The organism is Acinetobacter johnsonii ANC 3681 (assembly GCF_000368805.1).
In the GTDB taxonomy this organism is placed as follows: domain Bacteria; phylum Pseudomonadota; class Gammaproteobacteria; order Pseudomonadales; family Moraxellaceae; genus Acinetobacter; species Acinetobacter johnsonii.
This window is the reverse complement of record NZ_KB849705.1, coordinates 403,801-865,173: the sequence shown is the minus strand read 5'-3', so window position 1 is coordinate 865,173 and position 461,373 is coordinate 403,801. Positions and strand designations below refer to the sequence as shown.

Annotated in this window: 423 protein-coding genes, 21 tRNA genes, 1 other RNA gene and 9 pseudogenes (1 of these 454 only partly in view); 265 read left to right on the top strand and 189 right to left on the bottom strand. The window is 41.0% G+C overall.

The annotated features are described in order from the left end of the window. On the top strand, positions 1 to 179 hold the 3' end of the coding sequence (locus tag F946_RS08405; protein WP_004981152.1) for a hypothetical protein. Its footprint begins 277 nt before the window's first position; the window shows 179 of its 456 coding nt (coding positions 278-456); the start codon falls outside the window, past its left edge; it ends in the stop codon at positions 177 to 179. A 66-nt stretch (positions 180 to 245) separates the two neighbouring features. On the opposite strand, the gene dapE is transcribed toward F946_RS08405, so the two are convergent. The 3 genes from dapE to F946_RS08390 all read right to left on the bottom strand — a co-directional run bounded on the left by dapE (position 246) and on the right by F946_RS08390 (position 2,678). Beyond that, complete coding sequence (gene dapE, locus F946_RS08400; protein ID WP_035326638.1) at positions 246 to 1,379, bottom strand: succinyl-diaminopimelate desuccinylase; 1,134 nt, start codon at positions 1,377 to 1,379, stop codon at positions 246 to 248. A 117-nt stretch (positions 1,380 to 1,496) separates the two neighbouring features. Next, positions 1,497 to 1,643, bottom strand: a complete 147-nt coding sequence (locus F946_RS08395) for an entericidin A/B family lipoprotein (RefSeq protein WP_004981146.1) — start codon at positions 1,641 to 1,643, stop codon at positions 1,497 to 1,499. 156 nt (positions 1,644 to 1,799) lie between these two features. Further along, positions 1,800 to 2,678: a DUF1853 family protein gene (locus F946_RS08390; RefSeq protein ID WP_004981144.1), complete on the bottom strand. Its 879-nt coding sequence runs from the start codon at positions 2,676 to 2,678 to the stop codon at positions 1,800 to 1,802. A 97-nt stretch (positions 2,679 to 2,775) separates the two neighbouring features. Between F946_RS08390 and F946_RS08385 the strand changes: the two genes are divergently transcribed. The 13 genes from F946_RS08385 to F946_RS08325 all read left to right on the top strand — a co-directional run bounded on the left by F946_RS08385 (position 2,776) and on the right by F946_RS08325 (position 5,678). Next, complete coding sequence (locus tag F946_RS08385) at positions 2,776 to 3,168, top strand: YbaN family protein (RefSeq protein ID WP_004981141.1); 393 nt, start codon at positions 2,776 to 2,778, stop codon at positions 3,166 to 3,168. Then, positions 3,168 to 3,671, top strand: coding sequence for a cell wall-recycling L,D-carboxypeptidase ElsL (gene elsL / locus F946_RS08380; RefSeq protein ID WP_004981138.1), 504 nt, complete (start codon positions 3,168 to 3,170; stop codon positions 3,669 to 3,671). The genes F946_RS08385 and elsL overlap by 1 nt, the downstream gene beginning before the upstream one ends. 306 nt (positions 3,672 to 3,977) lie before the next feature. After that, positions 3,978 to 4,053, top strand: a tRNA-Val gene (locus F946_RS08375). Between the two features lie 25 nt (positions 4,054 to 4,078). Then, positions 4,079 to 4,155: transfer RNA gene (locus tag F946_RS08370), tRNA-Asp, on the top strand. A 49-nt stretch (positions 4,156 to 4,204) separates the two neighbouring features. Then, positions 4,205 to 4,281 (top strand) — tRNA-Asp (locus tag F946_RS08365). Between the two features lie 21 nt (positions 4,282 to 4,302). Then, a tRNA-Val gene (locus F946_RS08360) sits at positions 4,303 to 4,378 on the top strand. A 13-nt stretch (positions 4,379 to 4,391) separates the two neighbouring features. Beyond that, a tRNA-Asp gene (locus tag F946_RS08355) sits at positions 4,392 to 4,468 on the top strand. A gap of 68 nt (positions 4,469 to 4,536) precedes the next feature. Beyond that, a tRNA-Val gene (locus F946_RS08350) sits at positions 4,537 to 4,612 on the top strand. An 11-nt stretch (positions 4,613 to 4,623) separates the two neighbouring features. Then, positions 4,624 to 4,700, top strand: a tRNA-Asp gene (locus tag F946_RS08345). A gap of 64 nt (positions 4,701 to 4,764) precedes the next feature. Further along, positions 4,765 to 4,840: transfer RNA gene (locus F946_RS08340), tRNA-Val, on the top strand. 50 nt (positions 4,841 to 4,890) lie between these two features. Next, positions 4,891 to 4,967 (top strand) — tRNA-Asp (locus F946_RS08335). 88 nt (positions 4,968 to 5,055) lie between these two features. Next, a tRNA-Val gene (locus F946_RS08330) sits at positions 5,056 to 5,131 on the top strand. Positions 5,132 to 5,216: 85 nt separating this feature from the next. Beyond that, on the top strand, positions 5,217 to 5,678 hold the full coding sequence (locus F946_RS08325; RefSeq protein ID WP_004981136.1) for a DUF2750 domain-containing protein: 462 nt from the start codon (positions 5,217 to 5,219) through the stop codon (positions 5,676 to 5,678). A 17-nt stretch (positions 5,679 to 5,695) separates the two neighbouring features. On the opposite strand, the gene F946_RS08320 is transcribed toward F946_RS08325, so the two are convergent. The 4 genes from F946_RS08320 to yccS all read right to left on the bottom strand — a co-directional run bounded on the left by F946_RS08320 (position 5,696) and on the right by yccS (position 12,226). Continuing rightward, complete coding sequence (locus F946_RS08320; protein ID WP_035326913.1) at positions 5,696 to 6,475, bottom strand: YdcF family protein; 780 nt, start codon at positions 6,473 to 6,475, stop codon at positions 5,696 to 5,698. A gap of 95 nt (positions 6,476 to 6,570) precedes the next feature. Next, positions 6,571 to 9,234 carry a PepSY domain-containing protein gene (locus tag F946_RS08315; RefSeq protein ID WP_004981130.1) on the bottom strand — a complete coding sequence of 888 codons (2,664 nt, stop codon included), beginning with the start codon at positions 9,232 to 9,234 and terminating at the stop codon, positions 6,571 to 6,573. Positions 9,235 to 9,405: 171 nt separating this feature from the next. Continuing rightward, positions 9,406 to 9,966, bottom strand: a complete 561-nt coding sequence (locus F946_RS08310; RefSeq protein WP_004981126.1) for a YcxB family protein — start codon at positions 9,964 to 9,966, stop codon at positions 9,406 to 9,408. Positions 9,967 to 10,051: 85 nt separating this feature from the next. Then, on the bottom strand, positions 10,052 to 12,226 hold the full coding sequence (gene yccS, locus F946_RS08305) for a YccS family putative transporter (protein WP_035326911.1): 2,175 nt from the start codon (positions 12,224 to 12,226) through the stop codon (positions 10,052 to 10,054). A gap of 141 nt (positions 12,227 to 12,367) precedes the next feature. On the opposite strand from yccS, the gene F946_RS08300 reads away from it, so the two are divergent. Next, positions 12,368 to 13,567: a multidrug effflux MFS transporter gene (locus F946_RS08300; protein WP_004981117.1), complete on the top strand. Its 1,200-nt coding sequence runs from the start codon at positions 12,368 to 12,370 to the stop codon at positions 13,565 to 13,567. 73 nt (positions 13,568 to 13,640) lie between these two features. Here the strand turns inward: F946_RS08300 and F946_RS17410 are convergent. Beyond that, positions 13,641 to 14,090: pseudogene (locus tag F946_RS17410) on the bottom strand (nitroreductase family protein); the annotation flags it as partial. A 586-nt stretch (positions 14,091 to 14,676) separates the two neighbouring features. On the opposite strand from F946_RS17410, the gene F946_RS08290 reads away from it, so the two are divergent. The 3 genes from F946_RS08290 (at position 14,677) to F946_RS08280 (ending at position 19,245) form a co-directional block, all read left to right on the top strand. Further along, positions 14,677 to 15,948 carry a DcaP family trimeric outer membrane transporter gene (locus F946_RS08290; protein WP_004981111.1) on the top strand — a complete coding sequence of 424 codons (1,272 nt, stop codon included), beginning with the start codon at positions 14,677 to 14,679 and terminating at the stop codon, positions 15,946 to 15,948. Positions 15,949 to 16,453: 505 nt separating this feature from the next. Next, complete coding sequence (gltS, locus tag F946_RS08285; protein ID WP_004981109.1) at positions 16,454 to 17,695, top strand: sodium/glutamate symporter; 1,242 nt, start codon at positions 16,454 to 16,456, stop codon at positions 17,693 to 17,695. Positions 17,696 to 17,769: 74 nt separating this feature from the next. After that, the gene (locus F946_RS08280; protein WP_004981107.1) at positions 17,770 to 19,245 is read left to right on the top strand and encodes an alanine/glycine:cation symporter family protein; all 1,476 of its coding nucleotides are present in this window, start codon (positions 17,770 to 17,772) and stop codon (positions 19,243 to 19,245) included. Positions 19,246 to 19,297: 52 nt separating this feature from the next. Here F946_RS08280 and chrA read toward each other — a convergent pair whose 3' ends face one another. Further along, positions 19,298 to 20,485, bottom strand: coding sequence for a chromate efflux transporter (gene chrA / locus F946_RS08275; RefSeq protein ID WP_004981103.1), 1,188 nt, complete (start codon positions 20,483 to 20,485; stop codon positions 19,298 to 19,300). Between the two features lie 138 nt (positions 20,486 to 20,623). On the opposite strand from chrA, the gene F946_RS08270 reads away from it, so the two are divergent. Together F946_RS08270 and F946_RS08265 are read left to right on the top strand one after the other, a co-directional pair. Then, positions 20,624 to 21,622, top strand: a complete 999-nt coding sequence (locus F946_RS08270) for a patatin-like phospholipase family protein (RefSeq protein ID WP_035326634.1) — start codon at positions 20,624 to 20,626, stop codon at positions 21,620 to 21,622. Positions 21,623 to 21,925: 303 nt separating this feature from the next. Further along, entirely contained in the window at positions 21,926 to 22,447 is a 522-nt protein-coding gene (locus F946_RS08265) for an acyl-CoA thioesterase (protein ID WP_004694449.1), read from the top strand. 246 nt (positions 22,448 to 22,693) lie between these two features. Here F946_RS08265 and F946_RS08260 read toward each other — a convergent pair whose 3' ends face one another. Further along, positions 22,694 to 22,897 (bottom strand): hypothetical protein, encoded by a 204-nt coding sequence (locus F946_RS08260; protein WP_004981099.1) that lies wholly within the window; start codon positions 22,895 to 22,897, stop codon positions 22,694 to 22,696. A gap of 475 nt (positions 22,898 to 23,372) precedes the next feature. Between F946_RS08260 and F946_RS08255 the strand changes: the two genes are divergently transcribed. The 4 genes from F946_RS08255 (at position 23,373) to F946_RS08240 (ending at position 27,370) form a co-directional block, all read left to right on the top strand. After that, entirely contained in the window at positions 23,373 to 24,377 is a 1,005-nt protein-coding gene (locus tag F946_RS08255) for a CobW family GTP-binding protein (RefSeq protein ID WP_212749324.1), read from the top strand. Positions 24,378 to 24,445: 68 nt separating this feature from the next. After that, the gene (locus F946_RS08250) at positions 24,446 to 24,976 is read left to right on the top strand and encodes a YaeQ family protein (RefSeq protein WP_004981095.1); all 531 of its coding nucleotides are present in this window, start codon (positions 24,446 to 24,448) and stop codon (positions 24,974 to 24,976) included. Between the two features lie 49 nt (positions 24,977 to 25,025). After that, on the top strand, positions 25,026 to 25,364 hold the full coding sequence (locus F946_RS08245; protein WP_004981094.1) for an FKBP-type peptidyl-prolyl cis-trans isomerase: 339 nt from the start codon (positions 25,026 to 25,028) through the stop codon (positions 25,362 to 25,364). 158 nt (positions 25,365 to 25,522) lie between these two features. Further along, positions 25,523 to 27,370, top strand: a complete 1,848-nt coding sequence (locus tag F946_RS08240; protein ID WP_035326631.1) for a sensor domain-containing diguanylate cyclase — start codon at positions 25,523 to 25,525, stop codon at positions 27,368 to 27,370. A 32-nt stretch (positions 27,371 to 27,402) separates the two neighbouring features. On the opposite strand, the gene F946_RS08235 is transcribed toward F946_RS08240, so the two are convergent. After that, complete coding sequence (locus tag F946_RS08235) at positions 27,403 to 27,849, bottom strand: GNAT family N-acetyltransferase (protein ID WP_004981089.1); 447 nt, start codon at positions 27,847 to 27,849, stop codon at positions 27,403 to 27,405. Between the two features lie 337 nt (positions 27,850 to 28,186). Here F946_RS08235 and F946_RS08230 point away from each other — a divergent pair, with 337 nt between their 5' ends. Continuing rightward, on the top strand, positions 28,187 to 28,663 hold the full coding sequence (locus F946_RS08230; protein ID WP_035326629.1) for a hypothetical protein: 477 nt from the start codon (positions 28,187 to 28,189) through the stop codon (positions 28,661 to 28,663). A 9-nt stretch (positions 28,664 to 28,672) separates the two neighbouring features. Here F946_RS08230 and F946_RS08225 read toward each other — a convergent pair whose 3' ends face one another. The 3 genes from F946_RS08225 to F946_RS08215 are packed head-to-tail and all read right to left on the bottom strand — an operon-like array spanning position 28,673 to position 31,022. Continuing rightward, positions 28,673 to 29,257, bottom strand: a complete 585-nt coding sequence (locus tag F946_RS08225; protein WP_004981086.1) for a TetR/AcrR family transcriptional regulator — start codon at positions 29,255 to 29,257, stop codon at positions 28,673 to 28,675. Positions 29,258 to 29,263: 6 nt separating this feature from the next. After that, entirely contained in the window at positions 29,264 to 30,172 is a 909-nt protein-coding gene (locus F946_RS08220; protein ID WP_004981083.1) for an alpha/beta hydrolase family protein, read from the bottom strand. A 52-nt stretch (positions 30,173 to 30,224) separates the two neighbouring features. After that, the gene (locus tag F946_RS08215; RefSeq protein WP_004981082.1) at positions 30,225 to 31,022 is read right to left on the bottom strand and encodes a crotonase/enoyl-CoA hydratase family protein; all 798 of its coding nucleotides are present in this window, start codon (positions 31,020 to 31,022) and stop codon (positions 30,225 to 30,227) included. Positions 31,023 to 31,221: 199 nt separating this feature from the next. Here F946_RS08215 and pnuC point away from each other — a divergent pair, with 199 nt between their 5' ends. The 3 genes from pnuC to F946_RS08200 all read left to right on the top strand — a co-directional run bounded on the left by pnuC (position 31,222) and on the right by F946_RS08200 (position 32,719). After that, positions 31,222 to 31,797, top strand: a complete 576-nt coding sequence (pnuC, locus tag F946_RS08210; protein WP_004981080.1) for a nicotinamide riboside transporter PnuC — start codon at positions 31,222 to 31,224, stop codon at positions 31,795 to 31,797. An 8-nt stretch (positions 31,798 to 31,805) separates the two neighbouring features. Continuing rightward, the gene (locus F946_RS08205) at positions 31,806 to 32,075 is read left to right on the top strand and encodes a hypothetical protein (protein ID WP_004981078.1); all 270 of its coding nucleotides are present in this window, start codon (positions 31,806 to 31,808) and stop codon (positions 32,073 to 32,075) included. A gap of 134 nt (positions 32,076 to 32,209) precedes the next feature. Further along, positions 32,210 to 32,719, top strand: a complete 510-nt coding sequence (locus tag F946_RS08200) for a DUF2505 family protein (RefSeq protein WP_004981076.1) — start codon at positions 32,210 to 32,212, stop codon at positions 32,717 to 32,719. Positions 32,720 to 32,789: 70 nt separating this feature from the next. Here the strand turns inward: F946_RS08200 and F946_RS08195 are convergent, their stop codons facing one another. Beyond that, positions 32,790 to 34,067 (bottom strand): MFS transporter, encoded by a 1,278-nt coding sequence (locus F946_RS08195; RefSeq protein ID WP_004981072.1) that lies wholly within the window; start codon positions 34,065 to 34,067, stop codon positions 32,790 to 32,792. A 213-nt stretch (positions 34,068 to 34,280) separates the two neighbouring features. On the opposite strand from F946_RS08195, the gene def reads away from it, so the two are divergent. After that, positions 34,281 to 34,766: a peptide deformylase gene (def, locus tag F946_RS08190; RefSeq protein ID WP_004981070.1), complete on the top strand. Its 486-nt coding sequence runs from the start codon at positions 34,281 to 34,283 to the stop codon at positions 34,764 to 34,766. 14 nt (positions 34,767 to 34,780) lie between these two features. Here def and F946_RS08185 read toward each other — a convergent pair whose 3' ends face one another. After that, positions 34,781 to 35,563, bottom strand: coding sequence for an AraC family transcriptional regulator (locus F946_RS08185; protein ID WP_004981069.1), 783 nt, complete (start codon positions 35,561 to 35,563; stop codon positions 34,781 to 34,783). A gap of 104 nt (positions 35,564 to 35,667) precedes the next feature. Between F946_RS08185 and F946_RS08180 the strand changes: the two genes are divergently transcribed. After that, entirely contained in the window at positions 35,668 to 36,888 is a 1,221-nt protein-coding gene (locus F946_RS08180) for an MFS transporter (RefSeq protein ID WP_004981067.1), read from the top strand. Positions 36,889 to 37,026: 138 nt separating this feature from the next. Beyond that, on the top strand, positions 37,027 to 37,476 hold the full coding sequence (locus F946_RS08175; RefSeq protein ID WP_004981060.1) for a hypothetical protein: 450 nt from the start codon (positions 37,027 to 37,029) through the stop codon (positions 37,474 to 37,476). A gap of 12 nt (positions 37,477 to 37,488) precedes the next feature. Here the strand turns inward: F946_RS08175 and F946_RS08170 are convergent, their stop codons facing one another. Next, positions 37,489 to 37,692: a hypothetical protein gene (locus F946_RS08170; protein ID WP_004981057.1), complete on the bottom strand. Its 204-nt coding sequence runs from the start codon at positions 37,690 to 37,692 to the stop codon at positions 37,489 to 37,491. A gap of 81 nt (positions 37,693 to 37,773) precedes the next feature. On the opposite strand from F946_RS08170, the gene F946_RS08165 reads away from it, so the two are divergent. Then, positions 37,774 to 38,142 (top strand): endonuclease domain-containing protein, encoded by a 369-nt coding sequence (locus tag F946_RS08165; RefSeq protein ID WP_004981056.1) that lies wholly within the window; start codon positions 37,774 to 37,776, stop codon positions 38,140 to 38,142. A 110-nt stretch (positions 38,143 to 38,252) separates the two neighbouring features. On the opposite strand, the gene F946_RS08160 is transcribed toward F946_RS08165, so the two are convergent. Both F946_RS08160 and metH read right to left on the bottom strand, forming a co-directional pair. Next, positions 38,253 to 39,533: a hypothetical protein gene (locus F946_RS08160; RefSeq protein WP_004981055.1), complete on the bottom strand. Its 1,281-nt coding sequence runs from the start codon at positions 39,531 to 39,533 to the stop codon at positions 38,253 to 38,255. Between the two features lie 172 nt (positions 39,534 to 39,705). Further along, entirely contained in the window at positions 39,706 to 43,392 is a 3,687-nt protein-coding gene (gene metH / locus F946_RS08155; RefSeq protein ID WP_004981052.1) for a methionine synthase, read from the bottom strand. Between the two features lie 427 nt (positions 43,393 to 43,819). On the opposite strand from metH, the gene F946_RS08150 reads away from it, so the two are divergent. Continuing rightward, positions 43,820 to 45,439, top strand: a complete 1,620-nt coding sequence (locus F946_RS08150) for an inorganic phosphate transporter (RefSeq protein WP_004981049.1) — start codon at positions 43,820 to 43,822, stop codon at positions 45,437 to 45,439. A gap of 87 nt (positions 45,440 to 45,526) precedes the next feature. Here the strand turns inward: F946_RS08150 and F946_RS08145 are convergent, their stop codons facing one another. The 3 genes from F946_RS08145 to F946_RS08135 all read right to left on the bottom strand — a co-directional run bounded on the left by F946_RS08145 (position 45,527) and on the right by F946_RS08135 (position 48,133). Beyond that, the gene (locus F946_RS08145) at positions 45,527 to 47,074 is read right to left on the bottom strand and encodes a hypothetical protein (protein ID WP_004981047.1); all 1,548 of its coding nucleotides are present in this window, start codon (positions 47,072 to 47,074) and stop codon (positions 45,527 to 45,529) included. Between the two features lie 144 nt (positions 47,075 to 47,218). After that, complete coding sequence (locus F946_RS17260; RefSeq protein ID WP_004694400.1) at positions 47,219 to 47,386, bottom strand: hypothetical protein; 168 nt, start codon at positions 47,384 to 47,386, stop codon at positions 47,219 to 47,221. A gap of 129 nt (positions 47,387 to 47,515) precedes the next feature. Beyond that, positions 47,516 to 48,133 carry a rhomboid family intramembrane serine protease gene (locus tag F946_RS08135; RefSeq protein WP_004981045.1) on the bottom strand — a complete coding sequence of 206 codons (618 nt, stop codon included), beginning with the start codon at positions 48,131 to 48,133 and terminating at the stop codon, positions 47,516 to 47,518. A gap of 160 nt (positions 48,134 to 48,293) precedes the next feature. On the opposite strand from F946_RS08135, the gene nfuA reads away from it, so the two are divergent. Both nfuA and F946_RS08125 read left to right on the top strand, forming a co-directional pair. Continuing rightward, complete coding sequence (gene nfuA, locus F946_RS08130) at positions 48,294 to 48,932, top strand: Fe-S biogenesis protein NfuA (protein ID WP_004981041.1); 639 nt, start codon at positions 48,294 to 48,296, stop codon at positions 48,930 to 48,932. Between the two features lie 174 nt (positions 48,933 to 49,106). Next, positions 49,107 to 51,167 carry a TonB-dependent receptor domain-containing protein gene (locus F946_RS08125; RefSeq protein ID WP_004981038.1) on the top strand — a complete coding sequence of 687 codons (2,061 nt, stop codon included), beginning with the start codon at positions 49,107 to 49,109 and terminating at the stop codon, positions 51,165 to 51,167. 49 nt (positions 51,168 to 51,216) lie between these two features. On the opposite strand, the gene F946_RS08120 is transcribed toward F946_RS08125, so the two are convergent. Continuing rightward, entirely contained in the window at positions 51,217 to 52,218 is a 1,002-nt protein-coding gene (locus tag F946_RS08120) for a hypothetical protein (protein ID WP_004981037.1), read from the bottom strand. Between the two features lie 15 nt (positions 52,219 to 52,233). Next, positions 52,234 to 53,265 (bottom strand): alpha/beta fold hydrolase, encoded by a 1,032-nt coding sequence (locus tag F946_RS08115; RefSeq protein ID WP_004694392.1) that lies wholly within the window; start codon positions 53,263 to 53,265, stop codon positions 52,234 to 52,236. A 310-nt stretch (positions 53,266 to 53,575) separates the two neighbouring features. Between F946_RS08115 and F946_RS08110 the strand changes: the two genes are divergently transcribed. Further along, complete coding sequence (locus tag F946_RS08110; RefSeq protein WP_004981036.1) at positions 53,576 to 54,190, top strand: carbonic anhydrase; 615 nt, start codon at positions 53,576 to 53,578, stop codon at positions 54,188 to 54,190. Between the two features lie 30 nt (positions 54,191 to 54,220). Here F946_RS08110 and F946_RS08105 read toward each other — a convergent pair whose 3' ends face one another. Next, positions 54,221 to 54,862, bottom strand: a complete 642-nt coding sequence (locus tag F946_RS08105) for an arylesterase (protein ID WP_004981035.1) — start codon at positions 54,860 to 54,862, stop codon at positions 54,221 to 54,223. Positions 54,863 to 54,873: 11 nt separating this feature from the next. Here F946_RS08105 and F946_RS08100 point away from each other — a divergent pair, with 11 nt between their 5' ends. Beyond that, positions 54,874 to 55,602, top strand: coding sequence for an ABC transporter ATP-binding protein (locus F946_RS08100; protein ID WP_004981034.1), 729 nt, complete (start codon positions 54,874 to 54,876; stop codon positions 55,600 to 55,602). 2 nt (positions 55,603 to 55,604) lie between these two features. Continuing rightward, complete coding sequence (locus F946_RS08095; RefSeq protein WP_004981033.1) at positions 55,605 to 58,094, top strand: ABC transporter permease; 2,490 nt, start codon at positions 55,605 to 55,607, stop codon at positions 58,092 to 58,094. Positions 58,095 to 58,124: 30 nt separating this feature from the next. On the opposite strand, the gene F946_RS08090 is transcribed toward F946_RS08095, so the two are convergent. Then, positions 58,125 to 58,940, bottom strand: coding sequence for a rhomboid family intramembrane serine protease (locus F946_RS08090; RefSeq protein ID WP_004981029.1), 816 nt, complete (start codon positions 58,938 to 58,940; stop codon positions 58,125 to 58,127). A gap of 77 nt (positions 58,941 to 59,017) precedes the next feature. On the opposite strand from F946_RS08090, the gene mtgA reads away from it, so the two are divergent. Then, positions 59,018 to 59,692: a monofunctional biosynthetic peptidoglycan transglycosylase gene (gene mtgA / locus F946_RS08085; protein WP_004694386.1), complete on the top strand. Its 675-nt coding sequence runs from the start codon at positions 59,018 to 59,020 to the stop codon at positions 59,690 to 59,692. Between the two features lie 110 nt (positions 59,693 to 59,802). Beyond that, a complete protein-coding gene (gene ppk1, locus F946_RS08080; RefSeq protein ID WP_004981023.1) occupies positions 59,803 to 61,887 on the top strand; it encodes a polyphosphate kinase 1 in 2,085 nt (694 codons plus the stop codon). A gap of 87 nt (positions 61,888 to 61,974) precedes the next feature. Here ppk1 and oxyR read toward each other — a convergent pair whose 3' ends face one another. From oxyR to rubA, 4 genes are all read right to left on the bottom strand, one after another. After that, positions 61,975 to 62,877 carry a LysR family transcriptional regulator OxyR gene (oxyR, locus tag F946_RS08075; RefSeq protein WP_004981021.1) on the bottom strand — a complete coding sequence of 301 codons (903 nt, stop codon included), beginning with the start codon at positions 62,875 to 62,877 and terminating at the stop codon, positions 61,975 to 61,977. A gap of 13 nt (positions 62,878 to 62,890) precedes the next feature. Next, positions 62,891 to 63,829: an alpha/beta fold hydrolase gene (locus F946_RS08070; protein WP_004694383.1), complete on the bottom strand. Its 939-nt coding sequence runs from the start codon at positions 63,827 to 63,829 to the stop codon at positions 62,891 to 62,893. A 57-nt stretch (positions 63,830 to 63,886) separates the two neighbouring features. Continuing rightward, a complete protein-coding gene (locus F946_RS08065; RefSeq protein ID WP_004981020.1) occupies positions 63,887 to 65,065 on the bottom strand; it encodes an NAD(P)/FAD-dependent oxidoreductase in 1,179 nt (392 codons plus the stop codon). 68 nt (positions 65,066 to 65,133) lie between these two features. Next, entirely contained in the window at positions 65,134 to 65,298 is a 165-nt protein-coding gene (rubA, locus tag F946_RS08060; RefSeq protein WP_004694381.1) for a rubredoxin RubA, read from the bottom strand. Between the two features lie 516 nt (positions 65,299 to 65,814). Between rubA and F946_RS08055 the strand changes: the two genes are divergently transcribed. Then, positions 65,815 to 66,357, top strand: coding sequence for an adenine phosphoribosyltransferase (locus F946_RS08055; protein ID WP_004981018.1), 543 nt, complete (start codon positions 65,815 to 65,817; stop codon positions 66,355 to 66,357). Between the two features lie 36 nt (positions 66,358 to 66,393). On the opposite strand, the gene F946_RS08050 is transcribed toward F946_RS08055, so the two are convergent. Next, positions 66,394 to 66,900, bottom strand: coding sequence for a YqiA/YcfP family alpha/beta fold hydrolase (locus F946_RS08050; protein ID WP_004981014.1), 507 nt, complete (start codon positions 66,898 to 66,900; stop codon positions 66,394 to 66,396). 277 nt (positions 66,901 to 67,177) lie between these two features. Here F946_RS08050 and lysS point away from each other — a divergent pair, with 277 nt between their 5' ends. The 5 genes from lysS to F946_RS08025 all read left to right on the top strand — a co-directional run bounded on the left by lysS (position 67,178) and on the right by F946_RS08025 (position 73,905). Continuing rightward, complete coding sequence (gene lysS, locus F946_RS08045; protein WP_004981012.1) at positions 67,178 to 68,704, top strand: lysine--tRNA ligase; 1,527 nt, start codon at positions 67,178 to 67,180, stop codon at positions 68,702 to 68,704. Between the two features lie 141 nt (positions 68,705 to 68,845). Continuing rightward, complete coding sequence (locus F946_RS08040; RefSeq protein ID WP_004981010.1) at positions 68,846 to 70,291, top strand: capsule assembly Wzi family protein; 1,446 nt, start codon at positions 68,846 to 68,848, stop codon at positions 70,289 to 70,291. A gap of 527 nt (positions 70,292 to 70,818) precedes the next feature. Continuing rightward, positions 70,819 to 71,733 carry a sulfate adenylyltransferase subunit CysD gene (cysD, locus tag F946_RS08035; protein ID WP_004694369.1) on the top strand — a complete coding sequence of 305 codons (915 nt, stop codon included), beginning with the start codon at positions 70,819 to 70,821 and terminating at the stop codon, positions 71,731 to 71,733. A gap of 140 nt (positions 71,734 to 71,873) precedes the next feature. Then, positions 71,874 to 73,490: a sulfate adenylyltransferase subunit CysN gene (cysN, locus tag F946_RS08030; protein ID WP_004981008.1), complete on the top strand. Its 1,617-nt coding sequence runs from the start codon at positions 71,874 to 71,876 to the stop codon at positions 73,488 to 73,490. Between the two features lie 142 nt (positions 73,491 to 73,632). Next, positions 73,633 to 73,905 (top strand): hypothetical protein, encoded by a 273-nt coding sequence (locus tag F946_RS08025; protein ID WP_004981006.1) that lies wholly within the window; start codon positions 73,633 to 73,635, stop codon positions 73,903 to 73,905. A gap of 119 nt (positions 73,906 to 74,024) precedes the next feature. Here F946_RS08025 and F946_RS08020 read toward each other — a convergent pair whose 3' ends face one another. After that, complete coding sequence (locus F946_RS08020) at positions 74,025 to 75,188, bottom strand: sterol desaturase family protein (RefSeq protein WP_004981003.1); 1,164 nt, start codon at positions 75,186 to 75,188, stop codon at positions 74,025 to 74,027. Between the two features lie 243 nt (positions 75,189 to 75,431). On the opposite strand from F946_RS08020, the gene F946_RS08015 reads away from it, so the two are divergent. The 6 genes from F946_RS08015 (at position 75,432) to F946_RS07990 (ending at position 79,262) form a co-directional block, all read left to right on the top strand. Continuing rightward, positions 75,432 to 75,953, top strand: coding sequence for a PadR family transcriptional regulator (locus F946_RS08015; protein ID WP_004981002.1), 522 nt, complete (start codon positions 75,432 to 75,434; stop codon positions 75,951 to 75,953). A 9-nt stretch (positions 75,954 to 75,962) separates the two neighbouring features. Continuing rightward, a complete protein-coding gene (locus tag F946_RS08010; RefSeq protein WP_004981000.1) occupies positions 75,963 to 76,271 on the top strand; it encodes a DUF3861 domain-containing protein in 309 nt (102 codons plus the stop codon). Between the two features lie 22 nt (positions 76,272 to 76,293). Beyond that, positions 76,294 to 76,554: a DUF2798 domain-containing protein gene (locus F946_RS08005; RefSeq protein WP_004694355.1), complete on the top strand. Its 261-nt coding sequence runs from the start codon at positions 76,294 to 76,296 to the stop codon at positions 76,552 to 76,554. A gap of 230 nt (positions 76,555 to 76,784) precedes the next feature. Beyond that, a complete protein-coding gene (locus tag F946_RS08000) occupies positions 76,785 to 77,777 on the top strand; it encodes an NAD(P)H-quinone oxidoreductase (protein WP_004980998.1) in 993 nt (330 codons plus the stop codon). A gap of 202 nt (positions 77,778 to 77,979) precedes the next feature. After that, positions 77,980 to 78,210 carry a hypothetical protein gene (locus F946_RS07995; protein ID WP_238953681.1) on the top strand — a complete coding sequence of 77 codons (231 nt, stop codon included), beginning with the start codon at positions 77,980 to 77,982 and terminating at the stop codon, positions 78,208 to 78,210. Positions 78,211 to 78,356: 146 nt separating this feature from the next. Further along, positions 78,357 to 79,262 carry a helix-turn-helix transcriptional regulator gene (locus F946_RS07990; protein ID WP_004980992.1) on the top strand — a complete coding sequence of 302 codons (906 nt, stop codon included), beginning with the start codon at positions 78,357 to 78,359 and terminating at the stop codon, positions 79,260 to 79,262. Positions 79,263 to 79,399: 137 nt separating this feature from the next. Here the strand turns inward: F946_RS07990 and F946_RS07985 are convergent. Further along, positions 79,400 to 79,485: transfer RNA gene (locus F946_RS07985), tRNA-Leu, on the bottom strand. A 10-nt stretch (positions 79,486 to 79,495) separates the two neighbouring features. Further along, positions 79,496 to 79,569 (bottom strand) — tRNA-Cys (locus tag F946_RS07980). A 152-nt stretch (positions 79,570 to 79,721) separates the two neighbouring features. Between F946_RS07980 and folD the strand changes: the two genes are divergently transcribed. Together folD and F946_RS07970 are read left to right on the top strand one after the other, a co-directional pair. Then, positions 79,722 to 80,570 carry a bifunctional methylenetetrahydrofolate dehydrogenase/methenyltetrahydrofolate cyclohydrolase FolD gene (folD, locus tag F946_RS07975; RefSeq protein WP_004980984.1) on the top strand — a complete coding sequence of 283 codons (849 nt, stop codon included), beginning with the start codon at positions 79,722 to 79,724 and terminating at the stop codon, positions 80,568 to 80,570. Between the two features lie 263 nt (positions 80,571 to 80,833). Continuing rightward, positions 80,834 to 81,520 (top strand): class I SAM-dependent methyltransferase, encoded by a 687-nt coding sequence (locus F946_RS07970; RefSeq protein WP_004980983.1) that lies wholly within the window; start codon positions 80,834 to 80,836, stop codon positions 81,518 to 81,520. Positions 81,521 to 81,545: 25 nt separating this feature from the next. Here the strand turns inward: F946_RS07970 and F946_RS07965 are convergent, their stop codons facing one another. Next, complete coding sequence (locus tag F946_RS07965) at positions 81,546 to 81,974, bottom strand: hypothetical protein (protein ID WP_004980981.1); 429 nt, start codon at positions 81,972 to 81,974, stop codon at positions 81,546 to 81,548. Between the two features lie 172 nt (positions 81,975 to 82,146). Beyond that, positions 82,147 to 83,466 (bottom strand): MFS transporter, encoded by a 1,320-nt coding sequence (locus F946_RS07960; protein ID WP_004694344.1) that lies wholly within the window; start codon positions 83,464 to 83,466, stop codon positions 82,147 to 82,149. Positions 83,467 to 84,003: 537 nt separating this feature from the next. On the opposite strand from F946_RS07960, the gene glpD reads away from it, so the two are divergent. Further along, the gene (gene glpD, locus F946_RS07955; RefSeq protein WP_004980978.1) at positions 84,004 to 85,521 is read left to right on the top strand and encodes a glycerol-3-phosphate dehydrogenase; all 1,518 of its coding nucleotides are present in this window, start codon (positions 84,004 to 84,006) and stop codon (positions 85,519 to 85,521) included. Between the two features lie 462 nt (positions 85,522 to 85,983). On the opposite strand, the gene F946_RS07945 is transcribed toward glpD, so the two are convergent. Next, on the bottom strand, positions 85,984 to 87,816 hold the full coding sequence (locus tag F946_RS07945; protein ID WP_004694340.1) for a phosphoenolpyruvate carboxykinase (GTP): 1,833 nt from the start codon (positions 87,814 to 87,816) through the stop codon (positions 85,984 to 85,986). Between the two features lie 415 nt (positions 87,817 to 88,231). Here F946_RS07945 and F946_RS07940 point away from each other — a divergent pair, with 415 nt between their 5' ends. The 8 genes from F946_RS07940 (at position 88,232) to F946_RS17030 (ending at position 98,182) form a co-directional block, all read left to right on the top strand. Continuing rightward, positions 88,232 to 89,155 (top strand): diacylglycerol/lipid kinase family protein, encoded by a 924-nt coding sequence (locus tag F946_RS07940; RefSeq protein WP_004694337.1) that lies wholly within the window; start codon positions 88,232 to 88,234, stop codon positions 89,153 to 89,155. Further along, entirely contained in the window at positions 89,152 to 89,928 is a 777-nt protein-coding gene (locus tag F946_RS07935) for a metallophosphoesterase family protein (RefSeq protein WP_004980967.1), read from the top strand. Before F946_RS07940 ends, F946_RS07935 begins: the two co-directional genes overlap by 4 nt. A 194-nt stretch (positions 89,929 to 90,122) precedes the next feature. Continuing rightward, positions 90,123 to 90,413, top strand: coding sequence for a co-chaperone GroES (locus tag F946_RS07930; protein ID WP_004694333.1), 291 nt, complete (start codon positions 90,123 to 90,125; stop codon positions 90,411 to 90,413). Between the two features lie 67 nt (positions 90,414 to 90,480). Next, the gene (gene groL, locus F946_RS07925; RefSeq protein WP_004694331.1) at positions 90,481 to 92,115 is read left to right on the top strand and encodes a chaperonin GroEL; all 1,635 of its coding nucleotides are present in this window, start codon (positions 90,481 to 90,483) and stop codon (positions 92,113 to 92,115) included. A 474-nt stretch (positions 92,116 to 92,589) separates the two neighbouring features. Beyond that, a complete protein-coding gene (locus F946_RS07920) occupies positions 92,590 to 95,400 on the top strand; it encodes a type VI secretion system Vgr family protein (protein ID WP_035326625.1) in 2,811 nt (936 codons plus the stop codon). 2 nt (positions 95,401 to 95,402) lie between these two features. Beyond that, positions 95,403 to 96,845, top strand: a complete 1,443-nt coding sequence (locus tag F946_RS07915) for a LysM peptidoglycan-binding domain-containing protein (protein ID WP_004980955.1) — start codon at positions 95,403 to 95,405, stop codon at positions 96,843 to 96,845. Next, a complete protein-coding gene (locus tag F946_RS07910) occupies positions 96,835 to 97,641 on the top strand; it encodes a tetratricopeptide repeat protein (RefSeq protein ID WP_004980954.1) in 807 nt (268 codons plus the stop codon). The genes F946_RS07915 and F946_RS07910 overlap by 11 nt, the downstream gene beginning before the upstream one ends. Positions 97,642 to 97,948: 307 nt before the next feature. Beyond that, complete coding sequence (locus tag F946_RS17030) at positions 97,949 to 98,182, top strand: tetratricopeptide repeat protein (RefSeq protein ID WP_228128106.1); 234 nt, start codon at positions 97,949 to 97,951, stop codon at positions 98,180 to 98,182. A 12-nt stretch (positions 98,183 to 98,194) separates the two neighbouring features. Here F946_RS17030 and F946_RS07900 read toward each other — a convergent pair whose 3' ends face one another. Continuing rightward, on the bottom strand, positions 98,195 to 99,064 hold the full coding sequence (locus F946_RS07900) for an IS982 family transposase (protein ID WP_035326623.1): 870 nt from the start codon (positions 99,062 to 99,064) through the stop codon (positions 98,195 to 98,197). A 90-nt stretch (positions 99,065 to 99,154) separates the two neighbouring features. Between F946_RS07900 and F946_RS17555 the strand changes: the two are divergent. The 6 genes and pseudogenes from F946_RS17555 to F946_RS07870 all read left to right on the top strand — a co-directional run. Next, a pseudogene (locus F946_RS17555) lies at positions 99,155 to 99,637 on the top strand (tetratricopeptide repeat protein); the annotation flags it as partial. 231 nt (positions 99,638 to 99,868) lie between these two features. Continuing rightward, positions 99,869 to 100,057: pseudogene (locus F946_RS07890) on the top strand (IS5/IS1182 family transposase); the annotation flags it as partial. Positions 100,058 to 100,059: 2 nt separating this feature from the next. Further along, positions 100,060 to 100,440 carry a hypothetical protein gene (locus F946_RS07885; protein ID WP_155118242.1) on the top strand — a complete coding sequence of 127 codons (381 nt, stop codon included), beginning with the start codon at positions 100,060 to 100,062 and terminating at the stop codon, positions 100,438 to 100,440. Positions 100,441 to 100,499: 59 nt separating this feature from the next. Next, positions 100,500 to 100,892, top strand: a complete 393-nt coding sequence (locus tag F946_RS07880) for a hypothetical protein (protein WP_004980941.1) — start codon at positions 100,500 to 100,502, stop codon at positions 100,890 to 100,892. 925 nt (positions 100,893 to 101,817) lie between these two features. After that, the gene (locus F946_RS07875) at positions 101,818 to 103,080 is read left to right on the top strand and encodes an anaerobic sulfatase maturase (protein WP_004980939.1); all 1,263 of its coding nucleotides are present in this window, start codon (positions 101,818 to 101,820) and stop codon (positions 103,078 to 103,080) included. Positions 103,081 to 103,208: 128 nt separating this feature from the next. Then, a complete protein-coding gene (locus F946_RS07870; protein WP_004980935.1) occupies positions 103,209 to 104,759 on the top strand; it encodes an arylsulfatase in 1,551 nt (516 codons plus the stop codon). A 109-nt stretch (positions 104,760 to 104,868) separates the two neighbouring features. On the opposite strand, the gene F946_RS07865 is transcribed toward F946_RS07870, so the two are convergent. After that, complete coding sequence (locus F946_RS07865; RefSeq protein WP_004980933.1) at positions 104,869 to 105,348, bottom strand: copper resistance protein NlpE; 480 nt, start codon at positions 105,346 to 105,348, stop codon at positions 104,869 to 104,871. Between the two features lie 274 nt (positions 105,349 to 105,622). On the opposite strand from F946_RS07865, the gene F946_RS07860 reads away from it, so the two are divergent. Beyond that, positions 105,623 to 106,219, top strand: coding sequence for a 1-acyl-sn-glycerol-3-phosphate acyltransferase (locus F946_RS07860; RefSeq protein ID WP_010326291.1), 597 nt, complete (start codon positions 105,623 to 105,625; stop codon positions 106,217 to 106,219). Between the two features lie 70 nt (positions 106,220 to 106,289). On the opposite strand, the gene F946_RS07855 is transcribed toward F946_RS07860, so the two are convergent. From F946_RS07855 to mrdA, 4 genes are all read right to left on the bottom strand, one after another. Then, positions 106,290 to 106,625: a hypothetical protein gene (locus F946_RS07855; protein ID WP_004980926.1), complete on the bottom strand. Its 336-nt coding sequence runs from the start codon at positions 106,623 to 106,625 to the stop codon at positions 106,290 to 106,292. 164 nt (positions 106,626 to 106,789) lie between these two features. After that, on the bottom strand, positions 106,790 to 107,524 hold the full coding sequence (locus F946_RS07850; protein WP_004980925.1) for a sulfite exporter TauE/SafE family protein: 735 nt from the start codon (positions 107,522 to 107,524) through the stop codon (positions 106,790 to 106,792). A gap of 207 nt (positions 107,525 to 107,731) precedes the next feature. After that, on the bottom strand, positions 107,732 to 108,298 hold the full coding sequence (rsmD, locus tag F946_RS07845; protein ID WP_004980922.1) for a 16S rRNA (guanine(966)-N(2))-methyltransferase RsmD: 567 nt from the start codon (positions 108,296 to 108,298) through the stop codon (positions 107,732 to 107,734). Positions 108,299 to 108,300: 2 nt separating this feature from the next. Then, positions 108,301 to 110,346, bottom strand: coding sequence for a penicillin-binding protein 2 (gene mrdA / locus F946_RS07840; RefSeq protein WP_035326902.1), 2,046 nt, complete (start codon positions 110,344 to 110,346; stop codon positions 108,301 to 108,303). 241 nt (positions 110,347 to 110,587) lie between these two features. Between mrdA and F946_RS07835 the strand changes: the two genes are divergently transcribed. The 4 genes from F946_RS07835 to F946_RS07820 all read left to right on the top strand — a co-directional run bounded on the left by F946_RS07835 (position 110,588) and on the right by F946_RS07820 (position 113,503). Then, positions 110,588 to 111,106: a hypothetical protein gene (locus F946_RS07835; protein ID WP_004980918.1), complete on the top strand. Its 519-nt coding sequence runs from the start codon at positions 110,588 to 110,590 to the stop codon at positions 111,104 to 111,106. A gap of 63 nt (positions 111,107 to 111,169) precedes the next feature. Beyond that, positions 111,170 to 112,486, top strand: coding sequence for a DUF445 domain-containing protein (locus F946_RS07830; RefSeq protein WP_004694304.1), 1,317 nt, complete (start codon positions 111,170 to 111,172; stop codon positions 112,484 to 112,486). Between the two features lie 77 nt (positions 112,487 to 112,563). Next, positions 112,564 to 113,223: an adenylate kinase gene (gene adk / locus F946_RS07825; protein WP_004980915.1), complete on the top strand. Its 660-nt coding sequence runs from the start codon at positions 112,564 to 112,566 to the stop codon at positions 113,221 to 113,223. 82 nt (positions 113,224 to 113,305) lie between these two features. Beyond that, positions 113,306 to 113,503 (top strand): hypothetical protein, encoded by a 198-nt coding sequence (locus F946_RS07820; protein WP_035326621.1) that lies wholly within the window; start codon positions 113,306 to 113,308, stop codon positions 113,501 to 113,503. Positions 113,504 to 113,514: 11 nt separating this feature from the next. Here F946_RS07820 and nth read toward each other — a convergent pair whose 3' ends face one another. Both nth and F946_RS07810 read right to left on the bottom strand, forming a co-directional pair. After that, positions 113,515 to 114,225 carry an endonuclease III gene (gene nth / locus F946_RS07815; RefSeq protein ID WP_004980909.1) on the bottom strand — a complete coding sequence of 237 codons (711 nt, stop codon included), beginning with the start codon at positions 114,223 to 114,225 and terminating at the stop codon, positions 113,515 to 113,517. Positions 114,226 to 114,227: 2 nt separating this feature from the next. After that, the gene (locus F946_RS07810; protein WP_004980907.1) at positions 114,228 to 115,022 is read right to left on the bottom strand and encodes an RnfABCDGE type electron transport complex subunit B; all 795 of its coding nucleotides are present in this window, start codon (positions 115,020 to 115,022) and stop codon (positions 114,228 to 114,230) included. A 347-nt stretch (positions 115,023 to 115,369) separates the two neighbouring features. Between F946_RS07810 and gdhA the strand changes: the two genes are divergently transcribed. Beyond that, the gene (gdhA, locus tag F946_RS07805; RefSeq protein WP_004980905.1) at positions 115,370 to 116,713 is read left to right on the top strand and encodes an NADP-specific glutamate dehydrogenase; all 1,344 of its coding nucleotides are present in this window, start codon (positions 115,370 to 115,372) and stop codon (positions 116,711 to 116,713) included. A gap of 76 nt (positions 116,714 to 116,789) precedes the next feature. Here the strand turns inward: gdhA and F946_RS07800 are convergent, their stop codons facing one another. The 3 genes from F946_RS07800 to rlmH all read right to left on the bottom strand — a co-directional run bounded on the left by F946_RS07800 (position 116,790) and on the right by rlmH (position 119,081). Further along, entirely contained in the window at positions 116,790 to 117,572 is a 783-nt protein-coding gene (locus tag F946_RS07800; protein WP_004980903.1) for a DUF4377 domain-containing protein, read from the bottom strand. Between the two features lie 141 nt (positions 117,573 to 117,713). Further along, the gene (locus tag F946_RS07795) at positions 117,714 to 118,490 is read right to left on the bottom strand and encodes a dioxygenase family protein (protein ID WP_004980901.1); all 777 of its coding nucleotides are present in this window, start codon (positions 118,488 to 118,490) and stop codon (positions 117,714 to 117,716) included. Positions 118,491 to 118,598: 108 nt separating this feature from the next. Continuing rightward, positions 118,599 to 119,081, bottom strand: a complete 483-nt coding sequence (gene rlmH / locus F946_RS07790; RefSeq protein ID WP_004980899.1) for a 23S rRNA (pseudouridine(1915)-N(3))-methyltransferase RlmH — start codon at positions 119,079 to 119,081, stop codon at positions 118,599 to 118,601. 146 nt (positions 119,082 to 119,227) lie between these two features. On the opposite strand from rlmH, the gene F946_RS07785 reads away from it, so the two are divergent. Next, positions 119,228 to 120,169: a M28 family peptidase gene (locus F946_RS07785; protein ID WP_004980896.1), complete on the top strand. Its 942-nt coding sequence runs from the start codon at positions 119,228 to 119,230 to the stop codon at positions 120,167 to 120,169. 245 nt (positions 120,170 to 120,414) lie between these two features. Here F946_RS07785 and F946_RS07780 read toward each other — a convergent pair whose 3' ends face one another. The 4 genes from F946_RS07780 to F946_RS07765 form a co-directional block, all read right to left on the bottom strand. Beyond that, on the bottom strand, positions 120,415 to 120,795 hold the full coding sequence (locus F946_RS07780) for a VOC family protein (RefSeq protein WP_004980894.1): 381 nt from the start codon (positions 120,793 to 120,795) through the stop codon (positions 120,415 to 120,417). A gap of 130 nt (positions 120,796 to 120,925) precedes the next feature. Beyond that, positions 120,926 to 123,355 (bottom strand): endopeptidase La, encoded by a 2,430-nt coding sequence (gene lon / locus F946_RS07775; RefSeq protein WP_004980890.1) that lies wholly within the window; start codon positions 123,353 to 123,355, stop codon positions 120,926 to 120,928. A gap of 148 nt (positions 123,356 to 123,503) precedes the next feature. After that, entirely contained in the window at positions 123,504 to 124,094 is a 591-nt protein-coding gene (locus tag F946_RS07770) for a 5-formyltetrahydrofolate cyclo-ligase (protein ID WP_004980887.1), read from the bottom strand. A 71-nt stretch (positions 124,095 to 124,165) separates the two neighbouring features. After that, entirely contained in the window at positions 124,166 to 124,561 is a 396-nt protein-coding gene (locus F946_RS07765) for a MerR family transcriptional regulator (RefSeq protein ID WP_004980886.1), read from the bottom strand. 82 nt (positions 124,562 to 124,643) lie between these two features. Here F946_RS07765 and F946_RS07760 point away from each other — a divergent pair, with 82 nt between their 5' ends. The 7 genes and pseudogenes from F946_RS07760 to F946_RS07730 all read left to right on the top strand — a co-directional run bounded on the left by F946_RS07760 (position 124,644) and on the right by F946_RS07730 (position 135,416). After that, positions 124,644 to 127,607 carry a heavy metal translocating P-type ATPase gene (locus F946_RS07760; protein ID WP_004980885.1) on the top strand — a complete coding sequence of 988 codons (2,964 nt, stop codon included), beginning with the start codon at positions 124,644 to 124,646 and terminating at the stop codon, positions 127,605 to 127,607. A 342-nt stretch (positions 127,608 to 127,949) separates the two neighbouring features. Then, the gene (gene mumR / locus F946_RS07755; protein WP_004980882.1) at positions 127,950 to 128,861 is read left to right on the top strand and encodes a LysR family transcriptional regulator MumR; all 912 of its coding nucleotides are present in this window, start codon (positions 127,950 to 127,952) and stop codon (positions 128,859 to 128,861) included. Positions 128,862 to 129,206: 345 nt separating this feature from the next. Next, positions 129,207 to 130,461, top strand: a pseudogene (locus F946_RS07750) (NRAMP family divalent metal transporter). Positions 130,462 to 130,496: 35 nt separating this feature from the next. Then, the gene (locus tag F946_RS07745; RefSeq protein WP_004980878.1) at positions 130,497 to 131,279 is read left to right on the top strand and encodes a LamB/YcsF family protein; all 783 of its coding nucleotides are present in this window, start codon (positions 130,497 to 130,499) and stop codon (positions 131,277 to 131,279) included. Beyond that, positions 131,272 to 132,078 carry a putative hydro-lyase gene (locus F946_RS07740; RefSeq protein WP_004980874.1) on the top strand — a complete coding sequence of 269 codons (807 nt, stop codon included), beginning with the start codon at positions 131,272 to 131,274 and terminating at the stop codon, positions 132,076 to 132,078. Before F946_RS07745 ends, F946_RS07740 begins: the two co-directional genes overlap by 8 nt. Before the next feature lie 33 nt (positions 132,079 to 132,111). Continuing rightward, positions 132,112 to 133,695, top strand: a complete 1,584-nt coding sequence (locus F946_RS07735; RefSeq protein ID WP_004980873.1) for a 5-oxoprolinase subunit B/C family protein — start codon at positions 132,112 to 132,114, stop codon at positions 133,693 to 133,695. Next, complete coding sequence (locus F946_RS07730) at positions 133,695 to 135,416, top strand: acetyl/propionyl/methylcrotonyl-CoA carboxylase subunit alpha (RefSeq protein WP_171065405.1); 1,722 nt, start codon at positions 133,695 to 133,697, stop codon at positions 135,414 to 135,416. The genes F946_RS07735 and F946_RS07730 overlap by 1 nt, the downstream gene beginning before the upstream one ends. A gap of 287 nt (positions 135,417 to 135,703) precedes the next feature. On the opposite strand, the gene ssrS is transcribed toward F946_RS07730, so the two are convergent. The 3 genes from ssrS to F946_RS07720 form a co-directional block, all read right to left on the bottom strand. Further along, positions 135,704 to 135,887: non-coding RNA, 6S RNA (gene ssrS, locus F946_RS17025), on the bottom strand. Positions 135,888 to 135,986: 99 nt separating this feature from the next. Then, positions 135,987 to 136,271, bottom strand: a complete 285-nt coding sequence (locus F946_RS07725; protein WP_004980868.1) for a cell division protein ZapA — start codon at positions 136,269 to 136,271, stop codon at positions 135,987 to 135,989. Between the two features lie 2 nt (positions 136,272 to 136,273). After that, entirely contained in the window at positions 136,274 to 136,825 is a 552-nt protein-coding gene (locus tag F946_RS07720) for a hypothetical protein (RefSeq protein WP_004980866.1), read from the bottom strand. A gap of 64 nt (positions 136,826 to 136,889) precedes the next feature. Between F946_RS07720 and F946_RS07715 the strand changes: the two genes are divergently transcribed. The 7 genes from F946_RS07715 to F946_RS07685 all read left to right on the top strand — a co-directional run bounded on the left by F946_RS07715 (position 136,890) and on the right by F946_RS07685 (position 143,840). Continuing rightward, the gene (locus F946_RS07715; protein ID WP_004980864.1) at positions 136,890 to 137,522 is read left to right on the top strand and encodes a UPF0149 family protein; all 633 of its coding nucleotides are present in this window, start codon (positions 136,890 to 136,892) and stop codon (positions 137,520 to 137,522) included. 79 nt (positions 137,523 to 137,601) lie between these two features. Beyond that, positions 137,602 to 138,924: a Xaa-Pro aminopeptidase gene (gene pepP / locus F946_RS07710; protein ID WP_035326899.1), complete on the top strand. Its 1,323-nt coding sequence runs from the start codon at positions 137,602 to 137,604 to the stop codon at positions 138,922 to 138,924. A 145-nt stretch (positions 138,925 to 139,069) separates the two neighbouring features. Continuing rightward, positions 139,070 to 139,996: a phosphotransferase family protein gene (locus tag F946_RS07705; RefSeq protein WP_004980857.1), complete on the top strand. Its 927-nt coding sequence runs from the start codon at positions 139,070 to 139,072 to the stop codon at positions 139,994 to 139,996. Between the two features lie 127 nt (positions 139,997 to 140,123). Further along, on the top strand, positions 140,124 to 140,570 hold the full coding sequence (locus F946_RS07700; RefSeq protein WP_004980855.1) for a hypothetical protein: 447 nt from the start codon (positions 140,124 to 140,126) through the stop codon (positions 140,568 to 140,570). A 393-nt stretch (positions 140,571 to 140,963) separates the two neighbouring features. Beyond that, positions 140,964 to 142,172 (top strand): 2-octaprenyl-6-methoxyphenyl hydroxylase, encoded by a 1,209-nt coding sequence (gene ubiH, locus F946_RS07695; protein WP_004980853.1) that lies wholly within the window; start codon positions 140,964 to 140,966, stop codon positions 142,170 to 142,172. Further along, positions 142,169 to 143,413: an FAD-dependent monooxygenase gene (locus F946_RS07690; RefSeq protein ID WP_004980849.1), complete on the top strand. Its 1,245-nt coding sequence runs from the start codon at positions 142,169 to 142,171 to the stop codon at positions 143,411 to 143,413. Before ubiH ends, F946_RS07690 begins: the two co-directional genes overlap by 4 nt. Positions 143,414 to 143,588: 175 nt before the next feature. Beyond that, a complete protein-coding gene (locus F946_RS07685; RefSeq protein ID WP_004694228.1) occupies positions 143,589 to 143,840 on the top strand; it encodes a hypothetical protein in 252 nt (83 codons plus the stop codon). Positions 143,841 to 143,974: 134 nt separating this feature from the next. Here the strand turns inward: F946_RS07685 and F946_RS07680 are convergent, their stop codons facing one another. The 16 genes from F946_RS07680 to F946_RS07605 all read right to left on the bottom strand — a co-directional run bounded on the left by F946_RS07680 (position 143,975) and on the right by F946_RS07605 (position 158,711). Further along, positions 143,975 to 144,631 carry a DUF2238 domain-containing protein gene (locus F946_RS07680; RefSeq protein WP_004980846.1) on the bottom strand — a complete coding sequence of 219 codons (657 nt, stop codon included), beginning with the start codon at positions 144,629 to 144,631 and terminating at the stop codon, positions 143,975 to 143,977. Positions 144,632 to 144,727: 96 nt separating this feature from the next. Further along, positions 144,728 to 146,116, bottom strand: a complete 1,389-nt coding sequence (gene purB / locus F946_RS07675) for an adenylosuccinate lyase (RefSeq protein ID WP_004980844.1) — start codon at positions 146,114 to 146,116, stop codon at positions 144,728 to 144,730. Between the two features lie 57 nt (positions 146,117 to 146,173). After that, entirely contained in the window at positions 146,174 to 146,905 is a 732-nt protein-coding gene (hflD, locus tag F946_RS07670) for a high frequency lysogenization protein HflD (RefSeq protein WP_004980842.1), read from the bottom strand. 13 nt (positions 146,906 to 146,918) lie between these two features. Continuing rightward, entirely contained in the window at positions 146,919 to 148,052 is a 1,134-nt protein-coding gene (gene mnmA, locus F946_RS07665) for a tRNA 2-thiouridine(34) synthase MnmA (RefSeq protein WP_004980838.1), read from the bottom strand. Positions 148,053 to 148,056: 4 nt separating this feature from the next. Further along, the gene (locus tag F946_RS07660) at positions 148,057 to 148,542 is read right to left on the bottom strand and encodes an NUDIX hydrolase (RefSeq protein ID WP_004980835.1); all 486 of its coding nucleotides are present in this window, start codon (positions 148,540 to 148,542) and stop codon (positions 148,057 to 148,059) included. 262 nt (positions 148,543 to 148,804) lie between these two features. Continuing rightward, a complete protein-coding gene (locus F946_RS07655) occupies positions 148,805 to 149,749 on the bottom strand; it encodes a phosphatidate cytidylyltransferase (protein WP_004980833.1) in 945 nt (314 codons plus the stop codon). After that, positions 149,746 to 150,444 (bottom strand): lysophospholipid acyltransferase family protein, encoded by a 699-nt coding sequence (locus F946_RS07650; RefSeq protein ID WP_004980832.1) that lies wholly within the window; start codon positions 150,442 to 150,444, stop codon positions 149,746 to 149,748. Before F946_RS07650 ends, F946_RS07655 begins: the two co-directional genes overlap by 4 nt. A 56-nt stretch (positions 150,445 to 150,500) precedes the next feature. Then, entirely contained in the window at positions 150,501 to 150,935 is a 435-nt protein-coding gene (locus tag F946_RS07645; RefSeq protein WP_004980831.1) for a hypothetical protein, read from the bottom strand. Then, complete coding sequence (locus F946_RS07640) at positions 150,932 to 152,290, bottom strand: phosphatase PAP2/dual specificity phosphatase family protein (protein WP_004980829.1); 1,359 nt, start codon at positions 152,288 to 152,290, stop codon at positions 150,932 to 150,934. Before F946_RS07640 ends, F946_RS07645 begins: the two co-directional genes overlap by 4 nt. Before the next feature lie 77 nt (positions 152,291 to 152,367). Next, on the bottom strand, positions 152,368 to 154,116 hold the full coding sequence (locus F946_RS07635) for a bifunctional alpha/beta hydrolase/class I SAM-dependent methyltransferase (RefSeq protein WP_004980828.1): 1,749 nt from the start codon (positions 154,114 to 154,116) through the stop codon (positions 152,368 to 152,370). 24 nt (positions 154,117 to 154,140) lie between these two features. Continuing rightward, positions 154,141 to 154,779 carry a CDP-alcohol phosphatidyltransferase family protein gene (locus tag F946_RS07630; protein ID WP_004980826.1) on the bottom strand — a complete coding sequence of 213 codons (639 nt, stop codon included), beginning with the start codon at positions 154,777 to 154,779 and terminating at the stop codon, positions 154,141 to 154,143. A gap of 229 nt (positions 154,780 to 155,008) precedes the next feature. Continuing rightward, complete coding sequence (locus tag F946_RS07625; RefSeq protein WP_004694206.1) at positions 155,009 to 155,545, bottom strand: gamma carbonic anhydrase family protein; 537 nt, start codon at positions 155,543 to 155,545, stop codon at positions 155,009 to 155,011. Positions 155,546 to 155,637: 92 nt separating this feature from the next. Next, positions 155,638 to 156,786: a D-alanyl-D-alanine carboxypeptidase PBP5/6 gene (gene dacC / locus F946_RS07620; protein ID WP_004694204.1), complete on the bottom strand. Its 1,149-nt coding sequence runs from the start codon at positions 156,784 to 156,786 to the stop codon at positions 155,638 to 155,640. A 117-nt stretch (positions 156,787 to 156,903) separates the two neighbouring features. Next, entirely contained in the window at positions 156,904 to 157,290 is a 387-nt protein-coding gene (locus tag F946_RS07615) for an MCR_0457 family protein (protein ID WP_004694202.1), read from the bottom strand. A gap of 192 nt (positions 157,291 to 157,482) precedes the next feature. After that, positions 157,483 to 157,857, bottom strand: a complete 375-nt coding sequence (locus F946_RS07610; RefSeq protein WP_035326613.1) for an MCR_0457 family protein — start codon at positions 157,855 to 157,857, stop codon at positions 157,483 to 157,485. Positions 157,858 to 158,189: 332 nt separating this feature from the next. Further along, positions 158,190 to 158,711 (bottom strand): MerR family transcriptional regulator, encoded by a 522-nt coding sequence (locus F946_RS07605; RefSeq protein WP_004980823.1) that lies wholly within the window; start codon positions 158,709 to 158,711, stop codon positions 158,190 to 158,192. 336 nt (positions 158,712 to 159,047) lie between these two features. On the opposite strand from F946_RS07605, the gene F946_RS07600 reads away from it, so the two are divergent. Beyond that, positions 159,048 to 159,812, top strand: a complete 765-nt coding sequence (locus F946_RS07600) for a COG4705 family protein (RefSeq protein ID WP_004980821.1) — start codon at positions 159,048 to 159,050, stop codon at positions 159,810 to 159,812. A gap of 183 nt (positions 159,813 to 159,995) precedes the next feature. Here the strand turns inward: F946_RS07600 and F946_RS07595 are convergent, their stop codons facing one another. Further along, the gene (locus F946_RS07595; RefSeq protein WP_004980819.1) at positions 159,996 to 160,271 is read right to left on the bottom strand and encodes a putative quinol monooxygenase; all 276 of its coding nucleotides are present in this window, start codon (positions 160,269 to 160,271) and stop codon (positions 159,996 to 159,998) included. After that, positions 160,264 to 161,430, bottom strand: a complete 1,167-nt coding sequence (locus F946_RS07590; RefSeq protein WP_004980817.1) for a catalase family protein — start codon at positions 161,428 to 161,430, stop codon at positions 160,264 to 160,266. Before F946_RS07590 ends, F946_RS07595 begins: the two co-directional genes overlap by 8 nt. A 246-nt stretch (positions 161,431 to 161,676) precedes the next feature. Here F946_RS07590 and F946_RS07585 point away from each other — a divergent pair, with 246 nt between their 5' ends. The 4 genes from F946_RS07585 to F946_RS07570 all read left to right on the top strand — a co-directional run bounded on the left by F946_RS07585 (position 161,677) and on the right by F946_RS07570 (position 165,629). After that, positions 161,677 to 162,381, top strand: a complete 705-nt coding sequence (locus tag F946_RS07585) for a DUF1003 domain-containing protein (protein ID WP_004980815.1) — start codon at positions 161,677 to 161,679, stop codon at positions 162,379 to 162,381. Between the two features lie 480 nt (positions 162,382 to 162,861). Then, positions 162,862 to 163,632 (top strand): 5'/3'-nucleotidase SurE, encoded by a 771-nt coding sequence (gene surE, locus F946_RS07580; protein ID WP_004980812.1) that lies wholly within the window; start codon positions 162,862 to 162,864, stop codon positions 163,630 to 163,632. Between the two features lie 153 nt (positions 163,633 to 163,785). Beyond that, positions 163,786 to 164,604, top strand: coding sequence for a peptidoglycan DD-metalloendopeptidase family protein (locus F946_RS07575; RefSeq protein ID WP_004980810.1), 819 nt, complete (start codon positions 163,786 to 163,788; stop codon positions 164,602 to 164,604). A 95-nt stretch (positions 164,605 to 164,699) separates the two neighbouring features. Continuing rightward, positions 164,700 to 165,629, top strand: coding sequence for a LysR family transcriptional regulator (locus F946_RS07570; RefSeq protein ID WP_004980807.1), 930 nt, complete (start codon positions 164,700 to 164,702; stop codon positions 165,627 to 165,629). 211 nt (positions 165,630 to 165,840) lie between these two features. On the opposite strand, the gene rsmI is transcribed toward F946_RS07570, so the two are convergent. Next, positions 165,841 to 166,686 carry a 16S rRNA (cytidine(1402)-2'-O)-methyltransferase gene (gene rsmI, locus F946_RS07565; protein WP_004980802.1) on the bottom strand — a complete coding sequence of 282 codons (846 nt, stop codon included), beginning with the start codon at positions 166,684 to 166,686 and terminating at the stop codon, positions 165,841 to 165,843. A gap of 332 nt (positions 166,687 to 167,018) precedes the next feature. On the opposite strand from rsmI, the gene F946_RS07560 reads away from it, so the two are divergent. Genes F946_RS07560 through F946_RS07550 form a run of 3 tightly spaced genes read left to right on the top strand, consistent with a single transcriptional unit; the run spans position 167,019 to position 169,044 of the window. Continuing rightward, on the top strand, positions 167,019 to 167,426 hold the full coding sequence (locus F946_RS07560; RefSeq protein ID WP_004980800.1) for a YraN family protein: 408 nt from the start codon (positions 167,019 to 167,021) through the stop codon (positions 167,424 to 167,426). Positions 167,427 to 167,486: 60 nt separating this feature from the next. Beyond that, positions 167,487 to 168,170, top strand: coding sequence for a BON domain-containing protein (locus F946_RS07555; RefSeq protein WP_004980798.1), 684 nt, complete (start codon positions 167,487 to 167,489; stop codon positions 168,168 to 168,170). Beyond that, on the top strand, positions 168,160 to 169,044 hold the full coding sequence (locus tag F946_RS07550; RefSeq protein WP_004980795.1) for an alpha/beta hydrolase: 885 nt from the start codon (positions 168,160 to 168,162) through the stop codon (positions 169,042 to 169,044). The genes F946_RS07555 and F946_RS07550 overlap by 11 nt, the downstream gene beginning before the upstream one ends. Before the next feature lie 42 nt (positions 169,045 to 169,086). Here the strand turns inward: F946_RS07550 and nudC are convergent, their stop codons facing one another. From nudC to dnaQ, 3 genes are all read right to left on the bottom strand, one after another. Beyond that, positions 169,087 to 169,863 carry an NAD(+) diphosphatase gene (gene nudC / locus F946_RS07545; RefSeq protein ID WP_004980792.1) on the bottom strand — a complete coding sequence of 259 codons (777 nt, stop codon included), beginning with the start codon at positions 169,861 to 169,863 and terminating at the stop codon, positions 169,087 to 169,089. Next, positions 169,863 to 171,506 (bottom strand): hypothetical protein, encoded by a 1,644-nt coding sequence (locus F946_RS07540; protein ID WP_004980790.1) that lies wholly within the window; start codon positions 171,504 to 171,506, stop codon positions 169,863 to 169,865. Before F946_RS07540 ends, nudC begins: the two co-directional genes overlap by 1 nt. 126 nt (positions 171,507 to 171,632) lie before the next feature. Then, on the bottom strand, positions 171,633 to 173,054 hold the full coding sequence (dnaQ, locus tag F946_RS07535; RefSeq protein WP_004980789.1) for a DNA polymerase III subunit epsilon: 1,422 nt from the start codon (positions 173,052 to 173,054) through the stop codon (positions 171,633 to 171,635). Between the two features lie 209 nt (positions 173,055 to 173,263). Here dnaQ and F946_RS07530 point away from each other — a divergent pair, with 209 nt between their 5' ends. From F946_RS07530 to F946_RS07505, 6 genes are all read left to right on the top strand, one after another. Beyond that, positions 173,264 to 176,533: a LysM peptidoglycan-binding domain-containing protein gene (locus F946_RS07530; protein WP_004980787.1), complete on the top strand. Its 3,270-nt coding sequence runs from the start codon at positions 173,264 to 173,266 to the stop codon at positions 176,531 to 176,533. A 35-nt stretch (positions 176,534 to 176,568) separates the two neighbouring features. After that, positions 176,569 to 178,410: an extracellular solute-binding protein gene (locus F946_RS07525; protein WP_004980785.1), complete on the top strand. Its 1,842-nt coding sequence runs from the start codon at positions 176,569 to 176,571 to the stop codon at positions 178,408 to 178,410. An 18-nt stretch (positions 178,411 to 178,428) separates the two neighbouring features. Further along, on the top strand, positions 178,429 to 179,490 hold the full coding sequence (gene yejB / locus F946_RS07520; protein ID WP_035326609.1) for a microcin C ABC transporter permease YejB: 1,062 nt from the start codon (positions 178,429 to 178,431) through the stop codon (positions 179,488 to 179,490). Next, complete coding sequence (locus F946_RS07515) at positions 179,490 to 180,500, top strand: ABC transporter permease (protein WP_004980782.1); 1,011 nt, start codon at positions 179,490 to 179,492, stop codon at positions 180,498 to 180,500. The genes yejB and F946_RS07515 overlap by 1 nt, the downstream gene beginning before the upstream one ends. Next, entirely contained in the window at positions 180,478 to 182,067 is a 1,590-nt protein-coding gene (locus F946_RS07510) for an ABC transporter ATP-binding protein (RefSeq protein WP_004980779.1), read from the top strand. The genes F946_RS07515 and F946_RS07510 overlap by 23 nt, the downstream gene beginning before the upstream one ends. 119 nt (positions 182,068 to 182,186) lie before the next feature. Beyond that, on the top strand, positions 182,187 to 183,431 hold the full coding sequence (locus tag F946_RS07505) for an NADH:flavin oxidoreductase/NADH oxidase family protein (protein ID WP_004980778.1): 1,245 nt from the start codon (positions 182,187 to 182,189) through the stop codon (positions 183,429 to 183,431). A gap of 8 nt (positions 183,432 to 183,439) precedes the next feature. On the opposite strand, the gene F946_RS07500 is transcribed toward F946_RS07505, so the two are convergent. Then, entirely contained in the window at positions 183,440 to 184,105 is a 666-nt protein-coding gene (locus F946_RS07500) for a glutathione binding-like protein (protein ID WP_004980775.1), read from the bottom strand. A gap of 62 nt (positions 184,106 to 184,167) precedes the next feature. Between F946_RS07500 and F946_RS07495 the strand changes: the two genes are divergently transcribed. Continuing rightward, complete coding sequence (locus F946_RS07495) at positions 184,168 to 184,776, top strand: YiiX family permuted papain-like enzyme (RefSeq protein WP_004980773.1); 609 nt, start codon at positions 184,168 to 184,170, stop codon at positions 184,774 to 184,776. Between the two features lie 77 nt (positions 184,777 to 184,853). Here F946_RS07495 and F946_RS07490 read toward each other — a convergent pair. The 10 genes from F946_RS07490 to pyrC form a co-directional block, all read right to left on the bottom strand. Further along, positions 184,854 to 184,929: transfer RNA gene (locus F946_RS07490), tRNA-Glu, on the bottom strand. 47 nt (positions 184,930 to 184,976) lie between these two features. After that, a tRNA-Glu gene (locus tag F946_RS07485) sits at positions 184,977 to 185,052 on the bottom strand. A gap of 24 nt (positions 185,053 to 185,076) precedes the next feature. Next, positions 185,077 to 185,152 (bottom strand) — tRNA-Glu (locus F946_RS07480). Positions 185,153 to 185,284: 132 nt separating this feature from the next. Next, positions 185,285 to 186,190 carry an alpha/beta fold hydrolase gene (locus F946_RS07475; protein WP_035326887.1) on the bottom strand — a complete coding sequence of 302 codons (906 nt, stop codon included), beginning with the start codon at positions 186,188 to 186,190 and terminating at the stop codon, positions 185,285 to 185,287. Positions 186,191 to 186,270: 80 nt separating this feature from the next. After that, the gene (locus F946_RS07470) at positions 186,271 to 187,683 is read right to left on the bottom strand and encodes an amino acid permease (protein WP_004980765.1); all 1,413 of its coding nucleotides are present in this window, start codon (positions 187,681 to 187,683) and stop codon (positions 186,271 to 186,273) included. A gap of 109 nt (positions 187,684 to 187,792) precedes the next feature. Next, positions 187,793 to 187,868 (bottom strand) — tRNA-Glu (locus F946_RS07465). 175 nt (positions 187,869 to 188,043) lie between these two features. Further along, positions 188,044 to 189,483 (bottom strand): amino acid permease, encoded by a 1,440-nt coding sequence (locus tag F946_RS07460; protein ID WP_004980763.1) that lies wholly within the window; start codon positions 189,481 to 189,483, stop codon positions 188,044 to 188,046. Positions 189,484 to 189,895: 412 nt separating this feature from the next. Next, positions 189,896 to 189,971 (bottom strand) — tRNA-Glu (locus F946_RS07455). 20 nt (positions 189,972 to 189,991) lie between these two features. Then, the gene (rnt, locus tag F946_RS07450; RefSeq protein WP_005399764.1) at positions 189,992 to 190,651 is read right to left on the bottom strand and encodes a ribonuclease T; all 660 of its coding nucleotides are present in this window, start codon (positions 190,649 to 190,651) and stop codon (positions 189,992 to 189,994) included. Continuing rightward, positions 190,636 to 191,670: a dihydroorotase gene (gene pyrC / locus F946_RS07445; protein WP_010326368.1), complete on the bottom strand. Its 1,035-nt coding sequence runs from the start codon at positions 191,668 to 191,670 to the stop codon at positions 190,636 to 190,638. The genes rnt and pyrC overlap by 16 nt, the downstream gene beginning before the upstream one ends. A 151-nt stretch (positions 191,671 to 191,821) precedes the next feature. Here pyrC and F946_RS07440 point away from each other — a divergent pair, with 151 nt between their 5' ends. Further along, a complete protein-coding gene (locus tag F946_RS07440) occupies positions 191,822 to 193,084 on the top strand; it encodes a GGDEF domain-containing protein (RefSeq protein WP_004980757.1) in 1,263 nt (420 codons plus the stop codon). A gap of 54 nt (positions 193,085 to 193,138) precedes the next feature. Here the strand turns inward: F946_RS07440 and argG are convergent, their stop codons facing one another. Beyond that, positions 193,139 to 194,482 (bottom strand): argininosuccinate synthase, encoded by a 1,344-nt coding sequence (argG, locus tag F946_RS07435; RefSeq protein ID WP_004694013.1) that lies wholly within the window; start codon positions 194,480 to 194,482, stop codon positions 193,139 to 193,141. 626 nt (positions 194,483 to 195,108) lie between these two features. Between argG and lldP the strand changes: the two genes are divergently transcribed. The 7 genes from lldP (at position 195,109) to F946_RS07400 (ending at position 204,132) form a co-directional block, all read left to right on the top strand. Further along, a complete protein-coding gene (gene lldP / locus F946_RS07430; RefSeq protein WP_171065388.1) occupies positions 195,109 to 196,776 on the top strand; it encodes an L-lactate permease in 1,668 nt (555 codons plus the stop codon). A gap of 32 nt (positions 196,777 to 196,808) precedes the next feature. Continuing rightward, the gene (lldR, locus tag F946_RS07425) at positions 196,809 to 197,552 is read left to right on the top strand and encodes a transcriptional regulator LldR (RefSeq protein WP_004694009.1); all 744 of its coding nucleotides are present in this window, start codon (positions 196,809 to 196,811) and stop codon (positions 197,550 to 197,552) included. Positions 197,553 to 197,554: 2 nt separating this feature from the next. Beyond that, on the top strand, positions 197,555 to 198,709 hold the full coding sequence (lldD, locus tag F946_RS07420) for an FMN-dependent L-lactate dehydrogenase LldD (RefSeq protein WP_004980748.1): 1,155 nt from the start codon (positions 197,555 to 197,557) through the stop codon (positions 198,707 to 198,709). 332 nt (positions 198,710 to 199,041) lie between these two features. Then, entirely contained in the window at positions 199,042 to 200,739 is a 1,698-nt protein-coding gene (gene dld, locus F946_RS07415; protein ID WP_004980747.1) for a D-lactate dehydrogenase, read from the top strand. 189 nt (positions 200,740 to 200,928) lie between these two features. Beyond that, on the top strand, positions 200,929 to 202,965 hold the full coding sequence (locus F946_RS07410; protein ID WP_004980744.1) for an NADPH-dependent 2,4-dienoyl-CoA reductase: 2,037 nt from the start codon (positions 200,929 to 200,931) through the stop codon (positions 202,963 to 202,965). A gap of 87 nt (positions 202,966 to 203,052) precedes the next feature. Further along, a tRNA-Ser gene (locus F946_RS07405) sits at positions 203,053 to 203,143 on the top strand. Between the two features lie 521 nt (positions 203,144 to 203,664). Further along, positions 203,665 to 204,132: a surface-adhesin E family protein gene (locus tag F946_RS07400; protein ID WP_004980743.1), complete on the top strand. Its 468-nt coding sequence runs from the start codon at positions 203,665 to 203,667 to the stop codon at positions 204,130 to 204,132. Between the two features lie 18 nt (positions 204,133 to 204,150). Here the strand turns inward: F946_RS07400 and F946_RS07395 are convergent, their stop codons facing one another. Next, positions 204,151 to 205,032 carry a LysR family transcriptional regulator gene (locus tag F946_RS07395; protein WP_004980742.1) on the bottom strand — a complete coding sequence of 294 codons (882 nt, stop codon included), beginning with the start codon at positions 205,030 to 205,032 and terminating at the stop codon, positions 204,151 to 204,153. 169 nt (positions 205,033 to 205,201) lie between these two features. Between F946_RS07395 and F946_RS07390 the strand changes: the two genes are divergently transcribed. The 10 genes from F946_RS07390 to F946_RS07345 all read left to right on the top strand — a co-directional run bounded on the left by F946_RS07390 (position 205,202) and on the right by F946_RS07345 (position 215,676). After that, on the top strand, positions 205,202 to 206,719 hold the full coding sequence (locus F946_RS07390) for a CoA-acylating methylmalonate-semialdehyde dehydrogenase (protein WP_004980741.1): 1,518 nt from the start codon (positions 205,202 to 205,204) through the stop codon (positions 206,717 to 206,719). 11 nt (positions 206,720 to 206,730) lie between these two features. Beyond that, on the top strand, positions 206,731 to 207,621 hold the full coding sequence (mmsB, locus tag F946_RS07385; RefSeq protein ID WP_004980740.1) for a 3-hydroxyisobutyrate dehydrogenase: 891 nt from the start codon (positions 206,731 to 206,733) through the stop codon (positions 207,619 to 207,621). 85 nt (positions 207,622 to 207,706) lie between these two features. Then, the gene (locus F946_RS07380; RefSeq protein ID WP_004980739.1) at positions 207,707 to 209,362 is read left to right on the top strand and encodes an AMP-binding protein; all 1,656 of its coding nucleotides are present in this window, start codon (positions 207,707 to 207,709) and stop codon (positions 209,360 to 209,362) included. 126 nt (positions 209,363 to 209,488) lie between these two features. Then, entirely contained in the window at positions 209,489 to 210,613 is a 1,125-nt protein-coding gene (locus tag F946_RS07375; RefSeq protein ID WP_035326884.1) for an acyl-CoA dehydrogenase family protein, read from the top strand. Positions 210,614 to 210,706: 93 nt separating this feature from the next. Further along, complete coding sequence (locus F946_RS07370; protein WP_004980735.1) at positions 210,707 to 211,510, top strand: enoyl-CoA hydratase; 804 nt, start codon at positions 210,707 to 210,709, stop codon at positions 211,508 to 211,510. Between the two features lie 9 nt (positions 211,511 to 211,519). Then, positions 211,520 to 212,578 (top strand): enoyl-CoA hydratase/isomerase family protein, encoded by a 1,059-nt coding sequence (locus tag F946_RS07365; protein WP_171065403.1) that lies wholly within the window; start codon positions 211,520 to 211,522, stop codon positions 212,576 to 212,578. Between the two features lie 654 nt (positions 212,579 to 213,232). Next, the gene (locus tag F946_RS07360) at positions 213,233 to 213,778 is read left to right on the top strand and encodes a GTP-binding protein (protein ID WP_004980731.1); all 546 of its coding nucleotides are present in this window, start codon (positions 213,233 to 213,235) and stop codon (positions 213,776 to 213,778) included. A 9-nt stretch (positions 213,779 to 213,787) separates the two neighbouring features. Next, entirely contained in the window at positions 213,788 to 214,204 is a 417-nt protein-coding gene (locus tag F946_RS07355) for a roadblock/LC7 domain-containing protein (RefSeq protein ID WP_004980730.1), read from the top strand. Positions 214,205 to 214,287: 83 nt separating this feature from the next. Further along, complete coding sequence (locus tag F946_RS07350; protein ID WP_228128104.1) at positions 214,288 to 215,280, top strand: hypothetical protein; 993 nt, start codon at positions 214,288 to 214,290, stop codon at positions 215,278 to 215,280. 39 nt (positions 215,281 to 215,319) lie between these two features. After that, a complete protein-coding gene (locus tag F946_RS07345) occupies positions 215,320 to 215,676 on the top strand; it encodes a roadblock/LC7 domain-containing protein (protein WP_004980725.1) in 357 nt (118 codons plus the stop codon). 50 nt (positions 215,677 to 215,726) lie between these two features. On the opposite strand, the gene F946_RS07340 is transcribed toward F946_RS07345, so the two are convergent. The 3 genes from F946_RS07340 to F946_RS07330 form a co-directional block, all read right to left on the bottom strand. Further along, a complete protein-coding gene (locus F946_RS07340) occupies positions 215,727 to 216,599 on the bottom strand; it encodes an arginase family protein (protein WP_004980724.1) in 873 nt (290 codons plus the stop codon). 4 nt (positions 216,600 to 216,603) lie between these two features. Next, positions 216,604 to 217,566: a hypothetical protein gene (locus F946_RS07335; RefSeq protein WP_004980719.1), complete on the bottom strand. Its 963-nt coding sequence runs from the start codon at positions 217,564 to 217,566 to the stop codon at positions 216,604 to 216,606. Positions 217,567 to 217,739: 173 nt separating this feature from the next. Continuing rightward, a complete protein-coding gene (locus tag F946_RS07330) occupies positions 217,740 to 218,774 on the bottom strand; it encodes a helix-turn-helix domain-containing protein (RefSeq protein WP_004980716.1) in 1,035 nt (344 codons plus the stop codon). A gap of 114 nt (positions 218,775 to 218,888) precedes the next feature. Between F946_RS07330 and F946_RS07325 the strand changes: the two genes are divergently transcribed. Continuing rightward, positions 218,889 to 220,106 carry an alkane 1-monooxygenase gene (locus F946_RS07325; RefSeq protein WP_004980715.1) on the top strand — a complete coding sequence of 406 codons (1,218 nt, stop codon included), beginning with the start codon at positions 218,889 to 218,891 and terminating at the stop codon, positions 220,104 to 220,106. Further along, entirely contained in the window at positions 220,103 to 220,267 is a 165-nt protein-coding gene (locus F946_RS07320) for a rubredoxin (RefSeq protein WP_004980714.1), read from the top strand. The genes F946_RS07325 and F946_RS07320 overlap by 4 nt, the downstream gene beginning before the upstream one ends. A 167-nt stretch (positions 220,268 to 220,434) precedes the next feature. On the opposite strand, the gene F946_RS07315 is transcribed toward F946_RS07320, so the two are convergent. Beyond that, complete coding sequence (locus tag F946_RS07315; protein WP_004980712.1) at positions 220,435 to 221,163, bottom strand: SDR family NAD(P)-dependent oxidoreductase; 729 nt, start codon at positions 221,161 to 221,163, stop codon at positions 220,435 to 220,437. A gap of 569 nt (positions 221,164 to 221,732) precedes the next feature. On the opposite strand from F946_RS07315, the pseudogene F946_RS07310 reads away from it, so the two are divergent. From F946_RS07310 to epmA, 4 genes and pseudogenes are all read left to right on the top strand, one after another. After that, a pseudogene (locus F946_RS07310) lies at positions 221,733 to 222,761 on the top strand (sulfatase-like hydrolase/transferase); the annotation flags it as partial. A 118-nt stretch (positions 222,762 to 222,879) separates the two neighbouring features. Beyond that, a complete protein-coding gene (locus tag F946_RS07305) occupies positions 222,880 to 224,052 on the top strand; it encodes an OmpP1/FadL family transporter (protein ID WP_004980703.1) in 1,173 nt (390 codons plus the stop codon). A gap of 302 nt (positions 224,053 to 224,354) precedes the next feature. Further along, positions 224,355 to 225,422 (top strand): 4-phosphoerythronate dehydrogenase, encoded by a 1,068-nt coding sequence (locus F946_RS07300; RefSeq protein ID WP_004980702.1) that lies wholly within the window; start codon positions 224,355 to 224,357, stop codon positions 225,420 to 225,422. Then, on the top strand, positions 225,419 to 226,402 hold the full coding sequence (epmA, locus tag F946_RS07295; protein ID WP_004980699.1) for an EF-P lysine aminoacylase EpmA: 984 nt from the start codon (positions 225,419 to 225,421) through the stop codon (positions 226,400 to 226,402). Before F946_RS07300 ends, epmA begins: the two co-directional genes overlap by 4 nt. Before the next feature lie 52 nt (positions 226,403 to 226,454). On the opposite strand, the gene F946_RS07290 is transcribed toward epmA, so the two are convergent. The 6 genes from F946_RS07290 to ahcY form a co-directional block, all read right to left on the bottom strand. Next, the gene (locus F946_RS07290; protein ID WP_004980696.1) at positions 226,455 to 227,678 is read right to left on the bottom strand and encodes a multifunctional CCA addition/repair protein; all 1,224 of its coding nucleotides are present in this window, start codon (positions 227,676 to 227,678) and stop codon (positions 226,455 to 226,457) included. Between the two features lie 83 nt (positions 227,679 to 227,761). After that, positions 227,762 to 230,041: an NADP-dependent malic enzyme gene (locus tag F946_RS07285; protein ID WP_004980690.1), complete on the bottom strand. Its 2,280-nt coding sequence runs from the start codon at positions 230,039 to 230,041 to the stop codon at positions 227,762 to 227,764. Between the two features lie 139 nt (positions 230,042 to 230,180). Next, positions 230,181 to 233,057, bottom strand: a complete 2,877-nt coding sequence (locus F946_RS07280) for a bifunctional diguanylate cyclase/phosphodiesterase (RefSeq protein WP_004980689.1) — start codon at positions 233,055 to 233,057, stop codon at positions 230,181 to 230,183. Positions 233,058 to 233,238: 181 nt separating this feature from the next. Beyond that, complete coding sequence (locus F946_RS07275; RefSeq protein ID WP_004980686.1) at positions 233,239 to 233,955, bottom strand: 16S rRNA (uracil(1498)-N(3))-methyltransferase; 717 nt, start codon at positions 233,953 to 233,955, stop codon at positions 233,239 to 233,241. A 40-nt stretch (positions 233,956 to 233,995) separates the two neighbouring features. After that, entirely contained in the window at positions 233,996 to 234,832 is an 837-nt protein-coding gene (metF, locus tag F946_RS07270; RefSeq protein WP_004980684.1) for a methylenetetrahydrofolate reductase [NAD(P)H], read from the bottom strand. Between the two features lie 185 nt (positions 234,833 to 235,017). Next, entirely contained in the window at positions 235,018 to 236,400 is a 1,383-nt protein-coding gene (gene ahcY, locus F946_RS07265; protein WP_004980681.1) for an adenosylhomocysteinase, read from the bottom strand. A gap of 234 nt (positions 236,401 to 236,634) precedes the next feature. On the opposite strand from ahcY, the gene F946_RS07260 reads away from it, so the two are divergent. The 3 genes from F946_RS07260 to F946_RS07250 all read left to right on the top strand — a co-directional run bounded on the left by F946_RS07260 (position 236,635) and on the right by F946_RS07250 (position 241,586). Further along, a complete protein-coding gene (locus F946_RS07260; protein WP_004980679.1) occupies positions 236,635 to 240,018 on the top strand; it encodes an SIR2 family protein in 3,384 nt (1,127 codons plus the stop codon). Between the two features lie 63 nt (positions 240,019 to 240,081). Then, positions 240,082 to 240,615, top strand: coding sequence for a cysteine peptidase family C39 domain-containing protein (locus F946_RS07255; protein WP_004980678.1), 534 nt, complete (start codon positions 240,082 to 240,084; stop codon positions 240,613 to 240,615). 20 nt (positions 240,616 to 240,635) lie between these two features. Further along, entirely contained in the window at positions 240,636 to 241,586 is a 951-nt protein-coding gene (locus F946_RS07250) for a DUF4424 family protein (RefSeq protein ID WP_035326603.1), read from the top strand. A gap of 271 nt (positions 241,587 to 241,857) precedes the next feature. Here F946_RS07250 and F946_RS07245 read toward each other — a convergent pair whose 3' ends face one another. The 4 genes from F946_RS07245 to F946_RS07230 form a co-directional block, all read right to left on the bottom strand. After that, on the bottom strand, positions 241,858 to 242,376 hold the full coding sequence (locus F946_RS07245) for a tetratricopeptide repeat protein (RefSeq protein WP_004980672.1): 519 nt from the start codon (positions 242,374 to 242,376) through the stop codon (positions 241,858 to 241,860). Positions 242,377 to 242,455: 79 nt separating this feature from the next. Further along, positions 242,456 to 242,794, bottom strand: a complete 339-nt coding sequence (locus tag F946_RS07240) for a DUF3325 domain-containing protein (RefSeq protein WP_004980671.1) — start codon at positions 242,792 to 242,794, stop codon at positions 242,456 to 242,458. Next, entirely contained in the window at positions 242,791 to 244,518 is a 1,728-nt protein-coding gene (locus F946_RS07235; RefSeq protein WP_004980667.1) for a PepSY-associated TM helix domain-containing protein, read from the bottom strand. Before F946_RS07235 ends, F946_RS07240 begins: the two co-directional genes overlap by 4 nt. 7 nt (positions 244,519 to 244,525) lie before the next feature. Further along, positions 244,526 to 244,876: a hypothetical protein gene (locus F946_RS07230; protein WP_004980665.1), complete on the bottom strand. Its 351-nt coding sequence runs from the start codon at positions 244,874 to 244,876 to the stop codon at positions 244,526 to 244,528. A 272-nt stretch (positions 244,877 to 245,148) separates the two neighbouring features. Between F946_RS07230 and F946_RS07225 the strand changes: the two genes are divergently transcribed. After that, positions 245,149 to 245,409, top strand: a complete 261-nt coding sequence (locus tag F946_RS07225; RefSeq protein WP_004980661.1) for a hypothetical protein — start codon at positions 245,149 to 245,151, stop codon at positions 245,407 to 245,409. Between the two features lie 97 nt (positions 245,410 to 245,506). Here the strand turns inward: F946_RS07225 and F946_RS07220 are convergent, their stop codons facing one another. Both F946_RS07220 and lipA read right to left on the bottom strand, forming a co-directional pair. Then, positions 245,507 to 247,981, bottom strand: a complete 2,475-nt coding sequence (locus F946_RS07220) for an acyl-CoA dehydrogenase (protein WP_004980659.1) — start codon at positions 247,979 to 247,981, stop codon at positions 245,507 to 245,509. Positions 247,982 to 248,272: 291 nt separating this feature from the next. Beyond that, a complete protein-coding gene (gene lipA / locus F946_RS07215; protein ID WP_004980653.1) occupies positions 248,273 to 249,286 on the bottom strand; it encodes a lipoyl synthase in 1,014 nt (337 codons plus the stop codon). Between the two features lie 208 nt (positions 249,287 to 249,494). Between lipA and sthA the strand changes: the two genes are divergently transcribed. Further along, on the top strand, positions 249,495 to 250,910 hold the full coding sequence (sthA, locus tag F946_RS07210) for a Si-specific NAD(P)(+) transhydrogenase (RefSeq protein ID WP_004693926.1): 1,416 nt from the start codon (positions 249,495 to 249,497) through the stop codon (positions 250,908 to 250,910). A 311-nt stretch (positions 250,911 to 251,221) separates the two neighbouring features. Here the strand turns inward: sthA and F946_RS17255 are convergent, their stop codons facing one another. Further along, entirely contained in the window at positions 251,222 to 251,362 is a 141-nt protein-coding gene (locus tag F946_RS17255) for a hypothetical protein (protein WP_004693924.1), read from the bottom strand. A 420-nt stretch (positions 251,363 to 251,782) separates the two neighbouring features. Further along, positions 251,783 to 252,715: a hypothetical protein gene (locus F946_RS07205; protein ID WP_004980651.1), complete on the bottom strand. Its 933-nt coding sequence runs from the start codon at positions 252,713 to 252,715 to the stop codon at positions 251,783 to 251,785. Positions 252,716 to 252,980: 265 nt separating this feature from the next. On the opposite strand from F946_RS07205, the gene F946_RS07200 reads away from it, so the two are divergent. Together F946_RS07200 and F946_RS07195 are read left to right on the top strand one after the other, a co-directional pair. After that, on the top strand, positions 252,981 to 253,451 hold the full coding sequence (locus F946_RS07200; RefSeq protein ID WP_004693920.1) for a YaiI/YqxD family protein: 471 nt from the start codon (positions 252,981 to 252,983) through the stop codon (positions 253,449 to 253,451). A 13-nt stretch (positions 253,452 to 253,464) separates the two neighbouring features. Next, complete coding sequence (locus tag F946_RS07195; RefSeq protein WP_004980649.1) at positions 253,465 to 254,376, top strand: DMT family transporter; 912 nt, start codon at positions 253,465 to 253,467, stop codon at positions 254,374 to 254,376. 15 nt (positions 254,377 to 254,391) lie between these two features. Here F946_RS07195 and F946_RS07190 read toward each other — a convergent pair whose 3' ends face one another. After that, positions 254,392 to 254,961, bottom strand: a complete 570-nt coding sequence (locus F946_RS07190; protein ID WP_004980648.1) for a PilZ domain-containing protein — start codon at positions 254,959 to 254,961, stop codon at positions 254,392 to 254,394. Positions 254,962 to 254,985: 24 nt separating this feature from the next. On the opposite strand from F946_RS07190, the gene F946_RS07185 reads away from it, so the two are divergent. The 3 genes from F946_RS07185 (at position 254,986) to F946_RS07175 (ending at position 259,469) form a co-directional block, all read left to right on the top strand. Next, complete coding sequence (locus F946_RS07185; RefSeq protein WP_004980646.1) at positions 254,986 to 256,221, top strand: lipoprotein-releasing ABC transporter permease subunit; 1,236 nt, start codon at positions 254,986 to 254,988, stop codon at positions 256,219 to 256,221. Next, a complete protein-coding gene (lolD, locus tag F946_RS07180; RefSeq protein WP_004693913.1) occupies positions 256,214 to 256,897 on the top strand; it encodes a lipoprotein-releasing ABC transporter ATP-binding protein LolD in 684 nt (227 codons plus the stop codon). The genes F946_RS07185 and lolD overlap by 8 nt, the downstream gene beginning before the upstream one ends. A 100-nt stretch (positions 256,898 to 256,997) precedes the next feature. Next, a complete protein-coding gene (locus tag F946_RS07175; RefSeq protein WP_004980639.1) occupies positions 256,998 to 259,469 on the top strand; it encodes a DNA internalization-related competence protein ComEC/Rec2 in 2,472 nt (823 codons plus the stop codon). Here the strand turns inward: F946_RS07175 and F946_RS07170 are convergent. Next, positions 259,369 to 260,358, bottom strand: coding sequence for a lysophospholipid acyltransferase family protein (locus tag F946_RS07170; protein ID WP_004980638.1), 990 nt, complete (start codon positions 260,356 to 260,358; stop codon positions 259,369 to 259,371). The genes F946_RS07175 and F946_RS07170 overlap by 101 nt on opposite strands. Before the next feature lie 127 nt (positions 260,359 to 260,485). Between F946_RS07170 and sppA the strand changes: the two genes are divergently transcribed. Together sppA and F946_RS07160 are read left to right on the top strand one after the other, a co-directional pair. Then, on the top strand, positions 260,486 to 261,505 hold the full coding sequence (sppA, locus tag F946_RS07165) for a signal peptide peptidase SppA (RefSeq protein ID WP_004980637.1): 1,020 nt from the start codon (positions 260,486 to 260,488) through the stop codon (positions 261,503 to 261,505). After that, positions 261,502 to 262,293 (top strand): alpha/beta fold hydrolase, encoded by a 792-nt coding sequence (locus F946_RS07160; RefSeq protein WP_004980636.1) that lies wholly within the window; start codon positions 261,502 to 261,504, stop codon positions 262,291 to 262,293. The genes sppA and F946_RS07160 overlap by 4 nt, the downstream gene beginning before the upstream one ends. A 62-nt stretch (positions 262,294 to 262,355) precedes the next feature. Here F946_RS07160 and purN read toward each other — a convergent pair whose 3' ends face one another. Further along, positions 262,356 to 262,985: a phosphoribosylglycinamide formyltransferase gene (gene purN / locus F946_RS07155; RefSeq protein WP_004980635.1), complete on the bottom strand. Its 630-nt coding sequence runs from the start codon at positions 262,983 to 262,985 to the stop codon at positions 262,356 to 262,358. A 5-nt stretch (positions 262,986 to 262,990) separates the two neighbouring features. Beyond that, positions 262,991 to 264,061 carry a phosphoribosylformylglycinamidine cyclo-ligase gene (gene purM / locus F946_RS07150; RefSeq protein ID WP_004980634.1) on the bottom strand — a complete coding sequence of 357 codons (1,071 nt, stop codon included), beginning with the start codon at positions 264,059 to 264,061 and terminating at the stop codon, positions 262,991 to 262,993. A gap of 132 nt (positions 264,062 to 264,193) precedes the next feature. On the opposite strand from purM, the gene cxpE reads away from it, so the two are divergent. The 4 genes from cxpE (at position 264,194) to F946_RS07130 (ending at position 270,496) form a co-directional block, all read left to right on the top strand. Further along, on the top strand, positions 264,194 to 265,414 hold the full coding sequence (cxpE, locus tag F946_RS07145) for a chloramphenicol efflux transporter CxpE (protein WP_004980631.1): 1,221 nt from the start codon (positions 264,194 to 264,196) through the stop codon (positions 265,412 to 265,414). Positions 265,415 to 265,429: 15 nt separating this feature from the next. Further along, complete coding sequence (gene hda / locus F946_RS07140; protein WP_004980630.1) at positions 265,430 to 266,134, top strand: DnaA regulatory inactivator Hda; 705 nt, start codon at positions 265,430 to 265,432, stop codon at positions 266,132 to 266,134. A 122-nt stretch (positions 266,135 to 266,256) separates the two neighbouring features. Beyond that, the gene (gene rbtA / locus F946_RS07135; protein ID WP_004980627.1) at positions 266,257 to 268,062 is read left to right on the top strand and encodes a rhombotarget A; all 1,806 of its coding nucleotides are present in this window, start codon (positions 266,257 to 266,259) and stop codon (positions 268,060 to 268,062) included. A gap of 64 nt (positions 268,063 to 268,126) precedes the next feature. Further along, positions 268,127 to 270,496, top strand: a complete 2,370-nt coding sequence (locus F946_RS07130; protein ID WP_228128103.1) for a CSLREA domain-containing protein — start codon at positions 268,127 to 268,129, stop codon at positions 270,494 to 270,496. A gap of 76 nt (positions 270,497 to 270,572) precedes the next feature. Here the strand turns inward: F946_RS07130 and F946_RS07125 are convergent, their stop codons facing one another. The 5 genes from F946_RS07125 to F946_RS07105 form a co-directional block, all read right to left on the bottom strand. Then, positions 270,573 to 270,977 carry a DUF3106 domain-containing protein gene (locus F946_RS07125; RefSeq protein WP_004980621.1) on the bottom strand — a complete coding sequence of 135 codons (405 nt, stop codon included), beginning with the start codon at positions 270,975 to 270,977 and terminating at the stop codon, positions 270,573 to 270,575. Beyond that, positions 270,967 to 271,284, bottom strand: coding sequence for a hypothetical protein (locus F946_RS07120; RefSeq protein ID WP_004693889.1), 318 nt, complete (start codon positions 271,282 to 271,284; stop codon positions 270,967 to 270,969). The genes F946_RS07125 and F946_RS07120 overlap by 11 nt, the downstream gene beginning before the upstream one ends. After that, positions 271,281 to 271,895, bottom strand: coding sequence for an RNA polymerase sigma factor (locus F946_RS07115; RefSeq protein ID WP_004980618.1), 615 nt, complete (start codon positions 271,893 to 271,895; stop codon positions 271,281 to 271,283). The genes F946_RS07120 and F946_RS07115 overlap by 4 nt, the downstream gene beginning before the upstream one ends. Positions 271,896 to 272,056: 161 nt before the next feature. Continuing rightward, the gene (locus F946_RS07110) at positions 272,057 to 272,833 is read right to left on the bottom strand and encodes a TrmH family RNA methyltransferase (RefSeq protein ID WP_004693884.1); all 777 of its coding nucleotides are present in this window, start codon (positions 272,831 to 272,833) and stop codon (positions 272,057 to 272,059) included. 52 nt (positions 272,834 to 272,885) lie between these two features. Continuing rightward, positions 272,886 to 273,860, bottom strand: a complete 975-nt coding sequence (locus tag F946_RS07105; RefSeq protein WP_004980616.1) for a class 1 fructose-bisphosphatase — start codon at positions 273,858 to 273,860, stop codon at positions 272,886 to 272,888. Positions 273,861 to 274,041: 181 nt separating this feature from the next. Here F946_RS07105 and F946_RS07100 point away from each other — a divergent pair, with 181 nt between their 5' ends. Continuing rightward, positions 274,042 to 274,242 carry an NF038105 family protein gene (locus tag F946_RS07100; RefSeq protein WP_004980614.1) on the top strand — a complete coding sequence of 67 codons (201 nt, stop codon included), beginning with the start codon at positions 274,042 to 274,044 and terminating at the stop codon, positions 274,240 to 274,242. A gap of 58 nt (positions 274,243 to 274,300) precedes the next feature. On the opposite strand, the gene pal is transcribed toward F946_RS07100, so the two are convergent. The 6 genes from pal to ybgC all read right to left on the bottom strand — a co-directional run bounded on the left by pal (position 274,301) and on the right by ybgC (position 279,457). Beyond that, on the bottom strand, positions 274,301 to 274,870 hold the full coding sequence (gene pal / locus F946_RS07095; protein WP_004980612.1) for a peptidoglycan-associated lipoprotein Pal: 570 nt from the start codon (positions 274,868 to 274,870) through the stop codon (positions 274,301 to 274,303). Positions 274,871 to 274,921: 51 nt separating this feature from the next. Continuing rightward, positions 274,922 to 276,205 carry a Tol-Pal system beta propeller repeat protein TolB gene (gene tolB, locus F946_RS07090; RefSeq protein WP_005399723.1) on the bottom strand — a complete coding sequence of 428 codons (1,284 nt, stop codon included), beginning with the start codon at positions 276,203 to 276,205 and terminating at the stop codon, positions 274,922 to 274,924. Positions 276,206 to 276,561: 356 nt separating this feature from the next. Beyond that, positions 276,562 to 277,869, bottom strand: coding sequence for a cell envelope integrity protein TolA (gene tolA / locus F946_RS07085; RefSeq protein WP_004980610.1), 1,308 nt, complete (start codon positions 277,867 to 277,869; stop codon positions 276,562 to 276,564). A 3-nt stretch (positions 277,870 to 277,872) separates the two neighbouring features. Then, complete coding sequence (tolR, locus tag F946_RS07080) at positions 277,873 to 278,325, bottom strand: protein TolR (protein WP_004980608.1); 453 nt, start codon at positions 278,323 to 278,325, stop codon at positions 277,873 to 277,875. Beyond that, the gene (gene tolQ / locus F946_RS07075; RefSeq protein ID WP_004980607.1) at positions 278,325 to 279,023 is read right to left on the bottom strand and encodes a protein TolQ; all 699 of its coding nucleotides are present in this window, start codon (positions 279,021 to 279,023) and stop codon (positions 278,325 to 278,327) included. Before tolQ ends, tolR begins: the two co-directional genes overlap by 1 nt. 26 nt (positions 279,024 to 279,049) lie before the next feature. Then, positions 279,050 to 279,457, bottom strand: coding sequence for a tol-pal system-associated acyl-CoA thioesterase (gene ybgC, locus F946_RS07070; RefSeq protein WP_004980606.1), 408 nt, complete (start codon positions 279,455 to 279,457; stop codon positions 279,050 to 279,052). A 286-nt stretch (positions 279,458 to 279,743) separates the two neighbouring features. Between ybgC and F946_RS07065 the strand changes: the two genes are divergently transcribed. Then, the gene (locus F946_RS07065; protein ID WP_004980604.1) at positions 279,744 to 280,748 is read left to right on the top strand and encodes a sensor domain-containing diguanylate cyclase; all 1,005 of its coding nucleotides are present in this window, start codon (positions 279,744 to 279,746) and stop codon (positions 280,746 to 280,748) included. A gap of 217 nt (positions 280,749 to 280,965) precedes the next feature. Here the strand turns inward: F946_RS07065 and ruvB are convergent, their stop codons facing one another. From ruvB to F946_RS07050, 3 genes are all read right to left on the bottom strand, one after another. Next, entirely contained in the window at positions 280,966 to 281,973 is a 1,008-nt protein-coding gene (gene ruvB, locus F946_RS07060; RefSeq protein ID WP_004980602.1) for a Holliday junction branch migration DNA helicase RuvB, read from the bottom strand. 247 nt (positions 281,974 to 282,220) lie between these two features. Then, positions 282,221 to 282,823: a Holliday junction branch migration protein RuvA gene (gene ruvA, locus F946_RS07055; protein WP_004980600.1), complete on the bottom strand. Its 603-nt coding sequence runs from the start codon at positions 282,821 to 282,823 to the stop codon at positions 282,221 to 282,223. Positions 282,824 to 282,949: 126 nt separating this feature from the next. Beyond that, on the bottom strand, positions 282,950 to 284,290 hold the full coding sequence (locus F946_RS07050) for a deoxyguanosinetriphosphate triphosphohydrolase (protein WP_004980599.1): 1,341 nt from the start codon (positions 284,288 to 284,290) through the stop codon (positions 282,950 to 282,952). Between the two features lie 436 nt (positions 284,291 to 284,726). Between F946_RS07050 and purL the strand changes: the two genes are divergently transcribed. The 4 genes from purL (at position 284,727) to F946_RS07035 (ending at position 290,118) form a co-directional block, all read left to right on the top strand. Continuing rightward, entirely contained in the window at positions 284,727 to 288,563 is a 3,837-nt protein-coding gene (gene purL, locus F946_RS07045) for a phosphoribosylformylglycinamidine synthase (protein WP_004980598.1), read from the top strand. A 215-nt stretch (positions 288,564 to 288,778) separates the two neighbouring features. Beyond that, positions 288,779 to 288,907, top strand: a complete 129-nt coding sequence (locus F946_RS17480) for a KGW motif small protein (RefSeq protein ID WP_004693854.1) — start codon at positions 288,779 to 288,781, stop codon at positions 288,905 to 288,907. Between the two features lie 124 nt (positions 288,908 to 289,031). Next, a complete protein-coding gene (locus F946_RS07040) occupies positions 289,032 to 289,802 on the top strand; it encodes an abortive infection family protein (RefSeq protein ID WP_004693852.1) in 771 nt (256 codons plus the stop codon). A 4-nt stretch (positions 289,803 to 289,806) separates the two neighbouring features. After that, the gene (locus F946_RS07035) at positions 289,807 to 290,118 is read left to right on the top strand and encodes a YqfO family protein (protein WP_004693851.1); all 312 of its coding nucleotides are present in this window, start codon (positions 289,807 to 289,809) and stop codon (positions 290,116 to 290,118) included. Positions 290,119 to 290,365: 247 nt separating this feature from the next. On the opposite strand, the gene F946_RS07030 is transcribed toward F946_RS07035, so the two are convergent. Next, complete coding sequence (locus tag F946_RS07030; protein ID WP_004693849.1) at positions 290,366 to 291,121, bottom strand: nitroreductase family protein; 756 nt, start codon at positions 291,119 to 291,121, stop codon at positions 290,366 to 290,368. Between the two features lie 103 nt (positions 291,122 to 291,224). Beyond that, entirely contained in the window at positions 291,225 to 292,025 is an 801-nt protein-coding gene (locus F946_RS07025) for an enoyl-CoA hydratase-related protein (protein ID WP_004980595.1), read from the bottom strand. 104 nt (positions 292,026 to 292,129) lie between these two features. Here F946_RS07025 and F946_RS07020 point away from each other — a divergent pair, with 104 nt between their 5' ends. Beyond that, positions 292,130 to 292,699: a nicotinate-nicotinamide nucleotide adenylyltransferase gene (locus F946_RS07020; protein ID WP_004980593.1), complete on the top strand. Its 570-nt coding sequence runs from the start codon at positions 292,130 to 292,132 to the stop codon at positions 292,697 to 292,699. 43 nt (positions 292,700 to 292,742) lie between these two features. Further along, positions 292,743 to 293,339: a YceI family protein gene (locus F946_RS07015; protein ID WP_004980589.1), complete on the top strand. Its 597-nt coding sequence runs from the start codon at positions 292,743 to 292,745 to the stop codon at positions 293,337 to 293,339. A gap of 38 nt (positions 293,340 to 293,377) precedes the next feature. On the opposite strand, the gene F946_RS07010 is transcribed toward F946_RS07015, so the two are convergent. Continuing rightward, positions 293,378 to 294,268: a LysR family transcriptional regulator ArgP gene (locus F946_RS07010; RefSeq protein ID WP_004980586.1), complete on the bottom strand. Its 891-nt coding sequence runs from the start codon at positions 294,266 to 294,268 to the stop codon at positions 293,378 to 293,380. A 118-nt stretch (positions 294,269 to 294,386) separates the two neighbouring features. Here F946_RS07010 and F946_RS07005 point away from each other — a divergent pair, with 118 nt between their 5' ends. After that, positions 294,387 to 294,986, top strand: a complete 600-nt coding sequence (locus F946_RS07005; protein WP_004980584.1) for a LysE/ArgO family amino acid transporter — start codon at positions 294,387 to 294,389, stop codon at positions 294,984 to 294,986. A 72-nt stretch (positions 294,987 to 295,058) separates the two neighbouring features. Here the strand turns inward: F946_RS07005 and F946_RS07000 are convergent, their stop codons facing one another. The 6 genes from F946_RS07000 to dapD all read right to left on the bottom strand — a co-directional run bounded on the left by F946_RS07000 (position 295,059) and on the right by dapD (position 299,055). Continuing rightward, positions 295,059 to 295,517: a peroxiredoxin gene (locus F946_RS07000; RefSeq protein WP_004693838.1), complete on the bottom strand. Its 459-nt coding sequence runs from the start codon at positions 295,515 to 295,517 to the stop codon at positions 295,059 to 295,061. 9 nt (positions 295,518 to 295,526) lie between these two features. Beyond that, the gene (locus tag F946_RS06995) at positions 295,527 to 296,219 is read right to left on the bottom strand and encodes a Dph6-related ATP pyrophosphatase (protein ID WP_004980582.1); all 693 of its coding nucleotides are present in this window, start codon (positions 296,217 to 296,219) and stop codon (positions 295,527 to 295,529) included. Between the two features lie 72 nt (positions 296,220 to 296,291). Beyond that, a complete protein-coding gene (locus F946_RS06990; RefSeq protein ID WP_004980581.1) occupies positions 296,292 to 296,699 on the bottom strand; it encodes a hypothetical protein in 408 nt (135 codons plus the stop codon). 16 nt (positions 296,700 to 296,715) lie between these two features. Beyond that, positions 296,716 to 297,384, bottom strand: coding sequence for a 7-cyano-7-deazaguanine synthase QueC (gene queC, locus F946_RS06985; RefSeq protein WP_004980579.1), 669 nt, complete (start codon positions 297,382 to 297,384; stop codon positions 296,716 to 296,718). Between the two features lie 43 nt (positions 297,385 to 297,427). Further along, positions 297,428 to 298,138: a 7-carboxy-7-deazaguanine synthase QueE gene (gene queE, locus F946_RS06980; RefSeq protein ID WP_004980577.1), complete on the bottom strand. Its 711-nt coding sequence runs from the start codon at positions 298,136 to 298,138 to the stop codon at positions 297,428 to 297,430. Between the two features lie 95 nt (positions 298,139 to 298,233). Continuing rightward, positions 298,234 to 299,055, bottom strand: a complete 822-nt coding sequence (dapD, locus tag F946_RS06975) for a 2,3,4,5-tetrahydropyridine-2,6-dicarboxylate N-succinyltransferase (protein ID WP_004693827.1) — start codon at positions 299,053 to 299,055, stop codon at positions 298,234 to 298,236. A 302-nt stretch (positions 299,056 to 299,357) separates the two neighbouring features. Between dapD and carO the strand changes: the two genes are divergently transcribed. After that, positions 299,358 to 300,089: an ornithine uptake porin CarO type 4 gene (gene carO / locus F946_RS06970; protein WP_004980573.1), complete on the top strand. Its 732-nt coding sequence runs from the start codon at positions 299,358 to 299,360 to the stop codon at positions 300,087 to 300,089. Positions 300,090 to 300,149: 60 nt separating this feature from the next. Here the strand turns inward: carO and F946_RS06965 are convergent, their stop codons facing one another. The 7 genes from F946_RS06965 to F946_RS06935 form a co-directional block, all read right to left on the bottom strand. Continuing rightward, entirely contained in the window at positions 300,150 to 301,358 is a 1,209-nt protein-coding gene (locus F946_RS06965; RefSeq protein WP_004980572.1) for an outer membrane protein transport protein, read from the bottom strand. Positions 301,359 to 301,477: 119 nt separating this feature from the next. After that, positions 301,478 to 302,401 carry a CysB family HTH-type transcriptional regulator gene (locus F946_RS06960; RefSeq protein WP_004980569.1) on the bottom strand — a complete coding sequence of 308 codons (924 nt, stop codon included), beginning with the start codon at positions 302,399 to 302,401 and terminating at the stop codon, positions 301,478 to 301,480. Between the two features lie 57 nt (positions 302,402 to 302,458). Next, positions 302,459 to 303,520 (bottom strand): sulfate/molybdate ABC transporter ATP-binding protein, encoded by a 1,062-nt coding sequence (locus F946_RS06955; RefSeq protein WP_004980568.1) that lies wholly within the window; start codon positions 303,518 to 303,520, stop codon positions 302,459 to 302,461. Positions 303,521 to 303,532: 12 nt separating this feature from the next. After that, positions 303,533 to 304,414 (bottom strand): sulfate ABC transporter permease subunit CysW, encoded by an 882-nt coding sequence (gene cysW / locus F946_RS06950; RefSeq protein ID WP_004980565.1) that lies wholly within the window; start codon positions 304,412 to 304,414, stop codon positions 303,533 to 303,535. Next, positions 304,411 to 305,244 (bottom strand): sulfate ABC transporter permease subunit CysT, encoded by an 834-nt coding sequence (cysT, locus tag F946_RS06945; protein WP_004693816.1) that lies wholly within the window; start codon positions 305,242 to 305,244, stop codon positions 304,411 to 304,413. The genes cysW and cysT overlap by 4 nt, the downstream gene beginning before the upstream one ends. An 85-nt stretch (positions 305,245 to 305,329) precedes the next feature. Continuing rightward, positions 305,330 to 305,935, bottom strand: a complete 606-nt coding sequence (locus F946_RS06940) for an RBBP9/YdeN family alpha/beta hydrolase (RefSeq protein ID WP_004980562.1) — start codon at positions 305,933 to 305,935, stop codon at positions 305,330 to 305,332. Between the two features lie 37 nt (positions 305,936 to 305,972). Beyond that, the gene (locus tag F946_RS06935; RefSeq protein ID WP_004980561.1) at positions 305,973 to 306,983 is read right to left on the bottom strand and encodes a sulfate ABC transporter substrate-binding protein; all 1,011 of its coding nucleotides are present in this window, start codon (positions 306,981 to 306,983) and stop codon (positions 305,973 to 305,975) included. Between the two features lie 164 nt (positions 306,984 to 307,147). On the opposite strand from F946_RS06935, the gene pabC reads away from it, so the two are divergent. The 4 genes from pabC to F946_RS06915 all read left to right on the top strand — a co-directional run bounded on the left by pabC (position 307,148) and on the right by F946_RS06915 (position 310,121). Further along, positions 307,148 to 307,960 (top strand): aminodeoxychorismate lyase, encoded by an 813-nt coding sequence (pabC, locus tag F946_RS06930; protein ID WP_004980558.1) that lies wholly within the window; start codon positions 307,148 to 307,150, stop codon positions 307,958 to 307,960. 1 nt (position 307,961) lies between these two features. Further along, positions 307,962 to 309,017: an endolytic transglycosylase MltG gene (gene mltG, locus F946_RS06925; RefSeq protein WP_004980556.1), complete on the top strand. Its 1,056-nt coding sequence runs from the start codon at positions 307,962 to 307,964 to the stop codon at positions 309,015 to 309,017. Beyond that, positions 309,018 to 309,617: a dTMP kinase gene (gene tmk / locus F946_RS06920; RefSeq protein ID WP_004980554.1), complete on the top strand. Its 600-nt coding sequence runs from the start codon at positions 309,018 to 309,020 to the stop codon at positions 309,615 to 309,617. An 87-nt stretch (positions 309,618 to 309,704) separates the two neighbouring features. Then, positions 309,705 to 310,121 (top strand): PaaI family thioesterase, encoded by a 417-nt coding sequence (locus F946_RS06915; protein WP_004980552.1) that lies wholly within the window; start codon positions 309,705 to 309,707, stop codon positions 310,119 to 310,121. A gap of 46 nt (positions 310,122 to 310,167) precedes the next feature. Here the strand turns inward: F946_RS06915 and nadB are convergent, their stop codons facing one another. Further along, entirely contained in the window at positions 310,168 to 311,802 is a 1,635-nt protein-coding gene (gene nadB, locus F946_RS06910) for an L-aspartate oxidase (protein ID WP_017397087.1), read from the bottom strand. Positions 311,803 to 312,031: 229 nt separating this feature from the next. Between nadB and F946_RS06905 the strand changes: the two genes are divergently transcribed. The 4 genes and pseudogenes from F946_RS06905 to F946_RS06895 all read left to right on the top strand — a co-directional run bounded on the left by F946_RS06905 (position 312,032) and on the right by F946_RS06895 (position 315,646). After that, positions 312,032 to 313,411, top strand: coding sequence for a Do family serine endopeptidase (locus F946_RS06905; protein ID WP_004980546.1), 1,380 nt, complete (start codon positions 312,032 to 312,034; stop codon positions 313,409 to 313,411). Between the two features lie 111 nt (positions 313,412 to 313,522). Then, complete coding sequence (locus F946_RS06900) at positions 313,523 to 313,999, top strand: acyl-CoA thioesterase (protein WP_004980545.1); 477 nt, start codon at positions 313,523 to 313,525, stop codon at positions 313,997 to 313,999. A 145-nt stretch (positions 314,000 to 314,144) separates the two neighbouring features. Beyond that, positions 314,145 to 314,210 (top strand): annotated as a pseudogene (locus F946_RS17550) (hypothetical protein); the annotation flags it as partial. Between the two features lie 212 nt (positions 314,211 to 314,422). Further along, positions 314,423 to 315,646, top strand: coding sequence for a tyrosine-type recombinase/integrase (locus tag F946_RS06895; protein WP_004980543.1), 1,224 nt, complete (start codon positions 314,423 to 314,425; stop codon positions 315,644 to 315,646). On the opposite strand, the gene F946_RS06890 is transcribed toward F946_RS06895, so the two are convergent. From F946_RS06890 to F946_RS06850, 9 genes are all read right to left on the bottom strand, one after another. Beyond that, complete coding sequence (locus F946_RS06890; protein ID WP_004693796.1) at positions 315,635 to 315,886, bottom strand: hypothetical protein; 252 nt, start codon at positions 315,884 to 315,886, stop codon at positions 315,635 to 315,637. The genes F946_RS06895 and F946_RS06890 overlap by 12 nt on opposite strands. Continuing rightward, the gene (locus tag F946_RS06885) at positions 315,883 to 316,092 is read right to left on the bottom strand and encodes a hypothetical protein (RefSeq protein ID WP_004980542.1); all 210 of its coding nucleotides are present in this window, start codon (positions 316,090 to 316,092) and stop codon (positions 315,883 to 315,885) included. The genes F946_RS06890 and F946_RS06885 overlap by 4 nt, the downstream gene beginning before the upstream one ends. Then, positions 316,085 to 316,567: a TRM11 family methyltransferase gene (locus F946_RS06880; protein WP_004980540.1), complete on the bottom strand. Its 483-nt coding sequence runs from the start codon at positions 316,565 to 316,567 to the stop codon at positions 316,085 to 316,087. The genes F946_RS06885 and F946_RS06880 overlap by 8 nt, the downstream gene beginning before the upstream one ends. After that, complete coding sequence (locus F946_RS06875; protein ID WP_004980538.1) at positions 316,548 to 316,781, bottom strand: hypothetical protein; 234 nt, start codon at positions 316,779 to 316,781, stop codon at positions 316,548 to 316,550. The genes F946_RS06880 and F946_RS06875 overlap by 20 nt, the downstream gene beginning before the upstream one ends. Next, complete coding sequence (locus F946_RS06870; RefSeq protein ID WP_004980536.1) at positions 316,774 to 317,181, bottom strand: hypothetical protein; 408 nt, start codon at positions 317,179 to 317,181, stop codon at positions 316,774 to 316,776. Before F946_RS06870 ends, F946_RS06875 begins: the two co-directional genes overlap by 8 nt. Beyond that, a complete protein-coding gene (locus tag F946_RS06865) occupies positions 317,181 to 317,420 on the bottom strand; it encodes a hypothetical protein (protein ID WP_004980534.1) in 240 nt (79 codons plus the stop codon). The genes F946_RS06870 and F946_RS06865 overlap by 1 nt, the downstream gene beginning before the upstream one ends. 130 nt (positions 317,421 to 317,550) lie before the next feature. Next, positions 317,551 to 318,678, bottom strand: coding sequence for an ATP-binding protein (locus F946_RS06860; RefSeq protein ID WP_004980532.1), 1,128 nt, complete (start codon positions 318,676 to 318,678; stop codon positions 317,551 to 317,553). Between the two features lie 12 nt (positions 318,679 to 318,690). Next, on the bottom strand, positions 318,691 to 318,957 hold the full coding sequence (locus F946_RS06855; protein ID WP_004980529.1) for a putative quorum-sensing-regulated virulence factor: 267 nt from the start codon (positions 318,955 to 318,957) through the stop codon (positions 318,691 to 318,693). Further along, positions 318,957 to 319,385 carry a hypothetical protein gene (locus F946_RS06850; protein WP_004980526.1) on the bottom strand — a complete coding sequence of 143 codons (429 nt, stop codon included), beginning with the start codon at positions 319,383 to 319,385 and terminating at the stop codon, positions 318,957 to 318,959. The genes F946_RS06855 and F946_RS06850 overlap by 1 nt, the downstream gene beginning before the upstream one ends. A gap of 206 nt (positions 319,386 to 319,591) precedes the next feature. On the opposite strand from F946_RS06850, the gene F946_RS06845 reads away from it, so the two are divergent. Beyond that, positions 319,592 to 319,768 carry a hypothetical protein gene (locus F946_RS06845; RefSeq protein WP_004980525.1) on the top strand — a complete coding sequence of 59 codons (177 nt, stop codon included), beginning with the start codon at positions 319,592 to 319,594 and terminating at the stop codon, positions 319,766 to 319,768. Here the strand turns inward: F946_RS06845 and F946_RS06840 are convergent. The 5 genes from F946_RS06840 to F946_RS06820 form a co-directional block, all read right to left on the bottom strand. Continuing rightward, the gene (locus F946_RS06840) at positions 319,765 to 320,415 is read right to left on the bottom strand and encodes a hypothetical protein (protein ID WP_004980523.1); all 651 of its coding nucleotides are present in this window, start codon (positions 320,413 to 320,415) and stop codon (positions 319,765 to 319,767) included. The two genes, F946_RS06845 and F946_RS06840, sit on opposite strands and share 4 nt — an antisense overlap. 80 nt (positions 320,416 to 320,495) lie before the next feature. Next, entirely contained in the window at positions 320,496 to 320,888 is a 393-nt protein-coding gene (locus F946_RS06835) for a putative four-helix membrane protein (protein ID WP_004980522.1), read from the bottom strand. A 59-nt stretch (positions 320,889 to 320,947) separates the two neighbouring features. Next, positions 320,948 to 321,127, bottom strand: coding sequence for a hypothetical protein (locus tag F946_RS06830; RefSeq protein ID WP_004980520.1), 180 nt, complete (start codon positions 321,125 to 321,127; stop codon positions 320,948 to 320,950). 165 nt (positions 321,128 to 321,292) lie between these two features. Then, the gene (locus F946_RS06825; RefSeq protein WP_004980518.1) at positions 321,293 to 321,595 is read right to left on the bottom strand and encodes a hypothetical protein; all 303 of its coding nucleotides are present in this window, start codon (positions 321,593 to 321,595) and stop codon (positions 321,293 to 321,295) included. A gap of 60 nt (positions 321,596 to 321,655) precedes the next feature. Beyond that, entirely contained in the window at positions 321,656 to 322,381 is a 726-nt protein-coding gene (locus tag F946_RS06820; protein WP_004980515.1) for an XRE family transcriptional regulator, read from the bottom strand. A gap of 125 nt (positions 322,382 to 322,506) precedes the next feature. Here F946_RS06820 and F946_RS06815 point away from each other — a divergent pair, with 125 nt between their 5' ends. From F946_RS06815 to F946_RS06780, 8 genes are all read left to right on the top strand, one after another. After that, positions 322,507 to 322,737 (top strand): Cro/CI family transcriptional regulator, encoded by a 231-nt coding sequence (locus F946_RS06815; protein WP_004980513.1) that lies wholly within the window; start codon positions 322,507 to 322,509, stop codon positions 322,735 to 322,737. Positions 322,738 to 322,795: 58 nt separating this feature from the next. Beyond that, the gene (locus F946_RS06810; RefSeq protein ID WP_004980511.1) at positions 322,796 to 323,296 is read left to right on the top strand and encodes a phage regulatory CII family protein; all 501 of its coding nucleotides are present in this window, start codon (positions 322,796 to 322,798) and stop codon (positions 323,294 to 323,296) included. Between the two features lie 230 nt (positions 323,297 to 323,526). Next, a complete protein-coding gene (locus F946_RS17400; protein WP_004980509.1) occupies positions 323,527 to 323,976 on the top strand; it encodes a hypothetical protein in 450 nt (149 codons plus the stop codon). Continuing rightward, positions 323,973 to 324,281 carry a hypothetical protein gene (locus F946_RS06800; protein ID WP_004980507.1) on the top strand — a complete coding sequence of 103 codons (309 nt, stop codon included), beginning with the start codon at positions 323,973 to 323,975 and terminating at the stop codon, positions 324,279 to 324,281. The genes F946_RS17400 and F946_RS06800 overlap by 4 nt, the downstream gene beginning before the upstream one ends. Further along, positions 324,278 to 325,225 (top strand): helix-turn-helix domain-containing protein, encoded by a 948-nt coding sequence (locus F946_RS06795; protein WP_004980505.1) that lies wholly within the window; start codon positions 324,278 to 324,280, stop codon positions 325,223 to 325,225. The genes F946_RS06800 and F946_RS06795 overlap by 4 nt, the downstream gene beginning before the upstream one ends. Continuing rightward, positions 325,222 to 325,479 carry a helix-turn-helix domain-containing protein gene (locus tag F946_RS06790; protein WP_035326532.1) on the top strand — a complete coding sequence of 86 codons (258 nt, stop codon included), beginning with the start codon at positions 325,222 to 325,224 and terminating at the stop codon, positions 325,477 to 325,479. Before F946_RS06795 ends, F946_RS06790 begins: the two co-directional genes overlap by 4 nt. Before the next feature lie 32 nt (positions 325,480 to 325,511). Further along, the gene (locus F946_RS06785; RefSeq protein WP_035326873.1) at positions 325,512 to 325,889 is read left to right on the top strand and encodes a DUF559 domain-containing protein; all 378 of its coding nucleotides are present in this window, start codon (positions 325,512 to 325,514) and stop codon (positions 325,887 to 325,889) included. Continuing rightward, positions 325,886 to 326,380, top strand: coding sequence for a hypothetical protein (locus F946_RS06780; RefSeq protein ID WP_004980499.1), 495 nt, complete (start codon positions 325,886 to 325,888; stop codon positions 326,378 to 326,380). Before F946_RS06785 ends, F946_RS06780 begins: the two co-directional genes overlap by 4 nt. A 90-nt stretch (positions 326,381 to 326,470) precedes the next feature. Here F946_RS06780 and F946_RS06775 read toward each other — a convergent pair whose 3' ends face one another. The 3 genes and pseudogenes from F946_RS06775 to xseA all read right to left on the bottom strand — a co-directional run bounded on the left by F946_RS06775 (position 326,471) and on the right by xseA (position 329,008). Next, positions 326,471 to 327,190, bottom strand: coding sequence for a hypothetical protein (locus F946_RS06775; protein WP_155118241.1), 720 nt, complete (start codon positions 327,188 to 327,190; stop codon positions 326,471 to 326,473). Positions 327,191 to 327,559: 369 nt separating this feature from the next. Further along, positions 327,560 to 327,754 (bottom strand): exodeoxyribonuclease VII small subunit, encoded by a 195-nt coding sequence (gene xseB / locus F946_RS06765; protein WP_004980491.1) that lies wholly within the window; start codon positions 327,752 to 327,754, stop codon positions 327,560 to 327,562. Continuing rightward, positions 327,747 to 329,008, bottom strand: a pseudogene (gene xseA / locus F946_RS06760) (exodeoxyribonuclease VII large subunit). Before xseA ends, xseB begins: the two are co-directional and overlap by 8 nt. Before the next feature lie 902 nt (positions 329,009 to 329,910). On the opposite strand from xseA, the gene F946_RS06750 reads away from it, so the two are divergent. The 44 genes from F946_RS06750 to miaE all read left to right on the top strand — a co-directional run bounded on the left by F946_RS06750 (position 329,911) and on the right by miaE (position 368,889). Further along, positions 329,911 to 329,987: transfer RNA gene (locus tag F946_RS06750), tRNA-Met, on the top strand. Between the two features lie 1,519 nt (positions 329,988 to 331,506). Further along, complete coding sequence (locus tag F946_RS06745) at positions 331,507 to 331,833, top strand: hypothetical protein (protein ID WP_004980483.1); 327 nt, start codon at positions 331,507 to 331,509, stop codon at positions 331,831 to 331,833. Positions 331,834 to 332,199: 366 nt separating this feature from the next. Beyond that, complete coding sequence (locus tag F946_RS06740) at positions 332,200 to 332,829, top strand: putative metallopeptidase (RefSeq protein ID WP_004980477.1); 630 nt, start codon at positions 332,200 to 332,202, stop codon at positions 332,827 to 332,829. Positions 332,830 to 332,875: 46 nt separating this feature from the next. Further along, positions 332,876 to 333,358 (top strand): DUF2280 domain-containing protein, encoded by a 483-nt coding sequence (locus F946_RS06735; protein ID WP_004980473.1) that lies wholly within the window; start codon positions 332,876 to 332,878, stop codon positions 333,356 to 333,358. Then, entirely contained in the window at positions 333,336 to 334,898 is a 1,563-nt protein-coding gene (terL, locus tag F946_RS06730; protein ID WP_004980472.1) for a phage terminase large subunit, read from the top strand. The genes F946_RS06735 and terL overlap by 23 nt, the downstream gene beginning before the upstream one ends. 8 nt (positions 334,899 to 334,906) lie before the next feature. Further along, positions 334,907 to 336,394, top strand: a complete 1,488-nt coding sequence (locus F946_RS06725) for a phage portal protein family protein (protein WP_004980471.1) — start codon at positions 334,907 to 334,909, stop codon at positions 336,392 to 336,394. 3 nt (positions 336,395 to 336,397) lie between these two features. Continuing rightward, positions 336,398 to 337,600: a phage head morphogenesis protein gene (locus F946_RS06720; RefSeq protein ID WP_004980469.1), complete on the top strand. Its 1,203-nt coding sequence runs from the start codon at positions 336,398 to 336,400 to the stop codon at positions 337,598 to 337,600. A gap of 90 nt (positions 337,601 to 337,690) precedes the next feature. Continuing rightward, positions 337,691 to 338,587 (top strand): hypothetical protein, encoded by an 897-nt coding sequence (locus F946_RS06715; RefSeq protein ID WP_004980467.1) that lies wholly within the window; start codon positions 337,691 to 337,693, stop codon positions 338,585 to 338,587. Between the two features lie 73 nt (positions 338,588 to 338,660). Further along, the gene (locus F946_RS06710) at positions 338,661 to 339,623 is read left to right on the top strand and encodes a hypothetical protein (protein ID WP_004980466.1); all 963 of its coding nucleotides are present in this window, start codon (positions 338,661 to 338,663) and stop codon (positions 339,621 to 339,623) included. Positions 339,624 to 339,626: 3 nt separating this feature from the next. Continuing rightward, positions 339,627 to 340,004, top strand: a complete 378-nt coding sequence (locus F946_RS06705; RefSeq protein ID WP_004980464.1) for a hypothetical protein — start codon at positions 339,627 to 339,629, stop codon at positions 340,002 to 340,004. A 12-nt stretch (positions 340,005 to 340,016) separates the two neighbouring features. Continuing rightward, positions 340,017 to 341,093, top strand: a complete 1,077-nt coding sequence (locus F946_RS06700; RefSeq protein WP_004980462.1) for a major capsid protein — start codon at positions 340,017 to 340,019, stop codon at positions 341,091 to 341,093. 10 nt (positions 341,094 to 341,103) lie between these two features. Beyond that, positions 341,104 to 341,460, top strand: a complete 357-nt coding sequence (locus tag F946_RS06695) for a hypothetical protein (RefSeq protein WP_004980460.1) — start codon at positions 341,104 to 341,106, stop codon at positions 341,458 to 341,460. An 8-nt stretch (positions 341,461 to 341,468) separates the two neighbouring features. Then, positions 341,469 to 341,897: a gp436 family protein gene (locus F946_RS06690; protein ID WP_004980458.1), complete on the top strand. Its 429-nt coding sequence runs from the start codon at positions 341,469 to 341,471 to the stop codon at positions 341,895 to 341,897. Between the two features lie 7 nt (positions 341,898 to 341,904). Beyond that, positions 341,905 to 342,453: a phage virion morphogenesis protein gene (locus F946_RS06685; protein ID WP_004980456.1), complete on the top strand. Its 549-nt coding sequence runs from the start codon at positions 341,905 to 341,907 to the stop codon at positions 342,451 to 342,453. Beyond that, positions 342,446 to 342,877 (top strand): phage tail terminator protein, encoded by a 432-nt coding sequence (locus F946_RS06680; protein WP_004980455.1) that lies wholly within the window; start codon positions 342,446 to 342,448, stop codon positions 342,875 to 342,877. The genes F946_RS06685 and F946_RS06680 overlap by 8 nt, the downstream gene beginning before the upstream one ends. Positions 342,878 to 342,886: 9 nt before the next feature. Beyond that, positions 342,887 to 343,072 (top strand): hypothetical protein, encoded by a 186-nt coding sequence (locus F946_RS06675; protein ID WP_004980453.1) that lies wholly within the window; start codon positions 342,887 to 342,889, stop codon positions 343,070 to 343,072. Next, the gene (locus F946_RS06670) at positions 343,062 to 343,805 is read left to right on the top strand and encodes a phage tail tube protein (protein WP_004980451.1); all 744 of its coding nucleotides are present in this window, start codon (positions 343,062 to 343,064) and stop codon (positions 343,803 to 343,805) included. Before F946_RS06675 ends, F946_RS06670 begins: the two co-directional genes overlap by 11 nt. 69 nt (positions 343,806 to 343,874) lie before the next feature. Then, positions 343,875 to 344,459, top strand: coding sequence for a hypothetical protein (locus F946_RS06665; protein WP_004980448.1), 585 nt, complete (start codon positions 343,875 to 343,877; stop codon positions 344,457 to 344,459). Between the two features lie 60 nt (positions 344,460 to 344,519). After that, positions 344,520 to 344,804, top strand: coding sequence for a DUF2845 domain-containing protein (locus F946_RS06660; RefSeq protein ID WP_004980445.1), 285 nt, complete (start codon positions 344,520 to 344,522; stop codon positions 344,802 to 344,804). Between the two features lie 7 nt (positions 344,805 to 344,811). After that, positions 344,812 to 345,309, top strand: a complete 498-nt coding sequence (locus tag F946_RS06655) for a hypothetical protein (protein WP_004980444.1) — start codon at positions 344,812 to 344,814, stop codon at positions 345,307 to 345,309. Positions 345,310 to 345,335: 26 nt separating this feature from the next. Further along, positions 345,336 to 345,611 carry a hypothetical protein gene (locus tag F946_RS06650; RefSeq protein WP_004980440.1) on the top strand — a complete coding sequence of 92 codons (276 nt, stop codon included), beginning with the start codon at positions 345,336 to 345,338 and terminating at the stop codon, positions 345,609 to 345,611. 64 nt (positions 345,612 to 345,675) lie between these two features. Next, positions 345,676 to 348,942 carry a tape measure protein gene (locus tag F946_RS06645; protein ID WP_004980438.1) on the top strand — a complete coding sequence of 1,089 codons (3,267 nt, stop codon included), beginning with the start codon at positions 345,676 to 345,678 and terminating at the stop codon, positions 348,940 to 348,942. Then, positions 348,942 to 349,358, top strand: coding sequence for a hypothetical protein (locus tag F946_RS06640; RefSeq protein WP_004980436.1), 417 nt, complete (start codon positions 348,942 to 348,944; stop codon positions 349,356 to 349,358). Before F946_RS06645 ends, F946_RS06640 begins: the two co-directional genes overlap by 1 nt. Next, entirely contained in the window at positions 349,348 to 352,959 is a 3,612-nt protein-coding gene (locus tag F946_RS06635; RefSeq protein ID WP_004980434.1) for a hypothetical protein, read from the top strand. Before F946_RS06640 ends, F946_RS06635 begins: the two co-directional genes overlap by 11 nt. A gap of 52 nt (positions 352,960 to 353,011) precedes the next feature. After that, the gene (locus F946_RS06630) at positions 353,012 to 354,283 is read left to right on the top strand and encodes a hypothetical protein (RefSeq protein WP_004980431.1); all 1,272 of its coding nucleotides are present in this window, start codon (positions 353,012 to 353,014) and stop codon (positions 354,281 to 354,283) included. Then, positions 354,280 to 354,576 carry a hypothetical protein gene (locus F946_RS06625; protein WP_004980427.1) on the top strand — a complete coding sequence of 99 codons (297 nt, stop codon included), beginning with the start codon at positions 354,280 to 354,282 and terminating at the stop codon, positions 354,574 to 354,576. Before F946_RS06630 ends, F946_RS06625 begins: the two co-directional genes overlap by 4 nt. Next, positions 354,573 to 354,965 (top strand): hypothetical protein, encoded by a 393-nt coding sequence (locus F946_RS06620; RefSeq protein ID WP_004980423.1) that lies wholly within the window; start codon positions 354,573 to 354,575, stop codon positions 354,963 to 354,965. Before F946_RS06625 ends, F946_RS06620 begins: the two co-directional genes overlap by 4 nt. A 13-nt stretch (positions 354,966 to 354,978) precedes the next feature. Further along, positions 354,979 to 356,988 carry a hypothetical protein gene (locus tag F946_RS06615; RefSeq protein WP_004980420.1) on the top strand — a complete coding sequence of 670 codons (2,010 nt, stop codon included), beginning with the start codon at positions 354,979 to 354,981 and terminating at the stop codon, positions 356,986 to 356,988. Next, positions 356,981 to 357,211 (top strand): hypothetical protein, encoded by a 231-nt coding sequence (locus F946_RS06610; RefSeq protein WP_004980417.1) that lies wholly within the window; start codon positions 356,981 to 356,983, stop codon positions 357,209 to 357,211. Before F946_RS06615 ends, F946_RS06610 begins: the two co-directional genes overlap by 8 nt. A 63-nt stretch (positions 357,212 to 357,274) precedes the next feature. Then, positions 357,275 to 357,661, top strand: a complete 387-nt coding sequence (locus F946_RS06605) for a hypothetical protein (protein ID WP_004980415.1) — start codon at positions 357,275 to 357,277, stop codon at positions 357,659 to 357,661. 56 nt (positions 357,662 to 357,717) lie between these two features. Beyond that, positions 357,718 to 358,494 carry an N-acetylmuramoyl-L-alanine amidase gene (locus F946_RS06600; protein ID WP_004980412.1) on the top strand — a complete coding sequence of 259 codons (777 nt, stop codon included), beginning with the start codon at positions 357,718 to 357,720 and terminating at the stop codon, positions 358,492 to 358,494. A 657-nt stretch (positions 358,495 to 359,151) separates the two neighbouring features. Further along, entirely contained in the window at positions 359,152 to 359,367 is a 216-nt protein-coding gene (locus tag F946_RS06595) for a cold-shock protein (RefSeq protein WP_004693381.1), read from the top strand. A gap of 106 nt (positions 359,368 to 359,473) precedes the next feature. Next, the gene (locus F946_RS06590; protein ID WP_004693379.1) at positions 359,474 to 359,701 is read left to right on the top strand and encodes a hypothetical protein; all 228 of its coding nucleotides are present in this window, start codon (positions 359,474 to 359,476) and stop codon (positions 359,699 to 359,701) included. A 44-nt stretch (positions 359,702 to 359,745) separates the two neighbouring features. After that, complete coding sequence (locus F946_RS06585) at positions 359,746 to 359,943, top strand: hypothetical protein (RefSeq protein WP_004980409.1); 198 nt, start codon at positions 359,746 to 359,748, stop codon at positions 359,941 to 359,943. 925 nt (positions 359,944 to 360,868) lie between these two features. Beyond that, entirely contained in the window at positions 360,869 to 361,414 is a 546-nt protein-coding gene (locus F946_RS06575; protein ID WP_004980406.1) for an Ail/Lom family outer membrane beta-barrel protein, read from the top strand. Positions 361,415 to 361,758: 344 nt separating this feature from the next. Further along, a complete protein-coding gene (lepA, locus tag F946_RS06570; RefSeq protein WP_004693672.1) occupies positions 361,759 to 363,576 on the top strand; it encodes a translation elongation factor 4 in 1,818 nt (605 codons plus the stop codon). A gap of 20 nt (positions 363,577 to 363,596) precedes the next feature. Beyond that, positions 363,597 to 364,424 (top strand): signal peptidase I, encoded by an 828-nt coding sequence (gene lepB / locus F946_RS06565; RefSeq protein ID WP_004693669.1) that lies wholly within the window; start codon positions 363,597 to 363,599, stop codon positions 364,422 to 364,424. A 21-nt stretch (positions 364,425 to 364,445) separates the two neighbouring features. Next, positions 364,446 to 364,820, top strand: a complete 375-nt coding sequence (locus F946_RS06560) for a DUF4845 domain-containing protein (protein ID WP_004693667.1) — start codon at positions 364,446 to 364,448, stop codon at positions 364,818 to 364,820. Continuing rightward, positions 364,792 to 365,484, top strand: coding sequence for a ribonuclease III (gene rnc / locus F946_RS06555; RefSeq protein WP_004980405.1), 693 nt, complete (start codon positions 364,792 to 364,794; stop codon positions 365,482 to 365,484). The genes F946_RS06560 and rnc overlap by 29 nt, the downstream gene beginning before the upstream one ends. Positions 365,485 to 365,490: 6 nt before the next feature. Then, the gene (era, locus tag F946_RS06550) at positions 365,491 to 366,519 is read left to right on the top strand and encodes a GTPase Era (protein ID WP_004693663.1); all 1,029 of its coding nucleotides are present in this window, start codon (positions 365,491 to 365,493) and stop codon (positions 366,517 to 366,519) included. 35 nt (positions 366,520 to 366,554) lie between these two features. Continuing rightward, the gene (locus F946_RS06545) at positions 366,555 to 366,752 is read left to right on the top strand and encodes an NF038104 family lipoprotein (protein WP_004693662.1); all 198 of its coding nucleotides are present in this window, start codon (positions 366,555 to 366,557) and stop codon (positions 366,750 to 366,752) included. A gap of 10 nt (positions 366,753 to 366,762) precedes the next feature. Further along, positions 366,763 to 367,473 (top strand): DNA repair protein RecO, encoded by a 711-nt coding sequence (recO, locus tag F946_RS06540; RefSeq protein WP_004980401.1) that lies wholly within the window; start codon positions 366,763 to 366,765, stop codon positions 367,471 to 367,473. A gap of 13 nt (positions 367,474 to 367,486) precedes the next feature. Next, positions 367,487 to 368,212 carry a pyridoxine 5'-phosphate synthase gene (pdxJ, locus tag F946_RS06535; RefSeq protein WP_004980400.1) on the top strand — a complete coding sequence of 242 codons (726 nt, stop codon included), beginning with the start codon at positions 367,487 to 367,489 and terminating at the stop codon, positions 368,210 to 368,212. 23 nt (positions 368,213 to 368,235) lie between these two features. Next, positions 368,236 to 368,889, top strand: a complete 654-nt coding sequence (gene miaE, locus F946_RS06530) for a MiaE family protein (RefSeq protein WP_004980398.1) — start codon at positions 368,236 to 368,238, stop codon at positions 368,887 to 368,889. Between the two features lie 826 nt (positions 368,890 to 369,715). On the opposite strand, the gene F946_RS06520 is transcribed toward miaE, so the two are convergent. After that, a tRNA-Asn gene (locus tag F946_RS06520) sits at positions 369,716 to 369,791 on the bottom strand. A 251-nt stretch (positions 369,792 to 370,042) separates the two neighbouring features. Here F946_RS06520 and F946_RS06515 point away from each other — a divergent pair. Continuing rightward, entirely contained in the window at positions 370,043 to 370,501 is a 459-nt protein-coding gene (locus F946_RS06515; protein ID WP_004980396.1) for a hypothetical protein, read from the top strand. Positions 370,502 to 370,571: 70 nt separating this feature from the next. On the opposite strand, the gene F946_RS06510 is transcribed toward F946_RS06515, so the two are convergent. After that, a complete protein-coding gene (locus F946_RS06510; protein WP_004980394.1) occupies positions 370,572 to 371,006 on the bottom strand; it encodes a PaaI family thioesterase in 435 nt (144 codons plus the stop codon). A 341-nt stretch (positions 371,007 to 371,347) separates the two neighbouring features. Here F946_RS06510 and F946_RS06505 point away from each other — a divergent pair, with 341 nt between their 5' ends. Both F946_RS06505 and F946_RS06500 read left to right on the top strand, forming a co-directional pair. Further along, the gene (locus tag F946_RS06505; protein WP_004980391.1) at positions 371,348 to 371,767 is read left to right on the top strand and encodes a GFA family protein; all 420 of its coding nucleotides are present in this window, start codon (positions 371,348 to 371,350) and stop codon (positions 371,765 to 371,767) included. 131 nt (positions 371,768 to 371,898) lie between these two features. Then, positions 371,899 to 372,768, top strand: a complete 870-nt coding sequence (locus F946_RS06500; protein ID WP_004980388.1) for a DMT family transporter — start codon at positions 371,899 to 371,901, stop codon at positions 372,766 to 372,768. Between the two features lie 102 nt (positions 372,769 to 372,870). Here the strand turns inward: F946_RS06500 and F946_RS06495 are convergent, their stop codons facing one another. After that, positions 372,871 to 374,097, bottom strand: coding sequence for a pyridoxal phosphate-dependent aminotransferase (locus tag F946_RS06495; RefSeq protein WP_004693649.1), 1,227 nt, complete (start codon positions 374,095 to 374,097; stop codon positions 372,871 to 372,873). Positions 374,098 to 374,314: 217 nt separating this feature from the next. On the opposite strand from F946_RS06495, the gene F946_RS06490 reads away from it, so the two are divergent. Continuing rightward, positions 374,315 to 374,494, top strand: a complete 180-nt coding sequence (locus F946_RS06490; protein WP_004693646.1) for a hypothetical protein — start codon at positions 374,315 to 374,317, stop codon at positions 374,492 to 374,494. Positions 374,495 to 374,537: 43 nt separating this feature from the next. Here F946_RS06490 and F946_RS06485 read toward each other — a convergent pair whose 3' ends face one another. The 3 genes from F946_RS06485 to F946_RS06475 all read right to left on the bottom strand — a co-directional run bounded on the left by F946_RS06485 (position 374,538) and on the right by F946_RS06475 (position 377,976). Beyond that, the gene (locus tag F946_RS06485; RefSeq protein WP_004980386.1) at positions 374,538 to 376,004 is read right to left on the bottom strand and encodes a sensor domain-containing diguanylate cyclase; all 1,467 of its coding nucleotides are present in this window, start codon (positions 376,002 to 376,004) and stop codon (positions 374,538 to 374,540) included. A 206-nt stretch (positions 376,005 to 376,210) separates the two neighbouring features. After that, positions 376,211 to 376,918 carry a hypothetical protein gene (locus tag F946_RS06480; protein ID WP_004980384.1) on the bottom strand — a complete coding sequence of 236 codons (708 nt, stop codon included), beginning with the start codon at positions 376,916 to 376,918 and terminating at the stop codon, positions 376,211 to 376,213. A 266-nt stretch (positions 376,919 to 377,184) separates the two neighbouring features. Beyond that, positions 377,185 to 377,976 (bottom strand): A1S_2505 family phage non-structural protein, encoded by a 792-nt coding sequence (locus F946_RS06475; protein ID WP_035326512.1) that lies wholly within the window; start codon positions 377,974 to 377,976, stop codon positions 377,185 to 377,187. 175 nt (positions 377,977 to 378,151) lie between these two features. Between F946_RS06475 and uvrB the strand changes: the two genes are divergently transcribed. The 6 genes from uvrB to F946_RS06445 all read left to right on the top strand — a co-directional run bounded on the left by uvrB (position 378,152) and on the right by F946_RS06445 (position 385,422). Next, positions 378,152 to 380,173 (top strand): excinuclease ABC subunit UvrB, encoded by a 2,022-nt coding sequence (uvrB, locus tag F946_RS06470; protein WP_035326864.1) that lies wholly within the window; start codon positions 378,152 to 378,154, stop codon positions 380,171 to 380,173. 103 nt (positions 380,174 to 380,276) lie between these two features. Continuing rightward, positions 380,277 to 380,861, top strand: coding sequence for a lipocalin family protein (locus tag F946_RS06465; RefSeq protein WP_004693638.1), 585 nt, complete (start codon positions 380,277 to 380,279; stop codon positions 380,859 to 380,861). A 149-nt stretch (positions 380,862 to 381,010) separates the two neighbouring features. Next, a complete protein-coding gene (gene rarD / locus F946_RS06460; protein WP_004980377.1) occupies positions 381,011 to 381,946 on the top strand; it encodes an EamA family transporter RarD in 936 nt (311 codons plus the stop codon). Between the two features lie 323 nt (positions 381,947 to 382,269). Continuing rightward, on the top strand, positions 382,270 to 383,727 hold the full coding sequence (locus F946_RS06455; RefSeq protein ID WP_004980374.1) for a glyceraldehyde-3-phosphate dehydrogenase: 1,458 nt from the start codon (positions 382,270 to 382,272) through the stop codon (positions 383,725 to 383,727). A 289-nt stretch (positions 383,728 to 384,016) separates the two neighbouring features. Beyond that, positions 384,017 to 384,733, top strand: coding sequence for a hypothetical protein (locus F946_RS06450; protein ID WP_004980372.1), 717 nt, complete (start codon positions 384,017 to 384,019; stop codon positions 384,731 to 384,733). An 8-nt stretch (positions 384,734 to 384,741) separates the two neighbouring features. Then, positions 384,742 to 385,422 (top strand): hypothetical protein, encoded by a 681-nt coding sequence (locus F946_RS06445; protein WP_004980370.1) that lies wholly within the window; start codon positions 384,742 to 384,744, stop codon positions 385,420 to 385,422. A gap of 53 nt (positions 385,423 to 385,475) precedes the next feature. On the opposite strand, the gene F946_RS06440 is transcribed toward F946_RS06445, so the two are convergent. Then, positions 385,476 to 386,327: an SDR family oxidoreductase gene (locus F946_RS06440; protein ID WP_004980369.1), complete on the bottom strand. Its 852-nt coding sequence runs from the start codon at positions 386,325 to 386,327 to the stop codon at positions 385,476 to 385,478. 112 nt (positions 386,328 to 386,439) lie between these two features. On the opposite strand from F946_RS06440, the gene F946_RS06435 reads away from it, so the two are divergent. From F946_RS06435 to proB, 3 genes are all read left to right on the top strand, one after another. Beyond that, on the top strand, positions 386,440 to 386,820 hold the full coding sequence (locus F946_RS06435; RefSeq protein ID WP_004980366.1) for a winged helix-turn-helix transcriptional regulator: 381 nt from the start codon (positions 386,440 to 386,442) through the stop codon (positions 386,818 to 386,820). A 402-nt stretch (positions 386,821 to 387,222) separates the two neighbouring features. Then, entirely contained in the window at positions 387,223 to 388,437 is a 1,215-nt protein-coding gene (cgtA, locus tag F946_RS06430; RefSeq protein WP_004980365.1) for an Obg family GTPase CgtA, read from the top strand. Between the two features lie 26 nt (positions 388,438 to 388,463). Next, on the top strand, positions 388,464 to 389,597 hold the full coding sequence (gene proB / locus F946_RS06425; RefSeq protein WP_004980364.1) for a glutamate 5-kinase: 1,134 nt from the start codon (positions 388,464 to 388,466) through the stop codon (positions 389,595 to 389,597). A gap of 58 nt (positions 389,598 to 389,655) precedes the next feature. Here proB and F946_RS06420 read toward each other — a convergent pair whose 3' ends face one another. The 3 genes from F946_RS06420 to F946_RS06410 all read right to left on the bottom strand — a co-directional run bounded on the left by F946_RS06420 (position 389,656) and on the right by F946_RS06410 (position 393,471). Continuing rightward, positions 389,656 to 390,252, bottom strand: coding sequence for a phosphatase PAP2 family protein (locus F946_RS06420; RefSeq protein ID WP_004980362.1), 597 nt, complete (start codon positions 390,250 to 390,252; stop codon positions 389,656 to 389,658). Between the two features lie 128 nt (positions 390,253 to 390,380). Continuing rightward, on the bottom strand, positions 390,381 to 392,576 hold the full coding sequence (locus F946_RS06415; protein WP_004980360.1) for a TonB-dependent receptor family protein: 2,196 nt from the start codon (positions 392,574 to 392,576) through the stop codon (positions 390,381 to 390,383). Between the two features lie 193 nt (positions 392,577 to 392,769). Further along, on the bottom strand, positions 392,770 to 393,471 hold the full coding sequence (locus F946_RS06410; protein WP_004980358.1) for an SIMPL domain-containing protein: 702 nt from the start codon (positions 393,469 to 393,471) through the stop codon (positions 392,770 to 392,772). Positions 393,472 to 393,943: 472 nt separating this feature from the next. On the opposite strand from F946_RS06410, the gene F946_RS06405 reads away from it, so the two are divergent. The 7 genes from F946_RS06405 (at position 393,944) to sohB (ending at position 404,020) form a co-directional block, all read left to right on the top strand. Continuing rightward, entirely contained in the window at positions 393,944 to 395,317 is a 1,374-nt protein-coding gene (locus F946_RS06405) for a diaminobutyrate--2-oxoglutarate transaminase (protein WP_004980356.1), read from the top strand. A gap of 2 nt (positions 395,318 to 395,319) precedes the next feature. Then, positions 395,320 to 396,852: a pyridoxal phosphate-dependent decarboxylase family protein gene (locus tag F946_RS06400; RefSeq protein WP_004980354.1), complete on the top strand. Its 1,533-nt coding sequence runs from the start codon at positions 395,320 to 395,322 to the stop codon at positions 396,850 to 396,852. 1,090 nt (positions 396,853 to 397,942) lie between these two features. After that, complete coding sequence (locus F946_RS06395) at positions 397,943 to 398,968, top strand: substrate-binding domain-containing protein (protein WP_004693599.1); 1,026 nt, start codon at positions 397,943 to 397,945, stop codon at positions 398,966 to 398,968. Between the two features lie 104 nt (positions 398,969 to 399,072). Next, a complete protein-coding gene (pstC, locus tag F946_RS06390) occupies positions 399,073 to 400,452 on the top strand; it encodes a phosphate ABC transporter permease subunit PstC (RefSeq protein ID WP_004980352.1) in 1,380 nt (459 codons plus the stop codon). After that, positions 400,452 to 401,840, top strand: a complete 1,389-nt coding sequence (pstA, locus tag F946_RS06385) for a phosphate ABC transporter permease PstA (protein ID WP_004980350.1) — start codon at positions 400,452 to 400,454, stop codon at positions 401,838 to 401,840. Before pstC ends, pstA begins: the two co-directional genes overlap by 1 nt. Before the next feature lie 13 nt (positions 401,841 to 401,853). Continuing rightward, on the top strand, positions 401,854 to 402,768 hold the full coding sequence (pstB, locus tag F946_RS06380; protein WP_004693593.1) for a phosphate ABC transporter ATP-binding protein PstB: 915 nt from the start codon (positions 401,854 to 401,856) through the stop codon (positions 402,766 to 402,768). Positions 402,769 to 403,048: 280 nt separating this feature from the next. Next, a complete protein-coding gene (gene sohB, locus F946_RS06375; protein WP_286407986.1) occupies positions 403,049 to 404,020 on the top strand; it encodes a protease SohB in 972 nt (323 codons plus the stop codon). A 79-nt stretch (positions 404,021 to 404,099) separates the two neighbouring features. Here sohB and F946_RS06370 read toward each other — a convergent pair whose 3' ends face one another. Next, positions 404,100 to 405,311: an aspartate aminotransferase family protein gene (locus F946_RS06370; RefSeq protein ID WP_004980347.1), complete on the bottom strand. Its 1,212-nt coding sequence runs from the start codon at positions 405,309 to 405,311 to the stop codon at positions 404,100 to 404,102. 162 nt (positions 405,312 to 405,473) lie between these two features. Here F946_RS06370 and grxD point away from each other — a divergent pair, with 162 nt between their 5' ends. Further along, the gene (gene grxD / locus F946_RS06365) at positions 405,474 to 405,815 is read left to right on the top strand and encodes a Grx4 family monothiol glutaredoxin (protein WP_004693588.1); all 342 of its coding nucleotides are present in this window, start codon (positions 405,474 to 405,476) and stop codon (positions 405,813 to 405,815) included. A 54-nt stretch (positions 405,816 to 405,869) separates the two neighbouring features. Here grxD and F946_RS06360 read toward each other — a convergent pair whose 3' ends face one another. After that, positions 405,870 to 408,503: a Lon protease family protein gene (locus tag F946_RS06360; RefSeq protein ID WP_004980345.1), complete on the bottom strand. Its 2,634-nt coding sequence runs from the start codon at positions 408,501 to 408,503 to the stop codon at positions 405,870 to 405,872. Positions 408,504 to 408,684: 181 nt separating this feature from the next. Here F946_RS06360 and F946_RS06355 point away from each other — a divergent pair, with 181 nt between their 5' ends. The 5 genes from F946_RS06355 (at position 408,685) to rpmE (ending at position 413,519) form a co-directional block, all read left to right on the top strand. Further along, complete coding sequence (locus F946_RS06355) at positions 408,685 to 410,826, top strand: AmpG family muropeptide MFS transporter (protein ID WP_004980342.1); 2,142 nt, start codon at positions 408,685 to 408,687, stop codon at positions 410,824 to 410,826. Between the two features lie 124 nt (positions 410,827 to 410,950). Next, entirely contained in the window at positions 410,951 to 411,352 is a 402-nt protein-coding gene (gene gloA / locus F946_RS06350) for a lactoylglutathione lyase (RefSeq protein ID WP_004693583.1), read from the top strand. A 167-nt stretch (positions 411,353 to 411,519) separates the two neighbouring features. Then, positions 411,520 to 412,491, top strand: coding sequence for a bile acid:sodium symporter family protein (locus F946_RS06345; protein ID WP_004980341.1), 972 nt, complete (start codon positions 411,520 to 411,522; stop codon positions 412,489 to 412,491). Positions 412,492 to 412,588: 97 nt separating this feature from the next. Next, positions 412,589 to 413,083, top strand: a complete 495-nt coding sequence (locus tag F946_RS06340) for a hypothetical protein (RefSeq protein ID WP_004980339.1) — start codon at positions 412,589 to 412,591, stop codon at positions 413,081 to 413,083. Between the two features lie 208 nt (positions 413,084 to 413,291). Continuing rightward, positions 413,292 to 413,519 (top strand): 50S ribosomal protein L31, encoded by a 228-nt coding sequence (rpmE, locus tag F946_RS06335; RefSeq protein WP_004693579.1) that lies wholly within the window; start codon positions 413,292 to 413,294, stop codon positions 413,517 to 413,519. Between the two features lie 147 nt (positions 413,520 to 413,666). On the opposite strand, the gene F946_RS06330 is transcribed toward rpmE, so the two are convergent. Genes F946_RS06330 through epmB form a run of 3 tightly spaced genes read right to left on the bottom strand, consistent with a single transcriptional unit; the run spans position 413,667 to position 418,554 of the window. Then, positions 413,667 to 415,793 (bottom strand): sensor domain-containing phosphodiesterase, encoded by a 2,127-nt coding sequence (locus F946_RS06330; RefSeq protein WP_004980336.1) that lies wholly within the window; start codon positions 415,791 to 415,793, stop codon positions 413,667 to 413,669. Next, complete coding sequence (locus F946_RS06325) at positions 415,775 to 417,520, bottom strand: hypothetical protein (protein ID WP_035326861.1); 1,746 nt, start codon at positions 417,518 to 417,520, stop codon at positions 415,775 to 415,777. The genes F946_RS06330 and F946_RS06325 overlap by 19 nt, the downstream gene beginning before the upstream one ends. 17 nt (positions 417,521 to 417,537) lie before the next feature. Next, positions 417,538 to 418,554: an EF-P beta-lysylation protein EpmB gene (gene epmB / locus F946_RS06320; RefSeq protein ID WP_004980333.1), complete on the bottom strand. Its 1,017-nt coding sequence runs from the start codon at positions 418,552 to 418,554 to the stop codon at positions 417,538 to 417,540. 309 nt (positions 418,555 to 418,863) lie between these two features. Here epmB and efp point away from each other — a divergent pair, with 309 nt between their 5' ends. The 9 genes and pseudogenes from efp to F946_RS17390 form a co-directional block, all read left to right on the top strand. Beyond that, positions 418,864 to 419,433, top strand: coding sequence for an elongation factor P (gene efp, locus F946_RS06315; RefSeq protein WP_004693574.1), 570 nt, complete (start codon positions 418,864 to 418,866; stop codon positions 419,431 to 419,433). Positions 419,434 to 419,601: 168 nt separating this feature from the next. Beyond that, positions 419,602 to 421,704: a carbon starvation CstA family protein gene (locus F946_RS06310; protein WP_004980329.1), complete on the top strand. Its 2,103-nt coding sequence runs from the start codon at positions 419,602 to 419,604 to the stop codon at positions 421,702 to 421,704. A 10-nt stretch (positions 421,705 to 421,714) separates the two neighbouring features. Then, positions 421,715 to 422,017 carry a YbdD/YjiX family protein gene (locus F946_RS06305; protein ID WP_004693572.1) on the top strand — a complete coding sequence of 101 codons (303 nt, stop codon included), beginning with the start codon at positions 421,715 to 421,717 and terminating at the stop codon, positions 422,015 to 422,017. Positions 422,018 to 422,269: 252 nt separating this feature from the next. Continuing rightward, positions 422,270 to 423,289: a 2-dehydropantoate 2-reductase gene (locus F946_RS06300; protein ID WP_004980326.1), complete on the top strand. Its 1,020-nt coding sequence runs from the start codon at positions 422,270 to 422,272 to the stop codon at positions 423,287 to 423,289. A gap of 150 nt (positions 423,290 to 423,439) precedes the next feature. Beyond that, entirely contained in the window at positions 423,440 to 424,366 is a 927-nt protein-coding gene (locus F946_RS06295; RefSeq protein WP_004980323.1) for an AAA family ATPase, read from the top strand. A 16-nt stretch (positions 424,367 to 424,382) separates the two neighbouring features. Beyond that, positions 424,383 to 425,282 (top strand): DUF58 domain-containing protein, encoded by a 900-nt coding sequence (locus F946_RS06290; protein WP_004980321.1) that lies wholly within the window; start codon positions 424,383 to 424,385, stop codon positions 425,280 to 425,282. Positions 425,283 to 425,292: 10 nt separating this feature from the next. Further along, positions 425,293 to 427,284 (top strand): transglutaminase TgpA family protein, encoded by a 1,992-nt coding sequence (locus F946_RS06285; protein WP_004980320.1) that lies wholly within the window; start codon positions 425,293 to 425,295, stop codon positions 427,282 to 427,284. Between the two features lie 43 nt (positions 427,285 to 427,327). Beyond that, positions 427,328 to 427,404: transfer RNA gene (locus F946_RS06280), tRNA-Val, on the top strand. A gap of 143 nt (positions 427,405 to 427,547) precedes the next feature. After that, positions 427,548 to 427,667: pseudogene (locus tag F946_RS17390) on the top strand (IS3 family transposase); the annotation flags it as partial. Between the two features lie 250 nt (positions 427,668 to 427,917). Here F946_RS17390 and F946_RS06275 read toward each other — a convergent pair. Further along, positions 427,918 to 428,331, bottom strand: a complete 414-nt coding sequence (locus tag F946_RS06275) for a hypothetical protein (RefSeq protein ID WP_004980317.1) — start codon at positions 428,329 to 428,331, stop codon at positions 427,918 to 427,920. A gap of 572 nt (positions 428,332 to 428,903) precedes the next feature. On the opposite strand from F946_RS06275, the gene F946_RS06270 reads away from it, so the two are divergent. The 3 genes from F946_RS06270 (at position 428,904) to F946_RS06260 (ending at position 436,436) form a co-directional block, all read left to right on the top strand. Further along, the gene (locus tag F946_RS06270; protein ID WP_035326501.1) at positions 428,904 to 431,138 is read left to right on the top strand and encodes a TonB-dependent siderophore receptor; all 2,235 of its coding nucleotides are present in this window, start codon (positions 428,904 to 428,906) and stop codon (positions 431,136 to 431,138) included. A 120-nt stretch (positions 431,139 to 431,258) separates the two neighbouring features. After that, positions 431,259 to 433,241 carry a TonB-dependent receptor plug domain-containing protein gene (locus F946_RS06265; protein ID WP_004980312.1) on the top strand — a complete coding sequence of 661 codons (1,983 nt, stop codon included), beginning with the start codon at positions 431,259 to 431,261 and terminating at the stop codon, positions 433,239 to 433,241. A gap of 333 nt (positions 433,242 to 433,574) precedes the next feature. Next, complete coding sequence (locus tag F946_RS06260) at positions 433,575 to 436,436, top strand: autotransporter domain-containing protein (RefSeq protein ID WP_004980311.1); 2,862 nt, start codon at positions 433,575 to 433,577, stop codon at positions 436,434 to 436,436. A 96-nt stretch (positions 436,437 to 436,532) separates the two neighbouring features. Here F946_RS06260 and F946_RS06255 read toward each other — a convergent pair whose 3' ends face one another. The 8 genes and pseudogenes from F946_RS06255 to F946_RS06220 form a co-directional block, all read right to left on the bottom strand. Next, positions 436,533 to 436,886 (bottom strand): putative periplasmic lipoprotein, encoded by a 354-nt coding sequence (locus tag F946_RS06255; RefSeq protein ID WP_004980310.1) that lies wholly within the window; start codon positions 436,884 to 436,886, stop codon positions 436,533 to 436,535. Positions 436,887 to 437,095: 209 nt separating this feature from the next. Further along, a complete protein-coding gene (locus F946_RS06250; protein WP_004980309.1) occupies positions 437,096 to 437,602 on the bottom strand; it encodes a GNAT family N-acetyltransferase in 507 nt (168 codons plus the stop codon). Positions 437,603 to 437,665: 63 nt separating this feature from the next. Then, the gene (locus tag F946_RS06245) at positions 437,666 to 438,961 is read right to left on the bottom strand and encodes a Y-family DNA polymerase (RefSeq protein WP_004980308.1); all 1,296 of its coding nucleotides are present in this window, start codon (positions 438,959 to 438,961) and stop codon (positions 437,666 to 437,668) included. A gap of 20 nt (positions 438,962 to 438,981) precedes the next feature. After that, on the bottom strand, positions 438,982 to 439,605 hold the full coding sequence (locus F946_RS06240; protein ID WP_004980303.1) for a LexA family protein: 624 nt from the start codon (positions 439,603 to 439,605) through the stop codon (positions 438,982 to 438,984). Between the two features lie 229 nt (positions 439,606 to 439,834). After that, positions 439,835 to 440,884 carry a linear amide C-N hydrolase gene (locus tag F946_RS06235; RefSeq protein ID WP_004980300.1) on the bottom strand — a complete coding sequence of 350 codons (1,050 nt, stop codon included), beginning with the start codon at positions 440,882 to 440,884 and terminating at the stop codon, positions 439,835 to 439,837. A gap of 44 nt (positions 440,885 to 440,928) precedes the next feature. Continuing rightward, positions 440,929 to 441,309, bottom strand: a complete 381-nt coding sequence (locus tag F946_RS06230; RefSeq protein WP_004980299.1) for a hypothetical protein — start codon at positions 441,307 to 441,309, stop codon at positions 440,929 to 440,931. Between the two features lie 268 nt (positions 441,310 to 441,577). Further along, a pseudogene (locus F946_RS06225) lies at positions 441,578 to 442,212 on the bottom strand (LysE family translocator). A 1-nt stretch (position 442,213) separates the two neighbouring features. Further along, positions 442,214 to 442,855: an alanyl-tRNA editing protein gene (locus tag F946_RS06220; RefSeq protein WP_004980292.1), complete on the bottom strand. Its 642-nt coding sequence runs from the start codon at positions 442,853 to 442,855 to the stop codon at positions 442,214 to 442,216. Between the two features lie 89 nt (positions 442,856 to 442,944). On the opposite strand from F946_RS06220, the gene F946_RS06215 reads away from it, so the two are divergent. Together F946_RS06215 and F946_RS06210 are read left to right on the top strand one after the other, a co-directional pair. Then, positions 442,945 to 443,889 (top strand): LysR family transcriptional regulator, encoded by a 945-nt coding sequence (locus F946_RS06215; protein ID WP_004980289.1) that lies wholly within the window; start codon positions 442,945 to 442,947, stop codon positions 443,887 to 443,889. Between the two features lie 237 nt (positions 443,890 to 444,126). Beyond that, positions 444,127 to 445,290, top strand: coding sequence for a tetratricopeptide repeat protein (locus F946_RS06210; RefSeq protein WP_004980287.1), 1,164 nt, complete (start codon positions 444,127 to 444,129; stop codon positions 445,288 to 445,290). A gap of 262 nt (positions 445,291 to 445,552) precedes the next feature. Here F946_RS06210 and F946_RS06205 read toward each other — a convergent pair whose 3' ends face one another. The 5 genes from F946_RS06205 to F946_RS06185 all read right to left on the bottom strand — a co-directional run bounded on the left by F946_RS06205 (position 445,553) and on the right by F946_RS06185 (position 451,302). Continuing rightward, positions 445,553 to 445,957: an ExbD/TolR family protein gene (locus F946_RS06205; RefSeq protein ID WP_004980281.1), complete on the bottom strand. Its 405-nt coding sequence runs from the start codon at positions 445,955 to 445,957 to the stop codon at positions 445,553 to 445,555. Next, the gene (locus tag F946_RS06200; protein WP_004980280.1) at positions 445,958 to 446,692 is read right to left on the bottom strand and encodes a MotA/TolQ/ExbB proton channel family protein; all 735 of its coding nucleotides are present in this window, start codon (positions 446,690 to 446,692) and stop codon (positions 445,958 to 445,960) included. It abuts the gene before it with no gap. Between the two features lie 31 nt (positions 446,693 to 446,723). Then, positions 446,724 to 447,557: an energy transducer TonB gene (locus tag F946_RS06195; RefSeq protein WP_004980276.1), complete on the bottom strand. Its 834-nt coding sequence runs from the start codon at positions 447,555 to 447,557 to the stop codon at positions 446,724 to 446,726. Positions 447,558 to 448,007: 450 nt separating this feature from the next. Continuing rightward, on the bottom strand, positions 448,008 to 448,628 hold the full coding sequence (locus F946_RS06190) for a glutathione S-transferase family protein (protein WP_004980274.1): 621 nt from the start codon (positions 448,626 to 448,628) through the stop codon (positions 448,008 to 448,010). Positions 448,629 to 448,764: 136 nt separating this feature from the next. Further along, entirely contained in the window at positions 448,765 to 451,302 is a 2,538-nt protein-coding gene (locus F946_RS06185; protein WP_004980273.1) for a TonB-dependent receptor plug domain-containing protein, read from the bottom strand. A 317-nt stretch (positions 451,303 to 451,619) separates the two neighbouring features. On the opposite strand from F946_RS06185, the gene F946_RS06180 reads away from it, so the two are divergent. From F946_RS06180 to F946_RS17475, 9 genes are all read left to right on the top strand, one after another. Continuing rightward, complete coding sequence (locus F946_RS06180; protein ID WP_004980271.1) at positions 451,620 to 452,624, top strand: MsnO8 family LLM class oxidoreductase; 1,005 nt, start codon at positions 451,620 to 451,622, stop codon at positions 452,622 to 452,624. 13 nt (positions 452,625 to 452,637) lie between these two features. Beyond that, positions 452,638 to 453,789 carry an amidohydrolase gene (locus F946_RS06175; protein ID WP_004980262.1) on the top strand — a complete coding sequence of 384 codons (1,152 nt, stop codon included), beginning with the start codon at positions 452,638 to 452,640 and terminating at the stop codon, positions 453,787 to 453,789. 1 nt (position 453,790) lies between these two features. Continuing rightward, positions 453,791 to 455,134 carry an LLM class flavin-dependent oxidoreductase gene (locus F946_RS06170; protein ID WP_004980261.1) on the top strand — a complete coding sequence of 448 codons (1,344 nt, stop codon included), beginning with the start codon at positions 453,791 to 453,793 and terminating at the stop codon, positions 455,132 to 455,134. Continuing rightward, a complete protein-coding gene (locus tag F946_RS06165; protein ID WP_004980260.1) occupies positions 455,121 to 456,122 on the top strand; it encodes an ABC transporter substrate-binding protein in 1,002 nt (333 codons plus the stop codon). Before F946_RS06170 ends, F946_RS06165 begins: the two co-directional genes overlap by 14 nt. A gap of 159 nt (positions 456,123 to 456,281) precedes the next feature. After that, positions 456,282 to 456,830 (top strand): GNAT family N-acetyltransferase, encoded by a 549-nt coding sequence (locus F946_RS06160; protein WP_004980259.1) that lies wholly within the window; start codon positions 456,282 to 456,284, stop codon positions 456,828 to 456,830. Then, the gene (locus F946_RS06155) at positions 456,827 to 457,744 is read left to right on the top strand and encodes an amino acid ABC transporter permease (RefSeq protein ID WP_004980258.1); all 918 of its coding nucleotides are present in this window, start codon (positions 456,827 to 456,829) and stop codon (positions 457,742 to 457,744) included. The genes F946_RS06160 and F946_RS06155 overlap by 4 nt, the downstream gene beginning before the upstream one ends. Further along, on the top strand, positions 457,734 to 458,522 hold the full coding sequence (locus F946_RS06150; protein WP_004980257.1) for an amino acid ABC transporter ATP-binding protein: 789 nt from the start codon (positions 457,734 to 457,736) through the stop codon (positions 458,520 to 458,522). The genes F946_RS06155 and F946_RS06150 overlap by 11 nt, the downstream gene beginning before the upstream one ends. A gap of 183 nt (positions 458,523 to 458,705) precedes the next feature. After that, a complete protein-coding gene (locus tag F946_RS06145; RefSeq protein WP_004980255.1) occupies positions 458,706 to 459,881 on the top strand; it encodes a cysteine desulfurase family protein in 1,176 nt (391 codons plus the stop codon). A 749-nt stretch (positions 459,882 to 460,630) separates the two neighbouring features. Continuing rightward, positions 460,631 to 461,373, top strand: a 743-nt coding sequence (locus F946_RS17475) for a BapA/Bap/LapF family prefix-like domain-containing protein (RefSeq protein ID WP_004980253.1), incomplete at its 3' end; no start/stop codon positions are given.

Below are 461,373 nucleotides of genomic sequence, written 5' to 3'. Positions count from 1 at the left end.
CTCAACGCTTTGCTTTGATGTGTAATGAAATGCCGAAGTCGATTCGTTTGCGTATTTCTGAAATTGTTGATGATGAAAGCCCTGTGAATGATCCCACTATTTTCCAGCTGGTGCGTATGGGCGATGAGACTTACCACGTACCGAATTTAAATAAAATTCAGGCGAGCTTAGGTCTTTAAGCTTAAGCATTGAATGCAATAAAAAAGGAACTCGATTGAGTTCCTTTTTTATATGGATTTGTACGCTTATGCCAAAAGATCTTCTAAAATTTGTTCGTAAATTTCAGCAAGCGGTTCAAGATCAGCCACATTCACATGCTCATCAATTTGATGGATGCTGGCATTGAGAACACCAAGCTCAAGTACTTGAGCACCTGTAGGAGCAATAAAGCGACCATCAGATGTTCCGCCTGAGGTTGAAAGCTCAGTTTCTACACCAGTCACATTACGAATGGCATTTTTAGCCGCATTCACTAACTCACCCACTGGCGTCAGGAAAGGTAAGCCTGAGTGTGTCCATTTAATGTCGTAGTCTAAACCATGACGATCCAAAATTTCTAAAACACGTGCTTTTAATTCTTCAGCGGTCAATTCAGTTGAATAACGGAAATTGAAAGTTACGGTCATCGTGCCTGGAACGACATTGGTTGCCCCTGTACCAGCTTGAATATTTGACACTTGGAAAGACGTCGCAGGGAAGTATTCGTTGCCTTGATCCCAAACCGTATCACAAAGTTCAGCAACGGCTTTAGACGCCATGTGAATCGGGTTAATGGCCAAGTGTGGATAAGCCACGTGACCTTGTTTCCCTTTCACTGTCATTACTGCATTGAGTGAACCACGACGACCATTTTTAACAATATCACCCAGTTTATGGGTACTTGAAGGTTCACCCACCAAACACCACTTCATTTTTTCATTACGGGCTTCGAGTGTTTCGATCACTTTGACTGTGCCATTGATCGATGGACCTTCTTCATCTGAGGTGATGAGGAACGCGATTGAGCCTTTATGATTCGGGTGTTTCGCAACAAAGCGTTCAGAAGCAACCACCATTGCGGCCAAGGCGGTTTTCATGTCTGCACTGCCACGACCATAAAGCTTACCATCACGAATTTCAGGGGCAAATGGGTCTGAGTTCCAAGCATCTAAATTACCTGTAGGAACGACATCAGTATGACCGGCAAAGCAGAATACAGGTGCTTCAGTGCCTTTTCGTGCCCATAGATTATCAACATCATCAAAGCGCAAAGATTCAATGTTGAAACCAATTTTTTTTAAGCGTTCAGCCATAATATTTTGACAGTTGTGGTCCACAGGTGTAACCGATGGCTGACGTAAAAGTTGGAGGCTTAAATCGAGAGTAGCAGAAGAGGTCATGCGCATTTCAAAGTCAATAAAACAGTCGGCACTATAATAGGCGATTAATCTCTGGAATGCGAAACTTAGCAATAAAAAAACCTTATCATTTAGATAAGGTTTTGATGCAAATATTAATTACTTGCGGATTTCATCTTGGGTTTTTTCAGCGGTATTTGATACAGCACTACCTGCTGAAGAGACATCTTCACCAATACCTTTGACGGTATTACAGCCAGCTAAAACAAAAAGCATAACTAATGAACTAGCAATAATTTTCTTCATCTCATTCTCCAAAATTTTGGTGTTGTCATCAAATGATTTTGTTCTGATGTTTTTAAAGATTAAAAAATAAACACTTTAAACAATAGCATCGTTTTACAGGAGATGAGTAAGCGTATGTTGCGTTATGTATTTTTGTATAAAGTAACTTCTGCAAAATCAAGTTAAAATCAAATTTGGATTTCGGTACATATAAAACTGATTGTTTTGATTTTGTAAGTACAGTCCATTGGTCCACCAATGTGCATTTTGGCTACTGACTTCAGCATTTGGGCAAATCCATTCTTGACGTTGTAGGCGATAGTAATTCAAGTCGGTCGTTGGAATGACGTTACCCCAAGTACCTAGTCGACGGTCTGGATTGAGCCAATCGGGGAGGGGGTATTGGTTTAAAGCATCAACTGCTGTGAAACCATTTATTAGGGGGAGAAAGAGTTGCCCCTTTAAAACGGCAAAGCGAGCCTGAATGTCTGTGTCCAAAGCTTGCTGGAATTGAAACTGTTTATGGGTAAAGTGTTTTAATTTTCGATTTAAAGTGTCGGTACGATTTAAACCATACCATGTGGTTAAGCTCAGATTTGTTTCACCCAAATAATATTTCAACGCAATTTCCCAATGCTCGATTTGATTGGTTTCGGTATTTTTAATTAAAAAGTCTAGCTCACCTGTAGTACGTGCACCATCAATGATTTGAATACTATGACCCAACAATTCATAAGCATGATAGCGATGATCCAGTAACCAAAACCACATGAACATTTCAAAGCGCAGACCTAAACGGGTACTTTTCAGTTGAGCCATAAAGTCTTCGAGTTCTTTTGGGTCTTGATCGAGCTGTTTAAGGCGAGGTAAATAGGTTTTAAAGTGCTGTTGCCAGATCTGTGAGGGATGAAAATGAAAAGCATGTTGTATATCGAGCTCTAACGGCAATGCAGACAAAATGTTTGGACTTGCTACAGCAAAAGCCAATTGGCGAACCAATGGGTGTTTGAATTGGAGCCAGGGTTCGAACAACTGATGTTGTGAAATAAGGTGCATGCGAGTGCCTTAAAAAAGAAGCTAAATATGCAGAAGGACAACGGATAAACTTAAAAAACACTTTATACTACCGCAATTCGGTGTTCAGGAAAGTGGTATGAAAACGTTGTTTTGGCGTTGTTTAGTGGTGATCTTTGTCATCCTAGGCTTTATCGGTGCACTGTTGCCGGGTATGCCAACAACTGTTTTTCTGATCTTGGCAGCTTGGGCTGCATCTAAAGGTTGGCCGCAAATGGATGCTTGGTTGCTCAACCATCCTAAATATGGTGCAACGTTAAGAGCATGGCGTGCCAATGGCACTGTACCACGTAAAGCGAAATGGTTTGCCAGTATCATGATGTTGATCAGTGGGCTGATCATGCTACTGACCAATGCACCATTCTTTGTGAAATTATTTACTAATACCACCATGCTGCTTGTCGCAATATGGTTATGGTTACGCCCAGAACCCAGTACGGTAATAGATAAAAAACAAATAGAGGACAACTGATGTCTTATGTAATTGCTGATGCGGACGTCTTGATTGATTTGGCTGAACAGACTTTAACACTGCCTAAAAAGAATAAATTTTATCTGATCTCATCAGGAAAAAATGGCATTGGTGAAACTGAAAATAGTGGTAAAACCCCACGAGGTTGGCATCTGGTTGCTGAGAAGCATGGTGCTGAGCAACCGCAAAATGCCGTTTTTATTGCTCGAAAGCCTACTGGGGAAGTATACGATACCGATTTAGCCAACCAGTTTCCTGAACGGGACTGGATTTTGTCTCGGATTTTATGGCTGAGTGGTTTAGAAGAGGGCTTCAATCGCGGGGAAGGCTGCGATACCTATCAACGTTATATCTATATTCATGGAACACCAGATAGCGAACCAATGGGGATGCCGATGTCACATGGCTGTATTCGTATGCGTAATACGGATGTCATGGAGTTATTTGAACTAATTGATTGCAATGCGCTGGTTTATATTTCCGAACATAAACTTGAAATCTAAAAATAGCTGTTAAAAAATGTGCAAAGTTATTTTATTGAGTATTCACCGCTGTAATTTAAAATATGAATATTTAATAGAAGAAGAGGATTAATCATAGAAAATCTGTATTTTGAGGAAAAGAAATTTAGCGAATAATCATTTTAATTTTCGCAAATATGTTAAATAACATACAGAAAATACTTGTTTTTATACCATTTGACCTATTTTTTAATCACTCGATTGCAAAAAAGCGAAAACAAGCCGAAAAGCGTTTGACAGCCTGTAAAGATTCTCTATAATGCACCTCACAAACGATAAAGACGTTAAGGGCGCTTAGCTCAGTTGGTAGAGCGTCTGCCTTACAAGCAGAATGTCGGCGGTTCGATCCCGTCAGCGCCCACCAAGCCTTTACGTTAAAGATCTTACGTGCAGCGGTAGTTCAGTTGGTTAGAATACCGGCCTGTCACGCCGGGGGTCGCGGGTTCGAGCCCCGTCCGCTGCGCCACTTAAGATTTTTAATATTGTTTGTACCACATTAGTGACTTTGTGTAAGTGCAGCGGTAGTTCAGTTGGTTAGAATACCGGCCTGTCACGCCGGGGGTCGCGGGTTCGAGCCCCGTCCGCTGCGCCATTTATACAGAATCCTTAATGAGGGCGCTTAGCTCAGTTGGTAGAGCGTCTGCCTTACAAGCAGAATGTCGGCGGTTCGATCCCGTCAGCGCCCACCAGATTTTTTGCGATGCAGCGGTAGTTCAGTTGGTTAGAATACCGGCCTGTCACGCCGGGGGTCGCGGGTTCGAGCCCCGTCCGCTGCGCCATTCAAAGAATCGATTAAATTTAAGTTCCTGAGCTTAAGTTTAAAAACTAAGACTGACAATCTTAATCAGGGCGCTTAGCTCAGTTGGTAGAGCGTCTGCCTTACAAGCAGAATGTCGGCGGTTCGATCCCGTCAGCGCCCACCATATTTTACGACGCAGCGGTAGTTCAGTTGGTTAGAATACCGGCCTGTCACGCCGGGGGTCGCGGGTTCGAGCCCCGTCCGCTGCGCCATTTAAAATATAAATTTAAGTCCCTGAGCTTAAATTTGAACACTAAGACTGACAATCTTAAATCAGGGCGCTTAGCTCAGTTGGTAGAGCGTCTGCCTTACAAGCAGAATGTCGGCGGTTCGATCCCGTCAGCGCCCACCATATTCAAGCTGTAAAGCTTAATGACCCTAATTGCATTCGCAATTACCGTTGCAGCGGTAGTTCAGTTGGTTAGAATACCGGCCTGTCACGCCGGGGGTCGCGGGTTCGAGCCCCGTCCGCTGCGCCATTTTCTAGATCCCTTGTGCTAGTAAATGGAATCAAGCAAGATTTCTTTCTTGCATCATAAAAATAGCGACGCTATTTTTATTTCTCAAGGGCGCTTAGCTCAGTTGGTAGAGCGTCTGCCTTACAAGCAGAATGTCGGCGGTTCGATCCCGTCAGCGCCCACCATATTCCCTTATCGTAAAAACCTTGCTTATCTCAAGCTGTTTTCATACACTTCTGTGCAATAATAATTTTAAAATATGACAGATTTATGAGAAATCCATATCAACGCAAAGCTGCATCTAAAAATCAAAATATTGCTTATGATCCTCTTGAAATCTATCGTCTTTTTATCGAAACTATCGTGCATCAAGGCCATGTTATTGCCTTATATCAAGATGGCTGGGCTTTATGTGCTACGCCAACCGGTCAACGTTCCTTTGCGATGTGGCAGAGTAAAGGTTTAGCGCAGCTTTTGGTGAAAGATAATTGGGCGGGCTACGAAATACAGAGTATTGGTCTTAGCGATTTAGTCGAAAAAGTGATTCCATTCTTACGTGCAGAAAAAACCACGGTCTCGATGAATTTAAGCCCAGAAGGGCAGAATGTCTTGGTTGCTCCAGAAAAATTATTATTAGATATCAAAAACTATTTATATCAATTTTCAATGCAGAAGCCTGAGTTATTTAAACAATTACAATTACCATCGCCACGGACAATTCGCCTCCATTAATTCAAGATGATCCCATTTTAGTATTCATTGAGTAACCAACCACTCCAATATGCAAAATACTCACGTAACCATGCATTATAGCGAGTGGCAAAAGGTGTCTGAGCGCTGATCATGATGGGCGTTTGATAACCCTGACGTATGGCTATAGCACGGCTACGAGGAATATGAAAATCGCTGGTCACAATAGCAATCGGTTGCTGTAGGGAAATATGCTGCTTGGCTAAGATCTTTTTACTATTGATCAGATTTAACTCAGTACTGGTGCTTTGATCTTCGGTGTAAATACGCTTCACTGGGATATGGTGTACATCAATCAGATATTGTCGCATTGCTTCAGCTTCACTATTTTTTTGCTGAAAGGATAGGCCGCCACTGACGACCATAATGCTGTTGGGATGTAGCTTGGCATAGCTTGCCGCTTGATCTAAACGGCTGGCCAATGTTGGACTCGGTTTGCCATGCTTCAGACCACTGCCAAGAATTACAATAGCGGGTGCAGCGACATGAGGGGTATTTTGTTGATTTGAAAACCCTAAAAAGACGAAGAAAATAACTAAGCTAAAAACCCAAACAAAGAAAATCGCCCAAGCCCAACGCCATATTGATTGTCTGGTTGTATTGGTTTGAATATAGGCGATAAGCTTAGGATAAGCGAGTGCATAAATGATCAGGCCTAGTCCAATCAATAAGGGCAAGAGGGTGCCAAAATTAAAGCGTAGTTGTAAAACAAAATACAAGCCGTCTGCGAACAGTAATGACCCGATAATAAAACTAATGACTCTTTTTGATTTTTGCATACAAGCTTGTGGGTTATCGTTTGCATGAATTCTAGCAAATTTACGCATGAAAAAACCGAGCACTGTGGCTCGGTTTTTTTACTTGCGCTTAGTGTTTAGTAAACATCACGACGGTAACGACCTTCTTGACGTAATTGATCTAATTTTTCTTCGCCTAAGATTTCAATTAGCGCAGCATCGACATCGCTCGCCATCCCATTAATGCTACCGCAGACATAAATTACGGCACCATTTTCAACCCATGTTTTAAGCTCAGTGGCTTGTTCACGTAGTTTATGGTGTACATAGACTTTCTCTGCTTGATCTCGCGAGAACGCTAAATCTAATCGTTGTAGCATGCCTGTGGTTTGCCACGCTTCAATCGTACTTTGATAGAAGAAATCATGTTCACGTTGACGCTCACCAAAGATCAACCAGTTTTGAGTGTAGTCTAGGCGTGTACGTGCATGGAGTAGACTCATTAAACCCGCGATGCCTGTGCCGTTTCCAATACAAATGATAGGACGGTTGTCATTGATCAAATGGAATGATTCATTGGTACGAATACGTAATGCGATAGGTTGTTGAAGCTCGGCATGTTGGGTTAACCAACCAGAACCTAAGCCCAGTTCACCTTCTGAATCTTGCTGTTGGCGCACGACCAAACGTAACACTTGTTGAGTCGGTACACTTGCAATCGAGTATTCACGTGTAGGTAAAAGGCTCAACTGTTCCAGTAAATGTTCCAAATTGGCAAAAGGCTCAATCTCTGTGTTGAGGTTCTTATCCCAAAGCGCTTGCTCAATCGAAATGGCTAAAGACTCAACGATGCTTTGTGCTGCAATGTGATGCTTTTGCATAAAGGCTTGGATGCGTGCTGTGCTGTTACCTGGTTGAACTTCAGCAATATCACCTGCTTGCCATGTTGCATCGAAGTTGGTTTTTAGCTCAATATTATAAGCATGTGCTCCGACACTATTTGGATTGAGTACTTCACGTTGTGCCAAATTCCATTGATCAAAGGTTTTGTCAATATTCATGGCTTGAAGCTCAAGTTTGGTTGCAGAGGCAAGAGCACTGTTCCAACGTTGAATATCATTGTTATCTGCGTTGTTGACTTCAATCGTTTCAAACAAAGCATGCGCTCCATTGGCTTTTAACCAACGGTCAATACGATGTCCAAAACTACAATAGGAATCAGGATATTCTTGAGAGCCTAAAGCCAGCACGGCATAGTGAAGGTGTGACAAATCCAAAGTTGTATTTAAAAATTTCTTTTCAAAACTACTGGCTAAGTCAGGTGCTTCACCCGTGCCATAAGTACTTGCAACAAAAAGCACTTGTTCAGCAGTTTTTAAGTCATCTTGCGTTAAGTGTTGCACAGCTTTAACACTTACAGGTTGTCTTGCTTCTTGTAAGCTGGTTGCAGTACGCCAAGCGATTTGTTCAGAAACACCCGTTTGTGTTGCATAAGCAATGAGCCATGGTTTCGCATGTGGATCGACCGGAACATTCAATGCTCCACCACGGGCTTGCTGGGTGAGTTTCTTCTGCTTACGACGTTTTAGATATAGCATCCAACCGGTTACAAAGAACAGTGGCATCATCAGTGATGCAAACATGGCAAAGAATTGATAAATTGGGCCAAAGAAGCTACCACGGTGTACAGGAAGCATACTGCTCATGATTTTTTCATTCAGCTTCTTCTGCTCATATAACTCCATTTTTTCAATTTGTGAAGTTTGATAATTGAAGACCGCTGAATTTCGCGCCCGCTCATGTTGTGGAATTGCATCTACAAATGAAAGCTCAAGTGTACCATCGGGCTTTTTCGGAATATTTAGGGTCAGGGTTGAATAGTCTCGACCAACTTGTGCATTAAATCCTGTCCATGTTTGGGTTAAAGCTATTTGTACTTGTTCAGGAGATAAGCCTTTACGCTCGCCATGTTGTTCGCCTTGCCCACGTTCGCCACTTGCAGCGTGCTCACCTTGTGGTCCGCCACGACTTTGCTCACGTGATTCGCCACCACGAGCACCAGCCTGTTCGCCACGTGGGCCTTGAGCACCAGTATTTGGACGGGGTCCTTCTTGCATTTGTGCTTGTGGGCGCTCAACGCCAAGGACTTTAAACATGCCATCGCGCCACCAATCATAAGACCAGTACAGTCCTGTACAGGCCAAGATCAGATAAAAAATCACCACCCAAGTACCAACAACAGCATGTAAATCCCAAATGAAGTTGCGTCCTTTCAATTTAGGTTTAATAAAAAACCATTGTTTGATGGAGTGACGTTTGGGCCAACGTAAGTACAGGCCACTCAATACAAAGAAAATAAGCATGAGGGTACAAGCGCCAGTAATTTGTTTACCGACAGGACCGACAGTTAAATTACGGTGCAACTGTTGAATAAAGTTAAAAAACTCACGGCCTTTAACTTCGGGTAAGACTTCAGCAGTATACGGGTTCACCATCATGTTATAACCACGACGTGCGCCTTCTTTCTCGATATTGACCGTACTTGAAGTGCTTGACTCTTGAGCAATCGTAATACTATTGATTTTGATGGCAGGATCTTGTTTTTGGAAATGTAGATACAGCTCAGCAGGGGTTAATTTATTGTTTTGTGTTGCTTGAACGGTATAGCTGTCTGGGTTCATCCATTTTAAGATTTGTTGTTCATAAGAATAGATGGCCCCTGTGACGCCCATAAGCGACAGGATAAGACCCGCAGTGATTCCCAAAAACCAATGCACTTGGAAAAATGTTTTTTTAAACATGGCGATACTTAATGGTGAGCGATTTGTTGTGCGGAAATTATACCTGAAGATTGAGAAGATAATATGGATTTAGAAATTAATATTTATTCTCATTATCATTTGTATTCGAGGGTTTGGGATATAAAAAAACCTCCAAAAGTTGGAGGTTTTTTACAGAGGAGAAAGCAGGACTTAAAGTGGCTGTGCTTCACCAACTGTTTCTTTTAAATGTTTACGAATCGTATTAAACGAGAAGTTTTTGCTATCCATGCGTTTTGGCAGAATGTATGCACCTTCTTGGCCTTTCACTTTGAATTTAATCAACAAAAACTCAGGTGTGTTGTACCATTCGTAGATGTCTTTCCAACCGATTGCACCGACACCTTCTTGCATGCCCATTTGCTGGCGCATAATCAGACCGTGAGGTTGTACACCTAAACGAATGCCTTTAATTTCCTGAACTGGAAACTCATTCATTTTTCGCTTCACATACCATTCTAAACCGAATTTACGGACTAAAAGGTAAACCACGACGCAGGCGATTGCGACCCAACAAAAGATGGTTGAATAATTTTTGAGTAAAATTAGGCCAAGAATCGAAAGGGCTGTAACGACAGCCATGATGATCCAAGCTTTCATGCTAATTTTGTTTGTGCTACGCCAAATTTTTAATTGAGCATCGCGTTGTTCAGCTTCAGTGATTTCATAGGTCACAGGCTGTAAAGTGTAAGCGTATAAATTTTTCGCGGTCATAGTGAAAGTAACAGATTTAAAACTGCAAAAAGTTTAGCATCATTTAGAGCATTTCAGTGAGTATATTGTTCCAAAATCACCCAAATTATAATGAAGCCAGTTCTGTGGCCTCATGATCCCGTTCGTGGCTTAAACTTTGCTTCAAACGACTGAACTGATTCAAGATGCTAAACATCAAGGAAAGCTGTTGTAAAATAATCAATGCCTTCTGATCTTCCTCATTATTTTGGCTTAAACGCTGACGAATGGTCTGTAGCATATTTTGTGCAGTTAAATCAGGCATTTCATCACGCAGGAGCGCACCTTGGATATTGTCAAAAGCGCGATCCATCAATTCTAAAATTTGTGGGTCGTCAATTTTTTCACGATGAGCTCCCAACGCTGCAATATAGCTAATAAAGGTATGATTGAGACATAAGAACTCAAACGCCAAGCTCTTTTGCGTTGGGTCAAAGTCGGGCTCGGTGGCTAAAGTGGAAATGAGTGAAGCAACTTCGGCATCGGTATTGTGTGCAGCACGACGAACCACGCGATAATTCAGGCCATTGTTACGTCCAGACTTATACTGCTCAATCACCTCTGCCAAATAATCACATTGAGCGGAAAGCGAACGGTAAATTGTGCGGGGTAGGCGACGGAACTTCCAGTCTGGGAAAATAAAACTTACACCTAACCATGCCAAACCACAGCCAATTAAGGTATCCATCATGCGCGGAAGGGCAGCTTCGTATCCCATACCGTCTAAGTTGAAATTAATCAGCGCCAAAATAGTGATGAAAGCGGTGGCTTGAGCGTATTGTTTACTGCGCAGCTCAAAGAAAAGTACCCCGCTGATGACCAAGACGAGAAGTTGTCCTTCAATCGAAGGTACAAAGTACAATACGGCATACCCTAAAATGATTCCGACCAACGTGCCTACGATACGTAAACGTAAACGACGTTTGGTTGCGTTGAAATTGGGCTGACTGACAAATAGTGCTGTAAGTAGAATCCAGTACCCATATTCAATGTTAGTGACTTGAACAAAGATATATCCAACCAATAGCACGATAGACAGACGAATCGCGTGCCGAAATAACACCGACTCCGGGGTGAGATGTTGTTTAATCCGAACCTTAATGTCATCCCAGCCTTTCAGGTCATCATCTTTGAGCTGACTTTCGATATGTTTGGTTTTATCGAGTTTAATATTGCGTTCAGTTTCTAAGTTACGTAGCTGCGCATCAATCGACTTTAAGTTTTGATACAGTGAATACAGAGCGTTGACCCAAATTTGGTCGTATTGTTGTTCGTCTCTGAGCTTTTCTAATGATAAACGGAGGTTTTCAAAAGCATGTTTAAAGCGTTTATTATGGGTGTAGGTTTGACGGTTTAAAATGCTGCTGCTTAAGTCCTTACAGGCTTTAGCTTGTATAGATAAAATTCGTTGAAAGCGGAATAAGATATCGCTGTGTTGAAAAATTTTCGCCAGTTTTTGATAGTCAATATGTGCTGAATCTGCACGCTCGTGAATATCTTGCGCTACAAAATAATATTGCAGACTGCGGCGTGTATCCCGTTGTCCACGGTCACCTTTTAAACGGGTGAGCAAGGCGGTTTTCATGTCATTGAAAATTGCAATCAATCTACCATTTTCCAACGACAGTTCAATCATGCTCTGTTGATAGCTGTTTGCTGTCATATCGACATCAAACAGGTTGGATTTGGCAAACAGAAAATCGGCGAGTGAGGAATAACACTTCGATAGATTGTCTTGTACCTGACGAACGGGAAAGAGCAGAAAACTGATGGTTGAAATAACGCTATACCAAATTGCCCCAATCACCAGCAGAGACGGTTGTGTATACCAGTTGTCAAAAAGTCCGACACCGAGCATGGAGTAAACCGAAACCACTAAGCAACCATAGGAAATGGTGGCATAACGACGTCCCAGTGAGCCCAGTAAAATCAGACCAATACACGAAACGATTAGACCCAGTGCGAATAAAATTGGGTGCGGAAATAAAAAGTAAATCGACGTTGCGGTAATGAAAAAGCCAATATAGGTAAAAATTAAATTCATGATTCGCACGGAAAAGCGGTCATCAATATCACTTAAACCTGCAGCAACTGCGCCGAGTGTCAGCGGAATAGTTGCCAGTTGAAAGCCCATAAAATATGGAACAAAAGCAGTCCCTGCAAAAGTAATAACCATACGGAGGTTATACATGAAGGTTGTATTATAAGTAGCCTGTTTTAGACTGATCAGCCATGCTTTCAAAGGGCACCTTTGTTTGTCACTTAGGGTTGGACAATTTTCAAATATGAGAATATGTGAAATTTCACCTGCTCTGCTATAAATCATACTATGGAGCGTGTAAACTTGTCTGCAAACTCTCCTTCCAAAACATAAATTAATCCTATGTCGACTACACAGGAAAAAGCGGTCTATTCCAACGCTTGGATTCTCTTACTTGCTTCACTGACTGCCCTCGGTCCACTATCGATTGATATGTATTTACCCGCTTTGCCACAAATGGCAGATGACTTCGGGGTAAGCACACAAATGGTGGCCAACAGCTTACCTGCGTACTTCTTAGGTTTGGCTATTGGACAACTGATTTATGGGCCGGTAAGTGACCGTATTGGGCGCAAAAAACCGCTGTATTTTGGCCTAAGTCTCTACATTATTGCCAGTTTACTGTGTGTGTTTGCAAACAGTGAGTGGAGTCTCATTGCTGCTCGGCTTTTGCAAGCCTTAGGCGGTTGTGTAGGCGTGGTGATTGCCCGTGCTGCGATTCGTGACCGTTTAGATATGCAAGCCTCAGCCCAAGCATTTGCCAGTATGATGATCGTGACCACCATCGCGCCGATTATTGCACCGAGTTTAGGCGCGCTGGTACTGAGTTTCAGTAGTTGGCATAGTATTTTCGCCTTTTTGATGGTCGTTGGTTTGGGAAGCCTGTGCTGTGTACACTTTTTCTTTGAAGAAACTTTAGATCCTAAGCGCCGTTTAAAGCTTAACTTTAACCAAGTTTTAAATCTCTACGGGGCGATTCTGCAAGATTCGAGCTTTAGACGCCCGATGTTTGTTGGATGTTTTGCCGGGGCTGTACTCTTTTGCTATATCAGTGCTTCTGCTGCCATTCTGATGGATGGTTATGGCTTAAGTCAGCAAATTTTTGCCTATGCCTTTGGTGCCAATGCAGTTGGGATTATGCTGTTCTCGACTTTAAATAAACGTCTGGCACAAAAGTTAAGTGTTTTTCAGCGCTTAAAATTAGGCAGTTTTTTGCAACTGGCTGGTGTGGGGCTGTTGTTGGTAGCGGGTAGCATGACGCATGCGCCCTTATATATCGTATGTGCAGGGATGTTTCTCGCTGTCGCAGCAATCGGTTTTACAGGCCCAAATGCCATGGCGATTGCAATGTCTGAGCAGGGTGCACGGGCAGGAACGGCCAGTGCGATTATGGGCAGCATGCAATTTGGTTGTGGCCTACTTTGTGGCGTAATTCTTAATTTTCTACTTTGGTCGGCACTTTTGAATATGGCCATTGTCATGGCTATTTTTGTGGCTTTGGCTTTGTATTATGTGTTTAAGCTTGAGCACGAAAAAGCCTAAAAATTTAAGTCGTGACTATATAAAAAAGAGACTCATTTTAGTCTTTTTTTTATTTAAATGAATGCTTTAAATCTTAGTCATTATTTAATAATACTGCAAAATCTTCAACTGATACGCGTGGTGTTATAAAGTGATTGACGATCTGCTCAGGATCCCCATAACCCAGTGCCACACTGCAGACCAATTCTTCAAATTGTGCAGCACCAAGTGTATTCAGCACGAGAGCATGAAAATGATTCTATGCAGCTTGTAAGCAAGTGCCTGAGTCTCGTGCTTTGGCTGCAAAGCATGACATTTTGCATCATCATGGCAATATTTTCGCGCCGATGCCCATGGCTTGATTGACTGTGAAGAATAGTTCGACAGGTGCGTAAAAAAATTAGTCATTACGTGATTGCTGCTGTGCGATTTTCGCTTTTTCACCTTTTTGAATATTAAGCAAGCCATATAAGCCCCAACCATTTTCACGGCCACGCTCAATAAAAGGCGAAATCCATTTTTCTGGATAATATGCAAAAGTTTCTTATTATTAGATGTTTTTTCAGGATGTTCAGACGGTCTAAATTGAGTTTGACGAGTTTGCTCAAACATTTTGTTAGGAGTTTTCCTATGAGCACATCTATTTGCCATAATCGTGTATTCGTGCTTGCGGATATTTTATTTATCATGCTCAATAATAGTCTGAATAGTTAGGCTTTTTTGGTGCAAAGCTGTGATTTTGACCCATCATTGGGCATAGATGGCTATCTATTAGACTAAGACTTTAGTTATAAGAAAAAAATATAGATCTTAAATAAAACTCAGTCTATATTTAAGAAAATATGAAGAATTGTTACTTAATTATTGCAAAAGTCTGTCTAAATTGTAATTTGATGCTTCAAAGCCAATCGCGAATAACATCAATTATAGTTTGAAATTGTGTGCATTAGACTTTAGTGGCAAGAGTAATAAAAGGTCATATCTTAAAACATCGAAATGTGCGATTTTTCATCTTTATAAGATTACTTTGCATATGAAAAGACCAAAACGGAGTGGTCTTTTGTGCAAAAAATTTTACTGAAATGGAATTTTTGATTCACTATTAACAATGTAATAAAGGAAGTTTGTGTATGCGTTTAGCCCTCAATAAAAAGCCATTTATCGCTCAAAGCCTAGCACTTAGTGTGGCTGCTCTGATGATGACAACAACTCATGCTGCAACCAAAGAACAACAAGAACTTGCTCAGTTACGTGCCGAAGTTGCAGAGCTAAAAGCATTAATGCAACAACAGCAACAAGTTCAACAACAACAAGCAGTTCAGATTCAACAGGTGAAAACACAGCCTGCTCCTGTAAAAGCTGAATCTCCACTGTCTTCGTTCAAATCTAAGTCTGGCGCAGACATTAACTTTTATGGTTATGTACGTGGTGATGCAAACTATATTATTGAAGGTGCGGATGACGACTTCAACAAAGTTTCAAGCTCAAATGGTCAAACTAAAGACAAACTGCGTGCAACAGCGAAAACCACACGCTTAGGTTTTGATTTTAATACCAATGTGGCTGGTGATAACAAATTGGGCGGTAAAGTAGAAGTTGACTTTGCAAGTAGTGATAATGATAAAAGTGAAAATCTTCGTATTCGTCATGCATATTTAACTTATAACAACTGGCTGTTTGGTCAAACTACATCTAACTTCCTGTCTAACCATGCGCCAGAAATGATTGACTTCGGCACGAACGTGGGTGGGGGTACAGCACGTATTCCACAAGTACGTTATGGCTTTAATTTAGCACCTGCAACCAAACTATTCATTGCTGCTGAAGAAGGAAATGGCAGTGGTACTGGTATTAAATATAGCGTACCGAACCTAACAGTGAAATTGACGCAAGGTTTTGCTGATGGCAAAGGCTCTGTGTCTGCTCGTGCTTTAGTTGAAAATTATAAATCGGCTGATGACTCTGATACAGCTTGGGGCTTAGCTGCAGGTGTAAATTATCAAGTAATGGATCCACTAAAAATAAGTGCTGATGTGTCTTATGTGGATGGTAACAGTAACTACTTGTATGGCAGTAACTCTGCATATGTGGTTAATGCTGCAAATGACAAGATTGCACAAAATGAGGCATTTGGCGTACAAGTCGGTGGTACGTATAAATTCAACGAAAAATTACGCTCGACTTTAGCGTATGGCGCTCTATTTGCAGATGATGGTACTGATTACGCACGTTTAAACACAGCTGCAAATGAAGAAGTTTACCAAGCATGGATTAACTTCATCTATTCACCAGTTAAACCTTTGGATTTAGGTGTTGAATATATCAATGGTAAACGTGATACCTTTGCTGGCGATAGCTACAAAGACAACCGTGTTGGCTTAATGGCGAAATACAGCTTCTAATCATGTAATGAAATAGTTGTCGTTTTAAAACAGGAGCTTTAGGCTCCTGTTTTGTCTGAGTAGAGAAATTTATACAGACTAAATACATTTTGAATATAGACTTAAGTATTAAGTCAGAAAAAAATAAGTGAAATAGTTGGAAATTATTGTAAAAAAATAAAGATTATCTATAAAAAATCTGCATAATGTCGGTCTTTCGCCCATATTGTACTTTTATTGGTTGTTTTTGAGCCAATATGGGGCGGTTTTGTGATTTTTTTCAAAAAACCGTATCTGTGTCCAAACATTATTGGGCATTACGTTATTTCAGTTTACTCATCGTGTAGAACTGAACATGTTATGCATCAGATCGCTTAGTTTGTTACCAATTTACCCATTGCCTGAATTTCCATACGCAAGACTGAGTTTGTCTCAGATTTACGAAATATCTCTTGAAGTATCAATGGATTCGGTGGCTTATTAGCCAGATAACAAAATCTAAGCATCCGCTTTATGGACAATTGTCATGGAATTTACTTTTAACGCTTTTTATACCTTGATTGCTGCTGTCATCGTTTTGTTACTTGGCCGCTTCTTGGTAAATAAAATTGGTTTCTTGAAACGCTACAACATTCCTGAGCCTGTCGCAGGTGGTTTAGTTGCAGCGATTATCTCCTTGGTTGTGCATAGTCTTTGGGGCTATAGCATCACGACCAGTAGCGAATTGCAAACAAGTTTTATGCTGATTTTCTTCGCCTCAATTGGCTTAAGTGCAAACTTTGCCAAATTGCGTGAGGGCGGGATCGGTCTGATTATTTTCTTGATGGCTGTCGCTTCATTTATTGTGGTGCAAAACTTTGTCGGCATTAGCCTTGCAACTTTATTGGGTATTGACCCACTTATTGGTTTGATTGCAGGTTCAATTACCTTAACTGGTGGTCATGGTACTGCGGGTGCTTGGGGTGAAATTTTAGAAGTTAAACATGGTATCCAAGGTGCATTAGCTTTGGGTATGGCGAGTGCGACATTTGGTTTGATTATTGGTGGTTTGATTGGTGGTCCTCTAGCGAAGTTACTCATTAACCGCTATCAATTGGCGACGCCACGCACCAATGAACAAATTGAAAAGAGTGATAACACGCCACTGACTGATATTAATTCAACAGAATATGTACCGTTTGAATATCCACATCGTGTGCGTTTAATCACTGCGGATAATGCGATTACCACATTAGGTTTGTTTGCAGGCTGTTTGGCTTTTGCTGACTTTATGACCGGCCATATGAAAGGCACAATGCTTGAGTTACCGACTTTTGTTTGGGCGCTTGCAGGTGGTGTGATTTTACGTAATGTGCTGGAAGGTATTTTCAAAGTTCAAATCTTTGACCGTGCGATTGATGTATTTGGTAACGCATCATTGTCGTTGTACCTTGCGATGGCGCTACTTTCGTTGAAATTATGGCAATTGGCTGACCTTGCAGGTCCGCTTGTGGTAATTTTAGGTGCGCAAACGATTACGATGGGCTTATATGCTGCATTTGTGACATTCCGTGTAATGGGTAAAAACTACGATGCTGCGGTGCTATCTGCGGGTCACTGTGGATTTGGTATGGGTGCAACACCGACTGCGGTTGCAAACATGCAGGCGATTACCAACATGTATGGTCCTTCGCACAAGGCATTCTTGATTGTGCCTTTATGTGGCGCATTCTTTGTAGACTTGATTAACGTGGCTGTCATTCAGTCTATTTTGCAATATTTTAACTAATTGGAAATGCAATTTGCCCTAGGAAACTAGGGCTTTTTTGCTTTCAGGTCTCTCACAATAATTAGGATATCGAGATGAATGATCAATTAAATGAAACATTACTCGGGTGGGTGAATACACTGAATGGACCTCTGTGGGACTTTTTGGTGATTTTCCTTGTTGCGGTCGGAGTGTTTTACACCCTAATTACGGGTGCAGTACAGGTTCGCTTATTTTTGCACAGCATCAAGGTCATGAAATCAAGCCGTAAGGAATGTGATGATGATCATGGCATTACACCTTTTCAGGCTTTTGTCACTGGGCTTGCAAGTCGTGTGGGTGTAGGTAATGTTGCGGGCGTTGCGATCGCAATTGCGATTGGTGGACCGGGTGCAGTATTTTGGATGTGGGTCACTGCATTTTTGGGTATGAGTTCGGCTTTTGTAGAGTCATCTCTCGCGCAGTTGTTTAAGGTGCGTGACCAAGAAAATAAACAGTTCCGTGGTGGACCTGCCTACTATATTACCCAAGGCCTGAAACAAAAATGGTTGGGTGTAGTCTTTGCTGTTGCGCTTATTTCAACCTATGGTTTTGTGTTTAACGCAGTACAAGCCAATGCAATTACAGGTGCAACAGCACACGCATGGGGATGGGATAAAGCCAATCTAGCATTTGAACTCGGTGGCATTCATATTGTGGTGTCTTGGGTTGGACTAGGTCTAGTCTTGCTGACCGCAATGATTATCTTTGGTGGGATCAAACGTATTGCCAAAGTGGCAGAAAGTTTTGTGCCATTGATGGCCTTGTTGTATTTGGCTGTTGCTTTATATATCGCCGTAATTAATTACGCTATTTTACCTGATATCTTCCAGCTCATTTTCTCTAAAGCTTTTGAGTTTGAAGCTGCTGCTGGTGGTTTCTTCGGTGCGATGGTTTCTATGGCAATGATGATGGGGATTAAACGTGGTTTATTCTCTAATGAAGCAGGTATGGGTTCAGCACCGAATGCGGCAGCTGCATCAGATGTAAAGCACCCTGTAAACCAAGGTTTGGTACAAATGCTCGGTGTATTTGTGGATACCTTCGTGGTGTGTTCATGTACAGCGATTATTATTTTGGCCTCAGGACTTTATCATGATGCGGGCTTTGAAGGCGTAGCGCTCACCCAAATGGCTTTAGAGAGCCAAATTGGTTCTTGGGGTGATGACTTCCTTGCAACGATTTTGTTCATGTTTGCCTTTTCCTCAGTCATTGGTAACTATGCCTATGCTGAAGGGAATGTACAATTTATCAATAACAATGCCAAGGTGATGTTCGTCTTCCGTATTTTTGTTTTGATTATGGTGTATCTCGGTTCAGTGATGAGCGTGCCTCTCATTTGGAACACTGCGGATTTGTTCATGGGTATCATGGCCACCATTAACTTATTTGCCATTTTGCTGTTAACACCATTCTTATTGATGCTGTTAAAAGACTATTTGGCACAACTGAAACAAGGTGTGAAAGAGCCAGTGTTTAAATTGGATAACCATCCTAAATTTAAAGACAAAGTGAAATCAGACATTTGGTAATTATTTAGTCATAAAAAAGCCTCTACATTGATAGGGGCTTTTTTATGGCTATTTAACCGCTAAAGTAAAAGAACAGCTGATACAGTGCAAAACTTAAAATCAGGCCTAGCCAAATCGGGAGTTTGGTTCGAAGCAGTAAAATAACAGCGACCACAAAAACTAAGTCAGTCCAATGCTTGAAATAACTTTGTCCCATTTGCAGCACCAAACACAGCAGTAAACTGACCACTGCAGCATTAATCCCAATCACGGCTTTTCGTATCGCAGCTTGCTGCATAAGCCAAGACCAATAGGGTAAGGTTGCAAAGATTAAAAAGAATGAGGGCAGAAAGATTGCTAAGGTGGCTAGAACCACATTCAGCCAAATAAACGGCGTTAAAGGCAGTAAAGCACCTAAGTAACTTGCGAAACTAAATAAGGGGCCGGGCATGAGTTGAGCTAGCGCATAACCCAAGTCAAATTGTTCGGCAGATAAGATATGGTTGGCAACAAAGTCCTGATATAAAAGTGGCAAAATAATATGTCCACCACCAAAAACCAAAGATGCTGCTTGGTAAAAACTGAACAGGCTCTGTGAGAAGAGTGAAGAAGATGGATACCACACCATAAAAAGTATAAAAGGCACAGCAAAAGCAATCAGCCAAAGATAAGCCCGCTTAGCTTGGACTTTTGCTTTTAAGCTGCTGTCTTGGAGCTTTGATGTCGAATCTGATGCGAAATAAATACCGACCAGAGCTGCAACTAAGATAATGATGATTTGGCTGAATGACCATGGGGCGAAGTAAAGAAACAAGGTGCTAAGTAACATCAGCACATATTGCCAAATAGTTTTGCAGAAACTTGTCAACATTTGCCAAAACGCCCAGACAACTACAGCAAAAACGATCAACTGAATGCTATGTAGTGCCATCGCACTGAGTTGGTTGAAGTACTGCTGACCTAGTGCCGCGAAACATGCCATGAGGAGCATAGATGGTAAAGTAAAGCCGAGCCAAGCCGCACACGCACCGCGGTAGCCTTGCAGTTGATATCCAATGGCAATACCCACTTGGCTGCTGGTCGGCCCTGGGAGCAATTGAGCGAGAGCAACCAATTGGGCATATTCAGCATCACTCAACCATCGAAGTTGCTCTACAAAATGACGGTGAAAAAACACCAAATGAGCAGCAGGCCCACCAAAAGACAAGCAGCCTAATTTTAAAAAGTGCAGAAAAATTTGAGTGATATGCTGAGTGCACATGTTGAATTATGCTGACAAATTGAATCAGATTATAATGCTGGAATATGACGCTTTTACGAAAAACAACAGTACTTGGACTGCTGATTTTCATACACTATGCTGCTGGAAAATTTCGCTCTATCTCAACTTCGGTGAATCATGTTAAACATTAAACTTAGCCTTATGTCGTTTACATTGCTCGCTTTAGCTGGCTGTCAAAGCATGCCCAAAGTTGCTCAAGAAACGCCAAATCAGGCGTTTTTAACCGAAACTGAGTCAGGGGAAGCCCAAGAGCGACTCAACCAGATCAATTTTAAACAGCTCAAAAAAGAACAGAACCGTCCAATTATTGCCTTGGTGTTGGGGAGTGGTGGTGCACGTGGTTATGCACATATTGGCGCAATTCAAGTTTTAGAGCAGTCGGGGATTCGTCCCGACTTTATCGTGGGAACCAGTGCCGGCAGTATCGTCGGATCGCTGTATGCAAGCGGTAAAAATGCCAATCAAATTCGTGATATTGCGCTGAATATGAAAGCCAGTGATGTGCGCGATATTCGTTTGGACATGAAAGGTTTCTTTGATGGTCAAAAAGTTGAAGACTATGTCAATGAACAAGTGAGCGATATGCCACTTCAAAGCTTACCTATCCCGATGTATGTGGTGGCCACGCAGTTAAAAGAAGGCAAAAAAGTCGTCTTTAACTATGGCAATACTGGGCAAGCGGTTCGGGCATCGGTGTCGATCCCGAGTATGTTTATTCCCACTAAAATTGGTGCTGATGAATATGTGGATGGCGGTTTAGTCAGCCCCGTGCCTGTTGATGTGGCACGTAAGTTAGGGGCGGATATTATTATCGCGGTCGATATTCTGGCGCAGCCAATGTATACCGAAACCTCAAATGTTTGGGGGCTGTTTAACCAAAATATCAATATTATGCAAAAGAACCTTGCACAAATTGAGCTGAAAAATGCTGATATTGTGATTCAGCCAGACTTGCGCGAGAAAGTACATATTTTTGATGTCAGCGGCCGTGAGTTGACCATGCAAGCTGGGGTCGATGCAACAGTTGCACAGTTAGGACAGATTCAAAAAGTTTTTGCGCAGAAAAATTATAAGCAAAAATTGAATATTCAAAGTATTCAAGTAAGAACGCATTGATCACGCGTGATGTAGAAATAAAAGCCTGAATGGGCTTTTATACATCTCTATAACTCGAAATACAGTCAATCAGGCTAAAAAGCCATTTATATGCTGTGAAAATATCACAGCGACAATGTTTTTGAATAAATTAAAATTTAAAGAAGGCTTATAGATTCAAAAGCTTAGTCTTCTTTATATATATTTTTTGAATGATACTTAAATCACTATAAATAATAATGATGGTTTTGTTACCAAATTTAGCGTTCAAAACCGATATAATAAATGTCACATATCCTATTATCTTACCAATTAGAGAACGCGATGTCCCCATTAGATCAAATTGCTGCGGCTGCGGATGACCAGTCTGAACTCACTATGTCGGTCTTAATGACACCTGATATGGCGAATTTTTCAGGAAATGTGCATGGTGGCACCATTTTGAAACTGTTAGACCAAGTGGCATATGCGTGTGCAAGTCGTTTTTCAGGAAGTTATGTGGTGACCTTATCGGTTGATAAAGTTAATTTTAAAGAGCCGATTCATGTCGGCGAGTTAGTGACTTTCTTGGCAAGTGTGAACCATGTCGGTCGTACTTCGATGGAAATTGGTATTCGTGTTGAAGCACAGAATATTCAAAAGCGTACAGTACGCCATACCAATAGCTGTTACTTCACCATGGTTGCGGTAGATGAAAATGGTAAGCCAAAACAAATTCCTGCGTTGAATTTGGACAATGACTGGAAGCGCTGTCGTTTTGAAGCAGCAGAACAACGTAAGGTCGCGCGTTTACAAGAGAACCATCATCCTTCGTGCAGTATTTATAAAAAAGCATCACATAGTTAAGTTGTTAAAAAAGGATCTCCTGTATAGGGGGTCTTTTTTTATGTCTGACGTTGATGTTTTGAATTGAAGCTCATATGGGCAAACTACGCAAATTTGCCTTTCTGCACCTGTTGATCTTGAACTTCTATAGTCCATGCGCATAAATAAAAAGAAACCAAGACAGGATATATCTTGGTTTCAAGTGACGCTAAAAAGTTGTTGCGATCCAGCAGGAGAGTAAAGCCACTGGATCTCTCAACATTTGAATTATTTAGCGGCTTTTTCTTGATTCGGTTGCTCTGCAGATGCTTCCGAAGCAGGTGCATTTGCACTTAAGTCTGTAGTTTCAGCTGTTTCTTGGGTTGATACCACAACTTTGTCTTCTTGAGCTGGCGCTTGTTGAGGTGCAGCAAAAGTTGCAAAGCTCGCAGCTGTTAAAGATATTGCAATAATTAAGTGAGAAAGTTTCATGGTTTTGGCATCCTTATATTTTATAGATAAAAATAGTTCAGACTGATCATCACATCAATTTGAACTGAGCTTCATGCTATCGCCTGAATATCTGCGGTTCAATCGAAGCAACAATGTGAAAAGTGCACATTACCTAAAACTACAGATGATGAAAAAATGGTGAGTGTTAAGTAACAAGTAGAAGTCTTTTGTGAATAAATTGAGGGGGAGTGAGGAATTAATGATCAATGTGGATGTTTGAAAATTCACATAAACTGTACAAAGCATGCGAATTAAGTGCGGAAGCTTAATTTTGGTCCTGAGTAAAATGTAAGGAAGTTTGTCCAATAGGAGTATAAATGAATGAAATGTCAGCCGATTGAGTGCTGAGTGTTCGATACCATGGATTTGAGATGAGAAAATTGGTGATTTAAATTAAGATGAAGGCTTATTTTATTGTGCTGTTTTTATCATATTCCATGCTAGGTATAAAATTTTGAAATTGATGTCGATGCCGCAGGTGGTTCCTACGCATATTATTTCGGGCTTTCTTGGTGCAGGTAAAACCACTTTGCTCATGCATTTGTTAGGTCAGAAACCGGAACATGAAGTTTGGGCGGTACTCATGAATGAGTTTGGGCAAATTGGCGTAGATCAACAGCTCATGCCACAAACGGAAGGCTATGCGGTGAAAGAATTACTCGGTGGTTGTTTATGTTGTAGCAGCCAACTACCGATGCAAATTGCACTGTCTCGTTTGCTTTCAGAACAAAAGCTTGATCGGCTGTTTATTGAACCCACAGGCTTGGGACATCCAGCACAGTTACTAGAGCAACTGACCGAGCCACTTTGGCACTCGACCCTACAGATGCGTGCGCCGATCACGGTGCTGGATGGTTCGCGTTTACATGATCATGCATGGACAGCACAAAATCTCTATCAGGATCAATTAAAAGCGGCGCAGATTGTGGTGGTTTCGCATCAAGCTCATATGCAAAAAGCAGATCAAGATGCTCTTGAAAAACTGCAAACCGAATATAAGCCTTATGCTCAGCAGTGGCTGATGGCAGAGCAGGGCAAGATTGAGCTTGCGCAAATCGATTTTGAGTACATCGGAACAAAACGATTCAAGCAGCCTTTACTGAACATTCAGCAACAGTTGAAAGCGACTCAACAAGATTTTCCTGAGATTAAACAGTTGCCGTATCACTATGTAGAAACGGCGCAAGGTTATAGTGTTGCAGGTTGGAAAATGCCGAAGCGTTGGGTTTTTGACTTTTACGATTTATTAGATTTACTTTGTGAACAGCAAGATTGGCGACGGATTAAAGGATTTTTCCATACCAATCAGGGGTGGAAGGCATTTAATTTCAATCCTGAACAATTTAACTATCAAGATGTCGAAGAAGGAATTGATAACCGAGTTGAGTTGATTGTTCAAAATGAAAGAGATTGGATAGGGTTTGAAAGTGCACTTTTTGCGTGCTGTATTGAGCAATGACTTAAATTGTTTTAAGCAAATAAAGCCGAAATCTTATATGCTAGTCGGCAAATTTGAGGATGGTATGTATGGCGCTTAAAGCTACAATTTATAAGGCAGATTTGAATATTGCCAATATGGATGTTCACCAATATGGGGATTATCAACTGACTTTGGCATTGCATCCTTCAGAAACCATTGAGCGTTTGATGGTGCGTTTGTTGGCATTTGCACGTTTTGCGGATGAAGCTTTAGAGTTTACCAAAGATTTATTTGAAACCAATGAACCTGCGCTGTGGGAAAAAGACCTCACGGGTCAGTTGGTGAAATGGATTGAAGTGGGCAGCCCAGACGAAGATAAAGTGAAAAAAGCCAGTGCACGTTGTAAGCAAGTGGCGATTGTCACTTATGGTACAGCGGTCGATGAATGGTATAAGCGCAACAGTAAGTTGAAGACATTGAACAATGTAGAAATCTGGCAGTTGTCGACTGCAAGTACTGAAGCGGTTCAAGCACTGTGTGAACGTACCATGCAACTTCAGTTGAATGTGATGGATGGTGAGTGGACCTTAATTGGTGACCATGCTCAAGCCATTATTGAGTGGACGCAATTGCAATAAGCATGCAGTTTAACTAGATTTATTGATTGAACAGGTTGGGAGCGAAAACATGAGCGCAGAATTAGAAATTATTGATTTGGTTGTCGGTGAAGGTAAAGAAGCGGTTAAAGGTGCTTTAATCACCACGCATTATACGGGTTGGTTAGAAGATGGAACCAAATTTGACTCATCTTTAGACCGCGGGAACTACTTTGAAACTGTGATTGGGACAGGCCGTGTCATTAAAGGTTGGGACCAAGGGATTATGGGCATGAAAGTGGGTGGTAAACGTAAACTCATCGTGCCATCACATTTGGCTTATGGTGAGCGTAAAATGGGCAATATTATTCCTGCCAATTCAAATTTGATTTTTGAAATTGAGTTGTATGATGTAAAAACACGTGATTAATCAAAAATATTGATAAATAAAAGAGTCAATTACAAGGATGTATTTGATTCATTTGTAAAAACACTTGGTTTTTAAGAAAAACATTTGTAGATTAATTATTAGGCAGAGCGTATTTAAGGGAAGAGTCGCTTTTGTATAGCTCATTGAGCAAACGGTCTTTGTTTGGGTTTGTTTTAAGCTGTTTGCTGGTTTTAAGTTTGATACCTTCGACGTGGGCACAATATGAAGCTGAGCCCACGCAGTATTATTTGCATCAAAAAAATGTCAATGACATTCAATTCACCGAACAAACCACCAGTTATTTAAAAGGTACATGGTCTTATTATGACCAAGAGCTGATTTCTCAGCCTAATCGTAAACTCCCTTCTAAAACTACCGAATTGCCAATTTCATTTCAAGAACTTACAGGTAGTAATACGGGTTATGGGACTTTTGTCGGTCATTTCAAAATTCCGGATGAATTTATTGGCCGAAGGCTAGCCATTCATATCCCCAATCAAAATTGTGCTTATCGGGTTTATCTCAATGGCGATTTTTTAGTTCGTTTAGGGGATGTCGCGGATAATGCGGGAGCACAGCAAACAGAAAATGCACCGCGGATTGCTTATTTTGTCCCTGACAGCCCCTATTTTACTTTAAGTATACAAGCCTCAAACTTTAACAATTTACGCGGCGGCCTTGAAAGCCCCATGCATATTGGCATTGCTAAAACGATTAATCGACATTATCAGCAACTGATGATGAGTATCGCCATGATCTGTGGCGTGGTGTTTGGTGTAGGAATGTTCACCACCATGTTCTCGATGTTCCGTGGTTCAGATGAACGGAATAGTAAAAGTATTTTTGTTTTTGGTATTTTTATTTTATTTCTTGCCTTACATAATCTTTTTACTGCGCCATATGCTTATACGACCTTCCTAGATATCAACTGGTTGTGGGGCATACGTTTAGAATATTTATTTATCTATTTAGCGGTCATGTTTTTTTTGAGCTATATGTATTTGCTCAATCAGTACTATTTACAGCGTTGGATTTATACCGTTTCCATTTTGGTTTTGACCTTGAATATCGTCATTACCTTGTTATCCGAGCAAGTTGTTTTTGAGCAGCTGGCTTTTTATAGCGCATTTTTCAGTATTGTTATTTTGCTTAATTTTGCCTATGGTTTTTACCTTACTTTAAAGACCAAACAAAAATATTCGAAAATCAATTTATACGCCGTGGTATTGCTGTGTATATCGGTCATTCATGACTTTTTACTAACGCTACATGTGATTGATTCTATTCATCTATCTTTTATCTCTACCAGTCTGTATGCACTTTTGGTGATGTTCCGACAATCACGTAACTATGCTTATCAGACTTACCATACCGAACGTTTAAATAATAATTTAATTGAATTGAATGATTCTTTAGAGCAAAAAGTGCAACAGCGCACCTCTCAATTACATGACTTAAATGAAAAACTCGAATATCAAATTCAAATTGATGCCTTAACAGGCGCCTATAATCGGCGTGCATTGAATCAAGAAATTCAGCAGCGCTTTATTGAAACACAACAAAATAGTCATGCAACTTTGGTTTTTGCCATGATGGATGTCGATTATTTCAAAAATTATAATGATTTCTATGGGCACCTAAAGGGCGATGAAGTTCTCCAAAATCTGGTCAAAGTGATTGGTGCAGTACTGCCACATAATGCCTACTTAGCACGCTATGGTGGGGAAGAGTTTGCCATTGTTTTATATAATGTCCCAATTGCGATTATTAGTCAGATTATGCAAACCGTCTTAGATGCAGTGCGTAGTGCGCGCTTTGAGCATCATAACCGCCTAGATGGCAAAGATTATGTGACTTTGAGTATGGGGGTGTCGTGGATGGATCGTGAAACGATTTATGCCAATATTCATGACCTTATGAAAGCAGCCGATTTAAAACTCTATCAAGCCAAAGAAGCGGGCCGTGATCAGATGAAAATGCCCAATGAATCATATGAAAATGAGTGAATTTAGTTGAGTCATACTTCGGTCAATCACCCTTAGGATAAGAGTTTAACCATGGTCACCATTTTGGGATTTGGAATGTCTTGGGTGTGGATTTGAAAGCCATGTTTTTGATAAAAAGAGCATGCCGTTTGGGTGCTTTCTAAACTCATTTGACGAATTTTTTTACGTTTAAGATGTTCAATAACTGTTTCTAATAAGGCTTTCCCAATGCCGCGCTGTTGTTCAGCGGATGAAATATAATTGAGTAAAATACGCCCTTGGTCACTGACCATAATAAAACCCACTACGTGCTGATTGAGTACATAGACCCAGCTGTCGTTATAGTGCATCCACATAATCAGGTTGGATTGAGTCTTATTTTCTAGCCAAATTTGAATCGTACTTTCATGGCGATGGTGGTCTTTGATACATGATCGAATACTGTCGTGCACGACATTTAAAATTTCAGGAATGTCCTGAAGTTGGGCTGCCCGTATCATCTTTTCTTCTTAGAGCTATAGAAACAGCTATTTCATGCTAGCGACTGTATTTATTAAATTGAATTACTGTTAGTACCGATGTAACTTTGTTGTTCAATCACACGAAGTTGATTATTTTTTATAGTGATTTTGTGAGTGAAAAATCACATATTGTGATGCTTTTCACGTTTGTGCGAATATGTGTTGAATCACCAGAATTGGTCTGAGAATCAACACCCAATTACAAGTCATCGAATTGAGCATTTGAGTTTATACGTAGTCTGTTTTAATTAATTTGGTGTTTATTTGAGCGATAATGCTGTATTTTAAAAGGGAATATTTGTTACGAGAGCAGAGCATGGCGACATTTTTACTGATGATTTGCATACTCATTGCTTTGGTTGCAGCATCTATTATTGTAGTCAAAATTCAAAAAAAGCAACGTTTTCTGAAGCGACAAAAAAAAGTGGTTGAATCGGAAGCAGCATCTTCTCAAATGACAACGCATACCAATAGAGCACCTCAGGTTGAGCGTGTTATTGAAGTTGATACTTATGAACAAGAGTTGTTCGATGACGTGGCGACTCTATTTCTAGATCAAGCGATATTGCTCACGGCTGAAGAAGATGCAATGCTGATGCAAAGTACCTTGTTGGTCAAAATGCCTGCGAAAACCCAGACGCAAATCCGCAAAATGGATTTAAATGAATGGTCTATTTTTTGGAGCTTCTATGATCAGTCGCTTGAATACTATGTAAGTCGTTATGGCATGTTTTATACGCATATCGACCGCAGTGGACGCGAGCATAAAATAAGCCATCGTACTCGTGATTGATCTCCTCGCTTAAGCCTCCGCAGCTTCCATCACAGCCATGGATAACTGTTTAAGAATTCGTTCTGCAACATGAGTTAGATAGAAGTCATCCTGTTTTAAGCGTGTCATTAAAATTGCGCCCTCATAATCGGCAACACTGATTTTAGCCAGTGCCTCAGCTTGAGCAATAGGCATGACCTGCTGAAAGTAGTGGAACAACGCCAACTCCCAATCTTGGAAAATAGACTGAATTTTGAGATGAATTTGTTCAGATAAATGCGGGATTTCTAATGACAGCATCCCGACTAAGCAGCCTCGAACACCAACACTAAAAAAGCTGACAGATTGCTGGTGCAAGTGTTCAAAGCGAACGAAATACTCTAAGTGTGTATCATTCAAAATGCTGAACAATTTATGGTTTAAGTATTGCTGGCTGACTTGCAAAATATCTAAAACCAAAGCTTCTTTATTGGGATAATAATAATAAAATGCTGCTTTACTGAGCCCACAAGACTTTGCTAGTAAATCCATACTGGTGCCTGCATAACCATGGGTTTTAAAGGTTTGCATGCAATGCAACTGGATTTGTTCTTTACTCAGTTTTTGTGGGCGCATAGAGCTTTAACGTTCCGTAGTGGTTGGTGAGGATAAATAGCCATCGAAAGTGTTCAGCATATCTTCCCAGATGGCTTCGGCCCCTTGGCGGAAATATCCCATGTGTCCAATTTCTTTCAAGTCATAGTCATTGGCTTCAATATTGAGATAATGCATGTTCGCATGTCGATAATGCTGCATAAATGCATGCCTTGAGTTGGGTAAAGCCCAGTCATCATCCAGTGCTGAAACAGCATAGATTGGAGTTTTGACCTGTGCATATTGTTCCAGTAAGTGTTGTTGCTCGGGATCTGCAAAAAAGTAGGTCGGATTTTTACACCATTTTCGCCACTGTGTGTAGACATCCACGGGTAAATCGGTACCCATTTTAAGCAGGCTCCAAGGCAGATAGCCCTTTAGTGCAACCATCGGGGGGAAAATAATATTCCACATGATATGCACTTTCATTTTCTCCCGAAACGGCATATAGCCATGCCAGCCCGCACCCGTGCCAAAGCAATACATCGCAGTGACTTGGTCATGGTTGTGGGTTAAACCGAGTGCTTGGCCTCCATAAGAGTGTCCAACCACAAAAATAGGTTTGCCATCTTTGCGGATAGAGTCAATGGCAGCCGACAAGTCTAGCTGGCCCCAGTCTAAATAGGACATGTTAAAACCTTTGAGTTGCTTCGGTGCAGAAAGTCCCACACCACGATAATCAAAAGTTAGGACTTGATAACCTAGCGCTACTGCATACTCGGCAAAGCGACGATAGAACTGCTGTGGTACACCTGTTGCACTGGCAACAATGATGTTGGCTTTGATCGGCTCAGATGAGCGATAACGTGTACCAACGAGTACATAACCATCGGTTGCTGAAAATTTTACAGTTTGTTTTTGAATTTGGGGCGAATCTAAATGGGCTGTGGCTTGCATCATCGTTTCTTCTTTTTGTTAAATACTAAAGTCGGTTCCAGACTTTTGAGCTTTACTGTCCTTTAAACTGAGCAGGGCGGCGTTGTAGCATTGCCATGACACCTTCTTGGACATCTTGGGTTTTGAGTAGCGGGCTGAGGTGCTCTTGTAAATGTGCAAAGGCATAGTCTGCACCGTGCTGTACGGCTTGTTGCGCAGAAGCCAGCGTAGCTTGAACGGCGAGTGGTGCAACTTGTGCAATTGATTCTGCAAGGGCCAATGCTCGCTCTAATGCAGCGTTTGACGTGGATGCTTCTACGACTTCGGTAATTAAATTGAGATCGAGAGCTACTTGTGCATTGAAGCTGTCACCTGTGAGTAGATAGCGCATGGCTTTGTTCCAACCTGCGGCTTGTACAAAGCGAACCGTTGCACCGCCAAAAGGTAAAATGCCGCGTTGCACTTCCATTTGGGCAAATTGTGTATTGGCATCCGCAATCACCACATCGGCATTGAGCATCAGTTCAATTCCAGCGGTGAAGCAAAAGCCTTGGACTGCCACAACCACGGGTTTGGTGCGGGGTCTGGAGCTGGTGCCCCAAGGGTTAATTTGTGACACGGGAAAGTCGAAAACGCCTGCAGTGAGTTTGGGTTGCAACTCAACCAAATCAAGCCCAGCAGTAAAGTGTTCTCCGTGCGCAAAAATTACAGCACAGCGCAGTGAAGGATCATCCTCATATTCGGTAAGGGCCAGTGATAAGTCATGAATCATATGACTATCGAAAGCATTGCGCTTGGCTGCGCGATCTAAACCAATTAAAAGTAACGAACCGCGAACTTCGCGACTGACACGACCTTGTTGTTCTGACATTTTGATTATTCCTGCATCGTTTTATAAGTTTTTAAACGATTGTTAGAAAACTGTCAAAACTTATACGTATCCATTCTGTGACTCGACAGTTTGATCCGATTCCCCGAAAAAAGATCGACGTTTAGATTGAGTGGAATTGTCTTGCCTTTATTGAGTTTTTTTTCATAATAGCAACACTTCTTTGAATACCAGTTGAACCATGTCTAGCCTTGAAATATTTGCAGTCATCATTAGCTTAATTGGGGTGACGTTGACCATTAAGCGCAATATGTGGTGTTGGTGGTTTAACTTCGCTGCTTTCTTGTTATATGGCTATTTGTTTTATACCTATAAGTTGTATGGCGAAACCATTTTGCAGTTTTTCTTTGTAGTGGTGAACTTTTACGGTTTTTATCACTGGCTCAAAGGTAAACAACAAGATCATGAGATTCGGATTGAACCGATTACAGCTCGGCAAGTGATTTTGCAAATGCTACTTGCCGCTGCGGTTGGTGCAGTATTTGGTTTGAGCTTAAAGTATTTTACCGATGCAGCTGTACCGCTATTGGATGCGCAGCTCGCAGCGTTTAGTCTGTTGGCGACCTATTGGACCAGTCGTAAACATATTGCGACATGGGTGCTGTGGGTATTTGTCGATATTGTTTATGTCGGTATGTTTATCTATAAAGATTTGTTCCTAACCGCGGCTTTATATGCAGGCTTTGTTGGCTTGGCAGCTTTTGGCTGGTGGCAATGGACTCAGGTACGTCATAAACAACAGCTAAAAAGTGTATAGGCTGAGTAGTGTTGATTGATTTTAAACAAATACAATTGGCTCAATTTGAGTCGGTCATTGAACGGTTAAAAGGAAGTCCACAGCAATATTTGGACTTTGCTTCGGTTGCTGATTTTTATCAGGCCACTTGGCTGGGTGATTTACCCAGCACTGCAAGTTGGGCAGTTACAGGACTGGATGATGGGGCCGAGCATTTTGATATTCGCTTGGCCTGTTTTGAGCGCGTGGTTTTTATTTATATTGCAGATGATATTGTCATACAGAATGGCGCACATTGATATCTAGATCAAGGTATAGTCGGTGCTGGAGCATCGTCTATATTTGACCTTTCTACAGGGTGACGAGATCCAGTTTTTCAGTCCTGATCAGGGCATGGATGTTTACAAAAACAAAAAATAAAGGATTTAATACTATGGCACATCAGTTTGTAGTCAATGCCACCATCAACGGTGTTTCATTGGATGACTTCCGTCGACTCGCAGCCGATATCAGCTTACATGAAAATGTTTGTCGTCGCATTCCCGGTGAGAAGTTGGAAATTTTGGAGTCGAATAAAGTCGGCGATATTTATACCCTCAAGCGCGCGTATAATTTGGATGTCAATATTCCCGATATTGCGAAGAAATTTCTAAAAGATGCATTTCGTTTACAACGTACCGACGTCAGCAATTTAGTTGTGCTCAGCTCAGAAGTCCGTTTAGACCCCAACTTACCTTTAGAAGCTGTGTGCCAACGTAGTGTATCGGGTAATGATGAGCAGATTCACTTTCAACTGGAATGGACGGTAAAAGTGAAAGTGCCATTAATTGGCGGTATGTTAGAAAAACATGCTGAAGGCGAAATTCGTAAGTTTAGCCAAATCGAGCTTGATATTGTGGAAGATGAACTGCGTCAAAATTTGCATGCAGAAACTTTAAGCTAAAGGTTTTGACCTTATGTTTTCAAAGTAGCTTGCATAAAAAGAAACCCTTCGATTGAAGGGTTTTATCATTTTAGTGCTTCGTCTCGAACCGAGTTCGATAAACCAAAGCTGTGAAGAAGCAAACCAAACAGACCAGCCAAATATAATACATCGCGCCAATGTTGCTATAGAGACTGAGCCATTGAACCAGAGGCAGTGTGATGCCTCCTGCAATAGCATAGGCGACATTGTAGGAAAACGAAATGCCCGAAAAGCGGATCGGAGCAGGGAACATTTTGACCATGCTATAGGACACAAGCCCAACTGTGCCGGAAAAGAACCCCAAAAGCATATACAGTGTAAACACCGTAGTTGGACTGACCGCACCTAAACTGTGATAGAAAATGGTTGCGATAGCGGCGACACCGAGCGGGCCAAAAATCAAGACCTTGGCTGCACCAAAGCGATCGGCTAAGGTCCCAGCGAGTATGCATCCCAGCATTTGCATGATGATCGCAGCACTTTGCATTTGAAAAGCATCGCTACGTTCAAAGCCAAAGGCACCTGTCAGTAAGTTTGGCATGGCTAAAATCAGAACCACTACACAAGCGGTTAAGAACCAGGTCAAGAGCATGCCAATCACCACGGCAGTTTTATGGCTGGCTAAGACTTGTTTCACTGGCATTTCTTTGGATAGCTCTTTACGTGCTTGCATGGCTTTGAATACTGGGGTCTCTTTCAAATAACTACGTAAATACAAGGCCACTAAGCCAAAAATACCACCCACAATAAAGGGAATGCGCCATGCCCAATCATGTATAGCTGCTTCACTAAACTGAAGAGAAATGAACAGTGACATTAAAGCACCGAGCAAGATGCCGAGGGACAAACCAGCCGTAAGTAAGCCATTGGCAAAACCAATTTTTTCAGATGGAACATGCTCAGAAACAAATGTCCATGCCGCTGGAATTTCTCCACCAATCGCGATGCCTTGTACAACCCGCATAAGGAGCAAAAGCAGCGGTGCAGTATAACCAATCGTTTCAAAAGTTGGCATAACCCCGATCATGAGGGTGGGTAAAGCCATGAGCAAAATAGACAAACTAAAGAGTCGCTTACGACCAATGAGGTCACCAAAGTGCGCCATGACCACACCGCCAAGTGGACGGAAGAAGTAACCTGCGGCAAAAATACCGTAAGTATTTAGCATGGCCCAAAATGGGCTGAGCCCTGCGGGAAAGAACAACTCTGAAATAATTTTGGCGTAAAAAACATAAATAACAAAGTCATAGAACTCAAGTGCACCACCGAGTGATGACAGCCCAAGGGTACGTTTGTCTTCTCTGGTCAAACGTGGTGTTGCATCCATGCGTATACTTCCAAAGCTGAATAAAGGTTTATATTTGATTTTAAAGAAGTCTTTTTTGGATGAATAATCAATCTTTCTTTACGGTGTTTGAACTAAAAATTATACATGAACCAACATCGTTGATTTGACGGTCAACGTAAATATATAACGCAGGCGAGATAAAAAGCTTATGATATAAAAAGAATAAATAGGTATAAAAATGAGGATTTGTGTATGAGTGTCATTTTACCTGTTGCACAACGTGGTGAAGATATTTTAAGACTCAAAGCTGCTCGCGTCGCAGATGCAGAATTTAATAGCGACTGGCTCATGCAGTTGGCTTCTGCCATGATTGCGACCATGTTGGAGCGGAGCGGTGTGGGCATTGCCGCACCACAAGTCTATATTTCAAAGCGGGTCATTATTGTGGCTTCACGGCCAAATTTACGCTATCCCGATGCACCTAAAATGGACGCCGTGGTGATGGTCAATCCTGAAATTTTAGAGTTTTCGCAAGCAACGACCTTAGGTGAAGAAGGCTGTTTAAGTGTGCCGAATGAACGCGGTCAGGTACAGCGTGCGCAAAGTATTAAGGTGCTGTATCACACTTTGACTGGTGAGGTGATGGAAAGCACTTTTGAAGGTTTTCCTGCGCGCATTGTGCAGCATGAAATCGACCATTTAAACGGTATTTTATTTGTCGATCGCCTGAGTGTTTAGTCGCGAGTGTCATTTTATTCATCTTTATATTTAAACTGTTGTGGGGTCTGTCCCAAATGACGTTTAAACATGGTACTAAATGCACTCGGATTGCTATAGCCAAGAGATCTTGCAATCTGCGCAACGGACTCGCCACTGGCAATTTTACTTAAGGCATGGGCAATATGCATTTGCTGAACCCATGCACGATAAGACAGCCCTGTTTCCTTTTGAAACATGCGCATCAAGGTTCTGGAGCTGGTGCCAATTTCATCAGCCCATGTGCTTAAATCTTTTAACTGATCGGGCGTACTTAATAGCGCTTGGCAAATATTCATTAAGCGTCGATCTTGCGGCCATGGAATTTGAATCGGCAACAGATTGGCTTTATGAATTTCATCAAAAATTAAAATCTGTAGAGATCGTGACAGTTCATCAGAGCTGATCAGCTCGGAAGGTGGAATGTGTTCAATCGCATTGAGTCGAATCAAGAGTTCATGCAATAACTTGCTAACCCGAATAATAAAACAATGTTGCCCTAGCAGTGCAGCTGCATCTGCCTGAACCAATGCGGTATTGAGTTTCACCCGACTTAATGAAATCACACTGTGTTCAACATGTGCCGGAATCCATAGCGCGCACATTGGCGGCACGATCCAGACATGATTCGGGGTGAACACTTGAATCATCCCTGTCGAAGCATATAGAAACTGCGCCCGCGAATGGGTATGCGCAGGGGTAATCTCTCGATAGGTATGCTCAGAAGAAAGCCCAATCACCAATTCGGACATTTCGGTTTGAATCAGAGAATTTGGCATGTGCAGTTTAAAATTGTCAGTTATACAATGATTATTGGAAGATAGTCTTATGAATGACATTTTACAATCAATGCCTGATGAAAAATACATGGAGTTTGCGAGGGATGTCGTCTTCAATTCAAATGAAAGAGGGTATGGGTCAAGCTACAATCAATGAGCAACCGCAAGGTATGATTATAAAAGTGGTGGGAGCGGTGGCGGTTGCGCATCTGCTCAACGACTTGATTCAAGCAGTTTTGCCAGCCATTTATCCAATGCTGAAAACCAATTTTTCCCTAAGCTTTGCGCAAGTCGGATTAATTTCATTGGTCTATCAAATTACGGCATCGCTACTGCAACCTTGGATTGGACTGTATACCGACAAACATCCGAAACCTTATCTGCTGCCACTCGGCATGGTGGTGACTTTTAGCGGCATTTTACTGTTGGCATTTTCACCAAATTTTATTGTACTGCTCATGGCTTCAGCATTGATTGGCGTGGGTTCTTCGACCTTTCACCCTGAAGCCTCCCGCGTGGCGCGAATGGCTTCGGGCGGGCGCTTCGGCACAGCCCAATCGACCTTTCAGGTCGGTGGCAATACAGGTACAGCCATTGGGCCTTTATTGGCCGCGCTGATCATTGTGCCGTTTGGACAGCATGCAGTGGCATGGTTGATTGTATTTGCCTTACTTGCGATTTGGGTGCTGTTTGGTGTTAGTCGTTGGAGCATCAGCCACAGTAAGAAACAGTTAGCGGCACGGGCGCAACAAGTCCAAAGTAAACTACATGGACGTCAACTCGTCATCGCGCTATCGACTATTTGTGTGTTGATGTTTGCCAAATTTACTTACATCGCCAGCATCAGTAACTATTTCACTTTTTATTTAATGCACAAGTTTCAGCTCAGTTTGCAAAGTGCGCAGTTACATCTATTTGCCTTTTTGGCTGCGGTAGCTCTGGGTACATTTGCAGGTGGGCCGATTGGAGACAGAATTGGGCGTAAAGCGGTGATTTGGGTGTCTTTTGTTGGCATGGCACCGTTTGCGTTAATGATGCCGCATGCCAATCTATTTTGGACGACCGTACTTTCGATTATCTCAGGTTTAGTAATGTCCTCTGCCTTTGCCGCAATGGTGGTCTATGCGCAAGAAGCCGTTCCAGGACGAGTTGGCATGATTGCAGGATTAATGTTTGGTTTAATGTTTGGTGTGAGTGGCATCGCCGCGGCAGGCTTAGGATATTTAGCTGACGTCAAAGGCATTGAATGGGTATTTGGTGTGTGTTCGTTATTGCCTTTACTCGGTTTGGCGACCTTCTTTTTACCGAAGACTCAAGCAAACTAACTGAATACTGCTGACCTTCAGTTTTAATCGCGCTATCTTATCAAACTAAGATGGCGCGATTGCATTTCGGCAGGATGATTATCGTTAGTTAAAAATGCATTGGGTGTATACATGCTTTGGCTCTGGAGGATTGATGCGATGACTGATCTTAATTCTGTACTCAAATTTTCCTTGGGCGTAGACCAACTTTCATTTGAAATGGATGGACAGCATATTCAGTTGGACCAAGGCTTAAGCTTTATACATTCAAACAGTATGCGTCATGGCGTGCTGGATGAGCTTGCGATTGAGTCGATGATTTATGTGATTGAAGAGCTGTTAGAATCCGTTCAGATGAAGTATGCCCAACCCAAAACTGCCATGACTTCAGATGTATTATTCCAAAAGGTTTTAACATTATTTTTTCCAGATCAGCAGCAAATTGATCGTGTGCAGCTTGAAAGTGCTTTTAATACCTTTGTTGAGCGCAGGGAATATTATGTGTCTAAGGTGGCTGATGACGGTCTTTCTAGTTTGATTTACTTTATTGTACTGCGGGAGATGATGCATCACTGGAATGTGGTGGAGATTCAATTAGAACAGTTTTGATTTTTAGTGGAACTAAAAGCGTAAAAAATACGGAACAATAGACAAAAGTAAGCCGATACCACTTAGTAATGCGTTACTTTCAATAAAATAAGGGAAAATCATTAAAACTAGACCTACAGTTAAAGGTATGGTCATTTTTTGCTTTTTGCCATACAGAAAATAGCCTAAGCCAATTGAGCTAAAGATCACACCGAGAAAAAGTTGAGTTGGGTTCATGATGATGTTTCGTGCATTGTTATTCTCAGGCAGATATTATGCCAAGATTCTTAAAAGAATATTTAAAAAAAGAGCGTCGTGATGCAACCTTATAACAAATACTTAAAACTTCCATCGCGCGATTTACGCAACAATATGACCGATGCAGAACAAATGTTATGGCAAAGATTACGCCGTAAGCAAATTTTAGGATTACAGTTTTATCGGCAAAAACCGGTTTTAAATTACATTGTTGATTTTTATTGTCCATCTGCAAATTTGGTGATTGAGTGCGATGGAGGACAACATTACACCGAAGATGGTCGTTTAGCTGATCAAATTCGAGATCAGGCTTTAAGTGAATTAGGGCTTGTGGTGCTGAGGTTTAGTAATAGGCAGATTTTGACTGAAACTGATGCTGTGGTGGAACAGATTTATTGGATTGCGAAACAGAGATTGGAATCCCCCTAAATCCCCCCTTTATAAAGCGGGACTTTCCGTGAATTTGATGGTGGTTTTTGATTCAAGGTACGCCCTCCTTTTTAAAGGAGGGTTGGGGAGGATTACAAGTAAAGGTAAATTTAATAGCCTAATAACTCAAAATTTTTGAAAATTTTTCCAAGTCTAGCTTGAGGAATAAAACCAAAAATAGATTCTAAATCATAAATCTGAATAATTTTTTCAGCTAACTCTATTTGATTAATAAAAAATAATGTTCTTAATAAATTTTCAAGGAAATTTAACTTGGAAAAAATATGTTCAAATTCATCAAAGAGAGCTGTTGAGTATTTAAGTTCTTGCTTGTAATTGTTAAATAGAAAAATATATAGTTCGGAATATTTGTAATTATCTCTAGAAAAATAGAATAATGCTTTAAGATCAGAAACAAAATCAATCGTTATTTTGGGCTTAAAAAAATATTCACATTTTGAATATGAGCTTAAATATTCACTAATAGGTTCAATGAGTTCTTTTGATCCGATGAAATTTATAGAATCTTTTTTATATATGTCAGGATTTTCATTTATCCAGAATTCAACAATATCTATAACTTGTTCATTGTTAAGAAATTGCATCTCCTTCTTTATATTTATGCTATAGCTTAATTCATAATTATTTTTTATATGATTTACTATTTTTGAAAAATCATTATTTGATAGATTGTACTTTAACTTTAGGTCTTCTTTTACTTCTTTGAAGGAAATTTCAGACCATTCATGATATGAAGGAAGTAGTTTAGCAAAGTTAAAAATTTGTGTTCTAGAAAACTTTGTAGTGAATGTTCCTAATTTATATTCATCAATCAATAAGTCTGTTAAATGTATAAGATTATCTAAATTTTTTTCCAGCTCATTAAATTTAACTTTTAAAATTGCACAGTTTATGATTTTTTGATCAACTAAGTGTTTGATATTTTCATTATTAGAGGGGTATCTAAATGTTTGACCTGTAGGGTCTATTTCTGCAATGTCCAGAATGGTTGCATCTAGTTTGTCATTCACTATCTTAAATCGAATATCTAAGATTTTTGAATTTTCTTTGAAATACCTCCATATATTGCCGATATCATGTGAGCCAATTGAATTAAATGTTGGTAATTTTTTGCCTTTTATTTTTGCTAATTCAGTAATTTCTTGAATAGCTCCTTTAACTCTAAGCTCAATATAGTGACGCATATTGAAGCAAATTGGGTAAATGTATAAGTCAACTTCTTTACCACGAGTGTTCAAAACATTATTCAAGAGTAAATTTGCCGCTTTGGAGTAGCCTTTTGAGTATTGGATGTAATTGGGTGAGCCATTTTCACCAACACATGCATTAGCCCAAGTTGGATCACTTCCAGTAAATGTCTGATTTTTCATAAGTCTTTATTAATGATATTTACGAATTATATTAATACAAATATCACTAAATTAATCCCTCCCAACCTCCCTTTGAAAAAGGGAGGAGCTATCACGTAATTCAAGTGATACGCGAAAGTCCCCCTCTTTTTAAAGTAGGTGAGAAGCATTGCTTCGCAAGGGAGATTTAAGCCTAAACAATCGAATCATCTAAATTCGGCGCTAACCAACGCTTAGCTTCATCCAAAGTCCAACCTTTACGCTTCGCATAATCCTCAAGCTGATCTTGAGAAATTTTACCCACATTAAAGTATTCACTTTCAGGGTGCGAATAATAGAAACCACTGACAGAAGAAGGTGGCATCATCGCAAAGTGTTCAGTCAACTTGGTGCCGATCTTCGCTTCCGAACCTAACCAGTCAAATAACACCGCTTTCTCAGAGTGCTCTGGGCAAGCTGGGTAACCCGGTGCAGGGCGAATACCGACATATTTCTCTTTGATCAGTTCTTCATTGCCTAGCTGTTCATCAGCTTTATAGCCCCAGAACTCTTTACGGATACGCTCATGCAAATGCTCGGCAAATGCCTCGGCAAAACGATCCGCTAAAGACTGAACTAAGATTGCAGAGTAATCATCACCTTTGGCTTTATACTCATTTGCCAATTCTTCTGCACCAAAAATCGATACAGTGAATCCACCTAAATAGTCCTGCTGGTCACGGTCATTACGAATGTAATCTGCTAAAGACAAGTTTGGTTTACCTGTGACTTTGTCAGACTGCTGACGCAAGTGCTCAAAAGTATGTGTGACATTCTGAGCTGTTTCATCAAACACGCTAACTGTATCGGCACCTGTACGTTGTGCAGGGTATAGACCAAACACCGCACGGGCATCGAAACGATGATTCTCGATCACATCTTTGAGCATGGCTTGCGCTTGATTGTATAAATCAGTTGCAGCTTCACCGACTACTTCATCTTCTAAGATTTTCGGGAATTTACCCGCCAAACTCCAAGAAATAAAGAATGGCGTCCAGTCAAAATATTCCACCAAGGTTGCAAGTGGGTAATTGGTCAGTACATGTGTACCCATCGTATTTGGAATCGGTGGTACATAGTTCGCATCGACTTTAAAACCATTTTCAACCGATTCGGCATAACTGAGTTTTGCTGCTTTCGGCTGTTTGTTGGCTAAGCGTTCACGAATTTTGGCATATTCAGCACGATGCTCAGCAATAAAATTACCGCGCATTTCTTTCGAGAGTAGGGTGGTTGCCACACCGACTGCACGAGAAGCATCGGCCACATAAATCACTGCATCATTTGAATATTGCGGATCAATTTTAACCGCAGTATGCGCTTTCGATGTGGTTGCACCACCAATCAATAAAGGAATGTCAAAACCTTTACGCTGCATTTCTTTGGCAACAAAGACCATTTCATCTAAAGATGGCGTGATCAAACCTGATAAACCGATGATGTCACATTTTTCATCAATCGCGGTTTGCAGGATTTTTTCCGCAGGAACCATGACGCCTAGGTCAACAATGTCGTAACCATTACAACCAAGGACTACACCGACGATATTTTTACCAATATCATGTACATCACCTTTTACTGTTGCCATCAACACACGGCCTTTGGATTGAGCATTGCCTTTTTCGGCTTCGATGTACGGGTTCAGCCAAGCTACAGCTTGTTTCATCACACGCGCAGATTTAACCACTTGAGGTAGGAACATTTTACCTGAGCCGAACAGGTCACCGACCACGTTCATGCCATCCATCAAAGCACCTTCAATCACATCGAGTGGACGTTTGGCTTTGAGGCGGGCTTCTTCGGTATCTTCATCAATATAAGTGGTGATACCTTTAACTAACGCATATTCGAGACGTTTTTCTACAGACTCATTGCGCCATTCAAGATTTTCAGCTTCACGCTGCGCGCCACTATGACCACGGAATTTTTCCGCCACTTCAAGCAATTTCTCTGTGGCATTTTGGCCAGATTCACCTTGGTTTTGATTAAGTACAACATCTTCAACCGCATCTTTGAGTTCTTTTGGAATATCGTCGTAAATCGCCATTTGACCCGCGTTCACGATACCCATAGTCATGCCTTGTTTAATGGCATAGTAAAGGAACACAGAGTGAATCGCTTCACGTACAGGCTCATTACCACGGAATGAGAACGATACGTTGGAGACACCACCTGAAATCATGGCATGTGGTAGGTTTTGTTTGATCCAACCTGTGGCTTCAATAAAATCCACACCATAGTTATTATGTTCTTCGATCCCTGTTGCCACGGCAAATACGTTCGGGTCAAAAATAATATCTTCCGCAGGGAAGCCAACATCATTGACTAAAACATCATAAGAACGCTTACAGATTTCACGCTTGCGTTCTGCGGTATCTGCCTGACCTGTTTCATCAAAGGCCATGACAATAACCGCAGCACCGTACTGACGGCATAAGCGTGCTTTTTCGACAAACTCGTCATAACCTTCTTTTAAGGAAATCGAGTTCACGACAGGTTTACCTTGGACGCATTTTAAGCCTGCTTCAATGATTTCCCATTTTGATGAGTCAATCATGATCGGTACACGAGAAATATCAGGCTCAGATGCAACGAGATTGAGGAAATGCACCATCGCATTTTGCGAATCGAGCATCCCTTCATCCATGTTGATGTCAATAATTTGTGCGCCTGCAACGACTTGTTGCTGTGCAACCTCTAGGGCTTCAGCAAATTTTTCTTCACGGATTAAGCGTAGGAACTTTTTTGAACCTGTAACGTTGGTCCGTTCACCGACGTTAACGAATAATGAATCATCATAAATATTAAAGGGTTCTAAACCACTTAAACGACATGCAGGTCTGGTTTCTGGAATCTGACGTGGTTGAATGTCTTTAACAGCATTATAAATGGCACGAATATGATCAGGTGTCGTACCACAGCAACCGCCTGTAATATTGATCAAACCACTTTCAGCAAACTCTTTGATGAACGCTGCGGTTTGCTCTGGGGTTTCATCATATTCACCAAAAGCATTTGGTAAACCTGCGTTTGGATGGGCAGAAACAAAGGTATCTGCAACATCAGCAATGGTTTTAACGTGTGGACGCATGGCATCTGCACCCAAGGCACAGTTAAAACCAATTGAGAGTAAGTCACCATGACGCACCGAGTTCCAGAACGCTTCTGCGGTTTGACCTGTAAGAGTACGACCGGATGCATCGGTAATGGTGCCCGAGATCATGAGGGGAAGTTCACGACCAAGTTGCTTAAATACTTCTTTTACCGCAAAGATCGCAGCTTTACAGTTTAAGGTATCGAATACGGTTTCAATCAAGAGGATGTCTGCACCGCCCTCGATTAAGGCATGCGTTGCTTCGATATAGTTTTCTTTCAGTTCATCAAAGGTAATATTACGAAAAGCAGGGTCGTTGACATTGGGTGAAATTGAACAAGTACGCGATGTTGGACCCAATACACCTGCCACAAAACGTGGTTTATCTGGGGTTGAATATTTGTCACATGCCGCACGTGCTAGACGTGCAGCTTCACGGTTGATCTCTGGAACGAGGTCTTCCATGTGATAGTCTGACATTGAAACACGTGTGCCATTGAAGCTGTTGGTTTCAATAATGTCAGCACCTGCATCGAGGTACGCTTCATGAATGCCTTGAATAATTTGCGGTTGAGTCAATACCAACAGGTCATTGTTACCTTTGAGGTCAGAAGCCCAATCTACAAAGCGTTCACCACGATAATCTTCTTCTTCGAGCTTGTGACGCTGAATCATGGTACCCATCGCACCATCGATAATAAGGATGCGCTCGGCAAGAAGTGCTTTTAAGGTGGTAAGTGTAGACATTCAAAACTCACAAACAGGTTTTCAAAACGTGCAATATTTTAGCAGAAAAGCAGGTTGATTGATGCCTAATTCAAGTGGTATTGGCTATATGGCAAATAAAAAAGGCTGATTTAGCTTTAGTTTTCACAAAAGTGAAATATAGACCCGTTATGTTAATAGATCAGAATAAATAGAGATGAAAGAATATTGATTGGAGCAGATTGTTACAGACAGCACAGCCAAATGTAAGGAAATAATTCAGCGTAATCCGCACCGAAAAGTTAAATTTTGAGCCAGCACAGTGCGTTCAAGGCTTATAGCTGACTTACTGCTGATTTAAAATAAGCCAATTATGAAAAAATTGGCTTCATGTGACACGCATTTGTCATATAATTGTCACAATTAAATTGAACAATAGGGGATATTGATATCCTCTTTAGCCGTCTGCATGAATTCTAATATTCCTCCCGTCCAAGATCAGGTGCACGTGACACAGGTCAAGTCGACGAATGTGCACGTACCTACACCGAAATTTTTTATGCCGGTGTTTTTAACGGTCATTATTTCAACGCTAATTTATATTGGCTTTCAGCTTTCTGCTGACTTATCGCATGTTCCTGCACTGAATCTTTACTCTTTAATCCTTTTAGCAACGGCATTGTTCATTGCTTTGGGTTTTGAGTTTGTAAATGGCTTTCACGATACTGCCAATGCGGTTGCAACGGTCATTTATACCAATGCACTGTCAGCACCTGTTGCGGTGATGTGGGCCGGTTTCTGTAACTTTCTTGGGGTTATGGTCGCAAGTGGTGCAGTGGCTTACGGTATTATTGCGCTGCTGCCCGTTGAGTTGATTATGAATGTCAGCTCAGGCGCAGGTTTTGCCATGGTGTTTGCCATGTTGATTGCTGCGATTTTGTGGAACTTGGGCACATGGTTCTTGGGTATTCCAGCATCAAGTTCACATACTTTGATCGGTTCGATCTTGGGTGTGGGCATCATGAACTACCTGATGCATTCAGGCAGTGGTGCTTCGGGTGTCGATATGGATCAGGTGATTAAGGTCGGTAAAGCTTTACTGTTTTCACCAATGATCGGTTTTGCTTTTGCAGCAGTATTGTTCTTATTGGTGAAAAAAATCTTTAAGAAACAACTGGAACTGTTCCAACCACCTGAAGGTAACAAACCACCACCGCCACTGATTCGTGCTATTTTGATTTTTACCTGTACCGGTGTGAGTTTTGCACACGGCTCAAATGACGGTCAAAAAGGTATGGGTCTAATCATGCTGATTTTGATTGGTATCGTGCCTTTGGCTTATTCTTTAAATAAGAATTTAGATTCACAGCATATTCAGTCATTTGCTCAACTTTCAGATCAAACTGCGGCTGTGATTTATCCGAATCATAACGATATTGCAGATGAAAAAGCCCGTATGGTGATCACGCAATATATTCAAACCAAAGAAATGACCCCAGAAGTCGTACCTGCTTTAGCCAGTTTGACAGATCATTTGGGTGAGCGTGTTGGCCATTATGGAGATCTTAAAGATATTCCTGAAGCTGAAGTTTCTGCACTACGTAATGACATGTACTTAAGCACGACAGCGTTCAAACGTTTGGATAAAGCGGATCAACTGCCAGCGATGTCGGAAGCGGGCAAAAAGACAGTAAAAGAATATCGTAGTAACCTTGATTCATTCTTACAGTACATCCCAACATGGGTGAAAGTGGCTGTAGCATTGGCTTTAGGTCTAGGTACGATGGTCGGTTGGAAGCGTATTGTCGTGACTGTAGGTGAGCGTATTGGTAAAAACCATATGACCTATGGTCAAGGCATGTCAGCAGAATTGGTGGCGATGACCACGATTGCAGCTGCTGATGGCTTTGGTATGCCCGTATCGACCACACACGTCTTGAACTCTGCGGTAGCAGGGACCATGGTGGCAAACAAGTCTGGTCTGAACTTTGCAACAGTAAGAACCATTCTTTCGGCTTGGATCTTTACCTTGCCAGCAACGATCTGTTTATCTGGTGGTTTGTTCTGGTTGTTTCTACAGTTCGTTTAATCAGATGTGTAAAAACCAATGATAAAAAACGCTACCTTAGGTAGCGTTTTTTTAGCTCTGTATTTTATGAACGATGCTGTTCATATTTTACTTTTTGAACTTTGCCCAGACTTTGTCTAAAGGTAGTTTATCTGCGGCAAAGCCATAAAGTGCTGCAAAGGGCAGTGCAGTACGTGCTAAATAAGCTACACGCCATAAGCCACCGTGGTTTGCACCATGCATCATCAGCTCTAGAGGATGTTCAAGATTGACCTCTGGGTTAGCTACAGACTCAGGATTACGGAGATCATGGATCCATAAGGCCGCCATAATGGCATTGGTGGTTGCTGGCTTAAAGGCTTCTACATCAAACAAACTCGCCCCATTAAATGCGGCTTTGAGTAGTGGGTTTTTGGTGACAGAATGCGTGGTGGTTGATGGTGCAATATTGATGCTGACACGCTGACCTTCTGATCGAGCAAGCGTTGCACGCCACTGTTGAATACGTTTAGCCAATGCGTAGTTCGGCCCTTGTTCAATCACTAAACAGTCGGTTATGCCATAAGACTTGTTATTATCCGACTCGACGAGGTCATGTAGGTTTTTCTTGAAGAACAGTTGTCCACTGAGGGTTGAAATACTTTTACTGATCATCTGCTGCGTTTTAGAACGACCACTGAACTTTTGCTCAGATGCCGTAATGACTTCTTCAGGTACGGCATAGACATCGGTAGGTGTACACATATACATCAAGCTGGTATCTACTTTGTGCGCGCTGACATATTGCATAATCGTATCCATTGCAACAGAAACACGGACATGTTTTTCACCATCCAAATACGCAATCGCGGCCAAATCTAACTGATGTGGGTTTTGTACCAACCATTGTGCAATTTCAGGCACTTGTGTCAGTAAGTTCGCGCCGAGTTTTTCTTTGAGAACAGACACTGGTGTTTCCGCGCCCAAGGCTTCAACCGATGGGGCATATAGCGTGGCATTGCCGTGTTGAATGGTGTCTAAAATTTTGCCCCATACACGGCTATTGGGTAAATCAACTGCCACAATATTGGCTTTCCATTGGGCTAACCATGTGAGTGGACCCGCTTCAGATGCCGCACCGAACAAGACCATCGTGCGGTCAGATAAATCAAACCATTCAGGATGCTCTACACAGGCAATCAATGCTTCAGCGTGACTGGATTCAATCACACCTGCATCTAACCACGTTTGGATTTGTGCGAGTAAGGCATCACCTCTGAGTTGTTGGCCTTTATAAGGCACTGACCACTCAGGCGCAGCATCACTCTCACCTTTGAGCTTGATGGTATACAGCGGTGTGGTTTTAAGTGCCATCACATCTTTGAGGAGATGCTTTTGGCCATCGCGATAAAACTCAAACACATTCTGTGCTTTGTTGAGCCCATCTTGTGCCATTTGAATCGGTGCAATTTGATTACGAATCCCAAATTCAACTAAGGATTTAAAATAGCGTGGATATTGTTTACGCCAGTTCTTTTCTGTAAGTGCAGTAACAGAGCTTTGGTGATCAACATTGGCTAAGGCCTCTGCAATAATCTCTTTCCCTGTACGTGAGGTGCTAACTTTTTGTGTTTTCGAGTAAATTGGAAATTGAAGACCATCTAAGGGATTGGACATGCAAGAAATCTCACTGGCATTTGCTATTTATATACAGTTGTAAACATTATCTATGCCAAATCAAATTCCTGCTTGGCATTTCATGCCAAATTTATGTAAAAATATATGTAATAAAAAAGCCTTCTGAATAGAAGGCTTTTGAGTTTAGCAGCGACCTTTTTTGGCCTGTCCGGGTGGGCAGAAATCGCCTTGGCCATGAGGATAATAAGAACGATCAGGATCGACGATGATACTCCCTTCAGGGGTGTGTACCGCACAGGCTGTAAAACTGAGGCTGATCATCAAGGCTGCAAATATAGACATTATTTTCATCGCAATTTCCTTGGTTTATTGTGGTCCTGATGTTCATTGTAAAAATTAGGACCACCCGTTGCTGTGAAAAAATGTTACTGAGCTTATACGCGTATGAATGCAATCCATTTGCAATCTAGGGGTTTAGTTTTAAATAGGTAACTGGGTTAATTTGTTCAGAAAGTGTGGGATAAGACGCGGCTCTAAAATTAAGGTCATGATGACCCCATAAGCAGCTCCCCAAAGATGGGCGCTATGATTGATGTTGGAGTTGCCTTTTTTACCTGACCAGATGCTATATGCCACGTACAACACTGCAAAAATAATCGCAGGTACGGGAATAAAAAATACAAAAATCAGCTTCCAAGGTTCAAACAACACATACGCAAACAATACCGCGGAGACCGCACCAGAAGCACCAAGGCTTGCCCAGCGCACATCATTCTTATGTTTTAAATAACTTGGTAAAATGGCAAAAATTAAGCCACCCAGATAAAACAAAATAAAACCTAACTCATAGAAGTATTGACGGTAAAAACTTTCAATAATGCTACCAAAGAAAAACAAGGTGAACATATTGAACAGGAGATGCATACCATCGGCATGAATAAAGCCATGTGTAATAAAACGATCGTATTGTCCACGTTGCATCGCAGGAGGCCAGAAAATCAGACGGTTCATCACGTTCTGATTTGAAAATGCCACCATAGAAATAATGACTGTAATAATAATGATCGTAACTGTATGATTAAAAGGTAAATCCAACATTTCTGAGATGTTCTACATATAACTATCTTGTGGTCATAATGCCATTAAATTGAGCGAAAAGATGAACTTTCACAATAAATCCGACAATTTTGGTTGATTTTTTTTAATTACCCCGCATCTTCAGTTAAAATAGCAACTTCAGCTTGAGGAAATGATTGTTATGTCGACTGAGAACAGCAGCACTGCAGTTGCAGAGGAAATTCCAAACTTATTGATTACTCCGACTGCACAAGAGTATTTACGTGATTTATTAGAAAAACAAAATACACCGGGCATTGCTGTACGTGTATTTGTTGAAAATCCGGGTACACCACGTGCTGAATGTTGTATGGCATATAGTGCGCCTGAAGAAGTGATCCCAACTGATTACCGTCAAGATTATCCAGACTTTCCTGCGTATATCGACACACCGTCTATTCCATATTTATTAGATGCGGTCATTGATTACAACAAAGATCGTTTTGGTGGGCAATTAACTTTCCGTGCACCAAATTCGAAAGTACCACGTGTTGGTCCTGATGCATCGATTGAAGAGCGTATCACTTATATTCTTCAGTCTGAAATTAACCCAGGTCTAGCAGGGCATGGTGGTAACTGTGCATTGGTTGAAGTTGTTGAAGATGAAGAGCATGGTTTAACGGCTGTACTGAAATTCGGTGGTGGTTGCCAAGGTTGTTCAGCAATTGATGTCACCTTGAAACAGGGTGTTGAAACGACGTTACAACAACACATTCCTGAGTTACGTCGTGTTATTGACCAGACAGACCATACACAGGCGGAAGGCGCGTACTTTAAATAATTTTTAAGCCATTTTACTAAATAACCTCCTTAAATTAGGGGGTTATATTTTATCTAAAGCTAAAATGTAACTGATAATAATTATCAATATTTATTGCAATATGTTTATCGTTTGTTAAAATGCCTTACGAAATTTACACAATCTCTCCTTCTTTTGTATTTGGGTGTATGCGTTATGGGTAAAAATCTGACGAGATCAACTTTAGCTTTGGCTGCTGTAGGGGCAATGAGTTCATTTGCGATGGCAAATGACGTTGTGGAAACCACAAAAGAGAAAGAAGCAACACAATTACAGACGATTGTTGTATCGGCAACGGGTTATGAGCAGGATGTTTCAAAAGCACCAGCATCAATTACTGTGATTAGCCGTGAAGAATTAGATAAACGTGAATATAACGATATTACAGATGTCTTAAGAAGTGTTCCGGGTGTTGTTATTACGGGTGAAAATGCAAGTCAAACAGTTAGTATTCGAGGAATGTCTTCGAATTACACCTTGTTCTTAGTCGATGGAAAGCGTCAATATTCTAAAGACGTTAACCCAAATGGCGATGACTATGGTATGGAGAAAAACATTCTTCCTCCAGTTGCATCCATTGAGCGAATTGAAATTATCCGTGGTCCCGCATCTACATTGTATGGTTCTGATGCAATGGGTGGCGTGATTAATATTATTACTAAAAAAGTGACGGATGTTTGGACTGGGAATGTTGAGTTAGGCACAACTATTCAGGATAAAAATAATTCTGGAGACATTCGTAATGGTTCTGTTTATTTAGCAGGGCCGATTATTCAAGATAAAGTTGGCTTGCAGTTAGGTCTAAATCGTTTAGAGAGAAAAGAAGACTCTTATTTAGGTGGTTTTACAGGCCATACAACGGAAAGTTTAAATTCACGTTTAACTTATGTGCTTAATGATCAACACGACTTAGCTGTAGAGGCAAATTTCTTCACACAAGAGTCTGAGGCTACGGCAGGTAAAACGGTTGCGGCAACAGGTACTGACTCTGCAAGTCGAAATATACGTAGTGTTTATGCCTTAACGCATAATGGGCGATATACCGATAATTTGGATAGTAAATCTTATATTCAATATGAAAATTCTAAAAACCCAGATCGTGAAAATACAGTCGTGGGAACGAAGGGAATTGATTTAGAAACATGGACTGCAAATACACAGTGGAATTGGTTGCTAGGTAATCATACACTGGCTTTTGGTGGGTATTATAAAGATGAAAGTTTGTTAGATCGAGCAACAAACCGAAATCCGTTGGTTCCAGAGTTTGATGAATTGACACGCTGGTCAGCTGCTGCATTCTTAGAAGACACATGGAGTTTAACCGATCGTTTTAATTTAACGCTTGGGGCTCGTTATGACCATGATGAACTATATCAAGGAAATATTTCTCCGCGAATTTATGGTGTTTATAACTTTACTGACCAATTTACCGTGAAGGGTGGGGTTTCTACAGGTTATAAACAACCAGATATTCGTTCTGTGACTGACGGCTTCTATAGTGTGACAGGAGGAAGTGGTTCTCCAACAACAACGGGTCGAGGAATTATTAAAGCAAATCCAGACCTAGAACCAGAATCAACTGTTACTTCAGAATTAGGTTTTTACTGGAACAATGATTACGTTAATACCTCTATTACAGGTTATTTAACTCAGTTTAAAGATCGAATTGAAGAAATTCGTGAATGTGATTCAACGGGTAATGCTGACTACAACCGTAATGATGTTTCAACGTGGAAATGTTCTGAAAACGGTATTCCATTTGCATTTATCAGCACACGTGAAAACATTGGTAAAGCTGAGTTACGTGGTGTAGAGGTGACATTTGATGCCAAATTAGCTGAATATACAACCTTAACTGCAAATTATACGTTCACAGATACAGAAATTAAATCAGGTCAATTTAAAGGGCAGCCTTTAAATGGCATGCCTGAACATGTATTTAATGTAACAGTAGATCATGACTTAACCGATGCTTTGAATATTTGGAGCCGATTACATGTGCGCGGAGAAACTACACCGTATTTAGGTCGCTCAAGTATGTCTGACCCAATTCCTGGATATAACTTCCTCGATGTTGGTTTCAACTATAAATTTGCACCAAACTTGAAAGGTAAATTTGGTGTTTATAATGTGTTAGATGAAACTGCACAGAATGCTGATGGTGAGCAAACTTTAGATGGTCGTCGCTATGGTGTCAGTTTTGTTGCTAATTTCTAATTCATAGAAATTAGAGTTAGAGACCCGTTTCTTCAACGGGTCTTTTTATTTAGGGGATTAAAATACTCTGTGCTTGGTCAGAATAATAAAACTGTTCTAAATAATAGCGTGCTCGATCACGTAAGTAATCAGAACGAATGAGCTCTTGAATAATAGGATTCAACAAATTTTGAAGTTCATTTTGAATTAAAGCTTCGTCGATATTTAAGTCACGTAGGAGTAGATCAAAAGGACGTTCTTGGTTGCGAATGTACCAAGCGTAAACACCGTCATGCACCTGTTGCTGGAGATAGTTGGTTTGACGCATATGCTCCCAAATTTCGTGACCCATTGCGACGGTTTGAGGCAAGTCCTGTACTTCAATATAATTTTTCAAAACTGATAAAGGCATATCTTTGATTTTGTGCCAGAGGTTGGCTTGAAAATGATATAGCTTTTCATTATTAAAGTTTTGATTTAACACCTGTTCGCTCATTTGACTGAGTTTTAAGATGTTCTTTTGCAAATAATGCCCAATAGTGTCATTTAGGTTTGAGTCTGTGACGGTTTCCAGAACGGACTTGCCCATTTTCATAAAACTAGAAACACCTGGCACACGTTTAGTCATCACAGAGTTGTTCAAATAGTCTTGAATCGAGTGCTGAATCAGCTGGGTAATCATGGCTGAAAAAGCTGGGTTATTTACTACAGTTTTAATTAGACGTTGACGGTGCCCACTTTTACTCGCGACATACTGCGCAATTTTATCGATGGTGAGTACAGGAATCACATCGGCAATTTTTGTTGATTCATTGATGGGATGTATTAAAGCAAACTTGATGTGCTCTGCAATTTGTGAAATTAGATGCTCGGTCGCAGGTGTGGCTAGGATTTGTTTTTGCAAAAGCGCATTGATGTCTTCAAAGCTCCACAGTTGCTGCAAAGTTTGTTTTCTAAACCAGTGATAAAATAGGATGAATTCATTTTGTACGGTACTTGCTTGCGAAAACTCATGATCTAAAAAATTAAGATGAGCTTCAATGAGTTGCTCAATCATCGGGTGTTTCTGCATACGTACTCAACAAAATTAATTTAGTGGAATCAGTTTATCAGCCAATGGATTTTTTAACTTTTGTGTTTTTGCAAGAAAAGGCAGGTAGTGCTGTGCAACTGCTTGTTCTGCCTCCAAAAGTGGCATATGACCAACATTGTTAAGGATGACAGGAGCTTCAGCACGTTTCAATAAGGATTTGAGCTCATTCGCCACTTCGACATTGATAATTTTGTCCTGCTTACCCCACAAAATGAGGGTGGGTGCTTCAATATTTCGGGTCACTCGAGCAAAGGAGTCAGTGGTATAAATTCGGTTCAAGGTCACCAATTGATCAATCACTTTACTGTTTTTTTCAGCCTGAGTAATTAACTGTTTTTCTTGGGCGCGTTTTAAATAATAGGGCATTTTGATTGGGGTTTGCATGACACGTTGCATCACATCATCCAAATCGCCCGGCTTGCTCACAATCAAGTGCTTTAAATATTGAGGGTCTTTGGCATAGTTGGTGTTGGCGTTTTTATAAATGCCCGCACTGTTCAATAAAAACAAACTTTGCGTGTCAAAAGGGTATTGTGCGGCATATAGAGTTGCAATTGAACCACCAATGGAATGTCCTGCAACATTCAGCTTATCTTGTATATGAATAGCTTCAACAAAACGACGGAGTCGCTCTGTGACATTTGGCATAGAGAGATCAAAATCATCTGGGACTTTGGTGTCGCCGTTGGTTGGAAGGTCAGGGATAACCACGTGGTAATAAGGCGTTAGAAACTGTGCTACACGGTTCCAATTGTCTCGATTTCCAGCAAAACCATGAATCAGCAAAATCGTTGGCTTATCAACGGCACCGCCTTCGTTATAGCTCCAAACGATATCATCCACTTTAAGTGTTTTGGTTTTTAAGCCGGCGGTGACGCGTTCTTGTAGAAGGTAGCTTTGTAAACTGAGTTTGTCTTTGATGATGGTATTTTCGACCGCATGGCTGGCGAAAGAAAATGACAAAGCTAAAGCGAATAGACTGGCCTTTAGACTTTGTTTCAAGACGGATTTTAAGCGCATCATCATGGTTCATCCTTAAACGGAGATGAATGAAAAAACTGACCGAATAAGATAAAAATGCTCTGATTTTGAATAGTTTTTATGTTTATTTATAGGTCTGTTTGATTCTAATAGCTTTCATGCAAATGTCATTAATTATTTATTTGAAAGGATATACTGCATTTAGATAAAGTGTGAACTGCATAACAATTCGATTGAGATAAAATGCAAATTTAAAATCAAGCAAAAAAAGAAGCGGCTATGTTTTTTGCAAGTGACAATCAATTTCGCTGGGATTAAACTAGTCTAACTTAATAACAACCGAGTGGGAAAGGGAATGCTAACAGCTCAAGAAGCTTTAAGCCGTCTAAAACAAGGTAACCAACGTTTTGTAGCGGGTGAGACAACCCACCATAAGCAATTGTCTCACCAAGCACGAGCAGAGATGGCGGAAGACCAAAATCCATTTGCCATTGTACTGGGATGTTCTGATTCTCGTGTGCCTGCAGAAATGGTCTTTGACCAAGGTTTGGGTGATCTGTTTGTTATTCGTGTTGCAGGAAATGTAGTTGCACCTTCACAGGTTGGCAGTGTTGAGTTTGCTGCTGAGCGTTATGACTGTGCGGTAGTTGTGGTACTTGGTCATAGCCACTGTGGCGCGATTCAAGCCACCATAGACACTCTGATGAACCCAGATAGCCCACCTTCTGCAAACTTGATGTCGATTGTAAACCGTGTACGTCCTTCGGTTGAAACCTTGATGCAAACTGAACTGAAACATGACTTATGCAAACTGTCTAAACACGCGGTGCGTTCAAATGTATTTGCCTCTGTAAATCAGTTACGTCATGGCTCAGCTGTGCTTGAAAGCTTGATTGCTAAAGGCAAGTTACAAGTGGTTGGCGCTGAGTACTCACTTGAAAGTGGTGAAGTGGTTTTTTTTGACTTCTGATCAGCGAATATGATCAGAATAAAAGGCGCTTTATAAAGCGCCTTTTATATAGGGATAAGCTAAATTTAATAAAATAGGCTGTGCCTTGCCATTTGGATGGACCAGATCTTTTTGCATCAAGCTTTTATTTCCCGCTACACCTTCCAAGAAGAAGGGCAGTAATTTAACTTTGTATTGTTGACTGACCACTTTGTAATTATTTTCAAATGCCGTGCTATAGGCTGTGCCATAGTTTGGTGGCATTTTCATTCCCAAGACAATCACAGTGGCATTGGCTTTTTGACTCTGCTGAATCAATTGCGCTAAATTTTTTTGAATCATCTGAGGTGGCTGGCCCCGTAGTCCATCATTCCCGCCAAGCTCAATCACCACCACATTTGGCTTATGCGTTTGCAACAGTTTGGGTAAACGAGCCAAAGCGCCACTGGTGGTTTCACCACTCACACTGGCATTGACCACTTTGTGTTGTTTCGGATACTGTTGGTCTAATCGTTTTTGCAGTAAATTTACCCATGCTTGCTGTGGTTCTATGCCATAACCTGCACTAATGCTATCTCCTAAAACCATCACGGTTTTTGCAAAAACCCAAGTGGGGCTTAGGCACAGTGCAAGCAAAACCAAGTATGAACTGATACGTTTTTTAAATTTGCGATTTTGCACGAATATTTGCATATAGGGATGTTATGACCCAAGTTCACAGTGATGTAAACATCATGCCACAAGTGATTATTTCTGCCCAGCAACTGACACAAAAGATTAAACTTCCGCAAAAAGAACTGACCATTTTCTCAGATTTGAGTCTGAGCATCGCAGCAGGTGAACAAGTCGCAATTACAGGACGTTCAGGCTCAGGAAAGTCTACCTTACTGGGTATTTTGGCGACCTTAGATCAGGCTAGCGGTGGTGAGCTAATCGTTTGTGGTGAAAGTATTTCCAAGCTCAACGAAGAACAGCGTGCGAATGTGCGTTTGAAGCATATTGGCTTTGTGTTTCAATCCTTTCAACTGCTGCCACACCTGACTGCTGTTGAAAATGTGATGCTGCCGTTACGGCTTCATGCATCATTTAACTTCGCTGAAGCTGAGCAACGCGCTTTGAGTTTATTGCAAAAGGTTGGATTAGAGCGACAGGCCACCCAAACACCGAAGGTACTTTCGGGCGGGGAGCAGCAGCGCGTTGCAATTGCTCGTGCGCTGATTGCTGAGCCAAAAATTATCTTTGCCGATGAGCCAACAGGAAACTTAGACAGTCAAACTGCGAGAGAAATTGAGCAGCTATTATTTCAATTGAACCGTGAGTTGGGTACGACCCTGATTTTAGTGACGCATGACCATACGCTTGCAGAACAGTGCCAGCGTCATTTTGAATTACTCGATGGTCAGTTGATCGAACATCCTCGATCGGGAGGATGAAAATGAATTCTCTATTTCAGCCCTTACTGAAGCAAAGTTTTAAAAGTAGCGGTGTGTATTTATTGATTATTGCGTTGATTCTCGCGATCAGTGCAACGACCGCGCTGAAGTTTAGTAATGAGCAAATTCAAAATGCTGTAGCTCTGCAAGCCGCTGAGATGCTAGCAGGGGACTTGGTTTTAACGGACAGTCAAAAACTCGACCCGAAATGGAAAGCACAAGCGACAGCTCTTGATTTAAAACAATCCGAAGTGACGGTCTTTAGTTCGATGGCATATACCGATGATCAGTTTGTTATGGTCAATGTTAAAGCCATCGATCAAGCCTTCCCTCTGCGCGGAGAGTTACGTATTCAGCCTGCGGCGAAGCATATTGCTTCGGGTGAAGTGTGGTTGAGTCAACGTGCTATGGATTTGCTACGGGTTAAACTGGGCGATCAGCTGAATATTGCAGACGGTACTTTCAAGGTGACAGGCTTGATTGAGCATGACTCCAATCAAGAGTTAGGCTTTTCTGGGTTCTCGCCGACGGTGATTATTTCTGAAGCGGATATTGCCAAGACCAATGCCATACAAGTCGGTAGTCGTATTGACTATCGTCTACTGATGGCAGGTACAGCACAAAATACCCAGCAGTTTGAAGCAAATTTTAAGAAGCAAAATGCAGCACCTATGGACGTAGATGCCGCAGCTCAAAGTGTCAATGCTGAAGAGCCACAAAACAGCTTACGCTTACGCAATGCCAGTGAGGGCAATACTCGCTTAATGAAACCAATTGCAAACTTAGACACTTTTTTGCAGTTGGCGAATATCTTAACGATTTTGCTGTGTGGAATTGCGATTGCTTTGACCAGTCAGCGCTTTGTGCAACAAAACCAAGATCACATTGCCCTATTACGTTGTATGGGGGCTGCGAAGTCACAAATTCTCTGGGCTTACCTCAGCTTGTTGGGTGTGGTGTTCTTGCTTGCTATGCTGGTCGGGAGTGCAGTGGGTGTGGGGCTGGGCTATGGCCTGTTACAGCTGATGTTACAACTGATCCCACACTTAAGTATTGCGTTTTCAGCGTGGGATATGTTGCTCGGGCCAATTCCGATTGCCATGTTGACCAGTGCCGTAGTGCTTCTAGGTTTTGTCTTACCGAGTTTTTGGGAACTTTTGAATACTCCACCGATCCGTGTCATTCGCAGTCAAGAAAAATCGGTTTCGTCTATGTTTTGGATGCTGCTCGCAGGAACGGCAAGTCTGGTGCTGTTTAGTATCGTTCTGACTGAAAACATGGTACTGACAGCCATGGTCATTGGTGCGATTATTATTCTGTGTACAGTGCTATACAGTGTGGTCTGGCTGAGTTTGAAGTTTATCCGTAGCTTGAAAAATGCGGTTTCTGCCTATGTTCGCACACCTTATCAAACTGCATTTCAGATTACCGCTTTGGCTTTGGGGCTCAGTTTAATTACTGTCTTAGCCGTGCTACGCACTGATTTGCTAGAACGTTGGCAGCAGCAAATTCCTGCGGGAACACCCAATCAGTTTGTATATGGCTTACCGCCCTTTGACATGCCTGAGTTAAAAGCACAAATTGAGCAGAACCACTGGAACAGTACGCCGCTCTATCCCAATATTCGAGGTAGACTGATTGCCAAAAATGGACAACCTTTTGCTGCGGATTTGGTGAAGCAAAATAATTCCTTACGCCGCGAGTTAAATCTGACACAAGCAGACAGTTATCCTAAAGATAATGTGATTATCTCTGGCGCATCAAACCTGACAGAAAAAGGACAAGTTTCGGTAGAAGCCAATACTGCAACAGAGCTTGGGATAAAAGTAGGGGATCAACTGACCTTTAGCTTACCAGAGGGCGTTATTCACGCCAAAGTGGCAAACTTACGAACTGTAGAATGGGAAAGTTTTAGCCCAAACTTCTTCTTTATTTTTGCGCCCCACACTATGGATGAAAATGCGGGCAGTTATTTGGGTAGTTTCTATGTACCCGATTCTGACAAAGCGAAATTGGTCAGCATTATTCAGCAATTTTCCAATACCGTCTTTATTGATGTCAGTTTAATTTTAGATGAAATTAAGCGCATCGTGACGGTGCTGGTACAGATTGTCACGATCCTTGCAGTTTTAGTGAGTATTTCAGGTATTCTGGTTTTAATTGCTTGCCTGAACTTACTCATGGATGAGCGAAAGCGTGAGGTGGCGTTGTTACGTTCATTTGGCGGTTCCAAGCAAAAACTCAGAACCATGCTCAGTCTAGAAATTGGCTTTATTGGTTTTATGGCAGGTGTGGTTTCTTGCTTATTTGCTGAAGCGATAAGTGCGGTAGCATGTTATCGCATGGGCTTAGCCATTCAGCCACACTGGGAAATCTGGCTCATTTTACCACTGTTCATGACCCTACTCTGCGCGCTGATTGGTCGTTATCGCTTAAGTTATCTCAGTGATATTCCACCTTTACAAAGTTTGAGAGAGATCAATCAATCGTGATTGATCTCTTAATACGTTAAGCGTTGAATTTTAGAAATTGAGCTGTTGACGCATCATCATTAACACTTCTGACCATAAGGGTTGAATATAGACCACAAGGTTTTGGCAGTGTAAGTAAAACCAATAAGAACCGCAGGCCGCCAAAACAAGGCTCAGCGGCATAATCCAACGCTGCTGCATTTTTTGGGAGAGATACCAAAGTGCCGCCAAAACAGCACCCATCAACATGCCGCCAATATGTGCGGCATTGTTAATCCCTGAAATCATAAAGCCCATGGCTAAGTTGATGCCCATCACAATGAGCAAAGTCTTTTTATCTAAAATAAAACGTTGCTGTGGGAGCATCGGCAGTAGCGATAGAACCGTCAGCGCTGCGCCCAGCCCCATGACGGCACCTGAAGCCCCTGCACCGACACGAGGCAATAGTTCAGGGTTTGCTAAACCCACACGAATTAGTTCATAACTGTCTTGAATGGCAATATAACCACTGAGCAAGCTACCCATGAGACCAGCAAGAACATATAGCGCAAGAAAATAGACACGTCCAAACATTTGCTCCAACACACTGCCAAAAATATACAACGCCCACATGTTCAACATGAGGTGAACCAAGCCAAAATGAAAGAACATACTGCTCAATAAACGCATCGGTTCAGCCAAGAAGGTAAGTGGTGCATAGTCTGCTCCCCAGCGTATGGCATCAGCTGTACTTGGATTGCTGACATCCATGCCATGCATGACTTGCCAAAAAAACAACCCAACATTCACGGCAATAATGACGGCGGTAATCCACCATAAATGTACGTCAAATTTTGTTTTGATTTGCGGAGGTGTAAGCTCGGTCATGCTATTCTTGCTAAAATTTTGCTATATTTGCCCAAGCTTAGCATGAATAAAAATGATTTTTGGAGTAAGCCACTGGCATGAAAGCTTTTATTGTTCGTAGTTTGTTAGTCGTTGTTAGCTTCGTGCTTTTGGTACAGTTGTGGATTTTTGCAAGCCTAGCGTGGTGGCGTTACAAGCCAGTGGAAACCACCATGTTTATGCGGATTGATTATTGGTCTGAGCCATCTAAACCCATTCAACATGAATGGCGTGATTATGACGAGATCAGTGAGTACATGAAAAAAGCCATTGTTGCGGCTGAAGATGGCAAGTTTATGCAACATCATGGTTTTGACTGGGATGGGATTCAAGCGGCGCTCGAACGTAATAATGACACGGGCAAAGTGGTTGCGGGTGGTTCAACAATTTCTCAGCAATTGGCCAAAAACTTATTTTTATATAATAAGCGTTCATTCATTCGTAAAGGTCAAGAAGCTGTTGCAACTTGGATGATGGAGCGGATGTGGAGCAAAGAACGCATCTTAGAGGTATACCTAAACTCGGTGGAGTTTGGCGATAATATCTATGGCGTGGAAGCTGCAACCCAACACTACTTTGGTAAAAGTTCACGTAGCTTAAGCCGAGAGCAGGCGGTCTTTTTAGCGGCTATTTTACCCAATCCGAAATACTACCAAGACCATCAAAATGACCGTAAGCTACAAAATCGTGAGCGCATGATTCGAAAGTATATGCGCTATAGCGATATCCCTTAATTTGATTGATCTGAAAAAGCCCAAATTTATGGGCTTTTTTTTATGAAATTGTCACAAAATTGAAGCATACTTATCATGATAAAACGCATTCAAATAATCAAAGGTTAGCTATGAATACGGCAGCAAGCACATCTCCGATACTACAACCTGAATACGCGTATAACGATCGCTATATTAACCGTGAGTTATCGATATTAGATTTCCATTTACGTGTATTGGAACAAGCCGTAGATCCTTTACATCCGCTGTTAGAACGGATGAATTTCTTACTGATTTTTTCACGTAACTTAGATGAGTTCTTTGAAATTCGTGTTGCGGGCGTCATGGAACAGTTGGATCTGGGTAATGAAAGCCGTAGCCCCGATGGCTTAACCCCACGCCAAGTCCTCGAGCAAATTTCGCAAACCGCACATGCCGCAATTGAACGTCAGTATCGTATTCTCAATGATGAAATTCTGCCGAAACTACGTGAAGAAGACATTTGCTTCTTACGCCGTGGGGAACTGACACCTGCACAGTCTTCATGGGTGAAGAAATATTTCCAAGAACAGGTTGCACCTGTTTTAACACCGATTAGCCTTGACCCTGCGCACCCATTTCCGCGTTTAGTGAATAAAAGTCTCAACTTTATTGTGACTTTGGAAGGGAAAGACGCATTTGGTCGTCAGATTGATTTGGCCGTTGTGCCTGCACCACGTTCATTGCCACGTGTGGTTCGTCTACCTGATGAACTCACAGGTGGAAAAGAGCATCATGTGATGCTTTCAGCCATTATCCATGAGCATGTTTCTGACTTGTTCCCAGGGATGACAGCGACAGGCTGTTATCAGTTCCGTGTCACACGGAATGCTGATTTGGCGCTCAATGAAGATGTGGAAGACTTAGCCAAAGCACTGAAAGGTGAGTTAAGTTCACGTCGTTTTGGACGAGCAGTACGTTTGGAAGTTACACAAAACTGTCCAGAACATATTTATAACTACTTGCTAGATGAATTTGATCTGCATCAGGAGCAGTTGTATAAAGTCGAAGGACCTGTGAATTTGGCGCGTTTATTGTCCAATTTTAAACGTCCCCATCTACGGTATGACGCGCATATTCCTGTTATTCCTAAAGTATTGAAAAAGTCGGAAAGCATGTTCTCTGCAATGCAGAAACAGGATATTTTACTACATCATCCGTTTGAGTCTTTCGCACCTGTGATTAACTTATTGCGTGAAGCGGCACGTGACCCACAAGTGTTGGCGATTAAACAAACCCTATACCGTAGTGGTGCAGACTCTGAAATTGTACAAGTCTTAGCAGAAGCGGCGCGTAATGGTAAAGAAGTTACCGCAGTGATTGAGCTGCGTGCGCGTTTTGATGAAGAGTCAAATATCGAAGTGGCAAATGTGCTACAAGAAGCGGGCGCAGTGGTTGTTTACGGCATTGTGGGCTATAAAACTCATGCCAAAATGATTCTTGTGGTACGCCGTGAAAATAATAAACTCGTTCGTTATGTGCACTTGGGAACGGGTAACTACCATGCGGGTAATGCACGAATTTATACCGACTATGGCTTGCTCACGACTGATAAAGAGTTGTGTGAAGATGTACACCGTATTTTCCAAGAATTGACAGGTATGGGGAAAATGGCGAAGCTGAAAAAGCTACTTCATGCGCCATTTACGCTCCATGCACAACTGATCAATTTTATTGATGATGAAATTGCCAATGCGAAAGCGGGCAAGAAAGCGCAGATTATTGTGAAAGTAAATGCACTAACTGAAGTGCAACTGATCAACAAGCTATATGAGGCATCGCAGGCGGGTGTACAAATCGATCTCATTATTCGTTCAATTTGTTGTCTACGCCCAGGCTTGCCAGGGCTTTCGGAAAACATTCGTGTACGTTCGATCGTGGGGCGTTTCTTAGAACATACCCGTGTTTTCTATTTTAGTAATAATGGCGATGCGCGTATTTATGGTTCGAGTGCTGATTGGATGGATCGAAATCTATTTAATCGTGTTGAGGCCTGTTTCCCAATTGAAGATCCTGCTTTGAAAAAACGTATTTATCAGCAAGGTTTGTTGACCTATTTGCAGGATAATCAACAAGCTTGGTTACTACAGGGTGATGGAACTTGGCTTCGTGCGACGCCAGCTGAAGGCGAAACCGAGCATAATGCACAGCGTTATTTGCTAGATGTGATTAAATAACTTTAGGGGTTGTGCTTGAGTCAACTAAAGATTTAGGCACAAAAAAAGGAGTCATGTTTGACTCCTTTTTTATGCACAAAAATAAGCTTAGTGCAGATCTTGAGTAATTTTTTGCAGGATTTGTAATAGCACATCAAATTCGCTTTGTAGCGGGGTGCTTTTACGTGTCACCAAAGCCAAGATACGGCTTGGAGCAGCTTCAATTTGTTTGACCATCAAATCTGGATTCGCTTTAATCATATTGGTATGAATTGCGATTTCAGGTAATAAGGTAAAACCAAGATCAGCCGATACCATTTCCACAAGGGTCGGTAAAGAACTCGCTTTTAAACGATGGTCATTCTTACGTTCACCAATTGGGCAGGCACTTAGAGTGTGGTCACGTAAGCAGTGGCCTTCTTCAAGCAACATTAAACGCGAAAGGTCTAAGTCATCCAGCGATTTGGCTTGGCTTGCGATATCTGATTTATTGCAGACCAAAAACAAACTTTCTTTTGCGACTTCAGCAACTTTTAAGCCACGTGTATCAAAAGGTAGGGCCAAAACGACCATGTCTAAATTACCATGTTCGAGTTTTTCTACAATTTTTTCACTTTGCGCTTCGTGTAAATGTAGTTGAATTTTAGGGAGTTGCTTATGCACTTCATCTAACAATTGCGCCAGAATAAATGGCGCAATGGTTGGAATAACACCTAGATGTAAATCACCAGTTAAAGGCTCGCTCATTTCTCGGCTTAAACGCATCAGGTCTTGAGCATCTGCCAGTAGAACACGAGCACGAGCAACGACTTGCTCGCCTAGAGGAGTTAAGCGCACATTTTGGCGATCACGCTCTACAAGTACGCCACCGAGTAGGCGTTCAAGCTCCATAATCCCGCCCGACAAAGTCGATTGGGTTACAAATGAACGGCGTGCAGCTTCAGTAAAATGCAGCGTTTCTGACAGTGTAACGAGATATGACAGCTGTCTTAAGGATGGTAATGCAGCCATAGTGTCCTAATGATTATGATTTAAAGTGTTGTGCAAATAATTCGCTAAGATTTGGAATGAAGTGCGGTGGGATATCATGCCCCATTCCATCAATTAATTCAAATTTAGCGCCCATAATTGCCTTTGCAACGGCCTTTCCGTGACTAGGCGGGAGTAAACGGTCTCGCGAACCGTGTACCACAAGGGTCGGTTGTTGAATCTGTTTGTCCAGTTGCAATAAAGAACCTGTACATAATATTGCTAAAAACTGTTGAAGTACACCCGCAGGGTAATAACTTCGGCGATATAATTTGCGAGAAGTCTGAATTGACTCGATTGGATTGTGATAATCAGGCGAGCCAATGATCTTAAACACTTTCAAAGAGTGGCTCACAATTCCTTCTTCATCGGTCGATTCAGGTCGACCAATTAGACTAAAGAGTTGCTTTGGAAAAGGCGGCGGCAGTAAAGGTTGGTTGTTACTGGTGAACATTAGGCCGAGCTTTTTGACCTTCTGTGGATGACGCGCTGCTAGAATTTGCCCAATCATACCACCCATGGATGCACCAATCACATAACTTTCATCTAAACCTAAACGGTCTAAAAGCAGTGCCACATCGTCAGCCATGTCGTATAAGTCATAAGGTGCACCACGGTTATCTAAACCTAAAGCAAAACGCCCCATCAGTTTGAGGGTGTTTAAGCGTGGACCTTGATGTTTAATTTTTGAAGATAAACCAATATCGCGGTTATCAAAGCGAATGATACGAAAACCTTGATCAATCAGAGATTTACAGAAGAAATCAGGCCAAAATAAGAGCTGTGCTCCTAAGCCCATGATCAAAACAATGGTCGGATGATGGTCTTCGCCACCGATTTCGACATGGAGTTCAATACCATTGCCTAAGTCGACTTTGGTTTCGCGCATAAAAGAGGTATAGGGTGAAAGATTATATTGGAGTGCGCTATTCATTATTGTAATCCTCACATAAAGGACATCTATTGTTATAAATGTCCTTTTATTTAAACTCTAAACCTGTGCTGGAATCAAGTCTGGAACCAGTTTTGTTAATGCTAAACGTTGTTTCGCTGCGGTTGCACCGAGCAGTACGAAGCCGCGAAGTGTACCTTGACTGTCTAGGGCTTTGGCAATCATGCCATCGTCTAATTCCTCAGTTTCCCAGTTCACCTCTGCATCGATTGGCGCAGGCAAAACAGTGAGCGGCGCAGCGGGTGTTTTAACTGCTACAGGCATAGCAGGGTAATGCACTGCAGTTGTGTCACCATTTAAGGTTTTGGCTAAAGCGCGTGCTTGTTGCATGATTGGCATGACATAAGGCAGCAAGAGTCCGTTCACTTCAGCACAATCTCCTACCGCGTAGATATGCGGCTGATTGGTCTCAAGTTGTGCATTGGTCAAAATGCCACGACTGGTTTGAATATCTGCCTCTTTTGCCAGGGAAATGCTCGGTTGTAAGCCAATTGCAGATAACACTACATCTGCGACCAAAGACTGACCATTGGCTAAGGTCACAACATAGTCACCATTTTCAATTTTAGACACTTTTTCAACTGTGGTGCCAAGGACAAAATGAATACCCGTTGCTTCAAGGTTTTCTTTAAAGGCACTTGAAACATGCGCTGGCAATAAACGGCCCAAAGGCTGGTTTGCCAAGTCGATAACGGTAGCTTGATGGCCTGTATGTTGTAAATCATTGGCAAATTCGCAGCCGATGAGACCTGCACCTAAAATAACTACACGCTTGTCTGCACGTTTTTCAAGTTCTGCACGAAAGGCTTTATAGTCGTCTAGATTGTTTACAACTTGAATGTCATTGCTTCCATCACCTGCAATGGCTAAGCGAATTGGGTTTGCACCTACTGCTAAAACCAATTGAGAGTAGGGCTGTGTAGATTCAGTGTCATCTTTAACAAGGGTTAACTGCTGTTGTTCAGTATGAATTTCTTTTACCCAAGTATGCGTAGCAATCTGCATTTTCAGTTGTGTTGCCATTTTCTCTGCATCACCCAAAGCAATTTGTTCAGGTGCTTTGTTGGCAACAAAGGCATTGGACAATGTTGGTTTGGCATAATTAGTCGCATCATCTGCACATAGCATAAGCAGCTCTTGTTCAGGGTTCAGCTTGCGAAATTCACGTGCTACAGCATAGCCTGCCATACCTGAGCCAATGATGACGATGGGATGCATAAGGTTCTCCAGAGATTATTTTAAAGACGTAAAAAAAGACCATGCTGCATGGTCTTTAACACTATGAATTAGATTTCAACCATTTCAAAATCGATTTTTGACACGCCACAATCTGGGCAAGTCCAATCGTCAGGGATATCGTCCCATTTTGTTCCCGCCACAATGCCATCTTGTGGCCAACCTTCTGCTTCGTCATAAATCCATCCACAAACGATGCATTGATACTTCTTCATTTGACTCTCCAAAACGCTGAACAAGAAAGGGTTCAGCAAAATAATCCATTACGCAAGCTGCTATTCATCTGAGTGGTTAGCATGCTTCGCTAATCTAAATTTTTACGCAGTTCTAATACGAATGTAAAGTAAATATCGGAGTTTAATGATTGAATCTATCTGCTAAAAGCGATGATCAGGACAAAACGTATCATTTAAAACCAGATCGTATTTTTCAAAATTGTGAAAGATATAGATGATTGCATGTCAAAAAGATGTGTTTTTTCAATCAGCTAGTCTTTTAAAATCCTTAAAAATATAGACTATGGTCGTGATGCAAATGTGGAATTAAATTGCTATTTTACCATTGGGTGAATTTATACCTAATATTTATTAAATAAATGATTTAATTAAAAAACAATAGTTTACATAAATATTTTGGTTGTTCAGTCGGCTGCATAGCCAATGCTTGACTGTTTTTTTAACAGATAAAGCTGTAAAATTCATCTATTCCTTTTCAAATTTTATTGATCTCCTATGAACAACTTGTCTACAACGTTGTGGTCGCACATTCGTACGGTCCAAGATTTTCCAAAACCTGGGATTTGCTTCTTCGATTTAACACCATTGTTTATGAGCAATATTGAGCCTTTAACCGTCGCGTTAATTGCAAGTATTCCTGCTGAGCAGTTGGCGGAAGTAGATAGTTTTGTTGCTGTAGAAGCACGTGGTTTTGTGCTTGCGAGCTTATTGGCACAACGTTTAGGTAAAGGTTTATTGTTGGTACGTAAAGCAGGCAAGCTGCCACCACCGGTGGTGGGTGTGGGTTATAGTTTGGAATATGGTTTAGACCGCTTAGAAATGGCAGCCAATACCCCGTCGCAAAAAGTGATTATTGTGGATGATGTTTTAGCGACAGGTGGGACATTAAAAGCCGTTAAACAGTTGGTGGCAAAATGTAATCATGAAGTGCTCGGTGCTAGTATTTTTCTTGATTTGCCTGATTTGCATGCTGACTTAGGTTTAAAGATTTGGTCAGTATTAGATGACAAATCAAAACCAGAATCTGTTGCGGCGTAAGCAGATTAAAAAGCCTTGGGACATCCAAGGCTTTTTTTATTTATATAAATATTGTTGTTCTAGATGTTCAATCAGTTGATTAATATTTTCAGGTTTAAGTAATCGGTGGTGTCCACCTTCAACTGCTTGAATCAACATATAATTTTCTAAAATTTCCTGTGCTGCATACATATCAATTAATTCATCTCCCAGCTCCAAGTAGGCCACTTGCGGTACATTGTGGTCTAAGTCAGTCTCATTAATGCTCGGGTAATCATCGCGAAAGTCAGGCGCTAAGCGTGGGTTGGCAATCACACATGGAATTTGATGTAGCAGCGACATTTTCAATGCCCAATACGCACCAATACAATGCCCAACAATAATCTCAGGTTTTATTTTTTCAATAATATCGTCGTAGAAACTGGCTACGGTAGAAAAATTGAGATAGCGATAATCGATATCGATACAAAATTTCTGCTTTGCATCAATGGCATGGAACTTAGTGGACTCGCGAGAGGAGTCTAATCCATGCAAAAACAAAATTTTAGATTCGCATCTGCTCATGATTTATCATTCAATTAAAAAACTAAATTATTTTATGAGTGGAGAAAAGTTTACTTTTCCACGATTTATAATGTCCATTGTAGAGAGATTGACCGTGAAATGAAGTTAGCTTTTGGTCTAAGAAATAGACAGACCTTTTATACGGTGGGTGTCTTAGCTCTGAAATAAACAGGATGTATACTTTTTTATATACCGCGTGGTTTTTGATGATGCTCATTCGTCTGGAATTCTGCTATGCTATGCAACTTCCGTTTTTTAATACATATACGAGGCAGAGATGACGCAACAAAACGCTCAATCGACTTCTGAACAAACCATTTCCGAAAACGATTTAATTGCACAGCGTCATGCCAAGTTAAAGCAGATTGAAGATCAAGCCAAACAAACGGGCACTAGCCCATGGCCAAACACGTTTAAACGTGAACATTATGCGCAAGACTTACAAGATCAATTTGCAGACAAAAGCAAAGAAGAAATTGAAGCAGCAGAGCATGTTTATGTGTCTGTAGCGGGTCGTGTGATGTTGAACCGTGGTTCATTCATCGTGATCCAAGATATGACGGGTCGTATCCAGTTATATGTAGCACGTAAAGAATTAGCACCAGAAACTTTAGAAACCATTAAGAGCTTAGATCTTGGCGATATTATCGCGGTGAAAGGTTATATCGGTCGTTCAGGTAAAGGTGACCTTTATGTCCATATCGAACATTTTGAGCTTTTAACCAAGTCGCTTCGTCCACTTCCAGATAAATTCCATGGTCTAAACGATACTGAAGTTAAATATCGTAAGCGTTATCTTGACCTGATTGTGAACGAAGAAACACGTAAGACTTTTGAAATCCGTGCCAAAGTGGTTTCAGGCATTCGTGCGTTCTTAACTGAACAGCGCTTCATGGAAGTAGAAACACCTATGATGCATGTGATTCCGGGTGGAGCATCAGCGCGTCCATTTGAAACACATCATAATGCTTTGGATATGCCACTTTTCTTACGTATTGCACCTGAGCTTTACTTAAAACGTTTGGTGGTTGGTGGTTTTGAGCGTGTGTTTGAAATTAACCGTAACTTCCGTAACGAAGGTGTTTCGACGCGTCATAACCCAGAATTCACTATGATTGAATTCTATCAAGCTTATGCAGACTATAAAGACTTGATGGAACTTACCGAAAATATGCTTGAACGCTTAGCGCTGGACATCTTAGGTTCAACTGATGTGCCTTATGGTGAAGAAGTGTATAGCTTCAAAGGTCCATTCAAGAAAATTTCGATGTTTGATGCCATTCTTGCACACAACCCAAAGTTCACGCCTGAAAATGTCAATGATCGTGAATTCTTGGCAAAATTTGTGCAAGAAGAGCTGAAAGAGCAGGTAAAACCAGGTTTTGGTCTGGGCAAACTTCAAACCATCGTATTCGAAGAAACTGTTGAAACTCAGCTACGTCAGCCGACTTTCATTACAGAATATCCAGCTGAAACATCGCCATTGGCACGTCGTAATGATCATAATCCACACATCACTGACCGTTTTGAGTTCTTTATTGGTGGCCGTGAACTTGCGAATGGTTTCTCCGAGTTGAATGACCCGATTGACCAAGCTGAACGTTTCCAAGCACAGGTTTCAGAAAAAGATGCAGGTGATGATGAGGCAATGCACTACGATGCAGACTTTGTTGAAGCACTTGAGTATGGTTTACCACCGACAGCGGGTGAGGGTATTGGTATTGACCGTTTAGTCATGTTATTCGCTAATGCAGCAAGTATTCGTGATGTGATTCTGTTCCCACACATGCGTCATAAAAACTAAGTTTGATCTGAACATAAAAAGCCCGCATTCATTGCGGGTTTTTTTATTGATCTTTACAACATTACTAAATAGAAAAGCTTGAAAAAAAGAGATAAAAAAAATAAGGTAACACTTAGCTTTAAGTCCTGAGAATAAAACGGAATGTTTCTAAAAAACACACTTGCAATCGCTGTGCTAATGGGTGCAACAACGAGTATCTTTGCTCAAGGTCTAGTTTTAAATGATCAAAATTTAAGAACGGATCTAAACTGGTTAAATCAGCAGGGTGTGATACAAATTAGCACATCAACATGGCCAATGAGTGGTGATGAAATTCAAAGAGTATTGTCTCAGGCTAAAGTAGCGACTCCTGCTCAGCAAAAAGTTATTGAGTCAGTGCGAGCTCATCTCGATCGTGAGAACGCGATGTTTAAAGCACGTTTATTTGCAGAGAGTGATCAAAAACAAATTCCGCAAGCTTTTGGTGATCAAGAAAAAGCACAGTACCAAGCAGGTTTGGAATTTAATGCCGGCGGTGAAAATTGGGATGTTCGCCTTAGAGTGAATGGAGAAAAAGACCCACAAATTGACAACGATCAAGACGTTAATATTGAAGGATCTTACATAGCTGGAAAATTGTGGAATCAATGGTTAATTGCCGGCCAGATACCAACATATTGGGGGCCAGGTCATGATGGGAGCCTTTTACGAGGTGATGCGAGTCGCCCAGTCTATGGCTTTACCGCTCAGCGTGCAGATCAATCAGCTTTTGAAACAAAATGGTTGTCATGGATTGGCCCGTGGCAATATCAAGCATTTGCAGGTCAATTAGATGATTATTCTGCTGTACCTGATGCTAAATTAGTGGGTGTACGTCTTACAGCACAACCTTTACCTTATTTAGAATTAGGTGCTTCCCGTGCTTTTCAATGGGGCGGAGAAGGTCGTCCTGAAAGTTTAAGTTCATTATGGGATGCTTTTGTCGGAAATAAAGACAATGGTGGGACTGGAGAACCAGATCCATCTAACCAAGTTGCTGGTTTTGATGCTCGATTGAATTTTCAGCAGTTGTTGAATGTACCTATGAGTCTGTATGGGCAATATGTAGGTGAAGATGAAGCTGGTGGCTTACCTTCTAAAAAAATGTATCTTGCTGGCGTGGACTATTCGTCATCTTTTAAAAACATGCCATATCAACTTTATACAGAGTGGGCTGATACTCGAACCAATCGTGAAGCACAAGGTATTTCATATAACCATAGTATATATAAAGACGGATATTACCAACATGGTTTCCCATTAGGCCATGCCATGGGTGGAGATGGTGAAATGGTATCTTTGGGTGGTGATATTCGATTCGATGCAATGAACCGTCTAAATGGTCGATTATTATTTGCAAAGGTTAATCAATCTGGCCGTATTACCAATGCAGCCTTTCCTGAAACAGATGATCTAACAGCTATCGATTTAACCTGGTCACATTACTTAAGACCATTTGTACCAATCAAAATTAATGGTTGGTTCAGTGATTCTGATTTACATGGTAATGATGCTGGTGCATCGATTGGCATAGAAATCCCTTTGGACAAGCGCGTTTTTCATTATTAAGATTTGAGAGTGATAATACCCGCATTGATTGCGGGTTTTTTTATGTTTTACTGATTAATCTCAAAGTAATTGGCATCCAAACTTTTTGTCTATCATGTTGATATATAAAACGAACAAGCCGGTCTGCATCGAGTGTTATTTTTAGTCTTGTAGGTTGCGAGTTTGGTGAGTCATATACATAGAACATAAATGAAACCGACTTTAGGTATTTGTAGATGTATTGCCAAGCAGAAACATGGATGAAGAGTCGAAGCGTGGAAGGGTGGAAGGGTGGAAGGGTGGAAGGGTGGAAGGGTGGAAGGGTGGACAGGCTTAGTGCTTTGAATGAAGTTGATGTAATATTTGAGTTTATTTGGGGGATATAATTGTTGAATAAAACTTATAGGGCTTATCAATTTTGTTTTATATGAGGTTTTTGCATATAAATATAATAAAACAAGCAATAGTGTGTATAACTAAATCTTTATAATGAATATATATTTTTAAAAGTGTAATAAGTACACGATTTTTGTGAGTTGGTGCTGTCAATGTCATTAAATGAGGAAAGACTTACTCATCTTAAACAGCTTGAAGCTGAGAGTATTCATATTATTCGCGAAGTAGCTGCTGAGTTTGAAAACCCAGTGATGCTTTATTCTATTGGTAAGGATTCAGCAGTCATGCTGCATCTGGCGCTTAAAGCGTTCTATCCTGCCAAGCTTCCATTTCCGCTTCTGCATGTAGATACGGGCTGGAAATTTAAAGACATGATTGCTTTCCGCGACAACATGGCAAAAACCCATGGCTTTGATTTGATCGTACATCAAAACAAAGAAGGGAAAGATGCGGGCATTAACCCGTTTGACCATGGTAGCTCAAAGTATACCGACATCATGAAAACTCAAGGCTTAAAACAAGCACTTGATAAATACGGTTTTGATGCGGCATTTGGTGGTGCACGTCGTGATGAAGAAAAATCACGTGCTAAAGAACGTGTCTACTCATTCCGTGACTCGAAACACCGTTGGGACCCGAAAAACCAACGTCCTGAACTTTGGAATCTTTACAACGGTAAAGTGAACAAAGGTGAAAGTATTCGTGTATTCCCACTATCAAACTGGACTGAGCTTGATATTTGGCAATATATCTACTTGGAAAGCATTCCATTGGTTCCACTTTATTTAGCTGCAGAACGTCCTGTGGTTGAGCGTAGTGGCACCCTGATTATGGTTGATGATGAACGCATGCCTTTAAAAGAAGGCGAAGTTCCACAAATGAAATCGGTACGCTTCCGTACGCTTGGTTGTTACCCACTTACGGGTGCAGTTGAGTCAACGGCAAATACTTTACCTGAAATTATCCAAGAAATGTTGCTTGCAACCAGCTCTGAACGTCAAGGTCGTATGATTGACCATGATGAGGCGGGCTCGATGGAGAAGAAAAAGCAAGAAGGTTATTTCTAAAATCTCCCCCTAACCCCTCTTTAGTAAAGAGGGGAGAACTCCCGAAAAAAATGGAGGAAAGTCCTCCTTTATCAAAGGAGGATTTAGGTAGATTTGAAGATTAAAAACCGATTTCTAAAGAATATGTGGAGTTTTGAGCAATGTCTCATCAATCAGAACTGATTAGCCAAGATATCTTGGGCTATCTAAAACAACATGAAAATAAAGACTTATTGCGTTTTCTGACTTGCGGTAACGTCGATGATGGTAAGTCAACTTTAATTGGCCGTTTGCTTTACGATTCAAAATTGATTTATGAAGATCAATTGCAAGCAGTAACTCGTGACTCTAAAAAAGTCGGTACGACAGGCGATGCACCTGACTTGGCACTCCTTGTCGATGGTCTACAAGCTGAACGTGAACAAGGCATTACCATTGATGTGGCTTATCGTTATTTCTCAACTGAAAAACGTAAATTCATCATTGCCGACACGCCAGGACATGAGCAATACACGCGTAACATGGCGACTGGTGCGTCAACCTGTGATCTTGCGATTATCTTGATTGATGCGCGTTATGGTGTACAAACTCAAACACGTCGTCATACTTATATTGCAAGCTTACTTGGCATTAAGAACATTATTGTTGCGATTAACAAAATGGACTTGGTTGAATTTTCTGAAGCGCGCTTCAATGAAATTCAGACGGAGTATGCAGGTTTTGTGGCGCAATTGGGTGACCGTAAGCCAAACAACATTATCTTTACGCCTATTTCAGCATTGAATGGTGATAACGTTGTCAATAAATCACCAAATACGCCATGGTATACAGGCGAAACGTTAATGGGGACGCTTGAGTCTGTGGAAATTAACCGCAGTTCAGTGACCAACGATTTCCGTTTCCCTGTGCAATATGTAAACCGTCCAAATCTCGACTTCCGTGGTTTCTGCGGTACGGTTGCGCTGGGTGATGTATCAGTAGGTGACAAAATCGTGGCTTTACCATCAGGTAAGTCATCGACCATCAAAGAAATTGTCACTTATGATGGTAACTTAGAGCGTGCCGTTGCAGGTCAAGCTGTAACGTTGACGCTGAATGACGAAATTGATATTTCGCGTGGTAACGTACTTGTGCGTGCGGATCAAGCTGCGCCAGAAATTTCACGTTCGGTCAATGCCACTGTAGTTTGGATGGCAGATCAACCGCTGGTGATTGGTAAGTTGTATAACTTAAAAGTGGGCACGCAAACTGTTCCTGCAAAAGTGACTGCAATTAACTACCGTACCAATGTGAATACATTGGAAAAAGTACAAGTCGATAGTCTTGAGCTGAACGCGATTGCTAATGTCACGGTTGAGTTTGATGCGCCTGTCGTATTTGATCGCTACCAAGACAGTCGTTATACAGGTTCATTTATCTTCATCGACCGTTTAAACAACGTGACGATTGGTGCGGGTATGGTGGAAGAGTCTGTGGAATGGTCTGCACACAGCAACCCTGTCACAGCGGAAGACCGGGCTGCACGTTTAGGTCAAAAACCTGCTGCGGTAACTGTATCTGTGAAAGCACTTGAAAATGCACAAGTACTTGAAAACTTGTTAATTCAACAAGGTGTGGTTGCGATAGCGAAAGCAGGTCTAACTGCTGATCAGGTTGCACTAGTACGTGAAACAGGTGTGGTTGTGGTGACTGACCTTGTCGACGGTACAGATGTCGCATTCACTCAAGATGCGGTTGAAGAGCTAGCTGATAAAATTGTTGAATTGGTTCGTCTATAAGAGATTGAGCTCATTTGAAGGAACCCACCGTAAGGTGGGTTTTTTATTTCTATATTAGATGGATAAATATTATTCAAATAAATAATGTGATATTTCAATAAAAATTCAGTGCTATAGAATGCCTCTTTTGTAGAGGGATATTATGAAAAAAATATTATTATTTATTGGGTTAACTTTAACTTTAACTTTTGCTGCTGATGCTAAACAGGCTACGCAAAGTGATGAAGCGATTAAGAAGGAAATTATTCAACAATCGATACAAACGTATTCGGGAAATTGTCCTTACAATACTGCAAGAAATGGAAGTCGGTGTGGTAAACGTAGTGCTTACAATCGAGTCGGTGGTGCTGCGCCACTTTGTTATCCAGAAGACGTGAGTGATCGTATGGTAAAAGAATTTAAAGGGCGAGCGTAATTTAAGTTCGATTTACAAGGCTTGGAAAATGAAAGAAAACCTGCGGAGATACAGGTTTTCTATTTTGGTGAGGGATTAGACAAGCTTTAATTATTGAGATTGTTAATCGATTGGTTTTGTTAGGAAGTCTCATTATCTTTGTTTAAGCGCTTTTTCAGTTTATTCACATAACGTTTAAATGGCCAAGTAAACTGCTTCACAAAACTGTTTGGAATTTTATAGCCGACTGTGCCATATACACTGGCCAAATGATTAGGCATATAAATCGATTTAAAAATCACGTCATAAAGTGGAATAAAGGCTGCATAATTTTTATCAATCGCAGGCTTTTCGGAAGAATGATGCCAGTGGTGAAACTCAGGTGTTGCGATCAGCCAGCGCAGATAGGGAAAGCGAAAACGCACGTTGGAGTGAATAAAAATGGCATGGAAAGAAATAAAGACCAAATAAGCAAAGACAGCAGAGGTATGAAAACCTAACAAGAAAATTGGTAAGGTTGCGATAAAACGGGTCATTAACACTTCAACGATGTGTAAGCGTGAAGAGGCCAGCCAGTCCATTTGTTCCGTTGAATGGTGAATGGCATGAAAGCGCCATAAAAAGTTTACTTCATGCATCGCACGGTGTAACCAATAGGTGGTGAAGTCCACCACGATCAATAACTCAATAAACTGCAACCAAATTGGCTGTGCCTGCACATAAGGCACAATCGGGTTATTGGGAATGTGCGTGATCCAATACTGAATAGGCATGACCGTTAAAAACGAAAAAAGCTGAATGCCAATATGGCTAAACATGAAATATTTCATGTCTGTGACCCAGCCAACGCGCAGAATTTTCTGTTCAGTGTTCTTTGCAAAGAATCCTTCAAGTGGTATGAAAACTAAAGCAAGGATGATTAAGGTAATAACGAAATAATCAAAACCTGCATAAAAGGGTAGAGCAGGCAATGTCGGTGCTTTGATCAGTCCACAGCCTAAAATAGCTGCTAAAATGGTGATACACAAACCATAAAAACCATATTTATTCTGTTTAATGATCGCACTATAGGTACCAAAACCAGCACTAACGACGATACCGAACAGTAGGATGTAGTAGAAAACATCATAGTGTTTGCTATATAGCGGGCGTAGTTCTGGTGTGGTGAGCACAGTGGGGAATAAAAAACATAAAGCAGCAAAAATACCCAAAAAGCCTAAGGAAACAGAAAGAAATGCACTGATCTTGCCTTGCCCAGCATTGAGTTGTAGGTTTTCAAATTTTTTTCTAAGTTGATCTGTCATTTTAATTTAATTCTGAATTTTAGGAGTTTTGTCAGAGTTCACTTGAGGGGGGTGAACGTGAAAACAGAGGTTAAATTTTAGCGGTATTGCAACTGTTCAGCAATCTTATCTAAAAATATCAAGTAATCCTTCACGGTTACCTATTTGATTTTAAATTTTGATGTTCTATTTCAGGGCTTGAAGTTGCAATTCTTAAAAAACAACTTAAGATATATCTTAGTAATTTAAAGATGTATCTTGTTTATGTCTAAAGCACAAAAAGTTGAACCCTTTACTGATTTGGAAATAGCGCCAGTGTTACGTAAACAGCGCCTATTTGAAGTGGGTCAGATGAAACTTTTAGCCTTACATGTCATTTCATTCGCACCTAAATATGGCTATGACCTCATTAAAGAGGTGGGTGAAATTGTGGGAGGGGGCTATTGCCCAAGTGCAGGAACGATCTATCCAACCTTGAATTATTTGGAAGAGCAACAGTTTGTTCAGGTCGCATTAGATGGCGCTGAACGTAAGCAATACCGTATAACAACCTTGGGTTTGAAGCATCTTGAGGCTGAGCAAGCAAATGTGGAAAAGATTTTATCTCGTTTCGACACGCGTAAACAAATTCAAAATAATGAACAATATCTTGATATTAAACGTGCGATGGAAAACCTCAAAGCTTCCTTAAAGCTCAAGATACAACACAGTGAGCTGAGCCCTGAACAAATTCGTGCTATTGCAGAACAAATCGATCAAGCAGCAGTGAATATTGCACGTCTCTAGGAAAACAGAATGAAACAACATACTTATGAAGTCACACTCAAACACATTGCAGATGCTCAAGGCAACCCGTCGACCTATACCGATACTTTGAGTTTTAACAGCTATAACCACGACGATATTTTTAAAGTGTTACAGGTGATTCAAAACAGTCAAATGCTGGATGATGAAGCAGCGAAATCATTTACTGTTGGTTTAAAGCTCTTTAGTGAGGTGATGCTAGAGCATAAAAACCTTCCGCTCTTTAAAGAGTTTATGCCACATTTTGGGCAGTTTATGAAAGCTTTAAAACAAACCGTTAAAACGCCAAGCCAAAGCTAATTTTTATTTACTCAGGTCGATTATGTTCAACACGCTCCCCAAAATTCATATCAAACATTTAAATTGGTTAATGCCTTTATTGCTTTCAGGTCTGATGAGTGGTTCTATTTCTGGTTTTAACTTACTGCTAAATAAAGGCTTAGTGCATAATTTCTTCCATCTTTGGCTCAAAAGCTGGAGCTTATCTTGGTTGATCGCATTTCCTCTTATTATGGTGTTTTTGCCTTTGGTTCGTAAATTTCTAATGCAGTTTGTATCTTTGCCTGATCAGCCACGCAACTGAATAGCTGTGCTTTTCATCTGGCCTTACTAGTTCTAAGTAATGTTTGAGAGGGGTGTCGAGTATAGTTGTATTGATGTCGCAGGTTGCTTTTTTTATCAATGATCAGTGCTATCACGCAGCAAAATAGGCTACAGACTATACATAAGTACGGTGTTATTCATTTCAATTTATTTCTATGATCAAATAGGTCTATGAAACTTGAAAAATATCGCAAGAGTTAGGAATAAATCATGTCACAAACAACGATGCAACAGGTCATTATTACAGAGCCGGGTGGTGTGGATAAGCTGGCATATGAAACAGTGACGATCCCTGAAGCAAAAGCAGATGAGGTCCTGGTTAAGGTCCATGCGTTTGGTATTAACCGTCCAGATATTTTACAGCGTCAAGGTTTATATCCAATGCCGCCTGGGGTAACACAAGTACCAGGGCTTGAGGTTGCAGGTGAGGTCGTTGCAATTGGAGCTGAAGTTACCCAGTTTAAATTAGGTGATAAAGTTTGTGGTTTGACCAATGGTGGTGGTTATGCAGAGTATTGTGTGGTTCCACAAAGCCAAACTTTACATATTCCAGAAAATGTAAGCTTTGTGGAAGCGGCGGCTATTCCTGAAACTTTTTTCACGGTCTGGGCCAATGTGTTCCAAATGGGTAAAGCCAAAGCAGGGGAAGTGGTGTTGGTACATGGTGGAACCAGTGGTATTGGCACCACGGCACTCATGCTATGTAAAGCATTGGGCATTAAAACCTTTGCAACCGTCGGCAGCGATGAAAAAGTACAAGCTATTGCGAATTTGACAGATGCGATCAATTATAAAACCCAAGACTTTGAACACGAGATCAATGAGAAAACGGAAAATGCTGGTGTTGATGTCATTTTAGATATGGTGGGTGCACCGTATTTAGAAAAGAATTTGAACTTGCTCCGCCGCGATGGACGTTTGGTTTATATTGCCTTTTTAGGTGGTGCAAAAGCCAAAGAGGTTAAGTTGGGGCAAATTATGATGAAGCGCTTAACGATCACAGGCTCGACCATGCGTGCACGAAATACCGCTGAGAAAGCGGAGATTGCACAAGGTTTACAAGATCATGTAGCACCGCTATGGGCCAAAGGTGAGTGCTTGCCAATGATTTATCAAACTTTTGAGTTCGATCAGATTCAAGCAGCACATGCGTGCATGGATACGGGTGAGCACGTGGGTAAAGTTGTGGTAAAAATTCTGTAATATTTCTATAGTATAAAAAGTAGAGCTGACCTAGTGTCAGCTTTTTTTTGCCTAAAATTTTGCCAAAAAATAAAAATAATGCACTGAAAATAGAAAATAATTTAACAAAGATTAAAAAATGATAACTGTTCGACACAACCTGTCAAAACTGTGGTGTAAATTTTCAACTAAATTTAAACCTGACAAATTTACGTGGTTTTAAATGAAAAATAAAACAGAAAAGAGGGTTGTCATGAAAATTTTATCGACATCATATACACATGCACATGGTTTCCGTGCGCTCAAGCGCTTGCATAAGGCGGTTATCTATAATAGTGTTTTACCTGATGAGTTACACAAGTTGTATAAAGCCTTAATTCATTTTGAGCGCTATATAGAGCGATTAGCGCATCAGCAAACCGCTGTAAAGAAGAAGAAATCTAACAAACATTGATCACTTTTGTTGATAAAAACATGACATAGCTTGAAAGCTAATCGTTTGTCTTTTACTTAATATTATTCAGTGACTTATATTGAATATAATGCTTAGGCATTTAACTATAAATAAAGACACAACATTGATTGTGCAGCGAGGGCAATATGAAGCGTAAAGCTTCAACACATGAACGCCTTGCGGAGCGTTTAGCAAATATTTTGACTAAATTAAATACTGGATATCAATTAGGGGTTGCAGAACTAGCACATGAATTTCAGGTGAGTACGCGAACGATAGAGCGAGATTTTGATCGTCTCAATACGTATTTGCCTTTACTTCAAGATGAATATACCAAGAAGTACTTCTTAGATCCGGTTTATCTTGGACGCTTTAAGCTAAAAGACATTCAAAACTTTGCGCAGCTTTCTGGGATCAGTGAGCTCTATCCATCTCTAGATATGTCTTTTCTACGTGGTCTGCTTGATGAGCGTGCGAATCAAGTGTTCTCTGCCAAAGGTTATTATTATGAAAATGCACAGCAATTTGCTGAACATTTTCAGGTTTTTGCGGGCGCGATTCATAAGCGTCAAAAAATCAGTTTTATTTATAATGATCGTTTGCGCCATGTTGACCCGTATCGTTTAATTCATCATCAGGGAAGTTGGTATTTGGCTGCAGCTGTAGCTGTTGAATTACGTGCTTATCGTTTAAGTAAAATAGATCAAGTGGTTGTACATGAGTCGGAGCTTTTCGAACACCATTTAGAAGTTTTGACCCAATTAGAGCTCAGTGAGGGGATTTGGTTTGCAAAGCATAAGCAAACGGTGAAAATATCGGTGCGGCCTGAAGTTGCCTTATATTTTAAGCAACGTTTGTTATTGCCAGAGCAACAAATCGTACTAGAAGATGTATCGGGTGGTTTATTAATTGATTGTCAAATTTACCATGAAATGCAACTTTTACCTTTGGTGCGTTATTGGATTCCATACATTAAAATTATTGAGCCAGCTCATTTTCAAGAAAAATTAGAACAAGATCTGCAACATTACTTATTACCACCCTTATCGTGATAAACGAATGAGATATTATTTTTAAGAGAGTCAATGTGCTCTCTTTTTTGTGCATTGCATTATGCTTTTTCTGTAGGCATAAAAAAACCAGCTTAACGCTGGGTTCTTTAAATGCACCATACTTAGAAGTATAAGAATGGTGCCCGAGGCCAGACTCGAACTGGCACGCTTTGTGGGCGGGGGATTTTAAATCCCCTGTGTCTACCGATTTCACCACTCGGGCTTTAACAAGATGGAGGCGGAGGTCGGAATCGAACCGGCGTCCACGGAGTTGCAGTCCGCTGCATGACCACTCTGCCACCCCGCCGCGTCTTGTTGATGCGTATATTAGCAAGCTCTGAAAAAAAAACAATAGTGCTTTCATTCGTATGCGCATAAAAACAGCATATAGCGAAAAATATTTAAAATTATCATGTATTATGTGCAAAATTGATTCATATCAACACTTGGAGATGTGCCGTGGCATTAGTTTTAGATGGTCGTGCATTGGCAAAACAAATTGAAGCTGACTTGTTAACTCGCGTTGAAGCGCTCAAAGCAAAATCAGGTCGTACCCCAATTCTTGCGACTATTTTGGTGGGTGACGATGGTGCATCTGCAACTTATGTACGTATGAAAGGAAATGCCTGCCGTCGTGTTGGTATGGACTCACTTAAAGTTGAACTTCCAAAAGAAACCACCACTGAACAATTGTTGGTAGAAATTGAAAAACTGAATGCAAATCCAGATGTTCACGGTATTTTGCTTCAACATCCAGTGCCTGAACAAATTGATGAGCGTGCATGTTTTGATGCAATTTCTCTTGCAAAAGATGTGGATGGCGTAACTTGTCTTGGTTTTGGTCGTATGGCCATGGGTGAGGTAGCATATGGTTCTGCGACGCCTGCCGGCATTATGACTATTTTGCAAGAAAACAATATCGAAATTGCTGGAAAGCATGCTGTCGTTGTAGGACGTTCTGCAATTTTAGGTAAGCCAATGGCTGCGATGTTACTTCAAGCCAATGCAACTGTAACGATCTGTCACTCACGTACTCAAAACTTAGCTGACTTTGTAAAGCAAGCCGATATTATCGTGGGTGCGGTTGGTAAGGCAGAATTGATTCAAAAAGATTGGATCAAACAAGGTGCAGTGGTTGTTGATGCTGGTTTCCATCCACGTGATGGTGGTGGTGTAGGCGACATTCAATTGGTCGGTATTGAAGAAGTAGCTTCTGCGTACACACCTGTTCCAGGTGGTGTTGGCCCAATGACGATTACGACACTAATTCGTCAAACGGTTGAAGCGGCTGAGAAAGCTTTAGGTTAATTTTTATAAAACTCTAAAATCAGTTTTATGTTGGTTTTGGAGTCGTGACATCGTCATTTGCTGCTGTTCGAGGCCGGACTAAATTCGATAAAAATGTTTCTGCGAAGCAGTAAATAAATGATGATTTCAGTCGAGTTCAGCAAATGACCATGGTTTTACCTACTTTTGCCAAAACAAAAGTAGGTCTAGCCGAAGGCTAATTCCTCAATCTAAATCTTAGCTGCAAGAACCCGCAGTAAAAGCATAAAAATACTCAATAACTTATGAGCTGTACTTTCCAATTCCCCAAAGCCCCAGATCATTTACTTCAAGCCTTGCATGAAGTGATTCCAAACTGTGAATTGCTTGCGCAACAGCTTCCTGAAACATCTATTTCCTTGTGGCTCATTCCTCCTGTATTTCCAACCAATAAACTGGATGATGAAATCATTCGCCGTATTTGGAATGAAACGCCATATTGGATCTTTTGTTGGGCTTCAGGCCTAGCCATGGCGCAGTGGTTACTGGCGGAGCCTCATCATGTCAAAGATAAGGTAGTGTTGGATTTTGGCGCAGGTTCAGGTGTGGTGGCGATTGCAGCCAAAATGGCGGGCGCAAAACGTGTGATTTGTTGCGATATTGATGCAGTTAGTTTAGATGCTTGCCGTGCCAATGCAGAGCTGAATAGCGTAGAGCTAGAGTATTTAGATGATTTATATCAATCAGAATTGGTTGATGTTTTATTGGCTGCCGATGTTTTATATGATCAATGCAATCGTTTCTTTTTAGATGAATTTTTAAAGTTTGCACCTGAAGTTTGGGTGGCGGATAGTCGTGTTAAAAATTTTAGCCATCCGAAGTACATGAAGCTCGATGAGCGTAGTGCCACAACTTGGCCAGATCTAGATGAGTCACCAGAGTTTCGTAATGTGAGTTTTTATCGAACTTTAGAGACTAAAAAAGGGCACTAAGCCCCTTTTTTATATATCAGAAGTATTAAGAGCAGGTATAGCGAACAACATGCAGTGTGCTTGGTCGTGCTTCAAGTGACTCGCGTGTTGCAAAGTTTTCACCTTGGTGTAAGTCGGGTGTATTGCTTAAGCCAAAAGTGGCACGGGTTTGACCAATTTGGCGGCCATATTCGGGAACATCTGCTGCAGTGTTAGGAATTTCATTAATACTTAAAATCGCCAATTTATAATTTTTTTGTGAACCTAAAACTTTTTGGCAAGCACGTTGTAATTTATTTTCATCGAGTTGCTGGTTCTTACGAGCAGCAAGCGTATAAGCAAGGGTAGCACTCGATTCTGATTGATATTCAATTTGATAGCCAACATTGCCATTGTATTGGCGAGGCGTGCTTTGACATGCAGATACTGCTAAAACGATACAGCTTAGGCCTAAAAGTTTATACATATTTTTCATATAAAGAGTTCCTAACATTATTCTTGTTCTTAGTATGCCATACACAGGTGTATTTCACGATATTTCAATCGATCAAGTTTCAGCAAAAAAATTGATTAAACATAAAAAATGCCTTCATTCGAGAAGGCATTTTTTATGTTTAGTTTATTAACTTACATGCTTACTTTAAGCATTAATGATCGGTAATCATACTGTGCTTTTTGGTGTCTTTCATAAAGATGTAAGTCAGTAGAGATAAACCAATCATGAAGGTGATGTAGTAAAAGAAGTAGTTTTCGTGTCCTGCATTTTTAAAGCTCAACGCTACAAGCTCTGCTGTGCCACCAAAGATGGTATTGGCAATCGCATAAGGCAGGGCAACCCCTAGTGCACGAATATGCGCTGGGAAGAGCTCTGCTTTGACTACAGCATTAATTGCGGTATAACCCGTTACAATCACCATACCGCTCATACATAGCATAAATGCGGTTGTTGGACTGCTGGTTGAACCTAGACCGTTGAAAATTGGAATCGTGAACAGTACACCTAATACACCAAAAGTGATCATAATTGGTTTACGACCAATTTTGTCAGACAGTGCACCCACCACAGGTTGTAATAGCATGAAGACAAAGATTGCTGCTGTGGTGATCTCTGTTGCTGTGGTTTTCTCAAAACCTGAGGTGTTAACCAAGTATTTTTGTAAATACGTCGTAAAGGTGTTGAATGCCAGCGTTCCACCCGCAGTCAGCATAATCACAGTGAACGCTTGCTTTGGATATTTGGTAAATAAAGCAAGTGCGCTAGATTTTGGGCCACCATTTTTAGCCTGTTCTTGTGCATCTTTTGAAGATTGGGTTTCAACCAAACCACGACGAATCCAGAACACCACAATGGCAAGTACAGCACCAATGAAGAAGGGAATACGCCAGCCCCATTCAGATAACTGTGCTTCGCTCATGGTGCGTTGTAAAATGATCAACACACACAGCGCCAAGAGCTGACCTGAAATGAGAGTCACATACTGAAAACTAGAGAAGAAACCACGATGGTTTTTTCCAGCCATTTCCGTTAAATAGGTTGCGCTTGAACCATATTCTCCACCGACACTTAAACCTTGCAATAAACGGGCAAAGAGTAATAAGGCAGGTGCGAGCATACCCACACTGGCATAGGTGGGTGCACAGGCAATAATCAAAGATCCTACACACATTAAAGATACAGACAGGGTAAGACCTGATTTACGTCCTTTACGGTCTGCATAAATGCCCATGATCCACGCGCCAATAGGACGCATCAGGAAGCCCAGTGCAAAGACGGCTGCAGCTTGTAAGAGTTTTACCGTGTCATCCCCTTCAGGGAAAAACTGTGGCGCGAAATATAAGGTAAATGCGGCATAGACATACCAGTCATACCATTCAACTAAGTTGCCAGCTGAACCACCGAGAATCGATTTTAAACGGGTTTTTTTATCGATGCTTACTGGAGCAGTTTGGGGAGATAGATCAGTCACAAAAATTTCCCAAGGAGAAGTTCGGAAAATACATCTTTTAACTTTTTAAATAGAAAAAGTTAAAACAATATATTTTAAGATTAAACAAAAAATTCTGTTTCGTTATACGCCCCTTATTCTTGGACTTCATTCGACTTTAGTCTAAATGCTGGTATGATTTATATGCTGTTAAGTTTTTCTAATGAATATCTTTATTTTAATGGGAAATTATCATTTTACTTATCTAGAACAAACCCTTGTGATTTTTAAATGTGTGAATAGTCAATTAAAATACAAGGGGTTATGGTGATTTTTAATTTTATGGTGAATGTTGATTTTTAGAAAGGAACGTGTTTTTTAGCTTGGAAATTAGTCGACTTTTCACTGAATAGTCAAAATTAAAAATTAAATTGTAAAAATAGATGCGGGTATTAATTTATTTATAGTAAAGAATTTTCTCTGATTTGACTGGCTTTGGAATATGACAAGGTTGGATTTTGATGTTAAGTTTAGCGTGAAGAACAAAAATAACACAATAACTCAATGAGAGAGGTGAATATGCAAGACACAGATGCCATTTATGATATTGCCGTTGTGGGCGCGGGCATCAATGGGGTGGGCATTGCAAATGATGCTGTAGGGCGTGGTTTAAGTGTTTTTGTCTGTGAAAAAGATGATTTAGCCAGTCATACGTCTTCAGCCAGTAGCAAGCTCATTCATGGTGGATTGCGTTATCTCGAACAAAAAGAATTTCGTTTGGTGCGTGAAGCTTTATTAGAGCGTGAAGTACTGTTAAAAAAAGCCCCACATTTGATCCATCCTATGCGTTTTATTATGCCGCATTTGCCTTATTTGCGTCCTGCATGGCTAATTCGTTCAGGCTTATTTATCTATGATTATTTGGCAAAACGAGAAACATTGGAGGGTTCGGAGCTTGTTCATTTTAATGTCGATAGCCCGCTAAAAGACACCATTAAACGTGGTTTCGAATATTCAGACTGTACTGTAGATGATGCACGTTTGGTGGTGGTTAATGCAATCCAGGCACACGAGCTAGGGGCTCAAATACGAACACAAACGCGATGCATTTCTGCGGCTCAGCAGGAGGGTGTGTGGTGCCTAACGCTAGAGCATCAAAAACAACACTACCAAATTAAAGCTCGAAGCTTAATCAATGCAACGGGTGCATGGGTCACAGATTTTATTCAACAACAACTGTCCCAAACCCCAAAGGCAGGCATTCGATTGGTTCAGGGCAGTCATATTATTGTGAAGCGTTTATACCTGGAACCGCATGCGTTTATTCTACAAAATGATGATCAACGCATTGTGTTTGTAATTCCTTATTTAGATGAATACAGCCTGATTGGTACCACGGACGTAGAGTTTGAGGGTGATGCAAATTATGTCCATATTACCGAGCAGGAAACTGTTTATTTGATTGATGTGATTAATGACCATTTCAAGCTTCAATTACAGCCAGAAGATGTAATCTCAAGCTTTGCAGGCGTAAGGGCGCTGTATGATGATGCAAGTAGCCAAGCCTCTAAAGTGACACGTGATTATGTACTGTCGATGTCTAAACCTGTTGCGGATGAAGCGCCATTGTTATCTGTTTATGGTGGAAAGTTAACGACTTATCGAAAGTTGGCGGAAGCGGCTTTGCGGCAGCTAAAACGTTATTTTCCACATATGAAGGCGGAATGGACGGCTGAGGCAAAACTCCCAGGTGCGGAGGGTTTTAGTTCAGTCGAGGTTTTATGTGCAGAGTTGATGCATGAAATCAAAGGGCTAGAGTCTCAAACAGCGCATCGTTGGGCAAACAGTTATGGTAGTCGAGTGTGGCATATGCTCGGTGAGAACAAAGATGTACAAACTTTAGGGCAGTCTTTTGGCCATGGTTTGTATCAGCAAGAAGTGGATTATGTGGTGAAACGGGAGTGGGCCGTTAGCAGTGAAGATATTTTAAAACGACGGACTAAACTGTATTTAAAATTTGATGCACTAGAAACTCAAACTTTAGACCTCTACTTGCAGGATTTACACCTGCGTCGTATGCAGGGGGATGCTGCATAGTGTGAAGTATGTGTAATGGCTACAGTTGATTTCGTTCTATTAAAAAAGCCGCTATCGAGGCTTTTTTTAGATTTAAATTTCGATACCATCGAGCTGTTTACAGTCCACAGGTGTCTTCCATTTTACAGCTGTTCCCCAAACGACTGGGCGAACAATACGCCAAAGCGTTGGCTGGCATTGTAGTCAATGACGACGTTACCACCGACTTGATGTGCGCACTCAGTAAAACGCGGATAGAGTTCAACCACGCTGCCATAAGTGCCTTTAGCGACTTTGCTGCGCTTTTGATTTCAAAATTGAGTTGAATCCGGTATGCCTTTGATTGCGCAAATATGAAGTTGTGGTTACTTCTGTGTAAGCCATGTCTAGCGTGATAAATTTTTGTTGAGTTATAAAGTTTTAAAATTATAAAGAGATTAAAAAAAGACCGCTTACGCGGTCTTTTTTGGCTTAATTTAAAGATTAAGCAGATTGCTTAACAGCATCTAAAAGTTCGTTTTGGCGAGCTTTAAGTGCAGCTGGTAGGCGTTCACCAAGTTTGTCGAATAGCTCAGTATGGCTTTCAAGCTCTTTGATCCATTGATCTTTATCTTGAGAAGTCACAAGGTCAAACTGGGCTTTAGTGAAGTCAGAACCTGTCCAGTTCAACTGTTCATAAGTTGGAACTAAACCAATTGGTGTTTCAACTGCATCAGCACGGCCTTCACAACGGTCAATGATCCACTCAAGAACACGCATGTTTTGACCGAAACCAGGCCATACGAAGTTGCCTTCAGCATCACGACGGAACCAGTTCACGTTGTAGATGCCTGGAAGTTTGTTCCCCGCAGCTTTAGCTTTCGCTGCAACTTCTTCACCAAGCTCTAACCAGTGAGAGAAGTAATCCGCCATGTTGTAACCCGCAAATGGAAGCATTGCGAATGGGTCACGACGAACAATACCTTGTTGGCCAACAGCGGCAGCAGTTGTTTCAGAGCCCATAGTTGCAGCTTTGTAAACACCATCTACCCAGTCAAATGCTTCTGAGATTAGAGGCACTGTGTCCGCACGGCGACCACCAAAGATGAACGCTGAAATTGGAACACCTGCTGGATTTTCCCAGTCAGCATCGATAGAAGGACATTGACCCGCTGAAACAGTAAAGCGCGCATTTGGATGAGCTGCTTTTTCACCAGCAACATGTGGTTGACCTTTCCAGTTGGTTAGGTTGGCAGGTGCTTCTTTAGTAAGACCTTCCCACCATACTTCACCGTTGTCAGTTACCGCAACGTTGGTATAGATGACATCTTTAGTCAATGTCGCCATGCAGTTCGGGTTGGTCTTGGTATTTGTACCAGGTGCTACACCGAAGAAACCTGCTTCTGGGTTGATTGCGTATAAGCGACCATCTTCACCTGGTTTGATCCAAGCAATATCGTCACCTACAGTTTCAATTTTCCAACCTTCGTAGCCAGCTGGTGGAATCAACATCGCGAAGTTTGTTTTACCACAAGCAGAAGGGAATGCCGCTGCGATGTAGTGTTTTTCGCCTTGAGGATTAGTCACACCAAGGATCAGCATATGTTCTGCTAACCAACCTTGTTGACGACCCATAGAAGAAGCAATACGTAAAGCTAAGCATTTTTTACCTAACAATGCGTTACCGCCGTAACCAGAACCGTAAGACCAGATTTCACGTGTTTCTGGGTAATGAACGATGTATTTTTCAGGGTTGCAAGGCCATGCAACATCTTTTTCGCCATCAGCAAGCGGCGCACCAACAGTATGTACGCAAGGAATAAATTCACCGTCTGTACCAAGAACGTCATAAACAGCTTTACCCATGCGAGCCATTTTAGACATGCTAACTGCTACATAAGGAGAGTCAGTTAATTCGATACCAATGTGCGCAATATGAGAACCCAATGGGCCCATAGAGAACGGTACTACATATAAAGTACGACCTGCCATTGAGCCGTCAAACAAACCATTTAGACGAGCACGCATTTCAGCAGGCTCTTCCCAGTTGTTTGTTGCACCAGCATCTTCTTGTTTTTCAGAACAGATGTAAGTACGACCTTCAACACGAGCAACGTCAGAAGGATCAGAATTAGCAAGATAAGAACCAGGATGCGTTTCTTGGTTAAGCGCTTGCATTGTGCCGTTAGCGATCATCAAGTTGATATAACGTTGATATTCTTCTTCGCTGCCGTCACACCATTCAATTTTCGCTGGTTTTGTTAATTTTGCAATTTCTTCCACCCACGCAATAAGCTTAGGGTGACGAACGAATTCTGGTGCGTTCACTTGGGTCATGGTGAGGCCTATCTCAAATATGTACACGTTTGTACAAAGTACAATCTCAGCAATAAAATTTACTGCGGAGATGAAAAGATGAAAAAAAAGTGGCTGTATTAAAGCATAATTTGATAAAAAAAATAAGACCAAAGGCGTATCTAAATTATGAACAGTTCGATGGGGTTTCTTCATTTTAACGTTTAAAAAACAATAGTTTGATTTAATTTTTGGCTTTTATTTTGTGTATTTATTATATTTATGAGGATTATTCATTTAAGATATTAGTATTAAAATCAAATGCTTGTATTTATTTTGTGATTGAGATTTATTATTGATTAAATAAATGGTAGTCATTTGAATTTTACATAACAAAACTGTTAAGTGTTGAATATTTGGACAAAAATAGAGCAATTACTTCAAGTTTAGGTGCAAAATGTCAGAGCAACTCAAACCTTTATCACTTATTTATAATAAAAAATCAGGTTTTCATGCCGCAAATAAAGATGAAGTATATGAGCAGTTGGTAGCCGATCTGAGTACCGCGGGTTTTGAAATACAGTCATTTGAGTTAAGTGAGTGCATGAACTTTGATCAGATGATGCAAGAGATTTTACTACGTCATCGTCAAGCGGAAAATGTAGGGGTCGTCGTTGCTGCAGGTGGCGATGGCACTTTAAATGCTGTTGCATCTAAATTGATGGGAACGGATATTCCCATGGGGATCTTGCCGCTAGGTACCTTTAACTATGTTGCGCGAGTGCTGAATATTCCGTTGGACCTATTAGATGCAGCCAAAGCCATTAGTGAAGGGCAGCCACGTTCTGTACATGTGGCACAGTTGAATCAACATATATATCTGAACAATGCCAGTTTAGGGCTTTATCCTTTATTTATTCAAAAAAGAGAACAGTTTAATAAGCATTTTGGACGTTTTCCATTGCATGCGTATACTTCGGCATTGGATGTTCTCATCCGCGACCGAAAAGAGTTAAAACTTGAAGTAGAAGTCGATGGACAGCGCTATCCAGTGAAAACGCCATTGATTTTCTTTGGCAATAATCAACTTCAACTGGCTGAAATGAAACTACGTATTGCCGAGGCGGCGGAAGCAGGCAAAGTGGCGGGCGTGGTAGTAGCAAAAAGTGATAAGCGGACTTTGTTCAAGACCTTATGGCAGCTGATTAAAGGCAATTTAGATCAGGCTTCCGATGTCTATAGCTTTGCAGCAGATGAAGTGATTGTTCATTCAAAGCGTAATAAGCTTACGGTTGCGGTAGATGGAGAAATTGTCACGATGACACCACCGCTGAAAATTACAGTACGTAAGCATGCGCTGAATATCATGGTTCCCGCATGATTTTACATTTGTCAGATTTACACTTTGGGACCGAACGCGAAGCCTGTTTACAGGCCATTCGTCAGTTATGTGAGGAACATTCTTTTGAAGCAGTGGTGGTCAGTGGGGACTTGACCCAACGTGCGCGGTTTATTCAGTTTTATGCTTGTCGGCAGTTTTTAGACAGTTTAAAGCTGCCGTATTTGGTGGTGCCGGGGAATCATGATATTCCGCTGTACCATGTGTGGAATCGTTTTTTCAGTCCCTTTGCACGTTATCAACTGTTTTTTGGGGGGATGGAAAACACCTTAGAAACTGAACATTTTTATGTCATTGGAGTGAATAGTATTCGTCGGCGTTACCACACGCGAGGGCATATTTCACTGAACCAAATTCAAGAGATTGATCTAAAATTGCAGCAAGCACCTGCGCACAAAATTAAACTGATCGCCGCGCATCAGCCTTTTTATACTCCGCCAGACCATAGTCATGGTGTGAAAGACTGTCCGATGCTTGGTCGTATTGCATTGGAGCAATGGAGCCAACATGGTTTAAATGGACTTTTACATGGGCATTTACACCACGCTGCCGTTTATGATTTGAATCAGATTTATCAACTTGGGGTATCGCATCCAGTGCTGGATATCCATGCTGGAACGGCAACATCTTATCGTTTACATGCGGGTTTGCCCAATAGCCTGAATATTATTTTGCCGAATGCCGATGTACAACATTTGAGCTTTAACGCTGCAACCAATCGCTTCGAGTTGATGCAGCAAAGTATGTCAGATTGAATTGAGTGTCTGAACTTTGATGAGGTTTGCTTAAAAAGAGCACAAAAATATAAAAATATTTTGTGTTTGCCCTTGAAGCGTTTTATTCCATCCCCACAAAAGTGTCATATCAAAATTTTGTTGATGACCTAGGAATAAGAAGTCATCTTCACATCGTAAACAATGGCATTTTGAAAATGTCTATGGAGCTAGAAATGAGCAAAATTCGTCCTTTACATGACAACGTTGTGATTCGCCGCGTAGAAAAGGAAACTAAAACTGCGGGCGGTTTAATTTTGAGTACTTCTGCTGCTGAACAGCCAGCTCAAGGTGAAATTATTGCAGTAGGTAATGGCAAAATTACAGACAATGGCATTCGTGCTTTAGATGTAAAAGTGGGCGACAATGTACTGTTTGGTGCATATGCAGGCACTAAAGTTAAAGTTGAAGGCGAAGAACTTCTTGTGATGAAAGAGTCTGATATTTTAGCGGTTCTTGAAGGTTAATTCAGAACGTTCATTTGCTGTTTAAGCAATACAATTGATTAAAATTTAAGAATATTTGGAGTTTAGTATGTCAGCTAAAGACGTAAAATTTGGTGATTCAGCTCGTTCTAAAATGATTGCAGGCGTAAACGTGCTTGCAGATGCTGTAAAAGTAACTTTGGGTCCTAAAGGCCGTAACGTTGTGATCGACCGTTCTTTCGGTGCGCCGCACATCACTAAAGATGGTGTAACTGTTGCGAAAGAAATTTCTCTAAAAGACAAATTTGAGAACATGGGCGCTCAATTGGTTCGTGAAGTATCTTCTAAAACCAATGACATCGCGGGTGACGGTACAACAACAGCAACTGTACTAGCTCAAGCAATTTTAAATGAAGGGATCAAGTCTGTAACAGCGGGTATGAACCCAATGGACTTGAAACGTGGTATTGACCTTGCTGTTAAAGCATTGGTTGCTGAAATTAAAGCAACAGCAAAACCTGCTTCTGATACCAAAGCGATTGAACAAGTCGGTTCAATCTCTGCAAACTCTGACGAAACTGTAGGTAAACTCATTGCACAAGCAATGGAGCGCGTAGGTAAAGAAGGCGTGATTACCGTTGAGGAAGGTTCAGGCTTTGAAGATGCTTTGGACGTTGTTGAAGGTATGCAGTTTGACCGTGGTTATATCAGCCCATACTTTGCAAACAAACAAGATACATTAACGGCTGAACTTGAAAATCCGTTCATCTTGCTTGTTGATAAAAAAATCAGCAATATCCGTGAATTAATTACTGTACTTGAAGCTGTTGCTAAAACAGGTAAACCTCTTTTAATCATCGCTGAAGATGTTGAAGGTGAGGCTTTAGCTACACTTGTTGTCAACAACATGCGCGGCATTATCAAAGTATGTGCGGTGAAAGCACCTGGTTTTGGTGACCGTCGTAAAGCAATGCTTCAAGATATCGCAATCTTGACGGGCGCGACTGTGATTTCTGAAGAAGTAGGCATGACTTTAGAGCAAGCTTCTCTTCAAGACTTAGGTACTGCGCACAAAATCACTGTGTCTAAAGAGAACACTGTGATTGTTGACGGTGCTGGCGATGCAGCTCAAATTGCTGAACGCGTAACTCAAATCCGTGCGCAAATTGAAGAATCGTCTTCTGAATACGATAAAGAAAAACTTCAAGAACGTGTTGCCAAATTGGCAGGCGGTGTAGCTGTAATCAAAATTGGTGCGGCGACTGAAGTTGAAATGAAAGAGAAGAAAGACCGTGTGGACGATGCGCTTCATGCAACACGTGCTGCGGTTGAAGAAGGTGTGGTTGCTGGTGGTGGTGTTGCACTGGTACGTGCTGCAGCTGCGCTTGACGGTGTAAATGGTGCGAATGACGATCAAAATGTAGGTATCAATATTTTACGTCGTGCAATTGAAGCGCCACTTCGTCAAATCGTTGCCAATGCGGGTGATGAGCCTTCAGTTGTGATTAACGCGGTGAAAAATGGTGAAGGTAACTTCGGTTATAACGCTGCTACTTCTGAGTATGGTGACATGCTAGAAATGGGTATTCTTGACCCTGCGAAAGTAACGCGTTCTGCACTTGAGCATGCTGCATCTGTAGCAGGTTTAATGTTGACAACTGAATGTATGATTACTGACGTTCCAGAAGATAAGCCTGCAATGCCTGATATGGGCGGCATGGGTGGTATGGGCGGAATGATGTAATCTGCACCATATTATTTTAGATGTAAAAAGGCCGCTTAAATGCGGCCTTTTTATTATTTGTAGATGTTGGATTAGTTTGGCTCATAATGTTCAAGTGGTTTAGTTAGGCTGTTTAATTAAAATAATTGATTTTTTAGCCATTTTTTAATCTGAATAAATTTTAAGTATTATCATACTTTGATCGTAATATTATGGTTCTATTTATTGATCATTTATATTTAACATTTTATTGATAAGTTATTGAAGCAAAATACATATTAAGTTTTTTTATTGCTGTGTTTGTGCATTTTTTCGGATTTATTTATGGCTATCTAAGCCATTTTAATATTATTTGATTGCACTGTTTTAGGAATATAATCAAATAGATTAACAATAAAAAACATAAATTATCATTCAAATATGGAAGTAACTAGATTAGAATTCGGGCCAATTTGTATAAATGACCACATTCTAAAATTAAATAATAAATCGCTTATGTCTAACAATATTTATGCTGCATTAGAGCAACTTGGACTGATAGCACAGAAACGTGCGATCCATGTGCAATTCTCAAATACATCTCTAAATAATCAAGTTTTCCTACAGCGTATTGATGGGATGCATAGCCTCAATGAGAGTACTCATCTACAATTGATTTGTCTTTCAACCAACGCTCAAATTCCATTAAAACAATTTATTGGGTGCCAAACTGCTGTTGATATTGTCACAGACAAATCTGAGTTAACTCGTGTTTCAGGTATTGTGACCCAAGCAGATATAGGTGCGAGTGATGGTTCTCTTACAATCTATCGTTTGACTGTCAAAGATTCTACAGCCTTATGGAACCATCGTCGTAATAGTCGCGTGTTTATGAATAAGTCGGTTGTGGACGTGATCCAAATCGTGTTTCAAGAGTGGGTGCAACGTAGTGCGCTCTTCGCTTTAAGTTTGACTTTGGATAAAAGTGGCTTAACCCAAGATTATGATGTTCGTCCATTTATTATGCAGGCCTCGGAAAGCGATTTTGACTTTCTGACGCGGTTGATGAGAAGTGAAGGTATTAACTGGCTGATTGATGAAGCACAACTTAAAGTGCTTAGTTCTAGTGAACAGATCCAGCCGCAAAGGTTAAGATTAATTGATGATAATTCGCAATTTAACGTCCTAGACCGTCGCATTATCCGCTTTCATCGCAGTAGTGCCGTAGAAAAAAGCGATTATATTACTCATTTTGTAGGTCAGCGTTCAATTCAACCGACTTCTGTACATGTACAACGTTGGCAAGCCGATGTCTTGGCAACTGAAGAAGGTGCGGGAAGTGTTCAAAGCAAGCATAGCCATAGTGAAAATTATGACAATGCTAGTTTAGGTTTGGAGCAGGCATGGCACTTTAGCCCTGCATGGATACAGGACTTAAACGGTGAAGATGGTGCGACCAAATCAGGCAATAGTCAGATTGAAAAGTTTAATCAAACCTTAAGTCACTACTACAATGCACAAGCTAAACAATTTTGTGCAACCTCTACAGTACGTGATGCACATGTAGGCTACTGGTTTGAGTTCAATGAACACCCCGAAATAGATCAACATCTAGATGCAGACAAACAGTTTCTAATCACTGCTAAGATTTTTCACAACCAAAATAATTTACCTAAAGACCTGAATGATCAAGTGGGTGCCTTGCTTCAACAAAGTAATTGGCAAACAAGCAAGATTGCAAACAATAATACAGATGAACGCCAAGCCAACACACTCACGCTTCAACGACGTAACATTGTTACTGTTCCAGAATACAATCCGCTACAACATAGACCGATAGCATCACCACAACGTGCCAAAGTTGTTGGCCCAAGTGGAGAAGAAATCTATGTTGATGAATGGGGACGCATCAAAGTTCGATTCCTATTTACTCGTAACGAAGACAACACTCATGATGGTGGTGCTGGTTCCAATGATAACGATACGGATTCTGCTTGGGTAGATGTACTGACCCCATGGGCAGGTGAGAGCTATGGGGCAAGATTCCTACCACGCATTGGTGAGATCGTGGTCATTGATTTCTTTGATGGTAATATCGACCGACCATTTGTGGTGGGACGTATCCATGAAGCACAACGTCATCCAACCAAGTTCGACAACAAAGGTAAACTACCTGATACTAAAAAGTTGGCAGGGATAAAAAGTAAAGAATATCAGGGCAGTGGATACAATCAACTTAGGTTTGACGATACGACAGGGCAAATCAGCAGCCAGTTACAGAGTAGTCATGGCGCTAGCCAACTCAACTTGGGCAAACTGAGTCACCCAAAAGACAAAGCTGAAAGTGATGATCGTGGTGAAGGCTTTGAGCTTCGTACTGACCAATGGGGAGCAGTACGTGCAGGACAGGGCTTACTACTTTCGACCTACAAACAAGTTCAAGCCAAAGGTGAACATTTAGATAGTGAGATTGCCAAAAAGCAGCTTGAAGGCAGCCAGACCAATAGTAAAGCCTTAAGTGATATTGCCAAGAATCAAAAGACCGATGAAATTGAATCGATTGAGCAACTAAAAGCTTTTGCCGAAGAAATTGAAAAAGATGTTGCCAAGTATAAAAAAGCCATCATGTTACTCAGTTCTGTTGATGGGATTGCCTTAAGTACCCTTGAAGATATCCATCTTTCAGCCACAGGTATTATCAACCATACTGCGGGCGATAGTATTAACCTCAGTACCCAAAAGAATCTTTTGGGACAAGCTTTAGGCAAAGTGAGTCTATTTGCTGCACAAGGTGGCATTAAAGCCATTGCCGCGCAAAGTAAAGTTGAAATTCAAGCACAGTCAGATGCTTTAGATGTATTTGCTAAATTGGGAATTACCATCTCGTCTACAGAAGATCGGATAGAAATCAGTAGTCCGAAAGAAGTTTTGATTACGGGTGGCTCATCGCAGATTGCCTTGAATGGCTCAGGAATTTTTCCAAAAACGGGTGGGAAGTTTGAGGCTAATGCTGGACAACATATGTTTATGGGGGGGGATAAAGTAACATATGAACTTCCAATATTGCCAAGTACAGATTTTGATTTAGATCAAAAAAGTATGAAGTACGATTTAAGTCAATTGGATACGTTATCTGATTTTTCTCAATCAAAATATAGAGTTTATAAGAATAATGGGGCTTTCCACGAAGGGTTTTTAGATGCGAAAGGCCTCACAAAAAGAATTTCGTCTTCTGAGATGGAGGAATTGGAATTGTTTATTGAACATCCTGATTTTATTGTCGAAGAGGAATTTTTCGTAGAACCAAATGGTAATTTGGAGAACTGAAGTTGGCTAAATTAAATTTCCGCATCACATTTTTTTATTTTGGTTCTGAGGAGGTTGTCCCTAACCTTGAGTATAGGATTCAAACGAGTAATGATATTCTTAAATTGACACCTGAATTACAAAAAAAATGGACAACCCCTATGATAGCACCTTCCAAACTTAGGAAATTTACAAATAAGAAGGGCGAGACAGAACCTTTTACTGTGAGTGGGATATGTACCATTGAAGTCCTTGTGAAAGGAAAACCAACATCATTTAGCCAATGGACATTGGTAAAAAAAATACACGTCAATGAAAATTATCTTCATATAAAAAGTATTGAATATCCTTTAAGAGTGCATATTCCTATAAGTAAACTGGGGAAAGCTGTTACAGCCGATAAAGGTGCTTCTAATCATCAGTCTGACTACTATCAAGTACAGTCCGGAGATACTTTAAAAACAATTGCTCAGAAATTTAAAAAAGATATTCATGTACTTATGAGAAATAATGAAATAAAAGATCAAAATAAAATTAAGATTGGACAAAAACTTTATATTGGCGATACTGTAAAAAAAGAAAAAATATCAATTAAATCAAGTAATCCAAATGATTTTGTGGATGTTGTCTATGAAGTTAAAGCTGGGGATACGCTATCGAGTTTAGGAAAAAAGTTTAAGGTTAATCCTAGCCTGATTGCTATGCAGAACAATATTCCTTTGTCTAATATGAATATACTTTCAGTTGGAAAAATTTTAAAAGTAAAAAATAATCGAGATCGCTATATTCCTGAAATTCTAAAAAAAGAGCTGATGTTTTCAAAAGCAAAAGGTTTAGCAATCACACAGTATCAAGCCAAAGAACCTTCTGCTAAACAAATATTTATAACTTTTAGTGGAGCACTATATTTTATTGGAAGTGCGTTAGATATTGGGATTGCTTATGATGATAACGGAGACTGGATGTTATTCGTTTCTGTTGGCGTAAGTGGTGAAGTTGACCCAAGTAAAGTCCCTCATTTAGCCAATGGTGGAAATATAAATGAATTATCGCAATTGTTAAAAGATGAAAAAAAACTTAAAGAAAGTTTAAAGAAAGATGTGAGCGTTTCTATGGGAAGTACAACACTTAATGTGAAAGCTAAGCATGTTTCTGACCTGACTGGTAGTGGGCTAACTTTAACTAATACCCTAAACGTTGGTGTTTACTCGATCAGTCGGGTTAATGGTTATGCCACAGTGAGTGATGTTGATAGTCAAGGAAACACTATGGAAAGAACGGTGAGGAGTAGAGGATTTCAGGATGCATATGATGTAAGTGCTAAAAAAGTTAAAAAAATAGCAGAAGGGAAACCTGTTTCAATCACGCATTCTGTTGCAAAATCCTATACAATTCCGATTTTATTATATGATCGAAATGAACGTCTTATGAAAGGAAAAGGCAAGGGGATTGAATATGTGGATTAAGACTAAAAAGAATATTTTATTAATTGTTCTGACTCTGTTTTTATCTTCATTTATTTTAGTCGCTTGTAGTAATTCTGCTAATACCACAAAACCGAAAGATAACCATAGCCAACAAGACGTTAATCCTTTATTTGAAAAAGCACAAAATTTATTCGATGAAGATAAATATGAAGATGCATATAAAATATTTAAGCAACTTGCGGATCAAGGTGATGCTAAAGCTCAAAACGCATTAGGCAATGGTTATCAGCATGGTTTTTGGGGAGAGACTGATCTAAAACAAGCTAAAAAATGGTTTCAAAAAGCAGCTGATCAAAATTATGTTGGTGGTATCCATAATTTAGGTATCTTAGAGTTTTTACAAGGAAATTATAAGCAGGCTTTACCGTATTTTGAAAAAGCTGCAAATATGAATAATGCCGATTCTATCAATATGTTAGGAATTTATCATCAAGAAGGAATAGTTTTTGAACAAGATTATAAAAAGGCGCTTTCATATTTTTCTCAAGCTATAGATATTGATGCAGATAATGCAAGTGCTCTATTTAATATTGGACAAGCTTATTACTATGGAGAAGGGGTCGAGCAGGACTATAAAAAAGCTTTTGTATGGCTTACTAAATCTGCAAATCAAGATTATAGCCTAGCGCAGATTCAATTGGCTGAGATGTATTTTAGCGGCAAAGGTGTCAATAAAAATGCTGCGAAAGCTATTGAAATTATTAAGCCTCTGGCAGATTTAGGTGATCCCAAAGCACAACAAAACCTGAAGTGGTATATTGATCATCCAAATTAAGGTGGTCAATATTAGATAATTAGTGAAAGGAAAATAGATTGAATATGAAGATTAAGACTAAAAAGAATGTTTTCTTAGTTATTCTAACTCTATTTTTATCTTCATTTTCTTTAGTGGTTTGTGGTAATTCTACAAATACAGAAATACAGAAATACAGAAATACAGAAATACAGAAATACAGAAATACAGAAATACAGAAAAACAGGAAAATAGCAATAACCAGCAGGATATTGATCCCTTATTTAAAAAAGCACAAAATTTATTTGATCAAGATAAATATGAAGATGCTTATAAAATATTTAAACAATTGGCTGATCAGGGTGATACTAAATCTCAAAATGCTTTGGGAAGTTTATATGTTCATGGAAAGGGCGTGAAACAGGACTATGAGAAAGCTTATACTTATTTTGTAAAAGCAATGGATAAGAATGTGCCAGAAGCTATTAACTCAATTGGATTTATGTATTTTAACGGATTTTATTTTAAAAGGGACCTTAAAAAAGCACGCGAATATTATGAGAAATCAGCAAAGTTAGACTAACCCGAATCCTGTTTAAGCCAATGATTCCATAATTTGAATTTTTGGCTTATTTCGTTGAGTTAATTGATATGCGCATAACGATGTGTAAATCCCACTTAGAAATCCATGAATACTACGTGCTTTACTCGTCACTAAATTGTATTGACCTTTCAATAAGCTGAATAACGTTTCTATTTTATTGCGCTGTTTTAAGTGATATTCATCTGATGTACAGAGTTGAACAGACTGCATATTCTTTCGATGATAGGTAATCAAATCAATACCTTGATTCTTTAACTTGCTTTTTAAATCTTGGCTAATATAGCCACGATCCGCATAAAGCTTTGCTTCTAAGCCTTCAACTAAATGCTCAACTATTTTTATGTCAGCCACATGTCCATTAGATAAAGCAGAACATGCTATTTCACCCAATTGATTCATCGTGATATGTAATTTACAGCCATAAAACCATCCCATCGAACTTTTACCACGTGATGCAATTTTGGCTAATGATTTATGGCGTTGAATCCGTTGATTTTTACAGACAGGTAAAGTGGTTGAATCAACCCATAAATATTGGCTACGTTGGCCTTTCATTAAGGCGACATGTAAAGCATGTAGTGCCAATTGATGCATATTGATGAGGTGAATCATCCGTTGGTAGCAGGGTAAATTTTTGAATAAATGATTTTTATCCTGTTTCAACCATGAAAAGAATGCTTTGAAATTATTGATATGAGAACACTTATACCAAATGGCGATAAAATTGATTTCGGAGAGACTCAATTGGGCTGGTCGAATTCTTATAGAGTGACGACTTTGTTTAAGAAATTTCCAATAAGTTGCTTCAAATTTAAGAAAGAAATCATCGATTACACAGAATAATTCGGTACTATTGAACATTAGGACTAGAGCTTTAAGTTTGGTGTGGTAACTCAACTGATGGCTCTAGTCCTCTTATTTTTCAAGTCAATTTCTTATCCGAGATTCGGGTTAGACTACGGTTTGGGAGCTGCAAATACTGCTAACTGTTATTATGAAGGTTGGATAGGGATAAAAGATAAGAAAAAATATTTTGACTATTTTCTAAAGGCTGCTGAAAAAAATTATGCACCCTCACAATTTAATGTTGCAGTTATGTATAAGAAAGGCGAGGTAATAGATAAGTCTATGACGAAAGCTGTCTACTAGTACGAAAAGGCAGTAGAAAATAATGAACCTCGTGCTGCTTATAATTTAGCCTCATTGTATGAAAAAGGTGATGGAGTAGAACAAAATTTTGACCTTGCATATGCATATTATACTTTAGCGAATGAGTTCGGGTTAGAGATAGCTAGAAGCAAGTTGCTTGAGTTAGAGAGTAAAGTCGTTAAAGAAAATATTCGAATTTTAAAGAATTGCGAGAAAATACAAATTGTAATAGATGATCCTAATAGTAAATGGGAGATTAAGGATGAAGAGGAAGGAAAAAAGTAATAAATTTGGAACTGTGAAGAATTGATAGTTGAAAAAGCAGCGATAGACGCAAACACCAACTACCAGCTTCAGTTGTGTATGACCAATATAGCGTTCCATTTGAAGGCTTTAGTGTCGTATCACATGATGATGGAAGTTTATTGCTGAATTTTGGTTCGAACTGGAATTTCTATTTTCATAGTTTTAATGCTGGAAAACATTATCATCTCGTTCAATAATTTAATGAGCAGACTGATGAAAAAGTGGTCTGGGTATCATCTGCGCAGTTTGGTCGAAACTAAGATACATTGTATCAAATTATTAGGCGATAAACTCAGCGCTAGGAATTTTGACAGCCAAGTCAACGAGATTCATGCACGTGTGGCAGTCTTAAATAAATTTACAGAATTAGACCGAGCTCACACCCAAGTTGTCACTTAAATTTGAGTCGCTTAGGGGTATTTTATTTTTTAAATCTTTGTGCAAAAAATTATAGGAGTATCGATGACTATATTAAAAACATGGATGAAACATCAAAAGTAAGTAAAAGTTTAAAGTGGGGTGGAAGATTAGTTTTTGCTTGGGATATTTATGGCAGTGTAAATTCAGTGGCTCAGGTCTATGAAAAAGGTGTTCCAGATGTTACAAGGAAAGAAATTTTAAAACAAACTGGTAAAATTAATGGCGGCCTATTAGGTGCAAGAATTGGAGGGAGCATTGGAACAGCCATCGGTGGTGTAGTAATAGGCGTTGTTGGAGGAACTGTTGGCCTTCCTGTTCTGGCCGTTGTAGGAGTTATAGCAGTTGGAGGTACTCTTATCTGAGGATATGTTGGTGGAGTAACAGGTCAAGCAGTTGTAGAATATGGATATGAAAGATTAAAATGAATATAAAAGATTTAATAGTTATTTCACTAATATTAAGTATTATCTTTTGGGCTATATTCCATCAAATGGCATCAAAATATATAAATAGTAATGAAATATTAAAGAAGAAAATTTTCGGTAAAGATATTTATAAAAAAAAATCTATGGATATATCTAACATTGAGTTGGTTGTAACAGCAGTTATGATGATTAATGTAATAGATTTTTTTTCCAGAAATTCTTTAGAATTTTTTTTAAAAAAAAGAAGTTTCTTAATATTTAGTAATATTAATTTTGAAACAAGTATATACATTATAGATCACCATAAAAAACTATGGAATTACATTAAAGTATCTATGTTTTTTATGATCTTGATAATAATCTTTACAATTACTTTTTGGACTTACTAGCAATAGGTTTTATAAAAAAACCACTTTGAATGAACATCTTTAACAAAACATCCTTTTCGAGGTATTGTATTGGTATGAATTTTTTACGCTACTATCAATTATTCAAAGTGGATTGAGCTGAACTGCCTGAATTGAGTAGGATATAGGATTTTTCCTATTCTCTTATTGTTCTGGTATTAGGCGGCTTTGTGCAACAAAGCCTCGAACAAATAGATACCCCTGATTATTGACAATTTCAAAACATTCTCTGTTAAATTGAGCAAGTACATTCATGATTGAACACATCTCAATATCAATTTTACATTAAGTTCATATAGCTGCTGTGCAATCTAAGGATATCTATATATTTCTCGAATAAGTTTTAAGAAAATAAATTAGAAAACCTACTTTTATGAGCTTATTCATCATGGGCCCACTAAAGAATAATAAGTTTTAGAACATGATCTGCATCCGAAGAAAGCTTTAATAAAAAGAGAGCATAAAAAATGCAATTACCATTCTTTTGAGTGGTTTTTCTATTTTCAAAGTTTGATAACGTGCTCTACCAAGCAATGCAACTGTGTGAGATGGGTCAGTATTTTTCAGTATGCCAAAATTGGAATTGGCTGTTGATTTTTACTCTTACACAGTGGCTTTGCTAATGAAAATTAAGCTTAGGGACAAGAAGAGAATGAATTATAAAACATTGAAATTATCAACATATCCGCAAGGTCATCTAATAGTAGCCTTCATGTTGCATGTTTAGCGGCAACAGTCACTCGGGTTAATCTATTCAGAATACCAAATGGCTTGGGTCTTCAGCAGACGTCATGCAATGAATGAAATGAAACTCTCGAATCTCTTTTCGCAGAATGACTTGTGTACATGGTTTTGTACAGTTGTTAATTTGTGCCTGAACGCTGAATAAAAATTGAGGACTCTAAAAATGCGAATGATACCTATACAAGCTGAATCTACGCCTTTAAGAAACCTGCAAGTGCAGGGACAAACCTATCGCTATCACGTGATGATCAAACCCACTGGGGCACAGTGCAACTTAGATTGTAGTTATTGCTTCTATTTGCATAAACAAGACATGTTACAGCAACCAAAAGTTCCGCGTATGTCTGAGTCGATGCTTGAGTTACATATTAAGCAATATATCGAAGCGCAAACGGGCAATGAAGTGGTTTTTAGTTGGCAGGGTGGTGAGCCTACACTTATGGGGTTAGAGTTTTTCCAGCGGGTGGTTGAGCTGCAAAAAAAATATACCAAACCTCATCAGCGTATTGAAAATGATTTACAAACCAATGGCACGTTACTGGATGAGGATTGGTGCACATTTTTAAAACAGCATGATTTTTTGGTGGGTTTATCCATAGATGGGCCTGCCAAGTTGCATGATATCCATCGCTATAACAAAGGTGGAAAACCGACGCATGCCAAAGTCATGCAGGCTGCTGCGTTATTGCGCCAGTATCAAGTTCCGTTTAATGCCTTATGTGTGGTGAACCGCGATAATGCGAAACGGCCGTTAGAGGTTTATCGTTTTATTCGAGATCAGGTACGACCGCGCATGATTCAACTGATTCCAGGAATGGAAAGTGCCCAGTTTCAGCAGACAGCACCAGGCCATTGGAATCCTCAAGATTTACCTAAATTGGGCAGTTCAGCAGCGCAGCCGGGCAACTCAGATTCTGTAGTGACAGACTGGTCGATTGCTGCCGATGATTGGGGCACATTCCTTTCAATTGTGTGGAAAGAATGGCTAGAGAAAGACTTTGGGCAGGTCTTTATCGACCAGTTTGAAAACATGGTGTCAATGATGTTTGGCTATGGGGCGCAGAAATGTGTGTCGGGTCAAATTTGCGGGAAATCTTTGGCGGTCGAACACAATGGTGACCTCTTTTCTTGTGATCATTTTGTTTATCCCGAATACAAATTGGGCAACATTCACGAGATTCACCAAGGCGATTTAGTTTTTTCTGAGCGACAAAAGAAATTTGCATATGCCAAATCGAAGTCACTGCCTGAGTACTGTAAAAAATGTCCATATCTTCAATATTGTTGGGGTGACTGTCCCAAAGACCGTTTTTTAAAGACTCCAGATGGAGAAGCAGGGCTGCATTATCTATGTTCAGGTCTTAAGACATTTTTTCATACTGCAACCACATCCAAAGTTGAAATTGCTCAACGTTTAAAAAATTAGTTGAGTTGGTGAGGATATATTTAAAAAATCGGGTGCTCATTTAAAACCTAACCAAGGTTTTGAAGTGTTTCCGCTTTAGTTTTTGCACTAGCAAAAATGGATTTTGTAAATTTAAAAAGGAAATTTTTATGCGTAAGAAAATGATTTCACGTTCGATTGCTATGCTTGGAGGTACTTTACTTTCAACAGCACTCATGGCGAAACCACCCAATATTTTGGTGATTATGTCCGATGATGTAGGCCGGCAGAACGTCAGTGCCTACAGTCATGGTGTTATGGGGTATAAGACACCGAATATTGATCGGATTGCCAAAGAAGGCATTATGTTTACCGATCACTATGCGCAGCCAAGTTCAACCGCAGGTCGTGCAGCATTTATTACAGGTCAGTATCCGATTCGTTCAGGTATGACGACAGTCGGTCGTCCAGGTTCTCCTTTAGGGATTAAAGCTGCAACACCGACTTTGGCAGAAGTACTCAAACCGTTAGGTTATATGAGTGGTCAGTTTGGAAAAAACCATTTGGGTGATCGGAACGATAGCTTACCGACAGTACATGGTTTTGATGAATTCTTTGGTAATTTATATCATTTAAATACTGAAGAATTTCCTGAACAGTATGATTATCCAAAAGATCCTGAATTTGTGAATCAGTATGGAACACGTGGTGTTCTACATTGTTATTCATCAACTACCGATGATGAAACGACAGATCCTCGTTTTGGTAAAATGGGCAAGCAAAAATGTAAAGATACTGGTGAACTTTCGAGCAAACGCATGGAAACAGTGGATGATGAATTCGTTGCAGCCAGTCTTAACTTTATGAAGCGCAGTAAAAGTGCGGATAAGCCATTTTTTGTGTGGTTAAATCCAAGTCGTATGCATATGTTTACGCATTTGCGAGACTCTCATCGTTATTTAGCTGCGAATGCCACCTCAGAAGAAGATATGTATGGTAGCGGTATGATTGAACACGACATGCAAGTCGGTCAAGTCTTGGATGCAATGAAGAAGATGGGCGTGTTGGATAACACCATCATTGTTTATACCACTGATAATGGCCCTGAGCACAGTGCCAAAAATCAAGGCGGAACGACACCGTTTCGTGGTGAAAAAATGACAACCTATGAAGGAGGCGTTCGCGTTCCAATGATGATCCGTTGGCCGGGGCATATTCCTGCTGGTCAGGTGAAAACAGGGATTCAAGCCAATATGGACCTGTTCACAACTTTGGCAACTGTTGCAGGGAATGCAAATGTTGTGGAAGATATGAAAACCAATCGTAAACAATATATTGATGGTCTAAATAATCTGGATTATTGGACAGGTAAGTCTGCTGAAAGTAAACGTAATAATTTCTTGTACTATCATGAATCCACCCTTCGCGCGGTTCGAATTAATCAGTGGAAGATTCATTTAGAAACCAGTGAAACCTATTATGATGGCTATCAAAAGCAAAAAATTCCGTTGGTATTTAACCTTCGTCAGGATCCGTTTGAGTCATTTGATAGCACAACAGATCGCTCTGAAATTACTCAGAAAAAACTATGGCTAGGTGAACCTGTAGAAGCATTGCTTGGAGAACATATTAAGTCTCTGATGGATTATCCACCGGTACAAAAAGCGACTACGCTTGACTTTAGTAAATTGGTTGAAAATTTACTTTCTCAAAAGAAATAAGTCCTATTATCAAGGTAGTTGAAGAAGTTCGGCTACCTTGATCGCCTCAAACTTTTCATTGGATTTTTAAAAGAAAAAGTTCGAAGTACTATCAAGTAAATCTAAACTATTAATCCAACTTTTTGGTTAAAGTTAAATTTAACTCAGGCATATCCAGTTTTTGGCCTTTATCACCACGCATTTCAATAAATTGCGCACCAATAGAATAAATACGGCTGTCGCCTGATGAATCGAGCTGAATCAGTTGATCAGAGCCATTCAAAAATTGAAATGAACCTTTCACTTCATTGACATAATTCTGATTCGATTTGCCTAAAATTTTTTGTTTCAGTACGAAATGATGATCTAAGGTCAGCTCAAGTTCAGTGTCGATCCCAGAACAATCATGACAGGGTAGAACCCCTTGATATGTGCCTACCCAATCTAAGGCATTTGCTGTGTCTGGTGTATCTAACAACACACTTGCACTAGCACTGTCATCCATAGATGCTGTGACATTGTGATCTGGTGGAGGATTGTTTTCATTTGGCTTTGAGCATGCAGTTAACATTGTGAAAGATAGGCATAGTGCTAAAACAGTCTTTTGCATATACAGCACCCGATATTCATTGTTTAGTTTTACCTTACAGTAGTGCAGGAAATGAATCTGTGAAGATCTGTGAGTGCTTCTGTATATTCAATAAAGAATACTATTCACGTATTTTTACCTTTAATCTCAAAGACCCTGTTTTTTCTTGAAATATTTGGAATTAAATAAAATATACGTTTATAGATTAATTGTTGTTTTATTGAGCGTATCGCCGTGTATTTGATCAGCAGCATTGCTAGAATCGGCGCGGATTTTCAGTAATGTGGTATTTTTTGTGTTCGAAAAGCTTGCAGAACAAAGTTTAGCCTTAATGGGGTGGCAGATTGATAATCATTGGGATTTGAATATCGATCAATGTGTAATGATTGCAGCGCCACATACCAGCAATTGGGATGCGCTGTACGCTCGTTTGGCATTAAAAGCCTTAGGTGTGCATGTCCGTATCACTATTAAAGACAGCTATATGAAACTGCCATTTGGGCCATTTGTTCGTGCAATGGGCGGGATAGGTATTGACCGTCGTCCGAAGCATGAAGGTGAACCACGTCCAAGTATGGTGCAACTCATGAGTGATCTTTTTAAAGAACACCCTAAGTTGGTGATGTTGGTCACCCCTGAAGGGACACGTGCCAAGCAGGAACAGTGGAAAACAGGTTTTTACCATGTTGCAGTTAGTGCAGGTGTTCCAATTGCGTTGGCCTATATGGACTATGCGAAGAAAAAAACTGGAGTGGGTAAAATTATTTATCCTACTGGTGATTATGAAAAAGATATGGCTGAAATTATGGCATTTTATGCGCAAATTTCTGCTAAATTTCCTCAAGATTTCAGTGTCGATACTCGCTATCATAACGACTCAACTGTGTCTTAATTTCAAATTTAAGTCATATGAAATTAAAAAAGACAGCTTTCGAGCTGTCTTTTTTATTGCTAATCGTATTTTAAGGGTTTTGCTGGGGATTGGGTAAAACCCCACCTAGTGACTGGCATGCGGCCGTATAACTTTGTAGCTGTGTTTCAATCACTTCGGGCAGGGGTAGGTCAAAAATTTGATCGCCATGTTGATAGCTTTCTACATAGGATTGGGCTTTTTGTTTGCTGCTGGCAAGCACTTGTTCATGATAACTGGTCATACTGCTGTGGTCTGCCTGATCGCGCTCTATATTTTGACAGTCAAAAGATTGGAGAAGTTTTTCGGCTTGTTTTATTTCTTTGGATGAGCTTATGGAGCAAGCACTGATAAAGCAAAGACTCAGTAGTGCAAGAGGCAGTTTCATATATGGTGAGCGGCGGGTTTAAAGGTGCGCTTATTGTATAAAGATTTGTGAAGTTGGAGAAAGCCTAGTAGAGCTAAGTTGTTTAAAGATGAGCCTATTTTGACACAAAACACACAATTGCTGGTCCAAGCCATTGCCAAAGTTTAGATTCAGGTCTTATGGTGCTATAGAAAGCGGTAGCTGATACATAGAAAACAACCTGAACTAAACAATAAGCCCAGTACTGTATGTTTGAACTGCCGTTCAGAAATTTTATAAAACAATTGAGCGCCGAGCATGGCCGGTAGGCTCACACTCAAAAGTAAGATGCCTATATAGGGTAAATGTTGTAAGTTTAAATTTCCGCGAAGCAGATAGGTGAGCAGGGTGAATAGCTGAATGGCGAAATTAAAATGCCTTAAAATTGAGCGTTGTTGCTCTTTAGGAAGGTTCTTTAACATGACCCAAGCCGAAGGCAGTGAGCCACAAAAGCCTCCCAACCCTCCCAATACACCCCCAAGAAAACCAATACTACTATCGGCGTATTTTCCAGAGTTTTGAATGAAGCGAATTTGGGGGTTAAGTAGCATCAATGGACACCAAAGAATCAGAAAGATCCCTAGAACCAGTTTAAAGGTAGATGCTTGAATGATGTCTAACAGATAGGTTCCCAATGGAACGCCAATTAGACCTGCAATGATATAAGGTGCAACGAGGCTTTTATCAAGTTGAAAGGCAGATTCTGACTTTAAGGAAATTAGGTGACTCCAGACTGAGGCGAACACCACCAAGGGCGCTGCGAGCTGAGGTGCCAAGATCCAGACCCAAAATGACATGGCGATTAAGGCAAATGCAAAGCCTGTGAGCCCCTGTACAAAACCCGCCACCATTGCACCTAAGATAAAGATCAACCAAGTCATATGCGATATATTTAAAATTTTAGCGAGTGTACGATTTTTCGTTTGATGTACATAGTTTTTAGACGTGAAAACTGACTGAAGCCTTAGCTTGATTTTGAATATGTATATTGATCTTTATACATAGCGTAGCTCAGAACCACACTAATATGCACTAAGAGCAATTTCTTTCGTGATGGTGTAAATCAAAAGGGCGTAAAAGTGTCTAGATTATGGGGAAACCACCACTTTCTTTTGATATAAACCTGCACGTACAGTCCCAGCTTTGGTGCTCTTCACTTGCACCCACGATGCTGGAAGTTTTAATAGATTCAAATCCCGATCGGCTTCTACATAAATATAGCCATTATTTTGAATCAGTGGATCCGCCAAGAGGGCCAGTTCTTCCCATAGCTCTAGGCTGTACGGAGGGTCTAAAAAGACCAAATCAAACTGTTCATTTAAGGTGAGTAATGTTTGCTGTGCAGTCGCTACTTTTAACTGGGCACGAGACTTAGGAACTTTAAGGAGTTCCAAGTTTTGCGTTAAAAACTGTGCTTGACTGCGGTCAGGTTCAATCATTACTACCTTTGATGCACCACGAGATAAGGCTTCAAATGCCAATGCACCCGAACCTGCACAAATATCCAAAACATTGGTATTTTGCACATCCCACATGAGCCAATTAAACAAAGTTTCACGTACGCGATCGGGCGTAGGGCGTAAACCCTCAATACTAGCAAAAGGCAGTTGGCGACGTTTCCAGTCCCCTCCAATGATGCGGAGTTGATTTTTCATAGTTAGTCTGACTCCACAGGTACAGAAGGTGGTGTAGCTGAACGGCTGGTATTTGCTGCCGTTGATGCGGGTGCTGTATTTGAAGTACTGGTTGGTGCTGCCGTACTTGTCCCAGTTGTGGTCGCTGGTGGAGTGCTACCACTTGGTAATTCACCCGGTTTAATCCCCGCTGTCATCAAGCCGCCACTAATTTGATGGTTTTGTGGACGAATTGGGTTTTTATGACGTGTGAGCAGCCAGTAGTCTAAGATCGGACGAGCCAGCTGTGCCGCAGAACCACCATGACGACCATTTTCCCACACTACTGCAATCGCAATTTCAGGGTTTTCCGCAGGTGCAAAGCCCACGAATAAACCGTGGTCTAATTGACGTTCGGTCAGCAGGGCTTCATTGTAGCGTTTACCTTGGGCAATACTTTTGACCTGTGCAGTACCGGTTTTACCTGCAATTTTATACATTGGCGTACGAATGCCACGTCCAGTCCCTGTTTCAATGACATCGACCATGGCATCACGCATTTGTATCCAATCTTGGTCCGTGCCATTGAACTGGATTCTGCCATCAGGCGCATTTAAGTCTTTATGTGGTTTTGCACCTTTACTGGTTTGTAAAACATGCGGAATCACATGTGAACCATGGTTGGCGGTAATGGCTGTTGCCATAGCCAGTTGTAGTGGGGTCGCAGTAAAAGCACCTTGTCCAATACTCACTGAAATGGTTTCCCCTTTGAGCCACTTGGCATCACGGGTACGCATTTTCCATTCTGGGTTGGGGTAAAGACCTGTACTTTCACTTGGTAAATCCACACCAGTTTTTTCACCAAAGCCAAACTGGCGCATCCATGTGTTCATTTTTTCAATGCCCATACGGAACGACAGAATGTAGAAGAAGGTATCACAAGAGACTACTTGTGATTTATGCAAGTTGACTACGCCGTGTCCTGATTTTTTCCAGTCGCGGAATTTATGCGAATCGCCCGGAAGTGTGAAATAGCCATGATCGGAAATGGCCGTGCCCCAATCAATTAAGCCATAATGAATACCACCTAAACCAAACATCGGTTTAATAGTCGAGCCAGGTGGGTAAGCGCCTTGCACAGCACGGTTATATAGCGGTTGATCGAGGTTATCGCGTAAACCACTATAGTCGGTATGGCTAATCCCTGTGACAAACAGGTTAGGATTAAAACTTGGACTTGAGACCAAGGCGAGGATTTCACCTGTACGAGGATCCATCGCCACGATTGCACCACGACGACCTGCAAGCTGCTCTGAGGCAACCGTTTGCAAGCCATAATCGAGTGAAAGATATAAGTCATTCCCACGAACGGGTTCTTTGCGACCTAAATGACGTAGTACGTTACCGTGTGCATCGGCTTCGACCGACTCATTTCCTGGCACACCATGTAGTAAATCTTCATAGGAGTTTTCTACCCCAATTTTACCAATCAGGTTAGTGCCCGCATACAAATCTTTATTGATGCTTTTTAATTCTTTATCGTTAATTCGACCCACATAACCAATCACATGGGCAAATAGCTCACCGTGTGGATAGTAGCGCGTCATCTGAGTTTCGATATTCACCCCAGGGAATTGATATTTAACTTCGCTAAAGCGAGCAATATCGTTTTCATTGAGATTAAGTTTAATGGAAACGCGTTCAGTTTTACGTGAGGCTTTAATACGACTGTTAAAGCGTTCAATATCATCTGGTGTGAGTTCTAAGATTGGGGTTAAACGCTCAATCGTGGCATCAATATCCGTCACATCCGCTCGACTCATCGTCGCGGTAAAGACAGGATAGTTGTCCGCCAACAGCACACCATTACGGTCATAGATATAACCACGCGCAGGGGCTAAAGGTTGTAGGCGAATACGGTTTTGATCGGATGCCGTTGAAAACTCGTCAAATTGAACCAACTGCAAATAGGCGTAGCGAGTGACTAAAATCAGCAAGAAGAAAACCACAATACCCATGGAGATAAAGGTACGATTTCGAAAAATGCGCTTTTCTTGTTGGACATTTTTTAAAGGAAAGTGCTGTTTCATACCAAATCGACTTAAACACATGGACAAAGAGGAAAATACCTGCGCGCTATTCTAACGCATGTCACACTGTTTTGATATTTGTTATCGCTGCTTCTGCTTTTCATTTTTGCCTAAATTTTGACTTTATAGACATCAAAAATATAAATTGCTGTATATAAGTGTTTTATAAATTCTGCTACAGTCAAAATCCTGTAAAAAGGGACCAATTACTAAAATAACATTACGGATAATGGTGACAATAATGACAAGAATTTATCCAGTGTTGGCACTTGTTGCCTGTGCAAACGTAGCCTACGCTCAAGATAATTCCTTTTTGCCAGATGCAAAAATTCCTGCTGGCAGTGCTCAAACGTGGAATGTAGGGGCTGGTGTAACGCAGAAATTACTGCACACCAATTTGGAATGGGTGAATCCTTATGGCATTGCATACGCAAAAGCTGGGGTATTTATCAATGATGATTACCCTGTCGGTGGTCAGTTGGGGTTTAGATTTCCAGTTCATTTTACTGGTAAAGATAAAAATGGCTATTATCTCGGTGTTTACGCAGGGCATATTGACAGCAAGAAAGTAGATGGCGAGTACGAATCTCGCCTTGGTGGTGGTGTAGATCTTGCTTATGTGTTACTTAGTCCTGAACGAATCAGCACTTTCAGTGTAGGGATTGGTGCAGGGGAAAAACTTGAAGCCAAATCGGGCTATGTGGTTGCAGAAACTGAACCGAGACTACAATTTTCCTATACTCTAAGTTTCGGTTTATAGACACAATATCTTTTTTAAAACGCTATATAATTCAGTTAATAAAATTAAATATGGAAGTTATGCATGCTTGAGTACGTCAATCAGTTGTGGCAAACCTTTTTGAATCGACCCGATTTTTGGGCTGTACTCAGCATTATTCCTGTGACTGCTTTTGTGACTTGGGCGCACGTTTGGATGGCCCTGAAAATGGTCTTTTACCCGATTACATTTTGGGGTTTTCATATTGGGCCTTTGCCTGTGGGGTGGCAGGGCATTGTGCCTAGAAAAGCGGGGCGTATTTCAGGCATCATTACGGATAACACCTTATCTAAGCTTGGTTCTTTGCGTGAATTTTTAGATGCAATGGATCCTGAGGATATGGCGCGGATCATTGGTGAGCAAGTTGGTTTTGAACTTGAGCACCTGATTGATGAAGTTATGATTGACCGCAATGCAGTGCTTTGGGAAAACTTACCTTATTCGATTAAGCGTCGAATTTATGCACAGGCACACAAACAGCTTCCGGCTGTGCTCAGAGAATTAGTGACCGAACTGACCATGAACGTCGAGTCACTTGTAGATATGCGCGATATGGTGGTCAGCCAAATGGAAGGTGACCGCAGACTGATGGTGCGTATGTTCTTGAAAGTGGGTCAGAAAGAAATCAACTTTATTTGGCATATTAGTGCCCTCATTGGGATGTTCTTTGGTATCTTCCAAATGATTGTTTGGTTTGTGGTGCCATGGCATTGGACTGTCCCATTTTGGGCAGCCGTATGGGGTTTCTTAACCAACTGGATTGCGATTTGGATGGTGTTTAATCCAATTGAGCCACACTATGTTCGATACTTGCAACTGACTGAATTAACAAAAGATCGTAAGTTTCCATGGATTAAGCCTGTGATTCCACGCATTGGGACTTATAATGTGCAAGGCGCTTTCATGAAACGTCAAGAAGAAGTGTCTGATGTGTTTGCAAGTGTAGTCACAGAAGACCTGATTACGTTAAAATCCATCATGACTGAAATGATGTATGGCAATAAAAAAGACAAGACCCGTCGTATTGTCAAACGTCATATTAATGAAATCATGGAAACGCCATTGGTGAGAACATCTTTGCAGCTGTCTTTGGGGCCACGTGAATACGCAAAACTGAAGACGGACTTGATTGATCGTTCAATTGAAATTACGATGGTGCCTGTATGCGACCCAGCGTTCAATGCGAGCCGTGCACAGAAAATCTATCAAATGTTTAGAGACCGTATTCGAGAGCTAACGCCGAAAGAATTTCAAAACTTATTACGTCCTGCATTTCAGGAAGACGAATGGATTTTGATTTTATTGGGTGGGGTAACGGGCTTCATTGCGGGTACAATACATTTGTTTGTAGCTTTCTTATAATTAGATGCTAAAAATATGTCGAATTTGTCGGCATGTACAAAGTGTCAAATACATTGTTTAAATGAGGATGTTTTTTTATGCGCATTATCTTACTCGGACCACCTGGAGCAGGTAAAGGTACACAAGCTCAGTTGATCTGTAAGCGCTACAATGTCCCACAAATTTCAACCGGTGATATGCTCCGTGCTGCAATTCGTGAAGGAACTGAACTCGGTCTACAAGCTAAAAGCGTGATGGACAATGGTGGTCTTGTATCTGATGAACTGATCATTGGTTTAGTGAAAGAACGTATTGCGCAACCTGATTGTGTAAATGGCTGTATCTTTGATGGTTTCCCACGTACCATTCCTCAAGCCGAAGCGCTTGAAAATGAAGGCATCAACATTGATCACGTGATTGAAATTGATGTTCCTGACGAAGAAATCGTACAACGTCTTTCTGGTCGCCGTCAGCACCCTGCATCGGGCCGTGTTTATCACATCGTTTACAACCCACCTAAAGTGGAAGGTAAGGATGACGAAACTGGTGAAGAGCTGGTACAACGTCCAGATGACCAAGAAGCAACGATTCGTAAACGTTTAGGTTCATACCACACTGAAACTGAACAGTTGGTTGGTTTCTACCAAGGTCGCGCAGCGTCTGGTGAAAATGCACCAACCTATGACAAGCTGAATGGCTTACGCCCAATTGATGAAGTACAAGCAGATTTGTTTGCGATTCTTGATCAAGACAAATAATTGCATGTTTTAAACATGGCAATGTTTTGACATTGAAAGAGCTCTAAGTCATATTAGGGCTCTTTTTCTTGATCCTCTAAAAATGGAGTCGCGTGTGGCACAATTTGGAATCATTGTTTTAATTATTGTTGCTGCGGCGGTATTGGTGGGTTTGTTTTACATTAGCGTAAAAATGCTACGCGATGTCAGTAAACAAGAAAAAATGTCGAAGAAGCAGCCAGAACGTCAGTTACATCCGAAGTTGCAGCAAGACTTAAAAGATAAATCGAAACTGAAATAAAAAACTGAACTTTAGTGCTCAGTTTCTATCGTCTTTGTGGCAATACGTGCTGCACCAAATTCAAAACGATCTGGCCAGTTACACACATCTGAAACGATGCATTCATGACATTTCGGTTTGCGCGCGATACAGCAGTATCGACCATGTAAGATGAGCCAATGATGTGAGTCGACAATAAATTCTTTCGGAATGACTTTTACCAAACGGTGTTCGACTTCAAGCACATTTTTGCCGACCGCTAATCCTGTACGATTGCCTAAACGAAAAATATGCGTATCGACCGCCATGGTCGGTTGTCCAAAAGCAGTATTTAACACCACATTGGCTGTTTTTCGTCCTACACCGGGCAAAGCTTCTAAATCGGCGCGGTTGTTTGGCACGATGCTGTTATGTTTTTCAATCAGCATCTTACAGGCTTTGATCACATTCTCAGCCTTCGCATTATATAAGCCTATGGTTTTAATATAGGTTTTTAAACCATCGACTCCTAAGGCATAAATAGTCTCAGGTGTATTGGCGACTGGAAAGAGTTTATCTGTAGCTTTGTTGACACTCACATCCGTCGCCTGAGCAGACAAGGTCACAGCCACCAACAGCTCAAAAGGACTCGAATAATTCAATTCAGTTTTGGGATTTGGACGTTGCGCGCGTAAACGTTCAAAAAAGATTTGGATTTGCTTTTTGGTCATGCTTTTTACGGGTTTTCCGCTTGTAGTGAGCATGCTTAAGCTCCCTGTAACTGATGAAGCTGTTGGGTTAAGTCATCTAACAACAGACGTTTTTTCGTATCTTCACGCACGCTGAGCTGCTTTTCTAGTTTTTTGATTTGTACACGTAATTTCGCCAGCTCAATGGTGGCTTTTGCATCGAGCTTTGCTGCCATTTCTGGCTCTTTGTCGAGGATTTGAATATCAGGTACAGCATCGTTCTGTGCTGAAAACTGGGCAAATAACGCCGTATCAATTTCTGCACGAACTACTGGACCTTTACGGTGTAGACGCTGTTTTTCTTCACGCTGAATGTGCGCGTAATAGCGTTGTCTTAAATCATCTTGCTCAGCTTTGCGCAAGATTTCCGTCGGTATACCGCTTACATCTGGAATAAGGTCAATACAGTCAACAGGACAAGGCGGAATACACAGTTCACAGCCTGTACACAGGTCAGTCAAAATACTGTGCATGAGTTTACCCGAGCCAACAATGGCGTCTACAGGACAGGCACTAATACATTTGGTACAACCAATGCATTCATCTTCACGAATGATTGCTTTCATTCTCTGTGGGCGGCCATCGGCTTGAATAGGCCAAACACTTTCCTCTGCAATTAATGCTGGTCGGTTTAGCAACTGAGCCAATGCATCGGCTACAGGCTGCCCGCCAGGTACACATTTATTGGCTACTTCACCTTCGCTGATGGCTTGGGCATAAGGCAGACATCCATCACGATGTCCGCAGAGTCCACATTGGGTTTGGGGAAGGAGAGCATCGATATTTTGGATCAGGGAAATGTGCGAATTCATGCGTAAACCAATCCTGCAGATGAATTTGCAGAGATATTAGAAGAAATAGGTAGATCACTGAATTTTACCATGTTTTTTTTGATTAATCCTGTGTTCTAAAATGGTTCATTAACTGCATCATTTTTGAGCAAAAAAAGATTTTAAGCCTGTGTTTTCATTGGTGTTTTTTTATAACTAATTTCTAGGTATATTTTATATAAATAATTGTTATATAAATGATAAATATGTTTTTTTATAGAAATGTGTTGTGAATTGTTGGTAAAAGATATTTAATTGTTTGCGCCAAAATTTAACATTGTTTATAAAATTTGACCAATTTTGATCCATTTTCTGCTGAGGATTAAGCGTTGAAATATAACAGCCTTAATGAGTTTTTAGATTACGTGAAAACACGTGATGAACATCAACCCGAGTTTCTACAAGCGGTAGAGGAAGTCATGACCAGCCTTTGGCCGTTCATTGAAAAAAATCCTCGTTATGCAGATCACGGTTTGCTCGAGCGTTTGGTTGAGCCAGAGCGTGCGATTCAATTCCGTGTTTCATGGGTGGATGATCAAGGTCAAACCCATGTAAACCGTGCTTTCCGTGTTCAATACAACTCGGCAATTGGTCCATTTAAAGGCGGTATGCGTTTTCACCCATCGGTGAATTTATCGATCCTAAAATTTTTAGGCTTTGAACAAACTTTTAAAAATGCGTTAACGACACTTCCAATGGGTGGAGGTAAAGGCGGTTCAGACTTTGATCCTAAAGGGAAGTCCGAAGGCGAAATTATGCGTTTTTGCCAAGCCCTAATGATTGAGCTATACCGTCACCTAGGTTCAAATACGGATATCCCTGCGGGTGATATTGGCGTGGGTGGCCGTGAAGTGGGTTATATGGCTGGCATGATGAAGAAGCTGAGTAATGACACTTCATCTGTGTTTACGGGTAAGGGTTTAACCTTTGGTGGTTCTTTGGCGCGTCCTGAAGCAACGGGCTACGGCACAGTGTATTTTGCTGAAGAAATGCTGAAAACCCGTGGCGACTGCTTCCAAGGTAAAACAGTCACGATTTCTGGTTCGGGTAACGTAGCACAATATGCTGCTGAAAAAGCAATGTACCTAGGTGCAAAAGTCGTTTCATTGTCTGACTCTGCGGGTACCGTATATGTGAAAGCAGGATTTACCGATGCTTTACTGGCTGAAGTAATGGAACTGAAAAATGTAAAGCGCGGTCGTATTTCTGAGTTTGCGTCTAAGCATGGCTTTGAATACTTAGAAGGTCAGCGTCCATGGTCTATTCCATGTGATATTGCACTGCCATGCGCAACTCAAAATGAGTTAGATCAGGCGGATGCTGAAGTGCTCCTTGCAAATGGAGTAATTTGTGTCGCTGAAGGGGCAAACATGCCTTCTACCTTAGATGCAGTTGAAAAATTCGTTGAAGCGAAAATTTTATACGCACCAGGTAAAGCATCCAACGCGGGTGGTGTTGCGACTTCTGGCTTAGAAATGTCACAAAATGCTTTGCGTTTGGGTTGGACTTTTGAAGAAGTCGATGAGCGCTTACATGCGATCATGAAAGAAATTCACCGTAACTGTGTGAAATACGGTACACAAGCAGATGGTACTGTGAACTATGTCAATGGTGCCAACATTGCAGGCTTTGTAAAAGTTGCAGATGCAATGCTTGCTCAAGGCGTATTCTAAGTTTATATACACTTAGAAAAATCCCAATAAAAAACCGAGGCTTGAGGCCTCGGTTTTTTTCTAGGTCATTGAACGATTACAATGAACCTTTTACCGCTTCACGTTCAATAATCATGTCTTGAACATAAGCATATTTTGATTGGTCAGCCGCAGGGTTGGCAATTTCAAAACGTTTAACACGTACGATTTGACGCTCTTTCGGATTGTGGGTGAAACCATCAATGTGGTTATAGAATAACGTCCAGTCTTTATCGACCTGTGTCTTTACGCCATTTTCAGCATATTTAATTTCACGAACTTGTAGGCATTCCATACGGGCAACTCCTGCAGAACATGTTTTGGTTTCTGGTGAAATTTCTAAGAAAACAGTTTCACCTTGGCTTTGATATTTCGACTCAGCAGTTTGCTTACCAGTGAATACAATTTTTTCACCCTTTGCCGATACCACGGTCAGTGTTGGTGCATCAGGATCATTTAGGTTTAAAACAAACGGTGCTTTACGGTTGTCAAATAAATCTGCTGCGATGCCTTCCTGAACCATGGCTTTTGGTTCACATGCCATTTGAGTCGCCATCAGGTTACCCGTCACAATTTGATTATTCTCAACTTTCCAATTGGTACCCATACCGTTACAACTGGTTGCAATGCCTAAGCGACCTGCTTGTTTGTCAAAGTTTAAAACCAATGGTTTCGGCGCATCTGCGGTGTTCGCACTCCAATGGTAGTTTGCGAGTGTTTGATCTGCATTTTGTTGTTGTAGTACAGACACAGCCAAATCTCCTACTTTTTGAATATCAGATGATTGGCAAGCGGCCAGTGCGAGTGGGAAAAGGGCAATCGCTAAATATTTTAATTTCATGGGTTACAAGTTCTTGATTTAAAATAACAAGATACATGATATTCGATGTTGTTTTTAAAAGAATGGATACATTCAGTTCTTTTGGGTTTCAAAATGTATCCATAAATATTTTTTTGTTAATATATAAGTAAAATTTATACATTAATCAAAACGGTAAATGTCCATGCCCAGTGCACCCATGGTAAAGCTACTATGCACAATATTGAAACGATGCCCTGTACCCATTGCAAAAAATATTGGGGCAAAGTGTTCTAATGTTGGGTGGTTACGACGGACAAAAGGAATCGATTCCCAGTCTAAAATAGCGTCAAAGTCCTGATGGCTAAGTTTCGCGACCACATGATTACGAAACGTCGACGCCCACTCAGGTACCGCTTGTGACTGACCATGCCAAGACAATTCGGCTAAGTTATGGGTAATACTCCCTGAGCCAATCAGCAAGACCTGCTGTTCGCGTAGTGGTGCAAGAGTTTGTCCAATTTTATAAATCTCCTCTGCTGACAGATTCATCGGGAGTGAGATTTCCACCACAGGGATTTCTGCATCTGGATACATATGGAGTAAAGGCATCCAAACGCCATGATCACGCGGACGGGTACTGTTTGCATGAGCTGAAAAACCCGCTTCTGCCAGTAAATGTAGAATTTCTTCGGCTAAAACAGGCTGACCGGGTGCTGGGTAGCGAATATCATAAAGCTCAGCAGGAAAGCCTCGAAAGTCATGCCATGTCTCTGGACGGACTCCAGTACTTACTTCAAGTGAGTTACTTTCCCAGTGAGCAGACATAATCACAATTGCTTGTGGTGTCGGTAAGTTTAGACCCAAACGATGCAACGCAGGCCCAACTTGCTCTGGATTCAACGCAAGCATGGGTGAGCCATGAGAAATGAATAAGCCGGGTAGCGTTTGTAAGTTCATTGTGAAAGCCTAATAAGGGAAGATGAAAAGAATTTTGTCAGATTCTTATCATCTGTGTAATGGGGGAAATATCAACGTATTGTTCCAAAAATGGAACATTGCTTGAGCTTAACCTGCACGATGATAAGGGTGATTATGGTTAATACTCATCGCACGGTAGAGTTGTTCAATCAGCATCACGCGAACCATCGGGTGAGGTAAGGTCAGTTTGGATAAAGACCAATGCCAAGCAGCTGCTTTACGTACTGCTTCAGAGTGACCGTCAGGCCCACCAATAGCAAGCACAATATCATTGCCCTCAAGCATCCATCCTTTCATGGTTTCTGCCAGTTTTTCGGTGCTAAACTCACGACCACCGACTTCTAAAGCAATCAGCACTTCGTTGCCTTTCATCGCATTTAAAATGCTATCACCTTCAATTTGACGGTATTTTAAAATATCTGCTTCTGAATCATTTTTACCGCGCTTTGCCATTGGCAGTTCAATAATCTGCGTTTGCACAAAAGGTTGAATACGTTTGAAATAATCTTCAAAACCAGTCAGTACCCATGCAGGCATTTTTTGACCAATGGTCAGAATACGGATTTTCATAATGGGTCATGTATAAGGAGACGATTCATTATAACGGTGAAAGCAAGGCTTTGCAGTGAGACGAAACAAAATGCAATTGAATTCACTGAACTAATGTTGCTTAATTCAACAGATGAGAGGAATAAGAAATACTTGGAATAATAACAATGTGGCTCAAAACTTTAAAAAAACAGGCTTTTTTGTTGATTGTTGTACTAGGTACTTTCACAGGGCAGGTATTTGCAAGCAACGTCAAAATGGCTGATGAACAAAACCTACAAGTTTATTTGGAGCAAGTGATTGGTCAGGGCAAAGCACGTAACTATAAAAACCTTGAGGAACTGAACCGTGTCTCTGCATGGATCAAAGAACAAATGCGCTTATTGGGCGTTCCGTGTCACTATCAAAACTTTACGGCCAATCAGCAAATCTACCGAAATGTAGTGTGTAGTTTAAACGTCGGACGGGCAGACCGCGTGATTGTTGGGGCGCATTATGACGTCTTTGGCGATCAGGATGGCGCAGATGACAATGCCTCTGGCGTTGCTGGTGTGATTGAAACGGCGCGTATTTTGGCAGAGCAAAAGTCTAAATTGCCCAACAATGTGGACTTTGTGTTCTATAGTTTAGAAGAACCACCGTTTTCTAAAACTGAACAAATGGGCAGCTATGTGCATGCGAAATCGGTTCAGTCACAAAAAGATAAGATTAAAGGCGTGTATATTTTAGAAATGATCGGATTCTTTAGCGAACAACCCATCCAAAGCTATCCTGTGGGCTTAAAGTGGATTTATCCAAGCCATGGTAATTTTATTGCGACAGTGAGTAACGTGAGCTCACGTGACTTAGGCGCAGGTTATTGTGCAGTGATGCAGCAACTTGATCTGTTGGAATGTCAGCGTTTGGTTGCTCCGAGCTTTGCCAATGCTTTTGATTTTTCAGATCATTTGAATTATTGGGAGTTTGATATTCCCGCAGTGATGATTACCGATACGGCATTTTATCGAAATGGTCACTACCATACCAAAGCAGACCGCTTAACGACGTTGAATTTGACCAAAATGGCAAATGTGATCGATGGGCTGGTACAGCATTTATTGAAACCTTAATGTATTTTGAGCCATAAAAAACGCAGTTCCCAAGTAGCGAGAACTGCGATAAAAGGTCATCCGTCTGGAGAATCAGATGACCATGCAATTTCAAATCATCAATAAAAAGAAACATACAGCGCGTATCTGTTCTTATTATTTATATCGGGCTTTTTATCGATTTTTCAAGTCTGATAGATGATAGAGGAAAAGGTTTAATACAAAAATTCAAACCAGCTAAGCGAAAATTTGGAGTTTCATTCGTTTTATGTCATGGAATGTAGGCCAATCATATTTCCTTCGCTATCAAAGGCCAGCACAATAAAACCATATTCACCAATGGCCGTTTTTGCTTCATGAATTTTTCCGCCAGACTCAACAAGCCGGCTCGCTTCATTCGCACAATCATCACATGAAAAATAGATTAAGGTACTGTTTCCTCCTGCGGATAGGCCTGGCATTTTCACCAGTGCACCTGAAGCGCCATAGGCTTGCATGTCTGAGGGGAAAGCCCACATTTGCAGCGAATTATCATCCGCTGGTGGAGTTAATTCAGTTAATTGAATATTAAAAACAGATTCATAAAATTGTTTGGCACGAGATAAGTCATCCACATAAATTTCAAACCAGCCAATCGGGTTTTTCATTTTAGTTGTCCTACATGTATCCCTTGATCAAATTATTGTAGGAAATAAAAGCATAAAGATGTGTGGTGTTATCTACAGTAAATTGTAATAAAAAAGAGAGCCGAAGCTCTCTTTTTTTTAAGATGCAGAATTAGTGGCGTGCAGCTTTTTTGCCTTCGTCGACAGCTTTCACAATTGGTGCTTTGACCAAAGCTTCAGGCATAGAGGTCAACGCCAGTGGTAAAATCTCATCAATCGATTTCACCGCTTTAATCTCTAAACCTTCTTTAACATTGTCAGGGATTTCGGATAAATCACGGACGTTGTCTTGAGGAATGAAGACCAGCTTAATTCCACCACGGTGTGCAGCCAGAAGTTTCTCTTTTAAGCCACCAATGCGCATTGCACGACCACCGAGACTGGTTTCACCTGTCATGGCAATATCCGGACGAATTGGGATGCCTGTGAAAGCAGAAACCAATGCAGTTGTTAACGCTAAACCTGCAGAAGGGCCATCTTTTGGTGTTGCACCTTCTGGTAAGTGGACGTGAACATCGGTTTCTTCGAAACGTGTCGACTCGATACCCAATTCATCTGCACGGGTACGCACGACAGTCATAGCAGCGGTAATCGACTCTTTCATTACATCGCCGAGTGAACCCGTGGTAATGAATTTACCTTTACCTTTGACCGCTGCAACTTCAATGGTCAACAACTCACCACCCACTGAAGTCCACGCTAAACCGTTAACACGACCGACTTGAGCTTCATCTTCCGCCATACCAAAGTCAAACTTATGTGGACCTAAGTAGTCTGGAAGATTGGCCGAAGTCACATCAACTTGCAGGTTTTTCGCCTTCTTGCTAACCGCTTCTTTTACCACTTTACGGGCAATTTTAGAGACTTCGCGTTCTAAGCTACGCACACCAGCTTCACGTGTATAACGTTGCACGATGTCACGAATCGCTTCTTCATGAACAGTCAATTCTTTCGCACGTAGACCATTATTTTTCATTGCTTTCGGAACAAGGTAACGCTCAGCAATATTGACTTTTTCATCTTCGGTATAACCCGGTAGACGAATCACTTCCATACGATCCAGCAAAGCTTCTGGAATATTCATGCTGTTGGCAGTACAGATGAACATCACTTCAGACAGGTCCAGATCAAGATCTAAATAGTGATCGTTAAACTTGCTGTTCTGTGATGGATCGAGTACTTCAAGCAATGCAGAAGCAGGGTCGCCACGGTAGTCTTGTGCCATCTTGTCGATTTCGTCGAGCAAGAACAATGGGTTCTTCACGCCAACTTTCGTTAAAGACTGCACAATTTTACCCGGCATCGCACCGATATAGGTACGACGGTGACCACGGATTTCTGCTTCGTCACGTACGCCACCGAGTGCCATACGTACAAACTCACGACCTGTCGCTTTCGCAACCGATTCACCCAGTGAAGTTTTACCTACACCTGGAGGGCCAACCAAACAAAGGATTGGGCCTTTGAGTTTTTTCACGCGAGATTGAACTGCGAGATATTCCACAATACGATCTTTCACGTCATCTAAGCCGTAATGGTCTGCATCGAGAATTTCTTGCGCTTTGCTTAAGTTAATGCTGACTTTGCTGGCTTTATTCCAAGGCGTATCTAAAATAGCCTCGATATAATTGCGCACCACAGCCGCTTCACTAGACGCAGGTTGCATCGCTTTAAGCTTACGGAATTCGCTTTCAGCTTTTTTGCGCACGTGTTCAGGCAAATCAGCTTCAGCAAGACGTTTTTCAATTTCAGCAACGTCATCTTCCGCGCCGCCATTCATGTCAGAAAGCTCACGCTGAATGACCTTCATCTTTTCATTGAGGAAGTATTCGCGTTGATTTTTCTCCATTTGGCGCTTCACTGAGTCATGTAAAGTTTGCTCAATCTGTTGTTCTTCAGATTGTTGCAATAAATACGTCATCAGTTCTTGTAGATGTGCTTCAAACTCATCGTGTTCGAGGAATTTTTGCTTTACATCAATATTCAGTGGAACACGGGTCGCTACGAAGAATAACAATTGCAGTAAATCGTCAATCTTGTTCGCAGCAGCAATCAGTTCACGTGCATTACGCAGTTTTGCTTCAGCATATTGAGCAAACAGAGCACGTAATTCTTGAACACGTGTTTCTTGCGTTGTTTCGTCAATGTGGACTGACATTGGGCTAAGTGCATGTTCTGCGGTTAGATAATCATTTTCATCAATGATTTTTTCTAGCTTTGAACGATGCAAGCCTTCAATTAATACTTTTATACAGTTTTCATCATTTTCATGATTCACAACTTGCACAATCTTCGCGACAGTACCGTATTGATATAAGTTGTCGTGATCAATTTCTTCTGAAAGAGAATCTTTTTGAGCAACTACAAATACTAGATTGTCACTGTTACGAGCCACATCAACTGCATTGATCGATTTTTCACGACCTACAAATAGCGCGATTTGCATGTGTGGATACACCACCACATCACGTAACGCTAAAAGTGGTAATACACTTGGAACCTGAGGCTCTAAGGTTTCTTGATTCATAATAATTTCAGACATGGGCACTCCTAATGAGTGACAACGGTGTTGCCATGTTTTTTATAGTGATGGGTATTTTAAAAAATACAAGGGCAGGTCAAAATAAATTGTATAAAAAATGACTAAACATGTGATTTTTAAGTATTCTCAACAGTCAAAAATGTCAATTTTAGCGCTTGAAGCGTAAATGTTGTTGAGGGGTCAGCAGTCCATCTAAAGGCTGATCCCATGTTTCTCGATTCAAGCGCTGTGGCACCAACTGGAAGTGATGAGCCAAACCAAGACGAAATGGACGGTGATAGGGCGCACAAGCTAAGGTTTTGTCGTAGAAACCACCGCCCATGCCAATGCGTGTGCCATAAGGATCACAAGCCAATAAGGGCATGAGTAGCAGGTCTAAATGTGAAACGTGCTGACCACGTGTTGCCATGGGCTCTTGCATACCTAGAGGATGGTGTGAAAAGCGTTTATTTTGAAATTGATGACGTGAAACTTTGACCCACGCTAAACGCTGATTCATATTGCAAATCATTGGTAAATACACTGCTTTTTTTTGATGAAAACAATATTCAATGATTTTACGGGTCTGAATTTCCCCAAAAGCATGTAGATAGATCCCGACACGGGTGGCATGTTTAAATTCGGGCACACGTCTTAAACGTTGTAAAATTTGAAGTTCGGACTGCTGCTGTTGATAGGCGGAAACTTGTCTGCGTTGTTTGCGAAGCTGTTTTCTGAGTTGGGCAAGTTCAATCGACATGGTGAACGCAGTCCTGAGAATCGAAAAGGTGTGTGTGAAAATGATCGTCAAATTTCAAAGATGGTATCTGTTTATGGTGCAATCGTTGAACCTTTTTTTAGCTCTTGCAAAATTGGGCAGCAACTGTCGGTGGTGGTTTTACATTCATCCACCCAGCTTGAAAGGCGTTGTTTCAAAGCATTCAGCTCTTGAATCCGTTGATCAATCTTTTCCAGCCGTTGTTGAATCACTTCACGGACTTTTTCACGGTCATCCAACTGCAAATGCAGCAAATCTTGAATTTCACTGAGCTGTAAGCCCGCATCTTTGCCTTTTTGTATAAAGCTTAAAGTTTCAATATCTTGCTGACTATAATAGCGATAGTTTTGTGTGGTTTCAGGAATACGCATCAGACCGATCCGTTGATAATAACGAATGGTTTCCACATTTACCTGACAGTGTTTTGCCAGCTTGCCGATAGTGAGCATAAAATAATCTCCAAAAAGCTTGACTCAGTACCTAGGTACAGACTTTATGCTAACACAATCAAAAAATAAAAGGTGAGTCAGAATGAGTGAGCAACACAAAACGTCTTGCTGTTCCAAACAGAAATTAGCGCCGATGGTGGTGAATATCGATCCTGTCTGTGGGATGACGGTCGCAGAGGACTCTCCTCATGTGTATGAGCATCAATCAGTTCGTTATTTGTTTTGTTGCTCAGGCTGTTTAAAGAAATTTTCGGCCAATCCAGAGGCTTACTTAACATCAGAAAAAGCGCCCAGTGCTTGTTGCAGTCAATCCAAAACAGATATAAGCGATGCTTCATCTCAGGCGAAAGAGGAAAGTGCTGTAGTTACTTCCAAAGGTTGTGGTTGTGGATCAAAACCTGTGTCAGATGCAGAGAAGACCATATTTATTGATCCAGTATGCGGTATGACCGTAACAGATTTAACTAAATCGCATACCGAGTGGCAGGGACAGGACTACTATTTTTGTAGTGAAAAATGTTTGCAAAAGTTTATTGTAACCCCGGAGGCTTATGTAAAAACTGAAGATGCAGCATCGGTGTCTACTTCTACTGCGGGCTGTTGTGGTTCAACTCCGAAAGAGGCAGAGAAAAAAACATCCTGTTGTGCGCCTAAGCCGCAAATAGAACCAGACACTAAAGCCAGTTGCTGTGCATCCAAGCCGAAAGCAGAACCTGCCAAAAGTAGCTGCTGTGGTGGCGGGAAACATCAACATGAACATCATGCTCTATCTGGATCAGCTGAGTTTATTGACCCAGTGTGTGGCATGTCGGTTGATCCGAATACAGAGTTAAAAACTGACTACCAACAACAGACTTATTATTTCTGTAATCCTTCTTGCTTAGATAAGTTTAAGGGTGATCCTGAGTTTTATCTGATTCCACCCGATCAGCGTCCTGTGCCTGAAGGGGCTGCGGATATGGACTATACCTGTCCGATGGACCCTGAAATTGTACAAAAGGGACCGGGGACGTGTCCGATTTGTGGTATGGCACTCGAACTGATGCAACCGACATTAGATGATGCACCGAACCCTGAGTTGGTGGATTTTAGCCATCGTTTTTGGATGACCTTGCCGCTGACGTTGATTGTGTTTGTACTGGCGATGGGTTCACACATTCATAGTTTCATTTCACCACATATTCAGCCGTGGATTGAGTTGGTGTTGGCGACCCCTGTGGTGTTGTGGGCAGGTAAACCGTTTATTGAACGTTGCTGGACTTCGTATAAAACCCGCAACTTAAATATGTGGAGCCTGATTGGTGTCGGGGTATTAGCCGCCTATATTTATAGTGTGGTGGCGACCATCTTCCCAAGTGTGATTCCAATGGAAGCCAAAACTGGGCACGGCGTTGCAGTGTACTTTGAAGCAGCCTGTATGATCGTGTCTTTAAGTTTGCTCGGTCAAATCATGGAACTGAAAGCGCGTGCCAAGACCGCAGACTCACTCAAAGCCTTACTGAAACTGCAAGCCAACACGGCCAAGTTGGTTCAAAACGATCAAGTGGTTGAGGTGGATATTGGCATGGTCAAACAAGGCGATATTTTACAGATTTCCTCAGGTGAGCAGATTCCACTGGATGGTGTGGTGGTTGAGGGCAAGACCTATGTCGATGAAGCCATGATGACAGGCGAACCTGTACCTGTGAAAAAGCAAATGCATGACACCGTGATCGGCGGGACGGTCAATCAACAAGGCAGTATTCGTATTCAAACCACGGCGGTTGGGGCGAATACCACTTTAGCCAAAATGATTCAAACGGTGGCAGAAGCACAGCGTTCAAAAGCGCCGTTGCAACGCCTCGCCGATGTGTTTGCCAAGTATTTTGTGGTTGTGGTGTTACTGATTAGTGTGTTGACGTTTGCCGCTTGGATGATCTTTGGTGGTGCGCAATTTGATCTGGCACTGATGTGTGCGGTGGCGGTACTGATTATTGCCTGCCCATGTGCGCTGGGTTTGGCGACGCCAATGTCAGTGATGGCCACTACAGGGCGCGCGGCACAAAAAGGGGTACTGTTTAAAGATGCAGAGGCGATTGAAGCTCTAAGTAAAGTGAATACCCTGATTGTCGATAAAACAGGGACTCTGACGGAAGGTAAACCGAGTCTTAAAGAAATTCAGTTGCTCAGCCCAAATGTGGAACAAGCACAAGTAGAACAGTGGATTGCCTCGATTGAGCAGTATTCAAGTCACCCGATTGCACAGACTTTGACGCAGTTGGTGCCAGCGCAGCAATTACTTAAAGTGGCAGACTTTGAGGATGTGACTGGCTTTGGCGTCAAAGGGCAGATTGGCGAGCAAACCCTCTATATTGGTAGCCAAAAGCTGCTTGAGCAACTTGGCATCACTTTAGATGATACTTTGCAAAGCCAGTTGAACCAGCAGCGTGCGACTGGGAATGTGATTAGTTTCTTAAGCAATAGCCAAGAAGTACTGGCTTATATTGCTATTCACGATGCGATTAAAGTCAATGCCCAGCAAGTGATTCAGCAGTTGATTGATGATGGTATTGAAGTGGTCATGGCAACAGGTGACCATGAACAAAATGCCCAGTTGGTGGCTCAGGAATTGGGTATTCAACAAGTCTATGGCAACTGTACCCCAACTGAAAAACTGGAGATCGTGAAGAAATATCAGGCTCAAGGTAAAATTGTGGCGATGGCGGGAGATGGCATTAACGATGCACCAGCCTTGGCACAAGCCAATGTCGGGATTGCTATGGGGAACGGAACTGATATTGCTAAACAAACCGCGCAAGTCACCTTAGTTAAAGGCGACATTCGTGGTGCAGCTGATGCCCTGCATATGGCGAAACTGGGTGTTCGTAATATGAAACAGAACCTTGCTTTTTCCTTTGTGTATAACGGTTTGGGTGTACCTGTTGCAGCAGGAATTTTCTATCCATTGACGGGTTTATTACTCACCCCAATGTTCGCAGCGGTGGCGATGTCACTGAGCTCACTGTCCGTGGTTTTAAACGCTTTGCGCTTACAGAAGAGTAAATAAGCACTTTTAGATTTTACAGTCTCTGTTTAAGTTGAGTTTTAAAAAGCATCTTTTAAACAAAGGTGCTTTTTTTATGATGATTCGTGATGGAATGAAGAGTAGTGTGAATAAACATTAAGCCTTTCAAGCGTTTTTTCTTAATTCAACTTGATTTAAAGGGCCTTGATCAGGTTAGACCGAGTACGGTTGGTTAAAAGATGCAAAATGGATGTGTTTGTGAAAGTCATAGAGCTTTAATGAGCGTCCTCTCGTGAGACATTTTGAAATTATATAAAACAGGAACTTAAAAAATAGTGGTAACTGCCGTACTATAAGCGGGATGGAGTAAAGGCAGGATTCAGGGTGAATTTAAAAAATCTAGAAGCATTTTATTGGGTTGTGACTTTAAATAGTTTCAATAAGGCTGCCACAAAATTACAAACGACCCAGCCTGCCGTTTCACAAAAAATCACCTCTCTTGAAAATGATTTAGGTTTTAAAGTCTTCGATCGCAGTTTTCGACAGCTTAAACCTACCCATAAAGGCATGACCCTGTTTAAATATGCTGAAAAGTTTATGCGTTTGGAAACCGATTTGGTGGCTGAGCTGACTGAAAACCAACACCTCACAGGAACGATTCGTTTAGGTGTTTCCGAGACCATCGTTTATACGTGGCTGGTTGAATATATCGAAAAAGTGCAAAAAGAGTTTCCTAAAGTTTCTGTGGAAATTGTGGTGGATTTAACCCCAAATTTGCAAGAAGGTGTGCGTACGGGGGATTTGGACATGGCCTTTTTACTGGGCCCGACTTTGGCTTTCGAGTGTGTAGAGCAGGCGCTGTGCGACTTTGAACTGAGTTTCTTGGCAGCGCCATCTTTTAAAGGTGGTGTGGGTCAAATGTCATTTAAGGCATTGATGTCTCATACTATTTTAACCTACCCGAAAATTACCTATCCCTATAAAGAGCTCAAGGCCAAAATGAAAGAACAGGCACTAGACGAGCCGCTTTCAATTACCAGTTATTCGCTTGCGACCTTATTGCGTCTTGCGGAGCAAGGTTTGGGGATCGCCGTTGTGCCGACCTTAACGGCGCTAAAGGAAATTACCGATGGTCGTTTAGAGATTTTAAATACCCCGATCCAGCTCAAAACCTTTCATTTCACCTCGATTTATATGCAAGGAAATGATGCTGCCTTGAAAGAGAAATTAACCGATGTCGCAGTCACTGTTTCTGAAAGTGCAATGAAAAGACTGCTTGAGAAAATTAAAAAATAATTGAGGCGTACGCAGTTCTTTGACAAGCGATGTTTCTTTATCTCAAAACGTAATTTGTTTGAAAAACTATAAAAGCAGCTTATCGTGCGTGATAAGTAAAATTTATCATTAGACTTTTAATAAATAAAAAATAATAAAATACAGTTATTTAGTTTTAATAATGGATGTAAAAAGTCGTATTGTTCATCGCGCTTGCCTATGTTCTTATTTCAAATAGAAGATTTGATCCGCCATGGCTTTGGTTGGGCAACAGGGAATCTTTGTCAGTGAAAGGGATTTAAGAACAGAATTTGTAAGCAAAATGATGTTCTTGGTTCAACTTGAAAATAGCGTTATTAAGCTCAAATGGACGAGGAACGCATTAAATATGTCTTTATTAAAATCTTCTTTTTTATCAGATCGCCAATGGGCCATTGTTGCTTCAATCTTCATGATGGCAACCTCCGCCATGGGACCTGGTTTTCTAACTCAAACCGCAGTCTTTACTGTGAAATTGGGTGCGGCGTTTGGCTTTGCTATTCTCGTGTCTATTTTGATTGATTATGTGGTTCAGCAAAACATTTGGCGTGTCGTAACGCTGACGCAAATGCGTGCCTCGGATATTGCCAATAAAGCCTTGCCGGGCAGTGGTTACTTACTGGCTTTTCTGGTCATTTTGGGTGGCTTCTTCTTCAGTATTGGTAATATTGCAGGTGCGGCTTTAGGTCTCAATGCCTTATTTGGGTTAGACACCAAATGGGGCGGCATATTAAGTGGTGCTTTAGCCATTTTAATTTTTGCTTCAAGAAAAGCCACGCTGGCCATGGATAAAAGCATGATCGTTTTGGGGTTGCTCAAAATCATCTTGATTATCATTGTTGCCGTCATTGTGATGCCACCTGTGGGCCAAGCTGTTCATCAAACGTTTGCACCCGACCAGATTGATTTTGCCATCATCACCACAATTGTTGGTGGAACGGTCGGCGGTTATATCTGCTATGCAGGCGCCCATCGTTTACTGGATAAAGGCGCGGTTGGCCCTGAAAATATTGATGAAGTCGCAAGAGCTGCAACCAAAGGTATTGTGGTTGTAGGCATCATGCGTTATGTGCTGTTTTTAGCTTTCTTGGGTGTAGTGGTGAGTGGTGCAAGCATTGATTTAGCCAGCCATGATGCCAACCCAGCAGCACAAGCTTTTCAATATGCCGCAGGGACTTTCGGTTATAAATTATTTGGTCTGATTTTCTGGGCAGCAGGCATCAGTAGCACCATTGGTGCCGCTTATACTTCGGTTTCATTCTTTACTGCATTTAAGAAAAACCTCAGTCCAAAACAAACCAATTACACCACCATTACATTTATCTCTTTAGCTTTATTGCTGTATGTCGTACTGGGCGCAACCCCTGCTGGGTTATTGATCTTCGTTGGTGGCTTTAATGGCTTGGTACTGCCAATCGGTTTGACTATTTTTGTTTATGTTGCTGCTTGCCGTAAAGATATGATGGGGAATTATAACTATCCAAAATGGTTACTTATTTTGGGTGTACTCACATGTATGTTGACATGGTGGATGGGCTATATGTCCTTTACCACAGTCTTTAATTATTTAACCAAACTTTAAGCCAGACGACGGTGAAGTGATACAGGAATTAAGCCATGTTTGTAGATTTAAATAGTGACTTAGGTGAAAGTTTTGGTTCGTGGAAAATGGGCAATGATGACCAAATTCTACCCGTGGTGACAAGTGCCAACATTGCATGTGGCTTTCATGCAGGAGATCCGCTGGGGATTTTAAAGACACTGCGTAAAGCTGTTGAATTAAATGTCACGATTGGTGCGCATGTATCTTATCCAGACCTCGTCGGTTTTGGTCGCCGCAATATGGATGTGTCACGTGATGAGCTGATTGCCGATGTGCTGTATCAAATTTCTGCACTAGATGGTTTAGCTAAAGTGGCTGGTTCTCAAGTGCAATATGTGAAACCACATGGTGCACTGTATAACACCATTGCACACGATCAAGCTCAGGCCGCTGCGGTGATTGATGCTATCAAAATGTATAACCCAGAACTGGTTTTGGTGGCACTGGCAGGTTCCCACTTGGTTGAGCAAGCACGTGCAGCGGGCTTAAAGGTTGTATCTGAGGCATTCGCAGATCGTGCTTATAACAGTGATGGCTCATTGGTTTCACGTCGTTTGGACGGGGCTGTTTTACATGATTCAGCCTTTGTGGCACGCCGTGTGGTGTCTATGTTGAAAAATGGCGGCGTTGAGTCGATTGATGGGGTATTTACTGCTATTCAAGCGGACACGATTTGCTTACATGGTGACACCGCGGGTGCTTTAGAGATGTCGGCTGCGATTAAAGCTGAACTGTTAAATCATCATATTGAAATTCGTCCCTTTGTTTTAAAGCATCAGGAAGTAGGCAATGTATAAGGATATCCAAGTCGATTCAGCGCAGCTTGAAGCCGCGTTAGCCGCACGTTTAAAAATCCGTGCAGGCTTTGATAAACCAACGGCGGGTATGGCTGCAGGCATGACGCAGGTCAATATGATTTCGGTGCCTAAAGATTGGGCTTATGATTTTCTACTGTATGCACATCGTAATCCGCAAAGCTGTCCTGTTTTAGACGTGTTAGAAGAAGGTGTTTATGCTACAAGACTGGCAGAAAACTCAGATATACGAACCGACTTTCCACGTTATCGCATCTGGAAAGAGGGTGAAATGGTCGATGAAGTAATGGATGCGAGTGACATTTATCATGCACATCCTGACTTGGTGACATTTCTAATAGGCTGTAGTTTTTCTTTTGAAACTGCATTGCAAGAAGCCGGTATTCAAGTTCGTCATATCCATGATCAGACCAATGTACCGATGTATTTGAGTAATATTCAGTGTCAGCCTGCGGGGCGTATTTCGGGCAACATGGTGGTGTCTATGCGCCCAATTCCATCCCATCAAATCGCGGATGCCGTCAAAATTACAGCACGGATGCCAAGTGTGCATGGTGCGCCTGTACATATTGGACATCCTGAAGGTTTAGGTATTCGTGATGTGAATCAGCCAGACTTTGGCGATGCTTCACGTATTGAGGCTGGGGAAATTCCAGTATTTTGGGCTTGTGGTGTAACCCCACAAGCGGCGGTGATGAACTCAAAAATTCCTTTTGCCATTAGCCATGCACCCGGTCATATGTTCATTACCGACATTCCTGATCGTGCATGGATAGGTTAAGCCGCACCGAAGAACAATTAAAAGGATAGGCATATGCGTTTTTTATCGGTAAACGCGGATTGTTTTCTCATAGAGCTTGCCAGCTTAGAGGAAACATTGGCGTTGTACAATAAATTGCACAAGATGCAATTGAATGGAATTAAAGACTTAGTCCCTGCTGCAAAAACGATTTTGGTTTTTTTTAATGAAATCGAGACTACGTTTAAAACACTGGTTGCTTCGATTCAGACTGTAAAAATCGGTTCAGGCGTTGAGCGTAATGTCCAAGAGTTGATTATTCCTATCTGCTATACGGGCGAAGATCTTGCTCAGATTGCAGAGTTACAAGGGTTTTCAATTGCTGATGTGATTTTGAAGCATCGTCAAAGTGTTTGGAATGTGGCTTTTATCGGCTTTGCACCGGGCTTTGCTTATATGAGCAGTCCCGATCGACCTTTTACAGATATTCCTCGCTTAGTTGTGCCACGTAAAAAAATACCGTCGGGTTCTTTGGGACTGGCAGGACAATATTCAGGGATTTATCCGAAAGACAGTCCGGGGGGCTGGCAGTTGATCGGTACGACTGCTGCAAAAATGTGGGATCTAGAGCGTAAAAATCCAGCGCTACTGTTACCGGGAATGACAGTACATTTTGAAGATGTCACACATCAACCGACCACGGTTAGCGTACCACAGCAAGTCACTCGTACTGTTGAGCCCAAACACTCCATGCCTGTGTTTACGGTAACTGCACCGAGCCTACAGATGCTGATTCAAGATGAAGGGCGTTTTAACCAGACCAAGATAGGGGTTGGTGTTGCAGGGGCGATGGATGTATCGGCGATGCACAGTGCAAATCGAATTGTTGGTAACCCAACTCCGACGCCTGTGATTGAAATTTTAAATGGTGGTTTGAAAGCCAAAATGCATCAGTCCGCAGTCATTTCGGTTACGGGAGCAATTTCAAACCTCCACGTGAAATTTAGTGATGGCCAAAAGGCTGACTTTGAGAGTTATCAAGCGATTGCCCTTGATGAAGGTGATGAATTTCAGATTCAAGCACCGACGGCTGGACTGAGGAATTATCTGGCGGTTCGTGGTGGTATCGACGTGCAGCCTGTGCTGAATAGCGCCTCATTTGATAGTTTGGCCATATTGGGACCAGAACCTCTAAAAATGGGGGATATGGTTTATCAAGGACAGGTTGAAGTTTCAAATATCAGTAATACCGAAATTGCGAAGTTACACTTGCCCAAAGTCGGCGATGTGGTTGAGCTCGACATTGTGATGGGACCGCGAACGGATTGGTTCGAAGCGGAGAGCATTGAGCGCTTATGTCAGCAAGCTTGGCTTGTGACCAATGAAAGCAATCGAGTTGGACTGAGGCTTTCAGGTGAACAACCATTGCAACGCAAAATTACTCATGAGTTGGAAAGTGAAGGCACTTGTATTGGTGCCTTACAGATTCCACCCAGTGGACAGCCTGTATTGTTTATGAATGACCATCCTTTAACTGGTGGCTACCCCGTTATAGCGGCTGTGGCGAAGCACCATTGGGACTTGGTGGCACAGATTCCAGCAGGGTGCCAAATCAAATTTAAAAAAATGACCGAATTTACAGATTTTGAGAATGAATGATGACTACTGAAAAATTATTAATTGCAAACCGTGGTGAAATTGCCGTTCGTATTATTCATGCTTGCCGTGATATGGGTATTAGTTCAGTTGCGTTATATGCCGATGACGATATTGATAGTATGCATGTCGAACTGGCGGATGAAGCATGGGGTTTAGCGGGTGCAACTGCACGTGAAACCTATTTAAATATTCCAGCCATTCTTGAGGTTGCTAAAAAATCCAAAGCGACCATGGTTCATCCGGGTTATGGCTTTTTATCTGAACGTGCTGAATTTGCACAGGCAGTGATTGATGCAGGCTTAAAGTGGGTAGGGCCATCGCCAAGCGCCATTGAAAAATTGGGTGATAAAATTGAAGCACGTAAGATAGCCGCTTCAGTGGGTGCACCTTTAGTTCAAGGAACACAAGACCCCTTAAATAATGCTGATGAAGCCCTCGAGTTTGCAAAGCAGTTTGGTTTACCTATTGCGATTAAAGCCGCGTTTGGTGGTGGTGGTCGCGGTTTAAAAGTCGTTTGGAAACTGGAAGATGTAAAAGAGCTGTATGATTCGGCTGTACGTGAAGCGCAAGCTGCCTTTGGCCGCGGTGAGTGTTTTGTTGAGCAATACTTAGATCAACCACGCCATGTCGAAGCGCAAGTGATTGCAGATCAACATGGCAATGTAGTGGTTTTAGGTACACGCGATTGTTCGCTACAGCGTCGTAATCAGAAGTTGGTTGAAGAAGCCCCAGCACCTTTTATCAGCGATGCAATTTATGAAGAAATTTTAACTTCAGCCAAAAATATCTGTCAGGCAGCTAACTATGTCGGTGCGGGTACCGTTGAATATTTGCTGAGCCGTGATGGAAAGCTTTCATTTTTAGAGGTTAATACCCGCTTGCAGGTGGAACATCCTGTTACGGAAGAAACGGCCAATGTCGATTTGGTAGTTGAGCAAATTCGTGTGGCTCAAGGCCATGAACTTTCAATCAAAGAAACCCCTAAAGCGCAGGGGCATGCCATTGAGTTTCGTATCAATGCTGAAGACCCTGCTCGTGGCTTCATTCCTGCATTTGGTGTATTAAGTTTATTTGAAGCCCCGTTTGGTCAGGGCGTACGCGTAGACACAGGTGTTCGTACAGGCTCTTTGGTGTCGAGTCATTTTGATTCGCTCATGGCAAAACTGATTATCACTGGCCCGACACGTGAGGTTACTATTGCTCGTGCTAAACGTGCGCTGAAGCAATTTAAAATTGAAGGGGTTGCGTCGGTTTTAGACTTTCACCGTGCAGTATTAAATGAAACTGATTTTACCGACACATTTAATGTCCATACTCGTTGGATTGAAAATGATTTTAAACAGGACTTAAAGCCAACGAAACGCAGTATTCCGAATCATCAACAGCCGATGTTACTCAGCTATATTGAAATTGATGGGAAATTACATCGTTTAGGCTTACCTGCGGGTATGTTTGCACAAAATCCTACAATCACTGCTCAAGACCAACCGGTTACAGAAACAACAGTGAGTGCTGAACACTTACTTGCTCCGATCAATGGCGTAATTAGCGCTTGGAAAGTAGAAAACGGGGAGCAGGTCGCAGAGGGGCAAGTGGTTGCGATTATGGAGGCCATGAAAATGGAAGTTCCTGTAGTTGCGCCTCAAAGTGGGGTAATTCAGTTGATAGCTCAGCAGGGAGTGACTTGTCACGCAGAGCATATTATTGGATCGATTTGCTAAAAAATTAAATCATGTGAATGAACCTGATGCAGCATTCAGCTAAGTCAGGTTTTTTGTTTTGAAATTCTTAAAAATTGAGGGCTGGTTAGCTTTGTTTTATGGACAAATGAAGTAGAAAAATGACTCAATAAAGATTTAATAATCCAATAAAAGCGTTATTTTAAGAGATAGAGAGATTCAAGAATCATTTTGTTCGGTAGCAGGGAGACAAGATGAAAACAATAAGCTTGAAAAATAAAAATTAAAGAGTATTAGCGATGTATGTAATTATTATTTTTAACTAAATAAAGTACTCCGAAGATGCCGCTGCATGTGTCGTTACCCTGAACCCGATGAGTTCAAGGTGGACGCGACGTATACTTGCTGGGTTTCCCACATGAAAGTGGGCATACACTCTAAATATACAGAACACATCCATAAGTTTAAGTATCGGCAGGGGAATAGACCCGCTGGCGAACACCTCAGAGTTGCCTTAAGTATAACGAATCTCACGCTGATGGCAACTCATACACCGCTACGAACTGTAAACAACTGGAGTAAGTGTTGATACTTTATTCAATTAAGTCGAGTTTAAACAAGTTCTGCAACCTCATCGATAATATTTGCCAGTAATCGTTCTGCGTGTGCATACTCTTGCAGTGTTTTATTCATCAACAACACTTCTTGCATTAACTCAAGCGCCACCATAATGATAATTTTACTGGGTTCTACCCGTGGCGCTTTACGGCGAAATTCATCATATTTATCATTTAAAAGCAGAGCTGCACGTTCAAGGTCGGCTTTTTCTTTTTCCGTTGTGACTAAACGAAAGCTATGGCCTAAGACACGTAATTCAACGGTAATTGGTTCGCTCATGATTAAACTTCCTCGCCAGCTTCAGTAGGGTGGGCAAGTTGTTGAATTTCTTGCGCGTGATGATCTTGCTCTGTGCCTAAAATAGCCAAACGTTGGATGATGGCTTCGACTTTGGCTTTAGCATGCTCATTTTTTTGTAACAATCTTTCACGTTCTTGCTGAAGCGCTTGAATTTCTTGCTGAGCTTGACGCTGATCATTGTTCATTTTTTCTTTAATTGCACGTAATTCATTACGTTCAGCCAAGATTTCCTGAAAGCGATTTTTTAAATCCGTACAACTTTTTTCCAAACGACTATAACGATCGGCCAAAGCAGTCGCATCGGTGTTCAAATGTTGATATTGGGTCTGAGCGCTGCTTAATTGCTCAGTTAAATCATCAATTTGTTCTTGTTTCTGGGTAATTAAGCCATTTTTTTGCACAACTTGAGAACGGTGCTGTTCTTCAGCATCCAGTTTAGCTGCATTTAAAGTGCTATTTTCACTTTCAAAATGAGCAAGTCGCGTTTTTAAAACGCCAATATGCGCCTGTAGACGCTGTAATTCTTCTAACATATCGTGGTCGCACAGTGCTGCAAACAAAGGTAATATATAAGAAGTATAGAGATTGGATAAACGAATGCAAGACGATATTTCAGGTTGGTCAGAATGGCAGCCAAATTTTTCTAAAATTGAAGAGATTTCTAGCCCAAGTGAGTTACATGGTTTACTCACAGGTATCATTTGTGTAACTCAGGCACCGAGCCGTGAAGAGTGGCAACACATCCTAACGACTTTGGAAATTCCAGAGTTAAGCGAAGAAGCTTTGGCTTTGTTAGCCGATGAAGCAGAAGATGTCGCACATGCACTTTCTGATGATGAGTTGGACTATTTACCGTTACTTCCCGATGACACTCATACGCTCGCAGACCGTGTACAAGCTTTGGCGGATTGGTGCGCAGGCGTAGTGCTGGGCTTTGGTTTGGCGTCTGGTCATATTCGCCCAGATGAAATGGAACTGATCGAACATTTACAAGATGTCGCGGCAGTTGAGTTTGAAGAAACTGATGATGATGAAGAGGGTGAAGAGAGCTATCAAGAGTTATACGAGTTTGTACGTTTAATTCCTGTGAGCTTATCTGTAGGCCGCAAAAAGATTGCAGTTGAGGAAAGTTCTCTGCTTAAACACTTTCATAACAAGCAACAAATCGATCGTTCTGTAACAGAAGCGAACAATGTTGTAGAAATGTTTACGCCGCATCGCCCAAGCTGATTGGCATAAGATTTGCTGCGCGTACATGATAGGTGCGCGTGGCACTTTTATTCTTTGGTATAAAAAAGACAGATCAAACATGAAACTAACGCAAGTGGATTTTCAGGAACGCCGTGACCGTTTGGCTGCACAAATGGGTCCGAACAGTATTGCCATTATTGCAACCAGTCCAGTGGCGATGCGTAATCGTGATGCAGACTATAAATATCGTACCGATAGCAGCTTTTTTTATCTGACAGGTTTTGCTGAGCCCGAAGCCGTAGCAGTCATTGAAACCTTTGCTGAAGATGATGAAGACGGTTATAGCTACAGTTTGTTCTGCCGTGAACGTGACCGCGAGATGGAAATCTGGAATGGTTATCGCGCAGGTATGGATGGCGCGGTAGATGACTATGAAGCTGACGAAGCGTATGCGATAGATTTGTTAGATGAAGAAATCATTGAAAAACTCTTAAGTAAAGAAAAATTATTCTATCGTATTGGGCAACAGCCTGAATTTGATGCGCGTGTAGCAAAATGGATCACGACTGCCAATGGTGAGTCACGTCGTGGGACTGCTGCACCTGCACAATTGATACAGCTAGACCGTATTTTAGATGAAATGCGTTTGTTTAAGTCAGAACAAGAAATTGCATTGATGCAAACAGCTTCAGATATTTCCGCACAAGCGCATACTCGTGCCATGCAAGCCGTTAAGCCGGGTATGATGGAATATGCTCTAGAAGCTGAGCTGAATTATGTATTTGGTCAGAATGGCTGCGTGCCGTCGTATAACAGTATTGTCGGTGGTGGTGAAAATGCCTGCATTTTGCACTATGTAGAGAACAACAAAGAGCTGAAAGATGGCGATTTGGTGTTGATCGATGCAGCGTGTGAATATGAATATTATGCTTCAGACATCACCCGTACTTTTCCTGTCAATGGAAAGTTCAGCCCTGAGCAAAAAGCACTTTATAATGTAGTGCTTGATGCACAACTTGCTGCCATTGATGCAGTGCGTGTAGGGAACTCGTATAAGGAACCACATAATGTTGCTGTGCGCATTTTAGTCCAAGGTCTACTTGATCTGGGTATTATGCAAGGTGATATTGAAGAGATAATCCAAAAGGAAAGTTTCCGTCAGTTTTATATGCATGGTACAGGACACTGGCTCGGTATGGATGTGCACGATGTCGGTTCATATAAGCAAGAAGGTGTGTGGCGTACCTATGAAGAAGGTATGGTAGTGACGGTTGAACCGGGCTTGTACATTGCACCTGATGATGAAACGGTCGATGTGAAATGGCGTGGTATTGGTATTCGTATTGAAGATGACATTGTGGCAACTAAAAACGGTCCACTGAATTTGACTGCGAAAGTGGTGAAGTCGGTAGAAGAGATTGAAGCGTTAATGGCGCGATAAATATAATTTACTGTATAAAAGCCGATCATGTGATCGGCTTTTATTTTTTATAAGGTATTTATGTTGAATAGAGAACTATAATATTTATAAATAAAAATTTTAGTTATTTCATCATCATTTTTATTCACAACAGAAATTAGGCAGCATGAAAGATTTATCTAAGTTAAAGCATAGGATTCAGGCAAAGACGTTAGATTTAGTTACACAGAGAAATGGGGCTTCAGTGTATCAAGGGCAATCCTCTCAAGGAGAAGTCTTTATCAAAATAGCAAATATTCAAACGGCTAATGATCGTTACTGTGAAATCTTAGAAGCTCTCAAAGAATTTCCACTAACACCAAAGGTATTAAATAAGTTTGAATGGGAAGGTTCTTCTATCCTTGTCATGAGTGCCATAGAAGGTAGGCAAGTCGATCAAGTATTAAAGAATTGTACGCGGGTACAGAAAATTTCTTTGCTTGGGAATGCAGGACGAGCTTTGGGCGAACTTCATCGTGCAATCCCACAGACTCGCTTATTGAATATGAGGTTTTGGCAAGATCGAGATGGCTTATCAACACATTGGGTATTGTGGAAGCAACAATTGGAATTAATGATCTCAAAATGGATGTCTCGTATAAATCCATTGTCATCTGATTATCACGAATTTTGTGACCAATTGAACGAGATACGAAAATACGCTAAAGCGATATATGAGCCGACACAGCTTCATTTACTGCATTGTGACTATATTGGTCGAAATATCCTTGTAGACAGTGAAAATCGGGTTTCGGGTATTATAGACTTTGACGCTGCTCGTATTGGAGATGCGGTTTATGATTTAGCCAAAATTGTTTGGGTGGATATAGATTTCTCTGATTTAGAATTACGGAATGCTTTTTTAGAAGGTTGGGAGTGTACATATAAGCAGACAGTGCCTCAAATAAAATTACTATTCTATGTTGGCATTCAATGTCTTGCGGCAATTGCTTGGACAGATCAAAATCTTTCCGCTGATGGGACAAATGCAGTTTTTCGTGCTTCCGCAATTCGGATGCTGAGGATTGCATTAAAGGAATTAGAGACACTTTGAGTGGATTCAAGTACTCAGTTTTTATAAGGTCTATTTTGTTAAATGGGATTTTTTAAGCTATCAAAACTAGCCATTAGGATTTAATATCTAAATCAATAAATGCATATTCGATATGGAATTTAGACTTATGAAAATAAAAGGTTTTCTTTTAAATCAGAATCCAATTTTTTTTGAGGGGAATCCATATATTTTCAAAAACTCTCCTACAATAAGAATAGAAAAACTTTGGAGTATGTGTAATAGAAATTTTAGTGAAGTTGCTAACAAAAACTATCCTAAAGTAATTCAATCTGTTTTTTCTAAATATAAAGTCAATGAACAGACACATTCACTTAATTCTACTGGGAGAATATTAGAGTTTGATATTTCATGCTCTATGTATGATTGCTTGGCATATGAAGAAACTAAAGGGTTCTTCGGTGAGTGCGATTGTCCACCTCCAGAATTTTGGATTGCTTACATTGACGATAAATTATTTTCTTATATTCCAAAAGAATACTTAGATATAGCAAATTTAGGTGTAGGTATATCTATGAGCGGAAGCTTACAATGGATCCAAACATTAGTAGATTAAATTTTATTCTTTTATAAGATTTGCTAAAATTAACATAATATATCCTATAAGCAATTTTTAAAATTAGCCTTTAAATTCAAATGCTTATATTTTATTGAAGAGCTCAATCTGAATTGATTGGACTTTTTTATGTATTATTTATTTTCTATGATCGTTATTTGTTCAAAGTTCCACATTTCTTATAAGTCTGTTTAAACAGTGTCCTGAAGAAGTTTTGATGAAAATCGAAAAGACTGTCTTTTCAGAAATCATGACATGACACTTTACGGTGAAAGTACGTAAAAACATCCATTTCATTATAAAAAAGAAAATCTTTGATGTAATATAAATCCATTAAAACTTAGAGGTATTTGAAGTTTTTGACTTTAGGTACGCCATAAAAAGGATAGAAGCATGCAACAAGAAGTCATCATAGTCGGTGGTGGTATGGTCGGACTCAGTCTGGCGTTGATGTTAGCCAAACAAAATATTGCGGTGAAGCTTTTAGAGGCGATCAAATACCCAAATTATGATGATGTAAACCTTGCGCCATACCATTCTAGCTTTGATGCAAGAAACAGCGCCTTGTCACGTCGTACAGTTCAAATTTACCAAGAACTGGGTTTATGGAGCGCTTTACAAGAACATGCAACGCCTATTTTTGAAGTAAATATCACCGAACAAGGTAGCTTTGGGAAGGCGCGACTCAAAGCAGAACAAGAAAAAGTCGAAAGCTTCGGGCAGGTCATCGAAAATGCATGGCTCGGTCGTGTACTACTGACGGAAGTCCAAAAACAACCGTTCATTGAGCTGATTGATGGTGTACAAGTCACCCAACTGACCCAAGATACCGATATGGCCTACATAGCAGCGAGTCGTGGAGAAGAACAGTTAACACTCCAAGCGAAAATCGTCATTGCTGCAGATGGACGTGATTCATTCTGCCGTAAAGCCTTAGGAATAGGTGCTTCGGAGCATGATTATGACCAAGTCGCTATTGTGACCACGGTACAAACCTCAAAACCGCACAACCATGTGGGTTTTGAGCGTTTTAGTAGCTTAGGGCCATTGGCACTATTGCCGCTTCCGGGTGAATACCGTCGTTCAGTGGTTTGGCCTGTGAAAAAAGGTACTGAAGGTGAATGGTTGGGCGATGAAAATGACCAGCATTTCTTAGATGCTTTGCAAGAAACCTATGGCGACCGTGCAGGAAAGTTCCAAAAAACAGGTAAGCGTTTTAGTTTTCCATTATCACAAGTATTAGCAGACAAGCAGGCCGTAGGACGCGTGGTCTTAATGGGCAATGCTGCGCATACCATTCACCCCGTTGCAGGACAAGGTTTTAACTTGTGTATGCGAGATGCGCACGTCTTAGTACGTTATTTAACGGAGCAAATTGCTCAAAATGCCGACTTGGGCGATGCTGCAATGTTACAAGCCTATGAGGCTTCACGTTTGACCGATCAACAACGCGTAATTAAGTTCTGTGATTCGGTGGTACGAGGCTTTAGCAATAACAATCCAATCTTAAAATTTATTCGTAATACTGGTTTAGTCGCGTTTGATACGATTCCAGGCATTAAACCACTCGTTGCCAACTATGCCATGGGGCTAAAAGCATGAGTCATGTTCAAACTGATGTTTTAGATGTCGTGATTATTGGTGGTGGTTTGGTCGGTGGGCTGACAGCTTTGCTTTTGGCGCAAGGCGGTGTGCAAGCTACCGTACTGGATGCTGCACCTATTTTAGATGAACATAAGACCTTAAGTGTTGCAAACCCACGTGTCTTGGCACTCAGTCAGGCGACGATACACCTACTTAAAACCGTTGATGTTTGGGACAAGATTGCCCGCCAGATGCCGTATAGTGGCATGCAGGTGTGGAATAAAAATGGCTATGGTGAAATTAACTTTGGTCATGTGTCCAAGCAGGAACCACAAGGCGAACAAGCCCTCGGTTCTATGGTTGAGCCAAGTTTACTTAATTTAGCGATTCAACAGCAGATGCTTGCTGTACTCAACGATTACCGAACTCAGGTTAAAGTTGCTCGTGTCGAAGAAGGTGTTGGGCTATGGTATATCCATTTGGCCGATGGTACGGTGTTGAAAACCAAACTGGTGATTGGTGCAGATGGTGCAAACTCTTTTGTACGGGAACAAGCGTTTATCGATATCGATGTGCTGGACTACAAACAGGCTGGTTTAAGCTGCGCCATTCGCACTGCACAGCCTCATCAACACGTTGCACGTCAGATTTTTTTAGAAACGGGGCCTTTGGCATTTTTACCAATGGCGAGTTTAAAGCCAGAGCAAGCAGGGCATTGGCAGTCTATCGTATGGACGCTCCCCGATGATTATGCAGAAGAATATGCTGCACTTTCAGATGCTGAATTTACCCAGCTATTAACGCGAGAAAGTCATCACATGTTAGGCGAAGTGTTGGAAGCGACACCTCGTGCCACTTTCCCACTCAAAGCACGTGCTGCACAGCAATATGTTAAAGCAGGCTTGGCTTTAATTGGTGATGCGGCTCATGTGATTCATCCGTTGGCGGGGCAAGGTGTGAATATTGGTTGTCTTGATGCGGCTGTACTGTGTGACGTATTGCTACATGATCTAGCGCGTGGCGTGTGGGCACATGAGCAAACACTGAAGCGTTATGAACACCGCCGTAAAGGACAAAATGATGCCATGATGCATAGCATGTCTGCCATCGGTTGGATGGAAACCACACAACTCTTTCCTGTGGTGTGGGCACGAAACTTTGGTTTGAAACAGGTTGAAAAACTGCCTGTATTAAAAGATGCTTTTATGGCACAGGCCAATGGTTTAGGGTTGCTCAAAGAGACGCGTTATGCAGTCTAAGAACGGAAGTGTTAATTTTTAGGCAGTCGTAAAATAAGATTACGATTTTGATTAAAAAAGATACGATTTTCCGTTGAATAAGACTATGCGAAAAGCTGAGAGCTTGTTAAATTTCAACATAATTGGAAACCAGTAATTCATGGGAACTTAAAATGTCATTTGTGGGGAGATTAAGATGACTGATTCAAATGATTATGATGATGTAGAAGACTCAGCAGTCGACGAAGACGAAGCTCAAGCAGCGGAAAAAGGAGCATCAGATTCTTCTGATAATGCTGCGAGTGATGGTGATGTTGCCGAAGCTGAAACACTGACGGTGACTGCAAAATTAAAACAACGCCAAGCACTTGAAGACGAAGTTGCTGCATTCCTTGCTCGTGGTGGCCGAATTACTGAAGTGCCAACAGATGAGTCTGCGAAAGACTAACAGAGTTAAAAACACCACGCCTGACGTGGTGTTTTTTTTGTTTTTTTAAAACTGATGTGCAAGTCACTTGTGCTTGAATGAGTCCTGTATCGTCGTTAATTGTTGTGCTAGACGAATGGTAGAGAAAAAAAGGACTACTTTTTCAATAGACAGGCTATGCCTGTGATGATTGCGCCAACTGTGGCTAAAAGCATGTCTTGATGCGCGTCCCAAATATCACCTTGTTGCCCATTGTAGTTTTCAGCATCTTCAGGCGATAAGCCCATCGCAATAAACCATTCAATCCATTCGTAAATGAGGCTACTTGCCATCACAAATTGAATGACCAGCAAGAATAGGGTGAGTTTAGAAAGTTGGGGTAACCACACTTGAAACAGACGATAGAAAAATGGGTAGAGCAGTAGACCGTACGCTAAATGTACAAAGCGATCATACATATTCCGCGTCCAACCGAAACTCTGGTTGAGGTCTAGGTTTAAATATTGCATCGACCATTCATTATAGGGCACATAAGAATATAGATAATGCGCACCGAGTATATGAATCAGCAAAAACCCAATATAAAGCATAAAACTGATTAAGCTGAGCCCCATTTTATAGAGGCAAATGATCAGCGTAACCAACATGAATACGGTTCCAATCTGATGCAAAATATAAGAGCTGAGTTCAAGGGGATGGATCGATGCGAAAGCAATGGCGACAGCGAGTACAATGAGCGCAATCCAATGCGGTTTTTTCACTTGATAGTCAAAGTAAGCTTTCGTTGTTGTACTTTTCAGGATTGTCATCATTTTTATTGGTTTTTCAATTATGCATCTAGGATATTCTTGTTTGCATTATAGATAAAAAAGCGAAGCCGAAGCTTCGCTTTTTTTAATTTCTAAAAATTAGATTTTAGAAATTAAGTCAGCAACTTGTTTTGCTTGTTCAGCTGCGTTACCTGTATAGGTTGCAGGTGTCATTTCCGCTAAACGTGCGCGGTCGGCAGCAGGGACAGCTTCAAGTTCATTACCATTGACGAAGTCAACCATCATGTCACGCGTCATTGCTTGACCACGTGTCAACGCTTTTAGTTTTTCGTATGGTTTTTCAACGTTGTAACGACGCATTACAGTTTGAATTGGTTCAGCTAGAACTTCTTGCGCATTGTTCAAGTCTTCATCAATACGTGCAGCATTGAGTTCAAGTTTACCAATGCCTTTTGAACAAGCTTCAAAAGCAATCAAGCTTTGTGCAAAACCAACACCCATGTTACGTAGTACAGTTGAGTCCGTTAGGTCACGCTGCCAGCGAGAAATTGGAAGTTTTTCGCCAAGGTGCGCAAGTACAGCATTGGCTAAGCCTAAGTTGCCTTCTGAGTTTTCAAAGTCAATAGGGTTTACTTTGTGTGGCATCGTTGAAGAACCCACTTCACCATCTTTGAGTTTTTGCTTGAAGAAACCAAGCGAGATATAACCCCAAACGTCACGGTTAAAGTCGATCAAAATCGTATTGAAACGACGTAAAGCATCAAACAGTTCCGCCATATAGTCATGCGGTTCAATTTGAGTGGTGTACGGGTTAAAGCTTAAACCTAAAGATTCAACGAATGCTTGTGAGTGTGCAGGCCAGTTGATGTCTGGGTAAGCAGAAAGGTGAGCGTTATAGTTACCTACTGCACCGTTAATTTTGCCTAAAAGCTCAACTTGTTTGAATTGTTTGATTTGGCGCGCAAGACGATATGCTACGTTTGCCATTTCTTTACCCAAAGTGGTTGGGCTTGCCGTCTGACCATGTGTACGAGACAACATAGGTTGGTCAGCATGCTTTTCAGACAATGCCACGATTGAGTCAATGATTTGCTGCATAGATGCAACCAATACATCACGACCACTTTTCAGCATTAATGCATGAGACAAGTTGTTGATGTCTTCAGACGTACATGCAAAGTGAATGAATTCACCCGCATTTTTAAGCTCTTCGATGCCTTCAATTTTTTCTTTCAGGAAGTACTCAACGGCTTTAACGTCATGGTTCGTGGTACGTTCGATGTCTTTAATACGGTTGGCATCGCTTTCAGAAAAGTCAGCAACAATTGCATCAAGTGCAGCATTGGTCGCAGCACTGAAAGCAGGCACTTCAGTGATTTCTGGACGGTTTGCAAGCGCTTGTAACCAACGCACTTCAACAGTCACACGAGCATGGATTAAACCAAACTCAGAGAGGAAAGGACGAAGCGCATCACATTTGCTAGCGTAGCGTCCATCTAATGGAGAAAGTGCGGTTAAAGCGTTCATAGCGATTCCTTAAACTTTGGAATTAAACGTAAAACTAAAAAGCCCGTCGATCATGTGTTAAATCACCTGATACTGTAAACGAGCGAGATCTTGAATATCTTTAAGCAACTTGCGTTTGCTAAACACCATGCCCCATGAACTTCCACCGAGCTGACGCCATAAATGTGCCATTTGTAAGCCAGTGAAGAGGGAAGCGCGAATGCGGTTGGTATGCGATGAATCTTTAAATGCTTCTGCATTGCCCCGCACCATAATGCGTGGGTTAATTTGCCCTGCGGTGTCGACATAGGTTTGTGCGAGGTTGGCAATAATGCTTGGATGTAAATAGTTATTATCGAAAAAAGAAAGCTGTCTTAAGATTTTTTGTTGGGACTGTTCAATAATTTCAACGAATTTGGGGTTGCTATACACTTTCTTTTCTAATTGTAAGAGTGCCATGGCATAGGTCATGGGAAGTTTAGCAGTGGATAGTTTTGGAATTCGAGTTTTGGGTGAGGTATTAAAGGGCTGGGTAATGCTACTTTCTAAGGTTTTTAGTCCTAAGGATATGTCCGCCAGCTGATGAAAGAAGTCTAAAGTTTGTCCGCTTTGGTTGCCCTTCGGTCGGATATTTAAACTGGCTTTAATCAACTGCTCTAAATAGAAGTTACCGCTTTCCCCAATACTTTGTTGACCGCTCAAGGCTGTCATATGCGTCAGTTGCGCGGACTGAAAAACAGCCGCCAACGCCAAAGCTCGGTTTTGGCGTTCGTTCAAAGTTTGAGGCTGTTGAAACGGTAACTCAGCCATGTCTTAAAATCCTTTAAATAAAATCAGGTTTAGGAGCATTGGTATGATGAATCACGCCACCGCCTAAACAAACTTCACCTGAGTAGAATACGACACTCTGACCCGGAGTCACAGCACGTTGAGGTTCATCGAACTCAACACGTACGCCACCTGGGGTAGTCGGATCATTAAAGATCACACAATCTTGGTCATCTTGGCGATAGCGCGTCCGTGAGGTACAACGGAAACCTGTTTCAGAAATCTGCATTTCACCTGCGACCCAGTCAATCGTTTCACTCCAAAGCGCAGTACTTTGCATCAGTGGATGTTCATGACCTTGACCAATCACCAAACGGTTGTTTTCAATATCTTTATGTAGAACGAACCATGCGCCTTCAGCCACACCTTTCAAACCACCAATACCAATACCACCGCGTTGACCGAGCGTATAGTACATTAAGCCGTGATGTTCACCAACCTCTTTGCCATCATCTAAGACGATTTTTCCAGCTTGTGCAGGTAAGTATTGTTTTAAGAAGTCATTAAAACGACGTTCACCAATAAAACAGATGCCCGTTGAGTCTTTTTTCTTCGCTGTGACTAAGTCGTATTGTTCGGCAATCTTACGTACTTCAGGCTTTTCAATTTCCCCTACAGGGAACAACGTTTTATTAATTTCACGGCCATGCACAGCATGTAAGAAATAGGTCTGGTCTTTGTTTTTATCTAAACCACGCAGTAAAGGTGCGTATTCCTCACCTTTAGAGTTGGTCATAGTTTCGCCGCGACGTGCATAGTGACCAGTCGCAATAAAGTCTGCGCCCAGTTGCATGGCATGATCTAAGAACGCACGGAATTTGATTTCTTTATTACATAAAATATCTGGGTTTGGTGTACGGCCCGCAGCATACTCCGCTAAGAAATGCTCAAATACCCGATCCCAATATTCCATAGCAAAGTTAGCGGTGTGTAACTTAATCCCTAGTTTGTCACAGACCGCTTGAGCATCGGCTAAGTCTTCCATAGCCGTGCAGTATTCCGTGCCGTCGTCTTCTTCCCAGTTTTTCATGAAAAGACCTTCAACTTGATAACCTTGTTGAAGAAGAAGAGCAGCAGAAACAGAAGAATCTACACCACCCGACATACCGACGATGACACGTTGTTGCATAGGACTAGGCATCCAAACTTGAAATAAGGGGAGAATTTTGGTGCTCATAAACGAGCGATAAAGGATATTTTTGACCCGCGAGTGCGTCTTGAACCGCTTTAATCACCAATGGACTACGTGCACGAGCCGTTTCGAGTAGTTCATCCAAAGTCATCCATACTGCACCCACGATACCTGTATCGAGTTCGGCGGTTGGATGGTGATGAAGTGACTGCGCTAAAAAGCAGAAACGATAATACGTGCGATCTGGAAACATAGGTGGTGTATAGGTATAAATGCCCAATAAAGCATCTATAGACACTTCATGTCCTGTTTCTTCCATGGTTTCACGAATGGCCGCTTCGATGAGTGTTTCACCTGATTCAACATGGCCTGCAGGCTGGTTAAATACAGTGTGTGTCACACCCGCAGTATGCTCTTCTACAAATAGAAATTTTCCGTCATTTTCAACAACAGTTGCGACGGTGACGTGAGCTGTCCAAGCGGTCATATAAAAGCACCATGGGGTAAAAGGGCTATTCTACAAAATTTAGCAGTGCGTGGCTATGGAGATTTGCTTTGGTTTGTGAAGTGTTGGGAAGCGGTTAAGAAAATAAAAAATGACAAAAGGGCGCTTGTAAGGTAACACCACATAGACATTATACAGCATCGACAAAATATCATGAGGCAGAATGCAAGCCAAGCGAGTGCTGAAACTGGGTTGGTCTGGGGGAAATTTATCGTTTAAATATTTGTCTAACCCAATTTGCCAATTAACTCCACCAATATCTAAGTATATGAAAGAAAATAGGTGCAGAAAAGCAAATAGAATCAATGCGGTCTAGCATTCCGCCATGGCCATGAATGAGTTGTCCCCAATCCTTAACACCACGATCACGTTTAATCGCAGACATAACGAGGCCGCCAAAAAAGCCAAAGATACAAACAACCAATCCAATACAAGCAGCTTGAACATAGCTAAACGGTGTTAACCAAGCCATTGCAGTCCCTAAAGCTGTGGCTAAGAAAATACCACCGAGTAGGCCTTCGACTGTTTTTGATGGGGATAAAACGGGTGCAACTTTGTGTTTGCCAAATAATTTTCCACACACATACTGTAACACGTCAGAGGCTTGAACCACCATAATTAACCAAATGGCTAGCCAAATCGGTTCACCTTTAAATTCTGGAAGTTTCAAATTCAACAATGCTGGAACATGTGAAATACAGAATACGCTGACCATGAGCCCCCATTGAATTTTTGAACTACGTTCTAGAAAATGGGTGGTGTCTTCTTGTTTTAAGCTGGCAATAGGAATTAATAAAAATACATAGAGCGGAATAAAGATTGAATACAGGCCATACCAGTCGGTATAAATCAAATAATATTGATAGGGAATAACAAAATAGAATGCAATCAGTAATGGAAAATAATCGCCCCGTCTGGTCGGCAGTAAGCTAATGAACTCACGTAGGGCAAACAAAGAGATAATTCCAAATAATACAATAAATGCGGTTTTTCCGAGTAAAATTGCAGCAGCAATCACGATGAGCATGACCCACCATGCATTGATTCGTGCATTTAAGTTATCGATAACTGGTGAAGATTGAGAGCCTGCTTTTTGTTTGAGAATAAAACCAACAGTTGAAGCAAAAACTAAAATGCCTGCAAAAATAGCAAATAGGGCATAGGTTTTATTAAGGTTGTCTAACATCATTGATTTTCAACCTCTTTTAATTTTAATAATTGTTTTTGCGCATAATCTATAAAGATGTCCTTATGCATGTCTAAATGTTGTTCTAAAGGGCAACCAAAACAAACTGTAGAAAGTAACGGTAGAGGGATAAATGCACCTTTGGGCATAACCCGTCTTAAATTTGAAATCCAAACGGGAACAATTTCAATGTCTGGAAACTGTTTGTGCAAATTATATAAGCCACTTTTGAAGGGGAGTAATTCAATATCATCATTTAGATTGCGCGTACCTTCAGGGAAAAAGATAATCGAGTAGCCTTGTTCAAGTGCATCTTTAACGGGTTGTAATGGATCAGTATGATCATCTCGGTTACGCTGAATCGTTATACCATTGAAGGTATCTTTAATAAGGAATTGGCGAAAGCCATCTTTCAGCCAATAATCAGAAGCAGCCACAGGCTTGGTTTTCCGTCGCATGATTGTCGGCAAAGATGACCACAGCAGTATAAAGTCGATATGGCTATTGTGGTTGGCGTAATAAATACGCTGTTTGGGCACAGGCTGACAACCGATCCATAAACTACGTGTACCTGTTAACAGACGCGCTCCACGCCGTGTAAAAAATGCAATTAAACGGGCAATAGAATGAGTCGCAAAATGACTTTGAGTTTGCTCTAAAGCTGTTTTTTTCTCGTTTTGAAGCGGAGTTTTATTCATTGCATAAACCAATTTTATCAATAATTTCAATGGAATTTTAGCCAGTAGAAAGAGGTTTATTGTGCCAATAATTTATAAATTAGAATCACTAGAACTATATATTGTATAAACAAGACAGTTATTTGCAGTTTAAACAAACGGAAACAGCCTGCAAAGCGCAAAGACCAATCTCGACCCACTTTCGATTTTGGTATGAGCTTAAATTGCAGTAATGATTGATCAAACTGTTGCGTTAAGTCTTCGATGGCCACTGTATCAGATTGTTGTGCAATCACTTCAATGAGTTCAGCATCAAATTTCAACCTGAGTGCTAGGTAATGCTGTATTGCCATCAAGCCGAAACATAAAAAAATTAATATCCAAAACTCAAGAGATTGCCAGCTTTTAAGTAGTATAGCCAAAATGGTTAAGACAAACGCGACATAGCCTGAAAATAACAAACCATACGTTGCAGATAAAAGTTTTGCCGCCACATAAAAGTGCATTTTCATGGGGCTGATCCTTTGAGTTTTAACTGATAAGTATTGAGATTTTTGATTTGTACGTCGTTCAGTCTAACCCATGGTCTAGCGGATTGAACTATTTGAATGGCCTCATTTACCTGTGTTGCATGCTGCTGTTGCATAAGCCAAGCGCAGAGAATAGCACTACTTCTGGAATAACCCAGCGCACAGTAAATTAATACATGCTGTTGTGTGCTCTGGCTTGAAGCTGCTGCCATTAATTGGTTGAACACTTCAACTGCACGTTCAAGTTGGTCGGCCTGTAAAGGAATTAAGTCTAAACTTGAGTATTGAAAATATGAATTTTTTGAATTCACTGGCAACTCTGCAACACAATCAAAAACGGCCTGATATTTTTGTATTGTAGAACGTGTTGGGATGCGCCCTAAAAAAATGGTTGTGTTTTCAATTTTTAAAATTTGGGAGTCTTCGGGATGTTTCTTTGTCCAGATTCGACTGTTCAACCACGCAAAGATTAGGTAAGGGGTAAATAACATTGTAGCGGCAATGCTCAAACTTCCATCTGCTTGCTTTTGGAAGAAATGAGGGCGAACTAAATAGTAGCTTAAAGCAACGCCAAATAGACTGATTGCTGGATAAAGTAACCATAATCCCCAAGGTTGGAACAGATAGGCCAAGATTAGGAAAAGTAATGCGGCGCATAGGTAATAACTTCCTAACTTTAAATGCTTCGGCGTTAAAGTCTGCAAACCATCTTTTTTAAAGGGTGATTTTGCCGTAATTGGAAATAACCACAAACATAATGCACCTGCCAATAAACCTGTTGGAATATCGATAAAATGATGTTGCCATGTGGTGAGTACCGATATGCCAATTAAAAATGACCAAAGGTCGACAAAGTATCTCCACTGACCTGAGCTGTGTCTGCGGAAGAAGTCCCAAAGGATGACCAATAAAACGATATGGAGAGAAGGTGCTTGGTTAAAAGGTTTATCAAAACCCATCAAAACATCAAACCATAGGCCAAAAAAGCCATCTAAAGGTGGTCGTTCAAAACTAAATTTGAGTGGAAAAAGAAGAAAGCAACTGATCGAAATCAGCTGTGCGCTAAATAGCCGAAGTGCATGCTGTTTCAGCTCAAATTTATTCCAACATAACAGCAAAGATAGACCGTAAAAAAGATCAATGGACCAATATGGCACGATGCTCCATGACCAAAGCGGAATGTGTTTTTCCCAGTCATAGACAATACTCGGCACATTGGGCAGTTGTGATGCATAGTGATTTGCAAATCCATAAGTGAGAAAGAAAAACGGTGCAAGGAAAATCAAACACAGGATTCCCCATTTCCAAGTGCCTGTTTCTTTTTTCAGTATTTGCATAAAACGTCCACAGATTATTATTTTTAAGTTTTACATGGATGACATGATCCAAAGACTGATCATGTCATCCTGTGATTTTAAAGCTTTTGGGCAACGGACACGGTAAATATTCCAAACTCATCAATACATTGATCTACTTTTTTAAAGCCTGCTGCTTCTACAAGGGCATCCATTTCAGCCTGAGAACGTAAACGCATGACCCATGCATCACCTTCACGATGTGAGGTTAGGGCGCGTGCAATAAATTCTTGCTGAGGATGCCAAATTTGACCTGTGTAAATTAAATAACCATCTTTGAGGATGGCTTTGCTTAAACCTTCCAGTGATTGTCGCAGCAGGTCATTATCACTAAACAATTCATATAAGCCAGAAACCACAGCCAACGTCGGTTTCGGTTTAACAGATGCAAGGGATTGTGTATCAAATGCATCGGCTTGAACAAATTCAGCGACATCACTTAAGCCTCGTTCTGCAATCATTTGTTGCCCAGCTTGGACATTAATATCACTATAATCGCGCAATAAAATCGAGTCTGGGCGTTTCGGAAGTTGTGTAACTGCATCTAAAATATAACGACCGTGTCCTGAAGCAATATCCATAATTCTGAGTGGTTTACGCTTTTTGATGAGAATGTCAGCGTATTTCTGTACCAGATGTTCAATGTTTTGTTTACGGATACGAATACCACGCCAACCAATCGCATTGAGATATTGTCGGTCAATGATTTTACCAATCGGATTAGCACTTTCTGTTTGATTGCGATAAACGAAGTCTAAAGTGCTACCGGAGTCATACCCTGTATCTTCGCCAATTTTTAAGCCTTTAGATAAATGACTTCCTATTTTCAAATTCTTTTTAGTCAACTCCCAAAATGCATTCTTCATGGATTTCGCTGGGAGTGGCGCACTAAGATCCTCTGCAATGGCACAACTTGAACCAATTTTATCGGCATTTAAAAGATCAGGGGCTTGATATTCCAAAGCAAAACATTGCTGAATAAAACGACGGATTTTTTCAGTCGCTATATGACGGTCTTTTTCACCCAAAGTATCGTGAAAGAAGCCATCTAATATATGAAATTCTTTTTTGGGATGCGGTAGTTTTTGATAAAACTGTTGCTGCGGTTTTTGGAAGACCACAAAATCTGAGCCTGAACATAAAACTTGTGTTGGAACAAAGATATTTTGTGCATCCGCAACAATACGTTTTGAAGCATCATATAGCCCCAATAACATTCTGACTGAAATGGCTTTAGCAATTTTAGGGTCGGTATCATAGCTTTGAGCACGTTGTTTATCATGCGTGAGCATATTGGCTTTTACATAGCTTTGTATAAAGAAATTGCCACGCAACTTTGCCATCACCCTTAAGCTTGGTTCAGCAAAAGGCACATATAATTTAATATCAAAAGCAGGAGAGGCTAAGCAGAGCGCACGAATTCTAGGTGCATAATCATGCACCCAAGTTGCAGCTAAAACAGCACCAACACTTTGAGCGACTACGGCAATATTTTCCGCAGAAATGGCATATTGCTGTTCAATATGTTGTACGAAAACTTGAATGTCTTTGACACATGCAGAAAAGCTTGGCGCATCACCACGCTCACCAGGCGAATGACCATGGCCACGTGCATCCCATGCAAAGAAATCGAAATCTGGTAAATTAAGTTCGTTAACTAAATGCGCCATACGCCCCGAGTGTTCATGGCCACGGTGAAAGAGAATAATGGCTTTTTTTGTTGTAGATGGTGTAGCCGTTGCCCAGTGTTGGTAAAACAGTTCGGTCCCATCATGACTGGTAAAAGTGTGTTGACTATTGTTATACATCTATTTTTACTCTGAATAATAAAATTATGAAGAAGTTGTCTTTAAACTATTTTTAATTCGGTTAAATATGGTGAGCAGAAGCAGTAGAGCAATGAGAATAAGAATGCCATTACAAATTCTACCGAGAAGTTGTGGATTTGTACTGATGTATGGAAATATTACAATAATAACAGCAATTAAACTGAGCCAAAAAGCGCGATCACTTTTACCCATTGGGCCATCGTAACGCCGTTCTTGGCCAATAAGTGGCGCTATTACACCTGTATATTCGCTGAGCAGGGCAAGAAAAATGACAAGCAATAATAGTTTTGCATTAATAAAACCAAAGGCAATAAAACAAAGATAGAGTGCAGTATCGGAAATAATGTCACACAATTCATTATAAAAAGCGCCCAAGTTGGACTGCTGTCTAAACTCACGCGCTAACATGCCATCAATTGCATTGAAGGCCATACGAATGAGCATCCACAGTGGAAATAACAATAAAAGCCCAGAAATAGGATGAGTTAGATAATAGCAATATAAGAAATAGCCTAAGCAAGTCGAAATCAACATCGCCAATAAAGTGACTTGATTTGCTGTAATTCCAGATTTATATAACAGTTGTACAAAAGGTCGTAATAGATTTTGAAATGCTGGTTTTAATTGATAGATAGATGGCATCGTTTTAATAATTAATAATAGTTGTTGAAATTTTAGTCAGATTGCACAAGGTTTATCAAGTGCTATTAAGAGGCTAAAAATTAAATGATTTCCTTGTATGAGTTTTCGGTGTTTATATTCACAGCATCGTCAGGCAATATGATATGCGAACAAAAAAGCTCAAAGGCTTTGCAGCAGATTCTAAGAATATTATTGTATCTGCCAAATGCAGGGGAAATAGCCCCAATGATTATGACTCTAAATAATGCCCCGAAACTTTGACATAGTTTTGTGCTGAATATGGTAAAAATGCTAATTCTTTTTCTGTCAGAGGACGAACTTTTTTGGCAGGACTACCGACATATAAGTAGCCACTTTCCAGCACTTTCCCTGGTGGAACCAGTGTTCCTGCGCCAATCATAACGTCGTCAGGAATGATGACATCGTCCAAAACAATGCTATTGATACCAATTAAAACACGGTTGCCGATGGTACAGCCATGTAAGGTGACATGGTGACCAATGGTAACATCTTCACCAATGATTAACGGCGAGCCATTTGGTTTATCTGCTTTTTTATGACTAACATGCAGCATTGCATGGTCTTGTACATTCGAGTTTTTACCAATCCGAATATGATTTACATCACCACGAATCACAGCAAAAGGCCACACAGAAACATTTTCAGCCAAGATGACATCACCAATCACTACCGACATTTCATCGATATAGCAGTTGTTGCCAAGCTGTGGAGTGCTGTTCAAATAAGGGCGAATATTTTTAGCCATTTTGGTGTTCTGCCTTTGCGTAGGTGTCCATTATAAAATAAAAAAGCACCCAGACCGAGGTGTGGATGCTTTAACTTAAGTCTAAATGTTGCTTAGAATAAGTTTGAGAAGAATTGTTTGATGTGGTCAAGCATACGTGCAAAGAAACCTGCTTCTTCAACATCTTTCAGCGCCACAAGTGGTTTTTCAGCAATCACTTTACCATCAAGGCTTGCTACATATTTACCAACCACTTGTCCTTTTTTCAACGGTGCAGTCAGTTTCGGTTGAACCACGAGTTGTGTTTTGATTGCGTTGGCTTGACCTTTAGGCATAGTCACGTTAAAGGTTTCAGCTAAACCAATTTGTACGTCACTTTCTTTACCAAACCACACTTTTGATTTTGCTAAAACTTGGTTCGCAGCTTGAACATTTTTAGTTTCAAAGTTTGCATAACCCCACGCTAAAATTTCACGTGTTTGCGTTGCGCGTTCTTGCATGCTTGGCGCACCAAAAATCACAGAAATCAAACGCATTGGGCCACGTTTAGCCGAAGTTGTTAAGCAATAACCCGCTTCGTCAGTATGACCAGTTTTTAAACCATCGACACTTGGGTCAGTATAAAGCAGGGCATTACGGTTGCCTTGTTTGATACCGTTAAAAGTAAATTCTTTTTCAGAATAAATCGGATAATATTTTGAACTGTCGTGAATGATGTGCTGTGCAAGCGTTGCCATGTCTTTAGCAGTCGAGTAGTGACCTTCAGCAGGCATACCTGTTGAGTTCATGAAGCTTGTATTGGTCATGCCGATACGTTTTGCTTCAGTGTTCATCATATGAACAAAAGTACCTTCGTTCCCAGCAATGTGCTCAGCCATGGCCTTAGATGCATCATTCCCTGATTGAATGATAATGCCGCGTAACATCTCTAATGCAGTCGCAGTACCATTTAATGGCACATACATACATGATTCTGAACTACTACCACGACACCAAGCAGACTCGTTCATCCGAACTTTTTCATCTTCGGTTAGCTCGCCCGCCAACAACTTTTGCTCAATAATGAAACTCGTCATCATTTTTGTCATTGACGCTGGTGCTAATTTTTCATTTTCATTTTTAGATGCGAGGATTTGCCCAGTCTCATAATCCATCAGCACATATGATTTATTATTTAGTTCTGGTGGTGAGGATAAGACAGTTGCTGCAAATGAAATGCTTGGTACGAGTAATGCCGCAGCAAGGGCGCTTTTTTGAATCATTCTAAGGGGTTCCGATTTCTTTAGTATAAGCACGAGAGCTTTGCATTTTAGGACAAAGTTCTGCCGACTTCTACGGGAGAAATAGGCTTATTTCAAAGTTATTGTAACCAATTGGTATTATTTGCTGTAAGTGCTCAATTCTTTACAAATTTCTTGGTTTTTCGCTTTACCTGCTTTTTTCGCATCGGCTTGAGCTTCGGCTAAAATAGGCTTAAATTTTTTCTCTTTGCTGAGGCTTTTAAGGTATTCAGTCGGGTTTTTCTGTTGCGGTAGATATTCTTTGGCCAAAGTGTTGTAGCCATTTTCAAACTGACTCTGGTCTGAAACGAGACTTGGACAAACTTCTGATAGGACATAAATTGCAGCCAACTCTTGCTGCGTCACTTGTTGCAGTGGAGTCACTTCAATATTTTCGTCTTTATTGGCCGCATGAGCCGAACCGATAGCAATCAAAGAAGAACCACAAACTGCCAAAATCACTTTTTTCATTACATTTAAATTCATTATAAACCCTAAGTGCATACATGTTGTTGCCATAATAGGATGAGCTTAAACAAATTTTAAGTAAATGTAAGCGCAAAAATGTATAGAAGCTGTTGAAGTCGCTTCATCGTTTTTACATTTTTCAGTCCAATAAAAAAGGATGAATAACCCCATTATTCATCCTTTCTTTGCGATATAGATGTAGAACTTGAATTAACCTTCAAAGTTTACAACGTCATCACATACTGACTTTTGTTCTGCTTTGTCAGTACCATTTGCATCTGTACGAGCTTCTTTCAGAATCGACTGGTATTCGCTGTCTGACTGTAATTTTGCATAGGTCATCGACTTATCTGAGTAGTCTTGTAAATAGGTTTGAATTAAAGTTTGAATGTTGCTTTCAATTTTAGGGCCTTGACCCACCAAAGCAGGGCAAAATTCGGTCATGACTTGCGCTGCTGCAATATCTTCTTTCACGATGGTGTTGGCTTCTTCTGTGCTTAATCCCTCTAGTGCAAAAGCAGATTGAGAAATCATGATAGCCATGCCTAATCCGAAGAAATTACGTAATGTTAAGCTTTTAATCATTTTTAAAATCACATATTTATGGTGGATGCGGAGACTCAATATATATATTTTCAGTTAGAATTCAATGAAAAGTTCTGACCAGTCATTTTTTTAATAAAGATTTTTGTTTTGAACCTTTTAATCGCCAATGGTCATCACCTAAGAGATGTTTACTTTTTTTAATCTTTCGTTTGGGCGGTCTTTAGAATGATCTGCTTGTTGGGTACAAGGAGATAAGATTTAGAGATAAAAATGCTTATGAATGTAGGTAAACTGTGGTGAACCAAATAGCCCTTGGATGAGAACTATTGGGTTTGATTTTCAAATGTTCAAATATTGAGAGCTAAAAAGCACTATAAGCTTCGAATAGCCGTAATCTCATCTTGTGTAATGTTGAGTGACTCTAAGAATTTTTGATGCTCCTCAGGTTCCATCTCTTCAAATTTTTGATGCCACTTCATCATATCTTCTTTTGATAAACCTGCTGCGATCATAATCTCTACCCATTTGGCTTTATTCACGAACTTTTCCTTTAATAAAATGGACTTTTTCAATAACTCAATGATAGCTTTTTGATGAGCTCGTAAGTTATTGATCTCTTGTTCCAATGCCCGAAAATGATTTTCCAAGATCTGCCCTTGGGATATGCTAAGTGGTTCTAAAAGCAAACGAATATCTGAAATGGATAGTCCGTAAGAACGGTAAGAGATGATGCTTTTAAGACGCTCAATTTCACTTTCACCGTACCACCGGTATCCATTTTCAGCGATTAAGCTTGGTTTTAATAAACCCTGTTTCTCATAATAGAGAATAGTCGTTCTGGATAACCCGAGTTTTTTCGCTAAGCGAGATACAGTAAGCATAGTTTCCATCATTCGTTCATTGTTCCATTAAGCTAAACCCTTTACTTATAGACGGGTCAATCAGGTGAATTCAAAAATATCGCAAATAAATTGATGCGAATAGAACATTTGTTATGGCTTATTTTACAGCTGTCTTTACAGGTAGCGAGCGACAACATGAGCTTAGCTGTTTAACTCAGCTCAGCTTGGTTTTAAATCGATTTAGAAAGCGAATGAAAAGTCTATAGATGTTGTGGTGTTGAAAGCCATAAACAGCCTCTATGGGCGAGGTCTTTGAAATTTAAGATTGATTTCAGTTGTGAGCACTATTATTCAGCATAGACAAAGAATAAGGTTTGGGTGCGTATCATGACTGAAGAAAAAACATTGCATGAGGTGCTGAGCAAGGTGCCTGAAGTCACTTTGTTGTTTTGGATCATTAAAATTGCGGCAACAACACTGGGTGAAACAGCGGGGGATGCCTTATCCATGTCGCTTAATCTGGGATATATCGTAAGTACGGGCATCTTCGCCATTATTTTTGCAATATTCGTTGCAGCACAGATTAAGGCCAAAAAATATAATGCATTTTTTTATTGGTCTACAATTATTGCAACAACAACTCTAGGGACAACTATAGCGGACTATGTTGATCGTACCTTAGGACTGGGCTATTTAGGTGGCAGCTTAATCTTATTCGGCTTACTTATTTTATCTTTATTGGCGTGGTACTACAGCAGCGGGTCAATTGCGGTACAAAGTATTCAATCTTCCAAAAGTGAAGCGTTTTATTGGCTGACCATCATGTTTTCCCAAACATTGGGCACAGCGCTAGGGGATTGGACAGCAGATACACAAGGGCTGGGCTATACCAGTGCAGCACTTATCTTTGGCGGTTTACTTGTATTGCTGACGATGCTTTATATGTGGACCAAAATCTCTAGAACTTTCTTATTTTGGGCTGCATTTGTACTCACGCGACCATTAGGTGCCGTACTGGGGGATTTCCTAGATAAGCCCATTAGTCATGGAGGGTTGGATCTGAGTCGATTTGGTGCATCCTTTATTTTATGTGCTTTTATCGTCTTTTGTTTGGTGGCTTTTAAACCCAAAGCAGCAGCGATTGCTCACTAAAAAGCTCTTAGCTTTAACACCTGCTCAATGCATGATGATCCATACAAAAATCGCTATTCTTCATTGTGTTTTTTAGTACAGAACATTTTTAAATTTTATGATCTGAATAGAGGTAGCTTTCATTTGAGGGCTATTTCAAGTTCTAGTCTTAGAAGTGTCATTTTATAGCTAGAAACTTAAACCTTATTCACCCTCAGATATTTTGTACTGCCGTTTAATATTTTGCGTTTTCACTCCCCAAATGGATGAGGCTGTTCTACTTTGGTGATGCTTAAAACTTTTCATGCTATCAAACACTTCCTGCACCTCCCAGATAAAAGGGTCGTGGCTTTGCTTGACCTCAAAAGAAATGCAGCCTTCTTCTTGATGAGTTAATTCAATATGTTCTGGAAGGAGTTTCATCACCAGATGGACTTCTTCTTTAGACACACAGATTAATAGGCCATCGAGTTTAACCATAGGACTCCTTATTGATCTCCGACATTGTTAGCGTTTGTTTAGCCGAATTCATCTCATGTCTGACGCGACTAATCTGGTCATATATGACTTTGCGCATTCGGTTTATCGCACCCAGTGGCTTATGTTCAGCTAATGCATGCCATGGTGTAAAGGAAAGATTTTCACAAAACTTATTTTGCTCAGGGGTATCAAAAACTTGCTGAGGAATATGAATTGTGGCCACCTTATAGAAAGGAGCTTGGTCTTCTTTCCATTCCGTCATCGAGTCTTCAACAGACATTGAGCTGGATGTCCGAGGTTGTACTAAAAACTCCATGCAGGCATCACGATCTTGTAAAGTTGTTCGAAGCGCCTCTCTTAAAAAGTCCTTTTGAGGAGTAACTGGAATCGGGCTAACAACGCTTGAACATGCACGAGCAGAGTACTTTACCGCTTGACGATGATCGCCGACTCCTAACTGATAGGGCACCATAGACCAGTATCTGGTTTGCAGTGGATTTGAAATTTTATTTCTAGTGTTTAAGGCAATCCAAGTCCCTTTAACTCCTAATGCAAAAGGGACATGCAGTTTTTTTAGAACTCGATCGCTATTGATATCTTGCATAAATGACAGATAGCGAGCAGGGTCATTTACAAAGAATACAGGGTGATTGATCATGATGAAATCTTGCGTAGACGCAGGTTCACCTAAAAGGTTTTTCTCTGGCACGGCTAAAAGTTTGATCGCCATGCCGCGTGCATCTTTTTTTATATCCACCTGTTTTGCATTACTCGATCCATTCGAAAAACGAATCCACGCTTGATAAGTTTTTCCTGGAATAAAAACACCATAAGCCATGTTTTGAGGCAATGTCTCATTTATTTTAAATTCTGCGCGTACGCAACCATGTGCTTTAGGATGTGCATCACGTAGCGCGATATCTGTGGCATATTGTTTTCGGATTGTCATTTCAATGATGTTCGCGATTTCTTTAGCCGTGGTGGCCTCATTCGGATAAAGACTTTCACTTAGACCCAGATCTACATCTGGGTATATAAAATCTTTAGGAGAAGTCAACATTACAGGTGGTGTATTCGCTTCTACGTTACCGGTGATACCTGTGAGCAATATGGTATGAAAAAGTAGACCTAAACGCATAGGCCTTGCGGAGTTAGGCATTGATTGTCTCCTTGCTCTAAAGCTGGATTTTTTTAATTTTTAGCCTGATGATATGGACTTGTTTAGTCTTATTTAAGACACAGAATTATGATTATATCTGTGGCATTTTTTTATTCATGGCTACTGTCTAGAAAAAACTTAATGAGGAGCTAATCTTAGAGGTGCTGAAAATTTGACATTGGTTTAAAATTTGTTCGATGATGTTTATCTCCCCAAAACCAATAATGATTATAAAAGAGAACGAGCATGAGCGAAAAAAATCAAAGTCATGAATGTTTAGTCTGTGGGCAGAAATTCCTCATTAAAAATCTCATTCCTATGGGGGCAATACGAAAATCTATTACCGAAGAAATTTCACATGATTTTCCAGAATGGTTGCCTCAAAGTTATATATGCCAAGCAGACTTAACCAAATATCGAATTCAGTATGTTCATTCACTGTTAAAGTCTGAAAAGGGGGAAGTGACTGATCTTGAATATGAGGTGATTAAAAGTTTGCAACAACATGAAGTGATCACCAAAAATGTTGAAAATCAGTTGGATCAAAATTGGACTTTAGGGGAAAGGCTGGCAGATAAAATTGCGACCTTTGGCGGTAGTTGGGCTTTTCTCATGTGCTTTGCGACTTTCCTAGCTATTTGGATTATTGTTAATACAGTGGTCATGGTTACGCATCCTGCCGATCCTTATCCCTTTATTTTATTAAATTTAATTTTATCCTGTATTGCTGCGGTTCAAGCTCCCGTGATTATGATGAGCCAAAATAGACAGGAAGCCAAAGACAGATTGCGTTCACAAAACGATTATAAAATTAATTTAAAGGCAGAGTTAGAAATTCAACACTTAAATGAAAAACTAGATCATCTGTTGATGCATCAGTGGAATAGGTTAGCCCAAATACAAGAAATACAACTGGATTTGTTATCCGAAATGAGTAAAAAACGCGAATAACTTGGCTCAATATCCAAACACTTAAAAGCATGTTCTGTAATAGTGAGTGATAGCTAAACTCGCTTTCTTAGATTTTTTAACTCTTTGCTTTATAGTTATTTTTCTATGTAAGAGAAGAGTGCTTTTACAGAATCAAGAGATCTATATTTTATCTTTTTGAAGGCGTACTCTCCAGTAAACACTTTGAACGTATACTTAGCTTCTTTTATTTTTAGGCTCTCTCTTTTTTGTACTCTGCTCATGCAAGAGTGAAGTACTCACCCAGATCAATGATTTCATCTTTTCAGATTGCCTGATCTCAATGTATAGTCGTTCTGCATCGAGGACTCTATAGCTTTTCTTTTCGCTTTAAAGATTTAGTTTTTTTTAAAGCTACCCCCAAATCTACCTGTATGAATTGCAGATTAAAAAGACGAAGACGAGTGCAAAATAGATGTATAAGGCTTTTACCGACTCATATAGATTTAAGAAGATCCATCAGTGAATATTTTAATAGCTAATGACGATGGTGTTTTTGCACCAGGTATTCAAGCGCTCGCACATGCTTTACGTCCATTAGGTCGCGTGGTGATTGTAGCACCCGAAAGTGAACGCAGTGGTTTTTCCAGTGCTTTGACTTTAGATCGACCCTTACGCCCAATCGAAATTGCACCCGACATGTGGGCAGTCAATGGAACACCCGCCGACTGTGTCTATTTGTCCATGAATGGCTTATTTGACTTTGAGTTTGATCTGGTTGTTAGTGGCATCAATAGCGGGGCAAACTTGGGTGATGATGTACTCTACTCAGGTACAGTTGGAGCAGCATTTGAAGGGCGTCTAATGAAACAGCCAGCCATTGCGGTATCACTTGCGGGCCCTGAAGTGCGTTCGTACAACAGCCCAGAAGATTATCATCATGCCGCACAGTGGGTGCATGACTTTGTGAAACAAGGTTTGCCTGCATTGCCACCACGCCATATTTTAAATATTAATATTCCTGATGTAACTGAGTTACAGGGCGCTAAAATTACCTATCAAGGACGTCGTCTGCAGTCTAAGCCGATTAGCAGTCATGTTGACCCACGTGGTCGTCAAGTGTACTGGATTGGGCTTGCAGGTGAAGCTGTGGCAGAACCGAAAAGAGGCTATGATGAGGTAGAGTCAGACTTTTTCGCCGTGGCGAATGGTTTTGTGAGTATTACGCCTATTCAGATGGATGCAACCAACTATGAAGTTTTGCATGCATTACAAGGGCAAATAAGTGCTTAAAAGGCGCTACAGCTGAGCAATACAAGGAATGTATTCAGCTGTTTGTTATAACTTTGTGAAAATACGCGCAGAGATACTATTTTCACATACTTTTTTGCTAATCTTAGCGCAAATTAAACTGATTATTTTTTATATTTTTAGAGAGTAAGATAAATGTCTGTGTTGTCTCAAATTCGTTTCATTGCAATTCCTACAGCACTGCTGAAAACTGTCGTGTTATCCACTGCTGTAGTTTCAACTGTTATTTTGAGTGGTTGTGCTTCTAAACCACAGGTTAACAATGCAACACGTTTTGCGAAAGCACCAGACTATTATACAGTTCGTTCAGGCGACACGCTGAGCGGTATTGCAACTCGTTATGGGCTGAGTTATATCTCTGTTGCAGACATGAATGATATTGCTGCGCCGTATCGTATTTATGTGGGGCAGTCATTACGTTTAAAAGGTTCGGGTAGCCCACGTACAACCACGACGCAACCTATTACACAAACCGCTCCAATTCAACGTCAAAATGTTGGTCTCCCGAGTCAAAATACGACCACCACAACCACAACAACTCCTGCTAAAGTACCGACCGCACCTGTTGCGAGCTCTAAAAGTTCAACTTTACGCTGGGTAAAACCAAGTAATGGCGCTGTTTTGCAAGGTTATAATTTAGCAAATAATGTGAAAGGTATTCGCTATGCTGGTAACCAAGGTGATCCAATTTATGCAGCAGCAGATGGCCAAGTGGTGTATGCAGCAGACGGATTGAAAGAATATGGAAACTTAATTTTGGTTAAGCATATTGATGGTTATATCACAGCATATGCACACAACAGTGCAATGAATGTGAAGAGCGGTCAAAATGTGACGGCAGGGCAGAAAATTGCAGAAATGGGCTCCACAGGTGCAACGCGCACCATGTTAGAGTTCCAAGTACGCTTAGATGGCAAGCCAATCAATCCGACTATAGTTTTACCATTAAATTAAAAAATCTGGATGCAACGCAAAAAATTCACCGTATAATACAATGAGTTGTTTTTATCAAATAGATGAAAACTTCTCATGAATCCAGAGAGAATTTTATGTTAGATCAACTACGGGCAATGGGTGTTTTTGCTTGTGTTGTTGAAAAGAGTTCATTTAGTGGTGCCGCGCGTGAGTTAGGCATCACTACAAGTGCTGTGAGTCAGCAAATTCGTTCTTTAGAGCAAGAGATGGAAGTTGTTCTTTTACATCGCTCAACAAGAAAGTTGAATTTAACTGAAGCAGGCCAGGCTTTTTTCCACAGCTGTCAAGAAATGCTCGCCGCTGCTGAACGTGGCAAAATACGTATCAATGAATTGCGCGATGATCTCGTGGGTGAGCTGCGAATAGCCACTACGCCAGAGTTAGGTGCCAATCATGTGATTCCTGCTTTGTCGCATTGGATGTCTGCACATCGCGGATTATCTATTCATATTGAAGCAGATAATCATTATGTGGATTTGATGAATGGGCGAATTGATATTGCCTTAAGAATGAGTCCAACGGTTGACGATCAAAGCGTACATGTCGTGCCATTGGCGCGCGTGGAACAGATTTTGGTTGCTTCACCGAGCTATTTGAATCAGTCTGCACCAATTTCACGACCTGAAGATTTGAAAAATCATGATCTTATTCCGATCACGATTATGAAAAATAATCATGATTTTGATTTTAAAAATGTGGTGACAGGTGACGCGGTTAAACTTGAGATGAAATCAAGAATAGCCAGTAATAATATTTTAGTGACAAAGACTTTATGCCAACATGGGCATGGTGTTGCACGTATTTTATATTTGGATGTGCAAAAAGAATTGGTTAACGGTTCTTTAGTGGAAGTTCTTCCAGAGTGGAAGCTCCCTAACTTTACGCTATATGCCATCATTTCAAAGCATGAACAACAGCCGATGAAGATCCATCGTTGTTTGGATGCATTGAAACAATACTTTTGCCAACTACCCGGCGGTCGTATTTACCAAGACGCGAGCTAATTCGATAGAGATTGTAACTGACGATCAGTCAACCCATACACATGCTTATAAATTTTAAATGACATAACTACATAATTTGAGTTAAGCGGTTCGCATGGAACCGCTTAACATGGAGAGCAGCAGAGAAAGGCCAAAGCACTTGCGTCTGTTGCTCTTTATTTTTTCCTTCAAAAAAAGCAATACTTTTATTTCAAGCTCAAGCTATCGAAGCTTATTCAGCCTGATCTTGTGTTAATTCTAAAGCACGTTGGTAAGCAATTTTCTTTTTGATGCCGGTCAAATCAGCCGCTAACTGTGATGCAGCTTTCACTGACAAATCTTGTAAGAGACGCGTTAAAAGCTGGTCGAGTTTTTCTTGTGCCATATCTTTTTCAGTGGTCGCGCCACCAACAACCAATACAATCTCACCTTTTTGTTGATGATGGTCGTTTGCAATAAACTCAACCAACTCACCTAATGTCATCTTCTTGATGGTTTCAAAGGTTTTGGTAATTTCACGGGCAAAACCGACAGGGCGGTCAGCACCAAAGACTTTAGCCATGTCACTGACACTGTCTAAAATACGATGTGGTGCCTCATAAAAAATCAGGGTTTGCGTTTCGTCTTTGAGTTTTTCCAAACTCGCCATTCGTTGGGTTTGTTTAGAAGACAAAAAACCTTCAAAGCTGAAACGGTCACTCGGTAAGCCCACTGAGCTTAAAGCGGCAATGGCAGCACAAGCGCCAGGAACAGGGATTACGCGGATATTATGCTCTTGTGCCGCACGAACCAATTTAAACCCCGGATCACTGATAAGAGGCGTTCCTGCATCACTGATAAGTGCCATATCTTCACCTTTCAACAAACGCTGAATAAGGATGTCAATTTTGTTGCTTTCGTTATGATCGTGGCATGCGGTGAGCGGTGTTTGAATATTAAAGTGTTTCAGTAATTGTGCTGAAGTTCGTGTATCCTCAGCAGCAATGATTTTGACTGATTTTAGTACATCAATTGCGCGGTAAGTCATGTCATCTAAGTGCCCAATAGGGGTTGCGACTACAAATAACTGGGCACTCATGGGTTTTCTCCGCGCTGCAAAATAATAAAATGATAGGTTGGCTTGAGTGCTTTGATGCATTCAACCGATACCGCGATAAGCATTCTACCTGAATTGTCCGTCGTGGCGTGAGCTAGAATGTTGTCGGCGATGCATTTGCAGGAGTCAGTGAGACATTCGGCTGAAATCTAAACGTCAAGAAGGCTTTAAAACACGGAATGAAGCGAAATGATTGGCTTGAGAGATTCGCAGCAGTGGTTTTAAACATCAAGAAGTCATATTTTTGATCGATATTGAGTTTTTCGAAATGCGCTCATTAAAAAAATAAAAAACGAAGTAGGGAAGATAAAGAGATGAAACTGGGACAATGGGCAGAGCAACAAGCTTTGACTGTGCTAGAAGAACAGGGGTATGTTCATGTACGGTCCAATTATCACTCGCGCTTTGGCGAAATTGATCTGATTGTACAAAAAGGGCAGGAATTGGTTTTTGTTGAGGTCAAAGCACGCTCAAAAACGCATTTTGCGCAGGCTATTGAAACAATTTCCTATTCAAAACAACGCAAAATAGCAAAAACGGCCATGTTATTTTTACAAGATCATCCACATTTCCAGCAATATTATTGCCGCTTTGATGTGATTTGTTTTGATTTTTTTAAAGAAATTGCAAAAACCATACAGCAAGATTTTTCAAAATTCACTTATGATCAGCAATGGATAGAAAATGCTTTTACTTTTGATCAAGACTTTATTAATCTTTGAACAAAATCAAAGCTGAAATGCTGAATTAAAATAGTTTGAAAAGTTGAGGAGTCTTGCTGAGTGTTCAATCGTATTGCAATGACCGTATTATGCGTCGCAAGTTTATCTGGATGTGCAAGTTTCATTTCGGGTGGGACAGGAACAGCCGCTGTAGGAACAGAAAGCGGTGTACGTTCATTAGGGCAGGTCTTTATTGACTCTTCAATTGAGCGTACTGCAAAAATTAACTTATATAAATTGGACAGTCGTTTTAAACAGTCACGTGTCAATATCGAAAGTTTTCATGGCAATGTCTTATTAACAGGACAAGTACCTGATCAACACTTACGTCAGTTGGCTGAAGACAATGTACGTGCGATGTCGGATGTCAAAACCGTGCATAACTACATTACAGTTGGAAACCAAATTAGTTATAGCACCATCATGCAAGACACCTCAGTTACAGCAAATACACGTGGCTTGATCATGAAAGCTGCTGTTGTTTCAGATGCGAAAGTGCGTATTCACACCGAAGATGGCGTGTTATATGTGATGGGACGTTTAAATGGTGCTGAAATTACCGATTTAAACCAAGTGTTACAGCAAGTGGGGAATGTGACTAAAATTATCACACTGGTGGATAATATAGAGCAACAGACGCAAACGACCAGTGCATTTGCATCACCAATGATTAATTCAACACCGACAGAGCAAACGCCTGTTGCGATAGACCCAGACCAAGTTGAGCCAAATAATGTTCAATAAGATTCAGCCTTTTGTTCAAAGACTGAATCGTTCGGTAGAGTATGCAAGATTACTCTATCGTGACTTTCGTATTTATGATGTCGGTAGTTATGCCTTAAACCGTTTAACACCGCGTAAGGGTTATTCGGTCCAAGAAAATGTGGCCTATGGGTTACGTGCGCGACATCGTTTAGATTTGTTTCGTACACAAACACCGCGTGAACACCGTCCTCTGATTGTATTTGTGCATGGCGGTGCATGGATGCATGGCGATAAAAAAGATTATCGTTTTATTGGAGAAGCCTTTGCCAAAGAGGGCTTTGATGTGGCGGTGATTAACTATCACTTGGCGCCTGAGCATATTTTTCCTGCCTCTATTGATGATCTCAGCTTGGCTTTAAATTATCTCAATGTACATCAACTTAAATATCAAATTTCGACTGAAAAAGTGGTGTTGATGGGGCATTCTGCGGGCGCGTTTAATGTGATGTCTGCGCTCTATCATCCGAAGCCATATGAAATACAATGCCGCAGTCAAATTACCGCCATTATTGGTTTGGCAGGCCCTTATCATTTTGACTATAAAGGTGATCCGATCTGTGCGGATGCTTTTGATCAGAACAGACCTTATCAAGAAGTGATGCCATATTATTTCGTTGAGTCGAATACGGTTAAACATTATCTATTGGTTGCGGAGAATGATGATGTCGTCGGGTTGAGTAATGCCGTTGATTTGGATCGTAGGTTGAAAGAAAAAGGCAACTACAGTCAACTTTGGACAGTGCCGCGTATCGGTCATATTTCAATGATTGGTTCGGTATCGAGTTTGTTTAGTCGTTACTTCACGACCAAGCAAAAAATTATGCAGGCGCTCGAGGATGCGCTTAAGCACTAATTAGGTTTTAAAGTGTATTTGTTGTAGAGATGGTGAGTGAGCTTAGAGCCACTCACGTGTATCATCTGCGAGCGTTGTGCCTTCTGTCGCATGCATGATCATGGCATGTGCAATGCTGCCTTTGAACGGAATTTCAGGCAATTGATCAAACTTAAAGAATTGAGCATCGCTGATTTCTTCTTCTTGTAAGCAAAGCTCACCCGATGCGTATTCTGCTTTAAATGCAATCATTAAGTTACTTGGAAAAGGCCAAGGCTGACTCGCCAAGTATTGAACATTTTTGACTTGAATGCCGACTTCTTCCAAGGTTTCGCGGCGTACCGCTTCTTCTAAAGTTTCACCGACTTCAACAAAGCCTGCAATCAAACCATACATATTGCTACGGGTATTACGCGCATTTTTTGCCAAGAGAATTTCATCTTCACCTCGTGTAATGACGGTGATAACACAGGGTTGTACTCGTGGATACTGATGATAACCGCAGGCAGGGCAGATCATGGCATATTCGCTGGCATGTGCTTCTGTGGCGTGGCCGCAATGACTACAAAATTTATGATTGCGACGCCATTCTAGCAGTTGAATAGCTCGGCTGGCCTGTTCGAATTGTTTGGTGCTCCAGAGTGGAAGCAACTGGCGAATTGGGATGAGTTCTAAGCCATCAGGGATTGGTTCATTGTCTAGCAGGTCTCGGGCAATCACTTGATCACCCGAGTGAAAACTTAAATCACTTGCTAGCTTTTCTACACGAGGCAATTGAAAGTTATGGTCCACCAACAATTGCTGTTGGTGGAAAATATAAGCAAGTGAAAGTTCTGACATTAGGCAACAGTCTTTAGTTTTTGACTACTGTCCAATGCTACATCAAACATACTGTGTAATACAGGCTGTTTGTTTTTTAAGTTATCAATCAGCATATCTGCACTTGCGAGAGCATCAAGTACATGATTCACCTGAGCAGCAGTGAGCGCAGTTTCAGCCGTGATTTGTTGTTGCACAAAATCTGCTGAAATATTCAGAGCAGTTTGACCATTTTCAGCGCCTAAGAACAGCATTGCGCCCGCAACTTCACGTAGTTGCACAGGGGTGTTCTCAAGTGCAGCTAAATCTTGTTCTTGCTGATATTGCGCCAACGCTTGACTACTTAAGTCAATAGAAGTTTTAGCCTCAGTCAATAAAGCAGCATGGGCTTCATCTAAACGGTCTAGTGAAATATTCATGTTGTTCACACGAAGCTGTAGGCGGCTTGAAGTATGGTGACGTTCTAGCACGCCAATGGAGTTCATTGCCGACAAGATCACGTTCATCAACTGCTGCGCAAAACCTTCATCTTTCAGCATATCTGCTTGACTAAGTGATGCTGCTTGACGGTTTAAGTCATTATGCGCCTCATTTAAGTTCAATACTTTGAAGATGTTCGCCAAATCGACCAGTTTTGCTTGGAGCTCTAGGGTCTTCTCAGGCGTCATGTTTTGATAGTTGTACTCAATATCATTGCGGATTTGCGACATTTCGGTGGTTACCAAATCACTAATGGTATGCATCGTGTCGAAATCTGGGCCATACAGATGACGACTGAAAACTTGCAGCTGCGTATCTGTGAGTAGGTCGTCGCCAATATTGAGTTTGCCACGGATGTGTTGAGAAACTTCGTCTTCTTGGCTGATACATAGGCTGAGAATGTTGGCAAGATCTGTGAGGCTAGCTTTGAAACGTTCAGGCGCAGTAAAGAACTGTGCAATGTTACGTTCGATGCTAATCAGAGTGCGTAAACGTGGTTCATTAATGAGCAATTGTTCAATTTGATTGAGTGCAACATAGACCAAGTTCCAATATTGTTTACTCGGCGTTTGTTCTGCTAGACCCGCTAAATAAGTGCCCACCAATTTCATTGCTTGTAAATCAAGTTCGCTTTCTTCTTGTTTCAGCATTTGGCTTAAAGACAGCTTGTACAAGCGGTGAACATATTGTGATTTTTCAAGGCTTGGTGCTTGAGGGAGGCTGAAATCTGGGGTAATACAGTCCAGTAAGGACTCGATGTGTTGACCTTCTTGCGTTAGAGATTTTGCTAGTGCAATTTCAAGACGGTTTAAGGTGTCGAGTAAAAACTGTGGAATTTTCACTTCTCTTAAACAAATGAATTCAATATAGCGCTTCAGCATGGTCGTACCTTCGCTGAGTGCAATCACATCTTGCGTATTAATCTGTGCAGGATTCCTCATGATCTTGCGCATAAGCTCTGCGGAATATTCAGCAATTTTTGCCAAGCTCGACATATCAATTAATGCAAGCACTTGAGCACATTGCTCAAATTGGTTTAATGCGTCGTCAATTCCAAAAGGTAAAGTCTGATCTTCTGCTAAGGTGCTCACAGCTGATTCAACCAGCTTAATGGAGTTATCCACTTCATTTTTTATTATCAGCAGCGCCGTTGGATCAAAATGAATAGAGGTTTGGTAAGACATTGATCTGCACCTATCCTAGTGTTTTATCGTGTTTATATGCGGCCTAAAGAAGGCATAGCAACTTGTTCATCACTATAGCCTAACTGAAAAATCTTGTAATACAAAAGTTAACAAAAACTTTAGAATTTATTTGGAAAAAAGGCAGGGTGTGCCATGTTTTTCTTGGTATTGTTTGACCCAAGTCTCATGTGCTTCAAGTTCTTCGGCTGAAGGGTGAATTACCGCCAGTTCAATATCCAGTGTTTGACGCTGACTTTGCCCATTTTGTTGTTCACTATGTGACAGGGCATCCATATCAAAGGAAACCTGACCACCTGTCATAGCCAAGTAAACGTCGGCTAGAATTTCAGCATCCAGTAAGGCCCCGTGGAAGGTACGGTCACGCTGTGGAATTTCGTAACGGCGAACTAAGGCATCAAGTGAGTTTTTTTGTCCCGGATGCTTAGATTTTGCCATCGCGAGGGTATCTGTCACCGCACAAACTTCAGAAAGCGCAACAAATCCTGCACGCTTGAACTCCATGTCTAAGAAGTTCATATCGAAGCTTGCATTATGCGCAATGATTTCCGCACCTTTGAGATAGGCAAATAATGTGTCAGCAATCTCTTGATATAGCGGTTTATCTTTTAAAAAGTCATCAGAGATACCGTGGACATTTTCAGAGTCGCCCACAGGTTTTTTCGGGTTGATGTAGATATGAATAGAGCTGCCTGTGAGCTTCCTGTTCACCATTTCAATCGCACCAACTTCAATAATGCGATCGCCATCTTGATAATAGAAACCCGTGGTCTCTGTATCGAGGATGAGCTGTCGAGGTCCAAAGACCTCAACCTTACGTGGAGTAATCACAATTTGCGGATGTTGTTTGAGTTGTGTTAAATCGGCACTTGCCGCAACTTCAGGCGTTTGTTCAGTAGAAGCAACCGTTGTGCCAAGTTCTGGTTCAGCCATTAAACTTGGCTCTTGTTCTGCAACGTGTATTTCACTTTCGGCTAAATCTTCGCTGTTATCAACTTCTTCGTCATCGAAACCCAAACCAAAAGGGTCGTTTAACAACCAGTCTGGTTCAACTTTTTTTTTATCTATGGATGGTTCTGTTGTCGTTGTTTTAGACTGACGAAGTTGAGCCTGTGTTTGATCGGCACCGAGGTTTGCCAATTGATCTGCCATTTCATTACCTTCGTGACCTGCATGGCCTTTGACCCAGTGCCAGTCGATATCACGGCCTTGGCAGGCTGCATCGAGTTTTTTCCATAAATCTGGGTTTTTAACGTCTTTCCAATTTTTCTTTTTCCAACCCGTAATCCACTCGGTAATGCCACGTTTGACATAGGTTGAATCTGTCCAGACGACCAACTTCGCATCGGTTGGGCAAAAAAGAATGCCTTCAATGGCCGCGGTGAGTTCCATACGGTTATTGGTGGTGTTGTCTTCACCGCCACACAGTTTATGTTCTTCAGTTTCTGTAATAATGTACGCGCCCCATCCCCCAAGACCAGGGTTTCCACGACAAGCACCATCGACATACAGGGTAATTGTTTGTGACATACACAACTTCCGTAAACTGAAAATTAAAACTAAGCGGGCACCATTGTATAACGCAAATGCACTAGAGAAGTGTATAAGATGCAGCTTTTTTAATTTCTTGTAACATTTATACTGATTTCAAGTTAAATTAACGCCTTGTGTCTGCGGCGTGCTTTACTACAATGGCAGATCTAAAAAATAAATTTTATACGAGTTGTTTGGATTTTCTTATGTATAAGTCAGCTGCCATTTTTGGCCAACCGATGTTACCGACATTATTTAAAATTACAGTACTCGGTTCAGCACTTGCGACACTTGGACTGGCTGGTTGTTCCTCGACGCAAAGTGCAACGCAAACATCTAAATCCAAACAAGTCGGATCGAACTACTTAGACGCAAATAGCCTAGATTCTTTAGAAGATTTACTTTCTGCAACAGACATGCGTGCGGTGGAAGGGGATCGACTGTTGGTGTTAAAGCACGGTGACGTTTGGAAGCGTATGACCGTGGGCTTTAAAATGAACAGCGATCATTGGAATCCACGTATTGATGCACAGCGCGGGTGGTTCATTTCACGCCAACCGTATTTGGATCGTTTAAGTGCACGTGCTTCACGTTATTTGTATCACACCGTTAAAGAAGCGGAGCGTCGCGGTTTACCAACAGAGCTGGCTCTACTGCCTGTGATTGAAAGTTCGTATGACCCTGCTGCAACCAGTAGTGCTGCGGCTGCAGGCTTATGGCAGTTTATTCCAAGTACTGGACGTATTTATGGCTTAAAACAAAGTAGCCAATATGACGGACGCCGTGATGTGGTGGAGTCAACGCGTGCTGCGTATGAGTTCTTGGGTAGTTTATATAACCAGTTTGGTTCGTGGGAACTTGCGCTAGCGGCTTATAATGCAGGTCCAGGTCGTATTCAACAAGCAATTAACCGTAATAAAGCCGCAGGTTTGCCGACGGACTATTGGTCATTAAAACTGCCAGCAGAAACCATGAACTATGTGCCACGTTTCTTGGCGGTTGCGCAGATCATTAAAAATCCAAATGCCTATAACATCAATTTACCACCGATTGCGAACCGTCCGCACTTTAGAGAAGTTACTGTGGGCGCGGTGAGTCTAAATGAAGTTGCATCGATTACTGGTTTAAGTCGTGCCGAGCTGTATCAGTTAAATCCGGGACACCGTGGTGAATGGATTGATGGTGCAAGTCCAATGCGGATTTTAATTCCTGCAGACTTAAGTCCTTCAGTGGATGTACGTTTGAAAAAATTACAGGGTGGTTCAGGCGGCTTGTGGGCATCTGCAAATACCAAACTGCCTGAAAATAACCAAACGATTCAACCAAGCAAAATTGAACCGCCGACCTTAAACACCAAAGCGATCACACCGTCGAAAACTACACCACCTGTTTTAGCGACGACAACAACAAAAAACACAACAGGAAAGCCTGTCACTTCGTCTACAGTAACGTCGTCGAGCAGTACTGCTCTTGCGACGCCGCCTCGTGGTTCAACGCCTAAAGGGTCTAATGCACTGGCTGCTTTTGCTGCTAATAGCGATATTCCAAGTGCGCCGCGTATTCCAGTTGCGGTTACGCCAGCGACCCCAGTGAAACCAGTTTCCGTTGAGCCACCAATTTCAGCAGCAGAGCGTGAGCAGTTAACCGCGGCAATTCAAGCCGAAGGTCAAAGCAAAACTGTCGATGAAGTTCTGAAACCAGTTGCGACGAAAGCAGAACAAGCTGAAGTGGTAGCTGAAATTCAAGCTTTGGCCCCTCAAGGCACAGAAATTGTAGATCCTCTGGATGGTAAAATTAAGCTGACTGCAATTCAAACCAGTCAGTCAGTGGCTGAACTGCAAGGCAAAGAGTTAACCAAAGGTTTTGCTTATCCAAAGTCTGTGGCTGACAATACCCGCTTAGATTCAGATGAAGTGAAGCGGAATCAAGGCAAAAACTTTGTTAAGACTGACTCTGAAATTGTGATTGTGCCGCCAAAAGGTAAACGTTCAACTTATACCGTACAACCGGGTGATACTTTGGCGCTGATTGCTGCCAAAAATGGGGTGAACTGGCGTGATGTGGCGAAGTGGAACCAAATGGATGCCAATGCCACACTTTATGTAGGTACATCAATTTATTTATATGATGCAAAACCACAAGCTGAAAAAGTTGAAGTGCGTTCTACTGTGAAAGCTGAGACTAAACCCGAGAGTTATACCGTTCGTGCCAATGATACCTTAACCGGTATCGCGGATGAGTTTGGTTTAAGCTTAAAACAGTTGGCTGACTATAACGGTTTAAGCGTGACGAGTGGTGTACGTGTGGGGCAAAAGCTTTTTTTAAAAGAAACAGCACAATCGCGAGCAAAAACTAACGATGAGAAAGCTACGAGCCAAACTAAAGTAGCAACTCAGTCGTATACGGTGAAACGTGGCGAATATCTGAAACTGATTGCAGACCGTTATGCGCTGTCAAATCAAGAATTGGCAGATTTAACACTGGGTTTAAATGCGGGCAGCAACCTGTTGGTGGGACAAAAAATTAATGTGCCACTCAATGAGGTCAAAAGCTTAACGACAAGTAGTGCCAAAGCATCTCCAGTCAAAGCTGAGCCACAGTTCAAAGTTGAAAGTTATAAAGTACAACGTGGTGACACATTGTATAGCATTGCATCACAGTCGAAGATGAGCTTGTCGGAGTTGGCTGATCTCAATAATCTGTCAACCAATAGCGGCTTGCAAGTGGGTCAAAGTATTAAGATCCCTGCGGGTTCAACCGTGCCAGATACTTATACCGTTCAGTCGGGGGACTCATTAACTGCGATTGCTTCGAAATATAATTTGGGTATGGATTATATTGCTGACCTCAACAATATGAGTCGTACAGCGGGCTTACGTGCAGGTCAAAAGCTCAAATTAACGGGTGAAGTGACTACTATTGAAACTCCTAAAACAGTCGAAAAACAAACCACTGTAAGTAATAACTCAACCGATATTCACGTGGTGAAATCGGGTGAAACCCTAAATAGCATTGCGCGTAAATATCACTTGCAACTGAACTATTTGGCTGAATTGAACAACTTGAGCCGTACAGCGAATGTTCGTGTTGGTCAGCGTTTAAAAATTGAAGGTGATGTTGATTCAGCTCCAATCAAAACAGAAACAGTGGCAGCAAAGCCACAAGCAACTTCTAGCCGTGCAACTGAAGCTTATAAAGTGAAGTCAGGTGAGTCGTTAAACTCAATTGCAAACCGTGCTGGGATGTCTGTGTCAGAGCTTGCTAGTTTAAATAATCTGAGTCCGCGTGCGGGCTTACAAGTTGGGCAGACCATTCAAATTCCAAAACTGATTTCACAGTACACGGTGAAACGTGGTGATACCTTAATTGGACTGGCAAGTCGTTATGGTATGGACACTTCGCAATTGGCTGAGCTCAATGACATTAAACCGAATACGCAGTTGCGCATTGGCGATGTAATTAAGGTGCCGAACTAGTATTGAGTTGAAATGCAATTTCAGAGAAATCCCCGATGAAGGTTAGAATAACACTCTTGCTGTTCAGCCTTGTAACGATTCCTTTAAAGGCATGGTCTGCACTGCAGACCATGCCTTTTATTGCACCTTATGCTACGCCAAAATACAGCCAGTTGGATCATTTGCCTTATGCCAATGTGCAGGCGCCAAAGGGTGGCGAATTAACACGTGCAGTCATTGGGAGTTTTGATAACTTAAACAGCATGAATGGTCGCGGTACTGCGGTTGAGGGAACCAATTATTTATTTGACTCACTCATGAGTAGTTCTTTGGATGAGCCTGCGGTAATGTATCCATTGCTGGCAGAAAAGGTCAGCTATGACCCGAAAAATTTTAACGCTATCATTTTTCATTTAAATCCCAACGCACGGTTTAGTGATGGCAGTCTTGTTACCGCAGCCGATGTAAAGTTCAGTTTTGATATATTTCAAACCAAGTCCAATTTCGGCTTACAGATGTATTTGTCGGATTTAGCCAAGACCGAAGTGTTGTCCAAATACAGCGTCAAAATGCATTTTAAAACCCGAAATAATGTGGAAATGCCTTTGATTGTAGCCAGAATGCCAATTTATTCCAAAAAAGACTGGCAAGGCAAAGATTTTAGTAAAACTTCGATCAAACCGATTTTAGGATCAGGCCCTTATCTCTTAGAGAAAATCAATGCAGGGCAGCGGGTTATTTATAAGCGTAATCCAAACTATTGGGCCAGAGATTTAAAGGTCAACCAAGGGCGTTATAATTTTAACCGCGTGGGTTATGTGTACTATCGCAGCAAAGATATTGCTTTTACTGCGTTTAAGGCGGGTTTATATACCTTGCATGAGGAAGAGTCCGCACGACAATGGGTGACTGCCTATAACTTTCCCGCAGCGAAACAAGGTCTCGTTAAAAAATATCGCTTTAAGCATTTCAATCCGATTCCAACGCAAAGTTTTGTGTTTAATACCCGTCGTCAGCCTTTTCAAGATATTTATTTTCGCCAAGCTTTAACCTATGCCTACGATTTCGAATGGCAAAATAAAGCAATGTTCTATGGGCAATATCAACGTCTGCAAAGCTATTTTTCTAACAGTGAACTAGAGGCGAAGGGTCTGCCTTCGGCTGCTGAAATCAAAATATTGAAGCCTTATTTGGCGAAATTGCATCCCGTACAGCGAGATGGTGTTTTAAAGAACTGGCGTTATTCAGCTTCAGAAGGATCGGGCTATAATCGAAATAATTTACTCATCGCACGACAGATTTTATTAAAAAATGGCTATACATATAATGCAAAAGGTCAACTGTTAGATCGGAAAAATAAGCCGATTCAGTTTGAGTTTCTGATTCAGCCGAGTGATGCTGTACGTGAAATTACGCCTTTTGTTCGCCATCTAAAGCGCCTAGGAATACAGCTGAACATTCGACAGGTTGATACACCGCAGTACTATGAGCGTATGCGGACTCAAGATTTTGATATGACCCTACAAACGATGCCACAGTCTTTGACACCGGGCAAAGAACAGGTGCAACTGTGGGGCAGTGCTTCAGCCCATCAGGTGGGAAATTATAATTATTCGGGTATTCAAAATCCGGTGATTGATCAGATGATTCAACAGTTGATTCAAGTGCCTGATCGTAAGCAAGTGGTCGTGCAAACGCGTATTTTAGATCGATTACTGCGTGCGGGTTATTATCAAATTCCGACCTATGGTAAAGCGGATCAATGGTATGCCTATTGGAACATGTATCAAAAACCGGCACGGAGTCCACAGTTGCATGTCGGTTTGGATTATTGGTGGAGTGATGCCAAACAGGCAAAAAAGGTGAGTCAGTATTTAGGTCAGGCAGCCAAGCCATAAGCTGGTATAGGGGGGGAGATGCGTATGTATATATTCAAAAGGCTGTTGCTGATCGTTCCGACCTTATTTCTGATTTTGCTGATCAATTTTGCTGTGATCCAAATTGCACCTGGTGGGCCTGTTGAGCAAGCCATTCAACAAGCGGAAGCTATGCAAACTTTGGGTAATTTGGGCGGTGCAGGTGGAGGCTCAAATGTCTATCAAGGCGCGCAAGGACTCAGTGATGAAATGCTCGCAAAGATCAAAGCACATTATGGTTTTGATCAGCCTATGCATATACGCTTTTTTGAAATGGTAAAAAATTATGCGCAACTGGACTTCGGTACAAGCTTTTTTAAAGACCAACCTGTTACAGCATTGATTAAGGATAAATTACCTGTATCCGTGTCCTTGGGGCTGTGGAGTGCTTTACTGATTTATCTGATTTCCATTCCTTTGGGCATTAAAAAAGCACGATTGCACGGCACGGTGTTTGATCAGTCTACATCGCTCCTGTTGGCAGTGGCTTATGCAGTTCCTGCGTTTATTTTTGCAATTCTCCTGATTGTCTTTTTTGCAGGCGGTTCTTATTTCCAATGGTTCCCCTTGCAAGGTTTGGTCTCGGAAAATTTTGCAGACTTGTCACTATGGGGCAAAATTAAAGATTATTTTTGGCATATGGCTTTACCGCTTTTAGCGATGGTGATTGGTGGCTTTGCCACGGTGACTTATCTCACTAAGTACTCGTTTATGGAAGAGCTAGGCAAGCCTTATGTGCTGACGGCACGTTCCAAAGGCCTGACCGAGTCTCAAGTGTTGTATGGTCATGTGTTTCGCAATGCGATACTGATTGTGGTGGCTGGGTTGCCTGAAGCTTTAATCGCTTACTTCTTTGTGGGCAATTTATTTATTGAGATCATATTTAATCTGGATGGTTTAGGTTTATTAGGATTTGAAGCCATTGTGCAGCGTGACTATCCTGTGATTTTTGGCACATTGTTTATTTTTACTTTGTTGGGCTTGCTGCTACGTCTGATTGGCGATGTGTTGTATCAGCTGATTGATCCGCGAATTCATTTTGATTCGCAAGGGAGAGGCTGATGTCACCTATTTTACAGGCAGGTTTCAAGCGATTTAAGCAAAATAAGCTTGGTCTCAGTTGTTGTATTTTATTTCTTTGTGTTTTTGTACTGTCTTTAGCTGCAGAATTGATCGCGAATGATAAGCCGCTGTTGCTTAAGTATGATAATGCTTTGTATTTCCCTGTATTGAAACACTATCCAGAAACGACTTTTGGCGGTGTTTTCGAAACTGAAACTGAATATAAAGATCCAGTGGTACAGCAGCTGATTCAAGCAAAAGGTTGGGCTGTTTGGCCGTTAATTCAATATTCATATCAAACTCCCAATGTAGATTTGGCGGTTCCAGTACCCTCACCACCTACGATGCAAAATTGGCTCGGGACAGATGACCAAGGTCGTGATGTCTTAGCGCGCGTGTTGTATGGTTTACGTGTCTCATTGCTGTTCGGTTTTATTTTGACTTTCAGTTCAGCTGTACTGGGCATAGTGATTGGAGCAATACAAGGTTATTACGGTGGTTGGATCGATTTAATCGGGCAGCGTATTTTAGAAGTGTGGGGCGGGTTACCCATGCTTTTCATGGTGATGATTTTAGTCAGTATGTTTAGCCCAAATATTTACTGGCTGTTTTTAATCATGCTGTTATTCAGTTGGACAATTTTAGTTCCACTGGTACGTGCTGAGTTTTTAAGGGCCCGTCAGCTAGACTATGTCCGTGCCGCGCGAAGTTTAGGTGTCACCAACCGAGCTATTATCTTTCGGCATATTTTACCCAATGCAATCAGCTCTAGCCTGTCACAACTGCCTTTTATTTTAACTGCCAATATTACTGCGTTAACCGCATTGGATTTCTTGGGTTATGGCCTACCGCCTGATGCGGCATCATTGGGCGAGCTTTTGTTACAAGGCAAGAATAATTTAAATGCACCATGGTTGGCACTGTCTGGCTTTTTCAGCTTGGCCATTGTGCTTGCGTTGTTGATGTATATCGGGGAGGCTTTGCGCGATGCATTTGACCCTAGACGCTAATAGTCCAGCCTCCATACTTAAAGTGAATGCACTGAGCATTCACAGTTCAGAACGGGTATTGGTCGATCAGCTCAGTTTTGAACTACATGCTGGGCAGACTTTAGCACTGGTTGGAGAGAGCGGTTCAGGAAAATCGATCAGTGCTTTAGCCTTGATGGGGTTATTGCCGAAAGCATTGCAAGTGTACGGGTCATTACTGTTAGACGGAAAAGAGCTACTCGAGCTGAGCGATGATCAATTTAGGCAGATTCGTGGGCAAAAAATTGCAATGGTTTTTCAAGAGCCGATGACTGCCTTGAATTCTTTGCATCGAGTAGAAAAAATCATTGCCGAGACTTTATGGTTACAGGGCTGGTCTAAAAAGCAAGCGCGGCAACGAGTGATTGCCTTGCTAGAGGATGTGGGCATTCCAAATCCTGAAAGTATGTTGCAGCGTTTTCCTTATGAGCTGTCTGGTGGCCAACGCCAGCGGGTCATGATTGCTATGGCACTGGTGCAAGAGCCTGATATTTTGATTGCTGATGAGCCCACCACGGCACTAGATGTCATGCTGCAAGTTCAAATTTTAGACTTGCTGAAGTCTTTACAACAGCGCCATAACATGGCCATGATTTTGATTAGCCATGACCTCAACTTGGTGAAACACTATGCTGATGATGCCGTGGTCATCCATCAAGGTAAGGTCGTAGAGCAAGGGGCGGTTGCGCAGATTTTTGAGCAGTCGCAGTCTACTTATACTCAAAACTTACTCAATCATTCTTTTGGTCAAGCCATTAATGTACAAGATGCAGCACCTTTGCTCCGCTTAAAACAACTTGAGGTTAAATTTCCGATTAAAAAAGGCTGGTTTAATCGCACGACACAGTATCTTGCTGCGGTTGAAGCTTTGGACTTGAGCTTGGCTCAAGGGCATTCTTTGGGAGTGGTGGGGGAAAGTGGTGCAGGCAAAAGTTCTTTGGCACTGGCCGTAGCAAGGCTGATTGAAAGTCGAGGAAAGATCCAGTTTGGAGAACATGATTTAAACCAACTCTCGCAAAAGGCATTACGTCCGCTTCGCGGTGATTTTCAAATTGTCTTTCAAGACCCGTTCGCAAGTTTGAACCCACGGATGAGTGTTGAGCAAATTATTGCAGAAGGTTTGACTTTAAAGCCTTTATCTTCATTTGAGAGGACACAGCGTGTTGAGAATGTCTTAACTCAGGTGGAGTTACCTGTCACATTTAAAAACTATTATCCACATGAGCTATCTGGTGGGCAGAGGCAGCGTGTGGCTTTGGCGAGAGCCTTGGTGCTTCAACCTAAACTGTTGATTTTAGATGAACCAACTTCGGCCTTAGACCGAAGTACGCAGCGTTCAATTGTGGCGTTATTACGACGTCTACAACACGAGCAGGGCATGAGTTATTTGTTTATTAGTCATGACTTACAAGTGGTGCGGGCACTCTGCCAACAGATTTTGGTCTTGCGACATGCCAAAGTAGTGGAATTACAAGCCACTGAACAGCTTTTTGAGCAACCGCAGTCTGACTACACACGTCAACTGATTCAAGCCAGTCAGTATCAGTAAAATCAGTTTTCTAAATAAAAGGCTGGAAATTTTGACAAAATGAATTGTCAAATTTTCTTGACTGTGGCCAAAAAACACATAGAGTAAAAACACTAAAAAATATTAAAGGATGAATTTTCATGAACCAGCTTGCAAGCGCAATCGACATTGGGCAGGTCCATTTTAAAAATAAGATGATTAAAGGGGCGATGAGTGAAGCACTCGCCAATCATGCAGGCCAGCCGAATCATTTGCACTTAGGCTTGTATGAGGCTTGGGCAAAAGGAGGCCTAGGCTGTGCCATTACAGGCAATGTGATGGTGGACTTCCGAGCTAAAAATGAACCAGGCGTGGTGGTGATTGAAACCGAACGTGACTTAGAACCACTAAAACAATGGGCTGCGATTGGTAAAAAACATGGCATGGTGCAGTTGGTACAGTTGTCACATCCAGGGCGTCAGTGTCCTAAGGGTTTAAATAAGGAAACGGTTGCACCTTCAGCAGTACCGTTTAGTCCCGCTTTAGCAATGAGCTTTGGAACGCCGCGAGCGCTTCGTGAAGATGAAATCCTAGATATTATCCAACGTTTTGCAACTTCAGCCGCCATCTGTGAAAAAGCGGGCTTTGAAGGCGTGCAATTACATGGTGCGCATGGCTATCTCATCAGTCAGTTTTTATCACCTTTGACCAATAAACGCCAAGATCAATGGGGTGGCTCTGCTGAAAACCGCATGCGTTTTTTATTGGAAATTTATAAAGCGGTACGTGCGGCAACGTCAGAGCAGTTTATTATTTCGGTCAAACTCAACTCGGCAGACTTCCAGCGTGGCGGGATTACTGAAGAGGATGTAATCGCTACATTTAAAGCCATTGATGCTGCTGGGATTGATTTGATTGAGATTTCAGGCGGCAGCTATGAAGCACCTGCGATGGCTGGGGTGAAGCAAGAAAAACGTAAGGCATCGACCATTGCTCGTGAGGCTTACTTTTTGGAGTTTGCTGAAAAAATTCGTGAACAAGTCCAGTGTAAGTTGATGGTGACAGGCGGTTTTCGTACTGCTGCGGGGATGAACGCAGCCTTAGAAAGTGGCGCATGTGATTTTATTGGGATGGCACGTCCATTTGCGGTAGAACCAGATATTACAGATCGTTTAATTGCAGGAAACGATGTGCGTTATGCAGTCGATAAGATTAAAACAGGCATTTCAATGATCGATAAAATGGCGATTATGGAAGTGATCTGGTATGCCGCACAATTTAAGGATATCGCAGAAGGTAAACAACCAAATCCGAAACTGTCACCGCTCAAAGTGTTTTTTAATTATTTAAAAGGCAATGTAAAGGCGGTGATTAAAGGGCAAGTCAACTCTAGAAAGTCAGCTTAAGCATAGCATTACTGCGTGATAGACCAATAGTGTTCAAAATAGGAAGCAGACCATTGCCCACGTGCCATTGCAGCATTGAAGGCAGGTCTGCTTTGTATTTGGGTGAAATAGTATTGAATGGCGTTATACTGAGCAAACTGTGGTGTGGCATAACTGGCCGCATAGAGTGGAAACCACATCAAGATATCTGCATAACTAAACACATCGCCTGCAAAGTATGAATGCGTGCTTAAGTGAATATCAATTTCTTTCAGTTGTCGATGTAGCTCAGGGTTTAAATAAGCGTGATTGAAGGCGCTTTGAAAGGCCAAACTCACAAAGCGTACAACCAAAGGTGTTTGTTGCTTAATGTGTTGGAAAACTTGTTTCAATGCCAAATTGGGCATGAGACTGGCATCGCTATAATGGCTATAAAAACAGAAGTTCCAATACTGTGTATGGTCATGGGGAATAATTAACTTCTGCTGTAGTTGGCATAAATATTCTACGATTGCGCTGCTTTCCGTAAGTCGTATCGTCTGAGTATCATGTGAAATGTCGAGCGTTGGAAATTTCAGATTCATTTGTCTAGCTTGAGTTGCATCATACGGCTTGAGTTCATAAGACAGCTCAAGTTCCTCAAGTAGCCAAAGAATACGCTGTGAACGTGAGTTTTGAAGATGATGTAAGATCATAAATATTTTTAGTTTTAAGTGATTGATCGTATCTATAAAAAGAAGAATAAAGGAAATCTAGGATGAAAAATAGAAATGTTGTGATTTTAAGTGCTGTTTCACTGTTGGTAAGTCCTCAACAGCTATGGGCGAATATGTCCTATCAAACAGGTGATATTATTTTTCACGTCTCGAAGTCTCAACAAAGTTTAGGGATACAAAAAGCGACCAAGTCTCGTTATAGCCATATGGGTTTAATTGTTCATAAAAATGGAAAAGCATGGGTTTTAGAGGCAGTTCAGCCTGTGAAATATACGGCACTTCAGCAGTGGATTGATCGCGGGGTTGAGCGGCATTATGTGGTGAAGCGCCTTAAAACGAATTTGACTGTTCAGCAAAAGCAGACGCTAATCAAGAACGCAGAACAATACTTAGGCCAGCCTTATGATCTTTATTTTGAGTGGGACAATCGTGCTTTATATTGCTCAGAAATAGTCTGGAAGGCCTATCATGATGCTTTAGGTATTGAGTTGGCTCCGTTATCCAAACTGAAGCAATTTGATTTAAGTTCGTCTGAAGTCAAGCAACTCATGCAACAGAGATATGGGCAAAACATTCCCTTGAATGAAACTGTGATTGCACCACAGACTATTTTTTCCTCGACCGCTTTGGTTGAAGTTGATCGTAAATGAACAGGGAATAAAAAAGCCCAAGTCATAATGCTTGGGCTTTTTTATGAGATGACTCTATAAAAAATCAATCTCGAATATGGCGTCCCTACGGGGATTCGAACCCCGGTTACCGCCGTGAAAGGGCGATGTCCTAGGCCTCTAGACGATAGGGACAGTACAGAAGTGATGTTTTAAAACCGATTACTTTTGATCTTAAGTAATGGCGTCCCTACGGGGATTCGAACCCCGGTTACCGCCGTGAAAGGGCGATGTCCTAGGCCTCTAGACGATAGGGACTTAATAAAACTTTACTTCTGAAATTGGCGTCCCTACGGGGATTCGAACCCCGGTTACCGCCGTGAAAGGGCGATGTCCTAGGCCTCTAGACGATAGGGACGTTTCAGAGGTGGGCGTATATTAGGGCGAAAATAGAGGGGTGTCAAACGCTTTTCTCTAAATAATTCCAGTTTTAAGTGTTGAGTGCATAAATTTAAAACAATCTAGATAAAATGATTAAAAATCATATGATTTAAGCCGATTTTTTAAGCAAACTTAGTAAGTTGTTGATGAACTCGGGATGGTGTAAATAGCCTTCGATCAGATGAGGATGAGCAAGATCGGTGGTGATTTGCTTGTTGATAATGGCAGGAGTAAAAGCAAATGGTTTTTGATTCAGTGGGAAAGCACTCAGAAAATCAGCATCTGAATAAAAATTGATCCAATTGCCATATAAAGCTGCAGGCCGTTGAATAGGTTGCTGTAAATGGCACTGGATAACGCGAAAGGCAAGTGGTGAACCGAGGGTAATCAGTGTTTGAATCTTAAGTTCAGGGTGTTGAATTAAATAATTATAGGCAATCACGCTGCCTAGAGAGTGGGCAATCACAATATTGGGTTTTGTACCGTGTAAGTGCTCATGCAGACGCGTATGCACGGTGTGGATGAAGTGTGGATTGGATAAATATAGATACGCTTCCATCAAAAAACGATGAATAAAGCTACTATGCAGCTCTGGGAAGTGGTTGATTAAACTGGCTAAGTCACGTAAGGCCAGATCTTTGCCGAGGAGGCTGATGTATTTAATTTTATTATTGAATGAGAGTTCATCTGAAATGGTGAGCTGAGGGTTTTTAGAAATTTCAGCTTGATGTTCGATATTGGGTGCAGCGGTGTGCGTCAGGTGAATAGGATGCAAAAAGGAAAAAGGAGACCAATGTTGTGGCATAAGGGTGCTGGCGTTGAGGGTGTTTTCTAAATGCTGACGTGTTAGAAGATCTCCATAAAAGGCCAGCCGACTGTGCCGCTGAAGATAGGGAAGGTCATCTGCGCGGCCAAGTTCGCTCAGTACCTGTTGTAAGATCACAAGCCAATGTTGAAGCAGAGTACGTGCAGTCTTGTGCTGCTGATTCATCCCATGAATCCATACAATATTCATCGTGTATGCACCGATGATGTACTTGATCAAAACAGTATAAAAAAAAGAGCGACCGAAGTCGCTCTTTTTAACAATACGGATTAAGTTTTCTTGTGATAAAAGGTGTAATAACTTGCATAACATACTGCAATAAACAATAAACAACCAAAGAAGCTAATACGCATACTTGGATCAAACACCATGCTGACGCAGGTGATAAAGCAGAAGATAAAGCCAAGGATTGGCACAATAGGAAACAGTGGCGCTGCAAAACCTAATTCTTCTTTTTTACGTCCTTGTTTATACCATTGGCGACGGAAGTTAAATTGGCTTAAGCAAATACTCATCCAAACGACGACCATGGTAAACGCTGCAATACCTAAAAGGTTTGTAAAAATGGCTTCAGGTGCAAACTGTTCAGACAGTAAACCCGGCATACCCCCAATCATGGTCACGATGACTGCCACGTAAGGGACACCACGTGCATTGATTTTTGAGAAGACTGCTGGCAACTGTTTTTGGTAAGACAACGACCACATCATACGCGAAGCGGCAAATAGTCCTGAGTTCGCAGCAGATAGCAACGCAGTGATAATCACAAAACGAATGATATCTTCAGCATAAGGAATGCCAATGTGCTGGAATACGGTTACAAATGGACTGCTACTCACGCCTTCAGCTGCTAAACCTGCTTCTTGATGCGGGAGGAGTGAAGTCACGACCAAGATGGTACCCACAAAGAAAATCAATAAGCGGAAAATCGCAGTATTGATGGCTTTGGGTACATTCTTAGCAGGATCTTTGGTTTCACCCGCAGCAACACCAATCAGCTCTGTACCAGAAAATGCAAAGTTCACGATCAACATGGTGGTAAAGATAGGGAACAAGCCTTCTGGGAACCAACCCTGAGCCGTTAAGTTGCTAAATAAAGGCGCAGCTTCATAGCCTCTGTAGCCAATCACGCCAAAAATAGCGAGTAGACCCAATAGAATAAAAATAACAACGGTGATAACTTTGACTAAAGCTAACCAAAACTCAGATTCAGCGAACCATTTGGTCGAGATCATATTTAAACTAAATACAAATGCACCAAAAATTAGAGTCCACATCCACATTGAACTATCTGGAAACCACTCCTGCATGAGAAGTGCAGCAGCTGTAAACTCGGTTCCTAGAGTGACGGACCACGTTAGCCAGTACAGCCATGTGATGGTATAACCTGAGCCTGGTCCGATGTAGCGTTTGGCATAAGCACCAAATGAACCAGACTCAGGCATATGAACAGCAAGTTCCCCTAAACACAGCATGACCATATATGCAATGATCCCGCCGAGGAAATAAGAAATAATGGCACCTACAGGCCCCGTTTGTGCAATGACTTCACCCGATCCTAAAAATAGGCCAGTCCCGATTGCGCCACCAAGCGAAATCATAACCAGATGTCGAGTACTCATAGCGCGTTTTAAAGGCGCAGAATTGCCCTGATGCGAAGCATCATTCGGAGATGAGTGCATAAGCGTTAATAAGTTCAGGAATGAAGCGGGCTATTGTAGTGAAAAACTGCAAATCTGCAATGAAATAATAGTAATTATGAATAAGTGTTGATCGGATAAGATCAAGAGATGGCGTCCCTACGGGGATTCGAACCCCGGTTACCGCCGTGAAAGGGCGATGTCCTAGGCCTCTAGACGATAGGGACGTTGCGAGGTGATGCGTATATTAAGGATTAAAGGCCTATTTGTCAAAAGGGTTTTTGCTCTGTGATGGTTGAAAGTTCAAACATTAGGCAAAACAAGTAATTAAATTGAATAAATTTTTTATTGTTGCAAAAGTGAGCCCAAAAAATAAGTTTGAGCTCACTTTGCTGAAGGTACTTAGTTTTTATTATGATAGAGCCAATAGTAACTGGCATAGCAAGCCGCCATAAAGAGCAAGCAGCCAATAAAACCTGAAAGCATTTCAGGGTCAGCCGCCATACTTAAGCCTGTTGCTGTACAGCAGATAAAGCCTAGGATCGGAACGAACGGATACCAAGGGGTACGGAATTTCAGCTCCGATAAAGCCCGCCCTTGCTTTAACCATTGGCGGCGGAAGTTAAATTGACTCCAGCAAATAATCATCCAGACAATCACCATGGTAAATGCTGCGACACCCATTAAGTTCTTAAAAATGACATCTGCACCAAACTGCTCAGAGAGCAAACCCGGCAAGCCACCAATCATGGTGACCCAAATGGCAATATAAGGCACCCCAGATTTACTTACTTTGGCAAAAAGCTTGGGGAGTTGGTTTTGTGAGGACAGGGCCCACATCATGCGTGATGCAGCATATAGGCCTGAGTTCGCGGTTGATAATAATGCCGTGATAATCACAAAACGGATAAAATCTTCAGCATAGGGAATACCCATTTGAGTGAATACAGTCACAAACGGACTGCTGCTTAAGCCACCATGCCCGCCCACTTGCAAACCCGTGTTGCTATAGCTGAGCAGGGAACTAATGACAATGATAGTGCCAACAAAGAAAATAATCAGGCGCCAAACCGCGGCATGAATAGCTTTGGGTACATTTTTTTCTGGGTTTTCAGTTTCACCTGCGGCAATGCCAATCATTTCTGTGCCATTAAAAGCGAAATTCACAATTAATAAGGTGGTAAACAAAGGAATAAGGCCATTTGGTAGCCAGCCTTGTGCGGTTAAGTTGTTGAATAAGGGTGCAGACTCATACCCCTGAAAAGGGATGATACCGAAGATACAGGCAAAGCCTAATAGAATGAAAATAAGTACAGTTGCGACTTTGATCATGGACAGCCAAAACTCAGACTCTGCAAAAGCTCGGGTTGAACTGAGGTTTGAAATCAGTACACCACTGGCAAAGATTAACGTCCATAACCAGATCGACGTTTGTGGGAACCATTCCTGTATCAAAATGGCTGCTGCTGTAAATTCGGTGCCGAGTGTTGCCGACCAGCCGAGCCAATACATCCACGACACCATATAACCTGTGCCAGGGCCAATATAACGTGTTGCAAAGGCACTAAATGAACCAGAAACAGGTAAATGTACTGCAAGCTCCCCGAGGCAAAGCATGACCATATATGCGATCAACCCGCCAATAATATAAGCCAGCACAGCACCAAGAGGGCCTGCCTGAGAGATCACTTCGCCTGAGCCCATGAACAGACCTGTACCAATGGCACCACCAAGCGATAACATGATCAGGTGGCGTGTGCTCATGGCACGTTTTAATGAGGTATTTTGCGTTGAATCAGTTGAATCAGTTGAAGACTGCGAAGGCGGCGTTGCAGATTGCATAGAAAATCAAACAATGGGCTTAAAGTTATATTCTAGTTTTTAATAAGATGAAAAATCACGTGAATTGAAATTTTCTGATGAACTTTGGCTATTAATTTAAAAAACAAATGCTTAAAGACTATTTTTTAGTGGTCGGGTGTTGGATAAGAAGAGTTGTTCTCAGTACTTGATTGTATTTCTTCTGCAACAGGGGCTTGTTTGATGTTATTGGTCCCTTGTTGGACAAACCATAAGTAAAAAATAGAAGGCGATAGAATCAATAAAAAGATTAAAATTTTTTTAAGCACAACAATCAACCTTGAAAAAAACGAAGCATCGCATAGCGAGCGCATGGTTAAAATTGAAATGAAACATCGGTGGTCAATCAGAACCGATTAAATGAAAAGTGGTGTTTTCTAGATATAGAATAAGATGGCGTCCCTACGGGGATTCGAACCCCGGTTACCGCCGTGAAAGGGCGATGTCCTAGGCCTCTAGACGATAGGGACGTTGCGAGGATGGCGGTATCTTATTGATCCGCCACCAGAGTGTCAAGTAGGTGTGGCGCGAGTTTGTTCAAAATATAACAGAACAGTTCAGCGGTTTTTTGAGTGTCGTATAAAGCCGAGTGGGCCTCTCTACCATCGAACTCAATCCCTGCTTGAATACATGACTTCGCAAGAACGGTTTGACCAAACATCACAGCACTTAAGGTGACGGTGTCAAATACAGAAAAACTGTGAAATGGGTTTTGATTTTTAGTCCCTGTACGTGCAATAGCTGCTTGTACAAAGCCTAAATCAAAGTGGGCGTTATGACCGACCAAGACCGCATGTGTACAGTTCTGTTGGCGACGGACTTCATTGACGGCTTTAAAAATACGTTTTAATGCTGTTTTTTCGTCTTCAGCCATAGCCATGCGCATCGGGTTAAAGGGATCAATACCAATAAAGTCTAATGAGCGACGGTCTAGATTTGCACCTTCGAATGGGTTGATATGCGCATGATGTGCAGGACCCGGTACAAATTGACCTTCTTCATTATAAATAATCGGAATTGCAGCAATTTCCAATAAGGCATCGGTCTGTGCATTAAAACCTGCTGTTTCGACATCGACAACAACAGGTAGAAAACCACGGAAACGCTGACCAATTATTGGCAATGTTTCATTTGTCACACTTTTCTCCATTGAATGGTTTTACCCGCATACAGCGGAATAATTTGTTCACCATCCAAATAGTCTAAACTCTCAGGGATGACTTGGTCTTCTTTTACCAGTGTAATTGTAGAAGTATTGCGCGGTAGACCGTAGAAATCTGCACCAAAGTGGCTGGCAAAACCTTCAAGGCGTTCAAGTTTACCCACTTGATCGAAGGCTTGAGCATAAAGTTCAATTGCCGTTGGTGCGCTGTAGCAACCTGCACATCCACATGCATTTTCTTTGGCATTTTTAGAGTGTGGTGCACTGTCTGTGCCTAAGAAAAACTTAGGGTTGGCACTGGTCGCAACTTCGAGCAAAGTTTGCTGATGCGTTTGACGTTTTAAAATGGGTAAACAATAGAAATGCGGTTTAATACCACCAACCAACATGTCATTACGGTTAAACAGTAAATGCTGTGGAGTAATGGTTGCAGCCACATTGCGGTCTTGCTCTAAAACAAAGTTGGCCGCTTCGCTGGTCGTAATGTGTTCTAAAACCAATTTCAGTTTTGGAAATTGTTTTAGCAACGGAGAAAGAACTTCGTCTAAGAAGCGTTTTTCACGATCGAAAATATCGACATGATTGTGTGTGACTTCACCATGCAGCAGTAATGGAACCTGATGTTCTTCAAGTTGCTCAATAACGGCATAGACTTTACGAATGTCGCTTACACCATTATCTGAGTTGGTGGTCGCGCCAGCAGGGTAGAGTTTAATGGCATTTACAAACTCAGAATTTTTAATTTTCTTGACTTCTTCAGGCGAAGTTGTGTCAGTAAAATACAATACCATGCGTGGGTCGAAGGCATTGCCTTCTGGTACATGCGCCATGATGCGTTCACGGTACGCATTCGCTTCCTCAACCGTTTTAACTGGCGGTACGGTATTTGGCATACAAATAGCGCGTGAAAACTGTTGGGCTAAATCGGGAACCGTACGTTGTAATGCAAGACCATCACGAAGGTGAGCGTGCCAATCATCTGGCTGGAGAATCGTAATCGTATTCAAGGCGATTTCTGTCAAAGAAATAAAACAGATGATAATGCATATGCGCCAAAAATGGTAATGACAAATAAAGGCATCTTGTCTGATTATTATGATTTATCTTTGTAATTTTGTGTTATTTTTAGGCAACTACAAGAATTAAATCTGGTCTGGTATGGAATATAAATACAACCTCGCCAAACTTCAGTACGATAAAGAAAAAATGGAAGAGCTGATTACACGACACAACCGTCGTATTGGTCAGGTTTTTCCTCAGAAATTAGAACAAGAGTTTTGGCGATTAAACTTAGAGCGCGCGCGTCGCAATATTAATGACTTTCTTTGGTCTGGTGTTTTGGCTTATTTTATTTTTGCCATTTTGACGATTCCGGGGGATTACTGGATTATTGAACAGTCTCATTTTAAACAAGATTTTATTCATTGCTTACTGGGGCTTTTAAATGGTGCGGTTTGTCTTTTGTTCCTTTATGTTTTTTCACATTTTACCAAGCTAAAGCCTTTTTTTGCTTATGCAGCCATGTTTGCTGTGTTTTGGGCTGTGGTCTCGACGACTTGGTTGACCATGTCGGTGCATACCGAAGCTTTGCGTCATCAAGCGATGATGATCATTTGCATGATTTATGTCTTGGGGTATTTGCTGACTGGGGTAAAACCAGGATATGTTTTTATGACTGGTATGGCAGCCGCTGGGGTTTCATTTTTAGTCCTGATTTCAACGCTGGTCAAGTTTGATGCGATCGTGATGGGGCGTGTAATGTTTGGTAGCTGTTTGCTGGGTTTTATCATCAGTCGTATGATTTACGCCCGCGAGCGCATCATTTTTTTAAATATTCGTCGCGCTAAAATTAGTGAAAAAATTCATCGAATACATACCTCAGAATTGCTGCATTTAAGTCAGAATGATGAGCTGACCAAGATCTCAAATCGGCGTAATTTTGACGAAATGATGGATACCTATTATGAGCAATCACGTCAGGATGAAACACCCTTGTCGATTTTGTTTATCGATGTTGATTTTTTCAAAAAATATAACGACTGTTATGGTCACCAAAAGGGCGATGATGTGATTTCATCGATTGCAAAATCTATTAAAAATGCGATTCGGCATATGGATTTTGTGGCGCGTTATGGCGGCGAAGAATTTGTGGTGTTATTGCCAGAAACTGATGCACATGGCGCTTATGCGGTTGCTTCAAATATTTACCGAGCGATTGAACGTTTGGAAATTCCACATGAAATGTCCGAAGTGTCTGCATTTGTCACCATTAGCTTAGGGATTACGGTCTTTAAAGGTGAGGTGGATTTGAGCAAAGTCGAGTTGTTGGGTATCGCAGATCAGGCTTTATACCGCGCCAAGCAATTGGGGCGTAATCAGATTTATTATCAGCCTTTAACCACATCGACTTGCATCGAATAAATCGCTGAAATAAAAAAACCGCTCATAAGAGCGGTTTTTTGACATTCAATAAACTTATTTGTTTTTGTCTTTTAACTGAGGAACAGCAGAACCAGTACCGACTGCTAGCAAACCAGTATTGGTATAAATACCAAGTTTCGCACGAGTATCTGTGATATCCAAGTTACGCATAGTTAACTGACCAATACGGTCCATTGGCGTAAACATTGAATCACCTTTCTCCATCGTCAAACGCTCAGCTTCATAAGTGAGGTTTTCAGACTCTGTGTTCATGATGGTGTAGTCATTACCACGACGAAGTTCTAAAGTCACAGTACCTGTGATGGCTTTCGCAACCCAACGTTGTGCGGTTTCACGAAGCATTAATGCTTGAGAGTCGAACCAGCGACCTTGGTAAAGCAAACGACCTAAACGTAGACCGTTAATACGGTACTGTTCAATCGTGTCTTCGTTATGAATACCAGTCACCAAGCGCTCATAAGCAATATGTAGAAGTGCCATACCTGGTGCTTCATAAATACCGCGAGATTTTGCTTCAATAATACGGTTTTCGATTTGGTCAGACATACCTAGACCATGACGACCACCAATACGGTTAGCTTCAAGAATGAACTCAACAGGGTCTTCGATACGTTGACCATTGATAGCAACAGGGAAGCCTTCTTCAAAAGTAATCGATACTTCCTCTGCTTTAACTTCTACGTCGTCTTTCCAGAATGCAACGCCCATGATTGGGTCAACAATTTTGATCCCTGCATTGAGGTATTCAAGATCTTTTGCTTCGTGGGTCGCACCCAACATGTTTGAGTCAGTTGAATACGCTTTTTCTTTTGACATTTTGTAGTCAAAGCCGTTGTCGATCAAGAATTGCGACATTTCAGCACGGCCACCTAATTCATCAATAAACGTTTGGTCTAACCAAGGCTTATAGATTTTAAGTGCAGGGTTGGTCAACAAACCATAACGGTAGAAACGTTCAATATCGTTTCCTTTATATGTTGAACCATCACCCCAGATGTTGACATCATCTTCTTTCATTGCGGTAACAAGCATAGTCCCTGTTACTGCACGCCCCAATGGCGTCGTGTTGAAATAAGGTACACCACCAGTTGAAATGTGGAACGCACCACATTGAATCGCAGCAATACCTTCAAGTGCAAGCTGTAAACGGCAGTCAACTAAGCGAGCTTTTACTGCGCCATACGCTTCCGCTTTTTTGGGAATCGCATCGTAGTCGTCTTCATCAGGCTGACCTAAGTTTGCTGTATAAGCATAAGGTTCTGCGCCTTTTTGTTTCATCCACAGAAGTGCAGCTGAAGTATCTAGACCACCAGAGAAGGCAATACCAACTTTTTTGCCAACTGGGACATTCTGCAAGATAGTTGCATTATCAGTCATTGTTAATCCTAACGATATAAATATAGGCACCGAGAATGGGTGGCCTGAAAGAATACATATGTCCGCGATTGTAGCACTTTTCCAAATGGTTTTTCTAAAAAATCATAGGGCTTTAAAAATATTAAAGCTCATGTGCATATCGATACTGTTGAAAAATTTCTGGATAAAATCGGTTTCTATATTGTGTGCTCAATTTTTGTCTTTTTAGAAAATGTTTAAGCTGTAAATTAATCAGAAAAGAGGTGAAATTAGTTCGGGTTTAAATTGGTATTACCAATATTGTGTGATTTTTCCATTTTTTGAGTATTAAGCTAGATTTAAGTTGGGTGATTATTTTTTATATTATTAGACTAAAGTCTAGAGTTGGCATTATTTTAATAAAAATATCATTAAAAACAATGATATTAATTTGATTGAAATATGATCTAGTTTATAAAGGCATCCAATATTGGTCATACCAATATTAACTTTTAATTGAAGTTTTACTTCATTTTAAATCAAAATAAGCCAAGTATAAGTCATTATTGGTTTGTTTCTCTTTACGGTTGCTTATATTGGTCTGTCCAATATTGGCAAAAGTGCCAATAATATGCTCAAAATTAAATCTTAGTAAGCATTTCAAGGAGATGACAATGCTTCAATGGCAGCAAATGTATGACCCGATGGGGAATATTTGGATTTCAAGTCTAATAGCACTGATTCCGATTATCTTCTTCTTTTTGGCGCTCGCGGTATTTCGTTTAAAAGGCAGTGTGGCAGGTACGATCACCGTAGTACTTGCACTTCTTGTCTCTTTATTTGCCTATAAGATGCCTGTGCTGATGGCATTCGCATCGATGGCTTATGGTTTCCTCTACGGTTTATGGCCGATTGCATGGATCATTATTGGTGCGGTGTTCCTGTATAAAATTTCAGTGAAGACAGGCCAGTTCGACATCATTCGTTCTTCTATTCTCTCAATTACTGAAGATCAGCGTTTACAAATGCTGTTGGTAGGTTTTGCTTTCGGTACCTTCTTAGAGGGTGCGGCAGGCTTTGGTGCTCCTGTGGCGATTACCGCAGCATTATTAGTCGGTTTAGGCTTTAAACCGTTATATGCAGCAGGTCTGTGTCTAATCGTAAACACAGCACCTGTGGCTTTTGGTGCAATGGGTATTCCAATTATTGTTGCTGGACAAGTCTCTGGTGTCGATACGATGGAAATCAGCCAAATGGTGGGCCGTCAGCTACCATTTATGGTACCAATCGTGTTGTTCTGGATTATGGCGATTATGGACGGCTGGCGCGGGGTTAAAGAAACATGGCCAGCAGTTGTGGTGGGTGCAAGTAGCTTTGCAATTGCGCAATACTTAACTTCTAACTTTGTTGGTCCAGAATTACCCGATATTACGGCTGCAATTGCATCCCTGATTTCTTTAACAATTTTGTTTAAATACTGGCAGCCGAAGCACATTTTCCGTTTTGCAGATCAAGACGCAACGATGAGTGAAGATGTGGCTGCACAAAAACAGCAAAAATACACTGTAGGACAAATTGCAAAAGCATGGTCTCCATTCGCGATTTTAACTGTGATGGTGACGATCTGGAGTGTGAAACCGTTTAAGGATTTATTTGCCAAAGACGGTGCATTGCATGATCTCGTGATTTCAATCAAAGTACCATTTTTGCATCAAATGATTCAAAAAATGCCGCCTGTGGTTGCTGAAATTAAAGACTATGACGCGATTTACAAGTTTGATTGGATCTCGGCGACAGGAACTGCGATCTTTATTGCAGCATTGATCACCATTGCCTATTTGAAGATGAAACCGAAAGATGCTGTGGTAACTTTTGGTGAAACCCTGAATGAATTGAAAGTTCCCATTTATTCAATTGGTATGGTGTTGTCTTTTGCTTTTATCGCAAACTATTCGGGTATGTCTTCAACCTTGGCTTTGGCCCTTGCACATACAGGTTCGGCATTTACGTTCTTCTCGCCTTTCTTGGGTTGGTTGGGTGTATTCCTCACGGGTTCAGATACCTCTGCCAATGCACTGTTTTCAGCACTTCAGGCTACTACAGCTCAGCAAATTGGTGTGCCAGAAGTTTTACTGGTGGCAGCCAATACCAGTGGTGGTGTGACCGGTAAGATGATTTCACCTCAATCGATTGCGATTGCGTGTGCGGCGGTAGGACTGGTTGGTAAAGAGTCTGATTTATTCCGTTTTACCTTAAAACACAGTATAACGTTCACAATTATGATGGGTATTATGATTACTCTACAAGCCTATGTGTTCCCATGGATGATTCCATAACACAAATTGTATATCAACGTTAAGGAAAGCAGATGAAAGTCTCCGATAAAGCTGTACAAAGCCTGCGTGTATTGATTGAACAAAGCAATATGCAAGTTGGAGACCGTCTGCCTGCTGAAAGAAAACTGTGTGAACAGCTTCAAGTCTCTCGCTCTTCTTTAAGAGAGGCCATTTCGCAGTTGACCAGCATGGGTATGTTGGTCAGCAAAGTGGGGGCGGGGACTTTTTTAAAACAATTACCAGCAACTTGGTCCAGTTATCAAATCGTACAACCGATTAGTAATTTGATGAGTGAGGATCCTGCCTACCGATTTGATGTGCAAGAGGCGCGCATTATTTTAGAAGGTGGAACAACTTGGTATGCAGCACAACGCGCAACCCAAGAAGATCTGGTGAACATCCGACATCATTATGATCAGATTAACCATTTTCAGGCTTTGGGAAATGATGACGAGGCGGCTCGCGCAGATGCGAAATTTCATTTAGCGATTGCTGAAGCATCTCATAATTTGGTTTTGATTCAGATGATGCGTGGTTTGTTTGATTTGTTGCAGTTCAACGTCGCTTTGGGACGCCGAAAAGTCTATAGCGAAGCACACCGTTTTGATCAATTGCATGATCAGCACTTTCAAGTCATGAATGCAATTGAACGTCGTGATCCAGAAGCTGCACGTAAGGCAGTCTGTGGACACATTGAGTTTGTAGTACAACAGGTGCGCATGATTGATGAGGAAGAAGCTCGTCGTCAGCGTGCCAGTCGATTAAACAGGATATAAGCATGATTATTTCTTCTGCCAATGACTACCGTGAAGCGGCACGACGTCGTTTACCGCCATTTTTATTCCATTACATCGATGGTGGTGCGTATGCAGAATATACCCTGAAGCGTAATGTAGAAGATTTATCAAAAATTGCTTTGCGCCAGCGTGTACTGAACGACATGTCACAGTTAAGTTTAGAGACCAAGCTGTTTGATGAAACTTTGTCGATGCCTGTTGCATTATCTCCTGTAGGTTTAACAGGCATGTATGCACGCCGCGGTGAAGTTCAAGCTGCGGTTGCTGCAGATAAAAAGGGTATTCCGTTTACGCTTTCTACCGTTTCAGTATGTCCAATTGAGGAAGTGGCACCTGCGATTCAACGTCCAATGTGGTTCCAGCTCTATGTACTACGTGATCGTGGCTTTATGAAAAATGCTTTGGAACGTGCTAAAGCAGCAGGATGTTCAACGTTGGTGTTTACCGTGGATATGCCTGTTCCGGGCGCGCGTTACCGTGATGCCCACTCGGGTATGAGTGGCCCAAATGCAGCAATGCGTCGTTATATGCAGTCATGTTTCCACCCACATTGGGCGTGGAATGTCGGCATGATGGGACGTCCGCATGACTTGGGCAATATTTCTAAATACTTAGGCAAACCGACAGGTCTAGAAGATTATATTGGTTGGTTAGGTTCTAACTTCGATCCGTCTATTTCGTGGAAAGACCTTGAGTGGATTCGTGAGTTTTGGGATGGTCCAATGGTCATTAAAGGAATTCTGGATCCTGAAGATGCCAAAGATGCAGTGCGTTTCGGTGCAGATGGGATTGTGGTTTCAAACCATGGTGGTCGTCAGCTCGATGGTGTTTTATCTTCTGCACGTGCGCTTCCACCAATTGCAGATGCAGTCAAGGGTGATATTAAAATCCTTGCAGACTCTGGTATTCGTAATGGTTTAGACGTGGTACGTATGCTGGCGATGGGTGCGGACACGTGTATGCTCGGTCGTGCCTTTGTTTATGCTTTAGGTGCGGCAGGCGGTGAGGGTGTTTCAAATTTGCTTGATTTAATTGATAAAGAAATGCGTGTGGCAATGACTTTAACAGGTGCAAAAACCATTGCTGATATTACTTCAGATTGTTTGGTGAAGTTAGAAAAAGAATTGGCTGAGTAAGTTTTTAATAATTTCTATTGTATGAAAATGGATAGTGTGAAGTTGTTTTAATTCACAATGTAAATCTCCCCTAACCCCTCTTTATAAAAGAGGGGAATGTTGCAAATTAATTGATTGTAAAATTTGCAATACTCTCCCTTTGTAAACGGAGGGGCTTGTTTTTACTTGAATTGATCTAGGTAAAAGAAAAGTCCCCTTTTGGAAAAGGGGGATATAGGGGGATTTCAAATATGGAATTTATCTTTGCACTTTGAATTCGAATATAAGAAATTAAATAAATGAATAAAATAAACATTATTCCTTAATTAAAATTTGGAATAGGAAAACTCCTTATGCAAACTCAATTATCTCCACAGCAAACTGTTCAAAAACTCATCACTATTGTTGGTAAACAACATGTTTTAACTGACGATAAAGACACACGTTTATACCGCCAAGGTCGTCGTTACGGTGCAGGGAAAGTACTGGCTGTTGTTGCACCGGGGTCATTACTTGAACAGTGGCAAGTACTGCAAGCGGCTGTTGATGCAGATTGTATTGTGATTATGCAAGCAGCCAATACAGGTTTGACCGGTGGTTCAACGCCTTTTGGCGATGACTATGACCGTCCTGTGGTTCTGATCAGCACGCGTCGTTTGATTGGCATTCAGGTCATTAATGACGGTCAACAAGTGATTTGTCTACCTGGTGCAACACTAGATCGACTTGAAAAAGAATTGGTGCCATTTAATCGGGAGCCACACTCGGTGATTGGTTCATCGTGTATTGGAGCTTCAGTTTTAGGTGGCGTCTGTAATAACTCAGGCGGTGCTTTGGTGCGCCGTGGTCCTGCTTATACTGAGCTGGCATTGTATGCCCGTGTCAATGATGATGGTCAGTTAGAGTTGGTGAATCATCTAGGGGTAAATCTCGGAGAAACACCTGAAGAAATTCTAAGCAAACTTGAAACAAAAGATTATCAAATCGGTGATATTATCAATAACTCAGGCTGCTGCGCATCGGACCATCGTTATGGACATGATGTTAAACAAGTGGATGAAAATACGCCCGCGCGTTTTAATGCCGATCCGTCTCGTTTATATGAAGCATCGGGTTCAGCAGGTAAAGTATGTGTCTTTGCCGTACGTTTGGATACGTTTGAAAAAATTCCAAGTCAGGTATTTTACGTGGGTACAAATTCACATGATGATTTGACTGAAATCCGCCGTTTTTTACTAAAAGATTTGCCGCGATTGCCGATTGCAGGGGAATATATCCACCGCGTGGCTTATGACATTGGGGCGGAGTACGGTAAAGACACCTTCATGTTCATTGAAAAACTCGGCACAGCCAAAGTACCTGCTGCATTTGCAATGAAAGATAAGGTCGATGCGTACTTAGAAAAATTTGGTATGAAAGGACTGTCAGATAAAGTTTTGCAGCTGGTGACCAAATTTCTGCCCAATCATTTACCGAAACGGATGAATACTTTTCGTGACCTGTATGAACACCATTTGGTTATTCGGATTGAAAATCAAGATGTCGAGCAAGTTGAAAGCTTTTTAAAATGCTATTTTCAAGATAAAACCTCAGGTGATTTTTTCCACTGTACCGAGGAAGAAGGACGTAAAGCATTTTTACATCGCTTTGCCGTTGCAGGTGCAGCAATTCGTTATAGAGATACGCACCGTTCTGAAGTTGAAGATATTGTGGCTCTGGATATTGCATTGCGTCGTAATGATCGAGAGTGGGTGGAAACCCTACCCAAAGAGATGGATGATCTGATTGTTCATAAACTCTATTATGGTCACTTTTTATGTCATGTGTTTCATCAGGACTATATTGTGAAAAAGGGCGTGGATCCTTTGGCGATGGAACACCAAATGTGGCATTTACTGGATGCGCGTGGGGCAGAATACCCAGCCGAGCATAATGTCGGACATTTATATGTAGCAAAACCTGCACTACGAACGCATTATGAAAAGCTTGATCCAACCAATAGTTTTAATGTGGGCATTGGTCAAACCAGTAAGCTGAAGCATTGGCAGTAAAGGGCTTTGGTCTAAAAAACTAAACCAGTGAGGGCAACGTCACTGGTTTTTTTATTGTCGTATGTTTTTGAGAGTTCAGTCGGATTGACCGTAGATGCCAAGAATTTTTTATAAATTGTCATCCCAATAATTTAAAAAACAGCTAAAGTAGTATGCAACAAGTTGCAAAGCCAAAGATAAGGATTCATGATGACAACCAATAGCTATGCACATATTTTAAAACCTTTACATTTGGGTTTTACCACCATTAAAAACCGTGTGGTGATGGGCTCCATGCATACGGGCTTGGAAGATCGTTTTTATAATTATCTAAAATTGGCAGCATATTTCGGTGAGCGTGCTAAAGGCGGTGTTGGTCTGATCATTACAGGCGGGATTTCTCCAAATCGTCAAGGTTGGCTCCTTCCTGCGGGTGGAACGATGAATACGCTGGGGGATATTGCTCCGCATCGTTTAGTGACACATGCAGTACATAAACATGGCGCAAAAATTTTAATGCAAATTTTGCATGCTGGACGTTATGGCTACCAACCTTTTGTGGTTTCTGCCAGCCCAATCAAGTCACCGATTTCGCCATTTAAACCGCGTCAAATGTCTGAAAAGCAAATTTTGAATACCATTGATGACTATGTTAACTGTGCCAGTCTTGCCAAAAAGGCGGGCTATGATGGTGTAGAAATTATGGGTTCAGAAGGTTATTTACTGAATCAATTCTTAAGCCGTCATGTGAACCAACGTAAAGACCGTTGGGGTGGGCCGATTGAAAACCGTATGCGTTTTGCGGTCGAAATCGTCAAAGGGATACGTGCACAAGTCGGTGAGAAATTTATTATTTGCTTCCGTTTGTCATTGCTGGATTTGGTGCATGATGGCAATACCATGCAAGAAGTAATTACTATTGCGCAAGCACTAGAAAAAGCAGGCATTACCTTGTTGAATACAGGGATTGGCTGGCATGAAGCACGTATTCCAACCATTGTGACTTCTGTGCCACGTGCAGCTTTTGTTGATTATACAGCGGAAGTGAAAAAGCATGTGGCTGTGCCAGTGATTGCTTCAAATCGTATTAATATGCCAGACACGGCAGAAGAGATTTTGGCATCGGGCAAAGCTGATATGGTGCAAATGGCGCGTCCGTTATTGGCTGATGCTTTTTGGGTGAATAAAACAGCAACCAATCGTGTTGATGAAATCAATACGTGTATCGCTTGTAACCAAGCATGCTTAGATCATACTTTTAAAAACCAACGTGCTACTTGTTTAGTCAACCCGCGTGCGGCGTTTGAAACTGAGTTGGTTTATTTGAAAGCGAAACAACCGAAACGAGTTGCGGTTGTGGGTGGTGGTGTTGCAGGTATGTCGGCAGCGACAGTTGCAGCCAGTCGTGGACACCAAGTGACATTGTTTGAAGCAAGTCATGAAGTGGGTGGACAGTTCAATTTGGCAAAAGTTGTACCCGGTAAAGAAGAGTTTCATGAGACCATTCGTTATTTCAAAGTACAGATTGAAAAAACTGGCGTCGACTTACGTTTAAACACCAAGGTGAATCGCGAGCAGCTTGAGCGTGAAGGCTTTGAAGAAATTATTATTGCAACAGGTGTTGTGCCACGCGCATTACGTATCGAAGGGAGTGATTCACCGCAAGTTTTGTCTTATGCAGAAGTGTTACGCGGCGCACCTGTCGGTCGAAAAGTTGCGGTGATTGGTGCTGGAGGGATTGGTTTTGATGTGTCTGAGTATTTATTGAAACCTGAGCATCAACCTCAGCCACAACCACTTGCAGATTGGCAACGTGAATGGGGTGTAGATCCAAACCCGAATTATGTTTCTGAAGGAGGCACGCAGGCCGCAGAAGTTCATCCGCCTGTTCGTGAGATTTATTTATTACAACGTAAAACCTCTGCACTTGGAGCAGGTTTGGGAAAAACTTCGGGCTGGGTACACCGTGCACAGTTGAAAAAGCATGCAGTACGTATGTTACGTGGGGTTCAGTACAAAGCTGTGACTGATGAAGGGCTTTGGGTCGATATGGCAGGACAAGATCAATTGCTCCGTGTTGATACTATCGTTGTGTGTGCAGGACAGGAGTCTGTGAAGGATCTGATGCCAAGTGCTGAGCAAAATATGTTAGCGAATTATCACATTATTGGTGGTGCTAAATTGGCAGCTGAGCTAGATGCGAAGCGTGCGATTCGTGAAGGTGCCGAAATCGCCTCGAAATTATAAGCTTTTGATGAAACAATATGCAGTTGGTTGCTTTGACGGTAAGTTTTACTTGTCATCAAAACAAAAGCTCCGTATGATGGCGCACATGGAAGCGTGGCAGAGCGGTTTAATGCACCGGTCTTGAAAACCGACGAGGGCTTATACCCCTCCGTGAGTTCGAATCTCACCGCTTCCGCCAAATTTGAAAAGCCCTCTGTAGTTACAGGGGGCTTTTTTTAATTATACTTACATCATCACGCATACATTAAGTAATGAATTTGAAAAGAAAAAATGATGCTGAAAATAGAAAAATATTTAATAATTTTTTTTTAGAAATAGATTGTTCTATCGTGAATAACGCAATAAAAATCGAGAGTTGAATGTAGTTATTTTACTCATTATCGATAATATCTTGCTGTCTCATTTTATTAAAACAGCGTTATAAAATACCTTGTATATTTTATGCCTAGAAGATCATTTCTTCGAAATACAATTTGATTTTTCAGCAGACAAATACGATCTGCTATATGTGTGTGCAAAAAAAGCCACAAAGTCGATATAGAATGATAGTTAGTTGTAATTAAGCGCGGATATATGTGTTGAAATTCACTTTTTAAAATCAATTAAATAGATATATTTCAGTATGTTAGTTTGGTTTTTAATGTGCTTTATCTAAGGGAGTCGCTATAATCTTGCCCGTCTATCTTGGGGGATAGTGATGTGTTAAGTCGTATTTTATTGGGTTTTCTTTGTGTATTGTGGGGAGGATCTGCGTTTGCCGAATGGACGTTTGTGAATGCCAATTATGATCGCTCACAATATGTTTATGTCGATTTTGATCGAGTTAGAATGCTTGATACGAGTCGTAATGAAGTTGAGTATTGGGTCAAATATCTCATTAAGAGTGACAAAGAAAAAGACGGCTTGGAGTTAGGGGATTACTCACTCGCACTATACAGGGTTGGCTGTGACAATGAAGTCTATAGTATTCATTCATCTGCCAATTTTAAAAAAAATGGCTCGTTACTCAGTAGTCAAGACTATGCAACAAGTCAGACTCGACCGCTGATTCCCAATACTGCTGTGGATTATACCGCCGAGATGGTTTGCCACGTTTTACCACAACGCCAAAAAGTCGATCGTTTGGAACAACTGGCTCGACGCATTGCGACGGGAGAATATAAATAAGAACCTACTGTAGATGATTTAATCCATCAGCATGCCTTGTTTTAAGTCGGCTTGTTTACGCAAATAATCCCAGACCAATTTAATCCGTGGCTCGTGTTGTAGGTCGACAAAAGTCAGCATCCAAAAGGTATGTGTGAAGCGTACCTGTTCGGGCAATGCTTGTTCTAAGTCGGGTTGGTCATGGGCTAGAAATTGCGGCAAAATGGCCAATCCAGCTCCTGCATTGACTGCGATTTGTTGGGCCAAAATACTGCTACTGCGAAAATTTGCCGTCAAAGGAATGGGTAGCCGTTCTAAGCAATACAGCTCCGAACTATAAATCAGATCATCAATATAATTGACAAAGCGATGGGTCGCTAAATCTTCCATCCGCTGAATAGGCGGATGCTGTGCCAGATAGCGCTTGCTGCCATAAATTTTTAAACAGTAATCGGTCAGTCGGGTAATGATGTAGGGACCTGATTTTGGACGGTCAATTGAAATCACAATATCCGCTTCACGATGCGACAGCTTCATCATCTTCGGTACAGGAATCAGATCGATCGTGAGCAGTGGAAATTTCAATGACAGTTCGGCCAATAACTGGGTTAAAAACGCTGTGCCGAAACCCTCAGGTGCGCCAATTCGCACACGACCTTCAAGAGGCTGTTGTGGTTTCTGAATTTGCAAAAAGGCCTGTTCCATTTGCTCTACGCGCGGAACCAGAGCCATGCCATCGACGGTGAGTTCATAGCCTGTGGCTTCACGTTTAAACAGTGGTGTGCCTAAAGCAACTTCTAAAGACTGTACCCGCCGTGCCACAGTACTGTGCTCGACGCCAATAATCCGTGCTGCATTGGTCAGGGTTTTAGCGCGTGCCAAGACCAAAAAAAACTGCAGATGATCCCAATCTACTTTCATTTTTTATTTTCCACATCCTGTGCAAAATTGCACAACTATCGTGCACCAATCTGCATTGGTGGTCAAAGTTTTCTTTGCTAGTCTGAGTTGAAACGCAGAAATTGAATATACGTTTTAAGTCGTATGTTTCAACAGTAACACAATAAAAATGAATGCCTATGGAGAGGTTATGAATACGGTTTCTAAAATCCAAATCACCACAGCTAAATTATTGATTAACGGTGAGTTTGTCGAGTCTAAAACCCAGAAATGGCAAGACATTATCAACCCTGCAACCCAAGAAGTGGTTGGTTTAGTCCCTTTTGCAACGCCTGAGGAAATCCAAGCTGCGATTAGCTCAGCAAAAGCGGCATTTGCCAGCTGGAGAGAAACCCCGATTCAAGCGCGTATGCGCATTATGCTGAAACTACAGCAACTGATTCGTGACAATGCCAAGAAAATTGCACAGGTACTCACAGCAGAACAAGGTAAAACTTTGGCCGACGCTGAAGGTGATATTCAGCGTGGTTTGGAAGTGGTGGAACATGCGTGTTCAATTGGCACTTTGCAAATGGGCGAATATACCGAAGGTGTGGCACGTGGCGTAGATACCTATACCTTGCAACAACCTTTAGGTGTATGTGCAGGCATTACGCCATTTAACTTCCCTGCGATGATTCCTTTGTGGATGTTCCCAATGGCAATCGTCTGCGGTAATACCTTTGTTTTGAAGCCATCTGAACAAGATCCGCTCTCCACCATGATGTTGGTCGAGTTGGCAATCGAAGCAGGTATTCCCGCAGGCGTACTGAATGTGGTGCATGGTGGCAAAGAGGTGGTCGATGCCCTGTGTACGCATCAAGACATTAAAGCCATTTCTTTTGTGGGCTCAACTGCGGTTGGTACGCATGTCTATAACTTGGCAGGTCAACATGGCAAGCGCGTGCAATCGATGATGGGCGCGAAAAACCATGTGGTCGTAATGCCTGATGCCAATAAAGAACAAACCTTAAATGCCATGGTCGGTGCAGCATTTGGTGCAGCAGGGCAACGTTGCATGGCGCTTTCGGTTGCAGTCATGGTCGGTGACAGTAAACATTGGATCAATGAGTTGGTTGCAAAAGCGAAGACCTTGAGTGTGAATGCAGGACATGAGCCGAATACGGACATTGGCCCTGTGATTTCACCGCGTGCCAAAGCCCGTGTGATTGATCTGATTAACAGTGGTGTAGAACAAGGTGCTGAATTACTGCTGGATGGTCGTGATATTCAAGTCAAAGGCTATGAAAATGGCAACTTTGTCGGGGCAACGGTGTTTAACCATGTCACCACGGATATGCGCATTTATAAAGAAGAAATCTTTGGTCCTGTACTGACGATTCTCTGTGTCGAGACGTTGGATGAGGCGATTGAACTGGTGAATGCCAATCCATTTGGCAATGGTGTGGGCTTATTTACTCAAAGTGGTGCAGTGGCACGGACTTTCCAAAACCGTATTGATATTGGTCAGGTGGGTATCAATATTCCAATTCCAGTCCCTGTGCCATTCTTTAGCTTTACAGGTTCACGTGGCTCGAAATTGGGTGATCTAGGCCCTTATGGCAAACAAGCGGTTCAGTTCTATACACAAACCAAAACCATCACCAGCCGTTGGTTTGAAGACAGCCAAGAAGCAGGGGAAGTCAATACCACCATCAGTTTACGCTAAGGAGTAGCGAGATGAAGATAGCTTTCATTGGTTTAGGGAATATGGGCGGTTCGATGGCACAGAACCTGCTCAAAGCAGGGCAAACAGTGTTAGGTTATGACTTGAGTGAAAAAGCCTTACAACAGTTTGCTGAAAGTGGTGGGATTATTTGTGACAGTCCGCAAGCTGCGGCTGAGCAAGCAGATGTCGTCATCAGTATGTTGCCCGCAGCCAAGCATGTACGTGATGTGTATTTGGGTGAAACGGGAATTCTGGCGGTAATGCGTGCAGGTAGTCTCTGTATTGACTCGAGTACCATCGACCCGCAAACCATTAAAGATGTGGCTGCCGAAGGACAGCAGCGCCAGATTCAGGTTTGTGATGCCCCCGTTTCTGGTGGCACTATTGGCGCCAAAGCAGGCACCCTAACCTTTATGGTCGGTGCTGATGATACAACTTATGAGCGCGTGCAGCCGATTTTAAGCTTTATGGGCAAAAACACCGTGCACTGTGGTGCGGTGGGTGCAGGGCAAATTGCGAAGATTTGCAATAACATGATTTTGGGCATTTCCATGGCGGCCGTGGCAGAAGGCATGGCTTTGGGCAGCCGGTTGGGCATTGATACGCATGCGCTTGCAGGGGTGATCAATAGTTCAAGTGGTCGTTGCTGGAGTTCTGAAATCTGTAATCCTTGGCCCGATATTAGTCCAAATGCACCCGCAGGACGTGGTTATACCGACGGATTTGCCTCACAACTCATGCTCAAAGATTTAGGTTTGGCCATTGAAGCGGCAGGCCAAGTCAAGCAACCTGTACTACTTGGTGGTTTAGCACAGCAGCTGTATCAACAACTGTGTTTGCAAGGCAATGCGCATTTAGATTTTTCCAGCATTATCCAGCAATACTTACCCCGAGAAAGTTGATTCAAAAGAAATGAAAGGGTGCAATGAGTGCACCCGATAAAAAACCCTTGTCGTGAATAACAAAAAATGTGACTGAGGTGAAAGGATGACTTCAAATTATCAACAAGCGCAGCAAAGCTTTGATTTACAGCAGGCTGCGCAACGGTTTCTATCAGGTTCAGTCGATGTGCTGAATGCGTGTTATGAGTGCTGTGATCGGCATGCTTTGCCGGGGCAGATTGCTTTGTTTTGGCAGGGTAAAGATGGTCGTAAAGAGCAATATACTTTTCGAGAGTTACAACAACGTGCCAGTCAGTTTGCCAACTTTTTAAAGTCGCAAGGGGTAAGCAAAGGTGATCGTGTTTCGGGTTTATTGCCACGCACGCCTGAGCTGATTATTACCATTTTAGCGGCATGGCGAATCGGTGCAGTCTATCAACCTTTATTTACTGCGTTTGGCCCGAAAGCCATTGAGCACCGTTTACAACTGGCTCAGAGTAAGTTGGTGGTCACTGATGTGGGTAATCGTGACAAATTGCAAGAAGTAGAAGGCTGCCCTGCAATTGTGACGGTCACGGGAGCCAAAGGCACAGGACTGTATCAGGGGGATTATAGTTTCTGGGCAGAGGTCAATCGCCAATCTGATCAATGCGAATTGGTGATGATGAACATCCAAGATCCGTTCTTGTTGATGTTCACTTCAGGCACAACAGGCCCTGCTAAACCCTTGCAAGTTCCACTCAAAGCGCTGATTGCATTTGGTGCCTATATGCAAGATGCGATTGGTTTAAGAGCTGAAGATTCGTTTTGGAATATTGCTGATCCGGGTTGGGCCTATGGATTGTATTACGGCATTACTGGCCCGCTCTTATTGGGTCATCCAACCATTTTTTATGAAGGCGCATTTACTGCAGATAGCTTATGTCAAATTGTCCAAGACTATGGCGTGAATAATTTGGCAGGTGCACCCACAGCCTACCGCATGATGATGGCGGCTGATCCGAAGCAAATGGCAAAATTGCACGGCAAATTCCGTGTCGTTAGCAGTGCAGGTGAGCCATTGAATCCTGAAGTGTTTCGCTGGTTCAAACAAGTGTTAGATGCCCCGATCTTTGATCATTATGGCCAAACCGAAGTTGGGATGGTGGTGTGTAATCACCATGCGCTGGAACATGAGGTTCGCGCAGGTTCGGCAGGTTTTGCCAGTCCCGGCTATCGTGTTGTCGCTTTGGATGAACAAGGTCAGGAGTTAGGTGCCGATAGCCCGGGAATTTTAGCGGTGGATATTAGCCAATCTCCGATGATGTGGTTTGGCGGCTATCAAGAAAGTCGTAAATCACCCTTTATTGGACATTATTATTTAACGGGTGATACCGCTGAAATACATACTGATGGCAGCATGAGTTTTGTCGGGCGCAGTGATGATGTGATTACCACTTCAGGCTATCGCGTAGGTCCCTTTGATGTGGAAAGTGCATTGCTAGAGCATGATGCAGTGATTGAAGCCGCTGTGATTGGTGTGCCTGATCCTGAGCGTACAGAAGTCATTAAAGCTTTTGTGATTTTATCTGGTGAAAGTGCAGCCAGTACTGAACTCGAAAATGAACTGAGCCAATTTGTGAAAAAACGCTTATCTGCCCATGCCTATCCGCGTTTGATTGAGTTTGTGACTGAACTTCCAAAAACACCAAGTGGGAAGATTCAACGCTTTTTACTGCGCAATCAGGAAATTGCTAAACAACAAACTGCGGCTACTGTTTAAATTGAAGAGATTGTAAGGAAAGGATTTATGCAATTCACTGAGGAACACGTCCTGAGTCAGGACAAGGCGAAAAGTTTTGCCCAAGAACAGATGAAACCGAATACCAGTGAGTGGGATCGACAAGGTATGTTTTTTGAAGAACAAGTCTTGATTCAGGATATGGCAAAAAGCTTTGCCCAAGAACAAATTAAACCCTATGCCAGTGAGTGGGACCGACAGGGGACTTTTCCTGCCCAAGCCTTACAGCAAATGGGGCAATTGGGTTTTATGGGTATGTTGGTGCCTGAAGAATGGGGTGGTTCGGCAACTGGCAACTTGGCCTATGTACTGGCGCTAGAAGAAATTGCGGCTGCCGATGGTGCGACATCGGCCATTATGAGTGTACATAATTCAGTCGGTTGCGTGCCGATTTTGAAATTTGGTACTGAGGAGCAAAAGCAGCAATTTCTCGTGCCTTTAGCCAAAGGGGAAATGATTGGCGCTTTTGCACTGACTGAACCACATACCGGTTCTGATGCCGCAGCCATTAAAACCCGCGCCGTGAAAGATGGTGACCATTATATCATCAATGGTGCCAAGCAATTTATTACTTCAGGGCACAATGCAGGCGTGATTATCGTGTTTGCTGTGACCGATCCGAGCGCTGGGAAAAAAGGCATGAGTGCTTTTTTAGTCCCGCGTAATACGCCGGGTTATGAAGTGATTCGGGTCGAAGAAAAATTGGGTTTACATGCCTCTGACACCTGCCAAATTGCCTTGACTGATGTGCGTGTGCACAAAAGTCTGTTATTGGGCAAAGAAGGCGAAGGCTTAAAAATTGCCTTGTCGAATCTGGAAGGTGGACGTATTGGCATTGCCGCACAGGCTGTTGGATTGGCGCGTGCCGCTTTGGAGGAAGCGACGCGTTATGCCAAAGAGCGTGTAGCTTTTGGGAAGCCCATTTTCGAGCAGCAAGCGGTGTCGTTCCGACTGGCCAGTATGGCAACAGAAATTGCCGCGGCACGACAGTTGGTACATCAGGCGGCACGTTTAAAAGAAGCGGGTCAACCGTGTTTGACTGAAGCTTCGATGGCGAAATTATTTGCCTCTGAAATGACCGAGCGGGTTTGTTCAAATGCCTTACAAATCTTTGGGGGTTACGGCTATCTGAAAGATTTCCCGATTGAGCGGATTTATCGTGATGCCCGAATTTGTCAGATTTACGAAGGCACCAGTGATATTCAACGCTTAGTGATTGCCCGTAGTTTATAAAGCCAATATCGAAAAAACTGACCCTTGCACATGTGAGTGATCACGAGATTTTAAAGGTATGTGTGCATTGGTCTATACAGAAAGGATTGCAACATGCAGTGGGAAAAAACATTCATCGAAGATTTACAGTGGGACACGATTCTAGTTGAAAAGCGTAAAGGCGTCGGGGTGATTACCTTGAACCGTCCTCAAGCGTTAAATGCCTTGAATAGTCAACTGATTGCTGAAATTAACCAAGCCTTAGACCAGTTTGAACGCGATGCTGAAATTGGCTGTATGGTGTTGGCGGGTTCGGAAAAAGCCTTTGCCGCGGGTGCCGATATTAAAGAAATGGCCGAGCTGAATTTCCCGAATATCTATTTTGATGATTTTTTCCATTTGGCAGATCGAATTGCGCAGCGTCGTAAACCATTAATCGCTGCGGTAAGTGGTTATGCATTGGGGGGCGGTTGTGAATTGGCATTGATGTGCGATTTTATCTATTGCGCGGAGAATGCCAAATTTGGTTTGCCTGAGGTGACACTCGGTGTGATTCCAGGTATTGGCGGAACACAGCGTTTAACGTTGGCATTGGGTAAAGCCAAAGCTATGGAGATGTGTTTAACCGCACGGCAAATGGGCGCAGTTGAGGCAGAGCAAAGTGGTTTAGTGGCGCGTGTGCTACCGAAAGAAGAATTATTGGTCTATACCTTAGAGGCTGCGGAAAAAATTGCGCAACGATCCCTCACTGCCACCATGATGATTAAAGAAAGCATTAATCGTGCTTTTGAAGTGAGTTTAAGTGAAGGATTACGCTTTGAGCGTCGTACTTTCCATTCCATCTTTGCAACAGCTGACCAGAAAGAAGGCATGAAAGCCTTTGTGGAAAAGCGACCAGCCCAATTTAAAAATCAATAAATAAGGAGTCTGCGCATGGAAAATAATTTACAGATCAGCCTCCAAGGACATTTGGGTGTGATTACGCTAGATCGCGCGAGTCATCTGAATGCACTGTCCTTAAGTATGATTCATGGCATTAGCCAGCAGCTAGAACTGTGGCGCGAGGACGAACAAGTTCAAGCCATCTTGATTAACTCCAATAGCCCGAAAGCCTTTTGTGCAGGCGGGGATATTCGCTTCCTATATGACAGTTATCAAAATGGAACTGCCAATTATCAGCGCTATTTTGCCGATGAATATCACATGCTAAAAAGCCTGCGCCAATATGCGAAACCTGTATTGGTGTTTTTAGATGGCTATGTTTTGGGTGGTGGTTTTGGTTTGGCACAAGCTTGCCAGATTATTGTTAGCAGTGAAAGATCACGTTTTGCCATGCCAGAAACCGTGATTGGCTTTTTCCCCGATGTGGGCGCAACCCATTTTCTGTCTCGTTTAGACGATATCGGTGTGTACATGGCTGTTACGGGTGAACAGATTAGTAGTAGTGATGCTTTGCACTTAGATTTAATCGATTATTTAGTACCGAGTGAACAGTTACAGCAGTTACAAACAGAACTGGGACATGCCGCGCAATTAACCCAACAATCTATTGAACAGACCATTGCACGTTATTTAAAAGAACCTGCGCCTAGTGAATTAAAACAGTATGAAGATGCGATTCGCCAGCATTTTTCTCATGCTGAATTGGCTCAAATTGAAGACAGCCTTGCCAATACATTAGATAGTGATTATATGGATTGGGCTGAAAAGATCTTAGCAAACTTACAACAGTGTTCTTTGTTAGCCAAGCAAATCAGCCTAAAACTTCAGCATGTAGGGCGCGGGCTATCGTTAGAACAGTGCATGCAGTTGGAGCGCGATTTACAAGATATTTGGTTTGAGCAGGGTGACATGCTTGAAGGTGTCCGTGCCTTGCTGATTGATAAAGACAAGCAGCCGAAATGGCAACTTGAAAACCCTGAACTGATGCAGAGGTTTGAAGAACTTTTGCCAGCGTCAAGACAACAGCGTCAGGCGAGTGTGTAAGTGTAAGTTTGCTTTCAATCAGCACCGAAAATCCTCCAAGGCTTTGGAGGATTTTTTTATGATGAGAACGTTAGTGAGATAAATGCATCGAATAACTGAAGCCTCTTCAAAGCTCATCGTGATTACAGCTCTGTGAGCTTTACCAGTTTAATTTCGTAATGAAAATAAGCCACTAGAAAAAACTTATCCTTTATTCGAATAAGCCAAAGCTTACAGTTCCAGCCTCAATAAAGAATCAAAATCGACACGTAACCTTTCGTTTAAATCAGTTCATGACGTTTGGATACAGAAATTAAGCGAAGAAACCATCGGCTAAACATAGGAAAACGTGAAGTTTCTTGTTTTGTTGATTGGAAAAAATCTTTCAAATGTATTTTTTGATCTAAGTTATAGATTGAATTTTGCTTGGTAAAAAATGCCAATCACGCCCTAACTGAGTATGATTCTTATTATTTAATTTAAATAACAAGAAAAGACAGATACTTAAGCAAAGTTAAATAGTATACTTTTGTATAAAAAAGCTCAAAAGTTATACAAAAAGTAGGGAGATATGTAAGTGGATTTTACTAAATAGTTTAAAATATGATGTTTTTTGTCAATAAAATTAAATATAATGTGACGTATTAGGCATTTTATTGTTCTTGGGACTTCTTGATGATACTACAGCAATACAAAATTGTTTTCGGGGGAACCATGGGGGCAGGAAAATCTGCTGCCATTCAAGCATTGTCTGATATTCCTGTCGTGACGACAGAAGCAGTAAACACTGATACTGCAGCGCACCATAAATTTTTGACGACTGTGGGTATTGATTACGGTGAAATTAGCCTTGAAGACGGTACGCAGATAGGCCTGTACGGTACTCCAGGCCAAGATCGTTTTGATTTTATGTGGTCTATTGTCTGCAAGGGTGCAATAGGAATCGTGATCTTAATCGATCATAGCCAAGCAGATCGTTTAAAGGATTTAGAGTTTTATTTAAAAGCATTTGAGCAGTATGGGTCAAATGTAGTGGTTGGCATTACGCATTTAGATCAAGAAGATCAGCATAAGCTCAAAATTTACCGTGATTGGATGCAGATCCATCAAAAACAATTTCCGCTGTTTGCCATTGATGCGCGTGAACAAGATGATGTTTTACTGATGATTGAAACACTAATTGCAACAATAGAAATACAAGCTGAATCTGCAGTTGCATAGGTAGGATAAATGAATAGTTCACGTGAAATTCCGCAAGCACTGATTGAGTCTGCGCATATCGAGTTACAACGTTTTTTAAATACCGTTACAGGCATCGACTTTGTGATGTTGTGCTCATCGGATGGTTTTGAGCTTGCTTTGGCTTCAAAGAAAAATATCGACAATACAGGAAAAATTGCAGCAGTTAGCAGCTCCATCTTGGCTATGGTGAATGCATTTATTACAGAAATTCAATTGATGGGCTGCCAAACCATTACCCTTGATGCGGACACTGGCAAAGTCTTTTTAACGGCTGTCAACCATCCACTGCATCCTATGGTCATGGTGGCTGTCACTAACACAGATATTTTGATGGGGCAGATGCTTTATTACTACAAAGAGTTAAGTGCACGATTAAGCAGTGCGCCGCTCAGTCTTGCATCATAATAAATTCTATATTTTTTGATTTTTAATTATATCAATCGGCGTGATGCTGTGATTTAAAGGGTGAGGTTGTCGTGGGTTTAGGCATGAAAAACGTATTAAATATTGCAGTATTTGGTTTAAGTTTAAATTCGTTAGAGCAAATAAAAGAACAAATTTTACTGTCTTTACCTGAAAATTTGAATGTGAGATGGGTCAATCTTGCTGAGCAAAAAATAGATTTATTGCTGGTCAATGATGTGTTTTTTAATTCACCTGGCATTCAAAAGTTGCTGACTATTCAAAACATTGTGTATTTGCGTCTGGTCAAAAAGGTTGAAAATGCAGGGCGCATTGTCGGAGATCAATTGTTCTACCCATTTTCGAACATAGAACATTTGCACGATTGGTTATTTAGAAAAGTATTGTCACAACATGAACTAACCGAACCTGTGAAGTCAACGCTTGAAGTCATTATGCCTGTTCAATCTGTTATGCCTACAGTGTTGAACCCAGTGATGACCACGGAACAGGTTTTTAACGAAATTTTTACACCACGTAATGGCTATATTCAGTTGTTCGATGCTCATGGTTTTCTCGCTTTGGTTGATACGCGGACCGAACGTGTTTGGGTCGAGCTGAATAAAGCGATTCAGTTTAATGAGACCTTGAACCAAACGTATGCAACTGCGCAGTTGGTCCAAGATACGATCAAAGATAAAGACGTTTATGACCTCAGAATTTGGCTATGGAAAGTGCTGAATGCTTCACCTGCGATTCAGTTGCCAGAGGTCGGCTTAAATCAGAGCTTTAAGCTTGAAATATGGCCTCAGTTTGAAAAAGATTTACAACGTCGTGACTTTTTGAAGATGGCAACCTGCTTCTCACAAGGCGCACAAATTGATCAAGTCAAACAGTCCTTAAATTTAAGTAATGAAAGGGTATTGAATTTTGTGGCATGTGCTGTTTTACTGCAATTAGGTCGGTTTATTGATCAAAATGAAGTGAAGTATCAGGCAGATACACAACAAGTAGAAACAGGACAAATGAATAAATTACGCGGTTTTATTGGAAAGTTGCGTAAGAAACTGGGTCTTTAAATTTTTTGGGGTAACCCTATAACTAGAGGTAAGAAGAAGATGGCACGTGTTAGTTTAGATACGTTAACAGGGATTGATGGTTTTGTTGCTGCTGCACTGGTCGACAGTGATAGTGGCTTAGCACTTGCGATTCAGGGGAGTGGTGTAGACTTAGAATTAGCAGCAGCAGGTAATACTGAGGTTGTGCGTTCTAAGCGTAAAGTTGCGAAAGCATTACAATTAAACGATAACATTGAAGATATTTTGATTACTTTGGGTAAGCAATATCATTTGATTCGTCCGCTTGATAGCAATGAAACATTGTTTTTATATTTGGTACTTGACCGTACCAAGTCTAACTTAGCGATGGCGCGTTATGAGTTAAAAGGCTTTGAGAAAGAGCTTGATTTTTCTTAATTAAATAGCTGAACTATCGATGCCAGTATATGCCAATATGCTGGCATTTTTTATTCAGCATAGTAAGTTTGATAAGCAGTTTGAAACGTTCCCACATGAAGCTTGACGAGTTCTGGTAGTGCTTGATAACCGCCAGCTAAAACAAACATCAAAGGCAGTTGATGCTTTTTGGCCAAGCGAAACACAATCTCATCGCGTTTTCCAATCAGTTCTGTGCTGAACCATGATGAGCCGCAAGGATCATCTTGATGGCAGTCCATTCCCGCCTGAAAGATAATTAAATCAGCGTTCCAGTCTAGGGCACGTTGAAAAGCTTGATGGATCGCTAAAATGTATTGGCTGAAGTTCCCTTGATGTTTATGCACATGATAGGTTTCTGAACGTTCATAGGTCGGACAGCCAAAAGCCAACCCATAGATACTATAATTAAAAAAGTTGTCAAAGCGGCGGGTAAATTCTGCCGTGCCATTACCGCCATGCTGATCACAGTCCAGCACGAAAATACGTTTATCTGGAAATTGTTGCGCGACCAAAGCCAGCCCGTTAAAGGTACAAAAAGACCCACCGTGTTCGTAAACCGCATGATGAAAGCCTTGTGCGATATTGGCCGAAATTTGATGTTTGAATGCCAATTCTGCTGCAAGAACTTGCCCTGCATTAATCTGGTAAACCGCATCACGCAGTTGAGTATTCCAAGGCTTAAAACCTTGGAAAGTGGCTAGCTTTTCAGGGAAGCCTGTATCAAAAGCATCTACATATTTTGGATCATGCAGTTGTTTTAAAATATCTATGGAGAGCTTTTCAGGGCGGTGGAACTGCGCGATACCAAGCAAATCTAAAGCATCGGCCACAGCGCTCAGTTTTTCCATACTGTTGGTATGGGTCTGAGCATAATAATCTGGTGAGTAGCAAACCTGTAGCATGCATTTAGTTCCGTATTTGCGCGGTCGCGACATCAACCAATTGTTGTAGGCGTGTAGTTCCTGGACTAAATAAACCATTTTCAACTTGCTGCTGATAATGCGTTGTAAAAGCACGTGCACGATTTTCAGGAGAAATAGCTAAAGTCGTGAGTCTTAAAAACCAAAAGCCGTTGATCTCAGAATAGGGGATCACATAGCCTTTATATTGCTGGTTTTGAGTTTTATTTTGAATGACTGTGCGATCATAGTTGACTGAGAACAATGAACCCGCAGGCAAACACACCCCATTCATCAGGATCGGTTTTAGGCTAATGCAGGAGTGATCATCTCCCATATTGAGTTTTTCCAGCAATAAGGGCTGCTGTTGTTCATCGACAAATATATTGAGTTCACCCTGTCTTAAGACGCGGCCATGGGCAATTTTAAGAAAGAAATTTTCAGCCATGGGGCAAGAACCGACTTTCGGTTTTTCAGCCAAGGCTTTGAGCTCAACCAAACCTGTTTTCGCCGTGTTTTGCGGGAGAATAATATCGGCAATCAGTTGACACAGAATTTGAGTTTCTTCCAGTTGCGCTTGTGCGGTGATACTGCGTAATTGTAGTTGTAACTGCCGCTGACGTTGCACTTGCTGAGCAAATTCAGAGCTGTTTTCGGTTGCGAGCAGCGGTTGAATTTGCTCATTCAAATCTAAATTATGCCAATCTGAAATCATGTACTGCGATTGCTCTAGCAATACTTTTAAGGTCTTGGTTTCGTATTGGTCAAACAGTTTTAAGTCGGCAAAATCTTGGCTTAGTCTGGGGTTGTTAATATAGTCCGCTAAAACACGTGTCGCCTGCGTATAGCCGCAACCACGACGTTCTGTTTGATGGGAGAAATGTTCATTTAACATTTCGGTGAGTTTGCTTGAAAGCGGGTGAACGTGTTGTTTAAAAAGTTGAATAATTTCGTGATCAGTTTCGCGCATCCTTGCCCCAAAAAATAAATTTAAAATCTGTTTTATTATACAGTTATATATCAAATTACTATTGATATTGAAATAAAAACCAGTAGGGATTTCGACATTTATTTTGGCAGGATAATCATTGTTTTATTTGGTATGAACTCTTATTAAAGTGTCTTTTATTGAAACTACAAAGGTCAGCTTATCTTCGGCGTGGAATTTAGCCGATACATCTGTGGTGTGGTACCTAATTCAGCTTTAAATGTCCTACAAAAATTCGCTGCCGTGGAGTAGCCCAGCTCAAAACTAATTTCGGTGATGCTTTTTTTTGTGTGCATTAACAGGTGCTCAGCACGGCTTAAAATGACCTGCTTACGAATGGTATTAAAATTGGCATTCTGCTTTTTTAAATAGCGCTGCAGAGTTTTACTTGAGACATTCAACATTTGAGCGCAGTCTTCAAAACTAGGCGGTGGAGATGCTTCACGGAGCATCATGCTGATCCAGTCAATAATCTCTCCATCTAAACTGATTTGTTTCAGTTGTTCGCGGCACTGTTGTTCCAAAATGTTCAATGAAAATGCATCTGCTTTGGGGAGCTTCGTGTCTAAATTATCCGCTTGAATAAAGATTTTAATGCTAGGACGAATGAGTGTACCAAAGTGAAATTGAGCGGGCTTGAGTTGCTGTAAAGCTTGCACATAAGTCGGTTGAAACACCGATAAATGAATGTCATAGGGTTTAACATTTTGGTTGAGCAATTCAGCAAAACTGCTGCAAAAACCCACTGCAATGGCTTCTAAATGAAAATTCAATGTGAGCGTGCTCATGGCTTGCAGCGGGTGAATGTCCAAAACCACGACGCTTGTTAACTCAGTCACTTTTAGTCGAAAGTTCGGCATGATTAAGCTGAAATATTGCGACATCACGCCTAAGGCTTGCATGACATTTTCGCAGCTGAGTAAGGCATAGCCCACCAAATGATGGGCGCTCAATTTTAAGGAGCGACCGAGCTCAAAGGCCAAATCACGGTTTTCTGGAAATTTAAGTAAATAGCTGACTAAGGTTTCAATTTGTGCCAGCGAAAGCTTGGCATCCTCCTGTTGTACATAGCTGCTCAAATCCGTTCCTAACAGCTGAAAAAGCTCAGTTAAATCCATCTGACGTTCCAGCAATAAAGGGAGCAAACGTAAATAATATCGGGCTGGAATAGATGGAATGTGAGGATTCATATTTTTAAAGTGATGTCCTTTTTTGAATATATAATGTCCGAAAATGAATAATGATCACAACTGATTTTACCAATAATGAGCAAGTGTTCTATCTAAAATAAAAAGGAGTTCCACATGAATGCACTGACCTTGCTTGAGCAGCAGCACAGTGAACATCAGTTTAAGGATAAAAAACGGCATTTATGGTTATTTGGTTTGGCTTACCCGTGTATTGCTATGGGTGCTTTGGCAGGCTATCAGTTTGGCCCCAAAAAACTACGTTCGGTGTTTGCCTCGACAGGCCCGATTTTTATGCACGTGGTCATGCCAGCTTTGGACAAACTCATAGGTGAAGACAGTGAAAACCCACCTGATGCTGCAATTGCAGCCTTAGAGGCCGATCCCTACTATGCCCGTATTGTGAAGTTGTTTATTCCACTGCAATACAGTGCCAACTTTTATGCCTTGTACCTCGCCAGTCGTGATAGCACCCCAACACATGATCGTGTGCTTATTGGCACGTTATTGGGGGTGCTGAATGGTGTTGCGATTAATACTGCGCATGAGCTGAGCCATAAACCGAATAAATTAGAACAAATGTTATCGCATTTGGCATTGGCACCGACGGCTTATAATCATTTTCGGATTGAGCATCCTTATGGGCACCATCGCCGTGTGGCGACACCTGAGGACCCAGCTTCTTCGCAAATGGGCGAGTCTTTTTGGCAGTTTTGGCCAAGAACAGTGGTGGGGAGTTTTAAGTCGGCAGTTGAAATTGAAACTCGACGTTTAGAGCGCCAAGGTCTTAGTTTCTGGTCACTCAAGAATGAGTTGTTGCAAGGCTGGGCTATGTCAGGGCTTTATCATGCGGCGATGTTAAAATGTTTTGGGAAAAATATTGCGGTTACCCAAGCCACTCAAGCCTTGTACGGCATTACGTTATTTGAAGTCGTAAATTATATTGAGCACTATGGCCTAAAGCGGGAGCAGCTTGAAAATGGCCAATATACACGCACCCAGCCAGAACATAGTTGGAACAATAACAACTTGGTGACGAATCTGTTTTTGTATCAGTTGCAGCGCCACTCTGACCATCACGCTTATCCAACGCGAAGTTTCCAAACCCTGAGAAACTATGACGACGTACCGCAGCTTCCAGCAGGTTATGGGGCCATGATATTACCGGCACTGATTCCGAAGTGGTGGTTTAAATTGATGGATCAACGGGTGGTAGAGCATTATGCAGGCGATTTCAGCAAAATGAATATTTACCCTAAAGCCAAAAAGAAAATTCAGCAGAAGTTTGCGAGATTGTTCTCTCAGTCATCCCTTATACATGAGGACTTAACATGAAGCGCTACCAATGTTTGGTTTGTGGATGGGTTTATGATGAGCAGATTGGATGGCCTCAGGAGGGAATTGCCGCGGGTACGCCGTGGCAAGATGTCTCTGAAAACTGGACCTGTCCTGACTGTGGTGTCTGTAAAGCCGACTTTGATATGGTCGAGATTTAAGGTTCATGTTGGTAGAAGAGCGTTTAGCTAGTTAACGATATAATGGAAACTCTGCTTTGTATATTTTGCCAAACAGATGTAGATCTCTTGCAATCGACCAAAAAAAGCAACCCGTTTCTTGGGGATTCGAAACGGGTTGAAACCTCAAACAAATTTAGGTGAATGGCTTAGAAAATTGAATATGCACCATCCACTTTAATAATCGCGCCATTTACAAAGCTTGCAGCATCAGATGCAAGGAAAACCACAACATTTGCGATTTCTTCAGGCTGACCTAAACGCTGCATTGGTGAGCGTTGCATAATACCGTTGAATACTTCTGGCATATCTTTGAGTGGTTGGATGAGTGGTGTATCGATCCAGCCTGGTGCAACAGCATTGACACGAATTTTAGCTGGAGCCATACTGAGTGCATGAGAGAAAGTCAGTTGATCAATGGCACCTTTCGAGCACGCGTAAGCAGGTGTAAGTGCTGAACCAAACTGTGCGAAAAGTGAAGACACATTAATGATCGATGGATTGTCAGATTGAGCTAAAGCTTTTGCAGCGACTTCACTGATGTAAAAAACAGAAGTGAGATTGACTTCAAGTACCGTTCTATACGTCTCTAATTCATGTTCTGTGATAGACCCCATACCTGCACCATTGAACAAAGTATCAATCCGATCTACGTTTGCGAAGAATGCATCTACAGCAGTTTTGTCTGTGACATCCATTTCAACAGCTTCAATATCTAAACCTGTTGGGTAAACGGCTTTCGCGGCTTGTAAACCAAGCGCCCATACTTTGGCACCACGTTCTGCGAATGCAATTGCAACGGCCTGACCAATACCTGATGTACCACCTGTGACAACAGCTATTTTATTTTCAAACATTTTTGTATTGAAAGCATCCATTTCTTCCGATCCTATATTTCAGTTTTAAGTTCAGCTTTTGCTGATAGATTTAAACTAGAGCTTTTGGCGTCGAATGAAAAGAATGGTCTTGGAAAACCATTCTAAAGAGTGGCGGCTAGAGGTTGTCTATATGATCTTCAGCAGATTGAGTGTGATTAAAGTAAAAAGTGAATTAAATCAAAATAATATATGTCTAGCATCGAACTTTAGAACAATGTGGGTCATTAAAACCATTCGAGAACCATTCTTTTGAATGGTTGTTCTAAAGCTACAGGCTGTTAATCTTCTGAGGCAGATTTAGTACTCAATGATTGAGTAAAAGTCGTAAGTCATGTTTTAAAGAAATCCACGATCATGGATGGACGTGGATTTCTTTAAAATATTTAGCGTATTTAGAGATATCGATGTGAAATCGAATGATGATAGAAACTCAAAATGAATTCGAAATAACAAAGATATTTTGCTCTTGGTGGATTGCAAGAGTGTGCTACTTATAAAGGATTAAGAGCTATGATGGTGACTCAGAAGAAAAAAATTGTCGTTGAAAATACCCACAGCAAAATGGTTATGACGAATACTTCGGATTCTTACAAGTAGTGTCTAACCTAACTGAAATGATAGATGAACGTTTATACCCAAACTTGGTTCATGATCCTGAGCGTTTAGAAGCGATGCGTTCGATTCAACCACCTGAAATTACAAGTGGTGTGAAAGGTGGAGCAATCAAGGTTGAACAGTCGATCAAAACAATTGATGACATTAGCCGAATGGATCAAAAATTTGCTGATTACTCAGATGGATTTATTCGTAATGCAGGTAAAAAGAATGAACCTTTTTATTTGGTTCACTCGTTCTCACGTTTGCACAATGATAACTACCCAGCACCGGGCTATGCAGGCAAGAGTCCAGCAAAATATCCATACAAAGACGCTGTAATTGAAGTTGATGACATCGTTGGTCGCCTCATGAAGACTTTAAAAGATACTGGTCAGCTAGAAAATACCGTGGTGTTCTTTACTTCGGACAATGGTGCCAATGAAGACGTATGGCCAGATTCAGGCTTTCATCCTTGGAAAGGCGGAAAGGGTACGACATGGGAAGGTGGAATTCGCGTACCTGGAATTGCATACTGGCCAGGCATGATTAAAGCCGGTCGTGTTAGTGATGGCATTTTCGACATTCTCGACTTATTTAATACCTCCGTGGCTTTGGGTGGACAAACCAATCAAATTCCAAAAGATCGTTATTTTGATGGCATTGATCAGACCAGTTTTCTACTAGCTGATGATGGCGAGTCGAATCGTGAAACGTCGTATTTCTATTCGGGTAATCAGTTTACATCTCTACGGTGGAATGAGTTCAAAGTGCATTTCAAAGTAATGGATACCACTTTGCCACGTAAGAATATTGATAGCACAGTCATGTCTGCTGCCAATCCTGCGCCTTGGGCCTACAACTTATATATCGATCCGAAAGAACAAATTCCAAGCCATCATGGTTTTGAGTGGGGCTATCCACGTGCTTTGAATCTAGTGCGTTACCACATGAGTACTTTTAAGAAATACCCAGTTAAAGACATTGGACTCAATGTCCCTTAATACGCCATTAGGCAATTCATTGAATTAAATAAAAATTATTTAATTCAACAAGATGAATACTTTTCTACGGAATGAATGACAAGTATTCACTTTTTAAAACGTAACTAAAGGAATAGAAATGAAATTGAATCAGAAGCATCTCATTGGGGCGATACTGTCCGTATGTGCAGGCCAGATTTATGCCGCTGGTCTTGAACGTTCGCCACAACAAATAGATGCTTTATTTGAATCTGGCACTTATGCTGAAGTCGGTTATACCTATATTTCACCTGATATCACAGGTACAGACAGCAGTGGAAACAAAGTTTCAGATATGGCTGAAGACTTCCAAATGCTTAATTATGCAGTAAAAACTGACATAAATCCGAAGTTACGCCTTGCAGTGATTTATGACGAACCTTTTGGTGCTAAAGTAAAGTTTGAGGGTGATAATAATTTCATTGCAACAGACCGTCCAGCAGGAAATGCCAATACACGTGTAGATGTGAAATCGAAAAACATCACAACACTTTTAGGCTATAACCTAAATAAAAATGTCATGATTTATGGTGGTCCAGTACTTCAGCAGCTTCAAGCTGATGTTCATTTACGTGGTTTAACTTATAGAGCAAATAGTGGTTATAACAATCATTTTGATGACATCGCGGTAGGGTGGGTTGCAGGTCTAAGCTATGCCAAACCTGAAATGGGGGTTTTGGCTTCATTAACCTATCGCTCGGAAGTTGAGCATAAAACAACGATTAATGAAGATGTGCCATTAGCAGACATGGTATTCACAGAGGATTATTCCCACAGTAATTCAGGGACTATTACGACACCTGAATCTGTGAATTTAAATCTGCAAACAGGCCTCAATGCAACGACTGCTGTATATACAAAAGTTCGTTATGTACCATGGAGTGATTTTGCCTACTATCCACCAGTACTGAAAGCAGCAACGACAGAAGCTTTAGGTAAAGGTTTACCTTTAGTTGATTATTCTGAAGATCAATTGGCAGTCGAAATTGGATTAGGCAAACAATTGTCGCCAAATTTAGCAATTGCAGTCTCTGGTTTATGGGACTCAGGTGCAGGTGACCCCGCACCAACTTTAGGTCCTGTGAAGGGTTATTGGGGTGCGGGTTTGGCTGCTAAATACAATATTAGTCAAAAAATGGCGTTCAGTCTAGGTGGTCGTTACATGTGGTTTGGTGATGCAAAAGGTGAACTATCTAGCCGTCAAATTGTTGGTGATTTTAAGGACAATACAGGCTATATCGTGGGAATGAAACTCTCGTATAAATCTAAATAATTTATCTCGCTTATTACTCGTTTGAGGTTTTGCCTTCTCTCTGAAATATTGAGAGAAGGTTTTTTTTAGCAGTTCTGAATTATCTGCCTAATGATTTGTATTGTCATAAGACGTACTGAGTTGACTGCATGTTTTTAGTCTTTTGAATGAAGTCAATCTAGATAAAGCCAGTCTTTAAAGTATTCGGTTTTTCACCATGAAGATGAAACATCGTGACTGTTTATTCAGATGTATTGCAGAGCAACATAGTGTTGCGCTTGTGCAACGGTTATCATAGAGCCAACAAAGCGTTGGAAGACATTATGAAAATCGTGGCAGATGAAAATCTCGCATTTACCGATTATTTTTTTGCCGAATTTGGTGAAATTGAGCACAAAGCAGGTCGTACTTTAACGCATGCCGATGTTGTAGATGCCAAAGCACTGTTGGTGCGTTCCGTAACTCAAGTCAATCCAGCATTAATCAATAACACCACACTTCAATATGTAGGTAGTGCAACCATTGGTACGGATCATTTAGATATTGAAGCTATTGAGAAACAGAATATTCAATGGGCGAATGCCGCAGGTTGTAATGCGCAGGCGGTGGCTGAATATGTGATTACGGCTTTACTCCATCTCAATCCAGCATTGCTGAACGCTGAAGAAAGTTTTACTTTGGGCATTATTGGCCTAGGAAATGTCGGTTCTCGCTTGGCTTATATGGCCAAACTATTGGGCTGGAATGTGATCGGTCATGATCCTTTTGTACAGCAAGATACGATTCAGCAGGTCGATTTAAATACCTTATTAAGCACTGCCGATGCGATTTCATTGCATGCACCTTTAACCAAAACAGGACCACATCCAACCTATCATTTATTCAACGCCGAAGCTTTCGATGCGATGAAAACGACAGCAATATTGATTAATTCTGCACGTGGGCCTGTGATTGAAGAGCAAGCTTTATTGGCCGACATCGAAAAAACACAGCGCAAAGTGGTATTAGATGTCTTTGAACATGAGCCTGTGATTTCTGAACAAGTATTGAATGCTGTGAGTCTGGTGACGCCACATATCGCAGGTTATAGCTTAGAAGGCAAGGCGCGTGGTACACAAATGATCTATGAGGCTTTCTGTAAAACTTTCCAATTTGAAGCAGATAAAAGCTTCGAGTTGCAGTTGCCTGTATGTGCTCAATATTTTGAAGGCCAAGATTTGAAATCTGCACTTCAACAGCATTTAAGGGAAATCTACCCGATTGCACGAGATGACCAAGCCTTACGTGCTTGCTTAAAAGAGGGAATGATTGACCAAAAAGCCTTTGATCATTTAAGAAAGACCTATCCATTACGCCGTGAATGGGCTGCACATGGAGGGCCGAAGGCATGAGTCAGGACGTGATCCATTATCAGCCAACCTGTGACTTAAAAGCCATGCGAGCGCGTGCGCAAATGTATAGCCAAATTCGTCAGTTTTTTGCTGAACGTGAAGTGCTTGAGGTTGAAACCCCGGTTTTATCTCAAGCTGGTGTGACCGATGTGCATTTGGCTTCGGTTCAAGCGCAGCGCCATGTACAAGGTAAGCAACAAACGCATTATTTGCAGACCTCACCTGAGTTTGCCATGAAGCGCTTATTGGCCAGCGGTAGTGGGCCAATTTATCAAATCTGTAAAGTCTTCCGTGATGATGAACATGGTCGTAAACACAATAGTGAATTTACCATGCTGGAATGGTATAGACCGAATTTCAGCTTGAAGGATTTGATGTTTGAAGTGACAGATTTATTGAATGTCACATTAAAGCAGCGTTTTGGTGAGGTTCGCCCTACCATTTTGAGCTATAAGCATGCGTTTATGGATCGTTTGGATCTGAACCCACTGCAAGCCAGTTTGAAAGAGTTAAAAGACTGCTGTAACCGTGTAGGTTTAAATTTGGACTTGGGCGATGACCGACTGGGCTATATCGATTTACTTTTTTCACATTTTGTAGAGCCAAGTCTAGGTTTTGATACGCCTGTATTTCTGACTGATTTTCCGCCAGAGCTGGCCTCGCTTGCCAAAACTAAAACGGATGAAGACGGTGAATTGGTTGCAGCACGTTTTGAGCTGTATATTGAAGGTTTGGAACTCGCCAATGCTTATGATGAGTTGATCGACGCAGAGGTGTTGCGTTCGCGTTTTGAAGCCGATAATGCTGAACGTGAAAAATTAGGCTTACATGTGATGCCGATCGATGAGTTTTTATTGGCTGCTTTGCCTCAAATGACCGCATGTGCAGGTATTGCTTTAGGTGTGGATCGTTTGTTAATGATTGCAACAGAACACATGCAGTTGGAAAAGGTGATTACCTTTCCCGCATCCATTTCTTAAGTGAAATTAAATAAAGCGCCGATTGTGGCGTTTTATTTGAGTTTATGAAGGTTTAACCGTATTGAGCCTTTAACTCTCCAATCGCGTGTATTCGACGTTCAATCAGCATTTCACCGATATCCGGGCCTTTAATATCCGCAGGTAGGTCTTGTGCTTTGATATTTCGCACAACATCCATCACCTTTAAAATATATGCCGACTGTGGGTATTCACGATCTTCAAGCCCTAAACGACCACGTGAGTCACATTCACAGGCCTGCACAAAGGCTTCAACCCGTTCTGGACGACGTAGTACATCTAAGCGTTGCAGTAAGCGCCATAAAGTGCCTGGTTTTAAGGTTAGAGCTTGATGACATTTCAAATGTTCTTTACAGACCGTAATTGCGAGCTGTTTCATCTGCGTTGGAACTTTTAGACGCTCACACACTTCTGTCACAGGTTTGACCCCACGTTCTTCATGCATAATATGACGTGGTAGCTCGTCTACAGGTGTTAAAGCTTTGCCTAAGTCATGCACCAAAACAGCAAAACGAACATCCAGTGCGTAGTTGGCACGACAGGCTTGTTGTAATGACATCATGGTATGAATACCACAGTCAATTTCAGGGTGATACTCAGGGCGCTGTGGAATACCGTAAAGTGCCTCGATTTCGGGAAAAAGTACTTTTAAAGCACCACAGCGACGTAGCACTTCAAAGTATTCATCGGCATGATCTTCCATCAGAGCACGAGAGGTTTCCTTCCAAACGCGTTCAGGGGTCAGCGCCTCAAGTTCACCCGAGTCTGCGAGTTGTTGCATCAGTGCCAAAGTTTCTTCAGCCACCGTAAATCCTAGGGTTTTATAACGTGCAGCAAATCGTGCAACTCGGAGGACGCGTAACGGGTCTTCTACGAAAGCATCAGAAACATGACGTAAAACACGGAGCTCTAAGTCGCGCTGGCCGCCATAGGGGTCATACAGTGTGCCTTCATCATCCATGGCAATGGCATTGATGGTAAGGTCACGTCGAATTAAATCTTGTTCTAAGGTAACGGTAGTGTCGGTATAAAACTCAAAGCCATGATAACCATGCCCTGACTTACGTTCGGTGCGGGCAAGTGCATATTCATCTTTGGTTTCAGGATGTAAAAAAACAGGAAAATCTTTACCTACAGGTTGGAAACCTTGGGCAAGCAGTTGTTCAGGCGTTGCACCGACAACTACATAATCTTTTTCGTGATAGGGGTGACCCAGAAGCTGATCTCGGACCGCACCGCCTACTAAATAAACTTGCATGAAAAAACCTCTATTCTTGCAGCCATCATGCTACAGAATAGAGGTTTTCTCAAGTCACAAGATACGTGTATAACGACAAACAATTATTCGCCGTTTTTTTCCGCTTCTTGAATTTCCGCTACAGTCAGCGCAGTCATATTCACTAAACGACGTGTTGTTGCTGTCGGTGTCAAAATATGAACTGGTTTCGCTGCGCCAAGTAGGATAGGGCCGATGGTAACATTATTACCTGAAGTTGATTTCAACAGGTTAAATGAAATGTTGGCTGCATCTAAGTTTGGCATGATCAATAGGTTCGCAGAACCTTTGAAGCGCGAGTTTGAGTATGCAAAGTTACGGATGTTTTCATCCAATGCCGCGTCCGCATGCATTTCACCTTCAACTTCAAGTTCTGGCGCGATTTGCGTCAAAATCTCAAACACTTTACGCATTTTTTGCGCGCTTGGATCAGTTTGATCTGAACCGAAGCTTGAGTGAGAAAGTAGAGCAACACGTGGTGTCATACCAAAACGACGTACTTCTTCAGCGGCTAAAATTGTCATTTCAGCCAACTGTTCAGCTGTTGGGTTGGTGTTGACATAAGTGTCAGCAATGAACAGATTACGGTCTTCAAGCATTAAAGCATTCAATGTAAAGAAAGAGTTGTGACCTTCTTTTTTACCAATGATGTTTTTAACGAAGTCTAAGTGAATGTCGTAGCTTGAATACGTACCACATAGCATCCCATCTGCTTTACCATGTTTCACTAACATCGATGCGATCAAGGTTGAACGACGACGTGCTTCACGTTGTGCATATTCAGGTGTTACACCTTTACGCTGCATAAGCGTGTAGTAGTCATCTGCAAACAATTCGTAGTCAGGATTTTTTTCTTGATCCACAATAGTGATGTTCACACCATGTTCAAGACGTAAGCCTGACTTTTTAATGTTTGCTTCAATAACCGCAGTACGACCAACTAAGATTGGTTTTGCAAGATCTTCATCGACCGCAATTTGTACTGCACGAAGTACGCGTAGGTCTTCACCTTCAGCATAAGCGATACGTTTCGGATCAGATTTTGCTTGTGCAAAAATTGGTTTCATCATCAGTGCTGAGTTATAAACAAACTCAGAAAGACGTTGACGGTATGCAGAGAAGTCTTGAATTGGACGACTTGCAACACCTGAATCCATGGCCGCTTGCGCAACAGCAGGTGCAATTTCTAAAATCAGACGCTGATCAAGTGGGCGTGGAATTAAGTAATCACGACCAAAGGATGCAGACTTTTCACCATAAGATGCTGCATCTGCTTCAATGTGTGCCATACGCGCAATCGCATATACGCACGCAATTTTCATCTCTTCATTAATAGTGGTTGCACCTACATCAAGAGCACCACGGAAAATGTAAGGGAAGCAAAGTGCGTTGTTTACTTGGTTTGGATAGTCTGAACGACCTGTTGCCATGATCACGTCATCACGAACTTCGTGTGCATGTTCAGGCAGAATTTCAGGATCTGGGTTGGCAAGTGCGAAGATAATCGGATCTTTCGCCATCAGCTTAACCATTTCTTTGGTTAAGATACCCGCAGCAGATAAACCGAGGAACATGTCTGCGCCTGCAATCACGTCAGACAGTTGAGTGCCGTCAACATCTTGTACATAACGTTTTTTAGAGTCGTCTAGACCTTCACGTTTTGTTGTAAGTAGACCTCGTGAGTCCGCAACAATAATATTTTCTTTTTTTGCACCAATGGCACAAAGTAAATCTAGGCAAGACAGAGCCGCAGCACCTGCGCCTGAAGCGACGATTTTAATTTCGTCAATTTTTTTGCCATTTAATTGCAAAGCATTCAGTAAAGCAGATCCAACGATAATGGATGTACCATGCTGATCATCGTGGAACACAGGGATATTCATACGTTCACGAAGTTTTTGTTCAATATAGAAGCATTCTGGTGCCTTGATGTCTTCAAGGTTGATACCACCAAAAGTCGGTTCTAATGCAGCAACAATATCGACAATTTTGTCAGGATCATTTTCTGCAATTTCGATGTCAAATACATCAACACCTGCGAATTTTTTAAATAAAACGCCTTTACCTTCCATGACAGGTTTAGAAGCAAGTGGACCGATATTACCTAAACCCAAAACGGCAGTACCATTTGTGATTACGGCAACAAGGTTCCCACGTGCAGTATAAAGCGCTGCTTTTGAAGGATCTTTTTCAATTTCAAGACATGGTGCTGCGACACCAGGTGAATACGCCAAGGCTAAATCGTGTTGGTTGACCAGCTGCTTGCTAGGTGTAACGCTGATTTTCCCTGGGGTTGGGAATTCGTGATAATACAAAGCTTGCTGTTTTAATGATTGATCGTCCATCTGAATCTCTTTGTAGCGTGGGTTAGCCAGCGGAGCTGGTAGTTTTTAGTAGACAAGACCGAATATACCATTAGTTGCTGGCATATCCCAGTGATAGCTGGTGCTTTTTAAGGCAAACTTAGAGCTAAAACAGTCTGATTTATATTAAGTATGTATACGAGGGTGTGTTGAGATGATCTCTTAAATATTGGGTAGCATCGAGCTGCGGAAGAGGTTTGGAAAATAAATAACCTTGCGCGATATCACATTCTAAGTTTTGTAGGTAACTCAGTTGTTGTTCGGTCTCAATTCCTTCCGCCACCACGGTCATACCCATGGCTTTCCCCATGGCAATCATGGCGCTCACAATGGCTTCTTGTTTGCAGTGTCCAATCTTTGAAATGAAGCTTCGATCAATTTTTAAAGTATCGATTGGGAAGTCAGTCAGATAAGACAGCGATGAATAACCTGTGCCAAAGTCATCTAAAGAAATATGAATGCCACGCGATTTGATGGTTTCAAGGAGGTTCTTCACCGCTTCCGAGTTTTCAACCAAAGTGGATTCTGTAATTTCTAATTCGAGGCTACTACCACTGATTTTATATCGATCAAGGGCTTCATCTAAGTCCTTTAAAAGCTGTCCACGTTGTAATTGTTGGGCAACCACATTGACCGAGACGCAGATATTATCAAAACCCAATTTATTCCATTCTTTGATTTGCTTAGCGGTTTGTAATATTACAATGCGGCCAATATCTGAAATTAAGCTGGTTTTTTCTGCCATCGGAATGAATAGACCTGGTGGCACGATGCCTTTGGTCGGGTGATTCCAGCGTACCAACGCCTCAAAACCATAAATCTTCTGATTGTGAAAGTTGATTTTGGGTTGGTAATAAACCACCAACTCATTGTTTTGTATTGCTAGCCTTAAATCGCGTTCTAAATAAATTCCTTCTTCTAATGCAACGGTATTGCTCAGGCTGTAGAACTTGGTGGCATTTCCACCTAAACGTTTTGCTTCACTCAGTGCTTGTTCAGCACAGTTGTTTAAGTAGTCCAGTTGACGACCATGTTCAGGGTACTGCGAAATCCCCATTGAAAGCGTAATAATGTGCTCTTGACCAAAAATATCAAAAGGTAGGCTAAAGGCTTTGTTGATGCGATCAATGTGCTCCTGAACAGAGGGGCGAATATGAGAGACCTCATATACAATTGCAAAATCGTCACCATTTAAGTGAGCCACTATCAAGGCTTCAGCATTGGTTAAACGAAGTCGCTGAGCAACTTGGCGCAGAAGTTCATCTCCGCCATTATTGCTTAAGAATTCATTCAATGGACGGAAACGGTCAATATTGAGTCGAATAATCGCCAGTTGTTTAATGCTGTCTTGTTGAGAAACCAAATACTGATGAAGTTGATAGTTATAGTAAAAACGGTTGGGTAAGTCGGTCAGCGTATCGTAGTTTTCTAAATAAGACAGACGCTGTTCTTGCAGTTTGCGCTCGGTTAAATCGGACACGATACCAATATAATGCGTGACACGATCTTGCTCATCGGTAATAGCATTCAGATGCATCCAAATACACAGCTCTTTGCCTGACAGGAACTTTTCATTAAGTTCACCGTCGTATTCGCCTTTTTTTAGGAGTTGGCCAATGATTTGGTTATGTGTGGTGCGTTGATGTGACTTATAGTTCGCCACAATATCAAACAGATGCTTGCCATTAATTTGTACAGCTTCAAAACCAGCCAAACGCTCAAAGAAGGGATTTACGTCGATATAACGCAGGTCTTCATCTAAGATGAAAATCCCTTGTTCAGCTTGTTCAAGTACACTCGCTGCTAGTCGTAGGCGTTCTTGGTTACTTTTTTCATGTTGAATATCGCGTCGAATACCGACCATTTGTAACGGTTTATGATTGATTGGATCGCGAGCAATGACGCGTCCCGTGTCATGTACCCAGTACCATTTCCCGTTATTGTGTTGCACACGGTAAGTGGCTTCATAGCGGTCTGAATGACCCCGTAAATGACTTTTCATTGCAGATTTAAACGGGGCAATGTCATTTGGATGAATTAGGTACTGAAGCTGAAGTTGATGCTCTGTGGAATTTTTAAGTACTTTTTCTTGTTTGTGATTGGTCAGGGAAATGAGCCGATCTTTAATATTCCAATCCCAAGGACGAATACCTGAAATTTCATGAGCAAGCGATAGATTTTCTTGTTTGTTCTTTAAGTCTTTATTGATTTGATTTACATCAAAGGTTCGTTCACGTACTTTTTGCTCAAGCAATTGATTATTCAGTTGTAACTGTTGTTCAATTTCTTTGGATTTATTCACTTCGTTTTGTAGCTGTTTGCATAAATCATCGGTCCAAGCGACTTGTTTTTCAGCTTCTTTTTTCAGCTCTCGATTTTTAATTGAGAGACGGGATAAGTGCTGATTAATACGGTTGGTGGCATTGGCACAGAGCAAAATCACAATCAGAATAAAGTTCACAGCAAGGTGAAAAAGAGTGTGATTGGCATCGAAGTTGATAAATTGCGAGAGGACATAAGGGGTGATAGACGGAATAAAAACCAAACAAAAATAACTGATGCGTTGCGTTAAATAGGTGAGGCAAACGGTCTGTGTGACAATCACTAAAAGTGCAGATAAGAGTAGGGCATTTGTATAGTTAAAATTGCCAGATAGGCTGGGTAAGTAGTAGTAGATACAGACGACGCCTGCTGCAACCAAAAGACCAATACTTAAACAGATGCTTTGAATCCAGCGGTGCGCATGTTTGGCAGAGTGATTTTTCGGGTTGAAATACACGGTGTTCACGAGCCAAAAAATGCTGAGAATAAACTCAGAAACAAAAAACCACAGGTTAAAATAAAAAGAATCTTGAGAAAAATTATAGTGATATGCACAGAAAATATAGAAATTAAGAATCAGTAAACTACTGATGAGGAAACGAAGATGGCTAATGGAATGCGATATTTGCGCAGTCTGCAAGTGCCGATCAAGATTTTCTGTAGAAATATCTGGCATGAATCGCGAAACCTTATTTTTTTTATGACCCAATGGCGTTGTGTTGTGTCTTTTTTCAAATTTAAATACATTGTGTAAAACACAATCAATTTATATTTTGATATAAGTCAAGGGTAATATTGTTGTACATCATAATCAATATATTAACAGAACAAAAGGGTGACTCTGCTGTTTATGTGATTTAAATCACTAAATTGTAGTTGAGGATTGACAAAGCGACGACTGGTGCTGTCTCTGTACGTAATACACGCTCACCAATACACCAGTTGATAAAACCGTGCTCATTGGCTGTTGTAATTTCAGCCTCACTTAAACCACCTTCAGGCCCAATGAGTAGTGCAATGTTTGGTGTCGCATGTGCTAAAACGTCGATTTTTTCTTTATTCGGGGCGAGTACAAGCCGAGTCGCAGGTAATTTAGATGTGAGCCATTTGTCTAAGCTGACTGGAGCATGGATAGTGGGAACAATGTTCATGCCACATTGTTCACATGCCGCGATAGCAATGCCTTGCCAATGATCAATCTTCTTTTGGTCGCGGTCATATTTCAAACGCATTTCACAACGTTCAGACGTTAATAGTTGAATTTCGGAAACGCCTAATTCAACTGCCTTTTGAATAACATAGTCCATACGATCCCCTTTACTCATGACTTGACCGAGTAAAGTTTTAAACGCAGGCGTACGATTGGTTGGGTTAAAAGCAGTGACCTGAACTGATGCTGACTTTTTAGCAACGTCACTTAAGGTCACTTCATATTCGCCGCCTTGTCCATTAAACAAAGTAGCCGTTTCACCGACTTGAGCACGCAAAACTTTGACCCAGTGGTGAAACACAGTTTCAGTCAGTTCGACAGTGTGATCAACATTGAGTTCTGCTTCCATAAAAAAACGAGGCATTCGGTTTTACTCTCAAATAGGGTGAATCTAGTTTAAATGCTTATGCTAAACCGAGGTCTAGTACAAGCTGGCGGGTAGGGTCAGTGGTGTTCATGGTGTAGAAGTGCAAACTCGGTGCGCCACCAGTAATCAGGCGTTCGCAAAGTTTCACAATCACTTCATGACCAAATGCTTTGATGCTGGCAGTGTCATCACCATAGGTTGCCAGTTGCTTACGAATCCAACGTGGAATCTCAGCGCCTGTCCCATCTGCAAAGCGAATCAAGTTGCTGGCATTGGTAATTGGCATAATGCCTGGTGCAACTGGAATGTTCACGCCTTCTTTTTGAATGCGATCGACAAAGTAGAAGTAGGCATCTGGATTAAAGAAGAACTGAGTCAGTGCGGCATTCGCACCTGCATTGGCTTTGTCGCAAAAACGTTGAATGTCTAGATCAAAACTATCTGCTTGAGGGTGCATTTCTGGATAAGCAGCAACTTCAATTTTGAAATGATCACCCGAATGTTCACGGATAAAACGTACCAAATCCGTAGCATAAGGTAGTTCCCCTAGGCCAACTTGACCTGAAGGTAAGTCACCACGCAGCGCCACAATACGGTCAATGCCTTGATCTTTATAAATGTCGAGTAACTCAGCAATACGTGCTTTGTCATCACCAATACAAGACAAGTGAGGGGCAACAGGTGTGCCTTTACCATTAAATTCTGCAATGGCTGCTAAGGTGCGTTCACGGGTTGAACCGCCTGCACCATAGGTAATTGAGAAAAACTCTGGGTTGAGCAGCTGTAATTCTTGGTGTACAACTTTCAGTTTTTCTGCGCCCGCATCCGTTTTGGTCGGGAAAAACTCAAAAGAAATAGGAATGTGTTTCGACATGTTCAAATCCTTTTTTATAAATGCTTTTTATTTAGACCTCTTCCTAGCCCCTCACTTGCGCGTAGCTTTAAAGCAGTGCTTAAAACCCGCTTTACAGGAGAGGGGACTTTTACTATAAATTGCATTAATAATGAAAAGTCCCTTCTCCCACTGGGAGAAGGCTAGGATGAGGGGAAATATAAAACTTAGTATTTATAAGCATCAGACTTGAATGGGCCTTCAACTTGAACACCTAAGTAGTCTGCTTGTTCTTGAGTCAATTGAGTCAAGACACCGCCAAAACCTGCAACCATTGCCGCAGCAACTTCTTCATCTAATTTCTTAGGAAGCAGTTCTACACGGATTGCTGCTTGCTTTTGATCTTCTGCAAGATCAGCAAATTTTTCAGCGAACAAGTGCATTTGACCTAGTACTTGGTTGGCAAAAGAACCATCCATAATACGTGATGGGTGACCCGTTGCATTACCTAGGTTAACTAAACGACCTTCAGAAAGAAGGATCAAGTAGTTATTTTCATCTTCTGAACGATAAACTTGGTGAACTTGTGGCTTCACTTCAACCCACTTGTAACCACGTAAGTAGTTGGTGTCGATTTCAGTGTCAAAGTGACCGATGTTACATACCACAGCGCCTGCTTTTAATGAATCAAGCATTGCAGCGTCGCATACGTGGTAGTTACCTGTTGTTGTTACGATCAGGTCAGTATTTTGAAGAAGGTCTGCATTTACATCTTCTTTTTTACCAGTCTGTACGCCATTTTTGTATGGAGATACCACTTCGTAACCGTCCATGCATGCTTGCATTGCACAGATTGGATCGACTTCAGTGACACGTACAATCATGCCTTCTTGACGAAGTGATTGTGCAGAACCTTTACCTACGTCACCGTAACCGATCACAAGCGCACGACGACCAGATAAAAGCATATCTGTACCGCGTTTGATGGCATCATTCAGTGAGTGGCGGCAACCGTATTTGTTGTCATTTTTAGACTTTGTTACTGAATCGTTGACGTTGATTGCAGGAACTTTCAAAGTACCGTCACGAAGCATTTCATACAGACGTTGAACACCTGTAGTCGTTTCTTCAGTTACGCCGTGGATTTTTGCAATCACTTCAGGGTATTTTTCATGAACAAGGAGGGTTAAATCACCACCATCATCCAAAATCATGTTGGCATCCCAAGGCGTGTCATTCACATTGATTTGTTGTTCTAAACACCACATGTACTCTTCTTCTGTTTCACCTTTCCAAGCAAATACAGGTACACCTGAAGCCGCAATTGCTGCAGCAGCATGATCTTGAGTAGAGAAGATGTTACAAGATGTCCAACGAACTTCTGCGCCTAATTCAACTAGGGTTTCAATAAGAACCGCAGTTTGAATGGTCATGTGGATACAACCAAGGATTTTTGCACCAGCAAGTGGTTTTGCAGCAGCATAACGCTTACGTAGGCCCATAAGTGCTGGCATTTCTGCTTCAGCAAGTTTGATTTCTTTACGGCCGTAGTCAGCGAGTGAAATATCAGCAACTTTGTAATCTGTAAATGAAGCAGTAACCGCGTTCATCACGATCTCCTAATATAAAAAATTGATCATTCAGTTCGCGGATGCCGTTGTTGATTCAAAAGGGATTTGAACCGGATCGTCGAGCCTAGCGATTTCACATTTATGTACCTGTAAAAAAGTCGCAGCATCCCTCGACTAGCGAAGTATTGTACTTGGAAATCACTTGAGTTCCAATTGCTATTTGTACATTATAAAACCGTATAATTTTTATAAAATTAATGAGTTTTAGTCATTATGAAATTTGGCAATGTTGAAATACCAGCAACTTTAATTGATTCGCTTAAACACAATAGGGTAATTGTCTTTGCTGGGGCAGGAGTTTCAATGGCAACGCCAGCCAACTTACCTGATTTTGTTACTTTAACTCGTAAAATATTGAACTTAGATGATAATGAGAAATTTGATAATCCAGATCAGAAGCTCGGAGAAGGTTTTGATCAAGGTGTAAGAATTCATGAACAATGTATTCGTGTTTTAAATCAAAACTCACCTCAACCGACGCAGCTTCATCATGATATCCTCAAACTATTTCCAAAAAAACCTCGTGTTATTACTACGAACTTTGACCTTTTATTTGAAAAGGCGTTCTTTAACCTGAATCCTGATGGTGTAATCAAAAAATTTAATGCGCCCGTTTTTCCATTAGGAAGCAATATTGAGGGAGTTATTTATTTACACGGTAATGTAACTGACCCTAGTTCAATGGTCTTATCAGATTCTGACTTCGGTAGAGCATATCTTTCTGAGAGTTGGGCGAAGAGATTATTAACAGATGCCTTTTTAAATTACGATTTTATATTTATTGGTTATTCTTATAATGACACAATTTTAAAATATTTAACTCGATCTTTACCTAAGAATAGAGCATCTAAACTCTACGCATTTGCAAATATTGAAGATGGAAATACTCAGCAAGTCAATCACTGGACGTCTTTAGGGATTGAGCCTTTGATTTATCAAAAAGAAAATGGAACACATCTGCAATTACCTGAAGCAGTAGAAAAAATTGCACATTTTTTAAATTTAGGTTTTTCTGATTATGGGAAGTTTATTTGTTCTAAAGTTGTTGAGTATGAACAGAAGCAATATGAAGATGATTTAAACTACATAAAGTACTTCTTAGGTTCAAATGATAGTTATAAGCATTTTTATAGATTAGCACGCCCTGAAGTTTGGTTGTTTAAAATTAAAGAAGATCAGTCATTATTTGATATATTGATGAAGCAAGAAGATGATTTATTTCATTGGTTGAGAGGCTGTTTGGAGACTCATACAAATGAATTAATGGATTTATTACAAAAATATCCAGCTTTAAAGAGCAATAAAAATTTGCTTTGGGTGTTTTTTAGAACATTGGATGATCTGCAAGATAAGAATTGTTATTTGAAGTGGTTTCTGTTTTTGGAGAGTAGTCTTTATCAAGAAAGTGGTTTATGGAATGGCGTAATTTCATGGGTGCTTAAAAAATTAGTTAGCTTTGGCCTGGTTACTGAGTTCACAAGAGCATTCAGTGCTTATCTTAAGATAGAGATTAAACCTAAAGTTAGATTTGGGATAGAACGATATGATGTTGATGTCTTAGTAAAAATAGTCAAAGAAAACGAAAGATTTTATGAACCTACACTTGAAGTGTTTTTTGACAAATTAAGTGAGTATGAAAAGTATATTCAGCTTTGGGAAGGTGGTAATAAATACCGATTTATACGAAAACAAGAAATTTGGGAAAAGTCTAAACGTCATACTGATTTAATTTTTCATCTTGTTGATAGTGTGGTTTTATTGATTTCGGAAAATAAATTAAATGTGGATTTTCTGGATCAATATATGAAAAAATGCATTAACTCCGAGAGTGTTTTATTAAATCGCTTGGGGATTTATTTGATGAGCTATCATTGCTCATCTAGTGCTGATTTTATTTATAGTTTAATCAGTTTGAAATTTGATTGGTTTGATATTGAATACAGGTCTGAGTTTTTTAAGTTCTTGGAGTTAAACTATAGGAAGTTATCTACAGCTCGTAGAGTTGAAATAATTAATAAGATTAAAAATAATGTAGAATTTGGAAATTATGAAAAATTGAATTTTTTTTCTTGGATTTATAAATTTTCACCAAGCTGTAACTTAATAAAGCAAGAATATGATCGGTTAAAAACATTAATTCCTGAGTTTAACTTAAAGGATAAACCATATCTATCATGGTATTCATCAGGTGTATATAGAGTGACATATAGCTCGCCTTTTACAATAGAAGAAATTGAAAAAAGAAATGATTACATTTGGTATTTAGCTTTATTGGAATATGATTTTAATAATAAATTTGGTGGGCCTAATCAATTAAGCTACGAAGGTTTATGGAGTGAAATTGAAAATACAAATATTCAATGGGTATTGGAATTTTTGAAATTTACGGTACAAATTATGCCTGAGCACCCAATTGTTAAAATAATTATAAGAAAGGCCAAAGCTTGGCAGTTTGACAAAAATATACATGAAAAATTTATTGCGATCTGTCAGCAAGTGATCATTCGGCAGGATAGAAGTCAAATTTATGCTATTTCTCAATTTTTAAGTGATATTCATGAAGTTGTTTACTACCGAAGTGATGCAATTCAATATTTATCGTGGGTAAATACCGCCAAAAAGATACTAGATTTGAATGATAGTCATGAATCTTTTGCACCAGATAATATTGATGGTTTCACTGAAAGTTTAAATAGTGTGAATGGCTCACTTGCTTGCTTTATTATTAAACTATATGAGCTTTCTAAAGATGATGAGGAAGGACAAAAAAGTTCTGAAATCTTTATAAAGTTATTGATTGATAAAGATGAAAATGGTTATGCACTTATCAGACTGTTGAATTTTTACTCATTCATTAAGGGTAGAAATTCCTTGTTCGCTCAAAAAGAGTTATTGCCATATCTTTTTTCAGAAAAAAAGAAAATTAAGCTCTTAGCTTGGAAGGGATTTTTGTCGAATGCTTGTTTAGAGTTTGCGGAATTTAGAGAAATTCGTAAAGAGTTCTTTAATATATTGCAATATGCTCTGTATCATAATGATAAGCAACTTATTCAAGGCTTAACAGACCTATATGTCTATAGTATTTATTTTGAATATCATGAGGATTCGGTTCAGTCTTTGCGAACTTTACAGCGATTTGAAAATCAAGATATTTATGAGCAAATTTTAATCACTGTGCGAAGAATTTTATCCGAAGAAAATGATGTTGATAAAATTTGGTCTTGGTTAGGTGAGTATGTACAAGATCGTTTATTTCAAATAAATCAAATTTTGACTAAGGACGAAATTTCAAATATTTGGTATTTATTAACGGATCACCCACAAATAATTGTTAAATTAAAAGATATTGTTCTACAGCTACCATTTAAAGATGAGTGGGCAAGTTTTCTGCATGATTTATCACGAAATCATGCAGAAATTATTTTAGGTCATGAAGTTCTGTGGTGTGATGTTTTGGCAACATACTTGAATTTGCAGGGTGAAAGAATCACTGGCCTCATTGGCAGTGAGGAAAAAGACCTTTTTAGCTCATTGATTCAATATGATCATGATGAAGTACTCCAAGTCGTATTATTAAAGAAGGATATCAGTTTGTAATTTTATTTAGTTCCAACGATGTTTTGTTTATTATCAACACAATCATCTTTTTTGAATTGTGTTATGGCCGTGAATATCCCTGAATCCTTAATGAACCTTGAAGCTAATGGCGGTATTTATGCGGTATGGATGCTACTCCAGCATTTATATATCGATGCGGATATTGAACAGTTGATTGAGGTCTGTGGTTACGATGCAGAAAACGGAACGACAACCATTGGCTTGGCAGTCGGATTAAAGAAATTTGGCTTTGATGTTCAATTTTATACTGATGAAGACCCAGAGCTTCAATCACAAGAAAAATTGAGTTATGCAGAAGCTGAGCAACTAAAATTGCCAGTTTTAGCGGCCATCAATTACCAACAAATTCAACAGGCATTTGAGCAAAATAAATTTATCATTGTCTATTACGATACTTTAGAAGGCGTCGGAAACCATTCACTGGTTTATTCTATAGATGAGCAGGAAATCTGTTTCTTTGACAGTTTTGATGCGATGCCTGCATCTGTATTTGAGCAGCAACGTCAAGTCGAGGGCATCTGCCGACAAGTGATCGTGCTTGATCATTCAAACGCTCGCATGGGAACAGCACAATAAATATGAAAAGAAGACGTTAAATGAAAAAAATCCTCGGACTATGCGTGTTCATCTCTATACAGATCAGTGCTAATGACAGTACGGGTTTTGTGGCAACAGGCGGTGTGCAATATCTTAAAAATCCAAAGATTAGTATGCAAAGTGAAGATTTGTTTATCAGTAAAAACATCATTCGGGTGAATTACCAATTTAAAAATCTTACCGCTCAAGATATTACTGAAACTGTTTTATTTCCTTTGCCACGTGTGGGCAGTTCGCGTGAAAGCGATTTTGCGCATACCGAACAATTGATTCAAAGCTTTAAAGTACAAGCGAATGCACAAAAGATTCAGCCAGAAACGCATGTGCGCGCATTTTTACCTGCTTTAACAGCAAGTGGTGACTTCAATTCCAATGGCGAAGTCGTCGATGTGACTGCGGGTTTGAAAAAATGTGGTTTTTCTGATCGAGATTTGATGTATCCGTGGTTATTGCAACAAGACTCTACGCTTAATCAGCGTTTGTATCGTTGTCAGGACAAAACAGTGCAGCAGCTTTTAAAACCCTATCAGGCGGATGATGAAATTTATTGGGAATCACAAATCATTTATAGTTGGCAGCAGAAGTTTAAGGCCAATGCGTTGACATATGTACAACATGAGTACATGCCATTGGTCGGTGGTTCGGTCTCTTTATATCCTGAAGAGGATGAAAAAACCTATTGTATGGATCAAAACTTCAAAGCGGGTTTGAAAAAGGCCAAGTCGCAATATGCATCTTATCAAGCCTTGGGCTATATCTTAAAAACGGGTGCAAATTGGGCGAAACCTATTCAAAGTTTTAAACTGACCATTGAGCGTGACCCGAATGAGCTGGTTTCATTTTGTTGGAAGGGTCAGGTGAAAAAGATCAGTTCGACACAATTTCAAATGACAGAAAAGAATTTTGTGCCGAGGCAGGATTTAGATATTATTTTTGTGCGTAAGTTTTAAGTCCAATTTTTTGGGCGTTCTTTTGTTTCGGTAAAAGAACCAAAAACATTTTTCATCCGAAAAATCTGTTTACTTTCTGAATGCAGAGCGCCTTTTGTTGCAAAAACAATTCATTTTAAAGGCGATTACTTTGTCTTACGCTGCAAATAAAAGCATTGCTTTTATTCTTGCTCAGGTTGCGGATGACCTTATGGCCCATCGAATGAAATTTAAAAAATGCCAGTCAGTTTATTAACTAACTGGCATGACATCAAAGGATGGGCTTTTTATTTTATTCCTGTTCTGCGGCATCCGCCCTGTCGTGCCAGTATTTGGCTTTTTCTTCATCGGCATCGACACCTAATGCATTTTCATAAATGAATGCCAAATCACGCATGGCTTGAGCTTCACCCAGTTCCGCTGCTTGTTGTACCAGTTCAATCGACTTAGCGACATCTTTTTCAACCACATCGCCCCGACGGTAAAAACCAGCCAACTCTAATATTGCAGTAGGGTGTTTGAGTTCAGCGGCTTGTTTTAACCAGTGATGTGCATGTCCAAAGTAGGTTTCAGCTTCGCTTGGATCTTCTTCGCGAAGTTCTTTGGCATAAAAAGCATAACCTTCACCCAGCCAATACATGGCTTCTACATGACCCAATGCTGCTGCTTTGAGCGCCCATTCTTCTGCAAGGGTAATGTCATCTTCATTTTCACTTTGCATATACAGTTCAGCAAGTTCAAATTGAGCGTCACTATTACCCATTGTTGCAAGGTTGACCAATTCAGCAGGAATTTTAGGAGATTTAGGCATACAAATAACCAAAGATTTAAACTGTGGATAGCCTAATGCTTTCAAGTGAAAAAGCCAATCCGAAGATTGGCTTTTAGGTTCAGATCAGGTGCAAAGTTAGGCTGAATATAAATAAGAGTAAAACTGAAACAGCAATATTCTTAATTTTTTGTTCAAAATAACTCAAGCAAACTCCAACAAACAATGCGGCGATAGTAATCACGCCAATCCAATAACTGATTTCGGTACTCCAATGTCCTTGCGTTAAGCAAATGAGCAAAGAAACAATTAACAGTAACCAACCCACAGTGGTTGCTAAGCGTGTTTGCTGAAGTGTCAGTTCTTTGCTAAAGATTTGCTTTTGGTGCTTAGACATACTGCTGGCAAGAGCAAAAAAACCTAAGGTCGCTAAAGTCCAAATGATCAGAAACCAAATCATGCTTCGGCCTCCTGAACAGGTGCTTTCACTTTTTTATTCGGCAAACCTTGATGTTTTTTAACTTTGTCATAAGCGAAATAGAAAATCACTGCCATTACCCACATGGCTAAATCAACCGATGCAATCATCCATTGGCCCTGCGCGATGCTGTTCCACAAAGCTTGACCGCCTGTCATCAAGTTGACCACTGGCAGCAGGGCGAAAGCGAGTGTTGCCAATAAAAGTAAGTCTAACCATGCTTGGCGGTGGGTACGGAAAATGACATATATCAAAGTGAGTAACCATACAGTAAAGAAGCTACGAATTTCCCAGTTAAGGCGCATTTCTACATCTGCAGGAATGAAACGGTTGGCATAAAAATATGCTGCGCAGGCCAAAGGCAAACCAATAATGGCCGCAATATTCAGGACTTCAACCAGTCGGAAACCAAACGATTTATAGCCTTGTTTCTGCTGTTGGGGAGCACGTTTTACACACCAAAGGATCAGACCCGTAGCCACCATGAGCGTACCTAAAATACCTGAGCAGAATAATAACCAACGCAGCGCTAAGTCGAGGCCACGCGCTTCGTGTAAGACGGTGACCACGTTATAGATGCCACTTGGAATCGATGGATTTTTGATTCGTATATTTTTATCCGTTTCGTCTTGACCCGTGACCCCATTGTAGTTGAGGGTTGCATATACATTGCGATGCGCGACACTTTCAGCACGTAAAGCACGCATCTCAATTTTGGCTTGGTCTGTATTAGGTGAAATAATGTTAATTGAAGCAATTGGGTTGTCTTTCCACTGTTGTTGTACCGCTGCCATAATTGGCGCTAAGTCTGTCAGTGGTGCAGGGCGGAGTTCGGGTTTTGGACGTTCCTCACCACGACCTTGAGCATGTTCACCACGTTGCTGTCCACGTTCTCCACGAGTCGCTCTTTCGCCGTCGCGTTGACCTCGATCTTCGCGCTGCACATCTTCAGCCTTTTGGGGCTGCTCAATCATGCTGGCCTGTTGGTCACGTAAAAACTGTTGTCGATTTTCATAAGCTTGGTTAATTCCCCAAGGCATGAACATAAACATGAGTAGCAGTAAGCCACTAAAGGTAATCATTAGATGAAAAGGCAATGCAAAGACAGCGGTTGCGTTGTGTGCATCTAGCCATGAACGCTGACCTTTGCCAGAGCGAAAGGTAAAGAAATCTTTAAAGATTTTTTTATGGGTAATGATGCCGCTAACAATTGCGACCAACATGAACATGGTGGCAATCCCGACCAACCAACGCGTCCACAGGCGGGGTAAACCGTACAATTCAAAATGGAAACGATATAGGAATCCACCACCACGCGTATCCCGTGGTTCAAGCACTTCACCAGTCGCACTGTCTAAGGTGAGGCGTGTTCCGCCACGACGTGCTTTCGGGTCTTCACCAACGGCACGAATAGTCACTTCAGTTGTGGTTTGGCGTGAGTTGGGCAGTTGAATATTCCAACTGCCTGCATCTGGGTGGTTTTTCTGTAAATAGTTGAGCGCGACCTGCATTTGTTGCACTTGAGACTGCGCAGGGATAGATTGATGTGTTTCTGGTTTCATCCAAGTAGAAATTTCATTTTGGAAAAAACTTAGGGTTCCAGTCACAAAAATTGCATACAGCAGCCACCCTAAAATGAGACTGGCCCATGTATGCAACCATGACATGGATTGGCGCGGTCCTTCCGCTTTTTGATCAACACGCATTGAAAAACTATCCTAATAATTTGAGTAGGGCATACAGTGCAATACATGGCACAGCAATGCCGAGCGTTGCTTTTAAGGTTTTTTGAACCATAAAGACCCAAATAAAGGCAGCACAGTTAAGACAAAATGCAATGAGGGTGGCGCTCATGGCCGCATTCACAGGATTTGCAATAAAGACTTTGGCAATGGTTAATGCAGAGAGCGCAGCAAGGAGATAACCTCCAAGCAAGGCAAGTGCAAATCGATACAACACCATCAGACGGTAGCTAAGTGGTGTGTCGACTTTCTTCTTTTTGGCAGGCTTCGGACGGACTTTTTCCGAATGAACCAAGGCATCAATTTGAGTGGTGCTATTCATGGAAGAGAGTTGGTGCATTAGTAAACAATATTGCAAATGATAACAATTATTATTTAAATAGAACAGATGGTAACTTTATTTATTTTTCTGTAACGGTAAGTGAGTTTAGTGAATAGAAAAATTTGGATTGTAGAGGATGAGTTTTTAAATCGATTTGATTCTTATTGTTATTTCTCTAAGGAATGGCTACACAGTGTTACCAAATCACGTTATACGCTGTTTTGATCTGCGTTAGTTTCATAGTCAATACTTGGGCAAATTTGGAGGAAAAGATGGCTGCTTTTATTAATGCCGAACAGGCAAAAATTATGTCCAACCAAGCGTATTTAGATATTGAAGTCTATAAATTACGTTTAGCCTCACTAATTGAGGAGAGTGCTAAACAGGGAAATACGGCGGTATTTACAGTTCTGCCAAAACATTTACCCTTAGAAGATATTCGTCATCTTTCAGCAGAACTTACCCAACTGGGATATCAAGTCCGTTTGGAAGTGGAAGAGTTCTATTACCGTTTAAACGTGTATTGGATTTAAAACTTAGCTTTGATGTCTTGGTTTATATTGTGTGGATAAAATAAAAGCCCGTAAACGGACTTTTATCTTTTAGGAGTTTCGAAAACCGATGAGAGGGTTATGGTTGAATATCGGAAGCTTTTGTATGGTAGGGATTCTTTAAATCTAGTGTCTGTTCAAGCTCATGATCGAAAATATCGGTGAGCATACTATCGAAGCGTTGAGCATTGTAATGAATCAACTGATCTGCTTCTTCAGGACTGATGAATCCTGTTTCAAGTGCATGTTGAATATGTGATTCAAAATCTAAGCCTTTAAATTGTCCTTTAGACTCCGCTTTTTTAAACTTCGTCCACAGTGGATCAATTTTTAATGCTGCTTGGAAGGCATTTTCCATACGCCCAAAGACATCATCTGGATTGGTATTGTAAAAAACATGCTGCTTGAGTTCTTCACGGAAAGGATTATTTTCCATGATCGCAAGTCCTAATTGCGTTTTTAGCTGATCACTTGGTTGCTGGGCAACACGACCAAAAGGGAAACAGATGAATTTGACTACACAAGCTGCGGCTCGCATAGGAAAGTTTGCGAATAGCCCATCAAATGCATCCTGAATTTGGACAAATGCTTTTTCTAAAGCCAGTTGAGCATGTTGTTGTTCCACCTCACTACGTTGTCCTTTTTCATAAAACTTCAAAATAGCGGTCGCGATAAATAGATGGGAATGAATGTCAGCCAAACGCCCTGAAAGCATTTCTTTGCGTTTAATATCGCCTGCAAGTAAGCCTAAACACAGGTCAGCGGTTAAGGCGAAGTTTGCACTGAAACGGTTAATGGTTTTGTAAAAAGGACGTGAGAAAGCATCTGTCTGTGCGGAAGCATCTGAAGGGCCACCGAATATGCCATAACTGAATGAACGGGCTGTGCGGTTAAAGGTATAAGCCAAATGTTTAAAAAGTAGCGTGTCGAAAGGCGTTAATGCTGCCTTTGTATCTTCTGCTTGAAGGAGTTGTAGCTCTTCATATAAGTAAGGATGACAGCGCATTGAGCCTTGACCAAAGATCATTAAAGAACGGCTTAAAATATTGGCCCCTTCAACGGTAATTGAAATGGGGATGGCCTGATAATTCAGTGCTAAAAAATTGCGTGGCCCCATTTGTACCGCCCGACCACCAACGACATCCATCCCATGATTGACAATTTTACGCATGGTTTCGGTGGCATAGTATTTGGCCATAGCTGTCATCACAGCAGGTTTTCCACCTTCATTTAAACCACAAGTCACCATATAGCGAAAAGCTTCTAACATATACGCACCGCTGGCAATATCACTGGTGGCTTCTTGCACGCCTTCAAAATGTCCCACAGAAATTTTAAATTGTTGGCGAACTTTGGCAAAAGCACCGACGCTTAAATAGGCCATTTCAGCTGAAGCAGTGGAGAGGGCTGGCAAAGAAATCCCACGACCGACGGCTAAGCATTCCATCAGCATGCGCCAACCTTTACCTGCATTTTCCACCCCACCAATAATCCAATCGAGTGGAATAAAAATATCTTGTCCATCGACCGTGCCATTCATAAAGGGTGAACCAGGATTATGTCGTGCACCGACTTGGACACCGTCATGACTAGCAGGTAATAAGGCGCAGGTAATGCCATATTCAGTTTTGCTTGCATCACCTAATAGTCCATCAGGGTCATACAGTTTAAAAGCGAGACCAATCATAGTCGCAATAGGTGCCAGTGTAATCCAGCGTTTTGAAAAATTCATACGTAAACCGAGTACTTCTTGGCCTTCAAACTGTCCATAACAGACTACACCTGTATCAGGTATTGCACCCGCGTCTGAACCAGCCTCAGGACTGGTTAAGCCAAAGCAGGGGATTTCTTCACCCTTAGCGAGTCCTGGTAAGTAGCGTTGTTTTTGTTCCTCAGTTCCATAATGTAACAGCAATTCACCTGGGCCTAGAGAGTTGGGCACCATACAACTGACGGCAGTGGTCAGTGATCGTGAAGAAATTTTGCTCATGATGCGGCTTTGGGCAAAGGAGCTAAAGGCACGACCGCCGTATTCTTTGGGAATAATTAAACCTAAAAAGCCTTGTTCTTTGATGTATTGCCATGCCTCAACAGGAAGATCTTTTAAGTGGTGATGAATTTCCCATTCATTGAGTAAACCACAAAGGTGTTCAACTTCATGATCTAAGAAGGATTGCTCTTCAGCAGACAGAGTTGGGTAGACATAACCATCAAATTTTTTCCAGTCAGGCGCGCCCATAAATAATTCTTTTTCCCACCAACTGGTGCCTGCATCCAATGCTTCACGCTCGGTACTGCTCATACTCGGCATGGCTTTGGCTAAAGCTTTATAGGCAGGTTGAGTGATTAAAGACTTTCGTAATGGATCAATAACCACAATCAGGCTGAGAATAATTAAGGGCAGACCTAGAAGTAATGACCACGGACTGATAAAAATAGCAGCGAAGAGGGATGCAAAAATAATGATTGCAGTTGCCATTAAGCGACTGAGTTCAAAATAAAAAATAGCCCAGAGGATACAGATTAAAAACAGAATGGCGAAAATGAAACCCATTGAAACCTCCCGTTGTTTACACCGTGAGGTCAGTCATACGTTTTATAGAATTCCACGGAAAATAAGGCAAAACGTAGACTAAAAAGGTGTAATAAAATGAATTTGATGTGATGTGTAGCATCACGATTATTTTAGACTTTGAATTAGATTAGGGCGTTTATTGAACAATGACTGTGTTAGAAATGTATGAATACGTAATTGAAAAATATAAAGAACGAAGATCGTAATAAAAAAAGCCCTCATATGAGGGCTTTTAATTTTTGCGTTTTGACTATTTAACACCGCAGCAAATTAAGCTTCAATCGTTTGGACCGCAATCTTTTTCGCAGGATCTGCTTTGCGACGTACTGCTGGTACAGGTTCGCCATAGTATTGACGGTCAGCGAAGTAGCTTGAACGAACCATCGGCGCTGCCCAAATATTTCTAAAACCCAGCTTTTGACCATGTGCAGTGTAGCGTTCAAACTCTTCTGGTGTAACGAAGCGGTCAATTGGTGCATGCTCTTTTGAAGGTTGTAAATACTGACCAATCGTTACATAGTCAACGCCGTGTGCATGTAAGTCATCTAAAAGTGAAATGACTTCTTCTTCAGTTTCACCAATACCGACCATCAAACCACATTTGGTTGGAACATCAGGGCAATATTCTTTAAACATTTTCAGCAAATTTAAAGAGTGTTGGTAGTCTGAACCTGGACGCATCGCTTTGTATAAACGCGGCACAGTTTCAATGTTATGGTTAAACACATCAGGTGGACACTCAGTCATAATGCGAAGCGCAATGTCCATACGACCACGGAAGTCAGGTACCAAAATCTCAAGTAAAGTATTCGGGCTTAATGCACGTGCTTCTTTAATACAGTAAACAAAGTGCTGTGCGCCACCGTCAAGTAAGTCATCACGGTCTACAGAAGTGATCACGGCATATTTTAAACCTAAGTTTGAAATCGTTTCAGCCATGTGACGTGGTTCGTCTGCGTCAAGTGCATTTGGACGGCCATGTGCCACGTCGCAGAAAGGACAACGACGTGTACAAATGTCACCCATAATCATAAAGGTTGCAGTACCGCCACCAAAACATTCGGGGAGGTTTGGACATGCAGCTTCTTCACAAACGGTATGTAGTTTTTGTTCACGTAGGGTTGATTTAATGCGTTGCACTTCTTCGGGTGCTGCCATTTTCACGCGAATCCAATCCGGCTTGCGTGGCGTTTCAACCGTAGGAATAACTTTTACAGGTATACGCGCGACCTTTTCTGCGCCACGAAGTTTGATACCCTGCTCAGGTTTACGGTTTTCAGACATATTCAACTATTCCACTGTTTTTGACGGGGGAGATGCTAAAAATAGCAGTATTAGTATAGCGGAAATGCGAATTGATAGGGCGGAAATACTATTCATTTACTAAATGTGGTTATCACTTAATATATGTAAGCTAAATACAGCAAATTGCCTGCAATTACGTCATAATATGCCCAAGATAAGTAATAAGTTTTTGAAGAAGGAGCGTTGAATGCCACGTAAAAAAGAGGTCGTTGGTGGAACTTTCGTTAAGTACGATGCGGTCGTTCTAGGTTCAGGCCCTGCGGGTGAAGGCGCGGCAATGAAACTTGCCAAATCTGGAAAGCGTGTTGCGATTGTGGATGTACGTGAGCAGCTCGGTGGTAACTGTACCCACGTGGGGACCATTCCAAGTAAAGCTTTACGTCAAACGGTATCGAGTATTATCCGTTATCGCCGTGACCCAATGTTTAAAAAAATGGGTGACTGGCGTCAGTTTACAATGAAGCAAGTACTTCAAAATGCACATAAAGTGATTCAACAACAAGTTGATACACACTCTCGTTTTTATGACCGCAATAAAATTGATATTTACCATGGTCGTGCTTATGTTCAAGACCAAAATACGGTTTTAGTATTTAGCCCTGAAGGCATCAAAGAAACGATCATGTGCAAACAAATCGTGATTGCAACGGGTAGCCGTCCATACCGTCCTGCGGCGCTTGATTTTAATCATCCGCGTGTATTCGATTCGGATAAAATTTTAGACCTTGATTATTCGATCCAAAAAATCATCATTTATGGTGCGGGTGTGATTGGTTGCGAATATGCGTCTATTTTTATTGGACTAGATCACAAAGTTGACTTGATTAATACACAGCACAAATTGCTGAGTTATCTAGATGATGAAATTTCTGATGCTTTGTCTTATCACTTACGTCAACAAGGGGTCTTGATTCGCCATAATGAGCAAATTGATCATCTTGAAACGTATGATGATCACGTGGTGTTGCATTTACAAAGCGGTAAGAAAATTAAAGCAGATGCTATTTTGTGGTGTAACGGTCGCTCTGGAAATACGGATGGCTTAGGTCTAGAAAATGTGGGTATTACGCCAAACAGCCGTGGTCAAATTACAGTCAATGATCAATACCAAACCGAAGTGGAAAACATTTACGCGGCGGGTGATGTGATTGGTTGGCCTTCACTGGCTTCTGCTGCATATGACCAAGGTCGTTGCGCAGGTGCAAACATGAGCGGTGAAGTGGGTGTAGAACCTGTGGTTGATATTCCGACAGGAATTTATACCATTCCAGAAATTTCTTCAATTGGTAAAACTGAACAAGAGTTAACCGAAGAAAAAATTCCATATGAAGTGGGTCAGGCTTCTTTCCGTCATTTGGCGCGTGCGCAAATTACGGGTGACACAGTAGGTGAATTGAAAATTTTATTCCACCGTGAAACTTTGGAAGTGCTGGGTGTTCATTGCTTCGGTAATAACGCTTCGGAAATTATTCATATTGGTCAAGCGGTGATGAATAGTCCAAACAATACCATCAATTATTTCGTAGAAACGACGTTTAACTATCCGACGATGGCTGAAGCGTATCGTGTAGCGACTTTAAATGGTATGAACCGTTTGTTCTAATTTTTATAGTATTTTCAGAGACCTGTAAGTTTAGGCTTGCAGGTTTTTTTATATCTAAAATTGCTATTTTGTAAGTGCAGGCATATCTAAATGCTTAAAACTTTTTCACGATTAGTGCGGTGGTAGGTGAGTGCGACAAGTAAGGGGGAGGGAGCAACTCTGCTTATGAGATACAAGTAATTTTGTGGGTGCCATGTTTCTTAGCTTAGAACATGGAGAGAATGACCAGTGATACGTCATAGCAGATATTTTTAGGCATAAAAAAACCAACAAAGTTGGCTTTTTTGAATTAGGCTGCTACGTGAAATCAGTTACAGGATGAACTGATGTAAGAAGTAGGCAGAAATCATCATGCCTAACACAAAAAACATGCACGAATAAGCGTCAAGCTGATAACGCTTTTCTAATTGATGTTCAACATGCTGTATATTTTCTTCTTGCATAATTTTCATGGAAGTTTTTATTCCGATTTAATTATCGTTAAAATCCTATTGCATGTTTGTATTTTTAACATAAAAAAATGCTTAAATAAAGTACTAATTAAAAATAATCAGATCTCCACTATACATAATCACTTAAATATTCAAGTTTATGCTCTGTTAACCCAGAAGCCAGTAGCTACCAATAACTAACTATCTGAAAGTCATAGAACTTAGGATTTTATTATTCATCGTTAAAATAATATAATTGAATTTAAAACTGTGGATAAATGTGCTTTTAAATGAATTTAAAATACCAAAAGATAATAAAATATGTGGATAAGTTTTATACAAATGAATTCAAATTAAAATAAATCGTACTGATATAAATAAAAAAGCCAACGCAGCCTATACATCGATCTAGTATAGTTTGCATTGGCTTTTTTTTATAAATTATTGATTTAATGCATAAATATTGGCTTGAATCCAAATATTGCCGCGAATGTATTGTCCAATATTAAAGTTGGCATACTCTGGATTTTTAGTGGCAATACGAATCAGTGTTGCAGGTTGGTTGTCTTCATGAATCAAGGCAACATCAAGCAGGGTGTAGTCTTGTTCCATAAATTGCATGTTGGTTTTGCCAACAATATTCCCCTGGAACCATGCTTCATCTTCCTGACCGATCTTTTCGCCATACAAATAAGCGACCATTTTTGAAAAATCGACAGTCACAGGTTCTTTGTCATCATCCGACTTTGGTTCCCATGCATCAATCTGTTCTTGCAGGTTTGCAGGAGCAATGCCATTGTTTGCTGCCAAAATATCGTTCAAGGCACGATGATGTTTAATCGATGCGGGATCATCAACCACCAGTTGCTCGTGTTCTGCGACCGCTTCTAGTTCATATGCCCATGCGTTGAGATGTGCAATATAGGTTTGGTCTTTTTGGTATTGAGCATGATTAACGCTATATAAGCTGTCATAAGCGTAGACGATGCTGTTATTGCCTAAGTTTAAGCGTAAAACGGCTTGTGTGTTGGATTCACCGCGAATGATGCGTTCAACTACAGCAGACACTTTATAGGGGCTATTAAAACTTGGAAATGCAGTTTTAACGGCCTTGGGTTTATTGTCTTCAACCGCGATGATTTGAGTCAGCTGAACAGCCGCTTGACTTGGACCTTGAATGAGCCAGCAACCTGCATCCATATCTTGTTCGGTTTGGCATAAACCCATCGGCATGATTGGTGCATTTAAAGCTAAACCTAACCATTTAGGGACATCTTGTGCAGGGTTATCTGTGAGTAAATTCCAATGCTCGACGTGGCTACCAAAGTTTTGGTCATCAATGGTGATTATTTCTGGACTATTTTGATTGTTCATATGCACGATTGAATGAGGTTATATATCCCTATTAAATCGAGGGTTATTTCTATATTTCAAGTCCTATATTTTATTTTTACTGTAAAATCATCAAAAAAGACTAAAGCCTTACTTTATTTGCGAGATAAAAGAGCAAAGTATTTTCATCTGATACTTAAAAAGTATGAAGCGAGCTTTGTATAGGTGATTTTGAGCGATTTTATCTATTATGCTCAAGCACTGAGTTTGTTAGACTAAGGTAGTTTCTTTTGTTTATGGATGTGCAGTGCTGCCATTTAAACTCTGGGTCGATGCAGATGCATTGCCTAAAATTTTACGTGAAGTGATTTTACGTGCTTCAGATCGTTATCAGCTTGAAGTGACCTTTGTGGCCAATCAAAATGTCGGGATTACGCCTTCCGTTCGTATAAATTCAATTCAAGTGATGAGTGGGGCCGATGCCGCGGATAAAGAAATCATCGAACGCATGAAAGAGAATGATATTGTGATGACACAAGACATTCCGCTGGCAGCACAGGTGATTGAAAAGGGTGGAATCGCAATTCACCCACGTGGTGAAATCTATACTACCGCTAATGTCAAAGCCCGCCTACATTTACGTGATTTTATGGATTCATTACGTGGAGCAGGTGTAAACACGGGTGGGCCACCACCTATTTCTGAGCGTGATAAACGCGAATTTTCTAGTTCTTTAGACCAAACCATTCAAAAGCAAAAACGCAAAACTGCCATTTAGCATTGAGCTGATTATGTCTTCTAAAGCCAATCTGATGGCAACCTATGGATTATTGGTTTTTATTTGGTCCACAACGCCTTTAGCGATTGTGTGGAGTGTGACCGATTTACATATGCTGTGGGCGTTGGTATTACGTTTTTTCATCGCGTTGCCTTTGGCGATTTGTTTGTTATTGGTCTTAAAGCGACAATTCCCCACCGATAAAGTCGCTTGGCATAGTTATTTGGCTGGTTCTTTTAGCTTAATTGGTTCGCAGTTTTTTACCTATGTTGCCACCAATTATATTAGTTCAGGCATGATTGCATTGATGTTTGGCTTAGCACCGATTATGGCAGGGCTGATCGGACGTTTTTACTTTAAGAGCTATTTGAGTGCAATGCAGTGGTTTGGAATGTGTATTGCACTGCTAGGACTTGCGATAATTTGCCTTGCAGGTACAGCACAGCATGTCCATCCATTTGGAATTGGGTTGATGTTACTGAGTGTATTTTCTTATGCAGCCTCTATTTTCTGGGTGAAAAAAGTCAATGCGAATATTGAACCCGTTGCACAAGCGACAGGTTCAATTTTGGTGTCGACATTGGCTGCTATATGTATTGTGCCATTTATTTGGCAGCATGCACCGCAGCAAATTCCCGATTTGAAAACTTGTTTGGCTCTGCTATATACGGTCATCATGGCGTCATTGATTGCGATGTTCTGTTATTTTAAATTGGTACAGAAAATTCAACCTACGACTTTATCGCTGACTACTGTAATGACGCCGATGATTGCTTTATTTATAGGTGCTGTGCTGAATCAAGAAAAACTTTCGATGATGGTGATTTTGGGTGCAGTGGTTTTATTGTCAGGTTTGTTCGTTTACTTTTATAAAGATCTTCAGGCAAGTCGGAAACTTGCCCAAAAGTTAAAAAGCCAAAACTAGTCCAAGGTTCTGGCTTTAATGATCTTCGACCGTCAAAGAAATACAGTCGGCCAATTTGACACGATCTTGCGGGTGCAAGGTAATAAAGTATGCTCCCGTACGGCACTTGCCATTTTCCTCTTCATTGCTGTACACCACTTGTGCAATCGCAGCAATATGGAAGAAGTTTTCAGGGTGACTCAAGGTTAAGTGTATATAGGTACCATCTTGAATTTGTTTTTCGCTATAAAAGCTCAAACCACTTTCTGAAAAGTTCACATGTTCAGGTGTAGGTAACATGGTTTGTACAATTGTGTCGTACAAAGACCCCGTGATCAGGTTTAATTTCTGGTTAAATAGGGATAAGATTCGAGCAATTTGTTGATCTTTTTCAGATAATTGTTCTAATTCGTAGTTTAGTGCATGATCAAATTGATCTAATTCTGCGAGTAGTAGAAAATAGCGCGGTAAAACAAAATTAGGATCGTAAGGGTCATTCAGGGCAACATCATCAGAAATGATCTGATAGTTAATTCTCAAGGCCGCATCGATTCGTGACATCACACGACGTTCTGCTTGAACGTTTTGATGCTGTAAATTTTCCATAATTATGACCTCGGACTAGATGGTATGTTTAAACCAATCTCGCTGTATATAGGGTTGAGATATACTCGCGCACGGCGTAGCAACCACTTTATTTCTTTTATTGCACTGGTTTCGATGATCGGTCTAACACTGGGTGTGGCTGTACTTATTACAGTCTTATCTGTAATGAATGGTTTCGACCGAGAGCTGAAAACACGTGTACTTGGAATGATACCTCAAGCCACTGTTTCTTCAACACAAATTTTAACAGATTGGCCTGAACTTGCAAAAAAAATTGAGACAAAGGAACACGTCACAGGCGTAGCACCGTTTACTCAATTGCAGGGGATGCTTACGGCACAAGGCCAAGTGGCTGGAATTATGGTCACGGGGATCGAACCTCAATATGAAAAAAAGGTTTCGATTATCCAAGACCACATGGTTGAAGGCGGTATTGATAACTTAAAAAAAGGTGAGTTTGGTATTGTTTTAGGCAAACAAATGACCGATGCCTTAGGTTTAGGGTTAAATGATAGTGTGACTTTGGTTTTACCGGAGGCAACACCTTCACCTGCGGGTGTAGTGCCGCGTTTTAAACGTTTCAAAATTGTGGGCATTTTCAGCATTGGTGCTGAGGTCGATTCGATGATGGGCTACATTGCCTTGAATGATGCATCAACTTTGTTACGTCTACCTGATGGTGCACAAGGCATTCGCTTGAAATTGGATGATATTTTTGCAGCACCTAAAGTGGCTGATGAAATTGTGATGGATCTGCCAAGTGGTTTTTATGCCTCGAATTGGACCTATACTCACGGCAATTTGTTTAGTGCGATCCAAATGGAAAAAGCCATGGTGAGCTTATTACTCTTCCTGATTGTCTTGGTGGCTGCATTTAATATTGTGTCGTCCTTGGTAATGGTAGTGACCGATAAAAAATCGGATATTGCCATATTACGTACCCTTGGCGCTTCACCTGCAACCATTACCCGTATTTTTATGGTTCAGGGCACGATTATTGGTGTGATTGGTACGGTATCTGGCGCAATTCTCGGCATTGTTTTTGCCTCTGGAATTAGTGGTTTTGTAGGTTGGTTAAACAATGTGATGGGACTTCATTTGTTTGATGCCTACTTTATCAATTACCTACCTTCGTACTTAAGATGGCAAGATGTATTAACCATTGTGTCACTGTCTTTAGTTTTAAGTTTCCTTGCAACAATTTATCCTGCAATGCGTGCTGCAAAAATCCAACCTGCGGAGGCATTACGTTATGAGTAAAATTGTTTTAGAAGCACAAAATATTGAAAAACATTTTACCGATGGTAAGTCGACTGTTGAGGTGATTAAAGGCCTCTCTCTACAAGTTAAAGCAGGTGAATTTGTCTCGATTGTGGGGTCGAGTGGTTCGGGTAAAAGTACTTTGTTACATGTCTTGGGTGGTTTAGACCGTCCGAGTTCGGGCCAAGTGTTTTTGCAGGGCAGTCGTTTTGACAGTTTGAATGAAGCTGAGCGTGGTTATTTACGTAACCAACACTTAGGTTTTGTTTACCAGTTCCACCATCTGTTGCCTGAGTTTACGGCTTTGGAAAATGTGGCAATGCCACTGATGTTACGTCAAGGCACCAACTTTAAAGATGTACAAAAGCAAGCCGAATATTTACTCGAACGTGTAGGATTGACGCATCGTTTAACCCATAAACCGGGTGAGCTTTCGGGTGGGGAACGTCAACGTGTTGCATTAGCGCGTGCATTGGTGGCCAAGCCAGCATTAATGATGGCAGATGAACCGACAGGCAACTTGGATCGGAAAACAGCAAGCAAAATTTTTGAACTGCTGATGGATTTACGTCAGGAGTTCAATATGGCGATGTTGATCGTGACGCATGATGAACAACTGGCTCAGTCCGCCGATTCTATTTTGCATATGCAAGATGGTCTTTGGGTCAATGATTAGGCTGAGTGCCGATAAAAATATGAGATAAAGCCACTATCTATTGAAGCCCACCTCGGTGGGCTTTATTATGGCACCAATAAAAAAATAACTGAATAAAAGAATGAAGCTTTTATATGCTGCTGCTTGGATTGTAGGAATTGCATTGATGGGGCAGACCGTTCCCATTCTAAATCACCTTTTTTATCCAGCGCTGATTTTAGTCATCCTACTCTTGCCTCTACAGCTTTTTCTCTTTAAGCACAAACACGCCCTTATTTTGCAGTTTATATGCGGACTGATTTATTCCATGCTGTTTTTAACTGTGGGATATCATTATGCACAATCGGCATTGCAGCAGCGTCTAGCCTATAAAGAAACAAAAGTTGAAGATGCTGAAGTCATTGTTTATATCGCAAAAATTAACCAACTGGGTGCTGAGACCATTCAGCAAGAAATACAGGTCTTGAACCGACATGTGCAACCAGTGCAGTGGTTGGGTTTTCAAAAAAGGATCTCGGATGAGCAAGCGGTCTTGGAACTTGGGAAATACTACCGACTGACAGGGGAAATACGTCCTGCACATAGTTATGCGGTGCGAGGTGTATTCGATGTTGAGCAGTGGTATCTGCAACGTAATCTTATGTCTGGTTTCAAACTCAAGCACATACAACCCTTGTCTGAGTCAGAAATTTATACGTTAGGCTATACCCATTATTTAAGAAAACAGCAGGGCGTACTCAATAAAATTCAACTGGGTATAGAACATCAGCGATTAAACATTCGTCATTTTATTTATAGCCAGCCCTTAAGCCATAAGGGCTTAATTCTAGCGCTCCTGACTGGGGATGAAAGTTTCTTAGATAAGGAGACGACAGTATTTTTTCAACGCTTTGGCATTAGCCATTTATTAGCGATTTCTGGGCCACATGTGCTGATCTTTGCCGTGATGCTGTGTTGGCTGTTACAAAAGGTGCTGAATCGTTATTGGCCACAGATTTTTCTAAAAATCCCACGACCTTATGCATTGTTACTGCCATTTTGTTGCTGCGTATTGCTGTATTGTGCCTTTGTCGGTTTTGAGATTCCTGCACTTCGTACTTTACTCAGTTGTTTCTGTTTAAGTGTGTTGATTTGGCTCAGACAGAAAATTTCAGCTTTGACGTTACTGTTATTGAGTGCATCACTCCTTTTACTGTTTGATCCTTTTTCAATTCTATCAGCGGCCTTTTGGTTGTCCTATGGTGCGTGCTTTGTGCTTTTACGCATTTATCAAACCACTATTCGGCTCGATTTAACTCGCCCGCAGTCTTGGCAGAAAAAACTCGTTTTTAGCCTAAAACTTTTGGTTGAGTCGCAGTGGAAAATATTTGTGGCTTTGATGCCTTTGGTGATTATTTTCTTCAAGCAAGTCTCATGGGTGAGCTCAATCAGCAACCTTGTCGCTATTCCACTGATCAGTTTACTGGTTGTACCACTGGAGGTTTTGGCAGCATTTACTTTTTATCTTTTTGAACCGCTGAGCAGCCTTTTGTTTCAGTTGGCGGATTGGGTGCTGGTATTTTTATTGGGCATACTCAATGTACTGGATGCGCTACTACCGATTAAGTTGTATCCGATTGCGCTCAATACTTGGCAAGTCATTTTACTGATTTTGCTCTTAATCATTGTTTTTATGCCCAAACCGAGTCTACCAAAATCATGGCTCGTGCTAGGTTTGATTCCTTTGTTGGGGTTCAGTAGCCAAAACAGTCCTTTTGAGTTGATCGTATTGGATGTCGGTCAGGGACAAGCAGTGTATATGCAACATGGGCAACAGCATGCCCTGATTGATGTTGGTGGCTCCTATGATGAATCGAAGTTTAGCGTTGCTAAGCAGATTATTCAGCCATTTTTATCGAAGCAAGGTGTGAGCCAATTAGATCAGCTGATACTTACACATTTGGATCAAGATCATAGTGGAAGTTATGCCAAATTAAAAAATGAGTTGTCGATCAATCAAGTTTACTCTAATCAGCAATTGGATGTGGCAACTACGTCAAACTTTAACTATTGCCAACAAGGTCAGATCTGGCACTGGTCTGAACAAGTGGAAATCAAAATTTTGTCGCCGAAAGCCAATCAATTGGCACAAGTGCCTTATCAGCAAAATGAGCTATCTTGTGTGGTCTATATACAGGTGAAGGATGTACAGTCTTATCAGTATTTTCTGATTATGGGCGATGCTGGCTGGCAAACCGAGTTTCAATTATTACAGGATTATCCGGACTTAAAAGTTGATGTATTGGTCTTGGGTCATCATGGCAGTCGACATAGTTCAGCCTATGCGTTTTTAAAACATTATCAACCGAAATTAGCAATTGCCTCAGCAGGGTTCAATAACCGTTATGGACATCCAAGTACAGTAACGCAAACTCGTTTGAAAGCTTTAAACATCCCACTCTTAACAACAGTAGAGCAAGGCAGTATCAGTTTTATTGTGCAGCCTACAGGGATTATTGAACTGACGACACAACGTCAGACTCGACAGTGGTTACAATCGACTGATTCTGTTGTTCCATACGCAATTGCTCTAAACGGGTCACAGCCTCATTAAAGGGAAGGTTATACAGTGCTCGAAGTTTAGGGTTGGCCTTAAAGCGCTTATAGGTCCAATGATAATGCTCAGGATAACGGTGGACCAAGTCCTCAATAGCTTGGTGAATGACGAAGGTGCCATCATTGGCTGTACCTTGATAAATACTTTCGCTCATTTCTTCAATGTACATATCAAAGCCATCATCATTACGAATAGCATAGAGCAGTAAAGCCTTGGCTTTGGTTTTTTGAATCAGTTTGGCGCTCAGGTTGCTTGAAGCTAAAGGAAAGCCAAAATAAGGAATCATTTCACCGCCTTGTTTTGGGGTATGATCAGGCAGAATTACGGTCGTCCCCCCTTGTTTGAGCGCCTTAAAAATTTGGCGTACCCCCGATTCATCGGTCGGTACAAGGTGAGCGCCTTCACGACTGCGCGCCTCACGAACAAATAAGTCAGCACCAGGATCTTTGACCGGTTTATACATAATAGTCATTTCAGTAAATTGGGCGACATAACTATTCATAATTTCCCAAGTCCCAAAATGAGGTACGATTAAGACTAAACCTTTTTTAGCAGCAAGCGCCTGATGTAGCAAATGTTCGCCATGTACTTTTTGGACGCGTTCAATATTTTTTTGGTTGCTTGAACCCCAGATACTAAAAAACTCAAAATAGGTGGTCAGTTCATTACGCACTGCTTGTTTCACAATCACTTCACGTCGCTCATCACTCAGCTCAGGCAGTGCAATTTTTAAGTTGAGTCTGAGGGCATCATTGTTTTTACTGATTTTTAAAAGATTGACTAAGCCTGCTAAACCCTTAGCAAAAAAACGTGCAAATTTAATAGGTTGTTTGCTTACAAAACGCAGTAAACGATAAGTCGAGTTTTGCTCTTGTGCTTTAGTCATTCTTTAGAGTCAATGGTACATGTGGATAAAAACATAAAATATTATAGGCTAAAATAAACTGTTTCGACAGTTTTCTACAAATCAGTGTATATAATGAGGGCAATTTTATTCAAGTTTGGATTGTTATATGTCCGATTGGCCACCAAAACCAGAAAATGAAACGCCGAAACAACAGCCTGTACATGAACAACCGACAGGAAACGAATGGAAACTTTTAGAGAAAGCAGTTTTAGCTTCCGTCGAGGAACAACGTCGTGCACGTCGTTGGGGCATCTTTTTCAAATGTCTAACTTTTGCCTACCTTTTGTTTATTCTGATTGCCATGACCAAGAGCTGTTCGACTGGTGGTACAGATGCAACAGCATCTAAACACATAGCTGTAGTTGATATTGTTGGTACCATTGCTGCTGATGAGCAAAGCGTAAACAGTGATGACACGATTAAGTCATTAAAGAAAGCTTTTGAAAATAAACAAAGCCAAGCGGTGGTGCTCAATATTAATTCACCAGGTGGTTCTCCGGTTCAGTCAGATGAAATCTGGCAAGAAATTCAATATTTGAAAAAAGCGCATAGCGATAAAAAATTGTATGCGGTGATTGGTGATACAGGTGCATCAGGTGCTTACTATATCGCATCTGCTGCTGACGAAATCTTGGTGAATCCATCGAGTTTAGTGGGTTCAATCGGTGTGATTATGCCGAACTATGGGGTGAATGGCCTCATGCAAAAACTGGGTGTTGAAGACCGCACCATGACCTCTGGTCAAAACAAAGCTTTATTGTCAATGACACAACCTGTTAATCCTGCGCAGCGCGCACATGTTCAAGGTGTACTTGATAATGTACACGAGCATTTTATTAATGCTGTGAAACAAGGTCGTGGCAAAAAGTTAAAGTCGAACGATCCTGCACTTTTCTCAGGCCTTTTCTGGACAGGGGACCAGGCGGTCAAACTGGGTATTGCGGACCGTATTGGTAATTTACATACTTTAAAACGTGAACTAAATACCGATAAAGCGATGGATTATACGGTGGTACATAGCCCACTAGATGCAGTATTAGGCCGTTTAGGTGCATCGATGGGAGCTGGTTTTGCATCTTCACTTTCAAATCAAATGCAATCTGAACAGACCACGAAACTCCAATGAAACCTTTAATTCATTTTGCGCACGCCAATGGCGTGCCTTCTAAGGTCTATCAGAAATTATTTGATTTACTGTCAGATCAGTATGATGTGATCTATGTCCCTTTATTAGGGCCAGATAAAAACTACCCGATTGATAACCATTGGAAAAGCTTAACTCAGCAAGTGATTGACAGTATTGTTCGTCAGGCACAGGGTCGTAAAGTGATTGGTTTGGGACATTCATTAGGATCAGTGTTGACGTTTCAGGCGGCATTACAGCGTCCTGAGCTATTTCAACAAGTCATCATGATGGACCCGCCTTTGATCATGGGCAAAGCCTCATTTGCATTACACTTTGCGAAAATGTTGAAGTTAAAAATGGTTGATACCATGTCACCAGCAGCGCTATCTTTACGGCGTCGTGACCATTGGGAAAGCCGTGAGCAAGCAGCTGAACTTTTACGTCCTAAAAGCTTTTATAAAGACTTTGATCCAGACTGTTTTCAAGCTTATATTGACTATGCTTTAACGGAAGATCGCGTCCGTGGCGGTGTTGAACTTGCGATTGCAAAAATGGATGAAGTTCATATCTTCAGGACCAATCCTTCTTTATGGTGGCTACCTCAGGGCAAATCACAAGTGCCGATGCATTTGCTGATTGCTGAAAAAGGTCCTTTTGTTGGTCCAGGGTTTCCACAAATAGTGAAAAAGAAATTTGGCATTCCTTATCAAATCGTTGAGGGAAGCCATATGTTTCCTTTAGAGCGACCAGAAGAAACGGTTACTCTGATTAAGACGCTGATTCAATAAAATGTTTAATAGTACTTTTCAGTAGCCATAAAAAAACGCCCCCTTGGAGGCGTTTTTTATTTTTAAAATTTGCAAAACTGAATTGGCTCGTGCATCAGTGTATTGCGGTAGAGAACACCTTGGTCTGTATGCTGAATCGTTTGTGTACAAATCCACTCTACCACTTGCGGGTAGATGATATGCTCAAGCGTATGTACACGCTGGGCCAAACTATTCACACCATCATGTGAGCCAACTTTCAGTACACCTTGTGCCAAAGCTTGACCTGCATCAAGCTCAGCCGTCACATAGTGCACGGTACAGCCATGCAGTTGATCGCCAGTATTTAGTACGCGCTGATGGGTATGCATACCTTTGTAATGCGGTAGAAGAGAAGGGTGAATGTTGATCATTTTCCCTTCCCAAGCACTGACAAATTTCTCACTTAAAATACGCATAAAGCCAGCAAGAACCACCAAGTCCACATTCCAATCAAGTAATTGCTGATGCATGACATCATCAAAAGCTTCACGATGAGGATACTGTTTGTGTTCAATGACCGCTGTTGCAATACCTGCATTTTCAGCACGCTGTAGCGCATAGGCTTCAGGTTTGTTGGAAATCACACCCACAATTTGCCCTGACAGATTGGCATCAATCAAGGCTTGAAGGTTTGATCCACTTCCTGAAACCAAAACAGCAATTTTAATCATATGACTTAAGCGAATGTCACGCGGATTTTTTCGTCTGCGCCTTCAACTGACTCAGCATTGTCTACGATATGTCCCATAGTGAAAGCTTTTTCACCCAGGTTATTGAGTCGTTCAACTGTTTTGTCCGCATCAGCAGCATCAACAACTAAGACCATGCCTACGCCACAGTTGAATGTGCGATACATTTCGAACTGTTCAACACCACCTTCACTCTGAAGAAGTTTAAACAATTCTGGCCATTCCCAAGATGCTTCATTCACAACAGCTTGAGCACCATTCGGCAATACGCGTGGTAAGTTACCTGGTAAACCACCACCAGTAATGTGTGCCATTGCGTGTACATCAACTTCTTTTAAAAGTTGAAGAATAGGCTTCACGTAAATACGTGTTGGTTCCATTGCAACATCGGCAAGTGGACGACCATCAACGATTTGCGTCAAGTCAACGTTTTTCACGTCTAAAATTTTACGAAGTAGAGAGTAACCGTTTGAGTGAGCACCACTTGATGCAACACCAATTAAAACGTCACCCGCTTTGACTTTAGAGCCATCAATAATTTTGCTTTGCTCAACTACGCCTACACAGAAACCTGCCAAGTCGTAATCTTCACCTTCATACATGCCCGGCATTTCGGCAGTTTCACCACCAACCAATGCACAACCCGCAAGTTCACAGCCTGTACCGATACCTGTAACTACGTTTGCAGCCACATCTACATTAAGATGGCCTGTTGCATAGTAGTCAAGGAAGAATAATGGCTCAGCGCCACATACAAGAAGATCGTTTACACACATTGCAACCAAGTCTTGACCAATCGTGTCATGACGGTTCAAATTCAATGCTAAACGTAATTTTGTACCAACACCGTCTGTGCCAGATACGAGAACAGGTTCTTCATAACCTTTAGGGATTTTACAAAGTGCACCGAAGCCACCTAATCCGCCCATTACTTCAGGACGAGTAGTACGCTTCGCGACAGATTTGATACGATCGACTAACGCGTCGCCCGCTTCAATGTCGACACCTGCATCTTTGTAGCTTAAACCAGTGTTTGGGGTAGAAGTTGAGTTGCTCATAATGAAGTCTCCGCATTCGCGGGGCGATTATACCTGAATATACGAAACACATATGTTATTTCTGCGCTAAAATGTTATCTTTACTAAAATATTTTTCTCAATAACGATTAAATCTGAAAAAGGCGAGATTGCATGCAAGATCGTACACTTAAACGTATTTTTATTTTGGCAGGAATCGCGCTCATACTCTGGGTGTTGTATTTACTTAAGCCTGTTGTTTTACCTTTTATTGGTGCATTTTTAGTCGCTTATCTATTTAGCCCACTGGTCGATAAACTGCATAAAATTGGCTTACCGCGTTGGTTGTCTATTAGTGCTGTTTTTATCGGTATTGGCGTTGTCATTACATTGGCATTTTGGTATTTAGTTCCACTGGTGTGGGAACAGCTGATGTATGCGAAGAACAGCATTCCTTCAGGTATACATTGGGCGAATTATAAATTCCTGCCTTGGTTATCTGACAGTTTTAATCTGGTCCCAATGGAATTAGATGTTGATCAGATTTCAGCTGCGATTATGGAATATGTACAGACCAACTATAGTGCTGACAGTATTCAGGCTATGATTGCCAAATTGGCTCAGTCTGGACTGAACTTCATTCAGATTGGTGGTACGGTTGTACTGATCCCGATTATTGCATTCTATTTTTTATTAGATTGGGATCGAATGCTGGACAGTTTTCGTCGTCTTATTCCACGGCGATATGAAGAACAGACCTTAGTCATTGTTAAAGAATGTCATAGTGTGCTTGGTGCTTTTGTCAAAGGTCAGTTCTTGGTCATGGTACTCTTGGGCGTGGTCTATGCAATGGGCTTACAGTTAATTGGACTTGAAGTAGGTTTGATTATTGGGATGGTGGCTGGGCTGTGCAGTATCATTCCTTACTTAGGTTTTGCTGTCGGGATTATTGCCGCAGTGATTGCGAGTTTATTCCAGTTTGGTATTGATTGGATGCAATTACTCTTGGTTGGTGTAGTCTTTATGATTGGTCAGGCAGTGGAAGGCTATATCCTACAACCGTTCTTGTTGGGCGATAAAATTGGCTTGTCTCCAGTTGCTGTGGTATTTGCGGTACTGGCTGGTGCACAATTGGGCGGTATTTTAGGTATGTTAATTGCGTTGCCTGTGGCTGCTGTGATTGTGGTTTTATTAAGACATGCACGTGAGTTTTATGAAAATAGTCCAATGTATAGTACACCTACTTTTGTTGTGCAAGATTCATCTGCGGGTTCAATTGCGATTGAAACCGATCAAGTCGATGTTGATATTGAACTAAAAAATCAAGCGGTAAAAGCTCAGCAAGCATCTGAAAATTCAAGTAAGATTGATCAGATAGACCATAAAGAACTTTAGGATATACAAACCAGCATGCGTCAATTGCAACTAGATATTGAACCCCAACTCGATGCCCGAATCAGTGATTTTTCTGGGCCGGGATGGGGGCCTGTTATCGATGCGATTCGTCAGTTACATGCAGGTTTAATGAATCGTTTTTATGTGTATGGCGGTGCAGGTTCTGGAAAAAGCCATTTACTTTCAGCAATTTGTGATTCTTATTTAGATGTAGGTAAAACAGCGATTCAGGTTTCACTACTTGAGTTGCTGGATGCGCCAACAGAAGCAATCACCTCTTTAGAGCGTTTTGACCTTGTCGCTTTAGATGACATCGAAGCCATCAGCGGTGTGCCGCATTGGCAGAAAGCGGTTTTTCACCTGATCAACTACAACAATGAAGAAGGTGGCCAGTTGGTGTTCTCTTCTCGTGTTGCACCGATTGAATTAAAACTTGAACTACCCGATTTACAATCTCGCCTGACGCAGGCTGTAAGTGTGAAAGTACCAAACGGAAGTTTGTATGCCGATCGTTCTACATTGGTGATGTCGGTTTTATCGCGTCGTGGGATTCATATCGATCAACAGATTATTGATTATTTGCTCGCGCATGGGCCACATCAAACCTCGGTGTTATTGCAAAGTTTAGAACAACTGATTCAACTGTTAAAAGGTGAGAAAACCAAACTGAGTAATGCAAACCTCAGACAAATTTATGCGCTAATTGACGAATATCGGTAAATCATAATATTACTTGAGAATTTATCCGAGCTGTGACAGAGTACAAAAAATTGTTAGATATTGCAGGGATTTTGCGATCTAAGAATAAAAAGAAAAGATAAAATAAAAGCAAGGAGATTGTTATGCTCAAGAAGAGCATAGGTGTAGCTACGCTATTGGTGGCGAGTCATACCTATTCGGACAATATTAAAGTGACCATCACTGACGATATTGTCAAAAATGACACGGAATGTTCACTTCGCGAAGCTATCGACTATATTAATCAAGGTATGCCTGAGGCGGGTTATTATGGCTGCGGGGGCAAAGATGCGATTTCCACCGTCATGCTTGAGAAAAATAAAACCTATTTGCTAAATACCCATCTTGCGATCAAAAAAGATTTAACACTCAGAACAAGTTATGACAGTTCTGTGGGGGAAGAAACTGTTCAGGGTTTAAGTAATGCCATCTTAAAAATGAATGGTTCTGACAACTTATTAAGGGTTGATAATGCTGAGAATGCTTTAATTCGTGTGTTAGTAAAAGAGGTTACTCTACAGGGCTGTGCGAAAGACTGCGGTGTGAATCAAGGTGGTTTAATTTATAACAATGAATATTTAGGTCTTGAGTACGTCAAATTAACAGGTGGTTTTGCAGGGCAAGGGGGTGCGATTTACAATGTTGCAACCTTGCTCGAAGATGGTACTAGTCGTAGTCTAGTCGAAATTCGCTCTACTCTGGTTGAACAAAACCAAGCGGCACAAGGTGCTATTTTGTATGGGGACGCGCCTTCTTTTCGGATTTATAATTCAGTTTTCAAAGAAAATAAAACAACAGATGCAAGCAGTGCCAATATTTACTCTGTCAATAATGCAGCTGTTAAAGAAGATACAACCTTATCCAGTTTAGCATCACGTCTGGTCAGTAGTACCTTTGTGAAAAATATAGGTTATGTCGTCAATGTACGAGATGGCATGGCTTTGAATAACTTAACGGTGGTGGGAAACAGTAAAGGGATTTATTTCAATCCATCTACAAACTTGGCTTATCTGGCCAACAGTATCGTTTTAGGGAATGCTGAAAATACCATCACACAAAACTGTGCTGGAGATTTAAGAAAAGCAGTTCTTCAGAACAACTTAGTCACACAAAGTGACTGTGGCAGTGGTGCGAGCTATTATCCGAATGAGTTTTGGTCTGGCGCTTTGATTGCAGGCAGTGATGTGGTGGGTGAGTGTAAAACCATGTCTGCAGATGCTGACAGTTTATTGTGTCCTTATATTGTTCCCAACCAAAAATTTTTAGGCTATATCCGTCCACGCATTTTAATGAGTCAGACGCATTGGTTAGATTCCCCAATTGTGAACAAGGGTAAAGTGGTTGTAAACACAACGGATTCTTTAATTGGCTGTGAAAATTCAGATCAACGTGGTGTGAATCGAAATACGAACAATACCTTTTGTGATCGTGGTGCAATCGAGATTGAGGTCCCAACGACCATTAGCTTAATTGGTGAAGATCTGATTGCGGGGCAAGTAGCTAAACTTTCTGTTGCAGATCTGCTTGGAGATAGTGATCTACTGTCCAAAACCGAATGTGCAAGCTTGTTCAAATCGGCTAAAGCGCCAAATGGTGAAGAGTGGCAACTGGGTTGTATGCGGGTGCAGCAGACTCAAACGGTATCGAAAGGTAAAGTGGCGATTGATGAACTAGGAAATATTACTTACACGCCAAATGGAGCATGGCATGGTGCTGATATTTTTAGGTTACAGCTGGTCACAACCACGACACGTTTTGATGAGCATATTCCGTTCGTCGAAGTGAATGTAAAAATTGTACAAGAACCGCAAAATCATATGGAAAGTGACAAAATTAAAACCTCTGGGGGAAGCACGGGTATTCTGAGCTTACTGGGGTTATTTGCTTTAATTTTGCTGCGTCGAAAATAAAAAGAAAAGGGCAAACATGAAACACTTTAAAAAAGGACTATTGGGTGTCATGGTAATAACTGCTATGACATTAATGGCTGCAGAAGATAGAACAATTCATGTCAACACATTTGAAGATGAAGATAATGTAAACATGAATCAATGTTCACTCCGTGAGGCAATCAAAACAGCCAGCTTAAACAAGGCTTATGGTGGCTGTAGTGCTGGGAATACCGGTTCAGGTCAAACCGATTATATTCAGTTAGAAGCTGGGACGTATAAACTGAATAAGGAAATTGTTCCCGAGTCTAAAGTGGTGATTTTTGGGAAAAGCCCATATTTAGATCGTGAAAAAAATCCCATCACTTTTAAGTATCCAGCGCTAGGTGAGTTGACTTCACGGATTGATGCGGGTGGAAAGTCACGTTTATTTAATACCATTACCAAGACCAGTTTGACGCTAGAGAATGTGATTTTAGAAAATGGTTATTCGGCAGATGAAGGCGGTGCTTTATTGGTCGGTGGAGCATTAACCTTAAATAATGCACAAATTCTAAACTCAAAGTCCGATAAAAAAGGTGGAGCACTCTATCTCGTTGGTCCTGGTGAGCATCAGGTGACTGTAAATAATAGTGTATTACAAGGCAACCAAGCGACTGTGGGTAGTGTTCTTGCAATGCAATGTTATGCTGGGCTGTTGGATGTAAAAACCAATATAGAGTTTGGAGCGAATAGTATTATTTCGAATGGTGAGATATCGAATCTAAATACATTCGATTTTTGTGGTAACCCAAAAGTTGCTATGGCGAATAATACGATCGCAAAAAATACAGTAAATTCGACAAATGGAAGCATTATTTATGCCGTCAATACTCGAGATCATAATCTGAGTCTTGAAAGTAATTTCTTATTGTCAAATAACACTATTGTAGAAAACAGTGCAGCGAGCGTTTTGGATTATGACGATTTCGGTACGAAGTCGTTGTATTACAATGTACTTGCATATAATGGAAACACATCATGCCGCTATGTCGGTTCTCAGATACTATCCGACAAATATGATGCAGGTGTGACAGCAGGTTACAATGCGTTTGATACGGTGACCAGTCAGTGTGAACTGGCAGCAAGTGCACGAATACTCGATAGTATGACAGATACCAATATTGATGTGAAAAATGTGGCTATAGGAAGTCTACTCAGTTCCTTAACCTCGCCATCGAAATATAATTTATTCCGCCCAATGTATTTCCCGAAAGTGAATAGTGGAGGAGTTGATTTACTCGATACCAACAGTAAATTGAGCTGTAATGATAGTGATCAGCGTGGTCTAGACCGTATTGTCGACGGAACATTGATGTTAGCACCTGCGGAAGCTAACAGCTGTGATATTGGATCGGTTGAGTTGCGTCGTTTAGCAGCAGCTGATATTGCTGATTTGAAAAATAGCTCGCAGGCAGAACGTCTTCAGGCGTATGAGAATAATATTAAGGAGTTAGAAGGTTTAATCGCCAATAAAAACACCAATCCAGACTTTTTGATCGAGTTTAATGAAGAGTTAAAACGTTATAAAGAGCTTTTAGCGGCAACCAAACTACATCAAAAGTACCGAGCGATTTATGTCGATCCCTTCCAGTTTGTCTTGCAAGATGAGGCTGTGGTCAACACTGCTGATGGAACGTCGGCTTTAAAAGAAATGAACACTGAAAATTATACCATTACTGAAACTCAGGTATTAGGTGTAGGTGTGCTCAGCGCCAAAGATGGTGTGCTGGATACCTCAAAACTCAGAGCGGATCCAACTTTACGTTGTGAGTGGAAGGATGATTTAAAACAAATCATGATTTATCGCACCGATGGTAAGCCTACAACCAGCACAGAACATGTCTATTGCCAATATAGCGTGAAGAGTAAAGCTACGCAGGCAATCTCTTCGGGGATTTTAAAAGCGGAGTTTAGCAATATACAACCAATTGCTAAAACGGATGAATACACGCTGAATTATGGTGGCACTTTAAAACTCAATGTAAATCCACTGGTAAATGATAGTGATGATGGCGATGGTCCGATGAGTACAGTCGCGGCAGAACATCAGCGTCCAGCATTTCACCGTGATGCGAATGGAAAGGATCTTGCTATTCGTATTGTACGTCAGGATGCAGGCATTAATATTAAGCCAGAACGTACAGGTTCTTGTCCGGGAGAATATGAAAAATATGTATGTTATGGTGGCAATATTGAAGTTGAAGTCCGCAATAATTTCAGTCCATTCCCTTATGAAATTGAATATGTGATCTATGATGCAGAGGCTGAAGAGTCTAAATCTGCGATGATGTATTTTACGAACACCGCTAAAAATACCAATACGGAAGCGAGTGGCGGTGGTGGCTCAATGGGTGGTCTTGGGGTGCTTGGATTATTGTCATTAGCGTGGTTTAGACAACGACGGAAAATATAAATGTAGCCATAAAAAATGCCTCATATGAGGCACTTTTTATGGGTGTTTCTAAAGTATTTATATTCAACTAGGCATCTTAATGTGTAGCAGTGTTGCTATTGATGTATTTATTGATATATTCATTTCGAATATTCACACGTTCATCTGCATCTGCTTTTTGCATGCGTACACGTAAATCACGTCGTTCTTGTGTACTCATCTGTTGCCAAGTGTCACGCATTTTTTGCTTTTCTTGTTCAGGTAACTGAGTAAACCAGTCCATACGTTGTTGCAGGGCTGCACTTTGCCCATCTGGCAGTTCTTTAAGTGACTGGTAACGTTGAATCAACGCACGCTGTTCTTCTTCAGACAACGATTCCCAAGTTTCAGACACTTGGGTATCTGCATCTTTGGAAAAAATCCAAAAACGATCAAAACCTGCAAAACTGGTTTGTAAAAAACCTAGCGTGCAAAGTGCAAAAGCGACACGTTTAGCTGCCATGTGGAACAGTGTCCTCACCTAAAACCAATAACATTTCTAAATCTTCAACCATTTGAGGTGAAAGTTTAGGAGTCGAAACCACTTGGTTATGTGGCTTTTCATCAAGGGTTACAGAATTCGGAAGAACGACAAAGCCAGCAATAGCCGCAGCTAAAGCAAAACCAGACATTTTCCAAAGGCCATAACGTGAGGACTTTTGATCTTGAATGTCATCAAGAACATGTTGCATCACCACGGGTTTGTTTTTGTGGTGTTGCGCGAGCCCATCAAGTTTGGAGGTTACTTGCTTTAAGAAATCATCTTTCATTCGGATGATCCTCCTAGATGTGGATTCAAATGTGCGAGAGCATTGCGTAAGCCTTGAATCGCACGGTGGTAATGAGTTTTAACGCTGCCTTCAGAGCAATTCATGATTTGCGCAGTGGTTGCAGTATCAAAACCTTCCCATGCACGTAACATAAATGCTTGCTGCTGACGAACAGGAAGACCAGCAATGGCTTCTTGAATTTCATCCGCAGTGACAGCTTGACTTAAAAAGTCTGAAGGATTCAGCGCTCTTTCATCGACTACCTCATTTACTTCAAAATCGTCATCATCAAGACTGACTTTTTTAAAGAAAGAAAAGGGTTGTGCTCGACGTGCTTCTTTACGACGCCAATCCTGTAATTTGTTGGTTAAAATGGTATAGAACAGGGGATACCATTCTTCCGTAGATCGATCGGAATAAGATTTGTGTAATGAAATGAAGGCTTCTTGCACCAAATCCATGGCGATACCCTGCTGGTTTTGTGTGGCACTTTCCATCATTACTAACGCACGACCAGTCACTTCTTGCATGAAGTTTTTTAGGCGAGACTCAGCTGTACTCTTGAGAGCACTAAAATCCTGCATTTTAGACTGTTTGGGTGCTAAATCCATAGAGATGGAAAATCCTGTCATCGGATACCCACCATTATTTCCTCGATCATGTGCCTATAACGTTGGAAATAATGGTTTGGTTGACAACACAAGTAATTATTTTTTCTAGTGTAATCTATTTTTTCTGCTGAGCCGACTTTAGTTAATATAACTTAACGATTTTAAAGTCGTTGTCGTACCATTTCAAAAAAGCAGATTGAACCGGCAATGGCGACATTGAGAGATTCTTGGCCACCGGGCTGAGGAATGCTTAGTGCTTGCGCATGCGCCAAAGCAAAGTCAGAAACTCCTTGGCCTTCATTGCCTAAGATCCAGACACAAGCTTGTGTTAAATCTTTTTGATATAAACTTTCAGCCTGATGTGAGCTGGTCACATACACTGGAATTTCAAAGCGTTCGAGTACATCTTCGATGGCAACGTTTTCATAGGTGTTGAGTGAGAAGTGTGCACCCATGCCTGCGCGTAATACACGTGGTGACCAGAGTGCAGCAGAACCTTTGGTACAAATAACTTGCTTAATACCCGCTGCAGCAGCAGAGCGGAGTAGTGTACCTACATTGCCTGGATCTTGAATGTTTTCCAAAATCAAGGTATCCAAGCTAAAGTCTACACTTTGGCTTGAACTTGGTAAGTCTACAACTGCCAAGAAGGGCAAAGTGGTTCCTAATGTGCTTAAGTCACGATATAGGCTTTCAGCAATGACAAAAACAGCACCTTCATATTCATCTAAAATATCGCAAATATCAGGGTGTTCGAGTGCATTTTCAGTGGTGAAAATAGAATTGAGTTTCTTCTTTTTTTCAACCCAAGCTAAGCCTAAGTGTGTCCCTTCAAGCACAGTTTGACCCTGCTTTTTACGGTAGCTACTTTGCTCTATTAAACCGCGCAGATGTTTAATCTTTGGGTTGTCTTTTGATTCAAGGAAAATAATCGACATGGAGGAGACTCATGCGCATAACGCGTCAAATGGTTATGCGCATTTTAAAAAATTAGTTGTGGTAGCCAGTCACTAAATCGACTTCGTTTTTAGAACCAATAATCACAGGGACACGTTGGTGTAGGTCAGTTGGTTGGATGTCTAAAATACGAACGCGACCCGTTGTAGATGCACCGCCAGCTTGTTCAATTAGCATACTCATTGGGTTTGCTTCATACATTAAACGCAGGCGACCTGCTTTTTTCGGATCTTTGAGGTCGTATGGATACATGAAAATCCCGCTACGGCAAAGAATACGATGAATGTCGCCCACCATACATGCAACCCAACGCATGTTAAAGTCTTTCTCACGTGGACCTGTTTTACCTGCGAGAAGTTCTTCAATATAACGTTTTACTGGGTTTTCCCAGTGGCGTTGGTTTGAAGAGTTAATAGCATATTCTTTGGTATCTGCTGCCACTTGAATATTTTCAGAGGTGAGCAAGAATTGTTGAGTTTCTGGGTCAAAGGTAAAGAATACTGTGCCTGCACCGACTGTTAATGCCAACATGGTTGATGGGCCATAAAGCACATAACCTGCAGCAACTTGCTGGTTGCCTGCTTGCATAAAGTCTTCAGCTTGTGTCACTGCATTTTTTGCAGGTAAGATTGAGAAAATAGTACCCACACACATATTGATGTCGATGTTGCTTGAACCATCAAGTGGGTCAAATAAAACTAAATATTTGCCATTTTCTTGAGCTGGCGTGAATTCATCCAATTCTTCAGACGCTAAGCCACCAACTTGTGGGTGGACTTTTAGAGCATCAATCAAATAATCATTTGAAATCACATCCAGTTTTTTCTGTTCTTCACCTTGCACGTTTTCATGCTGCGCGCTACCTAAGACACCAGCTAAAGCACCTTTTTGTAAAGCTTGATCGATGGTTTGGCAAGTAGCAGCAATGGTGCTAATCACTTGTGCCAATTCAGGCGTAAGATTTCCCGTTTGTTGTTCTAAAAATTGGGACAGATTGAGATATGACATAAGGGGGAGGACTCCACTAAAACTTGAATACGTAACAAAATCAACATTGCGCTATATTTTAGTCGAGAACGAGACAAAAGAACAATTAAACTCGACTATTTGCTGCGATTTTACCCTTGCAAGTCTTGTGGAAAGTGCTATGTTGATGGAAGGAATATCAGGTAAAAATAGGAGCACAACAATGACAACGCAAAAATTTGATGCGACTCCAACGCCGAGCGAAGGGATTAACTTAGATGATATTTCAGACGATAGCGTGAAAAAAGCGTGGCAAGACTACGAAGCAAAAGCTGAGTATAAAAAGTTCAATAAACATGACATGATTGAATCTATGCAACATGCTGAAGAATCTGATGAAAATCCCAAGCCTGAACAAGTTTAAGTCATAAAAAAGCGCTCATCGAAAGGAGCGCTTTTTTATTTCAGTTGTGATACCAGCATTATTTTAAAAGTGGTGGCACTGCTTCGTAGTTAATTTCTACGCGACGGTTTTCTTTCCATGCATTTTCGTCATGGCCTGCATTGATTGGCATTTCTTTACCATAACTAACGGCTTCAAGCTGGCTCGGACTCACACCTGTGGTGATTAAGAAACTTTCAACCGCTTTGGCACGACGTTCACCCAATGCCATATTGTATTCACGTGTACCGCGCTCATCGGTATGACCTGTTAACGCCACACGCGAATTTGCATTTGCCATTAAGAACTGCGCATGGGCTTGTAGCGTTTGGTAATCATCATTGCTGAGGTCGCTACTGTCATAGTCAAAATGTACAACGCGTTTTGCTAAAAATGCTTTGTTGGCTTCAGTCACGCCTTTTGCCGATGCACCTGCAAGATTTTGTGCATTTAAAGCTGCATCTTCACTTAGACCTTGAGTATTGACTGTGGTTGAGCCATTTGGGTTTTGACCCGCTTCAATTGTTGCAGCAGGTTTACGGCTCGCACATCCTGTAACTACAAGAGCAGTCGCTAAGATTGGAAGGGCTAAAAGTTTGATCGATTTCATTCTTCATCTCCATGAAAATTGATGATTATTAAATGACTAGTCATTAAAAAGTTATTTGGGTGCCCAAGCAGGTTCACGGACTTCACCTTGTTCACTTGGTAAATTCATACGGAAACGGCCATCCAGTGACATGATCGATAACAAACCACGTGAACCTTCACGCGTTGCATAGACCACCATCTGCCCATTTGGCGAGAAACTTGGTGATTCATCCAAACTGGTTGGCGTTAAAATATTGGTGACACTTGAGTTTAAATCTTGAATAGCGACTTTATAGTTACTGCCGCTTGGACGGTGAACCAGTGCTAGCTTTTTACCATCAGCACTGAGCGTACCACGTGCATTGAACGCGCCACGGAAGGTCAGACGGTTATAGCTGCTATTTGCCAAGTCATAACGGTAAATTTGTGCAGAACCACCACGGTCAGAAGTAAAGATAAATGACTTACCATCTGGTGCATAACGTGCTTCAGTATCAATAGCACTGTCGTTGGTCATACGTTGCAGTTGACGGGTTTCCAAGTTCATTTGGTAAATTTCTGGGTTGCCATGCATAGAAGCGGTGAACAACATACTTTTCCCATCTGGTGAGAAGCTTGGCGCGCCATTTAGACCACGGAAGCTAGCAAGCTTTTCACGCGCACCTGTGGAAAGGTCTTGGACATAAATTGCAGGGCGTTTGGTTTCAAATGAAACATAAGCGATTTTCTTAGCATCTGGTGTCCAAGCAGGCGATAAAATTGGATCGCGTGACGTTAAAATTGTACGTGGTTGCTCACCATCAGTATCCGCGATTTGTAGTGTATAGCGTTGCTCTGGTGTAGCAGGATTCCGTAGCACATAAGCAATACGACCGCTGAAGTCCCCAGGAATACCAGTTAATGCTTGATAAATAGCATCACTAATCATGTGTGCAGCAGAACGAACGCGTGATGCTGGAACAGTTAATAATTCATTTAAAAGATATTGTTGTTTTTGGACATCGTACAGTTGGTAATGAACCTCGTAGCTACCATTTTCAGTGGTTTTTACTGTTCCTGTAACGACATATGGAACACCTGCTGCTTGCCAGTTGGCTGCGTTCGGATTATTCATGCTGGCTGTTGCAGGCAAATTTTTTGAAGCGCTGGTAAATTTCCCTGAGCGGTTTAAATCCGTTTCAATAATAGGATAGAGACTGCTGTCATTGCTAAAAGGTACGATTGCAATTTTAGGCGCTTCTTCAGGTGCTTTTGCAATTTCTAAATGAAGCTGAGCATGCGCTTGAGTCACTAAGACTGGGCTGAAAGCAGTTAAAATGGCTAGGCTAAGAAGGTGTTTACGCGTCATTTCCATCATTCGTTATTTACTCAAACAAACGGCTTTTATTGTGGGTTTAATTGTTCTACATAATGGCATGATTTTCTAATATTAAAAGCATGAAATTATGACTGATCTGTTATAACACTGTGAAAAATGAGTAAGAATTAAGTCGTTTAAGCGTAAGTGCAAAAACGCATAGGTAGATATGTGTGATAAGGGGGAGTGGCGATTTACTTGTATTGAGTGAAATATCGACTGAAATTAAAGACTTCACATCGATTACTATTGAGCATGGATACAGATTAAATGTATTTAAAATAAGTTATTTGAATATATAAAAGTACTGAGCTTTAGGCTAAAAAATCCCCTGACTGTTCAGGGGATTTGGATTATTTCGCAGTAAAGGATGAGGTAAAGCTTTGTGCTTGCCGGCGTGCTTCTGGATCTGAAGGCATTGGGTAGGGGGCAGCAGAACGAACAGCAGCTTCAACACTGGCTTTCATGTCAGGATCACTTGAATTGACAATCACCGAACGTACGGAACCGTTATCAGATAAGGTCACTCGCGCTGTTGCGGTCTTACCACTTGAGCCTGCTGGGGTATCCCAAGCGCGTTTAATTTTATTTTCAAAGTCGCGCTTAGCCGTTGAAGCAATTTGCTTGGCTTCAGCTTTCTTTTGCGCGGCTTCTTCGGCAGCTTGTTTTGCAGATGAAGCACGTGCTTCTTCAGCCGCACGCTCTTTGGCTTCGGCATCAGCTTTACGTTTGGCATCAGCAGCGGCTTTGGCTTTTTCGGCATCAGCTTTGGCTTTTGCGTCAGCATTTGCCTTAGCTTTATCAGCATCAGCTTTACGTTTCGCATCAGCGTCAGCTTTGGTCTTCGCAGCATCTGCTTTAGCTTTAGCATCGGCATTTGCCTTAGCTTTATCGGCATCAGCTTTTGTTTTCGCATCAGTGGCGGCTTTCGCTTTGTCCGCATCGGCTTTACGTTTTGCATCAGCGGCGGCTTTTGCTTTGTCCGCATCGGCTTTGGCTTTTGCATCAGCCGCAACTTTAGCTTTATTGGCATCAGTAATTTGTTGCTGCTTTTTAGCGAGATCGGCTTTCTTTTGTGCGTCAAGCTTCGCTTTTTGCACTGCCTCTGCTTTTTTCAATGCTTCTAAGTTTGCTCGGCGTTTGGCGTCTGCTTCGGCTTTCGCCGCTGCATCTGCTTTGGCTTTCTCAGCATTTTTAGCTTGCTCCGCTGCACGGGCAGCAGCACGTTCTTGCTGAGCTTGTAGTTTTTCAGCTTCAGCCTTTGCACGTGCCTGAATCTGCTGCTGTAGTTCAGCTTTACGCGTTGCCGCTTCAGCAGCTTTGGCATCCGCTGCTGCTTTTTGAGCGTCGACCTTTGGCACAACGGGTGTTATAGGTGGTGCTGTTGGGATAACAGGTGCAGGCTCTACAGCGGGCGGAGCAGTTTGTGTGATTTCTTTGGCTACATTTTCATGTGCTGTTTCCGTAAACTCTGTTTCTTCAAGCGTAACAGGCTTTAAGTCCTCAGGTTTGATGAGCACAGTTCTAATTTGCTTCGGTGGCTCTGGTGGTTTACTCATACCAAGATAAAGTAAGCCAACAACAGCAATCACATGGACACCAAAGGTAAATCCAAGCGCGATGGCTTTTTGTTTAAAAGGTGGCTTTTTAAAATCTTTCATAAATTACTTTAATGGCTCTGTGAGTAATCCAACTTGGCTGAGACCCGCTTCTTGTAGGCTGTTCATGAGCGACATGACTTCGCCATAAGAGCGTGACTGTTCACCTTCCACAACAACGGTTAAAGTTTTATTGTCAGCCTGAGCTTGTTGCTGTGCTTCACTTAAAATAGACGTCAATTCAGATAAAGCCAAAGGTTCAACTGAACGGTGTGTTTTATATTTAAGGAAATAGCGACCTTCTTTATCTAAGCTGACCATTGCAGGTGCATCTTTTGATTCAATGGGGTTGCCATTGGCCTGAGGAAGGTCGACATTGATCCCACTGGTAATCATGGGTGCGGTGACCATAAAAATCACTAATAATACGAGCATGACGTCAATATATGGGACGACGTTCATCTCACTTTTTAGTGGTTTCTTAATGCGCTCGAAGCGCCCTGAACGTTGAATTGCCATTAGTCATGTTCCTTAGTTTCACCCAAAGACTGACGTTGTAATAACGCAACCATTTCTTCTGCAAATAAAGCACGATCGGAGTAAACCGTTTCGCCTTTTCCTGTGTAATGGTTAAATGCCAATACTGCAGGAATCGCTGCAAATAAACCAATTGCTGTAGCAATGAGGGCTTCAGCAATACCAGGTGCAACCGTTGCAAGGGTGACTTGATCTACGTCTGCTAAACCGATGAATGCATTCATGATGCCCCAAACGGTACCAAATAAGCCAACATACGGGGCCACAGAACCAATGCTGGCCAAAGCACCTAAGCCTTGTTCAAGTTGGCTTTGGTCACGACTTAGACCGACGCGTAAAATACGTTCTGTGCCTTCAATGGTTTGAGCTGTAGCAGCATTGCGTTTTTTTAGTTTTAAAAACTCGCCTAAACCTTGATAAAAAATATCCTCAAGGCCGACACGTTTGGAATTAAGTTGTGCATTGTTATATAGCGTATTCAGTTCAGCACCCGACCAAAAGATTTTTTGAAAATGGTCATCGTCTGCTTGTGCTTTTTTATAACTCATGTGTAACTTGGCAATCAGATACCAGCTAAACAGCGAGGCCAAAAGTAAAGCCAGCATTACCAGTTGTACGACTGGGCTTGCTTGTAATATTAGATCTGAAACTTGAAGAGATGATTCGAGTTGAGTTGCCATAGTTACTACATGTGCCAATAATTTTTTTAGTCTTGTCCTAATTCTTTTAGAATCAGTTCGCGGATTTCATTGGGAAGTCGACGTGGTTTCATTTCTGAACTGATACATGCCAATTCGACCTCACCAGATGCAAGCATGATTTCACCACGATAAATATTTTGTTGCAACACAAATGACGTAGCCTTACACGAAACAACACTTGCTGTAACAGTAATTAAATCATCCATTAAAATTGGACGCGAATATTTCACATTAATTTTGTGTACAACGAAGTTATAGTCTTTTTGATGCCAGTAATGATCTACACCAGAAGCACGTAACCACTCGGTACGGGTACGCTCCATAAAGCGAATATGATTGGCGTGGTAAACAATGCCACCTGCATCAGTATCTTCAATATAGACACGAATGTTGAATTCAAATTTATTCGCCATGAGAGTATTCCGTTTTTCCAGTTGTACGAGTCGATTTAGATTGACTTGGCGCTTTTATATTTAAGGACATGGTCTTAAAATTGGTGCACGTCAAAGTACTAATGCGTCGCAGTTTAGCATTATGAGATTTCACTCCAATGGCACAAGATGTCAAATATTATGCTTCGTGACCGCTTGAGTTACGTGTGGTGAAAATATGGAGTGGGTGTGATAATTTGATTCATGCTGTGCTCAGCTGTATTTCGTTTTTTTAAATAGTCCAAAATTTTACGTGTTTATAGATTTTATGAGCCATAACTATCAACCTACACCTTCTCAACTTATGTCTGTGATTCAGACACAAACAGCCATCGCAAAGCTCGGTTTGGATCTCAATGCAGTCATGACATTGGTTGCTGAACAAGCGCAGCAAATTACCAATGCGAAAGGTGCTGTGGTCGAACTCGATGAAGATGGCGATATGGTTTATCGTGCTGTATCTGGTGGAGCTGCACATTTATTGGGCTTAAGGTTGTACAAGTTAAACAGCCTGTCAGGCTTATGTGTAGAGCAAAATACAACGTTATATTGTACCGATAGTGAGAACGACCCTCGGGTAGATCGTGAAGCATGTCGTCGCGTTGGGTTAAGATCAATGGCTGTTGTACCGTTGACACATTGCAGCGAAGCAGTGGGCGTACTTAAAATTTATTCTGAAGAGGTAGAAGCCTTTAAAGAAAGTGATTTACAGCTTTTAAGTCTGATGTCAGAGTTAATCGCAGCAGCCATGTATCACGCCACCAAGTTTGGCGCACAGGAGTTATATAAACTAGCAACCCAAGATCACCTAACGGGGTTATCCAATCGTGCATTATTTCTAGATTATTTAAGACAAGGCGTGATGCAGGCTCAGAAATATGGGAAGCAGATTGGCGTTTTAATGATTGATATGGATGGTCTAAAAAGTATCAATGATCAATTTGGGCACCGCATGGGAGATGTTGCACTAAAGGAAATTGCGCATCGTATTAAAAATAATACACGACAAGAAGACTTGGTTGCGCGATTGGGTGGTGATGAGTTTGCGGTGATCTTAAGTAGTGTTGCGAACCGAGACTTAGCAACATCGGCCATGAATCGAATTGCAGAAGCGTGTGGTCTACCTTTTCGGTTTGAGCAGTTGGACCTAAAAATAGGAGCGAGCATTGGACTTGCCATCTACCCTGAAGATGCTTTGGGGATAGAGCCTTTAATTGAATTTGCAGATCAACAAATGTATTCACAGAAAAGACAACGTAAGACCGTGCAATAAAATCATATCTAGGATTAATCAAAACCATCAGAATGAGTGATTAACCTGATGGGATGAACTGTGAGCTTAACGTTACTGTTGGCTTTGAAGGTTGAGTTTTTGCTCAGATTTTTTGAACAGTGCCAGATGCTCAAATTGCCATAATGAAACCTTAAATATCATGGAAAAAGAACCTTGATCAGTTTTAAGGTTCCATTTTGATCACATTATTCTACTTTTATTTGTCCTTCGGTTCAGGCGGTGTCATACCAAACTGCAAATACGCCATATTGGTGGCAATACGGCCACGAGCTGTCCGCATGACATAACCTTGTTGAATCAAATACGGTTCAATCACGTCCTCTAATGTGCCTGAGTCTTCAGCCATCGCTGCTGCCAAAGCTTCTACACCGCCAGGGCCACCATCAAAACGTTCAAGTAACATACTCAAATAACGACGGTCTAGGGTGTCTAAACCATCTTTATCGACATTGAGCATATCGAGTGCACGCTGAGCCATGTCTTGTGTCACTTCACCTGTACCTTTGACTTGCGCATAGTCGCGGACTCGACGCAGTAAACGGTTGGCGATACGAGGTGTGCCGCGTGAACGACGTGCAATTTCTCCTGACCCTTCACGCGTAATAGGTACATCCATCAAATTGGCTGAACGAGTCACAATATGCGTCAAGTCAGTAACTGAATAGAACTCAAGGCGTTGCACAATACCAAAACGGTCACGTAACGGAGAAGTGAGTAGGCCAGCACGAGTGGTTGCGGCAACTAGAGTAAAAGGGGGTAAGTCGAGCTTAATTGAACGCGCCGCAGGACCTTCACCAATCATAATGTCGAGTTGGTAGTCTTCCATGGCAGGATAAAGAATTTCTTCAATCACAGGGGAAAGACGGTGAATTTCATCGATGAATAGTACATCACCTTCTTCAAGGTTGGTCAGCATGGCTGCCAAGTCCCCAGCACGTTCCAGTACGGGGCCGGAAGTCGACTTTAAGTTTCCCCCCATTTCACGGGCAATAATATTGGCAAGTGTGGTTTTACCCAGTCCCGGGGGACCAAAAATTAAGGTGTGATCAAGGGCTTCACCACGACCACGTGCTGCGCCAATAAAGATTTCCATTTGTTCACGAACCACGGGCTGACCAATGTAGTCATCGAGTGAGGTCGGGCGGATAGCGCGGTCGATATGATCTTCGGGTTTTTCGGAACCACCGATGAGACGGTCTTGCATATAGTTAAATCAATCTCTGGCTGAACTTTCGAGGCACAGCCTCAAATTATAATTTGTGTTTAGGTACCATTGTGTAGGCATTGCCTTACTTTTGAAAGATCAAAATGAGGGCTTTTAAATATATTTAAAAGTCCGCAAGTAAATCTTGTGTTGGATTGAGGATATGTCCTTATATCCCAATCCAACATGGCGACATCCATGTCGCCTTCGTGTATCCAATTTAGGTGTATTGGTGTGTCTATTTGGATTATTTATTCATCGACTTAAGTGCAGCACGGATGATGTCGCTCGCTTCAGTAAAATCACCTTTTGCAGTATTGACCAATTTCTGTGCTTCTAAAGGTTTATAACCTAAAGACTGCAACGCAGCTTCGGCTTCTGCAACGGCAGTGTTGCCTGTGAACTGAATTTGTTCAACGGTTGAGTTGCTTGGTACTGTGCCTGAAGACATCGCTTTAAAGCGATCGCGTAGTTCGATCATGAGGCGTTCAGCAGTTTTTTTGCCCACACCGGGTACTTTAACCAGTGTGTTGATATCTTCATGTTCGACAGTATGAATCAACATGTCGACACTAAGCGTGGAAAGAATACCTAAAGCCATTTTAGGGCCGACACCATTGACCTTTAATAGGGTGCGAAAAATGATTTTTTCTTGTTGATGTAGAAAACCATAGAGCAGTTGAGCATCTTCACGCACGGCAAGGTGCGTCCATAAGGTAATTTTTTGGCCTTTTTGTAGTTGGCAGAAGGTCGTCAGTGGTGTATCAATTTCATAACCAACACCATTTACATTTAAAAGTATGGTGGGTGCTTCTAGTGCGAAGACTTCACCAATAAGACATCCGATCATGTTGTGTGATTCACTTTTTTATCAATGGTTGCATAGTAGTGAGCATTGCGCAGAAAGGCAAAAGGCTCACGGAAAATTGAGTTCGGATTGATGGCTTTATCATCAAACTGGATGTTGATGACTTATTTAAATTAATCCTGCCTTATTGCCTTGTAACTCTTGAGACAAGTTATACGCTTGGTGGTCTGAAAATTTAGAAATAATATCTAGTACCTGCATGATGTTTTCATAATGGTTGCTACCAAAGTGCGCACCAGAACGACATAAAATAGCCATTAAGCGTTGTTCTTTAAAGCTCAATGTTTTATGCGGTGTTGTCAGTGGAATAAAGGCATCTAAAATATTTTGCAAACTTTGATGGGCAATAATTTCCAAACCAGCTTTTTGTGGGTGTTCAAATATTTTATCACGTGCTAAATCCTTCGCACGGTTAATGCCTAACTCAATATCAGCAGCGCAGTATTGCAGTAAGCTACCCGCCAGTTGTCCGCTTAAAATTTCAAAATGATGCTTAGCAAAAGCCGATGTGACTTCTTCAACCAGACGTTTCATAACTCGTCCACGCAGGGCCGCAATTTTTTGCTGCCAAGTCGTATCTGGCATCGACAGTTCAGTTGGTGCGCTGTATTCACCCAGCAAGCTTAAAAAAATCGGTTCAACTTCTTCATAAGACAACATGTTTAAAATAATGCCATCTTCAAGGTCAATCAGGGCGTAGCAAATATCATCTGCAGCTTCAAGTAAATAAGTCAGTGGATGACGACAATAATGATATTCACCCAGTTGAATCAGTCCGAGTTGCTCTGCGATTTGTTGCAGGATTTCTTTTTCTGCCTGATAGCAGCCAAATTTGGCACGTTTACTGGCAGGAGTATTGCCTTGTGATTCGATGGTTTTCGATAGCCACGGATATTTTAAATAAGCGCCCAGTGTTGCATAGGTCAGACGCATGCCACCATCATTAGGGTGATAGTCAATTTTAGTCAGTAAGCGTAGACCTTGGGCATTTCCTTCAAACTGACGCACATCGGCTTGTTCTTCTGCGGAAAGCTTCTCTAAAAAGTTTCCATGTGATGCATCGTCGAACCATTCACGAATGGCATATTCACCTGCATGACCAAACGGTGGGTTCCCAATATCATGTGCTAAACAAGCCGCTTGAATAATGGCTCCAACATCGGCAGGGGAAATCCACATTGGTAGTTCATCTTTGATTTTTTCCGCTGCGAGCATGCCAAGAGAGCGTCCAATACAGGAGACTTCGAGCGAATGCGTTAAACGGGTGTGAATGCCATCGTGTTGAGTCAGTGGATGGACTTGGGTTTTTCGGTTCAGTTGGCGAAAACTTTGGGAAAAAATAATTCGATCATAATCTTTGTGAAATGGGCTACGTGCCAATTCGGTATTTTGTTTTTTACTTCCAATACGAACTGTTGAGAGCAGTTCCAACCAACGCATTTGCATCATTTATCATTATTCAGTGAGTTATTGGCTTCATCATGCCAAAAAAGTGTGACGAGCTCTAGAGGGCTGCGACATAAGTTGTCTTTTAATTTTTGCAGCATTAAATTTTCATCAATAGAACATCTTAATACAGTTACGTCAGTTCTCAAGGAGGCTATAAACTTCTTTATTCGTAGCTTGAATATCAATTAACAATGGTTTTTAGAACCGAATCAAAGCCTAAAAGTCGGGCATCTTTGAAATTTATCCCTTAAAACATTTGTTACTAATCATGTTTGATTTTTAAAGTCAAAGTAAATTGATCTTTTAAAACAAAGAAATCTCACTTTTTTAAGTCGTAGACGACTAGCTGATTTTGGCAATACGCAGTAGAATATGCGCTCTCTTCAAGTCACATTGAGGTAGGTTGTCTAGACCTGCCCGTGGAGCCAAAAACAGCATGTTTATCGTTGCCGGTGCACCTGCACACTCTTCTTTTAAGCAAACACAACTTTTAACACGTCTATCGTCTATTAGTTCTGTTCAATCAATAGAAAGCCAATGGGTTTACCTTTTCGACCAAGCGCTCGACGAGCAACAACAGCAATCTGCTTTGCAGCTATTAAATGATGGCGCAACCTTCCAAGTTCGCGAAGCGACAAGTGATGAAGTTCAAGTCCTTGTGACACCACGTGTAGGCACAATCTCGCCGTGGTCATCAAAGGCAACGGATATTTTTGCCAACTGTAATACCCCGATACACCGCTTAGAACGCGGTGTTTTGTTTACTTTAAAAGGTATTTCTGAAGTATCGGATGCAGTAAAACAAGTTTTACATGACCGTATGACTGAAAGTGTGTTCAATCAAATTGAAGACGCGGCTGCATTGTTTTCTGAAACTGCACCAAAGCCTTTAAATGCAATCGACATTTTAGGTCAGGGTAAAGACGCTTTAGTGAAGGCAAACTCTGAGTTTGGCTTTGCACTCTCTGATGAAGAAATTGATTATTTAGTTGCTGCTTTTAACAAGCTCGGCCGTAATCCGCACGATATCGAACTGATGATGTTTGCTCAGGCAAACTCTGAGCACTGTCGTCATAAAATCTTTGGCTCTGAATGGACCATTGACGGTGAAAAACAGCCATTGTCATTGTTCCAAATGATTAAAAACACCTATAAAGAATCACCAACAGATGTATTGTCGGCATATAAAGACAATGCTTCGGTGATCGTTGGTTTTGATACTCAGCGTTTCTATCCGAAGAAAGATGAAGCGACGGGTCACCACGTTTATAAATACAAGAGCCAAGCTGCTCACATCTTGATGAAAGTGGAAACGCATAACCACCCAACAGCGATCGCGCCTTTTGCGGGTGCTGCGACTGGTTCGGGCGGTGAAATTCGTGATGAAGGTGCAACAGGTCGTGGTGGTAAACCAAAAGCAGGCTTAACAGGCTTTACGGTTTCAAACTTAAATATTCCGGGCTTTGAACAGCCTTGGGAAGAAAACTACGGTAAACCATCTCGTATGGCATCTCCGCTTCAAATTATGATTGAAGGCCCATTGGGTGGTGCTGCGTTTAACAACGAATTTGGTCGTCCTGCTTTAAATGGTTACTTCCGTACTTTCGAACAAAATGTAAATGGTGATGTGAAAGGTTTCCATAAGCCAATCATGATTGCTGGTGGTTACGGTAACATCCGTCCAGACCACGTGGAAAAAGATGCGATTCAACCGGGTGACTTGCTGATCGTTCTCGGTGGCCCTGCAATGTTGATCGGCCTTGGTGGCGGTGCAGCATCTTCTGTAGATAGCGGTAAACTCGGTGAAAACCTAGATTTCGCTTCTGTACAACGTGAAAACCCCGAAATGGAACGTCGTTGCCAAGAAGTGATTGATGCATGCTGGCGTATGGAAGACTTCAACCCAATCGTGTCTGTGCATGACGTGGGTGCAGGTGGTGTTTCTAACGCAATGCCTGAATTGGTGAATGACCACGAACTGGGTGCGATTCTTGATTTACGTAAGATTCCATCACTTGAGCCGGGCATGTCTCCAATGGAGATCTGGTCAAACGAAGCGCAAGAACGTTATGTGTTGGCGATTCGTCCAAGTTCTTTAGAACTCTTTGAATCATTATGTGCACGTGAACGTTGTCCGTTTGCTGTTTTAGGTGAAGCAACGGAAGCGCGTCAATTGACAGTGAACGATCCATTGTTTGATAACAAAGCTGTGGATATGCCAATGCAAGTCATGCTCGGTGGCACACCGCGTATGAGCCGTTCGTATGAAACGATTGAACGTCAAGGCGATGACTTTGATGCATCTAAAGTTACAGATTTGAAAGATGCGATTTACCGCGTTCTTAAAAACCCAACGGTTGCATCGAAATCATTCCTGATCACCATTGGTGACCGTTCAATTACAGGTATGGTTGCACGTGATCAGTTTGTAGGTCGTTGGCAGGTTCCTGTTGCAGATGCAGCAGTCACTACAACAAGCTTACAAGGCTATACAGGTGAAGCCATGGCGATGGGCGAACGTCCACCTGTTGCCTTGTTAAATCCTGCGGCATCTGCACGTTTATCGGTTGCAGAGTCGATCTCGAATATTATGTCTGCAAAAATCGACCAGATCAGTGACATTAAATTGTCTGCAAACTGGATGGCGGCGGCTGGGCAAAAAGGTGAAGACCAAGCTTTATTTGAAGGTGTAAAAGCCATCGGTATGGAAATGTGTCCTGCACTCGGTATTGCAATTCCAGTGGGTAAAGACTCATTGTCTATGCGTACCACTTGGAATGATGAAGGCGAAGACAAGGCAGTAACTTCACCGATGTCAGGAGTCATCACAGCCTTTGCACCAGTGACGGATGTGCGTAAAACCTTAACGCCTGAATTGAAAAATGAAGAATCAGTATTGGTGCGTATTGATCTTTCTAAAGGTCAGTTCCGTCTCGGTGGTTCTATCCTTGCTCAGGTCTATAAAGCCATTGGTTCAGTGACACCTGATGTAGATAGTTTTGACGACTTCAAAGCATTCTTTGCCTTGGTTCAAGACTGGAACAACCGCGGCTTAATTAAGGCTTACCACGACATCGGTGATGGTGGTTTGCTTGCAACTGTTGCGGAAATGATGTTTGCAGCACGTCTCGGTGTCGCTTTAGAAGATCAATCAACTGAAAGCCTATTTGCAGAAGAAATTGGTGCAGTGCTTCAAATCAGTGCGTCTGATTGGGCAACACTTGCAGAAGAAGTTGCGGCATCGACATTACGTGATGCCATTGCGGTTATTGGTACGGTAAACAATACAGATCAATTGACTGTAAATGGTTTAGTGCTAGAGCGTGCAGATTTGCAAGTGGCATGGACTGAGGTTTCACATCAGATCCAACGTCTACGTGATAACGTAGAAACAGCGGATCAAGAATTTGCATTGATCACGGACAAATCACATGCAGGTATTATTGCAAAATCTACATTTGATTTGAATGAGCCAATCGAAGCGCCGTACATCAACGAACGTCGTCCAAACATGGTGATCTTACGTGAACAAGGCGTAAACGGTCATGTGGAAATGGCTGCGGCATTCGACAAAGTTGGTTTCAACACTGTAGACGTGCACATGAGCGACTTACTTGCAGGTCGTATCAGCCTAGATGACTTTGAAGGTCTTGTGGCATGTGGTGGTTTCTCTTACGGAGACGTCATGGGCGCTGGTGGTGGTTGGGCGAAATCAGTTTTGTTCAACCCGAAACTTCGTGACCAATTTGAAAAATTCTTCAATCGTGACGAAACGTTCTCTCTTGGTATTTGCAACGGCTGTCAAATGTTGTCGCAATTGGCGCCACTGATTCCAGGTGCTGAAGCTTGGCCACGTTTCCATCGCAACACTTCTGAGATGTTTGAAGCGCGTGCAGTAAACGTTCGTGTTGAAAAATCGAAATCTGTATTGTTAGAAGGTATGGAAGGTTCAATCTTGCCGATCGCAGTTGCACATGGTGAAGGTCGTGTGGTGACAAGTGCGGATAACTTGGCTGCATTAAATGCAGGTAATCAAGTGATCTTGCGTTATGTCGATAGCCAAGGGAACCCAACTCAACACTATCCAATGAACCCGAATGGTTCACCAGAAGCGATTTCAGGTGTCACATCGAAAGATGGTCGTGCAACAATTATGATGCCGCACCCTGAACGTAACTTCCGTGCTGTACAGCATTCTTGGAAGCCTGAAGAGTGGACGGAAGATGGTGCATGGTTACGTATGTTCCGTAATGCACGTAAGTTCATTGGTTAATCTGAAGTCTGGGTTTTGAAAAGCCACCTTCGGGTGGCTTTTTTATTGAATCGTTTTTTATTTTTTTAATTCTCCCGCTGAAGTTGGTTTAGATTTTGCTTTTATATTTATGTAAAAGTGATATTGTGTAATAAATGCACAAATATCATGCAAAATAGAAGAAAGATGGATCACTAAACAATTTCAGTATCAACACTCATGTATGAGGTGATGACATGATTAAAACAGTTACATACGAAGCAGTAGATAAGTCTGCATTGCGTAAAAAAGGATGGAAGTTGTTTGCTGTGATTTTGAGCTTGCAATTGATCTTTTTGATTTTGGGTTATGCATTGCAGATGTGATTTTTGAAAGTTAAAGAACCAACGAAAGGTGGATTTTTATTGATGATAAGATATTCAAAAATATTTATGGCTTTATTTTTATATACTTATAAAATATTTAAAGTTTGAATATTTAAGATTAAAAATGACAGATTTAATAAAAACAGTTTCATTATTACAAGAGTTAATCATCTCTAGAGTCTTAGACAAATTAGAGCAAGGCTCTGACGAAGCATTTATTCAATTGAGAAATGAGCTGATTAAAATTAATAATCTAAAACCTTATCTTCCAACATTAGTGAAAAATTCTAGATCTTTAGATCAGGCGAATGACTATTTAAAAAATACTTTTAATGGTTATGAGGAATGTAAACAACATATCTATGATGATTTTAATGAATTGTTCGATGTCTTGGAAAGTTTAGATACAACTCCATTAGACCATCTAGTGATGAATAAAATTGAAGGTTTAAGTTCTGATTACATTCATCAAATATGGGGTAAAGCTTTAGAAAGACGAAGTACAGATCCCGAAGGGGCAATTACGTTGTCGAGAACATTATTGGAATCTACTTGTAAGCATATATTGGATGACTTCAATGTTGATTATGGAAATAGTCCTGATATTAATCATTTGTACCGTCTATTAAACAAAAAGTTGAACCTATCTCCATCACAACATACAGAGCAAACTTTTAAGCAGATTTTGGGCGGTTGTAGTTCTATTGTTGAGGGATTAGGTGCATTAAGAAATAAAGTTGGTGATGCACATGGACAAGGGCAGAAGAATTTTAAACCATCTTCGAGACATGCAGAATTAGCAGTGAATTTAGCAGGAACCATGTCGGTGTTTCTTTTCTCAACTTGGGATATAAGAGCCGAGTCCGAAAAATTATCAAATTCTCATAAAGAGTAGTTCCATGCTCAAACTTATTTACTATGTTCCCGAATCACATCTTGAATCTACCAAACTTGCGATTTTTGAAGCAGGGGCAGGTGGTATAGGAAACTATGAACACTGTGCATGGCAGGTTTTGGGTACAGGCCAGTTTAAACCTGTAAAAGACGCAAATCCGTTTATAGGTGAGTTGGATGCTTTGGAGAAAATTCCAGAGTGGCGGGTAGAAACCATTGTTCCAGAGGAGAAAGCTGTCACTGTGGTAAAGGCTTTAAAATTAAGTCATCCCTATGAAGAACCAGCTTTTGAGTTTATTCAAATCGTGGATATTTAATCTTAAAAGAAGTTTGTGGCGGAGTCTTAAGGTTTAATATTTAATTGAGACTTTAACCTTCGGTTCGACCTATTTTTCTTTCGGGAAAAGTAGGCAAAACCATTGTCATCAGCAAAACTCGATTGCTTTCATCATTTGATTAAATAAGTCGCAGAAACTCTATGATAGGTATTTAGGTTAGCTCGAACAGTTGCTGATGACCTTAACGCGTATCAAACTTTTGCAATCACTATAATTAAGACAGCAGCTAAACCTTCTGAATAAATAACTCACGATCAAAACGGTACTGCGGGAAAAATACACCGTCTTCTGCACGCTCACCTGCACCAATCACCATCACAGGGTATTGTTGATCATTCAGATTTAACAGTTTACGCACCAAAGGCTCATCAAAACCTTCCATCATACAACTATCGAAACCATAGGCACGTAAAGCTAGCACTAGGTTCTCACAAGCTAAAGCTGTAGTTTTACTTGCCCAAAGCTTAGCATCGGCTTGATTAAATGCAGTAACAGGAAGTTGTTTATCAAGTGTACGGGCTACTTTAAATGCAACTTTTTTGAAGTTACCCAATGCATTGAAATAACCTGTTTTATAGTTGTATGGAATAAAGCGGTAATACTTTTGAATCGCTGGTGGTGCTTCGGGAAATGGAAACTCGGTGATATTTAGTTTCGCCATCTCATCAACACGATCTGTTCTAGCGACACATACGATTAATTCGGATGCGGTTTTAGCAGCAAGTTGTCCTAAACACGCTTTAACCAGCTGCTTTTTCTTACTCGGATTTTGCACCACATAGAATGTCCAAGGCTGTAAGTTTGATGAATTGGGTGCAAGCAACGCTAAATCTAAGCATTCATCTAAAATTTCACTTGGAATCGGTTTATCCGTGAACTTACGTACTGAACGACGGCTTTGGATGACTTTCTTAAAATTTTCAACATCGATGTCTTGTGGGGCAGGCTCAAAGTAACGCTTTTTTTCTGTAGTGTTTGACATAAGAAGTTTTCCGAATAGGTTCTTAAATATTTTGGGACGGAAAATAAAAAAACAACTGTGTAATATGAAACACAGTTGTTTTTAGTGATTCAACGATGAACGATTAGTTGAATTGGGTGAAATCAGGTTTACGCTTTTGCATAAATGCTGATACGGCTTCCATCATTTCTGGAGAGCCGACACGATCCATGAAAATTTCAGCTTCATGATCAATCCAAGCCACAATTTCATTTACATTGTGCTTCATTAATGCCTTAGACTGCACCAAAGAGGCTAAAGGTAAAGCAGACAATTGTGCCGCTTTTTTAGCTGCTGCTGCATACACATCATCTTCAATGCTGTTGACAAGGTTTGCAGCAACTGCGGTTGCACTATCAAACTTCTGAGCAGTTAGCAGTAATTCAGCAGCTTTGTGATAACCTGCTTGTTCTACCAATAATTTGCTTGAAGCACCTTCTGGAGATAAACCAAGGCTGACAAATGGAATCTGGAATAGGGCAGTGTTGTCGCTATAAACTAAGTCACAATGTAACAGGATCGTTACCCCAATACCAATCGCCACACCACGTACAGCCGCAATCAACGGTTTAGAAAATTTTGCTGCAGATTTAAGTAAAATAAATGGAGGGCCTTCAGCCGCAGGTGCTTGACCTTTTTGCGCTGCAGATTTCATAAAATCTTGCATGTCATTGCCTGCGGTAAAGTCTGCGTCTTCACCACGTAGAATGACAGCACGAACACTACTGTCTAGATCTGCTTCATCTAAAGCTTTTGCAATCCATAAATAAAGTTCGCCATACAACGCATTCTTTGCTTCAGGACGGTGAATGGCTAATGTTAGTACGCCATTGTCTAATTTTGCATTCAAATGTTGATGAGGTTGTTGAATACAGCTCAGTGTCATCGTACTATCCTTGCTAGAAAGTTTGGTTTAATTTTATGGGCTCATTATGTCGCATAATTTTATGATCGACACAACTGACCAGTTCATAAAAAAGTAAAAGATTTATGCCATATACATTTGATTATCTCGTATTCATTGGTCGCTTCCAGCCATTTCACTTGGCGCATATGCAAACCATTAAGATTGCTTTAGAGCAAAGTGAAAATGTCATTTTGGCTTTAGGCTCTGCGCAAAATGAACGAAATACGAAAAATCCATTTTTAGCATCTGAACGTGAAGAAATGATTTTATCGAACTTTTCAGAAGCACATCAAAAACGGATTCACTTTGTACATGTAATTGATGTTTATAATGATGTTAAATGGGTGCAATTGGTAAAAAAATTAGTGAATCATGTAGTCACACCTGAGGCGAAGGTTGGACTGATTGGCCATTTTAAAGATGATTCCTCGTATTATTTACAGCTTTTTCCTGAGTGGCAAATGGTTGAGCTTGATAGCCTACAAGATGCGATGTCTGCAACCCCCGTTCGTGAAGCTTATTATCGTGGGGAAATTTTAGAGCAGGCATTTCCATTGGGAACCAGTGATTTTTTACATAAATTCCAACAAAGTGAAATATATAAACAGTTACAACACAAATTTTTAACTCAGGACTTATCCAATTTAGACTAAGGTTCTCAGTCGAATAAAAATATTTCGACAAGGATCGAGTTCCATGGATAGAAAACAACAGACGAAAAAGATTGCACGTTATGCGGTCATTAAAAATATTTTGATGATTGCAGGTGTTACATTTGCATTCAGCACTCAAGTACAGGCCCAATCATGGACATTGACACCTCAGAGTAATGTAGGTTTTGAAATTAAATCCTTGGGTGTAACCGTTGTAAGAGCTAAGTTTAATCGGGTGCAATCCAGCATGCAGTTTGATGCCAAAGCACCACAGCATGCCTCAACGAATTTTGTCATGGATGTAAATAGCCTAAGCCTAAGTAAACCTGCACTGAAAAATATGATTTTGGGTGAAGATTTGTTTTATGCGTCCAAGTACAAAAGCGCTAACTTTAAAAGTACCAGTTTTAAAGACTTGGGTGGTGGTCAATATAATATTGTTGGGAACCTAACACTTCGTGGCATCACCAAGCCTGTTAGCTTTAGCACGACCCTAAAACCAAATACCAATAATGCCAATCTACTGGATGTCCAGTCCTCAGCCGTAATTAACCGAAGTGACTTTGGCATGAAAAAAGCCATTGGAGGTGTAGGCGAAAAAGTGAATATTCAACTGTCGGGGCAGTGGAAAGTGCAATAGAGACTCTATGATCTCAAAGACCTATATTCAGGGCTTTATTAATTCATCGCTGCGTGAGCCTGTTCAATCAAGAGATCTGTTAGCAGATTTAACTGCATCGACTGCTGTTTCCAATGATGCCAATACAAAGGTAAATCAATATTGAGTTGAGGATCTAACTCAACCAATGAGCCATCCTGAAAACGCGGTTTGGCTTGATAATAGGGCAACCAACCATAGCCGAGTCCCATCGTAACCGCATCAAAAAATGCACTGGAAGATGGAATAAAGTGATGTGGATATTGAGTTGGATTGAGTCCAAACTTTTGTTGGATATACGCGGTGTGGAGTTGGTCTTTTGCATTAAAGATCAGTGCAGGGGCTGTACGTAGAGACTCTCGGTTGACACCTTGTTTAAACCATTGCTGCGCAAAAGTTGGTGTGGCGACAAAACGATAGTTCATATCGCCAATGTATTCCGCTACGCAGCCCTTCATGGCTTGGGATTCATCTGTCACGCAGGCATTCACCAAACCAGCTTCAAGTAAGTGATGGGTTTGCGATTGGTCATCGACCTGAAAATGCACCACGATCTTTTTTTCAATTAATGTTGACTGTAGCAAGGGCAACAGCCATGTCGCTAAGGAGTCGGCATTGGTTGCAATGTTGATTTGATAAAAAGCAGAGGTGTTCATATGACCTGTGAGGTTCTGAATGAAACTTTGCTCTAACAGTCGGCTATGTTGCAAATAATGTAGCAGCGATTGACCTGCTTGTGTCGGGCGGCAAGGTCTTTCCCGCACAATCAGTAAATGCCCGAAGCTTTTTTCTAGGCTTTGTACGCGTAAAGTGACGGCAGAAGCAGTAATGCATAGCTGTTCAGCAGCTAGGTCAAAACTTCCTGTTTCTGCCACTGCTAAAAATGCGTCGCACTGTTTATGATTCAGCATATCGGGACTCACTTTAAACTAAAAATATTTTAGTTATATTGATATTTTCTAAATAATACTTAATTTAATTAAAAATGAAAGATAATCCTGACATCATCAATTAAGTTGAAAAGTCAAAATGTTAAGTACATATGTACAAGGGCTTGCAGTTGGGATGAGCCTTATTATTGCCATTGGGGCTCAAAATGCATTTGTGCTAAAACAGGGGCTTAAAAAGCAGTTTGTTTTTTGGGTATGTTTTGTCTGTGCACTGTCGGATTCGATTTTAATTGTCTTGGGCGTTTCTGGTTTTTCAAAAGTGCTTCAGCACTATCCTGAAATTATTCAGTTTTCCAAATGGGCAGGGGCAATTTTTTTATTTTGTTATGGATTTCAACATTTGCTACGGGCATTTAAATCACAGCAGGGCTTGGAGGCAAGTCCCATTGAAAAGCATCATCTAGTGAATATTGTTTTGCTGTGTTTGGCGCTGACTTGGCTTAATCCGCATGTTTATTTAGATACGGTTATTTTACTGGGTTCTATTTCAACACAGTTTGAGCAACCTGCGTACTTTGCTTTAGGGGCTGTGTGTGCATCTTGGTTGTTTTTCTTTGCTTTGGGCTATGGTGCTCGTGTGCTTATCCCCATTTTTGCCAATCCGAAAGCGTGGAATGTACTGGATGGGATCATCGCGCTGGTGATGTGGGGAATCGCCATTTCACTGCTTGTGAAATAAAAAGCGCGTACAATAAATCTATGAAATAAAAAATCATACAAAACAAAGCCCGCATTTGCGGGCTGATGTACATTAAGCCTGTAATGCTTTTAAGTCCTCTAAAACTTGTTCAGCATGTCCCGCAGCTTTTACCTTACGATACTCTTTAACCAACTTACCGTTATGAAAAATAAAAGTTGAGCGCTCAATGCCCATCACTTTTTTACCATACATATTTTTTTCTTTAATCACATCAAAGTGTTTACACAGCACTTCTTCTTTGTCGCTAATTAAATTAATGGTTAAAGCCTGCTTTTCTGTAAAATTTTGGTGTGCTTTAACCGAGTCACGGGAAACACCAATGATTGTGGTTTGTAGGGCATCAAACTGATCTTTTAAACATGAAAAACCAACGGCTTGAGTGGTGCAACCTGGCGTTGAATCTTTCGGGTAAAAGTACACAATCAGCCACTCAGTCGGCACTTCAGTTAAGTTCACTTCACCTGTTGTGGCTGGAAAGTTCTGATTTGGAAGTTGGATCGTATCAGTCATGTTCTATCCTTAAATGTCGCATTGTTCTAATTCAAGTGGTAAAAAGGCATAATTTTCGTGATACAGAATATCACCTTTAACAACTGAAAGTGGATGTTTGAAAATTGGGCCATCAATCACCGTGGTATGGAATTCACCCGCTTCGCCGCATGGATCAATGCCTCTTGCAACAAGTTCATCTACATAGTCAAGGCTAAGTACTTGACCTAAGTCTTCAGCCTTCATGCCTAAGTTTAAGTTGACCGTAACGATGATGCTTTGAAAACCAAGCTGAATAAGCTCATGCACAATGTCTGAACGTGGACGTTGCCACAATGGCATACATAAGCTGAGCTCACTTTTATCGCAAACGGATTGATTCCATTCAGCATGTGCCATTAAATCAATATCACCTGTGACTAAACTTTCTGCTCCAAGAGCTTGAGCTTTTCGTAACAGTTGAATGAACTGGTTTTCATAGTCTTGCCATGTCGCAGAGGCACTGTAGATGGGAAGTCCAATTGCTTTTGCCTGTGCATGAATAATATCGAGAGACATTCCATGTGAGCGTGATTTCAGACCTTGCTCTTCTAACATGACAATTAATGCAACAGGTTCACCCATTTGCATCGCTTGGTATAAAGCAAGGCTGCTGTCTTTTCCACCACTATATGACGCAACAAATTTGCGATTTTGGGCGCGTGTATTCCATTGGATGAGCATATTTTCAAGTTCTATCTATTTTGAACATATAAAAAAGCCTGCATAGAGCAGGCTTCATTCACATTCAGTGAATTATTTTTTCGGAGCAGCTTTCATTGCTTCTTCAGTTAAAGATTTTAATTTACCTGTTAACTGTGGACCGAAACATGTTTGTAAGTCGTTATTTTGCTTTTGTACAAAAGCTAAAGTAGACGGGCTTTTCTTTTGGTTGATCGCACTTTGGATTTCCCATTTTTGTGCATTGGTCAACTTACCATCAGCTTCAACTGCACAAGTACAGTATTTGCTTACTTCTGCTGCACTAAGCTTTTTGCTTTTTGCAGTTTCTTCTTTACAAACATTAATCAATGCCGATTTTACATTGCTGCTTTTATACGCTTCTTGTAATTTGTTCGATTCAGCAGCATTTGAAGCTGTAGCGAACAATGCAGCTGCAGACACCAATGTAGAAAGCAAAATGTTTGATTTTAAATTTTTCATAAACTGTACCTTGTCGTTACGGTATATAACGCGTTGGGTCTGCTACGCCAGCATCTGCAAAACCTTCTTTACGAAGACGGCAACTGTCGCATTTCCCACAAGCACGTCCTTGGTCATCTGCTTGGTAGCAAGACACCGTTTGACTATAGTCTACGCCATGTTCTATACCTAAGCGAATAATATTTGCTTTGGATAAATGTAACAGAGGTGTTTCAAATTTAAGAGGTTTTCCTTCAACGCCAACCTTGGTTGCAAGGCGAGCCATGTTGGCAAATGCCTCTATAAATTCAGGTCGACAGTCAGGATACCCTGAATAATCAACAGCATTAATACCAATCACAATGGCTTCGGCATCTAAAACTTCTGCTGCTGCTAGGGCATAAGATAAGAAAATCGTGTTACGTGCTGGAACATAAGTTACAGGAATACCGACTTGTTCATGATCTGGAACATCAATGCTATGGTCTGTTAACGCAGAACCACCCAAATTACCTAAGTCGATATTAATGACACGATGTTCTACGCCTGCTTTTTTCGCAAGTTCGCGTGCAGCATCGAGCTCAGTGGTTGAGCGTTGACCATACATAAAGCTGAGCGCTGTACAGTCATACTGTGCTTGCGCCCATGCTAAACAAGTTGTTGAGTCTAAACCGCCAGATAACAAAACTATGGCACGAGGGCGCATACAACTTTCTCCAAATATAAATTAAAGATGAATAGGCAATGTATTAGCGACCAGTTTCGTCATTCCAAAGCAACTTGTGGAGTTGGAGTTGGAAGCAAACAGGGAGATGGTCTTCTAATATCCATTGCGCTAAGTCACGCGCAAGTTGAGGTAAACGAGCAGCACCTTTCTCAACGGCAAAAGCAGGAGAGAACCATACTGTGCTGACTTTTTCATTGAGTTTATAGTCTTCAACTTGCTGTTTTGACCACTCATAATCCTCACGGTTACAAATTACAAATTTGATTTGGTCGTGCTGGGTTAAATGGTCGAGATTCGAAAGCAAATTTCGTGCAACTTCACCTGAAGTTGGGGTTTTCAAATCTAATACTTTTGAAACACGTGGGTCAACCTTAGACACATCTAAAGCGCCACTGGTTTCTAAAGAGACTGCACAGCCAAGATCTGCAAGACGTTGCATTAGAGGTAATGCATTGGGCTGTGCAAGGGGTTCACCACCTGTCACGCAGACATAAGGGGTTTTAAAATCAAGCGTGGTTTGAATAATCTGATCTAAAGATTGACGTTCGCCACCTTCAAACGAGTAGGTCGTATCGCAGTAGGTACAACGTAGTGGACAACCCGTTAAACGAATAAAAACTGTTGGCAGTCCTGAGGTGTTGGCTTCTCCTTGCAAAGAATAAAAGATCTCCGTGATACGTAGACCCGCAGAAGGATCAGAAACAGGGATAGCAGAAGATCGAAGCGTATTCATAGCAAAATTAAACCACAGGTTAGAAAAACAAAAATCTCTACGGCTAGTCTTAACCGTAGAGATGAGGAACTTTAGTTCCGCACGACAACTAAAAATTATTCGTCGCGTAGTAAATCGTTCAAGCTCGTTTTAGAACGTGTTTGTGCATCTACTTTTTTCACGATGATTGCAGCATACAGGCTGTAAGTACCGCATTTAGAAGGTAAGCTACCTGCAACTACAACAGAACCTGCTGGTACACGACCATAGTGAATTTCGCCAGTTGCACGGTCAAAAATCTTAGTCGATTGACCAATGAACACGCCCATAGAAATTACAGAACCTTCTTCTACGATCACGCCTTCTACGATTTCAGAACGTGCGCCGATGAAGCAGTTGTCTTCAATAATCGTTGGGTTTGCTTGAAGTGGCTCAAGAACACCACCAATTCCTACACCACCAGATAAGTGAACGTTTTTACCAATTTGAGCACATGAACCCACAGTTGCCCATGTGTCAACCATGGTGCCTTCGTCAACATATGCACCAATGTTCACATAAGAAGGCATTAACACCACATTTTTCGCTTGGAAAGAACCTTTACGTGCAACCGCAGGAGGAACAACACGTACGCCAGCCGCTTTAAACTGTTCTTCAGTCCAACCTGTAAATTTGGTATCTACTTTGTCGTAGAATTGAAGGTCACATGACTCAATTGGTTTGTTGTCATTTAGTTTGAATGATAAAAGTACAGCTTTTTTCACCCATTGATGAACAACCCACTCACCATCAATTTTTTCAGCAACACGTAATGTCCCGTTATCTAAACCAGCAATGACTTCTTCAACTGCTGCACGAACTTCAGCAGGACAGTCCGCTGCTGTAAAATTCGCACGGTCTTCAAACGCTTGTTCAATAATTGTTGAAAGCTGAGACATGATCTTCCTTCCAGAAAAAAAATTTTCCTGATTTTACACTAAATTGTGCAGAGAATAGATGAAAAAACAGCATAGGATCGGAAATAATAATGAATGATTGGAAATAAGACTTTTAGATCTGTTTGAGTAAAGGCGTTAAGTAAAGAATTGCGATTTACAACAACAAGAAAGTATAAAATGTATCAAAAAATAACAAAAACAGCCCAAATCTAGAATAAAAAACAGTCAGAGGGTGTTTTAAGATGGGCTCATCAAAAAATTGTAAATGATGTAAAAAAATCTTTAATTGGAGGAGAAAAAACATGAAATCATTACGTTTAGTTGCAATCGCAGCAGCAATGTCAGCAGTCGCAGGTACAGCTTTTGCTGATGATGCAGTCGTAAAAGATGGTTATGCTTTTGACCAAAATAAATTAATTCCTACTGGTGTTCGTGCTGAAGTTGGTACAACAGGTTATGGCGGTGCTTTGTTGTGGACAGCTAACCCATATGTTGGTTTAGCTTTAGGTTATAACGGTGGTGACATTTCATGGTCTGATGATTTGTCTATCGATGGCACCAAATACGACATGGATATGGACAACAGCCTTGCTTATTTAAATGCTGAGATTCGTCCATGGGGTACAAGTACAAATCGATGGGCTCAAGGTTTATACGTTGCAGCAGGTGTAGGTTATGTCGATTCTGAGTATGACCTGAAGAAGCGCTCAAGTGATGGTACGATTAAAGTAAATGGTAACAACTATAACTTTAATGGTGAAGTTTCAGGAAAAATGGGTTACGAAAACAATATTGCTCCCTATGTTGGTCTAGGTTTAGCACCTAAGATTAATCAAAACTGGGGTGTCTTTGGTGAAGTGGGTGCGTACTATACAGGCAACCCATCTGTAGACTTAACATCGAAAGGTAACTTTGTAAACGTGAATGGCGCTGATTTTGATAGAGATTTAGCTGCTGAAGAAAACAAAATCCGTAACGATGATAAATATGAGTGGATGCCAGTTGCAAAATTGGGTGTAAGTTACCACTGGTAATTAACACATAAAAAAACGAGCTTCGGCTCGTTTTTTTATGTCTGACTTTAACTAAAGTCTTTAAAAATGATGGGCTAATTTTAGTCCAAAGATCCATGCATCATTATCATTCAGCGCTGAAAGTCCTGTAATGTTTGCCAGTGGATTTGAGTCGGAAGATGTTTTGGACTTCTTAAAATGCAAATAATATAGACTAGCCGCAATATCAAACTCAGTGTTGTATGTATACATGCTACCTAGACCAATGCCTTGATAACCATCACTTGGATTAAGCGTAGATGCAGGGTTATTAATCCCAGAGTCCCAGAGCAGTTCCATAGTACTCAGCCACTTTTTGTTCCATACGTGTGCTAGGCCAAGTTTTGCAGACCATTGATCTTCATTGTACTGAATAAGTTTGACGTCTGTGGCTTCTGGGTAAAACAGCGCAACATAATCGATCACAGCTTTAAATTTGGGTGGTTGAATGACAAAGTCTTGCCAATTCACCCAGCGTAGCGTCCCATACAAGATATTTTGATAAGGAAGTCCTGTCATGAAATCAAGGTTTACAGATTGAGGTGTTTTCACTTCCATCACATTGGGTGTATCTACGCCGACTTCGATAGACTCTGTTGTGGTGATTTCATGCTTAATGGCTGAGCGGTAAGTCAACGATGTTCTAAAATAATATTCAGGGATTTGATAACTAATACCTGCTAACCAGCCCAAGCTTTCATCTTGTTTAAACTCGGCATCATAGCCATCAAACACAGAATAGGCCTGACCTTTCGCTTTTAAAGAGCCTGCAAAGCTTTGATAGCTTAAACCGCCATAGATTTCCCATTGTGGGTTGAATTGGTAGCCTAAAAGCGAGCTGAGATTATGACTTTCAAAGTCGATATCGGCAGATTCAACCTCATAACTTTCACCGTAAATCTTTGGGCGATAGCGATAATCGATGTCTACAGCAAAAGGCTGGTCATAAATGACAGCAAATTTAAACTGAGGGTTAAGTTGTAGCTTTAGTGCAGCTCCCAGCATTACTTGTTCATTGCTTAAATTGCCTGTTGAAAAGTCAGTGATGCCAAACTGTTGTAGTGTCTCGACCTGTTGAACTTGGCCAGAAACATCTGGATCAATATAAGCCAAAGAAATTTCTGCATAATTTCCATGTTCAAAAAAGGATTGTATCGTTTGACCTGATCGTTCAAAAGCAGCAGCAAAGCATGATCCCGACGAATAGAAACATAAACAAAGTAATGGAGAGCCCAACAGATTTTTATTCACTGTTATTGCTCACTAGTATTTTTATCGTTTGATCAAATAATACACGATGCCCATTTAAAGTATATGGGTTTAAAATAAAAAAGAGGCACGATGGCCTCTTTTTTAGAATAAAGAATGGTTTAGTCGTCTGGATAAGCTACTCTTTTAAGAGCTTTAATGTCTGCATCTGGTGAGCACAACGAGATAAATTCATAGCCATAACCACGCAGGAGGTGACCTTTACGCACTGCAATCCATGTGGTATTGAGACCAAAAATATCAGTTGGAATTTGTTTTAAACGATAGTCACGTTCAACGTCATACGCCACATTATTGACAATACCAACGCCCATGTTAAGTTCAACGTAGGTTTTGATGACATCGGCATCTAAAGCAGACATTACGATGTCGACATCCATACCTGCATCTTCAAAAGCTTTGTCAATTTTTGAACGTCCTGTGAAACCGCCGTGATAGGTAATCAGTGGATATTCCGCCAAGTCTGCAATACTAATATTTTGTTTGCTTGCCAGTGGGTGATTTTGTGGGGTAATAATACTGTGTTGCCAATTATAGAATGGCACGCTAGCCAGATTATCTTCTGTGGTCAGTGATTCAGTTGCAATACCAATATCAGCTTCACCTTGCAGAAGCATTTCGGTAATTTCAACAGGACTGGCTTGTTGCAAAATAAGATGAACCTTTGGAAACTCTTTTTTGAATTGATTGACAATCGGCGGTAGCACATAACGCGCTTGCGTATGTGTAGTTGCAATCGTCAAAGTACCTTCATCGACACGGTTAAAATCATCTGCAAGACGTTTAATATTGTCCGCGTCGACCAACATGCGTTCAACAATACCCAGTAGTGCTTGACCTGGTTCAGTTAAACCGAGTAAGCGTTTCCCTTTACGAATAAAAAGCTGTACGCCTAATTCATCTTCTAGGTCTTTGATGTGCTTACTGACGCCTGACTGAGAGGTATACAGTGCAGCAGAGGCTTCGGTGAGGTTGAAGTTTTGTCTCACCGTTTCTCGAATAATTCTGAGTTGTTGAAAGTTCATAGTTTTGGATCTCTTTTATGATGAATGAGGCATTCAACATGCCCCATTCAATTGGTCTTAAGCCGCAGGTTTTGCAAATAAATGCAAGTTTGATGGGCTTAACCATACCGTTTGATTAGGTCTAAATTGGTGTAATTTTGCTTCTTCAGAAGTCAGTGAGATTTCAATCAGTTTGCCTTGGCGATCATGGAGCTCTGCAACCACTTTGCCCGCGATCCATAATTCTCGTACGAACGTTGCTTGGATGGCGTTGTCTTGCGGCTGTGCATGAATACGTAATTCATCTGGACGGGCAAAGGCAATCACGTCGCCCGAAGGTGCATTAAGTAAAGAATCTAATTGAATACGGTCTTCACCAATTTGGATCGTCCCTGCGTTATTTTGGCCTTCGAAACGGTTCGCTTGACCTAAGAAATCAAACACAAACGGCGTTGCAGGCTTTTCATAAACCTCGCGGGGTGATCCAATTTGCTCGACATTCCCTTTATTCATCACAATGATTTGATCCGCGACTTCTAAAGCTTCTTCTTGGTCATGCGTTACAAAGATTGAGGTGATATGAAGTTCATCATGCAAAGTACGCAACCAACGACGGAGCTCTTTACGTACTTTTGCATCCAAAGCACCAAAAGGTTCATCTAGTAACAGTACGCGTGGTTCAACTGCCAAAGCACGTGCCAGTGCAATACGTTGACGTTGACCGCCAGAAAGTTGAGCTGGGTAACGATCTGCCAAGAACCCCAATTGGACTAAGTCCAGTAAACGCGTGACACGTTTTTTAATTTCAGCTTCAGATGGGCGTGTTGCACGTGGGCGAACGCGGAGACCAAAGGCGATATTGTCAAATACGGTCATATGGCGAAACAAGGCATAGTGCTGAAATACAAAGCCAACTTCACGTTCACGTACGTGTACATTGGTTGCATCTTCACCTTCCAAGATGACTTGACCGCCATCTGCGGACTCAAGTCCCGCAATAATACGAAGCAGAGTGGTTTTACCACAGCCTGATGGGCCGAGTAATGCAACCAATTGACCATCAGGAAAATCGAGAGAAATGTTATTCAGCGCATGGAACGCACCAAAGTGTTTTTCAATATTTTTAACTTGAATACTCATGAGGTCATTCCTTTAAACTGTTGAATCATTATGTTTGTTTTGCTTTTCTTGGCGAAGCTCAACCCATGTTTTTAAAACAAGAGTCACAATTGCTAAAAGTGCCAAGAGTGAAGACACAGCAAAAGCCGCACTAAAGGTATATTCGTTATAGAGAATTTCGACATGCAGAGGCAAGGTATTGGTTTCACCACGAATATGACCTGAAACGACCGATACCGCACCAAATTCACCCATTGCACGTGCATTACACAGAATGACGCCGTAAATTAAACCCCATTTAATATTGGGTAGGGTTACTTTCCAGAAGGTTTGCCAGCCTGATGCACCCAGCACAATCGCAGCTTCTTCTTCTTCCGTACCTTGAGCTTCCATGAGCGGAATAAGTTCACGTGCAACAAAAGGAACGGTAATAAAGATTGTTGCTAATACAATGGCAGGAACGGCATACAAAATTTTGATGTCGTTATCCATAAGCCAACTACCGAACCAACCTTGCGTACCAAAAATCAGCACCAGCATTAAACCTGCGATAACAGGAGATACTGAAAATGGCATATCAATAATTGTGGTTAAGATGGATTTACCACGAAAGTTAAACTTGGCCACACACCAAGCGGCTGCAACACCAAATACCACATTTAGTGGAACTGCAATCACCGCGGTTAATAAAGTGAGTTTGACTGCGGAGAGCGTGTCTGGATGAACCAAGGCTTGTGCATAGACGCCAACCCCTTGTTTAAAGGCCTCAACGAACACCAAAATCAGCGGTAAGATCAAACAGCTCAAAAAGAACAGCAGAGCAATCGTAATCAGGGTATAGCGTACCCAAGTTGGCTCACGTGTTGCATCACGCGATTGTAGCTTTTCAGCAAGCGCATTACTGTTGATATTCATCGTGCTGTTCTCCCTGTACGACGGCTTGCCCATGCTTGTAACAAGTTAATCAGGAATAAAATGGCAAAAGACAGCACCAACATGACGACTGCAATCGTGGTTGCACCTGCATAGTCATATTCTTCTAAGCGTGAAATAATCATGAGCGGCGCAATTTCTGTTTTAAACGGTTGGTTCCCTGCAATAAAGATCACTGAACCATATTCACCGACGCCACGAGCAAAGGCAAGTGCAAAACCTGTGATGAGTGCTGGAAATAAAATCGGCAAAATCACTTTGGTCACAATCTGTAAACGGTTGGCACCTAATGCTGATGCAGCTTCTTCTAACTCTGTTTCCAAGTCACTGAGAACAGGTTGCACAGTCCGTACCACAAAAGGAATACCAATAAAAATTAGTGCCAATGTAATACCAATTGGGGTGTAGGCCACTTGAATCCCTAAAGGCTCAAGATACTGACCGATCCAACCTGTAGGCGCATAAAGCGAGGTGAGTGCAATACCTGCAACCGCGGTGGGTAAGGCAAACGGCAAGTCGACCAAGGCATCTACAATGCGTTTACCCGGAAAACGATAACGAACCAAACACCACGCTAGAAGGAGACCAAAAACCACATTAATAAACGCGGCGATCAGGGCTGTACTAAAACTGAGCTGCAAAGATTTTAAAATACGTTCTGAACTTAAAATTTCCCATAACCCATCCCAACCAATGCCTAAAGATTTAATGAAAACAGCGGACAATGGAATAAGAACGATTAATGACAAATATGCTAGGGTAAAGCCTAGAGAAAGACCAAATCCTGGCAGCACTCGGGATCGCTGCGACATGATTACTCCTCAAAGAGAGAAAGCTGACCTAAAAAGAGTCAGCTCAAATAAAACTGAATTTCGGCACAAGTATCATTTGCAGCGTTTAAATTGCAAATTTAAATAAATACTTGCTTTCATTGTAAAAACTAATGTTTTTTAGCACATTTTCTGAAATCAAAAAATCATAAATTTCAGGGAATGGCCCAAAACCTGACGCAACATTAATATGTCCGACTTGGCCCAAGTTCTTAGGCCTAATTTTCCATGCTTTTGCCAGTTGCAGCGCATCTTGAAAATTGAGCCAAGGATCATTTTCACTGATGATCATTTGGGTAGGAACTTGTAGCTTGAGTTGGTGGAAATACTGTTGATAGTCGTTTTGGCTCTCACGAGCAAAACCAGCATCACCAAAGCGAGCAGGGTTGGCCGGTGCAACCAGAACTAAATTTTTGATGTTTTGATTTAGTTCAGGATGCTGTGCTAAAGCAGCGACTGTCGTTAGACAGCCAAAGCTATGCGCCACAATTTGAATCGGTTCCTGAATGGATTGAACCGTTTTGATAAATTGCTCAACCCACTCATGGAGTATGGGTTTATTCCAATCCTGCTGCTGCACACGAGAGCACGACTTGAGCTGACGTTGTAACCATGATTGCCAGTGGTCATGTTCACTCCCACCCACGCCTGGTACAATTACAGTATGAATCATGTCGATGCTCCCTTACAGCTATTTACTGGACTCGGTTTTATTTCGTCGTATTGGCTTTCACAATTTGGTCAAATACACCACCATTTTCAAAGTGCTGTTTTTGTACCTTGCTCCAACCACCAAATTCTTTATCAATGGTCACCAACTTCAACGGTTTGAATGTGGTTGCATATTTTTTCAAGACAGTTGCATTACGTGGGCGATAGAAGTTTTTCGCTGCAATTTCCTGTCCAGCAGGTGAATACAAATAGTTGAGATATGCTTTCGCCAGATTCAGATTGCCGTCTTTTTCCGCATTCTTTTCAACAATGGCAACGGGTGGTTCTGCCAAAATAGATAGCGAAGGCGTCACGATCTCAAATTTACCCGGTTGTTCACGAATTGCTAAGTGTGCTTCATTTTCCCATGCTAAGAGAACATCACCGATACCGCGTTCAGCAAAGGTTGTGGTTGCACCACGTGCACCTGAATCCAGCACTTTGGTATTTTTATAAATTTTACGCACGAATTCTTGTGCTTTGGCATCGTTACCCGCAGGTTGATGTTTCGCCCAAGCCCAAGCTGCTAAATAGTTCCAGCGTGCACCGCCCGATGTTTTTGGATTTGGTGTAATAATGCCAACACCCGGCTTAACGAGGTCGCCCCAGTCTTTAATGCCTTGTGGGTTACCTTTACGGACGAGGAATACAATAGTCGAAGTATATGGTGTCGAGTTATTGGGTAATTTCTTTTGCCAGTTGGTCGGTAAAAGTTTTGCTTTTTCAGCAATTACATCGATATCTGCTGCAAGAGCAAGTGTCACCACATCTGCACCTAAACCATCAATGACCGAACGAGCTTGTTTACCCGAGCCGCCGTGAGACTGTTTGAAGTTAATGTCTTGCCCTGTGCGTTGTTTCCAATAAGCGCCAAACTGTTTGTTGACGTCTTCATAGAGTTCGCGTGTTGGATCATATGACACGTTAAGGAAATCTTTTGCTGCAACACCAAAAGATGTGACTGAAACTAGCGCCGCTAGTACCCCAATTTTTAACTTAGATAAGCTCATGTGAGACCTCAAATTTTAAACGTTTTTAAACATGAGGCAAGAATACTGTGAGTCTTATTGCTAAAAAAATAATAAAAAATGAATTTTATATGAATAAAAAAGAAAAAGAGTTCTGCTTAGAATTCATTAAACTAAAGCAGAAAATTGTTTCAGGGTAGATAGGCATGCATTGCTATAAAAATGCACAAGAAATCAAGCAAATAGAATTATTAGATCGTGCATTTCATTATGGAGATGGTTGTTTTAGTACAGCGCGTATCCGTGAGGGTGTGATTGAGCTAGAGTCTCTACACATAGCACGCTTGAAATTGGCCTGTGAAAGACTGTTGTTGTCAGCAGATTTAGCCTTTATTCAGCACAGCATCGTACAATTAAAACAAACCTATGCGCACTTAAACGGAACGCTGAAGATTATTATTAGTCGGGGTGAAGGGCAGCGCGGTTATAGTTTGCCAACACATTCTGCTGACGTTTGGGTTTTTTTCTATCCGCAAGCATCAGAGGCTTTGACATACAGCGAAATTGATTCAGGGATACTGCAACATGCGATTGGGTTAAGTATGCCGCAAATGGTGGGTGTGAAAAGCTTAAACCGTTTAGAGCAAGTCTTACTCAAGCATGAGGCGGAACAACATGGCTGGTTGGAAGCGTTGGTCACAGATGTGCAAGGTTCTGTCGTTGAAGGTGTGAGCAGTAATTGTTTCATTCTGCTAAATGATCGATGGATTAGTCCCGAACTTCGTTATAATGGCGTGCACGGTGTCATGCGTGCCGAAATATTGGCACGGATGCAGCAACAAGGGATGAGCTGTGAGCTGAGAATGATTGATATGGAAGAAATTCCACGCTTTCAAAGTTTATTTTTCTGTAATGCCTTGAGTCCTATGAAAATAGCCAAAAGTTTGAATCATCAGCATTTAGATGTTCAGCCGTGTATAGATTTGTTCCATCGTCTTCAACTTAATCAGATGCAGTAGTATGTCCGCAGCCAAAACCAAATCGAAAAAGAAAACGCAACCACCCCAACGCAAAGTGAAAGGGTTGTTATTGATTGCTGTGAGCATCATTGTTTTATTGATGATTGTACTGTGGTCGAGTTTATTTAAATCCTATCCTGTCGAAGGTAAAAAGCAGTTATTGGCAATTAACTCAGGCGATACCTATTCCGGTTTTGTTGACCGCTTAGCCAAAGAAGACATGGCTAGTTTTCCTATTATTTTAAAGCTGTACCAAAAAATATTTATTCATGACACCTTGAAAGCCGGTGTTTATGAAGTGCGTGAAGGTATGAGTATTCGCCAAGTTTTGGATATGATTTCCAATGTCGATAATGCCGAGATGAATCGTATATTGGTGATTGAGGGGACGACCTTTAAACAGCTGATCGAGGCGTTGAAAAAGGATGCATTGGTTAAAAAGGAAGTCTCCAATTTACCCATGGATCAGCTTTTAAAAGCCTTAGATATTCCGTATACGCATGCTGAAGGACTTTTTGCCCCCGATACTTACTTCTTCGCCAAAGGGGAGTTAGACAAAAAAATCTTAACGGATTTATACAAACGCCAAATGAAAGCTTTAGATGAAGCGTGGGCAAACCGTGCGGCGAATTTGCCGTATAAAGACAAATACGAAGCCTTGATCATGGCCTCTATCATTGAAAAAGAAACCAATGTTGACTGTGAACTGGAGCAAGTTTCAGGTGTGTTTGCGCGTCGTCTTCAACTCGGCATGCGTTTGCAAACGGACCCGACCGTGATTTATGGCATGGGCGATAAATATACAGGCAACATTACCCGCCAAGACTTGCGTACCCCAACAGCCTATAATACTTATACCATCAATGGCTTACCTCCTACGCCAATTGCTTTACCAAGTAAAAAAGCCATTGAAGCCACCATGCATCCAGACAACAGCAAAAACATCTACTTTGTTGCAACGGGTAATGGTGGGCACACATTTAGTGAGACTTTAGAGCAGCACAACCAAGCTGTAAAAGAATATCTCAGCGTTTTAAAAACCAAGAAGGATGAATAGATGTTTATTAGTTTTGAGGGCACAGAAGGTGTCGGTAAAACCACACTGATTCGCAAAATTTATGAGCATCTAGAACAACAAGGTCAGCAGGTTGTTTTAACGCGTGAGCCAGGTGGTACACCAATGGCTGAGCAAATTCGCTCGCTATTATTGTCAGTCAATCATGAAGAGTCGATGTCGAATGATACCGAACTGCTGCTGATGTACGCGGCTCGTGCACAGCATTTACAACAAGTGATCGTGCCTGCTTTAACGGAACATAAAACCGTATTGTGTGACCGTTTTACCGATGCCAGCTTTGCTTATCAATGTGTAGGACGTGGTTTAAGCCAGTCGAAGCTGCAACTGCTGAATGAGAACTTTGTCAGCCATATGCCGAATATTACATTTTGGCTTGATGCTCCGATTGAGACAGGCATGTCTCGTGCGCGGGAACGGGGAGCTTTGGACCGTTTTGAACAAGAAAAAGTCACTTTCTTTGAAAAAGTTAGAGCAGGTTATCAGCAGTTATGGGAGCAGTATCCTGAGCGGGTCAAACGCTTGGATGCAACCCAGTCACCAGAACAGGTTTTTGCACAAGCGTTGCAATATTTAAACTAAAAATATGCCTGAAATGTTATTTCAGACTGTAGTGAAATACATTTTTCTTTTATAGTCAGTGACAAAGGACTATATGTTGAAGGAAAAATGAAAAGTAACTTAACTGAGATTGTGGCTTTTTTAGAAAAGGAATTTCCGCAAAGTTTAGAAAAATGTCGTATCGAATCTGTCACTGAGCGCGCAGCAACAGTGGTGTATCGAGTAGATGATCGTGATTTGAGACCGGGTGGAACGGTATCAGGCCCAACCATGATGACTCTTGCAGACTATGCATTGTATATCGCTATTTTAGGGGAAATTGGGCTGGTCGGTTTAACCGTGACCACCAATTTATCGGTCAACTTTCTAAGTAAACCCGCAGCATCTACAAATATCCGCGGTGAATGTAAGTTAATGAAAGTTGGCAAAGCATTGGTGGTTGGGGATGTGTGGTTGTATTCAGTGGGTAAGGATGAACCGATTGCACATGTGGTGGGAACTTATTCTATTCCACCCAAATCTTAAAATAATGATCGCATAAAAAAGCCTGACGAATCAGGCTTTTTTTAAATTAGTTATTCACTAAAGGGGTTTCAACTTTAAAATTTAAAGGGGTGAGTACGGTTTTACGCAGTTCATTCGACAGTTCAGGGTAATCTAAAGTGTAGTGTAGACCGCGCGATTCTTTACGCTCCATAGCACAACGCACGATCATTTCAGAGACTAAAACCAAATTACGCAGTTCGATCAGATTTTTGCTGACTTGGTAATCTTGGTAATACTCGGTAATTTCTCGCTTCAACATTTCAATGCGGTGTAGCGCACGTTCAAGACGTTTCGTAGTACGCACAATGCCGACGTAGTTCCACATGGTTTGACGGAGTTCATCCCAGTTCTGCAAAATCACCACATCTTCATCAGGATTCATCACTTGTGAGTCATCCCAAGACGGAGCAGTTGGGGATTGGTAATTTGAATCAAAACTTTTTTCGATGTGCTCTGCTGCACTCATGCCATACACAAAACACTCTAACAGTGAGTTGCTGGCCATACGGTTGGCGCCATGCAAGCCAGTATATGAGGTTTCCCCAATCGCATAGAGACCTGTAATGTCAGTTTGACTGTGTTCATCAACCACTACACCGCCACAGGTATAGTGCGCAGCAGGAACAACAGGAATCATTTCCTTGGTAATGTCGATGCCGAGTTCGAGTAAGCGTGCGTACAAGGTCGGAAAATGTTCTTTAATGAAACTTTCGGGCTTATGGCTAATGTCGAGCCATACGTGACGAATTCCTAAGCGTTTGATTTCATAGTCAATAGCTCGCGCCACAATGTCACGTGGGGCAAGTTCTGCGCGTTCATCAAAGCGCAACATAAAGCGTTCGCCATCGGGTAAACGTAAATAAGCACCTTCACCACGCATTGCTTCAGTAATGAGGAAAGAGCGTGCTTGCGGGTGGTATAAACAGGTTGGGTGGAATTGGTTAAATTCCATATTGGCCACGCGGCAACCCGCACGAAACGCCATGGCAATACCATCGCCCGTTGCAATGTCTGGGTTCGAGGTATACAGATAGGCTTTCATGGCACCGCCACACGCCAGCGCGGTAAAAGGGGCTAAAAAGGTATGTACTTTTTCAGTCTTTTCATCGAGTGCATAGAGTCCTAATGCACGATTTTGTTCTTCCAAGCCCAGTTTTTGAGAGGTAATTAAATCGATGGCGATGTAATTCTCAAAAATGGTGATGTTGTCTTTTTCAATCGCACGCTCAACTAAGGTGGTTGAAATGGCACGACCTGTAGCATCTGCGGCATGAATAATACGGCGTTGAGAATGTCCACCTTCACGTGTTAGATGCAATTGTTCTTGATCATCAAGGGTAAACTGCACGCCGTGTTTCAGTAGAAAATCAACAGAAGGTTTACCGCCTTCAACGGTTTGCTTTACGGCTTCGGTCTCACACAAGTGAGCGCCCGCAATCATGGTGTCATCAATGTGCTGTTCGATGGAATCCGTTTCATCTAAAACAGCGGCAACGCCACCTTGTGCATAGAAGGTACTTGCATCGGTCAGGTTTGATTTTGCAAGAACAGCAATATTGAAATGTTGAGGCAACGATAAGGCCAAGCTCAGGCCTGCACCGCCACTTCCCACAATAATCACATCAAAATGATGTGTTGTGTTTAAATTAGACATGTCCATCAGCTAATTTGGAAAAAGTTCGCTAATGACAGCGCTTTTTTCACGAAAAGGCAAGGGTAAAATCTCTACAATTGATGGGAAATATAAATAAAGAACGTATTTTTTAAGCAAATTTTAAGCTCTTGTTTATACAAACATAATAGAACATATTATTACCCAAGACAGACAAAGATTATGCTAAAAACGCTAATACATAAATTGATAACAAACATATAGGTCAATACTTGATATGAAAAGTCGCGCGATACAAACTGGTTTTTTTGCTGTTGCATGCACAATGGCTGCGGTGCAAACACAAGCAGCACCTGTTGATTTCTCAAACTTAGTTGAGCAAGTTAGCCCTGCGGTAGTGAGTGTCAATGTGGTTAAAAAGATGACTCAAGAAGAGTTACTGCAGCAGCAAATACCTGAGATTTTGAAGCGTTTTTTTGGTAATCAAGTCATTATTCCGCAGCAGCAAGCGCCGCAAGAAAAAACGGCTTATGGCAGCGCATTTTTTATTAGTAAAGATGGGTATTTACTGACAAACCACCACGTCGTAGAAGATGCATCGAAAGTCACGATTATGTTTAATGACCGTCGTGAACTGGATGCAACTGTAGTAGGTAGTGATGAACGAACGGATGTGGCCCTGCTTAAGGTGAATGGTACGAATTTTCCATCACTCCGTGCTGGCAATGTTGATCAATTGCGTGTAGGTGAACCTGTGCTTGCGATAGGTTCACCGTTTGGTTTTGATTACTCGGCTTCGGCAGGAATCGTGAGTGCGAAAATGCGCAATATGATGGGGGAGACATCGGTACCCTTCATTCAAACCGATGTGGCTCTCAACCCAGGAAACTCAGGCGGTCCGTTATTCAACCAACAGGGTGAAGTGGTTGGGGTGAACTCGCGTATCTTCAGTGGTACGGGCGGTTATATGGGGCTGTCTTTCTCGATTCCAATTGATGTCGCAATGGATATTGCTGACCAACTTAAGAAAACCGGCAAAGTGACCCGTTCTTATTTAGGCTTTAATCTACAAGATTTAGACCGTAATTTGGCAGAGTCTTATAATTTGCCAAAACCTGAAGGTTCATTGATTACCAATGTTCAGCCGAATTCACCTGCGCAGAAAGCGGGACTAAAAGCAGGCGATATTATTTTAAAATTCAACGGAACGCCGATTTCACGTACCTCTGAGTTGTTGAACTATTTAAATCGTACCATGCCAAATCAAACGGTACAGCTTGAAGTACTGCGTGATGATAAAAAGCGTAATATATCGGCAACATTAACCACAGCACCAGATGATACACCTGCAAAATCAGATACAGTTACACAAAGTAAAGGGCCTGTGTTAGGTATTGCTATCCGAAATTTAGCACCTGCTGAATTGTCACAGCTCAATGTGAAAGGTGGTGTGTTAATTCAAGAAGTGAAACGTGGCGGTGCAGCAGCACAGTCAGGTATGGCGGCTGGTGATGTGGTCACTCACATTAATAATAAAGTCGTAAAAGACACCAATGATTTTGTCCAAGCGGCGTCTGAGTTGAAAAAAGGTCAGGTTGCCCGCGTTGGAATCATCCGACAAGGCACACCAGCCATTTTAGGGATGCGCATCCAATAAGCGAAAAAAACCACTCTTCGGAGTGGTTTTTTATTTTTTGCAATTTGATGATGTCTGTTATTTGCGTACACTGCCATCTTCATAGGGATATTTAGATTCAATAGAGTGTTTATGAGTAGTATTTTTGACTTAAGACTTCAGGTACAAGCAGAACATATCGACCAGTTAGGCCATGTGAATAATGTGGTTTATATGCATTGGATGCAGGATGTCGCAACAGCACATATTGATGCATTGGGCTTAGGCTTAAAAGAATATATCGAGTTAAAACATGCCATGGTTGCAGTTGAGCATCATGTGCAGTACCGAAAAGCTGCATTTGAAGAGGATGAAATAATCCTACGTACATGGTTTGACGATATAAATGCATTATATTCTTCACGCCAATATGTGTTTTATAGACCCAAAGACAATAGCATTTTATTTGTTGCTCAAACCAAGTGGGCTTGCGTAGAGATTGAAACCGGCCGTGCAAAACGTATGTCACCTAGTTTTACTCAAGCTTACCAACCGCTTGCAAAAGATGTGAATGCCTTAGATTTTTCAATGGATTATTCAAAAAGCCCAGTGAAAAGCGAAAACACGTAAAAAAGCGTCAGAGTTGTGAAAAGGAAGCGTATTAATATGGATACTTTAAAAAAACCATCTGTTATAATCCTTCGCAATTTCTATTCGGCTTTTGTTGTGCATCGAAATTTGTCTGCATAACGCTTCATTTTGTTCAAGGTAGCCCATGGCGCAAGCTAAAAAATCTGTTGATATTAAAAATATCCGTAATTTCAGTATTATTGCTCACATTTATGACTGACATTAAGAAGCTATAAGACACAACTCGACGCATTAAGCCATGAAACTCAATAAAAGCCTTTAATTAGGCTTTTTTTATGCGTCACTATAAGACACAATGAAACACTAATGGAAACTATGAGCCAAGCTAAATATGTACACAAACGTGTACATAAATAGGAATATGGCACAAGTTTGATGGGTCTAGTGTGTACATGGTGATATATGGCGATTTCAGAAGCTTGGCTAAAAGCTCAACTTGGTAAAGACAGAGAAAAAATAGAAGAGTTCGCCGATCGCGATGCCATGAGTGTTCGTATTACTCCAAAAGGCAAAATCGTCTTTCAGCTACGCTACAGGTATAACGGCAAGCAGCATCGACTGGATCTTGGCTCATATCCAAATTTAACATTGAAAAATGCACGTTTAGAATCAGATCGTCTTAGAGCGGTACTTGAAAAAGGGCTTGATCCAAAACAGGTAAGATTGAAAGAGAAGGTGAGCATTAGAGATGCATACACACTAGAGACTTTGTTTTATGAATGGTATGAGAAATTCTGTGTACCCAATAAATCTAGTCATAATGAGATAAAGCGCTCTTTTGAGATATACGTGCTTCCAAATATTGGAAAGCAGAATAGTGATGATATAAGCGCATATCAGTGGCTTTCATTACTGGAGGATGTAGCAAAGAAATCACCTTCCATTTCTGCCCGTCTTTTGATTAATGCAAACCAGTGCCTCAAGTGGGGGCAGAAGCGCGGTTTAATCTCAGTCAATCACCTAATGAATGTTTCAGCCAAGCATGACCTGCGTATTGAAAAAGGCGTAAAAGAACGAGCGCTGAGTGACAAGGAAATCTATTTAACTTGGTATGCCCTAAAGCGAACCAAGATGACTTATAAAAATAAGTTGTTTCTAACACTCTTGATTATCTACGGCTGCCGCGTGGGTGAGCTTAAGCTTGCCAAAAAATCTCATTTTGATTTAAAAGAAATGATATGGACTGTTCCTCCTGAAAATCACAAAACAGGGAAGAAAAGTAAAAAGCCGATTTTAAGACCAATTACGGAAAACATTAAACCCTACTTGCTTGAAGCAATGGAATTCAGCCAAGGTTCTGAGTACTTGTTTACAATTGATGGGACTACAAGGCCGCTAGGTGAGACATCACATCTCACAATGCCAAACAATATTTTCCAATGGCTTAAGAGGCATAAAGGTGTTGATCTGGAGCATTGGTCTGTACATGATCTTCGCAGAACTATGCGTACCAATATGTCAACGATTGCACAGCCTCACGTATGTGAGATCATGTTGGGGCATGCTCTTCCAAAGATATGGGGTACATACGATAAGCATGATTATTTATCAGAGCAGAAAGAAGCCTACGAGAAGTGGATGGATAGACTAGAATCAATTTGGAAGAATGAAGCGCTAGATAACTAGCGCTTTTTTTTGTAGTGGCCACGATTCATACCAACCCAGTAGTTTGCCTGAATCATAGTTATTTCCTGCGCCTCTGCATTCAGAAAACGGCTTAGGCATTGGGTTTTCGTAAAGCTCGCCATTTTGCCAACGGTTTAGAGTTCGTGATGACCTACCAAAAATTTCCTCTAAGTCAGGAGTTTTTAGTACTGGGCGTGAACAAAGCGCCTCTTTAATAGTCATTCCTTCAAACTTATTCATAATACCTCCTTCTTAATATCAATTAACTCAAATGGCAATTTGGTGTCCAATCCCTTGCATTCATCCTTATATCCAAAACTTACAAGGATGTAATAAAGGGCAGAGGCTTGCTCCGCCGTGAATGTTTTGGTTGTGCCTGACTGCCCTATGACGAGTGGTGCAAATTCTTCAGCAAGCTCTTGGGCGATGTGTTGGAGGTTAGTCATGAGCCGGCTCCATTTTCATGAAAGTGATCCAGTGAGTATTCGCACGCTTTCCACTGATATGCCCGAACACAGGCTTTTGATCTGTTAATGCTAAAATTTCACTGACTTTAATTTGTGTTTCATTCCATTTAAAAATCAGCACACCGCCATTGACCAACACGCGGAAACATTCCTCAAATCCTTTACGAATATCATCCTGCCAATTTGCTTGAAGTTTTCCATACTTCAAAGCAAGCCAGCTTTCTTTTCCTGCCTTAATCAAATGTGGTGGATCAAATACAACTAAATTGAATTGACCATCTTTGAATGGCATTGATCGAAAGTCCATTTCAATATCAGGCGATACCTCAAGAGAGCGCCCATCACATAAAATGTGCTTTTCTGAACGAATATCTCCGAATACGACATTTGGATTTGTACGATCGAAATGCATCATGCGAGAGCCGCAGCAGGGATCAAGGATTTTGGTATTCATGACTTTGCTCCTGAGAGTCCTTAATTGCATCCACCCAACTTTCAGCTTCAAGCATGTGCTTAATTGCATTTGAAAGCTTCTTGTTGGCAATATCCACATAGGTTTGGGCTGTAAGGCCTTTTCTGATCTCTTCTTGGCAATTTCTTAATTCAGCAACAGCATTTTGAATTTCATGTAGAGCCACTTCAGAGGTTTTTTTAATTAACTTACTCATGACTTTGCTCCTGTGCTTCGACTTCTTTAAGGAATTCAGCATCTTCAAATTCTCGAATTAGGTTAAACGCAATATCACATTGCCCTCTAATCGCAGCTCGATTCACAGATATTCCACCAACAATTTCCGCATAACTGGAAAGCTGAGTTAATTCCTCCAATACATTGATAGTATTTTTTGGTACCAATACAAACCCTTCAGGTGTAGATTGAATCTTTGCTACTTCAGCAAACATCCACCACGCAGCAGATAGTAGTTCAGCTTCTTTATCTCGCCATTTTTCTGTAGCAATAAAACAATCTAAATCTTCATCGAAACGCAGCAAGGTTGAAAAAAAGCGTTTAAAAGTTTTTGTCTTTTCAAATTGCTTAAGCAAATGATTTTCTTTTTGAATTCCCATCACGCTACCTTTATTTCGATATAGTTAGAGTCTTGGTAATTCACGAATTCGTCATACAGTGACTGGCAAGCTGCATTACCCGTTAAATCATTCTTTACAAACACATAGCTCAGCGACTTCTTTGTGCCTTTTCCTGAGAACGTGCAACTACCATCAGCCAGCACTTTCTTTACATAGCCCAGCAACTCAAGCCAAATCATGAAGGCAATGACATGTTTGTTTTTAATTCTAAAGATCATCGATACCCCCACGTATTAACAAAATTTTGAATACAGTCTTCAATTCCAAAGAGGTTGATGTCCCTGTAAGTTCTTACCCGCCCGTTGTGCTGAACTAACAGCACACGGGTAATAGAAGAGTAGGTGTAGCTCATGTAATCGCTCTCCCTTGTCCTTGGGTTGTATTGATGATGTGAGCTTTTACATTTTCAAAATGCTGGGTTTCAATGCCTAATAAGCTATCGATCCCTTGATCTTCACAATAGGTCATAACATCAATGCCAGCTTGTGCTAGGAGGTCTTGCAATTCATCACGTTGAGCTTCTGAGATCCCATTAAATTCAGGCGGATTCATCCACTTTTGAAGGTTCATATTAAAAGTGCAGTTCAATTCTTTTGCCCGAGCTAGCATGGCTTGGCGCATGTTTTGGTAGTAAAGGTGTTCTTTATCCAATGCCTCAGTCATTTGGTTAAAATCACCAGCATGTTGGGCTTCTGCACAGCTTTGCTTCCAGTTCTCTAAGTCTTCAACAGCTTTAGCTAATGCCAGCTGATCAGGTGTAAGCGTGTTGATATGAGCCTTCGCATCTGCAATTAAGTCTGCAAGAAAAGTAGGGTGTGATTTAAGATCGGGTACCCAAACTTCACCAGTTTCACCTCCTAGAGCACCTGAGTTTTTCGCATGGTGTGTTGGGGAGGGCTTAAAATTAATGACTCTCGCATTTTTACCTTCACCAGTAGTAACAGTGGTCAAATAACCCATGATGTCTGCAATACGGTAAAGTTCATTTCGGTTCTTACCACCAAGCTCAGGACGATAGATGATCTGATCACCGCTTTGGTCTTCTGAGGCATGGGCAATAAAGACAACATCCTTACCAAAACTTAAAAGCGTATTGATGTACTGCTTAAATTTCATGTTTGCTAAGCCTTGGGCTTTTAACTTGAGTGCACCATCTTGCTGACGGTTATTCGCTGTCTTAAGCAAATGTGTCTTGATGGATTCAAGCATTGCGCCCACAGTATCAATAACAACCGTATTGAAAGGTGCTAAGTCTTGTTCAGTAATGTTTTCAATATCTGACCACTGCTGAACAGGAACAACAGCTCCGCGACGAAGTTCACCAGTACGGTGTGCACCACGGTCAAAGTCAAATGAAATAGCTTTATCTGCGGTAAAGCCCAATGATGTTTTACCAAGCCCCGGATCTGCATAGATGTAAGTAATAATCGCGCTTACGTTTAATGCTTGGTCTGCTGGAATAATAGGTATAGCCATGATGAATACTCCTTATCTCGAACCAACCCAACCCATACGACGCTTAAAAGCTCTGCGTTCGCTGAGAGGAATGTGTGTGCGTTGTAGGTCTTGAGCTAGTTTCTTGCGTCGCTGAGCCTCTTTAACCCAAGGCAGGCTCTCTAAGCTTTTGCGTAAATCACCATTCAAGCTTTCCTGTTTAAGCAACCAGCGCACGTATGGTTGGTCTAAATCAATAAGGGCAGTACCTTTATGCTTGCCGAAGTTAATAACTTCTTGTGAATTAGTAGAAGTAGTCATTAGCCTGCCTCCACTAAACGATGTTTTTCGATATAGCCTTTGATGAGGGCATTGAAGTTCTGATGGTCGATGTGATTTGTGAAGTCGTTGTATGGATTGCCTAGGGCATCTGAAACAGTCACTTCGTCTAGATTGGTGACGTCTACAGCGGTGAATTCACTACCCGGTACGCCGTAGCTGTCTTGAAATGCTTCAACTTCAAAATGTGCAGTAACACGGAAACCGTCTAAACGAATAACAGCTTCGCCGTGGTTTTCACCGGTCATGCGTAATGCTAAGAGTTGATATTCAGAAGGGGCTACGTTGGCAACTACGGGTTGTGCAGCCTGTGGTGAGGTCTTAAACCCACAGCTAAGCACGCCTATTGTTACAGCAGCTACACCAAGAGATATCTTGATGGTATTGAAAGGGGATAAGGTTTTGTTCATAATTGATCTCGCAGTTTCTGTAAAAGCACTCAAAGGGTTCGAAGTCTTGAGTGCTTTTTTAATGTCTGTGAGATAAATATAACTATAGTTATTTTTATAGTCAATAGAAAAGCAAATAAAATATATCTAAAGTTATATAGAATTATAGTTGTAAGAATTTTTATGTTTTAATAGACAAAAGAAAACCCACCATGGTGGTGGGTTGGATGGATGCAGCCATGCGAAAAAAGTCAATAAATTATGCTCAACCTAGTAATACTCCTCAAAATAGAAGAATTGAGTCTGAGTCAAAGAAGATTGAATTGCGTTTAGAAGAAATTACAATTAAAAAAATTCTATCTGCTGGAGCCTCTTTAACAAGTGGGGTGTTAAGGAAACGCTAGGAGTTTCGATTTAATCTTTTGATTTGTTGGCCCAGTAATATATCAAGCTCATCTTTCTTAGCTAAAAGTAGTGATATTGACTGAATGCAAGCATTCACACTTGGTGACAAGGTTATATCATCATCTCTACCTTGAGCACTTAACCTCTGGTATTCACACCTATACCCAGATTGCCATAATTTATCACTCATTTCGCTCATTAATGATGTTTTGATTGAATATAGTTTTTCGAATTCATCAAACTTAACTTTACTGTTAAGTATGTAAAAATGATTATGAATGCAAGGAGTTTTATCGATATCAATATCTAAAGAATCATCTAATAGAAAAAGGCTATGTTTTGCCTTTAAACCAACTGGATGTGTTGTAACATCAATTAACTCACCCTCAGGAGATTCCCAAATAGCATGGTGCACTGCTTCAATGCATACACCTGGCCACAAGAGCATTAACCAGCCAAATTTAACCGCCCCACCATTGTTGATGGAGTAATATTCAGAATTCCAATAGCAGTTACCAAGTGGTAGAGGGTTATTTAAAATAGGCACCTCAGTAAGACTTACCGATGGATTTATTTTTTGGGCTAAGTTGACTGCAAAAATGTTCTGTAAATTAGTTTCACGATATTTAGGGGTTATTTCACCCATTTTTCTCTCCATCCAAACTGTGTTAGGGCACTGCGTCAGGTTCGTAGCTTTACTTAGTATTAAGTTTTTCAGTTAACTACTTATGTACATCTTGAAAAAGTAAGCAAGCCAAAAAGACCTAGAAAAACAATATACCAAGTGTCTCTTACTAAATCTTTTCCACCATATGCGTTAAGAATTTCAAAAATTGGAAAACATGCAAACAATGAAAGTAATGCGTATACGCCTAATGCCCAAAGCCAATCGGTGCCATAAAGTGGATCTGGTTTCTCTCCGTTGTTCTTGCGTTTCACCCAACCCCTGATTGAAATATAGAAAAAATATAGAGCTGCAAGGCCTTGTAGGAAGAAAACAACGGCTATGAGTGGATCATTGCCATCTATGCTTCCAGCTCTTGACCCTGTGTATACGTAAGCAAACGCTTGCATAGGCAGTGGTAACAAAATGAAAAATGAAATTATATTTTTAAGCATAATAATTGTTTAAGGTTTTACTAACTTTAAAGGGTTTGCGAAAGGCTCGTAGTTTTAAATTAATTTTCAGGTATAAGTCGTTTAACGGCTTCTTCTATTTCTTTTTCGGCTTCCAAATAACACTCAATCCAAAATTCTGCTTTTGTCAGATTGGTATTGGTAGGGTTATCGATATGTTGTTTACCAATTTTTGCTTTAGTAAGCTCAAGAATGAGAGCTTCTTTTGTATTTTGATTCATATATTTCTCCATCCGATTTATGCGAAAGAAATGCTTCGGATTCGCAGTTTAAAAAATCATTGAAACCCAACAAAGGGTTACTACTACACAGAGTAGCCCCAATTTTATGTAGTCAAATTTATTCATCTTAGATTCTTCTTATGAACCCCAAGTCATGCTTGGAGTTTATTTATCAGAATATTTTCCTAAAAAGTCATCTACCCAACCTTGTGCTGCTTCAAGATTGGTTATATCGGCTAGTTTTAGATTAGTGCTTTCTGCTTCGTTGAAGCCCTCAATAATCGCTTCAAAGATGTTTACTTCACCAATGACCTCGTGTGCTATTTCCGCAGGGTCATAGCTTTGTTTTGCTTTATTGAGCGCTGAAATTTGCTTATCAATTCCTGCGCCAATTTTTTCTAATGCCAATTTGAATTCTTGACGATTAATTGTTAGCGCAGTTTTGGATTTATTAAGTGTTCCGATCATTATGCTTTCCTCTTTTAGAATTATCATTGCCTGGGAAAGCGGTCTTACACTAGCCTAGCCCTAGCGTCTAACTCGCTTTACAACCTGTTTCCACCAGTACTGCCCTAATATAGTTATACCTTCTGATTCTATTTTGCTAGGGGAGTAGTATTCGTCAGGAAATTGATTTTTATCAGGGTTTGCTGAGACAGCCTTAAAGCCACCCTTACCTTCATCACTCCAATTAAACAAGTATTTAATTTTTGTATCATCCCCAACCTGAAAAGCATAAATTTCCCCGTCGTAAATGGTTCTAGCAGACATATCAATTGATATGGCCTGTCCATCTTTTAATTTAGGAAACATACTCTCTCCGCGGACATGGATTACCTTGGTTGCGGATGGTTGAACATTACATTCTTTAATTAGATCAACAGGGAAAAGCATCTTATTGTTGCTTGGCTTTTCTAAATTTAAGTAGCCATTGCCAGCACTCACAAATACATCATCATAATAATCAATAGCTACGTATCCATCTGGAACGGGATCGCCAGATTGATAGATACTAACCTCCATCGCAGATATATCGGCATTGCTTTTTTCTGGAGTTGATTCACTACCAGTTGTTAACCATAGAGGGTCAACATTTAAAAAATTAGCAATCAGTGGAAGGAAAGATGATTTCAGATTTCGACCAGATTCTAAGGCCTGATATGCAGGCTGAGACATTTTCACAGCTTCCGCTACTTCTGCTTGGGTTTTCCCCGCACGCTTTCTTGACTGCTTAAGCCTGTCTTTTAATTCCATCTTTCAGAACCTCAAAATCTTAATAACAAATATATAACCTTGGTTATATGAGTTCAAATAGTTATAGTTATTGACTAAAAATAACTATAGTTATAATATTGGTTATATCTAGTGAGGATATAACTATGAGTAACAACACAAATAATATTTTCCAGTTGCTCGTAACCCATTTTGGTGGGCAGGAAAATACAGCAAAAGCCCTTGGGGTCAAACAACCAGCAGTGTCTGGCTGGGTGCGAGGCTCAAAAAGAATGTCTGAGATCGTTGCGATGAGAGCCCAGGCGGCGACAGATGGAAAATTCAAAGCGGTTGAGTTATGTCCATCTCTTAATGATTTCAAGCAATTGGCAATATAACCAATTATCACTTTGTCAAACCTTCAAAGAAACGTGAAACAAATAAAGGATTTCACAAATGCAAGAAATAACACTAAGCCGTGAAGCACAAACGGCAATTTTTAAAATGATTAACCAGACGCAGGGGATTTCACCAAAGGAAATTGCTCAGGTCACTGGTGATTCGCATAACACGATTTGCAACTACGGCAACGTAGGGATGCCGAACCATTTACCGAGCTTAAAGAAGCTTGAAACCATCATGTTGTATACGCAGAACCCTGAAATTTTAAAGGTGTGGGCGCATCAGATGGGATATGCATTAGTGCCAGTGGATTGCGACTCAAGCAAACATCATGAGCTATCGATCTTTGAAGCAATGATGCAACACAACATTAAAAGCGGAAAAGCAAACCGCGTTGTGTATGAGGCTTACGAGGATGGAGTGATTACACCAGCGGAATACGAAGAGATCCACCAAATTACCCAGGGCTTGATCGAGTTGATTACCGCCGTGGATCAGGCAGCGCTTAAGCAAATGCAGAAGTACACGGCAAATGCTCAAAAAGAAAAAGCCTGATCTTGGGGACCAGGCTTTTCATATTCATCAACTTTAGAGGTGTTAAATGAATAGTTCAAACTTAGCACAATTTTTAATCAAAAAAAAGCCTGAGTTTGACGTCAGGCTTTTAAAGATATCCAACCATGCGGAGTCAGATATGTATTTGAATCTAGCACATAAATTGGGCAAAAAAAGCCTGATCTTGGGGATCAGGCTTTTTCAGCATTCATTACTCTAGGATGGAATAAATGAACAATCAAAATTTAGCACAAGATTTAACTAAAAAAAAGCCTGAGGCTCGACTCTCAGACTTTCTAGTTCAAAAACATTCTAGTGGAATTGAACATGTATCTGAATCTAGCACAGCAAACAGGCAAAAAAAAGCCCGAGAGTTGAGATCGGGCTTTAGTATTCAATTCAGAGGGTACACTTTCATGAACGACGCAAATTTACCACAACAAGTCATTGAAGACAATATAGATTTTTTAATCGGGGATGCTGTTGTGCTTGATAAAGCTTTAGGCAACTTTGATGGAATTTATGAAATCACAGAGGTTTATGAGAACAACGTCGATGTGTATATCGGTATCGGCATCTTAACCCTAAACAAAAGGTTTGTTCGTAGTGCCTCAACCACTGAGCTCAATGCTAAACGCCGTTTAACAGAGGCTGAGCAAGCCTTAGCGGAGGTTCCATGATTACTAACAAGGCCATTCAAAAGAAGCCTGAGCATAAACAGATGATGCAGCTTCAATCATGGTACGAACCAGCACTCCGTACATTAGATGGATTGCTGGAGATCCGCAGGGCAAATCTTCGCAAGGTCAAAGGTGATGAAAAGAATGCTGCAGTCACACGAGACGAGTTTATGGAAATGCTGATCAACGATCATCGCATTTCGGTTTGGTATGCAGGTGAAATCATTTCAAGCCTGCATCGAGTAGGTCAGATTTTTATGTTTGGACGATTCATTCAAATTAATGAAGAGGTAGGTGAGTTGTGAGCTTAGATGCAACGATTTGGGTGTGGAAAGTACGCCAGAAACAAAAGAAAGGCGGCAGTTTAAAACCACTTAAAAAGCTCGTTCTTTTATCACTTGCCGACCGAGCAAGTGAAGATCATTGTGCCTATCCAAGCATGGCACGGTTGGTGGAAGATACCGAAATGGACCGTAAAACTGTGCTTAAAATCATCGATGAGCTGATTGAAGATGGCTTAATTGTCGATACCGGTGAACGAAAAGGGCGCACAAAACAGGTCAAAGTTTATCAATTATTGGGTGTAAAAGGTCGGGAAACGATCCCAACAACGGTACTCTTAAACACTGAAGATACTGATTTAAACAGTCCCAACAGTGGAACAGTTCCAACAACGGAACAGTTCCAACAATTCCATGAAAGAGTCCCAACAATTCCGTTAAACAGTCCCAACGTTGGGACACGGAATCTTTCAAAGAATCTCTCATTAGAATCTAAAAATAAAAAAGACTGGCTTTGCTCAAAAAAACTTCGTGAAGAAATTACTTTGGCCGATGACAGCATCGAACCAGAAACTCTCATGACAGCAAAATGGGTAGAACGAGAAAAACGTGCCTTTGAGATTTACAACCAAGACAAATCGATTTGCGATGAACTTTTGAATTTCTACTTTGCGGATTGGCTGCTGCATGCTTACCGAACTAAGTATTCTCAAGAAACTAAAACGGGATATGGCAAAACACCTGCAGCAGAACCTAAGCAGCTCACTGAAAAACAAATCTCAGCGTTTGCTCAGAAACTTGCCCATCACCCCGAGTTTGCCAGCAAGCAAAGCGCACCGGGTGACTCATACGAGCAACTGGCATCACGCATTGCCATCAAACTCATGAACCCAGCCCAAGCGAAGAAATGGGAACCATACCTCAAGCAAGTTGGGTTTACAGGCACGCTTATGGGGGCTACAGCATGAAACAGCAAAATTTCAGTGCAAGACAAGCTGTAAGACAGGGCGAGCGAATGATAATGGTCTTGCAGGAAATGTTGTCTAAACGAGGTAAGACCAGTGTTGTCGATGTGCAAGGCATGATGGGTATGACCACACGTACAGTCCAACGCTATTTAGATCAATTGGTTCAAGCGGGATATGTGTTACGTGACGATGCAACACCAGCAGGATTTATTCCTTCTGAGAAAGCCAAACAATTGTTTGAGGTAAAAGTGTGAGTAGCAGCTACTCCATTGCTGAATACAAAAAGATGATCGGTGCGAATAAACCTAAAAGAGGATCTAAGCGTCCAAAGCTTAAAGGTGAAAAAGTACAGAGTGAGGGTGAGGTGATATTGGCCACTGCTCTGAGAGTGTTAAAGATTGAGTTTGAGCAGGAGTTTAAGTTTCATCCTACACGTAAATGGAGAGCAGATTTCCATTTGAAGGGCAAAAAGATATTGGTCGAAGTGGAAGGCGGGATCTGGAGTAATGGTCGGCATACAAGGGGTAAGGGTTATTTAGGAGATTTAGAGAAATATAACGAAGCAACAATGATGGGTTATCAGGTAATACGGTTTAGCACCGAGCAAGTGAAAAGCGGCAAAGCGATTGAGCAAATAGAGAAGATGGTAGGGGGGGTGGGATGACGGCAGCAGTAACAATTATGCAAGCAGTGGATTGGACACGTTTTGATTTAGAGGGGTGGTTATATCAATTTGGTGCTTGGATGAATACCGTATCTGGTACATGTGGGAAAAGTATCAATCCAATCGCTGTAGCAATGGATAGTGCGGTGAAAGCTCAAAAATATAAGAAGCTGACTAAAGAGCAACAACAGCAGATTATTGTGGATTACTTAACTGGTGATTTTGAACCGCCAAAGTCGCGACGTAGCAAACTGACTTGTCAGATTGATGATAATGAAGCCCGCGCTGTGCAGCGTTTGATTCTAGATATGCAGGGGCAATCCGTAGTCTTAGATGACTGGCTAGATGCCATCATTTGCCGTTATTTCTATAACAATTCTTGGGCAGAAATGAAGAACTCAACCCGTACCGAAATGGATGCCAAATTTGATGTTAAGTGTGGATTGGCTGCTTTGCATGTTCGGTATGGGTTTATAAGATTATTAAACTAAAATTGTGAATAATCACAACTTTAAAAAGTTATGTCTCGAACTGATTGAAGCATGCCAAATATAAAAGCCCACTTTTTTGTGAGCTTTTTCTTAAGTACAGTAACTATACGCCCTAATATTTTTGGCGGGACTATAAGGCTCGATGCTTCTAATTTTCTGATTTAGTGGAATTTCAACATATGTGAAAAAAGGTAAAGTATCATTTTCTGGATCAATCTTATGAGAATTTAATGATTTAGATGTCTCATTACTAAAAGCTTTGAAACAACGTTTATTAAAAGAGGAAGAAAATTTATATGGATTATTATCTTGAGTGTGTATGCGAAATTCTATATTAGAGATTGCATTCTTGTTAAGATTTTTTGTGTTGTAATTGATTTGTAGTAACATTTTTTGTTTGGATTCTGAATTTACAGTGTCAACTACAAAGATTCTATAATCGGCCGATTGGTAATCAGTTCTAAGAGCTTTTAATTCTTTTATTTCATAGTTTTCTTCTTTAATTTTTTTAAAATCATCAAGAGTCTTAGTGCTATAGATACATTTGTCTTTACCACAAATTAGCTTAAAGTATTTTTTATCTTGAATAGCGATGTATTTTTTACTCGAAAGTACACTTTCAATGGCGTTTTTTCTTCCCAAGGACGTAAAGTCCACAATTTTAGTTAAAAATGACATTAAAAATAGCGAAAGAAAAATCATAAAGACGTAAGAACCAAAGAACCTGTTCGATAATACATTTCTTTTATTTTTTATTTTATCTTTATGATTTTTAATAACTATTGATCTAAATAAGGATTTTGGTTTCAAATCCTTTTGCTTACTAATGTAGCGTTTTAAAAAAAAGGTGGCATAAAAATCAAGTTTTATTTTTACATACTCAAACCGAAATGGCAGGGGGGTAAAGAAATAAATTATTGTTGAAGCAATTATTAAAAATAGAAATGAAGTAGTAGTTTTTTTGTATAAAAACCATAATAAGCATAATCGTTAGAATCAAAGACTAAATCTAGATAATTAAAACCGCTGTATTCCGCAGCGCTTTCGATCATAACTCTACCAGATAGATATAAATAGCCTAAAACTGTTGAAAGGCCAAATGCATAAAGGATTTCTTTGAGTTTCATATAAGTATTTTATTCAAATCTAAGTAATTATTCGAAGTCTGAGTTTTATTGACTATTCTTTAAAAGTATCATTCAAAGCCTGTTGCACTGCATCTACACGTGTTTTACAGGCTTTGTATGCAGCCATAGACTCTTCAACGATTTTCATTAAATTATCAATGTCGGGCTCTTCCTGTGACTCCAATAGCTCAGCATTCTTTTTAAGGACTTCATAACCTTCCTTGAAAGAGAGTTCTTTTTTAGTCATTACCAATTACCTTTGTTACATTTGCTTGAATGGTGCCATCCTGTAATTCGATCTGGATGTTATCACCTGAGATTTGTTGAATAGAGCGAATAGCTTTCCCTTCACTACGGACAATTCCGTAGCCTTTAGCCATTACGTTTCTTGGATTCTGAATTAAGGTTTCACGCATCAATGATTCGACTTGATTCGTTGCCAGTTTGATCTGTTGCTGGGCTAAATAATGTAGGGTGCTTCTCATTAAATCTACGCTTTTATTAGCTTCATTGATCTGGCCATGTGCAAGCGTCTTAATCACTCTCATGTATTGATCATTTTGGCTTTGGTACGCCGTGATTTGATGTTGGGATAATAACTTGATGGTTTGGAATGAATCTAAGACGTCCTGCGTCCGTTCAGCGATAAGATTACGAATACACCAATCACTTTACTTGGTGTATCAAATGAACGGTTTGCAACTTCATCTAGTATCGTACGGTCTTTTTCGTGACCAATGCCGACCCAAATCGGAACGGTGCGTTTGGCCAACAAGGCAGCCAGTTCGTAATCATTTAAATAGGCAAGATCGTTTACAGCACCACCACCGCGTATAATTACGATGAGATCAGGCGGGGTACTGAAATCAGTAGCCCATTGTCTCAGACCATTACTTAGCGATGTGATAATACTTTGTGCTGCTGTGTTCCCTTGAAATGTGGCTGAATAATATTTGAAATGACATACACCAGCTTTTTCTAAAGCATCGGCATCTTTTTTGAAGTCACCTAGACCTGCAGCATTTTCAGGAGCAATTACCAGTACATTCTGGATATCAAAGGGAGTAGGAATGAGTTTGTTTTTATTTAATAGGCCTTCAGAGGTAAGTTTTTCTAAAATCTGTTGATAGCGCCGTGCAATATCTCCAAGGGTATAGCTTGAATCAATATCTTCAACATTCACTGAAAAGCCATACTGAGGATCAAATTTGGCCCTGACTTTTACCAAGACATTTAAATCCTTTGAAAGCTCTACACCGCTTTCTCTTTCAAACTTAAGCACCATTTTCTGAGCTGTAAACTTCCAGATGGTTCCTTTACAACTCGCTATAACTTTGTCGGTACTTTCATCCTTTTCAGCTAACTCAAGATAGTAATGTCCGCCCTTAATATTAAGATTACGGATCTCAGCTTTCACCCATACAGGTTCATTGAAAGTAATTTGAATTACTTCCTGTACGGTGGATAGATAATCACTGAGAGAAAACTGAGGTTCAGACATTAGATCAATTATTTTAAGTGCTTAGGTGAATAGTATTAAAGCAAGACTAGAAGTGCAAATTGAGAATATGCTCACTTGACCCTGATCAAGGTATATGGCATATTTCTGTTATAGTGGACGTACATATGGAAATTCACTTAATTACCGTAAAAAGCTCATCATTTGATGGGCTTTTTTTGTTGCTAGATAATTTGGAATAAAATGTGAATGAGATCTCAATATAAACCGAGTATATTACTTGGTATTAAGTTCTCCATGATAGTTAATATCAGTTTTCTACCTGCACCTTCCCCAAGTTGCAGGTTTTTTTTGCTTCATTTTTTATGCAATTAATGATTTAATTATTTTGTTGTAAATAAAAACAACGATTCCTTGTATCAGCGCACATGACCAAGGGGGAAAGCCTTACAGAGATGTAGGGCTTTTTTATTGCTGTATACAAATTGCATGGGTTTTGATGGGCTTTTTAAACAACTAAGATGGTATAGTGACACTCTCTTTTAAGTGCTCCTCTATATGCCTGAAATCTATAAATACATTTACACTCAGATAAGTATATTCGGTTCATTACCAACACATAAAGTTCTTATAAATAGTACACATAACAAGACCAAATTAATTTTCGCTGATAATACTTTTGTTTATGGGGCTGTTTCTGATTGGGCAGTAGGTCTATCCGGGCTTGATTCGAGAAAATCAATATGGTCGGAAGAACCCAAGTTGTTTTTAGAGGGTGAAAAGAGAAGATTGAGCCTCTATCGAGCATCTCATCCAGCATTTATAACTGAAGCAATTTTAGGGTAGGCTTTAGATATTTTGAATTTCGTTAATACTATAAGTGTTTATATTTCAAATAAAGTTTGCTTTGTGGTTGCTTAGGGCGTATAAAGCTAACTCGTTGATGCGGGATGGAGCAGTCTGGTAGCTCGTCGGGCTCATAACCCGAAGGTCGTTGGTTCAAATCCAGCTCCCGCTACCAACGAAAAAGATTCAAAGTTTATAGCCTAGTCCCCGTGGATTAGGCTTTTTTTATGGCGGCTTAACTTTAATCGTAGTGGTTTAAATTTTAATGCCGCCACCCAGATATTTAGTTACATCAAAGCTCGATCAAGTGGTCGGGCTTTTTTGTTGCCTGAAATATTGCAATTATATCCTGTGAGTGTGCCGGCTTACAGAACATGCCTTGAGTAAACGCCTAGTTATTTTAGGCAATTCCAGCTAGGGCTTGGCAACCCGACCTTAATGAGAATGAAAGCAAGTGAAGTTGACCGTGCATGTAAGGTTGATGTGATTGTGAGTAGCGTTTGGCCCCGCGGAGAGGGCTTTCCTATCGCTATAATTTCTTAAAATGTATTTTAAATACATATAATGAAAATAAATTAGCATTTTTATTAAATCAATTTATTCTTTTTCCGTTGTTATATAGCGACACATTTACCCAAATCAGCGCAAATGATAAGGGAGCCCATATTAACACTCATAATGTGGGCTTTTTTTATGTCTTAGGTAAACGCAAATAATTCAATCAAACATCATATCCTTTGTGAATTAAACGTGATATTTATCAAAAATATACGAAATAAATTGATTGACTGAATAGCAAATATCGAGTAATTTTTTCATTAGGTTAGATGTTGTTATAGATCATCTAACTAGGTAAATCGATTGACACTCGGAAAGACGAGAATTACAACAAATGCTCACAGAAATGTGAGCATTTTTAATGCTCCGAGAAATGTTTTTTGTGTAAGCAATATCGGGGCTCGTATGGTAGTTTCTTTATTCCTAGTGGTTTGTATTGAATGTCGCCACCCAGATTTCAATTAAAGTTAATTCATAAAATATTGATTTATTCTTAATTCATTTTTTCACAAAAAATTCACGAATAAGTATGCATGATTGCTGCTAGAAACAGCTGTAGTTTCTGAATGACCTTCCAAGGTCCTTAGTTTAAGCCCACATCAATCTACTGCTGAGGTGGGCTTTTTTTTGCATGGAGAAAAGTAATGCTCCGACTGTTAATGTGTTTATTTGGTCTTCATGGTGCAACTGAGATTGATCACACGGTTGATGGTGATGAGATCAAGGTGTGTCGTGATTGCTTGAAAGAAATTAAGTGATATTTAAGAAATTGAGTGATTTATTCATCATAGTGAAACAATGGGATTATATTCTGTGAAAAATAAAGATGAATTAAAGAATTAGTAATAAAGCGCAAATTTAACCCGCTTACTTTGGGAGAGGTAAGCGGGTTTTTTATTGAGTAATTTACATTTCCTTTTTGCCGAACGGATTACGGCACATAAAACCCCGCTCATATGCATTATTGGCGGGGTTTTTTCTTATTACTAAAATATACATAACCCATAGTTTCATTATATGGGATGTAGGTCATTAGATATAAACTGAAGCTTAGAAAATATTTGTTAAAATATTATGCTTGTTTAAATATTTCAATGTGTTATCAATCTATCTTTACATTATATATTGAGATTTTTATGAAAATCGCGGTTATTGGTGGGGTAGCTGCAGGTAAGGTTAGGGAAATTTTAGCTGTAGGGGGAGTTGCTGACGAAATAGAGTGGCAATGTGAATACGAAAAACCAGTTGCACCAATAATATTTAGCGCTGGGTTTCAGAAAGTTATTGCCAAGCCTGGAGTGGCTGAAATAGAAAAATATAGACTTAAGATTTTAGAAAGAAATGAAGAGTTAAGGCTTTTTTATGTTCTCGAATCTATGGAAGAAGATTTAATTAACACTCAGTTAGATGAATATTGGTGCAAATCAGATATCTTGGGGCACAAGAGGAAATTTGAGTCTTAAGATGTTCTAGCTTGACTCGTAATGAGTTGCTGGCGATTGACGGCATCATGATAAAGCTCAAAAAGCGAATTAAAAATCTAAAACTAGGTCTCTACGATTAATTAACAAATAAACTGTTCATGTATAATTTCTTACATATCTATCACTGTAAATTGTGAGAAATGTATTCTTTTAGTGTTGAAAATATTTCTAGTTGTGAGAGTATAAAAAAAGAACAATAAAGGGAGATAAGTATGACTTCACAAGATGTGCTTGTAATCTCGGTTTCGGCTCTTGTCTTTACATTAATTATTTATGAGTTTGGGCAGATGTCGATGTTGTTTTAAACTAAACCACCTTCGGGTGGTTTTTTAATGGGCGCAATATATGAAAAGGCCACAACCACCGGAACGACTTCTAAATATAGACCCTTTAGATAATGTTGATTTTGAGCCAGCAAAAGAGCTTGAAGAGTGGATTATCGATACTTTCATTTCCAGTGATGGAAAGCTCTACAACTCTGATCACGCTCATATATCGCCGTGGTCTAGCACATTATTTAAAGTTCTATGGGCGTCTTCTGCATTCATCAAAGCTGACCGAGTTGTATTGGGACAAACAGAGAAGTTTGCTCCGATGGCAGGTGGCTGGCGAAAGTTACGACAAGAAAAACAAATGATTGATTGGTTCGGCTGTGTGCCCGATTTCATTATCACCATTGATGCAAAGTTCGCCTCACAGGCAAGTGATACAGAGTTTTGCGCATTGGTCGAGCACGAGTTGTATCACTTGGGTGCTAAGCGGGACGAAGATGGGAATTACCTAATTAGTCTCTCAACAGGTGAATATAAATATTATTTACGACCACATGATGTAGAAGAGTTTCATGGTGTGGTTCAACGCTATGGTGCATCAGAAGATGTGCAGAAGATGGTAGACCTTGCAAATGATGGGCCAACAATTGGAAAAGCTAAAATTGCACACGCTTGCGGTACCTGTCTTTTAAAATTGGCTTAAATTTTTTTGCCATTTTACTTGGACGTACTTGGACGGATTTAGATAAATGGCAAGACTTAATAAACGGGTGAAACTCTATATAGTTCGGTCATTAGCAACCTATGAGACACCCACTGAAACTGCTAAGGGCGTCCAAGAAGAATTTGGCATTACGGTAACGAAGCAACAGTGTGAAGCATACGACCCAACCAAAAAGACTGGGCAGGATTTAAGCGAAGAATTCAAAAAGGAATTTTATCGAATCCGAGAGGATATGAATAAGAACGTTAATTCAATTCCAATTGCAAATATTGCCTATCGCTTAAGGCGTCTCCAAAACTTTATTGACCATGATCGCTACAAAGATAACGCCGTTATTGTTCCTGATCTATTGGAGCAAGCTGCAAAAGAAGTGGGTGGACTCTATACCAACCGTAAAGAAATTACAGGCGCTGATGGTGGACCATTGCAGAGTGAAAACGTCACTCCTGTGACCGCTACCGATGAGCAGATAAGGCAGGCAATAAATGAACTCGAGAGTGAATATTGATCCTGTAAAACTCAAAGCAAAGCGCATGAAGTGTGAAGATGAACACCTGTTTTTTACACGTGCATTCTTTAAGCCACGTATGGGATTTAAGTTCTCAGTCAATTGGCACCATGAGTATATGGCTTGGGCTATTGATGAGGTTATTGCTGGGCGGATTGAAAACCTCGTAATTAATGTTCCTCCTGGTTCAGGTAAAACCGAACTGCTGACCAATTTAATCCCACGCGGTATTGCACGAAACCAGCGTTCAAGATTCTTGTATTTGTCATTCTCTCAATCGCTTGTTGAGGATGTGTCATCTACAGCACGAAACATCGTTAAATCGGCTGATTTTCAGGGCTTATGGCCAGTGAAGATCTCAACCAATACCGATGCTAAGGCCAGTTGGAAAACGACTGTAGATGGTTATGAAGCAGGGCATGTTTATTCTGCTTCGATGGGTGGTCAGGTTACGGGCCGCCGTGCAGGCACATTGGCTGATAACGGGTTCACAGGTGCAATCATCCTAGACGATCCGCTTAAGCCCGAGGATGCATTTAGTAAGACGGCACGTAACAAGGCTAATCGTAAAATCTTAAACACGGTCAACTCACGTAAGGCCAAGTCATCCACACCTATTATTTTGATCATGCAGCGCTTACACGTTGAGGATCCGACTAATTTTGTGATGACGGGCAACGTGCCTGGTAAATGGCATCAAATCTCTATACCGGCATTGATTGATGACGATTATATCGAGCGCCTGCCTGAGCACATTCGCAAAAAAGTGCCATTAGATGTTGAGCGTGATGATAAGGGCCGTCAAAGCTATTGGCCACTGAAGGAATCATTGCAGTCATTGCTGCAGTTAGAAAAAGGTGGACAGGACAAAGACGGTGCTACGGTTTCGCGTTACACATTTAGCAGCCAGTATCAGCAGGAGCCTAAAAAGCTCGGCGGTGATCTGATCAAGGCTGAATGGTTTGGTGAATATCACGAATTACCAGAGCTATTGTGGCGTGCTGTCTTCGTTGATACGGCCCAAAAGATCAAAGAGCAAAATGACTTTACTGTATTCACACTTGTGGGTATGGGGGTAGATAGGAAGCTCTATGTCATTGATATTTTGCGTGGGAAATGGGAAGCGCCAAAAATGAATGAAATGGCCAAACAATTCATTGATAAGCATAAAGCTTATGACTGGAGAACCAAGCCCATTCGATACATGAAAGTTGAAGACAAGGCGCATGGTACTCAACTGGTCCAAGGTTGGCAGAAGTATGGCGGTATCCCAATCATTCCTGTACAGCGTGAGAAAGATAAGCTCACACGCTTTATGGACGTTGCACCACATATTGAGAACAACTTTGAGGTCTACCCGGAGAATCAAAATCGATTTGTAATGTTGCCACGTGAAGTCATTTGGAAACAGGAATTTTTAGATGAGTGTGAAGCCTTCACAGCACAGATGACACACGATCATGATGACCAGGTTGATACCTTAATTGATGCCATTGAAGAGGCAGTTCTGATCGCAAATTACAGCCCACCAGCTGCATAGGTAAATTTATGGCCAAGAAGAAACCAAACAAATCTAAATCTGAAAGTAAGCCTGAATCTGGTGGATTGTTTTTACATGAAGCTGAATTGGCGCTGATTAATTATCTGACCAAGATGCCTGATGGTGATGAAGTACTGCGCAAAGCAGGAATAACTCGTCATCGCCTTAAAGTCATGATGTATGACGATGAAATTTATCAGTGTGTTGAAAAGCGGCAGGATAAGCTTGAATCAGCGCCGTGGCGATTGGAGCCAGCCGATACAACTGCAGCTCAGATCCTAAATGATCATTTGCGAGAATGGTGGTCTGATATCGTCATTGGAGCTCAAAATGCACGTTGGTATGGGTATTCAGTATTAGAGGCTGTTTATAACGAGAATGCATTACACGTGAACGGCGATACCATTACACCGTTTGTAGGTCTTGAGTGGATTGGTGAAAAGCCAATGCAGTGGTATGAGCCTAAAAATGACGGCCGTTTGATCCTATTGCAAAACTTCAGTAAGTCTCGCCTTGATGAAGAGTGCAATCAGCATTTCAAGCATTTCTTAACACGTTGCAAACCTACATATGAAAATCCATATGGTGAAGCCTTGCTAAGTCGACTTTATTGGGTTTGGTTCTTTAAGAACAATGGCTTCAAGATGTGGGCCAAGTTCGTAGAGCAGTTTGGTATGCCTATGCTCGTTGGTAAGTCACATGTCGGTAAAAATGATGACATGCGAGATGCATTACTCCGTGCTCATACAAGTCGAGTTTTGGCAGTAAGTTCGACGGATACCATCGAAGTGACTGCATCAGGTGTCAACTCGGGGAATGCAAGCGGGACATACGATACGTTCGACAAGAACTTAGAACGTCGGATTCAAAAGGTTGTCTTAGGGCAAACCTTGACCAGTGGGACGGATGGATCGGGTAGTCGTGCACTAGGCGATGTACATATGGAAGTGCAAAACAGCAAATATAAAGCTGATATCCGCATGATCCTGCCGACCATTCAAGCAATTCTAAATGCTTTGTGTGATTTAAATAGATGGGAACGTCATCGAATCATTATCGGTGAAGAAAAGTCACTAGAAGGCCCTAAGGCTGATCGTGACGTTAAGTTAAAGAATGCCGGTGCGAATTTCACCCCTCAATACTTCCAACGTGAATATGGATTAGAGGAGGGTGATATTGCTGAACCTGCTCAAATCCTGCCTAAGCAATTCTCAGCACTACCTCATCAAGCATTCAGCTTTAAGGCCTCTGTACAAAAGCAGTCACCTGAACAGCAAGAGGTGGATGAACTGACAGATGCTCAAGATGATCTTGAGCTATTGAATCAAGATCAGATTAAGCAACTGGTGGCTGAATCGACAGATCCTCAAGACCTAGCAAGCAACTTAATGCAACTCATCCCCATGGCATCCAAGGCTCAATTCAAAGCCAATTTAGATCAGGCTTTGTATGCAGGAGATGTGCTGGGTTATGTGACAGCACAGGGCGGAAAGTAACTTATGCAACCAGTCACATTTCTTGAAGCGCTACAGTATGCGCATAGTAAGAAAGTGGTGCTACCTGATGTGTTTTACTCAATGGATCTTAAGACACGGCAGATGGCGACCACGGTTAGTTTTTTGTCGAGTCTTGAGCAAGCTGAGTCGGTGATTAAGTCACTCAACAAAACCTTAGCATCAGGTGGCACCTTTAACGATTTTCAGAAGCTTGTGGCTGAATCGGAAATCGTTTTACCCAAGCACTACCTAGACAATGTATTCCGTACCAATATTCAAAGCGCATATGGTCATGGACGTTGGCAGCAACAGCAACGAAATAAAGATAAACGTCAGTATCTGATGTATTCGGCTATCAATGACTCACGTGTGCGTCCAGCACATTTGGCATTGAATCGAATTGTATTACCGATTGATCATCCGTTTTGGCTAACGCATTACCCTCCCACTGGATTTCGCTGTCGTTGTACTGTCATCGCGCTTACGGAGAAGCAAGCGCTTAAATACGGCATTACACCAGATGATAAGTTACCTGAGGTTGCCGAGGCTTTGGATTGGAGTTCACATCCTTTGCAATTCGGAGAGTTTGAGACTTTGGTGGATCAGAAGATTTCTAAGTCATTACTGGATAAGGAATATCTACTGGAGCAGAAAGAGGCGATTAAGGCCGAATGGACTGCATCTAAAAAGCTCACCAGTCTTTTAGCCCCAATGGATGATAAATCGAGAGATCTATTCAACACGGTGGCCAATAAAGTTATTCCTTTAGATCCAACTATTAGACCGAGTGCAATTAAGACATTCTTGGATTATGTGCAGGGTAATGATGGTGCGCTTACTAGCTACCTAAAACAGCCATCAATTAGCCCAGCAGAGAATGTGCTTAAAAGCTGGGTGAAAGACGATATGGCAAAGATTCACGCCGTATCTGCCAATACTGCTGACGTTATTACTGGTGCAACCACTTTAACTTATGGTGCTTCGCTTGAGGTTGGTAAGGTTGTCACTTTGGATGTGCCTATGCTTTTAGCGGGTCAGTCTAATGTGATGATTCAGATTGAGAATGCTAAGGGTTTAGGCATTGATCTTGAGAAGCTTAATGTGGGGCAAGGAGTATTAATGCCGATTGGTTTGTCTCTTGAAGTAGTTTTAGTGGATATGGTGGCAGGTGTTATGGTTTATAAATTTAAAGTTATAAAAAACTGATTATATTGTTTATTATTTCAAAGATATACTACTAAGGAGTTGAGTGATAGATTTACCAAAATAGTATTATGGTTTGTAGGAACAATTTAAATGCGAGTTCGTAAAGTTAATTTCGATTCATTATATTTTTTACTATGTGTTGCTGGAATTGTGTTACTCGCATGGGTTCTTAAAAATTTTATAAAGGCTGGTGATGAAGTGATTGCTGGTATTTCAGCAGCATTAATCACCTTGCTTGGTGTGAAACTTACTAACAACAATAGTCAAATAGCTTTAGATAAACAGTTGAGACATCAAAGTGATACATTTAAGGCTCAAATGAAAGATCAATCCGATGGATTTATTGAGCAGATAAAGCATCAGAATGAAATGCTTGATAGGCAGATGAAGCATCAAGCTGAGGAAAATGATAAAGAGAGAAAGCAAAAATTTAAGCATGATCAATATGTGAGATTAATCAAAAATTTAGGCGAAATTCAAAGTTTTTTCTCAAGTAAAATGTTTTATTCAGGTGATTCTGTTGAACTAATAGAACGAATAGGGACTTTAAATGAAAATATTAATATTACTAAAACAGTAGCTAATATTGAGATTTATAATTCGTGCAATCAGTTATATGAAAAATACTGTGACTTAGCTAAACTATTTTCACAGGAATGTCATATTTTATGGAAACTGAGAGCGGAGGATCAAAACTTTAGGGATAAGATTTTATATTTACAAGAGATGAATTTAAAAGTTTCTAATCTCTTTTTTGGTCAGGCTCAAAATGATAGGGTCAATGAAGATATTCAAATAATACTTAGCCAAAAGCAAGAAATAGAAATTCAGCTTGAAAGGTTAAATGCAAAAATAATAAATGAGACGCAACGATTACTTTCAATTTTGAAAAAGGATATAGAGAATGTAAAGCATGATACTCAATTTATCATCATGTTGATAAATATTGAATTAAGGTACAACACTATCGAAGATTTTATAGAGTAGTTTTAAGTAAGTTTTTAATTAAAACAGAAAAAAGTACACCGCCGAAAGGCGGTTTTTTTATGGAGCATGAAAAATGCCTGGTACGAAAGAGGAACAAGGTAAGTACCTATTCTCACTATCCGCCGTGGACATTGTTCCTCAGGTTGAAGGGGATAAGAAGCGAACCTTTAAAGGCACAGCTTACGGTGGTGGTCGCGTTGATGGCCACTGGTTTTGGGGTCGAAATGGTGTTGTTTTCGATCTTGAAGGAATTGAGATTCCAACCCCCACACCTTTACTAGAAGAGCACTTCAGTACAAGCCGAGTCGGTGTGGTGAAAGAAGTCGGTATTAATCAAAACATCACAGTGACTGGTGACTTTCTCCGTAATGCGAAAGCACGTGAAGTTGTGGATGACGCAGATGATGGTTACCCGTTTCAAATGTCCATGTTCATTGATCCTGGCTCTGTTGAAGAAGTAGGGCAAGGGGTGAATGTGGTTGTAAATGGACAGACATTCACAGGGCCAGTCGCAGTATTTCGAAACAACCGTATCCGTGAATTTACGATCTGCTCTACAGGTGCGGATCGAACAACGTCGGTAAATGCATTCTCAGCAAAACCTGGCACAGCAAATCAACCTACAGAGGACACAGACGTGACCGAATTAGAAAAGGCGCAAGCCCGTATTCAAGAGCTGGAGACTAAAAACTCTGAGCTTGAAACCCAAAACAAGCAGTTTGCAGCAGCAAAGCGTGAAGCAGAAATTACCGCTTTAGGTAAAGACCTTGGTAAAGAGTTTAGTGCGGAAGATATTACGGAAATGAAAGCGCTAGATGACTCTGCATTTGCATTTTCAGCTAAACAACTTCGTCAATTCTCAGCAGGCAGTCAGCCACCAACTGGTCAACAGCAGCAACAAGTTCCATCACACTTTCAGCATTTGTTCACTCACCAAGCAACAGGTGGTCAGGGTGGGCAAGGCGGTCAGCAAGGCCAAGAACATCAATTCTCTGCAGGGGCTAAGGCATTTGCAGCACAGAAGAAAGGGGTTTAATAGATGAGCAATAAAACGTATTTGGGGAGCGTGACCCGAGAAACACGCCCATTCATTCTCGATGTCGAAAAGCTTCGCCGGGCAAATGCCAAAGTTACTGCAGCAAAAGCCTATAAAGCTGGGGATTTACTAACTTTATCCGACGCAAATGTGGTCGATCTAGCTGCAGATGAAAAAATTTGGAATGTTATTTGTGGTCGTGATGTGACTGCAACTGAAGCAACACAGATGTCTGCTGATGGTGTGGAGCTGCCGATCTACTTCGGTGGCGTATTTAGCATTGAAGCGGTGCGACTCTCTGGTGAATACCTAGCTACTGCAAAGTACGATGCCGCACGTGCTAAAGCGACTCTTAATAACATTGAATTCTCAAAAGTATAAGGACTTTTAAACATGCCTCAGTCATTTACAGTTAATGGCGCACCACTCGAGTTGCTTGATGTTGGTGAGCTTGCTTTAATTCACACAAATTACAAGCCGATGGATACTTGGCTTTTAGATAAATTCTTTCCGAATCGTCCTGCATTTGACCGTGATGAAGTGCCACTTGCTGAAATCAATACGGTGCACGATTTAGCCCCATTGGTAGCCTCACATCAACCAGGTAAGCCTTTTGATACTAAACGTGCTGCTAAAGTTGAATTTGTGCAGCCTGCATATTACAAACCAAAAAATATGGTATCGCCAGCAACTGCTTTTGACGAAGCACTAATGGAGCGTTTGCGTTCAGCAGGCATTATTTCTACTGGTGGTCAGCAATTATCTGATCAAGAAAAGATGATGATTGCTCAGATTGCGGTAATGAAGCGTAATCATGATGCAATTGATAACTCAGTCTTGTTGATGGCGACCGAGCTCTTACTCAACGGGAAGTATATTCTTCAATCAGATGATTATGAATATAACTTAGTGGATTACGAGCGAGATGCATCACTCACATTTACACCATTAACCCCTTGGAATCAGGCGGGTGCTAAGCCTGTAACAGACATTGAAACGATTGAAACACGCTTATTAGATGCTAATGGGGGGAGTTCAAAGGCTTATCTGATGTCAGGAAAGGTTTGGGCGGCTTTATTTGCAAATGAAGAATTTAAAGAGCGTTTCATTAAGCCCTATGCAGGAATTTCGGTCCCATACAAACCTAGCTTGAATGTTCAGGAAGGTGCGTCATTTAAAGGTCATTTGGACGATAAAGAGCTTTGGGTGTTTGATGCAACATACCGCTTAAAAGATGGTGTTAAGCGATTCATCCCAAATGACTATTTCGGTGCTATTTCAGACCTCAATGGTTCTATTGCTCAGTGCAAAATCAAAAACATGTTGGCGAATGGTGCTGTACAGAAGTATTTCGATCGCCAGTGGTACAACGAAGATCCAAGTGGGATTTTCTTAATGACCGAGTCAGCACCCCTTGCAGTGCCATCAAACAAAAATGGCGTATGTGGCGGCACAGGTTTCATTGTTTAAGGAGTAAGACATGCCTAAGTACATTGCAAAGCAATCCATCGGGCAATTTATGCCGGGTGATGAAATCAAGGGCTTGAATGCAGAACGTATTCAGGCCCTTTTAGCATCTGGAGCTATTGAAGAAGAAAAAGCTCCGGAACAACCTAAGGCGGATGGTACTGCTGCACGTTTAGCTGAACTTGAAAAGGAAAATGCTGAACAAGCAGGAACTATCAAGCTAATGACTGAAGAGAAAGCCAAGTCTGATCAGGAGAATGATGGGCTTAAAACCAAAGTTGCTGAACTTGAAAAGGCTTTATCTACATCTGAAGCTGCCTTAAAAAAAGCCACGGCCGAAGCCAAGAAAGTGGCGTCAGCTGATAAGTAAGGTGACTTATGTACGCGACTCGAAATGACTTAGAGGCGCGTTTTGGTGAAGGTGAGCTTCAACAATTGGAATCAATGCAAACTGTAGGTAATTCAATTGAAGAAGCCCTACAGGATGCATCCGAGGAAATTGACAGCTATATCGCTGTTCGATATGTCCTGCCTTTGCCAAATACGCCCAGTACGTTAAAACGGATTGCGTGCAACATTGCACGCTACCGGCTTTATTTTCAGCAGCCAATTGAAGAAGTTGAAAACCGTTATAAGGCGGAAATTGACTTCTTGAAACGGGTTGCTGATGGTAAGGCGACATTGAATATCCTAAACCCTCAAAATGAAGTCACAGAAGAGAAGCCAGCCACAATGCCAATCGGTACCACATATCGTGGCGGTGTTTTTGGTGACGATATCTTAAACATGATGCCTAGCATCAAGTGAGGCTGATATGTCTGGAGTAGGAATCATCATTGAGGCTGATGGTGAATCAGCAGTAATGCAAGCTCTGGAGCGCTTATCTAGTTTTGATCAAGGAAAGCTGAAGCTCTTTAATGCGATAGGTCAATCGGTTGTATCGAATATTCGCTCTCGATGGATAAATGGTGAGGGGCTTGAAGGTAAATGGCGTTTGTCAGGTCGAGTTTTGCGTGAAGGTGGTACCACCATGCGTGATACTTCCAGAGCTATCAACTCCATGACCTATAACGCACTACCAAATAGTGTGGAGATTGGAACGGATGTTGAGTACGCGGCTATTCACCACTTCGGTGGCGAAATTAAGTATGAAGCACGCATGCGTCGTACCTACTTTCGGCAGGATCTGCGTACAGGTTTGGTGGGTAATAAATTTGTACGCAAGGCTCGATCTAACTTCATGCAGGAAACCCAAGGGAAAGCGTACAAAGTAAACATGCCTCGTCGTCCATTCTTGGGATTGACTGAAACAGATGAGCAGGAAGTATTGGATTTAATTGTGGAGCATTTGACAGATGAGTAATGAAGATAACTTCTTTGCTGTACGTGGTGAGATAGCGGAAAAGCTAACTGAAATTGCAGATTTTAAAAAGATTTACACACCAGCCAACTCTGCAAAAATTACGGAACTTTCTCAGGTTACACCAAACGCCCAAATCTATTACCGCCGCATTCGTAAATCTGATGAAGCTGTGCGATCGTCAGTAAATATGCTTACTCAGCAGTGGGAGGTTACGATTTGCGAACGTCATGCAGCATCACAACTCAGTGATGGGTCTGCAGTACTGGATCGAGTGGGTTTGCTGACGATTAAAGCTTTAAAACTTTTATCAGGCTGGCAACCTGCATCCAGTAAGCGCCCTTTAGAAATGGTGGCGGTAGAAGAGGACTATTCACCAACGTGTGTCTACATTACATTGGTGTTTGAATCAAAAATGTTTGTTTAGGAATTTTTCATGCAAAAACAATACAAAGCCCGGCAATCTGTCGGGCGTTTTCGTACTGGGGATATCGTCGGTGGTTTAAACGATGCTCAGGTTCAAGATTTATTACAGCGCGGTGTAATTGAGTTGACTGAGCCTGCCTCAAAACAGAAGCCTGTACTAGCCAAAAAAGAAGAGGTGAAAACCGATGGCGAATAAACCAGATTTAATCTCACTCCAAGGTGAGTTGTTTTTAGCAAAAATGATTAATGGCCAGCCTGCTGCACTATTATCAATTGGAAACACGCCAGAGCTCCAGCTTCAGATCACCTCTGAATCAACAGATCACTTTGAATCAAAAACAGGTCTGCGTGCAAAGGATGCAGTGCTGCGTAAGCAAACTGGTGTATCGGTTAGCGGAACTTTGGAAGAGGTCACCAAAGAAAATCTGGCAATGGTACTTAGCGGTAAAACACTAGAAATCCCAGAAGCAACAATTCCTGAAATAACATTAGGCGCAGTTAAAGCTGGTGAAATGATTGATCTAGGGACTCGAAACTTGTCCGATGTGGCTTTTAAAGGCCCTGCGGATGCGGCAATTACTGCAGATAAATATACTTTAGATGCCGTGTTTGGAACGGTCATCTTTAATGAACCTATTACTGATGTGAAGTGGTCTGGCAAAGCTGGAGCTATTACACGCACAACGATTGCCACCAATCTAGGCGAAGAATATCGTTTCTTCTTCAAGGGGGTCGATACATACCAGGGCGATAAAGTTGCAGTGACACTATGGCGCCTAGAATTATCTCCTGAAACGGAATTTGACCTAATTCATGAAGACTTTGCGAGTTATAGCTTTGAAGGTGAATGTCTTGCAGATATCACTAAAGCGAATGATGCTGAATTAAGTATTTTTGGTCACATTGAGCGCTTCTCTGTAGCAGCATAAACCCATTAGGCACAAAGAACCTTAGGCGCATTAGCGTCTTTTTTTGTGCCTATTTTTTGAGATTCCATCATGAATGAATTCTTTGTGGCTTCAAACCGATCTGTCAGCGTTGGTGAGTTATCGGTGCACCAACTGCAAATGCACAACTTTGATGAGTGGCAGAGTGTGGGACGAGTTATTAAAGACTTTTTGGATAACCACCCAGATGAGACTGCACAAAAGATCTTTGATGAACATCCTTTTGAATCGACACAGTTGATCGCTTATTCTCTAAAATGTAGTAGTGAGCAGGCTGTTGATTTATTTAAGCAAGAGAGCAAGCTCAACATCTTATTACTTGATGCTGCGATAAAAGTGAATGAAGCTTTCTTTAGCGAACCCAAGCCGAAGAAAAAACACAAGCGTTCACGAAATACTAAACAACCAAAACAGCCTAGCTGGTTTGAGACTTTTCAATACCTAACAAAAGCGGGCCATCGTAGCGACGATATCATGCAGATGAGTTACGGGGCTTTCATTGGTTATTTGGGGGCAGCTCAGAAACAACGATCGCAAAGCTTACTCACTAACACAAACCTAATGCGTGCTGCTCAACATGCCAAAGATAAAGCTTATGCCAAATTGGCCGACGAGCTAAAGTCAAATGACGATTGAGTTGTGATGTGAAATTGATCACGTTATTATCTCCAAATGCTTTATAAACTTGGATAAATAATGAAAAAATTACTGGCTGGCTTGTTATTAGTCACATCATTTTCGGTCATAGCTGCTGAAACTCGCAGTTTCCGTGTAGGTGGTGACATTGTTCAAGTTGGCGATTCTGTTGGCTCATTGGTAATTAAAGCAGGAAAGCCTATTCACCAACAATCTTATACAGTTGATACTGGCAACAATACTACGATCTCAGTGACAGATTACATTTATGAAGTTGGAAACGAGATATATACCGTAACCGTTCGTGAAGGTCGCGTATCTAAAATTACTTGGGAACGTCGTTGAGAGTCAGATGGCAAATAAATGTATTAGCTGTAATAACTGTGGTCATGTAGGATGGTCGAAAAATCGTGGTAATTTTCTAATCACGTTAGTTTTAGCATTCTTCTTTCTCTTGCCGGCTATTGTTTACGAGATCTGGCGCAGAACTGGAGTGGGTGTTTGCGAGAATTGTGGCAGTGATTTAGTTGCACCATCTCGCGCTTGTGCAACCAGTAAACCTTCAGATGTAGGGGATTTAATAGTCCTTGGTGTGTTGGGTATTATTGGTGGTATTGTTGTAATGGTTTTGTACGCTTTAGTAGATGTTGCTATTAATGCTTATACGAATAGGAATGCACCGCCACCGCAGCTAACACAACGGGAATATGAAGGTAGCTGTATGATGCGAGGAATAAAATATTATCAATCAATTAAACAACACCCTATTACAAGTAGCGGTGAGTTGGTTTTGGATAAAGTTCAAGCAGATTGCAAAGGCTCTAAAGATGGAAACTATAAAGCACCTTAGAGTGCTTTTTTATCGAGGTAAAGTTAATGAACAATCCTAAAATTGATGTGAATGCGATCGAGAGTTATACGCCTGAGGCATATCCGAAGTTATTTAAGCAGGTTGGTGCACAAGGTCTAATTGAAATACAAAAACACGATCGAGATTCAGCCGAGCTTGTTTCGAAACTCCCTGAGTGTGATTTAGTTGAGTATGTTGGACATTCAAATACTAAAAGTAATTATCCAGACCAAATTGCCTCATTTGTTGATTGTAAAAATGGCAAGCGATTTTATGTTGTGAATCGAATAATTCAAAAATGATTTAAATAAGCACTTCAAACCCACCAATTGGTGGGTTTTTTAATGCCTAAAATTTGAGGTCGCCATGTCTGGTAAAAATTTAACTTTCAAATTAATCATGGATGGCGATAGCAAAGGCCTTGTTGCCGCAGCTAAACAATCCAAAGATGTTAGCAAAAAACTATTTGAAACCATTGGAAGTGAAGCTGAACGATTAAAGCAAACAAGCGCTGAAACCGCAAAAGAGATTAGTAAAATCATACCAACCGACTTGCCAAAAAAAGCTGAACAAGTAAAAGGTGAGTTGGGTGAACTTGGTAGCGAACTACAGGATGTAGCAAATACTGCCAAAAACACTGGTTCAGAAATTGGAAACATCATTCCTAAAAATGCCACTGAACGCGCTGCAACTTTAATTAAATCGCTTAATGAAACAACTGAAATTATTAAAAGTACTGGTACTAGTGTTGTAGGTGCTTCAAATAGTTTTGAGAAGTTTGGTGTCGACTCCGTACGATCATTAAATCTTCTTAAAGCAAACCTAGCTACTGCAAAAACTAAACTTGAAGAATTTTCAAAGACCAAAGCCACGCCCGAAGATATTCGAATTGCTCAGCAACAGATTGACTCGTTAGAAAGAGAGGTCAAGCAAGCTGATCAGGCATTTAACACATTCAAATCAGAACTAAGTCTCGTTACCCCTGAATTAAGCAAGCTGGATGCTGAATTAGGTAAAACAAATGCGGAACTCCAAAAAAATGAAGCGCTTGTTAAGCAGATTAGTGGAGAGATTCAAGGCTTAAAAACTGGTTATACAGCACTAACCAGCACAATGGCTACACTTGGAATTGGCATGTCCTTAATGGATATTGGCCGAACTGCTGATGAATTTAAGGTTTTAGAAGCAAGGATTGATCTTGCAACCTCTAAAAGTGGGAACTTCGCAGAAGCTTTTGAGGGTGTAAAAAATATTGCAATTGAAACTCGCTCCAATCTTACTGCTACTGCAGAGTTATTTACGCGGGTTAAAAGTGCAACCGATCAGCTGGGTTATTCGCAGGAACGAGCTTTAGGAATAACGGATTTAGTTAATAAATCGCTGATTGTTGGTGGTGGCCTTGCAGCATCAAATGAGGCAGCTATTTATCAATTTAACCAAGCTTTGCAGTCTGGTGTTCTTCGTGGTGAGGAATTTAATAGTGTGATGGAGCAAGCGCCACGTTTGGCGAGAGCTCTTGCTGATGGCTTAGGTGTGAATATTGGTAAGCTACGTGCCATGGCAAACGAGGGTAAACTTACATCTGATGTACTTGTCAAAGCACTTGAAAGCCAATCAAAAGCACTGAATGAAGAATTCGGTAAAATGCCCATTACGATCGGGCAAGCGATAGTAAACCTAAAAAATGCATGGACCTTGTATATAGGTGAGGCGGATGCGGCAACAGGCGCAAGTGAAAGAGTTGCAAATGCAATTAAGTTTGTATCAGAAAACCTCGATCAAATTGTCTCAATACTCACTCTGGCTGCTCAAGCATTTATAGCCTACAAAGCATTAAATATTGCCAACGTATTTCTTGATAAGGCCGCAGGAGTAAAAGCAGCACAAGTTGCGATTACTCATGAAACAGCGTCTGTGGTTGCTAACACACAAGCTCAACTAGCAAATGCTGCTGCTACACGTTCTGCAGCTACCGCTAAAACCCAATTAGCTACAAATACAACCGTGGCAGCTACAACAGCAACAGCTGCCAGCGGATCTGTAATGACTTTAATTAGTCGATTAGGTGCGCTAGGTGTTGCTGTAACAGCTGTAGGAGTGTTAATTCCAACAGTGTTTATGCCAATTGGTACTTGGGCTGGAGAGGGAGTTGCGAAGCTAAGAGGATATGGAAAGGCATTCGAGGATCTTGCAGCACAAGAGGCCCTTGAGGCTGCTCGAGCAAAAGTAGTCGCTGAGTCAAAGGCTGAAATAGCTGCAGCAGCTGAAAAGGCACGCGATAAAACATACCAACTCACAACAGAGTCTAAAAAACTTGTAGTAGAGTTTGATGAGGTAGTTAAAAAAGGTAGCTTGGCCAAGGAAGTGCTTGAAAAAGTTGCTAAAGCGATGTCATTTGATTCAACCAAGGGAATCAATGATGCTGTAACGACTCTTAACCTTCTTCGAGAACAAGGGAAAATTACTGCTGAACAGATGCAGGCTGAGTTAGCAAAGGCATTGAGTGGTAAGGATCTTATTGTCTTCCAAACCAATGCCAAAGCTGCCTTTGCTGGTACTGCACAAGAGGCCGCTAAATCTGCCGCAATCACAGAAGCGGTAATGAAAGCTGCACTTGGTCGAACTGGCTTAGAGACCCAGCAACTTAAAGGTGCATTTTCAAGCACATTCCAGTCTGCCAATAATGACATCCAATTCATTATTGGTAATCTTGAAGCCTACAAAGCCCAAGGGATTGATACTGGTTTAGCTTTAAGTGCAAATCTCAATAAGGCTATTGACTCAGCCCAAACCAGAGCTGAGATTGATTACGCTAAAAGTGCGCTGATTGAGTTCGGTAAGCAGGGATTGATTGCAGGGGAACAGGTTGCTTTAGGTTTAAGTAAGATCGAACAAAAAGTGGCACAGTTACCTGAGATCCTAAACCCGGCACAAGCTGCTTTTAATGCCATGGGTGTTAAAACTCAAGAACAGTTAGATTCAGCTGCACAATCTGCACAGGCTAATTTTGATGTGATTAGCAAAAGCGGCCAAGCGACCGCAGATGGTATTCAGCAAGCGTACAAGCTGATGCTGGATTCAACCATTGCAACTGGTGATAAGGCCAAAATTGCTGTTGCTCAGGCAAAAGCAGCAAGTCTTGGTCTACAAGTCCAACTGGATGCTACTGGCAAAGCCACTGTTTCTAAACTTGGTGAGATCCAGCAAGCCGCTGTTGCTACTCAGCGTACTGTGAGTCAGGTAGGTCAAAGCTCAGTAACATCATCATCTCAGCCTGAAGTAAGTGCTGAACAACAAGCCACCAACGATCATTGGGATGACTTCAAGGCCAAGATGAAAGCGCGTACTGATACATTGAATGCCAAATCACAAGCACGTGGTTCAGGTGGTGGTGTTGGATCGTTATTGTCTGGTAGTAGTCAATTGGCTCAGCAAATCCCTGTTGCCCCCGAGGCTCCAATGATTGCAAGCTCATTTGATATAGAGGGGGTTGAAACTATGCAGCCAACTGAAAAGAAAATTCTGGAGATTCAATCTGGAGGCAAGTCAGCTGAACTACAGGGTACGCCAGAAGCGGTGGATGGTATGGAAGACATACTTCGTGAATTTGAGATGCTTAAACGGAGCATGTAATGAAACTTATACGAAAACTGACATCAGAAACCGTCCCATTAGAGGACGGTTTTTTATGGTCGGATGAATTTGATTGGAAACCTGTTGAGCAAAAGCAAGAGCGTTCAATTAGTGGTGCTTTGATTATTCAAGAAGGCAAAAAGCTTTCAGGTCGACCAATCACTTTAGTTCCACCTTCAACTGGCCAAGGCTGGATTAAGCGAAAGCATTTACGGACCATTTTGGAATGGTCAGCATTAGGTGAGCAATTCACGATTGAATTTGAATACCTCCATGATCAGCGCCGCTTTAATGTGATTTTCAATCATGAAGCGGGTGCGATTGAAGCTAAGCCTGTTAAGGAATTTCCAACCGTTTCCGAGGATGACTACTACGTGGTCACCATGCGTTTTACAGAGGTAAGCGATGACAATTGAAACTCATAATTTAAAGCTCCTTGAGTCACAGCGCATTCGTACAGATGCTGATGATGGTGGGGGTAAATACTCAGGCCGTGAAATTGTCGACGGTCAAAGCAACAACCTGTTCAATGATATTTCTGAGATGGATCGCACCACAGGTCGTACATCAATCCAAAAGATTTATGCCGCAGTCGATACAGCCGATACCGATGCTTTGATGGGGGCGACAGTATTTATCTCTCAGAATGCGCAAGATCCCAATGTCTCCGCCGTGTTATTCAGTACTGACAGTTGGACGGATGAACGTAAAGAAGCGCAGAACCGCATTGAAAACTATAATGCCAAAGGCGCACAGATTGCTGGCACACCTTTGGACACGCATTGGAAAGGCATGAAGTCTCTACAAGTGGCCATGTTTCCTCAAGAGGCAGAGTCATCGATCGGCAAATCGATTGTATTGATCTCAAATGAGGGCAAAACTTTAGAAATTGAGCAATACCTACGGATTACTGAAGTATCGACTCGCACGGCTTATGTGATGGTCGACGGCAAACAAGTGGAATATAAGATTGCCACTTATGGCCTCAGTGATGCATTAAAAGCTGATTTTGTGGGGTTATCTGCAAAGCAATGGTATAGCGGTGAAAAGAGTACCACCATCATCCGTGACACCATTGTGGCGGATACAGGTAAATATTACTCCAGTGCGAATTTAAAAGAAGCTGCACAAGTCGGTGACTATTCGGTGGTTGCAGAGGATGTCTATACGCAGTTGGTTCCCTCAGCGCAGACTGAAACCCCTATGGTGAATATCAATGCTGCAGGTGATTCTGTGGCCTTGGTGAAAGCCAAGAATGGAGTGCTGAGCAAGACTTTCAGCAATGTCACGATCAATACTGTGTCGAGCTTATATCTCGGCTCATCCGTCATGCCGAAATCCGTAGAGTTCACTTTGTTTGGTTCAGCGATTACAGACGTCGGCGGTGAACTTAAAAATGCCGCCGGTACATCCATTGGCACCATCAACTATCAAAACGGCTCGATTGTGTGGAATGCAAGCGCGGGGACGGGTACCACCAACCTCACGATTAACTTTATGCCTGCAGCAGCCGTAACAGCACCAGTTGAATCTGAACTGATCTATGTCAATCAAGAGAACATCGGTTTTAACTGGATCCGTAATTTGGTCCCGTTGCCATCACCGGGTAGTTTGCAAGTGTCGTACCTGGTTCAGAATCAGGTCTATACGCTTCGAGACAATGGTGCAGGGCAATTACGCGGTGCTGATTCATCCTTTGGCTCAGGCAGTATTGATTACGATACAGGTACCATGGCACTCACGACAGGTGAACTTGCCGATGTCGGCAGTGCAATCCTGCTGACATGGAGCAATATGATCACGGCTCAGGAGCGTTCAGGATTAACCATCAATCAAGCCTATGTCGAAATCCCTGTAAATGATTCGATTGTGGCAGGTACCTTAACCGTTGACTGGTTATTAAATGGGGTTACCAAGACAGCAAGCGATAATGGCCAAGGGCAATTTACAGGGGATGCCACAGGGACGATTGATTATGCGGATGGTGTGGCCAAGCTGATGCCGACCTTATTACCCAATGGCGGTACCACATTCAATGTATCAGGCCAGAAAGGATCCAAGTCTTCAATTCAAGTGACTGCGGTACCGACCAGCGGCACTATTTCGATTGAATTGGACAATGGTTCTGCGGCACTCATTCCTAAGTCTGTAAAAGTACGTGTACCCGTCAAATACATGAACTACTTAGGTGAGGTTGAGCTGCGTGATATGCCGACTGATGCCACTACAGGGCGTTTAATCAATGGTGCAGGTCAGCAACAAGGCACGATCAACTATGTGTCTCGCACAATGAATATCACCCCAAGCACCACACTTGAAGCGATCGAACGCGAGAAGATTATGCGCCCTTACTATGGAACGCATAATACGTCTCAGGAGGCAATTGCGGCAGGCATGCTGGGGATGACCATTAAGTATGAAAATACCAGTGAGACCCATACTTTAAGCCTGAATGAAGTGGCGACTGCGGTGACAGTGAGTGTCTCGTATCGTGATAGTTCAGCAGCTCAATCATGGTCGGATACCCTCATTGGTTCTATGCTAAAAACGGATTTAACCGAAGGCTTTGCAGAGCAGATTCTTGCAGGTTCGGTTCGCTTTACACTGGCTGATTCAACCTATGTCGATAAACTTGGATCGCTTTACCGTAATCCATCGGTGACCACGGGTGCAGGAACGGTAGCGGGTCAGATTCACTATGGGAATGGGGCAGTAGAGCTATCCGCTTGGGATGTAGGTGGGGCAAATAATCCGACCTTAGAGACCTTGGTGACGCAACTGGAAAGTGTGCAGACCAACCAAGTGTCATACCGTGCACCGATGATTCCAATTCGAGCACAGTCTTTGACTTTGTCCGCAACCAAAGTAGAAGGCGGGGTATTGAATATCACCCCTGATGGCTCAGGTACCATTGATACAGCAGAGTGTGATGGTTTCTTTAACTTTGACCAAGGCTATGGCCAGTTTGTTTTTCGTCAAAAGATTGAAGTGACTTCTGCCAACCGTGCTGAAATTATGGCGCAGGACTGGTATGTGGCTGAGCTGGAATATACCAAGGATGGCAAGCAGTGGATTCACAAGCCGATTATGGTCTTGCCTGAAACCATCAAATACAGCGCAGTCGGTTATAGCTATATCCCGATTGATGCTGAGTTGCTGGGTTTATCTGCGGTACGTTTACCGATTGATGGTCGAGTTCCTATTTTTCGTTCGGGAGAGATTGGGGTTGTGAGTGCAAGTAAATCGCAGGAACTGCCCGATTATATTGCTGGTCAAACCTATCCATTGGGTGATGCACGGATCTCCTGGTGTGAACTTGAAGATGCCGATGGCATTAAAATTCCATTTGATCTGTACACAGTGGACTATGACTACGGCAAAGTGACTTTAAACGGTGATTTTGCTTTGGGTAATCTCACAGGACCACTGACAGCCAAGTATCGTTATCAAGATATGGGTTTAGTCCGTGATGTAAAAATCAATGGCCAAGTGACTTTCACTAAGCCACTGACGCATAACTATGATCCTGCTCATACCATTGTCGGTTCAGCACTGGTGATTGGTGATATGCGAGCTCGCTATACACGTAAGTTTGTACAGTCGACATGGGATAACCTTTGGAAAGATGAGGCCACTGGGGCAGCGATCTCAGCCAATTACAACGACACACTGTATCAGATTGCCGTTACCAACAAAGGCAATATTCAGGAACGCTGGGCAATTGTATTTACAGGTAATACTTCATTCCGAATCATTGGTGAAACTTCTGGCCAGATCGGAACAGGGGTCACGACTGAAGACTGCGCTCCAATCAATCCAGTGACCAATGCGCCTTACTTCAGCATTAAAAAAGAAGGCTGGGGCAATGGTTGGGCATCTGGCAACGTACTGCGTTTCAATACCGTTGCAGCCAATCATCCAATCTGGGTGATTCGTACTGTGAAGCAGTCAGAACCTACTGTGTTGTCTGACTCATTCCAAATTATGCTACGCGGTGATATTGACCGGGTGGCCTAACTTTTAATTCAAATATGATCGCTTCGGCGGTCTTTTTTATGGGTATATAAAAGTGACGACAGACGTAGAAGTTCAATATTTTAGCCACTTAAATGGTTTAGTTCTTGGTAATAACTGGGGGAATTTAATTCGATTACTCGATAAGGCCTTAGTCAGTGGTATTGATTTTCCCCAGATCACCGCCGCAAGTATTGATGCACAAGGGGATCTGCATATCACCCTCTTTGCAGCACATAACGCAATGCTGTTTCAGGTGGTGGAGTTATCGGGTTTTACCCCTAATTCGCTCAATCAAAAGTATCGAATTAAAGGTGTACCCAATGCCACTCAGCTCATTTTAAAACCCAAGGATTCAATCACTGGAACTACAATTTCAGTGGTTGGTAATGGCAAGCTTGCACCGCTTGGTTATGACATTATTTTTAGAGATGTGAATGATGTAAAGCGTGTCTATCGGGCTAAAAATCCAACAGCACAGCACCCATTTATTCGAGTTGATGAGTCTACTTCAGATGGTGTGAATAGCATTAACTCAACCTATGCAAAATCTGCAATGGTGGGTCTTGTGGAGAATATGACGCATATTGATGATTATGAAAATACTGATCGATTGCAACTGCCCATTGATACCACTGACTTTAAACGGAATTGGAAGATCACTGGGACTGGTACCAATGCAATAAGAGGGTGGAGTAAGTGGTATTTCGCATGCTCGCAAAGCATGTCAAATGGCCCTTTTGATTTTGATACACCGACTGCGGGTAATCGTAATTTTACCTTATTGGGTGATGCAGATGCTTTTTATTTCCAACGCTCACTCACCAATACAAACACTCAAAACAAACTACTCTCAGGCTGTGGACTATTTAATTCAGCACTTGATAACTCAATCATTCCAAATTGGTTTTTAATCACAACCAATAAGATTACAAATGCAGGTTCTACCTCAGGTGGATTTACCAATATTCCTGGTGGAACTCCATTCTCTTTTAATACAAGCGGAAGTGGTTTTTTTGTGAACCATTATGATGTTGCTGGTCGTATTAAAAGCAACATTATAGCAACCCCACTTATTCCAGATTTCTTTACAGGGCGTAGCGGGTTATATAACAGCAATAACCTATCAGCATTAGAGATCCCTTTTTATGATGATAAAAAGTTTCTTAGAGGCTCCCTTAAGCATCTCTATTATTCAGGAAATAGTCGTGGTGTTATCAATCCGACCACACCTTTGATTTCAGATAACTCTATGTTTGTAATGGACTCACTGTGGGTTAATCCTGACAGTGGAAGTACTTACTTTTATTTAGGGGAGATTGAATGAGGCCATGTACACGAAAAGTCCGAACAACTGCACATCTTCTGCAAAATATCAGCTCAGGCCCTATCATTGCTAAAATACAAGGATCGACTAAGAAACTAGGTGAATTAAATGCTGATGCAATTGTTGTGTTGTATAGCAAGGAAAATATGCAACCTGTAGCAATTCAGAAACCTGATCCTCAAGGTCATTATCAATTTCAGGGTTTAAATACTGAATTGCGCTGTTTCGTCATTGGATTTGATAATAAACAACAATACAACGCAGTTATTCAAGATAATGTGGTGCCGAAATGATTCAACCTTCACTCAAAGCCAGCCTTGCACAACTTCAAGCTCTGGCCACATATCTAGATCAAGGAAGCGCAAATGCTTCCTTTATTTTTTATGATGATACGAAACCTGCTTCGGCCTCAGTGGCTGCCAATAATGCCGCAAAACTGGTAATCCTTACTTTACCTAAACCGTGTTTTAAAGCCCTACATGCGGACAGTATTGAGCTCAATCAAACCGATGCAGCAACGGTAACGAAAGCTGGTGTAGCAAATTGGGCACGTTTACTCAATGGTGCTGGTGAAGCCGTTGCAGACTTTACCGTGGGTACGGATATAGTGTTGGCCAATCCTGAATTGGTTTTAGGCAGCACCTTGATGATGAACTCATTGATCCTCAAACCATCTACATAAAAGAGGTGGACATGTGGCGAACTATATTCCACCTGATGCACATCATGTAAATCTCAATTTTAAAGACATTGTAACGGGCTCTAGCGATCTTAACTTTGGTGCGGATGAGCAGAACTTAGCTGCACTTGAAGCAACCATTGATACCTCATTTTTAGCACTGATTCAGGCGCAGAGTTTTGATTTTAATGCGCTTGAAGCAGAAATTGATGTTTCATTCCGCGCAGAGTTAAAAGCGGTATCGGGTCAAACTTCAACGCTTGAAGCAACCATCAATACTGGTTTTATCCCTGAGCTATACGTGGTGGGGATTAATGCGTATTGTTCCCTCGATGCAGTGATCAACACGTCATTCAATCCCGACTTTGCAGCCTTGTTTGATATTAATCATCAGCTCGGTGTTGAGCTGAGATTCAGTGCTGTATTTGAGCGTGCAATCACCCAGCTTGGATCAACGGAAATACCATGGGCGAAACCAGTACTCAGGGTGTCAAATGACACCTTTTTTTACGACCGTGGATTAGTGGTCAATCATGGCAATGACATTGGCTTTCAGCGTGGACGAACTTTATCTGAATCCATCCATGCGGCGTTTGAGCAGGGCGCGAAGCTCAGTCGCAACCAAGGCGTGCATTGGCAAGAAAATCTGAAGATTCGGATTACGCGTGATTTGTATTTTGATGAATCGATCAAGCTTCGATCGAAGCGTGAATTCGCCCATCAGGAGATGGTCCGTAAACGCCGCAACATCTCATTTTCACATCAGGTCGCGCATGTGTTTGAAAAGTGTTTTAGCTTTGATTGGGATAAAGGCTTAGAGCTGGTCACACAAGATGAGATCCTTTGGAATAAAGCCAAAGCCATCCATTATCGCAAGCATCCCGTTGAGCCTTGGCCAGAGCCTGAGATTCCTCAGTATGAAGGCACGGGCGAACTTGAGTTTGTATGCCTGTGTTATGAGGTGGATTCGCACAATGTTGATCTTAACTTCGGTACTGATGATTGCATACCCGGCATACCGAATCGTAATTGGTGGTACATATTGAATAGTTTATCTGTGACGCGTCTAGATAATGACGTAGCGATTGAAGTCTATGAGGGGAATTACAGTACCGATCGCAGCTGCTGGTGCTGGTCCTATAGTTTGACCGTACCGGCATCCCAGATTGATAAACTTGAGCCCATCAATGGCCAGCCTGTGATTTTAAGAATTATCGTGAATGGTACCGAGCATCACATGTTGCTTGAGAACCGCCGACGTTCTCGTAAATTCGCCCAAGATACCTATACCTTAATTGGCCGCAGTCAAACCGCACTGCTTGCGGCACAGACAGCGCCTTTACGCTCATTCTTACAAGAGAACGATCGAACCTCCGTCCAGTTATGTCAGGCGGAACTGGATCGCGTGTTTAGCGATACAGTACTGAATTGGCAGCTAATTGATGCATTGGGCTGGATCGTTGAGCGTGAATGCTTAAGTTATTCCAACTTAGCACCGATTGATGCCATCAAAATGGTGGTTGAAAGCGGCGGTGGGTTTATTTATAGCGAAAAGGGCAGCAATACACTGACGATTAAACCGCTTTATAAAAAGACCTTCTGGGATGTGCTGTCGATTGCTGAATATGATCGCTTATTGCCTGAGTCTGCAGTGGTGAGTCAGTCAACTGATTATCAGATCTATCCTGATTACAACGGCATCACGCTGACCAATGATCGAAAGGCACTGGTCGCTCAAGTGAAACGTACTGGTACAAGTGCGGACACCTTACTTCAGCCTGAAAACAACCCACTGTTTAACCACGTTAGCATGGGAGCATATGGTAAAGCCAAGCTTGCCAAAGCGGGAATGATTGAAACACACACCTACAGCATGCCGATTTCACCTGAGGTGGGTGAATGTGTACCAGGAGAAGTACTTGCCTTTAATGCGGAATGGTGGGGCATTGTAGATAGTGTCAGCGTCTCGTTCAGTCATGCGGTGGTCAATCAAACCGTAAAAGTGGAGCGCGTCAATCGTGAGTAATGCATTACAGCGTTTAATTGATTTACTACCTACGGCTGCAGAGTTTGTAGGAACCATTACCAGCGTGGACCACCCCAATTACAAAGTGTTGGTAGTGGGTGGATCTGGCTTAAATCTGGTCACCAGTTCAACACGCTACAACTTAGGAGCAACCGTATTTGTATCTGATGGTGAGATCAAACGACTCGCACCATTGGGTGAAGTGATTCAAATCGAAGTTTAAGTTTAGAAAAAGTGATGGCGCTCAATAGAGCGCTTTTTTATTGCGAAAAATTAGGGGAAATAAATGGAACCAGTGTCCACAAGTGGTTTTGCTGCGTTTTTAAAGTTCTACGGTGCAGCAATCATGGTCACTTTAGCGATAGCACTTGTTGCAACGGTTGTCATCATGATGCGTTTGCCACGCTCGCCACAAGAGTGGGCCGTGGGTTTGATCTGTACGGTTGTATCAAGTCTAACTGGAGGTGCTTTCATTATCGTGAAATGGGGGCTACATGAGTGGGTAACTGATATTTGGGGGATGATTGCCTTAGGTGGATTCTTCTTTGTATGCGGTTTACCGGGTTGGGCTGTTGTGCGGTGGACCTTTAACTTCATCAATAAACAGGAGGGGAAGACCATTATTGAAGTGGTGAAAGAGCTTAAAGAAGCCAGAGAAGATTTGAAGAAATAACGCACCAAATGATATGCCGCCTTAGGGCGGTTTTTTAATAGTCGAAGGAAAGTAAAATGAAATTAATTGAAAACTGGCAACAGGCTTGGAAACTCAAGTCAGTACAAGTAGGCGCAGCAAGCGCCTTTTTTTATGCCTTGATTTTATTATCAGAGCAGTTTTTAGGTGTGTGGAACGTAATCCCACAAGAGCTTAAAAATAAGCTCCCTGAAAACGTTGCTGAATGGGTAGGGATGTTTGTTGGTGTAGCTATGGTGCTCGCACGCTTGAAAAAGCAGCCTGAATTACACTCTGATATTCAGCCTTTTGTCACGATCACAGCAGGGCATAGCAATACTGATCCTGGCGCAGTGAATGGTAAATACAAAGAAGCTGATTTGGTTCGAAATCTTCGAAATGCTGTAGCACATTATCTTTTATCAGCAGGTGTTGCAATTAAGACAGATGGAACAGGAACAATTAATTTGCCTCTAAACAATGCTATTGCTTTGGCAAAAGGGGCATCTATTGCTGTTGAGTTTCATATGAATGCAGCAACCTCCAAGCAAGCCAATGGGATTGAAACGATTGCTTTACCACAAAGTAAGCTACTTGCACAAAAGCTGTCTCAGGCTGTAGCAGGAGTGTTTGGCAGTCGTTTACGTGGCGATGATGGTTGGATTGATCAATCTAAGTCAGCACGAGGTAAATTAGGTTTTGTGAATGCTGGAGGCTTGATCGTGGAGCTAGGCTTCATCTCTAATGATGAAGAACTTGCCCAATTCAATGCGAAATATTGGACTGCTGCAAAAGCTGTAGCCAAAGTTTTAATTGATTATGAAAAGGGTATTTAATTTATTTGCGCTGTGCATCCTGCTTTCAGGCTGCACAGCGCATTCGATTTCAACAAAGGTGCATGTCACTGTATGTGTGCAGTGTGTGAATTGAAAAAGCTCTCTATCTAAATGAGGGCTTTGGTATAAGTTTTATCGTGAGCGAAATAAGCGTTCTTAATTAATATATTGATACGACTAAAAGTGTTTAAGCATCTGATTGATTTTGAATTTAATTACTTATCAATAGATGCAGTAATAAAGTTTGCAGGGTGGTATGAGCTTTGTATATGGGAAAAAATCATCATTCCCGAAACTAAAAAAACTAGAATTGTTATTACAGAGTTATAAAATCGCATTCATTACTTATTAATATTGCTGAGCTTCAGAGTAACAACATCTTACTGTATTTACAATAAAGGTTTAATTTTATTGTAAAAATCAAAAAAATATAAGGTAAATAAATATATATATAAGAGAACTTGATTAAATTAATTTTTAGTGTATAGTTAACTTAACTAGAAAAAAGTCTTGTTTCGGTAAATCTTCTTTAAGCATCGCAGTTTTAGTCATAATCCTTCGTTTTTTCAGATTTTAAGTCTCAAAATTTATTATTTTCAAAGTTATAAACAGTCAATCAAATGACTCACAATTATTAAAAAATCAGTAGGATTTATTATGTCAAACTCGAATGTTGTTAAAGGTACTGTAAAATGGTTCAACGAAACTAAAGGTTTCGGTTTTATCCAGCAAGAATCAGGTCCAGATGTTTTTGCCCATTTTAGCGAAATTGCTAATTCAGGTTTCAAAACACTGTTTGAAGGCCAAATGGTTGAGTTTAGTGTAGCTCAAGGTCAAAAAGGACCAAATGCTGTAAATATTGTTGCTATCTAAGCAATAATTGACAGTAATAAAAAGCACTAAACAGTGCTTTTTATAAATTGAAAGTTAGTTTTAAAGTTTTTTCAAATCGAGAAAACCCCCAGAAATAGGATACAAGTTGTTAAAAATAAACGATTTAATTGCAAAATCAAAAAATGGTACAGAAATTATAGTGTCGCTCATCCCTTTAAATAAAATACAAAATACTCGTAATGGGTTAAAAACTATAGAAGTGGGTAAGCGAATACTTCTTCAATCAGGTAAAGAAGTTGATTTGAACCTAGATGGAAGAACTTTTTATACGTCTTTAAATCAGATGTTTAAGTTAAATTATAAAGTAATTTAATCAAGTTATATAATTTCTAAATAATTTAAATTAAGGACCCATCTATGTTAAAAAAAGAAGTCACCGTAAAAGATCAATTTGGTACTGAATATAATATTCAAGCAACAGTTGATAAGTCTATTGTAGACCTACAAGATCACTCAAATTTAAAATATATTACTTTTGAAGGTGAGAATATTCGCCCTAGTTTTGAAATGTTTTTTCAGAGCCTTGAAAGTAGTAAGATTTTTAAGTTAATTTAATGTCTATATATAAAGAAAATTTGAATTTTTTATTTGATTTAAAATATATTAAACCTGTTTTTTTTATTTTAAAATCATATATGTTAGTTTTTATTTTATTTGCATCTATTGTTTTAACTAGTATCATACACAATGATGTTGTTGATACTATTTTGACTATTTTAAATTTTTTTATTGTTTTTAGAATTATTTTTTTGCTGTATGTAAAAATTATAAAGTCTATATTTGAAATTTGTAGCCCTTAAAAATCTATTATTTTCAATTATCTATAGAATACTGAAACCATGACATATCCCTCCCTCTGTCATGGTTTTTTTGTTGCTTATGTACGACTCATACACATGTTTATTATTATTTTACACTTCCAAATTTCTTCGGAATTTGAGTACAAAGACTTATCCCTTTTTATTCTTTATGATCACTGCTTAAATAACAACCAAACTAAGAATAAAAATGATTTCAAAACAATTTAGGATCGTCAATGGAATACTTGCAGTCATTGGTATAGCTGCATTCATCTTTTTCCAGTACCAAATGTGACCAGACAAGCTGGGAGGCTTCACCGAAGGCACAGAAGAGTATTCCGGCTATCAATACGCACAGATGAATGAGCTAATGAATGCGGATCAATGTGATGATGAGAAGGATGATCCTGAAATGAATATTAATGAAACTTTCTAGAAAGGCTGTAGGAAGTTTTTTGATAAATAATTTGAAAAACTAATCTTTATTAAATTTTAAAATTAAAAGAATCTAAGTAAAAAAATTGTACAAATGGTTAATAAATATGCCGAATGGTAAATTTATGTGTAATTTTGCAATACCTTTTTTGTATTGATAATGAAATAATATTGGTGGTGAATTTATTCACTTAATAGTCATTACTAATTAGAAAATGACTAATAATCAATATAAAGGGTATAAGATGATTCAAAATATTATTCGTGGCGCTATTTTTGCTTGCGCACTGGGTGTTTCTATCAATGCTGTTGCGGCTCAACACACAATTTCTGTTGGCTATGCACAAACAAAAGCAGAAGACTTTAAAGATTTAAAAGGCGTGAATGCACAATACCGCTTTGAAAATGAATCTCCAGTAGGTGTAGTGGTTTCTGCATCATATGTATCTGGTGATGACAAATCTAATTATGGTTATGGTGTTGAAGAAGCCGAAGTTAAATCATTTTCACTTTTAGCTGGTCCAGCATACCGCTTTAACGAGTATGTAAGTGCATATGCCTTAGCTGGTTTTGCTAATGTTAAGAGCGATTATAGCGATCATGAGTTTGATGGAAGTTACAGCTATTCAAGCAGTCTTACTAAAACAGAATTTGCATATGGCGCGGGTGTGGCTGTTAATCCAGCACAAAATGTATCTGTACATGTAGGTTATGAAGGCACTAAAGTTAAATTTGAAGGCGAGAGTGCTAAATTAAATGGCTTTAATATCGGTGTTGGTTACCGCTTCTAAGCTAATTTAGTTTCAATTGTTTTATAGACAAACAAAAGCCCTCTAAGAGAGGGCTTTTGTATAAGCACTACTATGTTAAATAAATAACCTGAGTTCGATTATTTTTTTGTATAAATGGGTTATTGGTGTCACTTCCTTGTTTCTTCTCAATGTAGCACTTCACCACAGCCTTAATGATCAGTTGTATTCACTTTGTTCTGTAAGATAGTTTTTCTCAATCACAATATATATTTTTAACACTTATCTGCTTATACTGTGCGAAGTTTTTAGCAACATTCTTTTTGCACGTCGTTTGTACTTTTACAGTTGAGTACATGATTGTGTACATATTTTTAGAGTAGTTTATGGCAGTTGTAAAAAAGTCTGTAGATATCAATAATATACGAAACTTTAGCATTATTGCTCACATTGACCACGGGAAGTCAACGCTCGCTGACCGCTTTATTCAAACCTGTGGTGGTTTGCAAGATCGTGAAATGCAAGCACAAGTACTTGACTCCATGGAGCTTGAACGTGAGCGTGGTATTACCATTAAAGCTGCGTCGGTTACTTTGTATTACACCCATCCAAATGGCCAAGAGTATCAGTTGAACTTTATTGATACACCAGGGCACGTCGACTTTTCATATGAAGTGTCACGCTCATTGGCGGCTTGTGAAGGTGCATTGTTGGTTGTAGATGCAGCACAAGGCGTGGAAGCACAGTCAGTTGCGAACTGTTATACCGCAATTGAGCAAGGTCTCGAAGTTCTACCAGTGCTCAATAAAATAGATTTACCGCAGGCTGAACCTGAACGTGTGATTCAAGAAATTGAAGACATTATTGGTATTGAAGCGACTGAAGCGCCAACCTGTTCGGCAAAAACAGGTCTTGGGATTGATAGCGTTTTAGAAACCCTTGTTAATGTCATTCCTGCACCTACTGGTGATCGTAATGCGCCATTACAAGCTTTAATTATCGACTCTTGGTTTGATAACTACTTAGGTGTGGTTTCTTTGGTGCGCGTGAAAGAAGGTCGTGTGCGTAAGGGCGACAAGATGTTGATGAAATCAACAGGCCAAACGCACATTATTACTTCTGTGGGTATTTTCAATCCTAAACATACTGAGACAGACATCCTTGAAGCGGGTGAAGTTGGTTTCGTAATTGCAGGGATTAAAGACATTTTTGGTGCGCCAGTCGGTGATACGATTACCCTTGCCAACACACCAGAAGTCAAAACCTTGCCAGGCTTTAAAAAAGTGAAGCCGCAGGTGTATGCAGGTTTGTTCCCAATTGATTCAAGTGAATTTGAACCGTTCCGTGAAGCTTTGCATAAACTTCAGATCAATGACTCGGCGTTATTCTTTGAACCTGAAAGCTCAGATGCTTTAGGTTTTGGTTTCCGTTGTGGCTTCTTAGGCATGCTACACATGGAAATCGTGCAAGAGCGTTTAGAGCGCGAGTATGATTTAGACCTCATTTCATCTGCACCGACTGTGATTTATGAAGCGGTGATGAAGAATGGTGAAACGATTTATATCGATAGCCCATCTAAAATGCCAGATGGTTCAACGGTCGAAGACCTACGTGAGCCGATTGCTGAGTGCCATATCCTTGTACCACAAGAGTATTTGGGTAATGTCATGACTTTATGTGTGGAACGCCGTGGTGTTCAAAAAGACATGAAGTTTATGGCGAACCAAGTTTCGATCACTTTTGAAATTCCAATGGCGGAAGTGGTGATGGACTTCTTTGATAAATTGAAGTCGTGTTCACGCGGTTTTGCGTCGCTCGATTATAACTTTGTACGTTTTGAAAGTTCATCATTGGTAAAAGTCGATGTTCTAATCAATGGCGATAAAGTCGATGCCTTGGCAATGATTTGTCACCGTCAAGATGCACGTCACCGTGGTATTGCATTAGTTGAAAAAATGAAAGATTTGATTCCACGTCAAATGTTTGATGTGGCAATTCAAGCGGCCATTGGCGCACAAATTATTGCTCGTTCAACCGTAAAGGCAATGCGTAAAAACGTATTGGCGAAATGTTATGGTGGTGACGTTTCTCGTAAGAAGAAACTGCTATCGAAGCAAAAAGAAGGTAAGAAACGCATGAAGCAAGTGGGAAGTGTAGAAATCCCACAAGAAGCGTTCTTGGCTGTGTTGAAAGTAGAAAGATAAAAAGGTAGGAATATAAGCCCATGGATTTTGATTTTAATTTGATACTTGTTCCTGTCACACTGATTTTCTTTTTGGTGTGGTTGCTCGATAAGTTTGTATTTAAACAACGAGCGACGAAAGGTAAGGGAAATGAAAATTTTGTCATTACGTGGGCTTATGATTTTTGGCCAGTCCTTGCGATTGTTCTATGTCTACGTTCATTCTTTTATGAACCTTTTAATATTCCTTCGGACTCGATGGTGCCGACTTTAGAAACTGGTGACTTCATCTTGGTCAATAAGTTTGACTATGGTGTGCGCCTACCGATTGTGAATAAAAAAGTGATTGATGTGGGTGAGCCTGAGCGTGGTGATGTGATTGTCTTCCGTTATCCACCGCAACCGACGATCAGCTATATCAAACGTGTAGTTGGTATTCCTGGCGATCACATTGTTTTTGATCATGGACAATTAACTATTAATGGTCAAAAAGTTGCTAAAGTTCCTGTTGAATTTAGCCGTGAAAAAGACCGTTTAGACACGCCTACTTCGATATATCATAAAGAAACCATTGGCAAGCATACCTTTACCATGCGTGAGCTAGAAGGTGTTAATGTTGCACGCCAAGCACCCTATATTAACTTTGTAGAAAATGGTAAATACTCTGCTGAAAATGGTTTATATTGGGAAGTGAAAGTAAAAGAAGGTGAGTACTTTGCGATGGGGGATAATCGCGATCAAAGTGCTGACAGTCGTTTCTGGGGAATGGTTCCTGAACAGAACCTAACAGGTCGTGCATTTTATATTTGGATGCATAAAGAACCTGGCTTTAAGTTGCCGTCATTTAACCGTAACGGTAGCATTGATTAATATCGATTCGGAAAATAAAAAATGCGCAAGAATCAACAAGGGGCATCTTATATCGCCATTTTATTTGCAATCATGGGGTTTGCATTTATGGCGAAAGTGGCAATTGCAGTTTGGGCTCCCTATTTTGATGATCGGATGATCAATAGCCAAATTGAGGAAGTATTTCAAAGCAGCCCGAAAAATATTCAGCCCGCGGAGTTTGAGAGTCAGCTTTCAAAGCGTTTGGATATGAATGGCATTCGTGATGTGAAGATTAAAGAAATTATGCAAGTCACCAATACCGAAGGGTTGCAGGTGAAAAAGGAGTATGAGGTAAGAAAACCCTTCTTACTGAATATAGATTTAGTATTAAAGTTCGAGAAAAGTTTTGATCAAAGCTCAGTCCAAGCTAAGTGAAGCCCGCTTAGCGAGCCGTATCGGTTATCAGTTTAAACAACCTGAATTACTTCAGCTTGCACTGACCCACCGATCGGTGAGCCACAAATACAACTATGAGCGCCTAGAGTTTCTAGGCGATTCTTTGTTAGGGATGATTATTGCGAATTATCTCTATAAAGCTTATCCAACTGAAAACGAAGGCCGTTTGACGCGTATGCGTGCAACCTTGGTTCGTCAGGAAGCTTTAGGTAAAATTGCAAATGATTTAAAACTGAGCCAGTCATTAATTTTAAGTACAGGCGAGTTAAAATCAGGTGGACATCATCGCGAGTCCATCCTTGCGGATACGGTTGAATCGATTATTGGTGCAATCTATGTGGATTGTAGTGATTTAACGGTGTTGGAGTCGATTGTGTTAAAATGGTACGAGCCATATTTAGACCATATCGAGCCAACCGATCAACTTAAAGATCCTAAATCTCGTTTACAAGAATATCTTCAGGCACGAAAAAAAGCTCTCCCAGTTTATGATGTGGTCGATATTCAAGGTGATGCACCCAATCAGCATTTCAGAGTGGAATGTAAAGTGGATGGATTGTCTGTTGTAAATGGTGAGGGCACCAGTCGCCGTTTTGCTGAACAAGCTGCTGCGGCGGATATTTTAAAACTTTTGGAGCAGTAATCTGCCATGTCAAATTCTTCCGATCACATCGATGCTGATCACGAGTCGCAAAGCGACAGTAATGATTTAATTAGCCAGTTTTTTAGCGAACAAGGCACAGAAATCCCAACGGATTTTCGTAGCGGTTTTGTGGCAATTGTAGGTCGTCCAAACGTAGGCAAGTCTACGTTGATGAACCATTTGTTGGGTCAAAAATTATCGATTACTTCACGTAAACCACAAACTACACGCCATAAGATTGTGGGAATTGATTCACGTGCGAAATCTCAAGCAGTATTTGTTGATACGCCAGGGATGCATAAAAAAGAAGTGCGTGCCATTAATAAAATGATGAACCGTGCTGCGTCTTCTGCATTGCGTGATGTCAACTTGGTATTGTTTGTTCTAGATGCAGACAAGTGGACTCAAAACGATGAGCTCGTTTTGGAAAAACTCAAAAATGCTGAGATGCCGGTGATTCTTGTGATCAATAAAATTGATACACTTGAAAATAAAAACCATGCATTACCTTTGATTCAAGAGCGTGCAAAATTAATGAATTTTGCTGAGATTGTTCCTGTTTCTGCACTACGTGGCGCAAACTTAGACCATCTGCGCGATACCATTGAAAAATATTTACCTTTCCAACCACCGATGTATTCATTGGATCAATTGACAGATCGTTCTGAACGTTTCTTGGCATCAGAAATTATCCGTGAAAAGATTATGCGCCAGTTGGGTGAAGAACTACCTTATGATTTAACCGTGCAAATTGAGTCGTTTAAGACTGAAGAAGCAACGGTGAATGAAAAAACAGGTCGTCCTAAACCAGCATGTACATATATTGATGCAACGATTTTTGTAGACCGCCCAGGCCAAAAAGCGATTGTGATTGGTGAAAAAGGAGCTAAGCTTAAGAAAATTGGTATGGATGCCCGTATCGATATGGAAAAAATGTTTGAACAAAAGATCATGCTGACGCTTTGGGTTAAAGTGAAAGGCGGTTGGTCTGATGATGAGCGTGCATTGAAAAGCTTAGGTTATAGCGATATCTAAGTTTTAAGAAAACAAATTTTTATAGGGATGGTGTTATGGTCAAAGTGTTCGCAGTAATGGCTTGTATGTTGTTTTTGCAAGGTTGTATACACAAGATCGTCACCGTTCCTGTAAAGATTGCGTATAAAACCACAAAAGGCGTGGTGAAAGGAACCGCAGCGGTGGTTGGCGCTGTTATCCCAGATGGGGATGATGAAGACAGCGAACAGAATGATAAAGATAAAAAAGATTAGTTAATTCCTCATGCGCAATGAAGTACTGCATGGTTATTTAATTCACCATAGAAAATACCGTGAACGTAGTCATATTGTGCATTTATTTACCCAAGAGCATGGGCGAGTTGATGGCATTCTAAGGCAAACCCCGCCGCCACAATATCAGCCGATTTGTTTACAAGCTTCGGGTAAATCTGAACTCAAAAATTTTACAAAACTTGAAATTGTCAATCAGCCGATTTTTTTCTTCGGGGATGCTTTTTTTTCAGGTTTTTATCTCAATGAGATCCTACTCAGGCTGTGTCCGCTCGAAGTACAAATGGAGCAAAGTTTTGCTCAATATGCGCATACGCTAACGCAATTACAACAACTAGCGCAGCAAGCCGATCCTAATCAATTTTTAAAACAAATTCTAAGGCAGTTTGAGCACGAACTGCTGGAAGATTTGGGCTATGCCTTAGATTTTTCAACTGATGCCAATCAACTCGAAATTCAAGCATCACTCAACTATATATTCCAGCTGAATGAAGGCTTTATTCCTACTGCACAAGCTTCGCGAGCGACCTTAAATGGACAGCAAATTTTAAGCATGTGCCAATATGAAAAGGGTAGGGATTTTGGTTTGGAACAGTTACAATTGCTGACCAAGTTGTATCGACAAATGATCAGTTCATTGTTGGGCGATCGCCCCTTAAAAAGTCGTCAGTTGTGGATTCAGAACACTCAAACTCAATCGTAATTAGGAAATGAATATGGCTGCATTACTTGGTGTAAATATTGACCACGTGGCAACTTTACGACAAGCGCGTGGAACGTCTTATCCTGATCCAGTCAATGCAGCACTGATCTGCGAACAAGCAGGGGCGGAAGGGATTACCTTGCATTTACGTGAAGACCGTCGTCATATTCAGGACGATGATGTGCGTCGTATGCGCCCAGCACTAAAAACACGTATGAATTTGGAACTTGCAGTTACAGATGAAATGATTGCATTTGCCAAAGAAATTAAACCGCACCATGTATGTTTTGTTCCTGAAAAACGCCAAGAAGTGACGACTGAAGGTGGTTTGGATGTGGTTGGACATTTTGACGATGTTAAAGCGGCAACTCAAGCCTTGTCTGAGATTGGCTGTGATGTGTCCTTGTTTATTGATGCTGACTTTGCACAAATTGATGCAGCGGTTGCTTGTGGTGCACCAACCATTGAAATTCATACAGGCGCTTATGCTGATGCAGAAACACCTGAAGCTCAGCAACATGAGCTTGAACGTATTGTCAAAGGTGCCGAATATGCAGCATCGAAAGGTTTAGTGGTGAATGCTGGTCATGGGCTCAACCTTGAAAATGTGACGCCAATTGCGCAAATTCCACAGATTCACGAATTAAACATCGGTCATTCACTGATTGCCGATGCTATTTTTGTGGGCTTGGAACAAGCTGTACGCGAAATGAAAGCAGTGATTAAAGCTGCACGTTAATTTAAAGTTTTTAAGATTTGAATATGTCGAATATCAATTATGATGAACTCATGAAGCCCGTCATGGACTTCTTGGGCTGTGAAACACCAAAAGCTTGGTTGGCTGAAGCACTGACTAATCTTGATGTGCTGATGCAAGATCACGCGAATTGTGAGAAAAAAGCTGCAGGTACAGCGATGAACCTGATGTTTCGTTATAGCTTTTTTACCGATTTACAGGTCAAGCTTGCGCAACTGGTTCGTGAAGAAATGCTGCATTATGAGCAAGTGCTTGAATTTATGAAAAAGCGTGGGCTAGAGTGGAGTAATCTGAGTGCAGGTCGCTATGCGGGTGGTTTACGTAAAGAAGTACGGACTTATGAGCCTGAGGCTTTAATTGATATTTTAATCATTGGTGCCTTTGTCGAAGCGCGTTCATGTGAGCGTTTCTACGCGTTAGCACCTTTGGTGGATGATGAATTAGGTCGTTACTATCGCTACTTGCTAAAGTCTGAATCACGCCATTTTGAAGACTACTTGGCTTTGGCCCTAGAGGTTGCGCAAACGGGTAAATTGAAGAATCCGAAAGAAGATATTCAAGCTCGTATTGATCATATCCGTAACGTTGAAAAAGAGCTAATTAGTACACCTGATGATGTGTTCCGTTTCCATAGTGGTGTGCCTGCGGAAGTGGCTTAGGAATAAAGCGGGTGAATGCTACAGTTTGTAAACTGTTAAAAATTTACAGATTCTCAGTGTAGATAGCCCTGACTCATTAAAAAGCCCAATTTTATCGATTGGGCTTTTTTATTAAAGAAGGGTAGATATGATGTATTGAGGGCTGTAATTTCTTTCAATAAAGTCGCGAAATATGAGTCAGTGGAATGAGTTGTTTGAGTAGGGATGCTTAAGGATTTTGACGAAGATTTATTGTACTTTTTTCATATCTTCTAGGTTCCACTATTGCAGCTCATGAAAAAATGTTGCATCAGAAAGAGTATTTTGCAAAATTTCAGAGACATGACTTAATTGCGTTGAAAGATCTATTTTCTTAAAAAATATTTTTTAATGAATGGTTGTGATGGGTGAATAAAAATTAAAAATAAGTTGTCATTTTGCTCATAGCGATTATATCCAATAGAAATATCTTTATAAGCGGAATCACTAAAACTAAGCTGGTATCTCCAATCCTCATCGTGAATTGCAGCGATCTTGAGTTGTTGATTGAATTGTTCAGCAAGATGTTGGGCCAATAATTCACCGATAATTTGTCCTTCCCATTTTTTTATTTCAGTTGCTGTGATCGGGAAGTGATCTGAACGAACATCTATATGTGTTTTAAATGTGCCAATGACTTTTATTGTGAATCATTTATTAGTGTTTTTAAGATAAGTTATTTTTCGAGAGTGGCTTAGTTCTGGCTTTCTGTTGGGTTTAACTCGGGGATTTACCTCTTAAGCAGCGAAACTTTTAAGACGTAGAAAAGAAAAAAGCCCACGACATATAGTGTGGGCTTTCTAGAATTTGGCTCTCCAACCTGGGCTCGAACCAGGGACCTGCGGATTAACAGTCCGTCGCTCTACCGACTGAGCTATTGGAGAATCTGCATGCGATTATAAGGACATTTCATAGTGGGTCAAGTCTAAAATGTCATGTTGCTGTCATTTTTATATTGGATGCTTTTTATTTGAACAAAAAAATCATTTTCAAAAAAAATCGTATTGAAGTGCTTGCAATGTTGAAAAGTCGTTGATAGTCTGATTTCAACAACAGAGCGTTTAAGTGAAAACTTAAACAGTGTGGATTTATAACCAACTTGCCAGCACTAAAATGGCTAAACAGGAGAAAGCGAATGAATACGCTTACCATTTCCGATATTTTTACAAACCTAGCTGATTACCAAGATCAGTATCTCTCTATTATTTCAAACCCTGAACAATACTATACCCCTGTAGAGTCTGCCTATATTGATGTTTGGCCAGTCGGTTGTACAGACTTGTATTTGGGTGATTTATTACAACTTTGGTTTAGTGAGCGTTGGCTGGTCAATAGTCCTTGTCAGTTACTTTCAACACAGTCGACGACTACTCTTAAAAAGACTGTGCAGCGAGAACATGATCTGTATTTGTATCAGTTGTCAGGCAGTGCTTTATCAGGTAATAATCGTTCAAAAGTCTGGTCTGCTGCTGAAGGTAAAAGTTTAGACGTGAGTTTAGACAGCGCATTTAAATACTATTGTATTTATAAAGGGGCTGAGCGTCCCGATGTCTCAAAATTGCAGACGCTGAAGAGGTTTAAAACCGCAATTTGATCTGTCGTGCTGCATTAAAGTTTGCTTTAGCGTGAAAAAAGGCACTGAAATTTATCAGTGCCTTTCGTTTTTAGGAACGAATAATCATACAGGTGGCTGTGGCATGGGCGTAGAGTTTACCGTCTTCATCTACAATTTTACCTTCAGAAATACCTAAATTTTTACTGATGTTGATCACGCTACCGACGGCGAGTAGTTCTTTGTCTTTTGGAATCGGTCGGCACATTTTAATATTCAGGTCAATGGTGCCATAGCCAACACCTGCTTCAAGCATAGTATGTACGGCACAACCCGTCACTGAGTCGAGTACTGTTGCTGCAAAGCCACCATGCACGCCACCAAGCGGGTTTAAATGGCGATGATCTGCTTTTGCTTTAAAGCTAATTTTCCCTTCAGAAACTTCAAAAGGCTGCATGGGAATGGTTTCACTGATACTTGCAGGTAGAATTTTTCCTGTAGACATGGCTTCTAAGAGTTGTAGTCCTGTCATTTCTTTGGGATTCATCTTGTTCAGTCCTATATTTATCTATGAGTTCCTTTTTGGAACTTGTTACCTAATTAAGCAAAATTCAGTCTTTTCGTCAATATTGAGCATTGGATTGATCAGTATAAAATCAACGAAACCGTAATGATGGATTGAGCTCATGCTATGAACATATTGTAGGGAAAAGATTTAGGATTATTCATTTTGATAATTTGAGTGTTGATAGAACGGAGCAGCCTAAACGTGAGCATTGTTTTAAAATGGTGCACAAAATTTATACACTCTTTTGTTTTTTATTTATATATAAGATAAACAAGGTTTTAGTAATTTTACACAGTCTTCACATGAAGAAGGAACTCACAATGAACGTGTCCTGTTTATGCGGTAAAACTAAGTTCCAAGCAGCACTTAAAAATCATGATGTGCATGCTTGTCATTGTTCTATGTGCCGCCAGCAGTCGAGCGGGGTGCTCATGAGTATTGATGTCGAACCTAGTAGTTTAAAGTTTGACAATCAAGAATATTTAAAATTATTCAAGTCGTCGGATTGGGGGGAGCGTGGTTTTTGTAGCGAATGTGGCACGTCACTTTTTTGGCGAACTCAGGACGGCAGCTATTGCAATATCAATGTATTTGCGATGGAAGAACAGCCAAAAGATTTAAAACTTACAACAGAAATTTATATTGATAATAAGCCTGATTTTTACCAATTCAAGTATTCTACAGAGCAGCTCACGGAAGCGGATGTGATTGCTTTATTTTCACCAGATGATGATAAATAATAAGGTATTCAGGTTGAATCATCTGAGTTGCACATTGATATTGCTGATAAATTTCATGAGAAAAACTCTCTAGATTTAATAAGATATATTCGATATATCTAAAGCAGGCTGTTGAATAAGGACGCTCAAACATGCTGCTTAAAATTTCCATTGCAATGTTGGCCTTTGCAGCCAATTCGGTGCTATGTCGTTTAGTGTTGGCTGAGCAGCAGATTGATCCGATGAGTTTTAGCTTGCTTCGGGTCTGTAGCGGTGCAATGGTGTTATTTCTACTGTATATGCTCTCTACTCATAAGGCCAAAATAGAGTGGAGTATAAAAAACGGATTTTTTCTTGCCTTATATATTGTGGCTTTTTCACTGGCCTATTTGCATATTGATGCGGGTGTAGGTGCATTACTCCTGTTTGGGACAGTACAGTTGAGTATGGTCGGTTATGGCCTGTGTCATGGTGAAAAAATCAATTTGCGACGCGGGTTGGGGCTGTCGATTGCTATTTTAGGTCTTTTGATTTTATTACTACCAGGGGCTTCGGCACCTCCTTTGGGTTATGCTGCACTGATGATGCTTTCAGGCATAGGTTGGGCTATGTATAGCATCGCAGGTAAAAATATGCATAATCCATTGGCTAGTAGCTTGGCAAATTTTGTAGTGGCGATTCCTTTTGTTGTCTTGGTTTATTTATTTTTTTACACACAGAGTTTTATTAACCCAAAAGGTATGCTGTTGGCACTCTTATCTGGTGGTTTAGCATCGAGTGGGGCATATGTACTTTGGTATGCAATAGTGAAGAAAATTGATCGGGTCACGGCCAGTAGTGTGCAATTGTCCGTGCCATGTTTGGCGATTCTGGGTGGGGCATTGTTTATTGGGGAAGCGTTGAGTTTCCGAATCATTATTTCTGCGACGATTATTTTAGCAGGCATTGCCTTGGTGATCTCGGCGTCATCGAGCAATAAAGACGTAGATACCATAGATTCTGCTGGTACTACACGGCTCTAAAATTATTTAAACGGGCTTAAGAGCAAATTTTTCAGATTTTGTTAAAAAATAAAAAACCCGCGAAGTTCGCGGGTTTCTCTAATCTAACTTTAAAGGGTTAAATTATTTTTCAGCAGCAATTGAAGCAATCGCAGCATCTACGCCTTCGATTGAATCAGCTGCTTTCTTGATACGTGCAAGCGCATCTACAAGTACGTCATCAGCAGTTGCATAAGAAATACGCATGAAACCGCCTAAGCCGAATGCATCACCAGGAACTACGGCAACGCCAGTTTCTTCCAATAACCATTCAGAGAATTCTGTGCATGATTTTAAGCCTTTCGCACGAATCAATGGACGGATGTTTGCATATGCATAGAATGCACCATCAGCAGGTAAGCAAGAAATACCGTTGATGTCGTTCAAACCGCTAACAACTAAGTCATGACGGCGTTTGAATGCTTCAATCATTGGCTCAAGAACATCTTGAGGGCCATTCAATGCAGCTTCAGCAGCAACTTGTGAAATAGAAGTTGGGTTTGAAGTTGATTGCGATTGGATTTTTTTCATTGCGCCAATAAGCTTTGCAGGGCCCGCTGCATAGCCAATACGCCAGCCAGTCATTGCATACGCTTTAGACACACCGTTTAACACGATTGTGCGGTCATAAAGGTCTGGTGCAACTGTTGCGATATTGTAGAATTCGTCATCCCAACGGATTGGTTCGTACATATCGTCAGAAGCGATGTAAACTTCAGGGTATTTACGAAGAACGTCAGCCAAAGCTTCTAATTCAGCTTTAGTGTAGATCATACCTGTCGGGTTTGATGGACTGTTTAAAACCACTAAACGAGTTTTGTCTGTGATCGCAGCTTCAAGTTGAGCAGGTGTGATTTTGAAACGTTGTTCTTCACCACATTTTACAATAACAGGAACACCTTCAGCGATAATCACCATATCTGGGTAGCTTACCCAAAATGGTGCAGGGATGATCACTTCATCACCTTTGTTTAACAAAGCTAATGCTAAGTTAAAGAATGACTGCTTGCCGCCGCAAGAAACCAAAATTTGGTTTGCAGCATAATCAAGGTTATTGTCACGCTTGAATTTTGCAATAATCGCTTTTTTAAGGCCAGGCGTACCATCTACAGCGGTGTACTTTGTGAAACCGTTGTTAATCGCTGCAATTGCTGCATCTTTGATGTGTTGTGGGGTGTCGAAGTCAGGTTCACCTGCGCCCAAGCCAATAACGTTCTTGCCAGCCGCTTTTAATTCAGCAGCTTTGTTGGTAACAGCAAGAGTTGGGGACGGTTTGATGGCATTCACACGATCAGAGAGACGTACGTCCACGGCAGTATTCCTTCTTATAGGGTTTAAAAAATAAAAAGCACACTATCTTAGCTTAAAAAACTCAAGCAAGGCGTTTAAAAACACAGATTTTCTGCAAAAAACATAAAAAAAATTCAATTTTGAATTAATGATTTCAAAAATGTACAGAATTAGGAAGTTTCTCGCATCTTTATGAAAAAAACTTTAAAATAAGCGCAATTTGATGAGAGTGATGGTCATGAGTAAGCAACAGCCTACTTCAAAAAAACCTTTGGTGAATCTCCCATTCCCAATGCCAAATGCAGAACAAAGTGCTGACGATGTTGCACATAATCAGGTTCGTCCAAAACCTGAACAGTATGCAGATCGTACTTGGATGCCACCACGTGGCACCCGTCGTTCAATGGGTAAACGTTGATTCGCCATTGAGATAAAAAAAGCGCCCTATTTAGGGCGCTTTTTTATTGATCATTCGCTGGGTTGTAATTGCTAACCCGTCGATCATTTTCTGCATAGTAGGTTTTTTTGTGTTCATACATCGCAGTGTCGGCACGTTTAAGCATATCTTCAACCCGCTCATTTGGCTGGCTGGTGGCAGTGCCAATTGACACACTAATAGGTTGATGATTATTAAATTGGTTATCTACCATTAAAAGCTCATGCAAACTTTCAATGCAATGGTTCAATGCGGCTTCATCGGCGGCAGGTAATAGCACCACAAATTCATCACCACCGATCCTTGAAGCAGAGTATTGCGTATTTTCAATTAACTGATTCAGAGTATTACCCATACGGCGTAATAAGCTGTCACCTTGGTCATGACCAAGGTTGTCATTGATAGCTTTTAAGCCATTCATATCTAAGAAAATACAAGACACAGGGCGTAGGTTGTTGCGCTCAAGTCGGTTGATTTCAGTGCTGTAGAAAGAGCGGTTATAAAGTTTGGTTAAGACATCATGTTTGCCTAAGTACTCAAGATAATTTTCGGCTTTTTTACGTGCAGTAATATCGGTGAGCGCTAGTTGTACCATACCCCAATCGTCTTCGAAGCCTGGAAACACGGCAAAATGTAACAGCACATGGCGAATACTTCCATCGAGTGCATAATTGACCGCTTCGCAGTTATGTTGAATATTGCCATCCCACAGTTCGAGCAACTGATGTCGAAAGGTCTGTTGGGTTTCGTTCTGAAAGACTTTATGCAAATTTTTAAGTAAATGGTCTTTGTCACGTGCAGCAAACAGATCGAGTGTGGCTTGGTTGACATCGGTAACCATGATGTCTCTGAGACATTCATTGATAAAGTCATTGTGGACATCAAGAAAGGTTTTAAAGTCACTGATCCCCAAACGACGTAAATGATCTAAACGTGCTTTGACTCGGCTAAAGTCCTCAACCCAAAGCGAAGTAGGCGAGTATTGAAAACGTGCTTCAGCAATTAAACGACTTTTTTCTTCTAAACGTTGTGCATTGGCATAAGGCGTGATGTCTTCCGTGGTGATCAAAACCAATGAAAGATCGTGTTCATGACCGGGAAGTACTGTCCCGCGCAGTCGAATGTCAAGGCGATGACCTGTAAGCGTATAGTTTACAGCAGTATTTTCAAATAAGGTCTCACCATTCCAAAGTGCGACCAGCTCATTTAAATGAGTGCTTGACATATCTGCTTTAAAAATTTGCGCAAGGTTTGCGGTTAAGTCTTCAAAACTTTGGGCTTCAAATTGTTTTAAGGTTTGCGGGTTGACATGCAGGACTTTAATTTTATGCGCACAACTTAAAATACGTGATTTGTCTTCCAACAGAAAAGACGCAATATCTTCAACACCTTCACTCCGCCAAAGATCGAATTGTTTTTGTACTTCGCTAAAGTCTTCTAACCACATGGCAATGGGAGATAATTCAAAAATAGGAGAGTCCAATAATTGCATTTATATCTCGTTTTTATGTTGGAATTTAAAGCAGTATAAGCGCTAAAAAAACTTTTTAAAATAATGTGATAAAAAAAGTTATTTTTAAAATTTATGTGAGTTTATGGGGGATTTAGTCAAAAAATGCATATTGATTGCGCATAGAAAGTGCATAAGCTCCAATGGTTTTGGAGCTTAAAGAGCGTTTATGCTGATAGCGATAAGCGCTAAATGCTTTGAGGTCGATAGCGAAAAGTTTGTGATTGTTGATATTGATGGTCGCGCCAAAATAAATTGATCACCAACAGGTTTGGAATCAATACCATGAAGAATAAATAAATCAAAAAATTCTTTCGTTGTTGTTGATAGATCTGCATGAAGTCTTGGCTGCTGATGGTTGTGTTGTCTGCTGTGACCGATAACACTAAAACTTCTGGGTAGATAAACTGACGGTTGTCTGTGTAATAACGGATACTAACCTTTTGTTGTTGAAGGTCTTCTAATAGCGGGCAGCTTTTAAAGCGGTCCATGAAATTACAAACCAGTCTTAGTGGTTGCTGCTGAGAAGCTTCATTTAATACAATATCTTCATAGTGTGATTTATTACGCCCAGAGCCCACAGTGTAGCTATTTAACCGAATTTGGCCCTCGATGTGTTGTGGGTTAGGTATATGTTTTGCAATACGTACAGCCGAATAGTCAGTAAATTTGCTGAGACTGGAAAGTGCAAAAACATTAATGATGAAGAAGGGTGCCGTCATGAATAAAATATTTAAGAGGAGGTTGTTCTTTTTTGGTTGTTCGTTCTTTGTCTTTTTGAGGAAGGATAAGCATACAATGAAGATAAAGTAGACTGGGGATAGATTTATAAAATTAAAATCTTGAAACTGAGGCAGTTGATAAAATGCAATCAGCATGACAACGGCAATAGCCATACTGAAAAGAGCATGCTTGTTTCTCTTGGATTTGAGGGCTTCGAGCTGTCTATTTGTTCTCATGATTTATTTAAGTTTTTTGAAAAGTATCATTATGATCCAGAGTGTAAGTGAACTTTTAAAGGTCTAAAAGAGAAAAGCGGAAACAGTATCGTCACATTTGTTGTAGTAGTAGGCGATTGGGGAATAGGGGAGATTCTAATAATTCTATTATTTTCAATTAAAAAAGCCAATCTGATGGATTGGCTTTTTGAAAAGATTGGGGCTTAACGTAAGGCTTTCCGCGCACGATGTTCGGGCTTCGGTGGTGCGATTTCTCGTGTGCCTTGCCAAACCTCAATGAAGTCTTGTTCATTGATATTATAAAGTTCCAACAGCGCTAGAATGGCACCACCAAAAAGCATGCGCCCCTCCGCGTTGGTCTCAAAATCAAATATTTTCCCTGACAGCGCATGTAAAATATCTTCAATTTCAAAAACACGATCACGACCATTACTGTCGGTTGGATACATACGCGTGTTGAGGATAATTTTGGCTAAGCTTTTTTCATTATCGGTTAAGGCCAAATGCTGAATCAGCATGTCATCATTTTGGGTACTGAAAATCACAGCATCGTTAAAAATGGTGTGCAAAAACTTTTTGCTCAGACGTGGCAGTGTTCTTTCCACAAATGGGCGAAATGATGCAGGAAAGATAACATTATGAGAAATGCCTTTAAACATGGGAGCAATTTCTTCAACTTTATACCCCGCAATACCGCAGCCAATAGAGGTTAGAAAGTAAGTCATTTTAGGATGATTTTTGGTATAGATTTTAAAGTCATCAATATAGTGTTGAATTTGCGAAAGCGGCATTTGTTGTAAGTGTTCGTTCATAGTGGGAATGGCATAACTTTGCCCTGACCAACCACGTCCGACGCCTTTTATTGCGCCAAAGTGCTCAAGTGCAGTTCGGGCAGCGCCATCCGCATGTTGACCTGCCATGTTACTACCAAACACAAATACGGTATGTTCATCTAGGTTTTTGACGATGCTTTCGTCATGATATTGGTATGTCATAGGCTCTGATTTTTCGCTCTTCTTCACTTCATGTTGCCCTTGAAATACGGGGGGGTCAAGTGAAAAATCTTTGTAATATTTTCAGTAAATTACATTAAAAATCTAAAAGCAAGAATTGCTCGGGATTGAATCTGTTAAAATAGTCGGTTGAAGAAGCAAATCTTGGGATATGTCTGTGAGTGAGAAACAACCTTTTGATTTAGTCACCAATTACCAACCCGCAGGTGATCAGCCGCAAGCCATCGAAAAGCTTGTTGCTGGAATAGAAAAGGGCTATCACGACCAGTTGTTACTTGGGGTTACGGGTTCTGGTAAAACCTATACCATGGCCAACGTGATTGCGCGGACGCAACGTCCGACCATTGTCATGGCGCATAATAAAACCTTAGCCGCACAGCTTTATGGTGAGTTCAAATCTTTCTTTCCGAACAATGCCGTCGAATATTTTGTCAGTTATTATGACTATTACCAACCTGAAGCCTATGTGCCATCTTCAGATACATTTATTGAAAAAGATTCAGCGATCAATGACCACATTGACCAAATGCGTTTATCCGCGACGCGTTCGCTCTTAGAGCGTCGAGATGCAATTATTGTTGCTTCAGTTTCTGCTATTTATGGTTTGGGTGACCCTAATGCTTATATGAGCATGTTGCTACATATTGTACAGGGCGATCGTATCGCACGTGATGACATCATTCGTCGTTTGGTGGAAATGCAATATAGCCGTAATGAGCTTGAGTTTTTACGTGGTACCTATCGTATTCGTGGGGAAATTATCGATATTTTCCCTGCCGAATCGGATCAGCATGCGATTCGAATCGAGTTGTTTGATGATGAAGTCGATTCGATTCGTTGGTTCGATCCACTGACAGGCAAACTGGTACGTAAAGTTCCGCGTGTAACCATTTACCCAAAAAGTCACTATGTAACACCGAAAGATAATCTAGAGCGTGCCATCGGCACGATTCGTGAAGAGTTAAAAGAGCGTTTAGGTTTCTTTCGTGCACATGACAAATTGCTTGAAGCACAGCGAATTGAACAACGTACCCGTTATGATTTAGAAATGATGCAGCAGTTGGGCTATACCAACGGTATTGAAAACTATTCACGTCATTTATCCGGTCGTCCTGCGGGCGAAGCGCCGCCAACCTTATTTGATTATGTTCCTGACGATGCCTTACTAATTATTGATGAGTCACACGTGACTGTGCCGCAAATTGGCGCGATGTATAAAGGTGACCGTTCGCGTAAAGAAAACTTGGTGAATTATGGTTTCCGTCTTCCTAGTGCGCTAGATAACCGCCCAATGCAGTTTGAAGAATGGGAGCGGATTACGCCAGCAACGATTTATGTCAGTGCTACACCAGCCAAATACGAGATTGAAAAAGCCGAGCAAATAGCTGAGCAGGTGGTTCGTCCTACAGGGTTGATTGACCCCGAAATTGAAGTACGTCCGGTATTGACTCAAGTTGATGATGTGTTGTCTGAGATCAATATCCGTAAAGATTTAGACGAGCGTGTCTTGGTTACCACCTTAACCAAACGTATGGCAGAGGATTTAAGCTCGTATTTGAAAGAGTATGGGGTCAAAGTTGCTTATCTGCACTCAGATATTGACACTGTTGAGCGGGTGAAGATTATTCATGACTTACGTTCGGGTGTCTACGATGTTCTCGTCGGGATCAACTTACTACGTGAAGGCTTGGACATGCCTGAAGTGTCTTTAGTGGCTATCTTGGATGCAGACAAAGAGGGTTTCTTACGTTCTGAGCGCTCTTTGATTCAAACCATTGGGCGTGCAGCGCGTAATGTAAAAGGCAAAGCGATTTTATATGGTGATCGGATTACCGATTCGATGCAAAAAGCCATCGATGAAACAGCCCGTCGTCGTGAAAAACAAATGGCCTTTAATGAGCTGCATGGCATTATTCCGCGTAGCACCATCAGACAAAATAAAAAGGATATTGATACAGGCGAAGTGCTGACAGATGATCAAGTTGAAAGTGGTATCACAGATCAACATCAAACGCTCAGTGCAGATGAGCAGCACTTGCTGTCCGATCCGAAACTTCTTGCCAAGCATTTAAGCAAGTTGGAAAAAGAAATGCTCAAAGCTTCTAAAGAGTTACAATTTGAGCAAGCTGCGCGTCTGCGAGATGAAATTTTGCGCTTAAAAGCACAACTTCTAACCTAAGTTGCATTTACATAACGCTACAGTAATTTGGGCAGAAAGCATTATTTTTTAAAGAGATGTTTATTTTTAGATCATAAATTCTGAAATATTAAAGGTACAGTTTATGTCTGCAAATCTTCCAAAGGCGGGTTTTACGCTTGCCAAAATTGCTGTAGGTGGTGCTGTTTTAGTCGGGTTAGGCATGGCAACCATGGCTTATGCCCAGAGCAAACCCTTAGCCGTGGTAGATAAGGTTGAATTAGACCGTTATTTGGGTGTTTGGTACGAAATTGCACGTAAGCCCATGTACTTCCAAAATAAATGTGGAAGTAATGTCTCGGCTACCTATACCCTGAATGAAAATGGCAATGTGACAGTAGATAACCGCTGTTATGCTCAAGATGGTAAGCTGATGCAGTCTATAGGTGAAGCATTTGTACAAAACCCACCTTTTAATAGTAAGTTGAAAGTGAGTTTTTTACCGGAGGCGGTGCGTTGGTTACCTGTGGCACGCGGGGATTATTGGATTTTAAAAATTGATGATGACTATCAAACAGTTTTAGTGGGTGAGCCACGCCGTAAATATATGTGGGTGCTTTCTCGCTCGCCACAACCAGACCAAAAGGTCATTAATGAATACTTAGAATATGCAAAGTCAGTGGGTTATGATTTGAATGATTTGATTCATACCAAACAATTGCAAAAGTAAAATCTATTAAGCCTTGAAAGCCATGCTGAAGCATGGCTTTTTTAGTTTCATATACGTATTTTAAAACTTGAATAATAAAGCTTTATATAGTCGAACGCTTTATAATTGCTACCTATCAAAAAATCGTGTAAATCAATGTGGAGTGAAGGATGTATAAAGGTGTTGCACTATCGGTTTTAGCATCCGTCACTTTTGGAGTTTTGTATTTTTATACCTTTTTTTTAAAGCCCTTAGATAGTGAGCAAACTTTTGCTTGGCGTATGCTTTCGACCTTACCCTTTTTAACCGCATTTATGTGGTGGAGTGGTGATTTAAAACTCATTTCGGAGTTGTTTAAGCGTATCTTTAAACAACCTTGGATGTTTGCTTGGTTATTGTTTAGTTCGGTTTTATGTACCACGCAGTTGTGGCTATTTTTATGGGGGCCCATGAATGGTCGCGGCCTACAGGTGTCGCTCGGCTATTTTTTACTGCCTTTGGTCATGGTGTTGGTTGGTTGCATCCTTTACAAGGAAAAACTATCCCGCTGGCAAATGGCTGCGGTAGTCCTTGCTGTGCTTGGGGTAGGACATGAAATTTGGCGTATTGGTAGCATGGCATGGGAAACGGTTTATATCGCTTTGGCTTATCCTTTGTATTTCTTCCTGCGCCGTGTTTGTAAGACGGATCATTTGGGTGGCTTCTGGTGGGATCTGTTTTTAATTTTACCTGTCGCGTTTTATTTAGGCTTTGTGCATAGCGATAGTTTGGCTTTGATACAACAGTTTCCACATCTGATTTTGGCGGTCATTGGGTTGGGATTCTTAAGTGCGATGGGACTTGGAAGTTATATACTTGCGAGTCGTTATTTACCTTTTGTGATCTTTGGTTTGCTGAGTTATTTGGAGCCTGTTTTACTGGCAGGAGCATCAGTTGCCATGGGTGAACGTATAGAGGCAGGTGAGTGGTTTACCTATATTCCAATTTGGTTCGCAGTCTTATTGCTTATTATTGAAGGTGTGTTGCATTTATATAAACAGCAACAAAATAAAAAACAGCTCGAACGAAATATTAAGAATTTTGAAAAACAGCACCATTCAGACTAATTTGATGATGTTCGGAGCTGTCATTGCGCTGGAATTTGGGCAATAAGCATGTTTCTTATTTGTTTCTTGCCCTTTAAAAATAGTTGACTGTTTGATAAAACATCATTTGTGTAACTGTTTATTTTTTATCTAAAAAAATATTTTTTTAATTTTTATACTGCAAAATCATAAGACTAAATGCAATCATTTCTTAAATTAATAATGGATATACGACAAAAAACATCATGCATTTACAGCTTTCGATTCAAACTTGGCGCTAAATCCTTTACAATTGTTGGGTTTTAAAATTTACGCTTAGATTAAATTAATTAGAGGACGTATCTGTGAGCAAAGAGACTATCATCGCCCTACACGCAGAACACCAAGGTCGCTGGAAAAACCGTGAAGAAATCGCGGAACAAATGATCGCTTTGATCGGTCAGCTTTACCGTGAAAAAAATATTGTGGTTTCAGTGTTTGGACGTTCTTTAGTTAACCGTTCAGTTATCCAAATTTTAAAAGCGCACCGTTTCACTCGTATGATGGACGTTGAGCTTTCAGTTGTACACACGTTCCCAATTCTTGAAGCGTTGGCTAAAATTGAAAATATCGGTACTGCTGAAATTGATCTAGGCAAATTAGCCGTTGCATTTAAAGAGCAAGGTGGCGATGTTGATGCATTTGTTGCAGCAGCTGTTAAATCTGTAGAAGGTCGTGCAACTTCAGTAGAAGGTCGTGACGTTGTTCTTTACGGTTTTGGTCGTATCGGTCGTATTCTTGCACGTTTAATGATTGGTCAGTCTGGTCTTGGCCGTGGTTTGAACCTAAAAGCGATTGTGGTTCGTAAGTCATCTGATGGCGATTTGGAAAAACGTGCGTCTTTATTACGCCGTGACTCAATCCATGGTCCATTCTCTGGTACGATTTCTGTTGATGAAGAAAACGAAGCAATCATTGCAAACGGTCAATTCATTAAAGTCATTTATGCGTCGAACCCAACTGAAGTTGATTATACCGATTATGGTATTAGCAATGCATTAGTGATCGACAACACGGGTAAATGGCGTGATGCTGAAGGTCTTGCTCAACACCTTAAGTGCCCAGGCGCTGCACGTGTGATCTTGACTGCACCAGGTAAAGGCGACATGAAGAACGTGGTGTTTGGTGTGAACCAAGCTGACATTCTTGATGAAGATACAATTATCTCTGCTGCAAGCTGTACAACGAATGCGATTACACCAACACTTAAAGTATTGCATGACAAATACACAGTGTTGAATGGTCACGTTGAAACAGTTCACTCGTTCACAAACGACCAAAACTTAATCGACAACTACCATAAAGCAGACCGTCGTGGTCGTGCTGCAACGTTGAACATGGTGATTACCGAAACAGGTGCGGCTAAAGCGGTTGCTAAAGCACTTCCAGCACTTCAAGGTAAACTGACAGGTAACTCTGTACGTGTTCCAACACCAAACGTTTCACTTGCGATTTTGAACTTAACTTTAGATAAAGAAGTTGATCGTGATGAAGTGAACGAATACATTCGTAAAATTTCAATCAGCTCTAGCCTTCAAGGTCAGATCGGTTATACCAACTCGACTGAAGTTGTATCATCTGACTTTATCGGTTCACGTACTGCGGGTGTATTTGATGCACAAGCAACTATTACTTCAGGTAACCGTTTAACTGCATATGTTTGGTACGATAACGAAGTTGGTTATAGCTGCCAAGTTTTACGTATTGCAGAGCAAATGGGCGGCGTAAGCTATCCAAAAATTCCAGCTGAAACAAATGCATAATTTGTAATAGCGATTAAAAAGAGCCTCAATTGGGGCTCTTTTTTTTGCGCTGTTGTATGTGTTAAAGCAGGTTAGGTGCATTGGGGTGACATAAGTATTGGCTTGAGTGCTAAGAGTTGCCAATGTTTAATCCCTACTAATTTACTTAGAATAATCAAAATGTACTGTGTAAAATAGGACGATAAAAAATTATAGAGTCTGGTTGGTATACCGCCCCCTTAGACTTTCTAAGCTGACAAAAGGATGATATTTGTCAGATAAAAGAAAATAAAACAAAAGGAATTTGAATTTGCAAGTGAAGCATGTGCTAAGTGGATTGGCATTCATTGTGTTGGCATCTGTATGCGGTGTGCTTATCGCTATTTGGACGTTTAAACACTTTAATATTTATATTCCCTTAGAAAATCAAAAAGTCAGTATTGATCTGCAAGAGCCTTTACAAGCCGAGGTTAAAATTCATGATGCCTTAGATGTGGATGTCACAGGACGCGTTAATGCAGAAATTCCGATTCGTGAAAATCTGAATATTCCCCTGACCCAAACGCTGACTCCACGGGTATATTTTGATAATCAGGTTCCGATTAAAACCACCATTCCAGTGCGTCAAACCTTGAAAATTAATCAGAACATGCCTGTGGATACCAAGGTACAAGTGAAAGTCATGGGGCGAAATGTGACTTTGCCTTTAAAAGGAAATATTCCAATTCAGTTGGATGTGCCGATTCATATCGATGTGCCACTTGAACAGCAAGTACACCTCAAATTTGATGCGCCTGTAAAAACCGTACTGAAAGAAAACCTACATATTCCAGTCAATACAGTAGTTAAAACCAATATTCCAATACAGGGGTATTTAAACGTTCCAATTAAAACGGCATTGAAAGCATCGGTGGATGTGCAAAATACATTGCCAATTGAAATCAAGCAGGGTGAGTTGAAAATTCCACTCAATAGCTTGCAATTACTGCGTGCAAAACCTCAACCTCAAGAACACGTGAAGCCATAGGAGGGAGTATGTGGATATTCCAGTCTGCGAAGCGGCTTGTATTGAGTTTTGTGTGCGTTGTAATTTTAGTGGGTGCGCTGTTTTGGTTGTACCTGAATATTCAAGCCAGTATGCAAGTGTCTGCGAGTGAAGCCCAAATTCAACTATCAGACTCCTTACCGACAAAAATCCAAGTGGGTAATTATTTAGAAACCCAATCCGTTGGGACTTTAGATACGCAACTGAAAATCGATCAGAAAATCAATCTGCCTTTGACTGGGAAATATTTGGCAAATTTAGAGTTTGAAGTAGAAGTACCCGTTTCAGTATCTGTTGATTATCAAACCGAGGTACTCATTGATCAAAATATGCCGTTGGAGACAACTACAGACCTAATTTATCAGAATAAACTGTTGCCTAAGTTTCCACTCACTTTAGATATTCCGATTAAGCTGGCTGTACCATTTCATTTAAAGCAAGACTATCAGGTCCCGATCAAAATTATGTTTAATGGCTTGGTCTATTTTGAGTTTGATGAGCAAGTGCATCTGCATGTGTTACATCAGTTTGCACCACAGTTAAATTTGAATGACCCAATGACTATGCGAAAAATAGCAAGCTTCAATGCGACCATGTATAACACGGAACCGAGTACGACTGCGAATTTGGAGATGAATATGACACTACCTGTGAAGAACATTCATCCATAAAAAAACACCACCAATCATTGGTGGTGTTTGAATGTGAAGATTAAATGATTGGCTTAAAGTGCGGCTTTGATTACATCTTGAATACTGGTGGTCTTATGTCCAATCAATTGTTCTAAGTCTTTACTGTTGCTGTACATCGCACCTTGAATGCTTTGGATGTCTGCATCAACGATTACATCAACTAAGCCAGCAGGTAAGCCTGCTTGAGTTAAGCCTTGCGTGTATTCTTCTGCACTTAGGTTTTGATAAATAATGTCTTTATTTGCCGCTTGGCCAATTAAAGTTGCAAGGTCTGAGAGTCTAAAACTTTCTGAACCTGCTAGCTCATAGGTCTTATTCTCATGACCTATTGAAGTTAAGACTTTGGCTGCAGCTTCAGCATAATCTATACGTGATGCTGAGCTAATTCGGCCATCTTGAGCTGCGCCAAAAAGCGTCCCAATTTCAATGGTGTGAGCAACACTTGCAAGGTAGTTTTCGCTATACCAGTTATTTCTTAAGAAGGTATAAGTGATTCCACTGTCTTGAATCAGTTTTTCGGTTTCACGGTGTTCTTGAGCTAAGCCGAGTGGGGATGTGTCTGCACGTAGTAAGCTGGTATAAGCAAGATAAGGGATGCCGGCCACTTTCGCAGCATCAATCACTGCTTGGTGTTGAGGTGTGCGGCGACCGATTTCATTGGCTGAAATCAGTAATAACTTATCTATTCCTGATAGAGCAGGAACTAATGTTTCAGGGCGGTCATAATCAAACTCACGCAGCTCAATACTTTGCGCTTTGAAATGTTCAGCTTTATCTACATTACGAACTAGCGCAACAATATTCTGGGCCGCAGTCAACTGCAAGAGTTGCTCTATAACGAGGTTACCGAGTTGGCCTGTTGCGCCTGTGATTGCAATTTTCATAATTCACCTATGTTGATTGTTTTCTATACTTGATGGTTGTATCTTAATCTGGTAACTTACTAAATGTAAGTACGTACCAAAAAGTAAGTAATAAACCAAATGGAGAGAAATGATGCACACCTATGCGACAAGCAAATTGTTAGGTCAAGTTTTATCCACAGAGTGTCCGTCTCGTGAAATTTTGGAGCATCTTACGAGTAAATGGTCGGTACTGGTGTTGCGTTGTTTAAGTGATGGCGTACATCGTTTTAGTGAACTCAAGCAGCGTATAGAGGGCGTGAGTGAGAAAATGCTTTCTCAGACGCTCAAAACGCTTGAACATGATGGCTTTATTCTACGGACGGTCTATCCCGTGGTACCGCCCAAAGTGGAATATCAATTGACCATCTTGGGTTCACAAGCTGCTGAGAAAACCATGTATTTGATTGGTTGGATTGAAAAAAGTTTGCCTGAAATTCTAGAAAGTAAAGAACGAGTGGCAGCTTTAAAATAAAAGATGACAAGTATTATGGATTGGTTGTGGTAACCCTTAATTGCGCTTTAAGAGTGAATCCCTCAGGAGTGCGGAAGTGGATTAGAGCTGATTCAAATTTCAGGCTGTGAAAAGGCCTTGTTATTAAACAATCTCCTCTTTTAGTGCGCTATTTTGATGAGAAAATCCTTCTTGGAGTAAAAGTTGAGTAGGATTGAATAAAATGAGTCCAAGAGCGATCTAACGACTAAATGGTCAGCAGATTTAAATTAAAAAATGAAGAAAATCAGGTGAAAAGTGTCAAAAATTTAGATTTTGGTATTTTTGTGACTAAATTTCATGTTTCGCTGAATAATTCTATTCGAGAAATTTTGTAAAATATGGCAGAATATGCGGTTTTAAAGTATTTAGAGGATTGGCAGCATGCGCTTTGTTGATGAAGCAGTCATTACCGTAGAGGCTGGCGACGGTGGCAATGGCGTAGCCAGTTTTCGCCGTGAAAAATTCGTACCTTTTGGTGGTCCAGACGGTGGTGATGGTGGTCGTGGTGGTAGCGTATTTATCGAAGCTGATGATAATACCAGTACCCTTGTAGATTTCCGTTATACTCGCCGCTTCCGTGCGGAGCGAGCTAAAAATGGTCGTGGTGCGAACTGCGCAGGCCGTGGTGGTGAAGACACGGTATTAAAGGTTCCTGTAGGTACAACCATTGTTGATACTGACTCAGGTGACATTATTGGCGACTTGGTTGAAAGTGGTCAGCGTGTGCTTGTCGCAGCGGGTGGTGATGGTGGTTTGGGTAATACACACTTCAAATCATCGACGAACCGTTCGCCACGTAAGTGTACCCATGGTTTTAAAGGCGAATTTCGTGAAATTCGTTTAGAGCTAAAAGTACTGGCCGATGTCGGCTTACTGGGTATGCCAAACGCAGGAAAATCGACGTTTATTCGTGCCGTATCAGCAGCAAAACCTAAGGTTGCAGACTATCCATTTACTACGATGGTTCCAAACCTTGGTGTGGTCGATGCAGACAGTCACCGTTCATTTGTTATGGCGGATATTCCTGGCTTGATTGAAGGGGCTTCTGAAGGTGCGGGTCTTGGTATTCGTTTCTTAAAGCACTTGGCGCGTACGCGTATTTTGCTTCACATTGTGGATGTTCAGCCGATTGATGGTTCTGATCCTGCATACAATGCAAAAGCGATCTTGGGTGAATTAGAGAAATTCTCTCCGACACTTTCAAAGTTACCTATCGTTCTAGTGTTAAACAAAGTTGACCAACTTGCAGACGATACGCGTGATGAATGGTGTCAGCATATCTTAGATGAAATGCAGTGGGATGGCCCTGTATTTAAAACTTCAGGTTTGATGTCTGAAGGGACAAAACCAGTTGTGTATTACCTGATGGATCAAATTGAGCAACAACGTGAACGTGAGCTTGAAGATCCTGACTATGCAGCAGAAGTGAAAGCATTCCGTGAGCAGCTTGAAGCTGAAACACGCGAACAAACGATTGCCGCTAAAGAAGCATATCGTGAAATGCGTCGCCAACAACGTCTTGCAGGCCTGTTGGCTGATGATGATGAAGACGATGATGAAGATGACGGCGAAATGGAAGTGTTTTACGTACGTTAAGCTCGTAATGAGTAACTGAGGACAAGATGATAGAAGTGGTAGATGGGCAACGTAAGCTCGAAGCTTGTAAACGAATCGTTGTTAAAATCGGATCATCTTTACTCACAGCAAATGGGCAAGGTTTAGATATAGATGCAATTTCGCATTGGGCGAAACAAATTGCAGATCTACACAATGCAGGACATGAGATTATTCTGGTGTCGTCAGGAGCTGTGGCTGAAGGTATGGTTCGTATGAAGCTAGACAGCCGACCCACCGATCTACCCAGTCTTCAGGCGTGTGCTGCCATTGGTCAGATGGGCCTTATTCATACGTGGTCGAGTGTGCTTGAAAAACATCACATTCAGACTGCGCAAGTGTTATTAACCCATGATGACTTAGCAGACCGTCGTCGTTATTTGAACTCATGTGACGCATTACAGAACTTGATTGAATGGCATGTGATTCCTGTAATCAACGAGAATGACACGGTTTCGACCGATGAAATTCGCTTTGGTGACAATGACACGCTGGCTGCGATGGTTGCAGGTCAAGTCCATGCTGATTTGTTAATTATTTTGACTGATCAGCAGGGGATGTTTGACTCAGACCCACGTTCAAATCCAAACGCTAAACTGTTCCATACTGTGCGTGCTTTAGATGAAAGCTTGTTTGATATGGCAGGCGGTGGTGGTAAGTTTGGTCGTGGTGGTATGTTGACCAAAGTCCGTGCTGCACGCTTGGCTGCAAAGTCAGGCTGTCCAACGCTGATTGCCAGTGGTGAAAGTGACAATGTGCTTGAACGTTTGATGGATGGTGAAATGCTTGGAACATTGTTTATTACAGACAATGACCGCATTACCGCTCATCAACAGTGGTTAGCAGCTCACTTACAAACTGCTGGTCGTTTAGTGTTGGATGATGGTGCTGTCAAAGCCATAAAAGATAATCATCGTAGTTTACTTCCGGTTGGCGTGAAAGCTGTGGAAGGGCATTTTGAACGCGGTGACGTGGTTGAATGTGTTGATATCCAAGGTGGCCGTGTTGCGGTCGGACGTGTCAACTTTAGTTCGCGTTCTGCGGAGCTAGTAAAGGGCTTGGCGTCAGATAAAGTTCACCAAGTCCTAGGTGAAGCACGTTCACTTGAGATGATTCATCGCAACCACATGGCGATCTACTGATTTAAACGCATTAAAAAAATCCCGCTTTCGAGTGGGATTTTTTGTTTTAAAGAAAAAGTTATTTGATATAGCCTTTTTGAATAAGTGGCTTAAATAAGTAAAAGTGAAGGGTGAGTGCCCATTGCATGATTGTATCTTTATAGAGATTCCAAAGCTTTAATCCAAAGAAGTTTAAGGCAAAAGCCAATAGAAAAGCCCCGAGCATATCTAAAGGGAAGTGCACACCAAGATAGACACGTGACCATGCAACCAGCCAAGCCATGATCAAGAGAAAAATTCCCAGTTTACGCTGTGCAGAGAAGAGATAAGAAAAAGCGATACTGCTAAAAATCAGCATATGGTCACTCGGGAAAGAGCCATTGGGTGCATGGTAAATGAGAGTGCGTCCGACCTCCATGACGAAAGGCCGTGGGTGATAATACACATGAGAAATACATTGGCTGATCAAAATGGCGATACTGGTAAAGATAAACGCCTTCAATATCTGTTTTTTAGTGTCATAGTTACCACGTAGCCAAAACCAAGCAAACAGTAAAATCATACAATAGAGCAGGTCATTGGCGATGAAAATGGCAAAATGAATACTAGTATTAGTGGCTTCAGGAGAAGCATTAATCCATGAAAAAAGCGATAAATTAAGTTCTGAAAGAGTCATGAAAGTGGATTATGTTTATCAAGTACGGAAGAGAGTCATAATTTTGTCATATTGTTAAAATAAAAAAGACCACAAAAATGTAGTCTTTTTTACCAGTTCAATGTGGTTGAACTATTTGGCTTTCAGTTTTAGAAATCAAATGACGTTTGAAGGTAGAAGGTACGTGGTTGCCCTACATATTTTCCGCCTGTTGAGTCAGTAGAACGTGTGAAATATTGTTTATCAAACACGTTTTTAACGCCACCCGCGATTTTTAAACCGTGGAATTGCTCACCAAAGTCATAGGCTGTACGCACCGCAAAGGTAGAGTAACCTGGAATATCACCTAATTTTCCATCAGCCGATTCGTCGGTTTGATAGGTATCACCCGAACCTGGAGAATGCTGCTTAGATTGCGCAAACATATCTGCATTGACGCTCCATTGATTCACTTTATAGCCTAAACCAACATTTGCTGTGTGTCGTGAGTAGAAAGGAAGGTCTTTGTCTTCAAAGTCGCCTGCTTCCGCCACAGCTTTGGTGAAGGTGTAGTTGCTATAGAGTTTTAAGCCCTCTAGTGCATCGCTCAAATAAGCAAAGTCATAAGCTAGACCAAGTTCTACACCTTTGTGGCTGGTTGCTCCTAAGTCTGTCCAAATGCCATTGTTCTGCGCATCACGTTCTAAAATTAACTCTTTTTTGAAGTCTAAATAAAACGCGGTTAATTCTGCATTTAGTCCATTGCCTAAATACTTCGTCCCAATTTCATAGTTATTGGACTTTTCAGGATGCAAGCCATCAGTTGTACTTTGTGCAACACCACCTTCTAAACGTGCCAATTGGTTGTATTGCTGTGGGCCGAATGAAACGCCCGCATTGGCAAAAATGTTCCAATTGTCTGTCGCTTTATACATGACCGATAGGCTGGGTAAAAACTCATCTGAATCAATTTTTGGAGAAACGGTATTAACTGCTACTCCTTGGTTATAGGCAGTAAAATTGTTATGTGTTTCAATTGATTCAAAACGTAGTCCCGGTGTGATGACCCAGTTACCTAAATCGAAGCGGTTATCTGCATAAATCGCATGTGCTTTAGTGCCACCTTCACTCGTGGTACGTGCTTTAATTTCGCTCACAGGTGCATTCAATGCATATGTAGATGAGCGACCTGAGAACTCAGAACTATCTTCATCTAAATAACGATAGCCGATAGTGAATTCGCTATTTGAGTTACCTAATTGGTATGCACGAGACCAACGCGGTTCAATGGCAAAAACTTTGTAGTCGCGTGGAGAGGTGTCCATACGCGAAGTCGTTGTACTAACATCTGTCTCTAAGTCGCTCGTGCGAAATGAGTCAATATAATAGGTCAACAATTCAAAGTTATTTTTTTCATCTTGATGTGTATAGCGGAATGAGACATCTGAGCGGCGGCCAGAGAAATAATTACGTGACTTATTTGATTGATAAGGGTTTTGTGCATATTTTTCAGCAGTTAAGCCTTCAGGCATTTCACCATAACCTTCATAGTGATGTAGGTTTAAGGCAATCGCATCCGCATCCGTAATTTGATAGGCCGTTTTTAACATGACATCATCAATGTCAGTTTTATTATTGGCTTCACGGTAGCCATCACCTTTTGTACCTGAATACAGTAAGGCAAGACCTAAACCATTATCTAAGGTTCCGCCTACAAATAGGTTCGGGCTATATTTAATTTGATCTGTACCGGAAGCATATTCGGTCGTTAGGCTGACATTACCTGCAAACTCTTGAGGAATAGCGCGAGTTGCAAAGTTAATGATACCACCTACGTTCTGCGGCCCAAAACGTACAGAGCCTGCACCACGAACCACATCCACAGATTCAATATTGCCTAATGATACTGGTGCTAGTGAAAGCTGAGGTTGTCCATAAGGTGCAAATGATAGCGGGACACCATCAAGCAGTACTGTAGAACGAGGAGATAAACGTGAGGCTAAACCACGAACACCAATATTGAGTGAAACATCACTGCCACCAGTACCATTATTTTCTTGGACTTGAACACCAGGCACTTGCTTCAGGGCATCTTTAATTGAAGTCGCAGCAACTTCATCTAAGCGATTGCGATTAATAATCGTACGAGCACCTGCATGCTTTTGCACTTTTTCTGCATTAGCATCTTCTAACCAGTTGCCTTGTGCTTCAAGTTTGATGGTCGGAAGCACATTGTTGCTCGTTGCTTCAGTGAGTTCTTCTGCTTGTGCATAGGTCAAGCAGCTCATAGAAAGCCCAATCGCAATACTGAGTTGTTTGGCTTTGAATAATCTGCGATCCTGCAGATGAAGACGTGATGAAATCATTCTTTTGTGCGCAATCCATAATAAATAGCGCGGCTATCATATGCTGAACCTTGTTAAAATCAAATAATAACCATTATCAATTATTGCAATTAAAACGCTAAAATTAATAGGCGAATTAAAGTATTCTTAATGGACCACACAATAAAAAAGCCATGTTTAAGATGGCTTTTTAGATGAATTTGAATGAAATCTGTTATTTAAGTTGAACAGTACCATTTGCATTCACAGTGATTTTAGATTCACCACCTGCAACATCTTGCATTGGTGCATCAGCTGCTGCAAATTTCGCACTTTCTGCACGCATCATGACTGGGCGAGGGTAGTAGTTGCTGGTATTAATGTTTAAGTTAACCAAGTTATAACCTGACTTACTCCATGCTTGCGCTAACGATTGCGCACGCTGTTGAAAGTTTTTCGATGCTTCAATAATCAGCTCATTTTCCACTTTCTTCCGTTGTGTGTCAGATACACTAAAGCCGATTGACTGGGTTTGGAAGTTTTGCTGTAGCTCACCAATCAACTGACTCGCTGCTTTAAAATCGGTACTTTCTAAATTAATTTCAGCACGACCACGCCATTCTTTTAACTTTTGGTTGTCATCGTTGTAAATAGGATAGGTGGTTTGAGAACCCGTTTCGACTTTTACGCTTGGGTATTTACGTGCTAAAGCTGTGGCTTGATTCATGAGCTGCGTAATTTGTGTTGCGAGTTCAGCAGGTTGTTTATTACTACGTTCAATGTAAAGCGTTCCATTCATTAAATCGTTGGATACTTGGCGTGTTGCCTCTGCCTGAACATTGACAATATTGTAGTTCAATTGGTTCTCAGGCTGAGCAAAAACTGCTGAGCTAAATAAAGCGCTAAGAGCGATTGCTGGGATGAAGAATTGACGCATTTTTATTCCTTTTTTATTTAGGAGGAGTTTTGCAACATTTGTAAAAAGCTTAAAGCCAATTTGTGGTGAATTTACGAAAATATTGTGGTTCGATTGTAAAAAAAGGTACAAAATATTTTTCAGAAAAACCTAGATAAAGTGATTTATTTCAAAAACTTATTTTTTGACCAAGGTGAGTATTTTTAAATTTTGTGGCGAAGTTGAAAAATAAATAAATTCATCGGCTTTTCTTTACGTTGTCACACTATAAGAGGATAATTTAAGCTATGGTTTGGCATGATATATTTTTTTAGTAAATTTCTGGCAGATAATATCCAAAAGCTGTTTATTTTATTGAAAATTTCTGTATCATCCGCCTCCTAGTTATGAAGTATCCAAACGCTATCTGACTAGATTTATAAAGCGCCGAGTCAAAGGACCAAAAGTCACCCGACTTATTTCTTTCAACCCATATCAGAGATGGTAATTCGATATGAGCGTTTCTTCTGTAAACCCTGCCACTAATACTACTAACGAATACTATTTGACTCGCCAAAGTCAGATGGAATCCAATGTTCGTAGCTATCCACGGAAATTACCGTTAGCGATAGCCAAAGCATTAGGCTGCTGGGTTACTGATGTTGAAGGTACAGAGTACCTCGATTGTTTAGCTGGGGCAGGAACATTGGCTTTGGGCCATAATCATCCTGCGGTAATTCAAAGTATTCAAGATACACTTGCAAGTGGTCTTCCTTTACATACTTTGGATTTAACGACACCTTTAAAAGATGCATTTACTGAAGCATTACTTGAACAATTACCAGGCGGTAAGGAAGAGTATTGTCTACAGTTCTGTGGTCCATCTGGTGCAGATGGCACGGAAGCAGCAATTAAATTAGCGAAGACGTATACCGGTCGTAGCACAGTGATTAGTTTCTCTGGTGGTTACCATGGTATGACGCACGGCGCTCTTGCAATGACAGGTAACCTGTCTGCGAAAAATGCTGTAAATGGTTTAATGCCAGGCGTTCAATTTATGCCGTATCCGCATGAATACCGTTGCCCACTTGGTTTAGGTGGTGAAGTGGGTGTGGATGCTTTGACATATTTCTTTGAAAACTTCATTGAAGATGTTGAAAGTGGTGTAACCAAGCCAGCGGCTGTCATTCTTGAAGCAATTCAAGGTGAAGGCGGTGTGGTAACTGCGCCAACCAAATGGTTGAAAAAAATCCGCGAAGTGACTGAAAAACACAACATTGTGTTGATTCTTGACGAAGTTCAAGCAGGCTTTGCACGTTCAGGAAAAATGTTCGCATTTGAACATGCGGGTATTGAACCTGACGTAGTGGTGATGTCTAAAGCCGTTGGTGGTAGCTTACCGCTTGCTGTGTTAGGTATTAAACGTAAGTTTGATGCTTGGCAGCCAGCAGGTCACACGGGTACTTTCCGTGGTAACCAATTGGCAATGGGTACTGGTCTTGCAACAATCAAAACCATCAAAGAACAAAACCTTGCGCAAAATGCACAAGAACGTGGTGATTTCTTACAAGCTGAATTTAAAAAGCTTGCCCAAGAGTTCCCATGTATCGGTAACGTGCGTGGTCGTGGTTTGATGATTGGTGTTGAAATTGTTGATGAGCGTAAACCAGCGGATCATATGGGGTCTTTACCTGCAGATGGTCAATTGGCAGCAGCGATTCAAGCGGCATGCTTTAACAACAAATTGTTGTTAGAAAAAGGCGGTCGTAACGGCACAGTTATTCGTTTACTTTGCCCATTGATCATCACTCATGATGAATGTGTTGAAGCGGTTTCTCGCTTCAAGAAAGCAATTGCTGAAGCACTTGTTGCAACTCGAGGCGCGTAATCATGGTTGATTTTGCAGAACACCGTAAGGCGTTACTCTGCAATGATGCTGCATCTATTGCTGACTACTCGTCAGCAATGGACCAAGCGACTAAAGCAGTTGCAGCATGGTTGCAAAACGACAAAATGTACACGGGCGGTAGCATTAAAGAGCTACGCAGTGCGATTGCATTTAATCCTTCTAAAGAAGGTTTGGGTGTACAAAAGTCACTTGAACGTATGGTTGAGCTTTTCTTAAACAAAAGCTTAAAAGTCCATCACCCGCACTCGCTCGCGCACTTGCACTGCCCAACTATGGTGACCAGTCAAATTGCTGAAGTGCTGATCAATGCAACGAACCAATCGATGGATTCGTGGGACCAAAGTCCTGCAGGTTCATTGATGGAAGTTCAGTTGATTGATTGGCTTCGTCAAAAAGTGGGTTATGGTGCAGGTCAAGCTGGTGTGTTCACTTCTGGTGGTACACAATCAAACTTGATGGGTGTACTGCTTGCACGTGATGCATGTATTGCGAAAAACTGGAAAGATGAAAACGGTAATCCGTGGTCTGTACAGCGTGATGGCGTGCCGGGCGATGCGATGCGCAACGTCAAAGTTATTTGCTCGGAAAATGCACACTTCTCTGTGCAAAAGAACATGGCGATGATGGGCATGGGCTTCCAATCAGTCGTAACCGTTCCTGTGAACGAGAACGCGCAGATGGATGTGGATGCACTTGAAAAAACCATGGCTCACCTTCAAGCTGAAGGTAAAATCGTGGCATGTGTAGTTGCAACTGCAGGTACGACCGATGCAGGTGCAATTGATCCACTGAAGCAAATTCGTGAAATCACCAACAAATATGGCGCGTGGATGCACATCGATGCGGCATGGGGTGGTGCTTTAATCCTATCGAACAATCATCGTGATATGTTGGATGGTATTGAGCTTTCTGACTCAATTACGCTGGATTTCCATAAGCATTACTTCCAAACCATCTCTTGCGGTGCGTTCTTGTTAAAAGACGAAGCGAACTATCGTTTCATGCACTATGAAGCTGAGTATTTAAACTCTGCTTATGACGAAGAGCATGGCGTGCCTAACCTCGTGTCTAAGTCACTTCAAACAACACGTCGTTTCGATGCGTTGAAGCTTTGGATGACTGTTGAAGCGCTTGGTGAAGAACTGTATGGTTCTATGATTGACCACGGCGTTACTTTAACTCGTGACGTTGCTGATTATATCAATGCAACTGCTGGTTTAGAGATGTTGGTTGATCCACAATTTGCATCTGTATTGTTCCGTGTGGTTCCAGAAGGCTATCCAGTAGAATTGCTTGATACCTTAAACCAAAACGTTGCAGATGAATTGTTTGCACGTGGTGAAGCGAATATTGGCGTAACTAAAGTGGGTCAAAATCAATCATTGAAAATGACGACTTTAAGTCCAGTTGCGACTTTAGATAACGTGAAGAACCTGCTTGGTCTTGTCCTTGCAGAAGCGGATCGTATCAAAGGTCCAATCGCAGATGGAACCTATACACCTGCAATTGCTTAATCGATTGTTTGTGTTAAAAAAGGAGCTGATATCAGCTCCTTTTTTTATGTGTTCTAAAGATTAAGGAATATAACATCACTGGCTAAGTTTCTAATTTTAATTATGTTGGAGAAGCTTTATTTTTCTATGAAGTAGTTTTCGATATCTGCTTGAACTATAATTTTCAGGAAAATGAGCTTCAATGCTTAAGACTAAAGCTAAATATTCGGGCTTTTGATTTTCAACAGGCAAATGATTTCCTTCATGAATTTTCAAGTTAAAGGCATGACCTCCGCAACAGGCAAGTCCTTGTCATAATCACGGCAAATTGGGGCAAATAAACGTGTTTGGCTAGCTGTCATGAGAAATGTCGTATTCATGACTTGTCATGCTTCTTACGAAAAATGAATGGTTAAGGCGGCAGTAAGGGGATGAGAAACCCAAAATCTCCTTCATTGAGCTATCTCTTAGAAAAAAAGATAAAGTGCTGTCCCCCAGAAATACCCATTATTTGGAGAAGTATTTTTAAAAATCAGAAAGGTGTCTGAGTCTAAAAGTCATAGATTTGCTCTCGTATTCAAGATGAGTATGCTATTTTCTAAGAAATAAATGGGGGGTAAAAGGTAAAAATTAAGACCTAAATGACGCTCAATTTTCTAAATATGACACCACTCATTTGTCATTTATAGGTTATGAAATTCTGACAAATGGCGAAAATTTATATGGATTCTGCATATGGGTATACGCAAAGTTTTATAGATTAGAAGGGCTATTAAATGTTTAAGAAATAAAAAACCGATGAAGTTTTTTTATTTTATGCATTGATTTTAAAAGTTTTTATTTCTTATAAAAGTTTGAAAAAAAGTTGGTGTAAAATGAACTACGTACTCGTGTTATATCAAAATAAGAAAAATTCTTGAGGTGTTTAAACTGGGTGAAATTGAACAAAGTGTAACGAATCATGGACAAATAAAAATAAACATCATGAAAGTGTCACAATGCTGTAACTTGCTTGTCATATTCTGAAATCAAAATGCAGTTATCCAAAAAAGTACAAGACTGAATAAAAAAGTGGCGTACTCCAAAATGTTTAATATGTGAGATAACAAATATGCGCTTAAACCATATCGCACTTGCAGTAGTAGTTTCTGGGGCAGCTGTAGCAACCACGGCAAACGCAGCTCGTGACACAATTCAAATTGCGGGTTCTTCAACAGTTTTACCATATGCAAGTATTGTTGCTGAAGAGTTTGGCAATACTTTCCCACAATTTAAAGCACCAGTTGTTGGTTCTGGCGGTTCTTCAGGTGGCTTAAAACAGTTCTGTAATGGTGTGGGTGATAACACAATTGATATCGCAAACGCATCTCGTAAAATTAAAGATACAGAATTAGCTGCTTGTAAGAAAGCTGGTGTGAACCAAGTGATCGAAATCAAAATTGGTTATGACGGTATTGTGTTCGCTTCAAATGCAAGCAAAGCAGCCTACAAATTACGCCCACAGCACGTCTATGCAGCTTTAGCAGCGCAGTTACCATCTAACGGTAAAATGGTTGCAAACCCTTATACACGTTGGAACCAAATTGACAAAAGCCTTCCAAACGAACCAATCACTTTAGTGATTCCAGCATCAAACCACGGTACACGTGAAGTGTTCCAAGAAAAAATGGTTGATGCAGGCTGCGAAACTTATGCAGCAATCAAAGCAATGGATAAAGATGCACAAAAGAAAGCATGTTCAACTTTCCGTAAAGACGGCAAAGTGATTGAGATTGCGGGTGACTACACTGAAACTTTGGCGCGCTTAAAAACGTCGCCTAGCGCAGTGGGTGTGTTTGGTTTAGGTTTTTACGACCAAAACCGTGACAAGTTACGCGTAGCTACAGTGAACAATGTTGCACCATCTGAAAAGACGATTTTGAATGGTTCATACCCAGTTTCTCGCCCACTATTCTTCTACGTGAAGGGTGAGCATTTGAAATCAATCAAAGGCTTAAAAGAATACACTGAATACTTCATCAGCAAGAAAGTATCAGGTAAGGGTTCTAAGCTTGAGCGTGCTGGTTTGATCTCAATGTCAGACAAAGAGCGTGCAGCAGTTCTTGCGAACTTCAAAGCAGGCAAAGCGGTTAAGTAATTAAGCGTAGAAACAATCAACGGTAGGCAAGTCCTACCTTTGACGTTTTTTACTAGGATTAAGTTTTTTCAAATAATGAAAATTGAAAGAACCGTGGAGAATACATGAATCTGCTACTTATAGGTGTGTTATTGGCACTGATTGCCATAGCCTATCAAATGGGCTTAAGTCAGAGCCGTAACTTAGCAGGTAAGGGAAATAATTCTGCAAAATTACACTCACGTCCGGGGTATTACGGTGCGTTAGTGGCTTTGTGGTGTGGTATCCCTGCTTTTTTAATTTTGATTGTTTGGAATATTGTTGAACCAAATGTTTTGAATCATGTGGTGTTAAATCACGTGCCAGCACAAGTCGCTGCAACCTTAGATGCTGCTAGTACAGATGTGTTGATCAACCGTGTGGAAGCGATTGCCTCAGGTTTTGGTGTAACAGATACACCAGCCGCGTATGAGCTTGCTGCTGCGGAGCAACTGGCGAAGTTTCAAAGCATTGGTACATTTGCAAAAATTGCAGTGGTGATTTGTGCAGCACTGGCAGGTTTAGTCGCTGCGAAAAAGCGCATTGCAACTCAGTTCCGCGCTCGTAACCAAGTTGAGAAAACCATTAATGTTGCACTTGCGCTCTGTTCTGGTGTCGCGATTCTAACCACGATTGGTATCGTGATGTCGATGTTCAGCGAAGCGATGCGATTCTTCCACTTCGTGAGTCCGCTCGACTTTTTCTTCGGCACAGAATGGAACCCAGGCTTCAGTACTTCAGGTAGTGCAGATGGCAGTTATGGTTTGCTTCCGCTACTTTGGGGCACCTTAATGGTCAGTGGTATTGCACTCTTGGTTGCAGTCCCTGTGGGTTTAATGATCGCGATCTATCTTGCTGAATATGCATCTTCTGGTTTCCGCTCATGGGCAAAACCAACCATTGAAGTGCTCGCAGGGATTCCAACCATTGTTTACGGTGTATTTGCACTGATGATCATTGGCCCATTCTTTAAAATGCTTGGTGAATCCGTTGGTTTACACATCAACGCAACCAGCGCACTCACTGCTGGTTTCGTCATGGGTATCATGATTATTCCTTTCGTTTCATCGCTGTCTGACGACATTATCACGCAGGTACCACGTTCATTACGTGATGGTTCATTAGGTTTAGGCGCGACAAAGTCTGAAACCATTCGTCAGGTAGTGATACCAGCAGCACTTCCGGGCATTATCGGCGCGTTCTTGCTTGCAGCATCACGTGCCATCGGTGAGACCATGATTGTGGTACTTGCAGCAGGGAACAGTCCTTTATTGCATGCCAATCCACTTGAAGCCATTTCAACTGTGACCATTACCATCGTAAACCAATTGACCGGTGATACTGACTTTGCAAGCCCGCAAGCTTTGGTGGCATTTGCACTGGGTCTGACACTCTTTGTGATTACGCTTGGTTTGAACATTGTTGCACTGTACATCGTGCGTAAATATCGTGAGCAATACGACTAATGACGACTTCTAATAGCACAGCAGATCAAGTATTTGATCCACAACTTGCGGCAGAATTACGAGAAAAGCGTAAGCAAACGATCAGTAATTCATTGGCAAAACGTCACCGTAAAGAAAAAACCTTTCGTTTCTTTGGTTTCTCGGCAGTGATTGCAGGTTTATTCTTCGTCGCGCTACTTTTTGGCAGTATTTTATCGAAAGGCTTACCTGCTTTTTGGCAAAGTAGCATGAGTTTACCCGTGTACTTTGACCCTGCCATTATTACGACAGGTGCAAAACCTGTACAGCGTGCAGGCGAATCTCCAGCACAGTTTGAAGAGCGTTTTATTGCTTGGCAAACTGAAATGGGCATGATGGATTGGGATGCTTTAATCGTGAATGCCATGATTGCAAAAGACCCAGCGCTTGCTTCTAAACGCGATGATTTGGCTTCTTTGTACACCAGTTCTGAAGCGTATCGCTTACGTGATATGGTGATGAAAGATCCATCATTAGTCGGTAAAAAAGAAGACATTAAAGTACTTGCCGATGCAAACGTTGATGTGTGGCTCGCAGGAAATATTGACCGTAGTTTGCCTGATGAACAGCAACAGTTGAGCCCAGAAGTTCGTCAACTTGCCGATGAAATGAAAGCTTCAGGGGTCATGGAAAATACTTTCAATACCAACATCTTCGTCAGTCCAGACTCGCGTAGTTCTCCTGCAACTTCAGGTTTAGCAGGGGCATTCATGGGGTCGCTGTTCATGATGCTGATCGTGATCATTATTTCGATTCCAATTGGTGTGGCATCTGCAATTTATCTTGAAGAATTTGCACCTAAGAACTGGATCACTGATGTCATTGAAGTCAACATTAACAACCTTGCGGCTGTACCATCAATTGTTTTTGGTTTGCTCGGTGCTGCGATTTTTATTGGCTGGATGCATTTACCGCTTTCTGCGCCATTGGTCGGTGGTTTGGTACTGAGCTTAATGACTTTACCAACGGTGATTATTACGACACGTGCATCGTTGAAAGCTGTACCTCCTTCAATTCGTCAGGCTGCTTTAGGGTTAGGTGCTTCACGTGTACAAACTGTATTTCATCACGTTTTACCACTTGCACTACCGGGGATTCTAACGGGTGCAATTATTGGTGTAGCACAAGCATTAGGTGAGACTGCACCACTGTTATTAATTGGTATGAGTGCATTTGTTGCAAGTGTACCTACAACTCCATTTGATCAATCGAGTGCTTTACCTGTACAGATTTTCTTGTGGCAAGGTAATGAGCTGCGTAACTTCTTCGAAGGACGTACAGCGGCTGCGATTATTGTTCTGCTTGCAATGATGATTGGACTCAACAGTATTGCAATTTGGTTACGTAAGAAATTTGAAGTCCGTTGGTAAGTGAGGGCAAAATATGAATACCGTTGTTAAAAATTCCTTAGATCAGGATCAAACAGTGAATCAAGAACACACTCAATTTACAAACCCGAATACGACCTCAGGTCAGCAGGGTACTTCTTTTGTGTCGCAGTTTGATACACAGACTTCTGCTAAGAAAGATCAGGCACAAGGACAAGTCAAACTCAGCACTTCAGATGTACATGTTTACTATGGCGAAGCTGAAGCGATTAAAGGGATTGATCTGAATATCTACGAAAATGAAGTGATTGCATTTATTGGGCCATCGGGCTGCGGTAAATCGACCTTCTTACGTACTTTGAACCGTATGAACGACACCATTGATAGCTGTCGTGTGACGGGTAAAGTGATGTTGGATAATCAAGATATTTATGACCCAAACCTAGATGTGGTACTGCTTCGCGCTCAAGTAGGTATGGTATTTCAGAAACCAAACCCATTCCCAAAGTCAATTTTTGATAACGTGGCTTATGGCCCTAAACTGCATGGTTTGGCGCGTGATAAGTATGACTTAGAAGAAATTGTAGAAAACAGCTTACGTAAAGCGGGCCTTTGGGACGAAGTCAAAGACCGTTTAAACCAACCGGGCACGGGCTTGTCGGGTGGTCAGCAGCAGCGTTTATGTATTGCACGTACCATTGCGGTAAGTCCAGAAGTGATTCTGATGGATGAGCCATGTTCAGCGCTTGACCCGATTGCAACAGCGAAAGTGGAAGAGCTTATTTCTGAGCTTTCAACGCAGTATACGATTGCAATTGTGACGCACTCGATGCAGCAGGCTGCACGTGTATCAGACCGTACCGCTTACTTCCATTTAGGTGACTTGATTGAAGTGAACTCAACCGAGAAAGTCTTCACTCAGCCAGATCATCAGTTAACTGAAGCCTATATTACAGGTCGTTTCGGTTAATACGCACAACTTGAAATATTTGAAAAAACAGAGCCTAAGTGCTCTGTTTTTTATACGCGAGCATTTGGTTTGGTGATGAAATAGCCACGATAATGGGCATTGTGTATTGCGGTTATATTGGACAATAAATGCGAAGATGTGCTGTCTGTGGGATTGACTCAGCTTATAAATGATTAAATGTGAAAGATAACGCATTACAGAATAAAACAAAAAATGGCTATTGAAAAAAAATGCCATTGACCTAATCTAGGTCATATACCGACGTATTATTTTAGAGAATATAATTTCTATGTTATTTCATTTACCGAAACTTCCCGCTGAAATTCGAATTACACATTTAAATGCGCGTATTAATGAACAACGTAAAAAAATTGCGCAAACTACAGCCTCTAAATTGGAGTTATTGCAACTGACTCAGCAGTTAGCGAAAGAGTCTCGTCACCGTAAAAAGGCTAATCAAAAAGTTTATATTCTAGATTTTAAAGGTGATACTGCGGCAACAGCGGTAGAAAGCTTACGTGAAGAAATCACCTTGATTTTAGCGACAGCCAAAGCAGGGCGTGATCGCGTTGTGGTGCGTTTAGAAAGCCCAGGCGGTATGGTACATGGATATGGTTTGGCTGCTGCCCAATTGGTGCGTTTACGTGATGCAGGTTTCAATCTCACTATTTGTGTCGATAAAGTTGCAGCGAGTGGCGGTTATATGATGGCATGTATCGCCAATCAGATTATTGCTGCACCTTTTGCGGTTGTCGGTTCAATTGGTGTGGTCGCGCAAGTTCCTAACTTTAATCGCCTGCTAAAAGAACACAATATCGATTTTGAACTGTACACAGCAGGTCAATATAAACGTACAGTGACGATGTTTGGTGAAAATACAGCAGAAGGTAAGGCGAAGTTTGAAGAAGAGTTACAACAGACGCATGTGCTGTTTAAACACTTTGTTGAAAAATACCGTCCACAACTCAATGTTGAGAAAGTGGCGACGGGTGAGCATTGGTATGGGCAAGATGCTTTAGATTTGAATTTGGTCGATCAGTTACAAACTTCAGATGCTTATTTGCTTAATTTGCTGACCGATCATGATGTTTATGTCATCTCAACGCGTAAGAAACCGACTTTAGGTGAGAAGTTAGGCTTACAAGCTGCGCAAATGGCAGATGCCTTGGTACCAGCAGTCATGAATAAAGTGATGGAAACCTTAACTAAAACCAACGCAAATTTGGTGCAAATGCGTGATCCAAAACTTTAATATTTAGTTGGCCGATTCATTTCAAAAAGTCTGGTTCCGAAATATGCAAAAAGCAATTTTAGAACCAGACTTTTTTGGCTTAAGCCAAGTACGCTTTAATCATTTTCACTAGACGTTCAATCAGTTGATCCGCCTGATCTTTGGTAATATTCAAGGTCGGCAGTAAACGTACTACAGAACCCGCAGTAACGTTAATAATGGTGTGGTATTCATCACGAGCGATGTTGACCAAGTCACCACATGCTTTTGGTAGCTCCACACCAATCATCAAACCAAAGCCACGTACAACCACATTTTGATCGGCAAGTTGGTTACGCAGTTGTTCTACGATGTAAGCGCCTTGTTCAGCTGCATTTTGTACAATGTTTTCTTTTTGCATAATGTCGATGATGGTATATACCACACGCGAACCCAATGCTGAACCACTGTACGTAGAACCGTGGTTACCCGCGGTCAGCACACCTACACCACGGCCTTGAGTCATCACCGCACCAATGGGGAAGCCATTGCCTAAACCTTTGGCAGTGGTAAGTACATCAGGAATGATGTTGGTGTGTTGGTAGGCAAAGTATTCGCCCGTACGACCATTACCTGTTTGAACTTCGTCCAACATCATCAGCCAGTTGTGTTGATTGCAGATTTGACGAATCTCTTCCAAATAGCTAAAGCCTTGCGGAGCAGTGTTGACACCACCTTCGCCCTGAATTGGCTCGACAAAGATTGCGACAATGTCTGGATGGTGAATTGCAGCTTCTTCAATGGCTTCAATGTCGCCGAATGGGACACGAATAAAACCTTCAACCAATGGGCCAAAGCCTTCTTGGACTTTTTTGTTGCCTGTTGCCGATAAAGTTGCCATGGTACGACCATGGAAAGAGTGTTCTGCAACAATGATTTTTGGATTGGCAATGCCTTGCATGTAGCCAAATTTACGAGCAATTTTGATTGCACCTTCATTGGATTCTGCACCACTGTTTGAAAAGAATACTTCTTCCATGCCAGCAACTTCAGCAAGTTTTTGTGCTGCAGCCGTTTGCCAAGGCACTTCAAACAAGTTACTGGTATGAATGAGCGTTGAAGCTTGTTCTGCAATCGCTTCTGCAATGACAGGATGTGCATGGCCTAAACCACAGACTGCAATGCCCGTTAACGCATCAAAGTATTCAGTGCCATCTTCAGTGTACAGATAAGAGCCTCGACCTCGGACAAAGCTGATCGGCTGACGGCCAAATACTGGCATCAAATGAGAGGGTTGATCAGTTTGTACAGGAGCAAGGGTAATGTTATTCATGACTAACTCTTATCTGTTAGAGGGTAAGTGAAATCCAATATTAAGCAATTATGCTTGTAGTTTTAAAGCCTAAATCTAAATAAAAGTCGAAATATTGCTTTAGGCATACTGTTTTTCTACGTTTTGGGTATAATGCGGGTTAGATTAGTTGAGGATTGATCAATGACTGAACAAGCACGCGATACCGAAGCGTTAATTCGTGACCAAATTGCAAAACACGCTGTACTTCTTTATATGAAAGGCACCCCACAGTTTCCACAATGTGGTTTTTCTGCACGTGCTGTAGAAGCGCTTAGTCAAATTGGTCGTCCGTTTGCTTATGTGAATATTCTTGAAAATCCAGATATTCGTGCTTTGTTACCACAAATTGCAAACTGGCCTACATTCCCACAGTTATGGATCAACGGTGAGTTGATTGGTGGTAGTGACATTATTCTAGACATGTTCCAAAAAGGTGAATTACAACCTTTAGTTGAACAGCATAGTCCAGCACCTGAAGCTTAATCTTCAGTTGAAAAAAAGCGCCATTGAGGCGCTTTTTTTGTTTGAGGGGAAGGGTTAATCCGCTGTAGTTACTGTGCTTATGGCTTCAGAAGTGTGTTCCGATGCATTTTCAGTTGCAACGGTCTTTTTTTCAGCTTTTGCCTTTTTTTTGTCCTTCTTCTTTTTTTTCTTTTTCTTCGGCTCTTCTTCAAACTCAGCACCATCTTCAATGGCTTGCCAATAATCTAGCTGATCCATCACTGCCGCATAAATGGACTTCTTGGTATAGCGTCCTTTTTTGTCTAAAGTGCCGACTGGTCGAGCCATAAGTAGTTCAAGCGCTTGATCAATCGTATCTATAGCATGAATGTGGAACTGGCCATTTGAAACCGCTTCAATCACGTCTTTACGTAACATTAAATGTTGCATGTTTTGACGTGGAATAATCACACCTTGCTTACCAGTTAAACCTTGAAGTTTACATGCATCAAAGAAACCTTCAATTTTCGCATTGACACCACCAATCGGTTGAACTTGACCCAATTGGTTCATTGAGCCAGTAATCGCCCAAGACTGATCAATCGGTAGCTGACTAATTGCAGAGATTAAAGCGGAGAGTTCAGCAACTGTGGCGCTATCACCATCGACTTGACCATAGCTTTGTTCAAAGGCAAGCGCAGCAGAGAAGTGTAGGGTTTGCTCACGACCGAAATGTGCTTTTAAGAACGATGACATCAGAAGCACACCTTTCGCATGCAGAGAGCCACCGAGCTCGACACTACGCTCAATATCTAGAATATCGCCGCCGCCTTGATACACAGAGGCTGTTAAACGTGACGGCAAACCAAATTCAACATCTGCATAGTGAATGACCGAAAGCGCATTAATTTGACCGAGGCGGTGTCCACGCGTTTCGATGAGCTGCGTACCACGTGACAAATCCTGCCAATAGAGCTCACGTAAATAGCCTAAGCGATATTTACGATGATCTAATGCCATATTAATGTGTTGATCCGAGACCATCTTATCGCCTGATTGGAAGGCATGATGATGCGCCTCACGAATCAAATCACCCAAAGTGAGGGCATGTAGAGATAAGGAGCTTTGGTCTTCGGCTTGACGGCTAGAGTCGGTCAAAAGTGCAGAAAGTGCAGATCGATCGAAAGGAAGCAGTTTGTCGGCCTGTACATAGTCTGCAATCAGTTGCATATAGGCTTGTTCATTTACTTCATTACGCTGCAACGTATCAGTAAAGTCGGCACGGATTTTAAAGACACTGCCAAGCTCAGGTTCTACTTCGAGTATTTCATAGTAAATTTCAGGCTCAGCCAATAAAACCACTTTCAAATTCAGTGGGATTGCCTCAGGTTCAATTGAAATACTTCCCGTCAGTGTCAACATATGCTCAAGTGAAGAAAGTTTCAGCTGGCCTGATTTTAAAGCGCGTTTTAGGCCTTGCCATGCATAAGGCTGTTCAAGCAGTTGTTCTGCTTCTAACATTAAAAAACCACCATTGGCTTTATGCAATGTCCCTGGGCGGATTAAAGTAAAATCTGTAGTAATGGTGCCATGTTGAGTCAGTTGCTCTACGTGGCCAAGTAAGTTGTAATGTGTGGGGAAATCTTCAAAAATAACCGGTGCGCCAGCATTGGGTTTATGCGACACAATCACATTGGCTTGGTAGCGCGAAGGGATACGACTAAACAGGCCTGGGGTAAAGTCATCTTCTTCTTGTTCGAGTACCACCTCGACATTGTTAATAATGTCTTCAGCATAGTATTTTAAGTAGTCTTTTAAGCCTTCAACCTCAGCAAACTTAGTCAGTAACTGTTCAACTTTAGGCAATAAAACTTGCTTGGCAATATCTCGGTTCAACACTTGAACTTTATCGCGGGCGTCTTCCTCCAAGTCGCCTAAATGCATGCCTAAACGCTCAAGTTTTTTGTCCATGTGGCGTATATTGGCATTAATTTCAGAACGTTCTTTAGAGCTTAAAGCATTGATGTCGGCCTGCGTCATTTCCAATACTTTATCGTCTACATACTGGACGGGGATAAAGCAGTGTTCATCATTCCGAGAGACCAGTTTGAGGTCGAGCTCTTCGCCTTCTTGAGTCAATTCAATCAAGGCTTGTTGCTGAACATCACCCGTTTGTTGGCGAATGGCTTCTATACGGTTGTGGTAGGTTTCAGCAGTAAAGCGGCGCTCGAGCTGCTTTAAAGTGGTTTGCCATGTTTGATGTAACATGGTTTGAAATTTTATTGCCTGACCCGCAGGTAATTCTAAAGCAATCGGTTGACGTGGGCTTTTAAAATTATAAACGTAAACCCAATCGTTTGGTGTCGGCATATTTTTGGCGTGTTGCTGTAGTAAACGCTTGACCATGGTGCGCTTGCCCAAGCCAGCTGTCCCTACGGCAAAAATGTTATAGCCAGAATAAGGTAAGGAAATGCCTGCTTCAACTGAAGCACGTGCACGATCTTGCCCTAAAAAATTATTGAGCGGTTTAATACGACGCGTTGAGGCTGGAATCTTATCCAGAGCAGGGGTATGCGTCAGTTGCTCTGCTTGAAGTTGTGTCTTTGCTAAGGTCGTTTGAATTTCGGGTTGGTCAAATGCTGAACTAAGGTTGTTTTCTGGATTTTCTTGACTCTTTAATGCGGGCGGTACAGATAAAGAAGAGCTCATTTGATCGTGTTTTTGGGTCACTTTGAAATCCGAAACTAAAGATTGCGTTAGAAACTTAAAGGTATACAGGTTTAATGCAAAAGATCAAGCAAAGTCGCAGTGTTTGTCGACAAAAATAGAACATTGATTTTATAAATCAGGTTGAAACAAATTGTATTAAGGGTTTGAATAGCAGCATTGGTTTTAAGACAACAAAAACGTAATGACAACACAATCTTCAGGATGGAAATCCGCCTTTACTGCATTTTTAGATCGCCGTGCGTTGATCATGCTGTTTTTGGGTTTCTCAGCAGGTATCCCAATCCTGTTAATTTTCTCGAGCTTATCTTTATGGCTAGGGGAAGCAGGTATCGATAAGAGCGCGGTGACTTTTTTTAGTTGGGCTGCTCTGGGTTATTCATTCAAATTTGTTTGGGCCCCTTTGGTAGATGAATTACCTGTACCAGTGTTGACCAAATTATTGGGTCGTCGCCGTGCATGGTTATTGATCGCACAACTCTTAATTATCTGTGCCATTTCTATCATGGCTTTTTCAGACCCGTCTCTTGGTCAGAGCTATCTTTACCAAATGGCTGCGGGTGCTGTGCTTTTAGGTTTTTCTGCCGCGACACAAGATATTGTGATTGATGCCTATCGTATTGAGCTTGCAGAAACGCAAATGCAAACGGTTTTGGCTTCAACCTATAACGCAGGCTACCGCATCGGCATGATCGTTGCGGGTGCGGGTGCGTTATTTTTAGCAGCTTATTTGGGCACTGCCAAAGGCAACTATATTTATGAGGCATGGAAGTGGACGTATTTGGCAATGGCGGCAGTCATGTCGGTTGGGATCGTAACCACTTTATGTATACGTGAGCCACAAGTTGATCGGGTACGTAAAGAATATAAACGAGTAGATTATTATCGTTTAGTGGCAGTTTTCTTTGTGTCTGTGGTGAGTTTTGTACTGAGTTATATTTACTCAGGCAAGCTCACAGAAATGCTGATTCAGCTCTGGTCCATCAAAGATAGTTTTGCACTGTTTTGTTTTGAGGCTTTACGTTTTATTGGCTCTGGTGCGGTTGCATTTGTGGTGGGTTCAAGCCTTGTCAAAATGGGCGCTGTGAACAAGCAAATGGCCTATGAAACATGGGTGAATCCTGTTGCTGACTTTTTTAAGCGTTATGGCGTGAAATTGGCGCTGGTCTTGCTATTGTTGATTGGTTTTTATCGTATTTCCGACATCATTGCAGGTGTGATTTCCAATGTGTTTTATCAAGACTTAAACTTTACCAAAGAGCAGATTGCTGAAGCGGTGAAAGTTTATGGGGTGATTTTTAGTTTAGTAGGTGGTTTTTTAGGAGGACTACTGGCGCAGCGTATGAACATCATGAAATTGATGTTTGTCGGAGCAATCTTGGCCAGCTCAACCAATCTCATCTTTATTGGCTTGGTCAAATCAGGACAACCTTTAAATGATGTTGTGATCAATGTCGGTGAGCAAAGTTTCAAAACTCAAGCGGATGAGACAGGTGCATGGACAATTAAGGTTCCTGTTAAGCAGCTTCAGGCAAATGAAAGTTTAACTGCAACGGCCAGTTTTCAAAATGATACTTCACAGCCTGTCTCGGTCACATTGCCTTATATCGGCCAAACGGGTGCATCTACGGCATTGCTGTTGCTTCCGATCACGGCTGATAATGTGATTAATCAACGAGAGTCTGAAGGAAGCATCGTGGTAAGAGGTCAATACCTTGCTACACTGGATGAAAACCAAAGTATTCAATTGAGCTTAGATGGTCAAAGTTTTGATGCAAAGTTAGACAAAGAAGGTGTATTTAGTGCGGCAATCCCTGTGAAACAGCTCCTTGATTCAAACTCTAAAAAGCTGAATGCTGTATTGATGCAAAATGAGCGTGCGCAACAACACACTGCACTGAATTATCAGGTGGATCCTGCAGCTGAAAAATCTGCAACTCTAGATGTTGATCTTCAGCCAATCAACTTGAATAAAGCAGTTGATGGACAGTTAGAAGTTAAAGGGAAGGTGATTAAAGAATATAGTTCAAACTGGCTGTATTTTGCTATTATTGTCGATAACTTGGCATCAGGTTTAGCTGGTGCTGCATTTATTGCATTTCTATCAAGTTTGACCAGCGTATCTTTTACTGCGGTTCAGTATGCGATTTTTAGTTCATTGATGACGTTAACACCTAAAATTTTAGGTGGATATTCAGGGACAATTGTGTCCAATATTGGCTATCCAAATTTCTTCTTGCTGACCACACTCATTGGGATCCCGATTTTAATTTTAGTGGTCTGGGTGGCGAAACTTCTACGTGAGCATGCCGCTGAGCAAAGTTAAAGCATCGATTTATTTCGAATGAAAAAAGTAGCCCTTGTGGCTGCTTTTTTTATGGTTGAGGTTTGAAATATAGAGCGGCATTGCCTATATTGGGTGGCTGAGAATAAATCATGAGGAAATTCCAATGCGCATGCTACATACCATGCTACGTGTAGGCAATTTAGAACAATCTTTGGCATTCTATACTGAAGTGCTTGGTATGACTTTACTTCGTAAGCGTGATTATGAAGAAGGTCGTTTTACTTTGGCATTTGTGGGTTATGGTGATGAAGAAAATCATACGGTTTTAGAGCTGACACATAACTGGGATACGGACAGTTATGAACTGGGCAATGCTTATGGTCATATAGCGATTGCAGTAGACGATGCATATAAAGCTTGTGAGGAAATCAAAGCGCGCGGTGGTAATGTCGTGCGTGAAGCCGGACCAATGAAGGGTGGCGTAACGGTTATTGCCTTTGTAGAAGATCCAGATGGCTATAAAATTGAACTGATTCAACAAGATAATAATGCACGTAATAACTAAACCGTTATTAGGTCATATGCAGCGTGTATGCACAGTATTAATTAAAAAAATATTGAACATATCCTGTAAAAGCTAGCTTTATTTATATAGCTCAGTAAGATGAATTTACCCAAAGGTAAATTAGTCACTGGGCTTTTTCATTTTTAGAGGAATGACAGGATGTTGGTATGTTGAAATTATTGGCACTCGATCGGTTTACGTTATTGCTATTTGTTATGGTGCTCTTAGCCAGCTTTGTCCCTGTTTCAGGTCAAGCTGCCAGTGTATTTGGTGTACTGACGACGGTCGCGATTGCAATATTATTCTTTTTGCATGGGGCTAAACTATCCCGTGAAGCCGTGATTCAGGGCATGATGCATTGGAAACTCCACGCGTTGGTTTTTGCATTTACCTTCATCCTTTTTCCCGTTTTAGGTTTGCTTGCAAAACCTGTATTGGTACCACTACTTGGGCAGGAGTTGTATTGGGGCTTTTTGTTTATGTGCTTTTTGCCATCGACAGTACAGTCTTCAATTGCGTTTACTTCGGTCGCGCAAGGCAATGTGGCTGGGGCGGTATGTAGTGCGTCATTCTCGAATTTGATCGGGATGTTTATTACCCCTGTGATGGTGGCCTTTTTCATTTTGGGGCAATCAGAGCATGGTTTTGATCCAACCTCGTCTATACTTCAAATTACCTTATTGCTGCTGGTTCCGTTTGTCCTTGGGCAGTTACTTCGACCATATGTATTTCCGTATATGCAGAAAATGCCAAGCATCGTCAAAGCATTCGATCAGGGATCGATACTAATGGTGGTGTACGGTGCTTTCAGCGGTGCTGTGGTGGCCGGTCTATGGCAAGAGGTGAGTGTCGGTACTTTAATCCTATTGATCATTGTGTGTTCGGTCTTATTGACGATTATTATGTTACTTGGGTTGTTTTTACCACGTTGGTTGGGCTTTAATCGTGCCGATCAGAAAACCATTTTTTTCTGTGGTTCAAAAAAGACTTTGGCTAGTGGTGTTCCAATGGCACAGATTCTCTTTATTGGGCAGCCTTTGGGGATGATTGTTTTACCGATTATGATTTTCCATCAAATCCAGTTAATGGTGTGTGGGATTATTGCTAATTATTGGGCGAAACAAAGTACGGATGAGTAATAAAATTTACAAAAGCTAAGTTCTGAACTTAGCTTTTGTAAATGTCTAAACACAATTGATTAATTTCCTTATACTAAACTTTTTAAATTATAAACTTATGAAAATAATAAAATTTTTAATCTTTTGTTTACTTGGTTATAGCAATATCAGCCTTGCAAATGAAGATCTAAACATGAGAACAAATCGAGATGTTTTTGAGAAAATGCCATTAATATCCCTACAACCCATGTTAAATTTTTGTAGAGAAAAACAACCACAGCTAAATGTTGAACTGGAGCAAGCTTATTTAGCTGTGAAGCAGAAACTGCTGAATACTGCAAAAGTGGGAAAGGATATCAAATATAATGGCGTGAGTATTTTTCAAGAGACTGAAATGGATCAACCGATTGATCCTACGTTCAAACAAGAAATACAAAACATGTTGGAAGTGATGTCTTCATCCATGCGAACAGTGAATGCTGAAAAATATTGTCCTTTCTTGATTAAACGACTCAATCATTTTGATGAGGCTGAATTTCAACGCATGGTAGAAATGCAATACTTCGATTATATGAATAGAGCAGCTCAGAAGAAAGCTCGAAGCCAAGAATGATGTATTTATTAATGCATCTATTTCAGTTATAATCATGCTCACTTGTTGTGCTTAGCTCTGACGGTATCCGTCTCGGTGGGCCAAAAGAATGGTCTGTTATGGTGTTGATCTGCAACTTAATTTAATTAAGTGGCCCTTTCCTCAATTTTGAGAGTGATCAATTGCGATGACAGCAAAACCTTCTTTAATTTTTATGGAGTAATCGACGATGCGCGCCGATATTCACCCAAAATACCAAACTTTAGTTGCTACATGTTCTTGCGGTAACGTAATCGAAACTCGTTCAGCACTTGGTAAAGAAACTGTTTACCTAGACGTATGTTCAGCTTGCCACCCATTCTACACTGGTAAGCAAAAGAACGTTGATACTGGCGGTCGTATCGACAAGTTCAAACAACGTTTTGCTGGCATGTCACGTTCTATCAAACGCGACTAATAGCAAAAGAAAAAAACGGGCATTTGCCCGTTTTTTTATGCCTATGATTTTGATACAGAGTCATAGGGCTGCTAGTTAGACCATATAGTAAAAAGACCCCATATAGAGGCCTTAAAATTTAGAGGCTAGTTTCCAAAAATTTAACTTTTACTGATCCTGCACATCAATTAGATGATCGAGTTTCTTCTGGAAATAATCGCCTTGAATAAAGCGGGCATCGACATTCCACGCATTGGCAAACGACGTCATATCATTCAGATCACGCAGCATAATTTGAATGTTTTTCAATTGATGATATACAGCAACTTTTTCTTGCAACTCTTCCGTGTTGGCGTCGCTACTGAGCATGCGAGTTAAGTTTTCATGTAAGGTGAGATTGTTGATATCGAGCTGACGTAGGATAGATTCACTATAAATGCTATTACCAAAGTCACGAATCGAAACTTCAGCACCATATTGGCGAAGCTGGGCAATGTATTTTTGCGCTTCAGCAATGTTTTGGCTGATATCATCCTCAGAGAACTGAAGGATAATTGGGTGACTTAACTTACTGCGTACAATGGTAATCAGTTTGGCGATAAATTCAGGGAAAGAGCGGTCATTTAACAGTACGGCTTTGTTTAAGTTTACAATCAACTTTGCTTCAGGATACTGAGTGATAAAATTGTGTAGCTGTTTACACGACTCAACTAAAATCCAGCGGTCAAGTTTAATAGACAGTTCGTGGTCTTCACTTAACTCTTTGAGGCTCGATATATCTTTCCATTTATTACCATAAATAAAGCCACTAGTGACCTCATAGGTATATAAATTGGTGTCTTCTTTGTCGTAAAGCTGTTGATATTTAAGATGAATCTCACCACGCTCCAAAGCTAGATGTAAAGCTTTAAGTACCGTAGGCTCATTTGCTGTTTTTTGAGTGTCTAAAGTATCGCTGACAGTAGGGTTGATCAACTCAATCACAGGCATGTCAATACTGGCTTTTTGCTCAATTTCGCAATCGTCTTGATTAGTCGGTAAAGCGGTTTTAAACGCTGAGCATAACAAGTGTTCAAACTGATCTTGATTTGAAATTTCACCTTTCAATAAAGTATAGCCAATGCGCAAATTTACGGGATAGCTATTGTTTTCTACCGTAATGAGCTGTGGTTTGGTGAGCGCATTTAACGCAATCAGCTTAGATTCAAGTTTGACCTGTGATTCCGCTTGGAATAAACCAACGATGGTTTGCCCACCCGCCTTAAACAGAGGAATATGAGTCTGTTCATTTAAAAAGCTGTAAATATTGTTAAAATAATCACGCGTAGTTGCCCAGTTGGCTTTAAAAATTCCATCTGGACAAGAGCTGAGTGCAAAGCTAACCAAAGCATTCTGATCAGAGGGTTGCTTGGTCATGGCACGGTTAATCTGTTGATACGTATTAGGTTTTATTACGTATTTTTCAGTGTTGACCGATGGAGCAGCGGTGCGTTCAGATTCGACTTCAATTGTCAGTTGGAGCGCATCATCTTCAGGTGCAGCTAAAAACTCAACTTTTAAAGGATTTTTAGTTTGGGCATTATTATTGAGAGTAGCAACTTCAAAAGCACCTAAATCAAACTGACCTTGTGAAATTTTCTTAAAACGGATTTTGAAATCGTTTACATCTTTCGGCTGGATAATATCAAGCAGCGGTTGACCAATAATATCATCTTCAGAGCTTAAGCCGAACAGTTGTAAGTATTCAGCATTGGCTGAAACATGAATCCCTTCTTGAATTAAAGCGATGGCTTTATTGCTTTCTTCAACTAAAGCCTGTGCTTGGCTTTGAGCCGTTTCAAGCTCATTCATGAGTTGTTGTTGGCTTTGCAATAAACGACTTAATGACAGCGCACGTAGTAGACCTAAGTAAAAGTTATCCGCTTCTTCTAAGTCCAAAATATCATAGACCCCTTTACGAATAAAACTTGCGTATTGGGTTGATTGATATTCATCGGGCTTTAATAAAATCAGCGGTAAATTGACTTGGTTAGAGTTGCGAATCAAAGTTAGTGCTTGTTCATACTTTAAGTCATAAGCGCGACCAAAAATCACGACATCCCAAGGCAGATGAAGCTGTTTTTCAAAGTTTTGTAAGTCATCCAGTAAAGTGGCATGAACTTGATGATCGCTAGAAGTTAAAAGGTCACGAATTTGGTTATAACGGATCTGATTATCATCAATAATGAGTAAACGTGTTTCCGTACGTTTTAACTTTTTAGATAATAATGGATTTCTCACTTCAATGCTTCCCATAAATCGTGATTCTTAATAGCATTCATTTGCTTTTGAATAAAACTTTGAACCAATGGTTCTTGTTGGTCATTCAACAATTCATAATCAAAACGAATAAAACTTTGCGTAATTAAATGTGCTTTTACTAAATAAATTTTAAGATCTTCATCACCTAGGCGTAAGTGAATGGTTTGTTTTTCTCGGTACATATTCGAACCCGGCACAATGAGGCTGGTTTGTACTTCATCTAGCTGGGACGTTTGTACCAATAATGCAGGTTGATAGTTCTGAGTGGTTCGGTCTGTTTTTACCATAACAGCACATGGGAAAAGATCTTGCGCTAAGATTTCTAACCCTAGTTCCAAGCTTTTTTCACTTGATTGTTTAATCCAGCGAATCACACCACCGCGCCATTGGCTATGCGCATTTTCTTGGACCAAAATAAACTCACCTGTTTTTAAATGTGCAGGTGTTGGTCCAGTCCAACGAATACGGTAACCATTCACACTAATATCTAAAACTTCGGCAGGGTAGATTTGTTTCGATTCACGATCAATCATACGAGCAGAACTCGTCTCCACAGGAATATTACTGTTCATGGAGTTGATTACGTGACTTTCATTCTGAAAGTTGTAGTTGCCTTCTAGTTCTAAAGTTTCATTAAAGTTCTTGCCTTTAGACAAATAGAAATGTGCGACTGACAGGCCAAAACAAATTTGTAATTGAGCAGAGTATTCATAACGCTCATGCTTACGTTCAATATTATTAGTCAATAAGTTATGAATGTGAAAATGCAGAGCAGGGGTAAGGAAAATCTTCTCATCGCGAGACAGTGGCTCAGCACGTTTGGTTTGCATCTCTGAGAGATGATCAAGCAGGGCTTGCGTCGAGATAAAAATATTCGGCTGAATGTGACTGTTTTTTTGAGAATTATAAGTTGGTGGATAATCTTTTGATGCATCGACAATATAGCGAGATAAGGTTGTTTCTTTAGGTAAAATTTGAATCAGTTTAGCCCAATCAAAACTACACAAAAACAGCCCTTGAATTTCACCCGGACGGATTTGATGGGTATTAAAAATATCCAATAGAATGAGCTGCGCATAGGCTTGGCTAATATTGTTCAGTTGATGCTGCGTACCTTGTATTTGATTAATGTTGGTCAAATAGAAGTTATTTTGAATAGCAGAATCCAAGAGTTGATGAGCTGCTAGCCACTGACCCGGAATCGGGGAGCTATAGAGCAAGTGCTGTTGGTACAACAACAGGGACAGTTGTTGTAAAGCATAATAACTTGATACGGTTCGAGCCGTTTGTAGGTTCTTTTTTTGGTTAAAAGCAAATAGAGAAAACTTATTTTGAGTGATTTGCTGAGAAACACGTTTTGCAATGTCGATATAGACTTTAGCAAAATGACTACGCATTAATAAGGCAAGCTCAATAATATGGTCATTTCGATCAGTGGTGATGAGGCCCTGATTAAAAAAATGTTTCTCTAAGCTGGTAAGCACATTTTCCAAATTCGGATGCAGCACTTGAACCAAATCAAAACGAAGTGTTTCACTGACTTGAAGCTCGGAGACTTCAAGTAATGCTTGAAATAAGGAACGAGAAGAGTCACCCAATTGTAAAATGGATAAGTTTGCTAACCATTCTTGTAAGCCTTTGACTGTGCTTGGGCAAAAACTAAGCTTCTCCAACTTTAATTCGGTTGGTTTTTGGAAGATATCTGAAGTACTCGTCGTCATCATCGTTATTATTTAACTCAAAAAGTTGAAACCCCGAAAAGTGGTGTCTTATTCTTTTCTCCCGCAATTTCCCTGACCAGCTTGGGAACCAGATAGCCGGGTAGATTCGCCAATAATCCTTGATATAAGAAATCAATATCTTGCGGGTTTAAATCAAAATGGTGAGCCCCTTTTACTTTATCTAAAACATGTAAATAGTATGGCAATACACCTGCATCGAATAAACGGTAGCTCAAATCTGTCAAAATTTGAACGTGATCATTGACCCCTTTCAATAAAACCGCCTGATTGAAAACGGTGATTTTTTCTGCGACTAATTGCTGTAATTGACGGCAGGTAAAATCATCCAATTCCGATGCATGATTTGAGTGTACCACTAGAATAATGCGCAGCCTACTGTTTTTTAAGATGGAAATTAGCTCATCATCGACACGGTTAGGCATTACAATAGGAACTCGTGAGTGAATTCTCAAAAATTTAAGTTGATGAATACTTTCTAAGCGTTCAATCCATAATTTTATTTTACGATTGGACAGCGTTAAGGGGTCTCCGCCACTCAAAATGACTTCATTAATGTCAGGTTGGGACTGAATATAGTGTTGAATATTGATCCAATCTTCTGACTTTGGCAGGTTCTCTTGATAGGGGAAATGTCGGCGAAAACAGTAACGACAATGAACGGCACATGCCCCAGTCAGCGTAAGTAAGAAACGAGTTTTATATTTGTGCAAAACACCGGGTTGTTGGTTGGCTTGTTCCTCACCCAATGGGTCGGTCACAAAGTCAGGATGTTCTTCAAGCTCAAGATGATGGGGCAGGACTTGAAGGAGTAAAGGATCAAGCGGATTGCCTTTTTGCATTCTTGTCACAAAAGCACGGGGAACACGGAGTTTAAATTGGGTCGATGCAAGCAGTGCGCCTGACAGCAGTTGCTCAGGAGAAATCTCTAGAATGTTAAGTAATTCTAAAGGATCGGTAATTAAATCACTGAGTTGAGCTTGCCAATTTTGCTCTTGGTACAAATAATGAGTCATGCAATAAGGGGTCAAATACTAGGTCAAAAGAAAGTTAGGTCATCAAATCGGGTGATGTCGAAACGAGTTGCTCGGATGTGTGCGGTCTAAAAAGGCTTTTTCAATACACAAAAACACGCGGAACGAGGCTATTTTATCAAGATCTTCGACTTATAGGCAGTGGATTTTCATTGCTTCATAACACCTTGCTCATTTACAATACGAGGCATCAAAAAAGATGCCCTATCTTTATGGCCCTGCTTTTCAAAGCTTTGGTGTCTAAGATAAAGACATAAATATTTAAGTTAGTTAGTTTGGAGTGCGCCAGTCATGGCCTATTATTCTACGAATGATTTCAAGTCAGGCCTTAAGGTTATGCTTGATGGTAACCCATGTTCAATCATGGAAAATGAATATGTAAAGCCAGGTAAAGGTCAAGCATTTAACCGCGTAAAACTACGTAATTTACGTTCTGGTAAAGTTTTAGAAAAAACATTTAAGTCTGGTGATTCTTTAGAAGCGGCTGACATTGTAGAAGTAGAAATGGAATACTTGTACAACGACGGCGAAATGTGGAACTTCATGGATCCTGTATCATTTGAACAGATCGCTGCTGACAAAACAGCAATGGGCGATGCTGCAAAATGGTTAAAAGACGATTCAAATGAAAAATGTACCATTATGTTGTTCAATGGCGTGCCATTAACAGTAAACCCACCAAACTTCGTAGTTTTGAAAATTGTTGAAACTGATCCGGGTGTACGTGGTGATACTTCTGGCGGTGGTGGTAAACCTGCAAAATTGGAAACAGGTGCTGTAGTACGTGTTCCATTATTTGTACAGCAAGAAGAAAGCGTTCGTGTAGATACTCGTACTGGCGATTATTTAGAACGTGCATAATGGTTTAAAAATAGACTATTATCGGAAGGGATGATGAAAATCATCCCTTTTTTTATGCCAAAGTATTAGATCAAAGCAAGGAGATGCAGAGTAAAGTCGCAAAGGAAAACAGCAGTACCTCGAATAATTAAAGACGCTGATTGAATGCAACAAATATGAGGGATTGAAATGGAATCTGTTCAGCCGAAGTCAACCCTGACTTCAAAAATCATCTGGCTACTGGTAGCCATCGTTGGTGCAGTCTCTTTTGGGATATTGGCACTGAGTCGTGGTGAGCATGTCAATGCCATCTGGCTCGTACTTGCTGCGGGCTGTATTTATAGTATTGCTTATCGCTTCTATAGTTTATTTATTGCAAATAAAGTTTTTGAGCTTGATGAACGTCGCTTAACTCCCGCGCATCGTTTGAATGATGGTCTGGACTATGTTCCAACCAACAAAAGTGTTCTATTTGGACATCACTTTGCAGCGATTGCAGGTGCAGGTCCATTAGTAGGGCCTATTTTAGCAGCGCAAATGGGCTATTTACCTGGCACGATTTGGTTGCTTGTCGGTGTCGTGCTTGCAGGTGCAGTACAAGACTTTTTGGTGTTGTTTATTTCTACCCGTCGTGATGGACGTTCACTCGGTGAAATGGCAAAGCAAGAGCTTGGAACTTTTGCAGGTATTGTGGTCATGCTTGGTGCATTGGGGGTAATGATTATTATCCTTGCTGTTTTGGCACTGGTTGTGGTCAAAGCACTTGCACACAGCCCGTGGGGCGTATTTAGTATTGCTGCAACGATTCCAATTGCACTCTTTATGGGAATTTACATGCGTTTTATCCGCCCGGGTAAAATTGCAGAAGTATCTATTATTGGTTTCGTTTTGATGATGCTCGGCATTGTCTACGGTGAAAATATTGCACAGCATCCATATTGGGGTGCGCTGTTTACACTGTCTGGCACTCAGTTGACATGGGCGCTGATTATTTATGGTTTCGTGGCTTCAGCACTACCTGTGTGGTTATTGCTTGCACCACGCGATTACTTATCAACCTTCTTAAAGATTGGTGTTATTGCCGGTTTGGCAGTTGGTATTATTTTCGCAATGCCAGAAATGAAGCTACCAGCATTCACGCAATTTATTGATGGTACTGGCCCTGTGTTTGCAGGTTCAATGTTCCCATTCTTATTTATTACCATTGCCTGTGGCGCAATTTCCGGTTTCCACGCTTTAGTGTCGTCAGGCACCACGCCGAAACTTGTGAACAATGAACGTGATATTCGAATGATTGGATATGGCGGTATGCTCATGGAGTCATTTGTTGCAATCATGGCTCTGATCTGTGCCGCAGTGCTTGATCCGGGTGTATATTTTGCGATTAACTCACCAGCCGCTTTACTGGGTACAAGTGTAGACACTGCAGCTGAAGCTGTTCGTAACTTAGGTTTTGTTGTTACTCCAGAAACATTAACTTTACTGGCTCAAGAAGTGGGTGAAAGTACCATTCTTTCACGTACTGGCGGTGCGCCAACTTTTGCTATTGGTATGGCTCACATCATTACGGAAATTTTCAATAGCCGTGAAATGATGGCGTTTTGGTATCACTTTGCCATTTTATTCGAAGCACTATTTATTTTAACAGCAGTTGATGCGGGTACGCGTGCATGTCGTTTCATGGTGCAAGATACAGTTGGGATTGTGATTCCTGCGGTGAAAAACTCACATAACTTCTTCGGAAATTTGTTGGGTACAGCGGTTGCGGTTTCGGGTTGGGGCTTCTTTGTTTACCAAGGTGTCGTCGATCCACTCGGGGGGATCAATAGCTTATGGCCACTGTTTGGTGTGGGTAACCAGATGCTTGCGGCTATGGCATTGATCTTAGGTACGGTTATCCTCTTCAAAATGAAGAAAGAGAAATATGTATGGGTCACGATTATCCCGACAGTATTCTTGTTGGTAACCTGTATGACTGCGGGCTGGCAGAAAATTTTTCACGAAAACCCAAAAATTGGTTTCTTGGCACAAGCTGAACGCTTTAACAATGCAATTGCAAACAATGAAATTTTAGCACCAGCAAAAACGGTTGCTGAAATGCAGACCGTTGCGATGTCGAATCAGATCAATGCTGCACTCTGTGGATTCTTTATGATTGTAGCGATTGTGATGCTGTTTGCTGCGATTAGAGTGATTCGTCGTGCATTGGCAAGCCCAGTTCCGACTGTGCATGAAGCAGAAGCCATTTATCGTGATCCTGAAGACATTCTCCCATCAAAAGCTGGACATTAAGGAGAGTCAGATGAATCTAAAATTTGCTAAAAGTGGTAAAACGATGATTTATAAAATCATTAAAATGACCGTGATGTCGCAGAAAGATTTGATTCTGAACCCTAAAAATTGGTCTCGAATTGCAACGCTGTGGCAACGTTTGCAGCAAAGTTTCCGCTTGATGGTAGGGGTGCCTGACTATCCAAACTATTTGGAGCATATGAAAAAGCACCATCCTGATTTAGAAGCGATGGATGCTAAAACTTTTTATCGTCACTGTGTGGATGCGCGTTATCCATCTGCAACGAATGGCATGAAAAAGTGCCCTTGTTAATGTAATTAATCAATTGAAAGACGGCACTTCGGTGCCGTTTTTTTTGTGAAAAATTGAGTGAAAATACTCAATTAGATGTGGTTACTCGTGTTAGATTCGACAGTGTACTTTTTGCATGAAGCAAGTTGTTGCATCGTAGATTAAATCATAACGAACACGGAGTGTGAGGTATAAAAGGTTCATGTCGTATATTTGACAGCTTTTGATTGTTATAGTTCTTAAAATACTGGAATGTTTGCAAAGGGAAATTGAATGAAAATATATATTTATGGTGCTGGAAGCATTGGGTGTTATTTAGGCGGAAGTTTGGCTGCTGCGGGTAGTGATGTTACTTTTATCACGCGTCCACGTATTCATGCAGAGCTTTCCCAATGGGGCTTAGTGTTAACCGATTATTTAGGCAAAAATATCAGACTTGCACCTCATCAACTCAAACTAACGATCGATTCTACTCAGGTTGTGGATGCCGATGTTATTTTAATCTGTGTTAAATCAGCGGCAACCGAACAAGTTGCACATGAAATCAAAGAATATTTAGGGGCTAAAACACCGCTGATTATCAGCTTTCAAAATGGTTTAAGTAATGTCCCTATTTTAAAAAGGGTTTTGCAAGGGCCGATGATTTTAGAGGGGATGGTTCCTTTTAACGTCGCCACGCAAGAAGCTGGGCATTATCATCAAGGTACCTCTGGTGCATTAAGTGTTAAGCAATATCCAAATCAAAATTTGCTTGAGAATGCATTTCAAAAAGCAGGCTTAGAGATTGTTTTTGAAAAAGACATGCTAGCTGTGCAGTGGGCCAAGCTTTTACTTAATTTAAATAATTCAATCAATGCATTGTCAAAAAAACCGTTAAAGGAACAATTGTCGATTCGTAAATATCGCCAATGTGTGGCAATGGCGCAGCAAGAAGCTTTAGCACTACTTGATTACGCACAAATTACACCTGCAAAATTAACTGCAGTTCCGACTCATTTGATTCCCAAATTGCTGAGTTTACCCAATCCATTATTTAAATTATTAAGTCGTAAAATGTTGGCGATCGATCCATTGGCTCGGTCGTCTATGCAAGATGATTTAATTGCAGGTCGCCCCACAGAGGTTGACTGGATTAATGGTGAGGTTTTAAAACTCGCAGAGCAATGTGGTAGACAGGCGCCAATCAATGCACGACTCATAGAATTGATTAAGCAAGCAGAGAAATCATCTTCTTCATTTTCAATGAGTGCAGATGCTTTAAAAGATCAGTTGAAATCTGCAGCGAAACAATAGTTTGAGGTGACGTAGGTCATTCATACACAAATCATTGAAGATTTATAAGGATCGTCTTTGAGTATGTTTGAAAAACCTGTATGTTAAACCTTGATTTATATTTTGATTGGGGGGAATAAGGTGCTTTGGGGAAAAGAAAAAAAGGTAGAAATGCAGCAACATGCCATGCTCGATAAATCACAGTTAAGTGTTTTTTATCCAAAAGTCCAAGAATTCCTCAATCAAGTCAATCAAATCGTTTTAGATAAAAATAAACAAACCCAATTGGCCTTATGCAGCCTGTTAGCAGGTGGGCATATCTTGTTTGAAGACTTGCCCGGTTTAGGCAAAACTACATTGGCCAGTAGCTTGGCACATTTGGCCGGTCTTCAATTTAAACGGATTCAGTTTACCAATGACATGCTGGCAAGCGATGTGATTGGGGTGAATATGTTTAACCAAAAAGAACATCTGTTTGAGTTTAAGCAAGGGCCAATTTTTACTCAAATTTTACTCGCAGATGAAATTAACCGCTGTAGTCCGAAAACGCAGAGTGCGCTTTTAGAGGCGATGGAAGAGGGTGTGGTGACAATCGATGCAAGTCGTTACATACTACCGCAGCCTTTTTGGGTGATTGCAACGCAAAATCCACTTTTTCAAAGTGGAACCTATGCACTACCAGAGTCACAGCTTGACCGTTTTCTTATGCGTTTATCTTTGGGTTATCCATCACGTCAGGCAGAAAAGGCTTTATTGCAGCAACAATCCCGTCATGACTTGATTCAGCAGTTGATGACTGTATTCTCCGAACAAGACATTCTCGCCTTACAAGCTTTGGTGCCACAGATTTATCTGTCTGAGGAAGTCTTGGATTATATTTTAGATTTGGCGGCTGAGACCCGTAAAGGTCGACATGGGTTATCTACACGTGGCGTACTGGCTTTGAAGAAAGCAGCACAAGCCTATGCTCTAATTAAAGCCCGTGCATTTGTTACACCGGATGATGTACAGGCTGTATTTGTCGCAGTGACCGCGCATCGAATAGGGCTGGGTGAAGCTGAAACTGAGCAACTTATGAAGCAAGTCAAAGTTCACTGATAGGATAAGCTGACGCATGCTGTGGCAAAATTGGATAAATAAACGCTTTCAATTCAAAGCTGAAAAACAACTGACACAAAAAGATGTACTGGTGTTTATTTATCAGCAAGGATATGTATATGTGGTGCTGATTTTAATCACCTTTATTGCAGGGGTGAATTATGCCAATAACTTAATTTTAGCGTTTTGTTTTTTAATCAGTGCCATGCTGTGTATGAGTTTTTATTTAACCTTTAAACAACTACATGGGTTAAGTGTTGACCTAGTATTACCTGAAATAGGGCAGATTGAGAGTGCATTGCAATTACAAATGCATTTCAAACAACTTCATTCGCAGCCTCGATACCTTTGGCTCGCTTATGCTGATCATATAGAACAGTTGTTTATTCAAGATACCCATCAGGTGGTCGATTTAAATTTTTTTCCAAAAGAGCGCGGACAGTTTAGTTTTCCCGAGATTAAAATTTACTCGACTTATCCATTTGGTCTCGTTCGTGCATGGAGTTATTTTTTTATCCAAGCACCTGTGTGGATAGCGCCTAAAGCTAAGTCTTTAAAGGCAGAAAATAAACAGCAACAGCACAGTTTTGAACCGGACATGGATGAATTTCGAGAATTACGAAATTTTAAAGAGGGCGACTCTTTACAGGCGGTTTCATGGAAACAAGTGGCACAAGGACAAGGTTTATTTATTAAAGTCTTTGAGCAACATCAAGATCAACACAGTTTAGACATTCACTATGCACATATGCCGAGTCCTTCGCATGAAGAAAAGTTAAGCTTGATGATGGGCTTGGTTGAACAATGTGAGCAGTTGCAGTATGCCTATGCACTGTATTTCCCCCATACTGAACTAGCTAAAGGGATAGGACGAGAACAATACCTTCAAGCCAAATTACTTTTGGCTCAGGCATAGCGAGAACAGTATGCATTCTTCTATTCGTATTGCCATTGTACTGACACTAAGTTTGATTTGGATCACACAACTAAGTTTTAGTCCTGTGCTATTGAGTGTCATTTTCGCCATTTGTATCGGCTGTCTATGGTATTTCATGAAATCCACGGGAAACCATTTCCCGAAATGGGCAATTTACATTTTGACCCTTGTTGCTCTAGCGGTCACTTTTTGGAGCTATCAAAGCTTTTTAGGGGTAGAAGCGGGCGTAGCTGTTTTAAGCATCTTTCTCTTTGCGAAAGCCTTAGAAACAAAAACGCAGCGTGATGTGATTATTCTGTTTAACTTTGCTTTATTTGTTGCGGCGAGTATGTTTTTACATAGTCAGTCATTTATGACGGCAGTGATGGTTTTACTCTGTTTATTGAGTTGTTTGTTGGGGCTGTATCGAGTGCAAACCCATGCTTTTGCATCTGAAAACTCGAATCGTATGGCATTAAGGCAAGATGCAAAACATGTTATTAAATTTGTAGGTCTCGCACTGCCTTTTTTTGTACTGTTATTTATGTTCTTTCCGCGCTTGCCTCCACTTTGGCATATTCCAATTCCTGAAAATAAAGCAGTGACAGGAATGAGTGACACTATGTCACCTGGAGATATTGCGCAATTATCCCAGTCCAGCCATTTGGCTTTTCGTATTATTGGTGATGTCACTCAGCTTCCAAATCGTTCAGAGCTTTATTGGCGCGCGATGGTCTTAGATCAATATGATGGGCAAAAGTGGACCAGTAGTTTTATTAATCAACAAAGTATTTCGGATGATACATTAACGCATATCTCTACATCCAAAAAATGGAACTATCAATATTTACCTGCTGATGTCGCGATTCCGTGGATTATGGCATTGGAATATTCACAACCCTTAGAGCGACGTTATCAGCTACGTCAGGATTGGAGTATTCAGGCTTATCGTCAAGTCCAGCGTGTGGAACCTATTGCATTGCAATGGATGGGAAATGTTCAATTTTCCCAAAGAGAATTATCTAAAATACAACGAAGCATAAACTTAAAAGCGCCTGAGGACATGGACTTGAAAGCGCAGCAATTTGCACAGCAGTTGTTTAGCCAGAGTAACGAGAACCCGAAACGCTATATCCAAAATGTTTTGCAATGGTACCGCAACAATGGTTTTAGTTATACCTTGCAACCGGGCTTGTTGGGGCAGCATCGTATTGATGAGTTTTTGTTTCAATCCAAACAAGGTTTTTGTGAACATTATGCTTCTAGCTTCGTGATGCTGATGCGTTATGCGGGAATTCCATCGCGTATTGTGGTTGGGTATCAAGGTGGACAGCCTTCACCAGATGCAAAAAGTTGGGAAGTTCGGCAGTTAGATGCGCATGCATGGACGGAAGTCTTTGTGGATGGGCACTGGAAACGCTATGACCCAACAGCGATGATTGCACCGCAACGTATTGAGCAGGGTATGCAAGATTTAATGAGCCAAGATGCCAGTGTTTGGGGTGAGAGTAGTCGATGGAATGTACAGCGCTATTACGTATTAAACAAAATGCGCATTTGGAGTGATTACGCAAGCTACCAATGGCAAAGTAAGGTGGTTGGCTATAATGCAGAGACTCAACGAGGTTGGTTACAGAAGCTAGGACTTCAATCCAGTTATTCATTGGTATTGCTGATTATGATTAGCATTGGTGGGTTAGTTTTACTGTACTGGGGCGTTATATTTTGGCATAAACGTGCTCAAACTTCTGAATATGACATGGTCATTCAGTCTTTTTCTCGAAGCTTAACAACTGAGCAGCGTAAACAAGATGCCGAAACGGTAAATAAGTGGTTGTTACGTTTAGCTCAAGACGTTAAACCTGAACAGCAAGTTTTATTTAAGCAGGCGGCTGATTATTATCAACAAATGCGTTATTCCAAAACGTTAAATTCAAAAAATATTCAACAATTTAAACGAATGCTTAAAACTTGTGCATCTGCTTTAAAAAACAAGAAATAGCGCTTGTCATAGTTTTTAAAAGTGAATATTATGCTTTTACTTCAGGTGTATAGCTCAGTTGGTTAGAGCGCTACGTTGACATCGTAGAGGTCTCCAGTTCGAGTCTGGATATACCTACCATATATTTATCAAAGGTTTATAAGCGAAAACAGTGGCTTATAGGCCTTTTTTAATGTCTGCTTGGTGCAGCGCTTGCTTTACTTGCTGTATCTAATATCGCAAATAAAGCTCGTTTTGTGTCAGGATTTGTGTCAAAAATCGGGTCGGAACACTTTAAATATATTGAGATGTTCTACAATTCAAAACGCAGACATGGTTCTAATGGTCAACGTTCTCCATTAGAGCATAAAAAAGTATATTTCAATCGGGCTATGTGTGTCTGAATTTTTGGTGGCTATTCATTAGTCTGTATAAATTATGTTATTGAATGGTCATGTTTTAAAGTTCTAAGCGATCATCACAAAAACATTGCTGAAAATAATGAACCTAATAATACAATAGGAGCAACATATGAGTGAGCCGATAACGGGCCCTACCTTGTTTATTTGTCATAGATGCTGTTTACATATAGAGAAAAAGACCAAAAAAGGTTTCAAATATAGACTAGTTACTGCTTTTTAAATTTCACTGTTTCTAATGCTTTTGAGTGTCCCAATAAAGCTGAGAAAATCTGAAATCATCATCGTTGAAGCTTTTTTCTCTTTGAGCATTTATTAACGCTTTATTTCGACTTTCATTTTCTTCTAAGTTTAATGCACCAGTATCATGATTGATTAAGTAATAGTGTGACCTTTCAAAGGAGCTCATATTTGCGGTATGTCTACGGTCTTCCTGTGTTTTGAATAAATCGTTTTCATGTTGTTGTATTGAATTTAATTCTTGCTGTTTGGCAGACTTAAAAAAATCAAATGGCTGTTGAGTCGAGTTCACCTCCAAACTTGGTTTTTCTAATGGATGTAGCTGGGGTTGAGCCAAAGAAAGTGTCGATGTCGTGATTGTTGTAGTAAAAGTGATCCCATACACAGCTAAAAGCATGTTTCTTTTCATTAAGGTGATCCAATTTTTAAAGCTGCCTATTTTAAAATAAAACTACATAAATAGGGTAGTAGTTCTAAAAAGTGAAGGCAATTAAAAGCGTAGAATGCCATTATATTTTTAGTGTGATTTTTGATTATCTTGTCCACGCTGCTGATATTCAGCTTGAAACTAAACTTAGGCAAAAGGCAGTATGTATATAAGATGAAATCATCTATAGAAATGTTTTACAAGCCTGTAAAACATTTCTATTCATGTCAGGAAGAACAGAGTTCAATTTTGGACAAAATCAACTTGTTATGGGGTATCTAGGCTACAGGCTAATATGCTCTAGGATTTACAAAAAAATTATGATGAGAGTCGTTATAATTGATTGTAGGTCGATATTTAAGCTGATTTTTTTGTGGCTTTAAACAAATAAATATTTGAAAAATAATAACAAATTTTCATGAATAATGGTTTGTTATGACTTTGAAAAAAGGATCATTTTTTTTATCGATAAATGTACTGGGCTATAAATATTTACATAGTAAAATATAAGCATAATAATAATGATTATCACTAATTATTACTTAACCTACATTATGACTTCACAATTCCGAATAAAAACTCTTAGCTTAGCTGTTCAATCCATCTTAGTTTACGGGGCAATAACGCACTTTGCTTGGGCAAATGAACAAAATCAAATAGCGAATACAGCAACACTCGCGACCATTACATCTAAAGCGACAGTCAGTGATAAAACAGAGGGGACGGGAAGTTTTAAAGCAAATAAATCAAAATCTTCATCAAAACTAGATTTAAATTTAAAAGAAACTCCTCAGTCCGTAAGTGTCATTACACAAGAACAAATTGAACAGCGTAATCTTGTCAGTATCGACGATGTAATGGCGGCGACACCAGGTGTAACTGCAACCAAACAAGATAGTGAACGTTCAAGTTACTATGCCCGCGGTTTTTCTATTACCAACCGACAAATTGATGGTATGCCAGTAGGAGACAATAGTCCGCGTGCGGATAGTTTTTTCTTCGACCGAGTTGAGGTAATTAAAGGGGCAAGTGGTCTAACTGGATCAACAGGAAATCCATCAGCGACGATTAACATGGTACGTAAGCGTCCAAATAGAGAATTCTCAGGCAGCGTAAGTTCAACATATGGCAGCTGGGATAATACTCGTGTAACAGCTGATGTCTCGATTCCCTTGACTCAAGATGGCAGTGTACGTAGTAGGGTAATGGCTGCATATACGGATAAAGAATCCTATATGGATTTCTATGAGCTAAAATCAACTGCGGCCATGGCCATTGTAGAAGCAGATTTAACCGATAATACGACGGCATCTGTCGGGTTCCAATATCAAGATAATGACCCTAAAGGGTCAACATGGGGAACAGTTCCTTACTTTAATGCGGATGGTAGCCTTGCTCACTTGCCACGAAGCTTTAGTTTAACGACAGACTGGAGTGCAATTAAGCATAAAGATGAAACTATTTTTGCAGATATTCAGCATCACTTTGACAGCGGTTGGATGGTAAAAGCAGCTGCTGCACATAGTACGTCGGATAATAGTTGGTTCGTTGCTTACGGTGGAAGCGGGTTCCCAGATCCTTCAACGGGTAAAGGTCTGAGTATATGGACTCAGCTATCACCTTACTCAGAGAGTAAAAAACTCAATTTAGACTTATATGCAACAGGTCCTTTTCAACTACTTGGTCGCGAACATGAGTTAATTGTAGGTTACAGTGGCTTTAAATCAGAGACTACATCGCAATCTGTAAAGCCATTTCCGAAATTGGGATATGAAGTCGACATTCCAGATTATCGTGATTGGACGGGGGATTTGCCAAAGCCAACCTATATTAAAACGGGTGCTGGGAGTAAAACCACCACAGAGTTATTTGGTTACTATTCAACAGTGCGGCTGAATTTATCCGATCCACTTAAGTTGATTTTAGGCGGTCGTTTTAATACCTATGATTATAAAAACAAGACATGGTTGATGAACAAGAAACCTGAAAAACCTCGGAGTTTTGAGCAGTTTGTCCCTTATGTGGGGTTACTTTATGATTTCAATGATAATTACACAGCTTATGCAAGTTATACCGACATGTTTACACCTTCAAGCAAAAGGGATAGAAATGGTAATTACTTGGACCCAGAGATTGGTAGTAGTACAGAACTAGGAGTTAAAGCTGAATTTTTTGATGCTCAATTATTAACAAGCGCTGCAGTATTTTGGTCATCCGTCAAAGATCTTGCTGTTGAAGATAAGGAATATCGCGATGGTGTAGCCAATAAAACTATTCCTAAAGTAGATAATATGGATACGGCATATATGTCCTCTGGTAAAGGACTAAAAGTGAATGGCTTTGAAATTGATGCAATTGGTAAGTTACAAGACAATTGGAATGTGAGTGCTGGTTATACTTATGTGAATAGTGTGAGTTCAGCAATATCAAACTCAACGACCACAATTCCACAAAACCAAGTTAAGTTTTTTACCAGCTATACATTGCCAGAAAATTGGTGGAATGGAGCTAATAAGCTGACTGTTGGAGGCGGAGTCAATTGGCAAAGTGAGATTTTTCAAAACTGGGGAACTGCGCCGGAGAATGCTTATAACGGTGGTACAGTGGTACAAAAATCGTATTATTTAGCAAATGCCTTTGCGAGTTATAAGTTTAGTGATGAGTTGTCTGCGAGCTTAAATATTAATAACTTGTTTGATGAAAAATACTATCTCAATGTGGGCTTCTATAATGGCGTCTATTGGGGTGAGCCAAGAAATGTAACATTTACAGTCCGCGCAAAATTTTAAATTTTATTTAGTCAAAAAAACCGCCTAAAAGGGCGGTTTTTTTATACAAAAATGTTGCAAATTATTTACCAATCAATATAATTGCGAACGATTATCAATTATAATTATGGTCTTAATAATATGTTAAATAAAATATTTTTCAATCAGAAAGTTCTAAGTGTTGCGATTCAAAGTCTTTTAGGGGTGAGCCTCTTTTCGAGCATGGCTCATGCTGAAGACACTCAGCCAGAGAAACTGGCAACGATTACAGTCACAGCCAGTCAAACAGAGCATGATCAAAAAAGTGCACCAGCAACCATTAGTGTCATTACCCAAGAAGACTTAGCAAAACAACCTGTTTATGATCTTGCAGATGCCTTACAACAGAGTGCGGGTATCCATATCAATACATCCTCTGCTTATGGTCGTAAAGAAATTAAAATTCGTGGATTAGACTCAGACTACACTTTGATATTGGTCAATGGACGTCGTGTGAATTCTAGAGACGCATTAACCTCTAATTATTCAAATGATTTTGATTTGTCATCTATTCCTTTGGCTGCAGTAGATCGAATTGAAGTGGTGCGTGGTCCAATGTCATCCATTTATGGTGCAGATGCTTTGGGCGGCGTGGTTAACATTATTTTAAAGAAACCTAGCGAACAATTAGAAACCGCGTTTAACTATAGTTATGAGTTACCAACTGAAGGAGATGATGGGGCAATTCATAAAGCAAGTGCCTACATTGGTGGTAGCCTGATTGAAAATAAACTCTTGGCAAATTTGGTACTTGAGGGTATCGATCAACAGGCTTGGCGTTCTGAACAAAGCATCTATAAAAATACGGATGCAGCGGAAAAACGTAAAGGTTTCAGCATCCTTTCAAATGTCAGTTGGCTGATTAATGATAACCAGACATTAGATGTTGATTTAACCCATCGTTCAGATGACCGTAAAGCGGTATGGAACAACTACGGTTTGTCATTCCCGACCAATATCCAAGAAATGGATCGTACCAGTGTGGGACTGACTTATTCTGCGAATTGGAATGCTATCAACAGTAGACTACGTTATTACTATGAAAACGTAGACTTGATGGATAACTCAGAAATCATCACCAATTTATATAAAAAGACGGGAGATATTCAACAAACCAACCATACGATTGATGCTCAAGTGAGTGGACATATTGGAGAGCAGCATTTAGTGACTGGTGGGGCTGAATTCCGTAAAACAGAATTAGAACATAATCAAAACCTGAATGGATCTGCATCCGTAAATCAAAAGGCATTATATCTACAAGATGAGTGGAAAATTGACCGACTATCCCTGACCTTTGCTGGACGTTTTGATGACTATGATAGCTTTGGCAGCGAGTTTAGCCCACGCTTCTACAGTGTGTATCAAGTTACGGATCAATTTAATTTAAAAGGGGGAATCGGTAAATCGTTCAAGGCTCCAAGTTTGTCACAATCAGATCCGACCTATTCTGTATTGGCCTGTCGTGGCATGTGTCAGGTGATTGGAAACCCTGACTTAGAACCTGAAACTGCAACAAGTTATGAGTTTGGTGGTGTGTATGAAAATGACCAGTTTTATGCAAGTTTAATGTACTTTGATAATGACATTAAAAACATGATTGTAAGCGATGGTTGGAGAGCAGGATACCGTCCAAGTGTCATGACTTATACCAATGTACATTCAGCATCAGTCAAAGGTGTCGAATTAGAAAGCCAATATGATGTGAATGATGCTTTAGGGGTGAAGTTTAATTACACTTATTCAGATGCTAAAAATAAAGATACGGACAAAGAACTAGACTATAGCCCGCGTCATACAGGCAATATGGCTTTGGATTGGCGTGTGAATGATGCGTTGGGATTGAACCTTAACTATCAATATATTGGTAGCCAAATGCTCTATGTACCTGCCATTTCTAAGAGTCAGAAATCAGATGATTACCACGTTTTAGGCCTAAGTGGGCAGTATCAATTTAATCCGAGTTTTACTATGCAAGCGGGGATTAAAAACTTAACCAATACTAAGCGCGATGATGTTGCACGTTCGATTGATTACATTTTAATGGGTCGAACGGCTTTTGTTGGTTTTAATTTTAAGTATTGATTGAAACGGTTATAAAGTAAAAGCACCTTTGGGTGCTTTTCTAATTTCGCTTTATAAGATGCATTTCCTCTAAATAATGTCAGAGACCGTGGATGAGCATATGGATGAATATTCATCATTTTCACGTGATAGGGCCAACATTAGTCTGAGTGTTTTTTGTTCTTTTAACTTTGTGAGGTGCAGATAAAGTTGCTTCAGGCTTTCGAAAATATCTTTCACTAAGGTATGATGACTGGCCTGTGATTGCTGGGGCAAAAATCCCAAAACTGTACCAACAGTAAAAAATAATCACTTGCTTTTTATAATAATTTTTATTTTTATTGGGTAAATTAGATGACCAAAAGTCACAATTTTGTGGGTTTAAAACGCCAATTTTTTCCTTCTGTTTTAGCGCTTGCGATTGGTAGTGTTCTCGTGGGTTGCGGAGGAGGTGGTGGGGGAGGTTTGGCTGAAACGAGTTCTCATATCACGCAACCGCCAACTAAAGGAGAAAATAATCCTGGTTCTGGTGGTCAAGATACGGGTACTGGCGGTGAGCAAAATCCTAATTCAGCATATATCTATGATCCGCAAAAATTTAATGTCGAAGAGCCTGATACTTCCCTAAATAAAGTGGGTGTGGGGGTGCTAGATTCTGGTGTGGGTATCAATGACTATTTAGAAGATTCTGTCAAAAAGGTTTTCCGTTATATTGAGGACTATCAAGCGGGGACTCTTACACGTGAAGACTTAACAAATCGTGGGATTGACATTCAAGATATTGATCCTGGAACCCATGGCACAATTGTCGCGCAAATTATTGCGGGTAAAATCCCTGCGAATGCAAAATATCCAGTAACAAGAAGTATTGAAGGAATCGCTAAAGATATTGCTGAAATTTATGGCGTTTCTACAAGCGAGAGCAATAACGGTATCGGTTACGCAACCACAGCATATCAAGCTGCACTGGAGCTCAATAAACAGTATGGCGTGAAGTTATTTAATGGTTCCTTCGGTACTGTGGGTATGCGCGGGATTTTCCATGATGACGTTACTCAATATGCAGCGCGTTTAGCCGATGGTGGCTCTTTAGTGGTCATGGCAACAGGTAATGCTGGTCTTGCTGTGCCAAGTGATGAGGTGTTGTTGCCAACCCGAAATAGTGCAATTGAAAAAGGTTGGTTGGCTGTTACAGGCTTAAATGAGGAACATACTGACTTGTATCGCAATACCAAAGGCGAAGGTGCGAATAATTGCGGACTTGCTGCACGTTGGTGCTTAGCTGCTGATTATATCGTTGGCCCTATTCAAAGCGATAGTGCAGGTGGCTTGATTATGTTCTACGGAACATCGGGTGCAACACCACAAGTTACCTCAGCTGCGGCGTTGGTATGGAGTAAATATCCATGGATGAGCAATGACCAAGTACGACAAGTATTACTGACCAATGCCGACTATATGGATGACGGTTCTGGTCTCAATCAACTCTATAACGAGCGCTTTGGCTGGGGTGCACTGGATATCTGGAATTCATTAAGTGGTCCGCAGTCCTTTTTAAAAGTGTTTAATGAAAACTTTGAAGCAAACGTGACATCCAATGTTGCGATTTTTTCTAATGACATTGATGGCGATGCAGGTCTTATTAAACAAGGAACTGGTACTTTGGTAATGGCTGGTGACAGCAATTATACGGGAGCAACAGATGTCCAATTAGGCAAGTTACAAGTCACTGGAAATATTGATTCTACCGTGCGTGTGGGAACGAGTGGGACTTTATCTGGTTCGGGGCAGACAGGGGCTGTCGTCAATCAAGGGACTGTTTCAAGCAAAGATGGTCGTTTAACGGTGAACGGTAACTATACGCAAGAAAGTACAGGAACTCTTGCTTATGGTTTAGAGCACTATTTAACAGTGAAAGGCAATGCCACACTTGCTGGAAAGCTCGAAGTTTCTGCACAGAATAAAGGCATGGTGACAGAAGGAGTGCATCAGGTACTGAATGCAAATCATGTTGCAGGTCAGTTTGATAGTTATAGCTCGACCAGTGCATTTTTAACCGTGAAAGGGTTGAGTCAGACCAATCAAGATGTTGCGGTAGATGTTGCACTCGCGGATGCAAAAACAGCAGGAACGCTGAGTGGTGGAATTTCTGATGCCTCTGGTGAGTTGCTGAATAAACTGATGGCAAAAGCCAATACACAAGCAGTTTCAGGTCAATCGACGCAGTTAACGGACTATGTTGCTAATGTACAAAAAGTGGCAACGGCAACGGCTGCACAAGCAGTGTTGAACTCAAATGCGGGTGCTTTATTTGCAGAGATGCCATCAGTATTGCTTCGTAATGACACCTTGGTTAATGCACAAATTGCACAGCGCTCATATCAAGTGAGTAAACAAGGGCTAACAGGGGCATGGGTAACAGCAGGTTATCTAGATAATACCAGTGAAGCAAAAGGTTGGGATACTGTTGAGTCTGAAATTAAGACAGCATCTGCAGGTGCTGACTTCAAAGTGACAGACCATGCTATTTTAGGTGCCTACATTTCGGACTACAACGAAGACTCTAAATTTAGCGCATCGAATGGCAAGAGCGAAACTGAGCTGACAACAATAGGTATATATGGTCAGTGGTTATCAGATCGTAACTATTATGCTGCTGCAAATGCACAATATGGCTTTGGTGATACAACTTTCGACAGAACTGTGACCGATGGCATCAAGACTGACGCGAGCCATGCTAAAGCCGATTTAGATAAATATGGTATTTATACTGAGTTTGGCTATGCTCTGCCAATGGAGCAATTCTCCATTTCACCATACCTTGCACTTAGTCATAATGCTGTATCTCTAGATCAAGTGAAAGAGTCGAGTGATCTAGGGGTGACGGTTGGTGATACGACTGCCAAAGAAAGCAAAGCACATGTTGGAACGCGTGCAGACTATCAAGTGACACAGCAGCTGAAGTTGGGTGGTTATGCGGAATATGCATATGCCTTTGATCGTTCATTGCCGAATGTAAGTTTGACATCAAACATTGATCATTCAGTAGATGTTCGCTATCGCGCACCGTCATTTGACAAAGACTTTTTACTTTATGGTCTAGGCTTTAATTATTTAACAGCAAACTCTAAATGGAATATTTTTGGGGATGTGGCTGGGAATGCACTTAATGCAGAAGACTATCAAATGCAGCTTGGTCTGAAATATGCATTTTAAGTTTTTTGCTAAATAAATCGTGATTTGAAAGTAAAATAAAGGTCATGTAGGACTTGTCCCACATGACCTTTTTTAATAAACGCTTAGATATGACGTTTATTTCTTAAACTCAGTAATCTGGATTGGCTTGTCTTTGACAAACTCGACAATGCCTTCACTTCCTTTGATGTGAATAGAAACACCTTTGCCGTCAGTCATGAGCATACCACTTGCTGCTGGTGCACTTTTCAGCATGAATGTTCGATCTGAGTTATCCGTCATCATCGCTGTTTCAAAATTATCAGATGACTTCAGTTCAATGGTTAAATCCATTGGGCCAGTGAAGTGAATCACTTGTGTTTCTGCAGCATTACTGCCTGATGTATTTTCTTGAGTGACTTTTCCCGTTGGTACAGAAGTACAGCCCACTAAGGCTAAAGTAATGAGTGTTGCACCTAAAATATTTTTCATAAAACTGACCTTTTTATATATAAATCATAAGTCCGTATATACTATTTGTTATACCTTAAGTTTAAAAGTTTGCTTTACATTCGCCTTACATAAATGGAGCTTTACGCTGTATAAACGTACTTTTATTCACCTTAAATGATTCAAAATACGGTTCAAAGTGTTGATTTAAACCTTACACAATAGAGTAAATTGATATTTAAAAGTTCAATTTATTCAGTGGCATTAAATGCGTCATGATAACTGACAACACCCTGAGGTATTTCTCCATTGAAACTAAGGGCTTGAAAGTATTCGCTAGGAACGCCAGGTAAAACCAACTCTAGATGAGGCTGAAACCCAAAGCGATGATAATAATTGGGATCTCCTAATAGAACACAGCCTTTGGCACCCAGTTGTTTTAATTTTTCAAGGGATGCTTGCATCAGTTGTGACCCAATGCCCAAACCTTGTTTAGTTGGGCAGACAGAAATTGGGCCTAGGCCATACCAACCTGTTGTACCTGTCGAGATGGATATAGGTGAAATGGCGACATGACCGATAATTGAATCGTCTTCAACAGCAACCAAAGAAATCGTAAGTTGACCACTTTTTCGGAGGCTGTTCACAATGAATTGTTCCGTATGGCTGGTATGCTCTGCATTTAAAAATGCAGTACGAGTCAACCTCTCAATGCCTTTAACATCTTCTGGCTGTTCGTCTCGAATCGTGATGTTCATTCAAAAAATCCTTATGAGTATTCGTTCAGTTGAAAGTGACACTACTTTTATGAAGATAAGACTTCAACCCACTCTAAATAGCTCCGACCAGTTGCTTAAATAGGCAGGAGAGCGATTGCACTGATTCATTTGCCAAGGCTCTTTCCTCTCATGGCAAACCCCCAAAGAAATCAAATTCTTACCAAAGCGTTCAGTAATGGCATCCATCGTATTTGAGAGCTCTTTACGGTCATTTCTATGGCTATAGTCGGTAAAAAGATCATGCACAAATTTAGATTTATCCATAATTTCCAAAAGGACAATGCCCGCCTTTTTGTATTTAAACCCTGACTTGTAAATTTGGTCAATGCCTTTCATGGCCGCCTGCGTTATTTCAAGTAGATCATCGGTATGTTCAAGCATGTGCACAATGGTATAGGGCGAGTAACGTTCACTTTGACTAAAACGACCTGTTTGAATATACACCCCGATCATTTTACAAATAGAGCCATCATGACGTAAGCGTTTAACCGCACTGGCAACATATAGGCGTACAGAGGCTTTGATGTCATCAATTTCATACACAGCTTGACCATATGAGCGACTACTAATAATTTGCTTATGCGCAGCCGCATCACTTTCAATATTGATACAAGACAACCCCTGAAGTTCACGGACAGTCTTTTCCATGACAATACTAAAGTGCTTTTTAATTTCACTCGGCTTGGATTCGATCAAATCTAAAACCGTATAAATACCCATCGCGTTCAGCTTTTTGCAGTTCTGTCGACCGACGCCCCAGACTTCACCGACCTCCACATCTGCAAGCATGTATTCAGCAGTACATGGATCCATGTGTGCCAAATTGCACACGCCATTCAACGCCTTATTTTTCTTGGCTAAATGATTGGCTATTTTGGCTTCTGTTTTAGAACGACCAATTCCAATACAGCAGGGAAGACCAAGCCACTGCCATGCCTTGTCTTTCATGTCTTTGGCATAGTCAGTGAGGTTAAATAAATGCTCATAAGCGGTTAGCTTTAAAAAACATTCATCAATGGAATAGATCTCTTGTTCATCGGCTGCCACATATTGCCCCAATAACTGCATGAAGCGGCGAGACATTTCCCCATATAGAGCATAGTTACTCGAAAACACTTGAATATTATGTTGCTGCACGAGTTCTTGAATTTGAAAAAAAGGGACAGCCATACGAATGCCGAGATCCTTGGCTTCTTGGCTTCGAGCAACCACACAACCATCATTATTACTTAACACAATCACAGGACGGTCATTGAGCTTTGGATTAAATACGCGTTCACACGAGACATAGCAATTATTCACGTCAACGAGCGCGAATATTTCAGTTTCATTTTTCATGTTGCTTCTTCTTATTATTTTTAACGGTGATACAAACGTTTTAAGTTAAATGTCACCACTCCCCAAATAACAAAGGTTTGATTTTCTGTAGGAATAATATGTTCATATTCAGGGTTTTCAGCTTTCAACCAAAGTTGAGGCAGAGGGTAGTTTTCATCTCCAAAAATGTCTTTGATGTCCGACTTTGACATTTTGTTTGTCATCATCAGTCTTTTAATAGTGGAGTCTTTATTATCAATTAAAGCCACCACTATGTCGTAGTGTTTAGCTTCAATACTCCGATCAATAATAATCGGGTCATTTACTTCAAGACCTACGCCCAACATTGACTCACTGTCTACATGAGCGATGAACGTTGAAATGGGGTTTTGTATTAAGAATTCATTGAGATCGATGGCTTTGCCTTGCTCATCTTTAGTGCTGAAGGCTGGGCCTGCTGGAATGCGCTCTAAAGAGACAGGAATGGAGACTTTAGACTGAGGTAGAACAGGAATTAGCCCAAGTTGATCCGCGAGTTCAGCTTGCTGCGCAATTTGTTCGAGTATGCTATTGATGGTGGGGCTGGGTTTGCCGTCTGGCCCCATGAGATCTTGTAAAGACGACCATGCGTCGTCCGAGAAGTAGATAGGTAACTTCTTTGACATGCTGAATACTCCTACGCTACAAGGCGTGTTTGGAAGTGAAATCTGTCTGTTTAGAATATGCTGATGTGGGTGAAAACTCAAATTTAAAAATACTGAATAAACAATGCTCCGTCAATTTTGGTCGCGGATAAGAAAAAATAAGAAACTTTCTTTTGGATGATAAGTAGCCCTTTGATTAGGGCTACTATTGGGGGGATTATATCGTTAAGCCAATGATTTAAATGAAAACTTAGGGATTAGTTCCTAAAAAATCAAAAGGTTTGGTGACTTTAAAGGATGCATTGGCTTTGCCTGCATACGTCATCGCTTGGTCTGGGCCAAGTTCTAACTTCTTGGTTTGACCATCTTTAAAGTTAATTTCCTTTAAATCGACCCAAAACACATTTGGTGAAACAGCAGATTCAAAGAAATATAAACCGCGTTTATGGTCGACCACTGTACGCCAACGGGTTGAGGAAATATTTGGTTCTTCTTCAGTGTTCAATCCAAAGGGTACGGACGCATTGCGAATGACACCAAAAACACTCGCTAATGAGTGTTTATAATTCGCATTTTTCGGGATGGCATTGATATAAAAAGACGCTCTTGCAAAACGATCGGCTGCACGGTTTGTGCCTGGGAGCATGGTTGTTCCACCAATTTGCTTCCAATAAGCATTTAGCGCCAACTGCTGATCAAAAATTGGTGAGTTGGTCATTACTTGGTATTGGCGACTGTGATGAATCACTTGTTTTCCACCAATATATTCAATGATGGCACTGTCACCCGTGGCATCTGAAATAGATAAATGCAGTGTCGCTAACCGTTTTTCACCTGGAACTTGGTCGGTCACTACTGTGAACGGTTCTTTTTCCAATGCCTGAATGGCCTCATTCACCGTGGCATATTTATCTAAGACATATTGCGCCCACAGTGAAATGCCCAAAGATGGCTTTTTAGAGGTTTTCACATTTGGATATTCAGATTCAACCAACCACAGTAAGTTTGCCATTAGCCCTTTTTCATTGACGCCATCGGTAGTGGAGATGTCATAACCCGTTGCAACGACACTGCCGTACTTAGATGTCCATTGAATCGATTTTGGCCCCGCCATACCATTACGTTTGACATTATTGGGTAAAATCCACAAGTTGGTTCCAATATCGCTTTTCCAGTCCATTGAACGTGCTGTCATGACGTCATTATTGCCCAGATAAACCACACGGGTACATGCCATAGCTGCTTCTGCTACCACAAATATTCCTGCGGCAAATAATACTTTTTTTAATACATTGTTCATTATCATGCTCTCTTAGAAAATAGGTAACTGTGTTGTTGAATGTCTTAATAAAAATTATTCGCTTTATAATCGTGTTCAAAATAACGATAACTGTTCCGAGATTTATTTTGGATCGCTTTGAGTTGTGTAGTCTTAGGAGGTAGATACGCTTGATTGTAAATCCTATAACTGGTTTGATCTAATGAGGTATTTAAAGCAATAAGCAGGGACAATGCATGTTTTTCTTGAGAGGTTGCAGCTGTTTGCCAGTCAGCAAAAGAATTAAAGTTTTCTTGGCTTATTGTGTTGTCTTCATCTGCACCAAAGGCATAGATGTTCGGGTTCAGTTTTAACGCGCCGTGCAAGCCTTTTATAAAGCGTTTAGCCTGAGTACTTTGGCTCATAAAAATACCGATTGAAAGTAATGAATATGTTTTAATTTTCATGTCATTGCCTTTTTTATATATTTTTACCACACGATATAAAAATAGAGTATGGCTTGTTTGATCGTTTTTAGCACAGTTTCATTTTAATGTCGGGTGAGTCTAAAAGATATCTTCAGAAGATAAATAGCAACCAACGTATGGCCAAATTTTAATAAAATGATTGCACATTTTATGATTTAAATATGCTACTCATATTTTTATGTACTTATTCAGAATATCGGCAGCACCGACATTCTGAATAATCCGCAGTTGCTGGTGCTATGAAACATCATAAATGGGTAAATAACAGCTTCAGTGCCAGAGCAATTAATATGAGGCCCATCAATCGCTCAAACTGTTTTCCCATCTTTAAAAATTGCTGTCGAACGACGGGTCGAGAAAACAAAACAGCGACCAGCATGAACCAGAGTGCATTGACGATACACATCCATATCCCATAAGCAAATTGTACTTTCATCGGAGTTGTCGGACTGACGAGTGTGGTAAATATAGCCAGAAAAAAATAGTCGCTTTGGGATTGAGCGCATTGGTCATAAAGCCCGTTATAAAGGCTTTGCTTTGACTCAAAGGCATATTGGCAGTTTCTTCAATCGAGGGATCGATATTGACAGAGGGAGCACGTAATAAACTCCAACCTAAATAAATTAAATATAGTGCGCCTGCGATTCTTAAAATAAGCATGAACCACGGACTTTGTTGAATAATAATGCCCAAGCCTACAAGGGTATATAAAATATGAACTGAAATTCCTATACCAATGCCAATAGCCGTGATGCACCCAATTGCATAGCCATAGCGCACGCTATTTCTAACTGTAATGGCGAAGTCAGGGCCGGGTAAAAGGACTGCAAGAAAATGCACCAAAGCCAAAGCTAAAAATTCTGAACTATATTGCATCCACATATTATTGATGCTCATCCGAAACGCGATAGCTCACGGTTAACTTATCTTTTTTAAGTTTATAGCCTGTAATTTCGAGCGTTCCAATTTCAGATAAATTTTGGACATGGGTTCCACCACAAGCAAAAGCAGGTAAAGTTCCAAAACTGACTTCACGGTAGCCATCAGCATTTTGTTGGGCCAGTCTGACGAGTTGGCTAGAAATATATTGATTGCATATCTGCTGTAAAGTTTCTAAATCTTGGTCTTCAGAATGATCTTGTCTGACAAATTGGACTTTGCATTCGTCTGGCCAGTGCTGTGCTTTGGTGGGTTGCCAGCCAAAGGCTTGCATTACATGCCCGATTAAGTGTCCTGCGGAGTGTAGGCGACTGTGATAGTGGCGTCGGGTTACGTCAACTTGAGCCTGTGCCAGACCTAAAGTAATCGCGTGATTAGAATAATGAATAATTTGATCATCTTGCATAGTAACATGAAGCACATCTATACCATTGATTTTACCTAAATCACTGGGTTGACCACCACCTTGTGGATGAAACGGTGTTTGGGCAAGCTGAATGGCAAATCGACCATCGTCAGTAGGTTCACATCTTAAAATTTCTACCTCAGCCTGAGTGATGTCAGATAGATATAAAGCTTGAGTCATGGTTATCTCTGTCAAAATTTCACAGAAAAGATTATATGAGGCTTAATTATTGATGATAATCTAGTAAAAAATTAAATTACTTTTTCCTCATGAGCACAAATCAAAGTATGGCTTTACTCCAAGAAATGGCTATTTTTGTTAAAGTTGTGGAGACTGGCAGTTTTTCAGAAACGGCTCGACAGCTTGGAAATACGCCGTCTGCAGTGAGTAAAGCCATTAGCCGATTGGAACGGGCTTTAGGAACACGGCTGCTCGAAAGAACAACGCGAAAACTGCGTTTAAGTGAGAGTGGAAAACAAACTTATGATCATTGTTTAGAGATGGTTAGAGCTGCCCAAGCAGTGATTGAGCATTCAGGAAAATTCAATACTGAACCCAGTGGTACCGTTCGGATCAGTGTACCGAAAGCCGTAGGGCATTATTTGATTCATCCACATATACCCGAGTTTCTTGAACTTTATCCTCAGATAGATATTCAACTGCTGTTGGAAGATCGTTTCATAGACTTTATTGACGATGAAATTGACTTGGCCATACGCATTACCAATGAACCGCCGTTGGGCTTAAAGGGTCGACAGCTGATTCGTATTGATCATGTCTTAGTGGCGACAGCCGAGTATTTAAAAAAGAATGGAACGCCTCAGCAACCGAGTGATTTAAATCAACACCAATGTATTTTTTTAGGTGAACAAGTCAGCGATTCAAAGTGGAAATTCCAAAAGGGTAATAAAACCACCAGTGTGACTGTAAAAGGACGATATTCGGCGAATCATACGGGTATCCGACTAGATGCGGCTTTAAAGCATATGGGAGTCGCAAGTTTGCCTTATTTTATGGCGAGACATGCTTTAAATAACCAAGCACTGATTCAAGTATTACCAGATTGGCATTTCAAGACCTATTATAGTGGAGATGCTTGGTTACTATATCCACCCACACGTTATTTAGCTCCGAAAATAGAGGTCTTTATTCAGTTTATTGCGCAGAAACTGAGTTTAGAACCCGTCCTAAAAACTGCAGAGACGCTTGCTTAATTTATTAAGATGGCATCATTCAAAGAGCTTAGAGCATGACTAATATTTATGCTGAGCTAGATAGGCGATGAAGAGTAAACATTGATGATGCATCTTTGAGATAGCCTAAGCAGACTATCGATATTTAAGCTATAGTATATGCATCGAATGTACCGCATAATTTGAATGATTTAATGTTTAAGTCCTAGCGTTGAAAAGACTTTAAAATGAAATAAGCAATTTAATAAGAGATACGCAATGAAAAAACATCTACTTTATTCTTCTATTTTGGGTTTAAGCATCCCTACTTTGGGCTATGCAGATACAACCAATATTCATGTTTTAAGTGCAACGGTAAAAGATCAAAATATTGCGAATGCACAAGTCATTTTACAAAAAAATGGTGAACAGTCTGCATCAACGTCAACCAATGCAGACGGCCGAGCAACGGTGAACAGTAGTAGTGCGAATGGCGCAGACAATTTATTGATTATCAAAAAATCAGGCTATTCAACATTGGTTGCAAAATGTCCCTGTGATGGCATGACCTATGCCTTAAGTCCTATATTGAAAGACTTAAACAGTATGCGAATTGTTTTAAACTGGGGACAGAGTCCTTTAGATTTGGACTCGCATTTAAGCTATAAAAATCAACATGTGTATTGGGACAATAAACAAGGGCAAGATGCCAATTTAGATGTCGACGATACAGACTCTTATGGCCCAGAAACCGTAACCATCGATAAGCGTTTAGACGGGCAATATTATGTTTATTCAGTGCATGATTATTCAGATCGCGCCAAACCCAATACTGCGAACCTGTCGAATAGCCAAGCAAAAGTTATGGTTTATGCAGGCGAGTCTTTGATTCGGTCTTACTATATTCCAACGGGTTTGACAGGGAACTTATGGACTGTGTTCCGCATTAGTCCAGAGGGTGAAATCCAAGATATTAATCGTATTTCGGGGACAACCATTGGGGCAAGCCAAGTGGGTTCAACAGTATCGAGTTACCAAAGCCAAGCGACGCAGCTGCATTATGTTCCTGTTTCAGCCAACGCACAGGCAAGGGCTAAAGCACTAAATTTGCAAGCGGATAAAGCCTATAAAAACAATCAATTTGAACAAGCTGCCCTGTTTTATCAACAATCCATTGATTACAATCCAAACGTTGGACAAACCTATAGTAATCTTGCTGTTGCTTATCAAAAGTTGAATCGTTCATCTGAAGCATTATGGGCAAATCAAAAGGCGATTGCCTTGGCGTCTAATGACAATACCAAAGCATATTCACATTACAACATTGGTAAAATTTATGAAAATAATCAGGACTATGCTCAAGCTAAACAACATTATCAACTAGCAAACCAATATAAACCAAGTGCGACCTATGATGAGGCTATTCAGCGAGTGAGTCGCTAAGTCTATTAATATATTGGCTTAAACTGAATAAGCCGTACTAGAGCGAAATGTACCCTAGAAGTTGGATGATTATGTCTAATTCGGAGGGTTCTTTTTTATTTGAGGTTTTTGTGATCTGTTTATGTCGTTACCATGGCAAATGGCGAAGTATAGAGTAATGTTGCAACCCAGAATTTTTACGTCCAATAAAAAGACATCTACAACATTGGGGTCAATACAGCCCGAAATGTTGAAGATGCCTTGGATTTCAGTGAGTAATCGATTATTTTGGTTCGGTAATCACTGATAATTTCTCTACACCGACGCGTTCTATACTGGCTAAAAGTTTAGCCACCGTGCCATAAGGAACGGTTTCATCGGCATTTAAGTTTAATGCTAACTTGCTGTTGGCATTTTTACGCTGTGTGATTTCTTGCTCAAAAGTTTCGAGATTGACAGGATCTTTATCTAAAAAGATTGCGCCATCCGGTTTTACACTAATCACCAGTGCTTTGTTTTGATCGGTAGATTGTGTTGGTGCAGCTTTGGGTAAGTTGACTTTTACGCTATTGGTTAATAAAGGCGCCGTGACGATAAACACGATCAATAACACCAACATCACATCGACCAGTGGGGTAATGTTGATGTCACTGACGACATCGTCATCTTGAGAAGTTGAAATAGCCATTTAAGCCAAAGCCTCCTTTTCTTGAGATGACAACTGATGCGTCGCCACTGGTTTTACTGCAACATGCGCAGTTTGAGTTTTGGTTGGCAGTTGGAAACCTACTTTTTGAGTGAGGCTGACAAAGTCTGTTGCAAAGTCATCTAAATCTGCACCAATGCCTTTTACTTTACGGACAAAATAGTTATAGGCAAGTACAGCAGGCACAGCCACAGCAATACCAATACCTGTAGCAACCAGTGCCTGACCAATTGGACCAGCAACTACATCCATACTGGCACTACCAGATTGTGCAATCGCTTGTAAGGCATGAATAATCCCAAACACGGTGCCAAACAAACCAATAAATGGGGCATTGTTCCCAATCGATGCGAGAACGGCTGAGCCTTTTTCGAGTTGACGACGTTCAGCAAGAATTTGCTTGCGTAAGTGACGCTCTAACAAATCCTGACGACTCCAGGTTTGCTGTAAGTCTTGATGGGTTTTTTCATTGGCTTCAGTCAAGGTTTTAAAACCAGTTTGGGCAATACGTGCTGTCGGTCCCTGCGCATCTTCAGACTGACCAATTGCATCTGCCAAGTTCTGGGCTGACCAGAAACTATCGACAAACAGCTTACTTTGTTTGGTGGCTTTTGAGGTTTGTACGGCTTTCACCACTATTAGCACCCAAGTGATGATCGAAAAACTGATCAATAACCAAATGGTGGCATCATGAATAATCGTATTAATATCAGACATATCGAATTTTCCTAAGATAAAATTTTACAGTTTAATTGGGTAATTTGAAGTGAATCGGAACATCGACCCAACCTTCAACTGGCGTGTTGCCACGTAGTGCAGGTGAAAATTTCCAGCGCTTCACAGTTTTTACTGCCGTCTCATCCAGTACTTTTTTGCCGCTGCTATTTTTCAGGTTGATTTCCAGAGGACTGCCTGTGGGTGAGACTTTCACACGTAACATCACAACACCTTCCCAACCACGGTCTAATGCTACTTCTGGGTATTCAGGTGCAGGATTACTCAGGTAACCGGCATAACCTTTGGCTGCTGTCACGGGCAAGTTTTCTTGTGCAGGCTTAGTCACAGGTTCAGCGACTTTTGGGGTCGGTGTGACGTTTTCTGTGGGTTCAGCCTGTGGTACTGGTTGAGCAACGGATTTAGCGACTGGTCTAGGCTGCTCAATCTGCTTCTGCACAACGGGTTTTTGCGCGGATTTTTCAACCACGGGTTTCTGTACGGGCTGAGGCTTTGCGGAAACAGGTGGAATGATCGGTTTTTGTATTTCCTGTTTGAGTTTGGGTTCAATCACCTTAGGCGGCTCTTCCTTGGGTTTTTCAATTACAATTGCGATAGGTTCGGGTTTTTTCACGACTAAGGGTGGTGTTGGAAGATGCTCTGCAAGATAAAAAATGCCGTAATGTAACGCCAGAACAGCACCAATCGCCCAAAAGATCTTATGGGTTTGAACAGGTTTTTCTGCTGCGACTGGACTTGCCAAATGGGCAACAAATGGATCTACAGCATGAAATACATTGGACTGAACATTTTGAAGTTGTTCAAACAAAATTGCCTTTTTATAAGGACTTCGACTGACTTCACTCATATCAGTAATGCACCATTCAATAAGATTTAATTTGCATTGCAGAATATTTTTTATTTCATTAATTAAATTGGTTTAATTTGAATAAGGAAATATTCTTTCAATTCTAAGTTTTTAATTAATTCACAGATGCGTGAAATAATTTAGTTAAATGAGAGATTAAAAATATAATGAATTATTTTTTAAAAATAGAAAAAGAACTTTTTTAGATTAGTATTTTGATAAAAAGTAATAAAGGAATAATTAAAGATGGTGTCTTAGAATAATTATAGATAATTTATTTTGTTTTTTAGATATCTGTTTGTGGTTAATCTTGTATTTAATTTTTATTATGGGGTAATTTTATATCTCTGCTAAATAAATCTATTTATATGCAATAAGACTGTCCATATACAGGGCAGCCTTATTCTATTTAAAGCTAAGATTTTTAAAAAATGGTGCAATAATGCTTAACTAAAGAATTTTGGCCACTTTTAAAAAGTGCTCACGCGCTCTAATACGTTCGATCCATGCTTTTAAGTGCGTATGATCATGCTGGCGCTCAACATCTAAATTGAACCAGTGATTGAGGGCTAAAGCCAAAGGAATATCGGCAACACCAAAACTAGAGCCAGATAAATAGGGCTGTTGAGCCAGCTCGACATTGGCAACATCCAAGATCTTTTCTAGTTTTTCTGCCGCGACTTTGACCGCAGCCAAATCTCTTTTGTCTTCAGGCTGTCGAACCAAATTAAAAAACACGATTCCAAACACGGGCAGGACGGTGGTGGTGTACCAGTCTATCCATTTTTCTGCGCTAAAGCGTAATTTCGGGTCTACAATCCACAATGTATTTTTTCCATAAACTTCAGTCAAATAACGCAAAATGGTGTTGGACTCCCACAAAACCGTGTCACCATCTTGAATAACAGGAATCAAACCATTGGGATTGAGCGCTAAAAATTCAGCAGTATCTGTCAGGCCATACCGCTGTCCCGCAGGAATATGTTCAAATTGAAGTCCAAGTTCGGCTGCAAGCCAAAGTACTTTGTGGACATTTAAAGAATTGGGTCTACCCCAAATGGTGATGCTCATATATTTTCTCAGAAATTTGGAATGTGAAGATGCCGTACTTTGGTAAAATCTAGCATTTAAGCGATCACCATTCTGAATAGTCAAAACGACAGAGGCGATATTACAATTTCACCAAAGTATTTAGGTTTAAGTGATTTTAGAAACGATAGCTGACACGACCATAGTAATAACCACCATAGAGTCCAAACGGCGAAAGCTGGGCATAGTAGTTTTCACCTAAGCCATCGACAATGTTGGATTTTTCTGGGTAGGTGTTGAACACGTTATCTGCACCTAAAGTCAAAGACAGACTGTCTGTGAGGTTATATGTCGCATCTAAATCGACAATCCATTTGGCTTCAAAAGTCTGGTCTGTCGCAGCTGTCTCGCTGCGTGCAATGTAACTGCCATAACGGGATAAACGGGTATTTAAATCCAGTTTTGCGTATTGCCAATTCGCTGCTAAGGTGAATTTGGTTTTCGGATCTGCATCGGTGACCATGCCTTTGGTACGACGAGTGATACGATCAATATTGATACCGTCTAACTGGCTTGGATTATCCGCTATCGCTGTAATATCGGTTTCATTCCAGTTGAAACCTAAGCTCCAGCGGATACGACCGTATTGATTCAGCTGTTGGGTGTAGTCCGCAACAACATCGACTCCATTGGTTTCTGTATCAAATAAGTTGGCATAGTAAGTAACGTAATTGACGTTGGAAAAACCGTTGGTCGTCAAGATGTTATTGATACCTGTTCCTGTAAGTCCCGCCGTGGACGCAATACGATCTTTCAGTTCAATCCGATAAGCATCGACCGCAAGGTTAAAGTTCTTGAATGGGCTATAGGTTAAACCCAGTGAGAAGTTAGTCGATTCGGTGGGATCAAGTGCCTCTGCACCTAAAGCTTTTCCTAATGCTGAATCGGTACGTACAGATTTACTGTATACATCTGAGCGAACGCCATTGTTTACCGTACTCACAATACCCGTACTGGCAAAACCTTGTTGATATAAAGAGGGGGCAATAAAGCCTGTGCTGGCTGTTCCGCGTACCGCCAGTTGTGGGCTGAACTCATAACGGCTGTTAATTTTACCGTTAAATGTATCGCCCGAACTGTCATCATAATGCTCAAAACGGCCTGCTAAACCCACAAACCAGTTTTCGGTTACATCTAAACCCAAATCTAAATAGGCAGCGGTGTTACTCCGGCTAATATCGGCTTCATCTTCAGGTAAAAGTACACGAGCACCAAAGGTTCCAACAGTTGCAGGTAAGCCAGCATTATCACCTGTAGGAATAATATAACCGCCATTTTTATAGGCTAAAGGATCAGTGGCTTTAGAAGACCAACCTTCTTTACGATAGTCGAGGCCCCAAGCAACGCTGAGCGGCGTTGCACCAAAACCAACATCGAAAGTTTTCTTCAGGTCAAGGTTGCTGACCCATTGGTAAGCATCGTATTTTTGCAAACCAAATGAAGCCGGGCTAGACGGTCCAAGAGATGGATTTAGGTTATTTTGCGTAGAGTGGTCTTGCGTGTTTTTACCATAGGAGCTACTCACATCCCATGCCCAGCCGAGCACATTATCGCCTTTTAATCCCCAAACGGTTTGTACATCCGTTTCACTTAAAATGACATCAGGTGTAGTACCATTTGGAAAGATTTCAACAATACCCGATCTGGAGTTTGGACGACGGTAGGATGCACCAGTCGAGGCATCACGCCAGCCCGCGGTGGTGTAGCTATATAGGGTGGCTGCATTGCTTAGAGGAAGCTCAGCATTTGCAGAAACGTTAAACTGTTCAACGGAAGGCAGGCCTAATTTATTTAAATTACGATCTATGGTCGCTTCACGTGGGTCATCTTGACCATTTACTTTTGAATAAATATTGCCTGAAACAGCCCCTGCACGGGTGGTGGCATCTTGATTTTTCAGATCAAAACCAAAATTGATAAAACCATCTTGGCCTAGAGGTGCACCAACGTTGGCATTCAGTTGGAAGGTTTCTCCATTTCGGTCAGTGCCTGAATAATGCTCGCGACCACCATAGGTGGTACTAATATTGCCGCCATTATCAGCCGATTTGAGCACAATGTTGATCACCCCAGCAATGGCATCGGAACCATATTGAGCGGCTGCACCATCACGTAAAACTTCAACTCGTGCAATAGCACCAATTGGAATCAGATCTAAGTCCGCTGCTTGGTAGCCCTCGCCAAAACCGTATTTGTTAATGGCCAAAGCACCGACATGACGACGTTTGCCATTCACAAGTACGAGCGTATGCCCACCACCCAAACCACGTAAACCCGCAGAACGGGCTACAGCTCCGTAACCATCAGGTTGGCTAGGCACTGTAGCCACGCTAAAAGAAGGAATTACTTTTGCCAAAATGTCTCTTAAAGCGAGGGTGTTGCCTTGTTTGACGAGTTGTTCGCCACTAATCACATCTACAGGTGCAGGGCTTTCAGTGATGGTACGAATACCACCGCGGTTGCCCACCACGACTACGCTTTCGAGTTGTTGAACATCTTCTTTTTCAACGGATGTTACGGTTTTTTGCTGAATATCTTCAGCGTAGATTGAGCCGGTAATTCCGCAAGTTAATGCAAAAAAAATGGATTGATGAAGGAGTGATATTTTAAAACCCAGCTTTTCAGGCTGAGGCTGTATTAACTTGGTGTGCAGCATTATCTTTTCCAATGATGATGTAATTTATAGAGGTTTACTTAAAACAATAATCTGATGAGTACTTCGACTCTGGTAGTCAATATATCGATTGTTTTTTTATTGTTAAATATTAAATAATCATTTAAATATCAGTTTTGAGTAAATATGTTTATATTGAAATATTAATAAGTTTTTCTTTATTTTTAATAACAATTCAATCTCTTTGTGAAAATCATATTTTCACTTTTTTATATAACTTTAAGTTTATTTAATATTTAATTTTTAAAGCGTAAATTAGTTTAATAGGTCCCAACTTTATATCTTTTGGAAAATAGAAAATGGGGCTGAGTTATAAATTAAGCATACTGGATAAATGCCCAAGAGCCGAAGGTATCAGCGCGGAACAGTCATTTAAAAATGCATTGCAAATTGCTCAAACGGCAGAAGCTTTAGGCTTTTATCGTTACTGGGTGGCTGAGCACCATTCCACGGCTTTGTTATCCAGTCCATCTCCCGAAATTTTGATTGCATGGTTATTGGCACAGACTAAAAGCATTCGAATTGGTTCGGGTGGGGTGATGTTGCAACACTACAGTCCTTATAAAGTTGCGGAAAATTTTAATGTTTTAGCAAGTCTTGCACATGACCGCGTGGACTTGGGGGTAGGCAAAGCACCTGGCGGTTTTCCTGTTTCAACTCAAGCATTACAGCTTGGGCTAGACCAAACACAAAAGGGCAACTTTAAAGTCCAGTTACAAGCATTAGATCATTATTTGAATACAAAATTAGATCGAAATCAGCCTGATCAGGTTGCTGCAACACCAATACCTCAGCAAAGTGCAGAAAAGTTCTTATTGGGGGCCAGTATTGAAAGCGCTCGACTTGCAGCAGATTTAGGCTGGAAATTCGTATTCGCTGCGCATTTAAATGGCGATGCCACCTTACTTCAAGATGCGTTGCAGACCTATTCAAACTTTTCAGCTGGAAAAAAGGCGATTGTTGCAGCACAAATTATTGTGGCAGATAGCCGTGATCAAGCGGAAGAATTAGCAGCAGGACTGTCTGTTTGGACCTTAGAACTTGAGAATGGTCAACGGGTCAAAATCCCGAATGAACAAAGCGGACAGGAGTTTTCGAGACAAGCTCAATCTGCGATTAAAAGTCTTAAAAAAGAGCAGTTAAACATTATTAAAGGTACTGCCGATGATATTCATAAGCAATTACACGCTTTACATCAGCAATATGAAATTCATGAATTTATTGTTGAATCGCCACTGTTAGATCATGCAACGCGTCTGAAATCTCTAACTTTACTGGCACAGCACGCTGTGCTTGCAGCTTGAGTTGGAGAAGTTGATGTCAAATAGGCAGTTACTTGAACAGCAGTTGATCAGTTGGAGACATGAATTACATCGTCATCCAGAATTATCAGGTCAAGAGTTTCAAACCACCGATAAGTTAAAACAATGGCTGTCTGAATACGGCATTGAAACTTCAACTTGGGGTTTAAAAACAGGACTGATTGCGGATATTGGCACTGGTCATCCAATTGTCGCTATTCGAGCAGACATCGATGCGTTACCCATTCATGAAGAGATTGAGCAAGACTTTCGTTCAACTCAAAATGGGGTAATGCACGCTTGTGGACATGATTTGCATAGCTCGACCATTTTAGGCGCTGCGATTTTACTTAAAGCTCAAGCGTCTGAATTAAAAGGTACGGTACGCGTTATTTTTCAGCCTGCCGAGGAAACTTATAGCGGCGCTTATGAGGTAATCAATAGTGGAGCCTTGGAAGATGTATCCGCCATTTTCGGTTTTCATAATGTTCCTGAGTTGCCTCTAGGCACTTTTGCAACACGCTCTGGTGCATTTTATGCCAACGTTGACCGATTCAAAATTGTGATCAAAGGCAAAGGAGGGCATGCAGGCCGTCCGCATGAAACCAAAGATCCGATCGTTGTCGCGGCACAGTTGATCAGTGCTGTGCAAACCATTGCCAGTCGCAGCATAAATAATTTAGACACCTGTGTGGTTAGTATCACCCAAATACATGCGGGCACAAGCTGGAACATCCTGCCAGAAGAAGCGCACTTAGAGGGCACGGTACGAACCCATTCTCCTGAGATTCGCCTAGCCGTTGAACAAAAACTTAAACAAATTGCACAGGGTATTGCACTTGCCCACTCAGCTGAGATTGCTGTGGATTGGGACAATGGCCCCGCGGCATTAATTAACACTGCGACATGGGCTGAACTGAGCCAAAGCGTTGCACGTGCGCAAGGTTATGAGGTGCAAGATGCGCCACTTTATTTGATCGGTGAAGATTTTGGCGCCTATTTAGAACAGATCCCGGGTGCTTTTGTCAGTATCGGCAGTGCCAGTTCCTTCGGTTTGCATCATCCCCAATATCAACCTAATGAATCTTTAATTTATCAAGCTGCTCAATACTTTGCTGCCTTAGCAACACAAGCACTTGAGTCTATTCATAAAAATGCAGAGGTCTAACATGAGTAATAACAAACAAATTCGCCTTGGAACTATCTTACACGGTGCAAACGGAAATATGTCTGCATGGCGCCATCCTGAAGCGGTGGTCGATGCCAGTATTAATTTTGAATTTGCCAAAAATGTAGCGCTTCAGGCAGAACAGGCAAAGTTTGATTTTGTCTTTGTGGCTGATGGTCTATATATCAATGAAAAATCAATTCCTCATTTTCTCAATCGTTTTGAACCGATTACGTTGCTTTCAGCCCTAGCCAGTGTGACGCAAAATATTGGTTTGGTGGGTACAGTGTCGACCTCATATAGCGAGCCGTTTACGATTGCACGTCAGTTCGCCAGTCTGGATCATTTAAGTGGCGGTCGTGCAGGATGGAATGTGGTGACCACACCACTAGAAGGTACTGCAAAAAATCATACCCGTAAGCAGCATCCTGAGCACAGCCAGCGTTATGAAATTGCCGATGAATATTTGCAAGTGGCAAAAGGGCTTTGGGACTCATGGGGTGAAGGTGCTTTTGTTCGCAATAAAGAAACGGGGCAATTTTTTGAGCGCAGTAAATTACATACTTTGAACCACAAAGGAAAACACTTTGAAGTGGCTGGCCCCCTCAATGTGGAGCGTTCGCCACAAGACCGTCCGATTTTGTTCCAAGCTGGAGCATCGGGTGCAGGTCGTGCATTAGCTGCGAAACATGCCGATGCTATTTTTACCCATCAAGCCTCTTTGGAAGAAGCACAAGCGTTTTACTTAGATGTGAAACAGCAAGTGATTAAGAATGGTCGCGACGCAGATGATTTGCTTATTTTCCAAGGGATTGGGGTATTGATTGGAGATTCTGCTGAGGACGTAGAGCGTCAATATCTTGAAACTGCTGCATTGGTGACGATAGAGGATGCACTGAATTATTTGGGGCGCTTCTTTGAACACCATGATTTTTCTCAGTATGAACTCGATGCACCTTTTCCAGAACTGGGCACACTAGGTGAAAACAGCTTCAAAAGTGGCACTGATGAAATTAAACGTAAAGCCAAAGCAGAGAATCTAACTTTACGTCAGGTTGCACTGCAAGCAGCAACTCCACGTCCACCTTTTGCTGGAACCGTGGAAGAAGTGGCTGATCAGTTGGAACTGTGGGTAAAAGAAGAAGCGGCAGATGGCTTCATTATTGCGGGCGCAACCCCAAAAACTTTAGATACTTTTGTTGAAAAAGTCGTGCCATTGCTGCAACAGCGTGGCCTATATCGTACCGAGTATCCGGGCAGCACTTTACGTTCTAGTTTTGGTTTAAAGCGACCAGAAAATCAATTTGAACCATCAGAAAAGGAACAGTTTCATGCGGTTGAATAAAACACCTTTGACGATTGCTTTGGCACTGTTTCTAGGAATTTCTTTGGTTGGATGTAGTAAAGAACAAACATCTAATCAAACAGCTAGCTCAACAGCCGAGTCTACAAAATCGACCGATAAAACCGATTTTTATAGCCGTGAGCTTGCAAAGTTAAAAGAGAATATGACGCCTATTCATGTTGCTCAAAATGCAGAAGCCCGTCAAAAAATTCCAAAAGATTTTAAGTTTGTAAATGCAGGTTATTTAACCATTGCTGCGATTTCAGGCGCACCTCCATTAAGTGTATTGGGACCCGATAACCAAACCTATATTGGAACAGAAATTGATATTGCCCGTTTGATTGCAGACAGTTTGGGTTTAAAGCTGAAACTGGTTCGCACCTCATGGGAAGACTGGCCGCTCGGTGTGATTAGTGGCAAATATGATGCAGCCATTGCCAATGTCACTGTGACCAAAGAGCGTAAGGAGAAATTTGACTTTGTGACCTATCGCCAAGACGTATTGGCTTTTTATGTCTCAGAGAAAAGTAAAGTCAAAGCCATCAAAGGTCCCGATGATATTTCAGGTTTAAAAGTGATTGTCGGTTCTGGCACCAATCAGGAAAAAGTGCTGTTGGACTGGATTGAGGACAATAAAAAGAAAGGGCTGCCACCGGGGCAAGCACTTTATTACGATGATGGTGCATCCGCAAGTTTGGCGCTTCAGTCTGGGCGGGTTGATGCCTTATTTGGTCCTAACGTTGCTTATGCATGGCAAGCAGCAAATGGTGCAAAAATCCGTTTAGCAGGAACAGCGCTCGGTGGTGGAACACGACCTGCCGAATTGGGGGTCACGCTGAAAAAAGGCGGTGGTTTGGCCGATGCGGTACAGACAGCTTTAAATGGAGTAATTCAAACAGGCGAGTATCAAAAAGTCTTAGCGCGTTGGGGGGCACAGGCAGAAGCGATTCAGCATTCTGTAATCAACCCGCCGGGGCTAGGAGACTAAAAGGTACAACGCCCAGACAATGGTAATTTTGTTCTGGCATTAATAAGTGTGATGAGTTGCTACAACAATGGGAGAGCGGCTCACACGTAAAAAAGTTTGAAAACTGATTAATTGGATTAGATTAGTCTTCAATTGATTCAGGATAAATAAGAGGCCGTTATGCAAGAAAAATTTATCCAAATACCCGTTGATGTGCCCGAAGCACAGCCTTTACTGGATCAGTTATTTGCTGAATATGAAGAAATTTATGGTGATTTTTTTGCACGCCAAGATGCACAAGTGATTGATGAACGTAAAAAAGCCACACATCGAGAACGCTATGAAGGCGCGGAAGACTTTTTACCGCCGCATGGATTATTCGTGGTGCTTAAACGTGATGATGAAGTCATTGCAATGGGTGCGTATAAACGCTATGACGCAGAAACCGCAGAGTTGAAACGGATTTGGTCACATCGAAACTTACGTAAACAGGGGCTGGCTGCAAAAATAGTCAAAGAACTTGAACGAAGTGCGCTTGCTGCAGGGTATCGCAAAATCTTTCTCACCACGGGGTTTAAACAAATTCCAGCAGTGAAATTGTATTTGAGCTTAGGTTATGAACCGCAGTTTGAACTCACCCCAGATTTTAATTTTGATCGATACATTGGTGCGCCTTTACACGGTGGACTTCCTTTTAGAAAGACTTTATTGCAAAAGGAGGTCGCATGAGTTTAGAGCACTATAAAATCGTTCCAGCACGTCATCCACTGCGTTACATTGGCGTCGCATTTTCGATATTAATTATTGCAGTCGTCGCGGAATCGATATTTTCCAATCAAAACTGGGGCTGGCCTGTTTTTAGACAATGGTTCTTTGATCCTGCCATTCTTCAGGGCTTGTTAATGACACTGAAACTGACCTTTTGGTCAATCGTGTTTAGTTTAATTCTGGGTACCATTGTAGCCATGATGAGACTGTCTTCATCTTGGTTAATTCGCTCATTGGCATGGGTGTATATCTGGATGTTCAGATCATTACCATTGCTGTTGGTGTTGATTATTCTCTATAACTTTTCTTATTTATATGAATACATTAATGTCGGTGTACCTTTTACCGACACGGTCTTTGCCCAATTTAAAACTATTAATGCACTGGATCAGTTCTCAACGGCTTTGGTGGGTTTGGTGATCGTACAAAGTGCTTATACCGCCGAAGTGATTCGAGGTGGGATTTTGTCTGTCGATCATGGTCAATTTGAAGCAGCGGCGGCATTGGGGCTATCATGGTGGCGCCGTACGACGCGGATTATTTTACCGCAATCGATTCGCAGTATTATCCCCGCGATTATCAATGAATGTGTCGGTTTATCTAAAGGCACATCGATTGTGTATGTTTTGGCAATGCCTGAACTCTTTTACACCGTACAAATGATCTATAACCGCAACCAAGAAGTGATTCCGCTGTTGATGGTTGCCGCCGTTTGGTACGTAATTGTCACCAGTGTTTTTTCCATCGTGCAATGGTATATCGAAAAAATATTGGCGAAAGGTGAGCGGAAATCAGCGATTAATAGCTTTGCTTTTTTCAAGAAAGCACAGCCACACACAACCCAGCCGCGTATAGGAGCCAGCTATGATCATTAATCAATCAACATCTCCTGCAAATGGTCATATCCAAGTGAGCCATGTATTTAAAAATTATGCGGGACATGCGGCATTACAGGATATTAGCCTTGATATTCCTGCGGGATCTGTGACGGTAATTATTGGTCCATCTGGGTCGGGTAAATCAACTTTACTACGCACTATTAATCATTTAGAACGTGTGGATGCAGGATTTATTCAAATTGATGATGAGTTTATCGGCTATCGGAAAAAAGGCGATAAACTTTATGAATTAAAAGAACGAGACATTTTAAAACAACGTAAATCTGTGGGTTATGTTTTTCAGAATTTTAATTTATTTCCACATTTAAATGTTTTGAAAAATATTATTGAAGCACCTTTAGCACATAAAAAACTGAGTAAAGATCAAGCGATTTTAAAAGCCAATCAATTATTGGGTTTAGTGGGGCTAAGGGATAAGGTTGAAGCATGGCCCAAACAACTTTCTGGGGGACAACAGCAGCGTGTTGCGATTGCCAGAGCTTTAGCCTTAGACCCTAAAGTGATTTTATTTGATGAGCCAACTTCAGCCTTAGACCCTGAGCTGGTTGGAGAAGTTCTAAATGTAATCAAAAGCTTGGCGAAATTAGGTAAAACCATGGTGATTGTAACGCATGAAATTGCTTTTGCACGAGAAGTTGCCGACCATGTGGTGTTTATGGATCAGGGTAGAATTGTTGAACAAGGTACGGTGCAACAAGTTCTGGAACATCCTAAAGAAGAGCGAACGCAAAACTTTTTATCTCGGGTTTTATAAATTTGAGTCTTATTTTTTAATGATATCTATTTTAGTTTTATATATTAAAATCGTTGGTGAATGATAAAACTAACGGTTTTTTTATAAGTTTAATTTTGTTGATAAGGTATGATTAAATCCATATAAATAGAATAAATTTCATCCTTTATAATCATTTTAAATTTATTTTTAATAGTGATTAAAATGAGCAGATTAATTTATTTAGATTATGCAGCAACAACACCTATTCTTCCTGAAATTTCTCAAGCAATGATTCGATGTTTGTCCGTAGAAGGTGATTTCGGAAACCCAGCCTCACAATCGCATCATTATGGTTGGGATGCTGCAAAACATATCACCACGTCTAGACAGCACGTCGCTGATTTAATCCACGCCAAACCTCAAGAAATTATTTGGACTTCAGGTGCGACAGAATCGAATAACCTCGCGATTAAAGGCACTTTAGATGCTTATAAGCATAAAAATAAACACATTATTACCAGCAAAATAGAGCATAAGGCCGTTTTAGATACCTGTGCAGAGCTAGAAAGTCTCGGTTTTCAGGTTACTTACTTACAACCTGAGTTGGGTACAGGTGTGATTCGCCCAGAGCAGGTAAAACAAGCCATTCAACCCAATACAGTTTTGATCTCGTTGATGATGGTTAATAACGAAATTGGCACATTAACCGATATTCAGGCCATTGGTCTTTTAGCGCATCAACATCAGATTTTATTTCATGTCGATGCCGCCCAAGCCGCTGGAAAGACACAGATTGATGTTCAGGCGATGCAGATTGATTTACTCAGTTTATCTGCCCACAAAATATATGGGCCCAAAGGCATTGGTGCACTCTATGTTCGTCAAGATATTCAAAAACAGATCAAGACCCAAATTCATGGTGGTGGGCATGAGCAAGGCTTACGTTCGGGAACTTTAGCCACACATCAAATTGTGGGTATGGGAGAAGCATGCCGACTGGCTAAATTAGCCTTAGGGGAAGAACAACAGCGGATCCAACATCTAAGGAATAAGCTATTGCAAGGTTTACAGGCTTTAACACCCGTGAACTTAAATGGCCATGCCACACAGCATGTCGCAAATTATTTAAATGTGAGTTTTTTAGGCGAACGAGCCAATTCTATTATTGCCACGATTAAACAGGTAGCCGCAGTTTCAAGTGGCTCGGCTTGTAATTCGCATCATGCCGCGCCGTCGCATGTACTAAGTGCTTTAGGACTGAGTGAAAATTTAGCGTCAAATACGGTACGTCTTAGTTTTGGAAGATATACCACGCAAGATCATATAGAAATATTGTTGAAGCATTTAGTAATGGTTTTAAAGGAAAAAAAGGCAACAACACAGTTATCTTTTGTCTAATTCTTAAAACTATGATTTATTTGGATTAAAAACTAGAGTTTATTAATAAAATTTTCTCTAGTTTTTTTAACTGATAAAGATGGTATGCAAATTTTGTGTAAGTGATGTGTATTTAGTAAAATACAAATTGGTTTTAGTTTAATTCAGTACTAGATGTATGGATATCTAAAATAAAAAAAGTGTGGGTAAAATCAAAATAGTGATTTTTTGTTTTTGGCAATGGGTGGTACTTAGTATGTCAAATATTGTGTTTTTAAATACAATAAATACATGCTATTGTGATATTGTTCTCATAAAAATACATAAAAAAAATGTGCTTTTTCATTTTTAAAGTTACATAAAAAAACAATTTTATTTTTAATGTGTATAATTCTTAAAATAGATATTTTTCTATTTATAAAAAATAGTTTTTATTGTTATCTATTTGTTTTTCATATAAAAAATAAATTTTAAAACATTGGTTTAACATGTGTTTTTAAAAAAGTTTAATAAGATATTTTAAAAAATCTTAATAGTTTTTTGTCAGATTTTAGTGAATTTATACAGGTGTATTTTAAAGAATAATAAACTAGTGTAAAAATATTGAGAGAAGAAATAATTTACTTTTAATACTCATTTTTTTATTTGATGAGCCATAAGAATGCGCAGGTTATGAGTAGCTAAAAGTCGTTTAAGTTTAATAAGACCAAAAAACGTTTTTATTTTTGGATGGAAATAACAAATCAATACCATTTCAGAGGGTTATTTGTATGGTTACTCAAATTTCAATAGTAGGTAAGGAATCTCATAAAGAAGCTGTGGCTAATATGGGAGGATCAAACAAAGTTCAGTTATCAAAAGAAAACCCTTCAGTAGTCAAGCTTCAGCTAAATAAAGATGATGTTAAGAGTTTTTCAAAAGAAGGGAATGATCTCAAAGTTATTTTAAATAATGGAGAGGTTATAACAATTGTTGGTTTTTTCGCATCGGATAATAGTTTAGTTTTAGAAGGTAGTAATGCCTTAGTATGGGTAGATTTTGTTGCTAATGGAGATGCTATAAATGCAACATATTCAACTTTGAGTAATATTGAACCTTTACTTTACGATGATAATGGAATGTCTGCATTAGCGTGGATTGCAATTCCATTAACTGCGGGAGGCATGATAGCTTGGGCTGCAAGTGATTCAGATGATGATTCAGATACAAGAGTAGTAGATACTACTGGTGGAACAGGCGCTACGGGTGAAACAGGCGCCACAGGGGGAACAGGTGCTACGGGTAATGATGGTGCTACTGGGGCGACAGGAGCGGATGGCGCAACAGGTGCCACAGGAGCAGATGGCAAATCACTTTTAGAGATTTTGATAGATGAGGGCAAGTTACCACCGGGTTCTGATATTAATGACCTGATTGATTACCTCAAAGGTGCAGATGGCGCAACGGGAGCAACAGGTGCGGATGGTAAGTCAGCACTAGAGCTTTTGATTGATGCAGGTGAATTACCACCGGG

Bases quoted from the DNA above. Each gene is read 5' to 3' on its own strand.
- dapE (WP_035326638.1), bottom strand. From the start codon at position 1,379: ATGACCTCTTCTGCTACTCTCGATTTAAGCCTCCAACTTTTACGTCAG.
- F946_RS08395 (WP_004981146.1), bottom strand. From the start codon at position 1,643: ATGAAGAAAATTATTGCTAGTTCATTAGTTATGCTTTTTGTTTTAGCT.
- F946_RS08390 (WP_004981144.1), bottom strand. From the start codon at position 2,678: ATGCACCTTATTTCACAACATCAGTTGTTCGAACCCTGGCTCCAATTC.
- F946_RS08385 (WP_004981141.1), top strand. From the start codon at position 2,776: ATGAAAACGTTGTTTTGGCGTTGTTTAGTGGTGATCTTTGTCATCCTA.
- elsL (WP_004981138.1), top strand. From the start codon at position 3,168: ATGTCTTATGTAATTGCTGATGCGGACGTCTTGATTGATTTGGCTGAA.
- F946_RS08325 (WP_004981136.1), top strand. From the start codon at position 5,217: ATGAGAAATCCATATCAACGCAAAGCTGCATCTAAAAATCAAAATATT.
- F946_RS08320 (WP_035326913.1), bottom strand. From the start codon at position 6,475: ATGCAAAAATCAAAAAGAGTCATTAGTTTTATTATCGGGTCATTACTG.
- F946_RS08315 (WP_004981130.1), bottom strand. From the start codon at position 9,234: ATGTTTAAAAAAACATTTTTCCAAGTGCATTGGTTTTTGGGAATCACT.
- F946_RS08310 (WP_004981126.1), bottom strand. From the start codon at position 9,966: ATGACCGCGAAAAATTTATACGCTTACACTTTACAGCCTGTGACCTAT.
- F946_RS08300 (WP_004981117.1), top strand. From the start codon at position 12,368: ATGTCGACTACACAGGAAAAAGCGGTCTATTCCAACGCTTGGATTCTC.
- F946_RS08290 (WP_004981111.1), top strand. From the start codon at position 14,677: ATGCGTTTAGCCCTCAATAAAAAGCCATTTATCGCTCAAAGCCTAGCA.
- gltS (WP_004981109.1), top strand. From the start codon at position 16,454: ATGGAATTTACTTTTAACGCTTTTTATACCTTGATTGCTGCTGTCATC.
- F946_RS08280 (WP_004981107.1), top strand. From the start codon at position 17,770: ATGAATGATCAATTAAATGAAACATTACTCGGGTGGGTGAATACACTG.
- chrA (WP_004981103.1), bottom strand. From the start codon at position 20,485: ATGTGCACTCAGCATATCACTCAAATTTTTCTGCACTTTTTAAAATTA.
- F946_RS08270 (WP_035326634.1), top strand. From the start codon at position 20,624: ATGTTAAACATTAAACTTAGCCTTATGTCGTTTACATTGCTCGCTTTA.
- F946_RS08265 (WP_004694449.1), top strand. From the start codon at position 21,926: ATGTCCCCATTAGATCAAATTGCTGCGGCTGCGGATGACCAGTCTGAA.
- F946_RS08260 (WP_004981099.1), bottom strand. From the start codon at position 22,897: ATGAAACTTTCTCACTTAATTATTGCAATATCTTTAACAGCTGCGAGC.
- F946_RS08250 (WP_004981095.1), top strand. From the start codon at position 24,446: ATGGCGCTTAAAGCTACAATTTATAAGGCAGATTTGAATATTGCCAAT.
- F946_RS08245 (WP_004981094.1), top strand. From the start codon at position 25,026: ATGAGCGCAGAATTAGAAATTATTGATTTGGTTGTCGGTGAAGGTAAA.
- F946_RS08235 (WP_004981089.1), bottom strand. From the start codon at position 27,849: ATGATACGGGCAGCCCAACTTCAGGACATTCCTGAAATTTTAAATGTC.
- F946_RS08230 (WP_035326629.1), top strand. From the start codon at position 28,187: ATGGCGACATTTTTACTGATGATTTGCATACTCATTGCTTTGGTTGCA.
- F946_RS08225 (WP_004981086.1), bottom strand. From the start codon at position 29,257: ATGCGCCCACAAAAACTGAGTAAAGAACAAATCCAGTTGCATTGCATG.
- F946_RS08220 (WP_004981083.1), bottom strand. From the start codon at position 30,172: ATGCAAGCCACAGCCCATTTAGATTCGCCCCAAATTCAAAAACAAACT.
- F946_RS08215 (WP_004981082.1), bottom strand. From the start codon at position 31,022: ATGTCAGAACAACAAGGTCGTGTCAGTCGCGAAGTTCGCGGTTCGTTA.
- pnuC (WP_004981080.1), top strand. From the start codon at position 31,222: ATGTCTAGCCTTGAAATATTTGCAGTCATCATTAGCTTAATTGGGGTG.
- F946_RS08200 (WP_004981076.1), top strand. From the start codon at position 32,210: ATGGCACATCAGTTTGTAGTCAATGCCACCATCAACGGTGTTTCATTG.
- F946_RS08195 (WP_004981072.1), bottom strand. From the start codon at position 34,067: ATGGATGCAACACCACGTTTGACCAGAGAAGACAAACGTACCCTTGGG.
- def (WP_004981070.1), top strand. From the start codon at position 34,281: ATGAGTGTCATTTTACCTGTTGCACAACGTGGTGAAGATATTTTAAGA.
- F946_RS08185 (WP_004981069.1), bottom strand. From the start codon at position 35,563: ATGCCAAATTCTCTGATTCAAACCGAAATGTCCGAATTGGTGATTGGG.
- F946_RS08180 (WP_004981067.1), top strand. From the start codon at position 35,668: ATGTCGTCTTCAATTCAAATGAAAGAGGGTATGGGTCAAGCTACAATC.
- F946_RS08175 (WP_004981060.1), top strand. From the start codon at position 37,027: ATGACTGATCTTAATTCTGTACTCAAATTTTCCTTGGGCGTAGACCAA.
- F946_RS08170 (WP_004981057.1), bottom strand. From the start codon at position 37,692: ATGAACCCAACTCAACTTTTTCTCGGTGTGATCTTTAGCTCAATTGGC.
- F946_RS08165 (WP_004981056.1), top strand. From the start codon at position 37,774: ATGCAACCTTATAACAAATACTTAAAACTTCCATCGCGCGATTTACGC.
- F946_RS08160 (WP_004981055.1), bottom strand. From the start codon at position 39,533: ATGAAAAATCAGACATTTACTGGAAGTGATCCAACTTGGGCTAATGCA.
- metH (WP_004981052.1), bottom strand. From the start codon at position 43,392: ATGTCTACACTTACCACCTTAAAAGCACTTCTTGCCGAGCGCATCCTT.
- F946_RS08150 (WP_004981049.1), top strand. From the start codon at position 43,820: ATGAATTCTAATATTCCTCCCGTCCAAGATCAGGTGCACGTGACACAG.
- F946_RS08145 (WP_004981047.1), bottom strand. From the start codon at position 47,074: ATGTCCAATCCCTTAGATGGTCTTCAATTTCCAATTTACTCGAAAACA.
- F946_RS17260 (WP_004694400.1), bottom strand. From the start codon at position 47,386: ATGAAAATAATGTCTATATTTGCAGCCTTGATGATCAGCCTCAGTTTT.
- F946_RS08135 (WP_004981045.1), bottom strand. From the start codon at position 48,133: ATGTTGGATTTACCTTTTAATCATACAGTTACGATCATTATTATTACA.
- nfuA (WP_004981041.1), top strand. From the start codon at position 48,294: ATGTCGACTGAGAACAGCAGCACTGCAGTTGCAGAGGAAATTCCAAAC.
- F946_RS08125 (WP_004981038.1), top strand. From the start codon at position 49,107: ATGGGTAAAAATCTGACGAGATCAACTTTAGCTTTGGCTGCTGTAGGG.
- F946_RS08120 (WP_004981037.1), bottom strand. From the start codon at position 52,218: ATGCAGAAACACCCGATGATTGAGCAACTCATTGAAGCTCATCTTAAT.
- F946_RS08115 (WP_004694392.1), bottom strand. From the start codon at position 53,265: ATGATGATGCGCTTAAAATCCGTCTTGAAACAAAGTCTAAAGGCCAGT.
- F946_RS08110 (WP_004981036.1), top strand. From the start codon at position 53,576: ATGCTAACAGCTCAAGAAGCTTTAAGCCGTCTAAAACAAGGTAACCAA.
- F946_RS08105 (WP_004981035.1), bottom strand. From the start codon at position 54,862: ATGCAAATATTCGTGCAAAATCGCAAATTTAAAAAACGTATCAGTTCA.
- F946_RS08100 (WP_004981034.1), top strand. From the start codon at position 54,874: ATGACCCAAGTTCACAGTGATGTAAACATCATGCCACAAGTGATTATT.
- F946_RS08095 (WP_004981033.1), top strand. From the start codon at position 55,605: ATGAATTCTCTATTTCAGCCCTTACTGAAGCAAAGTTTTAAAAGTAGC.
- F946_RS08090 (WP_004981029.1), bottom strand. From the start codon at position 58,940: ATGACCGAGCTTACACCTCCGCAAATCAAAACAAAATTTGACGTACAT.
- mtgA (WP_004694386.1), top strand. From the start codon at position 59,018: ATGAAAGCTTTTATTGTTCGTAGTTTGTTAGTCGTTGTTAGCTTCGTG.
- ppk1 (WP_004981023.1), top strand. From the start codon at position 59,803: ATGAATACGGCAGCAAGCACATCTCCGATACTACAACCTGAATACGCG.
- oxyR (WP_004981021.1), bottom strand. From the start codon at position 62,877: ATGGCTGCATTACCATCCTTAAGACAGCTGTCATATCTCGTTACACTG.
- F946_RS08070 (WP_004694383.1), bottom strand. From the start codon at position 63,829: ATGAATAGCGCACTCCAATATAATCTTTCACCCTATACCTCTTTTATG.
- F946_RS08065 (WP_004981020.1), bottom strand. From the start codon at position 65,065: ATGCATCCCATCGTCATCATTGGCTCAGGTATGGCAGGCTATGCTGTA.
- rubA (WP_004694381.1), bottom strand. From the start codon at position 65,298: ATGAAGAAGTATCAATGCATCGTTTGTGGATGGATTTATGACGAAGCA.
- F946_RS08055 (WP_004981018.1), top strand. From the start codon at position 65,815: ATGAACAACTTGTCTACAACGTTGTGGTCGCACATTCGTACGGTCCAA.
- F946_RS08050 (WP_004981014.1), bottom strand. From the start codon at position 66,900: ATGAGCAGATGCGAATCTAAAATTTTGTTTTTGCATGGATTAGACTCC.
- lysS (WP_004981012.1), top strand. From the start codon at position 67,178: ATGACGCAACAAAACGCTCAATCGACTTCTGAACAAACCATTTCCGAA.
- F946_RS08040 (WP_004981010.1), top strand. From the start codon at position 68,846: ATGTTTCTAAAAAACACACTTGCAATCGCTGTGCTAATGGGTGCAACA.
- cysD (WP_004694369.1), top strand. From the start codon at position 70,819: ATGTCATTAAATGAGGAAAGACTTACTCATCTTAAACAGCTTGAAGCT.
- cysN (WP_004981008.1), top strand. From the start codon at position 71,874: ATGTCTCATCAATCAGAACTGATTAGCCAAGATATCTTGGGCTATCTA.
- F946_RS08025 (WP_004981006.1), top strand. From the start codon at position 73,633: ATGAAAAAAATATTATTATTTATTGGGTTAACTTTAACTTTAACTTTT.
- F946_RS08020 (WP_004981003.1), bottom strand. From the start codon at position 75,188: ATGACAGATCAACTTAGAAAAAAATTTGAAAACCTACAACTCAATGCT.
- F946_RS08015 (WP_004981002.1), top strand. From the start codon at position 75,432: ATGTCTAAAGCACAAAAAGTTGAACCCTTTACTGATTTGGAAATAGCG.
- F946_RS08010 (WP_004981000.1), top strand. From the start codon at position 75,963: ATGAAACAACATACTTATGAAGTCACACTCAAACACATTGCAGATGCT.
- F946_RS08005 (WP_004694355.1), top strand. From the start codon at position 76,294: ATGTTCAACACGCTCCCCAAAATTCATATCAAACATTTAAATTGGTTA.
- F946_RS08000 (WP_004980998.1), top strand. From the start codon at position 76,785: ATGTCACAAACAACGATGCAACAGGTCATTATTACAGAGCCGGGTGGT.
- F946_RS07995 (WP_238953681.1), top strand. From the start codon at position 77,980: ATGAAAAATAAAACAGAAAAGAGGGTTGTCATGAAAATTTTATCGACA.
- F946_RS07990 (WP_004980992.1), top strand. From the start codon at position 78,357: ATGAAGCGTAAAGCTTCAACACATGAACGCCTTGCGGAGCGTTTAGCA.
- F946_RS07970 (WP_004980983.1), top strand. From the start codon at position 80,834: ATGAGCTGTACTTTCCAATTCCCCAAAGCCCCAGATCATTTACTTCAA.
- F946_RS07965 (WP_004980981.1), bottom strand. From the start codon at position 81,974: ATGAAAAATATGTATAAACTTTTAGGCCTAAGCTGTATCGTTTTAGCA.
- glpD (WP_004980978.1), top strand. From the start codon at position 84,004: ATGCAAGACACAGATGCCATTTATGATATTGCCGTTGTGGGCGCGGGC.
- F946_RS07945 (WP_004694340.1), bottom strand. From the start codon at position 87,816: ATGACCCAAGTGAACGCACCAGAATTCGTTCGTCACCCTAAGCTTATT.
- F946_RS07940 (WP_004694337.1), top strand. From the start codon at position 88,232: ATGTCAGAGCAACTCAAACCTTTATCACTTATTTATAATAAAAAATCA.
- F946_RS07935 (WP_004980967.1), top strand. From the start codon at position 89,152: ATGATTTTACATTTGTCAGATTTACACTTTGGGACCGAACGCGAAGCC.
- F946_RS07930 (WP_004694333.1), top strand. From the start codon at position 90,123: ATGAGCAAAATTCGTCCTTTACATGACAACGTTGTGATTCGCCGCGTA.
- groL (WP_004694331.1), top strand. From the start codon at position 90,481: ATGTCAGCTAAAGACGTAAAATTTGGTGATTCAGCTCGTTCTAAAATG.
- F946_RS07920 (WP_035326625.1), top strand. From the start codon at position 92,590: ATGTCTAACAATATTTATGCTGCATTAGAGCAACTTGGACTGATAGCA.
- F946_RS07910 (WP_004980954.1), top strand. From the start codon at position 96,835: ATGTGGATTAAGACTAAAAAGAATATTTTATTAATTGTTCTGACTCTG.
- F946_RS07900 (WP_035326623.1), bottom strand. From the start codon at position 99,064: ATGTTCAATAGTACCGAATTATTCTGTGTAATCGATGATTTCTTTCTT.
- F946_RS07880 (WP_004980941.1), top strand. From the start codon at position 100,500: ATGAATATAAAAGATTTAATAGTTATTTCACTAATATTAAGTATTATC.
- F946_RS07875 (WP_004980939.1), top strand. From the start codon at position 101,818: ATGCGAATGATACCTATACAAGCTGAATCTACGCCTTTAAGAAACCTG.
- F946_RS07870 (WP_004980935.1), top strand. From the start codon at position 103,209: ATGCGTAAGAAAATGATTTCACGTTCGATTGCTATGCTTGGAGGTACT.
- F946_RS07865 (WP_004980933.1), bottom strand. From the start codon at position 105,348: ATGCAAAAGACTGTTTTAGCACTATGCCTATCTTTCACAATGTTAACT.
- F946_RS07855 (WP_004980926.1), bottom strand. From the start codon at position 106,625: ATGAAACTGCCTCTTGCACTACTGAGTCTTTGCTTTATCAGTGCTTGC.
- F946_RS07850 (WP_004980925.1), bottom strand. From the start codon at position 107,524: ATGACTTGGTTGATCTTTATCTTAGGTGCAATGGTGGCGGGTTTTGTA.
- rsmD (WP_004980922.1), bottom strand. From the start codon at position 108,298: ATGAAAAATCAACTCCGCATCATTGGAGGGGACTGGAAACGTCGCCAA.
- mrdA (WP_035326902.1), bottom strand. From the start codon at position 110,346: ATGAAACAGCACTTTCCTTTAAAAAATGTCCAACAAGAAAAGCGCATT.
- F946_RS07835 (WP_004980918.1), top strand. From the start codon at position 110,588: ATGACAAGAATTTATCCAGTGTTGGCACTTGTTGCCTGTGCAAACGTA.
- F946_RS07830 (WP_004694304.1), top strand. From the start codon at position 111,170: ATGCTTGAGTACGTCAATCAGTTGTGGCAAACCTTTTTGAATCGACCC.
- adk (WP_004980915.1), top strand. From the start codon at position 112,564: ATGCGCATTATCTTACTCGGACCACCTGGAGCAGGTAAAGGTACACAA.
- F946_RS07820 (WP_035326621.1), top strand. From the start codon at position 113,306: ATGGAGTCGCGTGTGGCACAATTTGGAATCATTGTTTTAATTATTGTT.
- nth (WP_004980909.1), bottom strand. From the start codon at position 114,225: ATGCTCACTACAAGCGGAAAACCCGTAAAAAGCATGACCAAAAAGCAA.
- F946_RS07810 (WP_004980907.1), bottom strand. From the start codon at position 115,022: ATGAATTCGCACATTTCCCTGATCCAAAATATCGATGCTCTCCTTCCC.
- F946_RS07800 (WP_004980903.1), bottom strand. From the start codon at position 117,572: ATGAAATTAAAATATTTAGCGATTGCCCTTTTCCCACTCGCACTGGCC.
- F946_RS07795 (WP_004980901.1), bottom strand. From the start codon at position 118,490: ATGAACTTACAAACGCTACCCGGCTTATTCATTTCTCATGGCTCACCC.
- rlmH (WP_004980899.1), bottom strand. From the start codon at position 119,081: ATGAAAATCCGTATTCTGACCATTGGTCAAAAAATGCCTGCATGGGTA.
- F946_RS07785 (WP_004980896.1), top strand. From the start codon at position 119,228: ATGTGGCTCAAAACTTTAAAAAAACAGGCTTTTTTGTTGATTGTTGTA.
- F946_RS07780 (WP_004980894.1), bottom strand. From the start codon at position 120,795: ATGAAAAACCCGATTGGCTGGTTTGAAATTTATGTGGATGACTTATCT.
- lon (WP_004980890.1), bottom strand. From the start codon at position 123,355: ATGTCTGAAATTATTATGAATCAAGAAACCTTAGAGCCTCAGGTTCCA.
- F946_RS07770 (WP_004980887.1), bottom strand. From the start codon at position 124,094: ATGTCGATTGAACTTGCCCAACTCAGAAAACAGCTTCGCAAACAACGC.
- F946_RS07765 (WP_004980886.1), bottom strand. From the start codon at position 124,561: ATGCTCACTATCGGCAAGCTGGCAAAACACTGTCAGGTAAATGTGGAA.
- F946_RS07760 (WP_004980885.1), top strand. From the start codon at position 124,644: ATGAGTGAGCAACACAAAACGTCTTGCTGTTCCAAACAGAAATTAGCG.
- F946_RS07745 (WP_004980878.1), top strand. From the start codon at position 130,497: ATGTTTGTAGATTTAAATAGTGACTTAGGTGAAAGTTTTGGTTCGTGG.
- F946_RS07740 (WP_004980874.1), top strand. From the start codon at position 131,272: ATGTATAAGGATATCCAAGTCGATTCAGCGCAGCTTGAAGCCGCGTTA.
- F946_RS07735 (WP_004980873.1), top strand. From the start codon at position 132,112: ATGCGTTTTTTATCGGTAAACGCGGATTGTTTTCTCATAGAGCTTGCC.
- F946_RS07730 (WP_171065405.1), top strand. From the start codon at position 133,695: ATGACTACTGAAAAATTATTAATTGCAAACCGTGGTGAAATTGCCGTT.
- F946_RS07725 (WP_004980868.1), bottom strand. From the start codon at position 136,271: ATGAGCGAACCAATTACCGTTGAATTACGTGTCTTAGGCCATAGCTTT.
- F946_RS07720 (WP_004980866.1), bottom strand. From the start codon at position 136,825: ATGTTAGAAGAATTACAGCGTCTACAGGCGCATATTGGCGTTTTAAAA.
- F946_RS07715 (WP_004980864.1), top strand. From the start codon at position 136,890: ATGCAAGACGATATTTCAGGTTGGTCAGAATGGCAGCCAAATTTTTCT.
- pepP (WP_035326899.1), top strand. From the start codon at position 137,602: ATGAAACTAACGCAAGTGGATTTTCAGGAACGCCGTGACCGTTTGGCT.
- F946_RS07705 (WP_004980857.1), top strand. From the start codon at position 139,070: ATGAAAGATTTATCTAAGTTAAAGCATAGGATTCAGGCAAAGACGTTA.
- F946_RS07700 (WP_004980855.1), top strand. From the start codon at position 140,124: ATGAAAATAAAAGGTTTTCTTTTAAATCAGAATCCAATTTTTTTTGAG.
- ubiH (WP_004980853.1), top strand. From the start codon at position 140,964: ATGCAACAAGAAGTCATCATAGTCGGTGGTGGTATGGTCGGACTCAGT.
- F946_RS07690 (WP_004980849.1), top strand. From the start codon at position 142,169: ATGAGTCATGTTCAAACTGATGTTTTAGATGTCGTGATTATTGGTGGT.
- F946_RS07685 (WP_004694228.1), top strand. From the start codon at position 143,589: ATGACTGATTCAAATGATTATGATGATGTAGAAGACTCAGCAGTCGAC.
- F946_RS07680 (WP_004980846.1), bottom strand. From the start codon at position 144,631: ATGATGACAATCCTGAAAAGTACAACAACGAAAGCTTACTTTGACTAT.
- purB (WP_004980844.1), bottom strand. From the start codon at position 146,116: ATGAACGCTTTAACCGCACTTTCTCCATTAGATGGACGCTACGCTAGC.
- hflD (WP_004980842.1), bottom strand. From the start codon at position 146,905: ATGGCTGAGTTACCGTTTCAACAGCCTCAAACTTTGAACGAACGCCAA.
- mnmA (WP_004980838.1), bottom strand. From the start codon at position 148,052: ATGCAACAACGTGTCATCGTCGGTATGTCGGGTGGTGTAGATTCTTCT.
- F946_RS07660 (WP_004980835.1), bottom strand. From the start codon at position 148,542: ATGACCGCTTGGACAGCTCACGTCACCGTCGCAACTGTTGTTGAAAAT.
- F946_RS07655 (WP_004980833.1), bottom strand. From the start codon at position 149,749: ATGATGTTAGACAACCTTAATAAAACCTATGCCCTATTTGCTATTTTT.
- F946_RS07650 (WP_004980832.1), bottom strand. From the start codon at position 150,444: ATGAATAAAACTCCGCTTCAAAACGAGAAAAAAACAGCTTTAGAGCAA.
- F946_RS07645 (WP_004980831.1), bottom strand. From the start codon at position 150,935: ATGAAAATGCACTTTTATGTGGCGGCAAAACTTTTATCTGCAACGTAT.
- F946_RS07640 (WP_004980829.1), bottom strand. From the start codon at position 152,290: ATGCAAATACTGAAAAAAGAAACAGGCACTTGGAAATGGGGAATCCTG.
- F946_RS07635 (WP_004980828.1), bottom strand. From the start codon at position 154,116: ATGTATAACAATAGTCAACACACTTTTACCAGTCATGATGGGACCGAA.
- F946_RS07630 (WP_004980826.1), bottom strand. From the start codon at position 154,779: ATGCCATCTATCTATCAATTAAAACCAGCATTTCAAAATCTATTACGA.
- F946_RS07625 (WP_004694206.1), bottom strand. From the start codon at position 155,545: ATGGCTAAAAATATTCGCCCTTATTTGAACAGCACTCCACAGCTTGGC.
- dacC (WP_004694204.1), bottom strand. From the start codon at position 156,786: ATGATTCAAAAAAGCGCCCTTGCTGCGGCATTACTCGTACCAAGCATT.
- F946_RS07615 (WP_004694202.1), bottom strand. From the start codon at position 157,290: ATGAATTTAAATGTAATGAAAAAAGTGATTTTGGCAGTTTGTGGTTCT.
- F946_RS07610 (WP_035326613.1), bottom strand. From the start codon at position 157,857: ATGATTAAAAGCTTAACATTACGTAATTTCTTCGGATTAGGCATGGCT.
- F946_RS07605 (WP_004980823.1), bottom strand. From the start codon at position 158,711: ATGATGGAAACTATGCTTACTGTATCTCGCTTAGCGAAAAAACTCGGG.
- F946_RS07600 (WP_004980821.1), top strand. From the start codon at position 159,048: ATGACTGAAGAAAAAACATTGCATGAGGTGCTGAGCAAGGTGCCTGAA.
- F946_RS07595 (WP_004980819.1), bottom strand. From the start codon at position 160,271: ATGGTTAAACTCGATGGCCTATTAATCTGTGTGTCTAAAGAAGAAGTC.
- F946_RS07590 (WP_004980817.1), bottom strand. From the start codon at position 161,430: ATGCCTAACTCCGCAAGGCCTATGCGTTTAGGTCTACTTTTTCATACC.
- F946_RS07585 (WP_004980815.1), top strand. From the start codon at position 161,677: ATGAGCGAAAAAAATCAAAGTCATGAATGTTTAGTCTGTGGGCAGAAA.
- F946_RS07575 (WP_004980810.1), top strand. From the start codon at position 163,786: ATGTCTGTGTTGTCTCAAATTCGTTTCATTGCAATTCCTACAGCACTG.
- F946_RS07570 (WP_004980807.1), top strand. From the start codon at position 164,700: ATGTTAGATCAACTACGGGCAATGGGTGTTTTTGCTTGTGTTGTTGAA.
- rsmI (WP_004980802.1), bottom strand. From the start codon at position 166,686: ATGAGTGCCCAGTTATTTGTAGTCGCAACCCCTATTGGGCACTTAGAT.
- F946_RS07560 (WP_004980800.1), top strand. From the start codon at position 167,019: ATGAAACTGGGACAATGGGCAGAGCAACAAGCTTTGACTGTGCTAGAA.
- F946_RS07550 (WP_004980795.1), top strand. From the start codon at position 168,160: ATGTTCAATAAGATTCAGCCTTTTGTTCAAAGACTGAATCGTTCGGTA.
- nudC (WP_004980792.1), bottom strand. From the start codon at position 169,863: ATGTCAGAACTTTCACTTGCTTATATTTTCCACCAACAGCAATTGTTG.
- F946_RS07540 (WP_004980790.1), bottom strand. From the start codon at position 171,506: ATGTCTTACCAAACCTCTATTCATTTTGATCCAACGGCGCTGCTGATA.
- dnaQ (WP_004980789.1), bottom strand. From the start codon at position 173,054: ATGTCACAAACAATTACCCTGTATGTCGATGGTGCTTGTCGTGGAAAC.
- F946_RS07530 (WP_004980787.1), top strand. From the start codon at position 173,264: ATGTATAAGTCAGCTGCCATTTTTGGCCAACCGATGTTACCGACATTA.
- F946_RS07525 (WP_004980785.1), top strand. From the start codon at position 176,569: ATGAAGGTTAGAATAACACTCTTGCTGTTCAGCCTTGTAACGATTCCT.
- yejB (WP_035326609.1), top strand. From the start codon at position 178,429: ATGCGTATGTATATATTCAAAAGGCTGTTGCTGATCGTTCCGACCTTA.
- F946_RS07515 (WP_004980782.1), top strand. From the start codon at position 179,490: ATGTCACCTATTTTACAGGCAGGTTTCAAGCGATTTAAGCAAAATAAG.
- F946_RS07510 (WP_004980779.1), top strand. From the start codon at position 180,478: ATGCATTTGACCCTAGACGCTAATAGTCCAGCCTCCATACTTAAAGTG.
- F946_RS07505 (WP_004980778.1), top strand. From the start codon at position 182,187: ATGAACCAGCTTGCAAGCGCAATCGACATTGGGCAGGTCCATTTTAAA.
- F946_RS07500 (WP_004980775.1), bottom strand. From the start codon at position 184,105: ATGATCTTACATCATCTTCAAAACTCACGTTCACAGCGTATTCTTTGG.
- F946_RS07495 (WP_004980773.1), top strand. From the start codon at position 184,168: ATGAAAAATAGAAATGTTGTGATTTTAAGTGCTGTTTCACTGTTGGTA.
- F946_RS07475 (WP_035326887.1), bottom strand. From the start codon at position 186,190: ATGAATATTGTATGGATTCATGGGATGAATCAGCAGCACAAGACTGCA.
- F946_RS07470 (WP_004980765.1), bottom strand. From the start codon at position 187,683: ATGCACTCATCTCCGAATGATGCTTCGCATCAGGGCAATTCTGCGCCT.
- F946_RS07460 (WP_004980763.1), bottom strand. From the start codon at position 189,483: ATGCAATCTGCAACGCCGCCTTCGCAGTCTTCAACTGATTCAACTGAT.
- rnt (WP_005399764.1), bottom strand. From the start codon at position 190,651: ATGGAGAAAAGTGTGACAAATGAAACATTGCCAATAATTGGTCAGCGT.
- F946_RS07440 (WP_004980757.1), top strand. From the start codon at position 191,822: ATGGAATATAAATACAACCTCGCCAAACTTCAGTACGATAAAGAAAAA.
- argG (WP_004694013.1), bottom strand. From the start codon at position 194,482: ATGACTGATAATGCAACTATCTTGCAGAATGTCCCAGTTGGCAAAAAA.
- lldP (WP_171065388.1), top strand. From the start codon at position 195,109: ATGACAATGCTTCAATGGCAGCAAATGTATGACCCGATGGGGAATATT.
- lldR (WP_004694009.1), top strand. From the start codon at position 196,809: ATGAAAGTCTCCGATAAAGCTGTACAAAGCCTGCGTGTATTGATTGAA.
- lldD (WP_004980748.1), top strand. From the start codon at position 197,555: ATGATTATTTCTTCTGCCAATGACTACCGTGAAGCGGCACGACGTCGT.
- dld (WP_004980747.1), top strand. From the start codon at position 199,042: ATGCAAACTCAATTATCTCCACAGCAAACTGTTCAAAAACTCATCACT.
- F946_RS07410 (WP_004980744.1), top strand. From the start codon at position 200,929: ATGACAACCAATAGCTATGCACATATTTTAAAACCTTTACATTTGGGT.
- F946_RS07395 (WP_004980742.1), bottom strand. From the start codon at position 205,032: ATGAAAGTAGATTGGGATCATCTGCAGTTTTTTTTGGTCTTGGCACGC.
- F946_RS07390 (WP_004980741.1), top strand. From the start codon at position 205,202: ATGAATACGGTTTCTAAAATCCAAATCACCACAGCTAAATTATTGATT.
- mmsB (WP_004980740.1), top strand. From the start codon at position 206,731: ATGAAGATAGCTTTCATTGGTTTAGGGAATATGGGCGGTTCGATGGCA.
- F946_RS07380 (WP_004980739.1), top strand. From the start codon at position 207,707: ATGACTTCAAATTATCAACAAGCGCAGCAAAGCTTTGATTTACAGCAG.
- F946_RS07375 (WP_035326884.1), top strand. From the start codon at position 209,489: ATGTTTTTTGAAGAACAAGTCTTGATTCAGGATATGGCAAAAAGCTTT.
- F946_RS07370 (WP_004980735.1), top strand. From the start codon at position 210,707: ATGCAGTGGGAAAAAACATTCATCGAAGATTTACAGTGGGACACGATT.
- F946_RS07360 (WP_004980731.1), top strand. From the start codon at position 213,233: ATGATACTACAGCAATACAAAATTGTTTTCGGGGGAACCATGGGGGCA.
- F946_RS07355 (WP_004980730.1), top strand. From the start codon at position 213,788: ATGAATAGTTCACGTGAAATTCCGCAAGCACTGATTGAGTCTGCGCAT.
- F946_RS07350 (WP_228128104.1), top strand. From the start codon at position 214,288: ATGAAAAACGTATTAAATATTGCAGTATTTGGTTTAAGTTTAAATTCG.
- F946_RS07345 (WP_004980725.1), top strand. From the start codon at position 215,320: ATGGCACGTGTTAGTTTAGATACGTTAACAGGGATTGATGGTTTTGTT.
- F946_RS07340 (WP_004980724.1), bottom strand. From the start codon at position 216,599: ATGCTACAGGTTTGCTACTCACCAGATTATTATGCTCAGACCCATACC.
- F946_RS07335 (WP_004980719.1), bottom strand. From the start codon at position 217,566: ATGCGCGAAACTGATCACGAAATTATTCAACTTTTTAAACAACACGTT.
- F946_RS07330 (WP_004980716.1), bottom strand. From the start codon at position 218,774: ATGAATCCTCACATTCCATCTATTCCAGCCCGATATTATTTACGTTTG.
- F946_RS07325 (WP_004980715.1), top strand. From the start codon at position 218,889: ATGAATGCACTGACCTTGCTTGAGCAGCAGCACAGTGAACATCAGTTT.
- F946_RS07320 (WP_004980714.1), top strand. From the start codon at position 220,103: ATGAAGCGCTACCAATGTTTGGTTTGTGGATGGGTTTATGATGAGCAG.
- F946_RS07315 (WP_004980712.1), bottom strand. From the start codon at position 221,163: ATGGATGCTTTCAATACAAAAATGTTTGAAAATAAAATAGCTGTTGTC.
- F946_RS07305 (WP_004980703.1), top strand. From the start codon at position 222,880: ATGAAATTGAATCAGAAGCATCTCATTGGGGCGATACTGTCCGTATGT.
- F946_RS07300 (WP_004980702.1), top strand. From the start codon at position 224,355: ATGAAAATCGTGGCAGATGAAAATCTCGCATTTACCGATTATTTTTTT.
- epmA (WP_004980699.1), top strand. From the start codon at position 225,419: ATGAGTCAGGACGTGATCCATTATCAGCCAACCTGTGACTTAAAAGCC.
- F946_RS07290 (WP_004980696.1), bottom strand. From the start codon at position 227,678: ATGCAAGTTTATTTAGTAGGCGGTGCGGTCCGAGATCAGCTTCTGGGT.
- F946_RS07285 (WP_004980690.1), bottom strand. From the start codon at position 230,041: ATGGACGATCAATCATTAAAACAGCAAGCTTTGTATTATCACGAATTC.
- F946_RS07280 (WP_004980689.1), bottom strand. From the start codon at position 233,057: ATGCCAGATATTTCTACAGAAAATCTTGATCGGCACTTGCAGACTGCG.
- F946_RS07275 (WP_004980686.1), bottom strand. From the start codon at position 233,955: ATGCCTCGTTTTTTTATGGAAGCAGAACTCAATGTTGATCACACTGTC.
- metF (WP_004980684.1), bottom strand. From the start codon at position 234,832: ATGTCGAAACACATTCCTATTTCTTTTGAGTTTTTCCCGACCAAAACG.
- ahcY (WP_004980681.1), bottom strand. From the start codon at position 236,400: ATGAACGCGGTTACTGCTTCATTTACAGATTACAAAGTTGCTGATATT.
- F946_RS07260 (WP_004980679.1), top strand. From the start codon at position 236,635: ATGAAATTTGGCAATGTTGAAATACCAGCAACTTTAATTGATTCGCTT.
- F946_RS07255 (WP_004980678.1), top strand. From the start codon at position 240,082: ATGGCCGTGAATATCCCTGAATCCTTAATGAACCTTGAAGCTAATGGC.
- F946_RS07250 (WP_035326603.1), top strand. From the start codon at position 240,636: ATGAAAAAAATCCTCGGACTATGCGTGTTCATCTCTATACAGATCAGT.
- F946_RS07245 (WP_004980672.1), bottom strand. From the start codon at position 242,376: ATGCCTAAATCTCCTAAAATTCCTGCTGAATTGGTCAACCTTGCAACA.
- F946_RS07240 (WP_004980671.1), bottom strand. From the start codon at position 242,794: ATGATTTGGTTTCTGATCATTTGGACTTTAGCGACCTTAGGTTTTTTT.
- F946_RS07235 (WP_004980667.1), bottom strand. From the start codon at position 244,518: ATGCGTGTTGATCAAAAAGCGGAAGGACCGCGCCAATCCATGTCATGG.
- F946_RS07230 (WP_004980665.1), bottom strand. From the start codon at position 244,876: ATGAATAGCACCACTCAAATTGATGCCTTGGTTCATTCGGAAAAAGTC.
- F946_RS07225 (WP_004980661.1), top strand. From the start codon at position 245,149: ATGGCTGCTTTTATTAATGCCGAACAGGCAAAAATTATGTCCAACCAA.
- F946_RS07220 (WP_004980659.1), bottom strand. From the start codon at position 247,981: ATGGGTTTCATTTTCGCCATTCTGTTTTTAATCTGTATCCTCTGGGCT.
- lipA (WP_004980653.1), bottom strand. From the start codon at position 249,286: ATGTCTGAAAACCGTAAACCTGAGCAGGGTATCAAACTTCGTGGCGCA.
- sthA (WP_004693926.1), top strand. From the start codon at position 249,495: ATGCCACGTAAAAAAGAGGTCGTTGGTGGAACTTTCGTTAAGTACGAT.
- F946_RS17255 (WP_004693924.1), bottom strand. From the start codon at position 251,362: ATGAAAATTATGCAAGAAGAAAATATACAGCATGTTGAACATCAATTA.
- F946_RS07205 (WP_004980651.1), bottom strand. From the start codon at position 252,715: ATGAACAATCAAAATAGTCCAGAAATAATCACCATTGATGACCAAAAC.
- F946_RS07195 (WP_004980649.1), top strand. From the start codon at position 253,465: ATGTCTTCTAAAGCCAATCTGATGGCAACCTATGGATTATTGGTTTTT.
- F946_RS07190 (WP_004980648.1), bottom strand. From the start codon at position 254,961: ATGGAAAATTTACAGCATCAAAACGTTCAAGCAGAACGTCGTGTGATG.
- F946_RS07185 (WP_004980646.1), top strand. From the start codon at position 254,986: ATGTTTAAACCAATCTCGCTGTATATAGGGTTGAGATATACTCGCGCA.
- lolD (WP_004693913.1), top strand. From the start codon at position 256,214: ATGAGTAAAATTGTTTTAGAAGCACAAAATATTGAAAAACATTTTACC.
- F946_RS07175 (WP_004980639.1), top strand. From the start codon at position 256,998: ATGAAGCTTTTATATGCTGCTGCTTGGATTGTAGGAATTGCATTGATG.
- F946_RS07170 (WP_004980638.1), bottom strand. From the start codon at position 260,358: ATGACTAAAGCACAAGAGCAAAACTCGACTTATCGTTTACTGCGTTTT.
- sppA (WP_004980637.1), top strand. From the start codon at position 260,486: ATGTCCGATTGGCCACCAAAACCAGAAAATGAAACGCCGAAACAACAG.
- F946_RS07160 (WP_004980636.1), top strand. From the start codon at position 261,502: ATGAAACCTTTAATTCATTTTGCGCACGCCAATGGCGTGCCTTCTAAG.
- purN (WP_004980635.1), bottom strand. From the start codon at position 262,985: ATGATTAAAATTGCTGTTTTGGTTTCAGGAAGTGGATCAAACCTTCAA.
- purM (WP_004980634.1), bottom strand. From the start codon at position 264,061: ATGAGCAACTCAACTTCTACCCCAAACACTGGTTTAAGCTACAAAGAT.
- cxpE (WP_004980631.1), top strand. From the start codon at position 264,194: ATGCAAGATCGTACACTTAAACGTATTTTTATTTTGGCAGGAATCGCG.
- hda (WP_004980630.1), top strand. From the start codon at position 265,430: ATGCGTCAATTGCAACTAGATATTGAACCCCAACTCGATGCCCGAATC.
- rbtA (WP_004980627.1), top strand. From the start codon at position 266,257: ATGCTCAAGAAGAGCATAGGTGTAGCTACGCTATTGGTGGCGAGTCAT.
- F946_RS07130 (WP_228128103.1), top strand. From the start codon at position 268,127: ATGACATTAATGGCTGCAGAAGATAGAACAATTCATGTCAACACATTT.
- F946_RS07125 (WP_004980621.1), bottom strand. From the start codon at position 270,977: ATGGCAGCTAAACGTGTCGCTTTTGCACTTTGCACGCTAGGTTTTTTA.
- F946_RS07120 (WP_004693889.1), bottom strand. From the start codon at position 271,284: ATGAAAGATGATTTCTTAAAGCAAGTAACCTCCAAACTTGATGGGCTC.
- F946_RS07115 (WP_004980618.1), bottom strand. From the start codon at position 271,895: ATGGATTTAGCACCCAAACAGTCTAAAATGCAGGATTTTAGTGCTCTC.
- F946_RS07110 (WP_004693884.1), bottom strand. From the start codon at position 272,833: ATGTCGATTATTTTCCTTGAATCAAAAGACAACCCAAAGATTAAACAT.
- F946_RS07105 (WP_004980616.1), bottom strand. From the start codon at position 273,860: ATGTCATATCTCAATCTGTCCCAATTTTTAGAACAACAAACGGGAAAT.
- F946_RS07100 (WP_004980614.1), top strand. From the start codon at position 274,042: ATGACAACGCAAAAATTTGATGCGACTCCAACGCCGAGCGAAGGGATT.
- pal (WP_004980612.1), bottom strand. From the start codon at position 274,870: ATGAAATCGATCAAACTTTTAGCCCTTCCAATCTTAGCGACTGCTCTT.
- tolB (WP_005399723.1), bottom strand. From the start codon at position 276,205: ATGGAAATGACGCGTAAACACCTTCTTAGCCTAGCCATTTTAACTGCT.
- tolA (WP_004980610.1), bottom strand. From the start codon at position 277,869: ATGAAAGATTTTAAAAAGCCACCTTTTAAACAAAAAGCCATCGCGCTT.
- tolR (WP_004980608.1), bottom strand. From the start codon at position 278,325: ATGGCAATTCAACGTTCAGGGCGCTTCGAGCGCATTAAGAAACCACTA.
- tolQ (WP_004980607.1), bottom strand. From the start codon at position 279,023: ATGGCAACTCAACTCGAATCATCTCTTCAAGTTTCAGATCTAATATTA.
- ybgC (WP_004980606.1), bottom strand. From the start codon at position 279,457: ATGGCGAATAAATTTGAATTCAACATTCGTGTCTATATTGAAGATACT.
- F946_RS07065 (WP_004980604.1), top strand. From the start codon at position 279,744: ATGAGCCATAACTATCAACCTACACCTTCTCAACTTATGTCTGTGATT.
- ruvB (WP_004980602.1), bottom strand. From the start codon at position 281,973: ATGCAAGACCGTCTCATCGGTGGTTCCGAAAAACCCGAAGATCATATC.
- ruvA (WP_004980600.1), bottom strand. From the start codon at position 282,823: ATGATCGGATGTCTTATTGGTGAAGTCTTCGCACTAGAAGCACCCACC.
- F946_RS07050 (WP_004980599.1), bottom strand. From the start codon at position 284,290: ATGATGCAAATGCGTTGGTTGGAACTGCTCTCAACAGTTCGTATTGGA.
- purL (WP_004980598.1), top strand. From the start codon at position 284,727: ATGTTTATCGTTGCCGGTGCACCTGCACACTCTTCTTTTAAGCAAACA.
- F946_RS17480 (WP_004693854.1), top strand. From the start codon at position 288,779: ATGATTAAAACAGTTACATACGAAGCAGTAGATAAGTCTGCATTGCGT.
- F946_RS07040 (WP_004693852.1), top strand. From the start codon at position 289,032: ATGACAGATTTAATAAAAACAGTTTCATTATTACAAGAGTTAATCATC.
- F946_RS07035 (WP_004693851.1), top strand. From the start codon at position 289,807: ATGCTCAAACTTATTTACTATGTTCCCGAATCACATCTTGAATCTACC.
- F946_RS07030 (WP_004693849.1), bottom strand. From the start codon at position 291,121: ATGTCAAACACTACAGAAAAAAAGCGTTACTTTGAGCCTGCCCCACAA.
- F946_RS07025 (WP_004980595.1), bottom strand. From the start codon at position 292,025: ATGACACTGAGCTGTATTCAACAACCTCATCAACATTTGAATGCAAAA.
- F946_RS07020 (WP_004980593.1), top strand. From the start codon at position 292,130: ATGCCATATACATTTGATTATCTCGTATTCATTGGTCGCTTCCAGCCA.
- F946_RS07015 (WP_004980589.1), top strand. From the start codon at position 292,743: ATGGATAGAAAACAACAGACGAAAAAGATTGCACGTTATGCGGTCATT.
- F946_RS07010 (WP_004980586.1), bottom strand. From the start codon at position 294,268: ATGCTGAATCATAAACAGTGCGACGCATTTTTAGCAGTGGCAGAAACA.
- F946_RS07005 (WP_004980584.1), top strand. From the start codon at position 294,387: ATGTTAAGTACATATGTACAAGGGCTTGCAGTTGGGATGAGCCTTATT.
- F946_RS07000 (WP_004693838.1), bottom strand. From the start codon at position 295,517: ATGACTGATACGATCCAACTTCCAAATCAGAACTTTCCAGCCACAACA.
- F946_RS06995 (WP_004980582.1), bottom strand. From the start codon at position 296,219: ATGCTCATCCAATGGAATACACGCGCCCAAAATCGCAAATTTGTTGCG.
- F946_RS06990 (WP_004980581.1), bottom strand. From the start codon at position 296,699: ATGAAAAATTTAAAATCAAACATTTTGCTTTCTACATTGGTGTCTGCA.
- queC (WP_004980579.1), bottom strand. From the start codon at position 297,384: ATGCGCCCTCGTGCCATAGTTTTGTTATCTGGCGGTTTAGACTCAACA.
- queE (WP_004980577.1), bottom strand. From the start codon at position 298,138: ATGAATACGCTTCGATCTTCTGCTATCCCTGTTTCTGATCCTTCTGCG.
- dapD (WP_004693827.1), bottom strand. From the start codon at position 299,055: ATGTCTCAGCTTTCAACAATTATTGAACAAGCGTTTGAAGACCGTGCG.
- carO (WP_004980573.1), top strand. From the start codon at position 299,358: ATGAAATCATTACGTTTAGTTGCAATCGCAGCAGCAATGTCAGCAGTC.
- F946_RS06960 (WP_004980569.1), bottom strand. From the start codon at position 302,401: ATGAACTTTCAACAACTCAGAATTATTCGAGAAACGGTGAGACAAAAC.
- F946_RS06955 (WP_004980568.1), bottom strand. From the start codon at position 303,520: ATGAGTATTCAAGTTAAAAATATTGAAAAACACTTTGGTGCGTTCCAT.
- cysW (WP_004980565.1), bottom strand. From the start codon at position 304,414: ATGAATATCAACAGTAATGCGCTTGCTGAAAAGCTACAATCGCGTGAT.
- cysT (WP_004693816.1), bottom strand. From the start codon at position 305,244: ATGTCGCAGCGATCCCGAGTGCTGCCAGGATTTGGTCTTTCTCTAGGC.
- F946_RS06940 (WP_004980562.1), bottom strand. From the start codon at position 305,935: ATGATTCATACTGTAATTGTACCAGGCGTGGGTGGGAGTGAACATGAC.
- F946_RS06935 (WP_004980561.1), bottom strand. From the start codon at position 306,983: ATGAGCTTATCTAAGTTAAAAATTGGGGTACTAGCGGCGCTAGTTTCA.
- pabC (WP_004980558.1), top strand. From the start codon at position 307,148: ATGCATTGCTATAAAAATGCACAAGAAATCAAGCAAATAGAATTATTA.
- mltG (WP_004980556.1), top strand. From the start codon at position 307,962: ATGTCCGCAGCCAAAACCAAATCGAAAAAGAAAACGCAACCACCCCAA.
- tmk (WP_004980554.1), top strand. From the start codon at position 309,018: ATGTTTATTAGTTTTGAGGGCACAGAAGGTGTCGGTAAAACCACACTG.
- F946_RS06915 (WP_004980552.1), top strand. From the start codon at position 309,705: ATGAAAAGTAACTTAACTGAGATTGTGGCTTTTTTAGAAAAGGAATTT.
- nadB (WP_017397087.1), bottom strand. From the start codon at position 311,802: ATGGACATGTCTAATTTAAACACAACACATCATTTTGATGTGATTATT.
- F946_RS06905 (WP_004980546.1), top strand. From the start codon at position 312,032: ATGAAAAGTCGCGCGATACAAACTGGTTTTTTTGCTGTTGCATGCACA.
- F946_RS06900 (WP_004980545.1), top strand. From the start codon at position 313,523: ATGAGTAGTATTTTTGACTTAAGACTTCAGGTACAAGCAGAACATATC.
- F946_RS06895 (WP_004980543.1), top strand. From the start codon at position 314,423: ATGGCGATTTCAGAAGCTTGGCTAAAAGCTCAACTTGGTAAAGACAGA.
- F946_RS06890 (WP_004693796.1), bottom strand. From the start codon at position 315,886: ATGAATAAGTTTGAAGGAATGACTATTAAAGAGGCGCTTTGTTCACGC.
- F946_RS06885 (WP_004980542.1), bottom strand. From the start codon at position 316,092: ATGACTAACCTCCAACACATCGCCCAAGAGCTTGCTGAAGAATTTGCA.
- F946_RS06880 (WP_004980540.1), bottom strand. From the start codon at position 316,567: ATGAATACCAAAATCCTTGATCCCTGCTGCGGCTCTCGCATGATGCAT.
- F946_RS06875 (WP_004980538.1), bottom strand. From the start codon at position 316,781: ATGAGTAAGTTAATTAAAAAAACCTCTGAAGTGGCTCTACATGAAATT.
- F946_RS06870 (WP_004980536.1), bottom strand. From the start codon at position 317,181: ATGGGAATTCAAAAAGAAAATCATTTGCTTAAGCAATTTGAAAAGACA.
- F946_RS06865 (WP_004980534.1), bottom strand. From the start codon at position 317,420: ATGATCTTTAGAATTAAAAACAAACATGTCATTGCCTTCATGATTTGG.
- F946_RS06860 (WP_004980532.1), bottom strand. From the start codon at position 318,678: ATGGCTATACCTATTATTCCAGCAGACCAAGCATTAAACGTAAGCGCG.
- F946_RS06855 (WP_004980529.1), bottom strand. From the start codon at position 318,957: ATGACTACTTCTACTAATTCACAAGAAGTTATTAACTTCGGCAAGCAT.
- F946_RS06850 (WP_004980526.1), bottom strand. From the start codon at position 319,385: ATGAACAAAACCTTATCCCCTTTCAATACCATCAAGATATCTCTTGGT.
- F946_RS06845 (WP_004980525.1), top strand. From the start codon at position 319,592: ATGGATGCAGCCATGCGAAAAAAGTCAATAAATTATGCTCAACCTAGT.
- F946_RS06840 (WP_004980523.1), bottom strand. From the start codon at position 320,415: ATGGGTGAAATAACCCCTAAATATCGTGAAACTAATTTACAGAACATT.
- F946_RS06835 (WP_004980522.1), bottom strand. From the start codon at position 320,888: ATGCTTAAAAATATAATTTCATTTTTCATTTTGTTACCACTGCCTATG.
- F946_RS06830 (WP_004980520.1), bottom strand. From the start codon at position 321,127: ATGAATCAAAATACAAAAGAAGCTCTCATTCTTGAGCTTACTAAAGCA.
- F946_RS06825 (WP_004980518.1), bottom strand. From the start codon at position 321,595: ATGATCGGAACACTTAATAAATCCAAAACTGCGCTAACAATTAATCGT.
- F946_RS06820 (WP_004980515.1), bottom strand. From the start codon at position 322,381: ATGGAATTAAAAGACAGGCTTAAGCAGTCAAGAAAGCGTGCGGGGAAA.
- F946_RS06815 (WP_004980513.1), top strand. From the start codon at position 322,507: ATGAGTAACAACACAAATAATATTTTCCAGTTGCTCGTAACCCATTTT.
- F946_RS06810 (WP_004980511.1), top strand. From the start codon at position 322,796: ATGCAAGAAATAACACTAAGCCGTGAAGCACAAACGGCAATTTTTAAA.
- F946_RS17400 (WP_004980509.1), top strand. From the start codon at position 323,527: ATGAACAATCAAAATTTAGCACAAGATTTAACTAAAAAAAAGCCTGAG.
- F946_RS06800 (WP_004980507.1), top strand. From the start codon at position 323,973: ATGATTACTAACAAGGCCATTCAAAAGAAGCCTGAGCATAAACAGATG.
- F946_RS06790 (WP_035326532.1), top strand. From the start codon at position 325,222: ATGAAACAGCAAAATTTCAGTGCAAGACAAGCTGTAAGACAGGGCGAG.
- F946_RS06785 (WP_035326873.1), top strand. From the start codon at position 325,512: ATGATCGGTGCGAATAAACCTAAAAGAGGATCTAAGCGTCCAAAGCTT.
- F946_RS06780 (WP_004980499.1), top strand. From the start codon at position 325,886: ATGACGGCAGCAGTAACAATTATGCAAGCAGTGGATTGGACACGTTTT.
- xseB (WP_004980491.1), bottom strand. From the start codon at position 327,754: ATGACTAAAAAAGAACTCTCTTTCAAGGAAGGTTATGAAGTCCTTAAA.
- F946_RS06745 (WP_004980483.1), top strand. From the start codon at position 331,507: ATGAAAATCGCGGTTATTGGTGGGGTAGCTGCAGGTAAGGTTAGGGAA.
- F946_RS06740 (WP_004980477.1), top strand. From the start codon at position 332,200: ATGAAAAGGCCACAACCACCGGAACGACTTCTAAATATAGACCCTTTA.
- F946_RS06735 (WP_004980473.1), top strand. From the start codon at position 332,876: ATGGCAAGACTTAATAAACGGGTGAAACTCTATATAGTTCGGTCATTA.
- terL (WP_004980472.1), top strand. From the start codon at position 333,336: ATGAACTCGAGAGTGAATATTGATCCTGTAAAACTCAAAGCAAAGCGC.
- F946_RS06725 (WP_004980471.1), top strand. From the start codon at position 334,907: ATGGCCAAGAAGAAACCAAACAAATCTAAATCTGAAAGTAAGCCTGAA.
- F946_RS06720 (WP_004980469.1), top strand. From the start codon at position 336,398: ATGCAACCAGTCACATTTCTTGAAGCGCTACAGTATGCGCATAGTAAG.
- F946_RS06715 (WP_004980467.1), top strand. From the start codon at position 337,691: ATGCGAGTTCGTAAAGTTAATTTCGATTCATTATATTTTTTACTATGT.
- F946_RS06710 (WP_004980466.1), top strand. From the start codon at position 338,661: ATGCCTGGTACGAAAGAGGAACAAGGTAAGTACCTATTCTCACTATCC.
- F946_RS06705 (WP_004980464.1), top strand. From the start codon at position 339,627: ATGAGCAATAAAACGTATTTGGGGAGCGTGACCCGAGAAACACGCCCA.
- F946_RS06700 (WP_004980462.1), top strand. From the start codon at position 340,017: ATGCCTCAGTCATTTACAGTTAATGGCGCACCACTCGAGTTGCTTGAT.
- F946_RS06695 (WP_004980460.1), top strand. From the start codon at position 341,104: ATGCCTAAGTACATTGCAAAGCAATCCATCGGGCAATTTATGCCGGGT.
- F946_RS06690 (WP_004980458.1), top strand. From the start codon at position 341,469: ATGTACGCGACTCGAAATGACTTAGAGGCGCGTTTTGGTGAAGGTGAG.
- F946_RS06685 (WP_004980456.1), top strand. From the start codon at position 341,905: ATGTCTGGAGTAGGAATCATCATTGAGGCTGATGGTGAATCAGCAGTA.
- F946_RS06680 (WP_004980455.1), top strand. From the start codon at position 342,446: ATGAGTAATGAAGATAACTTCTTTGCTGTACGTGGTGAGATAGCGGAA.
- F946_RS06675 (WP_004980453.1), top strand. From the start codon at position 342,887: ATGCAAAAACAATACAAAGCCCGGCAATCTGTCGGGCGTTTTCGTACT.
- F946_RS06670 (WP_004980451.1), top strand. From the start codon at position 343,062: ATGGCGAATAAACCAGATTTAATCTCACTCCAAGGTGAGTTGTTTTTA.
- F946_RS06665 (WP_004980448.1), top strand. From the start codon at position 343,875: ATGAATGAATTCTTTGTGGCTTCAAACCGATCTGTCAGCGTTGGTGAG.
- F946_RS06660 (WP_004980445.1), top strand. From the start codon at position 344,520: ATGAAAAAATTACTGGCTGGCTTGTTATTAGTCACATCATTTTCGGTC.
- F946_RS06655 (WP_004980444.1), top strand. From the start codon at position 344,812: ATGGCAAATAAATGTATTAGCTGTAATAACTGTGGTCATGTAGGATGG.
- F946_RS06650 (WP_004980440.1), top strand. From the start codon at position 345,336: ATGAACAATCCTAAAATTGATGTGAATGCGATCGAGAGTTATACGCCT.
- F946_RS06645 (WP_004980438.1), top strand. From the start codon at position 345,676: ATGTCTGGTAAAAATTTAACTTTCAAATTAATCATGGATGGCGATAGC.
- F946_RS06640 (WP_004980436.1), top strand. From the start codon at position 348,942: ATGAAACTTATACGAAAACTGACATCAGAAACCGTCCCATTAGAGGAC.
- F946_RS06635 (WP_004980434.1), top strand. From the start codon at position 349,348: ATGACAATTGAAACTCATAATTTAAAGCTCCTTGAGTCACAGCGCATT.
- F946_RS06625 (WP_004980427.1), top strand. From the start codon at position 354,280: ATGAGGCCATGTACACGAAAAGTCCGAACAACTGCACATCTTCTGCAA.
- F946_RS06620 (WP_004980423.1), top strand. From the start codon at position 354,573: ATGATTCAACCTTCACTCAAAGCCAGCCTTGCACAACTTCAAGCTCTG.
- F946_RS06605 (WP_004980415.1), top strand. From the start codon at position 357,275: ATGGAACCAGTGTCCACAAGTGGTTTTGCTGCGTTTTTAAAGTTCTAC.
- F946_RS06600 (WP_004980412.1), top strand. From the start codon at position 357,718: ATGAAATTAATTGAAAACTGGCAACAGGCTTGGAAACTCAAGTCAGTA.
- F946_RS06595 (WP_004693381.1), top strand. From the start codon at position 359,152: ATGTCAAACTCGAATGTTGTTAAAGGTACTGTAAAATGGTTCAACGAA.
- F946_RS06585 (WP_004980409.1), top strand. From the start codon at position 359,746: ATGTTAAAAAAAGAAGTCACCGTAAAAGATCAATTTGGTACTGAATAT.
- F946_RS06575 (WP_004980406.1), top strand. From the start codon at position 360,869: ATGATTCAAAATATTATTCGTGGCGCTATTTTTGCTTGCGCACTGGGT.
- lepA (WP_004693672.1), top strand. From the start codon at position 361,759: ATGGCAGTTGTAAAAAAGTCTGTAGATATCAATAATATACGAAACTTT.
- lepB (WP_004693669.1), top strand. From the start codon at position 363,597: ATGGATTTTGATTTTAATTTGATACTTGTTCCTGTCACACTGATTTTC.
- F946_RS06560 (WP_004693667.1), top strand. From the start codon at position 364,446: ATGCGCAAGAATCAACAAGGGGCATCTTATATCGCCATTTTATTTGCA.
- era (WP_004693663.1), top strand. From the start codon at position 365,491: ATGTCAAATTCTTCCGATCACATCGATGCTGATCACGAGTCGCAAAGC.
- F946_RS06545 (WP_004693662.1), top strand. From the start codon at position 366,555: ATGGTCAAAGTGTTCGCAGTAATGGCTTGTATGTTGTTTTTGCAAGGT.
- recO (WP_004980401.1), top strand. From the start codon at position 366,763: ATGCGCAATGAAGTACTGCATGGTTATTTAATTCACCATAGAAAATAC.
- pdxJ (WP_004980400.1), top strand. From the start codon at position 367,487: ATGGCTGCATTACTTGGTGTAAATATTGACCACGTGGCAACTTTACGA.
- miaE (WP_004980398.1), top strand. From the start codon at position 368,236: ATGTCGAATATCAATTATGATGAACTCATGAAGCCCGTCATGGACTTC.
- F946_RS06515 (WP_004980396.1), top strand. From the start codon at position 370,043: ATGAATACGCTTACCATTTCCGATATTTTTACAAACCTAGCTGATTAC.
- F946_RS06510 (WP_004980394.1), bottom strand. From the start codon at position 371,006: ATGAATCCCAAAGAAATGACAGGACTACAACTCTTAGAAGCCATGTCT.
- F946_RS06505 (WP_004980391.1), top strand. From the start codon at position 371,348: ATGAACGTGTCCTGTTTATGCGGTAAAACTAAGTTCCAAGCAGCACTT.
- F946_RS06500 (WP_004980388.1), top strand. From the start codon at position 371,899: ATGCTGCTTAAAATTTCCATTGCAATGTTGGCCTTTGCAGCCAATTCG.
- F946_RS06490 (WP_004693646.1), top strand. From the start codon at position 374,315: ATGAGTAAGCAACAGCCTACTTCAAAAAAACCTTTGGTGAATCTCCCA.
- F946_RS06485 (WP_004980386.1), bottom strand. From the start codon at position 376,004: ATGCAATTATTGGACTCTCCTATTTTTGAATTATCTCCCATTGCCATG.
- F946_RS06480 (WP_004980384.1), bottom strand. From the start codon at position 376,918: ATGGCTATTGCCGTTGTCATGCTGATTGCATTTTATCAACTGCCTCAG.
- F946_RS06475 (WP_035326512.1), bottom strand. From the start codon at position 377,976: ATGACATACCAATATCATGACGAAAGCATCGTCAAAAACCTAGATGAA.
- F946_RS06465 (WP_004693638.1), top strand. From the start codon at position 380,277: ATGTCTGCAAATCTTCCAAAGGCGGGTTTTACGCTTGCCAAAATTGCT.
- rarD (WP_004980377.1), top strand. From the start codon at position 381,011: ATGTATAAAGGTGTTGCACTATCGGTTTTAGCATCCGTCACTTTTGGA.
- F946_RS06445 (WP_004980370.1), top strand. From the start codon at position 384,742: ATGTGGATATTCCAGTCTGCGAAGCGGCTTGTATTGAGTTTTGTGTGC.
- F946_RS06440 (WP_004980369.1), bottom strand. From the start codon at position 386,327: ATGAAAATTGCAATCACAGGCGCAACAGGCCAACTCGGTAACCTCGTT.
- F946_RS06435 (WP_004980366.1), top strand. From the start codon at position 386,440: ATGCACACCTATGCGACAAGCAAATTGTTAGGTCAAGTTTTATCCACA.
- cgtA (WP_004980365.1), top strand. From the start codon at position 387,223: ATGCGCTTTGTTGATGAAGCAGTCATTACCGTAGAGGCTGGCGACGGT.
- proB (WP_004980364.1), top strand. From the start codon at position 388,464: ATGATAGAAGTGGTAGATGGGCAACGTAAGCTCGAAGCTTGTAAACGA.
- F946_RS06420 (WP_004980362.1), bottom strand. From the start codon at position 390,252: ATGACTCTTTCAGAACTTAATTTATCGCTTTTTTCATGGATTAATGCT.
- F946_RS06415 (WP_004980360.1), bottom strand. From the start codon at position 392,576: ATGATTTCATCACGTCTTCATCTGCAGGATCGCAGATTATTCAAAGCC.
- F946_RS06410 (WP_004980358.1), bottom strand. From the start codon at position 393,471: ATGCGTCAATTCTTCATCCCAGCAATCGCTCTTAGCGCTTTATTTAGC.
- F946_RS06405 (WP_004980356.1), top strand. From the start codon at position 393,944: ATGAGCGTTTCTTCTGTAAACCCTGCCACTAATACTACTAACGAATAC.
- F946_RS06400 (WP_004980354.1), top strand. From the start codon at position 395,320: ATGGTTGATTTTGCAGAACACCGTAAGGCGTTACTCTGCAATGATGCT.
- F946_RS06395 (WP_004693599.1), top strand. From the start codon at position 397,943: ATGCGCTTAAACCATATCGCACTTGCAGTAGTAGTTTCTGGGGCAGCT.
- pstC (WP_004980352.1), top strand. From the start codon at position 399,073: ATGAATCTGCTACTTATAGGTGTGTTATTGGCACTGATTGCCATAGCC.
- pstA (WP_004980350.1), top strand. From the start codon at position 400,452: ATGACGACTTCTAATAGCACAGCAGATCAAGTATTTGATCCACAACTT.
- pstB (WP_004693593.1), top strand. From the start codon at position 401,854: ATGAATACCGTTGTTAAAAATTCCTTAGATCAGGATCAAACAGTGAAT.
- F946_RS06370 (WP_004980347.1), bottom strand. From the start codon at position 405,311: ATGAATAACATTACCCTTGCTCCTGTACAAACTGATCAACCCTCTCAT.
- grxD (WP_004693588.1), top strand. From the start codon at position 405,474: ATGACTGAACAAGCACGCGATACCGAAGCGTTAATTCGTGACCAAATT.
- F946_RS06355 (WP_004980342.1), top strand. From the start codon at position 408,685: ATGACAACACAATCTTCAGGATGGAAATCCGCCTTTACTGCATTTTTA.
- gloA (WP_004693583.1), top strand. From the start codon at position 410,951: ATGCGCATGCTACATACCATGCTACGTGTAGGCAATTTAGAACAATCT.
- F946_RS06345 (WP_004980341.1), top strand. From the start codon at position 411,520: ATGTTGAAATTATTGGCACTCGATCGGTTTACGTTATTGCTATTTGTT.
- F946_RS06340 (WP_004980339.1), top strand. From the start codon at position 412,589: ATGAAAATAATAAAATTTTTAATCTTTTGTTTACTTGGTTATAGCAAT.
- rpmE (WP_004693579.1), top strand. From the start codon at position 413,292: ATGCGCGCCGATATTCACCCAAAATACCAAACTTTAGTTGCTACATGT.
- F946_RS06330 (WP_004980336.1), bottom strand. From the start codon at position 415,793: ATGGGAAGCATTGAAGTGAGAAATCCATTATTATCTAAAAAGTTAAAA.
- F946_RS06325 (WP_035326861.1), bottom strand. From the start codon at position 417,520: ATGACGACGAGTACTTCAGATATCTTCCAAAAACCAACCGAATTAAAG.
- epmB (WP_004980333.1), bottom strand. From the start codon at position 418,554: ATGACTCATTATTTGTACCAAGAGCAAAATTGGCAAGCTCAACTCAGT.
- efp (WP_004693574.1), top strand. From the start codon at position 418,864: ATGGCCTATTATTCTACGAATGATTTCAAGTCAGGCCTTAAGGTTATG.
- F946_RS06310 (WP_004980329.1), top strand. From the start codon at position 419,602: ATGGAATCTGTTCAGCCGAAGTCAACCCTGACTTCAAAAATCATCTGG.
- F946_RS06305 (WP_004693572.1), top strand. From the start codon at position 421,715: ATGAATCTAAAATTTGCTAAAAGTGGTAAAACGATGATTTATAAAATC.
- F946_RS06300 (WP_004980326.1), top strand. From the start codon at position 422,270: ATGAAAATATATATTTATGGTGCTGGAAGCATTGGGTGTTATTTAGGC.
- F946_RS06295 (WP_004980323.1), top strand. From the start codon at position 423,440: ATGCAGCAACATGCCATGCTCGATAAATCACAGTTAAGTGTTTTTTAT.
- F946_RS06290 (WP_004980321.1), top strand. From the start codon at position 424,383: ATGCTGTGGCAAAATTGGATAAATAAACGCTTTCAATTCAAAGCTGAA.
- F946_RS06285 (WP_004980320.1), top strand. From the start codon at position 425,293: ATGCATTCTTCTATTCGTATTGCCATTGTACTGACACTAAGTTTGATT.
- F946_RS06275 (WP_004980317.1), bottom strand. From the start codon at position 428,331: ATGAAAAGAAACATGCTTTTAGCTGTGTATGGGATCACTTTTACTACA.
- F946_RS06270 (WP_035326501.1), top strand. From the start codon at position 428,904: ATGACTTCACAATTCCGAATAAAAACTCTTAGCTTAGCTGTTCAATCC.
- F946_RS06265 (WP_004980312.1), top strand. From the start codon at position 431,259: ATGTTAAATAAAATATTTTTCAATCAGAAAGTTCTAAGTGTTGCGATT.
- F946_RS06260 (WP_004980311.1), top strand. From the start codon at position 433,575: ATGACCAAAAGTCACAATTTTGTGGGTTTAAAACGCCAATTTTTTCCT.
- F946_RS06255 (WP_004980310.1), bottom strand. From the start codon at position 436,886: ATGAAAAATATTTTAGGTGCAACACTCATTACTTTAGCCTTAGTGGGC.
- F946_RS06250 (WP_004980309.1), bottom strand. From the start codon at position 437,602: ATGAACATCACGATTCGAGACGAACAGCCAGAAGATGTTAAAGGCATT.
- F946_RS06245 (WP_004980308.1), bottom strand. From the start codon at position 438,961: ATGAAAAATGAAACTGAAATATTCGCGCTCGTTGACGTGAATAATTGC.
- F946_RS06240 (WP_004980303.1), bottom strand. From the start codon at position 439,605: ATGTCAAAGAAGTTACCTATCTACTTCTCGGACGACGCATGGTCGTCT.
- F946_RS06235 (WP_004980300.1), bottom strand. From the start codon at position 440,884: ATGAACAATGTATTAAAAAAAGTATTATTTGCCGCAGGAATATTTGTG.
- F946_RS06230 (WP_004980299.1), bottom strand. From the start codon at position 441,309: ATGAAAATTAAAACATATTCATTACTTTCAATCGGTATTTTTATGAGC.
- F946_RS06220 (WP_004980292.1), bottom strand. From the start codon at position 442,855: ATGACTCAAGCTTTATATCTATCTGACATCACTCAGGCTGAGGTAGAA.
- F946_RS06215 (WP_004980289.1), top strand. From the start codon at position 442,945: ATGAGCACAAATCAAAGTATGGCTTTACTCCAAGAAATGGCTATTTTT.
- F946_RS06210 (WP_004980287.1), top strand. From the start codon at position 444,127: ATGAAAAAACATCTACTTTATTCTTCTATTTTGGGTTTAAGCATCCCT.
- F946_RS06205 (WP_004980281.1), bottom strand. From the start codon at position 445,957: ATGGCTATTTCAACTTCTCAAGATGACGATGTCGTCAGTGACATCAAC.
- F946_RS06200 (WP_004980280.1), bottom strand. From the start codon at position 446,692: ATGTCTGATATTAATACGATTATTCATGATGCCACCATTTGGTTATTG.
- F946_RS06195 (WP_004980276.1), bottom strand. From the start codon at position 447,557: ATGAGTGAAGTCAGTCGAAGTCCTTATAAAAAGGCAATTTTGTTTGAA.
- F946_RS06190 (WP_004980274.1), bottom strand. From the start codon at position 448,628: ATGAGCATCACCATTTGGGGTAGACCCAATTCTTTAAATGTCCACAAA.
- F946_RS06185 (WP_004980273.1), bottom strand. From the start codon at position 451,302: ATGCTGCACACCAAGTTAATACAGCCTCAGCCTGAAAAGCTGGGTTTT.
- F946_RS06180 (WP_004980271.1), top strand. From the start codon at position 451,620: ATGGGGCTGAGTTATAAATTAAGCATACTGGATAAATGCCCAAGAGCC.
- F946_RS06175 (WP_004980262.1), top strand. From the start codon at position 452,638: ATGTCAAATAGGCAGTTACTTGAACAGCAGTTGATCAGTTGGAGACAT.
- F946_RS06170 (WP_004980261.1), top strand. From the start codon at position 453,791: ATGAGTAATAACAAACAAATTCGCCTTGGAACTATCTTACACGGTGCA.
- F946_RS06165 (WP_004980260.1), top strand. From the start codon at position 455,121: ATGCGGTTGAATAAAACACCTTTGACGATTGCTTTGGCACTGTTTCTA.
- F946_RS06160 (WP_004980259.1), top strand. From the start codon at position 456,282: ATGCAAGAAAAATTTATCCAAATACCCGTTGATGTGCCCGAAGCACAG.
- F946_RS06155 (WP_004980258.1), top strand. From the start codon at position 456,827: ATGAGTTTAGAGCACTATAAAATCGTTCCAGCACGTCATCCACTGCGT.
- F946_RS06150 (WP_004980257.1), top strand. From the start codon at position 457,734: ATGATCATTAATCAATCAACATCTCCTGCAAATGGTCATATCCAAGTG.
- F946_RS06145 (WP_004980255.1), top strand. From the start codon at position 458,706: ATGAGCAGATTAATTTATTTAGATTATGCAGCAACAACACCTATTCTT.